A 454,768-nucleotide genomic window follows, 5' to 3' on the forward strand; every position below is an offset into this window, starting at 1 on the left:
AGCCGGCGAAGAAGATCGCCAGCACGATCTTGGCGAACTCACCGGGCTGGATGGAGAAACCGGCCACCGAGATCCAGATCTTGGCGCCGTAGATGTTCTGCCCGAGGCCCGGCACGAGCGGCAGCAGCAGCAGGAAGATCGCGCCGACCATGGAGATGTAGGTGTAGCGCTGGAGGACGCGGTGGTCCTTGAGGAAGACCAGGACCACGACGAACAGGGCGATGCCCATCGCTGTGTACAGCAGCTGCCGTGGCGCGGCGGTACCGGCCTGTTCGATCCGCTGCAGCAGCTTGGACTGGTCGAGCCGCCAGATGGCGACGAGTCCGAGTCCGTTCAGCAGCGTGGCCACGGGCAGCAGCAGCGGGTCCGCGTACGGCGCGAACTTGCGCACGACGAGGTGCGCGACGCCGGCCAGCAGACCGAGGCCGAGGCCGTAGCTCAGGAGGCCGGACGGCACCTGCTCGTTGATGGCGAGGCCCACGTTGGCGTAGGCGAAGACCGGGATGGCGACGGCGAACACCAGCAGCGCGAGCTCGGTGTTGCGCCGGCTCGGTGTACCGATCGAGCCGATCGTGGACGTGTGGTGCGTCGGCGAGTTGGTAGTACTGCTCATCGTGTGACGGGGCCTCTCACGGCTTGCCTACTGCTCACCGCACCGCGAGACGACCTTCTGCTCTTCCTCCGAAAGGCTGGGGCCGGGGGTGGGAGTAGTGGTCGCGGGTGCGGACGGGGACGCGGTTGCCGAGGGGCTCGGCGATGCCTTGGACGTGACGGAGACGGGCGTGGTTCCCGTGGTGCCGCCGGCCTGGCCTTCGCCGGTCTTCGAACCGGTCTTGCTCGCCGTGGGGGTCCCGGCGTGCTTCTTGCATGCGGAGGCCTGGACGGCCAGCTCGTCGATCTTCTTCTGGGCGGTGGACAGGTTGCCCTCGGCGATCGTCGCCTCGACCAGCTTCTGCTGGTAGTCCGGGAGGTACTTGAGTTCGATCTCGGGGTGGTCCTTCTCCACCTTCGACAGCGACACCCATGCCAGGTCCTGGCTGATGCCCCGGTACAGCGCGACGTGCTCGTCCTTGGTGCCGACGTAGTACTGCGTCTGCGTCCAGCGCCAGCCGCCGTACAGGCCGCCGCCGATCACGGCGAGCGCGAGCACGCTGTAGAAGGATCTCTTCAGCCACCTACGGCCCTTGCGGGGTTTGACGAAGTCCTCGTCGGTGTAGTCGCCGAAGCCGTCGGTGGGGATGAAACCGGTGATGTCGCCGCCGGAGCCGGGCGGGCCGAACTCGCCGCCTCCGCCGCGTCCTTGCTGCCTGCGGCCGAGGCCGGAGGCGCGCCCTGCCGGGGTCTGCATGATGCCGTTGTCGTGCAGCTGGAGCTGGTTCTCGGCAACCGCGCCGACCACGACCGGGACGTCGGAGAGCTGCCCGGCGAGGGTGTCGCCGGTGTCCAGGTCGAGGACGTCGGCGACGATGACCGTGATGTTGTCGGGGCCGCCGCCGCGCAGGGCGAGCTGGATCAGCTCCTGCACGGTCTCCTGGGGGCCCTGGTAGCTGGCGAGGGTGTCCTCGAGCGTCTGGTGCGAGACGACGCCGGACAGTCCGTCGGAGCAGATCAGATAGCGGTCGCCGGCCCGGACCTCGCGGATCGACAGATCCGGCTCGACATGCTCACCGCTGCCCAGCGCCCGCATCAGCAGGGACCGTTGGGGGTGGGTGGTGGCCTCTTCCTCGGTGATGCGGCCCTCGTCGACGAGGCGTTGCACCCAGGTGTGGTCCTGCGTGATCTGGGTCAGCACGCCGTCCCGCAGCAGGTACGCGCGCGAGTCGCCGACGTGCACGAGCCCGAGGCGCTGGCCGGTCCACAGCAGGGCGGTCAGGGTGGTCCCCATGCCCTCGAGCTGGGGGTCCTCCTCGACCAGCGAGCGCAGCTGGTCGTTGGCACGCTGGACGGCGGTGCCGAGCGAGGTGAGGACGTCGGAGCCGGGGACGTCGTCGTCCAGGGCGACGATGGTGGAGATGGCCTCGGAGGAGGCGACCTCACCGGCGGCGGCGCCGCCCATGCCGTCGGCGATGGCGAGCAGGCGGGGACCGGCGTAACCGGAGTCCTCGTTGCCCTCCCGGATCATGCCCTTGTGCGATCCGGCGGCGAAACGCAGAGACAGACTCATGCGCACCTCGCCCGTCGGCCCCGGGTACAGCCGGTCGTGTCGAGCCACACTGCCCACCCTCCGGTCGGGAGCACGCCGGGGCCATGGGTGCCGGCCGCCGCCGCGTGCTCGCTCCGCTCGCACTCACTCATGATGTAGCACTACTTCCGCAGCTCGATGACGGTCTTGCCGATACGGATCGGCGCGCCCAGCGGGATCGGTGTGGGAGTCGTCAGCCGCGATCGGTCGAGGTACGTGCCGTTGGTGGAGCCCAGGTCCTCGACGATCCACTGGCCGTCGCGGTCCGGGTAGATCCTGGCATGACGGCTGGAGGCGTAGTCGTCGTCCAGCACGATCGTGCTGTCGTGCGCCCGGCCCAGAGTGATGGTCTGGCCCTGGAGCGCGACGGTCGTGCCGGTGAGGGTGCCCTCGGACACGACCAGCTTGGTAGGTGCGTTACGACGCGTGCGGCCGGCGGCGGCGGGCTGCTGGCGCTGCTGCGGGGGCGCCTGCTGGCGCTGTGCCTGCTGCGCCCGCCCTGCCTCCCGGCGCGACCCGCGCTGGGTGACACGCGTACCGAAGAGGTCGCTGCGGATGACCTGCACGGCCACGATGACGAACAGCCACAGTACGGCCAGAAAACCCAGCCGCATGACCGTGAGGGTCAGCTCTGACATTGCCCCCGCTTCACCCTTCGGCTTGCCGGTAAATGATGGTGGTGCTGCCCACGACGATCCGCGAGCCGTCGCGGAGCGTAGCGCGGGTGGTGTGCTGCCCGTCCACCACGATGCCGTTGGTGGAGCCGAGATCCTGGATAGTCGAGGGCGAACCGGTCCGGATCTCACAGTGCCGGCGGGAGACGCCGGGGTCGTCGATCCGTACGTCGGCCTCGGTGCTGCGGCCCATCACCAGTGTCCCGCGGGAGATCTGGTGGCGGGTGCCGTTGATCTCGATCCAGTGGCGGGCACGTGACCCGGGCTGCGGTGCCCCGGCCAGGCCGCCGGTCGCCGCACCGGGGCGCTGGGCGCTCGCGGCGGGCGGATAGCCGTAGCCGCCGGCGCGGGCGCCGGGCGGCGGAGCGGAAGGCATGGGCGGAGCGGCGGCGCCGGCTCCGGCCCCGGGGTAACCGGGCCCGCCGGATCCGCCGGGACGCTGTCGGCCGCCCGCGGGGGGCTGCTCAGGCGCCTGGCTGCTGGAGGAGGCGAGCGTACGGCTGCGCACCCGGTACAGGCCGGTGTCGAGGTCGTCCGCCTTCTCCAGGTTGACCTTGATCGGGCCCATGAAGGTGTAGCGCTGCTGCTTGGCGTAGTCGCGCACCATTCCGGCGAGCTCGTCGCCGAGCTGACCGGAGTAGGGGCTGAGCCGCTCGTAGTCCGGCGTGCTCAGTTCCACGATGAAGTCGTTGGGGACGACGGTCCGGTCCCGGTTCCAGATGGTCGCGTTGTTGTCGCACTCGCGCTGGAGCGCGCCGGCGATCTCCACGGGCTGGACCTCGGACTTGAACACTTTCGCGAAGGTGCCGTTGACCAGACCCTCGAGACGCTGCTCGAACTTCTTCAGGACTCCCATGGGGCACCTCCTCCGTAGTGGCTGCTGTCCCGTGCCGTGCTGCTTACCTGGTACTGCTTACTGATCGTATCCACGCGCCGGTGAATCGGCTGGTTCCCCCTGTCGGCCCCGTCGACGGTTGTCGACGCCCTCTTGCGCACCCGCTTCTGCCCAGGATCGTAGAGGTGGCCGAGGACCAGTGTCCCGCACCTGACTGTGGTCCTCGTCCGGCTCCTGGGGAGACGGCCGCCTTAGGTACGAGGTTGATACGTGAACCAGTCACCGCCGAGACGTACGGGGGCCGCCGACGGCCTCCCACCTGCTCCCTGCCCCCGCAGAAGGGATGTGAACGCACCCTGGCCCGCGTGCTAATGTTCTGCGTGTCGGAAGGCGCCAGGCCGAAAAGCCCACAAGCCCGAAGACACACCCAATGCGCGGGTGGCGGAATAGGCAGACGCGCTGGATTCAGGTTCCAGTGCCCGCAAGGGCGTGGGGGTTCAACTCCCCCCTCGCGCACAGCTGAAAGCCCCGCAGGTCTCAGACCTGCGGGGCTTTCGCGTATCCCGAAGGTGTGCCGTCCGGCCCGGACGTGTGTGTCCGGGCCATGGCTGCTCACCGTGTGTGAGGAACGTCTCAGGCCCGTGGGCGGTGGCGACCCGGGCGAGCCGCCGGTCGTCGGCGGGGCCTCATGAGGGTGTAGCGGGCTACACCGCGTTCACCCCGGGTGCGGCCTAGCGTTGGATGTATGGCGCAAACGATCCCGATGACGACGACGATCCGGCGGGCGGGACGAGCCACGGGCCGGCTGTTCGTCGCCGCGCTGATGGCTTTCGGCACCTGTCTCTTCGTCACCGTGCTGCTCATCGCCGCCATCGGCACGCTCGTGGTCGTCGGCGCGTGGATGCTGCCCGAGGCGGTGCTGCTGATCCGCCGGATCGCCGGGGCCAAGCGCCGTCAGGTCGCCGCCTGGACGGGCCGCGAGATCCCCGAGGCCTACGAGCCGCTCACCGGCACCCTGCGCGAGCGGCTGCGCACGGCCGTCCGCGACCCGGGCACCCTCGCCGACCTGCGCTGGATGGCCGCCCACTATGTCTACGGCTGGCTGGTGCTGCTCGCGCTGCCGCTGTGGCCGGTCGGTCTGGTCGTCGACGGGGTGTGGTGCGGGCTGCTGCGCCGGGACGCGGTCGTCCTGCCGTGGGTCGTCCGGCTCGCCGACGTCGAGGCGCGCTGGTCGGCGACCCTGCTCGAGCCGTCACCCAAGGCGCGCCTCGCCGCCCGGGTCCGGGCGCTGACCGAGACCCGCGCCGGCGCGATCGCCGCGCACGGTGCCGAGCTGCGTCGCATCGAGCGTGACCTGCACGACGGCGCCCAGGCCCGTCTGGTCGCCCTGTCCATGCGGATCGGGCTCGCCCAGCGGGCCTTCGACCGTGATCCGGACTCCGCGCGTAAGCTCATGGAAGACGCGCAGGACCAGGCCGAACAGGCGCTCACGGAACTGCGGCACGTCGTCCGCGGCATCCATCCGCCGATCCTCACCGACCGCGGCCTCACGGGAGCGGTGCGGGCCCTGGCCGCCGGCAGCGGGCTGGAGGTGACGGTGCGGGTGGAGGGACTCCTGGACAGCGGCGGTGGCAGTGGCGGTGGCGATGTTGACGGCGGTGGGGCGGCGGGCCCGAGCAGTGGGCCGGGTGGCGCTGCCGGTTCCCGTGGATACCGGGCGCCCGCCGCTGTGGAGGCGGCTGCCTACTTCGCGGTGGCGGAGGCGCTCACCAACGTCGTCAAGCACAGCGGGTCGCCGCGGGCGGTCGTCGAGCTGGTGCGGCTGCGGAACGGGCTGCGGGCGGTGGTGCGGGACGAGGGTCTCGGCGGCGCGGACGAGAGTGCGGGGTCCGGCTTGCTGGGGATCCGGCGCCGGGTCGCCGCGCTGGACGGCGTGGTGAACGTGGACAGTCCGGCCGGGGGGCCGACCACGATCGCTGTGGAGCTGCCCTGTGTGTGGTGAGACCGGCGTTACGTCGGGTGAGGTCGGTGCGCGGAGGGCGGTGCGCGGGGAGATGGGAGATGGGAGATGGGTGTGGGTGTTTTGGGCCGAGGGGCGTGTTTCACGTGAAACATTCCCGCTGTCGTGGAGCCGGTCTCGTGGAGCCGCCGTCGTGAAGCTGTCGCCTTCGGCGGGGGCGTGCGCCGGGTGGGCCGCCCCGCAGGGGTGGACGAGGGGTTTTCCCCAGGCGGGGTGTTGTCCACAGGGGCTGCCGTCGTCCCGTCGTCGGGCTGTACGGTCGGCACGAGTTGATGTTCGGCTCGTCGAGCCGACGGACGTACGTGTGCGGGGGAGGCGGTCATGGTGACCGAGGCCGGTGGCGCGGGGACAGAGACGGGTGGGGCACACAGGCTTCCCCGAGTGCGGGGCTTCGCCGAGTGGCCCACCGGGCGCCCCGCCACGGGACCGGAAGCCGGTGCGGTCCCCGGGTCGCCCCGGCCGGGCTCTCCCAAGGAGGCGGGCAAGGCTCTGCGTGGCCGGGTGCCTCGGTCGGCGCACGCCGCGTTCGACCTGGATCCCTCCCGGCCGGACGCGGTGGCGGCGGTCGAGGAGTCCAGCCGGGGCCGCATCCCGGAGCTGGCACCGATCCGGGTCGGCCGGATGGCGGCGACGCCGTTCGCGTTCCTCCGGGGCTCGGCCGGACTCATGGCGTACGACCTGGCCCGGACGGCCATGACCGGGATCCGTGCCCAGATCTGCGGTGACGCCCATGCCGCGAACTTCGGTCTGTACGGCGACGCGCGGGGCGGCCTGGTCATCGACCTGAACGACTTCGACGAGACCGTCGACGGCCCCTGGGAGTGGGACCTCAAGCGTCTGGCCGCCTCTCTGGTGCTCGCGGGCCGCGAGGCCGGCGCGGACGAGGACACCTGCCGCCGGGCGGCGCACGGCGCGGCCGGCTCCTACCGCCGCACCATGCGGCTCCTGGCGAAGCTCCCCGTGCTGGACGCGTGGAACGCCATCGCCGACGAGGAACTGGTCTCCCACACCGACGCGCACGACCTGCTGGGCACCCTGGAGCGGGTCTCGGAGAAGGCGCGGGCCAACACCAGTGGGCGGTTCGCGGCGAAGTCGACCGAGCCGACGGAGGACGGCGGCCGCCGCTTCGTCGACGCGGCGCCGGTGCTGCGCCGCGTCCCGGACGCGGAGGCCCACGCGGTGGCCGCGTCCCTGGAGCACTACCTGACCACCGTGTCCGAGGACCGCCACCCGCTGCTGGCCCGCCACGCGGTCCACGACGTCGCCTTCCGGATCGTCGGCACGGGCAGCGTGGGGACGAGGTCGTATGTGGTGCTGCTGCTCGACCACCGGGGAGAGCCGCTGATCCTCCAGGTGAAGGAGGCCCGCGCCTCCGCCCTGGTCCCGCATCTGCTGGCCGCCGGCTTCGAGGTGCCGGAGGTGGAGCACGAGGGACGCCGGGTGGTCATCGGCCAGAAGCGCATGCAGGTGGTCAGCGACATACTGCTGGGCTGGACGACGGTCGACGGACTCCCCTTCCAGGTACGGCAGTTCCGCAACCGCAAGGGCAGCGTCGACCCGGCCGCGCTCGCCGCCGACCAGGTCGACGACTACGGCCGGATGACCGGCGCGCTCCTCGCCCGCGCCCACTCCCACAGCGCCGACCCCCGCCTCATCGCCGGCTACTGCGGCAAGAACGAGGAAGTCGACGAGGCGATCGCCACCTTCGCCGTCGCCTACGCCGACCGCACCGAGGCGGATCACTCGGACCTGGTGGCGGCGGTACGGGCGGGGCGGATCCCGGCGGAGACGGGCGTGTGAGAGGCGGCCGGGCGGAATCGGAGCAGGGGGAGCCCCGGCAGGCGGAGACCGGGCAGGGCGACCCCTGCGGGATCGTCGGCCGGGTGGGTTCGGGGGAGCGTTGGCCTAGGCTGGTCGGGTGACGACCCCCGAAGCTGAGCAGCCCCGGCCCGAGGCACGGCTGGAGCAGGCCGTGCGGGCCGCCGAGCAGGCGTTGATCGAGTTCGAGATCGCGGTGGAGACCTTCCGCGTCGAGGTCGAGAACTTCTCGCGGCTCCACCATCAGAAACTCGGCCCGATGTACGCCCGCCTCGACGAACTGGACGCCCAGATCGCCGAGGCCAAGGCCGCCCGCACCGGTGATCCCGAGGACGAGCGCAAGGCCGCCGAGGCGCGGGCCAGGGTGATGCCGATGCCCGGGGTCGAGGAACTGTTCCACGGCTGGATGGACGGCGAAGGTCTCTTCCCCGAGGCCGAGGCGATGCTCACGGACCAGTCGGTCCGGCCCCCGCAGCGGGTGCGGCCCAGCGAGGAGGCCCGCAAGCTGTACCGCGAGCTGGCCCGCAAGGCGCACCCGGACCTGGCCCAGGAGGACGACGAGCGGGCCCGGCGCGAGGAGTTCATCACCCGCGTCAACGCGGCCTACGCCCGTGGCGAGGAAGCCCTGCTGCGCGAGCTGGCCGAGGAGTGGGCGGCCGGTCCGGCACCCGCGGAGCGGAGCCCGAGCCCCAGCGAGGAGCTCTACGCCCGTCTCGAGTGGCTCGCCCAGCGCAAGGAGATGCTCGCGCTGGTGGCCCGGGAACTGGAGGACAGCGCGATCGGCTCGATGCTCCGCATGGCGCCGGAGGATCCCGACCGGCTCCTGGACGAGATCGCCGACAAGCTCCTCGCGGACGTCGCCGCCCGTGAGGCGGAGCTGGCCGAGCTGGTGGGCTAGCGGACCGGTCGTGTCGTATGCCCGGTCGGGTAGCGTCGGGCGCATGAGTTTCGGAGCTGGTGTGCCCACGGTCGAGGTCGGCGACCTCAAGGACGACGACTTCCTGCTGGACGTCCGCGAGGACGACGAGTGGCAGGCGGGTCATGCCGAAGGGGCGCTGCACATCCCCATCAGCGAGTTCGTCGCCCGCTACGGTGAGCTCACCGAGGCGGCTCCGCAGGACGGTCGGGTCCATGTGATCTGCCGCTCCGGCGGCCGCTCGGCCCAGGTCACCATGTACCTCGTCCAGCAGGGCATCGACGCCGTGAACGTCGACGGCGGCATGCAGATCTGGGCCGCCGTGGGCCGCCCGGTCGTCACGGACGAGGGCAATCCGGGCTCCGTCCTGTAGGCGCCCGGAACGGCAGGTCGTCGGAACGACGGATCGTGCGACCGGCAGGTCGGGGGACTGGTGGGTCGGGGGACCTGCGGGTTCTTGGACCGGCGGTCGCCTCGTCGGGCCGGCGGGTTCGTGTTGCCGGGTCGGCCGGTGCGTCCTGCCGGGGTGGGCGTCAGCCGAGGGGGTGGGCGGCCAGTAGGTCGCCCAGGGCTTCCTCGTGTGCCGCGGCCGGGCCGAGCGACAGTTCCAGGTGCTTGGCCCAGGCGTGGTAGCGGTGCAGCGGGTAGTCGACGTCGGCGCCGAAGCCCCCGTGCAGATGCTGTGCGGTCTGCACGACCCGCCGTACGCCTTCCGAGGCCCAGATCTTGGCCACGGCGACGTCCCCCGAGGCCGGCAGCGCGCCAGGCGCCCCGGAGGCGATCCGCCACGCGGCCTGCCACAGCGTGACCTCCATCGCGCGCAGGTCGATGTAGCGGTCGGCGGCCTGCACGGCGACAGCCTGGAACGTCGCGATGGGGTGTCCGAACTGCTCCCGCTTGCCGGCGTAGTCGCCGGTCATCGCCAGGACGCGCTCGCCCAGACCGAGCGCCTGCGCGCAGGTCCCCGTGGTCAGCAGGGCGCGCAGCCACTCCCAGGCGCCGTCGGCGGTGATGACGTCCCGGTCGGCGATCCTCGCCGATTCGAGACGCAGTTCGCCGAGCCGCTCGCCGGTGGTGGAGATCTGCTCGGCGAGCACGACTCCTTCGTGCCCACGGGCGACTACGGCGAGGACGCTCCGGTCGTCCCCGGTGCGCGCCGGTACGACGACGAAGTCGGCGTCGTACGCCCACGGCACCACCGTCTGCACCCCGTCCAGCACCCACTCCCCGCCGCCCGGCTCCCCCGCGCCGCTCGCACCGTGTTCGTCACCCGCGCCGGTCGCGCCTGCCGTGTCGTTCTGCCGTGCGGTCACGGCGAGTTCGGCCGGATCGTGGCCGGTGCGGCCGTTCGCGGCGACGGTGAGGACGATCTCGCCCCGGCCTGCCCGGGTGAGCAGGGACGACTTCAACTCCGGTCCGCCGTAGGCCTGGAGGGCGGCTGTGGCCGCGCTGCTCTCCAGCAGCGGTACCCGTGCCAGCACCTTCGACGCCTCGCGCAGCACCAGACAGAGCGCGATCGCGTCGAGGCCGGCCCCGCCGAACTCCTCGTCCAGCAGCAGACTCAGCAGGTCCGCCGAGGCGAGCCTGGCCCACAGCTCGCGGTCGAAGTCGTCGGCCACGGGTCCCTGGGTGAGCGCGGGGCTCGGCACCGTGTCGGGGACGACCCCGGCGAACACCCCCCGCGCCGCCTCCGCCGCTGCCTGCTGCTCCTCGGTGAAGGTGAAGTCCACGGCCTGTCCTCCCGACGGGTCAGCTGATCTGACGGAGCGTCAAGATAGAACAGGTTCTAGAAGAAGGGAACGGTCGGTCCGAGGGGAACCGTCGGTCACCCCCTTGTCGCCCCTCCTCGCGCGCGCCTCACCGGTCGAAGTCCACCTCCACGGCCTCCGTCAGCGGATGCGACTGGCAGGCCAGCACATATCCGGAGTCGGTCTCCTCCGGTTCCAGCGCGAAGTTGCGGTCCATGCGCACCTCGCCGGAGACCAGGAAGGCCCGGCAGGTCCCGCACACCCCGCCCTTGCAGGCGTAGGGAGCGTCCGGCCGGTTGCGCAGCACCGTCTCCAGGACCGATTCCCCGTCCCGCACGGGCCAGCTGCCGCCCCGGCCGTCGAGCCGGGCGGTCACGGTGCTGTGGGCGGGAGCCGCCACGCGCGTCGGGGGCGTCGTGACCTCCACGTGGAAGATCTCCTCGTGGATCCGGGACCGCGCGACCCCGATCTCCCGCAGCGCCTGCTCCGCGCCCTGGACGAGGCCGAACGGCCCGCACAGGAACCACCCCGCCACCTCCGCCACCGGCAGCAGCGACGGCAGCAGCCCGGTCAGCCGCTCCCGGTCCAGCCGCCCGGACGGCAGCCCGGCCTGCTGCTCCTCCCGGGAGAGCACGGTGACCAGCTGGAACCGCTCGGGGTACCTGTCCTTGAGGTCGGCTACCTCCTCCAGGAACATCGTCGAGGCAGCCGTCCGGTCGCTGCGGATGAGGCAGAAGCGGGCCGCGGGCTCGCGGGCCAGCAGCGTCGAGACGATCGACAGCACCGGCGTGATCCCGCTGCCGCCGACGATCGCCGCGTACCGGCCGGGCGCGGGGGTGAGGGTGAACCGGCCGGCCGGCGTCATCACGTCCAGCTCGTCGCCGACGGCGATCTCCTTCAGCGCGTACGTCGAGAAGGCCCCGCCCTCGACCAGCCGCACGCCCACCCGCAGCGTGCCGGGCCCCGCACCGTCGGGACCGGGCGCGGGCGAGCAGATCGAGTACGTCCGCCTGACCTCGGTCCCGTCGACCACGCGGCGCAGGGCGAGATGCTGGCCGGGCGCGTGCCGGTACTCCTCGCGCAGCGCGTCGGGGACCGTGAGGGTGAGGGTGACGGAGTCGTCGGTGAGGTGGTCCACCGCGGCCACCTGGAGCGGGTGGAAGCGGGCCATCACAACTCCTTGAAGTGGTCGAAGGGTTCACGGCAGGCGAGGCAGCGTCGCAGCGCCTTGCAGGCGGTGGAGGAGAAGCGGCTGAGCAGCTCGGTGTCGGCGGAGCCGCAGTGCGGGCAGAGGATCGGCTCCAGGGCCGCGCCCATGTCCGCGTCCCGGGTCCGGGTGGGGCCCAGGCTGACGCCGACCGGTTCGGCCGCCTTGCGCACGCGTGGCGGTGCGATGCCGAACTCCCGGAGTTTGCGTCGCCCTTCGGCGGAGATGTCGTCGGTCGACCAGGCGGGGGACAGTACCGTGCGCACGGTGACCTCGCGGACCCCGTGTGCGTGCAGCGCCCGTTCGATGTCCAGGGACATCGCCTCCACCGCCGGACAGCCGGTGTAGGTGGGGGTCAGCTCGACGTCGACGGTGTCCGCGTCGCGTACGTGCACCGCGCGCAGCACGCCGAGTTCCCGGAGGGTGACCACGGGCAGTTCGGGGTCGAGCACCGAGCCGGCGACCTCGAGGAGTTCCGCCTCCAGCGGGGTGAGCGTCACCATGACGCACCCGGGTGACTGCGGTGCAGGTGCTGCATCTCGGCGAGCATCCGGCCGAAGGACTCGGTGTGCAGGCCCTCGCGGCCCGCGCCGGCGCGCCAGGCTCCGGTGCGCGATCCCTCGGGCACGGCCAGGCCGGCCCGCTCCAGCACGCTGCGCACCGACTCCAGCCAGGCCGAGTCCAGCTCCGACCGGTCGAGGTCGAGGCCGTCCAGGGGGGCGAACATCTCCCCGGTGAACCGCCACAGTGCCGTGCAGGCCCGCTGCATCCGCTCGTGGCTCTCCTCGGTGCCGTCGCCGAGCCGCAGCGTCCACTGTTCGGCGTGGTCGCGGTGGTAGGCGACCTCCTTGACGGCCTTCGCCGCCAGTCCCGCGAACGGGCCCTCCACGGCTGCCAGCCGTGCGTACAGCAGATGCTGGTAGGTGGAGAAGTACAGCTGGCGGGCGATGGTGTGGGCGAAGTCGCCGCCTGGCTGCTCGACCAACTGGAGGTTGCGGAAGGCGCGTTCCTCGCGCAGGTACGCCAACTCGTCCTCGTCGCCTGCCATCGACAGCAGGATCCGGGCCTGGCCCAGCAGGTCGAGGGCGATGTTGCCGAGGGCGACCTCCTCCTCGAGCACGGGCGCGTGGCCCATCCACTCCCCCAGGCGGTGGGAGAGCACCAGGGCGTCGTCGCCGAGGGCGAGGGCGGCGGTGTGGGTGTGCGTCGTCGTGGTCACAGGTGCTTCACCCCTTCCGGGATCTCGTAGAACGTCGGGTGCCGGTAGGGCTTGTCGGCGGCCGGTTCGAAGAAGGGGTCCTTCTCGTCCGGCGAGGAGGCCGTGATCGAGGAGGACGGCACGACCCAGATCGAGACGCCCTCACCGCGCCGGGTGTACAGGTCGCGCGCGTTGCGCAGGGCGAACTCGGCGTCCGGCGCGTGCAGGCTGCCGGCGTGGGTGTGGGAGAGGCCGCGCCGGGAGCGCACGAAGACCTCCCACAGGGGCCAGTCGGTGTTCGTCATGCCTGCTCCACTTCCGTCCCAGAGCTGTGCTTGGCCGCGTAGGCGGCGGCCGCATCCCGTACCCACGCGCCCTCTTCGTGTGCGCGCCTGCGTTGTGTTATCCGCTGCTCGTTGCAGGGGCCGTTGCCCTTGAGGACCTCCTTGAACTCGGTCCAGTCGATGGCTCCGAAGTCGTGGTGCCCCCGCTCCTCGTTCCACTTCAGGTCCGGGTCGGGCAGCGTGAGGCCGAGCGAGGCCGCCTGGGGGACGCAGATGTCGACGAAGCGCCGGCGCAGTTCGTCGTTCGAGTGGCGCTTGATCTTCCAGGCCATCGACTGCGCGGAGTGCGCGGACTCGTCGTCGGGCGGGCCGAACATCATCAGTGACGGCCACCACCAGCGGTCCACCGCGTCCTGCGCCATGGCGTGCTGCTCCGGGGTGCCCCGGCTGAGGGCCAGCAGCAGCTCGTACCCCTGGCGCTGGTGGAAGGACTCCTCCTTGCAGACGCGGACCATCGCGCGGGCGTACGGGCCGTAGGAGCAGCGGCACAGGGGCACCTGGTTGGTGATCGCGGCGCCGTCCACCAGCCAGCCGATCGCGCCGACGTCGGCCCAGGTCAGCGTGGGGTAGTTGAAGATCGAGGAGTACTTCTGGCGGCCGGAGTGGAGCTTGTCGAGCAGTTCCTCACGGCTGGCGCCGAGGGTTTCGGCGGCGCTGTACAGATAGAGCCCGTGGCCCGCCTCGTCCTGGACCTTCGCCATGAGGATGGCCTTGCGGCGCAGGGAGGGCGCGCGGGTGATCCAGTTGGCCTCCGGCTGCATGCCGATGATCTCGGAGTGGGCATGCTGGGCGATCTGGCGCACCAGCGTCGCGCGGTAGGCGTCGGGCATCCAGTCGCGTGGCTCGATGCGTTCGTCGGCGGCCACGGTGGCGTCGAAGGCGCGCGTGTACGCCTCGTCGGCGCCGGCTCCGCCGTCCTGCCCGGTGTGCGGCTGTGTGCGGGCCGTCTGGTGCGCGGCTGCTGTCGCCATGCGGTCCCCCTTGACCTCGGGCCTCGGCTCGGCGCCTTGGCCTCGGCTCTGCCGAGCCTTCTCCCGACCGATCGTTCGGTCCGTGCGATTCCATGGTGGGACGGCCGTCGTAAGGTGTCAACCGCTGTGGATAACCTGCGGGCCTCCCCTGTGGACAACCTGCCCCGGGCCTTCCCGGCCCGGGTGTCGCGGGGAGGGGGCTGCGCCGAACGGGTGAGGCTGAGTACCGTTCGCGATTGCGCGACGCAGCGCGAAGACGACCGGTATCGGGGAACGGGGCGGAATGGACGTGCACGACGGAGGGACCGGCTCTCCACAGGGGCCGAACACGTCGAGGGAGGCGGAGGCGGAGACGCCACCCGCCCGGGACACCGTTCCCCGCCCCCGAGCCGAACTCCCGAGCCCCGAACCTGTCTCCCGGGCCGAAGAAGCGGACTCCGAGCCCGTCTCCCGGGCCGAGCACGCTGACTCCGAGCCTGCTCAGCGGGCCGAGCACGCTGACTCCGAGCCTGCTCAGCGGGCCGAGCACGCTGACTCGGACGGTGCTTTCCAGGCTGAGCCCGCCAAGCCCGTCGGTGATCCCGTGGGTAGTCCCGCCAGTGACTCCGGCAGTGACCCCGCCGGTGGCCCCGCTGGTGGCCCCGTCAGCGAGACCGTCGGTGACCCTGTCAGTGACCCGGTCATCGACCCCGCCGCCGGTCTCGTGAGTGGGCCTCGGCGGCCGGAGCCCCGCACCGGTGTGGCCGCCCTCTCCCCCCGCTATCAGGTCGGCGCCGCGCTGGCGCTGGCCGTCGTCGCGGTGACCGTCTGCGTGCATGTCGGGATGGTGTTCCTGCACGTCGCCCCGTCGAACACCGTCACCAAGGCGCACGGCAAGGCGATCGACGACTGGATCTACCCGGAGTTCGAGCAGAACTGGAAGCTCTTCGCGCCGAACCCGCTTCAGCAGAACATAGCCGTCCAGGTCCGCGCCCAGGTCCGTACCGTGGACGGCGGCTCGCGGACCACCGGCTGGTACGACCTGTCGGCGCAGGACGGCCGGGCCATCGACGGAAATCTGCTGCCGAGCCACACCCAGCAGAACGAGCTGCGCCGTGCCTGGGACTTCTTCACCGCCACGCACGACAACGGCAACCGCCCCGTCGGCCTGCGCGGCGCCCTCTCCGAGACCTACCTGCGCCACATCGTGGTGCGGCGTCTAGAGCGCGGCGACGTGGCCGGTGACGGCGGTGTCGTCGAGCGGATCCAGGTCCGTTCGCAGACCACCAACGTGACCCCGCCGAAGTGGAGCACCGAGAAGGTGTCGATGAGCCCGGTGTACCGCGAGCTGTCCTGGTGGTCGGTGCCGGACGGCGAGACCGAGGGAGGCGCGAGGTGAACCGGTTCTCCATGACGGTGTCCGCCGCCATCGCGCGTGTCACCGAGTCGGCGCTCGCGCCGTACCAGAGCGCCGTGGTCCGGATCGGCTTCAGCGTCACCTGGCTGCTGTTCCTGCTGCGCGAGTTCCCCCACCGGCATGAGCTCTACGGCCCCGACGGTCCCTGGGACTGGGAGCTGGCCCGGCAGCTGATCGACACCAACGGCGCGTTCACGGCGCTGATGTGGTCGGACGGGCGGGGCTGGTTCGAGGCGGTGTACCTGCTCGCGCTGCTCTCCGCCGCGCTGCTGCTCCTCGGCTGGCGCACCCGCGCGATGTCGGTGCTGTTCATGGTCGGCGTGCTGTCGCTCCAGAACCGCAGCGTCTTCATGGGCGACGGCGGGGACAACGTCCTGCACCTGATGTCGATCTATCTCGTGTTCATACGGTGCGGCCGGGTGTGGTCGCTGGACGCGCGGCGGGAACGGCGCGCGCAGGAGGCACGCGCGCGGGGTGAGCGGGTCACGGACCGGGTGGGTCCCGGCCTGTGGGCCGTGGCCGGGTTCGTCCTGGTCACGGTGACCGTGGCGGGCCGTTTCCACAGCGACTGGATCATTCCGGCGCTTCTGTGGGCGGCGTGGGCCGTACAGGGCCTGTGGTGGGCCGTCGGCCGCCGCACGAAGTCGGCGGAGCCCCGGATCCTGCTCGACGTGATCGGCAACATCCTGCACAACGGCGCCCTGGTCGTGATCATGGCCGAGGCCTGTCTGATCTACGCGACGGCCGGCTGGTACAAGATCCAGGGCTCGCGCTGGCAGGACGGCACCGCCGCGTACTACCCCCTGCACCTGGACTACTTCTCGCCCTGGCCCGCGCTCGCCGATCTGCTGGCAGGCAGCGGCACGATGGTCCTGCTGGCCACCTATGGGACCGTCATCGTGCAGGTCGCCTTCCCGTTCACGCTCGCCAACCGGCGGCTGAAGAACGTCCTGCTGGCCCTGATGATGACGGAGCACGCGGTGATCGCCGTGGTGCTCGGACTGCCGTTCTTCTCGCTGGCGATGATCGCGACGGACGCCGTCTTCCTGCCGACGACCTTCCTGCACCGGGTGGGCGGATGGGCGTCACGCGCGCGTGGACGGCTGTTCTCCGGCGTCGGTCGTACGCCGGCACCGGAGTCACCGGGGCCGCGGGCCCAGGAGAACCCCGAGCACGCGCGCGTAGGGTTCACGGCATGACCGACCCCGTGACCGCCGGCTCCGATCCGCTCGGCCGGTGGCGGCGGTTCGCCGACGCCTCCGTCCTGCTCGACGGCTTCCACGCCCTCAAGCACGCCGTGCGCTTCGGAGCCGAGGTCCCGGTGGCGGTCACCGCCGACCGGCGGGCGACGCTCGCCCTCGCCGACGAACTCGCCCCGGACGTGCGCGACGCGCTGGACGCGCTGCTGACGGAGGTTTCCGAGGCGACGTACACCTCCCTGGTGCCGCGCCCGCATCCCACCGCGGTGGCCGCCCTGGCCGTACGGCCCTCCCGCGAGGTCAACCTGGAGCGGCTGGGGCACGCGCCCCGCGCCACTCCCGTCGTGGTCCTGGACAACCCGCGCAACCTCGGCAACGCGGGCGCGGTGATCCGGCTGGCCGCCGGTTTCGGGGCCACCGGGGTGGTCACCACCGGCACGCTCGACCCCTGGCACCCGACCGTCGTGCGCGGCGGGGCGGGGCTGCACTTCGCGACCGCCGTGGAGCGGCTGACCGTCGGCGAGCTGCCGGCCGGCCCGGTGTTCGCCCTCGACCCGGAGGGTGACGACCTCCGGGGCGTCAAGCTGCCGGACGACGCCCTCCTGGCCTTCGGCTCGGAGCGCAGCGGGCTCTCCACCGAGCTGCGCGCGCGTGCCGACCACCTTCTCGCCCTGCCGATGCGCCCCCAGGTCTCCAGCTACAACCTCGCGACCAGTGTGGCCATGACGCTGTACCACTGGAGCGCCACCGGGGGCGCACCGCACGTCTCCTAGACGCCTAGGCGTCCCTGCGGACCTCCACCACCCGGAAGCGGTTGGCGACGAACGCGCCGTCGGTCAGGGCCGCGTTGGCCGCCGGGTTGCCGCCCGAGCCGTGGAAGTCGGAGAACGCGGCCGTCTGGTTGACGTAGACCCCGCCGGTGAGGTTGAGGGACAGCTGGGCGGCCTCCTCCAGGCAGACCTCCTCGATCGCCTGCTCGACCTCCGCGTCGGTGGTGTACGCGCCGACCGTCATCGCGCCCTTCTCGCGCACCGTGCGCCGCAGCAGGGCGACCGCGTCGGCCGTGGAGTCGACGGCGACGGCGAAGGAGACCGGGCCGAAGCACTCGCCCATGTAGGCGGCCTCGTCGTCCGTCCCCTCCCAGTACTTCCGCGCCCCGTCGAGCTTGACGAGCACCGGGGTGCGCACGATCGCGTCCGGGAACTCCGGGTTGCTCACCTCACGCGAGGCGAGGGCGACTTCGCCGAGGCCCGCGGCGGCCTCCAACCGGGCCTTGACGTCCGGGTTGACGATCGCGCCGAGCAGCGCGTTCGCGCGCGCGTCGTCGCCGAGGAGGCCGTCGACCGAGCGGGCGAGGTCGGCGACGACCTCGTCGAAGGTCTTCGCGCCCTCGTCGGTGCGGATGCCGTCGCGGGGGATCAGCAGGTTCTGCGGGGTCGTGCACATCTGGCCGCTGTACAGGGAGAGCGAGAACGCCAGGTTGGCGAGCATGCCCTTGTAGTTCGCCGTGGACTCCACGATGACCGTGTTGACGCCGGCCTTCTCGGTGTAGACCTGCGCCTGGCGGGCGTTGGCCTCCAGCCAGTCGCCGAAGGCGGTCGAGCCGGTGTAGTCGACGATCCTGATCTCGGGGCGGGTGGCCAGGGTCTTGGCGATGCCCTCGCCGGGGCGCTCGGCGGCCAGCGCGACCAGGTTCGGGTCGAAGCCGGCCTCGGCGAGCACCTCGCGGGCGACGCCCACGGTCAGCGCGAGCGGCAGCACCGCGCGCGGGTGGGGCTTGACCAGGACCGCGTTGCCGGTGGCCAGGGAGGCGAACAGGCCCGGGTAGCCGTTCCACGTCGGGAAGGTGTTGCAGCCGATGAGCAGGGCGATCCCGCGCGGCACCGGGGTGAAGCGCTTGGTCAGCGCGAGCGGGTCGCGCTTGCCCTGGGGCTTGCTCCACTCCGCCGTGCCGGGCGTGCGGACCTGCTCCGCGTACGCGTACGCCACCGCTTCCAGGCCGCGGTCCTGCGCGTGCGGGCCGCCCGCCTGGAACGCCATCATGAAGGCCTGGCCGGAGGTGTGCATGACCGCGTGCGCGAACTCGTGCGTCCGGTCGCTGATCCGCTTGAGGATCTCCAGACAGACCACCGCGCGCACTTCGGCTCCCGCGTCCCGCCAGGCGCCCTGTCCGGCCCGCATGGCGGGCAGCAGCGTGTCCACGTCCGCGTGCGGGTACGTCACGCCCAGTTCGACGCCGTACGGGGAGACCTCGCCGCCCACCCAGTCGTCGGTGCCGGGCTGGCCGAGGTCGAGGCGGGAGTGCAGAACGGCGTCGAACGCGGCCTTGCCGGCCGCGGCGTCCAGGCTCCCGTTCTCCCCGTAGGCCTTGGGGTGTTCCGGGTGCGGGGACCAGTACGCGCGGGTGCGGATCGCTTCCAGGGCCTGGTCGAGGGTGGGCCGGTGCTGGGCGATCAGAGCGTGCGCGGTCGGTTCGGCGGCGGCCATGCGGGACCAACTCCTCGTCTTGAGAACTCTCCGTCGAGCTCATGACCTGGCGGAAACCTGGGCAGGAACAGCCAGTCAGGGTTAGAGTAACCGAACGATCGGTCGGGACAAGGGGGCCTGCCGCATCTGTGGAAAACCCCGTGCGGGAGGATCGCGCACATGACAGCACTCGACCTCAGCAGCCCCGTGGCCGTCGTCGGCACCGGCACCATGGGCCAGGGCATCGCCCAGGTCGCGCTCGTCGCCGGTCACCCCGTGTGGCTGTACGACGCCGTGCCCGGCCGCGCCCGCGAGGCGGCCGCCGCGATCGGCGCCCGCCTGGACCGGCTCGTCGAGAAGGACCGCCTCGCCGCCGGTGACCGGGACGAGGCACGTGCCCGCCTGCGGCCCGCGGAGAGCCTCACCGACCTCGCCGACTGCTCTCTGGTCGTCGAGGCCGTCGTGGAGCTCCTGGAGGCCAAGCAGGAGCTGTTCCGGCAGCTGGAGGACGTCGTCGGCGAGGACTGTCTGCTCGCCACCAACACCTCGTCCCTGTCGGTGACCGCCGTCGGGGGCGCCCTGCGCAACCCGGGCCGCCTGGTGGGCCTGCACTTCTTCAACCCCGCGCCGCTGCTGCCGCTGGTCGAGGTCGTCTCCGGGTACGCCACCGACGTCACGTCGGCCACCCGCGCGTACGAGACCGCCCGCTCCTGGGGCAAGACGCCGGTCGCCTGCGCCGACACCCCGGGCTTCATCGTCAACCGCATCGCGCGGCCCTTCTACGCCGAGGCGTTCGCCGTCTACGAGGCGCAGGGCGCCGACCCGGCCACCATCGACGCGGTCCTGCGCGAGTCGGGCGGGTTCAAGATGGGCGCCTTCGAGCTGACCGACCTGATCGGACAGGACGTCAACGAGTCGGTCACGCACTCCGTGTGGCGGTCCTTCTTCCAGGACGTGCGCTTCACGCCCTCGCTCGCCCAGCGGCGCCTGGTCGAGTCGGGCCGCCTCGGCCGCAAGACCGGCCAGGGCTGGTACGACTACTCCACCGGGACCGGGGCCGCCGGCTCGGCCGAACCGCACACCGCGGAAAAGGCCCAGCCGCCCGCGTACGTCGTCGCCGAGGGCAATCTGGGCCCCGCCTCCGAACTGCTCGCGCTGATCCGCGAGGCGGGCATCCAGGTCCGCGAGGAGGAGGAGGATCACGGCACCCGCCTGGTGCTGCCCGGCGACGGCCAGCTCGCCCTCGCCGACGGCCAGACGTCCGTGGAGTTCCGGGACGTCGTCTACTTCGACCTCGCCCTGGACTACCGCAAGGCCACCCGCATCGCCCTGTCCGCCTCCCAGGACACCTCCACACAGACGATGTCCGAGGCGATCGGCCTGTTCCAGGCGCTCGGCAAGGACGTCAGCGTCATCGGCGACGTCCCGGGCATGATCGTCGCCCGTACGGTCGCGCGGATCGTCGACCTCGCGCACGACGCCGTGGCCAAGGGCGTGGCCACCGAGGAGGACATCGACACCGCGATGCGCCTGGGCGTCAACTACCCCCTCGGCCCCTTCGAGTGGAGCCGCAGGCTGGGCCGCACCTGGGCCTGCTCCCTCCTGGACGACCTGCACGAGCGTGACCCCTCCGGCCGCTACGCGCCGTCCCTCGCGCTGTACCGCCACTCCTATGCCACCGAGAAGCGGGAGGGCGCCTCGTGACCACCGCCAAGCGCGACACGTACACCCCGGAGACCCTGCTCTCCGTCGCCGTCCAGGTCTTCATCGAGCGCGGCTACGACGGCACCTCCATGGAGCACCTCTCCAAGGCGGCCGGCATCTCCAAGTCGTCGATCTACCACCATGTCGCCGGCAAGGAGGAACTGCTGCGGCGGGCCGTCAGCCGGGCCCTGGACGGCCTCTTCGGGATCCTCGAGGAGGAGCACGCGCGCGTGGGGCACGCCTCGGAGCGCCTCGAGTACGTCGTGCGGCGCATGGTCGAGGTGCTCATCGGCGAACTGCCGTACGTGACACTGCTGCTGCGCGTGCGCGGCAACACCGACACCGAGCGGTGGGCCCTGGAGCGGCGCCGCGACTTCGACCACCGGGTCGCCGAGCTGCTGAAGGCGGCCGCCGCCGACGGGGACATACGCGGCGACATGGAGGTACGGCTCGCCACCCGGCTGGTCTTCGGGATGATCAACTCGATCGTCGAGTGGTACCGGCCGGGCGGCCGGGGGATGGTCGAGAGCGAGGTCGGTGACGCGGTGGTGCGACTGGTCTTCGAGGGGCTGCGCACGGCCCCGTAGGACTCACCCCTGGGGCTCCAGGTCCTCCTCCTCGAACACCAGCAGCGTGCGCGTGCTGAGCACCTCGGGGATCAACTGGAGCCGGGTGAGCACCACCTCGCGCAGCGCTCTGTTGTCGGGCGTGTGCACCAGGAGCAGGACGTCGAAATCGCCCCCCACGAGGGCGATGTGGGAGGCGCCGGGCAGCAGCCGCAGCTGCTCGCGCACCGTCCGCCAGGAGTTCTGCACGATCTTCAGCGTGATGTAGGCGCTCGTGCCCTGCCCGGCGCGCTCGTGGTCGACACGGGCGCCGAAGCCGCGGATGACGCCGTCCTCGATGAGCCGGTTGATCCGCGCGTAGGCGTTGGCACGCGAGACGTGGACCCGCTCGGCGACCGACCGTATCGAGGCGCGGCCGTCCGCCTGGAGTATCTGAAGGATGTCCTGATCTATGGCGTCCAGCGGACGCGGCGGCGGCAGCGGGGCGCCACCCGGTGACGGGACACTGCTCGGCGACAGGACACCGGTCGGCGGCGGAGGGTTGCCCGGAGCCGGCGCGGTGCCGTTCTCCGCCCCTTCGGCCATTTGTTCAGGTGCCATGTCCCCCTGCCTCCCTGTCATGGACGTACTGCACCCATCTCAGGTTGTGGAGAACCGTTTGTCCACAGCCTGAGGGGCCCTGTAGCCAAAATGTGCCGACGACCGAACAATCGGTAGGTGAGGCGCATCACAACCGACGCGTCTCCCGTAGCCACTCCTACGAGGAGGTGCCGTCATGACGGTCATGGAGCAGCGGGGCGCTTACCGGCCGACTCCGCCGCCGGCCTGGCAGCCCCGTACCGACCCCGCGCCGCTGCTGCCCGACGCGGAGCCGTACCGCGTCCTCGGCACCGACGCGGCCGCGCAGGCCGACCCGGAGCTGCTGCGCCGGCTGTACGCCCAGCTGGTGCGCGGCCGCCGTTACAACGTCCAGGCCACCGCCCTCACCAAGCAGGGCAGACTCGCCGTCTACCCCTCCAGCACCGGCCAGGAGGCCTGCGAGGTCGCCGCCGCGCTCGCCCTCCAGGAGCGGGACTGGCTCTTCCCCAGCTACCGCGACACCCTCGCCGTCGTCGCGCGCGGCGTGGACCCCGTCGAGGCCCTCACCCTGCTGCGCGGCGACTGGCACACCGGCTACGACCCGTACGAGCACCGGGTGGCGCCGCTGTCCACCCCGCTCGCCACCCAGCTCCCGCACGCCGTGGGTCTCGCGCACGCCGCCCGTCTCAAGGGCGACGACGTGGTCGCGCTCGCCATGGTCGGCGACGGCGGCACCAGCGAGGGCGACTTCCACGAGGCGCTGAACTTCGCCGCCGTCTGGCAGGCCCCGGTCGTCTTCCTCGTGCAGAACAACGGCTTCGCGATCTCCGTACCGCTCGCCAAGCAGACGGCCGCTCCCTCGCTGGCCCACAAGGCCGTCGGATACGGCATGCCGGGCCGCCTGGTCGACGGCAACGACGCGGCCGCCGTGCACGAGGTGCTGAGCGACGCCGTACGGCACGCGCGTGAGGGCGGCGGCCCCACCCTCGTGGAGGCGGTGACCTACCGCATCGAGGCGCACACCAACGCCGACGACGCCACCCGCTACCGCGGCGACGCCGAGGTCGAGACCTGGCGCGAACACGACCCGATCCAGCTGCTGGAGCGCGAACTCACCGCGCGCGGGCTGCTCGACGAGGACGCGAAGCAGTCCGCGCGGGACGCCGCCGAGACGATGGCCGCCGACCTGCGCGCCCGCATGAACCAGGACGCGGTCCTCGATCCCATGGACCTGTTCGCCCACGTGTACGCCGAACCCACCCCCCAACTGCGGGAGCAGCGCGACCTGCTGCGGGCGGAGCTCGAGGCAGAGCACGCCGACCAGGAGGGCACGCACCGATGACCACCGTCGCCCTCAAGCCCGCCACCATGGCGCAGGCCCTCACCCGCGCGCTCCGGGACGCGATGGCCGCCGACCCGACCGTGCACGTCCTGGGCGAGGACGTGGGCACCCTCGGCGGCGTCTTCCGCGTCACCGACGGGCTCGCCGCGGAGTTCGGCGAGGACCGCTGCACGGACACCCCGCTCGCCGAAGCCGGCATCCTCGGCACTGCCGTCGGCATGGCGATGTACGGACTGCGGCCGGTCGTGGAGATGCAGTTCGACGCCTTCGCCTACCCGGCGTTCGAGCAGCTCATCAGCCATGTCGCGCGTATGCGCAACCGCACCCGCGGCCGTATGCCCCTGCCGATCACCGTCCGGGTGCCCTACGGCGGCGGCATCGGAGGCGTCGAGCACCACAGCGACTCCTCCGAGGCGTACTACATGGCGACCCCGGGCCTCCATGTCGTCACGCCCGCCACGGTCGCCGACGCCTACGGTCTGCTGCGTGCCGCCATCGCCTCCGACGATCCGGTCGTCGTCCTCGAACCCAAGCGTCTGTACTGGTCCAAGGACTCCTGGAACCCCGAGGAACCGCAGAGTGTCGAGCCGATCGGTCGCGCGGTGGTGCGGCGCCCGGGCCGGAGCGCCACACTGATCACCTACGGTCCCTCGGTGCCGGTCTGTCTCGAAGCCGCCGAAGCGGCGCGCGCCGAGGGCTGGGACCTCGAGGTCGTCGACCTGCGTTCCCTGGTGCCCTTCGACGACGAGACGGTCTGCGCCTCGGTGCGGCGGACCGGCCGCGCGGTCGTCGTGCACGAGTCGGGCTCCTTCGGCGGCCCGGGCGGCGAGATAGCGGCCCGCGTCACGGAGCGCTGCTTCCACCACCTGGAGGCACCGGTGCTGCGCGTCGCCGGGTTCGACCTTCCGTACCCGCCGCCGATGCTGGAGCGCCACCACCTGCCCGGCGTCGACCGCATCCTGGACGCCGTGGCGCGGTTGCAGTGGGAGGCGGACAACTGATGGCACAGGTGCTGGAGTTCAAGCTCCCCGACCTCGGCGAGGGACTCACCGAGGCGGAGATCGTCCGCTGGCTGGTCCAGGTCGGCGACGTCGTCGCCGTCGACCAGCCGGTCGTCGAGGTCGAGACGGCCAAGGCGATGGTCGAGGTGCCCTGTCCCTACGGCGGTGTGGTCACCGCCCGCTTCGGCGAGGAGGGCACCGAACTGCCCGTCGGCGCCCCGCTGATCACCGTCGCGGTCGGTGCGCCGGCCTCCGGCGGCCCGGAGGTTCTCGCCAAGGGTGCTGAGGGGTCGGGCAACGTGCTCGTCGGTTACGGCACCTCGGAGGCACCCGCGCGCAGGCGCCGGATCCGGTCGGCGCGACCGGAACCAGCCGCTTCCGTGACCGTCGCCGCCCCCGTCCCGACTGTCCCGGTTCTCCCGGGTGTCCCGGCCGGAAAGCCCGACGGCCCCGTCCCCGTGATCTCCCCCCTGGTGCGCAGACTCGCCCGGGAGAACAACCTGGACCTGCGGGAGATCACGGGCTCCGGGCCCGAGGGGCTGATCCTGCGGGCGGACGTGGAGAACGCGCTGCGGGGGGCCGCCCCGCGGGACCAGACGGCGCAGCTGTCGCCCGCGTCCTCCGCTCCCTCCGGAAGCCGCCGCGTCCCGCTCAAGGGCGTCCGGGGTGCCGTCGCCGACAAGCTCTCCCGCAGCCGACGCGAGATCCCCGACGCCACCTGCTGGGTGGACGCCGACGCGACGGAGCTGATGCGGGCCCGGGCAGCCATGAACGCGTCCGGCGGGCCGAAGATCTCCCTCCTCGCGCTGCTCGCCCGTATCTGCACCGCGGCGCTGGCCCGCTTCCCGGAGCTGAACTCCACCGTCGACCTGGCGGCCCGGGAGGTCGTCCAGTTCGACCATGTCCACCTCGGCTTCGCCGCGCAGACCGAGCGGGGACTCGTCGTGCCCGTCGTCCGCGACGCGCACGCCCGGGACGCCGAGGCACTCACCGCGGAGCTCGCCCGGCTCACCGAGGCGGGCCGGGACGGCCGACTCACCCCCGCCGACCTGACCGGCGGCACCTTCACCCTGAACAACTACGGGGTGTTCGGAGTCGACGGCTCCACGCCGATCATCAACCACCCCGAGGCGGCCATGCTCGGTGTCGGCCGCATCATCCCCAAGCCGTGGGTGCACGAGGGCGAGCTTGCGGTGCGCCAGGTCGTCCAGCTCTCGCTCACCTTCGACCACCGGGTGTGCGACGGCGGAACGGCGGGAGGCTTCCTGCGCTACGTGGCGGACTGCGTGGAGCAGCCGGCGGTGCTGTTGCGCACCCTGTGATTGCGGGCGGGCCCCGGCGATTCGCGTGTTTCCCGTGATCCGGCGGGCCCGCATCCCCGGGGTGGCCCGCATACTCGGGGGGTGACCTCGAACGAGCCCGCCGCCCACGACGCCGTCGTGCTCGCCGGTGGCGGCGCCCGCCGGCTCGGCGGCGCCGACAAGCCCGGCGTGCGGGTGGGCGGGCGCGCGCTGCTCGACCGGGTGCTCGGCGCCTGCGCCGACGCGCGCACCACCGTCGTCGTCGCCGATCCCCGCCCCACCGCGCGGCCCGTGCGCTGGGCCCGCGAGGATCCACCCGGCGCGGGGCCCGTCGCCGCGCTCGACGCCGGACTGCGCCACACCGCGGCGGACGACGTCCTCGTCCTCTCCGCCGATCTGCCCTTCCTCGCGGCGGACACCGTACGACGACTGCTGACCGCCCTGCGCGCCGGTCCGGCCGAGGGCGTGCTGCTCACCGACGCCGACGGCCGTGACCAGCCGCTGGTCGCCGCGTACCGCACGGCCGCCCTGCGCCGCGAACTGGCGGTGCTCACCGCCGGCGAAGGCGGCCTCGCCGGACTGCCGCTGCGCCGGCTGACCGCCGGACTCGACCTCACCCGCGTCCCCGACCCGGTCGCGTCGTTCGACTGCGACACCTGGGACGACATCGCCGCCGCCAGGGCACGTATCAGGGAGCATGACCACGTGTTGGATGAATGGATTTCCGCAGTCAAGGACGAGCTGGGCATCGACCTCGACGTCGACACCGGCGCCCTTCTCGATCTCGCCCGCGACGCCGCCCACGGGGTGGCCAGGCCTGCGGCCCCGCTGACCACCTTCCTGGTCGGCTATGCGGCCGCGCAGGCCCAGGGAGGACCCGAAGCCGTCGCCGAGGCCGCCCGCAAGGCCGCCGCGCTCGCGCTGCGCTGGGCGGAGGAGGACGAACAGGAGAAGGCCGGGCAGGGGAAGGCCGAGCAGCAGAAGGCCGACAAGCCCGGCGGCTCCGGACCGGACGCCGGATGACCGCCCGCGGTTCCCGGCAGGGCCTCGACGCCGAGGACCTCGACGTCGAGGAGGCGCTCGCCCTGGTGAAGGACGGCAACGGCACCGCCCGCCCGGCCGGCGGCCACAACCCCGCACAGCGCGGGGGCAGCGGCGACGGCACGCCACCCTCCTCCTCCCGCTCTTCCCCGGCCCGGAGCCCGGAGACCGGCCACCGGGCCGACGCTGCCGAGCAACGCCACCGGGCGACCTCCTGGCCCGAGGCCCGGACGATCGCCGCCCGCGCCGCACGCTCCGGTGCCGCCCGCCTCGCGCCCGTCTCCGTGGCCCTCGGCGACGCCCTCGGCCTCGTTCTCGCCGCCCCGCTGACGGCCCTCACCGACCTGCCCTCCTTCGACACCTCGGCGATGGACGGCTGGGCCGTCGCGGGCCCCGGACCCTGGCACGTACGGGAGGAGGGCGTGCTGGCCGGCAGCTCGGCGCCCGCGCCCCTGGCCGACGGCGAGGCCGTACGGATCGCCACCGGCGCCCGGATCCCCCCGGACACCACCGCGGTACTGCGCAGCGAGCACGGCCGGACCGACGACAACGGTCGGCTGCACCCGACCCGAGAGATGCAGCACGGGCAGGACATCCGCCCGCGGGGCCAGGAATGCCGCAGCGGGGATCAGTTGCTGCGGGCCGGGGCGGTGGTGACCCCGGCTGTCCTGGGCCTCGCCGCGGCCGCCGGGTACGACACGCTGGCCGCCGTCCCCCGGCCCCGGGTCGAGGTGCTCGTCCTGGGCGACGAACTGCTCACCGAGGGCCGCCCGCACGACGGCCTCATCCGGGACGCGCTCGGTCCGATGCTGCCCCCGTGGCTGCGGGCGCTGGGCGCCGAGGTCACCTCCGTACGCCGGCTCGGCGACGACGCGAAGGCCCTGCACAAGGCCATCACCGCATCCGCCGCCGATCTCGTCGTCACCACCGGGGGCACCGCCTCGGGGCCCGTCGACCACGTGCACCCCACCCTGCGCCGACTCGACGCCGAACTCCTCGTCGACGGCGTCAAGGTGCGCCCCGGTCACCCGATGCTGCTGGCCCGCCTCAAGGAGGACCAGCACCTCGTCGGCCTGCCCGGCAACCCCCTCGCGGCCGTCTCCGGCCTGCTCACGCTCGCCGAGCCGTTGCTGCGCGCCCTCGCCGCCCGGCCGGCTCCCGAGCCGTATGCGCTGCCGCTGCGGCAATCGGTGCACGGGCACCCGTACGACACCCGGCTCATCCCGGTCGTCCTGCGGGGTGACCATGCCGTGCCGCTGCACTACAACGGCCCGGCCATGCTGAGGGGTATCGCAGCCGCCGACGCCCTCGCCGTCGTGCCGCCGGGCGGTGCACGCGCGGGTCAGGAGACGGAGCTCCTCGATCTGCCGTGGGCGACGGCTGGGATCGACGCCTGTTTCACGTGAAACAGCCCCTGGTTCACCCGTGTTTCACGTGAAACGGTCCCGGCTTGCTCCAGCTCGCCCCGGCTTGCTCCCGGTTTCACGTGAAACGTCGTCATGCCTGCTCACCTGCCGGGACGGCCCGGCTGACCGTGATCACGCGGTCCCCCAGTTGGAGTCGGGTGAGCCGGGGGTCGGTGTAGTCCAGCAGTTCCTTGCCCCGGACGACGGCCACGACCAGGTCCGTGCAGCTGCGGGGTGCCGCGCCGACCTCCGCCTTGCTCACCGGCCGCTCGATGAGGTCCAGGCCGTTGCCGAGGGTCATCAGGTTCTCCAGGGTCCTGGCCACGGTCGGGCTGACCATCGAGACGCCGAGCAGCCGACCGGCGGAGCTGGAGCTGGTGATCACGGTGTCCGCGCCGCTCTGCTTGAGCAGCGGCACGTTCTCGTCCTCCCGGGCGGCCACGACGATCGTCGCGCGCCGGTTCAGCTGCCGGGCGGTGAGGGTGATCAGGGCGGCCGTGTCGTCGCGTTGCGGCGCGACGATCACCCGGGAGGCGGTCTGGACCTCGGCCTTGAGGAGCGTCTCCGAGCGGGTGGCGTCCCCGGTCACCGACACCAGTCCGTCGTCGCCGGCGGCGAGCGCGGACTTGCGCTGGGCGTCCACGATGACGATCCGGTCCTTGGGGATGCCCTGCCCGACGAGGGTCTCCACCGCGTGGCGGCCCTTCGTGCCGTATCCGACGACCACGACGTGATTGCTGGTGCGGGCCCGCCAGCGGTGGACGCGGACCTGCTGACGGGTGCGCTCGGTGAGCACCTCCAGGGTGGTGCCGACCAGGATGATCAGGAACAGCACGCGCAGTGGCGTGATGACGAGGATGTTGACGAGCCGGGCCGTTTCACTGACCGGGGTGATGTCGCCGTAGCCGGTGGTGGAGAGTGTGACGGTGGCGTAGTAGGCGGCGTCGAGGAGGCTGACGGAGCCGTCCGAGTTGTCGTTGTAGCCGTCACGGTCGACATAGACGATCAGCGTGGTGATGGCCAGCACCAGCAGACCCATGGCGAGGCGTCGGAGTACCTGCAGAAGCGGAGGGACGGCGATGCGCATGGGCATCGTGATGGAACGGCCCGCCTCGGCGTCGTCCCGGGCTTCGGTGCGGGAGCGGTACCAGAGGGACCTGAAGAGGGAGAGTCTGGCCGGGCCGGCCGGCTGTCGTTCGTGGTCCTTCATCGTGTGCCCCCTGTGACGGTGATCCGATCGGTGGGCACCATGGTTCCCGGCGGGCTCCTGCCCGTCATGAAGCAACACGTGTCCATGAGTCCACAGATATCCATGATCCCGGAGGTCCCCTTGCGCGACCACACTGTCGTCGTCGGCTTCGGAACGAAGGGACGGTCCGCGATCCGGACGGCCTGTTCGGCGGGCCTGCGCAGGGAACAGGTCGTGGTGATCGACCCCAGTGCGAAGGTGATCGACGCGGCGACGGCCGAGGGCTACGAGGGTGTGGTCGGGGACGCCACCCGCAGTGACGTGCTGCGGCGGGCCGAGGTGCAGCGGGCGGGACGGATCGTCATCGCGACCCAGCGGGACGACACGGCCGTCCTGGTGGCGCTGACGGCCCGCCAGCTCAACCCCAGGGCGAAGATCGTGGCGGCGGTCCGCGAAGAGGAGAACGCCCCGCTGCTCAGGCAGTCGGGCGCCGACGAGGTCATCACCAGCGCCGGTGCGGCCGGCCGGCTCCTCGGCCTGTCCGTGCTCAGTCCAGCGGCGGGCCGGGTCATGGAGGACCTCATCCAGCAGGGCGACGGGCTCGACCTCGTCGAACGGCCCGTCACCAAGGCCGAGACGGGCCGCGGACCGCGTGAGACGGACGACCTGGTGGTGAGCGTCGTCCGCGGCCACCGCGTCCTTGCCTACGACGACCCGGCGATCGGCATGCTGGAACCGACGGACCGCGTGGTCACGATCGTGCGGGTGGGCCCGGACCGTACCCGGGCTCCCCTCGGGACCCCCGGCATGCCAGGGGTCCCGCCGCTCCCGCCGGCCTGAGGCGCACGCTCTCGGGTGCTGCCCGGCGGCGCTACTTGCGGTTGTAGAGCCGCATCGTCACCGGCCCGAAGACCAGCACGAACAGTCCGGCCCACCCCAGCGACCAGGCGATCTCGGCAGCGGGCCGGTCACCCGCCATCAGCCCCCGCACCGCCGAGGCCAGGTGGGTGACGGGGCTGTTGTTGACGAACGCCTGGAGCCAGCCCGGCATGGTGCTGGGGTCGACGAACACGTTGGACAGGAAGGTGAGCGGGAAGATCACCATCATGCTGACGCCCATCACCGACTTCTCGGTGCGCAGCAGCAGCCCGAACATCGTCCAGATCCACGAGAAAGCGAACGAGAAGACGACCAGCAGAGCGATTCCGGCGACCACGCCCGCGAGCCCGCCGTCCGGCCGGTAGCCGAGGATCATGCCGACGGTGAGCATCACGACGGACGCGATCGTGTAGCGCAGCGCGTCGCCCAGCAGATAGCCGACCATCGTGGACGGCCGCCAGATCGGCAGCGACCGGAAGCGGTCGAAGACGCCCTTCTCGATGTCGGTGTTCACCGAGACACCCGTGTACATGGTGATCATCACGACCGACATCACCAGGATGCCCGGCAGCAGGAACTGGATGTACTCCTCCGGGGACCCGGCCAGGGCGCCCCCGAACAGGTACGTGTACATCAGCACCATCATGATCGGGAAAGCGGTGACGTCGAAGAGCTGCTCCGGCACGTGCTTGATCTTGAGGATCGCCCGCCAGCCGAAGGTGAGGGAGGCCGAGAGGGCACTCGGGCGGGGCGGGCGCTCCTGCGCGACGAGCAGCGCGGCCAGCGACTCGGCGCTGACGGGGGCGAGATCCTGGACGTCCGTGCTGGTCACGGTACTCATACCGCCACCTCGCCTTTCTGGCCGCGGGCCGGTGTACCGGCATCGGCCGGTGTTCCGGGCCCGGTGTCGGTCTTCGTGTCGTGTCCGGTGAGGGCGAGGAACACCTCGTCCAGGCTGGGCTGGCCCAGCGAGAAGTTGTCGACGACGACCCCGGCCCGGGCCAGTTCCCCGAGGGCCCGGGCGGCCTGGGCGGCGGCCGTGTCGCCCGCCGCCGCGTCGAGCCGGGCGGTCAGCGCCACCGGATCCGGCTCCCGCTGGACGTCCGCGTCCAGGGCCAGCCGCAGCACCTGCTCGGCCTCGGGACGCTGCTCGGCGTCGCGCAGCCGCAGATGGACGGAACCGGCGCCGACGGACGCCTTCAGCTCGCCCTTGGTGCCCTCGGCGATGACCCGGCCCCGGTCGATGACGGCGATCCGGGACGCCAGCTGGTCGGCCTCGTCCAGATACTGCGTGGTCAGCAGCACGGTGGTGCCCTGCGCGACCACCGCTCGCACGATGTCCCACACCTGGTTGCGGCTGCGCGGATCGAGCCCGGTCGTCGGCTCGTCGAGGAAGAGCAGGTCGGGCGTGCTGAGGATGGACGCGGCGATGTCGATCCGGCGCCGCATGCCGCCCGAGTAGTGCTTGACCTGCTTTCCGGCCGCGTCGGTGAGCCCGAACGCGGCGAGGAGCTGCGCGGACCGCTCCCGGGCGGCCTTCTTGCCGTGCCCGAGAAGCCGGCCGAGCAGCACCAGGTTCTCGATGCCGGTGAGGTCCTCGTCCACGGACGCGTACTGGCCGGTGAGGCTCACCCGGCCGCGCACCTCGTCGGCCTCCCGGACGACATCGTGGCCGAAGATCCGGGCCTGGCCGCCGTCCGGTCGCAGCAGCGTGGCGAGCATCTTCACGGTGGTCGTCTTGCCGGCGCCGTTCGGGCCGAGGACGCCGTAGACCGTGCCGGTGGGGACGGCGAGATCGACGCCGTCCACGGCCCTGGTCTCGCCGAACGTCTTGACCAGGCCCGCAGTCTCGATCGCCAGGCCGGCGGTGTGCTGGCTCATGGGGGTTCCTTCCGCGTACTTGGGCTACGCATGGGGAGACCTTTACCGTCGCCCGAACTCATCGGTGATCGCACCTCGTTTTTCCCGCCCCCTCGTTTCCGCCGCTGACCACTCTGCGGACCACGCCGCGGACCATGATCGGGAGCGAGGAAGGGGGAGGAGAGGGGGAGGAGTAGCGTCCCCCTCATGCATGCGATCACGATTCCCGAACCTGGTGGTCCCGAGGCGCTGGTGTGGGACGAGGTCCCCGATCCCGTACCCGGCGCGGGCGAGGTCCTGGTCGAGGTGGTGGCCGGCGCCGTCAACCGGGCCGACATCCTTCAGCGGCAGGGCTTCTACGATCCGCCGCCCGGCGCCTCCCGCTACCCCGGTCTGGAGTGCTCCGGCCGGATCGTCGAGGTCGGCCCCGGCGTCTCCGGCTGGGCCGTCGGCGACGAGGTGTGCGCGCTGCTCGCGGGCGGCGGCTACGCGGAGAAGGTCGCGGTGCCGGCCGGCCAGCTGCTGCCCGTGCCGGACGGCGTCGATCTGCGGCGGGCCGCCGCGCTCCCCGAGGTGACCAGCACCGTCTGGTCGAACGTCTTCATGATCGCCCATCTCCGTCCCGGCGAGACGCTGCTCGTGCACGGCGGGTCCAGTGGCATCGGGACCATGGCGATCCAGCTGGCCAAGGCCGTCGGCGCCAGGGTCGCCGTCACCGCGGGCACCAAGGAGAAGCTGGACCAGTGCGCCGAGCTGGGCGCGGACATCCTGATCAACTACCGCGAGCAGGACTTCGTCGCCGAGCTGAAGCAGGCCACGGACGGCGCGGGCGCCGATGTCATCCTCGACAACATGGGCGCGAAGTACCTGGACCGCAACGTCCAGGCGCTCGCCGTCAACGGCCGCCTCGCGATCATCGGCATGCAGGGCGGCATCAAGGCCGAGCTGAACATCGGCGCGCTTCTCGGCAAGCGCGCCGCGATCAGCGCGACCTCGCTGCGGGCCCGCCCCCTGGAGGAGAAGACGGCCATCGTGGCGGCCGTACGCGAACACGTCTGGCCACTGCTCGCCGCCGGCCATGTCCGCCCCGTCGTCGACCGCGAGGTCCCGATGAGCGACGCGGCCGAGGCCCACCGGATCGTCGAGGCGAGCAGCCACGTCGGCAAGGTGCTGCTGGTCACTGCCTAGGGCAGGCTCTGACGCGGCGGCGGTCTCAGGTGCGGCGCAGCCGCAGGGCGGCCAGGGCGAGGGCGATGCCGAGGCCGATGAGGACGAGACCACTGCCGAGCGGCAGGATCTGCAGGACGGGGCCGTCGGACCCCTCCGGCTGCGCCACGGGACGCCGCACGGGGTCCCGTGGCGCGCCCGAGGGCACGGGAGCGGCGGCCTCCGGCGACGCGGACGCGTCGGTGTCGTCGGAGAGGTCGCCGTCGTCGCTCCCCTCGCCCGTGTCCTCGCCCTCCGTGTCCTGCGCCTCCTCGTCCGCGTCCTCGTCGGCCTCCTCCTCCGCGTGGTCGCCCGCCCGGCCGGGCCGCTGGCGTCCCTCGCCCGCCCGGCTGCCGGCCCGGTCCGGTGCGGAGGAGGAGGGGGCGGGGGTGGCGGACGCCGACACGGTGGCGTACGACGCGACGGCCGCGGACGCGACGGCCGCGTACGAGGAGGCGCCCCCGCAGGGCAGCACGAGCACGCCCAGCACGACCGCTCCGACGCCCACGCCGGCCCGCGTCGCGCACCACGCCTGCTGCCATGGAGTCACGTCCGTGACCCCCTCCCGGTGCCCAGTCGCCAGAAAAGACGCAACAAGCCTCACATCGGGGAACTACCACCGCATTCCGGACTACGCCGAACGGAAACAGTGGATCACCTTTCCCGGGGGGTGCCACGGTGATGAGGTGAGGACGTGCGAGAGAATGACGGCATGGAGATGCCGAGGAACGAAAGGTCGCCGGAGAACGCCCAGAAGATCCTGGTCGTAGGTCAGGACGGCATGGCGCTCGGTGACATCGACGCTGACGACGACTCCCGTGAGATCCCGGTGACCGAGCAGGTCGAACAGCCGGCGAAGGTCATGCGGATCGGCAGCATGATCAAGCAGCTGCTCGAGGAGGTGCGCGCGGCTCCTCTGGACGAGGCGAGCCGGGTCCGGCTGAAGGAGATCCACTCGAGCTCGGTGAAGGAGCTGGAGGACGGCCTGGCGCCGGAACTGGTCGAGGAACTGGAGCGGCTCTCCCTGCCGTTCAACGAGGACTCGACGCCGAGTGACGCGGAACTGCGCATCGCGCAGGCCCAGTTGGTCGGCTGGCTGGAGGGCCTCTTCCACGGCATCCAGACCACCCTCTTCGCCCAGCAGATGGCCGCGCGTGCCCAGTTGGAGCAGATGCGGCGGGCGCTGCCGCCGGGAGCGAGTCACGAGGGTGTCGACGATCCGCGCGCGGCGGGCGGCCGCACGGGCGGGCCGTACCTCTAGAGCGCCGGACAGTCGTCCGTAGCCGTACACACGAGAAGGGCCCGGCGTTTCGGCGCCGGGCCCTTCTCCCATGACGTCAGACGGTCACGACGCCGGGTTGCCCGTGGAGACCTTGATCTCGATCTCGGGCATGTCCTTCGGGTCGACGTCCGTTCCGGCGGAGGGGAACTGGTCCATGACCGCCCCGTCGCCGTACGTGTTCTCGTCCACCTTCGTGATCTTGTACGGCCAGCCGGCCGCCTGGAAGCACTCCTTGACCGAGCCGATGTACTTGAACTTGAAGTTCGGCACCCGGATCTTGTCGGGGTCGTTGTACGACTCCTGCGGCTCGGAGCACTCCGTCGACTCGATCGTCTTGGAGGTGTCCGGCGCCCGGTAGTCCGCCGCCTTCGTCACCGACGGCGAGGAGCTGGAGGTACCGCCCTTGGCGTCGTCGTCGCCCCCGCCCATCGTGAGGCTGGCGATGAGGCCGCCGACCGCCACCACGGCGACGACGGCCGAGCCGATGAGCACCGGCTTGCTGTTGCGGCGGCCACCACCGCCCGAGGACACCGTGGTGGACGGCTGCGGGCTGAGGTTGTACGCGGGCGGGGTGTGCGGTGCCTGCTGGTGGCCGTAGGCCGGAGCGGGCGTCTGGTAGCCCTGCTGCGGATAGCCGTAGGAGGCGGGCGTCGGGGTGCCGTACGGGTTCGGGGTCGGCGCGGGCTGGTAGGGCGTCTGGACGCCGGCCTGCGGCGCCGGGGTGCTCTGGCCGATCGGCGGGAACACCGCGGAACCGACGCCCGCACCGCTCGACGTCTGCGCGCCCGGGACGATGCTCGGCGGGGCCGGCTGGAAGGAGGCGGCGACCCGCAGGCACTCGTCGCGCATGGCGACGGCGGTCGGAAAGCGCTCGTTCGGGTTCTTCTTCAGCGCGCGGGCGATCAGCGCGTCGACGGCCGGCGGCAGCGCCCGGTTGATCGAGGACGGAGCCACCGGCTCCTCCTGCACGTGCGCGTACGCGATCGCAAGCGGCGAATCGGCCTCGAACGGCAGCCGCCCGGTGACCAGTTGGAACAGCATGATGCCGACCGAGTACAGGTCGGACCGGGCGTCCACCGCACGCCCCAGGGCCTGTTCGGGCGAGAGGTACTGCGGGGTCCCGACGACCATGCCGGTCTGCGTCATCGAGGTGACCCCGGACTGCATCGCGCGAGCGATGCCGAAGTCCATCACCTTGACCACGCCGCGCTTGGTCATCATCACGTTGCCGGGCTTGATGTCGCGGTGGACGAGCCCCATCTCGTGGCTGATCTCCAGCGCCGCCAGCACGTCCGCGGTGATCTTCAGCGCCTTGTCGGCGGGCATCGCGCCCTGCTGCCGCACGTCCTCGTCGAGCACCGAGCCGAGCGGGCGGCCCTCGATGTACTCCATGACGATGTACGGAGTCGTCAACCCCTCGACGTCGTCCTCGCCGGTGTCGAAGACGGAGACGATGTTGGTGTGCGTGAGCTTGGCCACGGCCTGGGCCTCGCGGCGGAAGCGCTCGCGGAAGGCCTGCTCACGGCCGAGTTCGGTGTGCAGGGTCTTCACCGCGACCTGACGGTCGAGCACGGCGTCGTAGGCGAGGTGCACCGAGGCCATGCCGCCCTCGCCGAGCAAGTCGCGCAGCTGATACCGGCCGGCGGCGAGCGCCCGCCCCGCATACCGGCCCTGCGCGCCGTCCTGGCTCATCTTCTGCGTCCCCCGTAGGCCCTCAGGCGCCGTTGACTGTCGTTGATCGATAGTGCTATTCCCGGCCAAGTCTGCCGTAGGGCACTGACACGTCAAGCTCGGTGCCCGTTCCGTGACCCTACGAGAAAGAAGCGTCGCGGAAGCGTTACAGGTGCCGTACGGCCGGTACACAGAATTTGCACGTCGGTACGGAGTACAGGTTTGATGGCCGGTCCGTCGCGGACCGGCGCCCGGGCTCGCCCCGGGCGATGTTCCGGGGATCGTCCCGGGCCGGAGGCTTGCGCGGAGGCTGTAGCGTGGCCGACGGAGACCGTAACAACACCGCGCGTTCCGCGGGCAGAAACGACGGCGAGGACTGATGGCACAGCAGCGCGCTCAGGGCCCGTCCGACCCCGAGGCGACTGGCGGCGGTATGTCAGATGCGCCGGAGAACTGGGGCAACGGCGGACTGGTCGGGGACGGCCGATACCGGTTGACCCGCAGACTCGGCCGAGGTGGCATGGCCGAGGTGTTCGCGGCCGAGGACGTACGCCTCGGACGCACCGTCGCGGTGAAGCTGCTGCGCGCCGATCTCGCCGAGGACCCCGTGTCCAAGGCCCGCTTCACGCGCGAGGCCCAGTCGGTGGCCGGCCTCAACCACCATGCGATCGTCGCCGTGTACGACTCCGGCGAGGACTTCGTGGGCGGCCAGAGCGTGCCGTACATCGTGATGGAGATCGTCGAGGGACGCACCATCCGCGACCTCCTCCTCAACGCCGAGGCGCCCGGCCCCGAGCAGGCCCTGATCATCACCTCGGGGGTGCTGGAGGCGCTCGCCTACTCGCACCAGCACGGCATCGTGCACCGCGACATCAAGCCGGCGAACGTGATCATCACGCACAACGGTGCGGTCAAGGTGATGGACTTCGGCATCGCGCGCGCCCTGCACGGCGCGTCCACGACGATGACACAGACCGGCATGGTCATGGGCACCCCGCAGTACCTCTCCCCGGAACAGGCGCTCGGCAAGGCCGTCGACTACCGCTCCGACCTGTACGCGACGGGCTGCCTGCTGTACGAACTCCTCGCACTTCGGCCGCCGTTCACCGGCGAGACGCCGCTGTCGGTGGTCTACCAGCACGTGCAGGACATCCCGGTGCCGCCGTCGCAGACCTCGGACGGGCAGTGCCCGCCGGAACTCGACGGCCTCGTCATGCGGTCCCTGGCCAAGGACCCCGACGACCGGTTCCAGACGGCGGAGGAGATGCGCGGTCTGGTCCAGTACGGGCTCCAGATGCTGTACGACCAGGGCGGCCACACCGGCACCTGGAACACCGGCCCGGTCGGCGCGCCCGACGGCCGCGGCACGCCCTCCGGCGGCTTCGCGAGCACGACCGCGCTGGCGCACGGCGCCGACGGCTCCAGCACCTCGCAGATCCCGCAGCCGATCCTGCCCACCGGCTACGGCGGCGGTGACGACGGCGGCTTCGAGGGGCACGGCAACAAGGGCAGCGGCCGCGGCAAGCTGTGGATCCTCGCCGTCTTCGCGGTGATCGCCATCGCCGCGGGCGTCGCGCTCGCGCTGAACGGCCAGGGGAAGGGCAGCGGCGACACCGACACCTCGCCGTCGCCGTCCACCTCGCAGTCGGCGACGGACGACGCCTCCGCCGCGACGCCGAGCGACGAGGCGAGCAACACGGCCTCGGACGACACCGCGGACGACAACTCCGGTTCGAACTCCGATTCGGACTGGACGCCGTCGTACTCGCCCTCGTACTCGCCGTCGTACTCCCCCTCCGAGTCGGCCAGCAGCGAGCCGACGGACGAGGAGACGGAGACCCAGCCGTCGGACGATCCGACGGACACGCAGCCCTCGGACGATCCGACGGACGTGGAGCCGAGCGACCCGGCCACCGAGGGCGGCACCCTCGGCAGCATCGGAAACTGACCTCGGTACGCCTCACGCGCGCGTGGGCCCGTCACAGGGCTCCACGCGCGCGTGTCGCGTTCGTGGGCTCGGGTCAGTCCGCGAACGCGCCGCACACCGCGTCGTACTCGCGGGTCCACCACACGGCGAGGGCCGAGGCCGCCGGGAACTGGGAGTCGGCGCGGGTGTCGCCGCGCTCGTAGTGCCAGCGCAGCATCCAGAAGTCGTTGAGGCGCTCCCACCACACCCGGTGCGCGGCCGCCGCGAGTTCGGAGGGCGTGGCCCCGGCCGCGTGTCGGTACGCGCGTGCGTAGTGCCTCGCCTTCGCCAGGTCGAGGGTGCCGTCGGGACGGACGAAGAAGATCGCGGCGGCGCGGACGGCCTCCTCGGCGCGGGGCTGCACGCCCAGCCGGTCCCAGTCGACGATGGCGGCCGGGGCGTCCCCGCGGTAGAGCAGGTTGAAGGGGTGGAAGTCCCCGTGCACCCAGCCGACCGGGCCGCTGTGCGGAGGACGCCGGTCCGCGTGCCGTTCCAGCAGCGTGCGCCGTTCCAGGAGGCGGTGGCGGGCGAGTTCGTCGAAGGAGTCGGCGGGGCGGTGACGGCGCACGCGCGCGAGGAGGTCCTCGATGAGGACGAAGGTGTCGGCGGGATCGGGGCTCGCGGCGGGGACGGCGGCCTCGACGGGCGTGGTGTGCCCGGCAGCGGTGGCCGGCCCGGCGGGAGCGGCGGCCGCGGCGCGGGCAGGGCGCTCGGACGGGGTGCCGCGGCCCTCGGGGGCGTGCCCCGGGGTACGGTCCGGGGCGCGTCGCGGGTCGCGCGTCGAAGGCGCGTCGGCCCCCGCAGGCGCGTTGACCCCGAGGCCCCGGGGCACGTGTCCGCCACGGGCCGGGGGCAGGAGTTCGTCGTGGGCCGCCCGCATCACCTGCTCCAGGCTGGCGTGCACCACCCCCAGCAGCGCTCCCAGGCGGCCGCACTGGCCGGGGGTGAGCTGGGCGCCGTGGCGGTGGCGGCCGTCGATCCACGGGTGGAGGGCGTAGGCGTGGCCGCCGACGACGGCGACCGTGCGTCCGTCGTGGCCGGGCAGCGGGGGAGCGACCGGGACGCCGAGGTCGGCCAGTCGCTCGGTGGCCCGGTGCTGGCGGGCGATGGAGGCGGGGTCGGCGGTGTCGGGGTCGAAGTGGTGCTTGAGGAAGTAGCGGCCGCGCGTGGTGCGCAGCCGGTAGCCGCGGTTCAGCAGCCCCTCGTCGACGGGCTCACAGGTGAGCGCGGTGCCGGCGGCGTACCGGCGGAGCAGGGCGCCCAGAGGGGGCGCGTGGAGTACTAAGGGGGGTACACAGGAGCGCGGCACGCGCCCGATGCTAGGGCACGATCCGAGGCCGTGAGCTGGGCATTGTCACAGAAAGTCACGAAAGATCAACAACTGTCACGGGTGGTCGCTCCAGGTCGCCCCGCGCCGCTCCGGATCACCTCACAGGTCGCTTCAGGTCGCTCCCTGGCGGTGCACGGTCACGAACTGAGGGGTCACGCACAGGTAGACCGGGTCGAACGGGACGCCGCCGTCCACGGCCCGGGGCGCGGGCCCGAAGGCCTCCGGTTCGGCGGCGGTGGGTTCGGCGGACGCGCACTTCCCGACGATCTCCACCGGCCACCGACCACCGGCCCTCGGCGGAGCCCGGCCGCGCCCGGTCCAGGTTGTCCGAGCCGTAGGCGACCACATGGCCGGCGCAGGCCCGGTGGTAGCCGTGGCCGCGGTGCATGCGCAGCAGCAGACGGCCGTCCACCACGATGTGGCGGGCGCAGGCCAGGAAGGGCATCGCGCGCAGGCTGGCGGCCACCCGGCCGTACTGGGTGCGGGCGAGCAGGTCGACGGCGAGTCGTTCGTCGGTCGGCATGCGACCACTGTGCGCGGCCGGTACGGGGCGCCACAGAGGCCACCGGCCCGTCCGGCCGGGACGTAAGTCCCCAGTTGCTCCCCGCCCGCGATCCGGTCTGCGTCCAGGACCCGTTTCCCGCCTGCGTTCCCGCCTGCATCCGGGCCGCGTACGCGGCCGCCTGGGAGCGGCGCTGCATACCGAGTTTGGAAAGCAGACTCGCCACGTAGTTCTTGATGGTCTTCTCGGCGAGGTGCAGCTCGGTGCCGATCTGGCGGTTGGTGAGGCCCTCGCCGATCAGGTCGAGGATCCTGCGCTCCTGGGCGGTGAGGTGCGCGAGCCGGTCGTCGGCCTCGGGAGCGCCCTCACGCCGCCGCTGGAGCACGCGCGCGGTGGCGACGGGGTCCAGGAGCGACTTCCCGGCGGCGACGTCCCGTACGGCCGTCAGCAGCTCCTCGCCGCGGATGGCCTTCAGGGCATAGCCGGAGACGCCGGCCATGATCGCGTCGAAGTGCGCCTCGTCGTCGGCGTACGAGGTCAGCATCAGGCACTTGACGGAGTCGTCCCGGGAGCGGATCTCGCGGCACACCTCCACGCCGCTGCCGTCCGGGAGCCGTACGTCGAGCACCGCGACGTCGGGCCGGATGGCCGGAATGCGCACCAGCGCGTCGGCCGCCGTGCCGGCCTCGCCGACCACCCGATATCGCTCTCCACGGAGAGCATCTCGCGGACCCCGCGCCGGACGACCTCATGGTCGTCGAGTAGAAAAAAGGTGATTTTTCCTTCTTCGCGCACACGATCAGTCTCACATACGGAGTCTTCCCGTGGACTGGGTGCCCGGGATAACGTGCCGTTGCTCCGGCCTCCTGCAAGGCTGTGACCTGGCTCTCTCCCGACTTTGCCGATTTACTTGGAAATCCAAGCAAAAACGCAGGTCAAGAGGGGTTTCACAGAAATGTGAAGCACTGGGTAACGTGATGACCGCAGGGCGCTCGCCGGGGCACCTGTCACGCCTGTTTCCGACCGAGTGACACCCACCCCGTGCACGGGTGCCGGAACAGGTGAGCCGCACTGGTCACCCGGCAACCCCGGGGGCCGGACCGACGGAGGAGCACACGTGACCGTGGAGAGCACTGCCGCGCGCAAGCCGCGACGCAGCGCCGGAAGCAAGGCCGGCACCACCGGCACCGAGCGCACCACCCGCACCACCGCCAGGAAGTCCGCCGAGCCCGAGCTCGTGCAACTGCTGACGCCGGAGGGCAAGCGGGTCAAGAACGCGAAGAACGCCGAGTACGCCAAGTACGTCGCCGGTGTCACCCCCGAAGAGCTCCGCGGCCTCTACCGCGACATGGTGCTCACCCGCCGCTTCGACGCGGAGGCCACCGCCCTCCAGCGCCAGGGCGAGCTGGGTCTGTGGGCCTCGCTGCTCGGCCAGGAGGCCGCCCAGATCGGCTCCGGCCGGGCCCTGCGCGACGACGACTACGTCTTCCCGACCTACCGCGAGCACGGCGTCGCCTGGTGCCGCGGGGTCGACCCGACCAACCTGCTCGGCATGTTCCGGGGGGTGAACAACGGAGGCTGGGACCCCAACGGCAACAACTTCCACCTCTACACGATCGTCATCGGCTCCCAGACGCTGCACGCCACGGGCTACGCCATGGGCGTCGCCAAGGACGGCGCGGACAGCGCGGTGATCGCCTACTTCGGCGACGGCGCGAGCAGCCAGGGCGATGTGGCGGAGTCCTTCACCTTCTCCGCCGTCTACAACGCGCCGGTCGTGTTCTTCTGCCAGAACAACCAGTGGGCGATCTCCGAGCCCACCGAGAAGCAGACCCGGGTGCCGCTCTACCAGCGCGCGCAGGGCTACGGCTTCCCCGGTGTCCGGGTCGACGGCAACGACGTCCTGGCCTGTCTCGCGGTCACCAGGTGGGCGCTGGACCGGGCCCGCGACGGCGAGGGCCCCACCCTCGTCGAGGCGTACACGTACCGCATGGGCGCCCACACCACCTCCGACGACCCGACGAAGTACCGGGCCGACGAGGAGCGCGAGGCCTGGGAGGCGAAGGACCCGATCCTGCGCCTGCGCCGCCACCTGGAGGCGTCAAACCACACGGACGAGGGATTCTTCGCGGAACTCGAGGCGGAGAGCGAGGCGTTGGGCAGGCGAGTGCGCGAAGCGGTCCGCGCCATGCCGGACCCGGACCGCTTCGCGATCTTCGAGAACGTGTACGCGGACGGACACGCGCTCGTCGACGAGGAGCGGGCCCAGTTCGCGGCCTACCAGGCATCGTTCGCGACGGAATCCGAGAGCGGCTTCGCCGCGGGTTCGGGGGGAAACTGAGATGGCGGAAACCGTGACGTCCAAGAACCTGGCCCTGGCCAAGGCGATCAACGAGTCGCTGCGCCGCGCCCTGGAGGCGGACCCCAAGGTCCTGATCATGGGTGAGGACGTCGGCAAGCTCGGCGGCGTCTTCCGGGTGACGGACGGCCTGCAGAAGGACTTCGGCGAGAGCCGCGTCATCGACACCCCGCTCGCCGAGTCCGGCATCGTCGGCACCGCGATCGGGCTGGCCCTGCGCGGCTACCGCCCGGTGGTGGAGATCCAGTTCGACGGCTTCGTGTTCCCGGCCTACGACCAGATCGTCACGCAGCTCGCCAAGATGCACGCGCGCTCGCTCGGCAAGGTCAAGCTGCCGGTCGTCGTCCGCATCCCCTACGGCGGTGGCATCGGCGCGGTCGAGCACCACTCGGAGTCGCCGGAAGCCCTCTTCGCGCACGTGTCGGGCCTGAAGATCGTCTCCCCGTCCAACGCGTCCGACGCGTACTGGATGATGCAGCAGGCCATCCAGAGCGACGACCCGGTGATCTTCTTCGAGCCGAAGCGGCGCTACTGGGACAAGGGCGAGGTCAACCCCGAGGCGATCCCCGGCCCGCTGCACAAGGCCCAGGTCGTCCGCGAGGGCACGGACCTGACCCTCGTCGCCTACGGTCCGATGGTGAAGCTCTGCCAGGAGGTCGCCGCCGCGGCCGCCGAGGAGGGCAAGAACCTGGAGGTCCTGGACCTGCGCTCGGTGTCCCCCATGGACTTCGACGCGATCCAGGCGTCGGTCGAGAAGACCCGCCGTCTGGTCGTCGTCCACGAGGCGCCGGTGTTCTTCGGTTCGGGCGCGGAGATCGCCGCCCGGATCACCGAGCGCTGCTTCTACCACCTGGAGGCTCCGGTGCTCAGGGTCGGCGGCTATCACGCCCCGTACCCGCCGGCGCGCCTGGAGGAGGAGTACCTGCCGGGCCTGGACCGGGTGCTCGACGCCGTCGACCGTGCCCTGGCGTACTGAGGAGAGGGTCGTGACGACGATGACGGAAGCGTCCGTACGCGAGTTCAAGATGCCCGACGTGGGTGAGGGGCTCACCGAGGCCGAGATCCTCAAGTGGTACGTCCAGCCCGGCGACACGGTGACGGACGGCCAGGTGGTGTGCGAGGTCGAGACGGCCAAGGCCGCCGTCGAGCTGCCCATCCCCTACGACGGGGTGGTCCGCGCGCTGCACTTCCCCGAGGGCACCACGGTCGACGTGGGCATGTCGATCATTGCCGTGGACGTGTCGGGAGGAGCGGGCGACGCCCCGGTGGCCGCCCCGGTCGCCGACGTACCGGCGCAGGCGGCCGTGCAGACGCCCGCGCAGGCCCCGGCCGCCCCGGAGAAGCAGCCGGAGGCGGCGCAGGCCGAAGCACCGCGGGCCGAGGCGGCGAAGCCGGTGGGCTCCGGCCGCCAGCCGGTCCTCGTCGGGTACGGCGTGGCCGCGTCCTCCACCAAGCGCCGTCCGCGCAAGGGCCCGGAGATCGCGGTCTCCCGGGTCCCGGACACGATCCAGGCCGAGCTCAACGGCCACGGCGGCGCGCCCGTCGTGCGCGAGCGGCCGCTGGCCAAGCCGCCGGTGCGCAAGCTGGCCAAGGACCTCGGCGTCGATCTCGCCACGGTGGTCCCGTCCGGCCCGGACGGCATCATCACCCGCGAGGACGTCCACGCGGCGGTGACCCCGGCCGCCCCGGCGACCCAGGCCGCTCCGGTGGCCGAGCCGGAGCAGCAGGTGACACAGGCTCCGGTCACGACCATCGCGGCCGTGCCCGTGCCGTCGTACGACACGGCCCGTGAGACCCGCGTCCCGGTCAAGGGCGTCCGCAAGGCGACGGCCGCGGCGATGGTCGGTTCGGCCTTCACCGCGCCGCACGTCACGGAGTTCGTGACGATCGACGTGACGCGCACGCTGAAGCTGGTCGAGGAGCTCAAGCAGGACAAGGACATGCAGGGCCTGCGGGTCAACCCGCTCCTGCTGATCGCCAGGGCCCTGCTGGTCGCCGTCAAGCGCAACCCGGAGATCAACGCGTCCTGGGACGAGGCGGCGCAGGAGATCGTGGTCAAGCACTACGTCAACCTGGGCATCGCGGCCGCGACCCCCAGGGGCCTGCTGGTCCCGAACATCAAGGACGCCCACGCCAAGACGCTGCCGCAGCTGGCGGAGTCCCTGGGCGAGCTGGTCTCGACGGCGAGGGAGGGCCGGACGTCCCCGGCCGCCATGCAGGGCGGCACGGTGACCATCACCAACGTCGGCGTCTTCGGCGTCGACACCGGCACCCCGATCCTCAACCCCGGCGAGTCCGCGATCCTCGCGATCGGTGCGATCAAGCTCCAGCCGTGGGTCCACAAGGGCAAGGTGAAGCCACGTCAGGTGACCACGCTGGCGCTGAGCTTCGACCACCGGCTGGTGGACGGGGAACTGGGCTCCAAGGTGCTGGCGGACGTGGCGGCGATCCTGGAACAGCCCAAGAAGCTGATCACCTGGGGTTAGCGGCGGCCCGCCCGGCCGGGCCGCGCACCCCGAGGGGGCGCGGCCCACGACCCGCTCGGCCTCAGCCCGCCGGGGCCGAGGCCGGGTCCGGACGCAGCCAGTGTCCGTCCGTGGTCCAGCCGAGGAGCAGCCGCCCGGTGCCCTCGTCGGCCCGGCCGCCCTCGGCGACCTGGTGCAGGCCGGTCAGGGCGGGGACCAGCCGCCCCGCCACATGGCCGGGGTGCCGGGTCAGCTCCTCCGACAGCCCGGCCAGCGTGCGGGCACGCTCGCCTGGGGTGCACAGGGACAGATGGAACAACATCTGCCGCCAGGCGTAGGCCACGTCCTTGATCGTGCTCAGCGGACGCGGGTTGCCGTGCACGCGGCCGGTCAGCCGGCACACGGTGACGAAGCAGCGGCGGGCCAGGTCCGCCCAGCCCGCGGCCGGCTCGATGCCGACCCGGTGGACCAGGGTGGCCAGGTTGTGCGTGGTGAGAATCTGCGCCTGCTCGATCACCTTGCCGTTCGCGGCCACCGATCCGCCTCCGTGCCGCGACCGGGACGAGCCGGCCTCGGCCCGCGCGACGCACAGCTTCGCGAACCCGGGCGAGGTCCTGGCCCCGTACGACCTCGTCAGCGCCTCGCCGGCCTCGACGATCGCCAGATTGCGCACGGCCCGGTAGTCGATGGCGTAGTAGCGCTCGTAGAGCGAGCCGCCGCCCAGCAGCTCCGCCGCGATCCGGGCGGCGGCGAGGAACTTCGGGGTGAAGGTGCCCATGAAGATGTCCGCGGCCAGCTCCTCGACCAGGGGAGCGCCCAGGTCGGCCTGGCGGGCCAGCACGGACAGTTCACGGACCAGGGAGTTGGGCAGGATCGTGCCGGGGAAGGCCTGCACGGCCAGCTCGCCGAGCTGCCGCAGCGCGACGGCCGACACCGCGCCCGCCTCGCCGTCCGTGCGCTGCCCGGCCACGGCCCGTACCCACGGCAGTTCCTCCGCCCGTACCTGCCGCTGGAGGTTGAGCAGCAGCAGCGAACGGCGGCCCGCGAACGCCCGGTGGTGGGCGGCCGCCAGCGTGCGCAGGGCCGGGTCGGGGTAGGCCTGCGCGGTGGTGGCGGCGACGAGCTGCGGTACGAGCTCGGCCAGCACCTCGGCCGAGGGCACGACCCCGCGTTCCACGAGGGTGCTCAGGGGCGCGCTCAGCGCGGCCTCGACGGGCCGCCGTACGCCCGCCGGAACCATCGCGCCCGCGGGCAGCCCCGTCTCCCGCGCTTCCTCCTCGCCGACCGCGGCGACGAGCGGCGCGACCTCGGCCACGCCCGCCTGCTGGTCCAGCCCGGACAGCCGGCGCAGCACCAGCTGGGCCAGCGCGTGATGCGAGGGCAGCGCCGCCTGCGCGGCCTGCTCCCGGCGCAGCGCGGTGAGCTCCGCGGAGCCGGGCAGCCCGCGCCGCCGCACCATGGAAGTGACGGCGTGCCGCAGCAGGCCGAGCCGGCGCGCGTCCAGTTCCCGTCCGGCGACGGTCTCCTCCAGCGCCCCGCGCAGGATCCCCAGGTTCTCCTTCGGCTTGAGATGCTTGGTGCAGTGGGTGTGATGATCGGCCAGGTCGCGGTAGCGGCGCAGCAGTTCGGCGCCGTGCCCGTGCCAGGCGGCGTCGGGGGCTCGCGTCAGCACCCGGGCCGGCTGCCCGGCGTCGGCGGTCTCCAGCCAGTGGGCGAGCAGTTCGTCGCCGAACGGCTGCCACACGGCCAGCGCCTCCCGCTGCGTCTCCACCGCCTCGCTGGTCCGCCGCCGCGCCAGGCTCTCACCGGCCTCGGCGACGGTCCGGCGGTGCACCGTGCCGGCGTCGGGCGCCGGTCGGGTGGACGGGCGGGGCGTGAACCGCAGCCGTCCCGCGAACGGGGCGAGTTCCTCGACGAGTCCGAGCGCCGCGTCCGTCTCCCCGGCCCGCGCCAGCCAGGCCACGGTGAGCAGGGCGGCCTCCTCGGGGACGGTCACCTCGTACCGTCCGCCGTCGAGGAGTTCGTAGAGCTGCGCCAGCCCGTCCTCGGACAGCCAGTACGCGAACAGCGCCTGCCGGTCCCGCGGCACGCCGACTCGGTCCGCGGCCTCGGTCTCGTACTCCGTCAGGGGTCCGCCGGCGCTCGGCGCGCCGGTGGCGAAGCCGCCCCGGAGCACCTCGGGCGTCACCCACGCGGGCAGATCCCGGACCGGTGTGCGGGAGCCGATGGTGAGCAGCCCGTTCGCCATGCCCGCCAGCACGGACCGCCACGCGCGCTGTCGTTCTCCGGCGCGTCGGCGGGTGTCCGGGTCTTCGTGGGTGAGCGCGGTGCTGAGCGCCCTGGCCAGTTGGCCGGAGGCGTAGCCGGGGTTGGCCTCTGCGAGGTGCTGCTGGTCAGCGTCGTCGTTCATAAGCCGACGTGGCGGGTGCCGCCCCCGCGCCCTCCGGGTCTCGAGCCCGGTGCTCTGCTGCTGAGCTACACGTCGATGAGCCGACGTGGCAGGTTCCGCCCCTGCGCCCTCCGGGTGAAGAGCCCGGTGCTCTGGCTGCTGAGCTACACGTCGATGAGGCCCGACGGTAGACGTCGAACGGGCGTGCGTTCAACCGTGTTTCGGCGGCGAGGAGCCCTGAGCAGCCCGCCCGCCGTCCACGCCCACCCGCCGTCTGCGCCGTCCACGCCGTCCACGCCGTCCGTGCCCTCCGGGCCGTCCAGCCGTCCAAGCCGTCCGGGGCCCCTACGCCGGCACGTGCACCGTCTCCACGCGGCTCGCCACCAGTCGCTCCCGCTCGCGCCGAGCCGCCCGGCTGCGCAGCCGCAGGATCTGGCTGACGCCGACGGCCTGGAGGACGAAGACGCAGGAGAAGGCGATCGTGTAGTCGTCGCCGGTCGCGTCCAGCAGCACACCGACCGCGAAGAGCGTCGTCATCGACGCCACGAAGCCACCCATGTTGGTGATGCCGGAGGCCGTTCCCTGGCGCTCGGGCGGGTTTGCCGGGCGGGCGAAGTCGAAGCCGAGCATGGAGGCGGGGCCGCACGCGCCCAGGACCGCGCAGAGCGTCACGAGCAGCCACATCGGCGCCCGGTCGCCGGGGTAGGCGAGCGTGGCCGCCCACATCAGGGCGGTCGCGCCGACCGTGCTCAGGGCCAGCGGCAGCCGAGCTCCGTGGTGGCGGGCGACGACCTGGCCGTAGACCAGGCCCACGACCATGTTGCTCAGCACCACCAGGGTCAGGAGTTCGCCGGCCGTCGCCCGCGACAGGCCCTGCGCCTCCACCAGGAACGGCAGGCCCCACAGGAGCAGGAACACCATCGCCGGGAACTGCGTGGTGAAGTGCACCCACAGGCCGAGGCGGGTGCCCGGCTCGCGCCAGGACGCGGCGATCTGGCGGCGGACGTACGCCGCGCCCTGGTGCGGGAACGGCTCGGGCTCGTGACCCTCGGGATGGTCCTTCAGGAACAGCAGCAGGAGGACCAGGACGACCACTCCCGCGAGTGAGCTGCCCGCGAAGGCGGCCGTCCAGCCGATGCCGTGCAGGAGGCGGGCCAGGACGAGGGTCGAGACGAGGTTGCCCGCCATCCCCGCGAGTCCCGCCAGCTGCGCGACCATCGGTCCGCGACGCGCCGGGAACCACCTGGTCCCCAGCCGCAGGACGCTGATGAACGTCATCGCGTCCCCGCAGCCGAGCAGCGCGCGTGAGGCGAGGGCCGTGCCGTAGGACGGGGAGAAGGCGAAGCCGAGCTGGCCGGCCGTGAACAGCACGACGCCGATGGTCAGCACCTTCTTCGTGCCGAGCCGGTCGACCAGCAGACCCACCGGTATCTGCATGCCCGCGTAGACCAGGAGCTGGAGGATCGAGAAGGTGGACAGGGCCGAGGCGTTGACCTGGAAGCGCTCGGCGGCGTCCAGGCCGGCCACTCCGAGGGAGGTGCGGAAGATGACCGCGACGAAGTAGACCGAGACGCCGATCCCCCAGACGGCCATCGCGCGCCGTCCGCCCGGCGGATCACCCGGAAGGGTGGAGTTCAGGCCGCGGGGGCCGGGGCTCATCGGACCTCCCCGCGGGCCAGGTGCGAGAACCAGCCGACGTGCCGGTGCACGATCTCGACGGCGGCCTCGGCGTCACCGGAGCGCAGCGCCTGGAGGATCTCCTCGTGCTCGCCCAGCGTCTTCGCTATCCGGTCGGGGTGGGAGTGCATCACGGCGACGCCCATCCGCAGCTGGCGGTCGCGGAGCTGGTCGTACAGCCTGGACAGGATGTCGTTGCCGCCGCTGCGGACGATCTCCGCGTGGAAGCAGCGGTCCGTCACGGCGGCCGCGGCCAGGTCGCCCGCCGCGGCCTGCGCCTTCTGCTTCGCGAGCAGCTCTTCCAGCCGCTGGATCAGCGCGGCCGAGGCGGGGACCGCCTTGCGCGCCGCGTGCTCCTCCACCAGCAGCCGGGTCTCCACCACGTCCGCGATCTCCTGTGCGGAGACCGGCAGGACCAGGGCGCCCTTCTTCGGGTAGAGCTTGATCAGCCCCTCCACCTCCAGGCGCAGCAGCGCCTCCCGCACCGGAGTGCGCGAGACCCCCACGGCCTCGGCGAGCTCGCCCTCGGTCAGGAGGGTGCCGCCCTCGTAGCGGCGGTCCAGGACACCCTGCTTGACGTGGGCGTACACACGGTCGGCGGCAGGCGGTTGCTTCACGGGGACGGGGGCGGGCGGGGCGGAGGACGGCATGCCCACAGGATAGATACAACACGTACGCAACGGGGGACCGGTCCAGAATGCGGACCCGTGACGGGGCGCGGAAAGGGGCGCGGAGAGGGGCGCGGGAAGCGGGGTGGGCGGGGGCCGGGTAAGAGCCGGGTCAAGTAATCGGAAATTCGGCCCAGCAAGCGCACAACTTTCTGTGCTACTTACGTGTCACACACATGCGGCCCCTTCTTCTTTCCCCTTCAACTTGGCCGCATCGCAGGGGCATTCGACGTAATCGGGGTATTTCAGTTGATAACCGCCACCAAGGGCATCCGAGTCCGCAGGGCCGCATCCGTCGCCGTCACCGTCGGCGCAGTGCTCGCGACCGGAGCCCTCACCGCGGCGCCCGCACAAGCCGTCACGACGCCCACGATCGCCGCCAAGACCGGCTACGTGATGAACAATGCGAACGGCGCCGCGCTGTACAACAAGGGCATGGACACCAAGCTGTCCACCGGCTCCACCACGAAGATCATGACGGCCAACGTCGTGCTGTCGCAGTCGAACCTGAATCTCGACACCAAGGTCACCATCCAGAAGGCGTACAGCGACTACATAGTGGCCAAGGGCGCCTCGTCCGCGCGCCTGATCGTCGGCGACAAGGTCACGGTCCGTCAGCTGCTCTACGGGCTGATGCTGCCGTCCGGTTGTGACGCCGCGTACGCCCTGGCCGACAAGTTCGGCACGGGTACGACGCGGGCCGCGCGCGTCAAGAACTTCATCGCCAAGATGAACAGCAAGGCGAAGGCGCTCGGCATGACGAAGACGCACTTCGACTCGTTCGACGGCATCGGCAACGGGTCGAACTACTCGACCGCCAAGGACCTGACGAAGCTCGCCAGCAACTCGCTGAAGAGCGCCAACTTCCGTGCGGTCGTCAAGACGAAGTCGTACACCGCCAAGACGATCACCAAGACCGGTTCCACCCGCACCATGGCGGCCTGGACCAACACCAACACGCTGCTGAGCAGCTACAGCGGCACCATCGGCGTGAAGACGGGCTCCGGCCCGGAGGCGAAGTACTGCCTCGTCTTCGCCGCCACCCGCAACGGCAAGACCGTCGTGGGTACGGTGCTGGCCTCCACCAGCGCGACGGTGCGTGCCGCCGACGCGACGAAGCTGCTGAACTTCGGCTTCGCCAAGCTGGGCTGACCCCCGCTCAACCGGTAGCACCTGCAGAACGGGCCCGTCGTGATCGTCACGACGGGCCCGTTCTGTCGAGGGGTGCGCTCATACCGGTGGCCGCGGTGGCCGAGGGGAGCGCCGCCGGCTACCTGGTGACCGCGAAGTTCCGCAGGATCGCCGCCGTCAGCTCCGGATCGCCCTCAGCCTTCACCCGGTCGGCGACGGCCTCCGCCGTCACCCGGCCGCAGGCCAGCCGCACGTACGTCTCCCAGTCGAGGGTGAACGCGGCGGCCGGGCCGAGCGCCGGGGCCGTCTCCAGGGTGCCGCGGCCCTGGATGTCGACGCGGATGGTGCGCAGGAACTCGATCGGCCCGTGCACGTCGAAGACGACCGCGGAGCTGCGCGGGGCGTCGGCCTTCTCGGCGACGACCGCCGGGAGTTCGGCGAGCAGCGCGTCGCGGGCGATGTGCGCGCCGGGCGAGTCGAGGTTGCCGGGCCGGCCGAGGGCGGCGCGCAGGTCCTGCTCGTGCGCCCACACGTTGAACGCGTGCTTGCGCATGGACTCCTCGAGCGTGAGCTCGGTGCCGAGCGGGCCGCGCACCATCGTGGTGGGCTGGCGCGACTCGTTGCGCAGCTGGCGGTTGCGGCGGATGACCGTGTACTCCAGCTCGGACGTCATCTCCGGCGCCGTGTGGTGGCGGCGGACGTCGACCTGCATCTCCATGTAGCGCTGGATGTCGTTGGTGACGTGGTACAGGTCGCGCGGCAGGGTGTGGATGGGCCGCGGGTCGCCGTACATCTCGCAGTCCAGCCCGATGACATGCGACACGATGTCGCGCACCGACCAGCCGGGGCACGGTGTCCGGCGGTTCCAGTCCGCCTCCACCAGCGGCAGCACCAGCTCGGATATCGCTTCGATGGAGTGGGTCCAGGCGTCGGCGTAGGGCTGGAGGGTGGGATGCAGACTCACGGAAACGGGACCCCTCGGCGGTCGGTACTCGGGTGGTTGCGGCGGCGTTGCCAGCGGGAGGTGGCGGTGTGGGCAGGTATCGGCGGGTGTCGCCGGGTGTCGGCGGGTGTCTCGGAACGCTAAGTTACGCTGCTGTGAGGCACCCCGGCAGTGCTTTCGTGTGACGATCGTAGGCCCGTGTGGACGACTCGAATGCCAGGACGGTGGTAGTGTGCGCGCCTCTCTGATCCAGATCGCTGTAGAAGAGGGCGAATCGGTCGAATCGCGACGGGTGCGGGTTGCCGCACTCGTACGGGAACAGGCCGGTGCCGCCGACCTCGTGGTGCTGCCGGAGCTGTGGACGACCGGGGCGTTCGCCTACGAGGAGTTCGGCAGCGAGGCCGAGCCCCTGGAAGGACCGACGTACGAGGCGATGGCCAAGGCCGCGAGCGACGCGGGCGTGTGGCTGCACGCGGGCTCCATCCCGGAGCGCGCTCCGTCCGACGGCGGCTCCGCCGCGGGCGAGGGCCCCCTCTACAACACGTCTCTCGTCTTCTCCCCCTCCGGTGACTTGGCCGCCTCCTACCGCAAGATCCACCGCTTCGGCTTCGACAAGGGCGAGGCCGTGCTGATGGGCGCGGGCGAGGAACTGGTGACGGTCCGCCTCCCCGAAACGACCCTCGGTGTCGCCACCTGCTACGACCTCCGTTTCCCCGAACTCTTCCGCGGTCTCGTCGACGCCGGCGCCGAGACCCTCGTGATCCCCGCGGGCTGGCCGGAGCGCCGCCGGGCGCACTGGACGCTGCTGGCCCGGGCGCGGGCGGTCGAGAACCAGGCGTTCGTGCTCGCATGTGGAACGGCCGGGACGCATGCCGGGGTTCCGCAGGCGGGTCACTCGATCGTGGTGGATCCGTGGGGCGAGGTGCTGGCGGAGGCGGGTTCCGGCGAGGAGGTCCTGAGGGTCGAGTTCGACCCGTCCAGGGTCGCCACGACCCGGGAGCAGTTCCCGGCCCTGAAGGACCGGGTGCTCGGCCTGCGCACTCCCGAACGTGGCCCCCAGCCGCTCCCGGCCTCCCGCTCCTGAGCGCTCCTGATCTCCCGCTCCTGGGCGCTCCCGTTCTCCCCGGTCCTCAGTCCTCGCGTTCCTTGTCGGCGAGGTGGATCACGCACACCGCCACCGCGATGAGCAGCGCCGGATCCGCGTCCTCCCGTACGACATCGACGCCGTAGGTCTCCCGCACGTGCAGCCACCGCCGGGAGACGACGGCCAGCAGTTCACCGTCGTACTCGACCGCGAACTCCCGGTCGAGGATCTTGCCGCTGACGTCGAGTTCGGTGCGGCCGTCCGCCAGGGCCACCCGGTAGTGGTTGCGCAGCAGCGACAGCCGCTTGCGCCGGATCGTGGCCAGCGGTTCGCCGTCCCGTTCGATCACCATCGTGTCCCGCAGGGCGAACATCTTCTGGTGGATGTCGATCAGGACCCGCCCACGGGTGTCCTTCAGCTCGAAGGTCTCCCGCAGCCGCATCGCCTTGCCGTCGACGAGGTACACCTTGTTGCCTCGGTCGTCCTCGATCCAGTAGTCGTCACCGAAGCCGAGCAGCCGGTCGCGTACGAGGAATCTCATGCGGTTACGGCTTCCCCTACGGCCGGTCCGAAACGCCGTCGGTAGGCCGATGGGCTGAGTCCGGTCTCGCGCCGCACGCGTGCGCGCAGGTTCGCTGCGGTCCCCAGCCCGCTCCTGGCCGCCACCACGTCCAGCCGCTGCTCACCCCGCTCGATCAGCCGGCAGGCGAGCGCCACCCGCTCCGCCGTCAGCCAGGCGAGCGGGGTGGTGCCGAGCTGCGCCCGGAACCGCCGGTGCAGGGTCGCCGGGCTCACCGCCGCCCGTGCCGCGAGCTCCGCCACCGTCAGCGGCTCCCCCAGCCGTTCCTGCGCCCACGCGAGCAGCGGCGCCAGCGACTCGTCGGGCACGTCCGGCACCGGGCGCTCCACGAACTGCCGCTGGCCGCCGTCCCGGTGCGCGGCGAACACCAGTCGGCGGGAGACGGCGTTGGCGATCTCCGCGCCGTGGTCGCGCCGTACGACGTACAGCCCGAGGTCGAGAGCGGCGGCGCTGCCCGCGGCGGTGAGGATGCCGCCCTCGTCGACGAAGAGGACGTCGGACTCCAGCCGCACCTTCGGATGCAGCGCGCGGAACGTCTCGGCCCACATCCAGTGCGTGGTGGCCCGGCGTCCGTCGAGCAGCCCGGCCTCGGCGAGCGCGAAGGTGCCGGTGCAGAAACTCATGACCCGCGCCCCGCGCGCGTGGGTGCGCCGGATGGCGTCGAGGACGGCGGGGCCGCGCGGGACGACGTTGTCGGGCCGGCCCGGCACCACCAGGGTGTCCGCCGAGTCCACCGCCTCCAGGCCGCGCCCGCCGGTCATGGTGAAGAACCCGTGGTTCATCCGCACCTCGCGCGCGGGGGTGCACAGCACGACCTCGTACAGCGGCCGGGCCAGCCCGAGTTCGGGCCGGGGCAGTCCGAACAGCTCGGTGGCGACACCGACCTCGAAGGGATTGGTGCCCTCGTCCACGATCACGGCGACCCGGTGCGGCGCACTCACGGCGCGTTGAGAGGAATCTTGCGGCATGTGCGATTCCTAGCACTCGCACGGCCGCGCGGCCCACCCCACTATGAGGGACATGACCGACGAACCCGTCTCCCTCCCCGCCGCCCTCGCCTCCTTCACCGAGCGGTGGAGCCCGCGCATCGTCACCACCGTGAACGACTACGACGTGCGCGTCACCCATGTCGAGGGCGAGCACCTCTGGCACGTCCACGACGACACGGACGAGTTCTTCCTGGTCCTGGAGGGGGAGCTCCGTATCTCCCTGCGCGAGCCGGAGGGAGAGCGCACCGTGACCCTGCCCAAGGGCTCCGTCTTCACCGTTGCGCGCGGCACCGAACACAAGCCGTACGCGCCCGTGCCCACCGAGATCCTCCTCCTGGAACCCACCGGCACCTCGACGGTCGGCGATCGCCACGAGGAGGTCCCGGACCACGTCGACGCCACCACGGGGCACGCGCTGACGTGACGGTCGGCCGGCGAGGACATCGTGGCCGCCGGGTCGGCCAGCCACCGGCCCGCCACCGCCCGACGCGGTTGCCGGCCTCCGCCGGTCCGCCCGAGCTGCTGCTCGAGGGCGAGGGGGGTGTGCGCGGCCGAGAGCATGGGGGCACGGACCTGTCCTGCCGCCCGCCGGTGCCCGACCCGCAGGGCCGGTCCAAGGCCGGGGGGAGTACCCCGCCCGCGATGTCCACCGGCGGGGACCGGGGGTGTTCCGGTCCGCCTCACCGAGGGCGGGGCGGACCGGTCGCCGTCGGTCCTGGCCGGACCGGACGCCTGACCCGGGTCACGGTCAGACGCCGTAGCCGCCGTTGTAGCCGTCGCGCTGGTGCCGCTCTGTCTCGACCACCGTGGTCGAGGTCGGAGGCACCATCACCCGGCGGCGCCGGGCGATGCTGCTGAACGTCGTCACGCCGATCAGCCCGACGATCATCAGGATGACGCCGACCAGGTCGAGATTGACGCCCTGCATGTCCCAGTCCGTCGCGAACGTGAGGATGGCTCCCACGGCGATGAGGATGATGCATCCGCCGAGGCCCATGATGTTGCCTCCTGTCCGGTGTACCGGCCACTCCGGTTCACCACCGGATCCGGGTACCCCGGGGCCCGACTCCCATGCGCCGAGGCCGATTTGCTACCCCTCCAGGAACGCCACCAGCGCGTTGGCCAGCAGGTACGGATCGGCGTCGCCGCACAACTCCCGCGCGCTGTGCATCGACAGGATGGCCACGCCGATGTCGACGGTGCGAATGCCGTGCCGGGCCGCGGTGATCGGGCCGATGGTCGTGCCGCAGGGCATGGAGTTGTTGGAGACGAAGTTCTGGAACGGCACGCCCGCCTTCTCGCAGGCGGCGGCGAAGATCGCCCGGCCCGAACCGTCGGTCGCGTAGCGGTTGTTGACGTTGACCTTGAGGATCGGGCCGCCGTTGACCCGCGGGTGGTGCGTGGGGTCGTGCCGCTCCGCGTAGTTGGGGTGGACGGCGTGACCGGTGTCGGAGGACAGACAGACGGTGCCCGCGAAGGCTCTCGCCCGGTCCTCGTACGACCCTCCGCGCGCGAACACCGAACGCTCCAGCACGCTGCCCAGCAGCGGCCCGTCCGCGCCGGTGTCCGACTGCGAGCCGTTCTCCTCGTGGTCGAAGGCGGCCAGCACCGGAATGTACGGCAGGCCCTCGCCGCCGGTCGCCACGGCCGTCAGCGCCGCCGTACCGGCGTGCACGGAGAGCAGGTTGTCCATGCGGGGGCCGGCCAACAGCTCCTCGTCGCGGCCCAGGTAGGCGGGCGGCTCCACGGAGTGCGCCATCAGGTCCCAGCCGGTGACCTGACCCGCGGCCAGCCCGGCCTCCTGCTCCAGGAAGGCGATCAGGTCGCCGTCGCGCACGTTGCCCGCCAGGCCCCAGACGGGCTGGAGGTGGCGCTGCTTGTCGAGCTTGAGGCCGTCGGTGTTGACCGCCCGGTCCAGGTGGATGGCGAGTTGGGGGACCCGCAGGAGCGGGCGGCCCACGTCGACCAGGCGCGTCGAGCCGTCCCGCAGGGTCAGCCGGCCCGCCAGGCCCAGATCGCGGTCGAGCCAGGAGTTGAGCAGCGGGCCGCCGTAGATCTCCACGGCCACCTGGCGCCAGCCGTGCGCCCCGGTGTCGGGCAGCGGCTTGACGCGCAGGTTCGGGGAGTCGGTGTGCGCACCGATGATCCGGAACGGCGTGTGCGGCGCGGCGCCCTCGGGCACGTACCAGGCCACGATCGCGCCGCCGCGCAGCACATACCTGCCCCCGCTCCCCGCCGCGGAGGCCTCCGAGGCCTCCGCGTCCCAGGCGTCCGTCTCCGAGACCTGCCGGAACCCGGCCTTCTCCAGGCGCTCGGCCGCGTTCGCCACGGCGTGGTACGGCGACGGGCTCGCCGTCAGGAACGTCATGAGGTCGTCGGTGTGGCCGCGGTCGAAGCGGGAGGGTGCGCTCATGGGGTTCACCTTAACGACGTACGAGAGCCCGCTCCCGGTGATGGAGAGCGGGCCCTCGTGAGGACAATGTGGAGTGTCGCGCGGTTGTGCGGATGCGTCCTGGAACGCGGCCTCTGAGTGCTAGAAGGCGGCCTCGTCCAGCTCCATCAGGTCGAGCTCGACACCCGCGGCGATCTTGCGGGCCAGGGTGACGCCCGGCAGGACGTCGGCCGCGAAGAACTTCGCCGCCGCGATCTTGCCGGTGTAGAACGCCACGTCCTTCGCGGAGAGGGCCTTGGTCGCGGCCGACTCCAGCTTCTCGGCGGCGATCGCGGCACCCCTGAGGAGCAGGTAGCCGACGATGACGTCGCCGGAGGCGAGCAGCAGGCGGGTGGTGTTCAGGCCCACCTTGTAGATGTTCTTGACGTCCTGCTCGGTGGCCGCGAGGTCGGTCAGCATCAGGCCGACGATGGCCTCCAGCTCGACGGCGGCCTTGGCCAGGTGCTCGCGGGCGCCGGCCAGCTCCTCGCCGCCGGTGCCCAGCGCCAGGAACTTCTTGATGTCCTCGGCGAGGGAGTTCAGCGCGGCGCCCTGGTTACGGACGATCTTCCGGAAGAAGAAGTCCTGGCCCTGGATCGCCGTGGTGCCCTCGTACAGGGTGTCGATCTTGGCGTCGCGGATGTACTGCTCGATCGGGTACTCCTGGAGGAACCCGGAGCCGCCGAAGGTCTGGAGCGACTGGGCGAGCTGCTCGTAGCCCTTCTCGGAGCCGTAGCCCTTGACGATCGGCAGGAGCAGGTCGTTGAGCGCGTGCTCCGTCTTCGCGTCCTCGCCGTTCGCCTCCTTCACGGCGATCGCGTCCTGGACGGAGGCCGTGTGGAGGACGAGGGCGCGCATGCCCTCCGCGTACGCCTTCTGCGTGATCAGCGAGCGGCGCACGTCGGGGTGGTGGGTGATGGTGACCTTCGGCGCGGCCTTGTCCATGAAGTTCGCCAGGTCGGGACCCTGGACGCGCTCCTTGGCGTACTCCAGGGCGTTGAGGTAGCCGGTGGAGAGCGTGGAGATCGCCTTCGTGCCGACCATCATGCGGGCGAACTCGATGATGCGGAACATCTGGCGGATGCCGTCGTGCTTGTCACCGATCAGCCAGCCCTTGGCCGGGTGCCGGTCGCCGAACGTCATCTCGCAGGTGTTGGAGGCCTTCAGGCCCATCTTGTGCTCGACGTTGGTGGCGTAGACGCCGTTGCGCTCGCCCAGCTCGCCGGTCTCGAAGTCGAAGAGCGTCTTCGGGACCATGAAGAGGGACAGGCCCTTGGTGCCGGGACCGGCGCCCTCGGGACGGGCCAGCACGTAGTGGAGGATGTTCTCCGACATGTCGTGCTCACCGGACGTGATGAAGCGCTTCACGCCCTCGATGTGCCAGGAGCCGTCCTCCTGCTGGACCGCCTTGGTGCGGCCGGCGCCCACGTCCGAGCCGGCGTCCGGCTCGGTGAGGACCATCGTGGAGCCCCACTGCCGGTCGACGGCGATCTGCGCGATCTTCTTCTGGACGTCGTTGCCCTCGTCGAAGAGGATGCCGGCGAAGGCCGGGCCGGAGGAGTACATCCACACGGCCGGGTTGGCACCGAGGATCAGCTCCGCGTACGCCCAGATCAGGGACGGCGGGGCGGTGGTGCCGCCGATCTCCTCGGGCAGGCCGAGCCGCCAGTACTCGGAGTCCATGAAGGCCTGGTAGCTCTTCTTGAAGGACGCGGGGACCGGCGCGGTGTTGGTCTCGGGGTCGAAGACGGGCGGGTTGCGGTCGGCGTCCGTGAAGGACTCCGCCAGCTCGTTCTCCGAGAGGCGGGTCAGCTCCTCGAGGATGCTCTTCGCGGTCTCGGTGTCCATCTCCCCGAACGGGCCGGTGCCGTACAGCTTGTCGCGCCCGAGCACCTCGAAGAGGTTGAACTCGATGTCGCGGAGATTCGACTTGTAGTGCCCCATGGCGACGGCTCCGTAAAGAGAGATCGGCGAGGGACTTGGATCCTCGCGCTAGTTCACGTACCAACAAGTAGCTACCGATGATGCTACCCGTCGGTAATAAGTCGCAACCCCGAACCGGCCATCTGTGACGCGTAACGCGTCCCGGCGCCTCGGAAGGGGCCCCCGTACCGCCCCGCCCGCCGGGCGCGCTCGGTACGCTTGCGCCCATGTACGGATACGGCCAGCCCATGGACGGCGGTGCTGCACAGCAGCAGTACGCCCCGCCGCAGCAGCCGATGCCCGGCGGCCACGGCGGGTACGGTCAGCAGCCGCCGCTCTATCCGGAGCCGTCCCCGCCGTCCCTCGCGGACGCGGTGCGGGCCTTCACCACCGGGCAGCTGGCCGCGGAGGACTTCCAGCAGGTCTTCGCGACCTCCAAGGTCTACTGCCCGCGCGGTGACAATCCCGGCTTCCTCGCCCTGCACAACACCCAGCAGCCGGTGATCCCGATGTTCACCTCGCTCAAGGAGCTGCGCCGGTACGCGGGCAAGGAGTCCAAGTACTTCGTGATCACCGGCTCCGAGATGATCGACCTGCTGCCCACCGGGTACGGCTTCGTCCTCGACATGGAGGGTGAGCACCGGATGGTGTTCGACGCGAAGGCGGTCGAGCAGATGGTCGAGTTCGCGATGCGGCGGATGTACGGCTGAGGGTTCCTCTCCTCCCCTCTCTCCCGCTCGTCGCTCGCGGTCGCCGCCCCCTCCTTCCCCTTTCTTCTCCCTCCTCTTTCTGCTTCCTGGCTGTCCCTCGGGTGTCCGGCCGATGCCTCATGCCCTTCACAGCCATGCCATAGGGTTCCCCCGCGCCACTGCCCCTGCGCGGTCGCCGCTCCACGGGAATGTCCTCCGGGCTTCCATCGTTACGGGTAGCAGAAAGTTCAATGCTCAACTAAACTGGGACGTACGTCGCCCAAGGAGGTACGGACATGCCCGCAGTGACCGTCGAGAACCCGCTGACCCTGCCGCGCGTCACCGCATCGGCCGACGCGGTCGCACGTCCCGTGCTCACCGTCACGACCGCGCCCAGCGGTTTCGAGGGTGAGGGCTTCCCGGTGCGCCGTGCGTTCGCCGGGATCAACTACCGCCACCTCGACCCGTTCATCATGATGGACCAGATGGGCGAGGTGGAATACGCGCCGGGCGAGCCGAAGGGCACCCCCTGGCACCCGCACCGTGGCTTCGAGACCGTCACCTACATCATCGACGGGATCTTCGACCACCAGGACAGCCAGGGCGGCGGCGGCACCATCACCAACGGCGACACCCAGTGGATGACGGCCGGCTCGGGGCTCCTCCACATCGAGGCGCCGCCGGAGTCGCTGGTCATGTCCGGTGGTCTCTTCCACGGCCTCCAGCTGTGGGTGAACCTGCCGGCCAAGGACAAGATGATGGCGCCGAGGTACCAGGACATCCGCGGCGGCCATGTACAGCTCCTGGCGAGCCCGGACGGCGGCGCGCTCCTGCGTGTCATCGCGGGCGAGCTGGACGGCCACGCCGGTCCCGGCATCACCCACACCCCCATCACGATGGTCCACGCGACCCTCGCGCCGGGCGCGGAACTCACTCTTCCGTGGCGTGAGGACTTCAACGGTCTCGCGTACGTCCTGGCCGGCCGCGGTTCGGTCGGCGCCGAGCGTCGGCCGATCCACCTGGGTCAGACGGCGGTCTTCGGCGCGGGTTCCTCCCTGACGGTCCGCGCGGACGAGAAGCAGGACTCGCACACGCCCGACCTGGAGGTCGTGCTGTTGGGCGGGCAGCCGATCCGTGAGCCGATGGCCCACTACGGCCCGTTCGTGATGAACACCAAGGACGAGCTCCAGCAGGCCTTCGAGGACTTCCAGAAGGGCCGGCTGGGCACCATTCCGGCGGTGCACGGGATGACGGCGGAGGGCATCTAGCCCTCCGGCTCGCCGGAAGCCGCTACGGTGTGACAAGGCCCGAAGCCGCAACTTTGGTTTGCGACTTCGGGCCCTTGTCAATCCTGTCCGGTTACGGCGTTACGGCGTTACGGCGTTACGGCAGTACGCAGATCGGGCTCCCGTCCGGTGCACGACCCGCATGCCGGACACACCCCTGCTCGAACAGCAGCTCCAAGCAGTCGTGTACGCGCTTGTGCGACAGACCGGTGTGGGCGGTGATCTCTTCCACGCGATACCTGGCCCCGCCGTGCAGCAGCGCCGGGACCAGACAGGCGGCCACCGTGTGCACGTCCTCAGTGATGGCGAGGTTGTTCGCCTCCACTTGGCGAGCAGTTGCTGAGGCGTCAGCTCCGGAGCCGGTGAGGGCCGGGAGCGGTCGTCGGGGCGGTTGAGGGCCGCGGCGATGTCCTGAAGGCTGGTGTTGATCTGCCGCAGCAGATCGTTTTGCTCGTCGGCGACGGCGGCCAGCTTCTCGTCCACCTGCATGTTGCGTTCTTCGAGGCGCACGATGGCGTCGACGACCTGCTCGGGCATGACGTACGCCGTGCCGCCGGCGGGGGCGGGTTGCACGGCGGCGGGTGCCAGGGAGTAGGAGCCGTCGCGCTGGAGAGTGGCGATGACACCGGCGACCCAGGTTTTGAAGGGCTGTGACTCCGGCTTGGTGCAGGAGTTGACCATGAGGATCAACCCTTGAAGGTTGACGAGTTTCATGTCTCGGCGCCACTCCCGACCTGCGGGAATGCTGAGAGTGTGCTTCAGGAGCACACTCCCGAGACTGTCGACGTTGGCTGCGTCGGCAGTGTTGCGCAGAGTGGAACCGACGTGCGCGTAACCCAGGTTCTTGCACAGGTCGACAGCCGGGAACCAGTGCGTCCCGTCCGGCGTGGTGAGCCTGCGCACCCGTGCGCCGGTCGCCGCGTAGACGAAGTCACTGATCTCGATCGCGTCCTGCTGTGCCGCCGACCGGTCCGGCGGCGGTGTGTTGTTCTGCTCGTACATCGAGCATCACCTCCGCCATGAAAAATAGGCATATACCACCGCAACTGGCCGCGCTGGCAAGGATGTTCACCCTTTAGGAGCGGACGTTCGATTCTGAGTCCGGGTCACGTGCCTTCACTCGGGCGGCCCGTCAGGTCAGGACAATCCGGCGCCTCCGTGATCCGCTGGACGCGTGCACCTGCTCCCCGCCCCCGCTCGCCGGTTCGCCGCCTGGTGCGCCGTGATTCTGCTCGCGGCGGGTGTCGGGTACGTGGGGATCCGGCTGTGCGCCGAGTTGCGTACGGCCGTCACGCCCGTGTTGCTCGCGTTGCTCGGGACCGCGCTGCTCAGGCCGCTGTACCGGAGGCTGGTGGAGGTGGGGGTGCCCCGGTCGGTGTCGGCGGGGCTGACGTGTGTCGCCGTCGTCGCCGTGGTCGGCGGGGCGGTGTACATCGTCGTCGCCGCGCTGATCGACAGCGGGGATCAGATCGTCGCCGCGCTCAGGTCGGCGGCGCGGGGTATCGCCGAGCACTTCGGGGCCGCCGGGACCTCGCTCGACGACCTCGCGTCCAATGCGAAGGAGTTGCTCACCAAGTTCGGGGGGACGGCCGCGTCCAACGTCATCAGCGGGGTGAGCGTCGTCGGCGAGAGCATCGCCATGGCCGTGCTCGCGCTGCTGCTCGTCTTCTTCTTCCTGCGTGACTCCCACCGGGCGGTCGGCGCACTGCGTTCCGTCGCTCCACGTGGTACCGGCGACACCCTGGAGGCCATGGCCCGGCGGGCCTTCCGGGCCGTGGAGGGGTTCATGCGGGGCACGACCTTCATCGCGTTCATCGACGCCGTGTGCATCACCGTCGGACTGCTCGTCCTCGATGTGCCGGGGGCGGTCGGGCTGGGTGCCCTGGTCTTCGTCGGGGCGTACATCCCCTATCTCGGTGCCTTTCTCTCCGGGGCCGTCGCCGTGCTGGTGGCGCTCGCCGACCGGGGCTTCGTCATCGCGCTGTGGGCGCTCGGGGTGGTGCTGGCGGTGCAGGTGCTGGAGGGGCATGTGCTTCAGCCGGTGATCCAGAGCCGGACCGTGCAGATGCATCCGGCGGTGGTGATGGTGGCCATCACGGCCGGGGCGTCCGTGGCCGGGATCCTGGGCATGCTGCTCGCCGTTCCCGTGACGGCCGCCGCCTTCGGGGTCCTGCACGAACTACGGACGCGTCACAGTCCGCCCGCCGAGGGCTCGTCGAACTCGTAGAGCTCGAACCAGATGCTCTTGCCCTCGCCCCGCGGCGCCACCCCCCACGTGTTCGCGAGCAGTTCGATGAGAACCAGGCCGCGCCCCGAGGACGCCAGTTCGCCGGGGCGGCGCTTGTGGGGGAGGTCGTCGCCGGCGTCGGTGACCTCGATACGGAGCCGGCGTTCGCCGGGGGCGCCGGTGACCTCGGCGACGAGCAGCGCGTCCGCGTCGGTGTGGACGAGGACGTTCGTCAGCGTCTCGGAGACGAGCAGGACCGCCGAGTCGACCTGGTCCTCGCAGGCCCAGTCGTGCAGCAGCTCGCGCACTTGCTGCCGGGCCACGGCGATCCGTTCGGGCTCGGCCTGCGCGACCGTCAGCATCGAGCGACGCACGGGCTGCCGGACCGGCACGGCTGCGGCCTCCGGGCCGCAGCCGCCCTCGCCTTGGCGGCACAGGAGCAGCACGGCGATGTCGTCCTCGCGGCGGTCCGCGAGAGGGCCCGTGGTGTGGTGGGAGGAAGGTCCGTGCACCGCCTGGACCAGGGCGTCGGCCAGCTCCTCCAGATCGCCCTGGTGTGCCTCGAGGATCTTGCGGACGCGTCGCCAGCCGGTGTCGAGGTCGTGGCCGCCGGTCTCCAGCAGACCGTCGGTGCAGAGCATCAGCGCCTCGCCGGGTTCCAGGGCGAGCCGGGTGGTGGGGTAGTCGGCGTCCGGGTCGATGCCGAGGGGCAGGCCCCCGGCGGTGGCGCGGACCAGCACGGTGCCGTCGGACATGCGGATCGTGGGGTCCAGATGTCCGGCCCGGGCGGTCTCCAGGACCCCGGTCACCGGGTCGACCTCGATGTACAGGCAGGTGGCGAAACGCGGATCGGCCCCGGCTCCGCCGTCCGTGTCGGTGAGGCCGTGGAAGAAGCCGGAGGCGCGGGAGAGGACGGCGTCGGGGCGGTGGCCCTCGGCGGCGTACGCCCGCACCGCTATGCGCAGCTGGCCCATGAGCCCCGCGGCGCGGACGTCGTGGCCCTGGACGTCGCCGATGACCAGGGCGAAGCGGCCCCTCGGCAGCGGGATCATGTCGTACCAGTCGCCGCCGACCTGAAGGCCGCCGCCGGTCGGTATGTAGCGGGCGGCGAGGGTCATGCCCGGTATCTCGGGGCCGAGGGTGGGGAGCATGGAGCGCTGGAGGCCGTCGGTCAGCTCGCGCTGGGTCTCCGCCAGACCGGCGCGGGTGAGGGCCTGGGCGAGCATGCGCGCGACCGTCGTCAGCACGGACCGCTCGTCCGGGGTGAACGCCACCGGGTACGCGAAGCCGGCCATCCAGGCGCCCATCGTGCGGCCTGCCACCGTCAGCGGCAGGAACGCCCACGAGTGACGGTCGAAGTGTGCGGCCAGCGGCCAGGTGAGCGGGTAGCGCTCCTTGTACCGCTCGGGGGAGGACAGGTACACGGCCCGTCCGGTGCGCACGACCTCGGCGGCCGGATAGTCCGTATGGATGGACATCTGGCTGAAGGGGTCGTCGTCGCCGGACTGGTGTCCGTGGTGGCCGATGATCGTCAGCCGTTCGCCCTCCACGCCGAAGACGGCGAGTCCGTCCGGGGAGAAGCCCGGCATGGACAGGGCCGCCGCGACCCTCAGCACCTCCTCGGTGGACCGTGCCTCCGCCAGCGCCCGGCCCGCGTCCAGCAGGAACGCCTCGCGTGAGCGCCGCCAGTCGCCGGTGACGGCGGTCCGTCCCGCGGGGGTGCCCGGCGTCGGGTCGGTCACCTCCTGGAGGGTGCCGATCAGCTCGTACGCCTTCCTCACCGGGTCGAAGGACGGCTTGGAGCGGCTGCGCACGACCCGGACGACCCGTCCCCGGTCGTCCATGATCCGGATGCGTACCTCGGCGAGGGTGCCCTCGGTGACGGCGAGCTGGATCACCCCGGTGATCTCGTTCCAGTCGACGGGGTGGAGGCGGGCCCGGGTCTGGGCTTCGGTGAGGACCGTCTCCTCCGGGGGCAGGCCGAGCAGCCGGGCTGCCTCGGCATCGACCGTGACCAGCCCGGTGGCGGTGTCCCAGTGCCACAGGCCGGTCGCGAGGGAAGCGAGGACCTCCCCCACGGCGGGCAACGGCTCGCCAGTGCGCATTGCCCCACTTTAGGAAGATGGGACGGAGAAGTGCCACTGATCGCCGCACCCGTATTGAGGGGAGGTGTTCAGTGACTGCCCGGTACGCTGGGGGTTGTTTCACGTGAAACACGCCCCCGATCCGCGAAGACTGGATGAACGACGATGCATCGGTACAGGTCCCACACCTGCGGCGAGCTCCGCGCCTCTGACGTCGGCACCGACGTCCGGCTGAGCGGCTGGCTGCACAATCGGCGCGACCTGGGCGGCATCCTCTTCATCGATCTGCGTGATCACTACGGCATCACGCAGCTCGTCGCCCGTCCGGGCACGCCCGCGTACGAGGCCCTCGACCGGCTGACCAAGGAGTCGACGGTCCGCATCGACGGCAAGGTCGTCTCGCGCGGCGCGGAGAACGTCAACGCGGATCTGCCGACCGGCGAGATCGAGGTCGAGGTCGGCGAGGTCGAGCTGCTCGGCGCCGCCCAGCCGCTCCCCTTCACGATCAACGCCGAGGACGGGGTCAACGAGGAGCGGCGCCTGGAGTACCGCTTCCTGGACCTGCGTCGTGAGCGCATGCACCGCAACATCATGCTGCGGACGTCGGTGATCTCGGCGATGCGGCACAAGATGACGGCGCTGGGCTTCAACGAGATGGCGACGCCGATCCTGTCCGCGACCTCCCCCGAGGGCGCCCGCGACTTCGTCGTCCCGTCCCGTCTGCACGCGGGCCGTTTCTACGCCCTGCCGCAGGCCCCGCAGCAGTTCAAGCAGCTGCTGATGATCTCGGGCTTCGACCGCTACTTCCAGATCGCCCCCTGCTTCCGCGACGAGGACGCGCGCGCGGACCGCTCGCCGGGCGAGTTCTACCAGCTCGACGTCGAGATGAGCTTCGTCGAGCAGGAGGACGTCTTCCAGCCGATCGAGAAGCTCATGACGGAGCTGTTCGAGGAGTTCGGCGGCGGCCGCCATGTCACCTCCCCCTTCCCGCGCATCCCGTTCCGCGAGTCGATGCTCAAGTACGGCTCCGACAAGCCGGACCTGCGGGCTCAGCTGGAACTCGTCGACATCACCGACATCTTCGAGGGCTCGGAGTTCAAGGCCTTCGCGGGCAAGCACGTCCGCGCGCTGCCGGTGCCGGACGTCTCCGCGCAGCCCCGTAAGTTCTTCGACCAGCTCGGCGACTTCGCGGTGACGCTGGGCGCGAAGGGCCTGGCCTGGGTCCGGGTGGCCGAGGACGGCTCGCTGACCGGCCCGATCGCGAAGTTCCTGACCGAGGACAACGTCGCCGAGCTGACCAAGCGCCTGTCGCTGGCCGCCGGCCACGCGGTGTTCTTCGGCGCGGGCGAGTACGACGAGGTCTCGAAGATCATGGGCGCGGTGCGGGTCGAGGCCGCCAAGCGTGCCGGGCACTTCGAGGAGAACGTCTTCCGCTTCTGCTGGATCGTCGACTTCCCGATGTACGAGAAGGACGAGGAGACCGGCAAGATCGACTTCTCGCACAACCCGTTCTCGATGCCGCAGGGCGGTCTGGAGGCCCTGGAGACCCAGGACCCGCTGGACATCCTGGGCTGGCAGTACGACATCGTCTGCAACGGCGTGGAGCTGTCCTCCGGCGCGATCCGGAACCACGAGCCGGAGATCATGCTCAAGGCGTTCGAGATCGCGGGCTACGACCACGAGACGGTCGAGGAGAAGTTCGCCGGCATGCTGCGCGCGTTCCGCTTCGGCGCCCCGCCGCACGGCGGTATCGCGCCGGGCGTCGACCGCATCGTGATGCTGCTGGCCGATGAGCCGAACATCCGCGAGACCATCGCCTTCCCGCTCAACGGCAACGCCCAGGACCTGATGATGGGCGCGCCGACGGAGCTGGAGGAGGCCCGGCTGAGGGAGCTGCACCTGTCGGTGCGCAAGCCGCAGCCGAAGTAGCGGTCGTCGGCGGGAGTCGACAGAAGCCCTGCCGAAGCCTGCGGAAGCAGGCGGTACGTGGAGAGTGGCCCGGAACCGACGTCGGTTCCGGGCCACTTTCGCTTTCCCCGGCAACTGACAGCTCTTCCCTATGCTCCTGACAGGTTTCGTCCCTAGCGTCCCGGCCTCATGACGGGATCTCAGAAACCACACAGCGAACAGGACTTATCGCGTCGTAAGGTCGTGGCCGTCGCCGCGGGCGGCATCGCGGCGGCGGGCCTGGGCGGCACCGCCTTCGCCGCGAGCGCCGCCGACGGGCCCGGCAGACCGGCCCGGACCGGCGCCGACACCGACGGGGAGGTCTGCTACCGCCTGACCTCGGAGACGGTCGAGGGCCCCTACTACATCGACGCCGACAAGATCCGCCGGGACGTCACGGAGGACCGGGCGGGCATCCCGCTCCTCCTCGGCCTGAAGGTGATCGACTCGGAGACGTGCAGGCCGATCCGGGACGCGGCCGTCGACATCTGGCACTGCGATGCGGCGGGGGTCTACTCGGGTTACGAGGACCAGGGCAACGGCGGTGGCGGCGGTCCCGCTCCGACCGGCGAACCCCCGACCGGCGAACCTCCGACGGGGGCGCCCACCGGAGCGCCCCCGGGAGGCGGCCACCAGGAACCCACGGACGACAGCCGCTATCTGCGCGGCACCTGGCGAACGGACCGGCACGGTCAGGTGACCTTCCGGACGGTCTTCCCGGGCTGGTACCGCGGCCGGTGCGTCCATATCCACGTCAAGGTGCACGTGGACGGCGAGTGGACGGACGCCGGCTACGAGGGCGGGCACACCTGCCACACCGGCCAGTTCTTCTTCGACGAGGAGTCCGTGCTCGCCTCGGCGGTGGTGGAGCCGTACGCGAGCAACACCGCGGAGCGCACGACCCTCACCGAGGACACGATCTACGACCAGAGCGGCACCCAGGGCGGTCTGCTGAGGCTGCGCTACGACAAGCGGGACATCGCGAGGGGCGTCCACGGGTCGATCACGGTCGGCGTGGACCCGGACGCCACGGAGGACGGCCAGGGCTCACCGCCGCAGCCGAGCGCGTCGGCGTCGGCGTCTGATTCCGCCTCGGCGTCGGCTTCACCTTCGGTCTCCGACAGCTGACGGATTTCTCCGGGCCACGCCCCCCGACCTGCGCGTCGGGGGGCGTGGCTCTCTTCATGGGTCGTTCACATATATGGGCGTCTGAACAGCCCATTGACCCGGAGGGGTTGCCTCCATATCGTTCCCACATACATAACACGGATTCATGTATGTGAACAACATGATGGGGAGACAACGATGTCAGAACCCGAGGACGGGGCCGAGGGCAGGGCCGAGAACGGCGCCGAGAGCCGGGCGGTGGGCAAGTTCCTTCGCCGGATGATGCCGATCCTGGTCCTGATGCTCCTGGTCAACAATCTCGACCGGACGAACGTGGGCTTCGTCCAGGACGAGCTCCAGGCCGACGTCGGTATCAGCGCCACGGCCTACGGCCTCGGGGCGGGCCTGTTCTTCATCGGGTACGCCCTGTTCGAGGTGCCCAGCAACATGCTCCTGGAGCGCTTCGGCGCCCGGGTCTGGCTGACCCGCATCATGATCACCTGGGGTCTGGTGATCGTGGCGATGTGCTTCATCCACAACGTGACGACCTTCTACACGCTGCGCTTCCTGCTCGGCGTCGCGGAGGCCGGCTTCTTCCCCGGCGCGATGCTCTACATCACGCAGTGGCTCCCCGACGCGAGCCGGGGCCGGGCGACGGCGATCTTCCTCGGCGGCTCGGCGGCCGCGGGCATCGTGACCGGCCCGGTCACCGGGGCGCTGCTCGAACTGCACGGCGCGGGCGGGGTCGCCGGCTGGCGGTGGATGTTCGGGCTGGAGGGCGTGTTCTCGGTCGTGGTCGGGATCGTCGCCGGGTTCTTCCTCGTCTCCCGGATCGAGGACGCGCGCTGGCTCACGCGGGAGGAGAAGGACGCGCTCGGCGCGGCGGTGGCCGAGGACCGGGAGGCCCGCAGCCGCGCCCCGCACACGTCACGGTTCAAGCTGCTCTTCCACCCGCAGGTCGCGTTGCTGACCGGCGCGTTCTTCGCGATGACGCTCACCGGCTACGCGATCACCTTCTGGCTGCCGAGCCTGATCGAGGACATCGGCGGACTGTCGTCCTTCCAGGTCGGGCTGCTGTCCGCGATCCCGGCGGTCTGCTCCATGATCGCCATGTACTCGATGAGCCACTTCACCGACCGTGCCCCGGATCGCCGTCCGTATCTGGCGATCACCCTGGTGCTGTCGGCCACGGGCACCTACCTGGCCACCCTGGGCTCCCCCTGGTTCGGCCTCGCGGCGATCACGCTGGCCGGGGTCGGCTCGAAGTGCGCGGCGACGCTGTTCTGGCCGATGGCGCAGTCGGGGCTCGACCTGAGGATCGCGGCGCCGGGCCTGGCACTGGTCAACTCCATCGGAAACCTGGGTGGTTTCTTCTCCCCCACGCTCTTCGGCTACCTCAAGGACACGACCGGCAGCACGAACGGCGGCCTGTACACGCTGTCGGCGGCCTCGCTGCTGGCGGTGGTCGCGGCGAGGTTCATCCGAGGGGCCCGCGCGGCCTCCGATCCGCTCCTGGAAACCTCACCGGAGGCGCACAGGAAGCCCGAGGCGGGAGCACAGCGCCGCGTCGTCTGATAGCGGTACGCCGGCACGGGCCGACGGGGCAAGGGAGGAAGCCAGCCATGGGATCCACGGGGTTCATGATCACGCTGTCGGTGCTGCTGATCGTCGGCGCGGTGGCGGGGGTGGTGGCCCAGCGCCGCGCGGGTCGCACCCGACGTCCGGCCGGTCGGCCGGGACGTCCAGGTCGGTCCGGTGCATCGGGCCCCTCCGGACTGTCCGGCCTGGATGCGGAGGCGGAGGCGAACCACTGGCTGATCCGGCTGGGCGGCGGCCTCGTCCCGCCGGGGGCGCGGGCCTGGGCGGGTGCGGACGAGGCGGCGGGCCGGGCGCTGACCAGCGCGGCGGAGTGTCATCGCGTGGCGCGCGACCGGCTGTCCGGGGCACGTACGGCGGGGGAGTACGAGGAGGTCACGCGGGTGGCGAAGGAAGGTCTGGAGCATCTTCGCTCGGCGCGTGCGGCGCTGGGGCAACCGGCCTCGGCGGCCGTGGGCGGGCCCGCTCTCCCCCGTGCGGCCCGCGTCCCGGCAGTCGGCGCGGCCTGCGCGGTCACGTCCCGCTAGACGACCGTGCCTGCTTCGCCGTATCTGCCTTGTTGTGTCTGCCTGGCGGTTCTTCCTCGCCGGCCCTCCCTCGGTGCTGCCGCGTGAACGGCTGCGGGGCGGCGTACGCCGACGCGGTGTCGGAGTGCGCCGCCCCGCAGCGGGACGAGCTTCGGGCCCACGCCCGCACGCTGTTGACCGGTCCTCCCCCCTACTTCGGGTCGCGGTCGAACAGTGACTTGGACCAGAAGCAGCCGAGTGCCGTGAGTCCCAGGCACCAGGCGACGGTGAGCCATCCGTTGTGGCCGATCTCGCTGCCGAGCAGCAGTCCGCGGAGGGTCTCGATGGCGGGGGTGAACGGCTGGTACTCGGCGATCGGCTGGAACCAGCCCGGCATCGCGTCGACCGGGACGAAGGCGCTGGAGATGAGGGGCAGGAAGATCAGCGGCATGGCGTTGTTGCTGGCCGCCTCGGCGTTCGGGCTGGACAGGCCCATGCCGACCGCGATCCAGGTGAGCGCGGTGGCGAAGAGGACGAGCAGCCCGAAGGCCGCGAGCCACTCGAAGGGCGTGGCGTCCGTGGACCGGAAGCCGATGGCCACTCCGACGGCCCCGGCGAGGGCCACGCTCATGACGCACTGGATGACGCTGCCGACGACGTGTCCGAAGAGCACCGACCCGCGGTGGATCGCCATCGTGCGGAAGCGGGCGATGATGCCCTCGTTCATGTCGGTGGAGACGGAGACGGCGGTGCCGATCGTGGTGGAGCCGATGGTCATCAGGAGCAGGCCGGGCACGAGGTAGGCGATGTAGGCGGAGCGGTCGGCGCCGCCGTCGCCGATTCCCGCGCTCATCGCGTCGCCGAAGACGTAGACGAAGAGCAGCAGCAGCATGACCGGCGTGAGCAGCAGGTTCAGCGTCATGGACGGGTAGCGCCGGGCGTGCAGGAGGTTGCGGCGCAGCATCGTGGAGGAGTCGCGCACGGCGAGGGAGAGGGAGCTCATCGGATGTTCTCCTTGGGCTGGCCGGGGACGGTGGTGGAGGCGGTGAGGGCGAAGAAGACGTCGTCGAGGTCGGGGGTGTGCACGGTCAGTTCGTCGGCCTCGATGCCGGCCGTGTCGAGCCGGTCGAGGACGGTGCGCAGGTCGCGCTGGCTGCCGTCGCTGGGGATCTGCAGGGCGAGTGCCTCGTCGTCCCGGGTGACCTCGCGCAGTGCGCAGGCCGCGTTCCGGTAGGCGGCCGGGTCGGAGAAGCGGAGGCGGACGTGCCCGCCGGGGACGAGCCGCTTGAGTTCCTCGGCGCTGCCCTCGGCGGCGATCCTGCCGTCGTTGAGCACGGCGATGCGGTCGGCGAGTTCGTCGGCCTCTTCCAGGTACTGGGTGGTGAGGAAGACGGTGACGCCGTCGAAGACCAGCTCGCGGATGATCTGCCACATGTTGTGCCGGGAGCGGGGGTCGAGGCCGGTGGTCGGCTCGTCGAGGAAGATGATCCGCGGGCTGCCGACCAGGGTCATGGCGATGTCGAGGCGGCGCTTCATGCCGCCGGAGTAGGTCGCGGCGGGCTTCCTCGCGGCCTCGACCAGGTCGAAACGCTCCAGCAGCGCCGCGGTCACCCGCCGCCCCTGCGCCTTGGACAGGTGGTGCAGGTCCGCCATCAGGAGCATGTTCTCCTCGCCGGTGATCAGCCCGTCCACAGCGGAGAACTGCCCCGTGACACCGATCGCGGCACGCACCGCCTGCGGATCGGCCGCCAGGTCGTGCCCCGCGACCTGGGCCTGTCCGCCGTCGGCGGCGATGAGCGTGGAAAGGATCTTCACGGCGGTGGTCTTGCCTGCGCCGTTCGGCCCGAGCAACGCGAACACGGAACCGGCCGGGATGCGCAGGTCGATGCCGTCGAGGACGGTCTTGTCGCCGTAGGACTTGCGCAGCCCGATGGCGGAGACGGCGATCGGCGACGGGTGACCGTCACCCCGACTGGGCGTGGGCATGACAGAAGAAGGCATGGTGCCCTCCGTTCGAAGGCTTGAAGTGGGTGGGGGCGGGGCTGGTCGAGAACGCGGTGCTCAGGCCTTGGCGCGGCGGACGTGGATGTTGCCGAACCGGGTGCGGGCGCGGATCTTCACGGTGTCCTCGGTCTTCTCCGGGGACTCGGACGCGGTGAGCGTGTTGCGCACCTGGCCGGAGTCGGAGCTCGCGTCGAGCCAGGCCGCCGTGCCCTCGCGGATGCCGACGTCGATGGCGCCGTAGGAGGTCTCCAACTGGACGGTGCCGCGGACCACTTCGCCCACCCGCAGGGTGCCGTGGGCGGTGGTGGCGGTGACCGAGTCCTCGGCGCGCGTGATGTCGATGTCGCCGTTGGCGCCGCTCACGCGGAGTTCGCCGGTCACGGCGCCGACCGTCGTGCTGCCGTGCGAGTTCTTCAGGACGGCGGAGCCGTCGACGAAGCCGACGCGCATGCTGCCGGAGCTGGCGGTGATCTCGGCGGAGCCCTCGACGCGGTCCACGGTGATCGTGCCGTGCGAGGCGGTCAGCTCCAGCGGGCCCGTGGTGTCGAGGCGGACGTCGCCGGACGAGTTCTTCACGCGGACCTCGCCGAGCCGGCCCTCGCCGATCACCTGGGTCCAGGCGCCGGTCGTGTCGACGCGTGAGCCCGTGGGCAGGTCGACCGTCACGTCGACGGTGCCGGTGCGGCCGAGGCCGAACAGCGTGGGCTTGGGCGTCCTGATGGTCAGTACACCGCTCGCGTAGGTGACCTCGGTCTGGGCGGCCGCCCGTGTGTCCAGGTCCTTCTCCGGGTCGCGGGGCCGCACCTCGACGACGGTGTCGGGGCGGTCGGTCGCGGTGAACTGGAGGGAACCGGCGTCCACGCGTGCGGTGACGGAGATCGGTTCGGGAGTGTCGAAAGAAGGCATGGCTGTCCCGTCCTCTTGGGTCTTCAGGGCGTCCCCGCTGGTGGGACGTGGTGTGGGTGAAGTGGTGCGGGGTGCTGTGCTGCGGATTCGGCTGTGGGTGCAGTGGGGGAGCGGGGCTAGCGCACCCAGCCCGTGAAGCTCTGTCCGAGCGCCTGGGTCTTCTCCGTCGTGCGCGGCGGCCGGGCACCGCTGTCGACCGCGGCCGACACGGCACGCACCAGCCACGCGTTGACCGACAGGCCCTCGCGGGTCGCGGCCTCCTCGGCGCGGGCCTTGAGGTGGGCCGGCAGGCGCAGGTTGACGCGGGCGGTGCCGCCCTCGTCGCCGTCGGCCGGAGCCTTGAGCGGCTCGGTGGGCGCGACCGGTTCCGCGATGGCACCGCCGTCGCCGGGCGGGAGTGTCACCACGAACTGGGGGTCGAGCCCGCGCAGCCGTACGTCGACCGAGCCGGGGGCGAGATCGCGGGTGATCTCGTCCGTGGCGGCGGAAAGCACATGGAGCATGGTCAGCCGGGTCGCCGACTCCAGCGGAGCGGTGAGCCGCTCGGCCAGCTCGCGGGCTTCGTCACCGCCGGCTTCGGCGGCCACCGCGAGTTCGCGGCGGAGTGTGTCGACATACGGGGTGAGGTCCATGACGCCATGATGGCACCACGGTGGTGCCACATGCAAGCCGTGTAGTGAGATCTCCGGGTCATTGGCTGACGAAATCACGCTGACCTGCGGAAATGTGATGGCACCTATGTGGGCAACTGTGGTGTCATGCGTGCTCATGGGCTTCTGGTGGCGTCGGATGGCCCCCGTTGGCACCTGATGGCACCCTGCATCGCACCCCATGGCACCCCATGGCGCCTTCTGGTGCCGAGGTGGCATCAGGAGGTGCTTGCGGGTGACGTCAAGCGCTGCTTCCAGGCGCTTCCGGGCGCTTCCGGGTGGTGCCGGAGGTGGTCGGGCCGCGTGAGGATGTGAGGAAAAACTAAGGTAAGCCTCACCAACCCCTCTATCATGAGCAGGCTGAAATCCGACCCGGAGCCCGGCGACTTTTTGCCTGCGCTTGGAATTCCACAGGTCGTTCCCACGCCCCTGACAGGCCCGCCTCCTAGCTTCGCGGCCATGACGGGAAACTCAGGAAACACAGCAAACACAGCCGGTGCCGAGAATGACCGGCAAGGCCCCAGGCACAAGCGTGATCTGACCCGACGCAAGGTGGTCGTCGCCGGTGCGGGCGCGGCCGTCGCCGTCGGGGCGGGCGGGGCGCTCGCCGCCGGCGCCTTCGCCGGGGAGAAGAGCGGGACCAAGCCCAAGGCCGCCGCTTCCGCGAGTGCCGGTGAGGTCTGCTACAAGCTCACCTCCGAGACCACCGAAGGCCCGTACTACATCGACGCGGACAAGCTCCGCCAGGACATCACCGAGGACAAGGAGGGCATCCCGCTCACCCTCGCCCTCAAGGTGATCGACTCCGAGACCTGCAAGCCCATCGTGAACGCCGCCGTCGACGTCTGGCACTGCGACGCCCTCGGCATCTACTCCGGTTACGAGAGCCTCTCCACCGGTGGTGGCGGCGCTCCCACCGACGCGCCCTCCGGCACCCCGACCGACGTGCCGACCGGCACCCCGACCGGCGAGCCGCCGTCCGGTGGCGGTGGCGGCGGCGGGCACGAGGAGCCCACCGACGACGAGCGCTATCTGCGGGGAACCTGGAAGACCGACAGGCAGGGCCGCGTCACCTTCAAGACGATCTTCCCGGGCTGGTACCGCGGTCGCACGGTCCACATCCACACCAAGGTGCACGTCAACGGCGAGTGGACCGACGCCGGTTACGAGGGCGGCAACACCTGCCACACGGGCCAGTTCTTCTTCGACGAGGAGTCCGTGCTCGCCTCGGCCGAGGTGGAGCCGTACTCCACCAGCACCACCGAGCGCACCACGCTCACCGAGGACACGATCTACGACCAGAGCGGCGTCCAGGGCGGTCTGCTCAAGCTGAAGTACAACAAGAAGAACATCGCCAAGGGTGTCGTGGGTTCGATCACGATGGGTGTCGAACCCGACGCCACCCACGAGGGCACCGACGACGCGGTCCAGCCGGGCGCGTCCGAGACGGCGTCGGCCGAGGCGTCGGCCTCTTCCAGCTGATCCGGGCGGCGGCGGGGGCGTCCCGTTCACCCGTGCGTCCCGGTCACTCGTCCGGTGACGCCCCCTCCTCCAGCAGCCGCTCCGCGATGTCCGTCGACCAGCTCTGGGCCCACGCACGCAGGTCCGTGAGCTGGTCCTCGGTCAGGCCGTACGCCGTGAACGCCGTGTCCGGGTAGTGGTCCGTGCCCGTCAGCCGGGTCTGGAGGGTGGGCAGGTCGAAGTCGTCCCGGGCATGGCGGCGGGCCAGTTCCTCCAGGTCGGGGTGGGTGAAGCGGGCCGACGCCGCTCTCGCGTCGATCAGGTCGACGGCCAGACCGCGGTCGTAGAGCGCCCGGACCTTCGTGCCCACCGCGTCCGGTAGGGCGAGCGCCGGACCGTACGGGGTCGGGACGGGCGGGCTCCAGAAGGTCTCCTTGTGCAGGGCCAACCGGAGGACCGTGTCCGTGGCGCGGTCCAGCACGGCCAGGTGCGCGGACAGCGGGTCCGTGTCCCGGACCGTCGTTTCGTGGCCGCCCCGGGAGGTGAGCGCCGCGCCCAGCGCCTCGGCGAGCCGGGGCATCGGCTCCGCGCTCTCGGTCGCCAAGTCCACGTTCGCGTGCGGGCGTTGGAGCAGCTCGTGCGCCTGGAGCGCGTAGCCGCCGGCCAGGGCCCAGGGGGCGCCGGCGGCGGCCACGTCGAAGACCTCGGCGAGGAGCCGGAGGTGAGGTTCGAGAAGGTCCACCGGGTAGTCGTACCAGGTGCGGTGACCGTCGCGCGGGGTTCGGCGGGCGCGGCGGCGCCGTCGGCGACGCGTGGTCCCGTCGTCCGCTGCGTCCGGGTGGGCGTCCGGGCCCGAGGCCGTGCGGATCCGTCACCCGGCCGCCACCGGGTGGTGGTGGCCGGGCGACCCGGGATCAGATCACCCAGCCCAGTCCGTACCCGCCCAGCAGGACCGAGTCCGGCTGGGTGAGGCCGACCGAGGGGGCCGTGAAGACACGGCTGCGGGCGGCGGTCGGGCCGGTGGTGAAGCCGGGGAGGATCCAGACGGCGCCGGTGGACTCGTTCTCGCCCGAGGCGCTGACGAACAGATCCGGCCTGCCGTCCCGGTTCACGTCCCCGGCCGCGACCGTCGTACCGAACCCGTCCCCCGCCTCGGAGGCGTCCGGGACGCCCGCTGTGTCCTGGGTGAAGGCGTACGAGCCGGCGCCGAGGGCGCCGGTGCGGCGGCCGGGTACGACCGTCACCTGGCCGGCCTGCGCCTTGGTGCCGACCGACTCGCGCGGCGCGCCGATCACGAGGTCCGCGAGGCCGTCGCGGTTGAGGTCGGTCACCGTCAGGGCGCCACCGAAGACGTCGCCCTTCTCGCTCGCGTCGGGCACGCCGACGGTGTCCTGCGTGATCTGCTCGGGCACGGCGTCGGGTGCGATGCCGGCCGCCGAGCCGCGCCAGACGAGCACGCGACCGCCCGACGCGCCGTCCACGCCCGCGACGTCGGGTTCGTCCGGGTCGCCGACCACCAGGTCGTCGTAGCCGTCGCCGTCGACGTCCCCGGTGGCGGCGATATGGCCGTTGCCGTGGGCGAGACGGGCCGGAAGGCCGATCTGGTCCTGGTCCTCCGGGTCGACGAAGACGAACCCGCCGGTCTCCCCGCCCTGTCCGTACGTCACGTTCACGTGCTCGGGGGAGCCGTCGCCGTCGAAGTCGCCGAGCGCGACGGAGTCCCCCCAGGAGCTGTCCGCCGCCACCGCGGAGGCGCCGTGGCCGCCGGTGCGGGTGAAGGGGCCGGTGAAGCGGACGGCACCGCCCCAGCTCGCGACCAGGATCTCGGACCGCGCCGCCGAGGCGCCGCGGGTCGCGGCGATGTCCGCGCCGTAGTGGTAGGGGTCCGTGCCCGGCGTCGCCGAAGCGGGCAGGTCGGTGCCCGTGGTGAGCCCGCTCCGGCTGCCCCACAGCACGGTCACGGACCCCGCTTCAACGCCCCTCGCGGTGCTCTCGAAGGGGGATCCGACGACCAGGTCCGCGTAGCCGTCCCGGTTCAGGTCGGCGGTGGCGGTGGCGGAGCCGAACCCGTCGCCCGCCTCGGCGGTGTCCGGCACGCCCGCGGTGTTCTGCGTGATCAGCGCTCGCCGGGCGGCCGACAGTCCCGTCTTCGACCCGTACAGCACGACGACGGCGCCCGCCCGTTCCCTGCCCGCCACGTTCGCGCCCGGCGCGGGCAGCACGGCGTCGCGGTAGCCGTCCCCGTTGAAGTCACCGGGCACCGCACCGTGCACGGCGACGGCGGGCGCGGCGGGCAGTGCCGCGGCACCCAGCAGCCCGGCCAGCAGCACCACGGCCACCCGCCAACCACGCCTGAAAGCAAGCTCGTTCACGCGAATCCCCCATCCCCACGCGCGCACCCTCCGTGCGCCTGCGCCCCGCCCGCGAGTGTAGAGCGCCCGGGGCGCACGCCCCCCGGACGGGGGTCGTGGACTCGTGGACGGGAGCCGCGGACGGGAGCCGTGTGGACGAAGGCCGTGGACGGGGCCGTGGACGAGGGCGCTACTTCGCCACGAACTGCGTGAGGATCGCCTGCACCTCGTAGATGTCCACGCCCTTGGTGAACGTCTTCTCGATCGGCACGGACGAGCCGGACACCCAGATCTTCAGCTCGGCGTCCAGGTCGAAGGTCCCGGCGGTCTCCACCGCGAAGTGCGTGATGCTGCGGTACGGAATGGAGTGGTACTCCGTTTTTTTGCCGGTGATCCCCTGCTTGTCGACGAGGATCAGCCGCCGGTCCGTGAACAGGATGGTGTCGCGGATCAGCAGGAAGGCGGCCTGCACATGCTCGCCCTGGCCCAGCAGACGGGCGTAGTCCTGCTGCGCCTGCGCCGGGTCGATCGGGTGCGCGTTGCCGAAGAGTGCAATGGAAGATCCCCCAGTTGACGATGACGCCGGTCCCTGTGTGGTGATCCCTCCCCGGAGGGAGGTGTTCGTCCCCGATGCGCACCTTAAGGGGGTGGTGGGGGAATCGTGAAGGAGTTTGATCGACCGGCGGAGACGGCCCCGGAAAAAATCCTCTTCACGCGGCAACTCTTCACGCGGCGGCGACCACTGACAGGACGTAAGCCCGCTCCTCCCCGTAAGGATCCCCCGTGGCAGCTCCCTCCCACCGCCGGTCCCTCCGCTCGCGCCGCGCCCTCGTCGTCTCCGCCGCCGCCGTGGCCGCGGCCGTCGGCGCCGGTGTCGTCGTGATGAACGCGAACGCCGGGACCGTCGACCTGTACCACCAGACGCTCGCCGCCAAGGACGGCTGGGCCTCCTCCGGCACGGGCACCACCGGTGGCACCAAGGCCGACGCCGCGCACACCTTCACCGTCTCCACCCGCGCCCAGCTGGTGAAGGCGCTGGGGTCCGCCTCCGACACCACCCCCCGGATCATCAAGATCAAGGGCACGATCGACGCCAACACCGACGACGCGGGCAAGAAGCTGACCTGCGCCGACTACGCGTCGGGCACGGGCTACTCGCTCTCCGCCTACCTGAAGGCGTACGACCCCTCGTCCTACGGCACCTCCAAGCTGCCCTCCGGCACCCAGGAGAAGGCCCGCGCCGCGGCCCAGACCAAGCAGGCGAAGAACATCGTCTTCAAGGTGCCGGCCAACACCAGTGTCGTCGGCGTGCCGGGCACCGACGCCGGGATCTCCGGCGGCATGCTCCAGATCCAGAACGTGGACAACGTCGTCGTCCGCAACCTGACCTTCGCCGCCACCGAGGACTGCTTCCCGCAGTGGGACCCGACCGACGGCGACGACGGCAACTGGAACTCCAACTACGACTCGGTCACGCTGCGCGGCGCGACCCACGTGTGGGCCGACCACAACACGTTCACCGACGCGCCCCACCTCGACAGCGCCAACCCGAAGTACTACGGCCGCGAGTACCAGATCCACGACGGCGCCCTGGACATCACCAAGAGCTCGGACCTGGTGACGGTCTCGCGCAACCAGTTCACCAACCACGACAAGACGATGCTGATCGGCAGCAGCGACAGCGAGCCCTCGGGCAAGCTGCGCGTCTCCATCCACCACAACATCTGGAAGGGCATCGTCCAGCGCGCCCCGCTGGCGCGGGTCGGCCAGGTGCACATCTACAACAACTTCTACGACGTCACGACCCTCAACGGCTACGCGACGCAGTACAGCATCAACTCGCGCGCCAAGGCCCAGGTCGTCGCCGAGAACAACTACTGGAAGGTCCCGACCGGCGGAAAGGTCGCCAAGCTCCTCAGCGGCGACGGAACCGGCGCGGTCAAGGGCTCCGGCAACCTCGTCAACGGCACGGTCACCGACGTCGTCGCCGCGTACAACGCCGCCTCGTCGAAGGACCTGAAGACCACGGTCAACTGGACCCCGGCCCTCACCTCGGGTCTCGAGACGTCGGCGAAGAACCTGCCCACGACCCTCGGAACGACCACGGGCGCGAGCGTCCTGAAGTAACACCCCTCAGACACGCGAGGGCCGGGTGACCACGAGCCCCCGGCCCTCGCGTTCGCCCGTCGTCAGGTGTCGTACGTGCCGTCCCAGGGTTCGGCGAAGGCCAGGCGGTCCGGGTAGAGCTCCGCCCAGGTCTCCGGCTCGCCGTCCTCGTCCTTGTCCTCGCGGACCACCAGGCCGAACAGCACGCCCTCGAAGGTGAGTCGGAAGGGGCGGACCGCGATGTCCGTGTAGGAGCGGCGGGGCAGGCTGCGCAGGAGGGTCGCCAGGCGGACGCGGGCCCGGGTGAGGACCGAGTCGTCGCCGTGCGGGTTGCGCTGCTGCTCGGCCCAGGTGCCGGCACACCAGATGTCCGAGTCGCGGTAGTTGCCCGCGGCGTCGAAGGTGTGCAGCACGGTGTAGAGGCGTTTGTGCTCTTCCCAGCCGTCGTCGAGACGGAACCCTTCGGGGAAGGCGTACGTGACCGACGCGAGGAACTGGCCGTCCGCGTACCGCCCGATGGACTCGGTGCGGTGCTTCGGCTCGTAGGCGATCGGAATGACGTTGGGGACTGCCATGGCGGAAACCATACGGCTTGGCGGGAACATGCCGGAGTCGGGGGAACATCTACGACTCTTCCTCTACATCCTCCGACCAGGGCCGTCCATCGAACAGGGCCCTCTTCCGACCAGCGCCCTCTTCCGACCAGGGTCCGGGAGGCGGTTCGTCCCGGACCCCGTGGTCGGTGTGGTCGGTCGCCGACGCGCTACGCGGTCGGCTTCTCCTCCAGGCGCGGGAAGAGCACCGCTCCCTTGGTGACCGTCGTACCGGCCGGGAGCGTGCCCCAGGCGCCGGCCTCCTGGACCCGCTGGTCCGCGAGAGCACCCAGGACCGCCTCGGCGCCCAGCGAGTCCCACAGCTTCTGGGAGGTGTCCGGCATGACGGGGTTCAGCAGAACGGCGACGGCGCGCAGGGACTCCGCGGCGGTGTAGAGGATGGTCGCCAGACGGGCCCGGCCCTCGGCCGAGTCGTCCTTCGCGACCTTCCACGGCTCCTGCTCCGTGATGTAGCCGTTGACCTGCTTGACGAAGTCGAACACGGCCAGGATGCCGCCCTGGAAGTCCAGCTCCTCGCCGATCTTCCGGTCGGCCACCGCGACCGCGGTCGCCAGCCCGTCGTGCAGCGCCTTCTCCGCCTCGCTGTCGGCGGTGGCCTCGGGCAGGACGCCGTCGAAGTACTTGCCGACCATCGCGGCCACGCGGGAGGCGAGGTTGCCGTAGTCGTTCGCCAGCTCGCTCGTGTAGCGGGCGGAGAAGTCCTCCCACGAGAACGAGCCGTCCTGGCCGAAGGCGATGGCGCGCAGGAAGTACCAGCGGTACGCGTCCACGCCGAAGTGCGAGGTCAGGTCCTGCGGCTTGATGCCGGTCAGGTTCGACTTCGACATCTTCTCGCCGCCGACCATCAGCCAGCCGTTCGCGGCGATCTTCCCGGGCAGCGGGAGGCCCTGCGCCATCAGCATCGCGGGCCAGATCACCGCGTGGAAGCGCAGGATGTCCTTGCCGACCAGGTGGACGTCTGCCGGGAAGGTCTCTTCGAACTTCTGCTGGTTCTCGTTGTAGCCGACCGCCGTGGCGTAGTTCAGCAGCGCGTCGACCCACACGTAGATCACGTGCTTCTGGTCCCACGGGATCGGGATGCCCCAGTCGAAGGTGGAGCGCGAGATGGAGAGGTCCTGAAGGCCCTGCCGGACGAAGTTCACGACCTCGTTGCGCGCGGACTCGGGCTGGATGAAGCCCGGGTTCGCCTCGTAGAGGGCGAGGAGCTTGTCGCCGTACTCGCTCAGCTTGAAGAAGTAGTTCTCCTCGCTGAGGATCTCCACGGGCTTCTTGTGGATCGGGCACAGCTTCTGACCTGCGAATTCGCCCTCACCGTCGAGCAGCTCGCCCGGGAGCTTGTACTCCTCGCAGCCGACGCAGTACGGGCCCTCGTAGCCGCCCTTGTAGATCTCGCCCTTGTCGTACAGGTCCTGCACGAACTCCTGGACGCGGTCGGTGTGCCGCTGCTGCGTGGTGCGGATGAAGTCGTCGTTCGCGATCTCCAGGTGCTCCCAGAGGGGGCGCCAGGCCTCGTCGACGAGCTTGTCGGCCCACTGCTGCGGGCTGACGCCGTTCGCCTCCGCGGTGCGCATGATCTTCTGACCGTGCTCGTCCGTGCCGGTGAGGTACCACACCTTCTCGCCGCGCTGGCGGTGCCAGCGGGTGAGCACGTCGCCTGCGACGGTCGTATAGGCGTGGCCCAGGTGAGGAGCGTCGTTGACGTAGTAAATGGGGGTGGAGACGTAGAACGCCTTGCCACCCTGCTTCTCGGTTCCAGTGGCCGCCATGCCCGAAATCCTACTGGGCCCACGAAGATCCACTCACATGCGTTTCGGGGGGTGGACGTGATTCTCCACCCCCCGAAGGGGGCCTACGGGCGCCAGGTGGCCAGTACGCCTTCGTAGAGCTCGGCGTCCGTCAGTTCGCGCGGGGTCGGGCCCGCGTGGAAGAAGGACGTGTTGGGGGTCTTCAGCTTGCGGAGGTAGTCGAAGGCCTTGTTGTCGGGCTCGCCGAAGGCGACGAAGGAGAAGAAGACGGCGGGGTGGTTCTTCGCCGCGTCCGTGAGGGACTGGGTGGCCGGGGTCTTCGCGTCCGGGGCGCCGTCCGTCTGGAAGACGACCAGGGCGGGGGTGTCCGCGTCTTCCTTCTCGTGGTGGGTGAGGACCGCTTCGACCGCCGCGTGGTAGCTGGTACGGCCCATGCGGCCGAGGCCGGCGTGCAGCTCGTCGATCTTGTTCTCGTGGTCCGTGAGGGTCAGCTCGCCGGTGCCGTCCAGTTCCGTGGAGAAGAAGACGACGTGGACCTTGGCCTCGGGGTCCAGGTGGGCGGCGAGGGCGAGGGTCTGCTCGGCGAGGGCCTGGGCGGAGCCGTCCTTGTAGTACGGGCGCATGCTCGCGGAGCGGTCCAGCACGAGGTAGAGCTTCGCTCGGGTGGTGGTGAGGTGGGTTGCCTCCAGGGCGGTGGCCGCTGCGGCGTAGGCGGTGGCGAGGCCGGCGGGGAGCGCGGGGGTGGCATGAGTCTCGGCCGGGGCCGCCTCGGCTTCGCCCTCGGTGGCCGCGGGCTCGTCGGCGACGGCGGTCGGCTCGGCTTCGGGCTCGGGCGTGACCTCGGCCTCGGCCTGGACCTCGTCCCCGCCCTCGGTGGCCGCGGGCTCGTCGGCGACGGCGGTCGGCTCGGCCTCGGGCTCGGGCGTGACCTCGGCCTCGGCCTCGGCCTTGACCTCGTCATCGGCTTCGCCTTCGGCGGCCGCGGGCTCCTCGGCCGTTTCCGGTGCGGGGTCCTCGATCACCGCCTCAGCCGTCGGCTCGTCCACCTCGGCCTCGGCCTTCGCTTCGGCCTGCGGCTCGTCGGCCTCGGCCTTCGCTTCAGCCTGCGTCGGCGCCTCAGCCTGGGCTTCCGCCGTCGGTTCGGCTTCCGCCTCAGCCTCTTCCGTCGGCTCGGCCTCGACCGGCGCCTCGGCCGTCGGCTCGGCCTCGACCGGCGCCTCGGCCGTCGGCTCAGCCTCAGCCTCGACCGGCGCCTCAGCCTCAGCTGTCGGCTCGGCCTCGACCGGCGCCTCAGCCTCAGCTGTCGGCTCGGCCTCGACCGGCGCCTCAGCCTCAGCTGTCGGCTCGGCCTCGACCGGCGCCTCAGCCTCAGCCTCGGGCTCGGCCGTCGGCTCAGCCTCAGCTGTCGGCTCAGCCTCGGGCTCGGCCGTCGGCTCGGAAGCCTCCGCCGTCGGCTCGGCCTCGGCCTCGGCCACAGCCTCGACCGTCGCCTCAGCCTCGGCCTTCGGCTCCGCCGCCGGCTCGGGCGTCTCCGCCGTCGCAGTAGGCAGGTCCTCCGTCGGCAGGTCCTCCGTCGACTGGGTCGGCTTGGGGACCGAGACGTTGTCGAAGGCCGCTGAGACGAGGTCGTGTTCGTCCTGGGATGCCGGGCGGGGTTCCGGGACCTGGGCCGTGGGAGTGGCCCTCGGGGTGGGTTCGGGGGAGGGGGAGGGGACCGTCGGTTCGGGCGCCGGGGTCGGCGCCGCTGCCGACGTGGGGGCAGCCCCGGTCGACTCCTGGTCCCGCTCCTCGGAGGCGGTCTGTTCCTGCGAAGGAACCTGTTCCGCACCCTCTGCCTCGGCGGCCCGCTCTTTGCGTGACCGTCCGAACGCGTTCCGCAGGAGAGTGAGAATGCCCATGTGCGCAACCCTTCGCGTGAGTTGAAGCCCGTCAATCCCTGGCCAGGACGGACACGTAAGGTTAACGGCCCCGGATGGTGATCTTGGGCAGGGGTGAGTGTAAGGAATCCAGGTGTGTCAATACCGCCTCGGCACCCCCTCCGCGCAAGTCCAACACCCTTGTGGCTGCCGGGGCTTCACTTTCCGTTCATCCCACAGCAGCGCCTCCGCACATACGTGCCCCTAACGTCACGAGCACACCAAGGGCATGCAAGGGGAGATTAAAGGTGCGCAAGCTTCTGCCGCTGATCGGAACGCCGTCCCAGTCCCATCCCGGCGGACGCTCCGCCATGACCTGCCGCTTCCGGTGTGGTGACGCCTGCTTCCACGAGGTGCCCAACACCAGCGACAACGAGTACGTCGGTGAGGTCATCGCGGGGGCGATCGGCCGCCGCGCGATGGTGCGAGCCGCCGCGGTCGTCACCGTCGCGGCCGCCGCCGGGACCGCGGGTGTGGCCGGTGCGCTGCCCGCGGCGGCCGATACATCCGGAAAGTCCGCCGGGAATTCCGGGCAATCCGCCGGGAATTCCGGGGGTTCCGGGAATTCCGGGAAACCGGCCGCCAAGGGCGCCCGTGGGTTGCGGTACAGCTCTGTCGCTCCGAATACCGCAGACGCCGTCACCGTTCCGGACGGATACGGGCAGAATGTCGTCATCCGCTGGGGTGAGCCCATCCTGCGCGGCGCTCCCGCCTTCGACCCGGAGAAGCAGACCGCCGCCGCGCAGGCCGGACAGTTCGGCTACAACAACGACTTCCTGGCGCTGCTGCCGATTCCGGGCGAATGCGACCGGCAGCTGCTCGTCGCCAATCACGAGTACACCGACGAAGTGCTCATGTTCCGTGGCTACGACGCCGCCAACCCCACCCGGCAGCAGGTCGAGGTCGCCTGGGCGGCGCACGGGCTCGGCGTGGTCGTCGTGCAGGAGGACCGCAGGACCGGCAAGCTGACCGCCGTGCCCCGGCACCACCTCAACCGGCGGGTCACCGCCACCACCGAGTTCCGGCTCACCGGGCCCGCCGCGGGCTCCGACCTGCTGAAGACCTCCGCCGACCCGACCGGCACGAAGGTGCTCGGCACGCTCAACAACTGCTCCGGCGGCACCACGCCGTGGGGCACCACGCTGCACGGCGAGGAGAACTTCAACCAGTACTTCGCCAACAGCGGCCGGGCCACGGACAAGCGGTACGGGATCGGGACCGGCGCGACCGAGCGCAAGTGGGAGCGGTTCGACAAGCGGTTCGACGTCGCCCAGGAGCCGAACGAGGTGCACCGCTTCGGGTACGTCGTCGAGCTCGACCCGTACGACCCGAACTCCACGCCCCGCAAGCACACCGCCCTCGGCCGGTTCAAGCACGAGGCCGCGACCGTGCGGCTGACCGAGGACGGGCGGCCGGTCGTCTACTCCGGTGACGACGAGCGGTTCGACTACTTCTACAAGTTCGTCGGCAGCAAGCGGATGAAGAAGGGGTCGAGCCGGGCCGTCCGCGAGCACAACCTGTCGCTGCTCGACGAGGGCACGCTCTACGTAGCCAGGCTCACCGGCGACTCCCCCACGATCGAGATCGACGGCACCGGCAAGCTGCCCGCCGACGGCGAGTTCGACGGGAGCGGCGAGTGGATCCCGATCGCCACCGCCACCGCCAAGGGCGCCGTCTCGCACGTCGAGGGGATGAGCGCCGAGGAGGTGTTCGTCTTCACCCGGCTCGCCGGGGACAAGGTCGGCGCGACGAAGATGGACCGGCCCGAGGACATCCAGCCCTCGCCCGTCACCGGCAAGGTGTACGTGGCCCTCACCAACAACACCAACCGCGGCGTCGGCGCGAACGCCAAGGCCGACGAGGCCAACCCGCGCAACGCCAACAAGCACGGGCACATCCTGGAGCTGACCGAGCGGCGTAACCGTCCCGAGAGCACCACGTTCGCGTGGTCGCTGTTCCTCGTCGCCGGTGACCCCGACGACCCGGCGACCTACTTCGCGGGCTTCCCGAAGGACGACGTCAGCCCGATCTCCTGCCCGGACAACGTGGCCTTCGACCCGCACGGCAACCTGTGGATCTCCACCGACGGCAGCCAGCTCGGCTCGCACGACGGGCTGTTCGGCGTCGCGACGCGCGGCTCTCGGCGCGGCGAGCTGAAGCAGTTCCTGACGGTGCCGAAGGGTGCGGAGACCTGCGGCCCGATCGTCCAGGACCGGCGGGTGCTCGTCGCCGTGCAGCACCCGGGCGAGATCGACGGCGCCACGGTCGAGAAGCCGGCGAGCACCTGGCCGGACGGCCCCGGGAAGATCGTCCGCCCGGCGGTCGTGGCCGTGTGGCGCAAGGACGGCGAGGACATCGGGGTCTAGCCGCCTCGGCTATCGGCGCCGGTCGTCCGCGTGCGGTGAGGCGATCGCCCTCGCCGCCGCGACCTCCTGGCGCAGGGGCTCCAGGACGCTGCCGGGAGGGCCGGTCAGGTCGGTGCGGACGGGGTACAGCACATCCGTGTCGCGCAGGCCGTCGGCCAGCTCCCGCAGCTGGAGCGTGACATGACCGACCTCCCGCGACGACGGCGGCCCGGCTCCGTGCTTCACCCGGACCCGGGCCGCCGTCGTCGCGTCCACGATGCGTTCCACCGCGACGACCAGCGGCCACCAGGCCGCCGCCCGGCGTCCGGTGGGCGGCGGCTCGGTCAGGGCGCGCTGGAACTCCGTACGGATGACGGACAGGTCGCGGTAGAGACGGCGGCGCATCCGGGCGCGTTCGGCGGGGTCGACGGCCGGGCCGAAGGCCGAGTCGACGTAGCGGGCCGTGTCCGCGACGGCGTCCGCCAGCCGGTCGCCGACCCTGGTGTGCCAGCTCTCCGGCCACAGGAGGTAGCCCGCCACCAGCGCGATGCCGCAGCCGATCAGCGAGTCCACCAGGCGGGGGAGCAGCAGCGCGGTGCCCTGGTGGTTGAGGACGTCCGACAGCAGCAGGATCACCGGGGTGATCGCCGCGGTCTGGTAGCCGTACCCGCGCGGGGTCAGGGCCGGGATCAGCGAGGCGAGCAGCAGCATCGCCGGCACGTCCCAGTAGCCGCGCGGCACCTGTGACAGCACCGCCGCCGCGACCACCAGGCCGGCCACGGTGCCGAGCGCCCGCAGCAGCGCCCGTGAGAACACCGAGCCGAAGTCGGGCTTCATCACGAAGGTGATCGTCAGGGCCACCCAGTAGGAGCGCGACACCGGGACGATCGAGACCAGCACCTGGGCGAGGCCGATGCACAGGGCCAGCCGCAGGCCGTAGCGCCAGGACGCGGCGGAGAGGGCGACGTCGCGGGTGGCGCGGGCGGCGCGGACCCGCAGGCCGGCCGGACGGCCGAGCCGGTCGTCGACGCCCCGGGGGTCGGGGTCGGGGGCGGCCACCACTTCGGCGGCGTGCCGCAGGGCGTGGTCGATGGCGCGCGCGGTCTCGGAGCCGGGGTCGGGCAGTCGGAGCCCTATCGGCCCGGTGAAGCCGGTCTCCACGGCCCGTGCGAGATGGAGTACGGCCTCGGGGACCTCCGCAGGGAGCGGGCGGCCGTCCAGGTGGGCCGCCGGGGCCGCCTCCACCACCGGGGTGATGGCGTTCAACTCGGCTACCAGCACGGTCAGTTCGGGGCTGCGGCCGTGCTGTCCGGTACGGCGGGCGAGGACCAGGTCGTAGGACTGGTTGAGGGACTGGGTGACGGTGTGCCGGGCGTCCTCGTACGCGCCGGGGACCTCGCTGCCGCAGGCGGCCAGCAGATCGGCGACCGCGCGATAGGCGGCGGCGACCGCCGTGCGCTCCGGCACCCCGGAGCGCAGCGGCCAGGCCAGCAGGGCGAGGAGGAGCACGAGCAGCCCGCCGCCGGTCATCAGGAGCGGCGCCAGCCACCACTCCCCCGGCATCGACAGTCCGGCCCCCACCACGGAGTTGAGCAGGAGCAGCAGTCCGGAGACGGACGCCACCGCCCCGATCGTCGAGATCATCCCGGAGACCAGCGCCACGCCGGTGACGACGGCCACCGCGAGCCACCCGTGCCCGTACACGAGGGATCCCAGGGTGACGCCCACCGCTCCGAAGAGCTGTGGGATCGCGATGTTCATGATCCGCATGCGGTAGGCGTCGGCGGTGTCGCCGATGACACCGGACAGGGCGCCCATGGAGGCGAGCGCGCCGTACGCGGGCTGTCCCGCGGCGAGGCCGATCAGCAGCGGCAGCGTCATGGCGAGCGCGGCGCGGGCGACGGCGGGCCGGTTGACGGCGGACCGCTGGGAGCGGAGGTTCCGGACCAGCCAGTCGGGAGGGGTGAGGCCGATGGGGAACTCGCGGGACATGCGCTCATTATGGGCACCCCGCCCCGGCTGCCGGTCCAGCCGGTCCCCGGCCGTCAGCCCTGGTGGAGGGTGAGGTCGACGACCAGGGCGCGGTGGTCGGTGCCGGCGAGGTGGAGGAAGCGGGCCCCGGCCGCCGAGAAGTTCTGCGACACGAGCACATGGTCGATCTGTGTGCCGAAGGCGGGCGCGGTGCGGCTGGGCCAGCTCGGCTCGCGGTCCTCGCCGGCGAGCCGGGCCGCGTCGCGCAGTCCGGTGCCGAGGACGCGGCGGAAGGCGGCGTGGTCCTGGGAGGCGTTGAAGTCCCCGGCGAGGACGAGCGGGGCGTTCCCGTAGCGGGCGGCGAAGTCCCGCAGGCGCCCCAGCTCCCGTTTCCACAGGGACACCTGGCGGGGCAGCGGGGGTTTGGGGTGCGCGAGCTGGAGCCGTACGGCATGTCCGCCGACATCGGCCACCGCCCCCGGCATGCCCATGCTGCCGGGCACGCCCGCGGTGGCCGTCAGCGGGAACCGGCTGAGGACGACGGACCCGACGGAGCTGTCGCCCGCGACGGCCTGCCGGTACGGATAGGCGGCCCCGAGCTCCTTCACCACCGCCGCCTGACAGGTGTACTCGCACTCCTGCGCGAAGACGATGTCCGGCCGCTCGCGCCGGACGACCGGGATCAGGGCGTCGGTCGCCCACCCGAACTCCACGTTCGACGTCAGCACCCGCAGCCGCGCGAGCACCGGCCCGTCCGGCTGCTCCCCCCTCCCGTACGGCTCGACGAACCAGGCGAGCAGCCCGAGCACGACCGCTCCCCAGATGAGCCCGGCCGACCAGCGGGCGAGCAGCGAGAGGGCGACGGCGGCCCCGGCGGGCACGGTCAGCCACGGCAGGAAGGCGAGCAGTTGCGGTACGGGAGTCACGGCATCGGTGTCGGCGATCCGGCATCCGACGACCACGCTCACCCCGGCCAGCAGCAGCCCGGCGCACCAGGCGCCGAGGAGCCGTCCTCGCGTCGACCTCATCCCGCCGAAGGCTACGCCCCGGTCTTCGCCAGGAACTCCGCCAACACCCTGTTGAACTCGCCCGCCCGCTCCAGGTTCGGCAGGTGGGCCGCGCCCTCGACGATCCGCAGCTCGGAGTGCGGGAGCGCCGCGTGCATCGCCTCCGCGTCCGAGACCGGGGTGTACTCGTCGTCCTCGCCGACCACGACCAGGGCGGGGACGGTGACGCGGGTCAACAGGGGCCGGTAGTCGGGGCGTTCGGCCCGGCCCCGCAGTGCGGCGGCGGCGCCCTCGGGAGGCGCCGACGTCATCATGCGGTGGACGTGGGCCTTCACCTCGGGGGCCGCGTAGGGGGCGACCATCTTCTCCAGGACCTCGTCGGCGTAGCCCCGCATGCCCTCCGCGAGCAGCCGGTCGGCCATCTCGTTGCGCGCCAGTCTGCCGCCGGGGGTCTCCGGCGCCGGGAAGGTGTCGGCGAGGACCAGACCCCGGACGCGGTCGGGGAACTGCCAGCAGATGTCCATCGCGATCTGGCCGCCCATCGACAGCCCGGCCAGCACGAACGTCTCCACCTTCAGCTCGTCCAGGAGCGCCGCGATGTCCTGGGTGAAGTCGGAGAGCAGCGTGATGCCGGGGACCACCGGGGACGCGCCGTAACCGCGCAGGTCGGGGGCGATCACCCGGCGGGTGGGGGAGAACGCCTCGATCTGCGGGGCCCACATGGTGCGGTCGAAGGGGTGGCCGTGGACGAGGACGAGGGGGAGCGCCGGGGGCGTATCCGCGCCTTTGTCCTCGTATGCGAGGAAGGGTGCCATGGGAGCGACAGTAGGGCGGGCCGTCTTCTCGGTGCAATAAGATCTTTGCTCTCGGTGCAATCCCAGGTTCCAGGAGTCCCCATGGCCGACTTCCGGCTCATCGCCGACCGCATCGCCGGAGACATCGTCGCCGGACGGCTCGGCCCCGGCCAACAGCTGCCCCCGCAAAGGTGGTTCGCCCGGCGGCACCGCATCGCGCCCTCCACGGCCGGACGGGTCTACGGCGAACTCGTGCGGCGTGGCCTGGTGGTGGGCGAGGTGGGGCGAGGGACCTTCGTGCGGGCCGCGCCGGCCGTCGCGCAGGGGCGGGCGCTCATCGAGACGGCCACCTCCGCGCCCGTCAACCTCGAGCTCAACTACCCCTCGGCCGCGGGACAGTCGGAGATCGTCGCGGCCTCCCTCGCGCCGCTGCTGCGGGCCGACGTGCTGACGGAGGCCATGCGTCCGGGCGCCGCCGACGGGACCGCGGCCGCCCGCGAGAGCGCCGCGCGGCTCCTCGCCGTGCCGGGCTGGCGGCCCGACCCCGCCCAGCTGCTGTTCACCGGCAACGCCCGGCAGGCCATCGCCGCCGCCCTCGCCTCCCTGGTCCGGCCGGGCGGCCGGGTCGGGGTGGAGGAGCTGACCTATCCGCTGGTCAAGGAGATCGCCGGACGGCTGGGGGTGGTTCTCGTCCCGCTCGCGGGTGACGCGGAAGGAGTACGGCCGGACGCTCTGGCCGCCGTCCACCGGGCCGCTCCGCTTTCCGCCCTCTACCTCCAGCCGACGCTCCACAACCCGACGTCCTCGACCATGAGCGAGCGGCGGCGGGGCGAACTGGGTGACCTCGTCGTCGCGTTGGGGCTGCCGGTCGTCGAGGACCGCATCTGGTCCTTCCTCCGCCCGGACGCCGCCGCGTTCGCCGCGCACGCCCCGGGGCTGACCCATGTCGTCGACGGGCTGTCCAAGCGGGTCGCGCCGGGGCTGACCGTCGGCTTTCTCGTCGTACCGGAGGACCGGGCGGAGGCCGTGGGGGCGGCGGTGCGGTCCGGCGGGTGGAGCGCGGGACGGTTCGCGCTGGAGGCGGCCGTGCGGTGGACGGGTGACGGGGTGGTGCGGCGGCTCGTCGAGGAGAAGCGGGCGGACGCCGCCCGGCGCCAGGCGATCCTCACCGAGCACCTGACCGCACACCGCACCGAGCACGTCACCGAGCACCTCGGCGAGCAGAGCACGGTGGGCGCGGTACAGACCGATCCGTGCGCCTACTTCGCCTGGTGGGAGCTGCCCGCGCCCTGGCGGGCCGACACCTTCACCGCCGCAGCCGCCGCGCACGGCATCGCCGTGACCCCGGGGACCGCCTTCGCCGTCGACCCGCACCGCACCCCCGACGCGGTCAGGCTCGGACTCGCGTCGGCTCCGGAGGAGGAGTTGGCACGGGCGCTGCGCACACTCGCCGCCGTCGCAGCAGACGGACCGCCGGGGAGCGCCGGCGGATGAGCCAGGTCGCCGCCGCCACCGTCAGGCCCAGCGCGAGCAGCAGCCAGGAGGCCGTCCGCAGGGTCGCGGTGAGGGCGTCGTACACCGCGCCCGCGGCCGGGCGGTGGGCCTCGTCGGGGAGGTCGGAGAGGGTCAGACGGCGGGCGATCGCGACGGCGAGACCCAGCAACGCGCCACCCAGGGCGGTGCCGAGGGCCGTCGCCGTGACCGCCCGGCGGCGGGAGACCGCCAGGGAGATACCGGCCATCGCGAACACGACGGCTGCCAGGGGCAGCCAGAAACCGGCTACGTCGAGCACGTGGTAGCCCTTCCGGAGAGCGGCCAGTCCAGCTGGCGGGAGGAGTGCGACACGGGTGTGCTCCACCGGCACCCGGTCGGCGAACGGCACATGTTCGGCCGTCAGTTGACGCTTCAGCGGTGAGGTGACGGTCGCGAGGTCCACGGTCACCGGGTGGGTGTCGCGCTCGGCGCTCTCGTCGTTCAGCGCCCTCATCACGGCCGTGTGGGCCGCCTCGTTGCCCGCGTCCCAGGCCGTGCGGTAGGCGCGGGTCGCGGTGAAGGAGCGGACCGCGTCCCGCAGGAAGAGCGGGTTCAGCCCGGCCTCGCGTGCCACTGCGTCACCCACCGTGTCCGCGACGGCGTTCCGTACGGCGGGGTCGGAGGCGAGCGGCGCCATCGTGGCGACATAGCCGCGGGTGTCGGTGAGGCCGTACGCCGCCCAGGCCGCGAGCGCACCGAACGGCACGAGCAGGCAGGACAGCGCGACGAGGACGGCCGAGAGGGCGGTCCGCAGGCTTGGGGACACCCCTCCAGGCAACGGGGTCCGGGCGGGGAACGCGAGCCCATGGCGGCCGTCCGGGTGGCGCCCCGCGCAGGCCTGGCGACGCGCTCCGGTGGAGGGTTCACCCAAACGGGTGTTTCCTGGTTCTGGGGAGAAGGAGGTCGATCATGCGCACCACTTTGGCCCTGCGGACTCTGGCCGCGGCCCTGCTCACCGGCGGCACCCTCGCCGGCGCGACGCTGGGAACCACGGCGGCGGCGGCCCCTCCGACCAGCGGCGGCGACGGGAACAGCTCGATCAGGGGCACCGTCGTCTCCCGCTCCGAGCTGAGTGTGCGACAGGAACCCACCACCCGCTCGCACGTCGTCGCGACGCTCGCGCCCGGCAGTCACGACCGTGTGCAGTGCAGGGTCAAGGGGCAGAGCGTCAACGGCAACCCGGACTGGTACTGGCTCTTCGGCGCCCAGGGCTGGGCGAGCGCCGCCTTCGTGGACACCGGCGGCGCACGGGTGCCCGACTGCGCCGACCCGTGTCCGCGGTGGAAGAACGGCGACTGGACCAACTGGGACGACCCGTTCACCAACGGCTCGGTCGGCGTCTCGGCCTCCGTGACGTTCAGCTTCTCCGGCTCCTGGAGCTTCAGCACCACCGCGACATCAGGAACCTCGTCGGGTGACTGGGAGTGGGTCCCGGTCGGCCGGTGAGTGGAGGGATGAGGGAAGGCACGGGCCCCGGCGTACAACGCCGGGGCCCGTGTGCGTCCTTGCGCGGACGCCTGCGGTGGGCGGATCAGCGGATACGTTTTCCCGCCGCGTCCTCCTGCGTGTAGAAGCGGTAGAACAGCGTCAGGAAGACGCCTGCCGAGATGGCCAGGGACATCCCCACGGAGCGCAGGACGGTCGCGCCGGTCTGGCTGTAGAGGAAGCCGAAGGCGCAGCCGGCGAACGCCGTCCACAGCAGGGCGTGCAGCTCGCGCCGCATGTGTGGGGCCAGGGCGTGGATGCCCGTCCACAGGGCCGCGAACACGATCGCGCTCACGAAGCCGAGCAGCAGGTTCCAGCCGGTGATGGGGCCTCCGGAGCGGTTGTTGGCCGCGACCCAGTAGCCGTAGACGAGCCCCAGGGCCACGGGTGTAGTCCACTCCGCGGCCCGGTGGGCCCGTTCGCTGAAGACGTCGGTCGTACGGGACCGTGCGGACGGTGTCCGTGCGCCTGACGCGGGTGCCGCATGAGCCATGAGAGGACTCCTCTCTCCTCGCCCCCCGCCTACCAGGGCACACCTGGGCGGGGGCGGTGGCAAGTCGGGTGCGGCGGGTTCCTTCAGCGGGTTCGTCCGCCGGTTCCCGGATGCGGGCGCTGCGCCCCCGTGTTTCGCTGACCTCATGGAGTCCGGCGGTCACGGCCTGCTCGACCGCTTTCCGCGGGCCCGGCGCCGGGACGTCCTTCAGCGGCACCAGCTGCTCCAGATCCGGGGCCGCAGCGTCACCTGGCTCGTGCCGCTGGTGATGCTCGTCGCCATCACCTACGCCGACTTCCACACCACCGGCGAGTTCCGCATCGTCTCCTGGTGCGTCTTCGTCGCCGCCATCGCCGCCGCGCTCTGCGGGGTGTGGACGACGGCGCTCTTCGCGGTCCTCGCCCTGCTCACCTACGTCACCAGCGACGCCGCCTGGCCCTCCGAGTACCGGGAGGGCGCGGCCGACTTCGTGCTGGTGCTCGTCGGCGGTGTGCTGTCCGTGCTCGCCGCGTCGGTCCGGGTGCGCGCCGAGCGGCGGATGCTGCACATGATGCACATCGCCGAGACGACCCGCCGTACGGTGCTGCGTCCGTTGCCGCCGCACTGGGGCGGCCTCGACCACGCGGCGGTCTATCTGGCCGCCGACGCCGAGGCCCGGGTGGGCGGCGACTTCTACGACATCCAGCCGGGTCCGCACGGCACCCGGGTCCTCCTCGGTGACGTCCAGGGCAAGGGCCTGGGCGCGGTGGAGGCGGCGGCCGCGCTGCTGGGCACCTTCCGCGAGGCCGCGTACCACGAGGCGGATCTGGCGACCGTGGCCGGCCGGCTGGAGACCCGGATGCGACGGCACCGTGCGCACACCGCGGCCCTCGGGTGGGCGGACGGCGACCGGTTCGCCACGGCCGTGCTGATCGGGTTCCCCGGGCGGGGGAACGGCGTGGAGGGGGAGAACGGGATGGCCGTGGGGGAGCGGGGCGTGGTCGAGATCGTCGGGTTCGGGCACGAGCCGACGCTCGCGGTCGGCGGGCCGCAGGGCGTACGGGCCCTGCCGCACGGGGACGGGCTTCCGCTCGGCCTCGGCGAGCTCGTCGCGCAGGACGACGGGCCCCCGCCGGTGCTGCGGGTGGCCGTGGCCCCCGGTGAGACGCTCCTGCTGGTCACCGACGGGGTGACCGAGGCGCGGGACGGCGCAGGTGAGTTCTATCCGCTGGCCGAGGAGGTCGCGGCCGGCCTCGCCCGCGATCCGCGGACCGCCGAGCCGGGCCGGCTGGTGGCCTTCGTACGGGACGGCACGCTGCGGCACTGCCGAGGGCGTCTCGCCGACGACACGACGGTCTTCGCGGTGCGGCCGGTGACGCCAGCGCCGTCGGCCGACGAAGGCCCCGTAGGGGGACGTTTGCAGGCCTGAGGGTCCCCTTTGCACCCGCAGCGGTTACGGTGCTGAGGTACGTGATCGACAGGGGAGGGGACCATGCGGGAGGGGACCATGCCCGGAACCGTGCTGCTGCTCGCGGCCTCGCCCATGGGCAAGGGATGTCTGGTGGACGCGGCCTCCGTGCTCCCCGTGCTCGCGGCCGTGCCGCCTCCCGTGCTGGCCGGCACCGACACCGCGAACGTCGTCGAACTCGCCGATCCGCTGGATCCGCAGGCCGTTCTCACCCGGCTGCGGGCCGCCGCCGTGGCCCCCGGGCCGCTCACCCTGTTCGTCGCGGGTCAGCTGCAGCTCGACCGGCGGCAACGGCTGCCCCACCTGGCGCTCGCCCGTACGACGCCGCCGACCGTGCGGTACACGGCGTTCCCGTGGCACTGGTTCCGGGAGGAGCTGCGGCTGCGCGCGCCCGGCTCCACGACCCTGGTGCTCGATCTGCGCGCGGACCCGGAGACCTGGGACTGGCTGCGGGGGAACACCCTGGACTGCGGGCCCGCGGTCGCCGTCTACGGGCGGATCGCACCGCCGCCGGGCCGCCGGGCCGTCGCCGCGCCGTCGTACATGAGGGCGGTCGCGACGATACTGCGCAGCGGAGGCCGTCCGGCGGTCGACCGGTTGCACCAGGCGGCGCTGGCCCGCATCGCGGGAGACGGCGAGGTGGGCGACCTGGTACTCACCCCCTGGTCCACCCCCACCACCTCCGACGCACCGGCCGCGTTCGGTGATCCTGGTGCCTCGCGTGCACCTCTGGCGTCGCTCGCACCGGCGGTTCCTGGGGTGCCTGGCGCGTTCGACGGGTCTGGTGCCCCGCGTGCACCGCTCGCACCCGCCGCTTCCGGAGTACCTGTCGTGTCAGGCGCCCCCGTGGCCTCGGGCGCACTTCTTGCCTCGGCCGTGCCCGACGCTCCAGGTGTATCCGCCGCCTCGGGAAAACCTCTCACTTCGGCCGTACCCGCAGCTCGCGGTGAATCCACCGCCCCGGGCGCACCTCTCGCCTCGGCCGTACCTGCCACTTCTGCCGCACCTGGCGTGCCCACCGCCTCCGGCGCACCTGCCACCTCCGGCGTACCCGCGGCCTCCGGCGTACCCGGCGTACCCGGCGTGCCCGCCGGACCCGGCGTACCTGTCGATCCCCACGTCGCCATCTCCACCGCCGTGCGGGACGGGCGGCACGGTGATGCCGATGTTCTTGCCGCTCGGCTGGAGCAGGCGGCCGCCGTCTCGTGGGGGGTCGGGTCCGAGGAGGCGTTGCACTGGGGTGAGGTGCGGGCGGATCTGGCGATGTTCGCGGGGGACGCCGAGCGCAGTTGCCGTACCTGGATGGCGGTCGCCGTCGCCCGGCTGGAGGCCGGGCAGCCGGTCGACGCGCCCGCCGTGGAGGCGGCGGTCGACCGGGCGCACCACCAGTGGGGGCGGATCCCCGACGTGCCGCGGGCCCGCGCACTGGGCTCCGAGATCGCGCAGCTGCGCGGCCGGGTACCGGGCCGCCGCGAGGGCGCGCTGGACCACGTCCGGCAGCAGCTGCGGCAGCTTCAGACGCAGGGCTGAGCCGCCCCCGTGACGAAGCGGCCGCCGCCGACGGACGGGCGGGGGAGTCCGAGGCGCCCGGCGGCAGGCCCTAGCGGCGCTCCGCCGTCTCGTGCCGGGCCGTCGGGGAGGCCGGACCGGCGTCCGTCGCTCTGGCGGGGCCCGCGTTGGCCGCGGTGATCAGGGCCGTCACGGTCAGGACGGCCGCGGCGACCGCCCTGACATAGGGCGCGGAAGGGCGTGCGGATGTGCGTCCGGGCACGGCTACCTCGCAACGTCGGCGACTGCGATACTCACGTCAGCAAGCTGTTAAGCATGCTTAACTCGCCGTTTAACCTAGGGGCTGAGATAGTCCAACGGCAAGAGGCACAGGGGTAGTTGGGGGAGCCGGGCGTGGGAGAGCGGGACGAACCGGAGGTCGTCGGTCGCCGGGTGCAGCGGTTGCGGGTCGAACGAGGGCTGACACAACGGCAGTTGGCCGAGCCGACGTACACCCCCGCCTACGTTTCCACGCTGGAGGCCGGCCGGGTGCGGCCCTCCGACGAGGCGCTCAAACACATCGCCGAGCGGCTCGGCGTCGACTTCGAGGAGCTGGCGACCGGCCGGCCCGCCCGCCTCGTCACCGATCTGCGGCTCCGTCTCACCGAGGCCCAGCGGGCGCTGGCCACCGGGGCGGCCGAGGAGGCGGCCCTCCAGTACACCGGGCTGCTCGCGGAGGCCGAGGAGCACGGGCTGGCGGAGGAGCAGGCCACCGCGCTGCTCGGCCTCGGGGAGTGCGGGATCGACACGGGAGACCTGGACACGGCCCTGCGCTGCTTCGAGCGCGCCGAGGCCGCTCTCGCGCACGCGCCGCTCCCCGCCCGCGTCCCCGCCCTGCGCGGCCGCGCTGTCGCCCACTACCTCGCCGGTGAACTCCGTTACGCCGTCTACCTGCTGGAATCCACCCTCGACGAGCTCAACCGGGGAGGGCTGCACGACCCCGACGCGCTGCTCCTCCTGTACGCCTCCGTCATCGGCCCGTACATGGACATGGGCGCTCAGGCCCGCGCCGCGCAGGCCGCCGAGTTCGCCCTCGCCCTCGCGCCCCAGGTCGGCGACCCCGCCCTGGTCGCCCGTATGCACCGGTCCGTCGCCCGCACCCTGCTCGCCGAGGGCCGCCTCGCGGAGGCCGACGCCTCGCTGGCCAAGGCGTCCGAGCTCTACCGTCAGCTCCAGCTCCGTACCGAGCTGGCCAACTGCCACTGGATGCGTGGCTACGTCTACGCGCAGAACGGCGAACTTGGGCGCGCCGAGGACGAGTTGAAGCAAGCCCAGGCCATGCTCTCCGCGCAGCGCGCCGCCCTCTACAGCAGCCAGGTCGCCGTCGAGCTGGCCGACGTCCTGCACCGCCGGGGCAAGTCGGAGGAGGCCGCCGCGCTGCTGCACACCGTCCTCGGGGATCTGTCGCCCGAGCGCGGCGCCGTGCACTCCGCGGGGGCGCACCGGCTGCTCGGGATCATCGCCGAGGACGCGCGGGACACGGAGGCGGCGGAGGAGCACTATGTGCGCGCTCTCAGCCTGCTGGAGCGGGCGGGGGCCGCGGGGGATCTCGCCGATCTGTGCCGGATGCTGGGGGATCTGTTGCGGCGTACGGGGCGGGTGGAGGCGGCGCTCGACGCGTATCGCACGGGGCTCGGGCACCGCACGGCGCCGGGGACGACGACCCTGGGGCCGGCTCCCGCGCAGCCGCCGCTGTAGTCACAGCATTCTCTTGGGAAAGCGGCCGGTCGGGCACAGCCGTCGCCGCTAGTTTGCGAGGCGTGCAGAATCAACGGACTGTGGCCGACGGCCTGCGGGTCGTCGTGCGTGCGTCCGTGTACGCCGTGCTCGGGGGTGCCGCGCTCGTCGCCATCGCGACCGTCGTGTCCGTTCTCGGGCCGCTGCTCGCGCTCGACCTCTACACCCCGCCGGTGGCCGCCTGGTGGACGGTGTTCACCGCCGTCGCCGTCCAGGGGGTGCCCTTCCTGCTGCTCGGTACGGTCGTCTCGGCGGCGATCGGCGCGTTCGTGCCGGAGCGGGTGTTCCGCCGGCTCCTGCCGCGCAACCCCGCGCTCGCCGTGCCGGTGGCCGGTGTCGCCGGGGTCGTGCTGCCCGGCTGCGAGTGCGCCTCCGTGCCGGTGGCCGGGAGCCTGATGCGGCGCGGGGTCGCCCCGGCGGCCGCCCTCGCCTTCCTGCTCTCCGCGCCTGCGATCAACCCGGTCGTGCTCGTCGCGACCTCCATCGCCTTCCCGGGCCAGCCGAAGATGGTCCTGGCCCGGCTGCTCGCCTCGCTCGGCACCGCCGTGCTGATGGGCTGGCTGTGGGCGCGGTTCGGGAAGGAGAAGTGGCTGCGGCTCCCGGGGCGCGGCACGCCGTCGGCCCACACCACCGGCGCCCGCGCCTTCCTCACCGGACTTCAGCACGACTTCCTGCACGCGGGCGGCTTCCTGGTGCTGGGCGCGGCGGCCGCGGCGACCTTCAACATCGCGGTCCCGCGCTCGGTCCTCGACCTCTTCACCGGGTCGCCCTGGCTCGCCGTGCCGCTGCTGGCCGTACTGGCCGTCGTACTGTGCGTGTGCAGCGAGGCCGACGCCTTCGTCGCCGCCTCCCTGAGCGCCTTCCCGGCGACCGCACGGCTGGCGTTCATGGTGGTGGGCCCGATGGTGGACCTGAAGCTGCTCGCCCTCCAGGCGGGCACCTTCGGCCGGTCCTTCGCCGTACGGTTCGCGTCGGCGACCTGGGTGGTGGCAGTGGCCGCCAGCGTTCTCGTGGGGTGGTGGCTGCTGTGAGGCGGTACGGACCGGCGGCGCTGCTCCTCCTGACGGGCGGCGCGGTCCTGCGGATCACCCTCTTCGGCGATCTGTACCTGCGCTATGTGCAGGCGGGCCTGCGGCCCTACCTGATCGTGTCCGGGGTCGCCCTGGTGCTGCTGGGCCTCGTGACGGCGGTCCTGCGCCACCGCACGCCCAGCCCTCACGAGGGCGGCGACGGGGGCGCCGACGGGCACGCCGGTCACGAGGGGCATTCCCACGGCCCCGCCGGGCCCCGCGTCGCCTGGCTGCTCACGCTCCCGGCCCTCGCACTGCTCCTCTTCCCGCCCCCGGCCCTCGGCTCCTACAGCGCCGGCCGCGAGGCCGCCCAGCGGGCCGCGCAGGGCGTCGGCACCTTCCCGGCGCTCCCGGCGGGCAACCCGGTCGAGCTGACGGTCGCCGAGTTCAGCTCGCGCGCGATCTACGACAGCGGACACTCGCTGAAGGGCCGTACCGTCCGCCTGACCGGCTTCGTCACCCACGGCGACGACGGCGCCTGGTACGTCACCCGCCTGGTTGTGACCTGCTGCGCCGCCGACGCCACCACCGGCAAGGTCGAGATCCGGGACGCGGACGACGACGTCCTGCCCGCCGACACCTGGGTCACGGTCACCGGCGCCTGGCGTCCGAAGGGCAAGCTCGGCTCCGACGCGGCCTGGCCGCCGGTCCTGGACGCGGCCACGGTCACGCAGGTGGAACAGCCGGCGGATCCGTACGAGAAGCCGTAGCCGAGGCAGGTTCTCCCGGCGAGCGGGAGGGGTACCCGGCGCACCACGGGAGGCGAGCCGGCCCGTCGACGCAGGTGATGGCAGGTGATGACCATGGACCACCGGGATCGGGACCGGGTCGCCGAAGTCATCGCCGAGGAGACGCGCGGCGCCGGTCCGCGGGAGGTGCCGCAGCGGCTGTGCGACGCCGTGCTGAAGCTGCTGCCGGTGAGCGGGGCGAGCATGTCACTGCGCGGCGACGGAATTCCGGTGCCGCTGAGCGCGAGCGACGAGCGGGCCGCGTATGTGATGGAGATGCAGGTCAGCCTGGGGGACGGGCCCTGCTTCGAGGCGGTCGAGACCGGTTCGGTGGTCTCCGCCCGGGATCTGATGTCGAGCCGGGACGCCTCCCGCTGGCCGGTGTTCGCCCAGCAGACGGCGGCGCTCGGGTTGCGGTCGGTGTACGCGCTGCCGCTGGGCGACCGCGCGGTGTGCGTGGGCACCCTCGATCTCTACCGGGACGTGCCCGGCGAGCTCGCCGCCGAGGAGGTCGGCAGGGCGCGGGTGGTGGCCGAGAGGGTGACGGACGCGCTGGTGGCGCTGCCGCGGGCGGAGTCGGACGACCCGGACGACGTCGGCCGCTGGCTCAGCCCGCTGGCCACCGACCACGACGATGTGTACCGGGCCGTCGGGATGGTGATGGCCCAGCTCGGGGTCGCCGCGGACGAGGCGCTGTCGCTGCTGCGCGGCCACGCCTTCGCGAGGAGCCGTACGGTGCTGGAACTGTCCCACGAGCTGGTCGCCCTGCGGACGCGCTTCGACGACGACCCGCTCCTCTGACCTCCCCCCTGACCTCGCTCCTCTGACCTCGATCCTCAGCCCCGCCCCTCTGACTCCTGACCTCGCCTCTCCGACCCCGTACCCGCACGCACTCGCCGGGGCGCTCGCCCCAGCGCCTCAGACCTGCACCTTCCCCTGCTGTCTGACGTCGGCCAGTCGCCGGACGCCGAGCTGGACGGCCGCCTGGGTCGCCGCGTTCGGCGCGTCGTTCAGGCCGCCGTTGGTGAGGGCGAAGGAGTCCTCGCCGGCCCGGACGGCGGCGACGTCCAGGGTGAGGGCGGTCGGATCGCCGCCGGCGTTCTCCTCGGCCGTCGCCCAGATCGTCAGGGTCACGCGCAGGCCCTGGCGGAGGTCACCCACCTCCGGCAGCGGCAGCTCGGAGACCTGCGCGTCCAGCACCGTGTCGCCGGTCGCCTTGGCCGTGAACCGGGCGCACTTCTGCGGCATCGTCTTCAGCCAGGCCAGCCGGGCGTCGACGTCCGCCGGACGGCTGCCGCTGAGCTGGTAGCGCAGCTGGGCGCCGGCGTCCGGGTCGTCGAGTCCGACGACCGCGCGGGCGGGGCCGCCGAGCAGCTCGTCGGCGTAGAGGGCGTCGAGGAACTTCTGGCAGTCGGGGACCGAGGTGGTCGCCTTGAGCATGCCGTCCCGCCAGGTGGCGGCGCCACGGGTCGGGGTCCAGGGCGCGCCGAGGTCGGATTCGGTGATGAGGGCGGCGCGCGCCTGCGCCTCGGTGAGGACGGGCGAGGTGGTCGGCGCGGTGGGCCTGGCCGACGACCGCTCGACGGTCGGGGTGGCCGGAGCGGCGGTCGGCGGGTGTTCCAGACCGAGGGTGGCGCAGCCGCCGGTGAGGGTGGCGACGGCGACGAGGAGGAGCGTGGAGGCGAGGAGGGGGGGACGGGCCATCGGGGGGTGCCTCCAGGAGTGCGCGCGCGGGTGCCTCCTCTCACGGCAACACCGGTGCCACGAGCCGACCAGCGCGGCGGGCCGTACGGGTTACCGGCGTTGGTGCGGGCGGGTGGTGCAGGTGGTGCGGGCGGTCGGCGGCACGGCGGACGGCGGAGTGGGCGGGTGACGGCGGAGTGGGTGGGTGACGGGGCGGCAGACGGGCGGATTGGGCGACGCGGGAAAACGGATCGCGTCGGGCGGGACCCCGTTGCTACCGTCGTCGGCATGAAGCGCGCCCAGCCGTCCCTCACGACGACGCCGGACCCCGTCCCGGCGCGCTGATCCACGAACTGGATGTCCGAAGCCCCGGGGCGAGTGCCCCGGGGCTTCGACGTGCTCCGGTTCCTCGCCCCTCCCCGAGCGAGGGAGCCCTCATGAACGACCGGAACCGCGACCCGGAGCACGTCCACGGCCATGACCACCGGCGCCTGGGCCGTGAGCTCGGCCTCTTCGACACCGACCCCCTGATGGGCGCGGGCCTGCCGTACTGGCTGCCGGACGGCGCGGTCGTACGCCACGCCCTGGAGGAGTACGTACGGCAGGCCGAGCGCGCCGCCGGCTACCGGCACGTGTACTCGCCGGTCCTCGGCAAGCGCGAGCTGTACGAGATCTCGGGTCACTGGGACCACTACAGCGAGGACATGTTCCCGCCGATGGAACTGGGCGCCGAGCAGGTCGTGCTGCGCCCCAGCCTCTGCCCCCACCACGCGCTCATCTACCGTTCCCGCTCCCACAGCTACCGCGAACTGCCGCTCCGTATCGCCGAGTTGGGCGGCATGTACCGCTCCGAGCCGTCCGGTGTGCTCGGCGGGCTGACCCGCGTACGGGCCATCCAGCTCAACGACGCCCATATCTTCTGCACCCTGGAGCAGGCCGTCGAAGAGGCCCGGGCCGCCCTGGAACTCATCGGCCGCGCCTATGCCGACCTGGGGATCCGCCCGGCCCGGTACCGGCTCTCCCTGCCGGGCGAGGGCGGTAAGTACGTGGCCGACCCGGAGCTCTGGCGGCGGGCCACCGAGCTGCTCCGGGAGGTCCTTCGGCAAGCGGGCATCGCCTACGAGGCCGTCGAGGGCGAGGCCGCCTTCTACGGTCCGAAGATCGACGTGCAGATCACCGACCGCGCGGGCCGCGAGGCGACCCTCTCCACCGTCCAGATCGACTTCCACCAGCCCGAACGCTTCGACCTGCACTACATCGGCGCCGACGGGGCGAAACACCGCCCGGTGATGGTGCACCGCAGTGTCATCGGCAGTGTGGAACGGGCCGTGGCGCATCTCCTCGAGGAACACGGCGGCGCGTTCCCCGTCTGGCTGGCGCCGGTCCAGCTGGCCGTGCTGCCGGTGTCGCAGGCGCAGGAGGAACAGGCGGCGGAGCTGGTGCGGCGGGCGGTGGCAGCAGGGCTCCGGGCGGAACTCGCCGGGCCGGACCGGGGCAGCCTGGGGGCCCGGGTCCGGGCGGCCCGGCTGGTGCCCTACCAGGCGGTGATCGGGGAGCGGGAGGCGCAGGGCGACCTGGCCGCCGTACGGCTGCGCGACGGCCGCCGCCCGGGGGCGCTGTCCGCCGACGAGCTGGTCCGCCGGATCGGGGAGCGGGCGGCGGCCCGCGGGACCGGGCTGTGGGTGTGAACGCGCCCGCATAGGGTCGGTGGCGACGGCGAACGTGGTGCGGAAGGAGTCCCTGAGGTGACCGAGCAGCCCATCCCCGTGATCATCGACTGCGACACGGGCGTCGACGACGCCCTCGCCCTGCTGTTCGCGGTGCGCCATCCCGGCCTGGACGTGCGGGCGGTGACGTGCGTGGCCGGGAACACGGACGTGGACGGCGTGGTCCGCAACACGCTGACCGTGCTGGAGTACGCGGGCGCCGGGGACATCCCGGTCGCCCGGGGCGCCGAGCGGCCACTGATCGAACCGGTCCGCACGGCGAGCCATGTGCACGGCCAGGACGGCATGGGGGACCTCGGTCTGCCCGCTCCGACCCGCAGGCCGGTCGACGTGGACGCGGTCACGCTGCTGCGCCGGGAGATCCTCGCCTCCCCGCGCCCGGTCACCCTCGTCCCCACCGCCCCGCTGACGAACATCGCCCTGCTGCTGCGCACCCACCCGGAGGTGACCCGCAACATCGAGCGGATCGTGTTCATGGGCGGCGCGGTGACGACCGGGAACGCCACGCCGGTCGCGGAGTTCAACGTGTGGCACGACCCGGAGGCGGCGGCGATCCTGCTCACCGCGGGTGTGCCGATCACCATGTACGGCCTGGACGTCTTCAAGCGGGTCCTGGTGCCGGCGGCGGACGTGGCGCGGCTGCGGGCGAGTCCGGAGCCCCGTCTCCGGCTGGCCGGCGAACTGCTCGCCCACCGCGACCCGGCCACCTCCGGCGACCCCACGCCCACCGGTGGCCTCGGCGACGCGGGCGCGGTCTGCGCGGTGGCGGACCCGGCGGGACTGACCACCGAGCTCCTCCCGGTGGAGGTCTCGCTGGCCCCCGGTCCGGCCCGCGGCCAGACGGTCGTCGACCGCCGCCCGCGCCCCGGCGAGTCCGAGATCCACGAGGGCGCACGCGAACAGACCCTCGTGGACGTGGCGTTGGACGTGGACGTCGATCGATACGTGAAGCTGTGGCTGACGGCGGTGGAGGGCTAGCCCGCAAGCCCCGCCGGCCCCGCAAGCTGCACGTCTCCACGTGCTCCACAAGCCCTCAAGGCAGAACGCGGGTCTGGGGACATGGTCCCCAGACCCGCGTCACATCAGCCGAGCCGGCCTCTCAGCCGGCCACTCGTCCGAGTCAGCCGCGCAGCGCCTTGCGGCGCCGGGTCGCGACGACGATCGCCGCGCCGCCCGCGAGCAGTGCGGCCGCGCCGCCCGCGATCAGCGGGGTGTTGCTGTCCGCACCGGTCTCGGCGAGGTCACCGCCGCCACCGTTCGGCGTGGGGGCCGGTGCGCTCGTCGACTCGGACGCGGACGGCGTCGGCGTGCTCGACTCCGGCGCGGACGGCGACGGAGACGTGCTCCCGGACGCCGACTCGGAAGGCTCCGACGGCTTCGAGGGCTTCGACGGCTCCGACGGGGTCGAGGCGGACGGCGACGGCGACGACCCGCCCCCGGCCGGCGGGGACGCCGGCGGCTGCTCGGTGACCGTGCAGTCCTTCGTGCCGCCGTTCCAGGCCGCGATCAGCTTGTCCTTGATGACCGGACGGTCCGGCCCCTTGGGCAGGTCCCCGTGGACGAACCCGTCCTTCGCGTCGAGCTTGCCGTCGAACTTGACCGCGCCCCGGTAGAGGTCGATCTGCGCGTAGCAGCCCGCGTCGGGCACGGAGATGTCGAGGGTGTCGGTCTGGCCGGGCTTGACCGTCACGCTGTCGAAGTCGACGAAGACCTGCTCGCCGGAGGTGCCGAAGCTGGAGCCGTGGGCGAGGTAGGAGGCGAGGGAGGCGGTGCACGTCGACGCGTCGCCGGCCGCACGGACCTTGACGTGGATCTTGCCGTCCTCGGTCGGCTTGAGGTTCTGGTCGTCGACCCGGACCGAGTCGTAGAAGTGTGTGCCGTCGAGCGAGAACTGGCAGCGGTCGGTGCCCGTCTCGGTGCCCGCGCCCGTCCCCGGCTGGTACTGGCCGCCGGACTTCCAGCCGTCGCCACCGGGCGTGCCGGTGCCGGCGAAGGCGCCGGAGGCGGCGGCGACTGAGGCGGCGCACAGGGTGAGCGAAGCGGCGCCCGTCCCCAGCAGGCGGCGCACGGTGACACGTCTCGCTATGGACATGCGTATCCCATTCTTGGCGAGTGCCAGGACTGATCGGCCAGAGCTGAATGGCCGGGGCTGATTGGTCAGATCAGAAGAAGAAACACCAGGCCCTCCGGTCACAGGGGCCACAGCGTGGGCCCATCGTCGTGCGGACCACAGACCGCTGTCAACCTGCGTCAAACCTCGGGGAGTTCAAGGTTCCGTCACATCTCCCTCACGTTCGGAATGATCCACTCCGAACGGCCCGCACGTTCACTTTCCGGGCAAGATGGACAGACTTTCGCTCATGACCGACTTCTCCTCCCACCGCCCCGACTGGTGGCGCCAGGCCGTCGTCTACCAGGTCTATCCGCGCAGTTTCGCCGACGCCGACGGCGACGGACTCGGGGACCTGCGTGGCGTCACCGACCGGCTGCCCCACCTGGCCGGCCTCGGCGTGGACGCCCTCTGGCTCTCCCCCTTCTACCCGTCCGAGCTCGCCGACGGCGGCTACGACGTCGCCGACCACCGGGACGTGGACCCGCGCCTGGGGTCCCTGGCCGACTTCGACGCGCTGGCCGCCGAGGCCCACCGTCTCGGGCTGAAGGTGATCGTCGACCTCGTCCCCAACCACACCTCCCACCAGCACCTGTGGTTCCAGGAGGCCCTGACCGCCGGCCCCGGCTCCCCGGCCCGTGAGCGCTACGTCTTCCGTGACGGGCGCGGCCCGAGCGGCGAACTACCGCCCACCGACTGGCAGTCGGTCTTCGGCGGCAGCGCCTGGCAGCGCGTCCCCGACGGCCAGTGGTACCTGCACCTCTTCGCCCGTGAGCAGCCCGACCTGAACTGGGACCACGAGGAGGTCCGCGAGGACTTCCGCACCACCCTGCGCTTCTGGTCCGACCGGGGCGTGGACGGCTTCCGCGTGGACGTGGCCCACGCCCTCGCCAAGGACCTCGCCGAACCCCTCCGTGACCTGGGCACACCGGAACTCGCCGGCGAGGACGCCCTCGACCGCCTGCCCCCCGGCACCCACCCCTTCTACGACCGCGACGAGGTCCACGAGATCTACCGCGACTGGCGCCGCGTCCTCGACTCGTACACCCCGCCCCGCACGGCCGTCGCCGAGGCCTGGGTCCCGGGTGCCCGCCGCGCCCTCTACGCCCGCCCCGAGGAACTGAACCAGGCGTTCAACTTCGAGTATCTCCAGGCGAGCTGGGACGCCGAGGAGATCCGTACGGTCGTCACCGACTCCCTGGCCACCGCCCGCGCCGTCGGAGCCTCGGCCACCTGGGTGCTGTCCAACCACGACGTCCTGCGCCACGCCTCCCGCCTCATGCTGCCGCCGGGCACGGACGACAACGCCTGGCTCCTCTCCGGCGGCCACGCCCCGCCCGTCGACGAGGCGGCCGGTCTGCGCCGGGCCCGCGCGGCGACGCTGCTGATGCTGGCGCTGCCGGGATCGTCGTACGTCTACCAGGGTGAGGAGCTGGGCCTGCCCGAGGTCGCCGACCTGCCCGTGGAGGTGCTCCAGGACCCGCTCTGGGAGCAGACGGGCCGTGTCCGCAAGGGCCGCGACGGCTGCCGGGTGCCGCTGCCCTGGACGACGACGGGAGCGTCGTACGGCTTCGGGGCGTCCGGTGCCTGGCTGCCGCAGCCGCCGTACTTCGCGCGGTACGCCGTCGAGGCCCAGGAGGGCGTGCAGGGCTCCACGCTGGAGCTCTACCGCACGGCGCTGCGCCTGCGCCGCAAGCTGCTCGACGGGGAGGAGCTCGACTGGCTGCGGGACGGCACCCCGCCGGGTGTGCTGGCGTTCGCCCGCCACGACGGCTGGCGGTGCGTGACCAACCTGTCGGACGCGCCTGTGCCGCTGCCGCCGGGCGAGGTGCTGCTGAGCAGCGTTCCCCTCGACGACGACGGGCTGCTGGGCCCGGACACGACGGTGTGGCTGGCCTAGGGGACCCGTGGTGGCTCCGACCGGGGGCCGAAGTGGAAGTGAAACATTCCGGTCCGCGCACCTCGTCTGTTGAGAGTGAGGCACATGTTTCCTCGTGTGCCCGAATTGCCTCTCTGAGGAGGACAGTTGCGCGGACAGTTGCGCGGAAGACAGCACGGACCCGGCAAGGCAGTCCTGGCGGCGGCGCTCGCGCTGATCGCGGGAACGGCCGGTGCGCTGCCGGCCGGCGCCACCCCCGCGGCGGCCGTGTCGCCCGCCGCCGCGGGGACCGGCACCACCGCCCCCGCGACCCACTGGATCACCCTGATCACGGGTGACCGGGTGGGGGTGAGCGCGGCGGGCGAGCCGGTCCGGATCGTGCCCGGCGAGGGCCGCGAGCACATACCCGTCAGGATCGAGAGGACCGAGGACCGCACCCTGGTCCTCCCCCTCGACGCCCGGCCGCTGCTGGACGCGGGCCAGGTCGACAAGCGGCTGTTCGACATCAAGGAGCTGGACGCCGCCGCGTACCGCAAGCGCCACACGGCGGACACCGGGCTGATCGTCAGCTACCGCGACGCGTCCGCGGGCGCGTCTGCGGGCAAGGCGGCCCGGAGCCTGAAGTCCGCACTGCGCGCGGACGGCGGCGCGGCGGTCCGCCGCTCGCTCCCCGGGATCGACGCCGAGGCGCTCACCGTGCCCGATGCCTCGGCGGGAGACATCTGGAAGACCCTGACCCGGCCCTCCGGCGCGGCCCGCACCGGACAGCGGGCCGCCGACCCCGGCATACGGTGGATCTCCCTCGACGGCGTGCGCAGGGCGAGTCTCGACAAGAGCACGGCACAGATCGGTGTGCCCGCCGCCCGGCAGGCCGGCTACGACGGCCAGGGGGTGCGGATCGCGGTCCTGGACACCGGAGTCGACGAGACGCACCCCGACCTCCAGGGCCGGCAGGAGGCCGAGCAGAACTTCTCCTCTTCGCCCGACACCAAGGACCGCTTCGGCCACGGCACCCATGTCGCGTCCATCGCGGCCGGTACCGGAGCGAAGTCCGGCGGCACCTACGAGGGGGTCGCCCCGGGTGCCCGCGTCCTCGACGGCAAGGTGCTCGACGACGACGGCTACGGCAGCTACTCCGACATCATCGCCGGCCTGGAATGGGCTGCCGCCCAGAACGCCGACATCGTCAACCTCAGTCTGGGCGGGCAGGACCAGCCCGGTATCGACCCGGTGGAAGAGGCCGTCAACCGGGTCACGACCGAGAGCGGCCTTCTCGTCGTGGCCGCCGCGGGCAACACGGGCCCGGACGCGGGCACCGTCTCCTCGCCCGCCAGCGCCGAGAAGGCGCTGGCGGTGGGCGCGGTCGACGCGAACGACGCCGTCGCGTCCTTCTCCAGCCGTGGTCCGACAGCCGACAACCTCGTGGTCAAGCCGGACATCACGGCGCCCGGAGTGGACATCACCGCCGCCGTGGCACCCGGCAGCGTGATCGCCCGGGAGTACGGCGAGCAGCCGCCCGGATACGCCACGATCTCGGGCACGTCGATGGCCACCCCGCATGTGGCGGGCGCGGCGGCGCTGCTCAAGCAGGAGCATCCCGGCTGGAAGAGCGCGGAGCTCAAGGCCGCGCTCGTGGCCGGTGCCCGGCCGGTCGGCGCGGGCGCGTTCGCGGAGGGCGGCGGTCGCGTCGATCTCGCCGCGGCCGTCGGGCAGACGGTCGTCTCCGAGCCCACCGCGGTGGCGTTCGCCCGGCAGTCCTATCCCCACGCGGACGACGCACCCGTCACGAAGCAGCTCACCTACCGCAACCTCGGCAGCGAGCCGGTCGCCCTCGACCTGTCGGCGGCCGGCGTCGGACCCGACGGAAAGCCTGCGCCGGCGGACATGTTCACGCTCGACGCCCAGCGGTTGACCGTCCCCGCGAACGGGACCGCCACCGTCGGTCTGACGGCCGACACCCGGCCCGGCGGCGACCTCAACGGTGTGTACACGGGGACCGTGACGGCCCGGGGGACGGACCAGACCGTCCGGACGACGGCGGCCGTCGAGCGGGAGGTCGAGACGTACGACGTGACGGTGCGGCACCTCGGCACCGACGGCGAGCCGGCCACCGACTACTGGCCCTCGCTGTACGGGCTCACCGGCCTCGGCGTCGCGGGCCACGACTATTCGACGGCAAGCCGGACCGGCACCTACACGGCACGGCTGCCGAAGGGCGTCTACTTCCTCGACGCGACGATCTTCGGCTCGGACGAGATCGACAGCCGGATCACCGCACCGCACTTCGAGGTCACCGAGGACACGACGGTCACGCTGGACGCGCGTACCGCGAAGCCGATGGACATCACCGGCCCCGATCCGGCCGCGGAACGGGTGTACGCCGAGATGTTCACCGAGCTGACCACGCCCGAGTTCAACACCTCGAGCGGCATGGTCGGTACGTCCTTCGCGACCCTGCGCAGCGCACAGCTCGGTCCGGACTTCTCGACCGAGGGCACCCTGTACCAGGAGTTCAACGCACTCGACATCAACGATACGAAGGAGTATCGCTTCTCCTACGGCGGCAAGGTGACCCGGCTCGCCACCGGTTTCGCACGGACGGCGAAGCAGGCCGAGATGGCGGAGATCAGCACCGCGATGGGGGCCACGGTCGCCGACAAGCAGGGGATGCTCGTCGCCCGGGCGATCGCCCCGGACGTCTCCGGCACCATCATCAGTCCGGGAGTCATGCGCCCGCTGCCCGTGGCGACGACGACGTACGTGACGACGGAGGGCAACGACTGGGTCATCGGGCTGGACCAGTACGACGACACGGGGAGCTACCCCGAGCTGTCGCACGGCACGGGGATTCAGCACTACGAGGCCGGTCAGTCGTACCGCCGTGACCTGGGCGTAGGGGTCTTCGGCCCCGGGATGGAAAGCGTCGAGGGCGTCTCCCGCAACGGTGACGTCATCACCGGATGCCTCACCCCCTTCAGGGACGGCACCGGCAACTGGAGTTACGCGAACGACGACACCGTCACCGCGACGCTGTACCGGGACGGGGCCGAGGTGGCTTCCTCACCGGACCTCCTGGGCTGCTGGAACGGGGTCGCCGTCCCGGCGGAACCCGGGGACTTCCGGCTCACGGCGACCGCCACCCGCGGCGGTCCGGCCGCCGCGCCCACCGAGGTCTCGGCGGCCTGGACCTTCGCCTCCGGTCACACCACCGCCGAGGAGGCGCTGCCCATCTCCGTGGTCCGCTTCACGCCACGGCTCGGCCTCGACTCGACGGCCAAGGCCGGGGCGGTCGTCCGGGTGCCGGTGTCCGTGGTCGGCGCCGCCGCCGGGAAGAACCTCAAGTCGCTCACCGTCGAGGTCAGTCACGACGGAAAGACCTGGACGAAGGCGAACGTGGTCAAGGGCGCCTTCCTGGTCCGCAACCCCGCGGCAGGACAGAGCGTCTCGTTGCGCGCCGTCGTGGTCGACAAGCAGGGCAACACACTGACCCAGACGATCCTGCACGCGTACCGGACCAAGTAGGGCCACGGGAGCGGGCCCGGCCGACAACTGTCGGCCGGGCCCGCTCCACCGTGCGTGGGGACGCGGGCTATCCGGCGTTGCCCACGATGGCGCCGATGTCCACCGGGGTGGCCGTGGCGGTCGGCGGCGGGGTGAGGACGATCAGCGGCTGACCGGCGGGCGGGACCGGCGGGGTCATGTCCGACTTGGGCAGCTTCGGTGGGGTGGTCTGGGTGAACAGCGTGGTGTCGAAGTCGACCAGACCGGTCTGCTCCATCACCGTGATGTGGTCCAGGACGGTGTCGTTGGCCTGGTCGGCCAGCGCGCGCACCAGCGTGTTCTTCGTCGTCGAGCGGACCTTCGCCACCGTGTTGAAGATCGAACCGTGCGTCATGCGCAGGATGTTGGCGAAGTCGACGTCGAACTGCTTGCCCTGGTCCGCCTTGAGCGTGTTGACGAACCCTTCCTGCTGTGGACTGGCCACGTTGGGAAGGGTGACGTTCAGCATCGGCGCGATCTTGAGGCAGGTGGTGTCCAGCGCCGCGTGGCCGTCGATGAGGTGCTGGCTGGCGGTGATGACGCCCTTGCTCTGCCCCTTCTGGAGCCCGATCTGCCCGACCGGGTACTCCCACAGACCTGCCGCGCGCACCGCCACGACGAAGGCGCGGTCGCTTTCCGTCAGCGGACCCCACTGGGTGTTGGCGATGATCCGGTCGCCCGAAGCCGACACGGTGTCAAGTCCGAGCATCGATGGGTAGGCGAGGGCGCTGAGTGTCAGCGTCAGCGCACCGCCGACGAACAGGGTTCCCATCATGTTTCGCGAAATTGGCACCGTGCCTCCTGCCCGGTCGGGGATTCCGCCGATGTGTCGATGTGCAGTGTCCGGTGGGGGCGGACGCACAGGAGTACGGACGCGGGGCCGATCGTACTCACCGTCCCGAGCGAAAAGTTGATGGACGGGTCACCCGGGCAGAGGTAGGTTCCCATAAGGAACTCACTTGGAACTCGCTCGGACTCGCTTGGAACTCACCGAAGCCCGTGCAGGACACCGAAGGGACCGCCTGGTGCAGCAGACCTGGACCGCCGTCGACGACTACTTCAACGCCCTGCTGGTGGAGGAGGACGAAGCCCTGCGGGCGGCCGGCGAGGGCAGCGAGGCGGCGGGCCTGCCGCCGCACCAGGTGGCGCCGAACCAGGGCAAGTTGCTGCACCTGATCGCCCGTGTCCAAGGGGCCCGCAACATCCTGGAGATCGGCACCCTCGGCGGCTACAGCACGCTGTGGCTGGCCCGCGCCCTGCCCGAGGGCGGCCGTCTGGTGACCCTGGAGGCGGACGAGCGGCACGCGGAGGTGGCGGCGGCGAACATCGCGCGTGCGGGGCTGGACGCGGTGGTGGACCTACGGGTCGGCAAGGCGGCGGACACCCTGCCGGTGCTGGCCGCCGAGCTCGGCGACGAGCGCTTCGACCTGGTCTTCATCGACGCGGACAAGCCGTCCAACCCGCTCTACCTGGAATGGGCCCTGCGGCTGACCCGCCCCGGCAGCGTCATCGTCGGCGACAACGTGGTGCGCGAGGGCGCGGTCACGGACGCCGACAGCACGGACCCCCGCGTCCAGGGAGTCCGTAGTTTCACCGAACTGATCGCGCGGAAGCCCGGGTTGACCGCGACGGCGTTGCAGACGGTAGGCGGAAAAGGGTACGACGGGTTCGTACTCGCACTGGTGACGGACTGACGGACTGACGGACTGGCTGACTGACTGACGGACTGGCTGACGGACGAGGGGGAGTGGGGGCGTGGGGATGACGGTCGCGCGATTGGTCGGGATCACGTACTACCCGGTGAAGGGATGCGCCGGGACGGAGCTTCCGGAGGCGGTGCTGACGAGCACCGGCCTGCTGCACGACCGCACGTACGCGATCGCCGACGAGAAGGGCGACCTGCGCTGGCAGTGGGGCGACCCCGGGCTGGCCCTGATCACACCGGAGGCGACGGAGGACGGGCTGACGCTGCGCGCACCCGGCCGGGACCCGGTGCGGGCGGACAGCGCGGACGTGCACGACTGGCTCACGGACGTACTGGGCGCCCCGAGCACCCTGGTCCGGTCCCCGGCCGGCAACAGCGGCCGCCTGCACCTCGTCTCCCGGGCCAGCCTGGACGCCCTGAACCACCGGATCACCGAACGCGGAGCCACCCCCCTCCCGATGAACCGCTTCCGGCCCAACCTGGTGGTGGACGGCTGGGACACCCCGCACACGGAGGACGGCGCCGCCCGCCTCACCATCGGCGACACCGAGCTGGCCCACACCGAGGACACGATCCGCTGCGCCATCACGATGGTCGACCAGCGCACCGGCCGCCGCTCGGGCCCGGAACCCCTGCGCACCCTCGCGGACTACCGGCGGGCGGACGGCGGCGGAGTCGCCTTCGGCGCCTACTTCGAGGTACGGCGAGCGGGGAAGGTGTCGCTGGGCGACGAGGTGGTGGTGGGTCCGGGCAGGAGCGAGAGTTCGGCTTCGAGCGGGACGCCCCGCCACAGCGCGCGTACGGCGGAGGTGCCGTCGTCGGACAGGTGATCGTCCGGCACGGCCCAGACCCGCACCGTCGTGACATCGGCGGTGACCGCGGGCCAGCCGGGGTCACCGCAGGCGGCGAAGTCGGCCCAGGCCCGGAGCATGCGCCCGGACAGTGCCCGGTCCTGTGCGTCGGGGGCGCCGCCGATGAGGAAGTCGGCGCCCGTCGCGTCCAGGTTGCCGAAGGCGAAGGGGATGTCGGCGGTGTGCCAGGGCCGGGCCCCGCCACCGGGACGCGGGCGTCGGCGGGCGAACCGCGCCAGATACGCCCGGCCGCCGGCCCGCGCGTGCTGCTCGGCGAGCCGGCTGCTGTACTCGCCGAACACCGCGTCGCCGAAGATCGCCAGGTAGCGGTCCAGCACCGGAGCGTCGGGCATCAACGCGCGGTATCCGGCCACCAGCCGGTCGGGCAGCGAGAGGGCCTCGGCGAAGTCCGCGAGTTCCGGCTCCGAGGCGACCTCCCGCACCGCGCCGACCTCGTGCAGGAACCAGTACTCCTCCTGGGTGTGGCACACCAGGAGGTCCACCTCGCGGGCGCTGCCGGAGGCGAGCGCGGCGAGCGGATCCATGGGCAGCACCTCGCCGTCGATCACCGGCTGGAAGAGGACCGGGTCGAAGGCCTGGACCGCCGTCACGGGATCGTCCTCGCACCTCCCGGCGACCTTGTCGGAGGCGGCCACCAGGGCCTGCGGTGACGCGGAGAGCAGCCCGAGGCCGGTCGCGGCCACTCCGGCCTCGGCCGCGATCCTCGACGTGATCGCGGCGGCGACCTCGATGCCGAAGAAGGCCTGGGGCACGCTGTGGGCGACGACCCTGCGGAACAGCCCGCGCGCCTGTTCCATGGCCATCAGACAGGTGGCCGAACCCGCTCCGGCCGAGTGCCCGGCGACCGTGACGTTGCCGGGATCGCCCCCGAACGCGGCGATGTTCTCCCGGACCCAGCGCAGCGCGGCCACCTGGTCGAGCAGCCCACGGTTGTCGGGAAAGCCCGGCACATGGCCGAACCCCTCGAACCCGATCCGGTAGTTGCAACTGACCACGACCACTCCGGCCCGGGCGAGCGCGCTTCCGTCGAAGTCGGGCTGGGCCGAGGAGCCGAAGGTGTAGGCACCGCCGTGGATCCAGAAGAGCACCGGCAGCGGGCCGGCGTCCGAAGCGGGCCGTGCCCACACGTTGACGGTGAGCACGTCCTCGTCCCCCGGACGCCAGACCGGTGAACCGGGCAGCTCCGCGGACTGCGGCGCGACGGGCCCGAACGCCGTGCAGTCACGCGACGCGCTCCAGTCGGCGGCGGGCCGGGGCGCACGGAAGCGGTGCGCGCCGAAGGGCGGGGCGGCGTACGGGATGCCGAGCACGGCGGTGACCCCGTCGGGCACTCGCCGGCCGCGGACGGGGCCGCCGGCCGTCCGGAACTCGGTCTCCACCCACGGCTGTTCCCCCATACGCCGTAAGCCTGCCACTCCCCGCCCACCTGATCCACCGGATACCCGCCGACCCGGCGGCCGACCCGGCGGCCGGACCCATGGCCGGACTCGCGGCCGGACTCGCGGCCGGACTCGCGGCCGGTCAGAGGGTGCGCAGGAAGTCCGCGACGACGGTGGTGAACTCCTCGGGCTTCTCCATGTTGAAGTAGTGCCCGGTGCCCTCGATCAGCACGGACCGGCCGTCCCGGACGCTGTCGGCCAGGCGCTGCGCCGCGGCGATCGCGTCGGGGGTGTCCAGGGCGCCGTTCACGGTGAGCACGGGGACGTCGATCCTGGGCAACCGCGACCAGGTGTCGGTCACCGGGACGTGCCAGTCCTTCTCTCCGGGCGTGTGCTTGGAAAGGGTGTTCAGGGCCATCTCGCGCAGTCGGCGCAGGATGTCCGGGTCCACGTCGTCGAGGCTGCGGTGCGGGCCGGGCACATAGCTCAGGAACGCCTTCAGCCAGCCCTCGATGTCACCGGCGGCCAGGGCACGGGCCGTCTCGGCCTGGATCGCCCGGTGCCAGGGGTCGGTGTCCTGGAACTCGCCGGTGGAGGCGCCGCACACGACGGCCGCGCGCACCAGCTCCGGATGTTCGAGCAGGGTGTCGCCGACGATCACGCCACCCATCGAGACGCCGACCAGCACCGCGGGGCCCGCGTCGAGGTGGCGCAGCAGCGCGGCGAGGTCGTCGGCCCAGCGGAAGGGCCGGGTCGCGTTGGCGGAGGCTCCATGGCCGCGTACGTCCGGCGCGATCACCCGGTGGGTGCGGGCCAGCGCCGGGATCACGGCGTCGAAGACACGGTGGTCGACGAATCCCGAGTGGACCAGGACCACGAGCTCTCCGGCGCCGGCCTCGCGGTAGGCGAGGTCCCCGTCGGCGGAGGCGAAGTACTTCATGTCCGAAGCAGCAGTCATGACAACCAAGGTGTCATCCTGCTGGAAATTTGGCAACCAAGGTGTCATGTTCTTCGGGTGCATCATGTGGGGGTGAACGACACCGACCCGTCTCTCCCCGCCGACGCCCCGCTCCCGCCCGACGAACTCGGCCACCGGCTCACCGAGGTCTTCGACCTGGTCGGCCCCCTCTACCGGCGCGCCCTGCGCAAGGTCGAACAGGGCGAGGCCGTCGAGGGGGCGTCCGTCGGAGTGCGCAGCGTGCTCGATCTGCTGCGCCGCAAGGGAGAGTTGACGGTCCCGCAGCTGAGCCGAATCCAGGCGCTGAGCCGGCAGTTCGTGCAGCGCATGGTCAACGAGGCGATGGCGCACGGGTGGGTGGAGACCCTCCCCAACCCCGCGCACCAGCGCTCGTCCCTGATCCGGATCACCGACGAGGGCCGGACCCTGATCGCCACCGTCCTGGACCGCGAGCACACCCTGAACCGCGAGGTCGGGGGCGATCTGACCGACGCCGAGGTGCGCGGCTGCATCCGGGTGCTGACGGAGATGCTGAGGACGTTCGACCACGTCGACGTCGACGACTGAGGGCCCCCGGAGCGCCTTGACGTCGCCGGGCGCCCTGGAAGCCCTAGATGCCCTCGATGCGCTTCATGCCCTCCATGGCCTTCAGTTGACGGCGGGTCTGGAGGGCACGCCTGATCGTGTGGATACGGACGGCGGTGAACACGGCGACGGCGAGGCCGAGGGCGGCCCCGATCCACTCGTGGTCCCGGATGGCCGCGTAGAAGAGCAGGCCGCTGAAAGGCACGCCGACGACGACGAGCAGGGGCTCGCGCACCCAGAACGGGAGGACGCGAATTACGAGACCGATCATGCGGTCACTTCAGCAGGCGTCGCCCGGGTGTGCTGTGACGGAGGCCACAATTCCGGGAGTTCCTGTGCGTATGGCGTGCAGAAACTGAGCGAGCGGGGCCGGTGTGGTGACGAGGGCGGTCCCGGGGGGCTTCGGACTCACGGAGGTGGAGGGTGGCGGGGGTGGAGCCGAGTTCGACGCAGTCGTTGCCGTCGCCGCCATCGGAATAGGTCGACTTCTGCCAGTCGGTGGGATTCACGGCGCGCCTCACATCTCCTTCACCAGGGTGTGGATGAAGTCACGCGACCGCTCCGGTTCGAGTGACACCGCTTCCACCATACGGAAGCGGGTCCGGTACTCGGCGAGTTGAGCCTCGGAGTTGACGCATGTCCGAACCCTGGGAGTACTCCCTCTCCATCCCCGGCGACCCCCGCGCCGTGACCGTCTGCCGCCGCACCCTGCGTCTGATCCTCACCCTGCACGGCCTGATCCACCTGGTGGACGCCGCGGAGCTGCTCGCCTCGGAGCTCGTCTCCAACGCCGTACTGCACACGAAGGGACTGGCCTGCCTACGCCTCCGCTTCCGGGACGGCATCCTCCAGATCGGCGCCTGGGGCGCGGACCCCGAGCCGCCCGAGCCGCCGGGACGGCTGGAGGACCTCGCCGGCGCCGAGAACGGCCGCGGCATGGCGTTGGTCCGGGCCTGCTCGGACCTCTGGCACTGGCAGCCGCTGTCCCGGATGGGGCATCGCGGCAAGCTCGTGTGGTGCGAACTGAACGCGGCGTAGCTCGTTGATCACGTCGGACAGAAAGGAGAGCCGATGGTCGGCTCGTCGCACGAGGCACTGCACCGGATCTTCCAGAAGGATCCGGCACTTCTGACCCGTGCCCTGCAAGAGGTGTTGCACGTGCCCTTCCCGGAGCCGCGCGAGTTCGCTGCCATGAACGTCGACCTCACCGAGATCGAGCCCATCGAGCGGCGAGTGGACACGCTGCTGAAGGCCGAGACCGACGAGGGCAGCTACCTCCTGGTTGTGGAGTCTCAGGGCAAGCCGGACGAGAGGAAGCGGGGCAGTTGGCCGTACTACCTCGCCTTCCTCCGCGAGAAGTTCCGCTGCGAGCCGGTGCTGATCGTCGTCACGCAGAACAGCGCGACTGCCCGTTGGGCGGCGGAGCCCATCTATGTGGGAGTACCGGGACGGCCGTCCATGGCGGTGTGGCCGTTCGTGCTGGGCCCTGACAACGTGCCAGTGATCGCAGACGTACGCGAGGCCGCGCAGAACGTCACCCTTGCGGTGTTTTCTGCGATGACGCACGGTCGCGGCCCGATGGCCGCGGGCATACTGGAATCGCTGGCAACCGCCCTGCGGACCATCGACGAGGACAGTGCCGCGGTGCTCGTGCAGTTCGTCGACTCTTGCCTGGTGGACCCCCAGGCGCAGCAGATGTGGAGGGACCTGATGACGACGATGCAGTACTTCTGGCGGCATCCGCTCGCCGAGCAGGTACGCGAGCAGGGCCTTGAGCAGGGCCTCGAGCAGGGTTTTGAGCAGGGCCGGATTCGGGATCGGGCCGAGATGACCCTGAACATCCTGCGCTGGCGTGGCATCGACGTCCCCGACCACATCCGCGAGCGGGTCGAATCGTGCACCGACTTCGACCAGCTGACCGTCTGGTCCGAGCGCGCCGTCCACGCCACCACCGCCGACGGCCTCTTCGCGGATCCGAACGGATGACACCGGGGCTTTCTCGATTGGTGAACCGTTGACCGGCTCGACGAAACGTTGACCAGTTCGCGGAGGAGTGCGGACGAACGGAAGGGCGAGTCATGAGGATCTTCCGACCTAGATTCGCTGCATGTCCATGCCACAGCGGCCCCACCAGCCCGTCAGGGCTGCCGCCACGCTCCCCGTGCTTCCCTACCGCAAGCCCACCAAGGGCCGCGACTACTGGGTGATCGACGACGTCTTCCCCGAGGCCGGCATCACCGCGATCCGTGAGCGCTGTCTCGCCAAGGACGACTGGGTCAAGGGCTACCCCTACACCTCCGAGAGCTGGCCCGGACTGCGCACCATGCCGGGGCTGGAAGCCGGCGAACTCGGGCGTGTGGAGCGGCTGGTGAGGAACGCGACGGGGGCCGGGAAGCTGTGGGTGCAGCGGGCGTCCGGCGGCGGGACCCTCAACCACAACTGCATCCAGGTGGTGGGGGAGGGCGAGAGCACTCCCCGGCCGCACTCCGACTCGCGGGCGCTGTGCCGGTACGCGGCCGTGCTGTACCTCAACCCGGCCGTCCCCAAGGACTGCGGCACCAGCTTCTACCGGCAGTCCCTGCCCGGCGGGCGGCTCGGCGGCAACGTCGTCCAGGCCCCGCACAACAACCTCGTCGAGGCGCTCGGCACCCGGTTCGTCGCGCCGGACGCCTTCGAGGAGGACGTACGGGTCCCCCACAAGCACAACCGGCTGCTCCTCTACAACGCCAACCTCGTGCACAGCGCGACCGGTTACTCCGGTACGACGTTGGAGGAGAAGCGGATGACGGCCGTCTTCTTCTGGATGGCGTGAGCCCCGGGGGTTCCGCCCACCGCGGTCAGTACCGCACCGCCCTCGCCACCGCGGCCTTCACCTGGCCGGACAGTGTGCGGTTGCTGCGGGCCGTCTCCTTGCCGGTCTTGCCCGCGGCCACGTCGGAGACGGTGGTGACGACGGTGTCGAGCCGGTTGCCCGCGGAGTCGGTGAAGTCGATCTGGACGGCGAAGGACTTCGACGCGTCGGTGGTGTTGGAGACGGTGACCTCGACGGTGGCCCGGCCGTCCTGGTCCGTGTCCGGGGTGCCGAGCTTCACGTCGGACTTCACGTCGACGCCGTCCTTGATCTCGTCCAGCTCGCGGCTCGCCGACGCCGAGGCCGACGCGAACGCCGACGAGGCCTCGGAGGCGAAACCGGAGGCGAGCGAGGACGCGGCCGCGGTGGCCTCCCGGCCCAGCGACTCGGCCGCCGAGGCGGCCTTGCTCGCCGCGGACGACACCGACGAGGGGGTGTCGTCGTCCGAGCAGCCGGTGAGCACGGTGGCGCAGCAGATCGCCGTCGCCGTCAGCAGCACGCCCTTGGTGCGTGGCATCTTGTCTCCTTCTGAGGGGGTCCCGCGGGCCTTCCTCCAGTGAAGGGGCGGTCCCGCCCGTCCGCATGCCGGGTCACCCGTACGGCGCACCCCCCGTGGTGGCGGCCCCCGTCCGGACGGATGGTCGGTGCAGTGCAGTGCAGTGCCGTGCAGTGCACTGCAGAACACCGACACAGAGACGGAGTGGCGCCATGAGCGATCAGCCGCACTCCCAGCCGTCGCAGGGGCCCCGGGTGTGGGACCCGTCCCACCAGGGCACCGGGTCGCCGAGCCTGGCCTCGCCCCCGCCGACGGGGGGTGGACTGGCCGCCGGTGGGGTCGTCTTCGGCGGAGTGCTCATGTTCGTCAGCGGCTTCCTCGCCGTGTTCCAGGGCATCGCCGCGATCGCCGAGGACGACGTGTACGCCCGGGTGGCCGAGTACGCCTACGAGATGAACCTCACCGCCTGGGGCTGGATCCTGGTGATCGTGGGCGTCGTGGCCGTGCTGACCGGCTACGGGCTGCTCAGCGGGGGCGAGTGGGCCGGATGGGCCCGGATCAGCGGCCTCGCGCTGGCCTCCCTGAGCCTGATCCTCCAGTTCCTGTTCCTGCCGTACGCGCCGTTCTGGGCGGTCATCCAGATCGCCATCGACGTGTTCGTGATCTGGGCGCTGGCCGCCTACCGCCCCCAGCAGACGTAGGACAGCCCCGGCCACGCTTGCCCGGCCGCCGCCCGCGGTCAGGGCAGCGTGGGCGCTCCGGTCACCTCGACGTCCTTCCGGCGCAGCCAGGGCAGGGGCGGCACCGCGGATCCGACGTACGGGGTGATCCGCACCTCGAAGTGCAGATGCGGACCGGTGACGTTGCCGGTCGCGCCGGAGAGGCCGATGCGCTGACCGGCCGTCACGCGCCCGCCCTTGCGCACGTCGATGCGCGAGAGGTGGGCGTACTGCGTGAAGTAGCCGTCGCGGTGGCGGACCACGACCTGGTTGCCGAAGCCGTCGCCGCAGGTCGTGGCGCGGACGGTGCCGGCGCCGACGGCGTACACGGGGGTGCCGGAGTCCACGGCGAAGTCCTGGCCGGTGTGCCGGTGGGCCCAGCGGGAGCCCTTGGCGGCGTAGCCCGCGGAGAGCCAGTAGCGCCGGGTCGGGGCCGTCCAGGGGGGCGCGCCCCGCTCCGGTGGCCGGCTCCGGTCGCCGAACGGACAGCGGCTTTCCTGTCCGGACGGGTCGACGGCCACCGGATCGCCGGAGTTCCTCCCGGTGGCCCACAGCAGGTCCCACAGCCCGGCGCGGACGGCCTTACGACGGCGTTCGGCGTCCTTGACCTCCGTGGGAGAGGCGTCGGACTCGCGCAGCCGGTCGACCCGCGCACGAGCGCGCTCGTGCGCGCGGACGGCACGGGCGGTCTCCTTGCGGAAGGTGTCGCGAGAGCCGTCGCCGCGGAAGCCGTCGCCGTGGAACCTGTCGGCACCGGCTCCCGCGGGTACGGCGGCGAGCGCGAGCAGCAGGAGGGCGAACAGGGCCGCCCCGGTCGCGCCACGGAAGCGCGCCCGCGTTCGTGGGAGGCGCGCGTGGTGTTCTCGTCCCATCTTGGGATCATCAGACCGGCGGGGCGGTCGGGAGCGGCACGCGGCCCGCGTGGCGGCCGGGTTCAGCCGAACGGCCCCCCGACCAGCGCCCGGTACACGGCCGACGAGCGTGGATTGCCGGAGCACCGCCACACGCCGTGCGGGCAGTAGTCGCTGATGGTCTGGTAGAGCGGCCGGTGCTCGGCGAACCAGGTGAGCATGCCCCGCACGTACTCCGGGTTGTCGCCGTTGCGGTACAGCCCCCATTCCGGATACGAGACCGGCTTGCCGTGCGCCCGCGCGAACCGCACGTGCGCGGCGAGGCCGTACGGCTCGGCGACCTGTTCCTCGAAGGACATGCCGTGGGGCTGGTCGTAGGCGTCCATCCCGATGACGTCGACGTACCGGTCCCCGGGATAGCACTCGTTCCAGGGGACGGCGTCCAGCCCGCGACTGGGCGTGAACTCGAACCGGAACCGCTGCCCTCCGTCCACGGACCGCATGGCGTCGACGATCCGCGCCCAGTACCGCTTCCAGGCCTCCGGGTCGGGCCCGCACCGGTGCGTGTAGGTGATCCCGTTCATCTCCCACCCCACCACCAGCACGGCATCGGGCACCCCGAGTGCGACGAGCCGCCGGGCCAGCACCCGGAAGTGCTCGTCGTAGGCCCCGCGCGCGCCCGCGCGCAGCTCGTCCCGCACGACCTGGTCGGGCACATGCTCCTCGGTGCGCTCGAGCATCGGCACGTTGAGCACGAACATCCGGTCGGCGCGCTCCTGCCGCCACCGCGCCCAGTACTCCAGATACCCGGGCGCCCCCTCGATGTTGCTCCACCGGTCGCCCGGCAGATACGCGTGCCCGACCCGGGGCGTGGCCGCCCCGAGCCACCCGTCGAGCGCCGCGATCCGCCGTACACCGGCGTCGTCGTACCCGACGTACGCCCCGAAGGCCCCGGGCGGCGCACCGACTCCCCGGCCGACGGGTACGGAGGCGGGCCCGGCGAGCACGGCGCAGGCGACGAGAAGCGCGGTCAGCGGCGCCCGAGGGGAGCGAAGGGAGCGAAGGGAGCGAAGGAAGCGAAACACCGGCTCATGATGGAGCCGCGACCGCCTCCCCCACCCCGAACCCGCCAGGAACCACCCGGACCGGGGACGGGAACGGGACTGGGGACGGGAACGGGAACGGGGAATGCGGGAGCGGGGACGGTGGGGTCAGGGGCGGGGCGCACGCACCAGGCACACGTCCACGGCGTCCTCGTGTTCGAACGTGAACCCGTGCCGCTCGTAGAGACGGCGGGCCGGACTGCCCCGAAGGACGTCGACGCGCAGCCGGAGTGCCGAGCGATCGGCCGTCCCGACCAGCTCCCGCAACACGGCGGTGCCGATACCGCGCCCCTGGGCGTGCGGCGCGAGATAGAAGTGCTCCAGCCAGTGCGCGTCGTCCGCCGGACGCAGGGCCACACAGCCGGCCAGGACGCCGTCGACCTCGATGATCCGGGTGTGCGCGGGCACGAACCCGTCGCGCAGCCGCTGCCGTACCCGGTGCTCGTCGTAGCGCCCGAGCCGCTCCAGACCGGCCCGCATCGCCACCGCCCGCACCTCCGCGACGGCCTCGACGTCGTCCGCCGTGGCCGGTCGGGTCACCCAGTCCGCCATGGCGCAGATGCTACGGCCGGAATGCGGCAACCCGCCGGGGCCCGGCGGCGACCCAGTGACGAACGAACGCGAAGGCAAGTGAATCCCGTTCCCCACACGAGGAGTTCACCATGCGCAAACAGCCCGCACGGCACCTCGCACCACATCCCGCACGCCATCCCTCAAAGCATCCCGCAAGGCCCCTCGCCCGACTGCTCACCGTCCTCGCGGCACTCACCGCCCTCCTCTTCCACGCGACCGGCGTCGCGGCCCCCCGAGCCGCGGCCGCCGACGAGTGGAACCCGCCGAGCAACCTGGTCCAACCTTTGAACGAGGTCTGGAACCACGTCTCGACGACCTACCCCGACCTCTACGGCTTCCGCAACTACGGCTGGGACCAGGTCATGGCCAACAAGGGCAGCATCAACTACTGCGTCCGCTGGGAGTCCGACGCCCCCGTCAGCACCACCCTGCGCGACCAGATCCACGCCGCCCTGAAGAAGCAGTTCGCCAAGTGGATGGCGGCGCAGGTGGAGAACGGCCGGGCCTACAACAACTGGCCGTACACCACCGTCCCGGTCAACATCGTCGGCTGGGCGGTGAAGAACCGTTCCACCCTCCAGTGGACCGACAACTCCGTCGACATCTACTCCGGCGTCCTCGACGGCGCAGGCGCCCCGCAGTGCGCTCCCGACTGCGGCCGCTTCTTCCACCAGGACGGCAACTACTCCAAGTGCCCCAGCGGCACCGCCCGCCACTACGACCAGTCCCTCTGGCTCACCAAGGGCTTCCAGGGCGGCGCCGGCGGCGACTGGGGCCAGCGCGTCGGCCAGGAGTACTTCACCGGCGTCCTGAACCAGGAGAACATCCACATCTACCTGCACGAAGTCGGCCACACCTTCGGCCTCGACGACTTCTACGACTGGACGCCGACCGGCCAGTGCTGCTTCCTGATGAACGCCGGCAGCGCCACCCAGATCACCGACTTCGACAAGTGGATGCTCCGAGACTTCTGGCGCCACCTGAAGCCTCGCTACAACCTCTGACGCTCCCGTTCCCCAACCGTCGGCACCCCTCCGCGCGGCTACGACCTACCCGGTCGTCGTCGTGCGGATTTCCGGCGGATCGCCCCGACATTCACCCTCCTGGCACTAGAGTCTCACCGTGCGTCACATGTGGCGCGTGTCACATCAGTGCGGTCGCTAGGGGGGCTAGTGCACGAGATGGTCAAGGGCGCCAACGTGGGTTTGGCGGCTCTGAGCGAGAACACGGACGCGGTGGTCGTGAGCCTGGGGTGGGCCAGTCCGACCGGCGAAGGCGACGCGGATGTCTCCGTACTCCTGCTCGACGCGAAGGGGAAGGTGCGCAGCGACGCCGACTTCTACTTCTACAACCACCCGGTCGCCCCGGACGGCAGCGTGCAGCTCCTGGGCAAGGTGCCCTCGGGCGAGGGCAGCGAGGACCGGATCGGGTTCGATCTGACGGCGATCCCGGCCGAGGTGGACCGGATCGTCGTCGCCGCCAGCCGGTACGAGGGTGCCCGCTTCGGTGAACTGGACGACCTCCGGGTCACGTTGGCCGATGGGGCGGGAGAGGACCTGCTGCGGTTCACCATCGAGGACGCCGGCTCGGTGAGCGCGTTCATCTTCGGTGAGCTGTACCGGCGCGGGGAGGAGTGGAAGTTCCGGGCGGTCGGGCAGGGATACGACACAGGTCTGGCCGGCCTCGCGATGGACTTCGGCGTCGACATCGACGACGACGCCGACGAGGCTGACGTCGCCCACGCCGACGCCCTGTCCGCCATCGGCTACGAGTCCGAGTCCGGTTCCGTCTCCGACTCCGGCACCGACGTCTCCGGCACCGATGTCCCGGACACGGGCGTCCCGGGCTCGGACATCCCCGGCGAGACCGACGGCTCCGCGCCTGCCACCGCTCCCACCGTCGAGTCCGACCGGCGCGCGTCCGACCAGCCCACGTCGGAACCGCTCCCGGCCGTACCCGCGCCGCGCCGGGCCGCCGACCACAGCGAGCCGGACAGGGCCACCGCACGGCCCCGCACCGCCAAGAAGAAGATCACCCTGCCGAAGACGCCGAAGAAGTCCCTCGCGGAGAACGAGTCGTGGCGGGGCGCCCGGCTCTTCCCGGTCTCCGCGCTCAAGAGCGACCGGGACCGGGAGACCCGCGCGACCTCGGTACTGCTTTCGGTGATGGCGCAGGTCCCGGAGTTCGGGCGGCGGCTCACGGCCGCCTTCGGCGCACCGGCGGGCCGCATGGAGACCTTCACCGAGGTGTCCCTGCCGCACGGCGACACCCCACGGCGCCCGGACGGCGTCATCCGCGTCGAACGCGCCGGCAAGCTGTGGACCGCGCTGGTCGAGACCAAGACCAACGGCAACGCGCTGCGGCCCGAGCAGGTACAGGCCTACGTGGACATCGCCACGCGGCGGGGATACGAGGCCGTGATCACCATCTCCAACGACGTCGCGCTGGAGGGCAGTCCGCTCGTCGACGTCAAGATCGACGGCCGGCGCAAGCACAAGGTGGCCCTCCGTCACCTGTCCTGGGCCGAGGTGGCCCACCAGGCCCAGCTGCTCATCCGGCACGAGGGCGTCGGCAACAGCGCGCATGCCTGGCTGCTGCAGGAACTCCTGCACTACCTCCAGCACGACAACTCCGGCTGCCACGGCTTCCAGAACATGGGCGCGGCCTGGGTTCCCGTGCGCAAGGGCATCGACGACGAGACGCTGTGCCCGGGTGACGCGCGGGCCCTGGAGGTCGTGGAGAGCTGGGAGCGGCTCATCCGACAGGTCTGTCTGGGGCTCGGTGGCGAGCTCGGGCAGAAGGTACTGCCCGTCCAGCGCGCGCGGCGGGGCACCGACCCGGGTGCCCGCCGGGCGCGGATGGCCGATGAGCTCTGCGCCGAGGGGAAGGTGGGGGCGGAGCTGCGGATCGAGGGGACGCCCGGCGTGCTGGCGGTCGGCGCCGACCTGCGCACCAGCAGGCTGCGTACGTCCGTGGAGATCCCCGTGCCCGACCAGGGCTATCCGCTGACCTGGATCAAGCGGCTCCTCCGACGCCTCGCGGAGGCGCCGGCCGACCTGCATGTGGAAGCCCTGGTCGAGGACGGACCGGGCGGGCCGCGCGGCACCCTGGAGCGGCTGCGCCCGGAACCGGCGGACCTGCTGCCCAAGAACGGGGAGCGGATCACCGGTTTCCGACTCACCCTCGTCAAGGGCATGGGCAGCGGTCGCGGCAATGCGGAGTCCGGCTTCATCCGCAGCGTCGACGACGCCGTACAGCGGTTCCACTCCACCGTCGTCGTCCACCTGGAACAGCCGGCGTCGCGCCGTCCCGTGGCCGGAGCGGTGGCCGGTCGACCGGGCGGGTGAACCTCGGCGCCGGGTTGCGGGATTTCCCTGGGTTCCTTCACTGATTCCCTGCAACAGGCAACCCAGACAGGCCATTTGGGGCTCTCACAGGGTGCTCACAGTTCCGGCCGGGGCGCGTGGGGTGCGTCTGCAGTGCCGGTCGGGGTCGTGGGCTGCCCAGTCCGATGCCACTGACCATGGCACTCGCAGACGAGGAACCGATGACCAGATCGCAAGACCGCAAGGGCCTCAAGCGCGCGGCGTTCGCCGCCGGGGCCGCGCTCACCGTCGTGGCCGCCGTCGCCGGGTCCGCTCCCGGCGCCGGGGCCGCGCCCGCGAGCCCGGCCGGGACGCCGAAGCTCAAGCTCGTCGCCGCGTCGAAGGCCGTGACCGCCGACCGGTACGAGGGGAACTCCGGGGTCTACCTCGACCTCGGTACGTACGTCACCGTCGACAACGCTCCGCTGGAGCTGAAGGTGACCCGTAAGTCGTACAAGGACCCGATCGTCGCCCAGCAGATCCTGCGCAACGGGTCGAAGGTGACGACGAAGACGCTGCCCGCCGGGCTCGTCAAGGACTTCGGCGGCCTCCCGGACTTCCTGGAGGTCTCCATCAAGAACGCGGCCGGGGTGGAGGTGCAGAAGAGCAAGAGCAACTTCTGCCTCAACAACGCCTCCGGCCGGCTGCGTCCGGACGCCCCGGCCACCTCGCACTATCCGGAGAGCTGCTCCACGAACCCCTTCACGCTCGGCTCGGTCTGGGGTGTGGAGAAGGGCTGGGCGGCCAACACCTCCGCCTTCGACTACGACAGGCCGGTCGACCTGGCCGCGGGTGAGTACACCGTCAAGGTCGGGGTGGCGAAGAAGTACCGCGACCTGTTCGGCATCCCCGACGACCGGCCGACCATCGCGCTGACCGTCCGGGAGATCAGCGACGGCGGGGAAGGCGGAGCAGGAGGGGGCGGCGGGGCCGGCCTCACCGCCCACGGTGCCGGCACCGGTGGTGGCCATGGCGCGTCGCACGACATGGCGGGCATGGAAGGAATGAAGGGCATGGAAGGCATGGCCGGCATGGGGGGCGGTCATCACTACGGGCCCCGTGGCGCCGACGCCCCCACGCCCTCCGCGCTCTCGCACGCCCTGGAGGCCCGCGGTCTCGCCCATCACCTGGGCGACGGTTCCGGGCACACCGACGGCTCCCGGGTCGCGCCCGCGCTGAAGTCCGCCACCAAGCGGCCCACCGGGCGCGCCGGCGTACCGGCCAACGTGCCCAAGCCGGACCTGCGTTCGCTGCCGGCCTGGGACATCGCGGTCACCGACGGCGAGGACGGCGACGTGGCCGGCAAGGACTACCTCGCCTTCAGCGCCAACGTCTGGAACGCCGGCCCCGCGCCGCTCGTCGTGGACGGCTTCCGCAAGCCGGGCGCGGACCTGATGGACTCGTACCAGTACTTCTACGACGCCAAGGGCAAGCAGGTCGGCTACGCCCCCGCCGGAACCATGGAGTGGGACCCGCGCATCGGCCACGAGCACTGGCACTTCACCGACTTCGCCAGCTACCGGCTGCTCGCCGCCGACCAGAAGGAGATCGTCAAGAGCGGCAAGGAAGCGTTCTGCCTCGCCAACACCGACGCCATCGACTACACGGTGAAGAACGCCAACTGGCACCCGTACAACACCGATCTGTCGACCGCCTGCGGTCAGCAGAACTCGATCTCCGTGCGGGAGGTCCTCGACGTGGGCTCCGGCGACACGTACACCCAGTACCGTCCCGGCCAGTCCTTCGACATCACCGGCCTGCCGAACGGCACCTACTACATCCAGGTCATCGCCAACCCGGCGAACCGCCTCCAGGAGACCGACACCAAGAACAACGTCTCCCTGCGCAAGGTCGTCCTGGGCGGCACCGACGGCGCCCGCACGGTCTCGGTCCCGCCGGTCGACCTGATCAACGCGCCGTAACCGTCCGTCTCCTGATCGACCGGACCGCAGTCCGTCCATCCGTCCATCCGTCCATCTGTGACGCCCCCGCGGTGATGCACCGCGGGGGCAACCCTTGGGTGGCTCTGTGAGTCTCCTGAGTCATCTGTGCTTTTCAGACGTATTCCTGCACGCGTGTAGGGTTCCGACGTTCGGCGGTGACCAGCGCCGACGATCCGAGCACGGTGTACGGGGTGAAGACAGCCGAGGCGGAGGAGCGAGCGCCGGTGAGCGGGACGAGGAGGCGTGGGCGTACTCCGGTGGAGGCGGCCGGCCGCGGCAGCAGGAGCAGGACGGGCGGGCCCGGTGGCGGTACGGGTGGGCCCGGCAGGACGCGGCTCACGAGGCGGGGGCGGATCCTCGCGTGGGGCGCGGGCGTCACGTCCGTCGTCGTCCTCGCGGTGGGCGGGGTCGGGGCCTGGGTCTACAACGACCTCAACAACAACATCAACTCCGCCGACGTGGACGACAAGCTGGGCGAGAACCGGCCCGAGAACCTCAGCCCCGGCTCGAAGAACATCATGATCGTCGGATCCGACAGCCGCGACGGCGCCAACGCCAAGTACGGCAAGGACCTGACCACCATGCAGTCCGACACGTTGATGGTGCTGCACATCCCGGCCGACCGTAAGTGGGCCTCGGTCGTGTCGTTCCCCCGCGACTCGTGGGTGCAGATACCCAGTTGCGAGAAGGGCGACGGCAGTTCGTCCTCCCCGCACCACTACAAGATCAACGAGGCGTTCGCGCTCGGCGGCAGCAACGGCAAGGTCGGCGAGGCCGCCGCGTGCAGCATCAAGACCGTCGAGGCCAACACCGGTCTGCGCATCGACCACTTCATGTCGGTCGACTTCTCCGGCTTCAAGGGCATGGTCGACGCGCTGGAGGGCATCGAGGTCTGCCCGAAGCAGGCCATCCACGACGAGAAGTCCCATCTGGACTTGGAGGCCGGCTGTCAGACCGTCAAGGGCGAGAAGGCGCTCGGCTACGTCCGGGTCCGCTACAGCGTGGGTGACGGGTCCGACATCGGACGCATCGGACGCCAGCAGGAGTTCATGGACGCGCTGGCCAAGAAGGCCAAGTCCAAGCTCACGAGCCCCGACGCCATGTACGGCTTCCTCCAGTCGATCACCAAGTCGCTCACCACCGACCCCGATATGGCGGGCATCAAGCCGCTGTACGGGCTCGCCGACGAGCTCAAGGGGATACCGAGCGACCGGCTGAGCTTCCTCACCGTGCCCAACTACGGGCGGGAGGCCGACCAGCCCACCGACAAGGCCAACGTGGTCTGGCAGTACCCGCAGGCCGCCGACCTGTTCACCTCCCTGGCCAAGGACAAGGAGGTCACCAAGCCGCAGTTGGAGGCGGCGAAGAAGAACGTGGTGTACGCCTCCAGTGTGCGGGTCCAGGTGCTCAACGGCACCGGGGTCTCCGGACGTGCCGCCGCCGTCGCGGAGAAGCTGAAGGACGCCGGATACACCGTCACCGGCACGGGCAACGCTCCCAAGACGGTGGCCAGGACGACCGTCACCTATCCGGCCGGCCTCGACAGCCAGGCCGCCGTCCTCGCCTCCCGGCTGCCCGGCCGGACGGCCACCGCCGACGCTTCGGCCGCCCCGGGCGTCGTCACCCTGGTAGTCGGACCCGAGTTGAAGGTCGGCGACGTCGCCTGACGGGGCGTCCGGCCTGACGATGTACATGGTCAAGAGCACCCCGGAGATGGGGTAAGCTTGATCTTGAGCCGGTCACCGGAAGACAAACGGTGAACGAACTCGTGCGTTGGTCGTCCAAGGAAAGACGCCCCGCTTCCTGCGGGGAGATGCAGGTGCAAGGCCTGCCCGGCGCTCCATGTGGAACGAGTCCCATCCCGTGTCAGACGGGGTGGGACTCGTTCGTTTTCCCCGGGCCCAGGGGCAGTTCGGTGACGACCTCGAAGCCACCGCCGGGCCGATGCCCCGTACGGACCCGCCCACCCGCCGAGCGGGCCCGCTCCCGCATGCCGATGAGGCCGTAGCCGCCGCCCGTGGAGGCGGGGACCTTCGGGCGCGTGCCGCCGTCGTCCGTGACCGCCACCGTCAGCCGGTCGTCCGTGTAGACGAGCCGTATCGCCGCCGTACAAGCACCCGCGTGCTTGGTGACGTTGGTGAGGGCTTCCTGCACGATCCGGTACGCCGTGAGCTCCGCGCCGGCGGTGATCGGAGCGGGCTCGCCCTCGGTGTGGAGCGTGACCTCGAGCCCCGCCCCCTCGAATGAGGCCGCCAGCCGCGGGAGTTGGGCGAGCCCGGGGGTGGAGCCCGCCGGCCGGGTGAGCTCCCCGGGAGTAGTCGGCTCGTCGGCCTCGCCCGTGCCCGCTCGGCGCAACAGGCCTACGGTGGACTTGAGTTCGCGCAGTGCCGAGGCGGTGGTGCCGGTCAGGTCGGCGGTGAGACGGGCGGCCTCCTCGGGACGGGCGGGGAGGTGCCGGGCCACCGCGCCGGCCTGGAGTCCGGCCAGGACCAGGTGGTGGGCGACGACGTCGTGCAGGTCGCGGGCGATGCGCATGCGCTCCTCGGTGACCCGGCGGCGGGTCTCCTCCTCCCGGGTGCGCTCGGCGTGCTCGGCGCGGGCCTGGACGGCGTCCAGATAGGCGGCGCGCAGCCGGGTCACCGTCCCCAGCGCGGTGGGCAGCAGCAGCCAGGCGGCCGGGCCGAGCAGCTTGAGCACCAGCGGTTCGCCGGGAGGCCCGGACGGCAGGCCGACGCCGACCAGCAGGGCGATGCCGGTGAAGGCGAAGGTGTTGGCGGTCCTGCGGTCGGTGGAGGCGGCGAGCGAGTACAGCGCGGCCATGAGCGGTGCCAGCAGCAGCACCGTGAGCAGATATCCGAGCGCGGAGGCGGCCACGGCGCAGGCGAGCGTCACGACGACCGTGCCGCGGGGGCGGTCGCGGCGTCGGATCAGCGCCGCGCAGGAGGCGCCGGCCAGCACCACACCGGGCCACCAGGGGACGCTCAGGTCCTGGCCGGGGAAGGTGATCACGCTGCCGGGGAACGAACAGGCGAAGAGGGCCGCGGCGAGGGCCGCGTCGGAGGACCGGGGATGGCCGCCGGCGAAGGGGAAGCCCGGGGAGCCGACGGCTCGGGCGGGCTGGGAGGGAGGCGGTGAGGGGGACTGCGACGGGGACTCGGGGCGCATGGGAGGGGTTCCTGTTGCGGGCGGGGGTCGGGTCAGCCGGTGCGGTGGCCCCAGCCGTGCCAGGCGGTGACCAGGGCGGAGGCGCCTGCCACGGCGGAGAGGAGGAGGAAGAGAAGCGTCAGGTGGGCGGTCACGGACGGGCTCCGGCCGTGGTCGCGGCGCCGCCGGGGAGGAGCGCCTGCCAGAGCGGCATGACCGTCCGGACGGGTGCGGGACCCGGGCGCACCGCACCGGCACCGGCACTGGCGCGGGTACCGGCACCGGCGCGGACGCGGACGTGCGTCGGGCGGCGGACGCGGTGCTTCCGGGCGGGGGTGATGGTGGCGTGCGGCATGAGAGATGCTCCGTGGCTCGTGGGTGCCCTTGGTTGCTGCCCTTAGTTGCTTGAGTTAGGCAACCATGATGACTTACTTAAGTCAAGCAACCATCTCATCTTGCTTGAGTTAGGCAAGCATCTGTACGGTGAAAGGATGCCGATACCGCCGCCCGCAACGTCCGTGCCCGAAGATGTGATCGCCGTGGAGCAGGCACTCACCCGCATCACCTACCTGGCGACCCGTGCCCGTTGGCACGACCGGCTGATGGCGAACGCCGGACTTCCGCTGGACCGGGCCGCCGTGGCGATCCTCCGCCATCTCGCCGAGACCGACCCGCTGCGCCCCGGGATGCTCGCCGTGCGGCTGTCCGTGGAGGCCTCCCATGTCACCCGGCAGCTACGGCAGTTGGAGAAGTCCGGCCTGGTGGTCCGGTTCCCCGACCCGGAGGACCGCAGGGCCCAGCTCATCCAGCTCACCGAGGCGGGCCGGGCCGCGATCGACCGCGTCCGGGACGTCGGCCGCCGGGGTATGAGCCTCGCCCTGGCCGACTGGACGCCGGACGACCTGCGCCGGCTCGCCACCCTGTTCCACCGCCTCGTCGACGACTTCGTCGCCCACGCGGAGATGGCGGTGGACGTGCCGACGGCCGTGCCGACGGATCCGCCGGGGGACGGCCCGGCGGATGGGCCGGTGGACGGGTGGGGGGAGGGCCGTCCGTCCGGCGCGTGAGGCCTTCGTGACGTTCGCCGGGGGCGGATGTCACAGGCGGAGGCCGCTGTCTCGTCCTACGGGGTGCAGGGAGGACAAGCCTCGATCAAGGAGTGGACGATGGACCTCGCGCTGTGGATCGTCGCCGGTCTGCTGGCCGCAGTGGCCCTGGCCGGTGGCGTCACCAAGACGTTCGTGCCCAAGGAGACGCTGGCAGCCGCGCACGGTGGGGGATGGACCGCCGATGTCGGCGTCGCCTTCGTCAAGACGCTCGGTGTCCTGGAACTGCTGGCCGCGGCAGGCCTGATCCTGCCTGCCGCGCTCGGCGTCGCGCCGATTCTGGTGCCGGTGACCGCCGTCTGCTGGATCTTGCTGATGGTCGGCGCGATGATGACCCACGGCCGTCTGGGCGAGTTCGGGTTGGTGGTGCTCAACCTGGTGTATCTCGCCTGCGCGGCATTCGTCGCGTGGGGCCGCTTCGGCCTCTGACCGCGTGGGTGATGTCACGGAGGGGCCGGGATGGGCAGGACCGAGGAGTTCCAGGAGCTGCGGCCGCTGCTGTTCTCGATCGCCTACCGGATCCTCGGCAGCGTCGGTGAGGCCGAGGACGCCGTCCAGGAGACCTGGCTGCGCTTCGAGGCCTCCCCGACCGAGCCCAGGTCGGCCAAGGCCTTTCTCTCGGCCGTGGTGACCCGGCTCTCGATCGACGTGCTGCGCTCGGCCCGCGTCCGGCGGGAGGAGTACGTCGGGGACTGGCTCCCCGAGCCGCTGCTCAGCGACCCCTACGAGGATCCGGCGCGGTCGGCGGAGCTGGCGGACTCGGTGTCGGTGGCGGCCCTGCTGCTGCTCGAGCGGCTCAGTCCGCTCGAACGGGCGGTCTTCGTGCTGCGCGAGGTGTTCGCCTTCGGTTTCCCCGAGATCGCGGTGGCCGTGGGGCGTTCGGAGGCGGCGTGCCGCCAGCTCGTGGTGCGGGCCCGGCGCCACATGGCCGAGGGCCGGCCCCGCTTCGCGGCGGACCGCAGGGAGCGGGAGGAACTGGCGTCCGGGTTCTTCGACGCCCTCCGCGAAGGCGACGTCGCCGGCCTTCAGGAGCTGCTCGCCGCCGACGTGGCGATGGTCGGCGACGGCGGCGGCAAGGCCCCGCAGCTGGCCAGGGCCGTCATCGGCGCCGAGAACGTGGCCCGGGTGCTCGCCACCGCCTCCGTGCTGGTGGCCCGGATCGACGTGACCTTCGAGCCGCACGAGATCAACGGCCAGCCCGGCGCGATCTTCCGCGACCGGGACGGCAGGGTGCTCCACACCTTGGCGCTCGACGTGCTCAACGGGCGGATCCAGGCGGTCCGGCTGGTGATCAACCCCGACAAGCTCCGGCACCTGGGCCCGGTGGCGGACGCCCGGGCTCTGGACCGCGAAGCGAGGCAGGTGCGCCGGCCTGCGCGGTGAGGGCGTGCGGCCCCGTGCCTCGGTCAGCTCGGGCTGAGGGCCGCCGTGAGCCCGCCGGTGGTGACCGGCGTCCGCCGGGGGCGGGGGATCGTCGTCGCCTTGGTCGGCAGGTTCGTGTCGGTCGTCTTCGCCGTGTTCGCCGTCTTCGGCCTGTTCGGCGTGTTCACCGTGCCGGTCGTCCTCGCCGTGTTCGCGCTCTCGTGGTCGGTGCCTGTCGCGAAGACGAACAGGCGCAGGATCACGAAGCGGCCCACGCCGGCCAGGCCCGAGGCCGAGAGGTAGACGAGCTGCTCGGTGAGCATGCCGGGGGTGGGCTGGATCGCGTGGAGGGCGAACACGGCCACGGAGGTCGCCGCGTAGGCGGCCGCCGCCGAACCCGCCGACTGCCAGTGCCGACGCAGACCCGCGCGGCGGCCGGTGCGGAAGGTGTAGCGGGCGTGGAGCTCGGTGCACAGGACCGTCGAGGCGATGGTGACCAGCGCGTTCGACAGGGTCCACGGCATCAGTACCGCCAGCAGCGGGACGGCCAGGCTGGAGAGGACTCCGGTGCCGCCGCCGAAGACCACGAAGCGGGCGAAGGAGGTCAGCGACTTCACGGCGGTTCCTTCCACAGCGGGTGAACTAGCTTGCTTAACTCAGGCAACTATAAATAGCTTGCTTGACTTACGCAAGTACATACTCAAGAGGAAGGGCCCCGATCGGCCGGGAGACTTTCCTCCCGGCCGACCAGGGCCCTGAACCGCCAGGTCAGGCCGTCAGGCCGTCAAGCGTCAAGCCGTCGAGCCGTCGAGCCGTCGAGCCGTCGGGCCGCAGGTCGTCACGTCGAGTTGGCGCTCGACCGGCCGAAGAACTCGATCTCGGCTATCGACACCTGCTTGCTCCCGGACGCCATGTACGACGACTCGATCGTGAAGCGGACCTTGGTGACCTCGCCCACGCGGAAGGCGCGCCGCTGCCCGCCCGAGCTCTGGTCCAGGGTGATCTCCCGGGTCGTCGTCTTGCCGTCCTTCAGGGTGATCGTCGCCTTGATGCGGTGCGGGAGGGCCGACTGGTTGAGCTGGTCGGGGCGGACCGACGTGCCCGAGGTGATGATCAGGTCCAGCAGGCGGGTCGGCTCGTCGAAGCGGGCCTCGATCCACTCGCCCTCGCCCGACTGCGAGACACCGGGACCCCACCAGCTGTTGTTGATCTTGTCGAAGGCCAGCTCAGGCTTGTGCCCCGGGTAGGAGCGCGAGGCCGCGAACGAGTCCGGGGCGACCGGCGCGCGCTTGGCGAAGTGGTCGCGGGTGGCCTGGATCGCCTCCGGCGTGTTCATCGCCGCGATGATCACGAGGGTGAGGACGACCGCCGCCACCACCCAGCTGAGGATGCGGTCGAACGTACGGCGCAGGCGCGGACGGTCGCCGGCCCAGGGGGACGCGCCGTTGCGGTTGAACAGGCGGCGCCACCAGGGGAGGCGGATCGAGGAGCGGTCCTCCAGCGTCATGGGCATCGCGCAGCGGACGCAGAAGTGCCGGTCGGGGTTGTTGGGGGTGGCGCACCAGGGGCACGCGACGCCGTACTGCTCGCCCTGGACGGGTCCGGGCGCGCGTACCTGAGGCCGGTCCGCGACCGGCCTGCCCGGCAGGACCGGGGCCACGGACGGGGGCGCGGCGGGGCGGGGCTCCGCGTCGGCGACGGGGACCAGGAGGGAGCGGGCGCGGGCCGCCATCGTGTCGCCGAGGGCGGGAGCGGGCGCGGCCGCCGGTACGGGAGCGGTGGGGGCGGTCTGGTCGGGGGCGTGAGCGTGGGCGTGTGCTTGCGCGGGGGCCGGTGCTGCGCCTGACGGAGCGGCGGTGCCGTCCTCCGGCGGGATGACCGGCAGGGGAGTTTCCGTGGTGTCCTCGTCGTCCGGGTCGTAGTCGTCGTCGGCGGCCGGGGCGGCGGCCTGGGTCGAAGGCTCGGGTGTGGCGTGGGGCGGGGTCGGTGCCGACGCGTTCGCCACCGCCGTACCGGAGACGCCGCCGGGAGCGGGAGCGGGAGCGGAGGCCGGAGCGGTGGTGGCGGAAGCCGTACGGGAGACCGCACCGGCCTCCGGCCCCGCGGCGCCCGCCGGCTCCCGCGTGCCCTCCGCGGAGCGATACCCGGCCCCGGAGCCGGTCCCGGTCGCTGCCCCGGACCCGTACGCGGAGCCCGAGCCGGATCCCGACCCGGAACCGTGAGCGGACGCCGTCCCGGACCCGGACGCCGTCCCGGTCCCGTAGGACGCCCCTGCCCCGTCACCCGTCGTGGACCCGGCAGCGGAACCTGTCCCGGCGGCCGTTCCGGAGACCGGGCCCGAGCCCGAGTTCGAGCCCGTCCCGGACCCGGAATCCGATCCGGGTCCGGTACCGGGGTTCGGCCCCGAGCCCGACCCGGACCCCGGGGCCGAGCCCGGCCCGGACCCCGACCCCGAGCCCGACCCGGTGCCCGCGCCGGTGCGGGCCGGGGGGCGGTCCGTCCAGCTCAGTACGGCGCCGCAGGCGTCGCAGAACGACTGGCCGGGCTCGGCCCGCGTGCCGCACTCGGCGCAGTTCTGGGTGGTCATCTCTCCGGGGTCCTTTCGGCGGCGGTCACCTTGACCGTGTACGGCATGTGGGCGGGGCGGGCGGCGGCCACGAGGGTGTCCAGGCGGTGCTCGTCCGCCGGGCCGGGGTCGGGCAGCCGGATCGTGACGTGCAGGTGCGGCCGGGGTTGGCCGGGGACCGGGCCGAGCGGCCGGGCGCTCCACTCGGCGCCGCCGCTCTCGGAGATCTCCGGCTCCACACCGAAGGCCAGCCGGACCGTCTCCGACAGGCCGCGCCGGGTGCCGCGCACCCGGTGCAGGTACGCGGCCGCCGCGACCGCGGCCCGCAGCCTCGGTTCCGGTTCCGTGCCGTCGGTCTCCGCGCCGACCCAACTCGCCAGCCAGCGGGTGAAGTCGACCGGGGCCAGGGCCGGGTCGAAGTAGGCGGGCAGGCAGTCGAGGACGTTGAGGATGGGGGCCATCACCTCGTCCAGGCCCCCGACGAAGCGCTGTGCCAGGTCGTCGTCGGCGAAGACGGCCGGCAGCATCGCGCCGATCGGCACGGAGGAGCCGAGTCCGTCCACCGAGCCCCTCAACGTCCTGTTCCCTTCGGCGAGTTCGCACTGCTCATGCGCCGTCCCCGATCACGCGCACCCGGTGGTCGTAGGAGAACACCAGGGCCGGGGCGGCCAGGTCGATGCGGTCGGTGGCCTCGCCGCGCTTGCCCGTCAGCGGGTCGGCGGGGTGCAGCATGACCTGGTCGACCAGCTCCACTCCCGGGACGCGTTGGAGGACGGCGAAGACCTCGCCCGACTGCACCGGGCGGCCGAAGGGCCAGCCCTTGCCGTCCGCGCCGCCGATCAGCGGGTCGAGGTGGCGGTAGAGGGCGTCGTGGGCCTGGCGGCGGACGCGGTCCGTGTCGACGCCCCGGAAGGCGTGGACCGTCGCCACCACCGTCACGCCCTGGTAGTACGGCGGGCCGACGGCCAGCCTGGTGCCGATCAGGCGGCGTTCGTCGAGGTGGCGGGTGATGCGGTCCAGCAGGGAGTCGCCGGGCACCAGTTGCTCGAAGCGGAGGCGTCCGCCGGGGTCCGGTACGGCCTGCGGGACCACCAGCACCCGTACCGCGTAGGAGCCGTGTTCGTCGGGCTGACCCTCCAGGCAGGTGATGCGGGCGGTCTCGGGGGCGGCGCGGCGGGCGAGTTCCTCGTAGTCGCGCAGGGTCACGGCCCGCTCCTGGGCGCGCAGGGTGATCGGCGCGCGGAGTTTCGCCTCCTCCACCGTCTCGCCGTCGACTCCGCCGCGTGCTGCCTCCCGGTTGACGACCTCCGAGACGTACGGGACGGAGGTGCGGAGCACCTGGACCGCGCCCCGGGCGACGTTGCCGGCGCGGCCGCCGCCCGTGCGGTAGCGGCGGGCGCGGATGACCGAGCCCTTGGGGGCGACGGCGCCGTACTGGCGGAGTTTGCCGTCGGGTTCGCGGACGGACGGCCCGAAGGCGATCTCGCCGGTGGCCGCGTCGAGGGTGACATGGCGGTCGTCGGGGCCGGAGGCGGCGAAGTGCGGGACGACCTGCCAGTCGGACCAGCCCTCGTGCTCGGCGGTCTGGAGCAGGAGCGGCGGGTCGTCGCCGACGACGGGGGCGTGCGCGAGGGCGAGGTGCTGGCCGGGGAGGCCCGTGGACTCGCCGAGGGCCTCGTCGTAGACGGTCTCGGCGTGCACGGCGGGGGCGGTACCGCCGACCGTGAACACCTCGGCGGACCGCACGGTCGGGGAGGTCGTGTAGAAGGGCTGGCCGGGGAGGGGCTCGGTGACGCGGCAGCGCAGCCAGCCGGCCTCCTGGCCGCCGGAGCGGGACAGGACGTGGCCGCCGGTGATGTGCAGGACGACCTCGCCGGGGCGGTTGAGGCCGCCGGTGCCGTCGCGGTCGATCTCGCACTCCTGCCAGCCGTCCTCGGTCCACGCCTCCCAGACCAGCGGGGGCTGGCGCGGGTCGACGCCGACGCCGTCGACGCGGCTGTCCAGTTCCAGGACCACCGCGCAGTGCGGGACGGCCGCGCTCAGGCCGAACAGCATGCAGTCGCCGGGCTGCGGCGCCTCGGCGAAGCAGAGCAGGTCCTTGCCCTCGGCGAGGTCGGTGGTCCGGTCGGTGACCGGCTCGCCCCGGTGCTGCACGACGAGGTGACTCAACTGGCTCGGTACGACGGTGAGTTCGCGTTCCGTCGCGAAGACGACGGCTTCCTCGCTCTCCGTGCGGACCGTCGCCACCTCGGTGCCCACCGGCAGCAGGACCGGCTCGTCCTGCGGCGCGGACAGCCAGAAGGTGACCTCCGTGCGGGCGGCGGACGGCGGGAAGAGGCGGATGCCGACCAGGTCCAGGAAGGCGAGGTGGTTCTTGTCGGGGACGCGGTTGAGGCGGTAGACGATCTGGTCGGCCATGTGGGCGACCGTCTCGACGAGCGTCACGCCCGGGTCGGAGACGTTGTGGTCGGTCCACTCCGGTGCGCGCTGCTGGATGTAGCGCTTGGCGTCGTCGACGAACTGCTGGAAGCGGCGGTCGTCCAGGTTCGGGGAGGGCAGGGCCATCAGCGGTCGCTTTCGGAAGCCGTACCGGACGGACCGGGAAGACCCGGCTCGTCGTGGGACGGAATGACGTAGAAGGGGAAGACGAGACTGCGCGGATTGTTGGTGCCGCGGATCGCGTACTGGACGTCGATGAAGAGCACGCCCTGTTCGGCGCCGGCGGTGACCTCGACGTCGGTGACCTCGATGCGCGGCTCCCAGCGGTCCAGGCTGGTGTACACCTCGTGCTGGATACGCCCGGCCGTCGCCTCGTTGACCGGGGCGAAGACCAGGTCGTGGATGGCGCAGCCGTACTCCGGGCGCATGGGGCGTTCGCCCGGCGCGGTGGCGAGGATCAGCCGGATGGCCTCCTCGATCTCGCGCTCCCCGCTGACCATGGCGATGCCCCCGGTGGGGCCGATGCGGAGCGGGAACGCCCAGCCCGATCCGACGAATTGCTCGGCCATCAGAGGGCCACCTGCCTTTTCCTGATTCTCACGGCGTGCCGTCCGCGCGTCACGGCAGCGGGTACGGCTTGGCGTTGACCATGACCACGCCCTGGAGCATGAGCGTGGCGGCCCGGATGCCCACGTTGGCGGTGGAGTTGATCTGGACGGTGGCGCCCGCGCTGAACGTGGCGGCGCCGCCCGACTTGAGGTTCAGCAGGCCCGCCGCGTCCACCGACACCATGCCCGTCATCGACCTGATGTTGATCAGGTTGCCCCTCAGGGTGATGGAGCCGCCGCTCCTGATGGCGATGTTGCGGCCCGCGGTGAGGGTGAGGTCGGTGCCCGCCTTGACGGTCACCGAGCGGCTGCCCGTGATGCTGACGGTGCCCTTGCTGTCGACGGTGATCTCGGTCTGCGCCCGGTCCAGGTTGATGACGAGTTTGTCGTCGCCGCTGGTCAGCCGCACGCCCTGCTTGCCGCCGGTCCGCTGGCTGAGCAGGTCCACCCGGTTGCCCTCGCGGTCGGACAGGGTGTGCCGGGAGGCCCGCTGCCGGGCTCCGTCGTGCAGGGGCACGTCCTTGACGGGGGTCGGCTTGTCCTTGCCGTTGTACAGGCCGCCGATGACGTAGGGGTGGTCCAGGGCGCCCCGGTCGAAGCCGACCAGCACCTCGTCGCCGACGTCGAGGGGGAAGATCGAGCCGCCGCGCTTGCCGCCCCACTGCACCACGCGCGTCCAGTCGCTGACGTAGGCGTCGTCGAGCCAGGGGAACTGGAGCTTGACGCGGCCCTGCTTGAGCGGGTCGCTGACGTCGGTGACCAGCGCGTTGGCGGTGCCGGGGAGGTTCAGACCGTTGGAGGCGTTGCCGCCGCCGGAGGAGAGCCCGTACAGGGACCGCCACTGCCGTCCGCTGACCGTCACCCAGGCCTCGTAGTGCTTGCCGTCGCCGAAGACGTGCCGTACGGAGGTGGCGGTGTACTTGCCCTCGAAGGGGGCGCCGACATCGGCGAGGGTGACGGGCAACCCGGGGCGGAGCTTCGGGGTGCCGCGCGCGATGACCTCCAGCTCGGCGAAGGAGCCGGTGACGTCGTCGGCGAGGGCCTCGGCGGCGAACTTCACCTCCGACTGCCGGTCGTACGGCGTCTGCGCGTCGACCAGCTTGGCCGGCTTGAACTTGGCGGCGGCCTCGCCGGGGGTCGTGCCGATGCTGATGCCGGGATTGGTCTTCGCGGGCGCGGTCGCGGTGAGCTTCTTCTTGGTCGTCACGTCCCAGCCGCGCGCCTCGACGGTCGCGACCTGCTCGGCGGCGGTGACGGCGGCCCGCAGGCGGAGGATGTCGGTGCCGGCCTCGAGGACGAACGGGCTCTTGTCGCCGGGGGTGGAGGTGGGCGGGGCGCCGGACGCGGGGTCGGGCTTGACGAACTGGAACTTGCCCTTGGCGTCCACCGACATGACCATCTCGTTCTCGTCGGCCAGCCGGGCGAGGAAGTCCCAGTCGGTGACGTTGGCCTGGCTGATGAACTCGTAGACGGTCTTGGTGGACTGGATCTTCCCGACCGGGACGCCGTCCATGGAGGCCAGCTTGCGGGCGATGTCGGAGGCGCTCTGGTTGCGGTAGGCGGCAACCCGGCGCTGGCGCATCAGCCGGTGGCCGAAGTCGTAGCCGCGGATGACGGTGAAGGTGCCGGTGCCGTCGTAGTCGGCCTCCAGGCCGCACACCTCGCCGGTGAGGAGCGGGTCGGAGGCGCCCTTGCCGTCGGCGATCGGGGCGAGGACGACGGGGGTGCCGAACTTGACGCCCAGCTTGCCGAGGACCAGACGGCCGGGGTCGCGGAAGGTGAGCCGGAACGCGGCCGGCACCCCGAGGCCCTGGTCGACCCAGCCGTCGACGAGGAGCGGCGCGATGTCGACGGGCAGGGGGCCGCCACCGAGGGTGACCTGGATGACGCTGGAGAACGCGGACTGGACCACTAGTGGCGCACCTCCTCGGCGGCCGGCAGGACCAGCTCGATGCCGGTCGGCAGCCGGGACGGGTCGTCGATGCCGTTGGCCTCGGCGATGGACCGCCACGCGGAGGCGTCGCCGTACTCGCGCCAGGCCAGTGACTGGAGGGAGTCACCGGCGACGACCCGGTGCACACGCTGCGCGGTCAGGGCGCCGGAGGTCGGGTTCTGGCCCTTCGTCTTGCTGGGGATCTCGTGCAGGCGCACCTGGCAGGTGGCGCGGATCGGGACGCCGGTCGTGCCGAAGAGCGAGTACGTGACGTCGATGCTGCTGACGTAGGAGGTGAAGCGGGCCGTGGAGAACGAGCCCCACTGGAAGACCACCCACGGCGGCGAGGGCTGCTTGGCGGCGATGCTCTTGGTGGTGACCTCGCAGCACTCCAGCAGCGACTCGACCTTCTTCAGGACGGTGTTGCTGCCGGGCTGGTCCGAGGTGTCGAGGAAGATCTCGACGGTCATCTCGCGGGGCTCCGGGCCCATGAACTCCGGTACGGAGCCGTCCCGGACGGCCGCCGTGGGGGTGACCTTCCACTGGGCCCGGCGGCCGAGCTGCAGCTGCGCCGGGTTGAAGTCGAACCCGAAGGACTTGATCAGTCCGCCAGGGGTCGTGCTCGTGCCCACCGGCGGTTCGTGGATCGCGAGGGTGGCACGGACCAGGCTCTTGCCGGCGCCGCCTTTGCTTCCCTTGGCCATGGCTTGTACTCCCTGCCTCGTCCTGGTCCTGGTCCTGGTCCGGTTCTCGTCCCGGTCCTCAGTCCGTGAAGCCGTGGTGGGTGATCTCCAGGACCTCCGTGGCCACACCCGGGCTGTCCGGGCTGAGGGACGGCCCCTGCCAGCTGACCGGCAGCACGTCGATGAGCCCCCACCGGGCGACCTCCGAACCGTCCGCGCGCAGTGCCGCGATCTGCGCGGTCGGCCGGGTCACCCCCGTGGTGACCGACGAGATCCACTTGGCGACCTTGGTGGTGTCCGGGGTGAGCGGCCGGGTCAGCCGGATCGTGGAGAACGTGACCCGGGAGGGCAGCTGCCAGACGAAGCCGTTGTTGCCGCCCTCCTGGCGGTGCTCGATCTCCACCTGGGACGAGAGCCCCTCACACCCGTTGAAGAAGCCGAGGCTCTCGCCGTCGATGGTCAGGGTGAAGAAGATGGTGGAGCCCGGGTCGAGATCGGAGGGCATCGGGGCCTGGCCTTTCTGGGAGAGGGGGCGTCGGGAACGGCGGGGGCTTCGGGGTCGGTGGCGCGGTCAGTGGCGGGGGTCGCGGAGTCTGCCGATCCGTTCGCGGTCGAGCCGCAGTTCGGTGCGGAGCAGACGGGTGATGCGACCGGTCAGGCGGTGCGTCAGCTCGTCGAGCTGGAAGTCGGTGAGCGCGCGCGGATCGAAACCGGGATGCGGCTGCGGGTGAGCGTGAGCCTGATCCGCCGCACCCTGGTCGCCGCCGGGCGGCGTCCCGCCGGCGCCGCGGGGCGGGGTCCGCAGCGTGGGGGGCGGTGCGGCCTGGCGCCGCTGCACCACCGGGGCGGGGGGCGTGGGCGCCGCGGGCAGCGGCCGTGGGGCGGGGGTCGGCACCGGCAGGGGAACCGGCACCGGGACGGGCGACGCCTGGGCCGGTGGTGCGAGGGGTGACGGCGGGGCGGAGGGGCGTACGGGCGCGCCGGCCGCCGCTCCCGGAGCGGGCAGCGACCGACGCTGAACGACCGGAGCCGGCGCGGCAGGCGCAGTCGAGGGAGCCGTTGCCGGAGCGGTCATGGGCGTGAGGCCGGGGGTGGGGTACGGGCGCGCCACGGGCCCGCCCGCGGTCGCGCCGGACGTGGTGCGGCGCAACGGTACGGGCGCCTTGACGGCGTGGCGCTGCACGGGCGCAGGGGACACCAGGGGGACCGTGGCCACCGGGTGCCTGCCGGTGAGGGCGACGGGATGTGCGGGATGCGCGGGGTGGTGCTGCCCGGTCGTCGTCGTGGGACGGGCCGTACGGGGAAGGACGCCCGTGGGGCCGGTGGCGGTGTCCTGTGGCGGCGGGCCCGGACGATGCGTCGGCGTGCCGGTGCTGTGGGCGGACGAGGCTGCGGGCGGCGGGAGTTCGGGGGCGCCGGGCAGCGCGGCGCTGCGCTGTACGACAGGCGGCGTGAACGGGGGCAGAGCCGAGGAGGTGCCGCCGGGACGGGTCGCCGCCCGGGGGGCGTCGCCCTGGGGTCCGATCGGGATGCCGCTCGGTGCGTTCAGCGGTGCGGCGTCGGCGGGGCGGGTGGAGAGGGGGGCGCCCAGCGCGGGGCGCGATGACGTGGGCTGCGCGGCGGCGGTGACCGGCACGGCGGCGCGCTGTACGGGGGCGCCGAGAGGGGTGGAGCGTCGAGGCGGGGGGAGCGGTTCGGTCCGCGCACCCGGGGCGCCGGTGCCGCGGGCGGACGCGGCTGCGGAGGGCGTGCCGACGGGGGCCGGAGTCGCGGGAGGCGTCGGCGATGCCGCGGGCGGGCCGAGCGGCGTCGCGGGGCCCGGTCCGCCCGAGGGAAGGCTCGTGGGGGCGCCTAGGCCCGCGCGGCGCCGGGGGGCGGCCGCACCGGAGGCGGCCCGCTGGACGCTCGTCGCGGAAGAGGACGCGGACGCGGGCACGGACACAGGTGTGGGCGTGGTCGCTGAACCTGCGGCGGGCGCCGGGGAGTCGGCGGCAGAGCGCACCGGAAGCGCCGGGCCGGTGTGCGCCGGCACCGAACCGCTCACGCTGCCCGGAGCGGGCGTGGCGGGTCGCGAGGGCGGGGTGACCGGAACGGAGGCCGATACGGCGCGTTGCACGTCGGTGGCTCCCGTACGAGGTCCGGCAGGCGTGGGCGCGGGTGTGGGCATCGGCCGGGAGGGCGTCGAGGCCGATGCCGTCGCGGCGCGTTGCACGCTCGGGGTCGGAGTGCGGCCGCCGTCGTGCGGGGTCGCGGTGGGGGCGGGCGCCGGGGCAGGGCCCGTACCGGAGGCCGCACTTGACCCGTGGGCGGGGCCGGGAGCGTGGCCGGAGGCCGAGGTCGGTGCCGTCGCGGCGCGTTGTACGCCGGGCGTCGATGCGCGGCCGCCGTCGTGCGAGGTCGCGGTGGGGCCCGAGGCCGAGCCCGGAGTCGCCGCCGCTCGCTGCACGCTGGGGGACGCCGTACGACCGCCGCCGCCCCCGGAGGCCGAGCCGGGACGCACGGGCGAACCGGGGCCCATGCTCGGGTGCGAGCCCGACGCAGGCCCGGATCCCCGGGCAGGACCGGAAGCGGCACCGGAGGTGGAAGCGGAGCTTGAAGCAGGGGTGGGCGCCGGGCCCGGAGATGACACGGGACCGGAGCCGGGCATGCGTCCGGCTGCAGAAACGGAACCAGAACCGGAACCGGAACCGGGACCCGAACCGCGCGCGGCCGACGACCCGGTGGGGACGTCGGCGGTGGAAGGGGAGCTCGCGTCGGTGACAGCACGTCTGCTCACCGGGACCGGCGCGACCGCGCCGGAGGGCGGAGAGGACGGGGCGGCCGGGGCGGAGCGTGGAGGGCTCGCCGGGGTCGGACCGGGAGTGGACGACGGCGACGGGCCACGTTCCGTTCCGCCCGGCCGAGGTGCGGCGGCGCCGCTGCCCGGGGAGCGCATGCCGGCGCCCCCGGGTGTCCCCCCGGGGGAGGAGGACGGCGCCGGAACGGCACGCTGCACGCTGTGACCGGCGTTCGCCGAAGGGGACCCGGCGGAGCCGGCCGACGGAGCGGCCGCCGCCCCCGACGCACCTGCGGGAGCCGAACCGGCCGACGAGACAGGTGACTTCGCCGACGGCGGCAGAGCAGAGCCGGTCCGCGCGGCGGGCGTGACGCCGCCCACCGCCGACGGACCGGGGACAGTCGCACCGGCGCCACCCGCGCCCGGGACCGCGCGCTGCACCCGTACCGGGGCGCCGCCGGGCGCCGAGCCCGCGTGACGGGGCACCGCCCGCTGGAGCGCGACGGGCGGGAGGGCAGCCGTACGGGCCTCCCCCGAACCGGAGTTGCTTCCCGCCGCCGGTGAACCAGGGGTGGCGGCTCCTCGCGGACCCGGAGCGGGTTCGTTGCCGCTCGCCGGGCTTCCGGAGTCGGTCTCCGCACCCCGGCCGGACGCCTGAGCCGAGCCGCTGCCGCCGGACGAAGCCGGGGCAGGGGCAGGGGCAGGGGCCGGAGCCGGAGCCGGTGCCGAGGAGGCGGCCGGGGACGCCGGTCGGGCGGGCAGGCTGCGCCGCTGTAGCGGCGCCGACACGGACCTCGTCAACGGGGCCGGTCCCGTCGAGGGGGCCGGGCTCGCCGGGGACACCCGGATGCCCCGCGCCGGGAAGGCGACGGGAGCGGACGGCTCCGTCGGCCGGGACGGCACCACGGGCACCGCCGGGGAAGCCGGAGCCGCAGGCAGCGCGGAGACCGTCGGACCCGCAGCCGTCGGACGGGCGGGAGCGGCCGACCCGGACGGGCGCGGCGCCGCACCCGGAGCCGTGACCCCCGCAGCACTCGCCCCACTCGAAGCTCTCGCCGCACCCGGACCGGCCGTCGAGCCCGGACCGGCCGAAGCCGGGCGGGGAGCGACCGGCGAGGACGCGGGAACGGCACGTTGAAGGGGGGTCGGCCGGGGCGGCGCGGCCACCCGCTCGGGTTCGGCGACCGGTGGAGCCGCCCGCAGGCTGCTCATCAGGCCGCCCGGCGCCGCGTCCAGCACCGCGTGGAAGCCGGTGCCGGTGAAGGAGGGGTTCTGCCAGGTGGCCAGCCGGCCGCCGAACCCGGCGTCGGCGACCCCCGACGTGCCGCCGGTCGCCGCGCGCTGGATGGGCGGGAGCGTCGGCCACGCGGCCGCGACGACGCGTGGCACCGCACCGGCGTCGCTCACCGGGTCGGTACCGCCGCCGGTCGCGGCCGGCGCAGCGCTGTCGGCGGCCGGCGACGCGCCCGAGCCGTCCCCGCGCCCGCCCCCGCGGCCACTCCGGAACCGTTCCAGGAACCCCATGCCTCAGCCCTCCGCCCCGCCCCGGGTCACCAGGGACGCGATCTGGTCGGCGTAGCGGCGCCGGTCGTGGTGTTCCAGGTCCAGGATCTCGTCCTGGCCCCAGTGGAAGTGGTAGGCGACGTACGCGATCTCCTCGTGCAGCCGGTCGGTCGCGTACGTCACGATTCCCCCAGGCGGCTCCCGCCGAGTTCCACCTCGAAGGGCTCCGAGCAGTGGGGGCACTGCACCGAGGCGCGGGTGTGCCCCTCGGCGTTGACCTGACGGTAGAAGTCCTGGAGGAACGCCAGGTCGGAGGCGAACATGTTCTCCACGACGCCGTCGTGGACCAGCGGGAGGCTGCCGAGGCGGGTGATGACCCGGCCCAGCAGCACCACCGACAGGTACGCGGGGTTCTCCTGGACACGGATGTCGCGGAGCGGGACCAGTTCGTCCCGCGCCGTCGCCAGCCGCATCACGCCGTCGCGGTGGACCGTGCCCGCCTCGTCGACGTACCCGCGCGGCAGCTCGAAGGGGAACTCCGTCTGGAGCCGGTACGGCGCGGGGGCCGGGGCGGCGGCCGCGCCCGGCGCGGAGAACGCGGACGCGGCGCCGGACAGGGATTCGGACTCGGGCACGGCGGTGGCCGGGAGCGCCTCCTGCGGCTCCCCGCTCGCCGCCGCTGCCCGGACAGCCGTGCGCCGCATTACTCGATGACCAGTTCTTCGAACGTGATCGTCACGGTCTCGGTCAGCGCGGAGGCCTCGCCGGCCTTCACCGAGCTGGTGTCGATCTTGCTGCACCAGGCGTTGCGCATGTTGTACCGCTTGACCGGGTTGTTCTGGTAGTCCATCACCATGATCGTGGCGTTCTTGCGGGCGGTGCCCATCACGCCGTTGATCGACTCGGTGATCCACTGGTTGAACGCCGCGGACTGGGTCATACCGCGCACGACCGTGCAGGTACCCGCCTTCTTCACGCCGGGCAGCTTCTTGGTGACGGGCTTGCCCTGCGCGGAGACCTGCTGGTACTCGATGACGTCCTGTTCGAGGCTGAGGCCGCTGACCTCGGCGAGGTACTCGACCATCACGCCGTCGATCTGGAGACCGAAATTGTGTGAAGTAAGGGCGTCACCCGGCTGGAGACTCATCTGGCTTTCCTTCTAAGTGTGGTGAAGAGGGCGGTACGACGGCGGAGGGCCTGCTCCGGGCCTACTCCTCCAGCTCCCCGTTGCCGCTGGAGAACTGGGCCAGCCGGAAGATCACGAACTCGGCGGGCTTGACCGGCGCGATACCGATCTCGCAGATCACGCGGCCGAGGTCGACCGACTCCGGCGGGTTGGACTCCTCGTCACACTTGACGTAGAACGCCTCCTCGGGACGGGCGCCGAACAGCGCGCCCCCGCGCCACTCGTTCACGAGGAACGCCGAGACGTTGCGCCGGATCCGGGCCCACAGGGCGTGGTCGTTCGGCTCGAACACCACCCACTGGGTGCCGATCAGGATCGACTCCTCCAGGTAGTTGAAGTACCGGCGGACGTTCAGGTAGCGCCAGGCCGGGTCGGAGGAGAGAGTGCGGGCGCCCCAGATGCGGATGCCGCGGCCCGGGAACGCCCGGATGCAGTTCACGCCGATCGGGTTCAGCAGGTCCTGCTCACCACGGGTGATCTGGATCTCCAGGTCCACCGCGCCGCGCACGACCTCGTTCGCGGGGGCCTTGTGCACGCCGCGCTCGGAGTCGTTGCGGGCCCACACGCCGGCCACGTGGCCGCTCGGCGGGATCAGCCGGGCCTTGCCGGCGGACGGGTCGAAGGACTTGATCCACGGGTAGTACAGGGCCGCGTACTTGGAGTCGTAGCCGGCCGTCTCCTGGCGCCACACCCGGATCTGACGGGCGTTCAGGCCGGGCGGCGGGTCGATGATGGCGACGCGGTCGCCCATCAGCTCGCAGTGGGCGATCAGGCCCAGCTGGACGGCCTTGACCGACTCCAGGTCGATCGCGCCGCGCTGGTAGGCGGCCATCAGGTCGGGCACCGCGACCATGGACACCTCGTCGACGGCCTCCAGGCCGCCGAAGCCGGTGCGGTCGGAGCTGTCGCCCAGGTACTGCGCCGGGCCGACGGGCTGCGCGGCCTCGACCGCACCGGCCGGCGCGCCGGCGGGCGGCGCGGCCAGCGCGACCGTCTGGTTGTCCGGGCGGGCCAGCTGCGCGGCGGGCGCGGCCTCGGCCACGGTGATGAGCTTGGAGCGCTCCTTGACCTGGGTGACGACGTAGGAGCGGTTGCCCTTCTTCGCCGACACGTCGAACGTCTCGACGGCCTTGTCGCCGTCCTTGACGATCAGCTTGAAGCGCTCGGCGGGGCCTTCGCCCTCCGCGTCCGCGACCTCCACGCTCAGCGGGCCGCCGGTCTCGCCCGGCGCCACGGCCGTCACCGTGAACGTGCCGAGCTGCTTGGGCTCACCGGCCGGGAGGGCGGCCGGCGCGGAACCGGAACCGGACACCGCGGCGGGCGACTTGGCGTCTCCGGCGGCACCCGCCGAGGTACCGCCGACGCGGACGACGTACGCGGCCGAGCCGCCGTTGTTGAAGAACCCGTAGACGGAGTGCGCCAGGTAGTAGCCGTCGGTGAAGTCACCGAAGGCGGCCACGTACTGGGTCCAGTTGGTCACCAGGGTCGGCTCGTTGAGGGGGCCGGTCGGGGCGAGCCCGACGAAGGCCGCCACCGAGGTGCCCACCCCTTCGATCGGGCGGGAGCCGCTGGCCACCTCCTCGACGTATACGCCGGGCGACAGGTAGGACGGCATGCTGTGCTCTCCTCGGGGTACGCGTCAGGACGTCTTTCACCGTCACGCGCGAAGCGCGTCTGCCGAAACGGCTTCCGGTGCACGGTCCGGGGCACGGCTGTTGCCCTCGCGGGCAGCGCGGGCCGCCGGGACCCGCCCGCGCCGCCGTCGCCGCCGCCGGTGCGACGGGGTCCCCGGCGGGAGCACGGGGGCGGCTCCGGGGGCGGTGACGGGCCGTGGGGTCCCCTCGGGCAGCCGGTCGCGGCCCGGCAGGGCACGCACCCTGCCCCGTCGCCTCTGACCCCGCCCGCCGCCCTCCCCGTAGCGTCGGCACGTGAGCCTGTGGACATCCCTCGAACCCGCCTCCGTCACCGTCGACCCCGGCAGCCGGGCGACCGTCCGGCTGCGGGTGCGCAACACCGGTGACGTCGTCGACGAGTACCGCTTCGAGCCGGTCGGCCCGACCGCACCCTGGACGACGGTGGAGCCGCAGGCCCTGCGGTTGTATCCGGGGACGACGGGCACGGTCGAGCTGACCTTCGCCCCGCCGCGCACTCCGGACGCGACGGCCGGCCCCAATCCCTATGCGGTGCGCATCACGCCGACCGAGCATCCGGAGGCGGTGACCGTCCCCGAGGGGAACCTGACGATCACGCCGTTCACCGAGGTGCGGGCGGAACTGGTGCCGCCGACGGTGAAGGGGCGGTTCCGCGGCCGGCCGCGCCTCGCGATCGACAACATCGGCAACACCAAGCTCACCGCCTCGCTGAGCGGCAGCGACCACGGTGACCGGCTGGCGTACGAGCTCCAGCCCGCCAATGTGCAGATCGAGCCGGGCCGGGCGGTGTTCGTGAACACGACGCTGCGCCCGCGTCAGATCATCTGGTTCGGCTCGAAGGAGGAGCAGCGCTACAACCTGGCGGTGCGCCGGTCGGGTGCCCAGGCGCTGGAGGTGGAGGGCACCTTCGTGCAGCGCGGGTTCCTGCCGCGCTGGCTGGCGACGGCGCTCAGCCTGACGATGGCCCTGGCGATCGCGTTCGTGATGATCTGGCTGGCGTACAAGCCTCGGGTGACCTCCAGCGCCAACGAGAAGCTCGCGGAGGCCGGCGTCAGCACCCTCGCGCCCAGCCCCTCGGCCACGCCCAGCGCCCCGGCCCTGGTACCCACCCCGACGGCCCCCGTCGTGGTCGAGGCGCCCGCCAGCAGCCAGGCCCCGGCCGACGGCGGCAGCGGCAGCGGCGGCAGCGGGGGCGGCGGGAGCGAGTCGAAGGCCCCCGTGAAGCCCAAGCAGGAGACGGCGGCCGACGCCGTGAACAAGCTCGCGGCACGCAGCGACGGGCGGCACATCTGCTACCGCGCCTATGTGGCGGACAAGGGCTGGCAGGACCCGGTCTGCGACGGCGCGATCGCCGGTACGACCGGCAAGAACCTGCCCATCAAGGCCCTCAACATCGCCACGGCGAGGACCGGCGGCGTCACGGGCAACGCCGCCCATGTGGTCGGGGGCTGGCTGACCGGCGACAAGTGGTCGAAGGCCGGCGACGGCGTCAACATGTGGATGGGCTCCAGCAAGCCGGCGGTCGCGGCGATGGAGGGCTACACGATCAAGACGATCGAGGGCTCCGTCTGCCAGAACGCGCACGTCAAGGACCGGGGCTGGCTGGGGAACGGCTGCACCAAGGCCGGTGACTGGATCTACGGCGGCAGTCCCATGGAACAGAAGCTCCAGCTGGAAGCCGTCCGCTTCACCGTCTGACGCACGGTCCGAAACCGGGTGAACGGGCACGGCCGCTCGGCCCTTTCGGGCAGCGGTCGTGCCCCCCGGCCTCCTGACGCGCCCTCACCCCGCGGCATAGCGTCGACAGGTGACTCTGTGGACTTCTCTGGAACCGGCCGCGGCGACCGTCGACCCCGGCGGCACTACGACCGTGCAGCTGCGGGTGCGCAACACCGGTGACGTCGTCGACGAGTACCGCTTCGAGCCGGTCGGCCCGACCGCACCCTGGACGACGGTGGAGCCGCAGACCTTGCGGTTGTATCCGGGGACGACGGGCACGGTCGAGCTGACCTTCGCCCCGCCGCGCACTCCGGACGCGACGGCCGGCCCCAATCCGTACGCGGTGCGCATCACGCCGACCGAGCATCCGGAGGCGGTGACCGTCCCCGAGGGGAACCTGACGATCACGCCGTTCACCGAGGTGCGGGCGGAACTGGTGCCGCCGACGGTGAAGGGGCGGTTCCGCGGCCGGCCGCGCCTCGCGATCGACAACATCGGCAACACCCGCCTGACGGCGTCCGTCACGGGCACCGACATGGGCGACCACCTCGGGTACGAGTTCCGGCCGGGCAGTGTGCAGATCGAGCCGGGCCGGGCGGTGTTCGTCGACACGACGCTGCGCCCGCGTCAGATCATCTGGTTCGGCTCGAAGGAGCAGCGGCCGTACGCGCTGAGCGTGCAGCGGTCGGGGGCGGTGCCGCTCTCGGTGGACGGCACGTTCGTGCAGCGCGGGTTCCTGCCGCGCTGGCTGGCGACGGCGCTCAGCCTGACGATGGCCCTGGCGATCGCGTTCGTGATGATCTGGCTGGCGTACAAGCCGCAGGTCACCACCAGCGCCAGCGAGAAGCTCGCGGAGGCCGGAAGCACCGCGCTGCCCAGCCCGTCCGTCTCCGCGCCGTCGGCGCCGAAGGCGGACGCCTCCGCCGCACCGCTGCCCGAGCAGCAGACGCCCTCCGCCCCGGCGAAGGAGGAGGACGGCAGCGGCGGTTCCACGTCCGGTGGTTCCTCGGGGTCGGGCAGCGGGAGCGGCGGCGGATCCGGCGGCTCGGGCGGCACGAAGACGACGGCCCCGGTGCCCGGCGCCGTGATCATCGGCCAGGCCTCGGACCGGTGCATCGACATCACCGGCGCCCAGAACGGCAAGGGCAAGGACGGCACCCCGCTCCAGCTGTGGGACTGCGCCGGGTCGGCCAACCAGAAGTGGGTGTTCAAGAGCGACGGCACCGTGCGCGCGCTCGGTCTGTGCATGGACGTCGCCTGGGGGTCGAAGGACGACGGCGCGGTCATCCAGGTGGCCAACTGCTCCGGCAACCCCGCCCAGCAGTGGGTGCTGAGCCAGTACGGCGACCTGGTCAACCCGCAGGCCGACAAGTGCATCGACGCCAAGGACAACGGCACCGGCAACGGCACCAAGCTCCAGCTGTGGACGTGCTCGGGGACGCCCAACCAGAAGTGGCGCGCGCAGTAGCGGCCGACGGGAGGAGCCGACCTACCAGTTGGCTTCGCCCGGCACCAGGCGGCCCGCCTTGCGGTACTCGCGGCGGGCCCCCTCCAGCAGGTCGCCGTCGCCGACCGGCTCGTCGCGTCCGGCGGCCAGGTAGGCGGCGGTGACGACCGCGCTGCGGATCGAACCGCCGGCCAGCTCGAAGTCCTTGGCCAGCTGACCGGGATCGACGTCGGCGGCGCACGGCACGTGACACAGTCCGTGCCGCCACAGCGCGAGCCGTTGCCCGGCGTCGGGGAACGGGAAGTCGACCACCAGGTCCAGGCGCCGGGTGAACGCCTCGTCGATGTTGGCGCGCAGGTTGGTGGTGAGCAGCGCGATGCCGTCGAAGGACTCCAGCCGCTGGAGCAGGTAGGCGCTCTCCATGTTGGCGTACTTGTCGTGCGCGTCCTTGACCTCCGACCGCTTCCCGAAGACGGCGTCGGCCTCGTCGAAGAGCAGCACGGCGTCGGTGCGGTCGGCCTCGGAGAAGATGCGCTCCAGGTTCTTCTCGGTCTCGCCGACGTACTTGTCGACGATCGAGGAGAGCTGGACGACGTAGAGATCGAGGCCGAGTTCGGCGGCGACGACCTCGGCGGAGAGCGTCTTGCCGGTGCCGGACTCGCCCGCGAACAGTCCGAGCACCCCTCGGCCGCGCCCACCGCCGGCGCTGAGCCGCCAGTCGCCGAGCACCCGGTCGCGGTGCCGGGCCCGCAGGGCGAGTTCGCGCAGCTGGGTCAACGGCCGCTCGGGCAGCACGAGGTCCTGCCAGCCGACGTCCGGCCGGATCCGCCGCGCGTGCCGTTCGAGGCCGGACGCCGACTGCTGCCGCGCGGCCAGCCGCACGTGGTCGGCGGTGAGCGGCCCGCCCTCGAAGGCGGCGAGGACGGAGGCGGCCCGCGCGGCCCGGGCGACCCGCTCGCCGCCGAGGCGGTAGGGGGCGACGGTGGCGGCGAGGTCGAAGCCGGGGGCGGTGTCGAGGGGGCCGGCGGAGTCCAGCGCGGCCGCCCAGGCGGCCGTCCCGCCGGCCCGGCGGCGTGGCGCCTCCAGGACCAGTGGATCGTGGGTGGACCAGTGCGGGTCGTAGGGGCGCGGGTCCGTGAGCAGGACGGTGACGTCCTGCGCGTCGGCCAGTGCGCCGATCAGCGGCCCCGGCTGGTCCGGCAGCCCGGACAGCACGACCGCCCGGCCGCCGAGCCGTGCCTCGCGCAGCAGGCCGGGCACGCCGTCCTCGGGCCCGGTGAAGCGGAGGGCGTCGACTCCGGCGGCGCGCAGGGCGGAGGTGATCGCGGCGAGGCCGTCGCCCTCGCGGTGTTCGCGCAGATAGGCGGTGAGCGGGCCGCCCTCCCGCATCCGGCGCGCCAGCAGCCGGACGAAGTCCTCGTCGTCGGCGGGCAGCGGCGGGGGCAGCGGGTGCAGGTGTCCGTGCAGGGCGGCGTCCGGGGTGTCGTCGCCCAGCAGATGGGCGAGCAGCCGGTCCGGTACGCGCAACGAGCGCGACAGGAAAGGCCGTTCGGGCTCCTCGACGTCCAGCAGCCCGTACGCGCGCAGCGGCGCCGACGAGTGGAAACGGGCGCGGGCCGCGGCCAGGTGGGCGGGCACCCCGCACAGTTCGAGGGCGAGCCCCACGGTGGCCCGCCGCCTGCTCACATCGTCGTTGAGGTAGCCGTAGAGCGGCTCGAAGTCGCGGTCCAGATCGGGCGCGAGGGCGATGAGGAGGATCGCGGCGTCCAGCTCGGTGAGCCGGAGCCGGGCGGCGAGGGCGCTGAGCGAGTCGGTCGGGTCCGTTTCCCGGGGCGGGGTCGCGACGGGACCAGCGGCGGCCTGACCACCGCCGAGCAGGTGCCGTACCGCCTCCTCGGAGAGGTACAGGCCGCGCAGCGGATCGGCGGCCGTCGGGTCGACGGCGGCCCGCCGGTCGACCAGAGCACCGACCCGATCCCGCAGAACCCCGACCCGCACGAGCAACGCGCCGGCCCCGTCGTCCCGGGTATCGAGACCCCCGTGCCCCTCGTGCTCCCCGTGCGCCACAGGGCCGCGCCCGCTCGCGTCGGTGTCGTCGGTGGCCGCGTCGGATTCGGCCATGAACGGGTCGGCGTCGGCCACGAACGCGTCGGTGTCGGGCGCCGGTGTGTCGACGTCGGTCTCGGCTGCCCTGGTGTACGCGTCGTTCACCGCTGGTCCGGGCGGTGGGTGCCGGCCTCGCGGGCGGCGCGGGCCGCGGCCACCTGGTGGGGGCGGTGGGCGCGTTCGCCGGACTCCGGGGGGTCGCCGTCCATCCCGCGCAGGCGGACCGCCGCGCCCTCCGTGACCGGCGGCCCGGCGTCGTACTCCGGGTAGGCCGGGAAGGGTGCCGTGACCACCAGGTCCAGCGACGGCTTCAGCTCACCGCCCAGGGCGGACCAGATCTCGGCGAGGGAACGCGACTCGGTCTGGATGCCGGCCACCGTCACCGGCATCGCGAGCCCCAACGCGCGCAGGGAGCCCGGGAGCTCGTCGGCCGGCAGCATCTCGCGCGGCAGCAGCGTCGCCAACACGGCAGACAGCAGTCGGTGTTCGTCCTGCGGCGTCCGCGTCCAGGCGGTCACCAGGTACGACAGCCGGAACCAGCGCGGTGGTTGACGGCGCTTCACGACGACGTCCCGCTCGTCCCGCACCGCCATCTGGCCGCGCTGGCGACGGGTCACGTCCTCACGGATGTCGTACAAGTAGGTGTTGATCACAGGGGCGTTGCGCCGGGCCGCCCAGTCCCGGGTCGGAGCCTCGAAGGAGACGTCGATGCCGGAGCCCGCGAGCGCACCGCTTCCGAGCAGCTCTTTGAGGACCTCGTCCACCTCGTGGATCACCGTCGTGCTCCTCAACTTGCCGTGCCACACCCACTGTCCGACGATCGTGCCCCGGACGGCCCCGGATCCGCAGGCACGACAGGGTCGGCGGCCGGGCAGGGCGTGCTGCCCGCGTGTCCGCCTTCGATTGCCCGTTCGGTCAGATGTAGCCTTCCCGCAGGGCATATGCCACCGCGTGCGCCCGGTTGCGCAGATGCAACCGCGTCGTGAGTCCGTGCATGACGTTCTTGACAGTTCGTTCGGAGTAGGACAGCTTGCTGGCGATCTCTCCGGTGTCCAGGCCCTCGGCGACCAGCCGCAGGACGTCCACCTCCCGCGGCGCGAGCCCCAGGGAGGGGGCGCCGGGCCGGCCCGCCGCACCGCGGTGCAGCGTGCCCACCTGGCTGATGAGCCTGCCGAGCAGGTCGGCGGGCAGGTCGCCGTCGCCGCGGTGGGCGGCCAGCACCGCCTGCACCAGCCGGTGCGCGGTGGCCTCGCGGCGCCAGACGATGGCCCCGACCCCGCACTCGATGACGTCCAGGAGTTCCGTCTCGCGGATCGTGCCCACGACGAGCACCGCCCGCGCCCCCTCGCTGCGCACGATCCGCCGCAGCCGGCCCAGCGCACCCTCGTCGAGGGTGTCCTCGATCAGCAGCGCCACCGTGCCGGCGGCGGCCGAGACCTCCTCGCGGACCTCGACCTCGGGGCGCCCGCGCAACTGGCTGACGGCGCCCTCGCGGGAGATCGGGTCGGGTGCCTGGACGGCCACGGGAATCCGCCGCCGGGTGCCGAGGGCGACGCCTGGGACGGCGGCGCCCATCGCGGCGATACCCGCGGTTCCGGTCTCTGTTGTCCGTGGTGAGCTGAGCAACCGTTTCCCCCAAGTTCACGGGCCCGCCGTCCGATGGGGCTCGGTGACGGGTGGGTACGGTCCAGACTTCTGTGACCTGCGGGGCGCGCGCAATCGTGGAGCACCACGAGGCGGACCACGAGAGCAAGCCCCCCACCACCACGATTCACCTGCATCGTCGCAGGTCAGAGCTTTTTCGGTCGATGCGCGCCGGGGCACCGTGAGCCTCGCCACAACGGCCGCGCGGACCCGTACCGAACCGCACGACCTCTACGTGTACATGGACAAGTCCGATGTGCCCGACAGCAGGAGGCAGGGATGACCGGACCGTTGCGGGAACGCGAGGACGCGCACGCGCTGCTCACGGCGGAGGCGGAGCGGGCCCGAGCCGGCGGAGGCCGTCTCGTACTGCTGCGCGGCGCCACGGGCACCGGCCGGTCCGCCGTCCTGGAGGCCGCCGCCGCGCACGCCACCCACCTCGGCCTGCGGGTGCTGCGCGCCCGCTGCTCGCCCGACGACATCGCGCTGCCGTTCTCCTCGGTGCTCCATCTCCTCGGCTCCGTACCCGAGTTCGCGGACGTCGGCCCGGGCGACGACGACCGGGGGAGTGCGGCGCGGCTGTGGCGGCTGCTGCGTTCGTACGCCGACGAGTCACCGCTCATGGTGGCCGTGGACGACGTCCACCTCGCCGACGAGGCCTCGCGGCGCTGGTTCGTGGAGGCGGCCCGCCGTATCGACCGATTACCGGTACTCCTGGTGGCCACCGAGCGCAGTCAGTACGACATCGACCCGCGGCCCGCCGGTCTCACCCACGCTCTGTCCCCGTCCGTGGTCCGCACCCACACCCTCGCCCCGCTCACCGACAACGCCTCGGCCGATCTGGTCCGGGCCGCCTTCCCGACGGCCTCCGACCGGTGGACGGCGGACTGCGTGCGGGCCGGCGCGGGCAGCCCGCTGCTCCTGCACGCCCTCCTCGACGACCTCGACGGCGCCCCGCCGCCGACGGCCGTCCCGAGGACGTGCGCCGCGCTGTACCCGGGTTCCTACCCGGCGGCCGTCTCCTGGTGGCTGGACAGCGCGGGCCCGGCGACGGCGGAGGTGGCCCGGACCCTCGCGGCCCTGGAACAGGCGGAACGCACGGCACAGGCGGAACGGGCCGTACGGGCGGCGGAGCGGGAGGGGAGCGCCGTACGGGCCGAGCGGGCGGAGAACGTCGAGCGGACGGCGAGCGCCTGGCGGGCGGAGGGCTCCGTTGCCCGCAACGCCGTTCCCGTCCCCCTCCCCGACCTCGGCCCCGTCCCTGCTCCCGACAGCGACACCCACGGCGACACCCACGGCGACAGCGACACCGTGACCGAAGCCGCCCATGAAGCCCTGCCCGCCACCGAAGCCGCCACCGACGCCCTCGCCGCGCTCGTCGCCGACGCCTCCGGCGCCGACCCGGCCCGTGTCTCCGGGTGGTTCACCGCGATGACCCGGCTCGGCGTGCTGCGTCCGGACCGGGCAGGCCGCCCCCGCTACGCGCACCCGCTCCTGCGGGACGCCGTCCTCGGCGGCTGGTCCCCCGCCCGCCGTCAGGACGCGCACCGGGCGGTCGCCCAGGCGATGCTGCGCCGGGGCGACCACCTCGACGCCGTGGCACGGCAGTTGCTGGGCAGCGCGCCCACCGGCCTGCCCTGGGCGCTGCGTGTGCTGCGCGACGCCGCCACCGTGGCCGCCCGGGACGCCCGCCCCGGCGACGCCGTCCGCTACCTGCGCCGAGCCCTCCAGGAACCGTTGCCCGACGACCTGCGGCAGCGGCTGCTCACCGAACTCGGCTCCCTGGAGTACGCCTCGGCCGACACCCCGGCGGGCATCCCACGGCTGGCCGAGGCGCTCGACCTGCCCGCCGAACCCCGTGACCAGGTCCGTACGGCCATCGCGCTGGGCACCGCGCTCGTGGGCCGGGGGGAGGTCCGTACGGCGGTGGAGGTGCTGCGCCGACTGGAGGGCCGACTGGCCGGCCACCCCGACCTGGCGCGGGCCCTGCAGACCGCGTCCGCGTTGCTCTCGGACCAGGACCAGACGGTCCGCAGGGAGGCCTACCGCTGGCTCACCGACACCGCCGAACGCTCCCCGGAACTCGTCGGCGCGTCCGGGCAGGCCCTGCTCGTGCGGTACGCGGCGACCGCGGGAGACCTCCCGGCGCGGGAGGCGATGCGACGGCTGCGCACCCTCCTGACGGAACCCGCCGATCCCCTGGCCGAGCCGTTCCTGCTGGGCACGGCCGCGGCGGTGGCCCAGTGGGCCGACGAACTCGACGAAGCCGAACGCCTGGTGGAACGCGGCCTGGCCGGCCAGCATCCGAGCCTCCTGCACCCGATGGAACAGGCCCTGCTGGACACCAGGTGGGACATCGCGGCGGCGCGGGGCGCGTACGGCACGCTGCTCGCCGCCCTCCCCGAGGCGGGCCGTGCCCGGCGCACCGGCGGCAGCCCGGTCAACGCCGACGCGCACACCCTGCTCGCGCTGGTCGAGACGGGCCGTACGCCCGAGGCCCGCCGGCTGGCCGACACCTTCGACCTCCGCGACACCCCGGACTCCTGGGAGCTGAACCGGTTCCTTTACGCGCGGGGCGTGCTGCGGTTCACCGAGGGGGATGTCGCGGGCGCCCTGCACGACTTCCTGGAGTGCGGTCGACGTCAGTCCGCCCGCGCCGTGCACAGTCCGGTCGTCACTCCGTGGCGGACGGCGGCCGCGGAGTGCCGGCTGGCGCTGGGCAACTCCCAGGAGGCGCTGGCCCTGGCGACGGAGGAACTGCGACTGGCCCGGGTGTGGAACACCCCGCGCACGACGGGACGGGCGTTGCGGGTCCTGGGCCGGGCGACCCGGGGCCGGCGGGGCCTGGAACTGGGCGCCGAGGCGGTGGCCGTCCTCCGGGACTCCCCGGCCGAGGCGGAACTCGTGGCCTCCCTCCTCGCCCACGGCCGGCAGTTGACCGCCGCCGGTGAACGCGGGCGGGGCCGCGACCATCTGCGGGAGGGCGCCGAACGCGCAGAACGGCTGGGCAGCGTCCGCCTGCTGACCTACGCCGAACAGGCCCTCCGCACCGCCGGTGGCCGCCGCACCACGCCCGCGCACACCGGCTCCGGGGCCCTCACCGGCAGCGAGCGCCGCATCGCGGAACTCGCGGCGGACGGCCGCACCAACACCGAGATAGCGGATCTCCTGCACGTGGCCCGCCGCACCGTGGAGACCCACCTGACCAGCGCCTACCGGAAGTTGGGCATTCGGCGCCGGGGCGAGTTGCGGGGTGTGCTGGACGACTGAGGCGGCTGCGTGGCACGGGGTCGTCGCGCGCCGCCGGACCTACGATGAGGAGATGGCCGTCGACCTCTTCGCAGGCATCCCCGTCAACGACTACACAGCGGCCCTCGCCTGGTACGAGCGGCTGCTCGGCGCCCCGCCGGCGTTCTTCCCGAACGACACGGAGGCGGTCTGGGAGCTCGCCGAACACCGCTACCTGTACATCGAGCACCGTCCGGGCCACGAGGGCCACGCCCTGAACACCCTCTTCGTCGACGACCTCGACACCCGGGTCGCCGCCATCGCCGACCGCGGTCTGACCCCGACCCGCCGCGAGACCTACTCCAACGGCGTGCGCAAGGTCACCTTCCACGACCCGGACGGCAACGAGATCGGCTTCGGCGGGGCCCCCGTCTGACCGCCCGACGCCCCCTGACTAGCGTTCGAACCGCCAGGTCAGGCTTGCGCCCGACACCCGCACCACCCGCACCGGGATGTCCACCGTCGTGCCGTCGCCGCGCCTTCCCGTGCAGGTGAGCCGGGCCCCCGTGACCGCTTTCAGGCCGGTCGGGCACGTGACGTGGACCTTCGAGCCGACCCAGGGGAGCGGGTGGTAGAGGCTCTGGGTGCGTCCGGCGACCGTGCCGGGGGCGAGCGCCCGGTGCCCCTCGACCAGGACGGTGTCGTGCGCGTCGAGTGCCGTGGTCGACTCCTCGCGCGAGACGAGGTGCGTGGCCAGAGCGACCAGGACGAAGACCGCGGCCGCGCCGCCGACGAAGCCGACGAGGAACCTGCTGTCCGGCATGAGGGGAACGTACCAGCCGTCGCGGCCGGAGCCACTCGACCGTTCGGCCGATACCGCCGCCCCTGCCTGCGCCTACCGTGAGCTCCATGAGATCCGCCTGGCTACGGGGTTGCGCACGGGGCGCCGCCGTCGGCGCGCTGCTCGCCGCGTCCGCCGTCGACCTGATGGTCGCGAGCGAAGAGGGCTACGACGTGTGGCGCCCCGCGGTCGTCCTCACCGTCGGCCTCGCCGCCGTCCTGTGGCCGGCCGCGCGGCGCCCCGCACGGCTCACCCCGCAGCTGCGCACCGCCGTGCCCGCGCTGGTGTCGGTCCTGTACACGGCCGCCGCGGTCGTCCTGAACCGCAACGCCCCGTTCGGGCCGGGCGAGCTCGCCGTCCTGCTCTGCCTGCTCTTCGTCGCCGTACGGCACTGCCCGCCGCGGTGGGTCCTGGCGTGCGCGGCGCTGGACGCGGGCGCGCTGCTCGCCATCCCGGCCCGCTCCTACCGGCTCGCGTGGTCGGGGGAGGGGCTGGCCTATGTCGTCGTCGGGCTGGCGCTCGTCCTGCTCGTCGCCGCGTTCGCCGCCTATCTGCGGTCGCTGGACTACCGCCGTACCGTCGCGGTGGACGAGACGCGCCGCGAGGAGCGCCTCGCCATCGCCGCCGACCTGCACGACTTCGTCGCCCACCACGTCACGGGGATCCTCGTCCAGACGCAGGTGGCCCGCATGATGGCGGCCGGGCGGCCGGATACGCGGCCGAGTCCGCGGCCCGAGGAGCTCGACCCCGTCCTCGCGGGCATCGAACGCGCCGCGACCGAGGCGCTCGCCTCCATGCGCCGCACGGTCGGTGTCCTGCGGGACACCGCGGAGGCCGAGCGGCGGCCGGTCGGCGATCTCGCCGCCATCGCCGGTCTCACCGAGGGCTTCGCCGGACCGGGCCAGCAGGTCGTCCTGCACCGCGACCCCGCTCTCTCCGACGACCTCCCCCACGAGGTGCAGGCCGCCGCGTTCCGGGTCGTCCAGGAGGCCCTGACCAACGTGCGGCGGCACGCCGCCGACGCCGCCACGGTCACCGTCCGCCTCGGCCGGGACGGCGACCGCCTGGACGTCACCGTCGTCGACGACGGCCGCGGCGGCACCCAGCTACCCGCCGAGGCCCGCGGCGGCGGCTTCGGGCTCGTGGGTCTGCGGGAGCGGGTCACGGCCCTGGGCGGCGAGCTGCGCACCGGGCCGGTACCGGCAGGTCACGGCCAGGGGTGGGAGGTCAGGGCCCGGTTCCCGGCGCGCTGAGGCCGCTGTGACAGGCCTGTGACCGGAGGAGTGGCTTCCGCCACAGCCCGCCCCGGCCCGCCCTGGTGGGGTGACCGGATGCGTACCGCCCTCTCCGTACTGCGCCGCTGGCTGCCGCCGCTCCTGGTACACCTGCTGATCGGCCTTCCGACGGCCGTCGTCCTGCTGTGCGCGCGCTGGTACCTCAGCCACGGGCACTGCACCTACGAGGACCTCGGCCGCCGCGACCTGGACCACTGCACGTACGACCAGATCGAGGACGGCGGTTTCGTGCGGATCACGCTCGTCCTGTTCGCGGTGTTCGTCGCGCTGCTGCTCGTCCTCTTCGACGGTCTGCGCCCTCTGTCGAAGGGGCGCCCGCTCAGGCCCCGGCTGCTGACCCTCCCCGCGATCCTGCTGCCCTACGCCGTGTACGCCGCCGTCGGCGGGTGAGCGCGGGCCGATCGCGCGACGGCCGGAGCCAGGTGACGCGGATCACTTCCCCGCACCGATCACTTCCCCCTTCGGCGCCGGTCGTACGGACATGACTGAAGCTGTGAAGGGCCCCGCGAGTTACTTCCCGTCGATCGAGAAGAAGTACGGACGTCCGATCGCCGAGTGGAAGACCCTGATCCGGGCCTCGCCGCTCACCCGGCACATGGAGCTCGTCGCCTGGCTGAAGACCGAGCACGGGCTGGGGCACGGCCACGCCAACGCGCTGGTCGCGCACACGTTGGCGGAGGACACCGGCGTGTGAGCCCCCGCCTGCCCCCGGCCCGGTCTCAGCGGCCGTTCGCGGTGTTGCCGTTGCCCTTGGCGGGGGAGCGGCGACGGCCCTGGGAGGTGGGTCGTCCGCCCTGGGAGGTGGGACGGCCGTTGCCCTGGGCCGCGGGACGGCCACGGCGCGAGCGCGCGGTGGACGCCGAGCGCGCGGGGCGCTCCTCGGTGACCGCCGGAGCGAGGACGACGGGCACGCCGGAAGGCGCCTGCGCGCCGGTGATACGGCTCAGCTCGGTCTCGCCCGAGCGGACCCGGGTGGTCTGCGGGGTGATGCCGGCGTCGGCCATCAGCCGCGTCATCTCCCGGCGCTGATGGGGCAGGACCAGCGTGACGACGGTGCCGGACTCGCCGGCGCGTGCCGTGCGACCGCCGCGGTGCAGGTAGTCCTTGTGGTCGGCGGGCGGGTCGACGTTGACGACCAGGTCGAGGTTGTCGACGTGGATGCCGCGGGCCGCGACGTTGGTCGCCACCAGCACCGTGACGTGCCCGTCCTTGAACTGGGCCAGCGTCCGGGTCCGCTGGTTCTGGGACTTGCCGCCGTGCAGGGACGCGGCGCGCACCCCGACCGCCAGCAGCTTCTTCGCCAGCCGGTCCGCCGCGTGCTTGGTGTCCAGGAACATGATCACGCGTCCGTCGCGGGCGGCGATCTCCGTCGTCGTGGCGTGCTTGTCCTCGTCCTCCACGTGCAGCACGTGGTGCTCCATCGTGGTGACGGCGCCCGCCGACGGGTCGACCGAGTGGACGACCGGGTCGTGCAGGTAGTTCCGCACCAGCCGGTCGACGTTGCGGTCCAGGGTGGCCGAGAACAGCATCCGCTGGCCGTCGGGAAGCACCTGGTCGAGCAGCTGCGTCACCTGCGGCATGAAGCCCATGTCGGCCATCTGGTCGGCCTCGTCGAGCACGGTGATGGCGACCCGGTCCAGCCGGCAGTCGCCCCGGTCGATGAGGTCCTTGAGGCGGCCGGGCGTGGCCACGACGACCTCGGCGCCGCCGCGCAGGGCGCTCGCCTGCCGGCCGATCGACAGACCGCCGACCACCGTGGCGAGCCGCAGCCGCAGCGCGCGGGCGTAGGGGGTGAGGGCGTCGGTGACCTGCTGGGCCAGCTCCCGCGTGGGGACGAGGACCAGGGCCAGCGGCTGCCGGGGCTCGGCCCGCTGTCCGGCCGTACGGGCCAGCAACGCGAGCCCGAAGGCGAGGGTCTTGCCGGAACCGGTGCGGCCACGGCCCAGGACGTCCCGGCCGGCCAGCGAGTTCGGCAGCGTCGCGGCCTGGATCGGGAACGGGGTGGTCACGCCCTCGGCACCGAGGGCGGTCAGCAGCCGCTCGGGCATGTCGAGTTCGGCGAACGACTCGACCGCCGGCAGTCCCGGGGTGAGGGTGACGGGCAGCGCGAATTCACCGCCGGACGCGGCGGGACGACTCCCGCGTCCACTCCGCCCGGGCTTGGCCGAACGGGACGGTGCGCCCTGGCGCCGGTCCGTACGGGAGCGGACGGAGTTGTTGCGGTTCATCCGATACCTTCCTCGAAAGGGCAAAATGCCATGGGACGGGGCCCGCACTCAGGAGTGCGGGCCCCGGCCACGTAGTCCGCGTGATGCGCAGCCGATCGCGTCAGCGTCAGCGTCAGGCGGCGTCAGGCGGTTCAGGCGGGCTGGATGTTCTCCGCCTGCGGGCCCTTCTGGCCCTGAGTGACGTCGAAGGTAACCTTCTGGCCTTCCTGAAGCTCACGGAAGCCGGACGTGGCGATGTTCGAGTAGTGGGCGAACACGTCAGCGCCGCCACCGTCCTGCTCGATGAAGCCGAAGCCCTTTTCCGAGTTGAACCACTTCACGGTGCCAGATGCCATGTTGAATCTCCCTATGGGGCAATGCCCGGACTCCGCACCTTGCGGACCCGGGTGCGGCAGGATCGGGAAAGCCCCAAAAACAAAAAGAGTGCCCGTCGACGGAAGGTCGAAGAGCACTCAAAAGCCTCTGGTAACCGAAACTGCCACTTTTATCACGGTAGCACACGTCCGGATGCGGGGCCGGGGACCGGGAGAGCACGACCGCGACGTGTTGAGGACGTCGTCCCAGGCATATGAGTACCCGTACTCAAGAGGAACACTCCCGCCGCGCGGCAGGCTGATCGCACACCCGGTGCGGCCGTCGAGCCGACCGGCCGTCGAGCCGTGCAGAGGAGCCGACCGTGCGCAGGACCAGGACCAGGAGCCGAGGGGGAGTGGGCCGCGCCCTGGCCGGTGCGGCCGTGGCGGCCGCCGTGGCCGTCGTGACGCTGACCGGCTGCTCCTTCCAGATCGAGGAGGCGAGCTGCGGCGGCGGCGAGTACCCGGTGCTGGCGGTGAACAGCGGTGGCAGCGACTGTGTGCCGGACGGCGAGGAGCCGGCGCAGGGCTGGGCCCGCTATCCGGAGGGCAAGGTCCCCGAGAAGGTCGGCGACAAGTGGGACACCTACTGGAGCACCCACACCCTCGACGAGAACGGCGAGATCATCGAGCTCCCCGAGGGCGGGTGAACGCCCGTTGTATAACGGGATGATGATTTATCACGTCGTACCGCTCGACGAGTGGAGCACCGCCCCGGAGCGGCCCTACGCGCCGGCCTCGCTCGCGGAGGACGGGTTCGTGCACTGCTCGCCCGACGAGGCGACCACGCTCGCCGTCGTCAACGCGTTCTACCGGACCGGCCCCCGGCCGCTGCTGGCGCTCGTGCTCGACGAGAGCCGGCTGACCGCGACCTGCGCGTGGGAGGCGGCCGCGCCCGCTCCGCCGCCCGGGGTCGCCGAAGGCACCCTGTTCCCGCACGTGTTCGGCCCGATCGACCGGGACGCCGTGACCCGCGTCATGGAGGTCCGCTGGGACGAGAACGGCCTGGCGACCGGCCTGACGGACATCGGCTGACGGACAGACGGCCGGCGGGCGTCGGCGCTGGCGGCCTGGCGGCGCTCGGACGGTGGCGTGGGCGAACCCCTACGGTTCTCCCGCACCACCGTCCGGCGGGCCGTCTCGGCGGCGCAGCTTCACCTTGCCGAGCGCGGCGACGCCGACGGCTGCGAGGGCGTGCTCAGCTCAGAGGTCGAACTCGTGCGGCGGCAGGTCGAGGGTGAAGCACGCCTCCCGTACGACGGCCTGCTCGGTCTTGTCGAAGTCGCCGTCGGCGCCGCCGATCACGATGCCGATCTGGATGACGGCCCGTGCCTCGGCCGGCTTCTTCTTCGCCTTGGCGATCTCCTGGAGAACACTGACCTTGCCGAAATCGAAGTCGGTGGTCAGCTTGTTGAGGTTGTCGTCGAAGCGCCGCTGGAGATCCGTGGCGTCGAAGTTCTGCAGCACCTCGTTGGAGGCGATCAGCTGCGCCACCCGGCGCCGCTCCGCGGGGTCGATGGTGCCGTCCGCCGCCGCGACCAGGGCACACATCGCCATGCTCGCGTCGCGGAAGGCGCCGCTCTTGAGGTCGTTCTTCTTCGACACGAGCTGGGTCTGCATCGTCGACGCGGACTCCTTGATGCGGTCCCACAGGGCCATGAGAACTCCAGAAGGTCGGGGCGGAGTAAGTGACTGCACAAGATCTACAGCAACGTAGAAACTAACGGCCGCCTCGATAAGTTCCCTCAGGACTCCTCAGCCCCTCGGATCTCCTCAGTCCCCTCGATCTCCTCCCGATCCCCTCCGTCCCCCGTGCCCCGGGGCGAGGAACAGCAGGAGCGAGCCGAAGGGCAGCGCGATATGACGCAGACGCGCCCGAGCAGGGGACGGAACGGTGGAGTCGGTCGTCGTCGGGCAGGGATCGGCCTTGGAAAAAGGGCGTGTTGCGGACACGGGCGGCCTCCATGGGGCGCCGGAATGCCGGGAGGAGACCCGCCGGGTCGTACGACCGCACGGCGGGTGGAGAGAATCAGTGACCCGGTGTCAACAACACGCAGCCGGGCGTCGGCACAGGTGCCCGGTCAGCCGAGGCAGATCAGGCCCAGCAGACAGACGTCCGTAGGCGAGGTCCCCGCGGGGGCGGTGCTCGTCGAGGAGGACGACGAGGAGTTCGACGACGACGGCGAGGACGAAGAGGACGACGACGAATTCGAGGAATCCGAGGCGGAGTTCGAGTTCGACGACTGCGTGCCGTCGGTCGCGGTGGAGGCGGACGACTGCTGCCCGCTCGCGCCGCTCGTACCACTCGTGCCGGTGGTGTCCGTGGTGGCGGCCGTGCCGGTGGGAGCGGTGACCGTTCCGTCGCCGGACGAGGTTCCGGTCCGCTGCCGGGGGACCGACGGCACCGTGGCGGGGGAGGGGGCCAGCGAGTCCGAGTGGGTGTTCGTCGACGACAGAGGGGTGCCGGGCGAGGGCGAGGCCCGGTGCGCGCCGGAGCGGCTCACCGTCGGCAGGGTGTGCTCCAGGGTCGGTTCCTCACCGCCCGCCGTGGTCGGGGTCTCCGGCGTCGTGGCCGCCTGTGCCTGGTCGCCGCTCTGGCGGTCCATCGCGGCGAAGGACAGCCCGCCTCCGACGAGGGCGACGGCCGTCGCGACCACGGCTCGGCGCTGGTTCTTCTTCCAGCGGGCCAGCTGTCGCCGACGGGCCGCCCGCCCCTGCCGCGCGTAGGGAACGGCCGTCGCGGACGGCACGCTCTCGGAGTCGGGCGACGGGGCGGCCGACGACGCGGTGTCCGCGTACGACCCGGTGTCCGCGTACGTCGTCGACGGAGGCGTGAGTCTCGCAGGTGTCGGCTCCGGCCCCGGGGTCGACATCCGTGTCGTCGTCGCGACCCGGGCCGGGGCGATGCGGCGGTCGACCGTGACCGGCGCGATGTCCGGAGCGTAGGCGCCGCATCCAGGGCACACCAGGGCGCCGTTGAGATGCCGGCGACACGTGGAGCAGTAGTCCATCTGCGGTCTTCCTACGCGGGGGTCCGATGGCCGGAAACGCTAACGAGTCGTTCGAAAGACTGTGTGCAGTCTGTGTGACGCTCCTGCACGGATCCCTTGAGGAGATCGGGCGCACACGAGCACACACCACACTTCCGTCCATAGATGTGAACAGAGAACAGGTACGCGTCTCTTGACGGGGTCACGCCACGCCCCTAACTTCCGGGAGAAAGCGCTTTCTGGTCCGGCCGACCCGCACTCGTTCCGTTCCTGGAGATGAATCATGCAGCTGAGATCCGTCATGGCCTGCGTCAGCCTGGTGGCAGGAGCGCTCGTCGCGCTGTCCGGCACCACGGCCCAGGCGGCCACCACCACCCGCTACGAGGCGGAGACCTCCCCGGCGGTCTGCGCCGGCACCATCGACTCCGACTGGACCGGCTACTCCGGCAGCGGGTTCTGCAACGGCACCAACGCGACCGGTGGATACGCCCAGTTCACCGTGAACGCGGCCACGGCCGGCACGGCGACGCTGAACGTCCGCTTCGCCAACGGCGCCGGCACGGCTCGCCCGGCCTCCCTGGTCGTCAACGGCACGACCGTGCAGACGCCGTCCTTCGAGGCCACCGCCGCCTGGTCGACCTGGGTCACCAAGACGCTCACGGTGTCCCTCAACGCGGGCAGCAACACCGTCCGGCTCGCCCCGACCACCGCGGCCGGCCTGCCCAACGTCGACTACCTGGAGGCGACGACCGCCGACAGCACCACACCCCCGGCCGGCGGCGCGCTCTACGTCTCACCGAGCGGCACGGACGGCGCGGCCGGCACCCAGTCGGCCCCGACCACCCTCACCTCGGCGATCAGCCGGGTCACCGCGGGCGGCACGATCTACCTGCGCGGCGGGACGTACGCCCCGTCGTCGACGGTCACCGTCCCGGCGACCAGCAGCGGCACGGCCGGCGCGCTGACCACCCTGTCCGCCTACCCGGGTGAGACGCCGGTCCTCAACTTCTCCGCACAGAGCGAGAGTTCGTCGAACCGTGGACTCCAGCTGTTCGGCTCGTACTGGCATGTCTACGGGATCGTCGTCGAACACGCCGGTGACAACGGGATCTACGTCGGCGGCAGCCACAACGTCATCGAGCGCACCGTCACCCGCTTCAACCACGACACCGGGCTCCAGCTAGGCCGGATCGCCTCCAGCACGCCCGCCGCGCAGTGGCCGTCCGACAACCTGATCCTCTCCGCCGAGTCGCACGACAACGCCGACTCCGACGGCGAGGACGCCGACGGCTTCGCCGCGAAACTCACCACCGGAACCGGCAACGTCTTCCGGTACGCCGTCTCGCACCACAACATCGACGACGGCTGGGACCTCTACACCAAGACCGACACCGGAGCCATCGGCCCGGTGACCGTCGAGGACTCCCTCTCCTACAGCAACGGCACCCTCTCCGACGGCACCGTGAACACCAACGGCGACCGCAACGGCTACAAGCTCGGCGGCGACGACATCGCCGTCAACCACGTCGTCCGGCGCAGCATCGCCTACCGCAACGGCCATCACGGGTTCACGTACAACAGCAACCCGGGCTCCATGGCCGTGTCGAACAACCTGAGCATCGACAACGCCGAGCGCAACTACTCGTGGGACGCGGGGACCTCGGTGTTCCGCACCAACACGTCCTGCCGGTACAACGTCAGCGGCTCCAACGACAAGACGGTCGGTGACGCCGACAGCACCAACCAGTTCTGGACCGGCACCAACGGCTCCCGTTGCGCCTCCTCCTACGGCGGCGCCCTCGCCTGGTCCTTCGCCTCGAACGGCCAGCTGGTGGTGACGCTGGGCGGCACCAAGGTGACGCTGTAGCAAGCGGCCGGTACGGGTGCGAGGGGAGGCCCCTCGCACCCGTACGCGGTGTTCTCCAGTTGTCGGCAGCTGTTTGCACCTGTTCCCAGCGGTGTCCGGCCGTGTCTAGCCGTCGATGTCGAGCGCCGTCCCGTACAGCCGGTCCACCTTCAGCCGGACGACCACGCGGCGCTCGGCGACCTGTTGCTCCAGGAACCCGTCCTCGTCCTCGGGCCGCGCGTCCGCCGGGATCATCCCGAGGAGCTCCCGTCCCACCGCGTCACCGGGGACGACCGTGACCCCGGAGACCTCGGCCTCGCCCTCTGCGACGGCGAACGACCACACGTCGTCGCCCGGTACGTGCAGGGCGGCATGCGGGTCGCGGCGCAGGTGCTGCAGCTTGATGCGGTCGGCCGTCGTCGAGAACCGCACGATCCGGGCGTCGGCGTCCCAGCTGTAGAGCATCGTGGTCAGGTGCGGGTGCCCGGTGCGCCGGATGGTGGCGAGCGTGCCGAAGCGCTGTCGCCCGAGCAGCTCGGAGAGTGCTTCGTCGGACAGCGTGCGAGGTGCGGGCCCTTGAGTCATGACGTGATCAACTCCCTTGAGCCCTTGGGTATTTCAACTCACCTGATGGCTCTGCCGGGGATCTTGTGATGGACGGGGCGTTCAAAAAGGGGTGGACGCCCCCGGGATACTGGTTGTCATGGCCGTCACCCAGCAGCTTGCCCGAGTCTCTGCGGAGTATCTCGCCGACTGCCGGACACGCGCCGAGGAGTCCTTCGAAGGCGATCACCAGTGGGACCCGCCAGCGGCTGACTGCCTCGACTTGGACTGGGCGCCGGCCATGCTGGAACGTGCGTGCGAGATCGCCGGAATCGGCGAATTGCACCTCGCCGCGCTCAGGCGCGCCACCGACGGCGGTGTGGCGACGGATGTCGGTTTCCTCAACGCTCACCCTCATGCCATCGGGCCCTTCGGTCCTGCACCGGCCGCCCTTGAACCGTTGGCAGCCAGGCGAGTCTCCGGTCTGCTCGGGGAGATCGACCTTCAGGCCGTTCTGGCGATGCTGCCACTCGACATCCGTGAGGCAGGAGCATTGATCGGCCACGGAGCCGAAGGCCTCGTCGACGGGCCCAGAACGTATCTGATGGACCATTTCGATGCTCTTCGCAGGTTCTATGCGGGAGCCTCGAAGGGGGGCCTTGCCGTCGTCTCATGGTGGGACTGACGCCCCGAGGCGGGCCGGCCCCGCAAGTAGGGTCCCGGGCGAGGGCTACGTGATCGGCGGGGGCGGATATGTCGGGACAGTTGTTCACCTTGATCGGTGTGTTGGTCGGGGCGGCGGCCTCGTATGTCGGTGGGGCCCTGATGGAGCGGGCCCGATGGCGGCGCCAGCTCACCACGAGGTGGGACGAACACCGTCTGGACTGCTATCTGCGCTATGCCGACGCGGTGAAGCGGTTCACGTCGCTGGCGGGCCGGCTGGCGGCGGGTAAGGGCCTTTTCCATCTTCCTCAGCCACTCGCCGAGGAAACCGGTCTGGAGCTGATGGCGGAAGCCGAACTGGAGCGCGGCTACGCCTTCGAGGCCGTCCTCCTCATGGGCGACGCGGAGACCATCTCGGCGGCCAGAGCGCTTCAGCGCCACGCCTGGGTCCTGGAACAGTTCGTCCGCGACATGCGCCCTGGCACACCGGACGACTGGATGAAGGCGTTCCGTGAGTTCCAGGAGAAGCGTGACGAGTTCTACGTAGCCGCCCGCGACAGCCTGGGCGTGCACGCCAAGTTCCGGCTGCGCTCGGAGGATCCCGCCCTCCTCGCCACCGATCCCCGCCATATGTAGACGACCCTCGGCTACGGGTCGTCGAGGCGGGGGCTTCGAGGCGTTCGGCCTCGCGGGCGCCCCTCAACCAGCCGAAGGACCGATCAGGGCGTCGAGTTCGGCGGTGAAGAGCAGGGCGGGGTCGAAGCCCATTCCGTTGAAGTGGCCCGCCAGTTCGAGGGACAGGACGCCGTGCAGGCGGGTCCAGCAGGTCAGGGCCCGGTGGAGGGCGGCGGGTGGGGCGGGGTGGCCGCTCGTCCACTGGTCGCCGAGGCCTTCGAGGCGGGCGGTGAGCGGGGTCGGCGGGCCGTCGGCAGGCAGGCCGGCGCAGGCGTCGAGCAGGGCCGTCATGATCTCGGACGCGATCGTGGTGACGTCGTCGGGCGCGTGGTAGCCCGGGACGGGCGTGCCGTAGACGAGGAAGTACCGCTGGGGATCGTCCAGGGCCCAGTCGCGCAGCGTGTGTGCCAGTCCGGTCAGGCCGCCGCCCGCGGCCGAGGTGGTGCGGAAGGCGTCGGCGAGGCTTCGGTACGCGTCCCGGACGAGCTCGGTGATCAGCTCGTCGCGGCCGGCGAAGTACCGGTACAGCGCGGGTCCGCTCATCCCCATCTGCTTGGCGATCGCGTTGAGGGAGAGCGCGGACGCCCCCGCCGTGGCGATCTGTTCCCACGCGCGCTCCTTGATCTCCGCCTGAACCTGGGCGCGATAGCGCTCGCGCGGGGTCGTCGTACCCGTCTCCGCCATGGCCTGCCGCCACCTCTCCGCTCTCGAGGTCTCAAGTTTCTCGAGGTCTCGAGCTCACACGCGCTCGCGTCTATAGCCTCAAGAATTAGTTAGAGGCTATCACGGAGGTTATTGACACTCCCCTTCGATCTGCGTTACAACTTCTAACGAACGCAAGCAGAGGTAACGCTCACTGGAGGCTGTCATGAACGCCGAGGGACTCGTCGAGGTCGTCCTGCCGGGCAAGGTCGAGCCGGAAGGGCTGCGGATCCGGCACGGAGCCGTCCCCACTCCGGGCCCCGGGCAGGTGCTGATCCGGATGGAGGCGACCGGGGTCTCCTTCGCCGAGCAGCAGATGCGCCGCGGCCGCTACTACGACCAGCCGCCGTTCCCCTTCGTCCCCGGCTACGACCTGGTCGGCACGGTGCTGACGACCGGCGACGGCGTCGAGCCCGGCCTGGCCGGCACCCGGGTGGCCGCCCTGCTCAAGGTCGGCGGCTGGGCCAGCCATGTCCTCGTCGACGCCGCCGACGTGGTGCCGGTGCCCGCCGGGATCGACGCGGCGGAGGCGGAGACCCTGGTGGTCAACGGCATCACCGCCTGGCAGATGCTGCACCGCAAGGCACGGGTCCGCGCGGGCGGCACCATCGTCGTGCACGGCGCAAACGGTGGCGTCGGCTCGGTCCTGGTCCAGCTGGCCCGGGCCGCCGGCATGCGGGTGATCGGCACGGCGTCCACCCGCCACCACGACGCCCTGCGGCAACAGGGAGTCACCCCCGTCGACTACCGCACCGCCCACCTGGCCGCGCGGATCCGCGAACTCGCCCCCGGTGGCGTGGACGCCGTCTTCGACCACGTCGGCGGCCGGGGCATCGTCGACTCCTGGCGCCTCCTCGCTCCCGGCGGCACGCTCGTCTCGTACGGCACCGCCTCCACCCGGGACGACGAGGGGTCCAAGCAGTGGCCCGTGCTGAAGCTGCTCGGCCGGCTGTGGCTGTGGAACGCGCTGCCCAACCGGCGCCGCGCCTACTTCTTCAACGTCTGGGCCGGCCGCGCCCTGGCCAAGAACCGCTTCCGGGCCCGTCTGCGGACCGACCTCACCGAGCTGTTCGCCGCCCTCATCCGCGGTGATGTGACACCGCGGATCGCGGCCCGGCTCCCGCTCACCGACGTCGCCGACGCTCTCCGTCTGGCCGAGTCCGGAACGGTCGCGGGCAAGGTCGTCCTCCACCCGTAGGTGTCCTTCACCCGTACACCTCCGGCATTCGCAGGCGGGGGTGCTCGCACCCGCACCCCCACCCCGTACTTCTCGCACGCCTCACCCCAACCGGCCCACCCGCCAACCGGCCCACCAGGCCTTCAGACCAAGGGAATCCTCATGCCCGGCACCAGGACCAGGACGCTGACGTTCGCTCTCCCGCTCGCACTCGCCGTCGTCGGCACCCTCGCCACCGCGATCCCCGCCGCCCAGGCCGCGCCCGCCCGGGCCGGCGCCCACCACAGTCGTACGTCCCAGTGCCGAGGGCAGGGCGTGGACGCCTCCGCCCGTATCCGCTACCACTCCGACGTGGTGATCAAGGCGCCGCTGAGCACCGTCTGGAAGCTCCAGACCGACGTCGAACGCTGGCCGTCCTGGCAGCAGCCCGTTCTCACCGCCGAACGCCTCGACACCGGCCGGCTCGGGAAGGGCTCGCGGTTCCGCTGGACCACCCCGGCGCCCGCCACGCCCACCACCCCCGCGACCACCCTCGAGATCACCTCCACCGTCCGCCAACTCCAGCGCGGGGCCTGCGTCCTGTGGAGCGGACCCGCGATCGGCCAGGGCCTGCGTATCGACGAGGGCGTTCACCTGTGGACCTTCACCGAGGTCAAGGGCGGCGTCCGTGTCCACACCGAGGAGACCTGGACCGGCGCCCAGGTCGAGGCCGACGTCCCCACCGCGACCGCGGCCCTCGGCGCGGGCCTCGAAGCCTGGCTCCACGACCTGAAGACCACCGCCGAGCACCGCCGGAAGTGACGGCGCCCGCGTGCGAACCTCTACGCCGGGGTCCGTACGGGCCGGGGGGGCGAGTGTGGCGCAGGTCACGGGAAGTCGGTGTCGTGTGCCGGACAGCTCATTGAGGTGAGCACTCATATGCGTACCCGGGTACGGGCCGGGGAGTCGAGCGCGTTCGCGGAGTTGTTCGACAACTACGCCCGCGCCGTCTACAACCATGCCTTCCGGCTGACCGCCGACTGGTCGACGGCCGAGGACGTGATGGCCGCGACCTTCATGGAGGCGTGGCGGCTGCGCGACCGGGTCGATCCCGAGGGCGGCTCCCTGCGGCCCTGGCTGCTGGGCATCGCCACCAACACCGCGCGCAACCAGTACCGCAGCAACCGGCGGTACCGGGCGGCGGCCGGCGCCGCCGCGGCCGCCGAACTGTCCGTGCCCGACCACGCCGACGAGGTCGCCGACCGGATCGACGACCGGCGGCGGCTCGCGACGGCCCTCACCGCCCTGGCCGGTCTGCGCAGACCGGAGCGCGAGGTCGTGGCGCTCTGTCTGGGGGAGGGGCTGGACTACGAGGCCGCGGCCGAAGCCCTGGGAATCCCGGTCGGCACCGTCGCCTCCCGCCTCTCCCGGGCCCGGAAGAAACTGCGGGCGCTGGCCGCGGACGAACCGGTCCGCCGCCCGGCCTTCCGCCCGGCGCCCGACCGCACTCCCGACCGGACTTCCGAGAAAGTTCGCGGAAATCGGGAAGGCGGCCGCACCGGTCGACAGACAAGAGGCGATCACACCAACGTGGTCCGGCCCGCGCAGGGAGGAAACCGATGAACGCGAACACGTCCCGGCAGAGTCCGGCCGAGGGGGAGGAGAGCGCACAGCTCTTCACCCGGACGGCGCGTGACCTGCCGTCGGGTCGTCACCAGTTCCACAAGGAGCGTCTGATGGCCCAGATCCACGAAGCGCGACAGGAAGAGCGACAGGAACAGCGCACGGCGGCCGCCCCGGGCGGCACCCGGCGGCTGCGGCTGCCGCGCCCGGCGATCACGCTGCCCGTGCTGGCCGCCGCGCTGGCCGGGGTGGTCGTCGCCGGAGTGGTGCGGACCGGGGGTGACGGGGTCAGGGACAGCGGTGTCGCCACCGGACCGGCCCTGACCACGACCGTCGGCGTCGCCACCACCAAGGGCCTGCCCCAGCTGCTCGACCAGATCTCGCTGGCGGCCGCCGAGGACGACCACCCGGTGGTCAAGCCCGGTCAGTACATCTACATCGAGTCCAAGTCGGCCGACACCTTCCTGAAGACCGTCGACGACAAGACCAGCCTGGCCAGTCACCAACTGCACACCCGTCAGCTGTGGGAGTCCCCGGACGGCACCAAGGGCTGGCTCATCGACCCCGCCGTCAACGACAGCCCCGAGGGCGAGACCCTGAGCCTCCCCGACGAGCTGGGCAACACCCCGAAGGCGCACCTGGGCGCCCCGTCGTACGACTACCTGGCCAAGCTGACCACCGACCCCGACGAGCTGCTCGCCAAGATCTACAAGGAGACCGAGGGCCAGGGGAACACCCCGGACCAGCAGGCCTTCTCCACCATCGGTGATCTGCTCTCCGAGAGCTACCCGCCGGCGGAGCTGTACTCGGCGCTGTTCAAGACCGCCGCGAAGATCCCCGGTGTCGTGGTCGTGAACGACGCGGTGGACGCGGTCGGCCGGCACGGGGTGGCGGTTGCCCGGCTGGACGAGGCCAGCGGCCAGCGCGAGGAGTGGATCTTCGACACGAAGTCCCACGTCTTCCTCGGTGAGCGCTCGGTCCAGGTGAAGCAGCTCAGCGGGACGGACGCCCTGATCAAGCCCGGCACGGTCACCTACACCAGCGCCATCCTGAACCGGGCGATCGTCGACGGCATCAAGCAGACGCCGTCCCAGGCCGGCTGAGCCGGGTACGCGGTCAGCCGGTGACGTCGAAGACGGCGGCACGGGACACGAACGCCGTGCCCCCGTCCTCGGCGGTCGCCAGCGCCGAGACGTGCCAGCTGCCCCGGGGCAGCTCGGCCGCCTCCGCCTCGGTGACCTTCAACGTGTAGGTGCAGCGCGCCTTCTCGGCCGTAACGCTCCGGCACACGGCGCTGTCCACGTCGTCCTTGCGCAGGTCGTCCTCGGTCGGGTCGAGCTTCGAACTGACGGGCCAGGCAACGACCTTGAGGCCCCGGACGCCCGAGTCGTCGCTCACGTCCGCGGTGAAGGTGAGGGTGCCCGCACCGCCGCCGGACGGGGCGACATGGCGGGCCGAGCCGTTCGCCACGGTCGGCTCGGTGGCGCCGTAGGCCAGGGCGAGACCACCGGCGGCCACTCCGCCGAGGACGACGACACCGACGATCGACGAGACGAGAACGCGCTTGGACATGGGAGATCCCCCTGGATTCGCTGGATCGGCTGGATTCGATGCACTCGATGAACTCACTGAGTTCGCTGGGTTCGGTGCGGAGAAGCGGTGGTCGACCGCCTTCTCGATGTGATCGAGGCTAGGCCCGGGAGCCGGGGACTGTCCTCGCGCTGCGGGACGATTGCGGTGTCGAACCGCAGGCAGAGGAACTGCAACCCAGGTAAGAGAACGAAATCCGCCTTCAGCCGGAGGGGGCCCGCTCACCTGCGGCCTAGCCTGGACCGGCCATGAATCGAACCGACGACCGGCTGCTCCCGGTCCTGCTGATCTGCGCCCAGGCCGCCGTGTGGCCGGGCGCGGAGCTGGTGCGCGGGGCCGTGCCGCCCGCGTCCGCCCTGCTCGTGGCGGCTCTGGTGGCCGGTCCGGTGACGGCCGCGCTCGCCCTGCGCCGCACCCGCCCGGTGACGGCCCTCGTCGTGATCGCCGCGGCCTGCGCGCTGGGTGCGGGGCCGCTGCCCACCGGGGCGATGGCGGTACTCGGGACCGCGGGGGTCGCGCTGGCCCTGTTCACCGTGGCGACCGAACGCGACACCTTCACCACCGTGTTGTGCGGGACGGCACTCGCCGCCTGGCAGCTGCTGCAGAACATCAGCCTGCACGGGATCGGTGACCGCGACGGACTCGACCTCGTCCTGACCGCGATGCTGTACGCGGCCGCGTGCGGCGCCGGACTGCTGGTGCGGCGGACCCGACGCGCACGCCGGGCGGCCGAACGGACCCTCAAGCGGGCCGAGGCCGAACGACACCGGCTCCCGGAGGCCGAACGACGCCGTATGGAGCGGGAGTTGCACGACGTCAGCGCCCACCATCTGACGGCCGTCGTGGTCACGGCGGGAGCGGCACTCGGACTGCGCGACCGGCGTCCCGAACTCGCCGACGAGGCACTGGAGTTCGCGGCCGAGACCGGCCGGGAGGTCACCCGGGCGCTCGGCGCGGTGCGGGCGCCGACGCCCTCCCGGGAGGAACTGCCGTCACCGGAGGAACGGTTGCGGGCCCTGGTGGAGGGGTTCCGCCGGCTGGACCAGCCGGTGGACTGCGAGATCGACGCCCTGCCGGACGGCATGGTCGCGGACGCGGCGTACGGCATCGTGCGCGAGGCGCTGACCAACGTGGCACGGCACGCACCCGGAGCGCAGACGACCGTGCGGTGCCGGTACGGCGACACCCGCACGGAGGTCGTGGTCACGAGCGCCGCACCGACGGCCGGTTCGGCGGCGCACGGGGCGGACCTGGGCGGCGGCCGCGGCCAGGGCTTCCTGCGGTCCCGGGCCCGGGAGGCGGGCGGCAGCCTGACCAGCGGCCCGACGGCGGACGGTGGCTGGGAGGTACGCGCGGTGCTGCCCGGACGGACGGCCGCCCCGACGGAACGGTCGGTGCCGCGGAACTACCGCGTGGCGCAGCTGACGGCCGCCGTCGGCCTCGTCCTCCAGCCCCTGCTTCCCGTCCTGGTCGTGCGCGCGCAGCCCACGTCGACCGGGACACAGGTGTCCGCCGGTGTGCTCTTCGCCCTGTTGGCGGCGGCGCAGACGGTCGCGCTGCTGTGGCTGCGCCGGGCGCCCCGCACCGCCCAGGGCGTTCTGCTCGGGCTGGTCCCGCTCTGGCCGGTGGCGATGGCCGCGGGCGACTACACCGGCTCGGTCGTCCTGCCCCCGGTGCTGAGCGTCCTCGCCACGTGCGCGGCGGTCGCGGCGGACGCGTCGCGTACGGCGGCGCGGGTGCCGGTCCCGGCCGCGGACGCGTCCGGTGCGGCAGCCGGCCCGCCTGCCGTGGCCCGGTCCGGGCCGGGTGGGTTCGTCGTGGCCGGTGGGCTCTTCACCGCTGGAGGGCGTCGTGGGGCGGCCCGGGTCTCGGTGCTTCCGGTGGCGGCCGTGGTCGTGCACGCGGCGGCCGCGGTGGTCGCCGTTCTGGACCGGGGGACGACGGTCCCCCTCTGGGCGGTGGTCGGGTGGGCGCTGGCCGGGGCGTCCCTGGCGGTCGGTGCGGCCCGCCGGGGCGGGACCCTGCGGGCGCGGCGCGACCTGGCCGCCCGCGGCACCCGGGACGAACGCCTCGCCGCCTGGACCGAGGAGGCCGTCCGGGACGCGTGGGCCGAACGCCGCCGGATCGCCGCCGGGCTGGAGACGACCGTGCTGGCGCGCACCGCCGACATGGTCACCGAGGCGGAGGCGGGCCGGCTCGACGTGACCGCCGAACGCGCCCGCGAGGCCCTGGCCGCCATGCGCGCCCTGCTCGACACGGTCCGGCAGGGGCGGACGGAGCCCGAACTGCGGCCACAGCCCACCCTCCAGGCGCTCGACCTGCTCGCCCGCCAGTGCCGGGCCACCGGCCGCGACGTCGAGATACGGTTGACCGACCGGGTGCCGGAGCGGCTGCCCACGGCGGTCGACCTGGCCGCCTACCATGCCGCCGAGACGGTGCTGGCGGCCGGCGGCGAGGAGCCCGCGGTGCTCGAACTCGACGCGGACGGCGGTACGTTGACCCTCACGGCCACCGGTGTGCCGCGCGCCGCCCGTCCCGCCGTACGGGAGCGGCTGGCGGCACGGGTCGCGGCGCTCGGCGGCACCCTGACCACCGGCCGGCCGGACACGGTCGGTCTCCGGCTGCCACTCGCGCCGGTTCCGCAGCAGGGCGACGAGGAGAGGGAGCGATGAGCCTCAGGGTGTTGGTCGTCGACGACCAGGGCATCGTACGGGCGGGGTTCGCCGCAGTGATCGACGCGGAGGAGGACCTGACGGTCGTCGGCGAGGCCGCCGACGGCGTCGCCGCGGTGCGTCTCGCCGAGGAGCTGGCGCCGGACGTGGTCGTCATGGACGTCCGGATGCCCGAACTGGACGGCATCGCCGCCACCCGGATCATCACCGGCCGGGAGAACGCGCCCCGGGTTCTGGTGCTGACCACCTTCGACCTCGACGCGTACGTCTTCGACGCGCTGCGCGCCGGTGCCTCGGGCTTCCTGCTCAAGGACGTGCACCCCGCCGAACTGCTGCACGGCATCCGGGTGGTGGCGGCCGGTGAGAGCGTGCTCGCCCCCTCCGCCACCCGCCGTCTCATCGGCCACTACGCGTCCGGAGCGGGCCCCGGGCAGCCGAGGGGAGGCGGCTCCCGCGAGCTGGACAGCCTGACCGCCCGCGAACGGTACGTCCTGACGCTGATCGCGACGGGACTCACCAACGCGGAGGTCGCCGAGGAGCTCGGGATCACCGTGGGCACCGTCAAGTCCCATGTGAACGCGCTGCTGCGCAAGCTGGGCCTGCGCGACCGCGTACAGGCGACGATCCTCGCGTACGACCTCGGGCTCGCCCGTCCGAACCCGCCCGGCAGTCACCTCTGACACCTCTGACGGCACTCCACCGGGCCCCGACGCCCGTCCGTCCGACGCTCGCCCGTCCGTCACCCTGACCGTTCGACGTCCCCGACCACCGCGACGATCACCGCAACCGAGGAGTCCACCCCGTGACCGCTACCGGTTCCGGCCGAACCTTCCCACGACGTCCGTTCCACCGGCTGTTGCACCGTGTGGGCCAGGCCCTCGGCGACGTCTTCGCCCTGGTCTACCTGGCGCTCTGCGCGGGCCTGCTGGTGTGGGCGATCGTGGTGACCGCCCTCGACAGCTCGGACGAGTCCATGGCAGGTGTCATCCCCCTGCTCGCCACCGCTCCGGCCTGCTTCGTGCTCATCGTGCTGCCGGACGGCATCGCGATGTTCGTCGTCGCCGTCGTGTTCGGCGCACTGGTCAACGCCACGGTCATCGGCTGGTGCGCCCGCGCCCTGCGCCGCGGCGAGCGCCCGGACCCGACGCCCTGAGCTCAGCTGGAGCTGGAGCTGTCGGACGTGTCGTTCGCGGCGCGGCGGTACTCGGCGTTGATGCGCTGAGCCTCCTCGAGCTGGTCCTCGAGGATGACGATGCGGCACGCGGCCTCGATCGGGGTGCCCTTGTCGACGAGCTCGCGGGCGCGGGCGGCGACCCGGAGCTGGTAGCGGGAGTAGCGGCGGTGCCCGCCCTCCGAGCGCAGGGGCGTGATCAGCCGGGCCTCGCCGATGGCGCGGAGGAAGCCCGGAGTGGTGCCGAGCATCTCTGCGGCCCGACCCATCGTGTACGCGGGATAGTCGTCGTCTTCCAGACGACCACCGAGCGGGGTATCTGCTGTCATTTCACCTCGTTGAGCAACGCGTCGAGGGGCCCTGGTGCCGTACGGCACCAGGGCCCCGAGGGAAATTCAACACCATCGGCCGGCTGTACTGCTGTGCCGACCTTCTGTTTTCGCTACCCGGGCCCTTCGTAGGGGCGGGGGCGCGTGGATCGCGGCTGCGTGACCGGGGACCACCTTCCAATCCATGGCCTTGCGGTACCCGGACCCGGAAGCTTCCTCGGGCCGGGCGATCCTGATGGCGTATGCGTTTCCGTCCTTCCTCTGAACCGACCAGTGCCTGGTCGTGCGTACGCAAGAAACGTTACCCAAGCCGCATGCCAATGTCTACTCTGACAAGAGTAGATTTCAGATCTCCGGGGATGCAGATCCTTCTCGCGCTCCCACAACGCCGCGAGGGCCCTGCCGACGTGTGTCGGCAGGGCCCTCGCCGTGGTTCCGGGTGCTTCCGGGGTGCTTCCGGGTTTTTCGGCCCGTCAGTCCTGCCAGGCCCCGGGCGCGCCGAGCAGCGCCGAGGCGCTCTGGAGCGGCGTCAGGACCTGTACGGGTTCGGCGGGGTGGTCGTGGCAGGTGAAGCCGAGGCGGACCATGGCCCGGACGACCTCGCCGCTGGTGAAGTCACGGCGGTCCTGGCGGGTGATGATCTCCCCCACCTGCTTGACGGGGTAGCGGCGGCGGCCGATGGTCACGGACTCACCCGTGACGGGCTCGGCCGGGACGCCCTTCATCGAGTCCATGACGCCGTCCTTGGTGAGGTCGAACGGGTACCGGGCGATGACACAGCGCATGTTGCCTCACAGAGAGAAGGAGCAGGGCCTCGAAGAGAGCCGGACCGTGGTGTCGAGCACGTCCCGCAGGCGGAGCCGGTCCGTGTACGTCGCCGCGGCGCGCAGAACGGCCAGCTGGGCGCGGGTGACCGAGCCCGTGCACTGGTCGTCGCCGTCGCAGAGGATCAGATGATCGACCTGGGCACCGGCCATGACGGACAGGGCCACCTCGACGGTCATGTCGTCACGGACCCGCGGTCCGGAATCGTCGTGATGCCGCCGCGTCCGTACCGGGTGCGTCTGGACCGATGTCACTGGTGCCTCCTGCGGAGATGGGGGAGCCTTCCGGCCGCGTGAACCGGGTCCGGCATCAGGCCGCCGGGTTGACGGCGGGCCGGTTCCGGCTCGGCCGCCCGCGGCGGCCCCGGAACGAGGAGGACCGGGCGGAGGAGGACGAAGACGAGGCAGACGAGGACGACGGGGTGCGGCGACGAGGCGTGGCCGCGACCGGCGCGGTGATGACGACCGGGACACCGGAGGGCGTCCGGGCACCGGTGACGCGGCTGAGCTCCGCCTCGCCCGAGCGGACCTGGGTGATCTGCGGGGTGATGCCGGCCGAGACCATCAGCCGGCTCATGCCGCGCCGCTGGTCGGGGGTCACCAGGGTGACGACGCTGCCGGACTCGCCGGCGCGTGCCGTGCGGCCGCCGCGGTGCAGGTAGTCCTTGGGGTCGCTCGGCGGATCCACGTTGACGACCAGGTCGAGGTTGTCGACGTGGATGCCGCGGGCCGCGACGTTGGTCGCCACCAGCACCGTGACGTGGCCGTCCTTGAACTGGGCGAGGGTCCGGGTGCGCTGCGGCTGGGACCGGCCGCCGTGCAGGGCCGCGGCGCGGACGCCGTTGTGCAGCAGGTGCTTGGTCAGCTGGTCGACCGCGTGCTTGGTGTCCAGGAACATGATCACCCGGCCGTCCCGTGCCGCGATCTCGGTGGTCGCCTGCTGCTTGTCCGTGCCGTGCACGTGGAGGACGTGGTGCTCCATCGTGGTGACGGCGCCCGCGACCGGGTCGACGGAGTGGACCACCGGGTCGACCAGGTAGCGGCGGACCAGCAGGTCCACGTTGCGGTCCAGGGTGGCCGAGAAGAGCATCCGCTGGCCGTCGGACCGCACCTGGTCGAGCAGCGCGGTGACCTGGGGCATGAAGCCCATGTCGGCCATCTGGTCGGCCTCGTCGAGGACCGTGATGTCGACGGCGTCCAGTCGGCAGGCGCCCCGGTCGATCAGGTCCTTGAGCCGGCCCGGCGTGGCCACGACGACCTCCGCGCCGTTGCGCAGCGCGCCGGCCTGCCGGCCGATCGACATCCCGCCGACCACGGTGGCCAGTCGCAGCCCCACGGAGCGGGCGTACGGCGAGAGCGCGTCGGTGACCTGCTGGGCGAGTTCGCGGGTGGGCACGAGGACCAGCGCGAGCGGCTGTCGCGGTTCGGCGCGTCGGCCCGCCGTACGGGCGAGCACCGCGAGGCCGAAGGCGAGGGTCTTGCCCGAGCCGGTGCGGCCGCGGCCGAGTACGTCGCGGCCCGCGAGCGAGTTCGGCAGGGTCGCGGCCTGGATCGGGAACGGTATGGCGACGCCCTGGTGACCCAGCGCGGCCAGCAGCCCCTCCGGCATGGCCAGCTCGGCGAACGACTCGACGGCGGGCAGCGCCGGAGTGATCGTCTTCGGCGGCGCGAACTCGCCCTGGGGCGAGATCCGTCGGCGTGCGCCGTCGTTGCCGCGGCGGGGAGCGCCGGAGCGGTCGGGCCGGGAGCGGTGATCGGCGAAGCGCTCGTTCCTGCGGGTGTGCGTGCGTGCGTAGTTCATGGGACCTTCCTTGATGCGTCGGCGCGTATCAAGGAATTCCCGCGGCACTGGTGCGGCGCTGAGAATCGCGAGAACGGGCCAAAGGCGATGGCGTCGAATCGGGTCGACGGCGAAAAATGCGCCGCGGGTTTATCCGCGTGAAAGCAGCGAGCTGGGGCCCGCACCCCAAGGTGCGGGCCCCAGCTGCGAAATTATTGTGTCCGCGTCAGCGTGGGTCAGGCGGGGACGATGTTCTCGGCCGTCGGGCCCTTCTGGCCCTGGGCGATGTCGAACGTCACCTTCTGGCCCTCCTGGAGCTCGCGGAAGCCCTGGGCGGCGATGTTCGAGTAGTGGGCGAAGACGTCGGGACCGCCGCCGTCCTGCTCGATGAAGCCGAAGCCCTTTTCAGCGTTGAACCACTTCACGGTGCCAGCAGCCATTTTGAATCTCCTTCGGGAACGGTGTCGGAATCCACCCTGTGCGGATCCCGGTCGCCGTGATGATCACCCCGTCGGAACAAACCTTCTGGAGACCACAACTGCAACTGATAAAGACAGTAGCATGCCGCGATCGACGTTGCGTGACCGATAATTACGCTCCGTCTGTCGGTCGAGAAATACTCATCGCGTGTCCCGTCCATTTCTCACTTTGCGACCACAGATAATGCCCCACCGGCATCGCCGGGCCCTGCTGTGGCGCGGCGGCCGGGGTCGCCGCGCCACGGGTGCGGTGTTACGGGGCGGCCCGGTTCAGGTCGCGGTGCAGGTGACCGTCGGCCAGGTCCAGGAGCCGTTGGTCTGGACGGTGACCCCCCAGTTGTTGCCACTGCCGTTGGGCTTGGCGGTGAGCACCTGGGTGCTGGGGTAGGTGGCGCTGATGTTCCAGGTGGCGATGATCTTCTCGGGGGAGGGGACGTTCATCGTGACGGTCCAGTTGCTGGAGCCGGTGACCGCGACGTTGAGGTTGTACCGGTCGCTCCACTGCTGTCCGGCGGACAGGGTCGCGGTGCAGCCGCCGCCACCGCCACCGCCGCCGCTGTCGTCGGGGGCCACGGCCCGCCCGGTCTGCGCGGAGATCTTGCCTGCGCACAGGCCGCGCGCGGCCAGACCCTGCGCGATGCGCGGGATCGCGGCGAGGGTGTTGGCGGGCCAGTCGTGCATGAGGATGACCTGGCCGTTGGTGAGCCGACCGGCGGCCTGCACGATCGCGTCGGTGCTCGCGTTGTTCCAGTCCTGCGAGTCGACGTCCCAGATGATCTCGGTCAGTCCGTACTTGGCCTCGACCGCCTTCAGGGTCGCGTTGGTCTCGCCGTACGGCGGGCGGAACAGCACCGGGGTGCCGCCGCCCGCTCCGGAGACGGCCGTTTGGGTCCGGGAGATCTCCGAGTCGATCTGCGACTGGCCGAGCTGGGTCAGATGCGGGTGGGTGTAGCTGTGGTTGCCGACCCACATGCCGGCGTTCACCTGGGCCCGGACCAGGGACGGGTTGGCGGCGGCGTACTGGCCCTGGTTGAACATCGTGGCCCGCAGCCCGTTCTGGGTGAGGGCGTTGAGCAGGGACGTCGTGGTGCCGCCCGGGCCGTCGTCGAAGGTGAGCCCGACGTACCCGTTGCAGGTGGCGGCCTGCGCCGGGGCGGCGGCGGCCTGGACGGTGAGGGTGCACGCGGCGGCCGTCGCGACGACGACCAGCCTCGTGACCAGGGCGCGTAAGGAGAGAAGTGGTCTGGTGCTCATTCGGAGTGGTCCTCCAGCCTGGTGCGCGGTGTGGGGGTCAGCTCGCGGTGCAGGAGACCGTCGGCCAGGTCCAGTTGCCGTTGGGCTGGATGGTGACGCCGAAGTTGTTGCCGCTGCCGTTGGGTTTGGCGGTCAGCACCTGGGCGCTGGGGTAACCGGCGCTGATGTTCCAGGTGGAGAGGACCTTCGCCGGGGAGGGGACGTTCATCGTGACGGTCCAGTTGCTGGAGCCGGTGACCGCCACGTTGAGGTTGTACCGGTCGCTCCACTGCTGGCCCGCGGACAGGGTCGCGCTGCAGCCGCCGGTGCCGCCACCGCCACCGCCGCCGCCCGAACCGGTGCCGTCCACCGTGATGTTGGAGTTGCCGCTGCTCTGGTATCCCTCGGTGGCGAGGATCATGTAGTAGTTGAAGCTGCCCAGGGTCATTCCGGCGCGGGCCCAGGCGTCGAAGTGGTTGCCGGTGGTGATGGTGCCGCCCGTCCGCTTCGACTGGCGGACGCTCCAGTACTGGTCGAAGGTCTTGGTGCCCTCGACGGACGGGGCGTTGTACCGCGTCGTCTTGTAGATGTCGTAGGTGCCGCCGTCGCTGGTGACGGTGCCCATGTGCGTGCCCGTGGGCCGGTAGGTGCCCCAGTTGTCGACGATGTAGTACTCCACGAGCGGGTTGGACGTCCACCCGTAGAGGGCCAGGTAGGCGTTGCCGGACGGGTTGAAGGTGCCCGAGTAGGTGACGCTCCGGCGTCCACCGTTGCTCCAGCCCTTGCCGGCGACGAAGTTCCCGGTGTTGCTCCACGAGGTGCTGTAGTTGCCGCCGGAGCCCAGGTTCATGGAGACCGTGCCCTGCGAGTCGGTCCAGAACGAGTAGTAGTACCCGTTGTTGGTGCCGGTCTGGTTCGTGGTGACGACCGTGTCGGCGTGCGCGGTGCCGGGCAGGGTGAGCGCGGCCACGGCGACCAGCAGCAGGGTGCAGACACCGCTGATGAGCAGCCTGAGTCGCTGTGCGGGTGCGGTTTTCATGTGTGTGCTTCCTCCTCGTCCTCATACGGCCGATGACGGCGCCAGTGTTGGCCGGGGCACGACAACTGTCAATACTTTCGGTTTTCACTTCGAAACATTCGGAGCGGGTAGGCGGTATGCATGGAACCATTTCCCCTGCTCAGTCGCTTTACTGACTTGAATTCATCGATTCGCCGGAGCAAGATCGGAAAAGCAAGATCAAGTGATGTCCCGTCAGTTCTTCGAATGTTTCGAAACTTCACCGATCTTTCCAGGCTCTCCTGATGCCCGGAAGGGAAGCGGTCGGAGGCCGGGCGGAGGCTGGGCTCGCCCCTGTGCTCGAGGCGACGACGGCATCACTGTCATCACCGGCGACGGTGCGCGAGCCGTCGTGACGCGGTGGAGAGCGCGGGGCGGCGTGCTGCGGGGCGGGGTTCTCACCGTCGCCCTCGCGCCGGTGATGTTCGCTCACCGGCACCTCCCCGGACCGCTCTCAGACCCGTCCGCGCGACTCCGCCGAGCGCCGCGTCAGTGAGTCGAAGACCACCGCGGTGAACAGCACCCCACCCGTGATCATGAACTGGACCGGGGGCTCGACCCCCAGCAGCGCCATGCCCGAGCCGATCGACTGGATGATGAGCACCCCCAGCAGCGCGGACCAGGTCGAGCCGCGTCCGCCGAACAGGCTGGTGCCGCCGATGACGGCCGCGGCGATGGCGTTGATCAGCAGCACGCCGGAGCCGGAGATCTGGCTCGCCGAGGTGAGCCGCGACGCGATGAACAGGCCGCCGACCGCGGCCAGGGTCCCCGACACCATGAACACCGAGATCCGCACGCGCGCCACGTCGACGCCGGACCGCCGGGCCGCCTCCACCCCGCCGCCCAGCGCGAGGACCTGCCGGCCGTAGGGCGTGCGGCGCAGCAGGAGGTCCGAGGCGACGATCACCGCCAGGAAGATCAGCAGCGCCAGCGGCAGCCCCTCGAACCGGCCCAGCACGTAGACGACGGAGAACGAGACCAGCGCGAGCAGGGCCGTACGCGCCCAGATCTCGCCCGTCGGCCGGCACGGCATCCCGGCGGCGGCGCGACGCCCGCGGTCGTGGAGGGAGACGAGGAGGTACGCGGCCGTGCAGAGCGCCGCCAGACCGTAGGCGGCGACGGCGGAGTCGAAGTAGCGGCTGGTCAGCGTCGCGACCAGTCCGTCCTCGCTGAAGTTGATGGAGCTGTCGGGACCCAGCAGGTAGAGCATCACGCCGTTCCAGACCAGCAGACCGGCGAGGGTCACGACGAACGCGGGTACGCCGATCCTGGCGAAGGAGAACCCGTGGACGGCCCCGGCGGCCGTGCCGCACAGCACCGCGACGAGCACGGCGAGCCACTCCGGCATCCCGAGACTCACGTTCAGTGACGCGAACACGGCGCCCGCCAGACCGGCGAGCGAGCCCACCGCCAGGTCGATCTCGCCGATCAGCAGGACGAAGACGATGCCGACGGCGACCATGCCGGTCCCGACGATGTCCACGCTGAGGACGGACAGGTTGCGCGGCGAGAGGAAGTTGTCGTTGAAGGCCTGGAAGACGATCCAGGTCACGGCGAGAGCGAGCAGGACCGGGACGGGACCGAGCCCGCCTTCCCGCAGCCTGTGGCGCATCGCGTCGGTGGGGGCGCCGAGACGTCCGGCAGCCCCTCCGAGGAGTCCGGCGTACGCCCCGAGACGTCCGGCGTGGCCCCGGTGGCCGTCGTCCTCCCGGTCGGCGGCGGGCGTGGCATCGATGGCGGGCGTGGCATCGGTGGTGCGGGTCCGGTTCCTCCTCCCCCTCAGGGCCATGCTTCCTCCGGGCGGGTCGTGCGGTGCGCCACGGCGTTGTCCGACGCGCCGGTGATGGAGGAGATGATCTGTTCCTGGGAGGTGGTGGTCACGTCGAAGAAGCCGTTGTTGCGGCCGAGGCGCAGGACGGCGACCCGGTCGGCGACGGCCTTGATGTCCCCCATGTTGTGGCTGATGAGCAGCACCCCGAGGCCCTGGTCGCGCAGCTCCTCGATGAGGTCGAGGAGCTGGCTGGTCTGCTCGATGCCCAGGGAGGCGGTGGGCTCGTCGAGCAGGACGAGCCGGGGCTCGCCGAGGAACGAGCGGGTGATCGCGACGACCTGCCGCTGGCCGCCGGACAGCGTGGCGAGCGGCACGCGCACGTCGGGGATGCGGATGGACAGGGTCTTGAGCAGCTCACGGGTGCGGCGCTCCATCTCCACCTCGTCGAGGATGCCGAACCGGTGGATCTCCCGGCCGAGGAAGAGGTTGGCGACGACATCGAGATTGCCGCACATCGCGAGGTCCTGGTAGACGGTCGCGATCCCCAGCACCTGGGCGTCCTGGGGACGCCTGATCTGGACGGCACTGCCCTGCCACTCGATGACGCCCCGGTCCGCGGGGCCGACTCCCGAGATCACCTTGACCAGGGTGGACTTACCGGCGGCGTTGTCGCCCATCAGGGCGACCACCTCCCCGGCCCTGATCTCCAGCTCGACGTCCTCCAGCGCCTGGACGGCGGCGAACCGCTTGGAGACACCGCGCAACGCCAGCAGGGGCTGAGCCGCCACGGGGTCACCTCCTTCCGCTTCGGGGAAGACGCGTCAAGTGAGTCCGGCCTTGTCGCAGGCGGACCTGAGCTCGGGGGTACAGATCTGGTCGATGGTGTACATACCGTCCTTGACCACAGTGTCCTTGATGTTGCCGACGGTCACCGGGACCGACGGGAGCAGGACCGCCGGGATGTCCTCGGTGGTGGCGTTGTCGACGGTGCCCGAGGCGAGGGGGTCCACCGACTCGCCGCGCCCCAGGGCGACGGCCATCTTCGCGGCGGCGCCGGCCGCTGGCTCGAACGGCTTGTAGACGGTCATGTACTGGTCGCCCCGGACGATCCGCCGCACGGCCGCGAGATCGGCGTCCTGGCCGGTGATCGGAGGCAGCGGTCTGACCTCGGCGGCGTTGAGAGCGGCGACCACGGCACCGGCGAGGCTGTCGTTGGCGGCCAGAACGCCGTCGATCTCGCCCGCGCCCAGGGCTGCGATGGCGTTGGTCATGTTCACGAAGGCGTTCTCCGGGCGCCAGCCGACGGTGTCGTACGACTTGCCGATCTCGACCTCGCCCTCGAGGACGGAGAGCGCGCCCCGCTTGAACCAGCCGGCGTTGGGGTCGGTCGTGGCGCCGTTCATCATGACGATCTGTTCGCCGCGCGCCTCGGCGTCCATGGCGTTCAGGAGGGCCTCGCCCTGGAGCCTGCCGACCGTCGCGCCGTCGAAGGTGACGTAACCGGAGATCGGGCCCTGGGCGAGCCGGTCGTAGGCGACGACCGGGATGTCGGCCCGGTGTGCGGCCTCGACCGACGGGCGCAGCAGCTGGGGGTCGACGGCGGCGAGGATCAGGACGTCGACCTGTCGGGTGATCATGGACTCGATCTGCTGCCGCTGGACGGCCGGGTCGGACGTGGCGGCGACGGTCGGCGCCGGGCAGTCCGGGCAGAGCCGCTTCAGCTGCTGCACGAGCAGGGGTCTGTCGAACTGTCCGAAGCGCGAGGCCCCGCCCCCCGGGAGCAGCACCCCGACGGCGAGACCGCCGTCGCCGTCCCCGTCACCGTCTCCGTCGCTTCCGCCGCAGGCCCCGACGAGGGCCAGACCGGCGGCGACCGCGACCGCCACGGACGCGCGGGTGAGGGACCTGCGTTTCACGGCCCGAAGGCCGGCACCGAGACCCATCTTCGGTTCCTTAGGACATTTGTCCGCCATTGCCCCGCAATAGGCGCTTAACGCCAAGCGTAGCGACGCCGCTCTACTCGGCGCGTTCGGCGGTCCAGGTGATGTGCGGGGGCTCGACGCGGGCGCAGAGGGGGCCGCCCTGCCCGTCGGTCAGGCCGAGGCGTCCGACCAGCAGTCCGTCCTGTGCGGCGGCGGCGAGCACGTCGGCGGGGACGGCGTCGAGCATGAGCTTGGCGCGGCGGAACATCGTGAAGACGTCCGCCTCGTCGACCGTGCCCCACGACAGGTAGACGAACCGCCGGCCCAGCCGGTCCTGGACGTAGGGCCCTGTGACCTCGGTGCCGGTCGGCGAGGCGCTGGCGGTGCACTCCAGGGTCCAGGTCGCGGACGGCGCGTCGCCCGGCTGCGGCTCGAGCAGTTCGGCCGGACGGTCGCGACGCTGCACGGCGACGTGCAGGTTGCCGTACGCGGGGACCCTGCCGTCGGCGGAGGCCGGTCGGGTGAGGCCGGGCAGGTCGACGGCTTCGATGCGGATACGCATGCCGGCCATCATCCCGCGTCCGTCCGCACCGGGGAGACGCGGCACCCGGTCCGCTCCGGGGCGGAACCTCGGACGTCCGTTCGACATCAAGCAGTGGACGGGGCGAGGCGTACGGACGACATGGGGTGCACACGATGGACAGGCGGATCAGAGGGGCGGCGCTGGCCTGCCTCCTTCTCGCGACGAGCGTCGCGACGGGCTGCGCGGCCGAGACCCCGGCGGAGTCCCGCCGTTCCGCCGAGCCGTCCCGCTCCGCACCGCCCGCCCAGGCGCCCGGCGGCGAGGCGGGCGCGCGTGCGGGCGTCGAGGCCGCGTACGCCAAGTGGGGCATCGAGCCGCTGGCCGCACCGCCCGCCCCGCCCGAGGCCAAGCCCGTCGGGTTGTCGGCCGCCGGTGGCCCGGTGCCGGTGATCAGTGAGATACCCACCCAGGAGAAGATCGTCTTTCTCACCTTCGACGACGGGGCGGAGAAGGACCCGGAGTTCGTGACGATGATGCGGGAGCTGAAGATCCCCTTCACGATGTTCCTGACGGACTCCGCCATCCGCGCCGACTACGGCTATTTCGGCAAGCTCCAGGCCCTCGGCGACGGCGTCCAGAACCACACGCTGAACCACCCGAACCTCCGCACCCTGGGCGCGGCCGCGCAGAAGCAGGAGATCTGCGGCCAGCAGACCAAGCTGAAGGATCGATACGGCACCATGCCGCGGCTGTTCCGGCCGCCCTACGGCAACTGGAACGAGGACACCCGGGCCGCCGCCGCGTCCTGCGGTGTCGAGGCGATCGTCCTGTGGCGCGAGTCCATGCAGATCAAGAACATGCAGTACCAGCGCGGCGACAAGAAGCTCCACCCGGGCGACATAGTGCTGGCCCACTTCCGCGGGCCGTCCGAGCTCAAGGGCACGACCATGACCGAGATGACCGCCAACCTGCTGCGGCACATCCAGGAACAGGGCTACACGGTCGCCCGCCTCGAGGACTACCTCTAGGACCCTGGCGCCGGTCCGGCCCGCCGCGGTGCGCGATCCCGCTCAGGCCGTCGCACGAGAGGACGGGGGGCCGTCGACGGTGCGGTCGGCCTCGGTGCGCCCGCGACCGTCCCCGCCGACGAAGAAGCTCAACGCGGCCGTGAGGGTGCCGGTGACGGCGAGCCGCACGACCCACGGGGCGACACCGCTGTCCCCGACGGTCGAGCTGAAGCAGTACGTGCCGAGCAGGGCGTGGCTCAGGGGCAGGGAGCCCGCGCCGGTCAGCAGGTAGACCCACAGCGGGGGTTCGTTGGAGGCGGTGAGGACCGAGGCCGCGACGATCACGACCACGCTGAGCACGACGGTGAGCGAGGTGATGTCCATGGCCTTCAGCCTTCCGCCGGCCGGAGGGCGAATCGTCGGCGCAACGGAGGAACGGAGCCTCTACCGCAGGGTAGAGACCGGCCCGGCGCCGTGACGGGCCCGGCGCCCCGACCGCGCCGCGGACCCCGCGTGGGCGCCCGCCACCGCGACGACACGGAACCGGGCGCGTGCGGGACCGCTCGCCGCCGGGCGGCCGGTGCGGCTGTGGCCCGGGGGCCCACGGACGGACAGCCGGCCCCCGGGTCTCCGGGGGGGCGGTGGGGACGGCCGGACGGGGTGGCCACCGAGGCCCGCGCGGCGCTCGCCGCCCGGTGTCCCGCGGGCCCGGGCAGCCGCCGGGGGAGGTTTCTGTCGCCTTCGAACAGGCCGGTACGGTGAGGGCGTTGCTGCCGATCCCGGCCGGACGGGGTCCGGCCCCGGTCCAGGAGGTGTCCCCGTCGCCACACGCGTGATGGTCGTCGACGACCAGGCAGTGGTCCGTGCCGGCTTCGCCGCCATCGTCGACGCCGAACCCGACATGACCGTGGTCGGCGAGGCCGGGGACGGCGCGAGCGCCGTGGAACTCGCCGGCCGCGAGGCACCCGACCTGGTCCTGATGGACATCCGGATGCCCGGCATGGACGGCCTGACCGCCACCCGTCTCATCACCGCGCCGGAGTCGGGACCCCGCGTCCTGGTGCTCACCACCTTCGACCTCGACGCCCATGTGTACGAGGCGCTGCGCGCCGGCGCCTCGGGCTTCCTGCTCAAGGACGCCCAGCCCGAGGAACTCCTGACCGCGCTGCGTGTCGTCGCGTCCGGCGACGGGATCCTCGCCCCGGCCGTCACCCGCCGCCTGATCGACACCTTCGCCCAGGGCGCGCCCCCGCCGCCCGTCGTCACCGGCGCCCTCGGCGGGCTCACCCCACGCGAACGGGAAGTGCTGCTGCACATCGCCTCGGGCCTGGCCAACGCGGAGATCGCGGCCGTCCTGGGCGTCACCACCGGAACGGTCAAGACCCACGTCAACGCCCTGCTCACCAAGCTGGGGCTACGGGACCGGGTGCAGGCGACCATCCTGGCCTACGAGAGCGGGCTGATCCGTCCCCGTGGCGTGCCGGCCGACTGACCGCCCGCGCCGACCGCCTCCAGATACCGCAGGACGGCCGCGACCCGCCGGTCCACCTGGTCCGTCGGGGCCAGGTCGAGCTTGGCGAAGATGCTGCGGATGTGTTTGTGGACGGCGCCGTCCGTGACGACGAGCCGTTCGGCGACGGCCGAGTTGCCCAGTCCTTCGGCCATCAGGGCGAGCACGTCCCGCTCGCGGGGGCTGAGCCGCTCCAGCCGGGTGTCCTGGCGCGAGCGGGTGAACAGCTGGGCGACGACCTCGGGGTCGATGGCGGTGCCGCCCGCCGCGACCCGCCGCAGCGCGTCCAGGAACTCCTCCACCCGGCCGACCCGCTCCTTGAGCAGATAGCCGAGCCCCTGCACACCGCCGCCGAGCAGTTCGGTGGCGAAGCTCTGCTCGACGTACGCGGACAGCACGAGCACGGCCAGGCCGGGCCGCCTGCGCCGGGCCTCGACCGCCGCGACGATCCCCTCGTCGGTGTGGGTCGGCGGCATCCGGACGTCGAGGATGGCGACGTCCGGCTCGTGCGCGTCGATGGCGTCCAGCGCCTCGTCGGCCGTACCGGCGGTGGCCACCACGTCGAGGGACTCGGCGCGCAGCAGCAGGGCGAGCCCCTCGCGCAGCAACGGGTCGTCCTCGGCGATCACGATCCGCATCTCAGGCTCCACAACTCATGCTCCACAACTCACGATTCACGGCTCACGATCCACAGGGCAGGTCCGCTTCCAGGACGGTCGGGCCGCCGGGCGGGCTGGCCAGCGAGAGGCTGCCGTCGTGCGCCGCGACCCGGCGGCGGATGCCGGTGAGTCCGGTCCCGCCGTCCGCTTCGGCGCCGCCCCGGCCGTCGTCCTCGACGCGGAGCAGGAGGCGGCCGCCCCGCCCCCGGGCCGTGACGACGGCGTGTCCGGCGCCGCTGTGCTTGGCGATGTTGGTCAGCGCCTCGGCGACGACGAAGTAGGCGGTCGCCTCGACGGAGGCGGCACAGCGTTCGGGCACGTCCACGTCGATCCGGCAGGGCACCGCGCAGTCCGCGGCGAGACCGGAGAGCGCGCCCGCGAGCCCCCGGTCGGCCAGCACCGGCGGCAGGATGCCGCGCGCGACCGTACGCAGTTCGGCCAGCGCCTGTTCGGCCGCGGACTGGGCGCGCTCCAGGAGCTCGTCGGCGCCGGCCGGGTCACGGCCCACCATCCGGCGGGCCGCCCCGACCAGCACGGTGACGGAGACCAGCCGGTTCTGGGCGCCGTCGTGCAGGGAGCGCTCGATCCGGCGCAGTTCGGTGGCGTGGGCGTCGAGGGCGGCGGCGCGGGTGGCGGTCAACTCCGCGACGCGCAGGGAGAGATCGGCATCGGGACCGGCCGCCAGGAGCCGCCGCCCGGGACCCGACTGGAGCCGGGCCATGCCAGGACCCAGTCCCAGGATGATGGCGATCCAGCCCACGCCCAGCAGCGCCACGGCGAGGGCGTCCGGCCAGGAGTGCGCGTTGCCCATGCCCACGGAGGTGGCGGTCGCGCCCTCGGGCATGAACGTCCAGTACAGCGGGAAGGCGGTGTCCCGCACGGCGAGGACCGGCAGCAGGACGCCGAGCAGCCCGAGCAACGTTCCCACGGTGGAATGCCGGACCAGCCAGCCCAGTTCGCGCCGGGTCGTGGGGTCGACGAGGGCGGCCCGCAGCCGCGTGGGCGGGGGCTCCGGGGCGGCGACCTCGGGACCCCGGCGGGCCAGTCGGTCGCGTTCCCGGCCGGCCAGAGCGTGCAGGGCGCGCAGGAGCACGGGCGCCATGAGCAGCCCGACTCCCACGACGCTCGTCGCGGCGGTGACGGCCAGCCACAGCAGGACGAACAGGGCGAGCAGGGCCGTGCCGAGACCGGAGGCGAGCTGGGCGATCGCCCGACCGGCGGCGCTCAGGGTCCGCAGGGCGATGTCCTTGAGGTCTTCGCCTCGGACCGCCACCGCACCTCCCGCCGCCGTCTCGCTCGTGCTTCCCGTCATGCGAACGACACTATGCCGTAAGCCAGTTCTTCGTGGCCGAGGGGCGCGGGAGTACAGCCTGCTGTACCCCGAACCGGGCGGACTGCGGGATCGGCCCGAGCGGTGCCGGTCCATAGCGTCGGTGACGACAGCGGGAACGGCACACGCCCCCGCAGGACCACCCCACCAGACCCGGGAGCAGCCCCCATGCCGAACACGACGACCCCCGATCCCGCCGACCGGCTCAGCTCCGGGGACATCGCCCGCACCCTGCTCTGGATGGTGGTGGTGGCCAGCGCGCTCGCCAACATGGCGGCCTCCTTCGGCGGCGCCGACACCTGGGTGCACCTGGCGTGCGGCGCGGTCACCGTGCTGTGCGCGGGCACCCTCGTCGTACGGAACCTGCGGGGCCGTCGATGAACGCCACCCGCACCGCCGTCGGCGCCCCCGCCATCGCCCTGACCGGCGTCAGCAAGGCCTACCCGGGCGGCGTACGGGCCCTCGACGACGTGTCGTTGACCGTGGAACGCGGGACCTTCCTCGCCGTGATGGGGCCGTCGGGTTCCGGCAAGAGCACGCTGATGCACTGTGCCGCCGGGCTCGACTCCCCGACCTCTGGCAGCGTCCGCATCGACGGCCACGAGATCGCCGGGCTGAACGAGACCCGGCGCACCGAACTGCGCCGGGAACGCGTCGGCTTCGTGTTCCAGGCGTACAACCTGATCCCCTCGCTCAGCATCGAGGACAACATCACGCTGCCGCTGCGGCTGGCGGGACGCACCCCGGACCACGACTGGCTGCGGACGCTGGTGGAACGGGTCGGACTGGGCGACCGGCTGACCCACCGCCCCGCCGAACTCTCCGGCGGTCAGCAGCAACGCGCTGCCGTGGTGCGGGCGTTGGTGGCCAGACCGGCCGTCGTGTTCGCCGACGAGCCGACCGGCGCGCTCGATCTGCGCAGCGCCCACGAGGTCCTCGACCTGCTGCGTGACCTGGTCGCCGACCTGAGCCAGACGGTGGTGATGGTCACCCACGATCCTGCCGCCGCGGCCCGCGCGCACCACGTCCTGGTGATGGCCGACGGTCGGGTGGTCGAGGCCCTCGAGGCGCCGACCGCCCCCGAACTGGCAAGCCGACTCGTCGCGTTGGGAGAGGTCTGAGTCATGTTCCGTCTCGCGATACGGATGGTCGGACACCGGATCACCGCGCTGATCGCCGTGGCCTGTGCGGTCCTCGGCGGTGCGGCACTGATCACCGCCACCGGTGTACTGGCCGAGTCCGGCCTCCGCTCCCATCTGCCCGCCGGCCGGCTCGACGGCGCCGACGTCGTGGTCGCGGCCGACCAGGAGTTCCGTCCGCCCGGTGAGCTGCCGCTCGCGCTCCCGGAGCGGCACAGGGTCCCGTCCCGCCTGGTCGGCGAGCTGGCCGGGCTGCCCGGTGTCACCGAGGCGGTCGGCGACCTCAGCTTCCCCGCGGCCCTCCTCGACGCCCGCGGACAGGTCGTACCGGTCCAGGACCCCCAGGCGGCGGGGCACGGCTGGTCCTCGACGAAGCTGGCGAAGCCGCCGGCCGGCGCGCAGCTCGACGGCGGCGCGCCGACCGGTTCCGGCGAGGTCGCCGTGGACAGCGTCACCGCCGCCGCGGCGGGGATCGAGGCGGGCGACAGCGTGCGGGTCGTCGTCGACGGCCGGCCCGCCGCCGGCTACCGCGTCGCGGCGGTCGTCGACGCGCCGGATGCGGGCATCTTCTTCGCCGACCCGACGGCCGCACGCCTGTCCGGTCACGCGGACCGCGTCGACCTGGTGGGCCTGCGCACCGAGCCCGGCGCCGAGCAGCGCGTCGCCGCCGAGGTCCGGACGAGGCTGAAGGGCACCGGTCTGGTGACCGTCACCGGAGCCGACCGGGGCGACACGGCCGCACCCGGCGCCGGCGCGTCCCGCTCGCTGCTGGTCCTCCTCGCCGGTTCGCTCTCCGGGATCGTCCTGCTGATCACCGGGTTCGTGATGGCGAGCGCGCTGGCCGTGTCGATCGCCGGACAGCGCCGCGACCTGGCGCTGATGCGGGCCGTCGGCGCGACCCCGAAGCAGATCCGCCGCCTGGCCGCCGCCCAGTCCACCGTCGTCGCGGCCGTGGCCCTGGTGCCCGGCGTGGGACTCGGCTACGTGCTGGCCGGGCAGTTCCGGCGACTGCTCGCGGACCGGGCGGTCGTGCCGTCCGAACTCCCTCTGACGTACAGCCCGTTGCCCGCCCTCGCGGCGATCCTCCTGCTGGTCCTGGCCGTCCAGGTGTCGGCCCGCTGCTCGGCCTGGCGCACCTCGCGGATGCCGGCCACCGAAGCGGTCGCGGAGTCGCGCAGCGAGCCGCGCGAGCCCTCGCGGACCCGGACGCGCGTCGGCGTGCTCGTCGTCGTCGCCGCGACCGCTCTGTCGGCGCTGCCGCTCTTCTCCCGCACGGTCGTCGGCGCGACGGCCACGTCCATCGCGGGCATCCTCGGGGCGATCGGCCTGGCGCTGGCCGGCCCGGCGCTGGTCCGGGGCGTCGGCGGCGCCGCGGCCCGTGCGACGGGGGCGGGCGCCTCCGCCCCCACCTGGCTGGCGATGGCCAACCTGCGCGCCTACGCGCTGCGCAACGCGGGGATCGTCAGCACCCTGGCCATGGCGGTCGTGTTCGTGCTGACGTACACCCTCACCCAGACCACCGTGCTGGCCGCCACCGCCGACGACACCCGCACCGCCACCCTCGCCCAGCAGCGCCTGACCGCCCCCGGCCTGGGCGGACTGCCCACCGGCACGCTCGCCGCCGTACGGAACACGGCCGGCGTACGGGCCGCGGCCCCGGTCGGCACGACCACCGTGGTGTGGCAGTACCGGCAGTTCGGCGACACGGTGAGCGAGTCGGATCCCGCGACGATCCTCACCCCGGACGCCTCCGACGTCCTCGATCTCGACGTGAGCGACGGCAGCCTGAGCCGCCTGCGCGGGGCCACCGTCGCCGTCAGCAGCGACGCCGCCCGCACCCGCTCCGCGACGGTGGGCCGCCGGGTGAGCCTGGTGCTGGGCGACGGCGCGCGGGTCGACGCCGAGGTGGTCGCCGTGTACGGCCGTGGCCTCGGCTTCGGCTCGGTGGTGCTCTCCCACGACCTGGCCGCCGGACACACCACGACGACGCTGGACCAGTCCCTCCTGATCCGTACGGACGGCTCGGCGACGGCCCGGCAGAGCCTCACGGCGCTCGCGGCGTCCCGCCCCGGCCTGGCACTCCGGTCTGCGAACCTGCCGCCCGCCGAGGGCCTGGAGGACGCCCCGCCCGAGGTGTGGATCAACCTGGCCACCATCGTGGTCCTGCTCGTCTACCTGCTGCTCAGCATCGCCAACAAGCTCGTCGCGGCCACCGCCCAGCGTCGGGTCGAGCTGGGCGCCCTCCGGCTGAACGGCACGACACCCCGGCAGATCCGGTCGATGATGCGCCGCGAGGCCGCGGTGACCGCCGCCACCGCACTCGTCACCGCGCTGCTGCTCTCCGCGCTCCCCCTCGCCCTGCTGGGCCAGGGCTTCCTCGGCCGCCCCTGGCCCGCGGGCCCCGTCTGGCTGCTGCCCGGCCTTGCGCTCACGGTCACCGTCACGGCCTTCCTCACCATCGAACTCCCCACCCGCCAGGCACTGCGCACCGCGCCGGCCGACGCCGTCCGCGTCCACTGAGCGGCGGCACCCGGCGACGGGAGGGCGGCGGCGGGCAGACGGCCGTTACTCACTTTCGGGTGACGGCCCGTCTCCCGGTGGGGTGGCGCGCCATGGCGTCCGGGCCGCCCAGGCCAACTCCCGCAAGGGGTCATCAGCTGTCGGAACGTCAACTTCAGTACTTAGTCACCTAAATGGACGTTGCAGTCGAGAGTCACAGAGATATGGACAACAGGTAACACACGCCACGTTTCCTACCCATCTCCCGCACTCCGTGGACAGAGTGTGTCTGCGGCCAGCCGACCGCACCCGCACATCGCACCGACCCCCACGGCGTCCACGAAGGCCGCAGTGGGAGGGTGCCCGCACATCCCAGGGGAACTCTTTGTCCACTTCCGCTTCTGTCACCGCTCGTCGTCTGACCGCCGCCGCCCTCACGGCCGGCGCCGTGGTCGGCGCGATGGCGCTGCCGGCGTCCGCGTCCGACCACGCTCGTCCCCACCGCCCCGAGGTGCGGATCAGCGCCGTCCAGTACGACGCCCCGGGCCGTGACGACCGCTCCCGGAGCTCGCTGAACAGGGAGTGGGTGGAACTCACCAACACCACGCGTCACACGATCAACCTCGACGGCTGGACCCTCAAGAACGAGGACGGCCGCACCTACACGTTCCACCACTACCGCCTGGAGGGCCGCTCCACGGTCCGCGTCCACACCGGCGAGGGCCGCGACACCCGTCGGGACCTCTTCCAGGACCGTAACAGGGAGGTGTGGGACAACCGCTCCGACACCGCCACCCTGCGCAACGACCACGGCCGCTTCGTGGACGACGAGTCCTGGGGCCGCAACCGTCACCACGGCGGCGGGCACCACGGCGGCGGGCACCACGACGGCAACCGCCACTGACCGACCCACACCCCGGTGAGCCGATGACCACCTGACTCGGCACACCGGCGCGCAACAGACGGCGCGCCCCGGCCCTCCAGGGCCCGGGCGCGCCGCTCGCATGCGTGGCCGGCGGGGCCACGGGGCCGCCGTCAGCCGGTGATGACCTCGTTCTTCGCGAGGCTCTCGGTCCGTGAGGTGACCGTGCCGCCGAGGGACTTCGCGGTGGCGGAGACTCCGGAGGTGTCGGCGCCCGCCCGCTTCGCCTGGGCGGCGAGGGAGTCGAGGGCGTCGAGCGCGTACCCCGAGGCGTAGAACTCCTGGTACAGCTTCTTGTAGGCCGCGTGATACGCGTCGTCGAAGGCGTCCGCCGCCAGGAACCGCTCCTTGAGGAGGTTGCCGCCCATGCCGCCGCCTCCGCCGCCGCCCGGACCGCCGGCCTCCGCCGTGTCCGCGTCCTGCCGGCCGTCCTGCTGAGCGTCCTGCTGACCGTTCCCCGGAGCCTGCGGCATCCCGGACGGCAGTGCGGACGGCGTCCCGGACGGTGTGTCCGCCGCTCCGTCCTGTGCGGCGGCACCCGGCATCCCGCCGCCGCCGCCTCCGCCTCCGCCGCCCATGCTCGTACTGTCGTCGGGCCCGGTGGTGGCGGTGCCGCTGAAGGTCAGGTTGAAGTCCCAGCCGAGGACGGAGAACTTCTTGGTGCCGAGGTCGTACCAGAGCACGTAGTTCTTGCCCGGTCCGGCCATGTCGTCGAAGTTCAGGAGCAGGTTCTGCGTCGCCACGTACTCCGAGAAGGACTCCACGTCGACGTACCTGTCGAGGTTCGCGGCGAACTCCGCGTCCGACGCCTGGTTGACCCATTCGAGGAGCCTCATCACCGGCGAGAGGTCCTGGCTGCCCTTGAGATTGAGCTGCTTGAAGGACTCCTCGTAGTCGGTGGGGTCGTCTCCCACGTAGTCGAAGCTGCTGCCCGCCCGGGCCTTGTACGCCACGCCCGTGCTGCCGAGCTCCGCGTCGACGTAGTCCTTGCTCGGGTTCTCGACCATGAGCCGGGTCGCGACCGGACGGCTGTTGACCTTCACCGTGGTGAAGGCGAACTTCTCGGCCGTCTGGCCGGACTTCTTCATCAACGACAGCGACAGGGCCTCGTTCAGCGGGAGGGCCTCGTCGACGCCGGGGCGCAGCGAGAGCTCGCGGTGGCCCTCGTAGGCGCGGCCCTCGACGTACTCGTCGATGCTGATGAGCCAGGGCAGTTCCTCGGGTTTGGAGGCGGAGAGGCTGAACTGCGTCATCCCGCCACCGCCACCGCCCCCACCTGCGGCCATGCCGCCGCCCTGCGGAGCCTGCTGCTGACCGCCGTTCTGCGGCTGGTCACCGTTCTGCGCCCCGGTGTTCTGCCGCTGACCGCCGTTCTGCTCGCCGCCGTTCCGGCTCGCGGGGCCGCCCTGGCCGCCGCCTCCCATGCCGCCGCGCAGACTCTGGAGCGTGGAGTTGCCCTTGAGGCGGATACCGACGTCGTTCAGGTACACGCCGTCGACGGTGAGGTCGGCCTTGATGTACTCCTTCTCGCCCTCGTCCTGGTACTTCTCCATCATGTCCGTGAAGTCGGTCTCGCTGTACTCGAGTTGGATCGAGTGCGTCCGAGAGTCGTCGAACAGGTCGACCGCCCCCGTGACGTTGTCCGTTATCTCGTCCCCGTCCGCCGTGGAGGCGCTGGTGACGAAGGGGGTGACGCGGACGTCCCCGAAGAAGATCAGCAGAACCGAGAGCCCCACGGCGAGGGAACCGGCCGGCTTCCAGTGGTGGCGAAGCCGCACCGGGATGCGGTGCGCCAGCCGCTTGCGGGGGGCGGTCATCAGAGGTCCGTCTGGTCGTAACCGGTCAGCACGGTCACGCGCTGCCCCATGGCGCGCTCCTGGAGCGCCGCGACCAGCTCACCCGGCTCGTGGCCCTTCTTGATGCGGACCGTGTAGAACACCTCGGTCAGGGTGCCGCCGCGGATCGACTCCGTGCTCACCAGCTCGAACTCGTCGGTGTGGCGCAGCAGGACGTCCTGGATCGCGTGGGTGTGGTCCTCGCCAGCCGGGACCTGGACCTTGACGACCTGACGCTGGACGTTGAGGGCGAACCAGTCGAACTTGCTCATCGCCAGGATGATCAGGGCGATCACGGTGCCGCCGACCGCGGCCAGCGTGTAGAAGCGGGCACCGCACGCCATGCCGACGGCCATCGCCAGGAAGATGAAGCCGACGTCCCTGGTCTCCTTGACCGCGTTGCGGAAGCGGACCACCGACAGCGCTCCGACCAGGGAGAAGGCACGGGCCAGGTTGGAGCCGACGACCAGCATGATCAGCGCGACGATCATGCCGACGATGACCAGCGTCTGCACGTAGGACTGGCTGTAGGAGACGTTCTTGTGCGTGGCCCGGTAGACGTAGCCGATCATCGCGGAGAGCACGAAGGACAGGGTCATGGCGAGCACGATGTCGGTGACGCTGAACGTACCGCTCAGGTCCTGAACGTTGAGATTCACGAGTGGGATGCCTCCGTGGGGCGACGCGTCGTGGGGGACGCGGGCGTGGGAATGAAGGGGACGGCGGCGGGCGCCGGCGGGAGGTCTTCCTCCCGGACGTGGAAGACGGACCTGGGGGCCAGTCCGAACGCCTCGATGCTCTGGACGTACTTGGAGACCCGGACGAGGCTCAGATTGCGCCTGGCCGCCAGGTCGGTGATCCAGTACGGGGTGCGCTCGTTGACCTTGATCTCCATCACCGACAGGTGCGGCGGGACGGTGAACCGGTTCTGGGCGTTCGGTGTGCCGAAGTGGAAGTCCCGGTCGCGGCCGCGGATGCGGCGGTCGAAGGTGACGCGCAGCCCCGTGTCCTGGTCGCGGCCGACCAGCGCCTCACGCTGGTAGCCGGTGATGGCGGTGGGCTGGAGGTTGAGCCTGACCACCAGCTCGAGGACCTCGTCGACGAAGGCGTTCTCCTTCGCCGAGTGCTCGATCATCTCCCGCTCGTCGCACAGCTTCCGGGCGGTGGCGTAGGGCAGGGTGATGCGGCGCTTCTGGGTGACCCGGTTGACCCGCTGCTTGATCTCCACGCAGACCGGGGAGTCGTCGGTGACCCCGTCCAGGTCCCCGTAGTGGCGGATGCGCAGTTTGCGGCGGAACTTCAGGCCCTCGATCTTCTCCCAGTAGAAACGGAGTTGAGGTGTGTCGTAGTAGAGGCTCCACACGCCGTAGCCGCCGACGGGGCTGTGCAGGTCGCGGTCCATCCGCTCGCCCAGCTCGTCCCGGATCCGCGCCGCCTGCTCCACCGGTACCAGGTACTTCAGCTCGTACCGGTTGAAGGCGTGGAGTCTGCTGGCCACCCGCAGCGCCTCGTCGTCCGCGAACTGCGGCGGCGATCCCCCGGCCCGCACGTGGGCCTCGTCGCCGCCCGGCCCGCCGTCGCCGGAGCGACGGCGCTTCAACCAGCCAGTCATGACGTCCCTTCAGATGGTCGGCCATCAGTCACATCCCTGTAAGAAACAGGTAAGAGATGAAAGGCCGATGAGGGGCGTCTCTGAACAGTGTTAGTACCGGGGGTGAACGTGAAGTGAACGCGGGGGCCGTGTCCGCACGGGCGTCCCTACTCCGGGAGGTCGCGCTTCTCCAGCGGGCGTACCGCCGGGCCTTGCAGGATCCGTCCGTCCGGGGCGAAGCGGGAGCCGTGGCAGGGGCACTCCCAGGCCTGCTCGCCGTGGTTGAAGGACACGATGCAGCCCAGGTGGGTGCAGCGTGCCGAGACCGCCTGGAGTGAGCCGTTCTCGTCCCGGTGGACGGCGTACTGCCGGCCGCCCAGGCGCAGCACGGCGCCGTGGCCCCGGGGGATGTCGTCCGGCGCGGGGGCCGTCACGGCCGGCAGCCGGTCGCCGATGAAGTGCCGGGCCACCTGGGCCTGGTGTTTCAGGAACGTGGTCCCCTCGCGGACCACGGACGCCAGGCGGCGCGGGTCGTAGAGGCCGCTCCAGGCGGACTCGCGGCCGGTGATCAGGTCGCCGAGCAGACGGCCCGCCATGATGCCGCCACTCATGCCCCAGCCGCCGAAGCCGGTGGCCACGTAGGTGTGCCGGCTGCCGGGATGGAGCGGTCCGACCAGGGGCACGGAGTCGGTGGAGTCGTTGTCCTGGGTGGCCCAGCGGTGGGTGAAGGTGAGACCGGCGAAGCGGTCGTCGGCCCAGGCGGACAGCCGGGCGAACCTCTCCTCGGCGTCGGCGGTGCCGGGGGTGAAGTGTTCCCCGGTGACGATCAGCAGGCGCTTGCCGTCGCGGTACGGGGCGGTGCGCACGGAGCGGGTGGACCGTTCCGGCGTGATGTACATGTCGCGCGGGGCGCGGTCCTCGTCGATGGTCGCGGCGACGACGAGTTCACGACGTGGGCTGAGCCGGGTGAACAGCAGGGCCCGGTCGAAGACGGGGTGGTGCGTGGCGACCACGACCTCCCGGGCGCGGATCGACACCCCGGCGTCGGTGCGCAGGACGCAGGGTTCGCCCTCGGTGAGGCCGACGACCCGTGTTCCCTCGTACACCGTGCCGCCCCGCCGGAGCAGGTCGTCGGTGAGCGCCAGCAGGTACTTACGCGGATGGAACTGGGCCTGTCCGCTCACCCGGACCGCGCCGGCGACCGGGAAGGGCAGTTCGGTCTCGGTCACGAACTCGGCCGGCAGCCCCGCCTCACGTGCGGCTTCGGCCTCCGCCCGCAACTCCGCGACGTGCCGGGGATCCTCGGCGTAGGTGAAGGCAGCCGCCTCCTCCCACGCGCAGTCGACGCCGAGTTCCGCGACGATCCCGGCGGCATGCCCGATCGCCTCGGTCTGCGAGCGCGCGTACAGGGCGGCGCCCTCGGGGCCGCGGGTACGCCGCAGACGGTCGTAGATCAGGGTGTGCTGGGCGGTCAGCTTGGCCGTCGTGTGGCCGGTGACCCCGGCGGCGATCCGATCGGCCTCCAGCACCGCCACCTCGCGCCCCTGCCGGACCAGCTCCCAGGCCGTGCTGAGGCCGGCGATGCCGGCGCCGATCACGGCGACGTCGACGGTGAGGTCACCGGACGGCGGGGGAGCCGGGGCGCCGGGCGGCGCGGTCTCCAGCCAGTAGGAGCCCTGGGTGCCTGTCTCGGGGTTCATGGCGGCCGAGTGCCCGCAGGGCGGAGTGATACGCAGCGATACGCCCTCATATGTTGGTCTTCATCGCCGTGCGCCCGAGTACCGGTGAGTGAAGTCGAGGTCGGCGGGTGCGTCTCGTCCCTGGCGTGGCACTCGCTGTGCCATGGAGTGGACACGTAGGGCGAGATGGGTTGTCCGGCGCTGGGCCGGGTCCGTCGTGGCCGCGGTGCGGCGGGCGGGGGAGGGGCCGGGCCGGGAGCGGGACCTGGTGGTGCAGGCGGGCAAGGCGGCGCTGGCCGCCTGGCTGGCGTGGGCGGTCGTGGGCTGGTGGCTCGAGGCGCCGATGGCGTTCGTGGCGCCGTGGGTCGCGGTCGTGCTGGTGGAGGCGACCGTGTACCGGTCCGTCGCGCACGGGCTCCAGCAGCTCGCGGCGATCGCGGTGGGCACGGCGGTGGCGACAGCCGGGGCGCTGCTGCTGGGCAGCACGATGGCCGCCATGGCCCTGGTCCTTCCGGCGGTGCTGCTGCTGGGGCAGTGGCAGCGGCTGGGAAGCCAGGGCGTCTACGCCGCCACCGGCGCGCTCTTCGTGCTGACCGGTGGCCAGGTGAGCGTCGTCTCGTCGGCCGCCCGCATCGCGGAGGCGGTCTTCGGCGCGGTGGTCGGGGTGGCGGTCAACGTGCTGATCCGGCCGCCGGTCTACTTGCGCGACGCCCGCTCCGCGCTGGAGGACGCGGCCCGCGAGGCGCAGGAGATCCTGGACGCGGTGGCCGACGCTCTGGCCGACGGCGAGTGGGACGGGCAGGCGGCCGGGAGTCGGCACGAGCGGGCGCTGCGGCTGGGCCGGCTCGTCGACCAGGCACGGTCGGCGATCGGCTGGAGCCGGGAGAGCATGCGCGGCAATCCGCGGGGGCGCCGCACGCGCCTCCTCTCCTCGCGCGGCAAGGCGTACGACGACGCGCTGGTCGTGCTCGACCACGTCGCCGTCCACACGGTGGGAGTGACCCGGACCGTGTGGGAGATCGCGGAGCGCGGGGAAGGGGCCAGGCCGCCCGCCGGCATCATCCAGGCCTACGCGGACTTCCTGCGCCCCACGGCACGCGCGGTCCGGCTGTACGGTCGGACCCGGTTCGCCCCGGGCGGCTCCGACGACCGCGCGGCGGAGCGACTGCGCGAGGCGGTCGAGGAGCTCCACCGCACGCTCGACGAGTTCCGCCGGCAGCTGCCGGGAGCCGTGCCCGACGACCCCGACGCGCTGGTGACGTACGGAACGCTGCTGGCCCAGGCACACCGCCTGGCCGACCAGCTCGTCCGGGACTGACACCCCCGCCCAGCCGTCCCCGAAGAGCGTTCTCCACCGTGTGGTGCCCGCCGTGGTGGCGCGTCTGCTCGCCGGTGAACAGCTGCCGGATGATCTGGAGCGCCTCCTCCAGCGTCTCCGGACCGGCGGCCGTGTGGGCGGTCACGGCGGGATGCGTCGTGCGGACGAGGGTGTGCCCTGCGCCTGTGTGGCCTGCACCTATGTGTCCTGCGCTGCTGTGGCCCGCGCCGGGTCGGCGCCGGGCCGTGTGCGGAAGGTTCGGCGGTAGGTGTCCGGAGGGACGCCGACCGTGCGGTTGAAGTGCCGGCGCAGTGTCGTGGCGGTGCCCATGCCGGTGGCCGTCGCGATGACGTCGACGACGTCGTCGGTGGTCTCCAGCAGCTCCTGCGCTCGGCGGATCCGTTGGGTCAGCAGCCATTGCAGCGGGGTGGTGCCGGTCACCGTCCTGAAGTGGCGACCCAGGGTGCGCGAGCTCATCCCCGCCCGGCGGGCCAGGTCCTCCACGGTGAGGGGCCGGTCGAGGCGTTCGATCGCCCAGGGGAACAGCGAGGCGAGCGGGTGGTCGTCCCGGGCGGGCACCGGGGCGGCGACGAACTGGGCCTGGCCGCCGGCCCGGTGCGGCGGCACGACCAGGCGGCGGGCGACCGCGTTGGCGACGGACGAGCCGTGGTCGAGGCGGACGAGATGCAGGCACAGATCCATCGCGGCGGCCTTGCCCGCGGAGGTGAGCACGCTGCCGTTGTCCACGTAGAGCACGTCCGGGTCGACCTCCAGCCGCGGGTAGCGGGCGGCCAGGACCTCGGTGTGCGCCCAGTGCGTGGTCGCGCGCCTGCCGTCCAGCAGCCCGGCGGCGGCCAGCACGAACGCGCCCGTGCACAGGGAGGCCACGCGCGCACCCGCCTCGTGGGCCGCGCGCACCGCGCCGACGAGTTCGGCGGGCGGCTCCTCGTCGACGTCCGCCCAGCCCGGGACGATCACCGTGTCGGCGCCCCTGAGGCGGCGGAGGCGGTCGAGCCCCTGGTCGGGCTCCAGCCGGAACCGGCCGACCCGCACGGCGTCCGACCCGCAGACCTCGACCTCGTACCAGGGGACGGTCACGCCGACCGGAGCGGCGCCGAACACCTCGTACGCCATGGACAGTTCGAAGTGCAGCATCCCCTCGGTGACGGCCAGCGCGACGGTGCCCATGTCCGAAAGTGTACGGGGCATGTCGTTCCGGACACTCACACGGAGACGCCCGCCCTCGCCAGGATGTTCTCAACGGATCACGCGGATCACACGGATCACGGATCCTTCAAAGGCGGGGGAGAAACCATGGCATCGGGATCGGGATCGGGATCGGGATCGGGATCGGGAACGGGCTCGGGCTCGGGAACGGCGTCGGGGTCTGGGCGGACGGTGACGGTGTACGGCGCGTACGGCCACACCGGACGCTTCGTGGTGGCACAGCTGCGGGACCGCGGATTCGTCCCGGTCCTCTCCGGCCGCGACGCCGAGAAGCTGCGAGCGGCGGCGGCATCCGCGCCCGTATCGGCATCCGTATCGGCGTCCGCCTCCGCACCCCGACTCGAGGTCCGGCCGGCGTCGGTCGACGATCCGGCCTCGCTCGACCGTGCCCTGGCCGGCGCGGACGCCGTGATCAACTGCGCGGGGCCCTTCGCCACGACCGCCGCTCCGCTGATCGAGGCGGCACTGCGAGCCGGGATCCCGTACGTCGATGTGGCGGCCGAGATCGAGGCCAACCTCGACACGTTCGCGCACTTCGCGGACCGTGCCCGCGCGGCGGGAGCCGTGATCGTCCCCGCGATGGCCTTCTACGGCGGTCTCGGCGATCTGCTGGCCACCGCCGCGATGGGCGACTGGACGGCGGCCGACGAGGCGACCGTCGCGTACGGACTGAGTGGTTGGCACCCGACCCCCGGGACGCGCACCGCCGGTACGGTCTCCCGGGAGCGGCGCGGCGGCCGGCGCGTCCGTCACACCGGCGGGCGGCTGGAGTACCACGACGACCGTCCGACGCTCCTGAAGTGGGCCTTCCCCGAGCCGATGGGCACCAGGGAGGTCGTCGGGGAGTTCACGATGGCCGACGTGGTCACCCTCCCCAGCCACCTCGCCGTCCCCGTCGTACGCACCCACATGACGACCGAGGCGGCCACGGACCTCGCGGCCCCGGACACACCGGCGCCGACGGCGGCCGACGGGGCCGGTCGGTCCGACCAGACCTTCGTCGTCGACGTCGTCGTACGCTCCGGCGACACGGAACGGCGCGCCGTGGCGAGCGGCCGGGACATCTACGCCGTCAGCGCGCCGCTCGCGGTGGAGGCGGTCCACCGCATCCTCACCGGCCGGACCCGCACGGTGGGTGTCGCCTCGGCAGGCGAGATCTTCGACGCGCCGGACTTCCTCCGCGCCCTGTCCCCGCACATCTCCCTCGAACCGCTCCAGGAGCGGACGGTGTCCTGACGGACGGCGTCCTGCCCGAGGGTGTCCTGACCGCGGGGTGCATGCCGTGGGTGCAGGCTACGGGTGCCGACCGTGGGCCCCGGCCGCCTCCGCCGGGGTCAGGACCCGAGGCGGCGGCGGTCCTCCTCGTCCCACTTCTGGGTGTCGCGCGGCTGGACGTACGGCTCGTCGTCGGCCGGGTGGCCACCGGCGACGGCTCGCTGGCGGACCATTTCCGCGTCGAACTCCAGGCCGAGCAGGATGGCCAGGTTGGTGATCCACAACCACACCAGGAAGATGATCACGCCGGCTAGCGTGCCGTAGGTCTTGTTGTACGAGCCGAAGTTGGCCACGTACAGCGCGAACCCGGCGGACGCGACCATCCAGATCAGCAGGGCCAGGAAGCTGCCCGGCGTGACCCAGCGGAAGCCGCGCACGCGTGCGTTCGGAGTGGCCCAGTACAGGACCGCGATCATCACCGTGACCAGGACCATCAGCACCGGCCACTTGGCGATCGACCACACGGTGAGCGCCGTGTCGCCGACCCCGAGGGTGGTGCCGACCTGTCGGGCCAGGCTGCCGGTGAACACCACGATCAGCGCGCTGATCACCGCCATGACCATCAGTACGACGGTCACGCCGACCCGCACCGGCAGCACCTTCCACACCGGACGGCCCTCGGGGATGTCGTAGACCGCGTTGGCGCTGCGGATGAACGCGGCGACGTAGCCGGACGCCGACCACACCGCCAGCACCAGACCGACGATCGCCATGACCGAGCCGACCCCGCCCTTGCCCTGCATCTGCTGCACCGCGCTGCGCAGGACGTCCTGAGCCGCGCCCGGCGCGAGTTTCTGGATGTTGTCCAGGACCGCCTGCGTGGCCGACTGCCCGACGATCCCCAGCAGCGACACCAGCGCCAGCAGCGCGGGGAACAGCGCCAGGATCGAGTAGTAGGTCAGGGCCGCCGCACGGTCGGCCAGCTCGTCCTTCTTGAACTCCTTCAGGGTGCCTTTCAGGACCGCTCCCCAGGAGCGTTTGGGCAGGTCCGTGGGCTTGTCAGGGGCCTGCCGCTCCACCTGCTCGTCCGGACCGGCGGCGACCGGATCCTGCCCGGTCCCGCCCTCACGGTCCGCCGTCTGCTCGCCGTGCCGCTTGTGCGGCTTCAGTGTCCGTGCCATGCCGTACGGGTATCCGGCTTGACACCACCCATGCGCACATATGGAACATATCGGACTTTGTGACGGCGGCGGTCGCGGCGGTCACGGAACAGGGCGATGGCCGGACGGCGACGACCGAGGCGGAGGCGGGACCAACAGGCATATCCTCCGGACCCCGGACCCTACGCCTGACCCCGAACTTCCTGCGCCAACACGGAGGCGCCGGGACGAGGTTGTCTCCTCGGCCCGGCGCCGCCGTGTGTCCGCGTCGGTCAGCCGCCCACGTACCAGCTGAATCCGCCGTTGTTGGCGGCGACGGCCAGCAGCACGATCCACAGCACCACGTCGACGATGCCGAGGATGATGCCGGCCTTCGCCATTCCGATGCCGTTCCTGACCGCCGCCTGGCGGCGGGCGACGGCACCGAAGACGATGGCCAGCGGCCCCAGGACGATGTTCAGGATGAACAGTCCGACGATGCCGCAGCAGAGGCTCGCGATCGCCAGGCCGTTGGTGCGTGATCCCGAGGATGCGGTGGAAGAGCTGCCGTAACTCGTCATCGAATACTCCCGGTTGTCGGTTGCACGGACCGAACGGGCCTCGCGCTCCTCACTTTCGACTTGCTCCTCCGGGTGCCCTTCCGCCGCGTTCCCATGCCGACGGACCGTCAGTCGCGTTGCGGATCATGCAACTTCGGGGGCAGGTCCGACACGTTCGTGCGGTCGGCGTACGGGACCGGGACGGGTACAGGCACAGGGGCCGGGGCACCGTCCCGGGAGACAGGGACGTGAGCGGCGAGGGCCTGGGGGTGCGGGCCGGGGAAGGGCCACGGCGGCGGGACCGGGGCCGGTGCCGGCGTGGGGACGGTGCGGGTCGGCGTGTGCCGACGCGCCAGCCAGAGGACGGCCGCCGTGTACAGGGCGATGCCGACCAGGTCGAGGGCCACGAGCTGCCAGGGAGCGTCCGCGGCGGTGTCGTCGCTCTTGAGGCCGTCGACGACGGCGGCCGAGACGCCGAAGGCCAGCAGGTTGTTCACGGCGTGCAGGCCGATGGCCGCCTCCAGCCCGCCGGTGCGTACGGTGAGCCAGCCCGCCACCACTCCGTACAGAGCCAGGTCGGCGAAGCCCCACGGGGTGCCCCAGCCGTGGGCGGCGGCGAACAGGACGGCCTGGGGCACGAGCGCCCACCAGGGAGAGCGCAGGAAGGCGCCGACCGCCTGCGTGAGCCAGCCGCGGAAGACGTACTCCTCGGCGGCCGCCTGCAGCGGTACCAGGACCACCAGCATGGCGAGGGCCGGGCCGAAGACCTCCCAGCCCGCCCACCGCGACGGCTGGGCATCGTCCGCGGGCAGCAGGAGCATGGCGCCGGTGGTCACGGCGAGGGCCGGGAGGGCCGCCAGCACGCACCGCCCCAGCCAGCGCCACCGCAGTCCGCCCGTCACGGCCGAGACCGTGCCCGCCGGGCGACGGCCGATCCAGCGCACCGCGAGCAGGACGACAGGTATGGCGGAGGCGATCGCCAGCAGGTCGAGGGCGGTGCCGGAGACGGGGCCGAACTCGACGGTCCCGTCGGCGGCTTCGGGGTAACCCTCGGCCGCGCCCAGGACGGAACCGAGGGCGTAGATCAGCCCGGCCACCAGCACGCACGCCACGGCCGTGAACCCGGTGCCGAGCACGGGCCGCCACCATCGGTGACGTGCCGAGACGCGGGCCATGCGGTGATAGGGGAGCGGTTCGGGGAGGGGCGCGGGCACCGGGGCGGCGAGCGGATGCGTCATGGCGACAAGCCTCCCCGCGGGCCCGATTCCCCACATCGGCCGCGGGCACGAACGACGCCTCTGTCGGAGGATGGAGAGCGACCTCCTCCCCGGGGCCGGTACCGCGCCGCCGCACCCCGCCCTACGCTCGTGCCGAGATGGAGACGATACGCAACTGCCTGCTCCCCGCACTGCTGGCGACCGGACAGATCGCCTGGCTGTGGCCCGGAGCCGGTCTGGCCGGCGAGGAGGTGCCCGGGGCGGCGGCACTCGTCGCCGTGCTCGGCGCGCTGGTCGTGGAGACGGCCGCGCTGGGCCGTCGACGACAGGCCCCGGTCCGGGCCCTGGCCTGGTCCCTCGGCGCTCTCCTGGTGGGCCAAATGGCCTGGCAGGACGGCTACTTCGGGGCGGGCGCGCCGGTCGCGCTGTATTCGGTCGCGGTCCGGTGCCCCGTGCCCGTGACCGTACGCGCGGTCGCCGCGGCCGTGGGCGTCGAGTGGCTCCTGTCCCTCGTCCATGTCGGGCTCCGGCCCGCGCTCGCCTCCGAGTGGGTGCTCGGCGCGCTCCTGTACGTCGTCTGCGCGGGGCTCGGTGAGGCCCGCCGGCAGTGGCTCAAGGGACGGTCGCTCGCGACCCGCCTGCTGGCGGGCGCGGAGGAGACCCGGCGGCGGGCGGGCGACACCGAACGGCGGCGTCTGGCCCGTGAACTGCACGACGTGAGTGCCCATCACCTGACCTCGGTCGTCATCACGGCCGACGCCGCGCGAAGACTCGGCGACAGCAGGCCCGAGTTGACGGCCGAGGCGTTGTCGTTCGCCGAGCGCACCGGCACCGAGACCCTGACGGCGCTGCAACGGCTCGTCGGTCTGCTCCGCGAAGCCGACCGTCCGGCTCCCCCTCCGATGACCGCGCGCATCGAGGAACTCATCGCCGGATTCGGCCGGTTGGGGCGACCGATCGACGCCGTGCTCCCCGACGACCTGGCCGGACCGGCGGCCGAGGCGGTGCACGGGATCGTCCGCGAGGCACTGACGAACGCCCTGCGGCACGCACCGGGCTCCGCCGCGCACGTCAGCGTCCTGCGCGGGGAGGGCGTCCTGGAGCTGAGCGTCGACAATGCTCCCCCGCGCGGTTCGGCACCGGACGGCGTCGACGCCGTCGACGGTCTGGGGTCGGGACGCGGTGTCACGGGGATGAAGGAGCGGGCCGCGGCCGTCGGCGGGGAACTGACGGCCGGCCCCGCACCCGGCGGTGGCTGGCGGGTCCGGGCCACCCTGCCCGACGTCACGGGGCCGTGGGGTCCGCCCGAGGGCGCGGGCCGGCGCGACGTGCTGCGGGAACAGCGCCTGGCCGATCCCGCGCTGGTGTGCACGGCGACGCTCCTTCCCCTGGTGTTCGCCCTGGTCACGGCGGAGGAGTGGACAGGCGCGAGCCTGCGCGCCGCGGTGCCCGGCCTGCTCGTCGTGGCCGTGCTGCTGACCGTTCACGCGGTGCCGCTGCTGTGGCGGCGGCGTGCCCCGTGGCGGGCGCTCCTCGGCGTGCTGGCCACGTCGTGGCTGTGGCCGGCGGCGGTCGCCGGGGCCGGGCTGCCGTCGCGGGTGTTCGTGTTCTTCGCCGGCGGAGCGCTCGCGGAGCTGCTGGCGGTGTACGCGGTGGCGGTGTACGGCCGGGGAGCCGTTCCTGCCTGGCCCGCGTGGGGCGCGGCGGCGATCTCGCTCTCCGGGGCCCTTGTCGCGACGGCGGGCGCGGACGGCGCGTTGTCGGGCGAGGAGTCGATGTGGCCCACCGCCGTGGTGATGTTCGTGCCGTTGGCCATGGTGCTGGGCGCGGTGTTCGCCGGCCTGTGGGGTGCCGGGATCGCCGTGCGGCGCCGACGGCTGCGGATCCTGGCCCTGGACGACTTCGCGCTGGCCGGCGCGCTGTGGCACGCGGAACGGGCCGCGGACGCCGAACGGCACCGGCTGGCGGCGAAGTTGCGCGACGCCGTCCTGCACCTCACGGCGGCACTGGTCGAACAGGCCCGGCAGGGGCGGCTGGAGGCGGTGGCCGCCGAGGCCCGGTCGGCACTCGCCGCCATGCGCGAACTCCTGCACAGCCTGGGCGAGTCGGAGGATCCAGGGCAGGAGCTGGCCCCGGCGCCCACCGCCGCGGACCTGGACACGCTCTGCCGGACCGTGCGCGCGACCGGACGGGACGTGACCCTGCGGGGCCTGCCGGAGGCCGCCCGGGACCTGCCCCCCGCCGTGGCCCTGTCGGCGTACCGGATCGTCGAGGCGGCGCTCGGCGCGGGCGATCGAGGACCGGCCCGGGTCACGCTGAGGCGACGGCGGGACACCCTGCGCGTGACGGTGTCGGGCGTGCCGCTGGCCGTCACCGGCCCCGTGGCCGAACGCCTGAAGGTGCGGGCGGGAACGGGCGCCGGACGCATCACTCTCGAACAGGCCGGTGTCGTCAGGGTGTTGCTATCCACCCGACCCGGCCCGGTGCCCGTGCAGGAGGTGTCCCCGTCGTCGTCGCCCGCGTGACGGTCGTCGACGACGGGCGGTGATCCGCCCCTCGTTGTCCCCCGCCCGATTCAGCCGCGCCCGATCCGGCCGCGCCCGCGCCCGACCGTGACGCCGTCGACAGGGCCGCACCCAGGCCTAGCCGATCAGCCCCCGGATCGCCGCCACGAAGTTGAACACCGCCGGCAGGACGAAGACGCCACCCACCCCGATCCACACACACCCGGCGGTTCGGTGACCACGGGTCGGCGCCGGCGGTGGGACCAGCCGGTCGGCGGTTCTCATCGTCTCGTCGGGGGCGATCAGACTGCGCCCGGTGCTGCGCTGTCTGCGACCCACCCAGATGAAGAAGACAGCGGCCGCGGCCGTGAAGGCCGCGAGTTGGAGATGCTCACCCGGCGAGTCAGCACCAGCCAGCGTCACGGCCACCTGCGACACGACATCCCCCCACGGATCTGCGGTGTGTGGATCACCTCACGACACCCCGTCCCTGTCAAGCGGGTCGGGCTGTGCGCGGGTTGTACGCGCAAGGCAGTTCACGGACTCCGGGCACCGCTGCCCGCTCCGCTCCCCCGCTCGGTCCGGCGGCACACCCCGATCGCCACTCGGCGCCGGCATGAAGTGCCCCCTGCTCGGAAGAGTGCGACTGCTGCGAAAAGTGCGGCCTTGCCCGGACGTACGCGGTTTGCGGTCGGCAAGTCCTTGCCATGGCGAGGACTTGCCGTCGTCCGGCCTTCACGGCGGCGTGAACCGGCCGATAGACCCATGGCATGTCCTCCCCCTCTCACTCTTCCGCCTTTCGGCGCAGACGCAGGCGGCTCGTCTGCGCGGCCACCGCGGTGCCGCTGCTGGCGTCGGGGCTCGCGGTTCTGCAAGCGCCCGCACAAGCCGCTCCGAGCAAGCCCACGGTCCCCGCCAGGTCCTCGGCGACCCACAAGGTCACCCTGGTCACCGGCGACATCGTCACCGTCACCACGATGGCCGACGGCAAGCAGACCGCCGACGTCGACCGTCCGGACAACGCCGTCGGGGGCGTGAAGATCCAGGAGATCAAGGGCGACCTGTTCGTCATCCCGGACGAGGCGGCTCCGCTGCTGGGCACCGACAAGCTGGACCGCCGGCTGTTCAACGTCACCGACCTGATCGAGATGGGCTACGACGACGCGAAGTCGGCCGCGGTACCGCTGATCGCGGCATACACCCGGCCGAAGTCCCGCTCCGCCGCCGAGCCCGAGCCGACGGCCCCCAGGGGCAGCAGGCTGACCCGCAAGCTCAAGGGCATCCGCGGTGCCGCGCTGAGCACCGAGAAGCGGCAGGCCCGCACCTTCTGGACCACCGTCGCGCCGCAGGGCAGCGCGACGCTGGGCGCGGGTGTGTCGAAGCTGTGGCTCGACGGTCGGGTGAAGGCCGCCCTGAAGGAGAGTGTGCCGCTGATCGGCGCGCCCGAGGCCTGGGCGGCCGGCTACACCGGCAAGGGCGTCAAGGTCGCGGTGCTCGACACCGGCATCGACGTCGACCACCCCGACTTCGCCGGGCTGATCGACGGCACGACCAGCTTCGTGCCGGGTGAGGGCGTCACCGACGTCAACGGCCACGGCACGCATGTCGCGGGCACGATCGTCGGTTCCGGCGCCGCATCAGGCGGCGACAACAAGGGCGTCGCCCCCGGCGCCGACCTGTTCGTCGGCAAGGTGCTCGGCGGCGCGGAGGGCTACGGCCAGGACTCCTGGGTCATGGCCGGCATGCAGTGGGCCGCCGAGTCCGGCGCGGACGTAGTCAACATGAGTCTCGGCGACTCCTACCCGACGGACGGCAGCGACCCGATGTCGCAGACGGTCGACGCGCTGTCCGCGCAGTACGGCACGCTGTTCGTCATCGCCGCGGGCAACGCGGGCCCGGAGAGCATCTCCGCCCCGGGCGCGGCCGCCTCGGCGCTGACCGTGGCCGCCACGGACAAGCAGGACCGGCTGGCGTCCTTCTCCAGCACCGGCCCGCTGGCCTACTCCGGCGGCATGAAGCCGGACATCGCGGCGCCCGGCGTGGACATCACCGCGGCCCGCTCGCAGGACATGACCGACGGCGGTGAGGGCCTGTACCGCACCATCAGCGGCACCTCCATGGCCACCCCGCACGTGGTCGGCGCGGCGGCGATCCTGGCCCAGCGGCACCCGGACTGGACCGGCGCGCAGCTCAAGGAACACTTGATGAGCACCGCGAAGGGCCTGGACGACGGGTACTCGCCGTACGAGGTCGGCACCGGCCGCCTCGACGTGGCCGCCGCCGTGCGCACCACGGTCCGCGCCACCGGCTCGCTCTTCTTCGGCAACTACACCTGGCCGCACGAGCCGAGCGACGTCGCCGTCACGAAGGACCTGACCTTCACCAACACCGGTTCCGCCGACGTCACGCTGGACCTGGCGCTGACCGACGGCGGCGGCCCGTTCGCGCTGGGAGCCGGCACGGTCACCGTCCCGGCGGGCGGCACCGCCGCCGTCCCGGTGACCGGTGACCCGCGAACCGCCTCGGCAGGGCGGCACGTCGGCTACGTGACAGCCACCGACACGGTCACCGGGAAGCCGGTGACCCGCACGTCCGTGGCACTCCTCAAGGAGGAGGAGCGCTACGACCTGAACATCGAGCTGGTCGGCCGGGACGGCAAGCCCGCCGCGGGCTGGGTCGGCATCAACCTGGCCGGTGACGTCTGGCCGTGGAACGTCTACGTCGACGGCTCGACCACCCTGCGCATGGCACCCGGCCTGTACACCGTCGCGGGGTACCTCGACGTGACCGGCGAGAAGGCGGACCGCTCGGGTCTGGCCGTGCTGGTCGACCCGGAGACCGTGATCGAGGACGGCTCCGCGGACGTGGTGCTGGACGCGAGCAAGGCACGCCTGCTGCAGACCGAGGCGCCGCAGCGCACCGAGGACCGCCAGCGCAAGGTCGACTTCAACGTCCACTACAAGGGCCTCGACCCGTACCTGGACTACCGCAGCGCCTACGTGCTGCCGCCGACGTACGACGACGTCTACGTCGCGCCCACGCAGCCGATGAAGCAGGGCGAGTTCATCCTCACCACCCGCTGGCGCAAGGGCGAACCGCAGCTCGGCCTGAGCGCGTTGGGCGGTCGCCTCCACTTCGACGCGGTGGTGCAGGCTGGCAGCACCCTGGGCACCGCCACGGACAGGCTGGACGCCGTCTACGCGGGCGACGGCTCGGCGGCCGCCTACGAGAAGGTCAGGGCCAGGGGCAGGGCCGTCGTCGTCGAGCGCAGCGACGAGGTCTCGCCGCAGGAGCGCGCCGAGGCCGCGGTGGCGGCCGGGGCGAAGGCGCTGATCGTGGTCAACGACGGTGTCGGTGCCCTGGTGGAGTACGTCGGCGAATCGAGCATCCCGGTCGCCACCGTGCACCGCGACGCGGGCAAGGCCCTTGTCGCGATGGCCAGGGCCGGCCGCTTCAAGCTGACCGCGAAGCAGACCGAGTACACGCCGTACGTGTACGACCTGACCCGGGACTACCCCGGCCAGGTGCCCGACCGGGCCCTCGTCTACAGGCCGACCCAGCGTGACCTCGCCCGGATCGACGCCCGTTACTACTCGGCCGCGGGCGGCAGGTCGGCGGAAGGCTACCGGTCCGACTTCACCCTCAGCCCGTCGTTCAACCTCCCCGAACTCGAGCGGCACCCGGGCACCCGCACCGAATGGGTGACCCCGGGCCAGGTCTGGCGGGAGTTCCACGCGCAGGGCACCGACGGCGCCCTGCCGTGGACGATGGTGTCGGGCGACAACACGTACGCCAGGGGCAGCAGCACCCGTCTGGACTGGTTCGCTCCGGCGACCAGGCCCGGCCAGAGCGAGTCGTTCGGCGTCTACAACTCCCGCTGGCAGAACTACATGACCTGGAACGTGCAGGCGTGGGCGTCCGCCAGCGACACCATGCGGCTGGGTGGCTACCTGCCGTGGGGCGAGACGCCGTCCCACCTGCAGATCTTCCAGGGCGACACGCTGATCCACGACAACCCGGTCAGCGGGGACATGCAGTGGCAGGAGGTGCCGGCGGGCAACCTGCCCTACCGCGCCGTCCTCGACGTGGAGCGGCCCGGTGACGTCTTCCGGCTGTCGACACGCACCCACACCGAGTGGACGTTCCTGTCCGGCACCGTCGACTCGGACGACTTCGTGCCGTTCTCCGTGCTGAACCTGGACTACAGGCTGGAGTCGGACCTGCACGGCGACGTCAAGGCCGACGCGACCCGGCGGATCGCGCTCAAGCCGGTGTCGATGGACCTCGGCACCGTGCCGGGCAAGGTCACCACGGTGAAGCTGGACGTCTCGTACGACGACGGCGCCACCTGGCAGAAGGTGGCCCTGACCAAGGGCGCCGGCGGCTACTGGGAGGGCTCGTTCAGGACGGCGAAGAAGCCCGGCGGATTCCTCTCGGTCCGCGCGAGCGCCGGGACGGACCGCGGCTTCAGCGTCAGGAACGACATCATCCGGGCGTACGGCCTGCGATGAACCGACGATGAACCGGCGATGAGCCGCACGGCCGGGCCCCGGGGAGGCGACTTTCCGGGGCCCTTCCCCTCACACCCGCTCCCAGCAGGGACTATTCAAGGTCTGCCGCTGTGGCGCATACTCTCCCCGCTGCGGCAAGCGGAAGAGGGTCGGTCGCCGATGCTGGATGTTCTGGGCCTCGAACCCGCTGACGAGCGCGTCTACCGGGCGCTGCTCGGAAGGCCGAACACCACCGCGGCTCCGCTGTCGGATCTGCTCGTCGTACCGCGGGCCCACGTCGACAAGGCCTTGTCCCGCCTGGTCGAGTGGGGTCTGGTGATCCGGTCGGCGGACGAGCGGTTCACCACCGCGCCGCCGGCCATGGCGCTCGGCGCGCTCATCAGCCAGCGCCGGGACGGACTGCGCAGGGCCGAACAGGCACTGGTGACCTTCGCCGAGGAACACCGGGCGGCGATGACCGGGAGCAGCATCGACGACCTGATCGAGGTCGTCACGGGCGTCGACGCCATCCGCCATCGCTTCCTCCAGGTACAGCAGGCGGCCCGCACGCAGGTCCGCAGCTTCATCACCGCACCGTTCCTCGCCGTCCCGCCCGACGAGAACACGGCCGAACCCATGGCCATCGGCCGCGGCGTGCACTTCCGGGCGGTGCTGGACCGGGCCGTGCTGGCGGAGCCGGGCATCGTCGCCGACGCGATCGACTCACTGCGCAACGGCGTGCAGCTGCGCGTCGCCGACCAGCTGCCCATGAAACTCGTGCTGGCCGACGCCGACCTGGGCCTGGTCCCGCTCGCGGTCACACCGGCCGGAGAGCCCGGCGCCGTACTGCTGCACCGCAGCGGCCTGCTGGACGCCCTGGACGCGCTGTTCGAGACGGTATGGCGCACCGCCCACCCCCTCGAACTGTCGGGCCCCGGCGGAGAAGCCGAAACCACCGTCGAACTCGGCACGGAAGGCCCGACCGACCTCGACCGGAAGATCCTTGCGCTCCTGCTGGCCGGCCTGACCGACCAGACGACCGCAACCCAGCTGGGCCTGTCACCCCGGACGCTCCACCGCCGCCTGCGCCACCTCATGGACATGGCCGGAGTCCGCACCCGCATGCAACTCGGCGCACACGCCACCCGACACGGCTGGACAGAACCACCGGCACCGAGCCGGATGGGTCGCACCGCGCACCCGCCGACCTAGGACAGGTTGTCGAGCGGCCGCAGGAAGCGTCGCTCGTACCGCCTGATGCAGCGGGTGTCACGAGCCAGTCGGAATGCTTCCTGGCATTCCGGGTCGGACATGCTGTCCGTGCGGTACTGCTCGTACGCGGCCAGGCTGGGAAAGGAGAAGAGGGCGTAGGCGATGTCGCTGTCGCCCTCACTCGGCAGGAAGTAGCCGTGGTGCGTCCCGCCGAAACGGTTGACGAGCCGGACCCAACGGCGACCGTACTCCTCGAAATCCTCGAGCTTGTCGGCGTCGATTTCATACTTCAGATGAATGGTGATCACGCCTGCATGATGCCGTGTGCCGGTTCTGGCTCGATGACAGCCTGTGCCGCGCAGGCATCCAAGCGAAGGCATCTGCTGTTCGGGTGGTCGGCGAAGATCCACCGATGAGTTCCGCCGACCGGGCCGGTCTACCGGGACGTACGCCACCGAGACGCCGACTGGAGACCCGCCATGACGAATCCCGCACACCCCGGCCGCATGCTGTTCGTGAACATCCCCGTAGCGGACCTCGAACGCAGCAAGGCGTTCTTCACCGATCTCGGGTTCGGTTTCAACCCGAACTTCACCGACGAGACCGCGGCCTGCATGCTGGTCGGCGAGCACGCCTTCGTCATGCTGCTCAGCCGTGAGAAGTTCGCGCAGTTCGCGAAACTGCCGATGGCCGATCCCACCACGCACACGCTGGCGCTGTACTGCTTCAGCGTGTCATCGCGTGATGAGGTCGATGCGGTCAGCGCCGCCGCCCTCGCGGCGGGCGGCTCCGAGGCGGACGGCGCCGAGGACCACGGCTTCATGTACTCACGCAGCTTCTTCGACCTCGACGGCCACGGCTGGCAGGTCATGTGGATGGACCCGGCGGCGGCGGAGCAGGGCCCCGAGGCGTTCGCGGCCTCCGCGCAGGACGCCGACGCCCCGGCCTGACCGCCCGCCGCGCAAGGTACGTGGTGGGGTGGTTGTGCTGTGGGCGGGCGCGTACACCTGCGTTCATGGGCAACTGACTGCCGAGACGGATCCGCGTCCGCGCCTGCCGCGGGACCTGTCACGAAGTGGGCCGTCAGTCGACTTCGTGCCGTCCTCTCACGTGTCCGCGTTGTCGGTGGTCGGCAGGAGTGCGGCCAATTCGGCGTCGTCCGGGCGGTGGACCGCCTCGGCCGCCTTGCGCAGAACGGCGCGGTCGACCGTGTCCGAGTCGGCGATCAGACGAATCACCACGCCGTCGTCGGGCACCGCGTATTCGTGGCTGTCACCTGCCGTGCGGTACCAGGCGTCGCCGTCGTGCTCACAGGTGACCTGCTTGTCCGACACCTCACCCAGCGGCTGCTCGGGGCAGCTCTCCGCTGTCATCGTGCCGCTGCCCACGAAGAGGCCGAACTTGGTGGCACCCTCCTCGGACCGATATGCGGCGACGAACTCGTCGTCGTACGCGCCGACCGACGCCTGGAACACGGTGTAGCCGGAGACCTCGGTGACATAGACGAGTTCCGGCGCGACACCCCAGTCGCGCGCGGCGGCGTCGAGGTCGGCGCTGTCGGCGGCCGTCCCGCCGTTCTTGCCCGCGTCGCACCCTGTTGTGAGGAGAACCGGCAGCAGGAGAAGGGGAAGCAGCGCACGCGCGGGTCGCATCATGCGCACATCTTTCGCATGGACATGCCACAGGCACAACCGGTTTCCGGATTGCCCCAGCCACGTTCCGTGCCCATCGACTGCACCATTTCCGGTGTGACGGGCATGTCCAGGCCGGCGGAGTCCCTCTGGGTGGGTCAACTTGTGAGCGATCTCGAAACCGTCGTGGCAGCGATGTCTCCGTGGGTCCAAACCCCACACCCGCCACAGGTGAACGGCTCCTGACCGGGCGAAACAGTCAGCGGCCGTCGTGCTGTGCGACGCCCGGTCCCCACCGTGGTTCCCCGAAGCTCCCCGTACGATCGGGCACGAGTGGGGCACGGACACCCTCTGGTCCGAAGCTCCCGAAGCTCCGGAGGGAACGGTCAGCGTCAGTGCCCACGCGCGACGGACGGCCAGTGTGGCGACACCCACCCGATTCGCGGGAGGTGGAATCGGATGAGTATGCGAATGGGGGGCGGCTGTGGGGTTGCTGATCTCAACCGTGCTTCTTGCCCTTCTTCAATGGGGCCTGAGGCTGATGCAGCTCGGGGGTGCGGCCCTCTGCCTGTTGGGCGTGGCTCTGTTCCTCCGGCGCTTCCGTGTTGCGCGTAGGCGTGAGGCATCTGGCGGCCTGCGGCAAGCGATGCCGTGGGCAACCCATGTACTCGGCGGCATCGGCATCTTCATGCTGGTGGCTGCCTCTGGGGCGCTCACTGTGGGGGAACGGCTGGGCGTGTTCGGAACCTGAGCGGCGTAGACCCGCAGCGCAAGGTCGACTTCGCGGACCGTCGGGCCGGCTTCCGTGAGGGGGACGGGGAGCCCTGCATCCCGGACTTCGCGGACGACGCGTATCCCTCGAGGACGGGCGCTCCGGACGATCAACGTCCTGGCACGAATCCGGCACACGGTGAGTGATCGCCGAGCGCAGCAAAAAGGCCCGGGTCGATGACCTGGGCCTTCTTCGTGGAGCGGGTGACGAGAATCGAACTCGCGCTCTCAGCTTGGGAAGCTGATGTTCTACCATTAAACTACACCCGCGTAAGACGCCGGTTTGACCGGTGTCGGAACGCTCCGTCACTCTACCTCATGCCAGGCCCCGGGCGATGAAGCCGTGGGGCCTGAGGGCGTTTCAGGGGATGGATCCGGGTGCGAGGGGCCGGAGTTGGGGCGTACGGTGGGGTGCTGGAAGTGGGGTCGGGCGGGGTCGGAGTGCCGCCTGGAGGGTCGTCCCGTTCGTCCCGTAATGTGGCTTTCATGGTCCGGCGGGCAGCAGCCGGACAGGGCTCTTGGGGAAGGGACTCTAGGACTTGATGGAGCGCACCGTCGTCCGTTGTGCCGATGGGCACGTGTTCAGCACCGCTTCGTTCCCGATGCAGCAGGCCGAGCGGCTCGGTCCCGGGCGGCTCGTCCGGTGCCCCCGATGCACCCGGTTGCGGAGTGCTGTACCGGTAATTCTCGAGAAGCGGTAGCGGCAACAGGAGCCGGAGGCGCTGGAGGCGCCGCCGGTCTGGCGCGCGGAGTCGTCCGATGGTGGTCGCTCCGCGCGCTTTGCGTATCCTCGGGACGTGCTTCTCTCAGACAAGGACATCCGGGCCGAGATCGACGCCGGGCGAGTACGGATCGATCCCTACGACGAATTTATGGTGCAGCCGTCGAGCATCGATGTACGGCTGGACCGGCTGTTCCGGGTGTTCGAGAACCACCGGTACCCGCACATCGACCCCTCCGTCGAGCAGGCCGACCTGACCCGGCTCGTGGAGCCCGAGGGCGATGAGCCCTTCATCCTCCACCCGGGTGAGTTCGTGCTCGCGAGTACCTACGAGGTCATCACGCTTCCCGACGATCTCGCCTCGCGACTCGAGGGCAAGTCCTCCCTCGGGCGGCTCGGGCTGGTCACCCACTCCACCGCCGGGTTCATCGACCCCGGGTTCTCCGGGCATGTGACGCTCGAGCTGTCCAACCTCGCCACCCTGCCGATCAAGCTCTGGCCCGGCATGAAGATCGGCCAGCTGTGCATGTTCCGGCTCACCTCGCCGGCCGAGTCCCCGTACGGCAGCGAGCGGTACGGGTCCAGGTACCAGGGCCAGCGCGGGCCGACGGCCTCCCGGTCCTTCCTCAACTTCCACCGGACCCAGGTGTGAGCGGCGACGGCCTGGGCGGCGCGGGCGTGGCGCGGGAGAACCTGACCTACGAGCAGTTCGGCACCGCCGTCCGTGAGCTCGCGCAGACCATCGCCGACGACGGCTACGTACCCGACGTCGTGCTGAGCATCGCCCGCGGCGGAGTGTTCGTCGCCGGCGGGCTCGCCTACGCCCTCGACTGCAAGAACATCCACCTGGTGAACGTGGAGTTCTACACCGGGGTGGGGACCACGCTCGAGATGCCCGTCATGCTCGCGCCCGTCCCCAACGTCATCGACTTCTCGGACAAGAAGGTCCTGATCACCGACGATGTCGCCGACACGGGCAAGACGCTCAAGCTGGTCCGCGACTTCTGCCTGGACGCCGTCGCCGAGGTGCGCAGCGCCGTCGTCTACGAGAAGCCGCAGTCGCTCGTGAAGTGCGAGTACGTGTGGAAGCGGACCGACGACTGGATCAACTTCCCGTGGAGCGTCCTGCCGGTGGTGCGTAAGGCGGGCGAGGCCGTCACGCCCTCCAGGGAAGCCCTCTAGCGCCCCGCGCGGCATGGCCCTCCGGCCCTCCCGGAGTGGGCCGTCCGGGGCATGAGCGAGGCGGGCCGGCCGTTTCTGGTGGCGGCCGGCCCGATCCGGCTCATGTTCTCTTCTGTTTCTCCGCGTTACCGTTCGTCACTTCGCGTTAGTTCGCGCTATTTTGCGTTGCTTTGCGTCTCTGTACGTCACTTCGCGCGAAGTACTTTGACGCCGTCCCGCTCGAAGTCGTAGACGTAGTCGTTGAGCCGGAGGCCGTCGACCGCGCCGGTCCACATGAAGTCGCGTCCCTTGCCCACGGCGACCGTGTAGACCGTCGGCTTGGCGTTGACGTTGGTGAACGAGGCCTTCAGCTGGGCGAAGGTGCACTGGGCGGCCCGCGTGCAGGTCGTCTCGTTGCCCGTGAGGTACCAGTAGCCGGTGCGTGTGGCGTCGAGGAAGGGGCTCCAGCCGTTCGTCACCGGGGACGAGGCCGGCACCCACACCAGCGTGGAGTAGTCGTCGCTTCCCGTCACGTTCGGGTCGATCTCGAACCTGATGTTCGGCATGTTCGGCGTGGTGCCCCCGTAGCCGACGTTCTCGCCCGTCTGGAACACGTGGAAGCCGATGCGGCGCAGGCCCAGCAGCTGCTTCCCGAAGAAGTCCACTTCATTGCCGAAGTCGACCTTCTCGACCACTGTCGGGGTCACCGCCTGTGCGGCGCCCGACACCTCGATGCCGAGGCTGCCACGCCCGTACGGCGGCCTGGCGGCAGTGCCCGTGGCGCCGAACGGGCCGAAGGGGCCGTTGCGGAGTTCGGCGACCGGCGAGCCGATCGTGTTGCGGGCGATCACGCCCCAGTGGTCGGAGTGGGCTCGGCCGTCGTCCGTCCGGGCGACCGCCGATCCCGGGAGGATCAAGGCGATGACGGCGACCAGCAGGGCGGCCACGAGCGCCGTTCCCCGCCTCACGCCAAAGCGAGCTTTCACGCGCACTCCTTGTAGGAGGTGTAGGGAACAGTCACAATATATTACGCTCTGTAGTTGTCATGGTGCGACATGCGGCATTTTGGATGATTCATTGCGTCTGGTGATCGTTAAATGTTGCTTACGGTGATGGCATGCCAAGGGCCCCCGACCATCCGTCGGGGGCCCTTGCCGGTGTCCGCCAGGTTCTAGAACGTGCCCAGCTTCACGATCGACAGCAGTGCGATCAGCTGGATCGACGACGCGCCCAGCGCCTTCGGCCACGGCAGGTCGTGGGAGCGGCTGACCATCAGGGTCAGCAGGGCGCCGGCCGCCACCCACGTCACCCAGCCCAGCAGCTGCACGAACGACGCGTCGCCGCCGAAGAACATGGCGACGACCAGCCGCGGGGCGTCCGTGAGGGACATGATCAGCATGGAGAGGCCGACCGTGGGCTGCCAGGCGCCGTCGCCGCCGAGCTGGCGGGCCAGGGTGTGGGTGACCACGCCCAGGATGAAGGAGCTCAGCACCATCGCGACGGCCGTCGTCAGGACGATCGGGATCGCGTTGGACAGCGTCGCGTTGATCGCGTCCGCGCGCGTGTCGTCGAAGCCGAAGACCGCGAGCAGGCCGTAGAGGAACGTGACGACGAGGGCGGGGCCCCACATCGTGTAGTCCCGCATCTGGAGGAAGGTCTGCTTGGGGTTGAGGACGATGCCCTTCAGCAGCTCCTTCCAGTGCAGACGCGGACCGACCGGGCCCGCCGGAGCGGAACCCGCGTGATACGTACCACCCTGGTTGTACTGGTCGTACTGGTGGTGGTCGTCGATCGAGAAGGCCTGGGTGTGCCCCGGATTGTTCGCGGCGTACGGGTCGTGCGGGGCACCCCCCGGGCCGCCGGGCCCACCGGGGCCGCCCGGAGCGCCGTACGGGGCGTCGCCGCCGAAGTACTCCGGCTCGTCGCCGTTCTGGCCGCCGTGCCCTCCGCCGTTCGCCTGCGGCCACTGTCCGCCGCCCGCGCCCGTGCCGCCGTACGGCGGACGCTGCTGCGGGTACGGCGGCTGGGCCGACGGGTAGCCGTACGACGGCCCCGAGGGTCCCGACGGTCCCGAGGACCGCGACGGTCCCTGGGGCGCCTGCTGCCCGTACGGAGGGTCTTGCGGTCGCGCTTGCGGGGCACGGTTGTCCCGGCCGCCGCGTCCCATCCTGAATCCAGCCACGCCTTCGAACGTACCTGGTCCCGGAGAGTGACGTGGCGGGGCCGACCGTCCGGGCACGGCTTTGCTGCCGAGCTGTGACATCCCCTAAGGGGAGTAACGGGGCGGGATTCAGTGGTTCTTCAGGGCAGGGCCGTAGGGGGCGGAGGGGTTGCGCGCGTGAGGGGAACGGGGGAGGGCGTAACGGGGAGGGGGAGTGAAAGCGTGAACGGCGACGCCCCCGTGGCCACGGGGGCGTCGGTACGGCTGGGGAGCAGCTGGGGGTGCAGCCGTTCGGGCTACTCCACCGGCTGGGGCTCCGGCTCGTTCTCGGTCTGCGCCTCGCCCGCGGGGGGCTCGTCGTCGACCGGGGTCTTGACCGACTCCAGGAGGAGTTGGGAGACGTCGACGACCTGGACGGTCTCCTTGGCCTTGCCTTCGTTCTTCTTGCCGTTGACGGAGTCGGTGAGCATGACGAGGCAGAACGGGCAGGCGGTGGAGACGATGTCGGGGTTGAGGGAGAGGGCTTCGTCGACGCGCTCGTTATTGATGCGCTTGCCGATCCGTTCCTCCATCCACATCCGTGCGCCGCCGGCGCCGCAGCAGAAGCCGCGTTCCTTGTGGCGGTGCATCTCCTCGTTGCGCAGGCCGGGGACGCTCGCGATGATCTCGCGCGGGGGCGTGTAGATCTTGTTGTGGCGGCCCAGGTAGCAGGGGTCGTGGTAGGTGATGAGGCCCTCGACCGGGGTGACGGGGATGAGTTTGCCCTCGTCGATGAGGTGCTGGAGCAGCTGGGTGTGGTGGATGACCTCGTAGTCGCCGCCGAGCTGCGGGTATTCGTTGCCGAGGGTGTTGAGGCAGTGCGGGCAGGTCGCGACGATCTTCTTCGCCGACTTCGGCTTCTTCGACTCGGCCGTGACGTTGCCGTCGTCGTCCGTCTCCTCGCCGAACGCGGCGTTGAGGGACATGACGTTGTCCATGCCGAGTTCCTGGAAGAGGGGCTCGTTGCCGAGGCGGCGGGCGGAGTCGCCGGTGCACTTCTCGTCGCCGCCCATGATCGCGAACTTGACGCCCGCGATGTGCAGGAGTTCGGCGAAGGCCTTGGTGGTCTTCTTCGCGCGGTCCTCGAGGGCGCCGGCGCAGCCGACCCAGTACAGGTACTCGACCTCGGAGAGGTCCTCGATGTCGCGGCCGACGACGGGGATGTCGAAGTCGACCTCCTTGAGCCACTCCAGGCGCTGCTTCTTCGCCAGGCCCCAGGGGTTGCCCTTCTTCTCCAGGTTCTTGAGCATGGTGCCCGCCTCGGACGGGAACGCGGACTCGATCATCACCTGGTAGCGGCGCATGTCGACGATGTGGTCGACGTGCTCGATGTCGACGGGGCACTGCTCGACGCAGGCGCCGCAGGTGGTGCACGACCACAGCACGTCCGGGTCGATGACACCGCCTTCTTCGGCGGTGCCGATCAGCGGGCGTTCGGCCTCGGCGAGCGCGGCGGCGGGCACGCCCGCCAGCTGCTCGGCCGACGCCTTCTCCTCGCCCTCCATGGTCTTGCCGCCGCCGGCGAGGAGGTAGGGGGCCTTGGCGTGGGCGTGGTCGCGCAGCGACATGATCAGGAGCTTGGGGGAGAGGGGCTTGCCGGTGTTCCAGGCGGGGCACTGGGACTGGCAGCGGCCGCACTCGGTGCAGGTGGAGAAGTCCAGCAGGCCCTTCCAGGAGAACTGCTCGACCTGGGAGACGCCGAAGACGTCGTCGTCGCCGGGGTCGGCGAAGTCGATCGGCTTGCCGCCCGACGTCATCGGCAGCAGGGCGCCCAGCGCGGTGGCGCCGCCGGCGTTGCGCTTGAACCAGATGTTCGGGAACGCCAGGAAACGGTGCCAGGCCACACCCATGTTCGTGTTCAGCGAGACCACGATCATCCAGATGAACGACGTCCCGATCTTGATCATCGCGACGAGGTAGACCAGGTTCTGGAGCGTGGTGACGCCGAGCCCCTTGAAGGCAAGGACGAGCGGGTACGAGGCGAAGTAACCGGCCTCGTAGTGCTCCACGTGGTGCAGTGCACCCTCGAGACCCCGCAGCACGTAGATGGCGAGGCCGATGGTGAGGATGACGTACTCGACGAAGTAGGCCTGACCGGACTTGGAGCCGGCGAAGCGGGACTTGCGGCCCGCGCGGGAGGGCAGGTTCAACAGGCGGATCGCCATGAGGACGACGATGCCCAGGATCGTCATCACGCCGATGAACTCGATGTAGAGCTCGAACGGCAGGAAGTCGCCGATGACCGGCAGCACCCAGTCGGCCTCGAAGAGCTGGCCGAAGGCCTGGGCGAGGGTCGGCGGCAGCGTCAGGAAGCCGATCGCCACGAACCAGTGGGCGAAGCCCACGATGCCCCAGCGGTTCATCCGCGTGTGGCCGAGAAACTCCCGTACCAGCGTCACGCTGCGCGCGTAGGGGTTGTCTGTCCGGGTTCCGGCGGGGAGCGGCTGGCCCAGCTTGAAGTACCGGACGAACTGGCCGATGGCACGTGCGATCAGGGCGACGCCGACCACGGTCAGAAGCAGCGACACGATGATCGCGGCGAGTTGCATTTGGGGGCTCCTCGGGCCTGCGAGGGAAATTACTAAGCGGTAACTTATGCAGTCCGTTTGAGACTACCCCGTATTCTCCGTCGCACTGTAGCGGGGTGCGGAGTGATCTCAGTCGCTGAGGGTTGCCTCAGAATCAGGTCGGGTTCGGGTCGGGTTCGGGTGGGGTTCGGGTCGGGTTCGGGTGGGGGGAGTGTCGGGTTCCGGTTGGGGTCCGGCTGGGATCCGGTGGTGAATCGGCCGTGTTATTCGTACCAAATTGGTACATATGTGACTAATTTATATCCGTGCTCTACGGGATCGTCGCCGCCATCACCGCCCTGTTCCTCGCCGCCGTCCTCGCCGCGCTGCTGCGCGTGCCCGCCCTGCGCCTGGGGTTGCTCGACCGGCGGCAGCGGCAGCGGCGGGTGCCTCTGTTCGGGGGCGCCGCCGTGGTGCTCGCCACCTGTCTCGTCGCGGTCGCCGGGGACTGGACGGGTATCGCCCCGCTCGGTGACGGCATCGAGGTGCTGCTCGCCGCCGGGGGCGCCGTCGCCGCGCTCGGACTGGTCGCTGACGTGTGGCGGCTCAACGCACGGTTCCTGGTGATCGGTACGGCGGTCGCGGCCGCCTTCGTGGTGCCGTACGGCGACACGGGGGTGGTGGCCGGAGTGGCCGGTGTCGGCTGGATCACCTTCGTCGCCCTCGCCTTCCGGTCGCTGGACCACGCCGACGGAGTGGCCGGAACCGTCGGGGTCGTCACCGCCTTCGGCGTGGCCGCCTGTGCCGCCGTCGAGGTCATGGACGGGCTGGCGGTACTGCTGAGCGTGTTCGCCGCCGCGCTGACCGGCTTCCTGATGCACAACTGGCCTCCCGCGCGTGTCGCCCTCGGGGCGTGCGGATCGCTCTTCGCGGGGTTCCTCCTCGCGGCGGCCGCCGTGATCGCCCGCGCGGGGCACGATCCGGTCGCCGGCGCGGGGGTGCTGGTCGCGCTCACCGCGGTCGCCGCGGCCGACGTCGTCCTGGTCGTGCTGTCCCGGCGGCTGGCCCGACGGCCGTTGCTGCGCGGCGCGTCCGACCATCTCGCCCACCGGCTGAGGCGGTTGGGGCTCACCGCGCAGGGCGTGACCGTCCTGGTCGCGGTGGCGGCCTTCGCCGCGGTGCTCGTCGGTGTGCTGGTGCACGCCGGATGGGCCGACGCGCAGGCGGTGTTGTGGGTGGCCGGAGGGGCACTCGTCGTCGTGCTCGGGATGCTGCGGGTCGCGGTGTACGGGCCCCCACGCGCGCGTGGCCGACGAGACCGGCGGGTTCGGCGTGCCCGTGCCGCGGGTGCCGTACGGGGGGCCGGCGGTGCCGGTCATGGTGCCGGTGGTGCTCCTCGCGAGGTGCGGCTCGCGGGTCGTTCCGCGCCCCGCCCCGAGCAGCGTCCGGGGTCGGGTTCGGCGCCGGTGTACGCACCCCGGCGTCAATCCGAGGACCAGGCGCACCACCCGGAACCCGGTGTGCGGCGAACCGGTCGATCCGTATCGCCGCAGGTCAGCGCTTCCTTGCGCGTAAGGAACGGATAAGAGTTGAGTGGGCGCGACTCAGGTCTGTTGACCGAGAGGTGAGCCTCGTGCACACTTGAGTCCGTTCCACTCAAGTCAGCTGGAGGAAGATCACCATGGCACGTGCGGTCGGCATCGACCTGGGCACAACCAACTCCGTCGTCAGCGTTCTGGAGGGCGGCGAGCCCACCGTCATCACCAACGCCGAGGGTGCCAGGACCACGCCGTCCGTCGTCGCCTTCGCCAAGAACGGTGAAGTGCTCGTCGGCGAGGTGGCAAAGCGCCAGGCAGTCACGAACGTGGACCGGACCATCCGCTCCGTGAAGCGTCACATGGGCACGGACTGGACGATCGAGCTCGACGGGAAGAACTTCAACCCGCAGCAGATGAGCGCGTTCATCCTGCAGAAGCTCAAGCGCGACGCGGAGGCCTACCTGGGCGAGAAGGTGGCCGACGCGGTCATCACCGTCCCGGCGTACTTCAACGACTCCGAGCGTCAGGCGACGAAGGAAGCCGGTGAGATCGCCGGTCTCAACGTCCTTCGTATCGTCAACGAGCCCACCGCGGCCGCGCTCGCGTACGGCCTCGACAAGGACGACCAGACGATCCTCGTCTTCGACCTCGGTGGCGGCACGTTCGACGTGTCCCTCCTGGAGATCGGTGACGGCGTCGTCGAGGTGAAGGCCACCAACGGTGACAACCACCTCGGTGGTGACGACTGGGACCAGCGTGTCGTCGACTACCTGGTGCAGCAGTTCAAGGCCGGCCACGGCGTGGACCTCGCCAAGGACAAGATGGCGCTGCAGCGTCTGCGTGAGGCCGCCGAGAAGGCGAAGATCGAGCTGTCCTCGTCCACCGAGACCTCGATCAACCTGCCCTACATCACGGCGTCCGCCGAGGGCCCGCTGCACCTGGACGAGAAGCTCACGCGCGCCCAGTTCCAGCAGCTGACGGCCGACCTGCTGGAGCGCTGCAAGACGCCGTTCCACAACGTCATCAAGGACGCCGGCATCAACCTCTCCGAGATCGACCACGTCGTTCTCGTCGGTGGTTCGACCCGGATGCCCGCCGTGGCCGAGCTCGTCAGGGAGCTGACCGGCGGTCAGGACGCCAACAAGGGCGTGAACCCGGACGAGGTCGTCGCCATCGGCGCCGCGCTCCAGGCCGGTGTCCTCAAGGGTGAGGTCAAGGACGTCCTGCTCCTCGACGTGACCCCGCTGTCCCTCGGTATCGAGACCAAGGGCGGCATCATGACCAAGCTGATCGAGCGCAACACGACGATCCCGACGAAGCGTTCGGAGATCTTCACGACGGCCGAGGACAACCAGCCGTCGGTGCAGATCCAGGTCTACCAGGGCGAGCGCGAGATCGCGGCCTACAACAAGAAGCTCGGCATGTTCGAGCTGACCGGTCTGCCGCCGGCGCCGCGTGGCGTCCCGCAGATCGAGGTCGCCTTCGACATCGACGCCAACGGCATCATGCACGTCACGGCCAAGGACCTCGGCACCGGCAAGGAGCAGAAGATGACCGTCACCGGCGGCTCCTCGCTGCCGAAGGACGAGGTCGACCGCATGCGCCAGGAGGCCGAGCAGTACGCGGACGAGGACCACCGTCGTCGCGAGGCCGCCGAGTCCCGCAACCAGGGCGAGCAGCTCGTCTACCAGACGGAGAAGTTCCTCAAGGACAACGAGGACAAGGTCCCGGGCGAGGTCAAGACCGAGGTCGAGGCCGCCGTCGAGGAGCTGAAGGCCGCGCTCAAGGGCGAGGACACCGCCGAGATCCGCACGGCCACCGAGAAGGTCGCCGCGGTCTCGCAGAAGGTCGGCCAGGCCATGTACGCCGACGCCCAGGCCGGTCAGGGTGCCGACGCTCCCAAGGCCGACGCCCCGAAGGCGGACGACGACGTCGTGGACGCCGAGATCGTGGACGACGAGCGCAAGGACGGTGCCGCGTGACGGAGGAGACTCCGGGCTTCGAGGAGAAGCCCGACGTCCCCTCCGGCGCCACCCCTGAAGACGCCGAGCCGAAGGCCGATTCCTCCTCCGCTTCGGCGGCGGGGTCGGCCCCGGCCGGGGACACGAACCAGACAGCCGGTCTGGTGGCCCAGCTGGACCAGGTGCGCACCGCTCTGGGCGAGCGCACCGCGGACCTCCAGCGCCTCCAGGCCGAGTACCAGAACTACCGCCGCCGGGTCGAGCGCGACCGGATCGCGGTCAAGGAGATCGCCATCGCGAACCTCCTGACCGAGCTCCTGCCCGTCCTCGACGACATCGGGCGCGCGCGGGAACACGGCGAGTTCGTCGGCGGCTTCAAGTCGGTGGGCGAATCGCTGGAGACCGTCGCGGCCAAGATGGGCCTCCAGCAGTTCGGCAAGGAGGGCGAGCCCTTCGACCCGACGATCCACGAGGCCCTGATGCACAGCTACGCGCCCGACGTCACCGAGACGACGTGCGTGGCGATCCTTCAGCCCGGGTATCGGATCGGCGAGCGCACCATCCGCCCCGCGCGGGTGGCCGTCGCCGAACCGCAGCCCGGTGCACAGGCGGCGAAGGGCGACGAGGCCGAGGCGGCCGACGACAAGGAGAGCGGTGGCCCGGACGAGGGCTGAGCTCGACCGGATGAGTGATGGGGAGGAGGGACGTCGAGGATGAGTACCAAAGACTTCGTCGAGAAGGACTTCTACAAGGTCCTCGGCGTCCCCAAGGACGCCACCGAGGCCGAGATCAAGAAGGCGTACCGGAAGCTCGCCCGCGAGTTCCACCCGGACGCCAACAAGGGCAACGTCAAGGCGGAGGAGCGCTTCAAGGAGATCTCCGAGGCGAACGACATCCTCGGTGACCCCAAGAAGCGCAAGGAGTACGACGAGGCCCGCGCCCTCTTCGGCAACGGCGGCTTCCGCCCGGGCCCGGGCGCGGGCGGCAACTTCAACTTCGACCTGGGCGACCTCTTCGGAGGCGGCGCTCAGGGTGGCGGTGCCCAGGGCGGCTTCGGCGGCGGCATCGGGGACGTGTTCGGCGGCCTGTTCAACCGCGGCGGCCCCGGCACGACCCGTACCCAGCCCCGGCGCGGCCAGGACATCGACACCGAGGTCACCCTGACCTTCACGGAGGCGATCGAGGGCGCGACGGTCCCGCTGCGCATGTCCTCGCAGGCCCCCTGCAAGGCGTGTTCGGGGACGGGCGACAAGAACGGCACCCCGCGCGTGTGCCCGACCTGTGTGGGCACGGGCCAGGTGGCGCGGGGCTCGGGAGGCGGCTTCTCCCTGACCGATCCCTGCCCTGACTGCAAGGGGCGCGGCCTGATCGCCGAGCATCCCTGCCTGGACTGCAAGGGCAGCGGCCGCGCGAAGTCGTCGAGGACCATGCAGGTCCGCATCCCCGCCGGGGTGACGGACGGTCAGCGCATCCGGCTGCGCGGCAAGGGCGCCCCGGGCGAGCGTGGCGGACCGGCGGGCGACCTGTACGTCGTCGTCCATGTCGGCGCCCACCCGGTGTTCGGCCGCAAGGAGGACAACCTGACGGTGACTGTGCCGGTGACGTTCACCGAGGCGGCACTCGGTGGCGAGATCAAGGTGCCGACGCTCGGCGGGCCGTCCCTGACCTTGAAGCTTCCGCCCGGCACGCCCAACGGCCGCACCATGCGGGCGCGGGGCAAGGGCGCGGTCCGCAAGGACGGCACCCGCGGCGACCTGTTGGTCACCGTCGAGGTGAGTGTTCCGAAGGACTTGTCGGGGAAGGCTCGTGAGGCGCTGGAGGCGTATCGCGAGGCGACCGCGGGCGAGGACCCGCGGGCGGAGCTGTTCGAGGCCGCGAAGGGAGCATGAGAGTGATGGACGGCCGTCGGCGTAACCCGTATGAACTGACCCAGGAGACTCCGGTCTACGTCATTTCGGTGGCGGCCCAGCTCTCGGGCCTGCATCCGCAGACGCTACGCCAGTACGACCGCCTGGGTCTCGTCTCCCCCGACCGCACCGCCGGCCGGGGACGCCGTTACTCGGCCCGCGACATCGAGCTGCTGCGCACGGTGCAGGCCCTGTCCCAGGACGAGGGCATCAACCTGGCCGGCATCAAGCGGATCATCGAGCTGGAGAACCAGGTGGCCGCGCTCCAGGCCAGGGCCGCGGAGCTGGAGGCCGCGCTGGACGGCGCGGCCGCGGCGATGCAGCAGCGGGAAGCGGCGGTGCACGCCTCCTACCGGCGGGACCTGGTGCCGTACCAGGAGGTACAGCAGACCAGCGCGTTGGTGGTCTGGCGGCCCAAGCGGTCGCAGCCGTCGTCCGACTGAGAACTCAGAACCTCAGGACCGAGGCACACGCGCACGAGGCAGGGGCCCGGAGATTCGTCTCCGGGCCCCTGCCTCGTTCTCTACGGCCGTCACTCGCCCATGTCGACGCCCGGCTCCGGCCGCTCGTGACCCGGCGGCTGCTGCTCCGGCTTCCGGACGGGAGCGGGGGGCCGGTTGCCGCCGCCCCGGGGCACGCCCATCTGCCACAGGTGGGAGCCGGGGATGTCCGGGGCGGGGGACGAGTCCGGGGCGGGTGCCGGGGGCGTCGTTGAGGCCGGGGCCGATGCAGAGGCAGGTGCCTGTGCCGGAGTTGGGGCTGCCGTCGGGGTCGGGGACGGGGTTGTCGTCGGGGTCGGGCCCGCGGCTGTGGCCGATTCGGGGGTGGGGACGGGCTCCGGGTCCGGTTCTGCTACCCGGTCCTGTTCCTGTTCCTGTTCCTGTTCCTGTTCCTGTTCCTGTTCCTGTTCCTGTTCCTGTTCCCGTTCCCGTTCCGGTGCGGGCTTGGCCTTCTCCTGGGGCGGGATGGCGCTGCCCGTGCCCGCAGCCGGTGGCGTTGCCTCCGTGCCCGTGCCCTTCTCTGTGTCCTTGCTCGTGTCCTGACTCTGACCCTGGTCCTGGCCCAGGTCCGGGCGCCGCCAGCGTTCCGGGATAGTCGACAGCCGTCGCACGGCTTCGGGGTCGCCCGCCGCTGCCGCCGCGACGGCGCGTGCGCGCAGGGCGCTCTGGCGGGCGATGGGCGAGAAGCCGGGAGCCGCGTTGCCGGTCTCGGAGGGCAGACCGCGGACACCCATCCCGTTCAGCCGGCCCTGGATTCCCGTCTCCGGGGCGAAGATCTCGCGTGGCAGTTGCCAGGAGGCCGCGCCGTCCACGTCGACGCGGTGCTCCCTGCCGTCCACGGCGAAGGTGAGCCCGTAGCCGATGTACTGGTCGTCCTTGTCGAACAGCAGGTCCCCGGAGATCTCCCCACCCCGGTCGCGCACCTCGTCGGCGAGGACCTGGAGGGCGGGCGGAAGGGGGTTGGTGCGGCCGAGACTGGTGACGTAGCCGTCGCTGCGGGCCACTCTCTGTTCCTTGGTTCCCTTTTCGACGTAGGGGACCTGGAAGCGGGTCTCGCCCTTCTCGTCCTGGTACGTCTCGATGGCCCCGACGCGTGCCTCGACGAAGTTCAGACGCCTCTCGCCGCCCTCGCCGTGGCCGTACTTCGCCTCCATCGCCGGAAACTGGACCTGGTGCTGCAGCGCCGGCGGCGGCCTCGAGCCGATGATCGTGACGTGGGCGTCGGGATTCTGGATCAGGATGATCTCCGCGTTGGCGACGGCCGTTCCGCCGGAACCCACGACGATCCACTCCTGGGCGGCGTGCGGGTCGAAACGGCTCTCGGCGACCTCGTCGCCCAGCAGCGCCCGCCCCTCCGCGGCCTTCCGCGCCGCCTCCCACTTCTGCGTCGAGTCGAGAGCGGTGAAGCAGTTGCCCATGCGGGTCTCGTCCGCGGTGTCCAGGCCGGCCGAGAGGGCGTCCTTCAGTGCCGCGTAGGAGTTCAGGGCGCCGAGCACGGTACCGGCGTCCGTGCCGCCCCGCTCCGCCCGGGTCAACCAGGCGCGCATCTCGCCCGCACCGGCGAACCCCTGCCCCTCCAGCTCCCGCAGCCGATCGCTGATCAGCCGTACGGCTTCGCTGCGGCTCTCCACGGCGAACTCCCCGCGCGGAGTTCCCGGTACGAGTTCCGGTGTGAGGCCGGTGGCGATGCTGGGGGTGCCGTCGCAGGCCACCCAGAGGGGGGTCGCGCTCTCCGCGCCGTCCTCGCCCAACGTGCGTACTTCGGCGAGGAGTTCGCCGTTCTGCCCGAGGCGCAGCCGGGCGTGGCCGTTCACCACGTCGCCCTGCGTGGCGAGTTGGTCCTCCCATACGCGGACGGCGTGGATGGAGATGCGGTGCCGGGGATCCTCGACCGCCGAGTACGGGTCGACGCCCATCCACTGGGCGAGGTCGCGGTCCTGGTCCGCCGACTGCACGATCCCGTCACCGGGGTCCAGGTGCCAGCGGCCCGCCCCGTCCACCAGCAGCGCCTCCGGATCCCGCCCGGTGAGACTCGCCCCGCCGCCGATCACGACTTTGCGCAGGGGGAGTTGCCCTTCGGCGAGCTGCCCCTCCAGCGTCCGTACGGTGCGTTCGCTGACCTGGGCGCGGTACTCGGCCCACCGCTCGGCGGCGGGTTCCAGCTCGTCGCGGGGGAGTGGCAGCCCGTTCTGGTCGTAGCCGGGCATGGGCATGGTGACGTCACGCCGCCCGATGAACGCCTCGACCTGCCGCTCGGCCCGCAGCGCGGCGTCCCGGGAAGCCTGGAGCGCGGTGGCGTCGGCGGGGGAGAGGTTCTCCATGGGGTGGGCGAGGGCGGTGAGCAAGCGCCGGGAGCCGGCGGAGAGGAAATCGGCAGACACCCGGTATCGCACGCGTGCCGCCCTCTCCTGGGGGCGGAACGCTTCCTCGTCGCTCATGGGGACGGTCGGCCGGATGCCGTACGGATCAAGCAGCGCCGAGAACTCCGCACGCGCTTCCAGTTGCTGCTGTGGGGAAAGGTCGGGGGCCGCGCTCCGTGCGGCGAGCCAGTTGAGCTCACCTATGCGGCCTCGGTCCGCTGTGGACAGCTCCTGGTGCGCGGGGAGTTCGGCCCCTTCGCGCAGGAGGCTTTCCCGTACGGGGGTGAGGCCATCGGCGGCGCGTTCGCGCACGGCGGCGAGCTCACCGAGTTCGTGCGCGAGGACTCGTCCCAGCATCGCGGTCGGAAGGCGGTCGGACACACGGATGACGTAGTTCTGCGAGGCGGTGTTCGTCGCCGTGTCGGCGATCGCTCCCGTTGTCAGCGGAATGGCGTCCACCCAGATCTGGGCGGACTCCCCTCGGCTGTCCTGCAACACGAAATACTGACGGCCGTCCTCGGTCTGAGCCGGGGTGAGGGAGGTCAGTCGGTCCCCCAGGACGACGGCAGCCACCGCACCCATGTCCCGCCTCGCGGCCCACACGAGATCTTGCTGCTGCACGGGTCCGCCCGGCCGGAGCGTGCCCATGACGATCTGCGGATCGGCCGATGTGTCCACGTGATGCCCTCCCCCAGGCTCTGTACATACGCACACCGCACAACAGACTTTAGGATCATCCCATGTTGAGAGCCCGTTCCTCACTTGAAGCGCACCTGTACATGGACCTGCACCCATGCGAGTGCGGGAGCTCCGACTTCGTCCGCCGGCACCGCCTGGAGCAGCGCGGTGACGGCATCGTCGCCGTGTACGAGGGGCCGTGCACCCAGTGCGGCCGCAACCGGAACTTCGCCTTCCTGATGGCCGACGAGATCCCTCCGCCTCCGCCGGCCTTCGGCGGCCCTGAGCCTTCCGAGATCATCGACCCCGGTGAGTTCGTCGAGGTCGCGCACGACGTCTCGCGCCGCGCAGGACTGGAGATGCTCAACTCACCCGAATCCGAGCACCACAAGTATCGGGGAGCCATGGCGTACGCGCTGGCCGCGTCCGAGGAGGTTCCGAAGTTCATTCCTCCGGGGCAGGACGCGGTTCCCGCCTCCGCCTTCACCTCCGAGGTGGGCAGGGCCCGCTACGAGCGGGAGCCGGCAAAGTTCGACCGCGACATCCTCGAGATGGACATCGACCTCACACGGAAGATTCTCGCCGACATCGACGAGGTCAGCCCCCCGCCCGGCCGGAGCGGTCCTCAGGCCTGATCGGTCACCTGTGGCTTCCCGGCTGCTGCCCGGGCCGGTTCGGGGGCGGGCCCTGGGGCCGGCTGCTCGGGCACGGGGCCCGTGCAGTGCGGGACGATGCGGTACCGGCGAGTGCACAGCTCCGCTCGTCCAGGTCTTCACGCGCCGACCGTGCCTCTTCGAGGGCCTCGGCCACGACCCGGCCCACGGCCTCGGGGTCGGCGTACCGGACGTCGCCCCGTGCCGGGCGGGCGTGGCGCAGCACGTCATCGACGGTCACCGGTGATCCCCCGGGTCTCCGCCCCGCCCCGCTGCCGAGGGAGGGGCTGGACCTGTCGTACGTCCTGTCTCAGCCCAGCTGTTCCGTCGTGCCGTCCGGGTGGATCAGGAGGCGGATCGCGCCGCCGTAGCGGTTGTCGGTGATGGTGGCCGGGGTGGGGGCGCCGAGTTGCTGGGCGCGTTGCTGGAGGATCGCCAGGACCACGTCCTGGATGTCGCCGTAGGGCGGGGCGGTGACCGGGACGCCGTCGATCAGGCCGGCGTTGGGGGAGAAGACGTGCACCTGGGCGTCCGCCGTGGCGGGGGGTGGCGGCGTCGGTTCGGTCATCGGGGGTCGGGGTTCCTTCCGGCTCGGTTCCGGCTCAGGCGCTCTTCGCCTCGTCCTGCTCGGGGACGTCCACGGCGACGTCCATGGTGACGTCGACGGTGCGAGCGTACGTGCCTCGGGCGAGGCGCTGAAGACGGCCCGACTTGACGAGGGCGGACAGCACGTTGCTGATCGTCTTCGACGGGTCGCCGTAGACGCCGGGCGGGAGGGCGCGCAGGACGTCACGGGCGGAGAAGGGGCCGGGGAAGGTCGACACGGCCGTCTCCACGGCCGCCCGGATGCTGGGGGCGCCGGAGGGTGCGAGGGCGGCGGTCTGGCCCGTGCCCGTGGACGTCTTGCCGGTCGGGGCCGGATGCGGGAGGCACGCGCGGATGCCCTGCAGCGCGGTGCGGATCGGCTCCAGGTGGATCTCGTCGCCGTCCGAGGCCTCGGTCGCGGCCAGCATGGTCGCCACCTTCTCTATGTTGGCGAGCGAGGAGGCCAGCTCGCGCAGCAGCGGTTCCAGGAAGTCACGACGCAGGGCCGCCACCGGATCGGTGGTGGCGAGTTCGACGGAGACCGAGCCGGTGAGGGCGCGGAGTGGGCCGGTGGGGTCCGGGGAGGCCTCGGCGGAGTCCCGGCCGCCGTGCGGAGTCAGTGCCTCCACGGCCTTCCGCGCGGCGCGGATGGTGTCCGGCATCTCCGGCGCGATCTCGCCGCCGGGCACGCTCGCCAGCATCGTGACCAGCTGCTCCAGGCCGGTGAGCGTGGGCAGGGCGGAGCGGATCAGAGGGGCAAGCAGAGCCTGTCGTACGGCCTGGGCGGGATCCTCGTACGAGAAGGCGATCCGCTGCCCGGACTCGGCCGCTGCCATGTCCTCGCTCCTGCTTTCCGGGTGGGTGTGTCTGGGACGGTGGCCGCTGCCGTGCGGCTGCTCTGTGTTGGTGTGCTCGTGCAACTGCCTCGGGATGCCGGGCAACTCACGTCGTGGCCTGGCCAGTTGGTCCTGGCGCGCGTCGAACGCGTCGAGGATTCGCTCCAGCGTGGGCCGGCCGCCCTCGGCGTCGTGCCGGGCGGCCGTGTCGGTGCTGCGGGAGCGCAGGCGCAGCAGCCGGCGGGACGTCTCGCCGGAGCTGTAGCCGGGGCCCGCGCCGGGGCCGTCCACCGTGTGCGTGGGCAGGTCGCCGTTCGCGTCGCCGACGCCGAGGGCGCGGCGGATCCAGCGACGGTCGTCGAGAGTGGTCGCGGCCGCGTAGCCGTAGGGCTCGGCGTGGGCGACGGCGTCCTGGAGGCATTCCGCCCACAACGGACAGGAAGCGCACAGGTCGCGGGCGGTGCGAAGCAGTACGAGGTGCTGGTGGCGCTGTTCGGGCGAGGTGTACGGAATGTCCGTGGGCGCCTCCAGCAGCGGGTGCTGGAAGACGTCCGGTCGGCGCTGGCAGGGCAGAGCGGCGTCGGGAGTGTGGGCCCCCGCTCCCGCCCCCGCTCCCCGTACCGGCCCGCGCGCGGGGCGCGTGGGCAGCGCCGTATGGCTGGCCATAGGCATGTGTGTTGTCCCCCGTGGTGATACGTGATCGGGGGGGAGCCTAAAACGTTCCGTCAACCCCGTGCAACGCATCTGCAAAGCATGTGCCGACTTGGCACAGTGACGAGACGAAACGTTCACACGGGCCTCAACTGTCCGACGGGGCACTGGCTTTGCGTGTCCGCAGGCGGCCAAGTGCCTGGCGGGCCCGGCCTGCAACCGCTTTCGCGCTGCTTCCGCGCATGGCCAGTACGCCGATCACGCCGAGGAATCCGAGCGGTACACCCGCTTCCGGCAGGAACATCCCGACGACGGACGCGATGACGAGGATCACATCCGCGAGGACGACGGTGATGCCCCGTCGGCCCGGGTGCTCCTTCACCATCCACGCGCCGAGGAGCGCCATTCCGGCGAGCGCCCAGTAGCCGAAGGCGGCTGTGCCGGTGACGGTGGCGCCGGCGTCCTCGCTCGTGCGGGCCGCGTCGCCGACCGCGGAGAAGTAGCCGGTGAAGGCGATGGCGAGGATGCTCACCCCCATCGCCAGGAGCAGCTGGGTGCGGCGGCGCAGGAGCCAGAGCGCGAGGCCGAGGAGCAGCGCGGCGACGACCGCGAAGAAGCTGGAGCCGTTCTGGGAGGCGAGGGTGATCACCGTGTACAGCGCGGCCACGCCGAAGACGATGCGGGGGAGGAGACGGACGGCCCAGGCGTCGCTCTTCTCCTGGCGGAGGAAACGGCGGAGGAGCGGTAGGGCCGGGGCGGCGGGTGCCGTGGCGGTCGGTGCCTCGGCGGTGGGCGTGTCCGGCCGGTCGGCGGCGGGCCGCGGGGTGGTGCGCGGGGTGCGGGCGTTGCCCGGAGTGCGGCTCATGGGCCGGTCACACTCCCATTCCGGTGTCGTTCGACTGCTCCGGGGCCGGAGGCGCCTTCGGGGGAGCCGTCGGGGTGTCGGTCCTGTTCGGGGCGACGACCGACTTCGCCTGCGGGGTGACGCCGGGGAGGAAGCTGTGCGCCGGTACGGCGGCTTCCCCCGCTGTCGGGAGTGTCAGCGACTCGAGGGGGGCCGGTCCCGTCTTGGCGTTGACCGTGACGCCGGGGAGGTACGGGGCGTGGGTCCGGATCTCGGAAGCCGGCGCTGCTGTGGGCACCTGCGACTGCTGCTCCTCGACGCTGGGCAGAACCACCTCGTGATCGGGGCGCAGCACTTTGATCTCTTCGACGAGCCGCTCGACGTCCGCCTCACGACCGACGCCGTCCAGAGTGGCCACACGGGCGCAGACTTCCAGGACGGCCGCGCGCTGGGCTTCCGGTGTGGGCAACGACCTGAGCTGCTCCACATCGAGGTAGCCGGCGGTCCAGTACTTCTGGGGCGGTGGGTTGTTCTCGTCGGGCGCGCGGAAATGTACGTGGGAGCGCACCCAGCCTTCGGACAGCAACTGCCTGCTCTCGGACGGAAGCCCCTTCAGCACGTCCTCTGGGAGGTCGTACATGAAGTGGATGTTTTCCGGCCCCGTCGTGCAGCGCAGTTGGGGCATCTCCGTCTCATAGGCGACACTCCACGGCACCATTTCTCCGGTGAAGATGATCGCCTCACCATCGGTGGCCTTGGCGTAGTTCTCCGAGAGGGCGCTCCAGGCGTCACGGGCCAGGGCATCGCCCTGTGCCTTGTTGAGGCCCAGGGCCGTGTACACATCGGCGTCCCACAGGTGGAGTTGGCCCAGTTCCTCCCCGCCAGGCGTGCCCTCCAGGTAACGCGCGCTGCCGTCGACGCTCGCGTTTTCCATATCGGTCCAGACGGAGGCCAGGAACTGGCTGCTGAGTACCTGGTCCTGCGGCAGATCGGGGTGCGGAATGCCGAAGGACCAGAAAGCAGACTTCATGCCCTCGCGGGGGGCTTTGACGTCGAGCTTCCTGGCGTAGTCGACGATGTACTCCTGGGGGCTCTTCCCGGCTTTGTCCGCAGCCTCGATGATCTCGTAGGCGATGCGTTCGCCCTCTCCCTCGGGAAGAGCGGCAGCTGCGGCGGTCTGCCGGGCAAGGGCCTGTTGGACGGGAGTCCGAACGGCGGTGGCCTCGCTCACTCGATCTCCTGCGGGTAGCAGTCCACGTTGATGGTGACGCCACGGAGGCCCACCCCCGTGGGGGTCACTCCCCCGCTGAAGACTTCGAGCATGATGACCGGCTCCTCCGGGCTCGCGCCCCGCCATACGGCGAGTCGGTACGGATTGCGGTTGCGCAGACGCCTCTCACGGGAGGGAAGCCGGTGGCTTCGGCCTTCGGGGAAGTCGGGAGCGTCCCAGCCGCCCGAGAATTCCGGCGCTCCGAGCACGTCCCTGGCGGCGGCTTCGTAGTGGGGCCATACGCTTGCGGCTTCCTCGAGTACCGAGTCGTTCTCTCCGGACGATTCGGCCCTGAGATGCCACGTCGTCCAGCCGAGCGACCTGACCGGGCTCCACCCGCCCTCGACGACGGGCGTGAGGCTCAGTCGGCCACCCGTCGCGGTACGCACGGCGAGTACGCGATCCTCGGGCAGCGGCTTCCAACCGAACAACGCGCACCAGTCGTCCAGTGCGCGGCCCGGGGTGGGCGGGCCGGCCCATACCGCGGGCCAGTCCACGTGCCCGAGGCCGGTCAGCTCCTGGGCAAGGTGCTGCGGCGATTCCTCGATCTCGTAAGTCGGCATGTGTGCTCCCGCCTCAGTTTCTTCGTACGTCAGTGCCTTGAGCCGGCTCATGGTCGTCGGGCTCGCGAGGACCATGACAGCTGAGCTCGATCCTCGCATCGGCCGGTGTCGGCCGATCCTCGGAGCCGGTTCCCAGCGTTGCCTTCAGCTCGAACACAGGGGCTCCCGGCGTGCGGAACCGCCACACCGCGACCCGGTACGGATCATGCTGGTCCAGGCGCCACTGCGGGCTGTACCAGGGCCCTCGACCCGGCAGTTCCGGGAAGTCCGGGGTGTCCCAGGCGCCGTGCCAGGTCGGGTTTCCCAGCAGGCCGCGCAGGGCGGTCAGGCAGGCGGTCCAGTGGGCCTCCGCCAGGTCGGTGACGAGGGCGTTCTCGTCCGTGTCCCGGGCCCGGGCCGACCACACCGTGTGGTCGATCCGGGTCACCGGGCCGCCGGGGGTGGCGGAGGCGAGGTACAGGCGGCCGCCCAGGGCCGTACGGACGCGCAGTCCCGCCTCGGCCCACAGCGGACGCCAGTCGAACCCGGCGCACCACCTCGCCCGCTTCTCCGCGTCCTCCGGGACCCCCGCCCACACCGTGGGCCAGTCCACGCCGATGAGCCGCTCCAGTTCCGCGACCAGTTGGTCGGGACTGCGGTCGGCGGTCAGGGCGGGCATCGGATGGCTCCTTGGTGTGGGAGGGGAGGCGGAGGTGGCAGGGCGGGGCTAGACGCGGCCGCTGGGGCCGCGCGGGTCCCTCGGAGGCGGGGTGGGTGCCACCGGGGGCTCGGCGGGCCGGGGGCGGGGGGCCGGCGCCGGCCGTGCGGGAGCAGGCGCGGGCGCGGGCGCGGGCGCGGGTGCCGGGCGGGACTCGGTCGGCGCCGTGGACTGCGGAGCCGGCGCACTGCTGGACCCGCTGACGCGGCGGCCTCGGGTGCGGGGCGGCTCCGAAGCAGGTGACTCCTGGCCTCCCTCGCCGAATTCCCGCTCGTAGTTCTTCTGAGCCACCTGCGAACTCTGGTAGGCCGTCTGCCGCTGCTCGCGCTTGGACTGACCGAGCCAGCCCTTCTCCTGCATCTTGGCCCGGCCCTTGCCCTTGAAGGCGAGCTTGTCCACCGCCCAGGCGGTCCCGCGTGCCGTGCTGCCGGTCACGCGTGCCGTGCCCTTGGCCGTGGTGCTCGCGACGCGGCCTGTGGTGCGGGCGGTGGAGCCTGCGGCGGACGCGGCCAGGCCGGGAGCCATGGCCGTCACCTTGCCGGCCATGTCCCCGACGCCCAGAGCGTCGTCAGCGCCCGCGACCTGGGGGCTGAACTTCCCGGAGAGCAGGTTCTTGAGCAGCATGATCACTGCGACCGTGACCAGCAGGAGCATCAGCAACTGCATGCCCAGCGGGACCTGAAGCGGCAGGATCAGCTGGTAGAAGAGCAGCAGGATCGTGAGGATCACGCCGAATCCGGCGCGCAGGACGAAGCTGTGCACGAAGGTCTGCCACCAGCCCCGCAGCAGCTTCTGCTGCGTCGGGTGGATCGAGATGATCGCGACCAGGGGCAACAGGATCACCATGATGAGCGTGACCGCGTGCCACAGCAGGGTCAGGGCGCTGAGCACGACCACCATCAGGCCGACGATGAGCGAAGCGATCAGGGCGTAGACCCCGATGCTGATGCGGTTGGCGGGTTTGTCGCCGGACCACTGCTCGTAGATGCGCGCATTCTCGTTCTCGGCGATGTAGTGACGCAGCTCGCCGTACTGGTTCTCCTTCGCCTTGATGATGTCGCCTACTTCTTTTTCCTCGACCTCGACCGGCGAAGGGTGCTGGTAGTACTCGATGTTCGTCACCGACTGGATGACCACCTGCTTGACCCGCAGGTCGGTGCAGCGCTTGCCCGTGCCGAAGTCGCACTTCTCGGTGCCCTTGTACTCCATGCGAGCCTTGCCCGGGTCGCCGAACTGGCCGATGGCCCAGGGGCGGAACGCGAGGGTGTCGTACATGGCACAGCTGGAGATGCGCATGCCGCGCTGCGGTGCGTTGTCGGGCAGGTCGCAGGGCGGGTCGACACCGTCGATCGCGCCGTCCAGCACGGCCTCGGTCAGGGCGGCGTTTCCCTGCGCGATTCCCGAGTCGGCGGTTTCGACCACGGCCACGTAGTTTCCGTTGACGAGGAACGCCGACACGGCGATGACGACGAACGCGGCCCAGCCGACACCCGACCAGACCTCGCGCATGTCGCCCTTGCGCCACTTGCCGAACACCCAGAGGCCGGTGAGCAGGATCATGGTGGGCACGGCGAGCTTGAAGACGCCGTTGTTCAGGCGGTCGACGACGCTGTCGTCACCCGAGACCGTGCCGTCGTAGAGGGCGGCCAGCGGGCTGGGGTTGGAGGAGATCTCCTTGATGCTGATCGCGGCCCGGCTCATGATCTTGCTCAGGTCGAAGATGGCCTGGGCGACGCTGTTGTAGATCTCGTTCTGGAGGCTGCACTCGTCGTCGTCGGCGGCCTGCCCGCGCTCGCCCTGCTTCGCGTCGTGTTGGCTCTGCTGGGTCGAGGCCCAGTTGAGACCGCGCATGGCGCTGAGTTCGTAGAGCGTGTACTTCGACGCGGGGCCGTCCATCTTCGTCGCCCCGGCGACGAGTTCGCGCTTCCCGTCCCATTGCTTCACCGAGGGGAAGATGTTCTCCGCGGCGGGGCCTGGCATGTCGGCCTTCTGGTTGATGCTCTGCTGCGCCCAGTCACAGGTGTCGAAGAGGGCCTGCGCCTGCTGTGGAGCGGAGAACGAGAGCGCGATCACCCCGAGCACCAGGAACAGCATGGCCCGCGCGGCGATGCCGGTGCTGATGAGTTTCTCGCGCAGGGAGCGCCTCGTCCGGGGCCGTGCCGGACGGCCGGAGCGCGGCCGGAAGCGGGTCAGCATGAAAAGCCCTTCGGAGGGATCAGTTGGCGTAGTAGTTCGTGAGGACGCATCCGTCCACCTGCGCGGGCTCCTGCTTGTAGCCGCTGGGGATCTGGCGTTCCGGATCGCACGACAGGGCCACGAGGCCGGAGGCCTTCAGGTCCTCGATCGTCTCGGTGCCGCCCGGCTCCACCGCGAAGTTTTTGCCGATCAGGATGGACCCGTAGTTCTCGGCGTGCATGGAGGTCTGGAACTTCTTCATGTCCGACAGCACCAGCAGCGTGCTGGAGTCGTCGTAGTTGTCCCGGCAGACGGCACGTTCCTTGATCCCCCAAGCGGGGTCGCGGGTCATGTTGTCATCGCCCCAGGCGGGATCATGGTCTGCCAGGGAGGAGTCGTCGTACTCGGCGCCCGGTGTGAGATCCAGGCAGGATCCGTACTGGTTGAGGTAGTACGCGATGGACGCCATGTCCGACGCCTCGGGCAGCTCCGTGCTCGCCGACTCACCGCTGTCGCCCTTGCCGGCGCCGGTGCTCGCGCTCGCGCTGTTCTTGCCGTCGCCGTCGCTGTTCCCGGCGTCGCTGTCGTCGCCGCCGCATGCCGTCAGCGACGCCGACATGAGGAGCAGGGCGCCGATGGTGATCGCTCGCCTGATTCGCATGGTGTGTCTCGCCTTACTCGGGGACGTAGTTGGTCAGGACGCAGCCGTCCACGAGGGCCGGCTCCTTCTCGAAGCCGCTCGGCACCGCGAGGTCCGCATCGCATGTCAGGAATCTCAGGTCGGACTGCCGGAGGCTGCGGATCGCCTCGTCACCGACCGGAACGACCGCGAAGTCCTCGCCGACCAGGAACTCGTCGCCGCTCGCCCTGGCGGCGGTCTGGAACTCCTTCATGTCGGAGACGGTGAGCAGCGCGATGGGCCGGTCCGACCCGTCCGTGCACACGGCGCGCTCCTCGATGCCCCAGGCCGGGTCCTCCGACTCGTCCGTGCCCCAGGCGTCACCGTCGTGCCCGCCGTCGTACTCGTCGCCCGTCGCCACGCTCTGGCAGGGGGTGTACCGGTTCAGGTAGCTCGCGATGGACTCCGTGTCCGACGCCTGGGGCAGGCCACCGGTCGTGGTCTGTCCGCTGCCGCCACCCGAGCCGGCGTCCGAGCCGAAGACGGAGTCCGCCCCGGTGCTGGCCTCCGAGCCGGATTCCGAGTCCGACCCGCACCCGCTCAGCGTCGCGAGCAGGGCGAGGGTCGCGGCCCCGGTGGCGAGGCTTCTGGACAGGCGCACGGTGGAACGGACTCCTCGGTGGGTGTGCGTGTGGGTGGGACCGGTGAGGCGCGTCATGCCGAAGCCGTCGCCGTCGCCGTTTCCTTCGCCGGGGTCGCCGACTGTGCCGGGTCCTCCTCCGCCTCCTGGAGGAACGTCCAGTCCCAGACGCTCAGCGGTGGGTTGACGCCCTGGCGGGCCGGGCGGGTGGTGCCGTTGGTGTCCGTGGCGGCGAGGATCTCCTTGAAGACCAGGTCGACGGCGACCGTGCCGACGCGCTTGTCCGCGTCGCGCTGGAGGCAGACGCCGGTGCGGAGCTCCTGGAGGGCTGCGATGACCTTCGGGTCGTTCTCCGGGCGGCCCAGGAGCGGGGCCACCATGGACGCCTCCTGCGCCGACTTCTGCTTGAAGGCGAAGACCGTGTGGATCTGGTTGGCGCCGCCGCTGCGGGCCTCGGAGTCCTCGATCTGGACGAGGTCGATGGCCTGCTGGGTGATCAGGACGGTGACCGCCAGGTAGGAGCGGCCCTGCTTCAGCGCGCGGCGCATCAGGTCGCGGCCGGACTCGGTCGCCGTGACGACGTACGCCTCGTCGACGAACAGCGCCTTCGGGCGCAGGCCGATCTCGCCGGTCACCGGGTTCTTCTCGTAGCCGACGTCGAGCATCTGGCTGCCCAGTTCCACGACCGCCATGAGGGCCGTCGCCGCGAGGCGTTCCGCCGGGTTCCAGCTGCGCGGGTCGGAGGCCGCGGGCGACTGGAAGCCGCGCAGGGTGATGACCGTACGGCGCTTGCGCATGCTGGACAGGGGCTGCGGGCGCTCCGCGAAGGAGAGACGGGCGTAGGGGAGCGTGCGCAGCTCGGTCAGGAGCATCTGCGCGAGCTTCAGGTCCTTGATCGCCTCGCGGTCTCCGCTGGCCACCGCGTGGTCGTACGCCGCGACGACTTCGTCCACGACCTGCCACAACGTCGGTCGGGGGACGGCGAGTTCGGCGTCGCGGGCCGTGTAGCCCTGCTCGACCGCCTGGCGGATCGCGGAGTTGTAGCGGCCGATGACGGTCGCCATGCCCTCGATGACGGGGAGACGTACGCGCTGGTAGTCCTCGTCGCCGAGGAAGCCCCGGAGCATGGACTCGGCGAGCAGGCGGCCCGCGGGGACGTCGCGGGCGATGACCCACGGGTCCAGTACGCCCGCCTGGCCCTTCAGGAGGTCGACGACCTCCGTCTCCGCCCAGAACTCGGGGTTCACCGGCTGGAACTTGCTGGCCGGGGTGCCGAGGAGGCCGGATTCCGCGTCGCCCGCGAAGTCCGGGTCGTTCACCTGGGCGCCGAAGCCCAGGTAGTAGCAGAGCTGGGCGAAGTCGGTCTTCGGGTCGATGACCAGGCAGCGGACGCCCGACTCCGACTCCTCGTAGAACTTCTGGAGGGCCAGCGAGGACTTGCCACCGCCGGAGGCGCCGACGATGGCCAGGCCACCGCCGTCGTTGCGGGCGGGGCCGACGTGCAGGGAGTAGTGGACCGGCATCTTGCCCGCCCAGCCGACCAGGTTGCCGACCCAGCCCAGACGCTTGCCGGAACGGTGCTCGGGGTTGTCGCCCAACTCCGTTCCCGCGGTGGGCAGTCCGGCGCCGAGCTGCTCGACCTCCTGGAGTCGGAGGTAGGGCGCGATCGGCAGCTTGGGCGCGTCGCCGGGGAGCTGCGCCTGGAGCAGCCGCCACTGCTGGCGGGTCGGGCGCAGCAGGGTCACCTTCAGGTCCTGCTTGAACTGCATCTCCAGGACCCGGCGCCGGCGCTCGAGCTCCTTCACGTCGTGCGCCGAGATCGTGAAGCGGATCTGCGCCTCCATGCCCGGCATCTTGTGCTCGTCGATGTCGTCGACGAGCTCCTGGGCGCGGGTGACCTGGGTGGCCAGCTTGGTGTCGGGGCTGCGGCCGGAGTTGGCCATGTCGTTCATCTCGTCCACGAGGTTGCCGCGGATCTTGTCGGCGCGGTCCTTGAACTTCAGGTACGGGATGAGCGTGAACCGCATGTCGATCTCGACGGGGAAGTCCACGTGCTGGGCGGCGTAGCGCGCCCACGCGGTCGACTGGCGGAAGCGGGTCTCCGCGGGCCAGTTGGCGGCCACGAGGGTGGTGGTGTAGCTGGTCTGCTGCTCGCCCGTCACCTCGTCGTACTGGTTCAGGACGATGTGCGTCTTGCGGTTCTCGCCGGAGAAGTCGACCACCAGGTCGAACTGGTTGGGTCCCCAGGCGCGCGAGCCGAGCACCGGCTCCGGCGGGACCGGCAGGTCGCCGTGGAGCGGCTTGCGGATCAGCCAGACGAGCTCCTCGCGGCTGAGCGGGGTGCCCTTCAGACCCTCGAGGCTCTCGTGGACCTCGACGGCCGTCTGCGTCCACTCGGCGAGCACGTGCGGGGAGAGGTACTCGTCGGCGACCCCGGTCGCCGTGGCGGCGGCCTGGTCGGCGGCGCCGCGGACGCCCTGGAGGAGACCGGGCTCGTCGTACGGCTCGTCGTCCTGGGCGAGGACTCCGCTGCCGCCGTTGGTGCGCTTCAGCGAACCGAGCTTCACCAGCAGGATGTTGCGCTCGCGCTTGGCACCGATGCGCTCCTGGTACTCCGCCTTGCGCAGGTTGTACGCCTTGTAGTTCTCGGTGGGGTCCCAGGCGACCGCGTTCAGGTCCTCCGCCCAGGTCAGCGCGGTGATCGGCTGGTAGACCTTGCGGTAGTGGCACTCGACGTTGCGGTCGCCGCGGGCCAGGTTCAGCAGACCGCGGGCCGGGCCCTCGGCCATCGCCTGGAGCTCGCCGGCGTTCAGGTACTCGTCGATGGCGTTGGGCAGGACGATGCCCGTCCACACCGAGTCGCCGTGCACGAAGATCATGTCGTCGGCGTAGCGGTAGGGGAGGCGGAGGTCCTCTCGGCGCGCGGCGGCCGACGAGCCGGACGGCTTGGAACGCGCCGAGGACGACTGCTTCGAGCCGCCCTGGCCGTTCTTCTTGCTAGACGAGGCGGCCATGATCATGGCGACCACGAAGAAGGCGGCCGCCCCGCCCAGAAGGATCATCATGAACATGGAGGACTCATCCTGCGGTAGTCGACGTCGGGAAGTGGTGGGGTGATCGCGGGGTCAGCGCCTGGAGGCGGCGAACGCGGTGCCGCGCTCGGCGGCGACGCGGCGCGCGGCCTCGTAGCGGGCCTGCCAGCGCGGCGAACCCGGGGTGAAGAGGATGACCTGCCAGTGCAGTTGCTCCGGCTCCTGGTCCGCGGCGAGACCCTGCAGCCGCTTGGGCTGGAACCACCAGTCGGTCCACACCACGAGCTGCTGGCTCAGGGTGAGCGCCGAGGGCAGCGGGCGCCCCCAGACGAAGTAGATGCCGAACGGCGGCCCGAAGTAGAGGACCGACGTCCACATCGACATGCCGAGGAAGGGCAGGAACGCCGACACGGTGAACAGGGTGATGAGCCAGACCAGCCCGAAGCCGAAGGCCGCGCCCAGTGCGGGCAGCAGCAGTCCGGGCAGCGGGATGTTGCCCCAGTTCCAGATCCGCTTGGGGCGGTTGACCAGATCGGTGTGGTCGTACGCGACCAGCGGCTCGGGTGCCTCCTGGCTCATGTCTGCGAACTCCCCTGTTTGGGACGACTGCTGACGGTGCGTCGGGCTAGGCCCGAGCGGTCCGTCAGTTGCCGCCGCCGATCTGACTGCCGAGACCGATCAGCACACCGGCGAGGCCGCCGGCGCCACCGATGATCAGGGCGGCCAGCGCGATCATGCCGAAGCCCTGGAAGGCCTCGCGCATGCCGTCGCCGCGCTTCATCGACAGAAGCATGCGGATGCCGAGGATGAGCAGGGCGATGACGGCGACCATGGTGCCCGCGTTACGCAGGATGTCCTCGATCTGCCCGAACATGTCGTTCAGGGTCGTACCGGCGGCCAGGTACATGGTGGTTCCTCTCGGGTGGTGGAGCGGCGGTAGTGGTAGGGGGTGTGGGCGGCGCGGTCCGGTCAGGGCTTGCCGGGCTTGGCCGTGGACGACGGGACGGCCGCGGAGGCGGAGGGTGAGGGGGCTCCGGAGGCGCCGGCCGAAGGTGACGCCGTTCCCGTCGCGGTGTCGGTGTCGCTGTCGGCCCGGCCGCCCTCGGCGTCGAGCACGCCGCCCCGGACGTCCTTGATGAACCAGCCCTGGGCCGTGTTGACCATCGTCATCCGGTACGCGCGGCGAACGGCGACGCCCTTCGCGTCGGTCCAGTCGACGGCCACCCGCACCTGGACGGCCTGTCCGGCGTCGTAGGCGTACGGCTTGGTGTCCTGGGCGCTCGCCGGGACGAGCGCGACGACCGTGCCGATCTGCGGGCCCGTCAGGCGGCCGGCCAGACCGGTGGTGGCCGTCAGGGTCGCGTCCGGCGTGAGGAAGCGGGCCATGGCGGTGGCGTCGGAGGCGCCCCAGGCCTCGAAGTAGCCCGGCAGCACCTCCTTCTGGAGCTGCGTGGACAGGGTGTCGTCCACGACCTCGTCGCCCTGGTCGACCTCGGGCACGTCCGCGGCGGCCGGCAGCGGCATCTGGCCCACGTCGCCGGAGACGCGCATGCCCTCGCCCGTCTTGAGGTTCTGGACGTACACGGGGACGGTGAGGGTGGTGAGCGTGCCGTCGTCGGTGCGGACCTGGACCCCGATGTAGCGGCCGTGGTCGCCGTACTCGGGAAGCTTCTCGGCGGTGCCGTCCCAGGTGACGGAGACGGCCTTGCTGGTGCCCTCACCGCTCCAGCCGCAGTCGGGGTCGACACCGGCGGAGGCGTAGCGGGCGAGGTCGGTGCGGCGGGCGGACGAGGTGTCCGGGGTGAACGTCATGCAGAGCTGCGCGTACTGCTCCGCGAAGGCCGCCGCCTGCTCGGTGGGGAACTCGGTGAGGCGGTACCGGGTGGCGTCCGAGGAGTCCAGCCCGGCGGTGGTGGTGCCGGAGGACTTGCCGATCACCAGTCCCATCACGCCGCACGAGCCCAGCGCGAACACGCAGGTCGTGATCAGCAGGGTGGCGCGGAGCGCGACGTGCGTACGGCGCCCGCCGCCGGAGATACGGCCGCCGGGCTTGGGCACGTCGAAGTCACGCGCGGAGGCGGGCCTCGGGGCGGCCTGGCCGGGGGTGGCGGCACCCGGGGTGACGGCGCCGGGGGGCACGGTGCCTGCGGCCGGGGCGGTCGCGCCCGCGGTCGGGGCCGCCGTGGCCCTCAGCGACATCGTGGAAGAGCTGTGCGCGGGGGCCTGGTGGCCGTGCTGGGGCGGGTGCTGGGCGGCCGTGGTGGGCGTGGGTGCCGGCGCGGTGGCCGCGGCCGTCGCCGTGCCGCCCCGCTTGCGCTGCTCCTTCTCCGCCTTCTTCTGCTCGTACGCCGCCTTGCGAGCCGCGCGCTCACGCTCGCGCTTCTCCTTCTTCGACTCGCCCTGGGACCGTGTCTCACGGGGCGGCAGCGACGGGACGGCGGCCTGGCCGGCCCGGGGCGTGCTGCGCACCCAGGCGGCGGCGACCTGGGCGCGGGCCGCGTCGGAGGGCAGCGGCTGCGGCTGTTGCGGGGCGGGGGCCTGCTGCCCTTGCCCCTGCCACGCCTGCTGCGGCGGCTGCTGGGAAGGACCGAAGGACCCGGGCTGCCCGGAAGGCTGGCCTCCGCCGACCGCGCCAGCAGGGCTGTTGTGGTCTGTCATCGAGTCGGTTACTCCAGCGAGTCGGTTCCCCGTCCGCCTGGGCGGGTTCACGACCGCACCGCACGACGGGCCCTGGCCCGGCCAGGTGCGCTTGGCAGTGTGACAAAGACCTGTCACCGGACCGGTGTCGCTTTCCTCGCCGGGACTGCGGGAATTCCCGATGCCGCGTCCGTGAGGAAACCGGCCGGGAAAAGTGACAGGGACACGCCGGGAAGGCGCCGTGCCGTACCGGCCCGTCCTGGGCCCAGAATGCGCTGGGCGCGTGTGCCCGAGGTGCTGGGTACCGCCACCCGGCACCACCCCCTGGACCCGACGGACCCGGCGAAGGACGAGAGTTGACCGACCACAACGGGCACCCGCAGCAGCCGCAGTACCCGCAGCAGCCGCAACCCCCGGAGCAGCCCGACCCGCGCACCTGGGAGATCCCCCAGCAGGCTCCGCCGGTCCAGCAGGTCCCTGCTCCTGCTCCTGCTCCTGCCCCTGCTCCTGCTCCTGCCTTCGCCCCCGTCGCCGTACCGGCGCCTGAGCCGGCCCAGGCCCCGCAGGTCTTCCAGGCCGAGCGCGCCTGGGTCGACGGCTATGAGCCCGGCAACCCCTGGCAGGCCAGCCTGTGCGTGGAGACGCCGTACGGGACGTTCGCCTATCCCCTCACGCCGAACACGATTCCCGAACTCCTCGAGCAGATGGTCCTGGTGGCGCAGGAGCAGCAGGGGATGCCGGTCGGCTTCGACGAGGATCCCGAGCTGTCGTCGCCGGACGAGGAGGGGATGGACGAGGAGCAGCAGGCGTCCGCCTCCGACATCCACAGCGGTCGGGCCGCGCGTCTGACGGGCTGGGCCGTCGTCCACGACCTGTGGGAACGCGAGGACCCGACGGCACGCATCGTGATGGGTGCGGTCGTGGTGGTGCTGTTGCTGCTCGGTATCGTCCTGACCTGATCACGCGGCACCCGGCCGGGCGCCGCCCGATCACCCGACAGCCGTAGCTCGACCGAACGACCGATGGGGGCAACGATGTCCGGCACCGCAGAGGGCTCCGAGGAGCCGGAGTTCTACTTCGCGGACGTCTTCGTCTTCGTCTCCGACTATCTCGCCCAGATGATCCGCCGCCGGGTCAACGGCAGCACGGCCACCTGGTGCCCGAGGTGGTGGGAGCACCCCGAGGCCGGCGCCCGCCTGTCCGCGCTCTGGCTGGCCTGGGAGCACCTGCGCCAGGACCCGGCGCTCGGCATGTCCACGTGGTGGCTGCACCACGCCGACCCGCATCTGCGGGTCCTGATGGACGCCGACTCGGGTCCGTTCGCGGCCTGTTCACCCAAGGACGGGCATACGGCGTACCCGTTCGACCCGCTGCCGGTGGATCCGCGGCCTTCCTGAGCGCCGGACCGGCGAAAAGACGGCGTACGAGAGGAGTGACGGGGTGCTCTGCGTCTCCCTCCGCGTGGCGTCGACCGCTGGGGGCACGTTCTGGTACGTCGCCCACGGCACCGCGGTGAAGTGGGCCCGGACGGAGTGACCACGCCCGGCCGAGCCCGACCGGGGCAAACCCTTCCCCTTCACGCACTCCCGCTTCCCCTTTCCTCTTTCCCGAAGCCGGCCGCGCTTTCCTCGACGGGAATTCCCCCGACTCCCCGCTTCCGCCTCCCCCTACCGTGTCCCGGTCACCCGCCGTACCGGCTCAGCACAAGGGAGGCGCGGGAACGTGGACTTGCCTGCGGAGAACAAGCGCACGGGGCTCTTGGCCCTGGGGGTGCTCGGGTTTCTCCTGATCGCCGTGCTCACCGTGTTCACCGTCTTCGACGGAGACGACGAGGGCGACGGCGGTGACGCCAAGGACGGCTCCGCGGTGCCCACGGCCACCTCGGACGGCAGCGCCGCCGGCTCGGACGGGGAGGGAGCCGACGGCGACGGATCGCAGGGCACCGCGGTCGCCCCGATCGTCTCGGCCGCCGAAGCCGTGAAGGCGCACGCCGCCATGGTCCAGTACATGGCCGGTCTCACCACGTACGACCACGAGAGCAATGCCGCGACCTGGAGTGTTCCGCTGGTCCGGCTCACCACGAACGACGACCGGATGAAGGCCGCGACCTCGTTGCCGACCGGCAAGGAGTGGGCGACCTGCCAGGCCGAGCAGTGCTCCTCCAAGGGGGAGGCCGTCGTGGTGCGCGATGCCCTGGTCTCGGACGACCTGGTGCGTGACAGCGGCCGCTCGATGTCCACCCTGGTCAAGGTGACCGCCACGCACACCGCGGACGGGCAGACCACGACCGAGTCCAACGAGTGGCTGGTGACGGTCAAGGAGGACAGCGGCGAATGGCTCGTCTCCGGGTTCGACGTCTTCGGCCTCGGTGACGTGGGCGCGTCCGACGACTCGGGGGTGTGAGCCGGGATGGTTGCACCAGCGGTACTGGCCGCCGCCAGCAAGGCGGCGAAGGTCGCCAAGGCCGCGAAGGCGGCCAAGGCGGCGACCCAGCGCGGCGGCGGTCAGGGTGGCGGCGGCGACAAGAAGAACAACAAGTGGATGTGGATAGCCGGCGGTGTCGGCTGCCTGCCCATCGCCGGGGTCGGCACCCTCGTCCTGGTCCTTGTGGGAAGCATGATCGGCGGGGTGGGCGCCGGTGCCGCGGCCGCCTCCTGCGGCGACTACGCCGACAACGCCAACGCCGGCAACACCGGTGACGCCGCGGCCACCAACCCGGTCATGCCGGCCGGCAAGATGTACATGCCGAGCGAGACGGCGCGCAACGAGATACCGCCGAAGATGATCCTCGCCGCGATGCGCGCCGCCGCCCGCTACGACGGCCTCGACTGGACGCTCATCGCCGGGCAGATGTACCAGGAGACCAAGTACGGCCAGGACCCCTCGGCCGCGCCCGGCGGCAAGAACTCCCTCGGCTACATGGGCATCCTCCAGTTCGGCAAGCCGGCCTGGACGGACTACGGCGCCGACGGCAACGGCGACGGCACGAAGGACCTGTACAACATCGACGACGCGGCCTGGGCCGCCGCCAACTTCCTGCACGCCAAGAAGGCCGAGACCGCTCCCTTCAAGGCGCTCCAGATCTACTCCGGCTCCACGGCCGCCAACACGATCTACCCGCGGGTCGTCCTCACCCAGGCCGCGCGCTACCGCGGGGTGCTCACCGGCGACAAGGACCTCATCAAGCGCTGGTACGCGCATCTGAAGGAGACCATCGAGAAGAACCCCGGCTTCCCCACCCTCGGGAAGCAGTCGGACATTCCCGAACCGGTCGGCAACAACGCCCAGCCCGGCTCCGCGCTCAGCATCGTCGCGACCCCGGCCCGCTCCTGGTCGACGCCGGCGCTGGACGACGACAGCGGTGACGGCAGCACGACCGCGATGTCCCTGGCCGCGTACAGCAGCGACATCGGCGGCAACAGTGACAGCGGCAGCATCGGCGCCGGCTACGCGACGACCGTGTCGTTCCCCCTTGCCAAGGAGCCCACCACCGGCAAGGACTGGCAGTGGCCCATGAAGCAGGGCACGTACACCGTCGGCACCCCGTACCACCAGAACGGCCGTATGTGGAGCCTCGGTTACCACACCGGCCTCGACCTGGTGGCCACCAGCGGCACCCCGATCTACGCACCGGCCGACGGCAAGGTCGTCCACGCCGGTCCCGGCGGCTCGTACGGCAACATGACGAAGATCGAGCACGCGGGCGGGGTCATCACGCTCTACGGTCACCAGACCTCGATCAAGGTGTCCGTCGGGCAGACCGTCAAGCGCGGTCAGCAGATCGGCACGGTCGGCGCGACCGGCAACGTCACCGGACCCCACCTGCACTGGGAGGTCCTCGTTCCCGGTGTCGACAACCCGTTCGTGGGCGGCCAGGACAAGGGTCCGGGCATGGTCGACCCGGACGGGTGGATGAAGGGCAAGGTCACCGCCAACCCCGACTACGGGACCGTCCCGGGATCCGACGAGAGCAGCAGGGACGCGCAGTACGCCGACTGCGCCGAGGAGAACGGCGGCGCCGCGGTGGCCCCGGACGGCGCGGGCGCCTCCGGTGTCCTTCCCGACGCCGACGACCCGGTGATCCGCGCGGTCCTCGGCTGGGCGCAGCGCGGCATCGGGGTCCCGTACGTGTTCGGCGCCCCGCGGCTCCAGGGCGAGAACCCCACCAGCTTCGACTGCTCCAGCTTCACGCAGTGGGCGTACTACATGGCCAGCGCCGGGAAGATCAACATCGGTACGACGACCTACACGCAGGAGCCCTACCTCAAGAAGTACGAGGTGTCGCTGTCCGAGGCGCAGCCCGGCGACGTCATCTTCTTCCGGCCGGAGGCGGGCCACTCGGGCCATGTGGGCCTGGTCTGGGACCCCAAGGGCCACAAGATCATCCACGCCCCGCGCCCGGGCAAGTCCGTCGAGTTCAGCAACTGGGACTACCAGGACACGATCACCGGCGTCTACCGCGTGCCGATCCCCCAGGGCACGAACGCGGTCGAGGGCGACGGCACAGACAGCGGAACAGGAGCATGAACCAACAGATGAGGCGTCACCTTCTTCCCCTCACCGGGGCCCTGGTGTCACTGGGGCTGGTCGCGGGCTGCGGCGGGGGCGACGACACGGGGAAGGGCGGCGCGACGGACGGGAAGGCGACGCCCAAGGCCTCCGCGTCCGTCGCCCGGGGCCCCGCGTACGAGGGCGCCGCACTGCCCGGCCTGGCCCGGAAGCCCGTGTGGAGCCTGACCGCGGACGGTGTCTCGGGATGCCCCGGCGACCCGGTCGCGCGGGCCACGAGCAGGGCCGTCGGAGACCACTCGCAGACCTGCGTCCTCGGTGACGCCGTCGTCCTCACCGAGGACGCGACGACGTACCCCGACAGCACCGGCGGCACTCCGGAGGAGTACCTCTTCCGGGCCCGCCTCCTCGACGCGGCCACCGGCCGGGAACGCAAGTCGGTCGAGGTCACGATCCCCGCCGACGGCTGGTCGAGCGACCGGGATCCGGCGCCCGCCGAGTTCTTCACCATCGGCCAGTGGAAGGACGGCACACCCGCCCTCCTGGCCGTCGACGGCGACGTGACCGCGGCGAGCGGCCTGAAGAAGGAGTCGGTCCGGACGACGTACACCATGTACGCCCCCTCCGGCGAGAAGCTGGGCAGCTCGGCCTACGACGGCGAGGACGGCACCGACCACACCGTCGAGGCCGGCCATGTACGGCTGAAGGAGGGCAACGACAGCGGCTCCTACGCCCCGCTCGGCGGCGGAGCCACCGTCGAGGTCCAGGACCGGTGGGAGGACCAGGCGCCGATCGGCACGGGCTTCGGCTACCGGGTGGCGACGTCCCTCGCCGAGTTCTACGTCAGCGGCGACCGGCTCCAGGTCTCCGACCGGCTCACCGGCAAGGAGCTGTGGGACACGGAGGGCGTCACCCTGCCCGCCGCCGTGGCGGCGCAGACCCCGGACGGCGACCGGGCGGCCGCCTCCCTCTTCCCGCTCTCCGGGGACAAGGGCCTGCTCGCCTGGGGCCTGAAGGACGACACGTACGACGCGCTCCTGACGGTGGTCGACCTCAGAACGGGGCGCACCCTCGTGGAAGGCCCCAAGACCTTCCTCGACCCCAACGACGCGCACGAGCCGGTCGTCGTCCTCTCCGCGGACGGAAAGAGCGTCGTCACCCAGTTCGGCGGAGGCGCGGTCGCCTGGGACGCGGAGACGGGCGACGAGCTCTGGCGTCAGGAGGCGGACGAGCAGGACATCGAGCCGGTGGCACTGCCGACCGGCGACGTCCTGTACGCGTCCGTCAGCGACCTGGGGCTGGCGGCGCTCGACATGCGCACCAAGAAGGTGCTGGCCTCCGGCCTGGAGCCCGGTTCCTCGCTGAACGACGACGTCGACGTCCTGGAGCGCACGTCCGACGGCCACGCCCTGCTGGCGACGAGCGAGGGTGTCTTCGTCTTCGCTCCGGAGAAGGCCTGACCCCGGCCCTCCCGGCCACCGCCTCCCAGCACCCCCACCCCCCAGACAACTCAGCAAGTCCACAGTCCAGAAAGGACGGACCCGCGGGTGACCGCAGAACAGCAGAAGAAACCCCGCGCCGAGGACGACTGGACCTTCGAGATCGTCATCGCCGTCGCGGTCGTGCTCCTCGTCGGGGCCGGTGCCTGGCTGGCGGCGAAGGTCGGGGCCGGGTATGCCGACGAGCCGGCGCCGCCCGCCAACCCGCTGACGTTCCTCGTCGAGGTGATCAAGGGCGACTACAGCTGGCCGGGCTCGGCGGCCAGTGCCGTCGCGGCCGGTGAGGCGGTGGTGGTCGGGATCCTCGGCCTGGCCGCCTACCGGGTGCGGGAGCGGTTCAGGAACAAGCCCAAGGTGGACGGCGCCGCCCAGCACCTCGCGAAGGGCGAGGAGCTCGGCAAGCTGACCATGAAGGGCGCGGCCGCCACCGCCGAGCGCCTCGGCGTGCAGTCGAGCACGCCCGGCGTGTTCATCGGACGGTCCGTCAAGGGGCGTCAGCCGCTGTACGGGTCGTACGAGGACATGCACGTCGACATCTGGGGCCCGCGGACCGGTAAGACGACCCGGCGCGCCATTCCCGCCATCCTGGACGGGCCCGGCGCCGTCCTCGTCACCTCCAACAAGCGCGACATCGTGGACGCGACCCGGGGTCCGCGGACCGCGCGCGGCCCGGTGTGGGTGTTCGACCCGCAGCAGGTCGCGCAGGAGGAGCCGAGCTGGTGGTGGAACCCGCTGTCGTACGTCACCGACGTGGCCAAGGCCCGCAAGATGGCCGACCACTTCGCCAGCGGTTCGCGGGACGCCAACGCCTCCACCGACGCCTTCTTCGACCCGGCCGGCCAGGACCTGCTCGCCAACCTGCTGCTGGCCGCCGCCTGCGCCAAGGCGCCGATCACCCAGATCTACACCTGGCTGTCCAACCCCAAGGACGACGCTCCGGAGCGGATCCTGCGCGGCGCCGGACACGCCATGTCCGCGGACGGGCTGGCCGGCGTGATCAACGCCCCCGACAAGCAGCGCAGCGGCATCTACGGTGTCGCCCAGCAGATGGCGTCCTGCCTGGTCAATCCCGAGGTCAACCGGTGGGTCACGCCCCCGGCCGACGAGTACGCGGGCGAGTTCGACCCGCACGCGTTCGTCCGCACCGGCGGCACCCTGTACTCGCTGAGCCGGGAGGGGCGCGACTCCGCCGGGCCGCTGGTGACCGCGCTGACCGTGGCCGTCGTCGAGGCGGCCGAGGAGTACGCCACCACCCAGCGTGGCGGCCGACTCCCGCTGCCCCTCGTCGGCGTCCTCGACGAGGCGGCCAACGTGTGCCGCTGGCGGACCCTGCCCGACCTGTACTCGCACTACGGCTCGCGCGGGATCATCCTGATGACGATCCTCCAGTCCTGGGCGCAGGGCATCGAGGTGTGGGGCGAGCGCGGCATGGAGAAGCTGTGGTCCGCCGCGAACGTGCGCGTCTACGGCGGTGGCGTCTCGGACACCCGCTTCCTGGGCGACCTGAGCGAGCTGGCCGGCGAGTACGAGCTGCGTGAGTACCAGACCAGCCGTGAGTCGGAGTTCGGTGGCTGGTCCGGCAACCGCGCGATCAGCGAGTCCACGCGCCGCGAACGCGTCCTCCAGGTCTCCGACCTCGGCGCGATGCCGCCCGGCCGGGCCCTCGTCCTCGCCTCCGGCACCAAGCCGGTGCTGGTCGAGACGGTCCCGTGGTGGGAGGGCGCGTACGCCGCCGAGGTCCAGGCCTCGCTGAAGAAGTACGACCCCGGGGCGCGCTGAGCCGACGGCGGCACCGAGGACAGGGGAGGGGCCCGGAGGCAGTCGCCTCCGGGCCCCTCCCCTGTCCGTCGTCCTCGTCCTCGTGTCGTCCGTCGGGGATCAGACGCGCGCGGACCGCCGGCGACGCGTGCCGAACCAGGCCGCCGCACCGCCGACGGCCAGCAGGGCGGCCGCGAGAGCGCCGTAGAGGGCACCGCCGTCCGAACCGGTGGCGGCGAGCGAACCGGTGGTGCTCGTGGTGTTGGTGGTGCCGCCGGTCGTGCCGCCCGTGGTGGTGGCCGCGGAGGCGGACGCCGACGGAGAGGCCGAGGCGGACGCGGAGGCGGAGGCGGACGCCGACGGCGTCGTGGACGGCGTACCGCTCGGCGGGGTGACCAGGGTCGGGCCGGCCTTCACCTTGGTCTGGGCGCCGTTGAACCCCCAGGAGTCGGCCATGGAGAACAGCGCCTCCAGCGGGACGACGGTGTCCTTCTTGATGTCGCTCTTCTTCCCCAGGGAGAGGTACAGCTTGATGCTCTCGGTGCCCTTGGAGGAGCCGAAGCCCTTGGATATGGCGGGGAGTTCCCACTCGCTGTCGTTGGACTCCTCCAGCTTGACGATCTTGCCGTCGACCTCGGCCTCCAGGACGAAGTCGGGGTGGCCCGCGCCCTCACGGAACTGCTGGGCCGACACGGTGCGCTGAAGCTCGGCGGGGAACTCGCCGGGGCCGGTGGCCGTGGCGTTCAGCACCAGCTCGGCACGCTGGCCGGGCCGCGCGACGGCGCCCGTCTTCTGCTCCCACGCCACGTTCAGCTTGCCGGGCGTGATCGCCGGGTCGGTCTTGAAGACCTGGGTGTTGCGGGACGGGTCGTCGTCGGTGTCGCCGATCAGCCGCCCGGCGGTGAGGGTGAAGTCACCGTCGTTGGTGGGGTAGGAGGCGCCGAGGCCGACCGTGACCTTCCAGGTGTACTCGGTCTTCGCCGGGATGGAGAAGGTGGACGCCGCGTTCCCGGTGGCCGGGAAGAACAGCCCCTGGAAGGAGCCGTCCTGCCGCCCGATCGCCGACTTGGTCGCGGGCGCGTCGACCGCGGTCACGTCGAAGACGATGGAGTCCTTCAGCACCGGGCTCGGACCGTCCGGCGTGCCCGGCAGCCAGGCCGAGAAGTCCTGTGCCTTGTCGGAGGAGTTGGCGACCGTGAGGATCATCGACTCCGTCGCCCCGCCGCGCTTGAGCGGGCCGGTGGGGGCGGGCGCGCCCAGCGTCATCTTCAGCGCGTGTCCGCCCGCCTTGTCGGCGGCGACAGCGGTGGCCGGGACGAAGGCGGCGCCGGCGACTGCGGTGACGACGGCGGTCGCGGCCACGGTGCGGATGCGGCGGGCGGCGACGGAACCAGCGGACATGATGAATCCCCCCAAGGAATCGATCAGCAAGGGCACGCCGTGACGACGGCGGCGAAGGCACGAGCGAGAAGCGCGACGAGCGAGAGCTGCGACGAACGAGAAGCACGACGAACGAGAAGCACGACGAACGAGAAGCACAGCGAGAAGCGCGACGAGAAGGCAGACAAGGGAACCGGAAGAGTGACCGCCCGCCGGTACTGCTTGTCCCCCCGGCGGCTCGCGGTGCACTCATCTTCACCCGGATTCCACAGGTGATCAATCGTCGCTCCGTCACCACTTCGCAACAGCGCCGGAAGCGACAATTCCGCTGGTCACGGGCCTGTATCCGGGGGGCACGCTCCGCTCCGCCGTGCCCTGCGGAGGCAGTTGTCCTCGGGCGGCGGCGACGGCGGAGGTGAGGAGGTCGCCGGTCGTGGTCAGGGCGACGGCCGTGGCGAGTCTGGCGGGATTCACGCGTTCCTCGGGTCGGAAGGAAGGCTGTCGTGATCGTGACCCGCGACGAACGGCCTTGGTTGTGCGACTTTTTGCCCACGCGTTGGCTGGTTCTCTGTCCAGGTCTTTTCAACGTCTCCGCGTGCTCTCCATGCGTCTTCACCCGCTGAGCGGAGTGTGATGTTGCTACTTCGTTAAGTAGTTCCGCTTGACGCCGACGGCCGCCGCCGCGTTGTCTTTTCAGACACCTGGGTCTACATGTGACACCCATGTGTCCGGAATCGCACCGAACGCACCTGAAGTGAGCCCCCGAATGCGTCGTATCGCCATAGCTGTGGTCGCCTCCACGATGTCCCTGTCGCTCGCCGGGTGCGGAATGCTGGGGGCGTCGGAGAACAGCAGCAGCGCGACACCGACCCGGAGCAACGACGTCACGGTGGGCGTGCTGATGCCGGAGGAGACCAACACCCGGTACGCGGACTTCGACTACCCCATCATCAAGAAGAAGGTCGCCGAGCTCACCGAGAACAAGGGCAGGACCGAGTACGCGAACGCCGCCGGGGAAGCCAAGACGCAGCTCACCCAGATGCAGAAGATGATCGACGAGAAGGTCGACGTCATCCTGCTGGACGCCGTCGACTCGAAGTCGATCGCCACGATGGTGCAGAAGGCCAAGGACGCGAGCATCCCCGTCATCGCCTACGACCGCCTGGCCCAGGGACCGATCGACGGGTACGTCTCCTTCGACAACGAGCTCGTCGGCGAGGTGCAGGGCCGCACCCTCGCGGAGGCCATCCCCAACCTCCAGGCCAGCGACAAGATCGTCATGGTGAACGGCTCGCCCACCGACCCGAACGCCGGGCAGTTCAAGGCGGGCGCGCTCAACGAGCTCAACGGCCGGGTCACGGTGGCGAAGTCGTACGACACCGACAAGTGGAGCCCCGAGGTCGCCGAGGCCAACATGACGAAGGCGATCGAGGCGCTGGGCGTGTCCAACATCGCCGGCGTCTACTCCGCCAACGACGCCATGGCCGGCGGCATCATCAAGGCCCTCAAGGCCGCGGGCGTCAGCTCCGGCGACCTGCCCCCGATCACCGGCCAGGACGCGGAGCTGGCGGCCGTGCAGCGCATCATCAGCGGCGAGCAGTTCATGAGCGTCTACAAGCCGTACCCCAACGAGGCCGAGGCCGCCGCCGAGGCCGCCGTCGCCAAGGTCCAGGGCCGCGACATCCAGTTCGACGCCCTCACCCGCGACCGGGTCGACAGCCCGACGAACAAGGACATCCCGGCCAAGCTGGTGACCGTGGTCGCGCTGACGAAGAGCAACATCAAGTCGACCATCGTCGCCGACGGCATCTACAAGGTCTCCGAGATCTGCACCGCCAAGTACAAGGCCGCCTGCCAGGCTCTCGACCTGCTCTGATCCGAGCCACGGACTCCGGGCGGGCCGAGCGCCCGCCCGGACCGCATCCGCCCGGACCGCCGCTCACGCCACCCGGGTGAACTCCACCGTGACCTCCGGCGGCCCGCCGGCGACACCCCGGTAGATGCCCTTGTGCGGGGTGACGTCGTCGTAGTCGCGACCCCGGCCGACCACGACGTGGGACTCGTCGGGCCGGGTCCGGTTCGTCGGGTCGTAGCCGTGCCAGTCGCCGGCCCAGTACTCGACCCAGGCGTGGCTCTGCCCGGCCACCGGGCGGTGCAGCTCCGCGTCCCGCTCGGGGTGGAGGTAGCCGGAGACGTACCGGGTGGGCAGGCCCAGGCCGCGCAGCAGCGCGATCGTGACATGGGCGATGTCCTGGCAGACCCCGGCGCCCTGGTCCCAGGCCTCGGCGGCCGAGGTGTTCACGCCGGTGACGCCGGGCAGGTAGGACACCTGGTCCGCGACCAGCGCCGACACGGCCACCGCCGTCCCGTGCGGGTCCAGGCCCATGGCCGCCTTCCTCGCCTTCTTCACCAGCTTCGGCGGGACCGTCGTACGGGCCGTGGGGCCGGCGAACTCCAGCAGACGGGAGCCGGCCGCGCGTGCGGCGATCTCCGGCCACCCCGGGGCCGGCGGCAGCGCGCCCGGCGGGGCCGTCTCCACCAGGCTGGACGCCGTGATGGTGAGGTCCGCGTGCGGGTCCATCAGCTCGAAGGCGGTGACCTGGGTGCCCCAGTAGTCCCAGTACGACCAGGTGCCGGCCGCCGGGCGGACGGTCACCCGGGAGTCCAGCGTCGTCTGGCCCGGCAGGGTGAGGGGGGTCATCCGGACCTCGTTGTGCGAGAGGACGGCGGCCTGCGTGTAGGAGACACGGGTCGTGTGCCGGATGCGGAGTCTGCGGGTGGTGGCCGCGGTGGTCATCGTGCTCACGCTCCTTCCTGGGCCCACACGACGGGCCCCTGGTACGGGTAGAACCGCTCCGCCACCGCCTCCGCCGACGCCATACAGGCGGACTGCAAGTCGCCGAGGAGCAGTGGCAGTTGTTCCTCCAGGGCGGGCGAGTCGAGGTACTCGAGGCGGGTGCGCAGCCGGCCGATGGGACGGCGGGCCGGGTCCTGCCGGGGGCGGCCGAGCGCACTCAGGCACTCCTCGGCCGTCGTCAGCGCGTGCAGCGCCGAACGCGGGAAGTCCCGGTCCAGGAGCAGGAATTCGGCCACTCTCGGGGTGTCGCCGAAACCGCCGTACACGCGCGCGTACGCCTCGTCGGCGCCGGAGGCGCTCAGCAGGGTCGGCCAGTCGGGCGCGTGGGCGGCGTCCAGGACGCGCACCGACAGCAGCCGCACGGTCATGTCCACCCGCTCCAGGCTCCGGCCCAGGACGACGAACCGCCAGCTGTCGTCGCGGCTCATCGTGGAGTCGGCGAGCCCGAAGAAGAGGGCCGCGCGGCTGCGGACGAGCTCCAGATAGCCGTAGGGGCCCGTACGGGAGGCCGCGCGGCGCTGGTCGGCGAGGGCGTGCCAGGTGGCGTTCAGGCACTCCCACATCGCCGAGGAGACGGCCTCGCGGGCGCTGCGCGCGTTCAGCCGGGCGGCGCCCAGCGCGCCCTCGATGGCGCAGGTGGAGCGGGAGTCGAAGGCCAGCTGGTCCAGGACCTGCCGCATGTCGACCGTGTCGGGGCCCGCGTCGACGCCCAGGATCGCGTACAGCGACCGGCAGGCCGCGTCCTCGTCGCGCCAGGGGTCCTCCAGCATGCGGTGGAGGTAGGCGTCGAGGATGCGCGCGGTCGCGTCGGCCCGTTCGACGTAGCGGCCGGTCCAGGTCAGCGCTTCCGCTATGCGGGAGAGGATCACGTCGTTCACTGCTGCTGCGCCCCTTCCTGTACGGCGGTGGGGACCCCGTCCGGGCCCAGCTGGCGGGGTGCGACGGCCGGGGGCGCGTCGTCGGCCGGCAGGGCGGCCGGGCCCTCCGCCGGGCCCTCGGCGAGCACCCAGGTGTCCTTGGAGCCGCCGCCCTGGCTGGAGTTGACGATCAGGTTGCCCTCCTGCAGGGCCACGCGCGTGAGTCCGCCGGGCAGCACCCAGACGTCGGTGCCGTCGTTGACGGCGAACGGCCGCAGGTCGATGTGGCGCGGTGCCATGCGGTCGCCCGCGAGGGTGGGGGAGGTGGACAGGGCCACGGGCCGCTGGGCGATGAAGCCGCGCGGGTCGGCGGCGACGGCCTTCCGCGTCTTCGCCAGGGTCTTGGCGTCGGCCTTCGGGCCGATGACGATGCCCTGCCCGCCGGCGCCGTCCACGGGCTTGACGACCAGCCGGTCGAGCTGGTCGAGGACGGCGTCGAGCTGCCCGGGTTCGTCGGGGCGGTACGACTCCACGTTGGGGAGGACCGGTTCCTCGCCGAGGTAGTACCGGATGAGGTCCGGGACGTACGTGTACAGCAGCTTGTCGTCCGCGATGCCGTTGCCGACGGCGTTGGCGAGGGTCACCTTTCCGGCCAGGGCCGCGGTCATGATGCCGGGGCAGCCGATCACCGAGTCGGGGCGGAAGTGGAGCGGGTCGAGGAAGTCGTCGTCGAGCCGCCGGTAGACGACATGGACCGGGACCTCGCCCTTGGTGGTCCGCATCCACACCCGGTGGTTGCGGCACAGGAGGTCGTGGCCCTCGACCAGCTGCACGCCCATCAGCCTGGCCAGCAGGGCGTGTTCGAAGTAGGCGGCGTTGCTGGGGCCGGGGGTGAGGACGACGACCCGCGGGTCCGCGGTCCCCTCGGGCGCGGCGGCCCGCAGGGCGGCGAGCAGCCGCGCGGGATAGCCGTCCACCGGCACGACGTGCTGCCCGTCGAAGAGCGAGGGGAACACCCGGGTCATCGCCCGCCGGTTCTCGATGACGTACGACACCCCGCTGGGGACCCGCACGTTGTCCTCGAGCACCCGGAAGTCCCCCGCCTCGTCCCGGACGAGGTCGATGCCGGCGACGTGGATGCGTACCCCGCCGGGTGGTTCGACGCCGTGGGCGGCGCGGTGGAAGTGCGGGGAGCCCAGCAGCAGCCGCCAGGGGACGACACCGTCCTCGAAGGCGCGGCAGGGCCCGTAGGCGTCGGCGAGATAGGCCTCCAGGGCTCTGACCCGCTGGGCGACCCCTCTTTGTACGAAATCCCATTCCAGCGCGTCGAGGATCCTCGGCACCAGGTCCAGCGGCCAGGGCCGCTCCTCGCCCGCGAAGGCGTAGGTCACCCCGCGGTCGGTGAAGGCGCGGGCCATCTGGTCGGCCCTGAAGCGCAGTTCACCCGGTTCGATGGGTTGTAGTGCGGCCAGCACCGGCTCATAGGCGGTCCTGACCTCACCCGGCCGCTCGAACATCTCGTCCCACGCGTCGGCCAGCGCGTACGCGTCAAATATGTCCGCCATGGGCCGACGTTAAGTGGGTTACGTGACACGGCGATCACTCCGGCATTTCCGGGAGTGCACGGGTGCTCGGTGTGTCTGCGGGGCACTGCGGGTGTGGTGGCCCGTGGCCTGGGCCCGGCCGGACTCCCCCGTGGTCCGGCCGGGTTGGCTGTGCCCTCCCCCGGGCTGTGCCCTCCCCCGCTGTGCCCTCCCCCGAGTGGGGAGCACCCGGGGGCAAGCGGAACCCACCATGCCTTGTCGCGAGCGCCCTGCACCACCGTCAGCTTGTTGCAGTGCGAGGGGAGGAGGCCGGGAGAAACAGGAACAGAACGGTGGTTTTCCCAGGCGTCGGCCGGGGCAGCCGTGTTGCGGAGCTGGTCCGGGCCGCGCATAGTTGCGCTCCGGAAGAGGCGTACGGCGGGGGTGGGATGGGCGATGGCCGGGCACGGGACGGAGGAGCATCCACACGGTGCCGACCGACTGTGCGAGGCCGGGGATCGCGTGTATTCCCGGGCCGTGCGGCGCGGTCGGGTGGCGCGGACCGACGCCGAGCCGGTGCCGTGCCTCCTGGAACTCGCCCTGCTGCACCCGGACCCCGACGACATGGACTGGCTGGTGCCGACCTCCCCGCAGGAGGTCATGACCCGGCTGCTGCGCGGTCTGTACGACGAGGTGAGCGCGAGCGGGCGCCGGATGGGCTCGGCGGTCGCCGCCTTCGAGTGGTACGCGGGCCTGGGCGGTCCCGCGCGGGGCGGGTCGGCCGGCGAGGGCGCGGCGATCCGGGTCCTGGACGGCGCCTCCCGCATCCAGGCCGCCCTGGACGCGGCGACCGTGGCGTGCACGACCGAGGTCCTCACCGTGCAGCCCGGCGGCATCCGGCGTGAGCACGAGTTGTCGGAGGGCCTGCACCGGGCGCTGGAGCTGCGCGGCCGGGGTGTGCGCATGCGGGACATCTACAACCACGTCGCCCGGCACGGCCAGGGCCTGCTCACCTACCTGGAGCTGATGGGCGACGCGGTGGAGGCCCGCACGCTGGACGAGGTCATCGACCGGCTGATCCTCTTCGACCGCACGGTCGCCTTCATCCCGGCGAACACCGACCGCACGATGGCCCTGGAGCTGCGCCACCCGGCCCTGGTCTCCTACCTGGTGACGGTCTTCGAGCGGCTGTGGCGGCTGGCGATCCCGCTCACCGCGCCCCTGCCCGAGACCCGGATCGAGGGCATCTCCCACCGGGAGCAGTCCATCGCCGCACTGCTGGCGGAGGGGCATCAGGACGCGGTGATCGCCGAGCGCCTGGGCATCAGCGTCCGCACCTGCCGTGCGCACATCGCCCGGCTCTCGGAGACCCTGGGCGCGGCCAGCCGGACCCAGCTGGGGGTGCGGATCGCGCAGGTCGGCCTCGACCGGCCGTCCGGGGAGGCGGAGCCGCCGTCGGTCAGTCTTCCGGCGCCGGGGGGCGGTCCGGACCCGGCCGCGGCTCCTGCTCCTGCGCCCGGTCCCGGTTCTGTTCCCGGTCAAGGATCCCCGACTGCCCGATGAGGTAGCCGAGTTGGGCGCGGCTCTCGCTGCCGAGGGTGGTGGCGAGTTTGGCGATGTGGACGCGTGCGGTCCGGATGTTCATGCCGAGGCGGTCGGCGATGACGGCGTCGGTGTGCCCTTCGACGAGGAGGGCGGCGATGGCCTGCTGTCGGGGGGTGACGCCGTTGAGGGACGGGCGGTGCACCGCCTGCGGGTACATCGGGGTGGCCAGCCGCCAGAGGCGGTCGAAGGTGATGGTGAAGTACGTGAGGAGGGCGGGGTGGCGGACCTCCAGGGCCAGTCGGCCGTCCTCGCCGGCGGGGATGAAGGCGACCTTGCCGTCGATGACGATCAGGCGGTCGGTGACCTCGTCGAGGGTCCGGGCCGCCACGTCGCCCCGGAGCTGCTCGTAGCGGGCCAGGACGAGGGGCTGGTGGCGCTGGGTGTGCTGGTAGAGGGTGCGGATGCGGCAGCCGCGGTCGAGCAGGGCCTGGTCGCGAGCCATGGCCACGGTCTGGGCCGTCTCGCCGCGCGGCCCGCTGTAGTGGACGTTGGGCTGGATGCAGAGCAGTTCGTCCGTCGCCTCGGCCGTCGCCTCGGTGATGGCCCCGTTGATCTGTTCCGTGCCGCTGAGGAGCCGCAGGGAGGCGGGATCGGCGGCGGCGGTGCGGCTGCCGGTGATCCGCATCAGGGGTTCGAAGAGGGTCGCCAGTCGTTCCTCGCGGCGCCGTTCGTCGGCGATGCGGGTGCCCGAGGCGCGCAGCAGCCGGTGCAGGGCCAGGGCCGGGGAGACGGGTTCGAGCTGGTCGGGGTCGTCCACGACCGGGTGCAGCAGGCCGAAGGACAGCAGACAGGGGGCCGCCGTCTCGGTCTCCTCGGTCTTGATCCGTCCGTCGCGCAGGGCCGCCTCGTAGAGGTTCGTGCCGGCGGCGCACAGGTTCTCCACGCCGTGGTGGGCGTGCGGCGGCGCGTTCACTGCGAGTCTCTCTCCTGTTCGAGGACGGCTGGTGGTGGGCGGTGGACAGCCGGGCGGAGCGCGGGCGTGCCGGTCCCGGTTCTCGGTTCCGGGCCCGCCCGCACGGTCAGGGTTCCTGTTTGAGGATCCCCGACTGGGCTATGAGGAAGCCGAGTTGGGCGCGGCTGCCGCTGCCCAGAGCCGTGGCGAGTTTCGCTATGTGGGCTCGGCAGGTGCGGACGTTCATGCCCAGACGGCGGGCTATGGCCTCGTCGACATGCCCCTCGACGAGGAGCTTGGCGATGGAGTGCTGGATGTCCGTGATGCCGTCGGGGGCGGTCTCGTAGGGGGCGCCGGTGGCCAGCGGGACCGCGCGGCCCCACATGAACTCGAAGACCTTGATCAGGTAGCGGACGAGCCCCGGGTGCCGGAGCTCGAGGGCGACCTGTCCGTCGTCCCGGGTGGGGATGAAGGCGACGGTCTCGTCGCAGATGATCAGCCGCTCCACGAGTTCGTCGATGGTGCGGTACTCCACCTTGCCGTCGGTGAACTGGGAGACGTAGGCCAGCGTCTCGGGGCTGTACCGGGCCGTGTGCTGGTAGAGGGTCCGGATCCGGCAGCCGCGTTCGATCAGCGGTCTGTCGCGCTCGAGGCCCTGTACGAGGGTGTGTTCGAGGCGCCGGCGGCTCGGCTGGACGGTGAGCATCTCGGTCTGGCACTGGGAGGTGGCCAGATCGAGTGCCGCGTTGATCCGGTCGATGCCCTCCAGCACCGTGATCGAGTGCGTGGTCGGCGTCGGCTGGGCGCTGAGGGTCATGAACGGCTCGAAAGCGTCGGCGAGTTCGACCGACAGCCGTCTGCGCTGGGTGATCTCGCGCTCGATCGGGTTGAGCAGCTGGGACAGGGCGATCGACGGGGGCACCGGACGTAGCCAGTTCGCGTCGTCGGGGTCCGCATGAAGCAGGGCGAACTCCATCAAACACGGAGCAGGCTCCACGTCGGCACGGGCTATGCGGCCCGTCCGAAGAGCGTTCCCATAGAGACGGCGACCTTCCTCGCACAGCTCAGTCGACGCATGAGGATGTGTCTGCTTTGTCTCATTTTTCGTCAAATCTCCACCCCCCAGGGTCCTGAACGTGCAGGAACATGATGCATCGATTGTGTGGCCATGACGTGCCCGAATGGGCCATCGTCGTAGTGGACGGGGGAGAGGTGACCTTCAAATGAGGACGAAGCCGACTATGCATAAGAGAATGCTTCGCTCGGCGCTTGCCGCCGCCTTCTCCGCCGCCTTGGCCTTCGGGGCGCTGAGTGGCCTTGCGGGGACGACGGGTGACACGGCGCGCGACAGTACCTGGAGCACGGGTACCGAGACCGTCGCGGCGCCCGCGGACAGTACGTGGGTCGCGCCCAGTGACAGCACGTGGGTGATCACGGCGGCAGACGTGCCGGGTGACAGTACGTGGGTCGCTCCCAGCGACAGTACGTGGGTCGCCGAGTCATGACCACTCCACCCGACGACCGCTCCTTCCGCCGCGAAATGGCCACCGCCTACCGCTCCGGCTGGCACTTCATCGACCTGGTCACCGCCATCCCCCACAGTGGTGACTCGTTGATGGTGACCGTGTTCGGCGAGCCGGTGGTCGTGACGCGCGACGAGGACGAGGACGTACGGGCCTACCGGTGCCTGCGCAAGCCCCGGGGGGCGCCGCAGCCCGTGCGGTGCGCCATTCGTTACGGAATGATCTTTGTGAACCTGGACCAGCGGGACCACAGGCTCGTGGAGCCCGAGACCCCGCCCCTGAAGACCATCTCAGCCACCCCCCGCAGTGCCTGACGCGATTCCCCCGTCGTAACAGATCGCTCAGGTGCTTCCCCCCGCAGCGGCGTCACCGTGACCTGAACACGGTGACGCCGCTGTAATTTGCGGGGACATTTCCGCACATGCACCCGCTTGAGCGTTGGCCGAAAAACGACGGGGACGGATCTGGTCATCCGCCTCACCCGGGTCAGCCGCGACCCATCGCCCGGGTCAGCTCGATCTCGATCACCACGCGCGCGGGGTTCGGGCTCGGTGTGCGCCCGTAGCGCTCGGCGTACCGGCGCTCCGCCTCCGCGACCCGGTCCGGCTCCCCGCGCACGTACGCCCTGCCCTCCAAGGTGGCCCAGCGCCGGCCGTCCACCTGGCACACCGCGACCCGGGCGCCGTCCGGCCCCGCCGCCAGGACGTTGCCGACCTTCGTGCTGCGCCTGTCGGCGATGACCCGAGCGAGTCGGGCCCCGGGTTCGTATGTCACTCCGACCGGAACCACGTGCGGACTGCCGTCCGGACGTGGTGTGGTCAGTGTGCACAGGTGCCGTTCGCGCCAGAAGGCGAGGTACGGCGCGTCCGGGGCGCCCGGGTCCTGGGGGTATGCGGCCATGGTCCGGAACCTAACCCGTTCCCGGACTCCCGCGCACACCTTGAGCGGAATAGACTCAACTTTGTGTACGCTGACTGAGTCAGACACGGGAGACTGCTGACGCCAGGAGGAGAAAGCGAACGTGGACGCCGAGCTGACCAACCGGAGCCGGGACGCGATCAACGCGGCCAGCAACAGGGCCGTGTCCCAGGGACACGCCGACCTCATCCCCGCCCATCTGCTGCTCGCTCTGCTCCAGGGGCAGGAGAACGACAACATCGTCGATCTCCTCGCCGCCGTCGACGCGGACCAGGCGGCCGTGCGGGCTGGGGCCGAGAAGGTGCTCGGCGCGCTGCCCAGCGTGACCGGGTCCACCGTCGCGCCCCCGCAGCCCAACCGCGAGCTGCTGTCCGTCATCGCCGACGCGCAGAGCCGGGCCGGCGACCTGGGGGACGAGTACCTGTCGACCGAGCACCTGCTCATCGGCATCGCCGCCAAGGGCGGACAGGCCGGTGAGGTGCTGGCCCGGCAGGGAGCGACCGCGAAGAAGCTCCAGGAGGCCTTCCAGAAGTCCCGCGGCGGGCGCCGGGTGACCAGCGCCGACCCCGAGGGGCAGTACAAGGCCCTGGAGAAGTTCGGGACGGACTTCACCGCCGCCGCCCGCGAGGGCAAGCTCGACCCGGTCATCGGGCGGGACCAGGAGATCCGGCGCGTCGTGCAGGTCCTCTCCCGGCGCACGAAGAACAACCCCGTCCTCATCGGCGAGCCCGGCGTCGGCAAGACCGCCGTCGTCGAGGGGCTCGCCCAGCGGATCGTCAAGGGGGACGTGCCCGAGTCCCTCAGGAACAAGCGGCTCGTCGCGCTCGACCTCGGCGCGATGGTCGCGGGCGCCAAGTACCGGGGTGAGTTCGAGGAGCGGTTGAAGACCGTCCTCGCCGAGATCAAGGACTCCGACGGGCAGATCATCACCTTCATCGACGAGCTGCACACGGTCGTCGGCGCGGGCGCCGGCGGCGACTCCGCGATGGACGCCGGCAACATGCTCAAGCCGATGCTCGCGCGCGGTGAGCTGCGCATGGTCGGCGCGACGACGCTCGACGAGTACCGGGAGCGGATCGAGAAGGACCCGGCGCTGGAGCGCCGCTTCCAGCAGGTGCTGGTGGCGGAGCCGTCGGTCGAGGACACCATCGCGATCCTGCGCGGTCTCAAGGGCCGCTACGAGGCCCACCACAAGGTGCAGATCGCGGACGCGGCCCTGGTCGCCGCCGCGACCCTCTCCGACCGGTACATCACCTCCCGCTTCCTCCCCGACAAGGCCATCGACCTGGTCGACGAGGCGGCCTCCCGCCTGCGCATGGAGATCGACTCCTCGCCGGTCGAGATCGACGAGCTCCAGCGGTCCGTGGACCGGCTGAAGATGGAGGAGCTGGCGCTCAGCAAGGAGACGGACGCCGCCTCCCGCGAGCGGCTGGAGAAGCTGCGCCGCGACCTCGCCGACCGGGAGGAGGAGCTGCGCCTGCTCACCGCCCGCTGGGAGAAGGAGAAGCAGTCCCTCAACCGGGTCGGCGCGCTGAAGGAGAAGCTCGACGAGCTGCGCGGCCAGGCCGAGCGCGCCCAGCGCGACGGCGACTTCGACACCGCCAGCAAGCTGCTGTACGGCGAGATCCCGACCCTGGAGCGCGACCTGGAGGCCGCGTCCGAGGCCGAGGAGGAGGCCGCGAAGGACACCATGGTCAAGGAGGAGGTCGGCTCGGACGACATCGCCGACGTCGTCGCCTCCTGGACCGGCATCCCCGCGGGCCGCCTCCTGGAGGGCGAGACGCAGAAGCTGCTGCGCATGGAGGAGGAGCTGGGCCGTCGCCTCATCGGCCAGGCGCAGGCGGTGCAGGCCGTCTCCGACGCCGTACGCCGCTCCCGCGCCGGCATCGCCGACCCCGACCGCCCCACCGGCTCCTTCCTCTTCCTCGGCCCGACCGGCGTCGGCAAGACCGAGCTGGCCAAGGCCCTCGCCGACTTCCTCTTCGACGACGAGCGGGCCATGATCCGCATCGACATGTCGGAGTACGGCGAGAAGCACAGCGTCGCCCGCCTGGTCGGCGCGCCCCCCGGCTACATCGGCTACGAGGAGGGCGGCCAGCTCACGGAGGCGGTGCGCAGGCGCCCGTACAGCGTGGTCCTGCTGGACGAGGTGGAGAAGGCGCACCCGGAGGTCTTCGACGTCCTGCTCCAGGTCCTGGACGACGGCCGGCTGACCGACGGCCAGGGCCGCACGGTCGACTTCCGCAACACCATCCTGGTGCTGACGTCGAACCTGGGCAGCCAGTACCTGGTCGACCCGGTGACCACCGAGGCGGAGAAGAAGGAGCAGGTCCTGGAGGTGGTGCGGGCCTCGTTCAAGCCGGAGTTCCTCAACCGGCTCGACGACCTGGTCGTCTTCTCGGCCCTGAACAAGGAGGAGCTGGAGCGGATCGCCCGCCTCCAGATCGACCGCCTGGCCAAGCGGCTCGCCGAACGGCGCCTCACCCTGGAGGTCACCGACGCGGCCCTGGCCTGGCTCGCCGACGAGGGCAACGACCCGGCGTACGGCGCCCGCCCGCTGCGCCGCCTGGTCCAGACGGCCATCGGCGACCGGCTCGCCAAGGAGATCCTGGCCGGCGAGATCAAGGACGGCGACACGGTCCGGGTGGACACCTTCGGCGAGGGCGAGGGCCTGATCGTGGGCCCGGCGACGGCGGAGTCGGGCAAGACGCTGTAGCGCCCCCGCCCCCGCCCCCGCGGCTCACCTCACGTCGTGAACGCCGAGTACCGCACCCGTACGGTCTCGGCGTTCACGTGCGTCACGTTCACGTTGACGTAGTAGGCGTCCGTCCCGGGGTGGTCGGTGACGTCGAGCTGGAAGCAGTAGTCCGAGCCGTGCACACAGGCCTGGGTCCCCGGGCCGCCCGGCTCGGGCGCCTCCGGATAGGTGTCGGCCAGCCAGGCCTCGAAGCCCGCGCGCGGCATCCGGAAGTCGGCCTGGTAGTTCGTGTCCAGCCAGGACTGCACCGTGCACGCGGCATCCTGGGCGCCCGTCGGCAGCTCGGCCCCGCCGAACGCCAGCGCCTCGGCACAGGGCACCTTCTTCAGCCGGGTCCCGTCCACTTCCTCGTCGTCGGTCAGCACCGAGACGACGAGCAGCACCAGCAGGCCGCCCACCAGCAGCACCGGCAGGGCCAGGACCGCCGCCACCAGGCCCCATCTGGTCCGCCCCCGCGGCCCCGGCCCCGGCGGCACTCCGGCTTCGCTTCGCCCGTTCGCCATGCGATTCCCCTCCACCCGTCACCGCGTCTTCGCGCAACAGGCCGGATCATGTCAGCTCAGGGCTGACAGGCCCGTGCTGGGCTTGCCACCCCCCTCCCCGCATGGGGGAGGATGGCGGGATCCGTACGAAGGGAAAATCACGGTGAGCATCGACCCGTCCTCGATTCCGAACTTCGGGGGCCAGCAGGAGCCGCAGCCCCAGGGTGGACCGGCGGGCCCCGTCGTCCCGGATCAGGATCTCGTGAAGCAGCTCCTCGACCAGATGGAGCTGAAGTACGTCGTCGACGACGAGGGTGACCTCGCGGCGCCGTGGGAGGAGTTCCGTACGTACTTCATGTTCCGCGGCGAGGGTGACCAGGCGGTCTACTCGGTGCGGACGTTCTACGACCGGCCCCACAAGATCGACGACAAGGTGGCGCTGCTCGAGTCGATCGACGACTGGAACCGCCGCACCCTGTGGCCGAAGGTCTACACCCACACCCACGACGACGGCACCGTCCGCCTCATCGGCGAGGCGCAGCTGCTGATCGGCGCCGGTGTGAACATCGAGCTCTTCGTCTCCTCGACGGTGAGCTGGGTGCGGGCGGCGATCGAGTTCGACAAGTGGCTCGTGGAGCAGCTGGGCCTGGAGTCGGCGGTCAACGACGCCGACGAGAAGCCCGAAGACGGCGCCGAGGGCGCCGAGGGCGACAACTAGTCCACACCCTGCCTGTACGCCGAGCGGGCGCCCGTCCACAGCCTGTGGACGGGCGCCCGCTCGCGTCGGCCCGGCCGCGTCGCGCCCGGCTCGGCCGGCCGGCAGCTCAGAGGGCCAGTGCCTTCGAGGGCCGGCCCCTTCAGAGAGCCAGTGCCTTCAGCCGGGTGGCCGCCTCCTCCAGCACGCTCACCCGCTTGCAGAACGCGAACCGCACGAACGGCGCGCCCTCCTCGCGGTGGTCGTAGAAGACGGCGTTCGGGATGGCGACCACGCCCGCCCGCTCGGGCAGCGAGCGGCAGAAGGCGAAGCCGTCGGACTCGCCGAGCGGGCGGATGTCCGTGGTGACGAAGTAGGTGCCGGCCGGGCGGAAGACCGCGAAGCCCGCGTCCGCGAGCCCCGCCGCCAGCAGGTCGCGCTTGACCCGCATGTCCGCGCGGAAGTCGGCGAAGTAGCTGTCGGGCAGGGCCAGCGCCTCCGCGACCGCGTACTGGAACGGGCCGGACGACACATACGTCAGGAACTGCTTCGCCGAGCGCACCGCCGTGACCAGTCCGGGCGCCGCCGTCACCCAGCCGACCTTCCAGCCCGTGAACGAGAATGTCTTGCCGCTCGACCCGATGGTGACCGTCCGCTCCCGCATCCCGGGCAGCGTCGCCAGCGGCACATGCTCGGCCTCGTCGAACACCAGGTGCTCGTACACCTCGTCCGTCACGACGAGCAGGTCCCGCTCCACCGCCAGCTCGGCGATCGCGGTCAGCTCCTCGCGGGTCAGGACCGTGCCGGTCGGGTTGTGCGGGGTGTTGATCAGCAGCAGCCGGGTGCGCCCGGTGACCGCGTCGCGCAGCTCGTCCAGGTCGAGGCGGAAACGGGCCTGCTCGGGGTCCGGGCGCAGGGTGACCGGCACCCGCGTGGCGCCCGCCATCGCGATGCAGGCCGCGTAGGAGTCGTAGTACGGCTCGAGGGCGACCACCTCGTCGCCCGGCTCCAGCAGCGCGAGCAGGGTGGCGGCGATGGCCTCCGTGGCGCCCGCGGTGACCAGGACCTCGGTGTCCGGGTCGAAGGAGAGGCCGTAGCGGCGGAGCTGGTGGTCGGCGATCGCCGTACGCAGCTCGGGGACGCCGGGGCCCGGCGGGTACTGGTTGCCGCGCCCGTCCCGCAGCGCCCGCACGGCCGCCTCGCGGACCTCCTCGGGGCCGTCGGTGTCGGGGAAACCCTGCCCCAGGTTGATCGCGCCGGTCGCCGCGGCCAGGGCGGACATCTCGGCGAAGATCGTCGTCCCGAACTCGGCGAGACGGCGGTTGAGGAAGGGGCGCGCGGTGGAGGTCATGCCCGTCATCCTGCGCCGAAGCTCTGGAGTTCCTCAACTCTGCTTTGGCAGATGAGACGGGCGGGCATCCCCCGTTCACGCGGCGCTCAGACGCCACGCGAGGCGCCCACGGGGGGCCGCTTCGGGGGACACGGAAGGAGGGTGGCGCCATGGTCTTCGGCATCATCCTGGCGGTGATCGGAATCGTGTTCGTGGCGGCCGTACTGGCCAACGCCCGCAGTCGCGGGGCCGCGAGGTCCTACCGCGGCGGCCGGCCGCGCCGGTACAGCGCCGGCGGCAGCGCGGCCGGCGGCGGCAGCAGCTGGTGGGCCGGCGGAGACAGCGGCGGAGACGGCGGCGGTCACCACGGAGGCCACTCCTGCGGCGGAGGGTCGTCCTGCGGGGGCGGCGGATCGTCCTGCGGCGGAGGCGGCGGATGCGGCGGAGGCAGCTGACACGGGGCAGCTGAGCTCCCCGCGGGGGAGCCGCATCCGGACCGCGGGGCCCGACCCGACCACGGGCTCCGCGGTCGCACGGTCAGGGCGGCCGCATTGTCTACCCGCGGTCGCCGCTTTCATGTGGGGCGCGCGGATGCACACCTGGGCCGCCCGGGGTACGCCAAAGTTGAACAATTGAGCTGTGGACCCCCCGAGGGATGGAAACCCCACGAAGTTGGGTAAAAACGCTGTGGAGCCACCGCAGTTCATGATTCCCTCTAGACGACCAACGCAGCCCCTCGGACCCCTTCGGACGTCCCGTACGGACGACCTTCCGGACCGGGCCGACCGGGGCCGTTCTCCCGGCTTCGACCGGGGTGCGCCGACCTGCCCCCTCCTTTCTTTGCGTCTCCGCGGAGCCGATCCATGCTCACGACCCTGAACACCTCCTACACCGACACGCGCGCGGCCGATCTCGCCTGGGCCCTGGGGCGAGAGCCGCTGCCCGCCCTCGCCACACTCGACCTCGAACTGTCCGCTGCCAGGTTGCAGCTGAGACTGCTCGGCGCATCGCATCAGGTGCTGCTGGAGGAGGAGCAGGGCAGTTGTTCCGAGACGGTGGCCTGCCTTCCCGGCAGCAGCACCCCGCTCCCGCTGGGCGTCGCCAAGCGGGTCGGCGACTGGGAGTACGAGTTCGCGGCGCGCGTCGAGGAGCTCTCGCCCGGCCAGTTCGCGGGCCGCGCCCAGGAACTCCTGGCCCTCGTCTCCGAGCACCCGCACGGCCTCGCCGGCGTCTTCCCCGGCAGCCCGCACGCCTTCACCGCCCTGCTCGCCCACCGCAGCGACGGCCAGGTGCACTGGCGCACCTGGCACGCCTACCCGCAGGACGGGCAGCTGGTGGCGACCAGGACGAGGGTGGGTGTCCGGGTCCGGTCGGGCGATCCCGGCCAGTCCGTGAGCGCCTCCGCCCAAGGAGCCTGAGGCGCCGACGGCTCAAACGTCCGCTGCGCCGACGACCTCGGATTCCACACGTGTGGGTGACGAAGGGCAACCAGGCCGTGACGTAACGTCGCAGTCGTGATCGAACCGCACGCACCGGCCCCGCCCGGTGTCCGACCGGACCGGGAGCCGCCCCCGCCGGGGCCCGCGCGGCTCCCCGTCCGGCCGGCCACCGGGCGGTTCCTGGTCCTCGCGTGCGTCTTCGTCTGCGCGGCCTGCGGTCTCGTGTACGAACTGGAACTCGTCGCACTCGCCTCCTACTTGATGGGCGACTCCGTCACCCAGGCCTCCGTCGTGCTGTCCGTCATGGTCTTCGCGATGGGCATCGGCTCCCTCGCCGCCAAACGGCTGCGCCGGTTCGCCGCGGCCGGCTTCGGCGCCCTGGAGACGACCCTCGCGCTGGTCGGCGGGTGCAGTGCCATGGCGCTCTACGCGGTGTTCGCCTGGACCGGCGACTGGGGCGGCGTGTGGGCCCACGGCCCCCGCGTGCTCCTCGTCGCGTTCTCCCTCGCCATCGGTGTGCTCATCGGCGCCGAGGTGCCCCTCCTCATGGAGCTCATCCAGCGCATCCGCCGCCAGGACGCGGGCGGCGCGGTGGCCGACCTGTTCGCCGCGGACTACGTGGGCGCGCTGGTGGGCGGCCTCGCCTTCCCGTTCCTGCTGCTGCCCTTCCTGGGCCAGCTGACCAGCTCCCTGCTGACCGGCGGGGTCAACGTCGTGGCCGGGGCCGCCCTGGTCCTGGGCCTCTTCCGGCGCGACCTCACCTGCCGGGCCCGCTGTCTGCTGCTCGTCGCCAACATCACCGTCCTCGGCGTCCTCGCCTCCGCCGCCGTCCTCGTCGACGACTTCGAACGGGCGGCCCGGCAGGCGGTGTACGGCGACGACGTGCGCGTGGCGGTGCGGACCGGCGTCCAGGAGATCGTCCTCACCGGCGGCACCGACGGCCGGCCCCTCGACCTCTACCTGGACGGCCGGCTCCGCTTCGCCGGCCACGACGAGCGGCGGTATCACGAGGCCCTGGTCCAGCCCGCGATGAGCGGCCCCCACGCGCGCGTGCTGATCCTCGGAGGTGGCGACGGCCTGGCCGCCCGCGAGGTCCTCGGCCACCCCGGTGTGCGCCGCGCCGACGTCGTCGCGCTCGATCCCGGCCTGGTCAGGCTGGCCCGCACCGACCCGGGCCTGTCCCGCCTCAACGACCACGTCTACGGCGACCCGCGCGTCCACGTCGCCACGGGGGAGGCCTTCCAGTGGCTGCGCGGGGCCCCTCCGGCGACGTACGACGTGGTCGTCGCGGATCTGCCCGACCCCGGCATGACGGCGAGCACGAAGCTCTACTCCCAGGAGTTCTACGGCCTCGCCCGCCGCGCCCTCGCCCCGGGCGGCCGCCTCGTCGTGCACGCCGGCCCGGTCGCCGGCCGGCCGCGCGCGTTCTGGACGGTCGAGGCGACGATGCGCGCGGCGGGCCTGCACACCGCCCCCTACCGCGTGGACGGCCGCGACGCCGGCCGCACCGCGGACCCCGACACCGCCGGCGGCTCCCGGGCCCCCCGCGACTGGGGCTTCGTCCTGGCCACCGCCGACACCCGCCCGCCGCTGCGACTCGACCGGCACGAGCAGCCCCCGCGCACCCTGACCCAGGCGGAGCTGACGGCGGACGCGCGGGCGGCGGAGGCGACCCGGGTGACGGGGCTGCGGCCCTCGACGCTGGTGCATCCGCGGTACTGACCCGGCGCCGGGTGCGTATCACCGGCCGGGGCCCGGCGGAGCCGAATCCCGGTTTCGCCGGGTGCTTTCCGGTACCTGCTGGGTAGGCTCCGATGTCATGGAGCAAGAGGTGTTCGTTCCGGTTCCGGCCGAGCGGTTGAGGGCGGCTCTCGCAGATCCGGCGCAGGTGGCCCGGGCGGTCCCCGGGCTCCAGCAGGACGCGGGCACCGAGCCCGTCGCGGGACGGCTGAAGGTGCGGGTCGGCGGCCACACCATCACCTACCGGGGTGCCCTGCGGGTCTCCCCGCGCGAGGACGGCGCGTACGCCCTGGAGGGCGACGCGACCGAGGTGCGCGGCAGCGGGGTGGTGAAACCGATCCTCACGCTGTGGCTGCGGGAGGCGGAAGCGGGCACGACACTCCGCTTCGAGGGGACGGCGTCGGCGGACGGCCGGATCGCGGAGCTGCCGTCGGAGGCGGTGGACTCGGCGGTCACCCGGCTGCTCAACCGCTTCGCGGCGAACCTGGCCGCGGAAACGGCGGAAACGGCGAAGGCGGCGGAAGCCGTGGATGTGAAGGCCGTGGACGACGCCGCCGATCACGTCGACGCGGACGATGACGTCGATGACATAGATGACGTCGACGAATCACCGGTCCCCGGGACCGTCTTCGAGGCGGAGGTGTCGCCCGCCGGGCTCGAGGACCTCGCGGGACCCGGAGAGCCGCCCGCCGAGGCCGCGCACGCGCGCCGGACGATGATCGGACGCAGCGCCGAGGAGGTGGACCACGCCCCGCCGCGCGGGCGCTACGCGCCGGTCCCGGCCCCGCAGACCGTCGTACCGAACAGCACGCTGCGGTGGGCCGCTCCGGCGGCCGCGCTGGTCGTGGCGTCGGCGATCGTGGTGGGCAGGGCGCTGCGCCGGCGCGGCTGAGGACCGACACGTCCACGCGGGTCGACAGCGCGGCCCGGTGCCCCGCCCCGCGTCTCGGACCGGTCCGCCACCGCACCGGTCCGACCGCCCCAGTAGGGTCGTCCCGTGAGTGACGAAGACATCACGCTGACCGCGGGCGACGCGGAGGTGACCGTGCATCCGGGCAACGGCGGCCGGGTCGGTGGGCTGCGCGTCGGCGGCCTCGAACTGCTGCGCCAGGGAGAGCGCTTCGGGTGCTTCCCGATGGTCCCCTGGTGCGGCAGGATCCGCGACGGCCGTTTCCGGGACGGCGGAACCGTCCGCCAGATGCCGCTCAACGCCGCGCCCAACGCCATCCACGGCACCGTCCGCGACGGTGCCTGGAAGGTGGCGCGGCGGACCGCCGACGAGGCCGTCCTGACGTACGACCTGGTGGAGCCCTGGCCCTACCCCGGCCGGGTCACCCAGGTGGTCACGCTGACCGAGGACACCCTGACCCTCGCCATGGCCGTGGAGACGCACGGCTCGTCCTTCCCGGCGCAGATCGGCTGGCACCCCTGGTTCAACCGCAACCTCGGCGGCCCGGACGACCAGGACGTGCGGGTCTCGTTCGACGCGGCGTGGCAGGAGGAGCGCGGCGACGACCATCTGCCGACCGGCAACCGGATCGAGCCGAAGCCCGGCCCCTGGGACGACTGCTTCGGCATGCCCGGCGGTGTCGCCGTCGGCCTCACCTGGCCGGGCCGCCTGGAGCTGAAGATGACCAGCCCCGAGGAGTGGGTCGTCGTCTACGACGAGCAGGAGGCGGCCGTGTGCGTGGAGCCGCAGACCGGCCCGCCCGACGGCCTGAACACGCTTCCGCGCCTGGTCACGCCCCTGGATCCGCTGGAGGCCACCACCACCTGGCAGTGGACCCGGCTCTGAGTTCGGCCTTCTGGCTTCGCCTTTAAGCTGGGCGGCATGACGGACGTACGTGGCGCGCTGCTGCAGCAGATCAAGGACAAGGCCGTGGTGCACGGCAAGGTGACCCTGTCGTCGGGTCTGGAGGCGGACTACTACATCGACCTCCGCCGCATCACCCTCGACGGGGAGGCCGCTCCGCTGGTCGGTCAGGTGCTGCTCGACCTGACCGCCGAGCTCGACTTCGACGCGGTGGGCGGTCTGACCATGGGCGCCGACCCGGTGGCCGGCGCCATGCTGCACGCGGCCGCCGCGCGCGGAAAGAAGCTGGACGCCTTCGTCGTCCGCAAGGCGGCGAAGGCGCACGGGCTCCAGCGGCGGGTCGAGGGCCCGGAGATCAAGGGCCGACGCGTCCTGGTGGTCGAGGACACCTCGACCACCGGCGGCTCGCCGCTCGCCGCGGTGGAGGCCGTCCGCGAGGCGGGCGCCGAGGTCGTGGCCGTGGCGACGATCGTGGACCGGGCGACCGGCGCCGACGAGAAGATCCGTGAGGGCGCCGGTGTGCCGTACCTGTTCGCCTTCTCGAAGGATGAACTGGGTCTGGACTGACGGGCCGTATTGACCTGCACTTGACCGGGGCGTGGACCAGGCATGGACCATTCGCCCAGGTCTGGAAAGATGGGGCCGACGATGACGTCGCACCCCAGGTCTAGGTCAGGGCCGTAGTACGCAGATCGACAGATCGCCAACCCGCAGATACCAAGGAGCGGACAGATGCCCATCGCAACCCCCGAGGTCTACAACGAGATGCTCGACCGGGCGAAGGCAGGCAAGTTCGCCTACCCGGCCATCAACGTGACCTCGAGCCAGACCCTGCACGCGGCACTGCGCGGCTTCGCGGAGGCGGAGAGCGACGGCATCGTCCAGATCACGACGGGTGGCGCCGAGTTCGCGGGCGGCCAGTACAGCAAGGACATGGTGACGGGCGCGCTGGCCCTCGCCGAGTTCGCGCACATCGTCGCCGAGAAGTACCCGGTCACCATCGCGCTGCACACGGACCACTGCCCGAAGGACAAGCTCGACGGGTTCGTCCGTCCGCTGCTCGCGATCTCCGAGGAGCGCGTGAAGGCCGGCCGCAACCCGCTCTTCCAGTCCCACATGTGGGACGGCTCGGCCGAGACCCTCGCCGACAACCTCACCGTCGCGCAGGAACTGCTCGCCCGCACCGCCGCCGCGAAGATCATCCTCGAGGTGGAGATCACCCCGACGGGCGGCGAGGAGGACGGCGTCTCGCACGAGATCAACGACTCGCTGTACACGACGGTCGACGACGCGGTGCGCACCGTCGAGGCGCTGGGTCTGGGCGACAAGGGCCGCTACCTGCTGGCCGCGTCCTTCGGCAACGTCCACGGCGTGTACAAGCCGGGCAACGTCGTGCTCCGCCCCGACCTGCTCAAGGAGCTGAACGAGGGCATCGCCGCGAAGTACGGCAAGCCGGCCGGCTCCCAGCCGTTCGACTTCGTCTTCCACGGCGGCTCCGGCTCCAGCCCGGAGGAGATCGCGACCGCGCTGGAGAACGGCGTCGTCAAGATGAACATCGACACGGACACGCAGTACGCCTTCACGCGTCCCGTCGCCGACCACATGTTCCGCAACTACGACGGCGTCCTGAAGGTCGACGGCGAGGTCGGCTCCAAGAAGACCTACGACCCGCGGACCTGGGGCAAGCTGGCCGAGGCGGGCATGGCCGCGCGGGTCCTGGAGGCCACGCAGCACCTGCGTTCGGCGGGCCAGAAGATCAAGTAGTCCCGGAAGGCACCTCCGGACTCCTGGAGGTGCTCCGGAGGTACCACGGGTACGGGTGAGCCCGGCGTCTGTCTACGGCGCCGGGCTCGCTGTATACCTGGGGGCATGCCTGACGTCCGGTTGGCCTCACCGCAGGGCAAGTGGATCCTGCTCACCACCGTGCTCGGATCCAGCATGGCCCTGCTGGACTCGACGGTCGTCAACGTCGCGCTCCCGCGCATCGGACGCGACCTGGACGCCGACCTGGCGGCCCTCCAGTGGACCGTCAACGCGTATCTCCTGACGCTGGCCGGGCTGATCCTGCTCGGCGGCTCCCTGGGCGACCACTACGGGCGGCGCAAGGTGTTCGTGGTCGGGGTGGTGTGGTTCGCCGTCGCCTCGCTGCTGTGCGGCATCGCCCCGAACGCGGGCGTGCTGGTCGCCGCCCGGGCGTTGCAGGGGGTCGGCGGCGCGCTCCTCACGCCGGGTTCCCTCGCGCTCATCCAGGCCTCCTTCCACCCCGAGGACCGGGGGCGGGCGGTGGGCCTGTGGTCCGGGTTCGGAGGCATGGGGGCGGCCGTGGGGCCGTTCCTGGGCGGCTGGCTGGTGGACGGTCCGGGCTGGCGGTGGGTGTTCCTGCTGAACGTGCCGCTGGCGGTGGTGTGCGTGCCGGTGGCGCTGCGGCACGTACCGGAGTCGGACGGGCGGCCCGTCCGCTCCGGCGCGACCGGGAGTGCCGCGGGGAGCGCGGCCGAAGGCGTGACCGGGGGTGGGGCAGGGCGTCGGCACGGGCACTTCGACGTGCTGGGCGCCTTCCTGGGCGCGCTGGCGCTCGCCCTCGTCACCTACGCGCTGATCGAGGCCCGGAGCGGACCCGTAGGGGTCGTCACGGGGGCGGCGGTCGCGGGACTGGTCGCCGGGTTCGCCTTCGTGGCGGTGGAGCGCCGCCACCCGGACCCGATGCTGCCGCTCGACATCTTCGCGTCCCGCCAGTTCACGGCCGTCAACCTGGTCACCCTGTGCGTGTACGCGGCCTTCGGCGGGTTCTTCTTCCTGTCCGCGGTCCAGCTCCAGGTCGTGGTCGGCTGGTCCGCCCTCGGGGCCGGTACGGCGCTGTTGCCGACGACGGTGCTGATGCTGCTGCTGTCCGCCCGCTCCGGCGAACTGGCCGAGCACATCGGGCCGCGGATCCCGCTCACCGTCGGCCCGCTGCTGTGCGCCGCCGGGATGCTCCTGATGCTGCGTGTCGGGCCCGGCGCGTCCTACGCCGCCGACGTCCTGCCCGCCGTACTGGTGCTGGGCTTCGGCATGGTCGCGCTGGTCGCCCCGCTCACCGCGACCGTGCTGGCGTCCGTGGACGTCTCACGGGCCGGGGTGGCCAGCGGCGTCAACAACGCGGCGGCCCGCGCGGCCGGTCTCGTCGCGGTGGCCGCGCTGCCCCTGCTGACCGGGATGAGCTCGGAGGCGTACCGCTCGGCCACCGCCTTCGACGACGCGTTCCGGCGGGCCATGGTGCTGTGCGCGGGGGTGCTGGTGGTGGGCGCGGCGGTCGCCTTCACGACGGTGCGCCGCCCGGCCCCGGACTGCCGCAGGCCGGAGTGCAGGACGCACGGGAGCGTGCTGGCGCCGCCTCTCGAGGGGGAGCGGACGAAGGGACGGCTGTCCTAGCCGGGTCCCGGGCGCGACGGCTGTCCGGGTTTCCCCGGCGGGCCGGGGCCGAGGGCCCGCGGATGGCGCAGACTGGACGCATGTCCATTCACGAAAACCTCCTCGGGGGACCGCCCCCGACCCACCTCCCCGACGACCCCGAGCCGCGCGAGCTCCTCGCGAACGGCACGGCGCCCGCCGACGTCGCCGCGAAGTACCCGACGTCCTCGCTGGCCTGGGCCCAGCTCGCCGACGACGCGTTCGAGCGGGGCAGCGTGGTGGAGTCGTACGCGTACGCCCGTACGGGGTACCACCGCGGCCTGGACAGCCTGCGCCGCAACGGCTGGAAGGGCCACGGCCCGGTGCCGTGGGAGCACGAGCCGAACCGCGGCTTCCTGCGTGCCCTGCACGGCCTCGCCCGCGCCGCGCAGGCGATCGGCGAGCAGGCGGAGTGGGAGCGCTGCTCGCAGTTCCTGAAGGACTCCTCGCCGACCGCGGCCCAGACCCTGGGATAGCCCTTCACCTGCGTGTTCTTCCCGGGCCCGCCTGGTGTGACCAGGCGGGCCTTGCGTTTTCGGGAGAGCATTGCGCAGTATGTGCCGGTGGGGACCGGGGCCCCCGTGTCGGTAACGGCAGGGGCGGACCGCTACCCGGAGTACACAACAGGAGACAGCGATGTCCCAGCAGGCTCAGCCCCAAGAGGCTTCGGAGCCCGAGACCCCGCATCTCGACTTCGCCGGCACGACGCCGTACGAGGACTACGTCAAGGCGGACGTGCTCACCCACCTCCAGCACACCCTCTCCGACGATCCCGGAGAGATGGTCTTCCTGGTCACCACCCAGGTCATGGAGCTGTGGTTCACGGTCATCGTGCACGAGTGGGAGACCGCCGCGCAGGCGCTCCGCCAGGACCGGGTGCCGGTGGCGATCGACGCGCTGAAGCGGTCCGTCCGCGAGCTGGACGCGCTGAACGCGTCCTGGCGGCCGCTCGGGCAGCTGACCCCGGCGCAGTTCAACTCGTACCGCTCCGCGCTCGGCGAGGGCTCCGGCTTCCAGTCGGCGATGTACCGCCGCATGGAGTTCCTGCTCGGTGAGAAGTCCGCGTCCATGCTGGTCCCGCACCGCGGCGCGCCCCGCGTCCACGCGGAGCTGGAGAAGGCGCTGCACGAGCCGAGCCTGTACGACGAGGTGCTGCGGCTGCTGGCCCGGCGCGGTCACGCGATCCCGGCGGCCGTCCTGAAGCGTGACATCTCGCGCCGGTACGAGCCCTCGACGGAGGTCGAGGCGGTCTGGACGGCCGTGTACGCGGGCGACGAGGGTGACGAGATCGCGCGCCTCGGCGAGGCCCTGACGGACGTCGCCGAGCTGGTGTGGCGCTGGCGCAACGACCACCTCGTCGCCACCCGCCGCGCGATGGGCGCGAAGGCCGGCACGGGCGGCTCGGCCGGCGTGGCCTGGCTGGAGAAGCGCGCGCAGAAGAACGTGTTCCCCGAGCTGTGGACGGCCAGGTCCCATGTCTGAGCGCCCCGGCTTCGAGCAGCTCGCCTCCAGGGCGAAGGAGTTGGACGGCGGCGACGAACTGGCGGGCAAGCGCGCCCAGTTCCTCCTCGACGACGGCGTCTACCTCGACGGCAACTCGCTGGGCGCGCTGCCGCGCTCCGTCCCCGGGCACGTGGAGGACGTCGTACGCCGCCAGTGGGGCGCGCTGAAGATCCGCTCCTGGGACGAGAGCGGCTGGTGGACGGCGCCCGAGCGGATCGGCGACCTGATCGCCCCGCTGGTGGGCGCGGCGGCCGGCCAGATCGTGGTCGGCGACTCGACGAGTGTCAACGTCTTCAAGGCACTCGTGGGAGCGGTACGCCTGGTGGACGGCGCCCGGGACGAGATCCTCGTCGACGCGACGACCTTCCCCACGGACGGCTACATCGCCGAGTCCGCGGCCCGTCTCACCGGCCGCACCCTGCGTGCGGTGACACCGGGCGAGGTGCCGGCGGCGCTGTCGGAGCGCACCGCCGCCGTGCTGCTCAACCATGTCGACTACCGCACCGGGCGGCTGCACGACCTCCCCTCGCTCACCGCCGCCGTGCACGCGGTCGGCGCGATCGCCGTCTGGGACCTGTGCCACAGCGCGGGCGCCCTGCCCGTCGGTCTCGACGAGCACGGCGTCGACCTCGCGGTCGGCTGCACCTACAAGTACCTGAACGGTGGACCGGGTTCACCTGCGTACCTGTACGTCCGCCGTGGTCTCCAGGACCGGTTCGACTCACCGCTGCCCGGTTGGAACTCGCACGCCGAGCCCTTCGGTATGCGGGAGACGTACGAGCCGGCGGCAGGTGCCCCGCGCGGGCGGGTCGGCACCCCGGACATCCTGTCGATGCTGGCCCTGGAGGCGGCGCTCGAGGTCTGGGACGGCGTCTCGGTCGAGGCGGTGCGGGCGAAGTCGTTGGCCCTGACGGACTTCTTCCTGGAATGCGTCGCCGCGTACGTCCCCGAGGGGCGGGTCGAGTCGCTGACTCCGGTCCGTCACGAGGAGCGCGGCAGCCAGGTGGCGCTGCGCTGCGAGGACGCAGGCGAGGTCATGGAACGGCTGATCGGGCGCGGAGTCGTCGGTGACTTCCGCCGCCCGGACGTCCTGCGTTTCGGCTTCACCCCGCTGTACGTCGGGTTCGCGGACGTGGAGCGGGCGGCGCGGGTGCTGGCGGAGGAACTGCGCTGACCCGGGCGGGGCCTTCGGTGGCCCGCCCGCGGACAGACCCGGGTGGCGGGTCCGGTGGCTGACCCGGGCGGGGTCCGGCGGGCTCGGCCTCGACGGGGGCCGGCTCGGTCGTCTGTGGTCGCGGCCTGCTAGGGGTCGTTGCCGCGCATAGTGGCGGCGAGGGCCTGTTTTGGCGGCGGCCTGCTGCGCGGCTGCGATCTGCTCTGCCCTCTCGGCGCGGATGTTCTCGACACCGGTGGCCAGCTCGCGGAGTCGGACGAGGTCGTCGGTGGTGACGGTGCTGCTGCGCGACATCGCGTCGAAAGTGGTGATCGCACCGTCGAGGAGGGCGTCCAGCTCTTCGTCGTTGAGGGCGATGATGTCCTCGGGAAGCGAGAACTCTTCCAGGGGGCCGAGTCTCCAAAGGATCGATCTTGGAGACCCGGCCCAAAACCACGGTCGTCTGTGGAGATAGCAGCTCGCTGGCTTGGTGAGCGGACTGATCGTTGCCCCCCAGCCGACTACTCGTGCGACGTATGTGTCCCATCGAGAGAAGCACGGTCGTGGACGGTCAGTGACCGCAACGCGTTGAAGACTGACTCTGTGGCCGCAGGCTCGGCGACGGGGTCCACCAGGCCGCGCAGCATTTTGCTCACGGTGGAGTACGGCAGTTGGGCGTCCTTTGAGATCGTTCGGATTGTTGGATTTCCTGCGCGGTATCGCAGTGCGGCCCATTCCGTCGCCGCGTTCGCGATGTCCTCTGCTTCCTCGGACGCTGCCTGCCTCGCCAGCTGCGCTCGACGGTCTGCCTTGTCTCTCTCGCGCAGGTGCGGAAGGTCGGGGGCCCCGTGGTGTCCCGAGCGCACGTACTCCTCAAGGGTCCCCTCGTCGAGGATCTTGATGTATCTGGGGTGGTCAAGGTCCGCCAACCGGCGGACCAGGATGCGAACCATCTCATTGCGAGACGGCAAAGGCCCGAGGCCTGAATTCTCCCCGGATGTAGGCCAGTCGTCGTAGTCGGGGTAGTCGTCGCGCGGCGGCCTCAGCTGGCCGAGCTCCTCGATCAGTTCGAGCCGAGCGCGTTCACGTTCGTCCTCGACCCTGCTGCGGAACTTGACCCACTCTGCCTCGTCGCCGCCCCAAGCGCGCACCAGCGCTGCAAGCACGGGAAGGGAGGGCATGCGTGACCCGCGCATGGCGTGGTGCAGCGTGGCCCGCGGGATACCGGTCTTGGCGGCAATGACTTGCACGGACGGTGCATCAAAGCCAGCTTCATCCTGTAACTGCCGTAAAGCCAACGCGAATCGGGCGAGTGGACCGTCTTCCGGATTGAGCGGGGTGGCGCGGCGAGGCATAGTCCCCTTAATTGATGTCGCCTGTTGAGTTCACGATGTGACTCATTGTCTCGACCCCCTTACGGGGCTTCAAGGAAGTCGTGAAACTGGCTACGTCAACTCGTCGGCCACCAGGCGCCTTAGCCGGCAAGCATCTGGATGCCTGGTGGCCGGACCGCCGCTCTTGCGGCAGATAGGACGGCAAGTAGTGCTGACGCCCTCAACCCATGATGGCCCCCGCCACCCCCTCCACCGCAAGCCTCGTCTCAAGCTCATCCTTGTCGGCGCGCTCGTGATCGTCTTGGCCTCGGTACTCCCCGCAGATCAGGTAAGTGCCGTCGCTCAGGCGGTCGGCGCTGCCTCAGCCTCCACGGTAGTGCTGCGCGGCACCCGGGAGAAAGGGCTGATGCTCGGCTGAGTTCTGGAACGCAGCGAGGCCCTCCAGCTGCGGCCGGGGGGCCTTGTTACGTTGCAGGCGCGGTTTCACCGCGCGCCCTTCTCGCCTGTCCCCCGCGAGGGGACTTCGCGGATGATGCTCCCGGCGTAACGCTTGCCGACGGTCTCGGCGGTTGCCCTACTGCCCGAGGAGGACACCACCTTCTCCTTGCCGTCGGTGGTGACGACGCCCTCGTACCGGGCCTGGGCCCCTCGCTTGCAGGCACATGGCATGTCAGATCACTCCGCTCCGTACGGCGGCGGGCGCGCTGCGGGGCGACGAGGGCGGCCATGAACTCGGTTTCGGCACGGCGTTCGTTCTGGCGCCGGGTCACGGCGTCGGCGATCAGGTCGATGAGGGGCCCGCTGTCGAGGGCCTCCACGTCCACGGCTGGGGTGGGCGCGACACCTGTTCCCGCCGTCCGGATGCACTGTCCGTACACGGTGTCCATGGCGGGCAGGAAGCCCGCCGCGGAGGCCGCGAGCGCCAGGTTCGATCGCTCCGCCACGGTGGACAGCGCCGCCAGGAGCGGCAGGAATGACCGGGCACCGGCACGGTCAGCACGGCGCGGAGCTGGCCGCCGTTGCCCTACCGCAGGTGATACGACTGTTGGTAGGCGGCGAACACCGCGCGGTCCCCCTCACTCAGCCATGGTGCTGCCGCGCCGCTGAACGAGAGGCCGCCGTCGTTCATGCCGACGGTGACGGTCGCGCCGACCGTCCTGGTGTCGTCGAACTGGCAGGAGGCTGTCTCGCACTCGGCGCCGTCGCGGTGGTGACCGACGTCCATCGTCATCACACCGGCCTTGATGAACGAGCCGTCGTCGAGCGCGAACCGGGCGCGGAGGAAGTGCGTCAGGTCGAGCGTGCCGAGGGACTCGATCGTCAGCTTCTTCCCGGGGTAGCCCGCGTGGGGCTCACCGGCTTGGGCGACCCAGCCGTACACGCGGCTGTCTTTGTAGTGGACGCCGCCGCTGCCGGGCGGGAGTTCTTCAGCGGTCGGCTCGGCGAACCGGGCAGCGGGCATCGGGTCGGCGGCCTGCATGGCCGTCCACGCGGACGCCAACAGCTTCTTCTCACCTGCCAGGTAAGCCGCGTCGGCGTGCGCGGTCTCGTCGTCGGCTTCGTCGTCGGCCCACGGGGGAAGCGAGTCGTCTTCGTACGTTCTTCCCGAGCGAGGCGATGGCCTTCTCGACGGTGAAGTCGCCGCAGCAGACGTCGGTGACGTCGGTTCAGAGGGATACGTGCTCGTGGACGATGCTGCACATGTCGGATGGGATCGAGCCGTGGAAGTGGAACACGGGGCGACTCCGGATCGGTGGGCGATCAAGACGGGCGCAGATGGTGGCTGAACAGTCCTTTCGGGCAATCCGTCGCGTTCTTGGTGGTCGCACGCCTGAGGCCCCCGCCCCGGGTGGGGGCGAGGGCCTCGGACGGTGAACCGCCAGACTTCACGGATCACACCTTCTGTACAATTTCGGGCATTTTATCAGTATCAGCGGTATTTGTCCCCCATCCAACGGCTCACACGTCCGTTCCTCCCGAAGTGGTGACGCAGGAACTCCTCGACGATCCGCTGGAAGGACAACATCAACGGCACCCTGAGGGCGAGGTCCACGTTGATGATCCACCAGAGCCACCCCGGCGGGGCGTGGTTGGCGGCCTTGTTCACGCCGATGCTCGCGGCGATGATCGCCAGCAGCGCGATCACCACGGGCAGCAGCACGATGGCCACGCGCAGCACGGTCCTGGCCATCCCCGGCAGGACGGATGTGCCGGGCCTGATGACGGCGGCCAACCCCGGGAGGTGCTTGCGTCCAGGAGGTGGCATGTTGTACGGCTTGCCGCCCTGTTCCACCCAGGCGGCGAGCCAGGTCGCATACCAAGTCTCCCGGAGGGGGAAGTTCTCCGGCTCGGCGATCTTGTCGCGGTGGACGTACAACTCGGCGGCCATGCCTTCGACGTTCTCCCAGATGGGCACCTTCGCAGCCCGCATCGCTCGCGACACCGTCGAGACGCTGGTGGGCACCGCCACCGCGATGTCGGCGAGCCTGAGCATGGTCGGGGGCGGGCAGTTCTTCTGGAGCATCTCGCCGAGCCGGCGAGCGCACGGCAGACGGCTCTCGTTGATGGGGAGGCGCTTGCGCCCCTGCGGGGGGCGGGACGGGGTCTCCTGGGTCGTACTCACAGCTTTCCCATCAGGTGGAAGATCGACAGGGCGGCGAGGACGGCGACGACCTGGAGCACGAACACCACGGCGGGCTTCGTCAGGTCGAGAGCGATCCGGGGAAGCGCGAGGCGCGGGACTCGCCGGGCCCGCTTCATCCGCTCCAGGAAGACAGCGGCGAGCAGCGCGAAGACCATCGCGACGAACAACTCCCAGAGCAGCTCAAGGCCGTGCGGTACGACTTCGAACAGTTGATCAAACATTGCTCTCCGTGCTCGCACCGGGCTGCCGGGTATCCAATCGCCGTATGACGTGCATTGGGATAGCCGAAGGTGCGAGACTGCGCTTGTGTTGGTGGGGGCGCGCCCGAGTGCGTCCGCGTCGAAACAGTCGGCTCAGGCGCCCCCTGCTGATCAGCTGAAGTCACCGGCTACTCAGCTTCTGTGACGCTACCAACTCGGCAGCTCCAAAAGCCTCTTCGGGAACCGATCTCGGATTCCGTGCAAATAAGGCCCCACCTTCGAGGGTGGGGCCTTTGCTGTCCCAACTGCACGTCAGGGTCGGTTGGGTCACCCTTGCTGGCTGGCATCGTGGTCGCCGCAGTGGAGGAGACGATCACCCGCTTGTAGCCGCAGAGGTCGGCGAAGCGGACACCGGCGAGGGTCTGGTCGGTGACGCGGCCGCGGCCGTCGAGACCAAGTTCGCCCAGCAGGACGGTCCGCCTGAGGGCGGCCGGGTCGACGTGGTCGGCTGCCGCGAGGATCGCGCACGCGATGGCCGGGTCGGCGACCGAGCTGGGCTCATCGGCCCCGAGGAGGTCGACAGTCAGCTCGCCCTGCGGCCAGTCGTATCCCGTGTTGAGGATCGCAGCGCGCCCGCGGTCGCGGAGGGCGAACGAGGGGCGGTCGGCCTCGGCCAGGTTGGCTCGGCTGGTAGCCGGGGACGTCGACGGAGGCGGTGATCTCCGGGCGCGGACGCGGGACAGGTCCAGGGCGCGCGGTCCTTGACCACCGCGGCGGCGGTGACGGTCTCCTTGGTGGGCTGAACCGGCCGGGTCTTCCGGGCGTACCTAGGGATACGCCCAGAGGGTTTCCCGGCGGGCGGGCCTGCCGGGGCGGCGGCACAGCAGAACCGTTTACCTGGACCGGTTGCCTCTCACCGAGCGTGACATCCGCGTGTCCGCGCACGTCACGGGCCTGATACCGTCCCGGCCAACGGCCGAATTCTCACCTGGTCCGCCAAATCCGTTTCGCCGCTGAGAGGTTGGAGCATGCCGGACGACGTTGTCGCAGCCCGGGCCGCCGCCGAGGAGGCGTCGGCCTTCGCGCATCCGCCCGTCGAGCCCGACGTCACCACGGCGTACGGCGATCACCCCGACCAGGTGATCGACTTCTACGTTCCGCGAGCGCAGGCCGGCCCGGGCGGGTCCGTCCCACTCGTCGTCGTGCTGCACGGCGGAGCCTGGCGGGCGCCGTACGACCGGCGGCACATCACGCCCTTCGCGGACTTCCTGGCCCAGCGCGGCTTCGCCGTGGCCAACGTGGAGTACCGGCGGGGCGCCGAGAACCCCGCCCCGGGGGGGACATCCCCGGTCGCGGGCCGCTGGCCGGACACCTTCGACGACGTCGCCGCGGCCCTCGATGCCCTCCCCGCCCTTGTCCGGGAGGCCGTGCCGCAGGCCGACGCCCGCCGTACGGTGCTCACCGGTCACTCGGCGGGCGGCCACCTCGCCCTGTGGGCGGCGGCCCGGCATGTGCTGCCCGCCGACGCGCCCTGGCGCACCGGGGATTCGGCCTGGCTGCGGGGCGTCGTCGCGCTGGCCCCGATCGCCGACTTTGCGGTCGCCGAGAAGCTGGACGTGTGCGGCGGAGCCGCCCACCAACTCCTGGGCGGGGAAGGCCAGTTCGATGAGCGGCGGCCGTACGCCGACCCCGCGCTGCTGTTGCCGACGGGTGTCGCGACGACCCTCGTCCAGGGCCGCACCGACCTGGTCGTCCCGCAGGCGGTCGCCGAGGCGTACGCGGACGCGGCGGCGAAGGCGGGGGAGGTGGTGGGGCTGACCCTCCTGGAGGACGTCGGCCACTTCCCGTTGATCGACCCGGCGGCGGACGCGTGTGCGGTGGTGGCGGAGGAGATCGCGCAGCTGGCGTGGTAGCCGTGACCCCGGTCCGGCGGAGGGTCCGGCGGAGGGTCCGGCGGGGCGGTCCGGCGGGGTGAAGTCCCCTAGGTCGTACCCGTAGTACCTGAGAGCTACGTCGAAGAAGAGCTCCTCAGCGGGACGCGAACGACGAGCGCCGATCCGTAACTTCCAAGCCAGAAAGGCCCGATGGCCGGGCGCTGTGGCGGGGGAGGGCGGGATGGCGGAGCTTCGTTTTCGCGGGCGGTGGCGCCGTGCGAGGGAAACGCGTGGAGGGCGGCACTGGTTCCGCGCCCTGTTGGCCGGCCTCATCACCGCCGCCGTGGTCGTCCCCCTCACAGCGGCGGCGGCCCGGCCGCGGATCCCGGCCCCGGCCCCCGCCGCCCTCGCCCCGCTGACGGCGGCGACGCTGGAGAGGGCGTACGCCGCCAACCGGGCCAACGCCACCCTGGCGTCCGGGATGGCCGCCGACCACGGGGACCGTCACCGCGCCGCCGCCGAAAGGGAGTTGGCCGCTCCGTCCCGCAACCTGCTCTCCTTCGACGGCCGGGGTTCCGGCCGGGCGGTCGAGGTGTTCGGGGACCTCGCCCACGCCGACCGTGTCGCCGTCCTCGTGCCGGGCTCCGACACCTCGCTGGACACCTTCGGACGCTTCCGCGCGGGAGCGGCCGCACTGCACCACCGGCTCACCGGGCAGACCGGCGCCGGCCTCCGCACGGCGGTGGTGGCCTGGCTCGGCTACACCACCCCCGGCACGATCAGCGCCACCGTGATCACCCCCGACCGCGCCGAGGAAGCGGCCCCGGACCTGCGGGAGTTCCTGCGCGAGCTGCGCGCCGTCACCGCACCGGGTTCCCGGTTCACCCTCCTGTGCCACTCGTACGGCACGGTGGTGTGCGGCCGCGCCGCCCCGCACCTGGACGTGACGGATCTCGTCCTCCTCGGCAGCCCGGGCACGGGCGCGGCGTCGGCGGCCGACCTGCGCACCCGCGCGCGGATCTGGGCGGCCCGGGGCGCCGACGACTGGGTGGCCGACGTCCCGCACGTCAGCGCCGACCTGTTCGGCACGACGGTCGGCTTCGGCACCGATCCCCTGTCCCCGTCGTTCGGCGCACGTGTCTTCGCGGCGGGCTCCGGCGGCCACAGCGACTACTTCAGGCCGGGTTCGCCCTCCCTCGCCAACATCGCCCGGATCGTCCTCGGCGAGACCTCGGAGGTCACCGGTGCGTGAGACCCAGGAGCGTGAGTCACCGGTGTGTGAGGCACCGGAGCATGAGACCCAGGAGCCTGGTGCGCAGGGGCGGGCGCTGTTCGGGATCCGACGGGCCGCCGTCCGGATCGACGCCGCCACGCCGCCGCAGCGCGACCGGGCCGTGGACGCCCTGCGGGCACTGGCGATCCTCGGTGTCGTCCTCGGCCACTGGCTGGTGACGGCGCTCGTCGCCGACGGCGCAACCCTGCGGGCCGCGAGCCCGCTGGGGCCCATGCCCTGGCTGGCCCCGGTGTCGTGGATGTTCCAGACCCTCGCGGTGTTCTTCATGGTGGGCGGCCATGTGGCGACCCGGAGCCTCGCCTCGGCCCGCGCGCGGGGTGGGACCTACGGCGCATGGCTCAGAAGCCGGCTGGCGCGGCTGTTCGTCCCGGTCGCCGCCTTGCTGGCCGTGTGGACGGTCGCCGCGGTCGGCCTCCTGCTCGGCGGCGCGTCCTTCGTCACCGTGCACACCGTGGTCAAGCTGGCGCTGTCCCCCCTCTGGTTCCTGCTGGTCTTCGCCGTGCTGACGGCCGCGACCCCGCTGCTGGTCCGGCTCAACCCGCTGTGGCCGCTGGCCGTCGTCCTCCATGTGGACCTGGTGCGCTTCGGCCTGGGCGGCCCGGCGTGGCTGGGCTGGGTGAACGTGGTGGCGGGCTGGCTGGTGCCGTACACCGTGGGCGCGGCCTGGACCCGCGGTGAGCTGGAGCGCCCCCGCGCGGGTCGGCTGCTCCTGGTCGGCGGAGCGGTGGCGACGGCACTGCTCGTCGGCTGGGCCGGATACCCGGCGTCGATGGTGGGTGTGCCGGGCGCGGCGGTGTCCAACCTCAACCCGCCGACGCTGGCCGCCGTCACCTTCGGTCTCGCCCAGTGCGGACTGGCGCTGCTACTGCGTGACCGGCTGCGCCGGGCCGTGCGCGGGCCGCTGGCCTGGGCGGCGGTCGCGCTGGTCAACCTCTCGGCGATGACGGTGTTCCTCTGGCACCAGACGGCCATGATGGCGACCACCGCGACGGGCCTGTTCGCGGGCCGCCTGCCCGGCCTGCACACGGTTCCCGACGGGCTGGAGTGGGTGGCGGCCCGGCTGCTGTGGCTGCCGGTCTTCGCCCTGGTGCTGGGGGTGTGCCGGGCGGCGTTCCACGGTTGTGAACGCGGGCCACGCCGTCCCGGCGGCCGCAGGTCCCGGGTGATCCGCGTCCACCACCGCTCCGGCCGGACGGAGTCGAAGGCGGCCCCCAGTGCCTAGGGTTGAGCCCGTGAACGGCGAGGAGACCTCCGTTGAGGGCGGCAGCCCACCCGACCGCGCGGCCCTCGTACCCACCGGCCGTGCGGCCCGCCGTGGCGCCGGCCGCGACACCCCCGGCGCGGCCCGCCCGACCGGCGGCGCACCGCGTCTGCGGGGACTGCGCCTTCGAGCACTGCGCATACTGCGGATCCCGGCGTACGTGGTGGTGTGCTGGATCGCCCTCGGTATCGCGCTGGCCGGCACGGACCAGATGGGCCGCTACGGCCTGGGCACGGAACTGGCGGTCCTGACCGGCTTCGCACAGGGCGCGGGCGTGGTGCTCGCCCTGTGGCGGCCGGTCCCGGCGTGGACGCTGTCCCTGGCCGGCACCGTCGTCGCTGCGGTGGCCGCGCGGCCGACCCTGGTGGGGCACCCGCTGCCCGGACCCGACTGGCCCTGGAGCGTTGCGGAGATCCTCGCTCACGCCTTCGTGCTCCTGCTCCTGGCGCTGCGCGCACGCCTTCGGGTGGCACTCGCGGCGCTGACCGCCACCGCCGTGACGACCTGGGTGGTCCAGGGTCTGATCGGCGGGGCGACCTACACCTCGACGGGGGTCACCGCGGTCGCGATCTGCGGGGTTGTCGTGCTCGTCGGCACCGCGTTTCGCGGTCTCGGCGAGGCCCGTACCCAGCTCGTCGAACAGGAGACGATCACCGCTGAGGAACGCGGCCGCCGCACCCTGCTGGAGGAGCGCAACCGGATCGCGCGCGAACTGCACGACGTGGTCGCCCACCACATGTCGGTGATCTCCATCCAGGCCCAGGTCGCCCCGCACCTGGTGGAGAACCCGTCCGAGGAACTGAAGGAGAACCTCGCCGGCATCCGGCAGAACGCCCTGGAGGCGCTCGCCGAACTGCGCCGGGTGCTCGGGGTGCTGCGCTCGGAGAACCCGGAGGACCCCTACGGACTCGGCGCGGCGGGCACCGGAGCCGCCCCGGACACCCCGCAGCCCACGCTCGACCGCCTCGACGCCCTCATGGAGAACACCCGCGCCGCGGGGCTGGACGTGGTCGCCACCGTCGAGGGCGAGGCCCCGGTGTATCCGCCGGGCGTGCAGCTGTCGGCGTACCGGATAGTCCAGGAGGCGCTCAGCAACGCCCTGCGGCACGCGCCGGGTTCCCAGGTGCGGGTGGAGGTCACCCACGATGGCCATGGCCTGTACCTGGAGGTCGTCAACTCCCGCCCGCGCGAACCCGTACCGTCCTCCCCGGGGGCGGGGCACGGTCTGCTCGGGATGCGCGAGCGGGCGATGATGCTGGGCGGCCATGTCAGCGCCCGTCCGACCCTGCACGGCGGTTTCGCGGTGTCGGCGTTCCTCCCGCGGGACGGCGCGGCGACGCCCGGCGACGGCTCGGACGCTCTCCCCGCCTCCCGCTCCGGAGCGGACTCCGCGGATCCCGCCACCCCCGAGGGCCTCGAACTCGTCTTCCCGGACGACAGGGACGGCATGAACGGCATGAACGGCATGGACGCTGTGCACGACGCGGGCGCCCCGCCCCCGACAGGAGAAGGAACCTCATGACGACCGGCGGCACCATCCGCGTACTGATCGCCGACGACCAGGAGATGGTCCGGCAGGGCTTCACCGTGCTGCTCAACGCCCACCCGGGCATCGAGGTGGTCGGGCAGGCGGTGCACGGCCTGGACGCCGTCGCCAAGGTCGACGAACTCGCCCCGGACGTCGTCCTGATGGACATTCGCATGCCCGAGCTCGGCGGCATCGAGGCCACGCAGCGCATCACCGTCGCGCATCCGCACATCAAGGTGCTGGTCCTCACCACCTTCGACCTCGACGAGTACGTGTACGACGCGCTGCGGGCCGGGGCGTCCGGCTTCCTGCTGAAGGACGCCTCCGCGGACCGGCTCGCCGAGGCGGTCCGGGTGGTGGCGGCCGGCGACGCCCTGCTCGCGCCCGTCATCACCCGCAAGCTGATCGCCGAGTTCTCCCGTCTCGACGGCAGGCCCAGAGCCCCGCTGAAGGAGCGGGTCGGCGATCTCACCGAGCGCGAGACGGAGGTGCTCACCCTGATCGCGCAGGGCCTGTCCAACGCGGAGATCGCCGACCACCTCTTCGTGGCCGAGCAGACCGTGAAGACGCACGTGGGCCGCATCCTGGTGAAACTGGGGCTGCGGGACCGCACCCAGGCGGCGGTGTTCGCGTACGAGTCGGGGCTGGTGAGACCGTCGGGGTACTGAGCGATGGCTCCGCGTCGGACCCGTAGTACTTGAGAGGGATCCGCACGAACCCCTCTCACTGGTGACGACCGGGACCCCCTCCTCCGCCTACCGTTCTCAACGTGACAGAGACGACGCAGACGCACACCACGCGCCCGGACGACCCGGACGACTCCTACGAGGCCTACCGGCCGCGCAGTCCGGAGTTCCGGGCGGCCGTGGACACCCTGCGCGGCCTGCGGGAGGACCTCTTCCACGACGCCTTCGCCTACCGCCCGCTGCCCCGCAAGGAGCCCGCCGGACGTGTCCTGGGCCGCCTGAAGGGCCGCAGGCGGGAGTACGCGGCCTGGTCCCGGCACGCGGTGGTCGGGGCGGCCGGCGTCCTGGCGATGTTGATCGCCTGGGCGGACTCGGAGGGCAGCGGCGTCGGTCTGCCGACCGGGCTGCTGGCCCTGGCCCCGGTGCTGCTGACGCTGGTGCGGCCGGTCGGGGCGTTCTGGCTGTCGCTCGCGGGGACCACCGTCGTCGCGGTCATCGGCACCACGTACACCGAGTGGCCCTGGCTGCCGGGCAGCTTCGCCGCCCATCTGATCGTGCTGACGGTCGTGGCGATACGCACTCGCCCGCGCACGGCGGCGTGGATGTGGATGGTGACGGCGGCCTACGGCTTCGTCGCCGAGACCGTCTTCAGCTGGGGCCACTACTTCACGAACGTCGCGCCCATGCTGGTCTTCTCGGCGATCCTCCTCCTCGCCGTCACCGTCTGGCACATCCGCCGGCAGGCCGAGGAGAAGGTCACGGCCCAGCAGACGGTGACCGCGCACGAGCGCTCCCGCCGCACCCTGCTGGAGGAGCGCACCACGATCGCCCGCGAGCTGCACGACGTGGTCGCCCACCACATGTCGGTGGTCGCCATCCAGGCCGAGGCCGCCCCCTACCGGGTGGAGAACCCGCCGCCGGAGCTGGAGAAGGCCTTCGCCACCATCCGGGAGAACGCGGTGGCGGCTCTCACGGAGCTGCGCCGGGTTCTGGGCGTGGTCCGCGCCGAGGACTACGAGGTCCCCGACGCCCCGCAGCCCACGCTCGCCGAACTGGACGGGCTGCTCGCCAACGTGCGGGAGACGGGCCTGGAGGTGGAGAAGACGGTCACCGGCGCGGTGCGCGAGCTGCCGCAGGGCGTGGAGCTGTCGGCGTACCGGATAGTCCAGGAGGCGCTGAGCAACACGCTGCGCCATGCCCCCGGGGCGGGCGCCCGCGTGGAGATCGGCTATGTACTGGGCGGCCTGGGACTGCGGATAGTCAACGGCGCACCGCCGAACCCGTCCCTGGTCAAGCCCTCACCCGGGGCCGGCCACGGGATCACCGGAATGCGGGAGAGAGTCGGCATGCTGAACGGCGAGATGACGGCGGAGCCGACCCCGACGGGCGGCTACGAGGTGACGGTGTTCCTGCCGGTGCCCGCCGCGAGCGAGAGTGGAACATGACGATCCGAGTACTGATCGCCGACGACCAGATGATGGTGCGCGAGGGCTTCTCGGTCCTGCTGAACGCGATGCCGGACATCGAGGTCGTGGGCGAGGCGGTCAACGGCCGGGAGGCGATCGACCGCGTCCGCGAGCTCGCGCCCGACGTGGTCCTGATGGACATCCGCATGCCGGAGCTGAACGGCATCGAGGCGACGCGGGAGATCGTCGCGGCGGACGGCTCGGCGAAGGTCCTGGTACTGACGACCTTCGACCTGGACGAGTACGTCTACCAGGCGCTGCGCGCGGGTGCCTCGGGCTTCCTGCTGAAGGACGCGTCGGCCCGCCAACTGGCCGACGGGGTGCGGGTGGTGGCGGCCGGCGAGGCGCTCCTGGCCCCGTCCGTCACCCGGCGCCTGATCACGGAGTTCTCCAAGCTGTCCGACACCCCGCGACTGTCGGCGACGGCGCAGGCGGCCTACGGCGACCTGACCGAACGCGAGACGGAGGTACTGGTCCTCATCGCCCAGGGCCTGTCGAACCTGGAGATAGCCGGCCGGCTGGTGGTCGCGGAGTCGACCATCAAGACCCACGTGAGCAGGATCCTGGTCAAGCTGGGCCTGAGAGACCGCACCCAGGCGGCGGTCTTCGCCTACGAGGCCCGACTGGTGACCCCGGGCTAGGACGCACACCGGGTCGTCGTCCGCCGGTGCTTGGGTTGTTCGCGGGCTTGCGTCGACGCGCTGCCCGAACCGGCCGAGCGGCACGTCGCCACGCCCCACCGGGGCGGCCCGACGGTCGTCCAGCCGTCCGCGCGTTGAGGGAGCAACTGATCGCCGTTCCGCAGGACCCCCTGGTCAGCAGCTCCTCCACCGGCTAGCGTCCGTTCATGGCAGTAGTTGACGCTCTCTCGTTCGACCCCTGGGATCCCGCCTTCGTGTCGGACCCCTACCCGGCCTACGCCGAGCTCCGGGAGCGGGGGCGGGTGATCTACTACGAGCCGACCGACCAGTGGCTGGTGCCTCGGCACGCGGATGTCTCGGCGCTGCTGCGGGAGCGGCGGCTCGGGCGGACGTATCAGCACCGGTTCACGCACGAGGACTTCGGGCGGACGGCGCCACCGGCCGAGCAGGAGCCGTTCCACACGCTCAACGATCACGGGATGCTCGACCTGGAGCCGCCGGACCACACCCGCATCCGGCGGCTGGTGTCGAAGGCGTTCACCCCGCGCACGGTGGAGCGGCTGAAGCCGTATGTGCGGCGGCTGGCCGGGGAGCTGGTGGACCGGCTGGTGGCGGCGGGCGGGGGCGATCTGCTCAGCGATGTCGCCGAGCCGCTGCCCGTCGCCGTGATCGCGGAGATGCTCGGCATCCCGGAGGCGGACCGGGGGCCGCTGCGGCCCTGGTCGGCGGACATCTGTGGGATGTACGAGCTCAGCCCGTCGAAGGAGACGGCGGCGAAGGCCGTGCGGGCCTCGGTGGAGTTCTCCGAGTATCTGCTGGAGCTGATCGCCGCGCGGCGCAAGGAGCCCGGCGACGATCTCATCTCCGGTCTCATCGCCGCGCACGACGAGGGCGACCGGCTCACCGAGCAGGAGATGATCTCGACCGCGGTGCTGCTGCTCAACGCGGGGCACGAGGCGACCGTGAACGCCACCGTCAACGGGTGGTGGGCGCTCTTCAGGAACCCCGGGCAACTGGCCGCGCTGCGCGCCGACCACTCGCTCGTCCCCTCCGCCGTCGAGGAGCTGATGCGGTACGACACCCCGCTCCAGCTGTTCGAGCGGTGGGTGCTCGACGACATCGAGATCGACGGGACCACCGTGCCCCGGGGAGCCGAGATCGCCATGCTCTTCGGGTCGGCGAACCACGATCCGGCCGTCTTCGCCGACCCGGACCGGCTCGATCTCAGCCGCCCCGAGAACCCGCACATCTCCTTCAGCGCGGGCATCCACTACTGCATCGGCGCGCCGCTGGCCCGTATCGAGCTGGCCGCCTCGATGACGGCCCTGTTGGAACGGGCCCCCACCCTGGCCCTGGCGGCGGAGCCCCGGCGCAAGCCGAACTTCGTGATCCGGGGGCTGGAGGGGCTCAGCGTGACCCTCTGAGGCGGATGCGGGCGAACACGGCCCACAGGGCCAGGCCCGCGGCCGTCCCGCCCAGCAGGGCGAGCGGCAGTTCCGCGTAGAGGACGCTCCAGTCGGGTGCCTGTTCGAAGCGCCAGAGGCGGGAGCGGACGTCGACGGACCACACCGTGAGTCCCGCGCCCCAGCCGAGCGCCATGGCGAGGCACCCGCCGGCGGCCTGCGTGCGTTGTCCCATGCCGGATACGGACGCACGCCGCCCGCCGGGGGTTCCCCACCCGCCCGAAGCCCCACCGCCCGAAGCCCCGCCCGCACGACCCGCCGGCCGACCACCGACGGGTTCGGGCCGACAGCCGAGGGTCCGGGGCGGCCGACGACGGGTCCGGTCGGCCACCGACGGGTCCGGGTCGGCCACCTGCGGATCCCGATCGGCCGGCGACGGGTTCGGGTCGGCCACCTGCGGGTCCGGGGCAGCCGGCGGCGAGAGCGTGCGGGAAACTCTCGTGCGTCTGCTCGTGCGCCTCTGCGATCATCCCCGGATGGCGCACAGTCTCGAACCGCTGGTCATCCGGCACACCCACCGTCTTCCCTCCCCGAAGGGTTCCGCCGGGCAAGGGGCCACCGCCGCGCGGCAGTTCGACGCGGCGTTGGCGTCCGTGGGTTTCAAGCTCTCGGCGGAGCTGCTGGAACGGCTGTCGGGGCTGTCCGAGGCCGCGGTCGTGCACACCGCGCGGCGGACGCTGCGCACCGTGAGCGAGATGGTGGGCGACCATGTCCGGCACAACGTGTACTTCATCGACTTCCCGGCGAACGTGCCGGACACCGAAGAGTTCTGGATGCGGTGTGTGGCGAAGGCGCTCGGCGACGACAAGGCGCGCGAGAACGTGCTGACGCAGCTGGCCCACGGGGTCCTGGACCTGCTCAGCCTCCCCACCTACGGCCGCTACCAGCACACCTACGAGGAGATGCGCGCGGCGCAGGACGAGCTGATCGCCTCGGCGGGCGACCGGGTGACCGTCCTGCACCTCGGGCGGGACCTGGACGACGAACTGACCGACCTGTACCTGGCACTGGCGGGCAGCACGACGCCCCTGGGCGAGGAGCACCTGAGCGATCTCAAGGCCCTCGCCGAGCGGTGCGCGCCCGGCCCCCAGCCGGAGGCGATCCCGGTCCGGGAGAACCGGGCGGTCGTCAACGAGGCCCGCCTCGCCGTCGGCGCGGACCTCCTGCTGGACACCGTCGTCGATGTGCTGCGGCTGGCCTGCGCGCTGTCGGGCGGCGACGTGACGCTGCGGGAGCCGACCCGGTTCCGGGCGCTCTCGCGGCCGGCCCGCCGTGCGCTGCTCGCGGGCCTCGACGCCGTGATCGCGGCGAACCCCGCGAAGCTGGCCGATGTGCACGCGTACCGCGAGCCGTTCAAGCGGCTCGGCGAGCGTCTGCACCCGCACGAGTACCCGCGCTGGCCGCACGCCGCCGACGTGTTCGCCGTGGCCCGGGGCGAGAAGGAGGCGCTGTCCCACGACAGCCGCTTCGAGAAGCTGCTCGACGCGTTCGACGTCCTCGGTGCGGTGCGGCTGATGGAGTCCGCTCCCGGCAAGCTGTTCCGCGCCCTCGACCTTCTGCTGCGTATCGCCGCCGACCAGGAGCAGCGGGACGCGGTGGTGGCCGCCGCCGTGCGGGTCGCCCCCGAGGTCTCCGGCCGGGTCGTGCTCTCGGTCCGCGAGCACTTCCACAACCGGGAGCGGGAGACCGACGAACCCCGCATCTTCGTCAACCGCTGCGGCCGCGCCTGGGTGACCCCCGACCACCGGCCGCCCGTACCGGCCGCCGACCGTGATCGTCTGATCGCCGCCCTCGACGCCGAGCTGCGCCGCAGGCTTCCGGCGCCGGGGCGGCTGCTCGTCGACCCGGACGTCCTCGACGTGGCGCTCCCGCTCAGCGGCAGGGCGACCGCGGCCGGGCTCGGCGTGCTGCCCAGGGGCTCCGTCTCCGCGGTCGACGGCGAGCGGCTGCGCTTCTTCGTGTACTGGAAGGAGACCGGGAACCGGACGGACTTCGACCTCTCGGCGCTGCTCCTGCACGCCGACTACCGCACCGACTCCTGGCTCTCCTACACCTCCCTCACGGCTGTCGGGGGTAGGCACTCCGGCGATGTCACCGAGGCGCCCGACGGGGCCTCGGAGTTCATCGACCTGTCCCTGGACCGGATACGCGGCTCGTTCATCGTCCCGCAGGTCAACATCTACGCCGGGGAGAGCTTCGAGGAGGTCGAGGAGTCGTTCTTCGGTTTCATGCTGCGCGACGGTGAGCAGAAGGGCCGGCCGTTCGAGCCGCGCACGGTGCGGATGAAGTCGGACCTTCGCGGGGCGGGTCGGGTGGCGCTGCCGCTGGTGTTCCTGCGCGAGGACGACGGCCGGTGGCGCGCGAAGTGGCTGCACCTGTATCTGAAGGGCATCTCGTCGGCCAACCGGGTCGAGGAGAACCAGGTGTCGGTGTCCAAGGTGGTGCGCGCGATCGTGGAGCGCGAGCAGCTGACGGTGTGGTACCTGATCGACCTGATGTGTGGCGACACCACGGACGCGGAGCTGTGGGACGGCGAGCCGGTCCCGACCGAGCCCGTGACGTACATCGGTCTGGAACGTCCCGAGGGGCTGCACCCGGACTCCCGGGTCATCACGCTCGAAAATCTGCGCGACCTGATCCCGGGCTGACTGCTAGCGTTGCCCACGGCGAGGCCATGAAGGGGCTTCCTTCTCAATTTCCTGCAATGAAACAAGTTCCTTCGCTTTCCTCGCCGTCTGCTTCGACCGGGAGACGCCCACGCGGCGCCTCCCGGTTTTCGTGCGGCCCCCGTGCGCCGACCGCCATGGTGAACTCGGTCGGCCGGCGCCCTAGGTCGTCAGGTCCCGCCGTCGCAGCGCCGCGAGCCCCGCGGCCACAAGGGCCGCAGCCGCAGCGGAGAGCACCAGCACCGGCCCCCACTCCATCCCGCCGCCCGGCAGCTTCGGCAGGTGGCCGAAGGGCGACAGGTCCAGGACGGCCTGCGGGGCGTCCAGGGCCGGGCCGATCCAGCCGATGAGCAGGATCGCGCCCGCCACACCCCACGCGGCCGGCGCCAGCCGCGGGGCCGTGCCGTACAGCAGGACGGCCAGGCCGCCGACCAGCCAGATCGCCGGGAGCTGCACCAGACAGGCGCCCATGATCGGCAGGATCTCCTTGCCGTAGCCCGCCGCGAAGCCCAGCCCGGCCAGGAGCATGATCAGGGTGGCGCCGCCGAAGGCGGTCAGGAGGTGACCGGCCGCCCAGCGCAGTCGGCCCACCGCGTTCGCCAGGACCGGTTCCGCGCGGCCCGACGTCTCCTCGCCGTGCAGCCGCAGGACGGACGACACGACGTACAGGGCGGCGATCAGGCCGAGCATGCCGATCATCGAGGCGAGGAACGCGTCCGTCAGGTCCGACCGGCCGCCCATCCGCTCGAAGATCTCGCGGGCCTTGTCGTTGTCGGCGACCAGGTCGGCCGCGCCCTCGGTGAGCCCGCCGTACACCACCCCCGCGAGGAAGAAGCCGACACTCCAGCCCAGCACCGCGCCCCGTTGCAGCCGCCAGGCCAGCGCGGAGGCCGTGCCCAGACGTCCTGTCGGGGGGCCCGGTCGAGTGGGCAGGAAGCTCATGCCCACGTCCCGGCGGCCGGCCAGCCCGTACGCCAGCGCGCCCTGCGCCACGACCGCCGCCGCGAACAGGGGCAGCACCCACCACCGCTCGTCCGCGAACGCCCGCAGGTTCTCCAGCCAGCCGAGCGGGGACAGCCAGGTCAGCGCCGACGCACCGGCGTCGGTCGACGAGTCGCCCGCCGCCCGCAGGACGAAGGCCGCGCCCAGCACCGCGGCCGTCAGTCCCCGGGCCAGTCGCGCGCTCTCGGTGAGCTGCGCGAGGACCGCCGCCGCCGTGGCGAACACCATGCCCACCCCGGCGAGCCCGAGGCCGAACGCGACCGCGCCCGCCGCTCCCTGGCCGGCCAGTCCCGCCGTCACCAGCAGGGCCAGTACGGCGTTGGCGACGCCCGCCGCGAGCAGGGCCGCCGTGAGGGAGGCGCGGCGGCCGACCATGCCGGACGCGAGGAGTTCCTGGCGGCCGCTCTCCTCCTCGTCACGGGTGTGCCGTACGACGATCAGCAGGCTCGTCACGGCGGCGAGCGCGCCCGCGTACACGCCCACCCGCCAGGCCGTCAGCGCGCCGAGCGAGTCGTCGAAGACGGGGCCGATCAGGGCTCGCAGGGAGGCGTTGGTGTCCAGCTGCCGCAGCAGGTCGGCCCGGTCGGCCGGGGTGCCGTAGAGGCTCTCGAGCGTGTTCGGCATGGAGAGGATCATCAGGGTGTTCACGGCCACCCAGACGGGGATCAACACCCGGTCGCGGCGCAGCGCGAAGCGCAGGAGCGGGCCGGTGCCCGCCAGCGTGGTCATGCCCGCGTCTCCTGGTAGTGCCGCAGGAACAGCTCCTCCAGCGTCGGTGGCGTCGACCTCAGCGACCGTACGCCCGAGTCCGCCAACGACCGCAGTACCGCGTCGAGTTTGTCGGTGTCGACGTGCAGCGTCACGTGCTTTCCCTGCACCTCGAGGTCGTGCACGCCCGGCAGGTGGGCCAACCCGTTGGGGGAGTGGGTGAGTTCGGCCGTCACGCTCGTCCTCGTCAGGTGGCGCAGGTCGGCCAGTGAGCCCGTCTCCACCGTGCGGCCCTTGCGGATGATGCTGACGCGGTCGCACAGCTCCTCGACCTCGCTGAGGATGTGGGAGGACAGCAGGACCGTCCGGCCGCGGTCCCGTTCCTCCCGCACGCAGCGCTGGAAGACCTCCTCCATCAGGGGGTCCAGGCCCGAGGTCGGCTCGTCCAGGATCAGCAGGTCGACGTCGGAGGCGAACGCGGCCACCAGGGCGACCTTCTGGCGGTTGCCCTTGGAATACGTACGGCCCTTCTTGGTGGGGTCCAGTTCGAAGCGGTCGATCAGGTCGGCCCGGCGGGCCGCGTCCAGGCCGCCGCGCAGTCTGCCGTACAGGTCGATGACCTCGCCGCCGGAGAGGTTGCGCCACAGGGTCACGTCGCCCGGGACGTACGCGATGCGGCGGTGTGCCTCGACCGCGTCCGTCCACGGATCGCGGCCGAGGACCTGCGCGGCGCCGGAGTCGGCGCGCAGCAGGCCGAGCAGGACGCGGATGGTGGTGGACTTGCCGGCGCCGTTGGGGCCGAGGAAGCCGTGCACCTCACCGGTCTCGACCTCCAGGTCGAGGCCGTCCAGAGCGTGGGCGCGGCCGAAGGACTTGTGCAGTCCGGACACCGAGATGGCCTTCGTCATGGCACCGAACGTACGCTTCTTTCAGAAATTTGTGAAGTTAAGGAATCGTGCGAAGAACCGTTAGAATGCGGGCATGAGCGAGAACGGGCGGGACGCGGAGGCCGTGTCGAAGTTCGTCGAGTCCTTCGCGGCCCAGCTCGTCGAGGCGGGGATGCAGCGCATGGCGGCGCGGGTCTTCGCCGCGCTCCTCTCCTCCGACGAGGGTGTGATGACCTCCGCCGAGCTGGGTGAACAGCTGCGGATCAGTCCCGCCGCCGTCTCCGGCGCGGTGCGCTACCTGGCCCAGACGCACATGGTGTCCCGCGAGCGGGAGCCCGGCTCGCGCCGGGAGCGCTACCGGGTGCACGGCGACCAGTGGTACGAGGCGCTGACCAATCGCGACACCCTCATCAAGCGGTGGGAGGGCGCGCTGCGCGAGGGCGTGCTGAGCCTCGGCTCGGACACGCCGGCCGGACGCCGCATGGCCGAGACGCTCGCCTTCTTCGAGTTCATCGAAGGCGAGATCTCGGCCATGATGGAGCGGTGGCGCGTCCACCGTGTGACGGTGTTCGGGGAGGACTAGCCCTCGCTAGCGCTCCTTCGTCTCCTCCAGCACCGTCCGCCCCAGCAGCAGGTAGCGGGACGGGTCCCGCCGCTTGAGGTACTGGGCGTAGCCCACGCCGGCCACCGCGATCAGCGCGACCAGCCACGGCGTCGCCTTCAGCACCAGCGAACCCGACTCCGGCCCCGCCGCCACCCCCATGTTGGACACCAGCAGCGTGACCACGGCGAGCATCGCGACGCCGCCGACGAGCGGGGCGGTGAACGTCCTGAACCAGTGCCGGCTCTCGGGGTGGTGGGAGCGGAAGTAGACCAGCACGGCGAACGAGCACACCGCCTGAACCACCAGGATCGCCATCGTGCCGAGGATCGCGAGCAGCACGTACGTACCGGTGTACGGGTCCTTGCCCGCCGCCCAGAACGCGCCGATCAGAACGGCCGAGACGACGGTCTGGACCAGGCCCGCGATGTGCGGGGAGCCGTGCCGGGCGTGGGTGCGGCCGACGGTGTTCTTCAGGGAGGGCAGTACGCCCTCGCGGCCCAGCGCGTACATGTAGCGGGCGGCGCAGTTGTGGAAGGCCATGCCGCAGGCCAGCGAACCGGTGATCATCAGCCACTGCATGACGTCGACGGCCCAGTGGCCGACGTACCGCTCGGTGGGGCCGAAGAACAGGCCGAGCGGGTTGTCGCCGGCGACCTTCACGGCCGACGACTGTCCGGTGCCCGTGATGGCCATCCAGGAGACGAACACGTAGAAGACGCCGACGCCCAGCACCGAGATCATCGTGGCCTTGGGGATGATCTTCTTCGGGTTGCGCGACTCCTCGCCGTACATCGCCGTCGACTCGAAGCCGACCCAGGACCAGAACGCGAAGAAGAGCCCGAGGCCCGCGCTGGTCCCCTTGAAGGCGTTGACCGGGTTGACCGGGTCGATGCTGAAGCCGTCCGGGCCGCCGCCGTGGAAGGCGACCGAGATCGCCATCGCCGCGAGGATCGTCACCTCGGTGGCGAGCAGGACGACGAGCAGCTTCTCGGCGACGGAGACGCCGAACCAGGTGCCCGTCGCGTTGACCGCGAGCATCAGCACCGCGAACGCCCACCAGGGGATGTCGAGGCCCGTCTGGTCGTGGAGGGTGGTGGTGGCGAAGGTCGAGAAGATGCCGATCAGCGCCGGCTCGAACACCACGTACGCGAAGGTCGCGAGCAGCCCCGAGGCGAGCCCGACCGAGCGGCCGAGGCCGTAGGAGATGAAGCCGTAGAAGGCGCCCGTCGAGGTGATGTGCTTCGCCATCGAAGTGAAGCCGACGGAAAAGATTGCCAGGACGACCATTGCGACGAGGTAGCTCGCCGGGGCGCCGATGCCGTTGCCCGACGACACCATGAAGGGCACGTTGCCGGTCATCGCGGTGATCGGCGCGGCCGTCGCGACGGCCATGAAGACCACCCCGAGCAGGCCGATGGCGTTGGGCTTGAGCCGGTGAACGGTGCCTTCCTCGCCTGACTTCGCCGCTGTGTCCGCCGCTGAGGCGACGCCCTCGTCCACTGCCATCGGGGTGGCCCCTCTCCTGGTCGTCCGCTGGTGTGCTGGACCGGAAGTCTGTAGCCCGAATGAGTCGGTCAAGGGTGTCGGGACGTTAAATGCTTGTCAACCAGACCTTTAGAAATCTGGTCGCAACACGCGCCTCGTACGGTCGCCGCCATGAGCGCCTACACCTCCACCCTCGGCGGCGAGCGATACCGCTTCGACTCGCTCGCCCGGCTGCTCGCCGCCGCGAGCCCCGAACGCTCCGGCGACCGCCTGGCCGGTCTCGCGGCGCAGGACGCCCGGCAGCGGGTCGCGGCGCGCTGGGCGCTGGCGGAGGTGCCGCTGACCGACTTCCTGACCCGGCCCCTGATCCCCTACGAGGACGACGACGTCACCCGGCTCATCCTCGACACCCACGACCCGGCCGCCTTCGCGCCGGTGGCCTCGATGACGGTCGGGGAGCTGCGGGAGTGGCTGCTGTCGGAGGCCGCGGACGCGGTGACGCTGGCCGCGCTGGCGCCGGGACTGACCCCGGAGACGGTGGCCGCCGTCTCCAAGCTCATGGGGAACGCGGATCTGGTGGCGGTGGCCCGGAAGGTACGGGTGGTGACCGCGTTCCGCTCGACCATCGGGCTGCCCGGCCGACTGGCCACCCGGCTCCAGCCCAACCACCCGACCGACGACCCGGCGGGCGTCGCGGCCGCCCTGCTCGACGGTCTGCTGCTGGGCTCCGGCGACGCGGTGATCGGCATCAACCCGGCCACCGACAGCCCGAAGGCCGTACGGGACCTGCTGGAACTGCTGGACGGGGTGATCGGGCGGTACGCGATCCCCACCCAGTCCTGCGTGCTGTGCCACGTCACCACCAGCGTGGACCTGATGGAGCGGGGCGCCCCCGTCGACCTCGTCTTCCAGTCCATCGCCGGCACCCAGGCCGCGAACGCCTCCTTCGGGGTCACCCTCGGCCTGCTCGACGAGGCGTACGAGGCGGCGCTGGCGCTGGAGCGGGGGACGGTCGGCCGGAACGTCATGTACTTCGAGACCGGGCAGGGCAGCGCCCTCTCCGCCGGCGCGCACCACGGGGTCGACCAGCAGACGGTCGAGGCACGGGCGTACGCGGTCGCCCGCCGCTACGACCCGCTGCTGGTGAACACGGTCGTCGGCTTCATCGGCCCGGAGTACCTCTACGACGGCCGGCAGATCCTGCGCGCCGCCCTGGAGGACCACTTCTGCGGCAAGCTGCTCGGCCTGCCCATGGGGCTGGACATCTGCTACACCAACCACGCCGACGCCGATGACGACGACATCGCCACGATGCTGACGATGCTCGGCGTGGCCGGGGCCTCCTTCGTGATCTGCACCCCGGGCGGCGACGACATCATGCTCAACTACCAGTCGGCCTCGTACCACGACGCGTTGTACCTGCGGGAGGTGCTGGGGCTGCGCCCGGCGCCGGAGTTCGAGGCGTGGCTGGATTCGATCGGGCTGCTGGACCCGCGCGGCGGCATCCGCGACCTGTCCGGAACGGCCCACCCGCTGACGGAGATCGCCACCACCGGGACCGGGACCACCGGACGCGCCACCGGACGGGAGCTCGCGGCATGACCATCAGCCAGGTCACCGACAACCAGATCACCGACAACCAGATCACGGACAACCAGATCACGGACAACCAGGTCACCGACGGCCAGGGCGAGCTGTGGGCGTCCCTGCGCCTGCGCACCCAGGCCCGTATCGGCCTGGGCCGGGCCGGTTCCGCCCTGCCCACCCGGCACCGCCTGGAACTCCAGGCGGCGCATGCCGCCGCCCGGGACGCGGTGCACTCGCCGTTCGACCCGGACGCGGTGGCCGCGCAGCTGACCGGCACCTCGGTGGTCCGGGTCCGCAGCGCCGCCCCCGACCGCCTCACCTACCTCCAGCGCCCCGACCTGGGCCGCCGGCTGAACCCCGTCGACCGGGCCCATCTGCCCACCGGCGAGTGGGACGTCGTCTTCGTGGTCGCCGACGGGCTCTCCAGCCGGGCGGTGCACGAGCACGCGGCGGCGATGATCCGGGCGACGACCGCGCGGCTGCCGTCCGGCACCGGGGTGGCGCCCGTCGTCCTCGCCGGACAGGCCCGGGTGGCCCTCGGCGACGACGTCGCGCATGCCATGGGCGCCACGGCCGTGGTGCTCCTCGTCGGCGAACGCCCCGGCATGTCGGCGGCGGACTCCCTGGGCGTGTACCTGACCCACCGGCCCGTGCCGGGCGTCACCACCGACGCCGACCGCAACTGCCTGTCCAACATCCGCCCGCCGCTGGGCCTGGACTACGAGACGGCGGCGGGGAAGCTGGTCGGGCTGCTGGCCGGGGCCCGGGAGGTGGGCCGGTCGGGGGTGGCCCTGAAGGACGAATCCGGCGACGAGGCTGTAGTCGAGCGACTGCCCTGAGCGGCGGATGGTTTCGTGGCGAGGGGAGGGCGCGTCATGACGTCGATGACCCCACCTCCTTCGGGGCCCCGAAGGACAGCGGGCAGTGCCTGACTCACCGCCCCGGCAGCATCAGCCCCAGCGCCCCCTCGCGCACCGTCCAGGTGCGCACGCGTACCGGCCCCGCGACCATCGCGTCCGCGCGGTAGCGGAAGTCCGCGCCCGAGACGGTCACCGTCCGCCCACGCGCCTCCAGGGGCACGGCCACCGCGCCCAGGGACAGCGGCCGGACCTCCACGATCGCCGTGCCCGAGGGCCCCGGGGTCACCGACACCGCCTCCACCGGCTGGTCGAGGTCGACCAGGGTCACCCCGTCGACCTCGATCCGCAGCCGGGCCGGGCCGGGCATGGCCGGGGCGGCGGAGAGCCGGGACGGCCGCGACGGCACCAGCGTCCGGAAGAGCGACTGATAGCTGCGCAGCCAGGGGTGGCCGCCGCCCTGCGCGAGCCCGGCCTCCGCCACGGTCGGCTCCGACTGCGCGGCGAGCGGCACCGGCGGGATCCGAAGCGCGCCCAGCACCACCCCGTCGCTGTCGTCCACCAGTACGTCCAGACGCCGCTCGGCGCCGTCCAGGACGGCCCGGGCCGCCGCCACCGCACCCGAGGGCACCCCCAGGGCGTGCGAGACGCCCAGGCCCGCGCCCACCGGCACCATCGACAGTACGGTTTCGGCCAGGGCCCGCTGCCGGTGCAGCAGGGCCACCGCCCGCATCAGCGCGCGGTCGTCGCCGACGACCACCGGCCGCCGCGAGCCCCGCCGGGCCAGCACCCGGGCGAATTCCTCCTGGTCCTCGGGGAGGCACACCTTCGTACTCGCCGCACCCGCGCTGAGCACGTCTTTCGCGATGCGTACGGACTCCCCGTCCCAGCGCCGGGCGACCGGATCGATGATCACCAGCAGCTGATCGGACGTCGCGAAAGTCGCCACCTCGGTCCTGCCTCGCTTCCTCGGGTAGCATCTTTGTGCAAGAGCCCCTTGCGCTATTGCGCCAGGGGCTTGGTCTATTCCGGGGCATCCGGGTCCGACAAGCGGCGACCGACGACGGTCGCGGTGCACGTGGTGCACGCGGTGGAAAGAACCACCGCGTACGCCCCTGGCCTTGGACATGCCCCACCCGGAAGGGGTGTACGCGCGTGCCCGCACTTGTGCTGCTCGGTGCTCAGTGGGGTGACGAAGGCAAGGGAAAGGCCACCGACCTTCTCGGTGGCTCGGTGGATTACGTAGTGCGTTACCAGGGCGGCAACAACGCCGGCCACACGGTCGTCGTGGGCGACCAGAAGTACGCACTCCACCTGCTCCCTTCGGGAATTCTGTCACCCGGCTGTACGCCGGTCATCGGTAACGGTGTCGTTGTCGACCCGTCGGTCCTGCTCTCCGAGCTGAGCGGTCTGAACGAGCGCGGCGTCGACACGTCGAAGCTGCTGATCAGCGGCAACGCGCACATCATCACCCCGTACAACGTCACTGTCGACAAGGTGACGGAACGCTTCCTCGGAAAGCGCAAGATCGGCACCACCGGCCGCGGTATCGGCCCGACCTACGCCGACAAGATCAACCGGGTCGGCATCCGGGTCCAGGACCTGTACGACGAGTCGATCCTCACCCAGAAGGTCGAGGCGGCGCTGGACGGCAAGAACCAGCTGCTGACCAAGCTGTACAACCGCCGCGCGATCGCGGTCGACCAGGTCGTCGAGGAACTGCTCGGCTACGCGGAGAAGCTCGCTCCGTACGTCACCGACACGGTCCTGCTCCTCAACCAGGCGCTGGAGGCGGACAAGGTCGTCCTCTTCGAGGGCGGTCAGGGCACGCTCCTCGACATCGACCACGGCACGTACCCCTTCGTCACCTCGTCGAACCCGACCGCGGGCGGCGCCTGCACGGGCGCGGGCGTGGGCCCGACGAAGATCAGCCGGGTCATCGGCATCCTGAAGGCCTACACGACCCGCGTCGGCTCGGGCCCGTTCCCGACCGAGCTGTTCGACGAGGACGGCGAGGCGCTGCGCCGCATCGGCGGCGAGCGGGGCGTGACGACCGGTCGTGACCGCCGCTGCGGCTGGTTCGACGCGGTCATCGCCCGCTACGCGACCCGCGTGAACGGCCTGACGGACTTCTTCCTGACGAAGCTCGACGTCCTGACCGGCTGGGAGCAGATCCCGGTCTGCGTGGCGTACGAGATCGACGGCAAGCGCGTCGAGGAACTCCCGTACTCGCAGAGCGACTTCCACCACGCGAAGCCGATCTACGAGACCCTGCCCGGCTGGTCCGAGGACATCACCAAGGCGAAGTCCTTCTCCGACCTGCCGAAGAACGCCCAGGCGTACGTCAAGGCGCTGGAGGAGATGTCCGGCGCCCCGATCTCCGCGATCGGCGTGGGCCCGGGCCGGGACGAGACGATCGAGATCAACTCGTTCCTGTAGTCCCACGGCGGTACCTCGGCTTGGGCCGGTCTTGGACATCCTTGACCGGCCCATGGCCTGTTCGCGGTTACGCCCGTAACTGGCGGAAGCAAGCATCTACGCGGGTAGTTGCCCCTCCTCCGTACCAGTTCCAGGAGCCCCGTATGCCCGTGAACCCCATGAACCGACGTGAGTTCGTGCAGAGGTCGGCCGTCACCGGAGCGGCCGTGGCCGTCGCGGGAGCGGTCGGTTCCGGCACCGCAGAGGCCGCCGCCGGCCACGCCGGTCACGCGCCCCAGAAGACGCCCCGCACCTGGTCGTTCTCCATCCTGGGCACCACCGACCTGCACAGTCACGTCTTCGACTGGGACTACTACACCGACGCCGCCTACACGGACAGCAAGGGCAACTCGGTCGGGGTCGCCCGGATCGCCACGCTCGTCAAGGAGCAGCGGGCGGCGAAGGGCGAGGGGCATGTCCTCCTCGTCGACGCCGGCGACATCATCCAGGGCACCTCGCTCGCCTACTACTTCGCGCGCGTCGCCCCGATCACCGGGACCGACGGCAAGCAGGGGCCGAAGCACCCCATGGCCGTCGCCATGAACCACATGCGCTACGACGCCGCCGCCCTCGGCAACCACGAGTTCAACTACGGCATCGAGGTGCTGCGGAAGTTCGAGCAGCAGTGCCGCTTCCCGCTGCTCGGCGCGAACGCGCTGGACGCCAAGACCCTCAGGCCCGCCTTCGCCCCGTACACGGTCAAGAAGATCCGCGTCCCCGGCGCCCCCGACATCAAGGTGGGCATCCTGGGCCTGACCAACCCCGGCATCGCCCTGTGGGACAAGGACAACGTCAGCGGCAGGATGGTCTTCCCGGGGCTGGTGGAGCAGGCGAAGAAGTACGTGCCGAGACTGCGGGCGCTGGGCTGTGACGTCGTCTTCCTGACCGACCACTCCGGCCTCGACGGCTCCACCTCCTACGGCGACGCGCTCCCGTACGTCGAGAACGCCTCCAACCTCGTCGCCGAGCAGGTCCCCGGCATCGACGCGATCCTCGTCGGGCACACCCACGTCGAGGTTCCCTCGTACACCGTCAAGAACGCGGAGACCGGCGAGGAGGTCCTGCTCTCCGAGCCGTACTGCTGGGGCTACCGGCTGACCGTCTTCGACTTCGAGCTCGAACTCCACCACGGACGCTGGAAGGTCACCGGCAAGAAGGCCCAGACCCTCGACCCCCGCACCGTCGACGAGGACCCGGAGATCACCAGGCTCCTCGAGGCCGACCACGACCTGGTCGTGAAGTACGTCAACACGGCCGTGGGCACCTGCACGCAGGACCTCTCGGCGGCGGAGTCCTGCTGGAAGGACGTCCCGATCATGGACTTCATCCACGAGGTCCAGATGAAGGCGGTGGCCGCCGGACTGTCGGCCGCCGACGCCGCCCTGCCCCTGATCTCGGTCGCCGCGCCCTTCAGCCGCACCGCCGACATCCCGGCCGGTGACGTCACCATCCGCGACATCGCCGGGCTCTACATCTACGACAACACCCTGTACGGCAAGAAGCTCACCGGCGCCCAGCTCAAGGACTACCTGGAGTTCGCGGCGAAGTACTACCACCAGGTGCCGGCGGGCACGGCGGTCGACACCGCGGCCCTGACCAACGCCAACAGCTTCTGGGACTACATGTACGACACGGCGGCGGGCGTCTCGTACGACATCGACATCGCGCAGGCGGAGGGGGCGCGGATCAAGAACCTCACCTACGGCGGCGCCGCCGTCACCGACGACCAGGTCTTCGTGGTCGCCGTCAACAACTACCGCGCCAACGGCGGCAGCGGCTACCCGCACATGGCCGCCGCCGACATCGCCTACAGCTCCACCGATGAGATCCGTCAGCTGATGATCGACTACGTCACGTCCGAGGGAACCCTGGACCCGGCCGACTTCGCCGCCGCCAACTGGAAGCTGACACAGGCCGGCACGGCCGTCTTCTGACGTCGGCCGGCCGGTCCCGCGTCAAGGGATAAATGCCGCATACGGGCATATCCTGGGGTTGACAGACATGTGTGTCGACCAGAAGGAAGTGACTGCGATGCGCATGATGCTGAAGGCGTCCATGGACACCGAGAAGGCGAACGAGGCCATCCGCAACGGCACCCTCGGGAAGCTGATCGAGGAGTCCATGGCGCAGCTCAAGCCCGAGGCTGCCTACTTCACCACCGACCACGGCAAGCGCACCGCCTTCCTGTTCTTCGACATGGAGGAGAGCGCGCAGATGCCCGTGCTCAGCGAGCCGTTCTTCCTCCACCTCGGGGCCGAGATCTCCTACACCCCGGTGATGAACAGGGAGGACGTGCAGAAGGGCCTCTCGCAGCTCGGCCGTTGACCGCCCACCCGGCCGGCCGCTCAGCTGAACACGATCATCGACCCCTGCGCCAGACTCCGCGTCGCCGCCGCGTGCAGCCCGAGCCACACGTGCCGCTCGCGCGCGAAGGGGCTGGAGTCGTACGGCGCCGCAACGGCGGGCTCCTCCAACTCCGTGGGCCCGGCGGGCGGTTGCGGAGCCAACGGCGGATTGGCCGGATCGATGCCGATCGACGGGGCCACGAACTCCAGTTCCCGCAGCAGGGACTGCGCGGAACCCAGGGGTCCGCCGCCCGCGAGGAGCTCGTCGTTGGACAGAGGCTGCGGGAAGTCGACCGGAACGTAGGCGCCCGCGTGGTCGTAGTGCCAGACCAGGTGCGACTGCTGGGCCGTCGCCTCGAACATCTCCAGGAGCTGCTCGTAGTCGCCGCCCAGCGCGTCCACCGGCGTCACCGGCAGCCCGCACACCTGGAGGAGGTAGGCGCGGCGCAGGAAGTGCAGGGCGTCGTAGTCGAAGCCGGCCACCGGGGCGACCTCGCCGGACAGCCCCGGCATGTACTGGTACACCGGCACGGGCGGCAGACCCGCCTCGGCCAGCACCTTGTTGTACTGGGCGAGTTCGTCGGCGAAGGGATTGTCGGGGGTGTGGCACAACACGTCGACGAGTGGCACCAGCCACAGGTCACAGGCCAAAGAGAGCTCCTCACTCAGTACGTTGACCGGTCAGGGAAGACTAGTCGGTGCGACCCGTATCAGCTCCCCCTGTGCAGATCCCATACCCACACTCCGGCCACCCGCCTACCCGGCCGGCCGACCAGCTTCTCCACCGTCTCACGCAGCCGGTCCTCGTGCGGTTGCGGGGCCAGCACCAGGGCGCCCGCCCGCCAGTGCGCGAGGTCCTCGCGGGTCTCGGCCCGGGCCCGGGCGTCGATCACCGGGACGACGCCCGTGTACCGCACGTCCCGCAGCAGACTCGCCGTGAAGCGCAGCGGGACGCCGTAGACGCCGGTGCGGTCGCCCTCGCCGTACGGTCCGTTGAAGTAGCCGCCGGGCATCCGGAAGCCGAGGCCGGCCGCCGTCTGCCAGTGCAGCGCCTCGGCGTCCTCGGGTTCGGCGAGCGGCACCGGGACCAGGGTCTCGTCGCCCCGGACATAGGTCTTCCAGGTGCCGTCGGTGAAGAAGGCGGGCACCTCGGCGCGCGGCTCTGACCTCAGCGGGGCGGGGACGAGGGGGAGCACGGCGAGGCAGACGGCGAGCAGACCGGCGTACTGCGTGCCCAGCCGGCGGGCCTGGGCGAGGCGGTCGACCGCCAGGGCGAGCAGCATGCCCAGCGGCGGGGCGCAGACCAGCGCCACCCGGCTCTCGATGACCGAATCGAAGAGCGGCAGACCGGCCAGCGCCGCCCAGGGGCCGGGGACGGTGGTGTCGGTGAGCGGGAGGTGGATGCGCGAGCCGAGTGACAGCACGGCCGCGGCCGCCGCCGTGACGGCCAGCGCCTTGACCGCCGGGCGCCGCCGGAGCCCCACCGCGATCGCGAACGCGAGCAGCGCCAGCGGCCAGCCGTAGAAGGCGTTCTGTTCGGTCGGGTTCAGGGAGAGGGCGTCGGCGCGGTGGGCGTCGCCCGCGATCAGGGAGCGCTCGGCGAAGGAGAGCAGCGACCGGACGGAGTTGGCGACGCCGGGCGCGGTGCCGTGGTCGATGCCGGTGTAGCTCTGCGGGCCGGAGAACTGCCAGGCCAGCGGGTAGACGACGAGCGGGAGGCAGACGGCGGCGGCGACCGCCAGACCGTTCAGCAGGGGCCGTACGGCGTTCCGTGCGACGTCGGGGCGCACGGCTGCGTAGGCGGCCGCGAAGAGCAGCATGCCCATTGCGGCGAGCAGCAGCGGCTCCTCGCCGAGGAAGAACTGGTAGGCCGCCATCAGGCCGAGGACGACCGCGTTCCGGGTGACCCGTTCACCGGCCGTGAGCCGCAGCGCGCGGTCGATGATCGGCGGGATCATGAACAGCACGACGAAGTTCGGGTGCGCGTTGGCGTGGCTGATCATGGGCGGCGCGAACGTGGCCAGCGCGGCTCCGGCGAAGGCGGCCGCACGCTGGCGGACGAGCCGTTTCACGATCAGCCGGTACCAGGCGACGGCCGTCGCGGCCAGGCCCAGCGTCATCACCAGGCTCAGCGTGACGGCCGGGCCGAACAGCAGCGTGACGGGCGTGAGCGGGACGGACAGGCCCAGCATCGTGGTGTTGGCCATCAGGTTCACGCCGTCAGGGGCGCCCTGGAGGCCGGTGAAGAGGGGATTGCGCAGGTGAGCGATGTTGTCGGCGGTCACCGCGAAGAACCACTCCCACTGGTTCTGGTCCTGGAGGGAGTCGGTGAGGTAGCGGTGGGCCGGGTCGAGGAGGCGACCGGAGTACAGGGCCACCGCCATAGCGAGGAACAGCAGGACGGCGACGACGTCCGCGGGTCTCGGCACCGGGATCCGGAGCCGGACCAGGTCGCGCAGGACCCGGAGGTAGTCCGCCGGACGGACCTTCGAGCCGGGCTGGTGCGACCAGTGCACGGGCACCTCGGCGACCGGCCAGCCGACCCGCTGGAAGTGGCGCAGCACCTCCACGTCGATGGCCCAGCCGTTGAGGCGGGAGGCGGCGAAGGCGGCACGGGCCTTGTCGCCGTCGAACAGCTTGAACCCGCACTGGGTGTCGCGCGTCCCGCGCAGGGTCGTCCCGCGGATGAGCAGGTTGCCCGCCCGGCCGGCGAGTTCGCGTATCCGGTGCTGGCGGTCGCCGAGGGTCGCGCCGGGTACGGCCCGCGAGCCGATCGCCGCCGCGTTGCCGTCCGCGAGCGCCTTCTCCAGGCGCTCCAACTCCTCGACGGGAGTGGCGAGATCGGCGTCCATGACGAGTACCTGGCGGCCCCGGCCGGCGGCGACACCGCGGCGCAGGGCGTGGCCCTTGCCCCGGTTGCCGGAGCCCGCGACGAGCTTCACCCGGGGGTCGCGGCGGACGGTGACGAGCTCACGGGTGGCGTCGGTGGAGCCGTCGTCGGCGACCAGGATCTCCCAGGTGCGCCAGTGGCTCCCGGTCGCGTCGAGGTAGCGGGTGACGGCGTCCAGGGTGGGGCCGAGCCGGCGCTCCTCGTTGAAGGCGGGGATGACGACGGAGAGGTCGACGGGCGCGGTGCGGTGCGCGGGGGTGCCGGTAGGGGACGTGCCGGGGGCGGGCGGGCCGGGGGCGTGCGCCCTGCTCATTCCGCCGCCAGTCGCTCGATCAGGGCGATGGAGCCGTCGTTGTACGCGGCGAGCATCGCCCGGGCGGTGGCGGTGTCGCGGTCGTACAGGGCGTCGACCAGTTCTGTGTGGCCGGACCACAGGTGGCCGCGCAGATCGGTCAGCCGACGCAGGTGCTGCACGGTGCACACCCAGGACTGGAGCCGCAGCCGGTGCAGGAAGTCGGCGAGATAGGGGTTGCCGAACAGGGCGCTCAGCTCGCGCCAGAAGCGCAGGTCGTAGCCGATGAGGACGGTGAGGTCACCGGCGGCCGCGGCCCGCTGCGCCTCCTCGCCGCGGCGGCGCACCCCCGCTATGGCGGCGGCGGTCCGCGGGTCCTCGTAGTTGTGGTGGCGCTGACGGCCCTCGTCCAACGCGAGGAACATCCCCTCGATGATCAGGCTGCGCGCCTCGACCATGCCCCGGAAGTCCGCGACGGAGTACTCGTGGACCCGGAAGCCCCGGTGCTGGTCGGCCTCCAGGAGGCCCTGCGCGGAGAGGTCGACGAGGGCCTCGCGGACGGGGGTCGCGGAGACGCCGTACTGCTCGGCGATCTCCTTGACGGTGAACTCCTGGCCCGGCTGGAGCCGTCCCCCCAGCACCTCGTCGCGCAACGCGTCGGCGATCTGCTGTCGCAGGGTGCTGCGCGTCACGGCTCCGTTGCCGGTGCTGCCGGGCATGGTCGGGGCGTCTCCATCGTCAGGTGCGGGAAAAGCGGCGTGCTCGTCGGTATGTACGAGCACGCCACCTTACGCGTTCGACGAAATCAAGACCTTGGACGATTGCCGCGTTCCCGGGGGCGGGCCGGTGGGGGCCGGTCGCGCGGTTCCCCGCGCCCCTGAAGGGGTTCCTGACCGGACTCGCCATGCCCCGCCGTGCCACCGACCCGCCAAAGCGCCGGGACCGACCCTCGCCCGGTCCCGTGCGGTCCCTGTGCGGCCCCCGTGCGCTCCCGGTCAGGCCCCCTGCGGCCCCCGTCCGGTCCCGTGCGGCCCCGTCCGGACCTCGGCCGGTTCTAGTCCGTGTACTCGTCGGCCACCGAAAGTGCCGTGTCCAGGGCCGCGAGGCCCTCCTTGATCTCGGACTCGGAGACGTTGAGCGGCGGCACGAAGTGGGTGCGGTTCATGTTCACGAACGGCCACACCCCGGCCTTCTTGGCGGCCGCGCCGAAGGCGGCCATGGCCGCGTTGGCCTCGCCCGCCGCGTTGTACGGCACGAGCGGCTCGCGGGTCTCCCGGTTCTTCACCAGCTCGAGGGCCCAGAACATGCCGACACCGCGCACCTCGCCGACGCATCCGTGCCGCTCGGCCAGTTCCCGCAGCCCCGGCTCGACGACCGAGGCGCCCAGGTTCCTGGCGTTCTCGACGATGCCCTCCTCCGCCATGACGTTGATCGTCGCGACGGCGGCCGCGCAGGCCAGCGGGTGCCCGGAGTACGTCAGACCGCCCGGGTAGGGCCGCCTGGCGAAGGTCTCCGCGATCGCGCCGGAGATGGCGACCCCGCCGAGCGGCACGTATCCGCTGTTCACGCCCTTGGCGAAGGTCATCAGGTCGGGCGTCACGTCGAACAGGTCGGCCGCGAACCACTCACCGGTGCGCCCGAACCCGGCCATGACCTCGTCCAGGACGAAGACGATCCCGTACTGGTCGCAGAGCTGCCGTACCCCGGCGAGATAGCCGGGCGGCGGGACCATGATCCCGGCGGTGCCCGGGACGGTCTCCAGGATGATCGCGGCGATCGTTCCCGGCCCCTCGAAGGCGATCGTCGTCTCCAGGTGCTCGAGCGCCCGCGCGGTCTCCTGCTCCTCCGTCTCCGCGTAGAAGCGGGAGCGGTACAGGTACGGCGCCCAGAAGTGGACGACCCCGGCCGTCGCGCTGTCGGAGGCCCAGCGGCGCGGGTCGCCGGTGAGGTTCACGGCCTGCTGGGTGCCGCCGTGGTACGAGCGATAGGCGGACAGCACCTTGGCGCGCCCGGTGTGCAGCCGGGCCATGCGCACGGCGTGCTCGACCGCGTCGGCCCCACCGTTGGTGAAGAAGATCTTGTCCAGGTCGCCGGGGGTCCGCTCGGCGATCAGCCGGGCCGCCTCCGAACGGGCCTCGACGGCGAAGGCGGGCGCGAAGGTGGTCAGGTGTGCGGCCTGCTCCTGGATCGCGGCGACGACCTTCGGGTGCTGGTAGCCGATGTTGGCGTAGACGAGCCCGCTGGTGAGGTCGAGGTACCGCTTGCCGTCGTAGTCCCAGAAGTACGACCCCTCCGCGCCGGCCACGGCGAGCGGGTCGATGAGCTCCTGGGCGGACCAGGAGTGGAAGACATGCGCGCGGTCCGCGGCCTTCACGGCGGCGCCGGCCTGGGGGCTGGACTGAGGGGTCATGCCAGTGAGCGTAAATGTCCGCGATGCGGAAGCGGTATCGGCGTCCTGTTCCGTGGAGGGGGCGATTCCGCGACAGGTTGTCGGGCGTGGGGAGGGGTCCGGGGCCGGGGTCGGCCCGGGGGACGGAGGCTCGGAGTGTATTGACAGTCTGCTGTCGAAATGACAGGCTGCTGTCATAAGGATTTCGCTCGCTAGGAGGAGCCATGAGCAGCAAGCCGGTATATCTCGCCGTGTACGACACGCTCGCCGACTGGGAGACGGGGTTCGCGACGGCGTACCTCGCGCGCAACGGGTACGAGATCCGGACGGTCGGCGGGTCGGGGGAGTCGGTGGTCAGCATCGGCGGACTGCGGATCCGGCCCGACCTGGCGCTGGACGCCGTACGGCCCGAGGACGGTTCCCTGCTGATCCTGCCGGGCGCCGACCTCTGGGACACGTCCGACGACCTCGCGCCCTTCGCCCGCACGGCACGCGCGTTCCTCGACGCCGGGGTGCCCGTCGCCGCGATCTGCGGGGCCACCGCGGGACTCGCCCGGGAGGGCCTGCTCGACGACCGGGACCACACCGGCGCGGTCTCCTTCTACCTGGCGGCGACCGGCTACGCGGGCGGCGACCGGTACGTCGAGGCGGACGCGGTCACCGACTCGAACCTGATCACCGCGGGCCCGACCGAGCCGGTCGCCTTCGCGCGCGAGATCTTCCGGCTGCTCGGCGTGTACGAGGGCGAGGTGCTGGACGCCTGGTACCGGCTGTTCCACGACTCCGACGCGGCGGCGTACGAGGTGCTGGAGAAGGCGACGGCCGGCCGGTGAGCAGGGAGCGGCAGGATCTGCTCAGCCGCAGCGCCCTCGGGGTGTTCCGGCTGAACGGCCAGTTCCTCACCGTGGCCGAGGAGCTGGCCGGGCCCGCCGGGCTCACCGCCGCCCGGTGGCAGGTGCTCGGCGCGGTGCTCGGCGACCCGCTGCCCGTGTCCGGCATCGCCCGCGCCATGGGCATCACCCGGCAGAGCGTCCAGCGCGTCGCCGACCTGCTGGTGGAGCAGGGCCTCGCCGAGTACCGGCCCAACCCCGCCCACCGGCGCGCCAAGCTGCTCGCGCCCACGGAGGCCGGGCGGGCCGCGGTCGCCCGTATCCACCCGGGGCACGAGGCTCTCGCCGACCGGCTGGCGGAGGCGTTCGGGCAGGCGGAGCTCGCCGAGGCCGTCCATGTACTGGAACGGCTGTCCAAGGTGCTGGACGGCCTGGAGCCCGCTGTTACGCAACCGTAGACACCGCACCGCACTACTCCCCGAACCGCCGGATTATTCTCGGCTGGGTTGCACATGTCTCGATCACACATGTGCGGGAAAGGCGGCGCTGCGATGGAGAAGCTGGGCCCGGGGGACCCGCAGCGCATCGGCGGCTACCGGCTGCTCGCGCGGCTGGGCTCGGGCGGCATGGGGCAGGTCTACCTCGCCCGCTCGGACCGGGGGCGCACGGTCGCCGTGAAGCTGGTCCGGCGGGAGCTGGCGGCGCGCGAGGAGTTCCGGGCACGGTTCCGGCAGGAGGTGCGCAACGCGCAGCGGGTCGGCGGGTTCTGGACCGCGCCCGTCCTCGACGCCGACACCGAGGCCGCCGTGCCCTGGGTCGCCACCGGCTATGTCGCCGGGCCGAGCCTCCAGCAGGTGGTGAGCCACGACCACGGTCCGCTGCCCGAGCGGTCGGTGCGCATCCTCGCCGCCGGGCTCGCGCACGCGCTGGCCAACATCCACGCGGCCGGGATCGTCCACCGTGACCTCAAGCCGTCCAATGTGATGGTCACGATCGAAGGGCCCCGGGTCATCGACTTCGGCGTCGCGCGGGCGCTGGAGAGCGTGGCCGGCGACAGCCGGCTGACCCAGACCGGCGCGGTGATCGGGTCGCCCGGCTTCATGGCCCCCGAGCAGCTGCGCGGCGACCCGGTCACGCCCGCCAGCGACGTCTTCTGCCTCGGCTCGGTCATCACCTACGCCGCGACCGGCACCCTCCCCTTCGGCTCCGCCGACAGTGCGGCACACGCCCTGATGTTCCGCATCGCCGAGGACGAACCCGACCTCTCGGGCGTCCCCGAGGGCATCGCGGACCTGGTCCGCGCCTGTCTGCGCAAGGACCCGGGCGCCCGCCCCTCCCTCGACCGCGTCCTGGAACTCACCGGCGTCGACGACACCGTCTCCGACGGCCGCTCCCGCGACCCCTGGCTGCCCGGTGCCCTCGTGGCGCAGCTCGGCCGCCACGCCGTGCGACTGCTGGAGGTGGAGGACCCGGCGGGCGCGGCCCCGTCCCCCTCCGGCCACGGAACGCGCCCCACCCTCCTCGACCAGGCGGCGACCGCCCCCGAGGCCTTCCCGGAACACTCCGGCCCGCGCGGCCACGCGCCCTCGCCTGACCACCGCCCCACCCTGGTCGCGGGCGCCGACGGCATCCCGGCGCAGCCCCGCCGGCCCGGCGGACAGGCCGCCCCGGCCCACCCGGTGTACGGCTACCCCCAGCAGCATCCGCAGCAGGCCCCGGCCGCCTACGGTCACCCGCAGCTGCCGGCCGCCTGGTCCGCGGCGCCGGGCGGGGCGGCGCCGTACAACCCGTACGCGGACGGCCCCGCGGGACCCGGTGCCGCTCCCGCGCACGACCCGTACGGGCCGGCCGGCCCCGTCGGCCCGCAGGAGCCGCCGCGCCGCAGCGGCCGGACGACCGCCGTGCTCGTCGCCGTCGCCCTGGTGGTCGCGATCGCCGCGGGCGGCTCGGTGTACGCGTTCATGAACGGTGACGACGATGCCGCCGCGAGCGCGGCGCCCACCACGTCCGGCGGCTCGACGTCCTCCTCGGCGAAGGCCTCGGAGCTGCCCGCGCCGGACTCGTCGCCGTCTCCTTCCGCGTCCCCCTCCGAGTCCTCGGCGGACGGGGTGGTCCCGGCGGCCTACCTCGGCACCTGGACCACCACGATCGAGAACGAGAGCGGCACGAACACGCGCCGGCTGACCCTCGCCCAGGGCAAGGTGGGCGACGCGGTGCTCGCCCTCGTCGCCGACGGGGACGGCTACCACTGTGAGTTCAGCGCCGCCCTCTCCGAAAAGCCGGGCGGCGAAGGCCCGTTGAAGATAGGCCCGTCCAAGGTCACCGCCGGTGAACCCCTCTCCTCGTGCAGCCCGGGCGCCGCCTCCGAGGTCACCCTGCTCGCCGACGGCACGCTGCGCCGGGTGAACACCGGCACCGGGGAGAAACTGACCTACACCCGGCGGTGAACGTCGCGCCAACGTCCGGACCCCGGAGGGCATGCGCCTGTGCCGATGAAGCCCGTCCGGCGATCGAGGACGAGGCCGTCCAGTCCGAAGGGGGTCTGGGGGAACAGCCCCCAGGGACGGGAAGGGGCGGCGGGGGCGAAAAGCGCGGCGAAGCCGCCTCCTCACCGAGGCTCGGGCGGCCGCTGCCGAGGCATGTTCGGCCGCGCGTTCGCCCCCGGCGGCATCGGAATCCGCCCGTAGCCCCCGCCCACGTCCGCCCGCCCGCCGGAGGCGACCGCCCCCTGGATCCCCATGGGCGCCGGCCCGGTCCGGAACTCGACCATCCAGTCCGCCGTCTCCGTACGCACCAGCTCCGAGACGTCCTCCGAGAACCGCCGCAGCACCGCCAGACACCGCTCCGCGGCCTCGCTCGCCGTACCCTCCGCCGGGCCCAGCACCTCCCGGACGCTCTCCGAGGCCCAGTCGAACTGGAGCACCTGGAGCCGGCGCTGCACGGCCTGCGCGGTGGCCACGTCCCTTATCCAGCCGGAGGTCACGCCGAAGAACCGGTCCACCGCCGCACACGCCACCGCGATCAGCAACGCCAGATATCCCCAGGGAGCGATACCGCCCAGCACCCGGGTGAGGTCCAGCAACGGCAGGGCGGCCGCGCACACCGCCCCCGCCGCCGCCCCGGTGCGCAGCACCCGGGCGCCCCGCCGCTTCCACACCCGGTCCGCGAGGTACCAGGCGGCGGTCTCCAGCGCCCCGCGCTCCACCCACCGGTACAGCTCGTCCAGCCGCTCGGCTGGCTCACCCCAGTCCCCGAGCGGAAACGTCCGCCCGGCCAGGTCGCCCGGCCGCAGCCCGGCCGCGCCCTCACTCCGCCCGTCCTGAGGCGGACCCTCGGGCTGCATCTCCGGCTGCTGACCCACCCGGCACTCCCTACTGATCCCGACCGATGGAACCCGACCGATCCGACCGTTCACGTTGCGTGACAACCGTGACGCCTGATGCTGCTGCGCCGGACCTTTCCTACCTCCCAATGGGTGGCGAAGAGGAAGGTTTCATCTCTTTTACGCCCGGAAGTGGGCCTTGATCAGGTATAGGCCTCACACCTGACTCACTCGAAAGAGTGCTGGGGCGACACCCGCACAGACCACGTAGGCTCGTGCCGAGCGGGAAAAAACCCGCCCGAAGGCACGCCCGACAGTCGTAGGACACAGGAGCTGATCGTGATTCCCGGTGGTGGCCAGCCCAACATGCAGCAGCTGCTCCAGCAGGCCCAGAAGATGCAGCAGGACCTGGCCCGTGCCCAGGAGGAGCTGGCGAACACGGAGGTCGACGGACAGGCGGGCGGCGGCCTGGTGCAGGCCACGGTGACCGGCTCCGGCGAGCTGCGCGCCCTGCGGATCGACCCGAAGGCGGTGGACCCGGACGACACCGAGACCCTCGCCGACCTGGTCGTCGCGGCAGTCCACGCGGCCAACGAGAACGCGCAGACGCTCCAGCAGCAGAAGCTCGGTCCGCTGGCCCAGGGCCTGGGTGGCGGCAGCGGCATCCCGGGACTGCCTTTCTAGGACCGGTCCGCCTTTCTAAGACCGGCCTCGGCCAACTACCGTACGTACCGCAAGGAACCCCAGGAAGGACGGCAGTCCGTTGTACGAAGGCGTGGTCCAGGACCTCATCGACGAGCTGGGGCGACTGCCCGGCGTCGGTCCCAAGAGCGCGCAGCGGATCGCCTTCCACATCCTCCAGGCGGAACCGACGGACGTACGGCGGCTCGCGCAGTGCCTGATGGAGGTCAAGGCGAAGGTCCGCTTCTGCGCGACCTGCGGCAACGTGGCGCAGGAGGAGCTCTGCGGCATCTGCCGCGACCCGCGCCGCGACCCGAGCGTCATCTGCGTCGTCGAGGAGCCGAAGGACGTCGTGGCGGTCGAGCGCACGCGTGAGTTCCGCGGCAAGTACCACGTCCTGGGCGGCGCGATCAGCCCCATCGAGGGTGTCGGTCCCGACGACCTGCGTATACGAGAACTTCTCGCGCGGTTGGCCGACGGGACGGTCACGGAGCTGATCCTGGCCACCGACCCGAACCTGGAGGGCGAGGCGACGGCCACGTACCTCGCCCGCATGATCAAGCCCATGGGCCTGAAGGTCACCCGCCTGGCCAGCGGCCTCCCGGTGGGTGGCGACCTGGAATACGCGGACGAGGTGACCCTCGGTCGCGCCTTCGAGGGGAGACGACTCCTAGATGTCTGACGCCACGCTGCACGCGACCGACCACAACCCTGACGATTTCGTGGTCCAGATCGCGGATCAGGTCGAGAGCTTCCTGGTAGCCGTCACGGAGGTCGCGAAGGGCGACGAGCCGGGCCTGGCGGTCCCCTTCCTCCTCCTGGAGGTCTCCCAGCTGCTCCTGGCCGGCGGCCGCCTCGGCGCCCATGAGGACATCGTCCCCGACGAGCGCTACGAGCCCGACCCGGGCTTCGAGCCGGACGCCGACGAACTCCGCGAGAACCTCGCCCGCCTCCTGGAGCCGGTCGACGTCTACTCGGAGGTCTTCGACCCCTACGAGCCCCGCAAGGCGCCCGTCCCGGCCCGGATCTCCGACGACCTCGCCGACGTCATCGCCGACCTGCGCCACGGCATGGTCCACTACCGCGCGGGCCGCACCACGGAGGCCCTGTGGTGGTGGCAGTTCTCCTACTTCTCCAACTGGGGCTCCACCGCCTCGGCGACCCTGCGCGCCCTGCACTCGGTCCTCGCCCACATCCGCCTGGACCAGCCCCTCGAGGAACTGAACGGCCTCGACACCGACCAGTCCCCCCTGGGCGACGAGACCCTCGAGTTCGAGGCGGGCCGGGTCATGGAGGAGGAGATCGGCGGACAGTTGGGCCTGGGGCCGGTCAAGGGCTGACGTCCGCCTGCTCACCGGAGGGACTCGTGCCCTCCGGCTCCATGACCAGTCCCGGGACGTTGGGGAGCGCGGTGAGGGCGGCTTCGCGGACGCTTTCGAGGTTCACGTCGAGGCGGTCGAGCAGCTGGATGACGTCGCGGGCCGGCAGGCCGGAGCTGCCGACGATGTCGGTGAAGTCGGTGAAATCGGTGAGGGACTGGGTCAGGTGCAGGTCGCCCTGCATGGTCAGGGTCTGCACGAACAGACGGTCCGCTTCGTCGAGCCGGTTCAACCGGTCGCGGTCGACCTGGAAGCCATAGGCGGCCAGTGAGTCCACGACGGACCCGGGATCCGTCGACACCTGGGACGCGATGTACAGCAGATAGTGCAGCGGTACCGACTCGCTCGTGGACAGCGGGCCTTCGTAGCCCGCGCTCAGGTCGCGGACATAGGACTCCACCCTGAAGCTCCCCTCCGGTCTCGATGGGGGAGGAAGCGGCACGTCCGGCGACACCAGACCGTAGGTGCGGAGCCGGGCGGCCACTTCCGTGGTCGGCACGCCGGTGCGGACAGATGCCCTGACCACGTGAAGAAGAGGGATGAGATCGCCCGTCCGGAGCCAGGGGGCGCGTTCGTCGACGTCGCGACTGAGGATCGTCTCGTCCGAGTGGGCCGCCGTTCGGGGCAGCACAGAAGGGGTTTCGAAGCCCAGATCGCTGAAGAACCGGGCAGCGTCCTCGACGGAGCCACCGCTACGTCTGGCAGCGACACGGGCGAGCAGACCTGGCGGCACCGTTCCGTCGTCGAACTCCGCCCAGTCGGTGGTGCTCATGCCCCACGCCACCGAGTCCGCGAGGGCCTCAAGAGGCAGCAGTTCGAGGGCAGGGCTGATCTCCACGAGAAGATCATGGGCACGCAGCGCCTGCACCACCTCTGCTACGGGACGCTTGACCTCGGTCGCTGCGTCGAGCACACGCAGGACCGAGATGGACGTCGTGGAGGTCAAGAAGCCTCCCAGGGCGCGGAAGAGACGCACAGTGCTCTCGTCGGGCTCGTCCGACATCGCTTCCGTGCCCGTGATGGTGAAACCGAATGCCGAGATGCGCCGGATGGCCTCCCCGACACCCACGCCCAGGGTGGAGTGGGCCCGGTACAGGTGGGTCGGAAGCACCTCGCGGTCGATGTCGAGCCAGGGGGCCTCGCCGTTCAGGTTCGCGCTGAGCAGCCGAAGTGTCAGCTCGTCCGCGTCGCCTGGGGAGGAGCCCTGTTCCGGGACGCGGAGGCCGTACATACGCATCCGCTGTGCTGCCTCGTCGATGCTGATGCCGAACTCGAGGTGCGCCTTGAGCAGGTGCCCGGGCGGCACCGTTCTCCCGGGGGAGAAGGAGCTGACGGCGACGAGCGCGAGGTCGATCTCATCGGCCGAGGGCGTGCCGTTGGGTGGCGGTGGAGTCGGCAGGCGCAGCACCGCCATACGGGCCAAGAGCTCCTGGTACGAGCAACCGCACATCCCGGCGAGGAGGAGTGCGTGGCCCGGGTGGGTCAGATCTGTGCGGTCGCGATCGGCAACCCAGCCGCGCTCCTGCCAATGGCCCCCGCGCTGGATCTCCGTTCGTGCGAAATAGTCCGAAGGGCGCGCCGGGAGCACACTCTTCACCCGGCTCAGTTCCGGCACGAGTTCCGTCAGCGCGGCCAGCGTGGCGTGCGGGCGGTGGGCGAGCAGCCGCCAGAGCGCGGTGGCACCGTCCGCGACGCCCCTGGTGTAGCCGCCGAAGGGAACGTCCTCGCCGATGAGGGACGGGTCTGCGGGAAAGAACCCGGCGACCGTCATCGCCGACGACGTGCCCCTGATGTCCAGTACGTATCCCGCCGCCCCGGCCGCTTCGGTCACGATGTCCGCGAGCCGCAGACTGTGGTCGGCGACGTCGCTGAGCCACTTATGGGTGAGGATCGGCGGGTCGGCGGAGATGAGCGTCGGCAGGGCCTTTCTGATCAGCTGTTCGACGATCCTGTGCAGGTCGGGGTCCAGAATTTCCGCGCGGTCCACGGAGAGGTTCAAGGGCCGGGTCGCACCGGTGAGGTTGACCACGACGCCGCGCAGCCGGGGCGAGTCGTCCGGGCTGCTCAGGATGCCCAGCTTCTCCCGGGGCTCGGCGTGGATGCCGTCGACCAGGAGGCCTCCGCCGTTCGCGCACCAGACGACCTGGCCGTCCTCGCCCTGAGGACCGGACGTCCAGGACGCGGTGGTTCCGTGGGCCGCGAAGCCGTTCGGTTGGAAGGCCATGGGTTCCCGGGTCTGCATGACCCCTGGGTCCCAGGTCACCGGCGGTCGTCCCTCGTACGCGGCCGTCGTCCTGAACCCCGCGATCCCGAGGAACCGACGCATCTCCCGCACGCAGGAGGGTGCCTTGTCCCCGTCCCGCAGATAGAGCCGTACGGTCGTACCGATCGTCCCGGGGCGACCGGTGGGCCGTACACGGAAGTAGTGTCCGGGCCCGGTGATGAGGACGCCGAGTTCCGTCAGCTTGCCGTCGATCCGATCCATGTGGCAGGTCGTCACCCGCACTTCGTCGGCCAGCATGAAGTAGCTCAGCACCCCGATCCCGAACCTGCTGTTGGGATGCAGGGCGACCCCGCTGTCCTGCCACTCCTGCGATTCCTCCCGGTAGCGAGGGAGGTCGGTGAAGCGGACTCCGGCCTGCGAGAACACCTCGGACAGGGTCAGCTCGTCCATGCCCACGCCGTTGTCCCGGCACTCGAGGTAGTGGCGGCCCTCGACCTCGTCGTAGCCCTGAGTGAACGTGATCCGGCCCTTGTACTCGCTGTACGGGTCGGCAGCCCGGGACCTGGCTCTGCGGTACCGGCAGGCGTCCAGGGCGTTCTGGTACAGCTCACGGATGGCGAGGGAGCGGTCACGGTAGAGGTTCTCTCCCATGAGGAGTTCCTGGACGCGTTCCTCGTCGAGGCGAAAGCGGATGATCCCGTCGACCGGTACCGGCTTGCCCGTCTCATCTACCTCGCGTACCTCGTCGGCCCAGGTGTAGAGCGGCAGCGCGGCGAACTCGGTTGGGCCGGACCGGCGTACGGCACGCAGCAGTGACTCGACCCGTTCGGCGTGCTCGTTGAGGGCGGCCACGACAGCGGGGTGACGGCAGCCGGCCCTGAGGCCGACGCCGTCCCGACGGGGCAGCCAGGACGCGTTCTCGAGCGTGCCCAGGAGCGCACCGGGGTCCAGTGCCTCCGGGATGCCGACGTGCCGGACGATCACCGAGGGCAGAGCCGTGACCTCGATCGTCAGGGCGTGCGCGACGGCGAACAGCGAGCCGACCAGCCGTTCACGCACATCCTGGAAGTCCTGTCCGTGAAAGTCGAGTTGGAACGGGTCCTCGCGCAGATGGTCCGGGCGAGCGCGGTCGAAGAGCTCCGCCGGACCCGCGTGGGCGCAGTGCAGCAGCCGGGAGAGGAGGTCGGGCGCGAGCACCGCGGCGATGTCGTCGAGGCCGGAGCCGTCCCCCTCCACGGTCGAGAGAAGGTCCGCCAGCCGCCCCGGCTGCCGCCCCGCCCACTGATGGAAGAGCCACCAGCCGATCAGCGGACGCCCGTCGTCCCGTCGGTCGGCCAGGCCGCCCAACTCGGCTCTTCGTACGAGCCGTTCATGCGCGCGGAGCAGCTTCTCGTACATCCGCCGCTCCGGATGCGGCGCGGACCGGTGGCTCAGATCGGTCGGCTCGATGTGGGACAGCTCCACCGCCGTGCGGGCTCGGTGTGTCTGGTACAGGAAGGGCAGGAGCGCGATCAACGCCGCCTCGGCGGGGTCCAGGAAGCCCTCCCTGCCGCGCCACAGAAGGAGTACCAGCTGATTCGTCCGGCGGGAGATCCGGCGGGCCAGGTGCTCGTCGTGCCAGGGGTCGTCGTCGAGGGCGTGCCGCGCTTCCGCGTACAGCTCCTCCAGCAGATCGGCCAGTTGCTGTGCCTGGTCGAGTAACGCGTCGGACTCCCCGGCCCTGTCCGCGGCGAGCAGCTGCCAGACGGGTGAGCCTGCCACGTTCCTGCGCCAGGTCAGCCCGTTCGTGGTGGACGAACGGTTCGGCGCCGAGGGCCTGGTGTTCGCCTTGCGCTGCTCCCTGGCCCGTCCCGCCCAGGCGTGCCAGTCGCCGACCGGAGCGAAGCGCAGGCCAGGCCGGTTCTGTCGGTCGCGGGCGAGGTTCTGCAGCGCCGTGAGCAGGAGTTCCAGTTGGCCGTCGTCCCGGGGCACGGTACGCAACGCCACCCAGTCCGAAACGGTGTTCGGGTGCGGAGCCTCCGCGCCGCGCGGCAGCAGGCTCCGCATCTCCGCGCAGACAGCTGGGCTCTTGGGTTTCCCGGCAAGGTTCACCAGCCGGGTCAACTGCTCCTCGTACTTGGCCGCTTCCGCCATGGCCCCCGTCCTCGTACCGCGTGTGCCTCCGAGTCGTCCGAGTCGTGCGACTCGGAAGGACTCAAAGTACCGCTCTGACCTGGGCGGCAAGCTCCGATCCGGCAGATTGCCCGCCCGTCGGCCGCCCTGGCCTCGGCACCTTCGTCGACGTCACCGACCCGCACCACCCGACCTTGCGAAGGAATCACCATGGACCCGGTTCTCGCCGCCGCGGCTTGCGGCGTTCTCGGCCTGCTGATCGTCGCCGCAGCCGCCGTTCTCGTCGTCCGCTCCGCCCTCCACGGCACCGAGTCGAAGGACCGGGCCGGGATCCTGGGGGCCGTGGCCGAGGTGGTCCGGGCGGTGCGGGGGAAGCGCTGAGTCCACGCGTACGCGCCCGCCGCGCAGTTCGCCAGGACGACCCCCTGGGCCGGGCCGAGCAGCAGCACCAGCGCGGGGACGGCTGACCAGGGCGAAGCCCATCCCGGTCAGCCACTGCACACAGGAACCCAGCAGCACGATCCCCGCCAGCAGTGCCTCACTCGTCCCGCTCGTCATGGTGTACCTGCCTACACCATGCCTTCGGGAGTGCGCTCCCTCGTTCCCGCAGGCCCGGGACGGGATCGTTGATCTCGCAAGCGAAACCGACTCCCGCTCAAGGAAGGCCGTCATGAAGGCTCTGCTCTCCTCCCGTCCCGTCCTGTGGTTCCTCTTCCTCTTCAACCTCGCGGTCGCCGCCGTCGCCCCCTTCGTGGTCGATGGATCGCAGGGCGTGATGACCGCCGTCGGGATGGGCGTCGTGTCGCTCGGGGCCGGTGTCAGCCTGGTCCGGGACCGGGGGCGGAAGACCGCCTCCTGAGAATTGGCCGGGTGCTGGACGTCCCCTGTACGAGGGCTGCACGGGCGCTAACCGGCCGGACGCGAGTCTTGGGTCATCCCAACAGCAGCAAGCCGCACAGGAGTTGCGATGACCCGCACGACCCGCATACGCGCCGCCCTCGTCACCGCCACCGCCGTCGTCACCGCCGCCACGGTGTCGGTCGGAGTCAGTGCGGCCGGATCAGAGAAGCCCTCGAAGCCCACCAAGAAGCAGATCGCCGCCCTCTTCGACGGCTGGAACGCCGCGCTGCGGACCGGTGACGCGGAGATCGTCGCGGATCGCTACGCCAAGGACGCGGTCCTGCTGCCCACCGTCTCCAACAAGGTCCGCACCGATCGCGCCGGCATCGTCGACTACTTCGAGCACTTCCTCCAGAACAAGCCGGTCGGCAAGAAGGTCCGGACGATCGTCAACGTCCTCGACAGCGACTCCGCCATCGACACCGGCGTCTACGCGTTCACGCTCACCGACCACGACACCGGCAAGAAGCGCGTCGTCGAGGCCCGCTACACCTACGAGTACGAGAAGCGCGACGGCGTGTGGAAGATCGTCAACCACCACTCGTCCGCGATGCCCGAAGGCTGATCCGCACCGAGAGCCCGCCCCCGGGCGCGTCCGCCAGGGCCACCGTCCCGCCGTCGTCCGTCACCAGCTGCTTGACGACGGAGAGGCCGAGCCCGGAACCGGAGCGCCCGGTCAGGCCCTGGCCGCGCCAGAAGCGGTCGAAGGCGCGGGACTTCTCCGCGTCCGACATGCCCGGTCCCTCGTCCGCGACGGACAGGACCACCTCCCTGGCCCCGGCCTCGGTCCGGACGATGATCGTCCCGCCGTCGGGTGACACCTCCAGGGCGTTCGAGAGCACGTTGTCCAGCACCTGGTCCAGATGACCGGGGCTGGCCAGCACAGACGGCCGGTCGTCGACAACACTCCCCTTGAGCGCGATGGTGACTCCGCGCTCGTCGGCGGCCGGCCTCCACACCGACAGGCGTTCCGCCACGATGTCCGTCAGGGACAGCGGCTCCGCCGCGGTCACCTTGGCCTCGGCCCGGGCCAGCACCAGCAGGCCGTTGACCAGCCGGCTCATCCGCACCACCTCGGCGGTGGCCTGCTCCACGTCCTCCCGCACGAACTCGTCGTCGACACCGTCCGCGATGTTGTCCAGGGAGAGGCGGAGCGCCGTCAGCGGCGTCCTGAGCTGGTGCGAGGCGTCCGCCACGAAGATGCGCTGCGAGGCGATCAGCGTGTCGAGGCGTTCGCCGGCCTGGTTGAGGGTGCGGGCCAGGGTCCGGGTCTCCTGGGGGCCCGTCACGGGGGAGCGGGCCGTCAGGTCGCCGTCGCTGAACTTGCTCGCCATGTCGTTCAGCTGGCGCAGGGGGCGGGTGATGCGGCGGGCGACGACCGCGCCGATCAGCGCGGCCACGCCGAGCACCGTCACGGCGAGGCCCGCCCGGAAGCCCCAGATCGTCCACAGCCTGTGGGTGAGTCCCGAGGTCGAGTAGACGATCCGTACGGCGCCGACGACCTGGCCGTCTTCCTTCGCGGGGACCGTGATCACCAGGTCGCGGCCCCAGATGAAGTCCGACCCCCAGTCGGTGGTCGGCCGGCCCCGCTCCAGGGCTTCGGCCAGTGCCGCGTCCCGTTCGGGGCGCGGCAGTGCCGGTGTGCACCGGGCGGTGGTGGTGGCCTGCACCTCGTCCTCGGTCTCCACGGCGTACGCCCTGGCCATCTCCTCCAGCGCCTGGCAGGAGGCGGTGTCGCCGTTGCCCAACAGCAGCGCCATGGTGGTCGCCTCGCGTGCGATGGACACCTCGGTGTCGCCGCGCAGCTGGGCGGTGAGCGTGAAGGCCACCGGCACGGTGAACAGCAGGATGGCGACGGCCACCAGCAGCACATAGCTGCGGATGAGTTGCTTGATCATGATGCAGGGTCGCCAGGGTCGCCAGGGTCGCCAGGGCCGACCGGCCCGATCGGGCCGGCGGGAGCGGCCCCGCCGACCATCTCCAGCCGGAAGCCCACCCCCCGCACCGCTTCGATGGCGATGACCCCGGCGAACTTCCGCCGCAGCGCCGCCACGTGCACATCCAGTGTCTTCGTCGGCCCGAACCAGTTCGCGTCCCAGACCGCTTCCATGATCTGCTCGCGCGACATCAGCGCGCCCGGCTCCTCGGTGAGGAAGGACAGCAGGTCGTACTCCTTCGGCGCGAGCGCGATCTCCGCGCCGTCCACGTGGACGCGGGCCGCCTTGCGGTCGACGGTCAGCCGGGTGCCGTAGCGGTCCGCGCCGCCGGTCGTGTCCTCGTCCGCCGTGCGCCGCCGTACGCGCCGCATCACCGCTCGTATTCGCGCGATGACCTCCCGCACCCCGAACGGCTTGGACACGTAGTCGTCGGCGCCCAGCTCCAGGCCGACCACCCGGTCCGTCTCGTCGCTGCGGGCGCTGATCACGATGATCGGGACGTCGCCGCGCTCGCGCAGGGCCTTGCACACGTCCAGGCCGTCGGTGTCGGGCAGGCCCAGGTCCAGCAGGACGACGTCGTAGGGGTCGGAGTGGGCGAGCGCGGCGGCGCCCGTGGTGACCCAGTCGACCTCGAAGCCGTAGCGCTTCAGCCCGCGCCGCAGCGACTCGGCGACCGGTTCGTCGTCTTCCACGAGGAGTACGTGCACAGCCGCACGATAGTGCTTGAAACTTAATTCACAGCTATCACTTCGGCGTCAGTGGGAAGGGAAGACCCGACGACGGGCGTCCGGACCCCTTTCCGGCCTCTTCCGCGAGTCTCGCCGAGTCTCACCATGCGGTACTCGGGAGGTGGTTTTCGGGCGCTCGTTAGACTGAGCCGACCCGCAGTACAAGGGCGTATGTGCGGAAACAGACAAACTGAGCGAGGAGCGCACGTGGGCCTTGTCGTGCAGAAGTACGGAGGCTCCTCCGTAGCCGATGCCGAGGGCATCAAGCGCGTCGCCAAGCGGATCGTGGAAGCGAAGAAGAACGGCCACCAGGTGGTCGTGGTCGTTTCCGCGATGGGCGACACGACGGACGAGCTGATCGATCTCGCCGAGCAGGTATCCCCGATGCCCAGCGGCCGGGAATTCGACATGCTGCTGACCGCCGGAGAGCGGATCTCCATGGCCCTGCTGGCGATGGCGATCAAGAACCTGGGTCACAGCGCCCAGTCGTTCACCGGCAGCCAGGCAGGCGTCATCACCGACTCGGTTCACAACAAAGCCCGGATCATCGACGTCACGCCGGGGCGCATCCGGACCGCGCTGGACGAGGGCAACATCGCCATCGTCGCCGGGTTCCAGGGTGTCAGCCAGGACAAGAAGGACATCACCACGCTGGGGCGTGGCGGGTCCGACACCACGGCCGTCGCCCTCGCCGCCGCGCTCGACGCCGAGGTCTGCGAGATCTACACCGACGTGGACGGCGTGTTCACCGCCGACCCGCGCGTGGTGAAGAAGGCGCAGAAGATCGACTGGATCGCCTTCGAGGACATGCTGGAGCTCGCGGCCTCCGGTTCCAAGGTGCTGCTCCACCGCTGTGTGGAGTACGCCCGCCGCTACAACATCCCGATCCATGTCCGCTCGTCCTTCAGCGGACTCCAGGGCACGTGGGTCAGCAGTGAGCCACTCGTTCCGAAGACACAGCAGCAAGGGGAAAAGCCGGTGGAGCAGGCCATCATCTCCGGTGTCGCGCACGACACCTCCGAGGCCAAGGTCACGGTCGTGGGCGTGCCGGACAAGCCGGGCGAGGCCGCCGTGATCTTCCGGACGATCGCCGACGCCGAGATCAACATCGACATGATCGTGCAGAACGTGTCCGCGGCCTCCACCGGTCTGACGGACATCTCCTTCACGCTGCCCAAGGCCGAGGGCCGCAAGGCCATCGACGCCCTGGAGAAGAACAAGGCCGGCATCGGCTTCGACTCGCTGCGCTACGACGACCAGATCGGCAAGATCTCCCTGGTCGGCGCCGGGATGAAGACCAACCCGGGCGTCACGGCCGACTTCTTCAAGGCCCTGTCCGACGCGGGCGTCAACATCGAGCTCATCTCGACCTCCGAGATCCGCATCTCGGTCGTGACGCGCGCCGACGACGTCAACGAGGCCGTGCGCGCCGTGCACACCGCCTTCGGGCTCGACTCCGACAGCGACGAGGCCGTCGTCTACGGGGGCACCGGCCGCTGATGGCCAGTACCGTGCGGCCGACCCTCGCGGTCGTGGGAGCGACCGGGGCCGTCGGCTCGGTCATGCTCAGGATCCTCTCCCAGCGGGCCGACATCTGGGGCGAGATCCGCCTCGTCGCCTCCCCGCGCTCGGTCGGCCGCAAGCTGGCCGTGCGCGGCGAGGAGGTCGAGGTGGTGGCCCTGTCGGAGGAGGCCTTCGACGGGGTCGACGTCGCCATGTTCGACGTGCCCGACGAGGTCGCGGCGCAGTGGGCGCCGATCGCCGCCGCCAAGGGCGTGGTCGTCGTCGACAACTCGGGCGCCTTCCGGATGGACCCGGAGGTGCCACTGGTCGTTCCCGAGGTCAACGCGCACGCGCTGCGGACCCGGCCCCGCGGGATCGTCGCCAACCCCAACTGCACGACGCTGTCGATGATCGTCGCCCTGGGCGCGCTGCACGCCGAGTACGGGCTGCGCGAGCTGGTGGTGTCGTCGTACCAGGCGGTGAGCGGGGCCGGGCGGGCCGGGGTGGAGACGCTGCGGCGACAGATGTCGCTGGTCGCCGGCACCGAGCTGGGGACCGGCCCCGGTGACCTGCGGCGGGCCGTCGGCGACGACACCGGGCCCTTCCCGGAGCCGGTGGCGCTGAACGTCGTCCCGTGGGCCGGGTCGCTGCGCGCGGACGGCTGGTCGTCGGAGGAGATGAAGGTGCGGGACGAGTCCCGCAAGATCCTCGGGCTGCCGAAGCTGCCGGTGGCGGTGACCTGTGTGCGCGTCCCGGTGGTCACCACGCACTCCCTCACCGTGCACGCCCGTTTCCAGGACGAGGTCACCGTGGAGGGCGCCCGCGAGATCATCGCGACGGCGCCCGGTGTCGTCCTGTTCGACAATCCGGCCGCGGGGGAGTTCCCCACGCCCGCCGACGTGGTCGGCACCGACCCGACCTGGGTGGGCCGGGTCCGGCGGGCTCTCGACGACCCGACGGCGCTCGAACTGTTCGTGTGCGGGGACAATCTGCGCAAGGGGGCCGCGCTGAACACCGCGCAGATCGCGGAGCTGGTGGCGGCCGAACTGTCCTGAGGCGGCCGCACCGGCGTCCGGCGAGGTGCTGCCGCAAGTAAAAGCGCTGGCCAGGCCTTGGTGGGTTTGTAGGATCTCCAGTGCAGTGTGAGCGGGTCGATGGTCCGAACCACTTGTATCGGACACCTTTGGCATCCGAAGATTTTCCTCCCCGCTCTCCGCAACCGTGCGCAGGGCGGGGAGCGTCTTTGCGGACACCCTGCGGGGTGTGCGCAGACGTGTGAACGATCACAGCGTTCGGGGACGCGGTGATCTGGGCGTGGGGACGCCCGTTCATATGGCATATAGGGGAAGAGCGGGACAGATGAGACGGGTGCGCGGGGCCTTGGTCGACGCAAAAGTGACGCCGGACGCGTACAACCCCTACGGGGGGAAGTGTGTCCAACTGGCGTGGCAGAGGTACTCGAACTCCCAGTGGCGCCCCGCGGCGCGGCCCTTCGGCCGCCGCGGGCCGTCCTCCGACCCCGTATGCCCGGCTCGCCCGGTGGCATGCCGGTGATCGCGCCCATGCCCGCAGCGCGGCCCGCCCGCGTCCCCAGCCAGCGTGACGGCGCCGAAGCAGCCGAAGCGACCGTCGCCGCCGAGACCGCCGAGGCGGCCGGCACCACCGTCGACCACCTCACCGAGACCTACCGGGCGCACTACCGCTCGCTGCTCGGTCTCGCCGCCCTCCTTCTCGACGACACCGCCTCCTGCGAGGACGTCGTCCAGGAGGCCTTCATCCGCGTCCACTCCGCGCGCAAACGCGTCCGCGACCCGGAGAAGACCCTGGCCTACCTGCGCCAGACGGTCGTCAACCTCTCCCGCTCCGCCCTGCGCCGCCGCATCCTCGGCCTGAAGCTGCTCTCCAAGCCGATGCCGGACATGGCCAGCGCGGAGGAGGGCGCCTACGACCAGCTGGAGCGCGACTCGCTCATCAAGGCGATGAAGGGCCTTCAGCGCCGGCAGCGCGAGGTCCTCGTGCTGCGCTACTTCGCCGACATGACCGAGGCCCAGGTCGCCGCGACCCTCGGCATCTCGCTCGGCTCGGTCAAGGCCTACGGCTCGCGCGGCATAGCCGCCCTGCGCATAGCCATGGAGGCGTCGGCGTGAGCGGGGAAGCCGAAGGGCAGGGCTCACACGGCAGTCACGACAGTCACGAGCGCCACGAGCCGTACGCGTGGCACGAGCCGACGTCCTCGTCGTCCGCACAAGAGCCGAAGCAATCGCACGCTGGGAACTCAACCGTGAACCACCACCTCGACGAACAGAGCCCCGACGGGCTCGACTCGGACGAGCTGGCACTGCGCCGGATGCTGCACGACGCCGTCCAGGAGATGGAGCCGCGCGACGGCTCGCTGGACCACCTGCGGCGGGCCGTTCCCGTACGGCGGGCCCGCAAGCGGCAGGCGGCCGTCGGCATGGCGGCCGCGGCTCTCTTCCTCGGCACCGCCGTCCCGGCCGTACTGCACGTCTCGAACGCCGGCGGTTCCGACGCCAACCCTTCCATCGCCGGCCAGGCCTCACAGGCGCAGGGGGGCGCGGATCAGGGCAAGGGCCCCGACGGCGGCTCCTCGGGCAAGGTCGGCGACTCCTCCGGCAAGACCGGTGAGCAGGGCAAGGGTGGCGCCACCGACTCCGGCCAGGGCAAGGAGTCCGAGGGCAGCACCGCCTCCAGTGGCGCCGGGCCCACCTCCGAGTCCGCGGCGAGTGCGCCCGCCTGTACGGCGGACCAGCTCGACGCCGGCACTCCGAGCGTCGACGTCCCCGACTCGGCCGGCACCGTCTACGGCACCTTCCTCGTCCAGAACGCCTCCAGCGCCACCTGCACCGTCAGCGGCGCGGTCTCCGTGACCTTCGGCGCCCAGGGCGCCGCCGACGCCTCGAAGATCACCGTCGTGGAGCACGCCTCCGGGGACGTGGCGGCCGGCCTGCCCGACCCCTCCCTCTACGTCGCCCAGCACGCGCTCGCCCCCGGCTCGGCCTATGAGGTCAAGTTCGCCTGGGTGCCCTCCGAGACCTGCCCCACCACGGGCGGCAGCAGCGGCGGCGACAGCGGCGGCTCGGCGTCCCCGTCCCCGACTCCGACCGAGCAGTCGAGCACGACCGGCGAGACCACCTCCGGCACCTCGGCCCAGATGTACACCGAGGACGGCACGGTCGCCGGCAGCGTGAACGTGACCTACACGGCCGAGAGCGGTTCCCCCACAAGCGTGGCCACGGTGTCCGACGCGTGCGCGGGGACGATCTACCGGACGGGCGTGCTGGCGTCCTCCTGAACCTGTCCGTGGTCGTGGCGATCGGCCGATCCGGCGCCGGGCTCCTCGGATCCCCCGGGCTCCTCCGGGAAGATGCCGAGCTCCGCGTCCCGCGCGAACTCCACCTCGCGGCGCAGCAGCCGGAACCACATGAACACCACGAACCCGGCGAAGACGAACCACTCGCCGGTGTAGCCCAGGTTCTGGAACGCCTTCAGATCGAGGCCCGTGTCGGCCGCCGCGGTCGCGGGCACGGCCGTCATCCCCGAGTCGGCGGTGTCGAGCGTGACCCAGGCGTCGTAGAGGTCGTACGGCACCAGGTTGACCAGTGACGCGGCGCTGATCGCCGAGGTCTGCCCGGCCGGCAGGCCGCCCTGTGCGCTCACCCCGTTGTCGCCCGGCGTCTCGGAGGCCTGGAGCGTGCCGGTGACGGTGACCTGACCGGCCGGCGGCTTCGGGGCCTTCGCGGCGTCGGCGCTGCCGGGCAGCCAGCCGCGCACCACGGGCAGCGCCTTGCCGCCGTCCGTGCGCAGCAGGGTCAGCACGTAGTACCCGTCCCTGCCGTCCAGCTGCCGGTCGGGCACCAGCAACTGCGTGCCGTAGTGCCCGGTGGCGGTGGCGCGCCGGCCGGAGGTCGACTTGTCCACGGGCAGCAGCTCGGCCAGCGGTCGCGCGGCCTGCGTACGGGCGGACTCGGCCTGCTCCTTCGCGCTGCGGTGGTCGTCCACCCGCGCTTCGAACCGGCTCAGCTGCCAGGACCCCATGAACACGCAGAAGGGGATGGCCAGCAGCACGAAGACGTTGATCCCCCACCAGCGGGGCGTCAGCAGGAACCGGTACACGCCCTCCACGGTACGGGGCGGGCACCGGACGCCGACCCGCGGGGTGAGGCTCGGGCGAGGGTCGGGCGGGGCTCGGGCGGGGCTCGGGTGAGGGTCGGGCGGGGCTCATTGGTGGGAAGGAGGTGCGAAGTCGGTGGGAAGTTATCCACAGCCTGGGGACCTTGGCGTCCCATTGCCCTCGCGGGCGGGCAATATGGGGTCATGACTGAGAGCAACGGGTCCGCCGCACCCGAGCAGTACGAGGAGATGCCCGACTGGGAGAAGCGCTTCCGGGCGCCCCGGGTGTCGCTGCCCGACTGGGCGGAGGACGCGCCGGACCGCTCCCTGTTCGTTTCCAATGCGACGGGGACGTACGAGCTGTACGCCTGGGACCGGGCCACGGGCCACCAGCGCCAGGTGACCGACCGGGCCAACGGCACGACGGACGGCGTGCTCTCCCCGGACGGCGCGTGGATCTGGTGGTTCGACGACAAGGACGGCGACGAGTTCGGCGTCTGGCGCCGTCAGCCCTTCGGCGGCGGAGCCGACGAGCCCGCCACCCCGGGCCTGGACGCCTCCTACCCGGCGGGCCTGGCCCTCGGCCGCGACGGCCGTACCGCGGTGGTCGGCCGCTCCACGGACGAGGAGGGCACGACGATCCATGTGGCGCGGATCGGCGAGCCCCCCTTCGAGCTGTACCGCCACCGGGAGTCCGCCGGCGTGGGCGACCTCTCCCACGACGGCTCCCTCATCGCCGTCGAGCACACCGAGCACGGCGACGCGATGCACTCCGCGCTGCGGGTCCTGCGCCCCGACGGCTCGAAGGTCGCCGAGCTGGACGACACCAAGGGCGGCGTCGAGGAGCTGGGCCTGGAGGTGCTGGGCTTCGCCCCGGTCGACGGCGACACCCGATTGCTGATCGGCCACCAGCGCCGCGGCCGCTGGGAGCCCCTGGTCTGGGACGTGGCGACCGGTCTGGAGACGGACCTGGGCCTGGACCTGCCGGGGGACGTCAGCGCCGAGTGGTACCCGGACGGCTCGGGCCTGCTCATCGTGCACAGCTTCGAGGCCCGCAGCGAACTGTTCCGCTACGACCTCGCGAGCGCCGCGCTGGAGCGGATCACGACCCCGCCCGGCACGGTCTCCGGGGCCACGGCCCGTCCGGACGGCAGTGTGGAGTACCTGTGGTCGTCCGCGGCCCGGCCGCCGGCGGTCCGCTCGACGACCGGCGAAGTGGTCCTGGACCCGCCCGGCATGAAGTCCCCCGGCTCGGTCCCGGTGGAGGACGTGTGGGTGGAGGGCCCCGGAGGCCGCATCCACGCGCTGGTCCAGCGGCCCGCCGGTGCCACCGGCCCGCTGCCCACCGTCTTCGACATCCACGGCGGCCCGACCTGGCACGACAGCGACGCCTTCGCGGCGGCCCCGGCGGCCTGGGTGGACCACGGCTACGCGGTCGTCCGCGTCAACTACCGCGGCTCCACCGGCTACGGCCGCGCCTGGACGGACGCCCTGAAGCACCGGGTGGGCCTGATCGAGCTCGAGGACATCGAGGCGGTCCGGGAGTGGGCGGTGAGCTCGGGCCTCGCCGACCCCGCCCGGCTGATCCTCACCGGCGGCTCCTGGGGCGGCTACCTCACCCTCCTCGGCCTCGGCGCCCAGCCCGACGCGTGGGCCGTGGGCATCGCGGCCGTCCCCGTCGCCGACTACGTCACGGCCTACCACGACGAGATGGAGGCCCTGAAGGCGATGGACCGCACGCTGCTCGGCGGCACCCCCGAGGAGGTCCCGGAGCGCTTCGAGGCCTCGTCCCCGCTGACGTACGTCGACAAGGTGCGAGCCCCCGTCTACATCTCGGCCGGTGTGAACGACCCCCGCTGCCCCATCCGCCAGATCGACAACTACGTCAGGCGCCTGGAGACGAGGGGAGCGGTGCACGAGGTGTACCGCTACGACGCGGGTCACGGCTCGCTGGTGGTGGACGAACGCATCAAGCAGGTCAGACTGGAACTGGAGTTCGCGGAGCGGCATTTGACCCGGTAAGCACCGATCTGATCCCCCCTCGCCCCTACCGAAACTCCCAGCCCAGCCCCTGCCCAACTCCCAGCCCCTGCCCAACTCCCAGCCCCCGCCCAACTCCGAGCCTCTGCCCAGCTCTCGGCACCTGCCCAACTCCCAGCCCCCGCCCAGCTCTCGGCCCCTCCGCAACTCTCAGCCCCTCCGGCGTTTGAGGAGCGGGGGTTCGGGGGCGGAGCCCCCGAGGTCGGGAAGGGCAGGGGCGGCGGGGGCGAAAACCCTCCGGCCGGGAGCCGGGCCCCGACGGCTGGGAGCCGGTTGCCGCTGGGCGGGAGCGAGGGCCCGCTGGGCGGGGGCTCGCCCAGGTGGGCACGGGCTCGCCCAGTGGGCAGCGGCTCGCCCCGATGGGTCGGGGGGGCCTAGCCCTCCGACCCGCCTCGCCGCCTGCGCCGCAGCAACTCCGCCAGCCCCCGCCGGGTGGCGGCCAGCACCACCCGATCCGAGCCCCGCAGGACATACGCGTCCGAGAGGTCCCACAGCAGTCCGGATCCGCCCTGACCCTCACGGCCGGTGTCCAGCGCCAGCACCCGCCAGTACCCCGCCCGAAACGCCTCCCCGACCGTCTTGCCCTCCAACTGCGCATGCCCCCCGACCTGCAACGCGGCGAACAACAACACCCGCCGCTCCACCGGGATCGCCCCCAGGATCTGCCGCCCCATCATCGCCCCGGCGAACGACGGCGCCGCGAGATGCGTCACGCTCCGGCTCCGGGTCAGCGCCTGCGGATGCGCGGCCCGCAGGGTGCGGTACACGGCGGTCGCGAAGTCGTCGTCGTACAGCCGCAGCACCACCCGTAGATCGGGCCGCAGCGACCGCGCGTACAACGCGGCCTCCAGATTCGTCGTGTCGGAGCTGGTCACCGCGAGCAGCGCATGGGCGCGGTGGATCTTCGCCGCCTCCAGCACCCCTTCCTGCGTGACGTCCCCCAGCACCACCGGCACCCGTAACCGCCGCGCCACCGCGAGCCCCCGCGCCTCCGGCCCGGCCTCGACGCACACCACGGGGATGTTCAGCTCACGCAACCGGGTCAGCACCCGCGTGCCGATCTTCCCCAGCCCGAGCAGCACGACATGTCCGCCGAGACCCCGGGGCGGCCGGCGCAGGGTCCCCGCCCCGCGGAACGTCCCGAGCGCCTCCAGCACCGCCGCCAGCAGCACCGGCAGCAGCAACAACCCCATCAGCCCGGAGAGGAGTTGAAGGACCTGGCGTTCGGTGGTGGCCCCGACGGCCGGGTCGTTGATGGCGAACAGATCCAGCAGCGTCAGATACAGCGCGCCCAGCGGATGGATGCCGGTCACCAGCCACAACGCCACCGCCAGCGCGAACACACAGCCGACCAGCCCGGCCAGCGACCACCGCAGCCGCCGCGAGAACAGCGAGGCGAACGGCACCACGACCCCGACGCCCCGCCCGGCCGGCAACGCGGGCCCGGCGGAGTAGGCGACCTGCTCCAGGACGACGGACCCGCGCCTCCCGGACGCGGCAGCCTCCCGTACGGCCGCCGCGTCGGGCAACAGCAGCGGCCCCTGCTCACCGCTGGCCTCGGAACCGTCCGCGAAGGCCGGGTCGCTGCCGATCGCGGAGAGCAGCGCGAGCGTGGGCAGGCCCGGCGGGTCGGACTCCCCGGGCCCGGCCGGCGGCCGCTCCACGGCGCGCAGCAGCAGCCCGTCCGTCTGGACCACCTTGCTGGTGCCGACGACGGCGGTCGCGGCGAGCGCGGGGGCCGCGGTGTCGGCGTCGGACAGCACGGTGGTCGAGGCGTCACCGGCGGACGTGTCGTAGGCGTCCCCCGCTGCGCCCGCGCTCTCGGCGGCCAGCGCGGCTGCCTGATCGAGGAGTTCCTCGATGTGCTGGCCCAACCGCCGGTTGTAGAGCCGCAGGACGAGCCGAAGTCGGGGGTTGAGCCGGCGAGCGGTGAGGGCGGCCCGGATGTTGGTCTCGTCGTCGTCGTACACGAGCGCCAGCGCGGCGGCCCGCTCCACACCCGCCTCGGCGAGCACCGCCTCGGTGGCCTCCACGGCCTCCAAGGTCCGCTGTCCGCCCACGGGTTCGCTCGGGGCGGTGGGTGTGCCGTTGCCCGCCGCCCGGTTGACGGCCGCGCTCACCACCCGGTCGAGCAGGGCAGCGGACACGGCCCGGGCCCGCCCCACGACCGGCGGCCGTACCGTCCGCTCGGCGGGCGGCACGACGAGCGTGACCTGCTCCTCGTACACCCCCCGCAGTTCGGCGGCGAGCCGGTGCGCGAGACCGTCGTCACCGCACACCACCATGTGCGCGCCGGCGGTGCCCGGCGGCTGACCCTGATTCGGAACGCTCCCCACGAGGGAGAAGACTGCCTCACCGGGACGGGAGGTTCCACGGATGAGGTGAACACCCCGTACGGAACTCCCGTATGAAAGGGGAGGGAATGCGAGAAACAGGCATCAGGGAGAACACGGAAGCCGGAGGTGCGCGACCCGTGGCCATCACCAGAGCGGCCCCGCACGAGGAGGGCGCCCGCCGGGACCGACCGCAGGCACCTCCCGCGCCTCCCGCGCCGCCCGACGAGCCCGGGCGGCTCACCTCGCCCCTGGTCCTGACCATGCTGCTGCTCCTGATGGTGCTGCTGCAGAGTCCCATCCGGCGCGCGCTGTCCGCCCCGGTGATGCAGAGCTGGACGACGGTGTTCGTGGCGGTGGTGGTGCAGGCGCTGCCGTTCCTGGTGCTGGGGGTGCTGCTGTCGGCGGCGATCGCGGTCTACGTACCGCCCTCCTTCTTCGCCCGCGCCCTGCCGTCCCGCCCCGGACTCGCCGTCCCGGTCGCCGGGGTCGCGGGCGCGCTGCTGCCCGGCTGCGAGTGCGCGTCGGTTCCGGTGGCCGGCGCCCTGGTCCGCCGGGGCGTGACCCCGGCCGCGGCGCTCGCCTTCCTGCTCTCCGCCCCGGCGATCAACCCGATCGTGCTGACGGCGACGGCCGTGGCCTTCCCCCGCAACCCCGAGATGGTGCTGGCCCGATTCGTCGCCAGTCTGCTCGTGGCGTGCGCGATGGGCTGGCTGTGGCAACGGCTGGGCCGCTCGGACTGGTTGCGGCTGCCGGCCCACGCGCCGCACGAGGGGGAGACCAAGGGGGCCGCGTTCTGGGACTCGGTCCGGCACGACGTGATGCACGCAGGCGGCTTCCTGGTCCTGGGCGCGATGGCGGCGGCGACCCTGAAGGCCGTCGCCCCGGAGAGCTGGCTGCGCACGGCCGCGGAGAACCCGGCGGTCGCCGTCCTGACACTGGCCGTCCTCGCGGTGGTCCTGTCCATCTGTTCGGAGGCGGACGCGTTCGTCGCCGCGTCCCTGACCCAGTTCTCCCTCACGGCCCGGCTCGCCTTCCTGGTGGTCGGCCCGATGATCGACCTCAAGCTGTTCGCGATGCAGGCGGGCACCTTCGGCCGGAGCTTCGCGCTGCGCTTCGCCCCGGCGACCTTCGCGCTGGCCATCGTGGCGGCGGTCCTGACGGGATGGGTCCTGCTGTGAACCGACAGTCCCAGGCGGCCGTCCTCTTCCTCCTCGGCGCGGCCCTGCTGCACGCCGGCACCACCGACCTCTACCTCCGCTACGTCAAGGCGGGCCTGCGCCCGCTGCTGCTGGCGTCCGGCGCGATCCTGATCGTCACGGCGCTGGCGACGGCTTGGTACGAACACCGCAGGACGAAGACGAAGACGAAGGACGAGCAGGACCAGCAGAAACAGGAGCAGCAGGAACACAAACAGGAGCAGCGGAAAGCAGACGCGGGCACCCTCGCCGCTCCCGAACAGGCCGCTCCCGAACAGGCCGCTCCCGAACACGCCCGCCCCGAAAGCACCCAAGCCGAAAGCGCCCGAGCCGGGCACGCCCACCCCGAACCCCGGGTCGCCTGGCTCCTGATCCTCCCCCTCCTGGCGCTGATCCTGGTCGCCCCGCCTGCCCTGGGCTCGTACAGCGCGACCAGGACGGGCACGGCCCTCCAGGAGCCCCTCGCCTACCCGGCCCTCTCCGCCAAGGACCCGCTGCCCCTGAGCGTCGTCGACTACGCGGGCCGAGCCGTATACGACCACGGCCGCACCCTCACCGGCCGCGAGGTCCGCCTGACCGGCTTCGTGGCCCTGGAACACGACGGCACGCCCTATCTGGTCCGCATGGCCCTCAACTGCTGCGCCGCCGACGCCCAGCCGGTCAAGGTCGGCCTGACCGGCGACATCCCACCGGTTCTCCAGCCGGACACCTGGCTGACCGTCACCGGCACCTACACCCCTCGCACCACCCACGATCCCGTCAACAACGGCCCCATCCCCTTCATCAAGGTCACCACCGCCACACCGACCCCGACCCCACGGGACCCCTACGACGAGTCGTGGAACAACTGAGGGGTGGAACTCTCCGCGATACAGCCCGGTTAAGGCTCCCTCAACCCCTGGTGGCCGGGCGGTTAGCGCCTCATGATGGGGCCATGACGGCGGCCTCGCGTGCCTTGACACGACTGGCGACCTGGCCCGACCTCGCTGAGGTCCGGCCCAGCTGCGGCACCGGTCGGGCGTTGCGCTCGGGCGGGGTCGAGATCGCGCACTTCCACTCCGACCGGAGTGTCGACCTGCATCTCACCGGCAAGGCGATCCACCGGTTCGAGAGGGACCTGAGGCACTCCAGCGCGATCCGGCTGCTGCCCGGCTCGCCCTGGGTGACCGTCCATCTGGAGTGCGAGACGGACATCGACCTGCTCATGACGCTGGTCAGCGCCGCTCTCCAGGCCCACCAGAGGCACCCGGACGTGGACCTCACCGTCCTTCCGCGCTGCAACGAGCACCGGGAAGTGGCGCTCACCCGCGAGAGCGCCGGCGGCATCTAGACCTTCGCGTTCCCCCCTTTCACCCGGTTCGGCAATCCGTGCCGGTCGGCAGCTGTCCGCTCCGGCCGTCTGGTGAGCTGACGGTCCGTCAGTTATGGTCGCCCTGGCGTGCTCAAGCCGTCACCCGTACCGATACCGACACCGATGCCGACACGGAAGGGGCGAGCGCCATGGAGACCGAACCGGATCGTCCGACCCGTCCTCCCCGGAGCCCGCAGCCGCCGGGTGTTCCCCGCTGGGTGGCGATGTTCTACGACCCGGCCTCGACGTCCTGGCGGCCGGGCGCCGAATCCCCCGACCGCGCCCCTGTGCTGTACGCGATCGGCGAGATGACGCAGGTCAAACGGGCCCGGGGCGACGAGGTCGCCGTCGCTCTGTGGGGGCCGAAGGACGGTGAGTGGCAGCGCTTCGACCCGTCGCCGGCCGCGGTCACGCCGGAGGCCGCGCCCCCGCCGTCGGGTGACGGCGTCGCGCGGCCCGGCCATGCCAAGCTCGCGGAACGCATGGAGGACCGTCGGCACCAGGTCCTCATGGCGGGCCTGAGCAAGGCGGGCCTCTACGATCTCGCGCCGGACGACGTGACGGCCGTCCGGACCCTGGTCGACCGGGTGGACGAGGCCACGCTGCGCAGGGTCGCCCACTGGATGGCCCTGGCCGGCGGGCCGGTCGAGTGAGAGGGCCGGAGGGCAGACCCGTCGTATGACGGTCTTTGTGAACCGCGAACTCGGTTACGGCTCCGGCGAGTGCGCCTTCCGCCTGTCCTCCGTGTTCACCACGGCGGACGACGGTTTCGGAGCCGTCATCCCGGGACGCGAGGACACGGGCGACGACCCGGAGGTGCGGGACGCGGCCGAGCGCTGCCCGTCGCAGGCCATCAGCCTCTGGGGGCGCCCCGGGGCGGGTAGCTCCAGCGGAAGGACTCCAGCGCCCGGGTCCGCGCCTCCACCACCGCCATGCGCGCCTCCCGCTCGGCGGGGTCGGTATGCGCGGACTGGCCCGTCACCTGACCGTCCCACTTCCGGTAGAGGAGTCCGGTCCGCGCCGAGAACCAGCCGCGGCTCACCGAGTTGAGCGCCAGCAGGACGCCGGTGTCCTCGGACGCCGGCAGGGCCATCCAGCCGCCGAGCGCGGTCAGCAGGTCCCGCCGTACGAAGAGACTCGCGGGGTGCACCGGCGCGCGGAAGTCGTTCGCCTTCCAGTGGTCGAGCACGGCCCCCCGCTCGATCGGCCCCTCGGCGGGATCGCCGGGGAAGCCGATGGTGGAGCCGTCCGGCAGGAGGTCCAGGGCGCTCGAGGTCGCCCAGCCGAGGCCCGGATCGCGTTCGAGGGCGGCCAGATCGCGGGCGAGGGTGCCGGGCGCGAGCCGGTCGTCGGCGTCCAGGACCTTCACGTACTCGCCCTCGGCGTGGGCGAGCGCGATCGTGCGGGCCACTCCGGGCCCGCCCGGGCGTCCCTGACGGAAGGTCACCCGGGTGTCGTCCGGGATGTGCGGCGCGACCTCGTCCGTCGTGCCGTCCTCCTGGATCACCCAGTGCCAGTCCCAGCCCGCGGGTAACTCCTGGGTGCGCAGCGACTCGTAGGCCTCGGACAGATACCGGGCCGAAGGGGCGTGCACGGCGGTGACTATGACGATGCGTCGGCTCACGAGGGCACTTCCGGGCAAAGTTCCGGGAGATCGAGGCGCCCTGAGCGCTCGCGCCCCCGGTGGTCACGGACCGCGATCACTTTGCTGGATATCGGCACCCCGCCAGCCTACGACTCCCGGTCACCGGGACCCGCCGAGGGTGCACCGAGGGCTCACCGGGACGGGCCGGGCAGGAAAGCAGCGGGAAAAGGGCGGTTCCGGCCGGGGAAAGGGCAGGAAAAGGCCCGGTCGCTGGCGACGGGGGATGCACCAGCGACCGGGCTATGGCCAAGGCTAACAAGGCTGCCGGGTCGGCGGGAGCCGACTCCTCAGCTGCTCTGCCGTTGTGATCGGGATCACTCTCCCGGTCAGTCCTCGCACGGGGGCTCGTAGGAGAGCCGGGGCAGGTACTCGTGCCACTTGTCGGCCGTCAGCACGCCTCGCGTGGTCGCGCAGATACGGCTGATCGCCTCGTCGACGTCCAGGTTCCACAGCCGTACGGTGTCCGCGCCGCTGGAGACGCCGAGCATGGTGCTGTTGGGGCTGAAGGACAGGAAGTTGCCGGTCTTGGCGTTGGGGCTCATCGACTGTCCGATGGGGGAGGCCCCGGTCGGGTCGGTCACGTTCCACAGCCGGATCGTGTTGTCGTTGCCGCCGCTGGCGAGGGTGTCGCCGTCCTGGTTGAAGGTCAGCGACACCACCGCCTCGGTGTGGCCGGTGAGGGGCGAGCCCCGCCGGGACGCCTGCGCCGGGTCGGTCACGTCCCACAGTCGTACCGTGTCGTCGTCGCTGCCGCTGGCCAGCGTATGGCCGTCCGGGCTGTAGACGAGCGCGTTGACCGGGCCTACGTGCCCGGTGAGCGGCTTGCCGACGGGCGTGGCGTGCCGGGGGTCGGTCACGTTCCACAGTCGTACCGTGTGGTCCGCGCTGCCGCTGGCGAGGGTGCGTCCGTCCGGGCTGAACACGAGGGCGTTGACGAACCCCTTGTGCCCGGTGAGCGGGGAGCCGAGCGCGGTGGCGTGGGCGGGGTCGCCGACGTCCCACAGCTGGATGGTGCGGTCGTCGTAGGCGGTCGCCAGGGTGCGTCCGTCCGGCGCGAAGGCCAGCGCGTCGGGGCCCAGGAACCGGGTGCGCAGCTCGACGGGCGGCCCCGCGGAGACCGGCCGGGCCGGGTCGGTGACGTCCCACAAATACACCGCCCGGTTGGCCGTCAGCACCGCGAGCGTACGGCCGTCGGGCGAGAACGCGAGCGTGCGCTCGCTGCCGTCGTCGGGCATGAAGGGCGCGCCCAGCGTCACGGGCCGGTCGGGGTCCGCCACGTTCCACAGCCGGACCCTGCCGTCGCGGGCGGCCGTGGCCAGTACCCGCCCGTCCGGCCGGAAGGCGCCGCTGCGACCGATCATGTCCGACGTCGGGACCGACCAGAGCCGGACCTTGCTGTCGCCGTTGCCGGTGGCGAGGGTCCGGCCGTCGGGGCTGAAGCCGATGGCGTACATCTCGCCGCTGCCCCCCGCGAGCGGCTCGCCGACCTGCGACGGGTACGCCGGGTCGCTCACGTTCCACAGGGTGGCCGTGCTGTCCGCGCTGCCGGCGGCCAGCATGGTCCCGGCGGGGTTGAACGCGACCGACCACACGGGGCCGGTGTGCCCGGTGAGCGGTGGGCCGAGCTGGGTCGCCCGGCCGGGGTCGGTCACGTTCCACAGCCGGATCGTGTCGTCCGTGCTGCCGCTGGCGAGGGTGTCCCCGTCGGGGCTGAAGTCCAGCGAGTGCACGGTGTCGGTGTGACCCGTCAGGACCTTGTCGATGCGCTCCGGCCGGCGCGGGTCGGCCGTGTCCCACAGCCGGATCGTGTTGTCGTCGCCGCCGGCCGCGAGGGTCCGGCCGTCCGGGCTGAAGGCCACGGAGCGCACGGCGGCCGTGTGGCCGGTCAGCGCGCCGAGCGACGTCGGCCGGCCCGGCGCGGTCATGTCCCACAGCCGCACGGTGTGGTCCTCGCCCGCGGAGGCCAGGGTCCGCCCGTCCGGGCTGAAGGCGAGCAGGTAGATCGTGCCGGTGTGGCCGGTCAGGGGCTTCCCGAGCGGGCGCGGGTGGGCGGGATCCCGGACGTCCCACAGCCGGACGGTGCCGTCGTCGCCCGCGCTGGCGAGGGTGTGGCCGTCCGGGCTGAACACCGCGCTGCTCACCCAGCTCCGGTGGCCGGTGAGGGGCTTGCCCAGGGGCTTGGGGCGGGACCGGTCGCCGACGTCCCAGAGCCGGACGGTCCGGTCGTAGCTGGCGGTGGCCAGCACCTTGCCGTCCGGGCTGAACGAGGTGAGGTAGACGGCACCGGTGTGGCCGAGGAGCGGTGTGGCCAGCGGCGCGTTCACGATCGAGATCAGGCGGTTGTTGGTGCCCGCGTCGTCCGGCCGCAGGTCGTGCGCCACCAGGTCGAGCTGCGCGGACAGCGACGGATCCGTGTACTGGACGCGGTCGGCCTCCGCGACCACCTGCTCGAACACGGCGTCGTTGCGCTGCTGCCAGGCGACCACGGCCGCGCCGACGGCGAGGATCGCCAGCACCACCAGCGCCGAGACCGCGCCCCGGCTGATCCACACGATGCGCCTGCGCAGCCTGACCGACGCGGCCAGGAACTCCACCGCGCTGCGGGTCAGGAAGGTGTCGCCGGCGGACTTCGCCCAGCTGTGGGCCTGCTCCAGCCGGGAGCCCCGGTAGAGCAGCGCCGCGTCACGGTTCGAGCTGTCCCAGGCCCGTCCGTCCTCCTCCAGCCGCTGACGCAGCAGATGGTCGCTGCGGTCCTCGTCGATCCAGTCGCGCAGCCGCGGCCAGGCGTGCAGCAGCGCCTCGTGGGTGATCTCGACGGTCTCCGCGTCGAGGGTCACGAGCCGGGCGCGCACCAGGGCCTCGAGCGACTCCTCCGTCTTGCCGGGGTCGGCCGACTCCTCCGCCAGCTGCCGACGGGTGCCCCGGCGCCGGGTGGCCTGGGTGTCCTCGCCGAGCCGGACCAGCCGCATCAGGAGCAGCCGGGCCGCCGTGCGCGCCGCCGGGTCGAGCCCGGACCAGGCCCGCTCGGCGGTCGCCGCCACCGCGCCCTGGATGCCGCCCGCCGCCCGATAGCCGGCCAGCGTCAGCCGTCCCGCCTTCCGGCGCTGCCAGGTGGCGAGCAGGGCGTGCGAGAGAAGGGGAAGCGCGCCCGCGTGCGCTCCGCGCGGGCCGTCGACGGTCACCTCACGGATGATCAGCTCCGCCAGCCCGGGCTCGAGCTCCAGCCCCACGGCCCTGGCCGGCCCGGTCACCGCCTCGCGCAGCTCCGAAGTGGACAACGGCCCCAGCACCATGTGCCGGTGCTGGAGCGCGTCGGAGAGCTCGGGGTGGCTGAGGCACTCCTCGTAGAAGTCGGCGCGGACACCGAGGACGACGAGGACGGGGGGCGGTAACGGCCTTCCGGCCGTGCCGGTGTCGGCCGGGGTGCAGGCGTCGTGCAGGAGCTGGATGAAGAGGCGCCGGTCCGCCTCGTCGGGACAGAGGGTGAAGGCCTCCTCGAACTGGTCGACGATGATGACGGGGCGGGCCGGGAGGCCGGAGGGGTCGGAGGAGTCGGAAGCTTCGGAAGAAGCGGAAGCTTCGGAAGAGGTGGAGGTTTCGGAGGGGGCGCCCGCGTCTCGTCGCGCCCAGGCGGTGACGGCCTCCCGTACGGCCCGCGCGAAGCCGGGGGTGCCGGGTTTCCCGCCGGCGGCAGTGGCTGCGGTCGAGGTCGAGCCGGCGTCAGAGCCGGCGCCGGAGGCGGAGGTCGAGGTCGATGTGGTGAAAGGGGCGAGCTCGGGGATATGGCTGGTCAGCTCGGCGAGTGGATCGGCGCCCGGCACCAGCTGAAGAACCCGGGCGGAGCCGCCGGTCTTCGCCGCCCGGCCGCCGCGGTTCCGGTCGGCCGCCGCACCGTTCTGGAGGGCGGGCACGAGACCGGCGCTGAGCAGGGAGGACTTGCCCGCCCCGGAGGCGCCGACCAGCATGACCAGGCCACCCGTCCGTTCCGCCGCGCGAAGCTGGGCGACGAGGGCCTCCGTGCTCCGCTCCCGGCCGAAGAACCAACGGGCGTCCTGCTCGCGGTACGAGGCGAGCCCGCGGTAGGGGCACACCCCTCCGGGGACACCCTGAGCCTCGGCCGCCGGCCGCTCGCCCTCCTCCTCCGTCACCGGGGCGACGGGGACATCGCCGACGACCGGATCGGCCACCGCCCGCTCCCACAGCCGCTGCCACTGGCCGAGGTCGTACAGCCCGGTGGACACCGGTGCGGGCCGCGCGCGCCGCGCCTCGGGTATCAGGACGTGCAGCACGGCGGCGAGGGCGGCGAACTGGGCGGGTACGTTCCTGGCCCGTCGCCAGTCGCTGATCCGCTGGGTGGACACCCTTACGGGCCGTCCCCGCTCGTCGACCCGCTGGAGTCGGGCGACCGTCTCGGACACGCGCTTGAGTGGAGGGTTGCCCGCCTCCTTGTACAGCAGCGCGAGTCGTTCCGCGAAGGCTGTGCGTGCGCCCGAGTCGGAACTCAAGGCCTCCACCCCTAACTTCCCCCGCACCTGCAATCCGGACCGGAAAAACCACTTTATATGGCTGACCTGCGGTTAAGTGGCTGACCGGACATCGGATCCTCCTCGGTTCGGGCCTCAGCTGGCAGGATCCGGAGGCAGAAGCGCATGAACCGGGCGTAACGCGGGCGACCGCGCGCCCGGCGCGCGAACCGCGCCGTCATGGCGTGGTCGACTCCGCCCGCACCGTTCGTCACCGGTCCGCACGAGGGGAGGGACCGGTGGCCAACGGTGCGGCGTGTGACGAACCTCGGGTTTCGACGGAGACGACGGTGACCGTCCCGGCCCCGCGTCCGGAGGCGGGGCCTGACGCGTAGGACGGAGGCCGCCCGCTACGGCTCGGTGACGCGTAGGGCGGAGGCCCCCCTACCGCTCGGCCGAGCCCGGCTGGGTCGTCGGGATCCGGTGGGTGAAGAACAGCGCGAGGACGGCGGCGAGCGCGAGGACGGCGAGGGCGGCGCGCAGGCCGTCGAGTCGTGCCTCCGCGTTCGCGTCGAGCGCGGCGTCGGTCACGGCCGTGGTCGCGTCGGCGTCCTCGAGGACGGTCTTGAGCTGGGCGTCAGACAGGAAGGGCGCCCCGCTCTGGAGCTGAACGTTCGCCTGGCTCTTGACCTCGGTCGGGACCGCCGGGTTCTGTTCGATGCTGGTCAGGAACGAGGTGGTCAGCGTGGCGATCATGATCGATCCGGCGAGCGCCGTGCCGATCGAGGCGCCGAGGTTGGTGACGGAGTTCTGGACGCCACCGACCTCCGCGCTCTGCTCGTCCGGCACCGCGGAAACGGTGACCGAGCCGAGCTGGGAGGCCAGCGCGCCCATGCCGAGACCGATCAGCAGCAGCGGGATCGTGACGATCTCCGCGCCCGCGTCCGCGTCGAGCGCGGCCATCAGGATCACCGCACCCGCGCACATCGCGAGGATCCCGTACCGCACGACCCTGCGCGGTGAGACGTTCGGGAGGAGCCGCGGGATCAGGATCGCGGCGGCCAGCAGGGTCAGCGAGAGCGGCAGGATGCGCGCGCCGGTCTTGAGCGCCGACAGACCGAGCGCGACAGACAGATAGAGCGGTACGACGAAGAACACGCCCATCTGCACGAGGTACTGGAAGAAGAACATCGTCAGGCCGCCGGTGAGCTGCTTGTTCCCCAGCAGGGCCGGCTGCACGAGCGGCTCCCTGCCCCGGCCGACGAGCCGGGTCTCCCAACGGAGGAAGACCCAGATCAGGAACAGGCCCGCGAGCATCAGCCAGACGACCGGCGAGACTCCCAGCCAGGAGGGTGCGTCGGGTTTCGGCCGGAACCAGCCCCACTGGGACGAGCGCAGGACGCCGAACACGAAGATCCCGAGCCCCAGGGCGGAGAGCACGGCCCCGACGAGGTCGATGCGCGGCCGCCGGTCGGGCACCGCGTCGGCGGCCCGCCGGGCCAGCACCAGGATGCCGAGCACGAGGATCACCTCCCCGGCGAACACCCAGCGCCAGGAGAAGTACGTGGTGGCGACGCCTCCGATGAGCGGCCCGAGCGCGATGGCGACCGCCCCGGCGGCGGCGACGAGTCCGTAGGCGGCGGGGCGGCGTTCCACGGTGAAGTTGCCGGCGACGAGCGCCACGATCGCGGGCAGGATCAGCGCCGCCCCGATCCCCTCCAGGAGTGCCCAGCCGATCAGCAGCACCGGCAGGTTCGGGGCGAGCGCCGTGGTCAGCGACCCGCATCCGTAGATGACGCAGCCGATCATGAAGGCCCGCTTGCGGCCGATCAGCGCGCCGACCTTGCCCCCGGGGATCATGAGCATCGCCATCACGAGGGTGTACGCCGTGATCGCGCCCTGGATGCCGGTCACGGTCGAGTCCACGTCCTCGGCCACCGTGGCGATCGACACGTTCATGACGGAGCTGTCGAGCGCCATCAGGAACTGGCCCGCCGCGAGCGTCAGCAGGACGATCTGCGCCGTTTTCGAACTCCCGTGCGTATCCGCTGTGGGGGGCATGGTCGCATTCTCGCCACGCTCACGCGGAACGCGTCCACGACCCGCCAACGGGGTCAGCCGGGTGGCGGCTCGCCGCGACCCGGCCGCCCGCGCCTCAGCGTTCCCGCGGGGCCGTGCACAGGGCCCAGATCACGAAGGCGTACAGCGCGATCAGGGTGAGCGACCAGACGGGGTAGTACGGGATCGACAGGAAGTTGGCGATGATCAGCAGCCCCGCGATGCCGACGGCGACGACCCGCGCCCAGGTGGCACGCGAGAAGAGACCGACGCTCACGCCGATGGCGATCACTCCGAGGACGAGCTGGATCCAACCCCAGCTCGTCAGGTCGAACTTGAAGACGTAGTTGGGGGTGGAGACGTAGATGTCGTCGTCGGCGATGGCCATGATGCCCCGGAACAGATCGAGGACACCGGCGATGAACAGCATCACGCCGGCGAACGTCACCAGCCCGCCGGCGGTCGCTTCGGACGCGGACGACCTGTGGTGCACCGTGCTCGTGGTCATGGCGGATTCCTCACTTCGTCGGTGCCGCGCGATGTGCGGCACTGCCTCTCCGAGCCTGCGGCGTGGCCGGGGCCGGGAGATCACCCGAGGCGGGTGAAGTTTGCGGCCTGGATCCCTGGTGCCCTGGAAGCGGACACACCGGCGATGCGGCAGGCGTCCGGGCGCTCGGACCGGCCGACGCCGACCGCGCTCCCGTCGAGGCGGGGGCTCGCGGACCGCTCATGATCGGCCGAAGGGAGCCCGCAACCTCGCCATGGCCATGACCTTCGTCGGCGCCCCGGGCGTCCGGCGAGACCACCCCACGGAGCCGCAGCCATGACCGACAACCAACCGGACGGACACGACGTGCGGCACCGCGCCCCGAAGGAGCGGGCCGCGCTGGGCAAGGCCGCGCGGGCGAACGCGCCCCGCTCCAGCCACGCCGAGTTCGCGCCCGGACCGAAGCGCCCGGACCCGTTGAAGATCATCGAGAAGCAGTCGGCGACCCGGCTGCCCGGCCTCGTGCCGATCCGCTACAGCAGGATGTCCGAGTCGCCGTTCCGGTTCTACCGGGGGGCCGCCGCCATCATGGCGTCCGATCTCGCGAACACCCCGACGACGGGGCTGCGCACCCAACTGTGCGGTGACGCCCATATGTTGAACTTCCGGCTGCTGGCCTCACCCGAGCGGCGCCTCATGTTCGACATCAACGACTTCGACGAGACGCTGCCGGGTCCCTGGGAGTGGGACGTCAAGCGCCTGGCCGCGAGCCTCGTCATCGCGGGCCGGGCGAACGGCTTCAGCACGAAGGAGCGGGCCAGGATCGTACGGGCCACCGTGCGGTCGTACCGGGAGAGCATGCGGTCCTTCGCCGGACTCGGCAACCTGGCCGTCTGGTACGCCCAGTTCGACGTCAACTGGGTACGGGACCGGTTCGGGGCGGACCTGTCCGCGCGGGGCCGCGAGCGGTGGGCGCGGGCCGTGACCAAGGCGCTCTCGCACGACACCCTCCAGGTCTTCGACAAGCTCACCCATGTCGTCGACGGCAGGCGCCTCATCGCCCCCGACCCCCCGCTCATCACCCGTCTCGACGACCTGCTGCCCGGTGAAGGCCGCGGTGGCGACGTGGAGAAGGGCATCCGCCGGCTGATCGAGCGCTACGGCCAGTCCATCCAGTCGGACCGGCGGTACCTGCTGGAGCAGTACCGGGTGGCCGACATCGCCCGCAAGGTCGTCGGCGTGGGCAGCGTGGGCACCCGCTGCTGGATCGTGCTGCTGCTCGGCAGGGACGACGAGGATCCGCTGTTCCTCCAGGCCAAGGAGGCCGACGAGTCGGTGCTGGCGCCCTTCGCCGGGGTGAGCACGTACCGGACGCAGGGCGAGCGGGTGGTCGCCGGACAACGGCTGATGCAGGCCACCAGCGACATCTTCCTGGGCTGGGAGCGCGTCGAGGGCATCGACGGCCGGCGACGGGACTTCTACGTACGGCAGTTGCGGGACTGGAAGTGGGTCGCCGTGGCCGAGGACATGGTGCCCCGCGGCATGCGCACCTTCGGCGCGCTGTGCGGCGCGACGCTGGCCCGGGCCCACGCGAGATCCGGCGACCGGATCGCCATCGCCGCCTATCTGGGCGGCGGCGACAGCTTCGACCGGGCGCTGGTGACGTTCGCCGAGCAGTACGCCGACCAGAACGAGCGCGACCACGAGGCACTCGTCACCGCCGTCAAGGAGGGGCGACTGCCGGCCCAGGCGGCCTGAAGGCGTGCGGGCCCGGTGGGTGACCACGAAGCTCGGGACGCCGGGCCGCGGCGGGCCGCCCGACGGGTCCGGACCGAGGCCGAAGGTGCGCCGCCCGACGACGGCGGCCCCCACCCTCGCATCGACCTCCTGGCGGACGGCGACGGCGACCTTCACCCCGCGCCGGAAGCCGGACGCCCGGCGGGGGTCACCCGCCGTACGAGGTCCGCCCAGGTGGCCTGGAGGCGCGCGACGGAGGCCCCGCACCCGACGTGCAGGTAGTCCGTCGTCTCGAAGTTCGTGAAGGCGAGCAGGGCGTGCGCGAGCATGTCGTGGTCCCCGTCGACTCCGGCCTCTTGGAGCAGGGTCGAGACGTGACGGTGGAAGGCGCGGCCGGTGCCGGAGGCGTGGCGGCGCTCGTGGACCACCTGACGCCCCAGCGCGGCGCCCAGGTCCGTCTCGGCCGCGATGCGCTCGATCAGCGCACAGCCGAACGCCACCAGCCGGTCCCTCGCGGGGGCACCCGGTCCGAGCGGTGGGGGACCGGAGACGTACGCCTCCCGGAACTCGGCCTCCGCCTCGTCGAGAAGGGCGAGCAGGAGCGCGTCGCGGTCGCCGAACCGGCGGAACAGCGTGCCCTTTCCCACCCCGGCCGCCTCCGCGACCTCCTGCATGGTCACGTGCTCGGCCCCTCGCTCGGCCACCAGCCGGGCGGCCGCCCGCAACGGTGGCGGAGCGACAGGCCCCGGTCCGGGGTCCCGGAGCGGGCCGCCGTCATGGAACCGCGTCGTGCCGGGGCGTGGGGGAGTAGGTTGGGGTTGCGAGGATCCTTCGTACACCGGCGTTCAGGCCGGTCTCGTCCTCCTGGTTCGACCACACCGGGTGCTCCGCGCTCGAGGCAGGTTCCGCCTTATGGCAGCCGAAGCCGCTCACCTGTCCGATCGTGCCTCGCCCGCGCCGAGGGTGTCGTCGTACCCGGCGGTCGCCCGGCAGGTCGCCGACGCGCTCCGCTGGTTCTTCGCCTGTGATGACACCGGCAGCTCTCCTCCGAGGCGCGAGGGCGACGGCTCGCGCGGACAGTCGTTCGTGGACGGCAGAAGCCGCTGATCGCCGCCCCCGCGGCACCTCCGTCCCCCTCCGGCAGGGGCAGCGCTTCCCCCGACCGCGCCCTCGCCGGAGGGGCCCACCCCCACCCGGGCAAAAGGGACGGGCGGTTCACGCCTACCGACCACCGCCCACAGCTGCGACCGCTCTACGGCAGCCGACAGGAGCAGATATGACCATCGCACTGCAACCCCCGCTTCCCTCCCATCCCCTCCTCCGCCTGAGCCTGGCGCCCCGCGGCACCATGCCACGGCCCATCGACGGTGCATGGTGGCCCCGCTCCTACGATCTGCTCACCGAACTCCCTCTTCTCCTGGGCGGGCTGCCGCCCGAGTGGGGCCAGGTCACCAGCGTCACCGTCAGCGGGTCGAAGTGGTCCGCGACGCCCGGCCGGACCCTCGTCTGCAACCAGGTCGTACGACTGCGCAGATCCGTGGCGGCATCCGCCCAGGACACCGTCGTCCTGCTGGCGCCCGGCCAAGGGCGCTGGGATCTGCTGGTCGTCCCTCCGGACACCACCGAGCAGGCCGCACAGTTGTCCATGGCAGCCGCGGCAGACGCTCACTCCTGACATCGGACGGGCGGACGGGCTGGTGGGCTGGCGGACGGGCTGGTGGATCGGTCGGCGGACCGGTCGGCGAAGCCCGTTCGCCCTGTCCGAGGAGTAGCCTGGAACGACCGAGGACATTTCGCGCACCGGCTTACATGCCCGTGTCGTTTTCGGCGATTCACTATGCCGGGCCGGTCGCCACCGGCCCGGGGCAGGGTTCGCGTCATGACTGCGACCGTCATTCCCTCGCCGACACTCGAAGGCGAAGACCGGTTCTCCTCGTCATCCCTCCGTCTGTCGCTCGCTCCCGTCGGCTCCGCCCCGGCGCTGCTGGACGGCGCATGGTGGCCCCGCTCCCGCGATCTGGCGGCGGAACTCCCGGTCCTGACAGCGGTATTGGATCCGTTGTGGGGGCGGATCACCCGGGTCACGGTGAATCCCACCCACTGGCCGGTCGTCCCGCGCAAGGTGACTGTCGCCGGGCACGTGGTGAACGTCGGCTGGTTCCTGGCCGAGCAGGACCCGCACGAACTGCTGCTGCTCTCCTACCGTTTGGGCCGCTGGAACCTGCTGGTGGTCCCGCCGCGGACGGACCCCGTCTCGGCAGCCTGGCTGATGGCCGCCGCCGGCGACCCACGGGGCACGTCGACCGCGAGCCGGTTGATGGAGGAGGCGGCGCGCCTGCGGACTGCGTCCGAGACCGACCGGGCCGCACGTCCACGTGGCCCGGCCGGCACCGCAGCGATGCCGCATCAGCCGATGGAGAGGTGAGGGCCGTGGAGACGTTCGTGACCGTGATCGTGATCCTCGGGATGATCGCCCTCGGGGTGTTCCTCATCCACCGGCTCAACTCGCAGCACAGCGAGCGCATCGCCGCCTTCCACTACGCCCGCTCCGGGACGCCCGTCGCGGGACCGGGACCGTCTCCACCGACTCCGCGGAAGGCTCACGGCCGACGACCCGCGCGACGGCGGACGCGGACGACTCCACCCCCGGCGCCGCACCCCTGAGGTGTCCTCCCCGGACGCGTGGACGCGTGGACGCGGTCAGTCCGCTGCCGCAGCCTCCGTCGGTGGGCGGGAGGTCGGCAGAAGACGTGATGGGCTCACCGTGAAGCCCACCGCGGCGCCACCGCCGGGCCGTGTACCCGCCGACACGGATCCGCCGTGGGTCTCCGCGACGTCGTGGACGATGGCGAGGCCGAGTCCGGAGCCGGGCAGACCGCGAGCGCTGTCGGCCCGGTAGAAGCGGTCGAACACGCGACGCGTGTCGTCGGCTTCGATGCCGGGCCCCCGGTCGTGGACGGTGACCGCTCCCCGGCGGATGTGTACCTCGATGGGCTCGTCGCCGTCGGCGTCGAACTTGGCGGCGTTCTCCAGCAGATTGCCCACGGCGCGTTCGAGGCCCTGGGGGCGGCCGCGGACCACGGAGTCGTCGGCGTCGACATGGACCAGGCGTCCGGTGCGCCGGTAGACGCGTCGCGCCGCTCGCCGCGCCACCTCGGCCAGGTCCACGGATTCCTCGGTCTCCTCGCGGCCGCCCGCCAGGGCCAGTTCGACGAGTTCGTCGACGAGGTGACCGAGTTCGCGCGTCTCGTGCTGGACGTCGTCGAGGAGCCGGTCGCGGGAGTCGGGGGACAGCTCGGTGACGCGGTGCAGCACGGTGGCGTTGGCCAGCAGGCTGGTCAGCGGGGTCCGCAGCTCGTGGGCGGCGTCGTGCACCAGCCGTTCCTGGGCCGCGCGGGCGGCGACCATGCGGCCGAGCATCCTGCTGATGGACGCGGAAAGCCGCCCGACCTCGTCGCGTCCGCCCACCGGTTCCGTGGCGTCGTGAGTGACCCGGCCGTCCGTGCTCACCTCCTCGGCGACCTCGGCCAGCCGGGCCAGCCGCCGGGTGACGCGTCCGGCGAGCAAACGGCCCGCGGCCGCCGCGACGAGCATCACCGCCAGACTGGCCGCCGCGATCTGTCGCGCCATGCCGGCCAGCACCTGGCGGGTCTGGTCGACCTGGACGGCCACCTGCAGGGCGCCGCGGCTCTCACCGAGTGCGGTCGTCAGCAGGCGGTAGCTGTGACCGCCCGCGTCGATCTCGGTGGTGTCCGACTGCCCGGCCTCGCCGGAGGCGGCGAGGGCGCGCGCGGCGTCGGACACCGGCAGCTTCGCCAGCGGGCCGCTCAGGCGGACGGGCGTACCGTCCCGGGCCACGGCCTGGAGGACCGGCTGCGGTGCCGCTTCACCTCCCGGGGCGGGCAGGTCCAGCCCGGGAAAGGGGGCAGGGGTCCGACTGCCGGGATCCTGGGCGCCGGGGCTTCGGCCGGCCGGGTCGGCCGGAGTCTGCTCCTGGCGCTTCTCCATGCCACGGGTCAGGGCCACGGTGGTCGACCGCAGCGTCCGGTCGACCTCCGCGAACACGCTGTCGGAGGCGGCGAGGTAGCTCAGCGCACCGACCGTCACCGCCACCACGGCACCGACGGCGGCGAAGGCGAGCGCGAACCGCGAGCGCAGGCTCATGGCCGCCGCGCCGCGTAACCCACGCCGCGTACCGTGCGGATCAGGTCGGGTGCCCCGGCATCGCTGAGCTTGCGCCGCAGGTAGCCGATGTATCCGGCGAGATTCTTCGCGTCCACACCGGCGTCGGGACCCCAGACGCGCCGGTAGATCGCCGCATGGTCCAGGACGAGCCCCTCGTCGCGCACCAGAAGCTCCAGCAGGTCGAACTCGGTTCTGGTCAGCCGGAGTTCCGCCGCCCCCCACCAGGCGCGTCGCGTGCCGGGGGAGATGCGCAGTGACGCCATCCGCAGCACGTCACCGGAGCGCGAACCCTCGTCTTCCTCGTGGCCCTCCTTCTTCCTCTCGGCCGGTGCGGTGGGCGATGCCGTCAGCACGGCCCGACGCAGGAGCGCCCTCAGACGTGCGAGCAGTTCGGGCACTTCGAAGGGTTTGGGCAGGTAGTCGTCGGCGCCTGCGTCCAGACCGTTCGCCCGGTCGGGGATCCCGGCCCGTGCGGTGAGCATCAGCACGGGGGTGCGGTCACCGTCGGCGCGCAGCACACGGCACACGGCCACACCGTCGATGTGCGGCATCATCACATCGAGGACGAGCGCGCTGAAGGACTCCCTGCGGGCCAGGACCAGGGTCTCCACACCGTCACCGGCGGTGACGACGTCGTACCCCTCCAGCTCCAGCGCCCGCTCGACGGCTTCGCGGACGGCACGATCGTCGTCGGCGACGAGGACACGTTCCGGCATCCGAGCATGCTCGCACAGCGTTCTGTGAGCCCCTTCTCATCCAATTCCGGACTGGCTCCGGCCGCGCTCTGAGACCGCTCTCCCACGATGGAGGACCCCACCACCCTCAGGCCACAGGAGTCCCATGTCCTCCCACACCCGCCCGGTTCTGCGCCGGCCCGTGGTGCTCGCCGCGTGCCTCAGCATCGCCCTCGGTACCGTCGGCTATCTCGCGTTCGACCCGGGGTCCGCCTCGGCGACGGTCGCCAAGCAGGCGGTCCCGGCCTCCGCGGCCCGCACCGGAGCCGGTGGCGCCAACACCGCCGAGGTCGTGAAGGCCGCCAACGCCTTCCTCGCGACTCTGTCCGACGAACAGAAGGACGCCGTCCTCTACGACTTCGACGACGAGGCGAAGAAGACCGGCTGGTCGAACTTCCCGACGCCCGTCGTCGAGCGCAACGGCCTGAAGCTGGGCGACCTCACCGACGCGCAGGACGCGGCGGCCATGAAGGTCATGGAGGCGGCGCTCAGCAAGCAGGGTTACGAGGAACTCGTCGAGATCCGCAAGGCGGACGACTACCTCGCGTCGCTGTCGGACAGCGAGGACACCGGTGACGGCGCGTCGGCCTCCCCCACCGCCTCCCCCACCGCCACCCGCACGCCTCCCTCCGGAGCCCCGACCGACGGCGCCACCGGCGGCCCCGGCGGTCCGGGCGGAGGCGGAGGCGGCGCCAACTTCGGCTCGGAGTGGTACTACCTCTCCTTCTTCGGACAGCCCAGCAAGACCGGCGAGTTCACCGTCCAGTACGGCGGTCACCACGCGGCGTACAACATCACCTACGCCGGCAACAACGTGACCATGTCACCCACCCTGACCGCGGTCGAGCCGGAGGAGTTCATCCTCGACGACAAGGCCTACGCCCCGCTCGCGGACAAGCGGGCCGCCACCATCGGCGCCGTCCAGTCGCTCACCGCCGACGAACTGGCCGCCGCCGAGATCGACGGCAGCTTCGACGACCTCTACCTCGGCCCGGGCAACGACGGCCCCTTCCCGACCGAACCCGAGGGCGTCCTCGTCAGCAGCCTCACCAAGAAGCAGCAGGCGAAGGTCACCGCGATGCTGCGCACCTGGGTCGACGACCTGGACGAGAAGGCCGCGGCACGGCTCCTGGCCAAGTACGTCGCCGAGTACGACGAGACGTACATCGGCTGGAGCGGCGGAACCACCATCGACAACGACCAGACGTACGTCCGCCTCGACGGGCCGTCCGCCTGGATCGAGTTCTCCAACCAGCCCGGGGCCTCGACCGACGAGATCCACCAGCACACGATCTTCCGGGACGAGACCTCCGACTACGGCTGGGAGTGACGTCCGTGCGCCGTCTCGTCTCCGCCCTGCTGCTCTCGGCGTTCCTGCTGGTCGGCGGCCTCGCGTCACCGGCCGCCGCCCACCCGATGAGCACCTCGGCCGTCCTGCTCGACATCCGTGACGACCGGGTCGAGGGCGAGGTACAGCTGCCCATCGACCGCCTGGCGATCGCCGTCGCCCGCGACCTCACCCGCACCAGCGTGCTCGGCGAGGACCGGTCCTTCCTCAAGCGCTATACGGCGCAGCACATCAGCGCCGTCGGCGAGGACGGCGACCCCTGGACCGTGGGGCTCGGCACGGGGTCGGTGCGGACGATCGACGGGACGGCGCACCTCGTCTACCCGCTCACCATCCGCCCACCGGACGGACAGGTCACCGACTTCCGTCTGCGCTACGACGTCATCGTCGAGGAACTCCTCACCCACAAGGTCATCGCCACCGTCCGGTACGACTTCGACCGCGGCATCCTCAAGACGGACGACGCCGAGACCCTCGGCGTCCTCGACTGGGACACCAAGAGCCTGCGGGTCCCGGCCGACGAGGGCTCCTGGCTGAAGGGCTTCGTCACCACGGCGGGGCTCGGCATCGAGCATGTCGGTGAGGGCGCGGACCACCTCCTGTTCCTGCTGATGCTGCTCATCCCCGCCCCGCTGGTGGCCGTCGGCGGCCGATGGCGCACGGGAGTCGCCGGAGAAACCGGAGAAACCGGAGTCAGCAGAGCCACCGGAGTCGCATCGCCGCGCCGCAGCCTCGTACGCGTCGTGCACGTCGTGTCGGCGTTCGCCCTGGGCCACTCGCTCACCCTCGCCCTGGCGGCCTCGGGAGTGATCCACGTCCCGTCACGGCCCGTCGAGACGCTGATCGCCTTCTCCATCGCCGTCTCGGCGGTCCACGCGATACGGCCGCTGGTGGCGCGCGGCGAGGTACTCATCGCCGCGGGTTTCGGGCTCGTCCACGGCCTCGCGTTCGCCTCGCTCATCGGCGACCTCGGCCTGGACCGAGGGTCGCTCGTGACCACGCTGCTGGGCTTCAACCTGGGCATCGAACTCACCCAGTTGCTCGTCGTCGCCCTGATCATGCCGTCGCTGATCGTGCTGTCCCGCACGACCGTCTACCCCGCGTTTCGCATCGGGGTGGCCGTCATCGGGCTCGTGTTCTCGGTGTCCTGGATGCTCGAACGCGCGAGGCTGACCACCGGCGACCCGTTCGAGGGCGCTCAGACATGGCTGGTCGGGCACCCTCTGCTCGTAGCCGGCGCGGTCGCGTCCCTCGCCGTCGCCGCCCGCCTCCGGTGTGGTGTGCCCTGGACGGTGGCCGGGAAATAGGCGCGAAGATCAGGGCCCGTCCTTCGCCCCGCCCTTCGAGGTGGCGGCGTCCCAGATGCCCGTCGCCACCCTCTGTGCGAAGTCCGTCGGCGACGGCTCGTTCGGCAGCTGCGCGGGCACCGTCGTGCCCTTCCTGCTGCCTGCCCGGTCGGCGAACAGTGCGACCGTCAGGGCGAGTCGGCCGTCGTACCCGGTGGTCCACACGGTCCGCCGGGTGATGCCGCCGCCCGCCCCGGCGACGGCGAAACCCTTCGCCTCCGCCGAGCCCGCGGCCACACCGGCACCGGCACCGGCACCGGCACCGGCACCGGCATGGACGGCGACGGCGACGGGCGTCGGTCCGGCCCCGGATCGCGCGCCCGCCACCAGCGCCTCCTTCTCGTCCAGGACCTGCCGCACGTCGGGACGCGCCCGGTAGACGGTGCGGCCCGCCCGGGTGATGCGTGCGACGGTGTACGGGCTGGTGTACCTGCCTTCCGCGGCCACCGTCGCGTACGCCGACGCCAGGTCCAGCGGGGTCGGCGCAGGCATCTTCAGCAGCTTGCTCAAGGGCTCGCCCGCGTGCTCCACCGCGCTGAACGGATCCAGGGCCGTCCCCGCCTCCACCGCCCCGCTCACCGCGTCGTTGAACGACTGCCGCGCATAGTCCGAGCCCCCGTACAGCACCCGCACCGCTCCGTCGCCGGGCACCATGCCCACGACGGCGGTGTGCACCCGCACGCCCTTCTTGCCCCCCGGATGCTTCTGCACCAGTTGGGTGGCGCTGTCCTGCAGCGCCAGATCGAAGGTGGTCGTCACGCTGTAGCCGCCGCTCGCGAGCCGGTCCTCGGTGATGCCGAGCCGGTCGGCGGCCTCCTTCGCGGCGACGTCGATCAGGTACTGCCGCTGCCCCTCGGTCTCGCCCGGCGGATAGAACCGGAACGCCGGGAAACGCGCCGCGGCCCGCTGCTTCGGCGTGATGCTCCCGCTCGCGGCCATCGCGTCGAGCACCCACTCCCAGCGGTTCTCCAGCTTCGCGGTCACCTTCGGATCGGAGCCCGCCTTCTCGTAGTACGAGGGGATGTTGAGGATGGACGCCAGCGCGGCACCCTGCGCGACCGTCAGGCTCTTCGCGTCCACGCCGAAGTAGTTGCGCGCGGCGGACTGTATCCCGGCCGCACCCCGCCCGAAGTACACGGTGTCGAGATAGCCCTCGAGGATCTCGTCCTTGGTGCGGGTGCGGTCCAGCTTGATCGCGATGAGCGCCTCACGCGCCTTGCGGGCCAACGAGTGTTCCGGGCTCAGCAGCGCGTTCTTCACGTACTGCTGGGTGATGGTGGAGCCGCCCTGCGGGTCGCCGCCCGTCAGCGTCGCCAGCGCGGCCCGCGTGATGGCCCTCGGCGAGATCCCGCTGTCCGTACGGAAGGAACGGTTCTCCGCGGCGATCACCGCCTCCTGCACATGCCGGGGGACCGCGGACAACGGGATGTCCTGCCGGTCGACCGGTCCGCGCCGGCCCAGATAGGCGCCGTCCGCGTCGAGGAACACGGTGCTCTGGGTGACGGTCTCGGGGTGCGGCTTCGGAATGGACGTCAGGTGGTACGCCACGACGGCCGCCGCGCACAGCGTCGCGAGCAGCGTGAGGAAGGCGTAGAGGAGCCGGCGAAGCCGTCGGCCCCGGTTGCGCCGGAACCGGATCCGCAGCGGCGCGCGCTCACGGTGCCGGCGCCTCGACAGCATCCCTTTGCCCGGCCGCCGCGCAGCGCGCCCCGGTCGCGGCAGCCCGTCCGGCCCGCCCCTGCCCCCGTCCCGGTTCCCGTCCTCGATCAGGTTCATACCCGCCACCACTCGCGGTCCGACCGTGCGGCGACCCTGCCCGAGTCGTCGTACACCGTGACGACCCGATCGTCGCCGCCCATGGAGAGGAGCGCCTGCACGTTCTTGCTGGGCAGCGGCGTGCTCGCGTACCAGACGCCCCACCCCGGACTGCCCGCCAGGACGAGGACCTTCGCGGTGGTTGTGCCGCCGTCGCCGGTTCTCACCTCGACGCGGCCCGGCTCGCCGCTCAGGCCGTGGAAGAGGCCCGACAGGAAGAACCCGCCGGTCACGCTGTCCACCCGGAGGGAGACGCCCGGTTCGTCGAGGGGGCGGTCACTGTCGTCGCCGGGGAGGGGCACCGACCAGTGCGCGCCGTCGGCCGTGAGCCAGATCCGTACCCCCGCCCCGGCGGTCACCCGCTCGCCCGGCGCCACGACCCGGATCGGGCTCGTGGCCTGACGGCTGCCGCCCCCCGGCCCGGCTCCGGACGTCCCGTCCTGCGCACCGCCGCCGAGACGGTCGGTGGCGAGGAGGGCGACGGGTGTGAGCAGCGCCACGCAGGCGGCCGAGGCCACGGCGAGGCGGCGCCGTCGCCGGATGCGGCCCTCGGTCTGGAGTTCGGCCAGCGGCACCTCGGACGGGACGGCGTTCCGGGCGGCGGCACGGGTGAACACCTCACGCAGCTGCCCGGGTTCGGCGCCGGTCTCCTTCAGACCGTGTCTGGCTTGAGCACGTACCGCCCCCACCGAGCAGCCCAGCAGCTGCGCGATCTCCGCGTCCGCCAGGCCCTCCCAGACCCGCAGCACCACAACGGCCCGTCGGCGCGCGGCCCGTCGTCCGCGCAACCGACGCAGGTGGTTGCGCACCAGACAGCGCCGCACATGGAAATCCACGTCGTTGCGCGGAACGCGTCGCCACCGCGCGCACATCCGCACCAGCGTTCTCCGCACCAGTTCCTCCGCGGCACCGGGATCGTCGGTGAGCAGCCGGGCGGTCACGACCAGCCGGGACCAGTGCGTCCGGGCGTACGCGGCGAAGTCGTGGCCGGCGGCGGCGAGTACCACGGGGCGGACGGGGTGGGCGGGGAGTACGTCGGGGGTCGGTGGCACGTGGGCGGTCCTTCGGCTCGGGAACTCGGTCGTGGCCGGACGCATGGGGCCGTCCGTCCTGGTCGGGCAACCGTTCGGTCGTGCAAGTAGGTTGAGCAGGCAGTGAGCCAACACCGTCAGGGGAGAGGGAGCCTGGAGTCCGTGTACGCCGTCTTCCTGGTGGGGTTGCGCTTCGCCGGCTGCGACCTACGCGACCTACGCGACCTGTACGCACGACGGAGGTGGCGAGGTTGCAAGGAAAGGCCAGAGATTCCGGTGGGGGCATGACCGAGGACGAGTTCGACGCTTTCTACGCGACCGCGTTCCCCCGGCTGACCGGACAGCTCTACGCCTTCACCGGAGACCACGGCGAGGCCCAGGACGTCGTACAGGAAGCGTTCGTACGGGCCTGGGACCGGCGACAGCACTTCCTGTCGGACAGCGCTCCCGAGGCGTGGATCCGCACGGTGGCCATGCGGTTGGCGGTGAGCCGCTGGCGGCGCGCGAGGCGCTGGCTGGAACTCGTACGGCGCACTCCGCCGCCCGACTCCACCCCGGGTCCCGGCCCGGAGCGCACCGCGCTCGTGGCCGCCCTGCGCGAACTGCCCCAGGCTCAACGGATGGCGATCGTGCTGCACCATTTGTGCGACCTGAGTGTGGAGCAGGTAGCCTCCGAGACCGGCGCGCCCGTGGGGACGGTCAAGGCGAGACTGTTCCGGGGGCGAGCAGAGCTGGCGAAGCGACTCGCGGAGGACGAGGCCGACGGAGGCGTCGACGAGGCCGACGGGCCGGTCCGAAAGGAGAGCCGCCGTGTCCGATGAACTGTCCGCCGCGCTACGCGAGTTGGCCGCCGCACGGGCGACCGCTCCGATCGTCGGCGGCCCCGAGACACGTGCCCTGGCGATGCGCCGCAGGCGCCGCCGCCGTGCCGCCACGACCCTGGGTGCGGGGACCGCGGCCCTCGCGCTGCTGGGCTTCGCCCTGACCCTGCATCTCGGCGAGGGCCCGGACCGCCCGGCCGGGCGCGGGATCTCCGCCGGGGCGTCTTCAGGTTCCGCCCCACCGTCGTCGGCCACCCCGGTACCCGTCTCCGGCACGCTCGACCTGCCCGGGAGCGACCTCACGTTCGGCGGCCGGGTGATGCCGATCCTCTCGACGTTCGACCTCCCGCCCGGGCCCACGAGCACGACCTCGATGACGGTGGTCGCGAAGCCGGTCCGGATAGCGATGGCCGCCGACGTGCCCTCCAAAGGCACCACCGTGGTGAACGTCGCGTACGCGGTCCAGCTGCGTGACGGGAAGGGCGGCCTGCTCTACGTCGGCGCCTTCGCCCCGGACATCGAGGCCCGGGGGGACTACGACGTAACAGCCGGCGTGATCGCCCTCACCACCGAGGACGCCCGGTGGTTCCACGCCCGGATCCACCTCGGCACCAGCCTCACGGTAACCACGGGCCCAACCCCGACAGCCACCCCCTCCCCCGCCACCACGGTTCCCGACGCCACAGCGTCCCCATCCACCGAGGCCCACACCGCCCGCCCCGCCGACGCCTCGACACCCGCCGTGCAGGAAACGGGTTAGGGCCGGCGCGCCTGTGATGCGCTCGTCGACGCTCCCCGTCATTCGGCAGGCCTACAGATCCACGCGTATCTCGTCGCCGCCCCGCCGGAGAAGTACATGCACCGGCCGGAACGGCAGACCGCGCAGAGTCGGCTCCGACCGGGGCATCCCGCTGGAGGAGACCTCCCGGCTCGTCGGGTCCTCCGTTACGGCGGTGACGGAGGAGGTGTACCGAAAGCAGATCAGGCTCGTCATCCAGACCGTTGCGGTCGCCATGTACGGCATTTTCGGCACCGAGCCGCAGCGGCCGTAGCAGTCGTACTCACGCAGTCGAACACTCACGAATCGATAGTCACGCAGTTGGACACGCAGCAACGCCAGAGGGCCCTTACCGATTCGATAAGGGCCCTCTGATCTGCTACTTAGCTGTCGGGGTGGCGGGATTTGAACCCACGACCTCTTCGTCCCGAACGAAGCGCGCTGCCAAGCTGCGCTACACCCCGATGTCGCTGCTTGTCCTGCTTGTCGCGGCGACGTCGTTTACTTTAGCCCACCGGTGGCCCGAGACGAAATCCGGTTTTGGCGCGGTGACTGATCGGGTTCGGGCGGGCGTGGTCGAGGGCCACGAGGAGGACCGCGAGGGCGTAGAAGGAGAGACCGAGGAGGAGGGCGTTGGCGAGGGCGTGTTTGTAGCCGTGGGCCTCGACGTCGAAGAAGGGGTAGAGGTAGCGGCCCGGGGCGCCGGCCGGGATCAGCTGGGCGCGGATGAGGGAGAACGCCAGGTAGACCACGGGGTAGATCATCCAGGTGGCGGCCCGGCGCAGGCGCAGTCGGCCCGGGGGTGTGAGCAGCAGCCAGTCAAGGACGGCGGCTGTCGGTGTCACCGTGTGGATGAGGTGCCCGGCGACCAGGTGCCAGCCCGTGGGGGCGGTCGTCGTGCCGGTCACGGAGAAGGGGGTCGCCGCGTTCGCCAGGACCAGGTGGTAGACGAGGCCGGTGATCGTGACGTAGAGCAGTGCGGCGCCCGTCAGGGCGGCCGGGAGGGGCCGGCGGGCCGTCCACGCGCGGCGGGCGGACAGCAGCGCGACCAGGGCCAGCAGGATGTTGCTCTGGATCGCGAAGTGGCTCAGGACCCGCAGGGGGCTGCCGAGGAGGAGGGCGAGCGTCACGCCCGCGGCCGCCGTGCCGGCCAGCAGCAGGCGCAGGACGGCGGCCAGTGGGCGGCGGACGGGGTCGACCACCGCCGAGGCGGGGACGGAGGAGAGCAGTAGCGCGTGGGTCCGCGGGATCGCGGGCAGATCCGGGATGTCCCTGGGTATCGGCGCGGTCATACCCTCAAGCTAGGCAAATGTGACAGAAGGGGCGATAGGGGAGGGCCGTTCGAGGGACCCTCTGCCGCCCCTCCGCCACAGCCGCCCCTTCTGGGGCCTCGCCCTACTCCTTCTCGACCAACGTCAGCAACGTCACCTCGGGCGGGCACGCGAACCGCACCGGGGTGTAGCGGCTCGTTCCGCATCCCGCCGACACGTGCAGGTATGACGTGTGCCCCTCCGCCGTGTGCGTGGAGAGGCCCTTCACGCGCCCCGTGTCCAGGTCGCAGTTGGTGACCAGGGCGCCGTAGAAGGGGATGCAGAGCTGGCCGCCGTGGGTGTGGCCGGCCAGGATCAGGGGATAGGCGTCCGCCGTGTAGGAGTCCAGGACCCGCAGGTACGGCGCGTGCACGACGCCCATCGAGAAGTCGGACGACGCCGACGGGCCACCGGCCACCTGCGCGTAGCGGTCGCGCTTGATGTGCGGGTCGTCCACGCCCGTCAGCTCGATCGACACGCCCTCGACCTTCAGCGCGCCCCGGGTGTTCGTCAGGTTCAGCCAGCCAGCCGCGTCGAAGTTGTCGCGCAGGTCCTCCCACGGGTTGTGGACCACGTTGACGGCGGGTGCGTTGCCGTTCAGGCCGTGGCGTCCCTGAGCCTTCTCGAAGAGGTAGCGGGCGGGGTTGCGCAGCGTCGGGCCGTAGTAGTCGTTGGAGCCGAAGACGTACGCGCCCGGGAACTCCATCAGCGGGCCGAGGGCGTCCAGGACCTCGGGCACGGCCTCCGGGTCGGACAGGTTGTCCCCGGTGTTGATCACGAAGTCGGGGCGCAGGCCGGCCAGCGAACGCAGCCAGCGCTGCTTCTTGCGCTGGCCGCCGACCATGTGGATGTCGGAGACCTGCAACACGCGCAGGGGGCGCATCCCGGCCGGGAGGACGGGGACCGTCACCCGCCGCAGGCGGAAGGAGCGGGCCTCGAAGCCCGCCGCGTACACCAGGCCGGCGGCGCCGGCCGCTGCAATGGACAGGGGAACTCCGTATCGCGCGCGCATACGTCCATCGTGTCAGACGCCGTCAAAAGCCTTTGCCCCGCCGCCCCTTAAATCGGCGGGCGTGCGGCCGCCGACACCTGCGACAATCAACCCATGACCACGCTCAAGTCGAAGCTTCAGGAAGACCTCAACGCCGCTATCAAGGAGCGCGACGAGCTCCGCTCCTCGACGCTCCGGCTCACGCTCACCGCGATCACCAAGGAGGAGGTCGCGGGCAAGGAGAAGCGCGAGCTCTCCGACGACGAGGTCCTCAAGGTGATCACCAAGGAAGCGAAGAAGCGCCGCGAGGCCGCGGACGCCTTCGCGGCGGGTGGCCGGGCCGAGTCGGCCGAGCGGGAGAAGGCGGAGGGCGAGCTGCTCGCCACCTACCTGCCCAAGCAGCTCAGCGAAGAGGAGCTGAACGACATCGTCGCCCAGGCCGTCGCGGAGGCTAGGGCGGCCGGTGCCGAGGGGCCCCGGGCGATGGGCGCCGTCATGAAGATCGTGAACCCGAAGGTGGCCGGCCTGGCCGAGGGCGGCCGTGTCGCCGCGGTCGTCAAGAAGCTGCTCGCGGTATGACCGCCTGACCCCGTCCACGTGACGGCCACGCGCCTCGGCGGAGCGTCAGCTTCCGCCGAGCGCCACCGGCCCCGGACGTCGAAACGGCACCACGTCGAACGGTCCCGCACGTCGAACGGCCCCTGCCTCTCCGTACGAGAAGCAGGGGCCGTTCGCTATGCCCCACCGTCGGACCGGTCTCAGCCGCGTCCGCCGTTGCCGTTGCCGTTGCTCTGGCCCTGGAAGAACGTGCCTCCGTCGTTGCCGCCGGTCGAGTTCCCGCCGTTCGTCGTGCCGTTGGTGAGCAGACCGGTGAGGAAGCCGTCGTCGTTGCCCCCGGTGTCGCCGTTGTTGTCACCGTTGTCATCGTCGTCGTTCTCGTCGCCGCGGTCCTTGTCGGGCGGGTTCGGGATGTTGACGAGGTTGAAGGGCGGGGCTTCCTTGCCCTCGAGCGCGCCGGTCATGGCGTCGCGCCAGATCGGGCCGGGGGTGTCACCGCCGTAGACCTGGGAGTGGTAGACGCCACCGATGGTGATGTTGGTCATCTCGACCTTCTGAGTGGCGCTGCCGACCCAGACGGCGCCGGCGAGGTTCGGGGTGTAGCCGACGAACCAGGCGTTCTTGCGGGAGTCCGTCGTACCCGTCTTACCGGCGTTGGCGCGGCCGGACAGGCCGGCCTGCTTGCCGGTACCGGAGTCGGTCACACCGCTCAGCAGCGTGTTGATGGTGTCCGCGGTCTTCTCGCTCATCGCACGCGAGCAGGTCGACTTCGGCACCTCCAGCGACTTCTTCGTGCCGCCCACGGTCTGGGTGATCGACTCGATCGCGATCGGGGTGCAGTACATGCCCCGGCTGGCGAAGGCCGCGTACGCGGTCGCCATCGTCAGGGGGGAGAGGCCGGTGGAGCCGAGGGTCATCGACGAGGGCACCTCGGGGACCTTGTCGCCGTTGCCCTGGACCACGCCCAGCTTGTCGGTCATCTTCACCACGGGGCACATGCCGATGTCGGCGAGCATCTGCACGAAGTAGGTGTTGACCGACAGCTCCATGGCCTTCCTCAGCTGGTACGGGCCCTTCTCGGACTCGCTCTCGTTCTCCAGCTTGTCGTTGCCCTGGTTGGTCCACGGCTTGCTGCTGCACGTCTGGACCGTCTCCGGGTACGGCATCTCGTACGGCGCCGGGTAGCTCTGGTTCGCCGGGCGGCCCTCCTCCAGCGCGGCCGCGGCCACGAACGGCTTGAAGGTCGAGCCGGTCGGGAAGCCGTAGTTCGAGCCACCCATGGAGGCGTTGACGGAGTAGTTGTACTCGGTCTCGTTCTTGCCGTAGCCGTACGGCTTCGACTGACCCATGCCGAGGATCTTGCCGGTGCCGGGCTCGACGAGCGTGGCGGCCGCGGCGACCTTGTCCGACTTGTAGACGTGGTCCTTGAGCGAGTCCTGGACGGACTTCTGGGACTGCGGTTCGAGCGTCGTCCGGATCGTCAGGCCGCCCTGGTTCCAGAGCTTCGCCCGCACTTCCTTGGTCTTGCCGAAGACCGGGTCGCTGAGGAAGACGCGCTCCACGTACTTGCAGAAGAAGCTGGCGCCCTTCACGGCGGTGATGCAGCCGTTCTTCGGCTGCTTGACCTTCAGGCCCAGCGCCGACTTCTGCGCCTTGGCGGCCTCCGCCTCGGTGATGTCGCCCACCTCGGCCATGCGCTTCAGCACGACGTTGCGGCGGTTGGTGGCCGTGACGTCGTCCTTGACCGGGTCGTAGACGGTCGGGGACTGGACGATGCCGGCCAGCAGCGCCGCCTGGGGGAGGGTGAGGTCCTTGGCGTGCGTGGAGAAGTAGCGCTGTGAGGCCGCCTCGACGCCGTAGGCCTGCTCGCCGAAGAACGTGATGTTCAGGTAGTTCTCGAGGATCTTCTTCTTGCCGAGCTCCTCCTCGACCTGGATCGCGTACTTCAGCTCCTTGATCTTGCGGCCGATGGTCTGCTGGGTGGCCTGCGCGACCTTCGTCGGGTCGTCGCCCGCCTCCTCCACGAAGACGTTCTTCACGTACTGCTGGGTGAGCGTGGAGGCACCCTGGGAGACCCCGCTGCTCTGCACGTTCTTGTTGAGCGCGCGCAGCATGCCCTTCAGGTCGACCGCGCCGTGCTCGTAGAAGCGCGAGTCCTCGATCGCGACGATCGCCTTCTGCATGTACGGCGAGATGTTCTTGAGGTCGACCACCGTGCGGTCCCGCGAGTAGACCGTGGCGATCTGGCCGCCTTCGGCGTCGAGGATCGTGGTGCGCTGGCTCAGCGGGGGCGTCTTGAGGTTGGCCGGGAGTTCGTCGAACGACTCCACCGACCCCTTGGCGGCGAGGCCCAGCGCGCCGAACGCGGGCAGGGCGATACCGGCCAGCACCGCTCCTGCGAGCACACTGACACCGAGGAACTTGGCGGCCTGCTGCGTTGGCGACAGACCACCGCCCGAGCGCTTCTTTGGCATGAGGGCAGCCTACGTTCTCATTCGCCGGACACGCGTCAATGCCTTGGCCTAAGCTGCTCTCAACTGTCACAGCAGCAGGGCTACGTATCAATACGTCCGGCGATCCCGAATCGTTCCGGAGGTTCCCCGACTTTTTTGGTGGGGACGTGTCCGAATCCGCCTTGTGTGTCACCCGGCGTCCGTTGTGACTCAACTGAACTGTCCCGGTTGCCGGGAAAGTCGCATATGTCGCGGGCTCACTCCCCCGGGTGATCTGCCGCTTACGCATAGTCCGTTCGGGCCATTCAAGATTGGGCCCGAAGGGGGTGTTGCGCTGTGCCCACCTTCCGTAACGTCCTCAACTGGCGGCGGTGAATATGCCGCTGCCGCCGTGGGGGAGCCTCGATTCGGGAGAGGACGGCGCCGGTATGGGCTGGGTAACCGACTGGAGTGCGCAGGCTGCCTGCCGCACTACCGATCCGGATGAACTGTTCGTTCAGGGAGCAGCGCAGAACAGGGCCAAGGCGGTGTGCACCGGATGTCCGGTACGCACCGAATGCCTGGCCGACGCGCTCGACAACCGCGTCGAGTTCGGTGTGTGGGGAGGCATGACCGAGCGCGAGCGCCGCGCATTGCTGCGCAGGCGTCCGACTGTGACCTCCTGGCGCCGCCTGCTGGAGACGGCGCGTTCGGAGTACGAGCGTGGGGCCGGCATCCTGCCGCTCGACGACGACGAGATCTACGAGAACTACGCGGCGGTGGGCTGAGGAGAACCCTCGGCTCAGGCGTCGGCAGTCTCGGGCAGCTCCGGCCGGTTGGCCGCGAGCCGGTTCCCGATGTCCCGCAGGCCCGTGAGGTCGTGCACATCGCCGGGCAGCGCGGCCACTTCGGACACCGCCACCTCGGGGTGCAACGCGGTGAAGCGGTCACGCGTGCGCTGCTCGCGGGAGAGCAGGTGCATGCGCTCCGCGTGCAGCCTCAGCAGGCCTGCGGTGAGGTCGTCCACGGTCCGGTCCGCGTCCGCGCCGGTGTTCGCGTCGGCGCTCGCTGTCCGGTCCGTGTCGGTGGCCGTGTGCCGGTTCGCGCCGGTGGGGGCGTCGCGCTCCGGATCGGTTGCGGGAGATTCTGAACTGCCGTACGTGTCGGGAGAGTTACGAAGACCAGCTTTCCCGCCGTCCTGATCCACAATGCGGGGCTCTTCAAGATTTTCCGCCGCGCGGACATGGACCAGGTCGAGGTTCTCCGCAGCGGCGAGCGCCCGCTCGGCGGACAACTGAGCGGCACCGCTGCCGTGCACGCGGTTCAGCACCAGGCCGGCCAGCGGCATGTCCTCGGCGGCCAGCCGCTCCACGAAGTACGCGGCCTCCCGCAGCGCGTCCCGCTCGGGAGCCGCCACCACCAGGAACGCCGTGCCGGGCGCCTGGAGCAGCTTGTACGTGGCGTCCGCGCGCGTGCGGAAGCCGCCGAACATCGAATCCATCGCCGCGACGAACGTCTGCACGTCCTTCAGCAGCTGCCCGCCGAGCAGCTTGCCGAGCGCGCCGGTCATCATCGACATCCCGACGTTCAGGAACTTCATTCCCGCGCGGCCGCCGACCTTGGCGGGCGCGAGCAGGACACGGATCAGCTTGCCGTCCAGGAACGACCCGAGCCGCTTCGGCGCGTCCAGGAAGTCCAGCGCCGAGCGGGACGGCGGTGTGTCGACGACGATCAGGTCCCACTCGTCCCGTGCGCGCAGCTGCCCCAGCTTCTCCATCGCCATGTACTCCTGCGTGCCCGCGAAGCCCGCCGAGAGCGACTGGTAGAACGGGTTGCCCAGGATCGAGGCCGCCCGGTCGCCGTCCGCGTGCGCCTCGACGATCTCGTCGAAGGTGCGCTTCATGTCGAGCATCATGGCGTGCAGTTCGCCGTCTCCCTCGACGCCCTTGACGCGGCGCGGGGTGTTGTCCAGCGAGTCGATGCCCATGGACTGGGCGAGCCGGCGGGCCGGGTCGATGGTCAGGACCACCACCTTGCGGCCCCGCTCGGCCGCCCTGAGCCCCAGCGCCGCCGCCGTGGTCGTCTTGCCGACGCCGCCGGAGCCGCAGCAGACCACGATGCGGGTCGCCGGGTCGTCGAGCAGCGGATCGAGGTCCAGTACGGGCGCGGGGGAGAGTCGGCGCCGGGTGTTTCCCTGGTCGTGAGCCTGGTCCGGACTCATGCGATCCCCTGTTTCCGCAGTTCGTTGGCGAGCTGGTACAGGCCCGCGAGGTCCAAGCCCTCGGCGAGCAAGGGCAGTTCGTGCAGCGGCAGGTCGAGTTCGCCGAGGACCGCGCGCTGCTCGTGCTCCAGCGCGTACCGCTCGGCGTACTCCTCGGCCTGTTGAAGGAGCGGATCCACCAGCCGCTCGGCGTGCCCCCCGCGCCGCGCCCCGCCGAGCCCGGCTGCGGACAACGACCGGGCGACGGAAGAACGAGTCACGGTCCGTACGAGTTCCAGACCGTCCTCGTCCAGCACCTCGGGCCGCACCATGTTGACGATCACCCGCCCCACCGGCAGCTTCGCCGCCCGCAGCTCGGCGATACCGTCGGCGGTCTCCTGGACGGGCATCTCCTCGAGCAGCGTCACCAGGTGCACGGCCGTCTCCGACGACTTCAGCACCCGCATCACGGCCTGTGCCTGATTGTGTATCGGGCCGATCCGGGCCAGCCCGGCGACCTCGTCGTTGACGTTCAGGAAGCGGGTGATGCGTCCCGTGGGCGGGGCGTCCATGACGACGTAGTCGTACACGAACCGCCCGTTCTTGTCCTTGCGCCGTACCGCCTCGCATGCCTTGCCCGTGAGGAGCACGTCCCTCAGGCCGGGCGCGATGGTGGTGGCGAAGTCGATGGCGCCGAGCTTCTTCAGGGCCCGTCCGGCGCCTCCCAGTTTGTAGAACATCTGGAGGTAGTCCAGAAGGGCCAGTTCGGGATCGATGGCCAGTGCGTACACCTCACCGCCTCCCGAGGCGACCGCGATCTTGCGTTCCTCATAGGGCAATGCCTGTGTCTCGAAGAGCTGTGCGATGCCCTGCCGGCCCTCCACCTCGACGAGAAGCGTCCGCTTCCCTGCCGTGGCGAGGGCCAGCGCGAGGGCCGCGGCGACCGTCGTCTTGCCGGTCCCGCCCTTACCGCTGACGACCTGGAGCCTGCTCACGTCTTCGAGCGTAACCATTCGGCGCCCGAGGCAATCGGGCTGCTGTGGACAAGGGGGGGCGATATCGGCCACATGGCCTGTGGAACGGGCCCTCGGGCGACAGCGGATACAGTCGGCCCCATGACCAAGTGGGAATACGCAACCGTGCCGCTGCTCGTCCACGCAACGAAGCAGATTCTGGACACCTGGGGCGAGGACGGCTGGGAGCTCGTCCAGGTCGTGCCCGGGCCGAACAACCCGGAGCAGCTCGTCGCCTACCTGAAGCGGGCGAAGGCGTGAGCGCGGTCGAGACGAGGCTCGCCGAGCTGGGGCTGACCCTGCCGGCGGTCGTGCCGCCCCTCGCGGCCTACCAGCCGGCCGTGCAGTCCGGCCCGTACGTGTACACGGCCGGCCAGCTGCCCATGGTGGACGGCAAACTGCCGATCACCGGCAAGGTCGGCGCCGAGGTCACCCCCGAGGAGGCCAAGGAACTGGCCCGCACCTGCGCGCTGAACGCCCTGGCCGCCGTCAAGTCGGTCGCGGGCGACCTGGACCGCATCGCGCGCGTGGTGAAGGTCGTCGGCTTCGTGGCGTCGGCCTCGGACTTCACCGGCCAGCCCGCCGTCCTCAACGGCGCGAGCGAGCTGCTGGGCGAGGTTCTCGGCGACAAGGGCGTGCACGCGCGCAGCGCGGTGGGCGTCGCGGTGCTGCCGCTGGACGCGCCCGTGGAGGTCGAGATCCAGGTGGAACTCGTCCCGTAGTCGCTTTCCGTCCCGTAGGCGCCTTCGCCCTGTGGGCGCCTTGCGGACGCCTCTCCCGGGTGCCGAGCCGGCATCCCGGAGACGTCCCCGCCGCCGCCCCGTGGAGGCGCTCTGACCTCGGGGGCCTCTCGAACATTCGCGCACCACGGGATAGCCTCGCGCCCATGGCGAATGGGCAGTGGTTCCCCCAGGACTGGCCGGAACGCATCCGCGCGCTCGCGGACGGCACCCTCACCCCGGTCGTCCCGAAGCGCGCGGCCACCGTCATGCTCCTGAAGGACACCGACGGCGGCCCCGTCGTCCACATGCTGCGCAGACGCGCCTCCATGGCCTTCGCCGGAGGCGCGTACGCCTATCCCGGTGGCGGCGTCGACCCGCGCGACGACGACCTCCACGTCCGCTGGGCGGGCCCCACGCGCGCGTGGTGGGCAGAACGGCTCGGTGTCGACGAGACGGCGGCCCAGGCGATCGTCTGCGCGGCCGTACGCGAGACCTACGAGGAGGCGGGCGTCCTGCTCGCCGGGCTCACGCCCGATTCCGTCGTCGGTGACACCACGGGCGCCGACTGGGAGGCGGACCGGGTCGCCGTGGCCGCCCGTGAACTGTCCTTCGCCGAGTTCCTCGACCGCCGCGGCCTGGTCCTGCGCTCCGACCTGCTCGGCGCCTGGACGCGTTGGATCACCCCGGAGTTCGAGTCCCGTCGCTACGACACCTGGTTCTTCGTGGCCGCGCTCCCCGAGGGCCAGCGCACCCGCAACGCCTCCACGGAGGCCGACCGCACGGTGTGGATCCGCCCGGCGGACGCGGCGGCCTCGTACGACAGGGGCGAGCTGCTGATGATGCCGCCCACCATCGCGACCCTGCGCCGGCTCGTCCCGTACGCCACGGCCGCCGAGGCGCTCGCCGCGGCCCCCGGCCGTGACCTGACGCCCGTCCTGGCGGAGGCCCGCCTGGAGGAGGGCGAGGTCGTGCTGTCGTGGCCCGGGCACGACGAGTTCACCAAGCACATCCCGATCGGGGCGACCGGCGGGAGCGGCGCGGCCGACGCGACCGGCGGGATCGACGCGACGCGCGGGGGCACCGCATGACGGACATCCGTGGGCGTACGGGCGCGAGCGGCCATCGAAGCCGGCCGCCCGGCGGAGGACGGGTCCTTCGCGGGCCCCTCGTGGCGCCTGGAGCGCCTCGATGTGCCGTGCCGGCCGTCCGCCGCCGAGGTGACGTTCCGCCCAGCCCCATGGAAGGCCCCTTCGCATGACCGACGCAGCCGCTCTCCCCGGCCAGCCGCGAGGCGGAGTCCTCTCCGGCCCGGCCACCCCGCGCGCGGTCAACGTCCTCGCGCCGAACGCGTCCGCGATGACCCTGGACGGCACGAACACCTGGATCGTCTCCGAGCCCGACTCCGACCTGGCGGTCGTGATCGATCCGGGCCCGCTGGACGACGGCCACCTGCGCGCGGTCGTCGACACCGCCGAGCGGGCCGGGAAGCGCGTCGCCCTGACCCTGCTGACGCACGGCCACCCCGACCACGCCGAGGGCGCCGCCCGCTTCGCCGGGCTGACCGGCACGAAGGTGCGGGCCCTGGACCCGGCGCTGCGGCTGGGCGAGGAGGGTCTGGCCGCCGGGAACGTGATCACGGTGGGCGGTCTGGAGCTGCGGGTGGTCCCGACGCCCGGCCACACCGCCGACTCCCTCTGCTTCCACCTCCCGGCCGACCGGGCCGTGCTGACCGGCGACACGGTCCTCGGCCGTGGCACGACCGTCGTCGCGCATCCCGACGGCCGCCTGGGCGACTACCTGGACTCCCTGCGGCGGCTCAGGTCCCTCACCGTCGACGACGGCGTCCACACCGTCCTGCCGGGCCACGGGCCGGTCCTGGAGGACGCACAGGGCGTCGTGGAGTTCTACCTCGCCCACCGGGCCCACCGCCTCGCCCAGGTCGAGACGGCCGTCGAGAACGGCTACCGCGCCCCCGCCGACGTCGTCGCCCATGTGTACGCCGACGTCGACCGTTCCCTGTGGCCGGCCGCGGAGCTGTCCGTGCGGGCGCAGCTGGAGTACCTGAGGGAGCACGGGCTCATCCAGGGCCCGGCCTAGGGCGCGTCTGACCATTCCCGCCGGGCGCGCGACGCCCGGCACGGCACCTCGCCGCGTTGTCGGATCACCCGAGTGCATCCGGTACGCGGGCGATCCTCCGCCTTGCGATGCACCGCACCGGACGCCGCACGCCGATCCGACGCGCCTGGTCGGACACGCCCTAGGGCTCCTCCGGCCTGTCGGCCTTCACGCCGTGCACGCGCGCGTACTCCTCGGCGAGCCAGGGGCCGAGGTCGTCGACGTACGACGAGACGACGGCGCGGTCGCCGCTCGGTTCGTACCCGAGGGCGGCCGCCGCCCACAGCTGCTCCGCCCGCTGCGGGTAGTAGGCGCCGAAGGCCTCGGCCATCTCGTGCAGGTCGCTCGTCCAGCCGTTCCAGCGGGGCATGACGAGCGTGAACGCGGTGCGCACGAGGCGGCGGGACATGAACCGGACGAGAGGCCGCAGGACCTCCTCGGAGTCGCCCGCCGAGGCGATGCGAGCGCGCCAGCGCGGCAGGAGCAGGGCGAGGTCGCCGTTGGTCTCGCGCGCGAGCAGGGAGTCCGGGCGGTAGCGGGGGAGGTGCTCGGCGAGGTCCTCCCCGAGCAGCGGCGTGCACAGGCACGCCAGGAACCACCCCAGGTCGTGCCTCTCCAGGTCGCTCAGCACGCGCGCGTGGCCGACCAGCAGCGTGCCGCCGCCGTCGATCTGCGGGAACTCCTTGTCGAGGGCCTCGTCGAGCGCACGGCCGTCGGCCCGGTCCGCTTCGGTCGGCTCCTCACGCAGGACCACCAGAAGGTCCAGATCGCTGCGGCCCTCGCGCGCGGTACCGCGCGGAATCGACCCGTAGAGGTACGCGCTGTGCAGCCGGGCTCCGAAGACGCCCGGGATCCGGTCCCGAGCCGCCACGACGACCGGCCGGAACGCGGACGGCACACGCGCGAGGGAGCCTTCACGGGCGATGTGGCCCCGGGAGTCGAGACCCCGGTGAGGAACCGTTTCGGTCATAGGGTCACTGTGCACCGAGGGGCGTGGGGCGCCGCCGCATTTTCAGCGCCGGTCAGGGCTGTCCAGCCCGTCCGGCGCCTGAGGACGAGACCCCCTCAGGGCCGAAGGGAGGTCTGGGGGCGCAGCCCCCGGGACGGCCCCCTTGCGCACCGTACGGCCGGAACCGGGCGTCAGCGCGACCGCTTGGCCAGTCGCTCCACGTCCAGCAGGATGACCGCCCGCGCCTCCAGGCGCAGCCACCCGCGCTGGGCGAAGTCCGCCAGCGCCTTGTTCACGGTCTCGCGCGACGCGCCGACAAGCTGGGCCAGCTCCTCCTGCGTCAGGTCGTGGACGACGTGGATGCCCTCTTCGGACTGCACGCCGAAGCGGCGCGAGAGGTCCAGCAGGGCGCGGGCCACGCGGCCGGGGACGTCCGAGAAGACCAGGTCGGACATGGCGTCGTTGGTCTTGCGCAGGCGCCGGGCGACGGCACGCAGCAGTGCGGTGGCCACCTCGGGCCGGGCGTTCAGCCAGGGCTGGAGGTCGCCGTGGCCGAGACCGAGGAGCTTGACCTCGGTGAGGGCGGTGGCCGTCGCCGTGCGCGGACCCGGGTCGAAGAGCGACAGCTCTCCGATGAGCTCGCTGGGACCCACCACGGCCAGCATGTTCTCCCGGCCGTCCGGGGACGTGCGGTGGAGCTTGACCTTGCCCTCGGTGACGACGTAGAGCCGGTCGCCCGGGTCGCCCTCGTGGAAGAGGGAGTCACCACGGGCCAGGGTCACCTCGCTCATGGAGGCGCGCAGTTCCGCGGCCTGCTCGTCGTCGAGTGCCGCGAAGAGCGGGTTGCGCCGCAGAACGTCGTCCACGAGTTCTCTCCTTGTCGACCTGCTCAGGGGATCTTGCTCCCCCGCTTACCAGGGGACCGTGTTCCCCATTTTGCTGGACGGTCCAAACAGTGTGATCTGTCACAAGGATGCCGCACACGTGTCCCGAGGTAAGCGGCAGGGGTCCAATTGGGGGCCGATCTTCAGGGTCCGGGGCGGATGTCGGTGCCGGGCTTTAGGCTGGCCGAGTGTCCAAATCGCCGGTGAGAGCACAGGCCAAGGGGGCTGGGCGGGTGGTTGTACGTCGCGTTTCCGCTGTGGGCGAACAGGGCCCCGGCGGTGGTAGGAAAACGGCAAAGGTGACAAACGAAATGCCTGCGAAGAAAGCGGCCGACAGCGGGAACACGGCCGACGGCGGGAAAGCGGCCGGCAGCGGGAAAGCGGCAGTGGCGAAGGTCGCGGCCGGGCGCGGCGCGAGAAAGGCCCCCGCGGACAAGGGCGCAGTGAGCAAAGGTGCCGCGAGCAAGGGTGCCGTTGTCAGGAAGCCCGAGTCCCACACCGCTCTCGTCCGCCGTGCCCGCCGCGTCAACCGCGAGCTCGCCGAGATCTACCCCTACGCCCACCCCGAACTGGACTTCGAGAACTCCTTCCAGCTGGTGGTCGCCACGGTCCTGTCCGCCCAGACCACCGACCTCCGGGTGAACCAGACGACCCCCGCCCTCTTCGCCAAGTACCCCACTCCCGAGGATCTGGCCGCCGCCGACCCGGAGGAGGTCGAGGAGATCCTTCGTCCCACCGGGTTCTTCCGGGCCAAGACCAAGTCGGTGATGGGTCTCTCCAAGGCCCTGGTGGAGGAGTTCGGAGGGGAGGTCCCCGGTCGGCTCGAGGACCTGGTCAAGCTGCCCGGCGTCGGTCGCAAGACCGCCTTCGTGGTGTTGGGGAACGCGTTCGGCCGGCCCGGGATCACCGTGGACACGCACTTCCAGCGGCTCGTACGGCGCTGGAAGTGGACCGAGGCGACCGAGCCCGACAAGATCGAGGCGGCGGTCGGCGCGCTCTTCCCCAAGAGCGACTGGACGATGCTCTCGCACCATGTGATCTTCCACGGCCGCCGTATCTGCCACGCCCGCAAGCCCGCCTGCGGCGCCTGCCCCATCGCTCCTCTCTGCCCGGCCTACGGCGAGGGCGAGACGGACCCGGAGAAGGCGAAGAAGCTCCTGAAGTACGAAAAGGGCGGCTTCCCCGGCCAGCGCCTGAACCCGCCCCAGTCCTACCTGGACGCGGGCGGCAGGCCGGCCCCGCCGCTGGGGGCCGGATGACGGAAGAGCGGACGGCGGCCCGCACCGGCCGGGCCGCACGGACCGAACGGGCGGCCCGTCCCGAGGAGCCCGCACAGACCGAGCAGGCTGCACCGACCGACGAGGGACGGACCGGCGAGGGCCGGACGGTCGGCGCGGGGCGCCCCGGCCTACGCATGCCCGCGACCCGTGCGCTTTGTACTACCCGCAGCGCACACACGATCCGCAGGGCACGCACGACCCGCGCGACGCAAAAGTCCCGCAGGGCACACGGGACACACGGGACACGCAAGGCGCACGCGATCGGGGGACGACCCGCGGAACGATCTGTCGGTTCCCGGGCGTTGGACAAGGCAGAACGGGGGGTGGTGTGGCGATGACACGCGCGAGCAACACGCAGGGCGGTGCGGTGACGCTCAGCAAAGAGGGCCTGCCCGCCTGGCTGGACCCGGTGGTGCACGCCGTGGAGACGGTCCAGCCGCTCCAGCTCAGCCGCTTCCTGCCCCCGGAGAACGGCGCTGGGCGCCAGTCGGCCGTCCTGATCCTGTTCGGCGAGGGCGAGCGCGGTCCCGAGTTGCTGCTCATGGAGCGCGCCAGCTCCCTGCGCTCGCACGCGGGCCAGCCGTCCTTCCCGGGCGGCGCCCTCGACCCGGAGGACGGCGACCCGCACGGTGACGGGCCGCTGCGGGCCGCCCTGCGCGAGGCCGAGGAGGAGACCGGGCTCGATCCGGCCGGCGTCCAGCTCTTCGGCGTGCTGCCCAAGCTCTACATCCCGGTCAGCGGCTTCGTCGTCACCCCGGTCCTGGGCTGGTGGCGCGAGCCGAGCCCGGTCGGCGTCGTCGATCCGGCGGAGACGGCCCGCGTCTTCACCGTTCCCGTGGCGGATCTCACGGACGCGGAGAACCGCGCCATGACCGTGCACCCCAGTGGCCACCGCGGCCCGGCATTTCTGGTCGAATCCGCCCTTGTGTGGGGTTTCACGGCCGGTGTGATCGACCGCCTGCTGCACTTCGCGGGCTGGGAGCAACCCTGGGACCGCGAGAAGCAGGTCCCGCTCGACTGGCGGTCATGACAGGGTGTCCACCGTGCTGTGTCTGCCCGGGGGAAGCTCTGCCCCATCGCCGCTTCGCGGCGGGTCGGACCCCCGGCCGACCTGTGGTGACCGCGAATTCATGAGGCGAGGCGCGAAGCGGTGAACGTGCTGGACATCCTGTTGTTGGTTGCGGCCGTCTGGTTCGCGGTCGTCGGCTACCGCCAGGGCTTCGTCGTCGGCATCCTGTCGGTGATCGGTTTCCTGGGGGGCGGCCTCGTCGCCGTCTACCTGCTGCCCGTGATCTGGGACGCGCTGACCGACAACTCAGAGGTGAGCACCACGGCCGCCGTCGTCGCGGTCATCGTCGTGATCGTCTGCGCCTCGATCGGCCAGGCCCTCACCACCCACCTCGGCAACAAGCTGCGCCGGTACATCACCTGGTCCCCGGCCCGCGCGCTGGACGCGACCGGCGGCGCGCTGGTCAACGTCGTGGCGATGCTGCTGGTGGCGTGGCTGATCGGGTCCGCTCTCGCCGGCACCACCCTGCCCACGCTGGGCAAGGAGGTCCGTAGCTCCAAGGTGCTGCACGGGGTGTCCGACGCGCTGCCCGACCAGGCCGACACCTGGTTCGCCGACTTCTCCTCCGTCCTCGCGCAGAACGGCTTCCCGCAGGTCTTCAGCCCGTTCTCCAACGAGCCGATCACCGACGTCCAGCCGCCCGACCCGGCCCTGGCGAACAGCGCGGTGGCCAAGCGCGCGCAGCGCTCCATCGTCAAGGTCATGGGCACCGCGGAGAGCTGCGGCAAGGTTCTGGAGGGCACCGGCTTCGTCTTCGGCGAGCGCCGCGTCATGACCAACGCGCACGTCGTGGGCGGCGTCGACGAACCCACCGTCCAGATAGGCGGCGAGGGCCGCAAGTACGACGCCACGGTCGTCCTGTACGACTGGAAGCGCGACATCGCCGTCCTGGACGTACCGGATCTGGACGCGCCCGTGCTGCAGTTCACCACCAAGGACGCGGTGAGCAGCGACGACGCGATCATCGCCGGGTTCCCGGAGAACGGGTCGTACGACGTCCGTGCCGCGCGTGTGCGTGGTCGCATCACGGCCAACGGGCCGGACATCTACCACCGCACCACCGTGCGCCGTGACGTGTACTCGCTGTTCACGACGGTCCGTCAGGGCAACTCCGGAGGCCCGCTGCTCACCCCCGACGGCAAGGTGTACGGCGTGGTCTTCGCGAAGTCCCTCGACGACGCCGACACCGGCTACGCCCTCACCGCGGACGAGATCCAACAGGACATCACCGAGGGGCGGACCGCGGGCCAACAGGTGGACAGCGACAGCTGCGCCCTCTGAGGAGCCGTAGGGAGTACCCCGCTGCGGGGGGCGCACAGGGGGCCCGCACAGGGCCTCCTCGGCGATCCTCTGCCGGGTCAGCCTCGAGGGTGACGCAGGCGGACCGAGACCCAGCGGGCCCGGCGGCGCAGGATGCGCGGAATGCCCACCCGGAGGTCTGAGCCCGGCAGTTGCGGGTCGGCACCTCGTTGATGGGGGCTCAGGCCGTTGGCCGAGCGGCGGTTGCGTGGTGCGTCACTGTAGTCGTGCGTCCAGCCCATACACCGACGTCTGCCCCTGCCCCAAGGTCGATAACCGTTCTCAGAGCGGCCAATTGGCCTATGCGCCGGGCATTTGGCTGTTCGTCGTACAGACGTTCAGGACCGAGTGCCGGGCGCGACGGCGCGGTCACCGATCGGGCTCGGGATCCTTCAGCCAATTGACCAGTTCGGTGGAGAAAGCGACCGGATCCTCTTCGTGCGGGAAGTGGCCGAGCCCGTCGAACAGCCGCCAGCGGTACGGCGCTTCGACGTACTCCCCGGAGCCGGCCGCGCTCCGGGTGCGCATCACCGGATCGAGGGACCCGTGCAGATGCAGCGTGGGCACGCGCACGGGCCGCTTCATGCGCCGGTAGAACTGGACGCCGTCCGGCCGGGCCATCGAGCGCACCAGCCACCGGTACGGCTCGACGGCGCAGTGCGCGGTGGAGGGGATGCACATGGCGCGCTGGTACGTCTCCACCGCCTCGTCCTCCGGCAGCCTCGGCCCGGACCAGTCGCGGATCAGCCGGCCCACCAGCTCGCCGTCGTCGGCGGTGAGCTGCCGCTCGGGGATCCACGGCCGCTGGAACCCCCAGATGTGAGAGCTCGCGGTCGTCTGCCGGACGTCGGCGAGCATCGCCGAGCGCCAGCGCCGCGGATGCGGCATCGAGGAGACGGCGAGCCTCCGGACGAGCTTGGGGCGCATCACGGCCGCCGTCCAGGCCAGGTAGCCGCCCAGGTCGTGGCCGACCAGCGCGGCGTCCGGCTCGCCCAGGGAGCGGATCACACCGGTGATGTCGAGGGCCAGGTTGGCCGGGTCGTAGCCGCGCGGCGTACGGTCGCTGCCGCCCACGCCCCGCAGGTCCATCGCGACGGCCCGGAAGCCCGCGTCGGCCAGCGCGACCAGCTGGTGCCGCCACGTCCACCAGAACTGCGGGAAACCGTGGACGAGCATGACCAGCGGACCGTCGCCGACCTCGGCGATGTGGAAGCGGGCACCGTTTGCGGCGACCTCGCGATGGGTGACCTGCACGCCGCAGACGGCGTCCGGCCGTACGAGCGAAGCGGGCTGGGCCGGAGGGGTGGCGGGGTCCGTCATGACGACGAGCGTGCCACAGCCTCGATGGCCTCCGGGACCCGGTCCTGCGGGAGCTCGGGCCGCGGGTGCGGCTTGGCGTTCTGGAGGACGCCCGCCGACGCCTTCATCGACGCGGCGACCTTCTGCGGGCCCTTGCTCTTCTGCGCCTTCTTCGCGAAGACCACGCCGATCAGGACGAGGACGAGCGCGACGAGCACGTTCGCCGCGAAGGAGAGCAGGAAGCAGATCGCGAGGTTCCAGTCGCTCCAGGTCCGAATGCCGTACGCCAGGGCGAAGTTGAGCATCGGAAGGGAGAACAGCAGGACCGCGCCGGCCACCGAGAACGCCCCACCGCTCGTCGCTCCCCGTTTGACGTCCTGCTTCAGCTGCGCCTTCGCCAGCGCGATCTCGTCGTGCACCAGCGCAGACAATTCGGTCGTCGCCGAGGCGAACAGCTGGCCGATGCTGCGTTCGGCGCCGACCGGGCTGCCGTCGGGTGCGCTCATCGCGTTCTCCCTCTTCTGCTGCTGTGCTGCTTCTGGCTTCTTTTGTACCGTCCCGTCAGATCATGCCGGACGGTTGCCCTCCCCGCCTGCCCCGCCCGTCACTTAGGCAGGCCCGTGGCGCGCGTCGGCCCCTCTCCGGGCTCCTCCTGAGCCTCCCCGAGAGCCTCCTCGCGGCCGCTCTCGCGGGCGATCTCCTCGGCTAGACGGCGGTGCTCGGCGGCCTTGCGGTCGTAGATCTCCGCCATGCGCAGGTGGTAGGCCGGGTCGTCCTCCTCGTACACGTCCGGGATGCCGTCGAGGTCGTCGTCGCGCTCCTCGGCCTCCCACATCCGGCGGTATTCGGCGTTGCGCAGCTTGAGCAGGACCGTCGCGAGAGTGGCCGCGATCAGTGAGCCCAGCAGGACGGCGGCCTTGACCTCGTCGGTCAGGGCCGGGTCGCCCTCGAAGGCGAGCTCCCCGATCAGCAGCGACACGGTGAAGCCGATGCCGGCGAGGGACGCGACGGCGAAGACGTCCGCCCAGGCGAGGTCCTCGCTCAGCGAGGCGCGGGTGAAGCGGGCGGTCAGCCAGGTCCCGCCGAAGATGCCGATCGTCTTGCCGACGACGAGACCGAGGACGACGCCGAGCGTCTCCGGCTTGCCGAAGACGTCCCCGATCGCGTTGCCCGAGATCGCCACACCGGCGCTGAACAGGGCGAACAGCGGCACCGCGAGCCCTGCGGAGAGGGGTCGGACGAGGTGCTCGATCCGCTCGCCGGGGGAGTGCTCCTCGCCCTCGCGCGTCGTGCAGCGCAGCATCAGGCCCATCGCGACGCCTGCGATCGTGGCGTGCACGCCGCTGTTGTACATCAGCGCCCAGATGACGAGTGCGAGGGGGACATAGACGTACCAGCCGGTCACGCCCTTGCGCAGCAGCAGCCAGAACACGAGGAGGCCGACGGCCGCGCCGCCCAGCGCCACGAAGTCGATGCTGCTCGTGAAGAACACCGCGATGATCAGGATCGCGAACAGGTCGTCGACGACCGCGAGAGTGAGCAGGAAGGCGCGCAGCGCGCTCGGCAGGGACGTGCCGATGACGGCGAGCACGGCGAGCGCGAACGCGATGTCGGTGGCCGTGGGCACCGCCCAACCTGCCAACGAGCCACCGTCGCTGAGGCTGGTGAGGGTGTAGACGAGCGCGGGTACGGCCATCCCGCACAGCGCGGCCGCCACGGGGAGCGCGGCGGCCCTGGGGTCCTTGAGGTCACCGGCGACGAGTTCTCGCTTGAGCTCGATACCGGCGACGAAGAAGAAGATCGCGAGCAGGCCGTCGGCCGCCCAGTGCTCGACGGAGAGGTTCAGTCCGAGGGCCGCGGGTCCGAAGTGGAAGTGGCTGACGCTTTCGTAGCTGTCGTGCAGCCCGGGTGCGTTCGCCCAGATCAGCGCCGCGACGGCGGCGGCGAGCAGCAGCACACCGCCGACTGTCTCGGCACGCAGCGCCTCCGCGACGAAGTTCCGCTCGGGCAGGGACAGCCGTCCGAAGACCTTGCGGGGAGCGGTGTTGCGGGGCGCGGACACGGTGGGGGCCTCCGGTCGGTGGGCAGCAGTGAGCACATGCCGACCAGACTTCCCGGCGCACCTTTTTCTTCAGCCTACCCAAAGTGCGTCGGGAGGGATCCGGTGATCCCCACGGTAGGGGTGAAAAGGGCACTCGGCGCGGTGTCGCCGGGTGCCCTTCCCTGACCTGCTCAGTCCTCGCTGGGTGCGGCCGGGAGCTTCGCCTGGATGAGGTCCATGACGGTGGAGTCGGTCAGTGTGGTGACGTCCCCGAGCTGGCGGTTCTCGGCGACGTCGCGCAGCAGTCGGCGCATGATCTTGCCGGAGCGGGTCTTCGGCAGTTCCGCGACCGGCATGATCCGCTGGGGCTTGGCGATGGGGCCGAGGGTGGTGCCGACGTGGTTGCGCAGGTCGGCGACGAGGTTCTTGTCCTCGGCGTCGGCCGTGCCGCGCAGGATGACGAAGGCGACGATGGCCTGTCCGGTGGTCTCGTCGGCGGCGCCGACGACAGCCGCCTCGGCGACGGCCGGGTGGGAGACGAGCGCGGACTCGACCTCGGTGGTGGAGATGTTGTGGCCGGAGACGAGCATGACGTCGTCGACACGGCCGAGGAGCCAGATGTCGCCGTCGTCGTCCTTCTTCGCGCCGTCGCCGGCGAAGTACCTGCCTTCGAAGCGTGCCCAGTAGGTGTCGAGGAAGCGCTGGTCGTCGCCCCAGATGGTGCGCAGCATCGACGGCCAGGGCTCGGTGAGGACGAGGTAGCCGCCGCCGCCGTCGGGCACCTCGTTGGCCTCGTCGTCGACGACGGTGGCGGAGATGCCGGGCAGTGGCCGCTGTGCGGAGCCGGGCTTGGTGGCGGTGACGCCGGGCAGCGGCGAGATCATCATCGCGCCGGTCTCGGTCTGCCACCAGGTGTCGACGATCGGTGTCCGGTCGCCGCCGATGTGCTTGCGGTACCAGATCCAGGCCTCGGGGTTGATCGGCTCACCGACCGAGCCGAGCACGCGCAGGGAGGACAGGTCGAACTTGGCGGGGATGTCGTCGCCCCACTTCATGAACGTACGGATCGCGGTCGGCGCCGTGTAGAGGATCGTCACCCCGTACTTCTGCACGATCTCCCAGAAGCGGCCCTGGTGCGGGGTGTCCGGGGTGCCCTCGTACATGACCTGCGTCGCGCCGTTGGCCAGCGGCCCGTAGACGATGTAGGAGTGCCCGGTGACCCAGCCGACGTCGGCGGTGCACCAGTAGACGTCCGTCTCGGGCTTCAGGTCGAAGACCGCGTGGTGGGTGTAGGCGGTCTGCGTGAGGTAGCCGCCGGAGGTGTGCAGGATGCCCTTCGGCTTACCCGTGGTGCCCGACGTGTAGAGGATGAACAGCGGGTGCTCCGCGCCGAACGCCTCCGGGGTGTGCTCCGCCGGCTGACGCTCGACGATCTCGTGCCACCACACGTCACGCTCGTCGTTCCAAGCGACGTCCTGGCCCGTGCGCCGCACGACGAGGACGTGCTCGACGTTGCCCGCGCGGTCGGCGGCGTCGTCGACGGCCGGCTTCAGCGCGGACGGCTTGCCGCGCCGGTATCCGCCGTCGGAGGTGATGACGACCCTGGCGTCCGCGTCCTGGATGCGGGTGGCCAGCGCGTCCGCCGAGAAGCCGCCGAAGACGACCGAGTGCGCGGCGCCGATCCGGGCACAGGCCAGCATCGCGATCGCCGTCTCGGGGATCATCGGCAGGTAGACGGCGACCCGGTCGCCCTTCTGCACCCCCAGCTCCAGCAGGGCGTTGGCGGCCTTCGACACCTCGTCCTTGAGCTCGGCGTAGGTGATGGCGCGGCTGTCGCCGGGCTCGCCCTCGAAGTGGATGGCGACCCGGTCGCCGTTGCCGGCCTCCACATGCCGGTCGACGCAGTTGTAGGCGACGTTGAGTTCGCCGTCCTTGAACCACTTGGCGAACGGCGGGTTCGACCAGTCCAGCGTCTCGGTCGGCTCCTTGGACCAGGTCAGCCGACGCGCCTGCTCGGCCCAGAAGCCCAGCCGGTCAGCCTTGGCCTGCTCGTACGCCTCCGCCGTGACGTTGGCGTCGGCCGCCAGATCGGCGGGCGGCGCGAACCTGCGCTCTTCCTTGAGCAGGTTGGCCAAGGATTCGTTGCTCACGACATCTCCCTCTCGAAGGGTGTCCGTGTCCGTTGTGTCCCAGGCCACAGCTCATCAGACCCAGGGGTCCGGTGACAAGGCCCGACCAAAAATTGGTTTAGACCTGTAGAGGGTCGCTGCTTCTCGACCCTGCTCACGGTGGCCGGGGGCCGCCCCCTGGATCGACCCAGGGGGCATCCGTACCCACGGACACGGAGCGGACGGAGTTCAGCCGGTGTAACGCCTTTCACATCCCGGCCCGCGCCGTGAGACGTCGGGTAGGCGTCGCGCCGGTTCAGGCCGGCACGCCCGCCTCTCCCACATGACCGAACAACTCGCCGTCGCCCGAGGCCGTCTCGGTGAGCAGGTACGTCTGTGCCTCACCCACGTGGAAGTACAGCCCGTGCAGTTCCAACGCCCCGCTCCGCAGGGCCTGGGTCACCGACTCGTGGGCCCGCAGGTGCTCCAACTGCTGCACCACATTGGTCAGGCAGAGCTGCTCGACCGCGTCCACCGGTGCCCGCCCGGCCAGTCGGGCGCGAGGGCGGCCGTCGTCGGCCATCCGCTCCAGGCTCGGCACACCGTGCCGCAGCCACCGCTGCAACGGGGTCCGCGCACCGCCCGGTTCGGTGTCGAACAATGCCTGCATGGCGCCGCACCCGGAGTGCCCGCACACCGTGATGGACCGTACCTTCAGCACGTCCACCGCGTACTCGATCGCGGCCGCCACCGAGTCGTCCCCGCTCTCCTCGCCGGGCGGCGGCACGAGGTTGCCGACGTTGCGCACCACGAACAGGTCGCCCGGACCACTGGAGGTGATCATCGACGTGACCAGCCGGGAGTCGGCGCAGGTGAGGAAGAGCTGGGTGGGCCGCTGTCCCTCCCGGGCCAGCCGCGCCAGCTCACCCCGCACCAGCGGTGCGGTGTTGCGCTGGAACGCGCTGATGCCACGCACCAGTTGATGCCCACTCGGCTCGATGGAAGCCCCTGGCTGCCTTTCCTCGCCCGGCTGACCCGGCTGACCCGGCTGTTCGGGCTGCGACGGCTGCTTCGGCTCTCTTGGCTTCGCTGCCTCGGTGGACTCTGCCTTCTCGCTCCTTCCCCTCCTCCGGGCAGTTTCGGGCGCCCCTGTCGCTGTCACTTCCGCTGGGCGTGCTGCGTCGGTCGACTCTGCAGACTGCGCGGTCAGCGGTGTCGGTGTCGATGCCTGTGGGGTCTGTGGGGTCTGTGTCGTTTCCCGTGGTACTTCGCACTGGTGGTTGCGCCACGGCGTCCAGGGACGGCAGCGGCAGTCCGCGATCGGAACCTCGCCGGCGCGAACAGGATCGAGAGCTGGGGAAGCGGTCGAGCCACCTTCTCCGGTGCCGGGGCTGGTGGCGAGGCCTGTGCCGATGCCGGAGCCGGCACTGCTGCGGGGGCCGACGCTTGCCTCGGTTTCCGCCTCGACGTCGGTACCGGTGTCGGGCGCCCCGCCGGAGCGGCGGCCGGTCAGCTCGACGGAGCCACCTCGGGCGGTGTGTGTCTTCTGCCAGTCCTGCAGTGCCTCGTACGCCGCGTGATCCATGAAGGAGCCGTCCAACTCGACGACGACATGAGTGGCTTGGGGTACGAGATGCAGGATGCGACTCAGCCGCGGCACGGCGAGGAACGTCAACTGGCCTCGTACGTGTACGTGATGGACTCCTTCCCTCTCGTGATGTGTGATCCGGGTGCGGGCCAGGCGGTGCAGGGCGACGGCGACGGCCACGGCGATGCCGAGCGTCACGCCCTCCAGGACGCCGAGGACGACCACGCCGAGGGTGGTGACGGCGTACACCAGCACCTCACGGTGGCGGGTCACCGTGCGAATGTGGTGCAGGGACACCATCTGGATGCCGACGGCCATCACGAGGGCGGCGAGTGAGGCGAGCGGGATGAGATCCAGGATCGGGACCATCAGCAGCGCGGCGACTACTACGAGAACGCCGTGCAGCATCGTCGAGTTCCGGCTCACGGCACCGGCTTGGACATTTGCCGAACTGCGCACGGCCACGCCCGCCACCGGCAGCCCGCCGAGTGCTCCGGAGACGATGTTGGCCGCGCCCTGGCCCAGCAGCTCGCGGTCCAGATCGGAGCGGCCGACACGGGTGGAGCGCGCGCTGAGCAGGTCCGGCCGCGAGGCGATCAGCTTGTCCACGGCGACCGCTCCGAGCAGCGACTGCACGCTGCACACCAAGGTGGTGGTGAGGACGGCGGCCATGAGTCCGAGCACCGGTCCCTCGGGCATCCCCGCCAGCGCGTGACTGCTCCAGGACGGCAGGTCCACCTTGGGCAGGGTGAGACCCGCGAGCGCGGCTGTAGCGGTGGCGCCGGTGACGGCGACGAGTGCGGCCGGCACTCTCTGCACCAGGCGGCCGACCCGGCCGGGGATACGAGGCCAGAGCAGCAGCAGGGTCAGAGTCAGGGCGCTCACGGCCACGGCCGCGGGCTGCAGTCCGGCCAACTGGGCCGGCAGGGCGCGGAGATTGTCGAGGACCGAGCTCTGGGGGGTGCCGCCGAGGACGACGTGCAGTTGGGCGACGGCGATGGTGACGCCGATGCCGGCGAGCATGCCGTGCACGATGGCGGGGCTGACGGCGAGGGCGGTGCGCGCCACGCGCAGACAGCCGAGACCCAGCTGGGCGAGTCCGGCGAGGACGGTGATGGCGCATGTCGTCCGCCAGCCGTAGCGCTGGATGAGGTCGGCGGTGACCACGGTCAGGCCGGCCGCGGGGCCGCTGACCTGGAGCGGCGCACCGCCGACCCACCCGGCGACGATCCCGCCGACGGCGGCGGCGACGAGACCGGCCTGGAGGGGCGCGCCGGTGGCGAGGGCGATGCCGAGGGACAGGGGCAGGGCGATCAGGAAGACCGCGATCGAGGCGGACACGTCGGCGCCCGCGATGCGGAAGCGGCGGTGCGGGGCCGGTGGGGGGCTGTGGGTCGGGTGGATGCGCTCGGCGCGCGTCGAGTGGTCGGTGCGGGTGGGGGCGCAGGCGGACATGGTTCCCGTCTCCTCCGGGGCAGCGCGGTCGCGGAACATGTGGTCCCCCGGTTGGGGCGGGGGCGGTCGCGGCCGTGGGTCACGGCGTGCAGCGGCGGGATGAAAATCAACGCTCGGTAAACAGATCGTAATGCAGAGTAAAGGCCAAGCATGGACTTTTGCGGCAAATGGTGCAGGTAATCATCCACGAGAGTGAAGTGGCCTTTTTATCGGCTTGTCGTACTAATTCCTTCTCGACTCCGTGCGACCTTGACGGCGCTGCCGGCTCGTCCCGGCGCGTCACCAGAGAACGCCCTCGTCGGCGTTGGCCGAGAGAAGGAAGAAGGTGGGCGGAAGATGGCCGCCACCCAGAGGATCGCCGCGGGCGCAGTGGTCGCCGCGGCTGTCGCCGCATCGCTCGCCGGTTGCGCGACGGGAACCGGGGGTTCCCATGGTTCGGAGGAGGGGGTACCGGGCCCGCAGAAGGCCAAGCCGGCACCCGCCGCCCCCAAGAATGTCGTCCGCCTGATCGGTGACGGCTCCACCGCGTACACCGGGGCGCAGCCCCACCTGCCCCGCCCCGAGCGGCTGAAGCCGGGCCAGAAGCCGCCGCAGTTCGTGGTCTTCTCCTGGGACGGCGCAGGCGAGGACAGCCAGAAGCTGTTCTCCCACTTCCGCCAGGTGTCCAAGGCCAACCACGCGACGATGACGTACTTCCTCAGCGGCGTGTACATGCTGCCGGAGGAGAAGGCCGACCTGTACAAGCCGCCGCAGCACTCGCCGGGCCGTTCCGACATCGGCTTCAACGACGAGCAGGGCATCGCCGACACCGTGAAGCAGCTGCGCCTGGCGTGGCTGGAGGGCAACGAGATCGGCACCCACTTCAACGGCCACTTCTGCGGGAAGAACGGTGGCGTCGGAGAGTGGTCGGTGGAGGAGTGGAAGGACGAGATCGACCAGGCCAAGCGTTTCGTGAGGACCTGGAAGACCAACACCGGCATCGAGGACGCGGCTCCGCTGCCCTTCGACTACGACAAGGAACTCATCGGAGCCCGCACCCCCTGCCTCGAGGGCCAGAAGAACTTCATGACGGCCGCCCGCGAGCTGGGCTTCCGCTACGACACCAGCGGCGTCAACAACCAGGTGTGGCCCGGCAGGAAGCAGGGCCTGTGGGACCTGTCGATGCAGCTCGTGCCCTTCCCCGGCCACTCCTACGAGCAGCTCACCATGGACTACAACTTCATGGTCAACCAGTCCGGCAGCACCAGTCAGGGCGACCCCGACAAGCACGCGTTCTGGGGTCGCCAGATGCGTGACGGCCTGCTCAAGGGCTTCGACCGGGCCTACTACGGCAACCGCGCACCGCTGATCATCGGCAACCACTTCGAATCCTGGAACGGCGGCACGTACATGCGCGCCGTCGAGGAGGTCGTCGAGAACGTCTGCAACAAGCCGGACGTGCGCTGTGTGTCCTTCCGTCAGCTCGCCGACTGGCTGGACGCCCAGGACCCGAAGGCCCTGGCCAAGCTGCGCACGCTGGAGGTCGGTGAGTCACCGAAGCCCGGCTGGGCGTCCTTCCTGTCCGGCAGCCCCGCCCCGGCCCCGAAGGGCGTGCCCGGGGCTCCGGCGGGCAGGCAGTAGGCACCCGAGCCGACGGGCGCCGCAGCGAGGTGGTGACCCGGCGGCAACCTTCACCGACAGGGTCCGTCACACAGGAACCGTCACACGGAGGCCGTCACACGGACGCCGTGAGGCTTTCGCCGAGGACGAACCCGGGGTCGATCTGCGCAGCCAGGTCGACCCCGGTCCGTTCATTGCCCCAGGACTCGGCGTTCTTCAGGTGGAAGTGCACCATCTGCCGTGTGTAGCGCTCCCAGTCGCGCCCTTCGTACGCCGAGTCGACGGTCGTCCGCAGCAGGCGCAGGGCCTGGTGGTTGGCGTCCTCCAGGAGCGCGAACCGGGGCGGCCGGCCCTTCTCCATGGCGCGCACCCAGTCCGAGTGGCCGACCGTCACGAGGAGGTCGTCCCCGACCTCGGCGCGCAGGAAGTCGACGTCGTCCTGGCCCTGCACCTTGTTGCCGACGACCTTCAGCTCGACACCGAAGTCGCGGGCGTACTCCTTGTACTGGCGATAGACGGAGACTCCCTTCCGGGTCGGCTCGGCGACGAGGAACGTGATGTCGAAGCGGGTGAACATGCCGGAGGCGAAGGAGTCCGAGCCCGCGGTCATGTCGACCACGACGTACTCGTCAGGTCCGTCCACCAGGTGGTTCAGGCACAGTTCCACCGCTCCTGTCTTGGAGTGGTAGCAGGAGACCCCCAGGTCGGCGTCCGTGAAGGGGCCCGTGACCATCAAACGGACGGCGCCGCCGTCGAGTTCCACCGGCCGGGCGCAGGCGTCGTACACCGGATTGTTCTCGCGCACCCGCAGCAACCGGGAGCCCTCACCGGGCGGTGTCGTCTTGATCATCGTCTCGGTGGAGACGATCCGGGGGTTGGAGCCGCGCAGGTAGTCCTTGATCAGCGGCAGCCGGTCGCCCATCGCGGGCAGCCCGGCGGCCTCCGCCTCGTCGAGGCCCAGAGCGGGCCCCAGATGCTGGTTGATGTCCGCGTCGACCGCGATCACGGGCCCGCCGTCGGCGACGAGGTGGCGGATGAACAGGGAGGACAGGGTGGTCTTGCCGCTGCCGCCCTTCCCGACGAAAGCAATTTTCATGTTCACAAAGGGTAGTGGGGTGATTGCCTTGAGTGGCACGCGTGCGTGAAGAAGACCACTCCTTCGTGGGGTGCGCGCGCTGGTTGCGTAGTGTCGTACTCATGAGTACGACAGGCGCGTCCGCCGATCCGCTCGCGGCCCTGGGCTCCCTGCCCGGTGTGGCCGAGTCCGTCGAGACCATGCGCAAGGCCGTGGACCGGGTCTACGGCCACCGTGTCATGCGTCGCCGCAGCACCGAGATCACCTCCGAGGCCGCACTGCGCGGCGCCCGCGGCTCGGCGGCCCTGTCCGGCGCGGACTGGGCCCTGGAAGAGGTGCGTCGGCGCACCGACTTCGGCGCCGACGACGAGGCGCGCGTCATGGGTGCGGCTCTGCGGCTGTCCGCCGAGGCGGGTCAGTTGCTGTCCATCTGGCGGCAGTCGCCGCTGCGGGTGCTGGCGCGGCTGCATCTGGTGGCCGCGGCGACCAGCGATGACGAGGTCGGCCGTCCGCGACAGGCGGGCGAGGCGGTCGACGAGCCGCTGATCGAGCTGCCACTGCCGGGCGCGGCCGAAGTGGCCGGCCGGCTTGAGGGGCTGTCCGAGCTGATCATCGCGGGAGGCTCCGCGCCCGCCCTGGTGACGGCCTCCGTCGTTCATGGCGAGCTGCTGGCCCTGCGTCCGTTCACCTCCCACAACGGCCTGGTCGCGCGGGCCGCCGAGCGCATCGTCCTGATCGGCAGCGGCCTCGACCCCAAGTCGGTCTGCCCGGCCGAGGTCGGGCATGCCGAGCTGGGGCGGGCGGCCTATATGGCGGCCCTGGACGGCTACGTCTCCGGCACCCCGGACGGCATGGCGGCCTGGATCGCGCACTGCGGCAGGGCGGTCGAGCTGGGCGCCCGCGAGTCGACGGCGGTGTGCGAGGCGCTGCAGCGCGGGGCGGCGTGAGCCCCACGCGCGCGTGAGGCGCGGGTACGGAAAAGGCCCCCTCGCGGGGGCCTCACAAAGGGTTGCGGCGGTACGAGTTCTCGTACCGCCGCTGGCATGCTCACCCGGTTACCAAGCGTCCTCGATATATTGCCCATCAGGCCGGTAACTTTGCCCGTGACCTGGTGCGGCTGGCCCGTAATCGACGGGTCGACGTCGCGTGGGTGCCCAGTGGTCATGCGCGGTCCGTGGGGCCAAATGCGTTATTAAGGTGATCCTCTCGGATGTCCTTGGTCTCGCGGGCCGTTAAGTCCTTTGTACTCCTGGACCCCGACAAGCGGAAGTGCTGGCACCAGTTCTTTGCTTTTGCTCCCAAACGGGTTTTAAGCGGGCGTCCCTGAGCGGTGACGGGCCGCCCCCGAGCTCGGGCGCCGCTTCAGACGGCCGTCGCCCGGCGCCGGTTCGCGTACCAGACGAGGCCCGCGGTGGCCGCCGCCGCTCCTATCGCCGCGGCCGCGACGAGCGCGGGGCGCGGAGGTACGGAGAACGAGGGAATCCGCTGCTTGAGGCGCACCGGCCGGTGGAAGTCGAGAATCGGCCACCCGCGTGCGACGGCCTCGCGCCGCAGGGCCCGGTCCGGGTTCACGGCGTGCGGGTGCCCTACCGCCTTCAGCATCGGCAGGTCGGTCGCCGAGTCGCTGTAGGCGTAACAGCGCGAGAGGTCGTACCCCTCGGACCCGGCCAGCTCCTTGATCGCCTCCGCCTTCGTCGGGCCGTAGGCGTAGTACTCCACCTCGCCGGTGAAGCAACCGTCCTCGCCCACGACCATGCGGGTGGCGACCACGCGGTCCGCGCCGAGCAGTTCGCCGATCGGCTCGACCACCTCGGCGCCCGACGTGGACACGATCACCACGTCACGGCCGGCCGTGTGGTGCTCCTCGATCAGGGAGGCCGCCTCGTCGTAGATCAGCGGGTCGATCAGGTCGTGAAGGGTCTCGGCCACGATCTCCTTCACCTGTTGGACGTTCCAGCCGCGCACGAGCGCGGACAGGTACTCGCGGGTCCGTTCCATCTGGTCGTGGTCCATACCGCCCACGAGGAAGACGAACTGGGCGTATGCGGTCCGCAGGGCGGCCCTGCGGTTGATCAGACCGCCTTGGTAGAAGGACTTGCTGAAGGTGAGCGTGCTCGACTTCGCAATGACCGTCTTGTCCAGGTCAAAGAAGGCCGCTGTGCGGGGCAAGGAGTGGTTTTCCACAACCATGAGCATAGGGGCAGCCCATTCGGCGTAAGGTGGGCGCGTGGGTTTGCCTGAGAAGGCTCTCGGGTACACCATGGAAGTCACGGATCGTTCGCGACCGTGCTAACGCGGTCCGACTCCTCCCCCCCCGAGTCGGCCGTGAAGGCGACCCCCGCTCTCCCCCCCGGCGGGGGTCGTCGCATGTCCGGGCGGGTTTTCCAGTTCTGAACGCGGCCACTGCGCCGCACCGAGGCGGCTGCGGCCGCCTCTTTTGCTTGCCCACTCGCCGTCACTGTGCGTAGTCGTCGGACTCCTCTGCGGAAGTCGCACAGCAGATGGTGCGGGGCTCACCGGTATGGGTGACAGCGATATTCACAACCACCCGCTCGTCCACAGTTTTCCACCAAGATCCACACGATTTCCGGGCTCACTGCACCGTGATTCCAACGCGTCCGCTCCGGGTCGGCTTCACACGGCCGGTTCCGATTGCCGGGGGCGTTCGGCCGGATTCTGTCGGCCGTTCATATGGAGACCGGCTGCCGGTTCTTCACACGTTTGGGAATCGCGGGACCGCAGCGACTGCGCGCCCCGCAGTGAAGGGGGATGGAAATCGTGACCGGAGCCGTCACACACGACCCGCCGCCCACCACCGGAGGCGGACCGGGCAAGCCACTGATCGTCACGGAGGACGCGGGACTCCTCGACGACCTGCTGCGCCTGTGCGCCGCCGCCGGCGCCACACCGGAGGTGCACCACTCGGTGCCGGAACGCCGGGGGAGCTGGGAGTCGGCGCCACTCGTCCTGGTCGGCGACGACGCGGCACGCCGTGTCCGCGGGGCCGCCCGCAGGCGCGGAGTGGTCCTCGTCGGCCGCGACCAGGACGACTCCGGGGTGTGGCAGCGCGCCGTGGAGATCGGCGCCGACCACGTCCTGATGCTGCCCGACGGCGAACAGTGGCTGGTCGACCGCATCGCCGACGTCGCCGAGGGCGTCGGACGGCCCGCCCTCACCGTCGGCGTCATCGGCGGACGCGGCGGCGCCGGAGCGTCCACGCTCGCGTGCGCCCTCGCCGTCACCTCCGCGCGAGAAGGGCTGCGCACCCTTCTGGTCGACGCCGATCCACTCGGCGGCGGACTCGACGTCCTCCTCGGCGGCGAGAGCACGGAAGGTCTGCGCTGGCCCGCGTTCGCCGCCTCGCGCGGGAGGGTCGGCGGCAGCGCCCTGGAGGAGTCGCTGCCCAGGCTGCACTCGCTGCGGGTGCTCAGCTGGGACCGGGGCGACTGCGTGGCCATCGCGCCCCAGGCCGTACGCGCGGTGCTGGCGGCGGCCCGGCGCCGGGGCGGCACGGTCGTCGTCGACCTCCCGCGCCGCATCGACGACGGCGTCGCCGAGATCCTCGCCCAGCTCGACCTCGGGCTCCTCGTGGTCCCCGCCGAACTGCGCGCCGTCGCGGCGGGCAAGCGCGTGGCCTCCGCCGTCGGCATGGTGCTGCGCGACCTGCGGGTGGCGGTGCGCGGCCCCTACGCGCCCGGACTCGACGACAGCGAGGTGGCCCGGCTGCTCGGCCTGCCGTTGGCCGGCGAGGTGCCCGTCGAATCGGGACTGTTGCGCCCGGACGGCGGCAAGTCACCGCCGGGCGCAACGGCTCGGGGGCCGCTCGCCCGCTTCTGCAAGGAGTTCTGGGAGCGCGCGCTCCCCGAGGCGGGTGGCTCATGAGCACGCCGGCCGGTCTCGAACGGGCGAAGGCGACGGGGACGCTGCTCGACGGGGTACGGCAGTGGCTCGCCGACAGCGGCGCCGAACCGACACCCGCGCGCGTGGCGCAGGCGCTGCGCGAACAGGGGCGGGTCCTCGGGGACGCGGAGGTCCTCGGCGCGGCCGAGCAACTGCGCTCCGAACTGATCGGCAGCGGGCCTCTGGAGCCCCTGCTCACCGACCCCAGGGTGACCGACGTACTGGTGTCCGCTCCGGACCGGGTCTGGGTCGACCGGGGCGGCGGTCTGGAGCTCACCGGCGTCTCCTTCCCGGATGCGGTGGCTGTACGGCGCCTCGCGCAGCGTCTGGCCGCCGTGGCCGGACGGCGCCTGGACGACGCGCGGCCCTGGGTCGACGCCCGGCTGCCCGACGGGACGCGACTGCACGCGGTGCTGCCCCCGGTCGCCGTCGGCTGCACCTGTCTGTCGCTGCGCGTCGTACGGCCCCGGGCGTTCACGCTCGACGAGCTGGTGGCCGCCGGCACGGTGCCGCCGGGCGGCGACAGGGTGCTGCGGGATCTGATGCGGGCGCGACTGTCCTTCCTGGTCAGCGGCGGCACCGGCAGCGGGAAGACCACCCTGCTGAGCGCGCTGCTGGGCCTGGTCGGGCCGGGGGAGCGGATCGTGCTCGCCGAGGACTCGGCGGAGCTGCGGCCGGATCACCCGCACGTCGTCCGACTGGAGACCAGACCCGCCAACCAGGAAGCGGCGGGGCTCGTGACCCTCGAGGACCTGGTGCGGCAGGCCCTGCGGATGCGGCCCGACCGGATGGTCGTGGGTGAGGTGCGCGGGCCGGAGGTCGTTCATCTGCTGGCCGCGCTCAACACGGGCCACGAGGGCGGGTGCGGGACCGTCCACGCCAATGCCGCCGCGGACGTCCCCGCCCGGCTCGAGGCGCTCGGCACGGCGGCCGGGCTCGACCGGACCGCGCTGCACAGCCAGTTGGCGGCGGCCCTGTCGGTGGTCCTGCACCTCGTACGCGACCCCGCCGGGCGGCGGCGGATCGCCGAGGTGCACGTGCTGGAGCGGGACCCGTCCGGGCTGGTGCGGACCGTGCCGGCACTGCGGTGGCGGGCGGACGCCTTCGCCTACGAGCGGGGCTGGGAGCGGCTGCGGGAGTTGCTGCGGGGCGAGGCGAGCGAAGGGACGGGCGGGCGCGATGAGTGAGATGCCGATGGCTGCGGCCGTGGCCTGTGCCGCAGCGGCGGCCTGGCTGATGGGCGGACCGTACTCAGGGGCCGGACGGGCGCAGTTGCTCCTGGCCGGCGGCGGCGCGGCCGGCAGCGGGCCCCCGCCATGGCGGCAGCTCACCGGCGAGCTCCGGAAGCTCCGGGGACGCTGGCGACCCGAATGGTGGGCACCGGTCGCCGGACTGATCCTGGCGCTGCTGGGCGGTTCGGTGCTGCCGGTCGTCGCGGGGGCGGCCGGGGTACCCCTGCTGCGCCGAGCGCGGCAGGCCGCCGAGACCCGACGGGCGGGGGAGCGCCGAGGCGACGCGGTGATCGCGCTGTGCGCGGCGCTGGCCGGGGAGGTGCTCGCCGGCCGGCAGCCCGGGGAGGCGCTGCGCCGGGCCGCGCAGGACTCCGGAGGACTGGGCGCGGCGCAGCCCTCCGTGTTGGCGGCGGCACGGTTCGGCGGCGACGTACCCGAGGCTCTCGCGATCGCCGCCCGGCAACCGGGTGCCGACGGCCTGCTGGGACTCGCCGCGTGCTGGCGGGTGGCCGTGGACCAGGGCGCCGGTCTCGCCGCCGGACTCGACCGGCTGGAGGCGGCGTTACGCGCGGAGCGCGAGCAGCGTGCCGATCTGCGCGCCCAGTTGGCCGGTCCGCGCGCCACGGTGGTGATGCTCGCAGGCCTGCCGGTCCTGGGCCTTGTGTTGGGCGCCGCGCTCGGAGCGGACCCGCTGCACGTCCTGCTGCACACCGGAGCGGGGCTGGGCTGCCTGCTCGTCGGCGGAGTGCTTGAAGGCGTGGGGATGTGGTGGGCACTGCGGATCGTCCACCACGCGGAAGCGAAGTGAGGGTGACGAGAGGGAGGTGGGTGACGTGGACGGAGGAGGCGCGAGCGTGGAAGTTGTCCACAGGCTGGGGGCAACCGTGGGGATCGTGGTGGCCCTCTGGTGGCTGACGCGGTGGTGGGAGACCGCGCGACGCCGACGCAGGGCACGGCGGCGCCTGGCCGAACTGCTCGCCTCGGCCACGGCGGCGACCGTCCGAGGAGCCGGACTGCGGAAGGCCGTACGGCGGTGGCTTCCCGACGCGTTGGTGGTCGGTGCCGGATGGGTGGTGCTCGGTGGCGTCGCCGGTCTCGTACTGGGGCTGATCGGCGCGGTGGTGCTGGGGCGGTGGCGTCGTCGGCAACAGGCGGCGGGTGGGGTGAGCGAGGTCGATGCCCAGCTTGCGGCACGCCAACTCCCGCTCGCGGCCGACCTGCTGGCCGCGTGCATCGCGGCGGGAGCCGGCCCGGTGATCGCGGCGCAGGCCGTGGGTGAGGCCCTCGGCGGGCCCGTGGGGGAAGGGCTGGCCCGTGGCGCCGCCGAGGTGCGGTTGGGCGGCGAACCGGCCATCGCGTGGCGGAGGTTGGCCTCGATACCGAATGCCGCGGCCCTGGCCCGCTTGCTGGAGCGGGCCGACGTCTCGGGACTGCCCGCGGCCGGACCGGTCGCCCGGCTCGCCGCCGACACCCGGGCCGACTGGGCGCGCGCCGCGACGGCTCGGGCCCGGCGGGCGGCCGTCATGGTCACCGTGCCGGTGGGGCTGTGCTTCTTGCCCGCCTTCATCGCGGTCGGTGTGCTGCCCATCGTCATCGGGCTCGCGGGCGGAGTGCTGGGAGGGGGTGGTCGATGAGGGAGTGGACCAAGTGAACGACGAGGAGCGACTGCGCGGGTCGCTGAAGAGCCGGCCGGCGACCAGCGGATGGCCGAGGGGCCGAGGGGCCGAGGGGTGGACCGGCGAACGGCCGAGAGGTCGAGAGGTTCGAGCGGTCGAGCGGCGAATGGTCGAAAACGAAGTAGCCGAACCAGGGACAGAGATCAACACAACGGAACCTCGAGGGGGTTGAGATGTACAAGGCGGTGTGGGCGCGGCTGAGCGCCCTGGTGTGCAGGGTGCGGGTGCGTGCGGCGCGCGGTGACGCGGGGATGGTGACGTCCGAGTACGCGATGGGGATCGTGGCTGCCGTGGGATTCGCGGTGCTCCTCTACCAGGTGGTGACGAGCGAGGTGGTCGCGGCTCAGCTGCAGGCCATCGTGAAGCGGGCGCTCAGTGCGGGGGCGTGAGCGCGGACGGGAGCCTCGGCGCGCGAGCCGGTGGGCGTGTGCCGGGGACCGGGGGTTCGTGACGGCGGAGTCGGCCGTGGTGCTGCCGGTGCTGGTGGTGTTCGCGACGGCGCTGGTGTGGGGGCTGCTGGTCATGGCGGCGCAGATCCAGTGCGTGGACGCGGCCAGGACCGGCGCCCGCGCTGCGGCCCGGCAGGACCCGGTGGACGCGGTCCGCGACGTGACCCGCGCGACGGCCCCGCGCGGAGCGGAGGTGACGATCAGCCGGGAGGGAGACCAGGTCCGCGTCGTGGTCGTGGCCAAGCCACCGGCATTGCGCGGCCTGCCCTTCGAGGTGCGGGAGGAGGCCGTGGCGGCGGCGGAGGAGGCCGTGGGGACGGAGGAGGGGGCCGTGGGGACCGGGGAGGAGCCTGACGGGGCGGCTGAGAACGCCGTGGGGACGGCTGAGAACGCCGTGGGGGCGGCTGAGAACGCCGTGGGGACGGCTGAGAACGCCGTGGGGACGGCCGAGAAGGGCGTAGGGGCGGCTGAGAAGGCCCGAGGCGCGCCGGGTGATGCCCGCGTGCCAGGTGACCCCCGAGGCGCGCCAGATCCCGCCCGCGTGCCCGGTGACCCCCGAGGTGCGGCAGCAGGCGCCCAGCAGTCGCTGGGAGACGCGCCGTGAGGGGCGTGGGGCGCGGAGATGGGGCCATGTGGGCCCGGGTCCTCGGCGGGCGGTACCGCGGAGGGCGTCACGGGGACACGGACCGGGGTTCCGCCACCGTCTGGAGTGTGGGTGCGATCGCCGTGCTGTGCGTGGTGTTCGGGATCGTGCTCGCCCTCGGACAGGCCGTGGCGGCCCGGCACCGTGCCGCCGGCGGCGCCGACCTCGCGGCGCTGGCGGCCGCCGACCATGGGGCGGACGGCGTCGCGCAGGCCTGCGACCGGGCGGATCGGGTGGCCCGGGCTCAGGGGGCGCGACTGGTGCGGTGCGTCGTCGTGGGCGGGATCTCGGACGTGACGGCGGCGTCGGGACGGGGGCTGTTCGCGGCCGAGGTCAGGGCGCGGGCGGGGCCTGCGGACGCGGTACCGACCCCGCATCTGCCCCCGCAGCCGCACCCGACCCCGGCGCCGACTCTTCCTCCGGCCCCGTCTCCGGCCCCGTCTCCGTCTCCGGCGCTGTCGGAGGCTCCCCCTCTTGAGCCTTCTCCACAGGAGCCTCCCGCAGCAGTTCCTTGAGCAGCCGTACGGCTCCCCTCTTGTGGAGTGGGTCGTTGCCGTTGCCGCACTTGGGGGACTGGATGCAGGACGGGCAGCCGGCGTCGCACTCGCAGGAGGCGATGGCCTGACGGGTGGCGGTCAGCCAGGCACGGGCCGTGTGGAAGGCCCGCTCCGCGAAGCCCGCGCCGCCGGGATGGCCGTCGTAGACGAAGACCGTCGGCAACAGGGTGTCGGGGTGGAGGGGGACCGAGACGCCGCCGATGTCCCAGCGGTCACAGGTCGCGAAGAGGGGCAGCATGCCGATCGAGGCGTGTTCGGCGGCGTGCAGGGCCCCGCCGAGGATCTCGGGGTTGATCCGGGCCGCGTCCAGTTGGTCCTCGGTCACCGTCCACCACACGGCACGCGTGCGCAGCGTACGAGGAGGGAGGTCGAGCTTCGACTCGCCCATGACTTCACCGGTGATGACACGTCGACGCAGGAAGGAGACGACCTGGTTGGTGACTTCGACGGAGCCGTAGCACAACCGGCCCTGGCCCCAGGGGATCTCGACGTCCGTCTCCAGGACGGAGATCGAGGTCGTGTCGCGGGCCACCGTCGAATACGGGGGGCTGGCCTCCTCGACCAGGGCGACGGAGTCCTCCAGGTCCAGGGAACGCACGAGATAGGTGCGGCCCTGATGGAGGTGGACGGCGCCCTCGTGGACGGCGGTGTGGGAGGAGCCCGCGTCGACCGTGCCGAGCAGCCGGCCGGTGCCGGCCTCGACGACCTGGACGGGCCGGCCGCCCTCGCCGCGTATGTCCGTGAGGTCGGCGGCGCGTTCCCGGCGGGTCCAGTGCCAGGCCTTGGTCCGGCGGCGCAGCAGTTTCGCGGCCTCCAGCTGCGGCAGCAGGCCCTCGGCCTCAGGTCCGAACAGAGGCAGATCCTCGTCGGTCAGCGGAAGTTCCGCGGCCGCCGCGCACAGGTGCGGGGCCAGGACGTAGGGGTTGTCGGGGTCGAGGACGGTCGACTCGACCGGGCGGTCGAACAACGCTTCCGGGTGATGGACCAGGAAGGTGTCCAGCGGGTCGTCCCGGGCGACGAGCACTGCCAGCGCGCCCTGCCCGGACCGGCCCGCGCGGCCGGCCTGCTGCCACAGGGACGCGCGCGTGCCCGGGTAGCCGGCGATCAGGACGGCGTCGAGTCCGGAGACGTCGATGCCTAGCTCCAGGGCGGTGGTCGCGGCGAGGCCGAGGAGTTCGCCCGAGTGCAGGGCCTGCTCCAGGGCACGTCGTTCCTCGGGGAGGTATCCGCCGCGGTAGGCCGCGACACGCCGGGCGAGTGAGCGGTCGACCTCGGCGAGGCGCTCCTGGGCGATCACCGCGATCAGCTCGGCGCCACGCCGGGAGCGGACGAAGGCGACGGTGCGTACGCCCTGGACGGCGAGGTCGGTCAGCAGGTCGGCGGTCTCGGCGGTGGCGGTACGCCGGACGGGTGCGCCCTTCTCGCCCACCATCTCGGTGAGCGGGGGCTCCCAGAGGGCGAACACCAGTTCACCGCGGGGTGAGGCGTCGTCGGCGACCTCGACGACCGGGAGGCCGGTGAGGCGCCCGGCGGCCACCGCGGGGTCGGCGGCCGTCGCGGAGGCCAGCAGGAAGACCGGGGAGGCGCCGTAGCGGGCGCACAGGCGGCGCAGCCGGCGCAGCACGTGGGCGACGTGGGAGCCGAACACGCCGCGGTAGGTGTGGCACTCGTCGATGACGACGTACTTCAGGGACTTCAGGAAGGAGGACCAGCGGGGGTGGGACGGGAGGATCCCGCGGTGCAGCATGTCCGGGTTGGTGAGGACGTAGTTGGCGTACTGGCGGATCCACTCCCGTTCCTCGAACGGGGTGTCGCCGTCGTACACGGCCGGCCGGACGGCGATGCCCAGCGGTTGTGAAAGTTCCTTCACGGAGCGGCACTGGTCCGCCGCCAGGGCCTTGGTGGGGGCCAGGTAGAGGGTGGTGGCCCCGCGGCCGTTCGGGGCCTCGGAGCCGTCCAGGAGGGCCGAGAGGACCGGTACGAGGTACGCCAGGGACTTGCCGGACGCGGTGCCCGTGGCGACGACCACGGACTCGCCGTCGAGGGCGTGCTCGGCGACCCGGGCCTGGTGGGCCCAGGGGTGTTCGATGCCGCAGGCCTGCACGGCCGCGATGACCTCGGGGCGAATCCGGTCCGGCCAGACGGCATGGCGGCCCTCACGCGGGGGCAAGTGCTCCGTATGAGTGATGCGCGATGCCCGGTTCGGTCCCGGGGCGAGCCGGTCCAGGACCGTGGCCGGGGACAGGCGGGGCACGGCCTCGGGCGAGGATCGATCGGATCGGTGATTCTTGGCCATCGGCACCGAGTGTGTCACTGGCGTGACGGACAATGGGGCCAAGGCGTCGTGCACGCCTGCCGGTAAGTGATTGAATGCCATGGCGGCTGGCGTACCGTCCCGGGGACTCCTGCCCAGGTGTTCCGAGGGGCGACCGCTCGATAGCAAGGTGCTGGAGGATCCGTGGACCTGTCTCTGTCGACCCGTACCGTCGGCGATCGTACGGTCGTCGAGGTCGGTGGCGAAATCGACGTATATACCGCGCCCAAGTTGCGCGAGCAGCTGGTCGAGCTGGTGAACGACGGGAATTTCCACCTCGTCGTCGACATGGAGGGCGTGGACTTCCTCGACTCCACCGGGCTCGGCGTGCTGGTCGGTGGACTGAAGCGGGTGCGTGCCCATGAGGGCTCGCTCCGTCTGGTCTGCAACCAGGAGCGTATTTTGAAGATCTTCCGCATTACCGGTCTGACCAAGGTGTTCCCGATCCACACCTCGGTCGACGAAGCGGTCGCTGCCACCGACTGACCACGTCGTCCCGGGCCCGTGTGGCCCGGCACGGCTGGTTGAACAAAGAGGGGGTCCGGGCTTGGTGGCCCGGCCCCCCGACAGCACGCCCGTAGTTCCGAGGGGGACGCATGGCCACCGTTGAACTCCGCTTCAGCGCGCTGCCCGAGCACGTCAGGACCGCCCGACTGGTGGCGGCAGCGGTGGCGCGCAGGGCCGGAGTGGACGAGGCCGTCCTCGACGAGGTCAGGCTCGCCGTCGGCGAGGCCTGCACCCGTGCCGTCGGACTGCACCAGACCGGTGGCATCACCGCGCCGGTGAAGGTGTCGCTGATCGAGGAGGAGAAGCAGTTCTCCATCGAGGTCGGCGACGAAGCACCGCGCTCGGCGCCCGGTGACCGGGCGCCCGGCTCGGGCGGAGGCGTCGACGTGGAGGCCGAGGAGGACGAGATGGGCCTGGCGGTCATCAGCGGCCTCGTCGACGACGTAGAGGTCTCCGCGGGCGAGCACGGCGGGCTGATCCGCATGACCTGGCCGACCACGCCGGCGACCGCGACGCTGTCCTGACCCGAACCTCGCGATTCACTCACCCGAAGGGCCCTACCTCGTAGGGCCCTTCGGCATGTGCGGACCTCGGCGACCGCGCTTACAGTGGTTCCGTGAAATGAATCTTGGAATCTCGGCGCAGTGAATCTTGGCGCAGTGAATCTTGCCGCGAATATCGTGAATCAATTCACGAACCTGAATGCCTTCAAGCCATTACCGAGCGAGATCGTGCGGGTTTTGCGTGCGAAGGCGAATTCCGCTTGCCGCACACTGTTTTGATCAGGTTCCGGTACCTACAATCCGTCCACATCTTGAGCTCAGCCCAAGCGTCAAGGAGGACGAATGGCGGGGCTTTCTACCCCTCATCGGTTGGACCACTCCACAACCTTCGCAGCCGCAGTGCTGACCGACGGCAATCGCCTGCTCGTGGTGGTCATCGCGGTCGTCGCCCTGGCCGCACTCGTGGTCGCGGGCGTACTGGTGCGCCAGGTGCTCGCGGCAGGCGAGGGCACCGACAGCATGAAGAAGATCGCGGCGGCGGTCCAGGAAGGCGCCAACGCGTATCTGTCCCGGCAGCTGCGCACGCTCGGTGTTTTCGCCGTCGTGGTGTTCTTCCTGCTCTTGCTGCTGCCCGCGGACGACTGGAATCAGCGCGCCGGACGATCGGTGTTCTTCTTGATCGGCGCGGGGTTCTCCGCGGTCACCGGCTATATCGGCATGTGGCTCGCCGTGCGCAGTAATGTCCGCGTCGCCGCGGCGGCCCGGGAAGCGACTCCGGCGGAAGGTGAACCGGAAAAGGATCTCACCGCCGTCTCGCACAAGGCAATGAAGATCGCATTCCGCACGGGCGGCGTCGTGGGCATGTTCACGGTGGGGCTCGGTCTGCTCGGCGCCGCCTGCGTCGTGCTGGTGTACGCGGCCGACGCGCCGAAGGTGCTGGAGGGATTCGGACTCGGCGCGGCCCTCATCGCCATGTTCATGAGGGTGGGCGGCGGCATCTTCACCAAGGCCGCCGACGTCGGCGCCGACCTGGTCGGCAAGGTCGAGCAGGGCATTCCGGAGGACGACCCGCGCAACGCCGCGACCATCGCCGACAACGTGGGCGACAACGTCGGCGACTGCGCGGGCATGGCGGCCGACCTGTTCGAGTCGTACGCCGTGACCCTGGTCGCCGCGCTGATCCTCGGCAAGGCGGCCTTCGGCGACGCCGGGCTCGCCTTCCCGCTGCTCGTCCCCGCCATCGGCGTGCTCACCGCCATGGTCGGCATCTTCGCGGTCGCCCCGCGGCGCACCGACCGCAGCGGCATGACCGCGATCAACCGGGGCTTCTTCATCTCCGCGGCGATCTCGCTCGTGCTGGTCGCGGTGGCCGTCTTCCTCTATCTCCCCGGCAAGTACGCCGACCTCGACGGCGTCACCGACGCGGCGATCCACGGCAAGAGCGGCGACCCGCGCGTCCTCGCCCTCGTCGCGGTGGCGATCGGCATCCTCCTGGCCGCGGTCATCCAGCAGCTGACGGGCTACTTCACCGAGACCACCCGCCGACCCGTGCGCGACATCGGCAAGTCGTCGCTGACGGGCCCCGCCACCGTCGTCCTCGCCGGTATCTCCGTCGGCCTCGAATCGGCCGTCTACACCGCCTTGTTGATCGGCCTGGGGGTGTACGGGGCGTTCCTGCTCGGCGGTACGTCGATCATGCTGGCGCTGTTCGCGGTGGCGCTGGCCGGCACCGGGCTGCTCACCACGGTCGGCGTGATCGTCGCCATGGACACCTTCGGGCCGGTCTCCGACAACGCGCAGGGCATCGCCGAGATGTCCGGTGACGTCCAGGGTGCGGGCGCGCAGGTGCTCACCAACCTCGACGCCGTCGGCAACACGACCAAGGCCATCACCAAGGGCATCGCCATCGCCACCGCCGTCCTGGCGGCGTCGGCGCTCTTCGGGTCGTACCGGGACGCCATCACGACGGGTGCGCAGGACGTCGGGGAGAAGCTCTCCGGCGCGGGCGCTCCGATGAGCCTGATGATGGACATCTCGCAGCCCAACAACCTCGTCGGCCTCATCGCGGGCGCGGCGGTCGTCTTCCTCTTCTCGGGGCTGGCGATCAACGCGGTGTCGCGGTCGGCGGGTTCCGTGGTGTTCGAGGTGCGGCGGCAGTTCCGCGAGCACCCCGGGATCATGGACTACAGCGAGGAGCCGGAGTACGGCAAGGTCGTCGACATCTGCACCCGGGACGCCCTGCGCGAGCTGGCCACCCCCGGACTGCTCGCCGTGCTGGCGCCCATCTTCATCGGCTTCACCCTCGGAGTCGGCGCGCTCGGCGCGTTCCTGGCGGGCGCGATCGGCTCCGGCACGCTGATGGCCGTCTTCCTCGCCAACTCCGGCGGCGCCTGGGACAACGCCAAGAAACTCGTCGAGGACGGTCACCACGGCGGCAAGGGCAGCGAGGCCCATGCGGCCACGGTGATCGGCGACACGGTCGGCGACCCGTTCAAGGACACCGCCGGCCCCGCGATCAACCCGCTGCTGAAGGTGATGAACCTCGTGGCGCTGCTCATCGCGCCCGCCGTGATCAAGTTCAGCTACGGCGAGGACAAGAGCATCGGCGTAAGGATCCTGGTCGCCGTCCTGGCACTCGCGGTCATCGTGGTCGCGGTGTACATCTCCAAGCGGCGAGGGATCGCCGTGGGTGACGAAGACAACGCCGATTCCTCGTCCAAGTCCGCCGACCCGGCGGTGATTTCGTAGACCAGCCCACCGGGGCCCAGCTCAAGGGGCGGGCGGGTGTCGCGCGTTGTCGCGTCGCCCGCCCGTTGTGTTGAGCATGTGCCCGAGCCGTGAGCCTTCTCTCTCCTGGTACAAATGGCTTTAATAATCCAGATAGCGGACATTCGTTCTGGGGTTCTCGCCCGGTTGCCGTGTATGTTCCGGGGCCGAGAGCCATGGAAGGGACCAACCCGGTGAACAAGAAGCTCGCGGCCGTGATGTCCGGCGGTGCGGTACTGGTACTGGCGCTGACCGGATGCAGCAGCGACGACGACGGCAACAAGGAGCTCGACGCCTGGGCCAAGCAGGTCTGCGACGCACTGCCTGCCCAGGACGCGAAGGTCGACGCGGCCAACGCCGCGATCAAGCAGGCCGCCACGGACAACAACGCTCCGGCGAACGTCCAGAAGACCGACTCGCAGGCCTTCCAGGACATGTCCGACGCCTACGGAGCGCTCGCCCAGGCCGTCCAGAAGGCCGGGACGCCGCCCGGCGTCGACGACGGCGAGAAGAAGCAGAAGGACGCCGTCTCGGCGCTCACCACTCTCTCCACCTCCTACGCGGGCCTGAAGAAGCAGGTCGACGCGCTGGACACGAAGGACCAGGCGAAGTTCGCCGACGGTCTCCAGGACATCGCCACCGACCTCGGCGAACTCAGCAAGAGCGGCAACACCGCGCTGAAGAACCTCGAGCAGGGTGACGTCAAGAACGCCATGGCCAACCAGGCCAGCTGCAAGAAGGTGGCCACCTCCGCCTCGGCCCGCGCGACGACCAGCTGAGGCCGCGCGGCTCGGAACGATCCGGGGGAACGCGCCCCGAGTGGTGACGGGAGACAATGGGGGGCGTGAGTAACGCCACCCTCTCCCCCCTGCCCTCCGCCGACCGCCCCGACGTGGCCGCCCGGCTGCGCGAGGCGCTGCTCGCGGCCTCCTTCACCGCGGACGGTCTCCTCGACCTGCTCGGCGCGCCCGCCTACGCCGCCCTGGCCCGCAGCGAGACCGTCCCCGCGCTGCGCGCGACCCGCGGGGACACGCCGCTGGAGACACTCGTCCGCCTCTTCCTGCTCCAGCAGCCCGTGCCGCACGCGCGCGTGGAGGAGTTCCTGCCCGTACACGCGTGCGTGGAGAGCGGCTGGCTGGTCCCCACGGGTGAGGACGAGGTCGCCGCGACCGTGGACGTACGGCCGTACGGCGGGCCGGGCGGCGAGGACTGGTTCATCGTTTCCGACCTCGGGTGCGCGGTCGGTGGGGCGGGCGGCAGCGGGAGCGAAGGCGGCCAGGCGGACACCGCTGTCGTCCTCGGCGTCGGCGGCGCGTCGACGACCCTCGCCGGTATCACCGTGCGCACGCCCGTCTCCGCCGCCCTCGACCTCGGCACCGGCTCCGGCATCCAGGCGCTGCACGCCGCCCAGCACGCCACGCGCGTGACGGCGACCGACCTCAACCCGCGCGCGCTGCACATCACCGCGCTCACGCTCGCGCTGTCCGGGGCTCCGGCGGCGGACCTGCGCGAGGGCTCGCTGTTCGAACCGCTCCGGGACGACGAGACGTACGACCTGATCGTGTCGAATCCGCCGTTCGTGATCTCGCCGGGCGCCCGACTGACCTATCGCGACGGCGGGATGGGCGGGGACGATCTGTGCCGCTCGCTCGTTCAAGGGGCGGGGGAACGGCTGAGCGAGGGCGGGTTCGCGCAGTTCCTCGCCAACTGGCAGCACGTGGAAGGGGAGAACTGGCAGGACCGGCTCAGGTCGTGGGTGCCGCGCGGGTGCGACGCGTGGATCGTGCAGCGTGAGGTGCAGGACGTCACGCAGTACGCGGAGCTCTGGCTGAGGGACGCCGGTGATCACCGTGGCGACCTGGCCGAGTACCAGGCGCACTACGACACCTGGCTGGACGAGTTCGAGGCACGCAAGGTGAAGGCCGTCGGCTTCGGCTGGATCACGCTGCGCAGGACGACGGCCGCCGAGCCGGTGATCACGGTGGAGGAGTGGCCGCACTCGGTCGAGCAGCCGCTGGGCGACGCGGTCCTGGCGCACTTCGGACGGCTGGACTATCTGCGTGCCCATGACGACGCGGCACTGCTCGCCGGGCGCTTCCGGCTGGCCACGGAGGTCGTCCAGGAGCAGGTCGGACTGCCCGGCGCCGAGGACCCGGAGCACGTCGTGCTGCGCCAGCACCGCGGCATGCGCCGGGCCACCAAGGTGGACACGGTCGGCGCGGGCTTCGCCGGCGTGTGCGACGGCTCGCTGAGCGCCGGCCGCATTCTCGACGCCATCGCCCAACTGGTCGGCGAGGATCCGGTGTTGCTGCGGGACCGCACTCCGGCCCAGATCCGCCTTCTGGTGGAGCAGGGTTTCCTCGAACCGGCGGAGTGACCCGAGCGGAACCGGCCGGATCCGGCCGGTTCCGCTCGGACCCGGCCGGCCTGGACCGTCGGAGCGGATCACCGGATGGCATCCGGAGCGTCACCCGGAACGCCATGTGGGACGCCACTCGGGATGTCATCCGGAACATCGCCCGCGACGCCGTCGGCCGTCGGGAACATCGCCCGCGACGTCATCCGGGACATCCCCTGCGACGTCATCCGGGACGTCGTCCGGAACGTCTTCCGGTGCGCCGCCCGCTCGTGCCGCGCCAGCCGCTCCGACCCGTTCTTCCCGCCGGCCCGTTCTTCCCGCTCTCCATGTTCTCTTCGCGCTCGGCGCCGATTCGTCAAGATCGTATGCAATGTGAGCCGATCGACAACGGCGAAGTCGGCGAAGTCGGCCGGATGAGCCCGCACCGGGTTCGGTGTGCTCCGTCGCACTCCGGACCGCCCGGGGCCCTGCTCCGAGGGGCCGTCGCCCGTGCCTCGACCGCGCCCCGGCCGACGGCTCGCCGGGGCCTCCGACCCCACGCGTGACCCCGGCGTTCACCTCGGGTTCGCCGGGGCGCCGCCCGCGCGTGACAGCCTCCCGTGGCCGGGGCAGGCGCGGGCCGAGCAAAAGGGGCGGGGACGATCATGGAGACCGGGCCGACGATCTTCACGGGAGCGGTGTTCGCCCTGTTCGGGGCCGCACTGCTGATGTGGACCATGATCCGGGTACGGCACCGTGAACCCGTGGCCCAAGATGTGAGCCCCGTCGCATCGGCGACCCTGGCGACCCTGGCCTCCGTCGGTGCGCTGGCCGTCGGGGTGTGGTGCTTCACCCGGCTCTGAAGCCGCCTCCGTGACCACCTGCGGAAGTGCCTACGGGGCCGACTCCGAGGCCCCCTTCGCGGATCTCGCCGGACCCTCGTTCGAACCGCGTGAACGTGGCCGCGCCGGTAAAGGGGAAGACGCGTTCCGGTCGTACGGAAAAGGGCCGGTCGGTACTCCGGGCGGCAGGAATGGCGGTAGTCGGGTTACCGTTCGAGTGGCCGTTGCGGGCTTTTCCCGTTTGACACGGGGGCGGGATGTACCGTCACACTCCGCAGCGTCACCATGACCCGACCCCGGGAGCAAGGCCTGGGTGAGGCCCCAGCGTCGACCGGAGAGATGAGCGAAGTTGTCCCCGACCAGCGAGACCGCGAAGGGCGGCCGCCGACTCGTGATCGTCGAGTCGCCTGCCAAGGCGAAGACGATCAAGGGTTACCTCGGCCCCGGCTACATCGTCGAGGCCAGCGTCGGGCACATCCGTGACCTTCCCAACGGCGCCGCGGAGGTGCCGGACCAGTACACGGGCGAGGTCCGCCGTCTCGGTGTGGACGTCGAACACGACTTCCAGCCGATCTATGTGGTCAACGCCGACAAGCGGGCGCAGGTAAAGAAGCTCAAGGATCTCCTCAAGGAATCCGACGAGCTCTTCCTCGCCACCGATGAGGACCGCGAGGGCGAGGCGATCGCCTGGCACCTCCAGGAGGTCCTCAAGCCCAAGATCCCGGTCAAGCGGATGGTCTTCCACGAGATCACCAAGGACGCGATCCGGGCCGCCGTAGCCAACCCGCGCCAGCTCAACCAGAAGCTCGTCGACGCCCAGGAGACCCGCCGCATCCTCGACCGTCTCTACGGCTACGAGGTCTCGCCGGTCCTGTGGAAGAAGGTCATGCCGCGCCTGTCGGCCGGCCGTGTCCAGTCCGTCGCCACCCGTCTCGTCGTGGAGCGGGAACGCGAGCGCATCGCGTTTCGTTCTGCCGAGTACTGGGACCTGACGGGCACCTTCTCGACCGGCCGCGCCGGCGACGTGTCGGACCCGTCGTCGCTGGTCGCGCGCCTCCAGACCGTCGACGGCAGGCGGGTCGCGCAGGGCCGCGACTTCGACTCCCTGGGACAACTCAAGAGCGCGAACATCCTCCACCTCGACGAGGTGAACGCCCGCGCCCTGGCCGTCGCCCTGGAGAACACGCGGTTCGCCGTCCGGTCCGTCGAGTCGAAGCCCTACCGCCGCTCGCCGTACGCCCCGTTCCGTACGACGACGCTTCAGCAGGAGGCCAGCCGCAAGCTCGGCTTCGGCGCGAAGGCCACCATGCAGGTCGCGCAGAAGCTGTACGAGAACGGCTACATCACGTACATGCGTACGGACTCCACGACGCTGAGCGAGACGGCGATCACCGCCGCCCGCGCCCAGGTCACGCAGCTGTACGGCGCCGACTACCTGCCGCCCCAGCCGCGCACGTACGCCGGCAAGGTCAAGAACGCGCAGGAGGCGCACGAGGCGATCCGCCCGTCGGGTGATCGTTTCCGCACGCCCGCCGAGACGGGTCTGACCGGCGACCAGTTCAAGCTCTACGAGCTGATCTGGAAGCGGACGGTCGCCTCCCAGATGAAGGACGCGACCGGCAACAGCGTCACGGTGAAGATCGGCGGCACCGCGGCCGACGGCCGCGACGTCGAGTTCAGCGCCTCCGGCAAGACGATCACCTTCCACGGCTTCCTGAAGGCGTACGTCGAGGGTGCCGACGACCCGAACGCGGAGCTGGACGACCGCGAGCGCCGGCTGCCCCAGGTCGGCGAGGGCGACCCGCTGACCGCCGAGGAGATCACGGTCGACGGGCACGCCACCAAGCCCCCGGCCCGCTACACCGAGGCCAGCCTGGTCAAGGAGCTCGAAGAGCGCGAGATCGGCCGCCCGTCGACGTACGCGTCGATCATCGGCACGATCCTCGACCGCGGCTACGTCTTCAAGAAGGGCACGGCACTCGTGCCGTCCTTCCTGTCCTTCGCCGTGGTCAACCTCCTGGAGAAGCACTTCGGCCGACTGGTCGACTACGACTTCACCGCCCGGATGGAGGACGACCTCGACCGCATCGCCCGCGGTGAGGCGCAGGCCGTGCCGTGGCTGAAGCGGTTCTACTTCGGCGAAGGCGCGGGCCACGGCGGCGCGGCCGAAGCCGGCAACGGCGACGGGGACCACCTCGGCGGCCTCAAGGAGCTGGTGACCGACCTGGGCGCGATCGACGCGCGCGAGGTGTCGTCGTTCCCGGTGGGCAACGACATCGTGCTGCGGGTCGGGCGCTACGGCCCCTACATCGAGCGCGGAGAGAAGGACGCCGAAGGTCACCAGCGGGCGGACGTGCCCGAGGACCTGGCCCCGGACGAGCTGTCCGTCGAACTCGCGGAGGAGCTGCTCGCCAAGCCGAGCGGCGACTTCGAGCTCGGTGCCGACCCGGAGAGCGGTCACCAGATCATCGCCCGGGACGGCCGCTACGGCCCGTACGTCACCGAGGTGCTCCCCGAGGGCACCCCGAAGACCGGCAAGAACGCCGTGAAGCCGCGTACGGCCTCGCTGTTCAAGTCGATGTCGCTGGACACGGTGACGCTGGCGGACGCCCTCAAGCTGATGTCGCTGCCGCGTGTCGTCGGCGCCGACGCGGAGGGCGTGGAGATCACCGCGCAGAACGGCCGCTACGGCCCGTACCTGAAGAAGGGCACGGACTCGCGGTCCCTCCAGACCGAGGACCAGCTCTTCACGATCACCCTCGAAGAGGCGCTGGAGATCTACTCCCAGCCCAAGCAGCGTGGCCGGGCCGCCGCCAAGCCGCCGCTGAAGGAGCTGGGCACGGACCCGGTCAGCGGACAGCCGGTCGTCGTCAAGGACGGTCGCTTCGGGCCGTACGTCACGGACGGCGAGACCAACGCGACCCTGCGCTCCGGTGACAGCGTCGAGGAGATCACCCCGGAGCGCGGCTTCGAGCTGCTCGCCGAGAAGCGCGCCAAGGCGCCGGCCAAGAAGACGGCCAAGAAGGCGCCCGCGAAGAAGGCGACGGCGAAGAAGGCGGCCCCGGCGAAGAAGACGGCCGCCAAGAAGACCGCCGCGAAGACGACCACGGCCAAGAAGGCGACGGCGAAGAAGACGGTCACGAAGAAGGCGACGGCTTCCCCGGCTTCGTCGGAGGAGTGATCGCGCGGCTGATCGCACAGCCGGCACCCGGCTGGTCACCTGACGGATCGGGTGCCCGCCGGTACGACCGGCCGGACGCCTGATCGGCGACGGAGCCCGTCACCGTTCCACCACGGCGGATTGTCAAACCAACGCCCCGGCATCACTTTGGTGTCGGGGCGGTCGCACGCGTGGACGGGGGCGACAGGGTGTCAGTCGCGGCCGATAGGCTGAAAGCATGACGCGAGCCGAGCAGCCAACGGCCCACCACCCGGCACCGGACGACGCCTTGGTGGCGGACTCCCGCGAGCGCGCTGTGCGCGCCCTGTTGCGTGAGCCGCAGCTCAAGCGGCTCTGGAGCGCACAGCTGGTGAGCGGGGTGGGAGACACCCTCGCACTCCTGGTGTTCGTCCTTCTCGTCCTCCAGGCGGCCATCGTGGAGGGCTCCTTCGGGGGCGGCTACCGCGGCGTGGCCTTCGCGGTGGCGACCGTCTTCGCGGTGCGGATTCTGGCCACCCTCCTCTTCGGCGCCGTCCTCCTGGGCCCACTGACCTCACTGACCTCGCCGGACGGCCCGCTCGACCGCCGCTGGACCATGGTCGGCGCGGACGGTGTGCGCGCCGCGCTGCTGATCGTCGCGCCGCTGTGGATCGACTGGACGCCGGACGACGCCCTGGCCCTGCTGCTCGTCACGGTGTTCGTGACCGGGGTGGCCGAGCGGTTCTGGACGGTCGCCCGCGAGAGCGCGTCCCCGGCCCTGCTGCCCGCCCCGCCGCTGGAGGGCGCGACCGTCCGGCCGTTGCCCGACCACATGGACGCCCTGCGCCGCCTGTCGCTGCGCACGGGCTTCGTGACGATCCCGCTGGGCGCGGCCACGCTGGTCGTCGCGGCACTGTTCAACAATCTTCTGGGTGCCGGGATCGACTGGTTCGGACAGCACCAGGCGGCCCTCGCCTCGTATGTCGCCGGAGGGCTCTTCGCCGGGTCGCTGTCCATCGTGACCTTCCTGGAGCTGCCCGGACTGCGCACCCCGCGCGCGCGGTCGCCGCTCGAGGGGCTGCGCCGGCCCAGGACCGCCACCGGCGTCGAGGCGGGCCGCACCGGCGCGATCCCGCTGCTGGTCCTCGCCTGCGCCGCCGTCGCCGGGGCGATCGCCGCCGCCGTCGCCGTGGCCGTGCTGCACGCCAAGGACCTGGGCGGCGGTCCGGTCATGTACGGGCTGTTCGTGCTCGCGCTGACCGGCGGGGTCGTCGTCGGCGTCCGTACGGCGCCGAAGGTGCTGGCGTCGCTGTCGCGGCGCCGGCTGCTCGCGCTGGCCATCGCCTTCACCGGCGTGGCGCTGCTGGCCGCCGGGCTGGTCCCGGACGTCACCAGCGTGCTGCTGATCCTGGCCCTGGCCGGCGTCGGCGCGGGCGTCGCCGCCAACACCGGGCACGCCCTGCTCGACCAGGAGACCGAGGAACACCGCCGGGCGCGGACGACGGAGCACCTGCACGCCGTCGTACGGGTCGTGGTGGCGCTGGGCGCGGTGATCGCCCCGCTGGTGGCGGCGCTCATCGGGCCGCACCGGCTGGAAAGCGGCAAGTTCGTCTTCGCACACGGCGGGGCGGCGTTCACGCTGATGCTGGTCGGCGCGCTGCTGCTGCCGGTGGCCGCGCTGGTGCTGGCCAAGGTCGACGACCGTTCCGGCGTACCCCTGCGGCAGGACCTGCGGGACGCGCTGCTCGGCGGCGACGACCCGGTGCAGACCTCGGTCGGGACCGGCTTCTTCATCGCCCTGGAGGGCGGTGACGGCGCCGGCAAGTCCACGCAGGCCGAGGCGCTCGCCGAGTGGATCAGGGCCAAGGGCCACGAGGTCGTCCTCACGCGTGAGCCGGGGGCCACGCCCGTGGGCAAGCGGCTGCGTTCGATCCTGCTGGACGTCTCCAGCGCCGGGCTCTCGCACCGCGCGGAGGCGCTGCTGTACGCGGCGGACCGCGCGGAGCACGTCGACACGGTCGTCCGGCCCGCCCTGGAGCGCGGCGCGGTCGTCATCACCGACCGGTACATCGACTCGTCCGTGGCCTACCAGGGCGCGGGCCGCGACCTGTCCCCGACCGAGATCGCGCGGATCTCGCGCTGGGCGACGAACGGCCTGGTCCCGCATCTGACGGTCCTGCTGGACGTGTCGCCGGAGGCCGCCCGCGAGCGGTTCACGGAGGCGCCGGACCGGCTGGAGTCGGAGCCGGCCGAGTTCCACACGCGCGTGCGCTCCGGCTTCCTCACGCTGGCCGCCGCCGACCCGGGCCGCTACCTGGTGGTCGACGCGGCCCAGGAGCCCGAGGCGGTCACGACGGCCGTCCGGCACCGGCTCGACCAGTTGCTGCCGCTGTCCGAGGCCGAGATCAAGGCCCAGGAGGAGGCGCGCAGGAAGGCCGAGGAAGAGGCCCGTCGCAAGGCCGAGGAAGAGGCCGCTCGCAAGGCCGAGGAGGAGCGCCTGGAGCGCGAGCGCCAGGAGCAGCTCGCCAAGCTGCGCGCCGAGGAGGAGGAGCGCAAGCGGCGCGAGCTGGAGGAGGCGCAGCGGCGCGAGGCCGAACGGCAGGCCGAGGAGGCGCGGCTGCGCGCCGAGGAAGCCCGCAGGCGCGCAGAGGAGGAGCGGGTCCGGCTCCTCGCGGAGGAGAAGGCCCGCGCCGAGGAGGAGGCCCGCCGCAAGGCGGAGGAGGAGCGGCGCCGTCGGCAGGCCGAGGAGGAGGCGCGGCTGCGTGCCGAGGCCGAGGCCCGGCGTCTGGAGAAGCAGCGGAAGGCCGAGGAGGCGCTGCTGCGGGCCGAGCAGGCCCGACGCGCGGCGGAGCAGGCCGCAGCCGCGGCACAGGTCGGACCGAAGCCGGTGCGCCCCACGGCGACCGCGGCTTCGTCGGCTTCGGCGGTCCCGCCGGAGGCCGTGACCGTGCCGACGCCGGTGGTGACTCCGACGAACGCGTCGGGCGGGCCGGTGGACGAGACGGCGGTGCTGCCGCCGATCCGCATGGACAAGGAACCCGAGCAGCCCTCCAGGACGTCCGGGACGGCGTCCGGATCCGGGAAGCAGCAGGGCTCCGCGGGCGGGGCCGACGCCGAGGTGACGGCCGAGCTGCCGCAGCCCTCGATTCCGCCGGGGGCCGCCGACGAGACGGCGGTCCTGCCTCCGGTGCGCGGCGACAGCTCCGAGGACGAGACGGCCGTGCTGCCTCCGGTGCGCGACGGGAACCCTGCCGACGAGACGGCCGTGCTGCCTCCCGTGCGGGACCGGAACCCCTCGGACCGGGTGCCGCCGGGGTACTTCCGCGACGAGCGGGGCGAGCAGGGCGGAGCGCGGCCGGACGGGGCCGACGACCGTACGCGCGAGCTGCCGCAGGTCGACGAGGAGGGCACGCCTCGCCAGCGCCCCCGGCCGGACTGGGCCGAGGAGACCCCGCTGGACGATCTGCCGACGCTGGCGGACGAACTGCTGGGCCCGCGCCGGGACGAGGACGGGAACGACGAGGGCCGCGGGCGGGGCCGACGCCGCTGAGCGTTCCGGCACCGCCGGACGTCCCGCCGTCGGTCGGCGGCGGGACGACCGGCCTCACCCGTGGCTCGATTGTCAGTGGCTCCCCGCACAATGGAAGCCGCAACGCGAAACGTGACGAAAGGGCGGCGTGACGCATGACCGTGTGGGACGACCTCGTCGGGCAGGAGAAGGTGAGCGAGCAGCTCGCCGCTGCCGCTCGGGACGCCGACGCGCTCGTCACCGCGGCCGGCACCGCCACCCCGCCGCCCGAGACGTCGAAGATGACGCACGCCTGGCTGATCACCGGTCCGCCCGGCGCCGGTCGCGGCCAGGTGGCGCGGGCCTTCGCCGCCGCCCTCCAGTGCGTGAGCCCGGACCGGGCGCTCGGCGGCGTCCCGGGCTGCGGGTTCTGCGACGGCTGTCATACGGCGCTCATCGGCACCCACGCCGACGTCAACACCGTCGCCGCGGTCGGTTCGCAGATCCTCGCCGAGGACATGCGCGACACGGTCCGCAAGTCGTACACCTCGCCCGCCACGGGCCGCTGGCAGATCATCCTCGTCGAGGACGCCGAGCGGCTGAACGAGAAGTCCGCCAACGCCGTCCTCAAGGCCGTCGAGGAGCCCGCCCCGCGGACGGTCTGGCTGCTCTGCGCGCCCTCCCTCGAGGATGTGCTGCCCACCATCCGCTCCCGCTGCCGGCACCTGAACCTGCGCACGCCCTCCGTCGACGCCGTCGCCGACATGCTCATCCGGCGCGAGGGCATCGAGCCGGCCGTCGCCGCGGCCGCCGCCCGGGCCACGCAGGGGCACGTCGACCGGGCCCGCCGGCTGGCCACCGACCCCGCCGCCCGCGAGCGCCGCGCGGCCGTGCTGAAGCTGCCCTTGCGCGTCGACGACGTCGGCGGCTGTCTCCGTGCGGCCCAGGAGCTGGTCGACGCGGCGACCGAGGACGCCAAGCAGCTCGCGGAGGAGATGGACGGAAAGGAGACCGAGGAGCTGAAGGCGGCGATGGGCGCGGCCCAGGGCGGTCGGATGCCGCGCGGCACGGCGGGTGTGATGAAGGACCTGGAGGACAAGCAGAAGCGCCGCAGGACGCGTACGCAGCGCGACAGCCTCGACCTCGCGCTCACCGACCTGACCGCCTTCTACCGCGACGTCCTCGCCCTCCAGCTCGGCTCCCGCGTCGCGATCGCCAACATGGACGCCGAGGACGCCCTCGAGCGGCTCGCCCGTGGCAGCAGCCCGGAGTCCACCCTCCGCCGCATCGAGGCCATCGCCGGATGCAGACAGGCCCTCGACCGCAATGTGGCTCCGCTGCTGGCGGTGGAGGCGATGACGATGGCCCTGAGAGCGGGCTGACACCGACGACTGCGAGCGGACCGGTACGGACCACCGGACTGGTACCGACCGCCGGGCCGAGGCCGGTCACCGGGCCGATGCCGACCGCTGGACCGACACCGACGTCGATCTTGGGTTGACGACGTCACTCGTCCGTGTCCGTTCGCGTACGTACCGCGTTCGTGACATTGCGCAGAGTTACGCTCGCTGGATGTACATGAGGCGCTCTCTCCGCAGGTCCCGTACCGGCGTCACCCTCCTCTCGCTCACCGCGCTGCTCGTCTCCGGCTGTTCCGCCGCGGAGTCGACGAGCTCCGCCGGCTCGACGGTGGTGGCGGCGCTCGTCGCGTTGCCGCGGGCCACGCCGTCGGCGCTCGCGCCGTACTACGGGCAGAAGCTGAGCTGGCGCGGCTGCGGCGTGCCCGGCTTCGAGTGCGCCACCCTGAAGGCGCCGCTCGACTACGCCGACCCGGGCGCGGGCGACGTCCGGCTCGCGGTTGCCCGCAAGAAGGCGACCGGCCCGGGCAAGCGGCTCGGCTCGCTGCTGGTGAACCCGGGCGGACCGGGCGGCTCGGCGGTCGGCTACCTCCAGCAGTACGCCGGCATCGGCTACCCCGCAGGAGTCCGCGCCCGCTACGACATGGTCGCCGTCGACCCGCGGGGCGTGGCCCGCAGCGAGCCCGTGGAGTGCCTCGACGGGCGCGCGATGGACACGTACACGCAGACGGACACGACCCCCGACGACCAGCGGGAGACCGGCGAACTCGTCGACGCGTACAAGGAGTTCGCGGAGGGCTGCGGCGCGCACTCGGCACGGCTGCTGCGACACGTCTCCACCGTGGAGGCGGCCCGTGACATGGACATCCTGCGCGCGGTCCTGGGTGACGGGAAGCTGACGTACGTGGGGGCGTCGTACGGGACGTTCCTCGGCGCGACGTACGCGGGGCTCTTCCCGAACCGGGTGGGCCGGCTCGTCCTGGACGGTGCGATGGACCCGTCGCTGCCCGCCCGGCGGCTGAACCTGGACCAGACGGCGGGGTTCGAGACGGCGTTCCAGTCGTTCGCGAAGGACTGCGTCACGCGGACCGACTGCCCGCTCGGAGGCAAGGGCACGGCTCCCGCCAAGGTCGGCGAGAACCTCAAGGCCTTCTTCCGCACACTCGACGCGCACCCGATCCCCACCGGCGACCAGGACGGCCGCAAGCTCGGTGAGGCCCTCGCCACCACCGGCGTGATCGCGGCGATGTACGACGAGAGCACCTGGGAGCAGCTGCGCGAGGCGCTGACCTCGGCGATCAAGAGCAAGGACGGCGCGGGCCTGCTCGCCCTCTCCGACAGTTACTACGAGCGGGACGCCGACGGCCGCTACGCCAACCTGATGGCCGCCAACGCGGCGGTGAACTGTCTCGACCTCCCCGCCGCCTTCTCCACCCCCGATCAGGTCGAGAAGGCACTCCCGGCCTTCGAGAAGGCGTCCCCGGTCTTCGGTGAGGGCCTCGCCTGGGCCTCCTTGAACTGCGCCTACTGGCCGGTGAGGCCCACGGGTGAGCCGCACCTCATCGAGGCGAAGGGCGCCGCCCCGATCGTCGTCGTCGGCACCACCCGCGACCCGGCGACCCCGTACCGCTGGGCCCGGTCCCTCGCTCACCAGCTCACCTCCGCCCGCCTCCTCACCTACGAGGGCGACGGCCACACCGCCTACGGCCGCGGCAGCGCCTGCATCGACTCGGCTATCGACACCTACCTGCTCCACGGAACGCCTCCGGCGGACGGCAAGCGCTGCAAGTAGACCGCCCGGTGCCGGCCCTCGGCCCCCGGGAGGACCGCTCCCGGGGGCTGTTCGGAGCACCCCTGGAAACTGTGTAGACTTACCGACGTTGCTGATCGCACCATGGTGCGGACAGCGCGCCGCCTTAGCTCAGATGGCCAGAGCAACGCACTCGTAATGCGTAGGTCTCGGGTTCGAATCCCGAAGGCGGCTCTGCCGAAGCCTCAGGACTCACTCGCCGTGACCTGGGGCTTTTGCTTTTGGCGAGCCCGGGGGCGGGCGTCACAGCAGGGCCGCGCCGGTCGCGATCGACGCCAGGCCGGTGATCAGCAGGATGATGATCCAGCCGATGGCTCCTTCGTTGGCGCGGCGGTCCGCTGTGAGGTCGGGGGTGTAGACGGCCGGGTCGGAGGGGGCGTAGTAAAGGGTCAGTTCGCGGTGGAGGGAGTGCCTCGGGTCGGGGATGCCGTCGCGGGAGAGGACCGTGACGTGGGTGCCGTCCTGGGTGGTGAAGGTGACGACGGGGGCGTGGTTGACGATCTCGTCGCCCTCACCGTCGGTGTAGACGTCCCTGGTGACGGCCACGACGCGGGCCGGGGCGGCGACGGCCGAGGAGAGCAGGGCGTCGCGGGTGCGCGCGGTGCGGATGTCGGGACTGGCCGCCGCGAAGACGGTGAGCAGGGCGCCGAAGCCGAGCAGCGCGTACGGGTAGCCCCGGACGACGGCCGCGTGGATCACGAGGCCGATGAGGAGCAGGATCGTCGCGCAGTCGGGGCCGACCCGACCGTTCCTGTCCTGCGGGGTGTCGAGCGTGACGCGGAACCGGTGCGGCTGCCCGCGGGGGTAGCGCACCTGTAGTTCCCGGCCCACCCAGGCTTCCTCGACCGAGTAGCCGTGGCTGCCCGCGTTCGACAGGGTGAACTGCGTTTTGGAGAACGGGTCCTGGAACGCGAGCGTCACCGGTATGCCGGGCCTCTTGGACGCGCCGTGGGCCGGCGGTTCCACGGCCACGATCCGCGCCTTCACCCATACCGCGCGCTGGGCCCGGGTCAGTCCGGTGAGCGAGAGGGCGTAGCCGAGGAGCGCCAGCCCCGCGGGCACCACCCACCACAGCTCCAGTAGCTCGTAACCGCCCATCGAGTGCCGGCCTTTCTGTGCCGATCAGAGGGAGACACGGAACAGGTTGTCGGCCGGGTCGACGACGGCCGGCAGGCGGAGACCCACGCGCAGGGCCGGGTGCCGTGAGCGTTTCCAGGTCGTCTCGAACGTGCGGAAGCCCGGGCCGCCGATGCGGAGCGCGACCGTGACACCGGCGTCGTCCCCGTCCTCCCAGGCGGTCAGGTCGGTGACCTCCGCCGTCGCCTTGACCCCGACGGTGTCGAGCCGCCGGTTGTCGGCTCTCTCGAGGGAGGCGTGGGCCCAGAGCCCGATGCCCAGGGGCGTGCAGAGCAGCGTGGACAGGATGCCCCCGAGCAGGAGGGGAGCATCGGCGAAGACGGTGAAGCCCAGCATGACCGGTCCGCACACGCACATGCCCACGGTGGTGGAGTACAGGACCACCGTGCCGTAGAGGCCGATGTCGGAGACCTGCGTCGGCTCGGGGTTGCCGTTCCCGCCGTCGTTCCCGCCGTCGGTCATCTCAGGGCTCCGGCCGCTCGGGAGAGCTCTGTGCCAGCCGCTCCGCGAGGGCGCGCAGGCCGTCGAGCCGGTGCGCGTCGTAGGGGAGGGAGTGACGTGTGCCGCGTCCGGTGACGATCGTCATCCGGGGGTTGCGGCCCGTGCCGAACTCCAGCCGGGGTGCCTGCCAGATGTGGATGCGGTGGGTGTCGGAGTAGCCGAACAGCTCCAGTATCCGGCCGTCGAAGGAGATCAGGACGGTGTCGGTCACCAGCACCTCGTACGGCTCCGGCACCTCGTACGGCTCCGGCACTTCGGACGGCGGCGGCACTTCGGACGGCTCCGGGACTTCGGACGGCTCCGGCCTCACGGGGTGACGCCGTCCCCGGCGTACAGGTAGTCGCCGGGCCGCGCGGGGTCGGCGATCAGCAGGACCTGGTCGCCGGCGCGGGGTATCCGCAGCTTCGAGACGATCGTCCGGAGGGTGATCCGCTCGGCGGCCCCGGTCGGTTGGGGCACCAGGTCGACGACCAGGTCGACGACCGGGTCGAAGTTGACCAGCTTGCCGGTGTCGCCGATCGACACGACGACGGCGGGTATGGTCGGCACCCCCATGGCGAGCAACTGCTGTACGCCGAGGCCGGAGTTGTACGCGTTCATCGACTGCTGGACCCTGGCGAAGTCCTCGGCGTCGAGGAATGCGCGGGTCGCGCGACCGTAGAAGCCCTTGCCGCCGGCCACCTTGCCGGCGATCTCGGCGGCCCGTTCCTCGCGGGTCTGGTGGCGCTTCCTGAAGATTCCCATGACGGCTTCCCCTTCTCGTCGACAACCGGTGATGTCTGGTGACCTCTGGTGATGTGCGGCGCGGTTCGGTACTGACCTCGTCGTGCGCGATCCGGAACGCGTCCACGATGGGGACGCTAGAAGGCCGGGAACGCCTACCGATCCCAGGTTCGCCCGCCCGTTTCCGGACGACGTACGCTCCAGGCATGTCGTCCCCGAGCCAGCCGACCGGCGAGCGCCGACCGCGCGCCATGGTGATCGACACCGCCTGGCGTGGCCTCGGGCCGGGGCTGGAATCGCTGAGCGGCCCCGGCGGCGCGCCGTTGACCCGGACGGTCAAGCTGATACTGCTGCCGCTGGTCGTCAGGCCGGCGCTGAGCCCCGAACTCGCGGTGGACTTCCTCGGACCGGCGCAGGCCGCGCGCCTCGACGCGCTGATCCGGGAGTGCGGGACGCGGCTCGAGGCGACGGCACAGTGGTTCACCCTGCTCAAGCGGACCCGCCGCGCGCTCGGCATCGTGGCGGGCAACCCTCAGGACCTGTACTTCCAGCGCTGCTTCGAGCTGGCCACCGAGCACGGAGCACCCTCGGCCGGTGCCGACGCGGTGGCCAGGGCCGTGGTCGAGGAGGTGGCCGACGGGGTCGGCGGGCGCACGGTGGAGGTGCTGAAGGACCACCTCGCCGATGCCGTCCGGCGCGCCCGGCTCGACGGTGAGTTGGCCGGCGGGTGGGAGAGCCGCCGGCCGGCCCCGGCCGCCGAAGCGGTCGCGGCGGTCGCGCTCGCGGGCGAGGTCCTGGAGGCCTGCGGCGCGCCGGGCGGGGCCGGTGACCCGCCGGAGTACGGGGCCATGGTCGAGGCGGGACACGGCGCTCTGCTCGGCCGGGCGCTGTGGGCGCACGCGGACGGCGTCTGGGGCCGTGACGATCTGCCGGCGCATCTGGGGCTGACCGGGCACCGGGTGCCGCCGCGGCCGGAGGTCGGCCGGGGAGCCTCGACGGCCACGCTCCCCGCGCCGCTGGACCGCACGCTCTTCGAACGGCTCTTCGTCGTCCTGCAGTCGTCGGCCCGGCGCGAGGAACTGCCGACGGTGCCCGAGCTCGTCGGGCGGGAGGTCGGCCGCAGCTGCGCACCGCTCGGGCTGTACGACGAGAGCCTGCGCGTCGCCGTGGTCCTCGGCGGCCGGCTCGCGGTCGGCCTCGACCCGCTGGGCACCGGGGAGTCCGCGCCGGGGCGGACGGCGGCGCATCGGGCCGTCAACAGCCGCTGGCGGCGGGAGGCTTCGGTCCTGCGCGCCCGCAGGATGACCGTTTCTCCCCGCCCCGTCCCGGACGGCGGCGGAGTGCTGGACGCCCTCGCCCAGGACCTTCGCAGCCCCTGGTCCGCCTATATGCGGCGGCTGTGGGTGCGGCTGCACGGCCGGGACGTCCGCGGGGCGTCGCTGGCGGACGCCGCGTCGGCCTGGGCGGTGCTCGACGGGGTCGCCCGCTCGGTGATGATGGACCACCGCGCCAGGGTCCGGTCGGCGCTGCGCACACTGTCGGCGGCGCCGGGGAGCCCGACGACCCGGGCGACCCCGGCGGCAGCGGTCGAGCCGAGGAGCGCGTGATGGCGCGGGCCCACGTCGACGTCCATGTCACACGGGGCGAGGGCGAGGACGGCACGATCCGGATCGCCCCCGGACCGGCCCCCGGCCCGGCCGAGGACGGCGGTGGCCCCGACTTCGCCCGGGCCGTTCTCGACGTATCGGGGGCGGTCCTGTCCTGGCCCGTCTGCGAAGAACCGGGGCTGCCGTTGGCGGAGGTGCACGACGTGGGGCGGGCGCAGCAGTGGCTGTGGGCGCTCTACGGCGAGCGCACCGCCGCCGCCGTGCAGACCTGCGTGGCAGGGGAGCCCGCCGGTGTACGGGTGACGGCGGACGTGACCGCTCTCGCGGGCGCCGCCGCCCGGCTGGGTCTCGGGCACTGGGCGGCCCGGTGGTGGCCGGCGTCGTACGTGGACGGGATACCGGCGCTGGAACCGGACGTGCTCGGCCTGGAACTGGCCGCGCTCACTCACTGGTGCCAGCAACTGTTCGACGCATTCGGCGACTTCGACGACTTCGACGGGTTCCTCGACTTCGGCGACTTCGGCGACCGCCATGGCGGCCGCGACCGTTTCGGTGACCGACCGGATGGCTGCGCGGCCCAACTGATAGAGGATCATCAGGCCGCGCTCGACCCGCTGATCCAGTGGTGGCGCGCGGCGCCTCCCTCGGCGGACACGGCACGGCATCTGGAGAGCGTCCTGCGGTTGCTCGACGACGCCGCGGACGGCGCCGGGCTGGACGGGCAGGCTCTGCGCCGGCTCCGGTCGGCCCTGGAGCAACACCGCCCGGGCGGTACGACGGTCGACGTCGGCGCGCTGTTCGTTCGGCGCGACGGCTATGCCCTCGCGGCGGGCGATCCGCTCGTCGCGGGCGGCCGGGTGATCGCCCGGGGCTCCGGGACCAACGACTGGCGCCGCTACCCGCCCGGCTTCGTCGACGCCTCCGAGACCGCGGTGTCCTGGACCGCTCGCGCACTCGGCGCACGACGGCAGATCGAGGTCGAGATCGTCGCGCACGTCGCGGCGCCCGTCGCCGGTGCGCCCCTCGTCGCCGAGGTCGGGGTGAACGGCGGTCGTCGGACTCGGGTGCCTTTGGCGAGGCGGAACGACGTGTGGACCGGCCGGGCGGATCTGGACCCGCACGGTCCGGACGGTGCCGTGCCGCCACGCTTCGAGGTGGAGGTGCTGCTGCCGGGATTCGACCCGGGGCCGGGCGGTCCCGAGGACCGCGCCGACCGTGACGCGATCCGCGCGCTGGTCCGGCGGCGGCTCGCCACCGCGGCCCAGCCCCTTGCCTACGACGGCTCACCGCACGACGCCTCCTCGGGACCGTTCCTCGCCGAGATCGCCGCCGTCGCCACCGCCGCGGAAGAGGACTACTGACGGATGGACGAGAGCGAGCGCGGGGCGAGCGAGGGCCGGGGGAACGAGGGCCGGGGGAACGAGGGCCGGGGGAACGAGGGCCGGGAGAGCGGGAGCCCGGCGCATGAAGGCCCGCCGCATGAAGGCCCGCCGCATGAAGGCCCGCCGCATGAAGGCCCGCCGCATGAAGGCCCGCCGCACGAAAGCCCGGGGGACGCAGGCTCGGATGAGGCAGGCCCTGGCCCTGAAGACCCTGACCCCGAAGGCGACGCGCGCGGAGGTGGGGAGGGCGGTGCGGTGGTGCGGCTGTACGGGGAGCCGTTCGACAGCGGGCTCGCGTTGGCCGAGGAACACCAGCTGGCCGCCGATCTCGCCGCCGCGGTCGTCGTCTACGAGGAACTGCTCGCCGTGGCCGAGTCCTTCGAGGACTCGCCCGACGTGCGGTTCCTGCGGGCGCATCTGCTGTCGAACATCGCGAGTGTCCGGCTCACCGCCACGGACCTGGGCGGGGCGGAGGACGCCGTCGAGCGGTCCCGTGCCCTCCTCGACGGTATCGCGTCGGTGCCCATGGGGCCGCGCGGCCGTCAGCTGTGGCTGGAGATGCTGCTGAGGACGCTGCTCGCCAGGGCCGACCTGCTGCGCAGGACCGGGCGCCTGGACGAGGCGCTGGCCTGTCTCGACGAGGCGGCCGTCAGGATGCCCGAGTTCGACGATCCCGACGGACTGCGCACCTCCGAACTGGGTCTGAACCGGGTGCATCTGCTGATCGAGCGGGGCGAGTGGGGAGCGGCGGAGGAACAGGCCGCGGGGTTGCTGTCCACCACGCCGGCGACCGCGGTGGAGACCGTCCCGCGGCTGCTGGTCGCCCTCGGTCTGATCTGCGCCTCGACCGGGCGGTTCGACCCGGCCGAGGACTACTTCGCCCGCGCGGAGGACTGCTTCCGGGCGATGGGGGACACCGGTGAGCAGCAGTCGCTGCTCGCGCACCGGGCGTACACCGCGATGCACCGGGGTGAGCTCGATCTCGCGGAACGGTTGTTCGCGGAGGCGTCGGCGTTCTTCGAGCGGCAGCGGCGGTTCGGTGACCTGGCGGTCTGTGAACAGGCCCGCGGCTTTCTCGCCGGGCAGCGCGGCGACGCCACCGGTGCGGAGGACCTGCTGGGGGCGAGCCTGGCCCGGTTCGAGCGGCTCGGTGCCGCGGTCGCCGCCGCCGACAGCATGCTGCTGGGCGCCCAACACGCCTACGACCGGGGCGACATCGACGAGATGAAGCGGCTGGCCCAGCAGGCCCGGGACGTGTACCAGGAGCGGGAGGTGTACGAGCGGTGCGCACAGGTCGACCTCCTGCTCGCGCGCACCCTCGAGGACAACCTGAACCGGACCGACCACGGCGACCGCGAGTCGGAGTCCATCGGTACGGCGATCTCGGTCGCCCTTCCCGCCGCACTGGCCCTGGAGGCGGCCCGCTTCGACTTCGTCACCGCTCACGCGCGCAGCCAGTGGCTGCAACTCGCCGACGAGGCGATGCAGTTGGTCTTCCGTCTCGCGGTGCGCCGACAGGACCAGGGACTGCTCTTCGAACTGGCGGAGCACCGCTGCGCGGGTGCCTCGCTGGCGCTCGACCGTACGCCGCGCTCGGCGACGTCCGACTCTCCGGTGTTCCCGAGCGCGGGCATGAAGACGTACGAGCCCGTCGACGGCGCGATGACGCTCGGGGGCGGGGCGGCGGAGGTCGCTGCCTCCGCGGGACTGCGCGTGGCGCCGCCGTCGAAGGTGCGGATGTCGTCGGAATCCGGCCGCGTCGCGCTCCAGGAGTACATCGCGGCGGCCGAGTTCCGCTATCACCGACGGATCGTCGGCGAGGCGGAGACGCCGTTCTGGACGACCGACGACCTGACGAGCCGCCCGGTGGTGCAGGTCCGGCTGGCCGACGCCGGTGACCTGTTCATGACCTGGACGTGGGCGGGCGGGGCCCGGGGGTTCGGTACCGGCCGTGGGCCCGCCGACGAGGTCGACCGGGCGGTCCGTGCGCTGGCCGACGCGCTGCCGGGGGCGGTCGCGGGCGCCGAGGGGATGCGGCGGGCGTTCGACTCGGGCGCGCTGGCCGGGTACCTGTCCGAGCTGCGGCTCGCGCGGGTGCTGGCCGAGGCGCTGTGGCCGGCCGGGCTGACGGAGCAGATACGTCAGGTGTCGGCGCGCGCGGGCCGTCCGCTGGTGCGGATCCAGCCGTCGCCCCGGGTCGCCCAGGTGCCGTGGGAACTGCTTGCCGTCGACGAGGCGAGCGACGTACGGCTCATCGATCTGGCGGACGTCGTGACCACCGCGCCGGCGTCCTTGCGGCAAGGCGACCCCGCCGATCGTCCGGCGTCGGACGGGGAGGCGAACGGGGATCCGGGCACGGTCACGGGAACGGGCGCGGGAACACCTGCAGAAACGTATGCCGAAACGGGTGCTGGGACAGGTGCAGGAACCGGCGCCACAACTGGCACCGGAGCGGTCGCCGACGCGGTGGTGCTCGTCCTCGACCCCCGGGTGCCCGGATTCCGGGCCGACTCCCCGCTCGGCTCGGTCCTCGGGCCGCCCGGCTCGGACCCGGAGCTGATGTCGCTCGTCCGGCGCCGTCTCGACGCGGGTGGCGTCGTGCCGTCGGTCGCCGCCCCGGCGGAGGCGTTCCGCCGCACCGACCTGGACCGGGACTGGCTGGGCGACGTGCTCCGCAAGGGGGCGCGCAGGCTGATGTACGTCGGGCATGTGAGCGGCGCGCCGGTCGAGGGCGGCCAGAGCGAGGACGGCACGCTCCATCTGTGCTGCGGTCCGGAGACGGTCGGCCTGGCCGAGCCGGTCCGCGGTCATCGGCCGCTGTCGGCGAAGGACCTGCTGCTGGGCACGCTTCCCCTGCGCGCGGACGGCGAACCGGGCGCGAGGATCTGGCCCGCGCCACGCCGGGTCGCCCTCATCGGCTGCGAGAGCGGCGGCGATCTGCGGTTCGCCGAGTCGTTCGGGCCGGCCACGGCGATGATCCACAACGGTGCGGAGCTGGTCACCGCCACCCGTTGGGTGCTGCCGACGAACCTCGCGTTCCACCGGCTGGCCGGTCTGTCCGCGTCCGTACGCCCGCTGTCGGAGGCGATCGTCGCCGTCGACACCGCCCACGAGCACAGTGACCCGGTGCGGGCGATCGGCCGCTGGCAGCGCGAGCAGCTCGACCACTGGCGGTCGGGTGGCCGGATCGAGCACTCGCCCCTGCTGTGGGCGGCCATGACCTGCATCGTCGTGTGAACGGAAGGACTGAGCGGTGAGGTCGGCCGTCCAGAACTCAGCTCGGGTTGTTGTTGCGTATGCCTGCCAGCAGGTGGGCCATGGCGGCCGGGGTGGTGGTCAGGATCGTGGTGGGGCTGTCGCTTTCGCGGAGGCGGAGGGTGGCGGTGGTGGAGGTGAGTTCGAGGCAGTTGTTGCCGTCGGATCCTCCGGAGAAGGACGACTTCTGCCAGCTGCCGGGAGTGGTCACAGCGCGCCTCACAGCTCCTTCATCAGCCTGCTCATGAAGTCGCGCGACGATGCGGGATCCAGCGACTCCGCCTTCAGCTTACGGAAGAGCGTTCGAAGGGCGCCGAGCTGGGCTTCGGAGTCGACGAGGGCCGTGCCTTCCGGCCCGTCGCGCTGCACCGAGTCCAGCTTGGGCACCGCACCGCCCGCCAACATCATGGTGTTCCAAGCTCCCGCGAAGCCGTCGCGGTCGAAGGGGATCACCCGCACCGTGACGTGGTCCACCCCGGACAGGTCAAGGATGTGGGCGAGTTGGGCGCGGGCGGCGGCGCGGTCGCTGACCCTGATGCGTAGTGCCGCTTCATGAATCACCGCCTCGTACGGGACGGGATCCGCCCGCTCGATGATCGCCTTGCGTCGCATGCGGTGCGCCACCCGCAATGCCAGCTCGTGGTCGGGTAGTTCGGGCACCCGATATGCGAACACCGCGCGGGCGTAATCCTCGGTTTGCAGAAGGCCGGGTACGTGCAGACATTCCACGTCGGCCCGATATGTGGCGTGGTGCTCCAGCTCGGCCAGGTCCAGAAATGCCGAAGGCAGTCGACCCCGGTCCTCCTCCCACCAGCCTCGTGTCCGGTCGGTCGCCATCGCCACCAGGGCGTCGATGAACACCTCGTCCATGCAGGCGTAATGCGAGGCCAGGCTGCGCAACCTCTTCTCGCTCACGCCCGATTGGCCGTACTCGATCTGGTTGATCTGGGTGGAGCTCACTCCTAGCAGGGCCGCCGCCTCCCGCGCCTTGAGGCCGGCCGCTTCGCGGAGCCTGCGCAGCTCCACTGCCAAGCGCACCTGACGTGCCGTCGGTTCGCGCCTCAAGCCCATCGGTCACTCCTCTCAACGCGCCTGTGAGCGCGACTCGTTCGGGGCCAGATTACGGGACCGGGTTGCTTGACCTGGAAATCCAGGTCTACTGTCAGTGACGCACCGCACACGCTGCGGAAGTGCACCGCTCCGTCCTGCCACGACGGCTGCGGCAATGCCACCGCGCGTAAATCCCCTCACGCCACTCGGAGTTGACGCATGTCCGAACCCTGGGAGTACTCCCTCTACATCCCCGGCGACCCCCGCGCCGTGACCGTCTGCCGCCGCACCCTGCGTCTGATCCTCACCCTGCACGGCCTGATCCACCTGGTGGACGCCGCGGAACTGCTCGCCTCGGAGCTCGTCTCCAACGCCGTACTGCACACGAAGGGACCGGCCTGCCTACGCCTCCGCTTCCGGGACGGCATCCTCCAGATCGGCGCCTGGGACGCGGACCCCGAGCCGCCCGAGCCGCCGGGACCGCTGGAGGACCTCGCCGACGCCGAGAACGGCCGCGGCATGGCCCTCGTCCGGGCCTGCTCGGACCTCTGGCACTGGCAGCCGCTGTCCCGGATGGGGCGTCGCGGCAAGCTCGTGTGGTGCGAACTGAACGCGGCGTAGCGCGTTTCTGAAGTCGTCGGCCACCCGGCCGACTCAGCCCAGCACCCGCACCGGCGCCCCTGCCAGATACGCACGGATCCCCTCCACCGCCTGCCCGTAGTACCGCTCGTAGTTCGCCCGGGACACGTATCCCAGGTGCGGAGTGGCCAGCAGGCGGGGAGCCGTTCGCATCGGGTGGTCGGCGGGGAGGGGTTCGACGTCGAAGACGTCCACGCCGGCGCCCGCGATCCGGCCCTCGCGCAGCGCCGTCAGCAACGCTTCCTGGTCGACGATCGCCGCCCGCGAGGTGTTCACCAGGTACGCCGTCGGCTTGAGGAGCGCCAGCTCGGCGGGACCGAGCAGCCCCCGGGTGCGGTCGCTCAGGGCGAGGTGGATCGACACGAAGTCGCTCTCGGAGAGAAGCTCCTCCTTCGAGGCGGCCGGCCGCACGCCCACCTCCGCCGCCCGCTCCGCCGTCAGGTTCTGGCTCCACGCGCTCACCTCCATGCCGAAGGCGAGGCCCACCCGGGCGACCAGCGCGCCGATCTTCCCCAACCCCAGCAGCCCGAGCCGCCGCCCGTGCAGGTCCGCGCCGACCGTGGACTGCCACGGCCCGCCCTCCCGCAGAGCGGTGCTCTCCCGCACCAGCCCGCGCGCGAGGCCCAGCAACAACGCCCAGGTCAGCTCCACCGGTGGAGTCGAGGAGCTCTCCGTACCGCACACCGTCACGCCGTTCGCCTTCGCCGCCGCGTGGTCGATCACCGAGTTGCGCATGCCGGAGGCGACCAGCAGGCGCAGCCGGGGGAGACGGTCCAGCAGCGACGCCGGGAAGGGGACGCGCTCCCGCAGGGTGACCACACAGTCGAAGTCGGCCAGCGTCGCGGCGAGTTCGTCCTCGTCGACGAAGTGCTCGGTGAAGGACACGGCCTCCAGCTCCTCGCCCGACGCGGGCGCCGACCAGTCGGCGAGGGTCGTCGCGACGTTCTGGAAGTCGTCGAGTACGGCACAGCGGAAGGGCACGGCTGTTCCTCCAGGTGAGGTGGTTCCGACCGGGGGCAGGTCCGGTCCGAGGCTACGGTGAGACCGTGAGCGACTCGGCCGCGACCGGCGGCTACTCCGGCACCCCCCTCGCCAAGAAGCTCGGCGTCAAGCCCGGCCATCGGGTGCGACTGCGACATGCCCCGGCCGGGTGGGACGTCCCCGGCCTCCCCGACGGCGTCCACGTCGCCCCGGGCGGCCCCCGCGACGCCGACATCACCGTCGCCTTCTACCGCGGCCACGCCGACCTCGCCGCCGAGACCCCGGCCCTGGTCCGCGACCTCGCCGACGACGCCATGCTCTGGATCGCCTGGCCCCGCAAGGCGGCCGGACACGTCAGCGACATCACCGAGAACGCCCTGCGCCACCTCTTCCTGCCCCTCGGCGTCGTGGACGTGAAGGTCGCCGCGCTGGGGGAGGACTGGTCGGGACTCAAGTTCGTCCGACGCAGGGAAAACCGACGCGGCTGAACCGACGTGTCCGGAGCCGACGTATTCAGAGGCGACCCGTCGAGAACCGAGGCGAGCCGTCGAGAACCGACGTGGCAGGGGCCGAAGCATCCAGAACCGGCGCAGCCGGGGCCGGATCGGTGGAACCGGGACCGGATCGGCGGAACCCGCTTAGGCGGAACCGGCATAAAAGGGAAGCAAAATGAGGCGGCGTCGGAGCAACGCCCGCACCTGAGGCAACATCTAGGTGAACGACGGGCCCGCACGTGGACGGGACGCGGTCGCGTCGAGGGCCGGACGGAGTGAGGGACGTGGTGGACGTGGGGGACATCGGGCACGCGGCGCAGCCGAGGATCGCCGTGGCCGTGGTGACCATGGGCAACCGGCCCGCCGAGGTCGACGCGCTGCTGGAGTCGGTGGCCAAGCAGGACCTGGCGCCCGCCCGCATCGTGATCGTCGGCAACGGCTGCGAACTTCCCGACTTCGCCGAACGCCTCTTCCTGCCCGGTGAGGTCACCACGATCGACGTCGACGAGAACCTCGGCTGCCCCGGCGGCCGCAACGTCGCCCTCGCCCGGCTGCGGGAGTACGGCGACGTGGACGTCGTGGTCGAACTGGACGACGACGGCCTGCTCGTCGACGCCGACGTGCTGAGCCGCGTCCGCGACCTGTACGCCGCCGACCCGCGCCTCGGCATCGTCGGCTTCCGTATCGCCGACGAGCACGGCGAGACCCAGCGCCGGCACGTGCCGCGCGTCGGCGCCTCGGACCCGATGCAGGGCGGGTACGTCACCGGCTTCCTCGGTGGCGGCCACGCCCTGAGCATGGCCATGCTCGCGGAGACCGGCGACTGGCCCGCCGAGTTCTTCTTCGCGCACGAGGAGACCGACCTGGCCTGGCGCGCCACCGACGCCGGCTGGAAGATCCTCTACGCGCCCGAGCTGCTCCTCCAGCACCCCAAGACCTCGCCCGCCCGGCACGCGATATACCACCGGGTCACGGCCCGGAACCGGGTCTGGCTGGTCCGCCGCAACCTTCCGCTGCTCCTCATCCCCGTCCACCTGGGTGTCTGGATCGCCGTCACCCTCCTGCGGACCCGCTCGCTCGGCGGTCTCAAGGCCTGGTTCGGCGGGTTCGCGGAAGGCGTGCGCAAGCCGGCCGGACATCGGCGGCCCATGAGGTGGCGGACGGTGTGGCGGCTGACCCGGCTGGGCAGGCCGCCGGTCATCTGAGGGGCCGTCGGGACCAACCACCGGTACGGGGCCGGAACGGCACGGCGCGGTACGTCCGGAACGGAACGGGGCGCAGGGCCCGGTCGGTCACCTCCGCCGACCGAGGCCCCGCGCGCCTCCGGATCCGGCCGCGGCGGCGACACTCCCCCGAGTTGCGCGTCGATACGCGCGCACCGTCGGGCCGATTCCGATGATGTGATCACATCAGATCGCGCCAACGGATCGCTAACATGTGGCCAACGGCCCTTCGCGTTGCCGCTGGTCACCTGGTGTTCCGGTAGGGCGGCTGGGTGCGCGTCCCGAGCGCGAGCGACTCGGCAGAGCCACTCGGTGATGTGACTCGCATGCGACTCGTAGTGCGACTTGGCAAGTCGACTCGGCAAGACGACTCAGGTACAGACCCTCGGTACGGACCGGGCGTGGAAGGGCGATGGGCGGCGTGATGCGGCGGTACGGGCTGCGGTTCGGGCTGCTGGGCCCACCGGTGCTGTACACGGCCGACGCGCCGGACGCCGAGTGCGAGGCAGGCGTCCCTCCCTACGACATCGTCCGCAGTCCGAAGGTACGTGCCCTGCTGGCGTCCCTGCTCCTCGACGCGGGCCGGATCGTGCCTGTCGAGTCGCTCAAGGAGGCGCTGTGGGGCGGCGCGCCGCCGGCGTCCGCGCAGGCCTCGCTGCACAATCACGCGACCCGGCTGCGTCGGCTGCTCGACGATCCCTCGCGGCTGCGCGCGGTGCCGCCCGGGTATCGGCTCCGGGTCGAGCACGGCGAGCTCGACGTCCACGTGTTCGAGCGGCACGTCGCCGCGGCGCGCGGCGCGCACGCCGCCCGGAACTGGGAACGCGTCGCGCGCGAGTGCGCGGCGGCACTCGCGCTGTGGCGGGGCACCCCGCTGAGCGGACTCCCGGCCGACCTGGGCGGTTACTCCTTCGTACGACGCCTGCGGGAGGCCCGGCTGCTCCTGCTGGAGTGGCGCTACGACGCCGAACTCGCCCTCGGCGGAGCGTCGTTCGAGCGGCTCGTTCCGGAGCTGACGGCCCTGGCCGCCGACCATCCGCTGCGCGAGGCCTACCACCGTCAGCTGATGCTCGTCCTGCACCGCACCGGCCGCCAGGCCGAGGCCCTCGCCGTCCATCGCGACCTGCGAGCCCGCCTCGCCGAGGAACTCGGCATCGAACCGGGCCCGGCGATACGCGACGCCCACGTGGAGGTGCTGGCTCCTACGACCGACGATCGCCCGTCTCCGGCTCCAAGTCCGGCTGTGACGCCGACTCCGACTCCGGCTCCGGCTCCGATCTCGGCTCCGGCTGCGACGCCGACCGTGGCTCCGGACCCGACGCAGGCTCCGGCTCCGATCTCGGCTCCGGCTGTGACGCCGACTGCGGCTGCGACGCCGACCACCTCACCTCCCCCCCCCCGACCACCGAGGCCCCGCTCGCGCCCGCGCCCGTGCTCACGCCCAAGTCCGCACCCGGTCTAGCCCGCCCGCGCACCCAACCGGCGCAACTGCCGCCTCCGCCTGCCCACTTCACCGGACGCGTGGAACTCCTGGGCCTCCTCCACCACTCCCTTGCCGGTGGCAGTCGGGTCGTCGTCCTCAGCGGTATGGCCGGCGTAGGCAAGAGCGCGCTCGCGCTGCACATCGCACACGCCCTAAAGGAACGTTTCTCCAGTGGGCAGCTCTACCTCCACCTGCACGGCGCCACCCCTGGCATGGCCCCTCTCACCGCACCCCAGGCGCTCGCCGCCCTGCTGCGCGACCTCGGTACCGAACCCCGGCACATCCCCGAACACCCGGACGCCGCCTCCGCGTTGCTGAGGACCCTGCTCGCGCCGACCCGCACGCTCGTCGTACTGGACGACGTCGCGACCGCCTCCCAGGTCCGCCCGCTGCTGCCGGCCGGCCCCGGCTGCGCGGTGATCGTCACCAGCCGCTCGCCGCTGACCACGCTCGACGGCGCCCACCGCTTCCCGCTCGGGCCGCTGTCGGGCGAGGACAGCGCGGCCCTGCTGCGTGCGGCGTCCGGTCCGGGCGAGGGGCGTGCCGTTCTGGACGCGGCGCATCCTCTCGTCCACCTCACCGGCCGCCTCCCGCTCGCACTGCGTGTCGTCGCCGCCCGACTCGCCGCGCGCAGCGCCCTCACCCCGGACGGGCTGGCCGGTCAACTGGCGGACACCGAGAGCAGGTTGCCCCACCTGGAGTACGACGATCTCAGCGTCCGCCGCTCCCTCGCCGTGGCCCACGACGCGCTTGCCGCGTCCGGACGCCAGGCCGACCGGGACGCGGCCCTCGCCCTGCGCCGGATCGGCACGCTGGACCTGCCCACGTACGACGCCCCCCTCCTGGCCCGACTCACCGGCACCGACGAACCCCGCGCCGAGTCAGCCCTGAACCGGCTCGTCGACGTGGCGCTCCTCGAGGAGCACGCATACGGCCACTACACCCCGCACGACCTGGTACGGGACTTCGCCCGCGAACTCGCGAAAGCCGACGGGACAAAGGCTGACGGGGCGAAGGCTGACGTGGCCGACGTCGAAGGGACGAAGGCCGAGGGGGCGAAGGGCGAGCCGGCGGACGGCGAGATTCCGGAACCCGGGCTGCCCTGATCCGAACCGCCGGAGTCCGGTGCGCCGCCGCAGCGCCGCCGATGCGCCGCCGAAGCGATCTCACCCGACCGAGCCCGGTCACTTCGCGTCGGCGTAGCACTCCACCACCGCCGTGGTGAACGGAAACCGCACCGGCGTCTCCCCGAACGTCAGCCGCCCGGCCAGGTCGGACGCCTCCCGGATCGCGGCGACGACCGTCTCGGCCTCCTCCTGCGGACAGTGCACGATCACCTCGTCGTGCTGGAAGAAGACCAGCTCGGCCGCCATCCCCGCACAGGCCTGCCGGAGCGCGGCGAGCAGCAGCAGCGCCCAGTCGGCGGCGCTGCCCTGGACGACGAAGTTGCGGGCGAACCGGCCACGCGCGCGTGCGTTGGTCGAGGCGTACCCCGGCACCCACTGCCGGTCGGCAGCGGTGTCGTCGTCTCCGCCAGGACTGCCAGAACCGCCAGGAACGCCGAGGCCGGCGGAGTCGACGGGGATGCCGGCCTCCTCCGTGCCCTCGTCCCCCGCCCCGCTCGCCGGAGGGCAGGTCCGGCCGAGCCAGGTCCGCACGAGCCGTCCCTCCTCGCCGGCCCGAGCCGCCTCGTCGACGTACGCCACCGCGCGCGGGAAGCGGCGGCGGAGTGCGGCGAGGTTCTTCAGACCGTCCCCGGAGGTCTGGCCGTAGACCGCGCCGAGGACGGCGAGTTTCGCCTGGGCGCGGTCGCCGGAGAAGGCGCGCTCGGAGACGGACTGGTAGAGGTCGCTCTCCCGGCCGGCGACCTCCATCAGTCCGGGATCGCGGGAGATCGCCGCCAGCACGCGCGGCTCCATCTGGTCGGCGTCGGCGACGACGAGCCGCCAGCCCGGGTCGGCGACCACCGCCCGCCGGATGATTTTGGGGATCTGGAGGGCGCCGCCGCCGTTGGTCACCCAGCGCCCGGTGACCGTGCCGTGCGCGAGGAACTCCGGCCGGAACCGCCCGTCCCGCACCCAGTCCTGGAGCCAGGACCACCCGTGAGCCACCCAGATGCGGTACAGCTTCTTGTATTCGATAAGCGGCTTCACGGCCGGGTGGTCGAGGGACTCGATCTCCCAGCGCCGGGTCGACCTGATCCGGATGCCGGCCTGCGCGAAGGCCTTGACCACGTCGGCGGGCAGGTCGGGGCGGACCCGGCGCCCGAAGGCGGCCGACACCTCGTCGGCCAGCTCGGCCAGCCGCCGGGGCTCGCCCCCGCCCGCGTACCGCTCGCCGAGCAGGTCGTGCAGGACCGCGCGGTGCACCTCCGCGCTCCACGGCAGCCCGGCCCGGTTCATCTCGGCGGCCACCAGCATCCCCGCCGACTCGGCCGCAGTCAGCAGCCGCATCCGCGCCGGGTGTTCGGCCAGCTCGTGCCGCCGCTGCTGCTCGGCGTAGACGGTGAGGAGGTCTTCGAGCGGCAGCCGGACGGCGGTGTCCTGCGCCTCGAACAGCGAGGACTGTGCGCCGGGCGCGGCGGAGCGCTGCGGCGGGTCCTGCGGTACGGGGCCACCGCGCAGCCGGGCCAGCGCGGCGGCCGCCGAGCGGGGCTCTCCGGAGCGCCCCTCGTGACCCAGGAGGAGGGTCTCGGCGTCCTCGACGTCGTAGCACCGCTCTACTCGGACCCCCGTGGCGAGCAGACGCGGGTACACCTCGGCCGTGGAGCGCCAGACCCACCGGGTGACGTCGGGCCGCTCGCGCACGGCCCGTGCCAGGTCCGCCTCCCGCAGCACGGGGCCGGTGGGCAGCCCGCCGGGACCGAGGGGGGCGAGTTCCGCGCCACCGTCCTCGGCCGGAGCGAGTGCCCACCGGTCGGCCATGCTGCGAGTGTGGCAGGAGGGTCTGACAACGCCCCTGATCGCTGCTTTTGCCCCTGACCGTCACTCCCGCCCCTGACCGTCACTCCCGCCCCTGACGGCTACTCCTGCCCCTGCCCTTGCCCCTGCTCCTGCTGCACCGAGACCGTGGCCAGAACCTTCGCGACGTACCGCTCGGTGCCGGTCTTGTCGACGCCGAGGCCGCTGAGGACGCCCTCGCCGTTCTCGAACTCCAGCAGCGCCAGCAGGATGTGCTCGGTGCCGATGTAGTTGTGGCCTAGGCGGAGTGCCTCGCGGAAGGTGAGCTCCAGGACCTTCTTGGCGTCCGGGCTGTAGGGGACCAGCTCGGGTGCCTCCGCCACGGCGGGCGGGAGGGCGGCGGTCGCGGCCTCGCGGACCGAGTCCAGGGAGACGCCCTGCTCGACGATCGCCTTCGCCGCGACCGCCTCCGGCTCGGCGAGCAGGCCGAGGACGAGGTGTGCGGGCAGCCCCTCGGCGTTGCCGGCGGTCTTGGAGGCGTTGTGCGCGGCCATGACCGCGTTCCGCGCGCGGGGGGTGTAGCGGGTGAAGCCCTGGCTCGCGTCGAGGTCGGCCGACTCCTTCGGCACGAACCGCTTCTGGGCGGCCTGCCGGGTGACGCCCATGCTCCTGCCGATGTCGGTCCAGGAGGCACCCGAGCGGCGGGCCTGGTCGACGAAGTGGCCGATGAGGTGGTCCGCCACGTCGCCCAGGTGGTCGGCGGCGATGACGGCGTCCTGGAGCTGGTCGAGCGGCTCGTTGTGGACCTTCTTGATGGCGTCGATGAGGTCGTCGAGACGGACGGACGAGGTGGCGGCGGGTCGCGGAGACGTCATATGTCAACCGTAGGTTGACAGTGGATGGGTGTCAACCCGAGGTTGTCACTCCCATGGGCTTCGGCGCCGGGCTCCGTGACACGATCGACCGGTGAGCAGCACCCACCACAGCAGCCCGTCCGACGGCCCGTCCGACGGCCCGTCCGACGGCCCGTCCGACGGCCCGTCCGACGGCCCGTCCGGCACCGTCGAACGCGCCTTCCGGGCGGCGCTCTACGACACCGCCGACGCCACCCTCGACACCGGCGCCTCGCTCCTCGCCGCCGACCGCGCGGCGGACGCCGAACTGACCAGGCGGGGCGAGGAGTTCGTGGCGGCGGCCTGGCGACGGGGCTGGCAGCCCGCCGACCTCGTACGGTTCGTACGGCGCGAGCTGGACGACGTCCACGTCGGCCTGGTGACGGAGCTGGTCCGCGCGCAGGCGCGTGACGACCGGGCGCGTGGACGGCGCTGGGCGGCCCAGCTGGCGGAGTTGTCCGCCGACACTCCGCCCGCGCCCGCCACCGACCGTTTCTCGCACGCCACCACGGTTCTGGAGCTCTACCGCCTGCTGCTGCGCCTGCCCGCCCTCGAACCCCTCCAGGAATCCGAACCGCACCGGCAGTCCCGCCCGGGCTCGCACTCCCGCATGCTCACCCGCATCCGCGCGCTGCTCGCCAAGGCCGAGGCGACCGGGTTTCCGCAGGAGGCGGAGGCGCTCACGGCGAAGGCGCAGGAGCTGATGGCCCGGCACAGCGTCGACGAGGCGCTGCTCGACGCCCAGGCGCCGGCCCCGGACGCGCCGGGCGCCTGCCGGATCGGCGTCGAGCCGCCGTACGAGCAGGCGAAGGCGGTGCTGCTGAACGCGGTCGCCGACGCGAACCACTGCCGGGCGGTGTGGAACGAGCCCTTCGCTTTCTCCACGGTCGTCGGCTTCGAGGCCGATCTGGAGGCGGTGGAGCTGCTCTACACCTCGCTGCTGGTGCAGGCGCAGTCCGCGATGGCGAAGGCGGAGGCGGCCCAGCGGGCCGGCGGCCGCAGGCGGACCAAGACCTTCCGGCAGTCCTTCCTCGCCGCCTACGCCCACCGCATCGGCGCCCGTCTGGGCGAGGTCACCGCCGCCACCGAGACCCAGGTGACCGCGGAGCTGCTGCCGGTGCTCGCCTCCCGCGAGGTCGCGGTCACCGCCGCGACGGACCGGATGTTCCCGAAGACGGTCTCCACCCGCCTGCGGGGAGTCACCGACGAGGCGGGCTGGACCGAGGGCGCCGAAGCGGCGGACCGGGCCAGGATGCGGTCCCGGCCCCGGCTGCCGTGACACCCGGGCGGGGGTCGGTGCCAGGCGCCCGGTGGATCAGTCGCCCGCCTGCTGGAAGGCGCTCACCGTCGCGTCCGGCACCTTCTCGCTCTTGAGGGCGACATCGCCGTACGACCAGGGGAAGCTCAGATCGGCCGAGCCGCCCGGCAGCCCGTACTTCACCGTCTTGACGGCGAGGCTCTGGTCGCCGCCGTCCTCGCCGCGCACGTAGGTGATCGTGAAGGTGGCGGTGCCCTGCGCCGGGAGGGTCAGCGCCTGCGCCTCGGCGGCCTCGTCCTTCGGGACGGTCGTGGAGCCGCCGTCGGTGGTGAGTTCCACGGTGGGGAAGCCGTCCAGGGTGCACTCCGCGCCCTTGTTGGTGAGCGTGACGGTGACGTTGCCGCTGTCACCGGCGGCGGGAGCGGCGTTGACGGGGCCGACCTCCTGGCCGAGGTCGCAGGCGCTGCCGCTGGCGCCGGTGGAGGCGGTCGATCCGGAGGCCTTGCTCTCGTCGGTGCCGGAGCCGCTGTCGTCCCCGCCGCCGCAGGCGGTGAGGAGCAGGGCCGCGGCGAGAGCGGTGACGGTGAGGGGAACGGCGCGCATGAGTGATCCCTAGGGTTTCGTGACGGTGCTCGAAGGATCATCACGCACGCGCGCGTGCACGTGTCGCGCGCCCCCGCTCTCGTGACCGCTTCGCTACCCGGGTCGTCCGGGCCGTTCCGGGCCTCGCGAAGCCTTCCGAGTGCCTCCCGACCAGAGCCTTCCGAGGTCCTTCGGAACGACCTGAGAGGACGTCCGGACTACCCGAGGCCGGCCGACGGCAGCCCCGACGGCCACTGGCCGCCCTCCGCCTTGGCGAACGTCTCCTTGCCGACCGACCCCGACCAGGTGACCTTCAGGGACTTCGCGTCGGCGGAGTCGACCATGCCGGTCGTCCGGTCGTCCGTCCCGCTGGTGCACTTGAGGTGGATCATCTGCATGCCCGCCTCCTCGCCGGCGGTCCCGCTGCACACGGTTCCGCCGGTCACGAAGAGGGCGGCCTGCTTCCCGGTGATGATCAGGGCGACGGCCTTGCCGTCCGTCGTGGCGAGCCAGCTGCCCTCCAGTTCGCCGGAGGCGGAGACGGAGGCCGAGGCGGAAGCGGAGTCCGTCGCGCCGCTCGTGCCTCCGGTCGCCGTCGTGGGCGTCGCCGAGGAGCCGTCGTCGGACCCCCCGTCGTCGCTGCACCCCGTCAGCACGAGCACGCCCGCCAGCGCGGCGGCCGCGGCAACGGCCGAGGCCCGCACCGGCCGACGGGACGCGCCCCGCGAGAAGATCGCCGAAGTCACTGCAAGCTCCCAAGCTGTAGCCGGCCGACCGGGTCGACCGCACGGACCGCGGACCGTACGGACCGTGAGGCCGTACGGCCCGGTAAGGGACCGCAGCAAGCTACCAGCAAGCCCCTGCGGAACACTGGGGGTGGCCTGTGACTACCAGGACGACTTCCGGACCCCGGGCAGATGTCCGGCGTGGGCCTGCTCCCGCAGGCTCACCCGGGACAGCCCGAACGTCCGGAAGTACCCGCGCGGGCGCCCGTCCACCTGGTCCCGGTTGCGTACGCGCGTCGCGCTCGCGTCCCGCGGCTGTGCGCGCAACTCCCGCTGCGCGGCCTCACGTTCCGTGTCCGTCGACTCCGGCCGCCGGATGATCTCCTTCAGCTCGGCCCGCCGCGCCGCGTACCGCGCGACGGTCTGCTGCCGCCTGTCGTTCTTCGCGATCTTGCTCTTCTTCGCCATCAGATCCGCACCCCCCGCGCGCGGATGCGCGCCACGGCCGCCTCGACGCCGATCGTGTCGACGGTCCTGATGCCCTTCGTGCTCAGCCGCAGCCGTACGTGGCGGCGCTCGCTCGGCAGCCAGTAGCGCCTGGACTGGATGTTGGGGTCGAAGCGGCGCGAAGTGCGCCGGTGGGAGTGGGAGATGCGGTTGCCGAAGCCCGGCTGGGCGCCGGTCAGCATGCAGTGCGCGGACACGGGTGACGTACCTCTCCTCGGTCGATGTCAGGGACGGTAGTGCTAATGGAATTCATTTTCAGTAAGGTACCAGCATGGCACGCAACGAACTCCGCCCGGTCATCAAGCTCCGGTCCACGGCGGGCACGGGCTTCACCTACGTGACCCGCAAGAACCGCCGCAACGACCCGGACCGCATGACCCTGCGCAAGTACGACCCCGTCGTCGGCCGTCACGTCGACTTCCGAGAGGAGCGCTGAACCACCGCCATGCGCAAGGGAATCCACCCGGCCTACGGTCCTGTCGTCTTCCGTGACCGCGCCGCGAACCACGCCTTCCTCACCCGCTCGACGCTGACCGCCACGACGGCAGGGAAGACCGTCGAGTGGGAGGACGGCAACACCTACCCCGTCGTCGACGTCGAGACCTCCTACGTCAGCCACCCCTTCTACACCGGCACCGCCCGCGTCCTGGACACGGCCGGCCGGGTCGAGCGCTTCGAGCGCCGCTACGGGAAGCGGGGCGGCGCGTGAACATGTCGGTCGTGATCGTCGGCGGGCTGCACGCCGACGCCCGCCGGACGACGGTCGCGCGTCTGCTCGCCGACGTCCCGGGCAGCGTCGTGCTCCACCACGACCTCTCGACGGCCGTGGCGGGCACGGTCGTACGGACCGTCGGCGACGCCACCGGCATCCTCTCCGCCGGCGAGGCGCCCCTGGTCAACGACTGCGCCTGCTGCGCCCTGCGTGAGGATCTCGTCCCCGAGCTGCGCCGTCTCGCCGACGACGGCAGCACGCGTCTCGCGGTCGTCGAACTGTGGGACTCCGTCGAGCCCAAGGCCATGGCCGAGGTGGTCGTGGCCGGCGGGCTCACGGTCACCGGCGTCGTCACGGCCGTCGATCCGGCGCTGCTCCTGCCCTGCCTCGGCAACGGCGACGACCTCGCCGAGTGCGGTCTCGCCGCGGCCGCCACCGACCGGCGCACGGTCGCCGACACCTTCGCGCGCCAGCTGGAGTACGCGCCCGTGCTGGCCGTCGTCGACTCCGAGGAGGCCGACGACGAGGACCGCGAGCTGCTGGCGCAACTGCACCCGACGGCCCGCCAGGTCCGGATCGGGCCGGCCGGCCGTGCGGACGCGCGGTCGGCTCTCGCCCAGGCGGTGCTGGCCGGCTTCGACGTCGAGTCGGCCGCCGCCGCCCAGCACCCGGCCTGCGCGCTGCTGCCCGCCGAGGCCGACGCGCACGGGGTGAGCACCTTCGTCTGGCACCGGCGCCGCCCGTTCCACCCGGAGCGGCTGTACGCGGCCCTGGAGGACCTGACCTGCGCGGCCGCCCGCAGCCGGGGCCGGTTCTGGCTCGCCGACAGACCCGACGTCCTGCTCCACTGGGACGCCGCCGGGGGAGCGCTGTGCGTGGAGTCGGCCGGTCCGTGGCTCGCGTCCCTGCCCGACGCGGCCTGGGACATGGTCCCGCCGGTGCGGCGCGCCGCCGCCGCGCTGGACTGGCACCCCGAGCACGGCGACTGCTGCCAGCACCTGGTCTTCACGTCCCCCGGCCTGGACCGGGACGGCCTGGCGCACCTCCTGGAGTCCTGCCTGCTCACCGACGCCGAGTACGCCGCCGGCCGGGCCGCCTGGAAGCGGCTGCCGCCGGCCTTCGACACCCTCCTGGAGGTCTGACCCATGCCCCGCAAGACCGAGCGCCGGCCCGCCAGGTCCCGCCCCAACCCGCTCGACCAGGCCGAGATCACGTACATCGACTACAAGAACACCGACCTCCTGCGGAAGTTCCTCTCGGACCGAGGCAAGATCCGCAGCCGCCGGGTCACCCGCATCTCGGCCCGGCAGCAACGCCAACTGTCCCGAGCAATCAAGAACGCCCGAGAAATGGCCCTGCTCCCGTACACCACCCCCCGCTGACCCACCCCGCCCCTTCCCGCGGTTGTCCTGTACGCGTCCTTCCCGTCCACTCACGCCCCGCCCGGGAGCGGCTCCATCCGTACTTCCGGGCCCGCTGTCTCCGTACGTTCTGCCCCTCACCCGTACGAGCGGATTCACCTACGCCGTCTACTCGCCCTGGCCGTTCGGAGCGGCCGTCGGTCCGGCAGTGAGCCGAGGCGTCGCTACGGCGTCGGGCCGTCCCCGTCCCGCCCTCGCGGCCGACTTCACCGTCGTGCGCGGGGGCGGCGGCTTGTCGCCGTTGACCGTCGCCGGTCGGGGTGGCGGACCGGTCGGGTCTCCTCGGACGGACAGGTGTCGGGGGGTTTCGGCGTCGGCCGGGACGCCGGCGGTGTGCCCGGCCGCCGTGCCGCCCGCCGCCCCGCGGCACTGGCGCGCACCGGGCGGAGCCACATCCGGAGGACGTCCTACCGTGCCGAGCGGATGACGGGCATCCGCCGGAACGGCTCCTTTCGGGACGGCCCCGCCGCCGCGCACCGGCCCCCGGCAGCCGATCCGTTCCCGCGTCGACGGAACAGGACGGCCGTGCCATGCGTCTGTTCCTAGTGCAGGAGTAGTTCGATCCGGACGACTTTCACGTGGACCCGACGTCGACCGCCGACCCGGACGTGCGGGGCGGAACGCCGGGTAAAGCGGGCGTCAAAGCTGTAACCAGGCAGGCACCCCGCGTGCACGTGCATCTGCTCATGCGTCTGCACATGAACGGGGTTATGATCCGGGACAGTTGACCACGGCACCAATGGCCACACGAGCCAGTGCACCACCAGGGAGCGACCTGTGGACCACCACGTTGACGGGGGGCACGACGTGTACAACGGCATGACGGCCACACAGCTGTACGGGGTTGCCTGGCAGAAGAGCCGGCACAGCAACTCGCAGGGTTCCTGCGTCGAGTTCGCACGGCTGCCGGGCGGTGACGTGGCCGTGCGCAACTCGCGTTTCCCCGACGGTCCCGCACTCGTCTACACCCGCGCGGAGATCGAGGCGATGCTGCTCGGCATCAAGGACGGCGAGTTCGACCACCTGATCGCGAGCTGACGTCCCTCGACGCCCTCGCCCTCTGCTCGGCCGCTTCCTCCGTCTCTCCTCCGCCCCTGCTCCGTCTCTCCTCCGCGCGCACCGGGATTTCGGACTTGTCGCGCGAAAGCGGCGGGCAACGCGCGTAGAACCGCGGCGTCAGAGCGCGCCGCGGTTCGTCATTCGGCAGGCGTGTGCAGCCGGAAGAGCGCCCAGACGACCTTGCCGCCCAGGCTGCCGGAGAGCGGGTGCCAGCCCCAGCTGTCGGCGAAGGAGTCGACGAGGAACAGGCCGCGGCCCGACTCCGCCGAGAAGTCGTCGCTCTCGCGGGGCAGCGGACTCTCCCGGCTGGGATCACGCACCGCGCACACGAGCCGTTCGGTCCACCGCATCAGGTGCAGCCGCACGGGCGGATGCTGCCGGTCCGGTACGTGCGGGACGTCGTCGGAGGAGACTCCGTGTCTCAGGGCGTTGGTCACCAGCTCCGAGACGACCAGACAGACATCGTCGAAACGGTCGCCGACATCCCACTGGCCGAGGGTCCGCTTGGTGAACTGCCGGGCCTCGCGCACCGCTTCGAAGCGGGCGGGCAGGGCACACGAGGCGGCGTTGGACACGGCCGCGGGATCAAGCGGCGGAAGGCCCTGCCGTAACGGCTCGAGCATGGTCGATCCATTCGTCCCCATGCGAGGCACTCCCGGGATTCGCGGTCGTTGCGATGCAGCGGTGGCGCGAGACCATGGTTTCCGATGCGCACTGCGGATGCAAGGGCAGATGCACGTGCACGTGACCGAAATGGACCCGCCCGTACCGCTTCTTGGCCATTTTTTCCGCCAACTTCTCGCCCATCAGAGCCACTTCTCTTGCTTTCCCCTCACTGTTCCCTCGCATCGCGTTGTACGTATCCTTTGTCTTCTTTCCATCTCTGTAATCGGACGAGTACTGCTCGAAGTGTTTTAGTGGCAGACTGCGGCCCCTAAGACGGTTGGGGAGGCTGGCGAACGTGAGCGCGGGAGAGCCCGGATCGGTGGTGCGGCGGATGCTGCTCGGTTCGCAACTACGGCGACTGCGTGAGGCGCGCGGCGTCACGCGCGAGGCGGCGGGTTACTCGATCAGGGCTTCGGAGTCGAAGATCAGCCGGATGGAACTGGGCCGGGTGAGCTTCAAGACCCGGGACGTGGAGGACCTGCTGACGCTGTACGGCATCACGGACGACACCGAGCGCCAGGCGCTCGTCGGACTCGCCCGTGAGGCCAACGTGGCGGGCTGGTGGCACAGTTACTCGGACGTCCTGCCCAACTGGTTCCCCACCTACGTCGGCCTGGAGGGCGCGGCCGCGCTGATCCGGGCGTACGAGGTCCAGTTCGTGCACGGCCTGCTCCAGACCGAGGCGTACGCCCACGCGGTCGTCAGCCGGGGCATGAAGGGTGCGAACGCGGCCGACATCGACCGGCGGGTGGCGCTGCGTCTGGAACGGCAGAAGTACCTCGTCGCCGAGAGCGCCCCCGACTTCCACATCGTCCTCGACGAGGCGGCGCTGCGCCGGCCGTACGGCGACCGCGAGGTGATGCGCGGACAGCTCCAGCATCTGATCGAGATCTCCGAGCGCCCCAACGTACGGCTCCAGGTGATGCCGTTCAGCTTCGGCGGGCACTCCGGCGAGTCCGGCGCCTTCACCATCCTGAGCTTCCCGGAGTCCGACCTCCAGGACGTCGTCTACCTGGAGCAGCTCACCAGCGCCCTTTACCTCGACAAGCGCGAGGACGTCGCGCAGTACGAGCAGGCGCTGAAGGAGCTCCAGCAGGACAGCCCCGGGCCGGACGAGAGCCGGGACCTCCTGCGCGGACTGATCCAGCTGTCCTAGGGATTCCCCTAGGCACCTCCTGGATCGGCCCCAACTCCCTTGAAACCCCCGTACGATGACGTGTGATCAGATCGTGATGCCGATCGATCGCAGCCGATCGCAGCAGGGGATTGAGGGATCACATGACGTCCTACTTCACTGACCTGGCCCAGCAGTACATCGACGGTAAGTGGCGTCCGGGGACCGGGTCCTGGGACATCATCGACTTCAACCCCTACGACGGCGAGAAGCTGGCCTCGATCACCATAGCCACCGTCGACGAGGTCGACGACGCCTACCGTGCCGCCGCCCGCGCCCAGAAGCAGTGGGCCGCGACCAACGCCTACGCCCGCCGCTCGGTCTTCGAGAAGGTGCTGCGGCTGGTCGAGGAGCGCGAGGCGGAGATCAGCGAGGTCCTCGTCGCCGAGGCCGGCGGCACCTTCGGCAAGGCCGCTTTCGAGCTGCACCTCGCCAAGGAGTTCCTGCGTGAGTCGATCCACCTGGCGCTGCGTCCCGAGGGCCGCATCCTGCCCTCGCCGATCGACGGCAAGGAGAACCGCGTCTACCGGGAGCCGGTCGGTGTCGTCGGTGTGATCAGCCCGTTCAACGTGCCCTTCCTGCTGTCGCTGAAGTCCGTCGCCCCCGCGCTGGCCCTGGGCAACGGTGTGGTGCTCAAGCCGCACCAGAACACCCCGATCGCCGGTGGCACCGTGATCGCCAAGCTCTTCGAGGACGCCGGTCTGCCCCCGGGTCTGCTGAACGTCGTCGTGACCGACATCGCCGAGATCGGCGACGCCTTCCTGGAGCACCCGATCCCGCGGGTCATCTCCTTCACCGGTTCCGACAAGGTCGGCCGCCATGTCGCCACCGTGGCCGCCTCGCACTTCAAGCGGTCCATCATCGAACTCGGCGGCAACAGCGCCTTCGTCGTCCTCGACGACGCCGACGTCGACTACGCGGTCGACGCGGCCGTCTTCAGCCGCTTCGTCCACCAGGGCCAGGTCTGCATGGCCGCCAACCGCATCCTGGTCGACCGCTCGCTCGCGGACGAGTTCACCGAGAAGTTCGTCGCCAAGGTGAAGACCCTCAAGGCCGGCGACCCGCGCGACCCGCAGACCGCCATCGGCCCGGTGATCAACTCCCAGCAGGCGGAGGCCGTGACCGGCGCCGTCGAGCAGGCGATCGCCGAGGGTGCGACCGCCCTGCTGCACGGCACGACCACGGACAACCTCGTCGAGCCCTCCGTGCTGGCCGGCCTGCCCGCCGACTCCGCCCTGCTCCAGCAGGAGGTCTTCGGCCCGGTCGTCTTCATCAACACCTTCGACGGCGAGGAGGAGGCGGTCCGCATCGCCAACGACACGCCGTACGGCCTCAGCGGCGCCGTCCACACCGCCGACATCGAGCGGGGCGTCGCCTTCGCCAAGCAGATCGTCACCGGCATGTTCCACGTCAACGACGCCACCGTCCACGACGAGCCGATCGTCCCCTTCGGCGGCGAGAAGAACTCCGGCGTCGGCCGCCTCAACGGCGAGACGACCCTGGAGGCCTTCACCACCACGAAGTGGATCTCGGTCCAGCACGGCCGCAGCGGATTCCCGTTCTGAGCCGTCCGGCCCCCTGAGGCTCGGCGCTTCGGCAGCGCGGCGGACATGTGCCCGGGCACCCGACGGGCGCGTGTCCGCCACGCCATAACCTGGGCGCATGTCAGCGATCCGTCTTCTCGTGCTGGGCGCCGTGCGTCAGCACGGGCGGGCCCACGGCTACCAGGTGCGCGGCGACCTGGAGTACTGGGGCGCCCACGAGTGGTCCAACGCCAAGCCGGGCTCGATCTACCACGCCCTGAAGCAGATGGCGAAG

General features: G+C 71.6%; 400 protein-coding genes, 6 tRNA genes and 10 pseudogenes (2 of these 416 only partly in view). 214 read left to right on the forward strand and 202 right to left on the reverse strand.

Annotated elements, in window-relative coordinates; genetic code table 11:
• From OG736_RS22560 to OG736_RS22575, 4 genes are all read right to left on the reverse strand, one after another.
• Positions 1-613, reverse strand: the beginning of a protein-coding gene (locus OG736_RS22560) for an FtsW/RodA/SpoVE family cell cycle protein (protein ID WP_327184040.1). 827 nt of this gene lie to the left of the window's left edge; the window shows 613 of its 1,440 coding nt (coding positions 1-613); its start codon is at positions 611-613; its stop codon lies beyond the left edge, outside the window.
• A gap of 27 nt (positions 614-640) precedes the next feature.
• A complete protein-coding gene (locus OG736_RS22565) occupies positions 641-2,164 on the reverse strand; it encodes a Stp1/IreP family PP2C-type Ser/Thr phosphatase (RefSeq protein WP_327184041.1) in 1,524 nt (507 codons plus the stop codon).
• 140 nt (positions 2,165-2,304) lie between these two features.
• Positions 2,305-2,820, reverse strand: coding sequence for an FHA domain-containing protein FhaB/FipA (locus tag OG736_RS22570; RefSeq protein WP_020130618.1), 516 nt, complete (start codon positions 2,818-2,820; stop codon positions 2,305-2,307).
• A 10-nt stretch (positions 2,821-2,830) separates the two neighbouring features.
• A complete protein-coding gene (locus OG736_RS22575) occupies positions 2,831-3,712 on the reverse strand; it encodes an FHA domain-containing protein (protein ID WP_327184042.1) in 882 nt (293 codons plus the stop codon).
• A gap of 411 nt (positions 3,713-4,123) precedes the next feature.
• On the opposite strand from OG736_RS22575, the gene OG736_RS22580 reads away from it, so the two are divergent.
• The 5 genes from OG736_RS22580 to OG736_RS22600 all read left to right on the forward strand — a co-directional run bounded on the left by OG736_RS22580 (position 4,124) and on the right by OG736_RS22600 (position 8,818).
• Positions 4,124-4,207: transfer RNA gene (locus OG736_RS22580), tRNA-Leu, on the forward strand.
• Positions 4,208-4,454: 247 nt separating this feature from the next.
• Complete coding sequence (locus OG736_RS22585) at positions 4,455-5,693, forward strand: sensor histidine kinase (RefSeq protein WP_327187681.1); 1,239 nt, start codon at positions 4,455-4,457, stop codon at positions 5,691-5,693.
• A 339-nt stretch (positions 5,694-6,032) separates the two neighbouring features.
• On the forward strand, positions 6,033-7,511 hold the full coding sequence (locus OG736_RS22590) for a DUF2252 domain-containing protein (protein WP_327184043.1): 1,479 nt from the start codon (positions 6,033-6,035) through the stop codon (positions 7,509-7,511).
• A gap of 118 nt (positions 7,512-7,629) precedes the next feature.
• On the forward strand, positions 7,630-8,427 hold the full coding sequence (locus tag OG736_RS22595) for a J domain-containing protein (RefSeq protein WP_327184044.1): 798 nt from the start codon (positions 7,630-7,632) through the stop codon (positions 8,425-8,427).
• Between the two features lie 61 nt (positions 8,428-8,488).
• Positions 8,489-8,818, forward strand: coding sequence for a rhodanese-like domain-containing protein (locus tag OG736_RS22600; RefSeq protein WP_327187682.1), 330 nt, complete (start codon positions 8,489-8,491; stop codon positions 8,816-8,818).
• A gap of 160 nt (positions 8,819-8,978) precedes the next feature.
• Here the strand turns inward: OG736_RS22600 and OG736_RS22605 are convergent, their stop codons facing one another.
• From OG736_RS22605 to paaA, 6 genes are all read right to left on the reverse strand, one after another.
• Positions 8,979-10,175 (reverse strand): acyl-CoA dehydrogenase family protein, encoded by a 1,197-nt coding sequence (locus tag OG736_RS22605; protein WP_327184045.1) that lies wholly within the window; start codon positions 10,173-10,175, stop codon positions 8,979-8,981.
• 127 nt (positions 10,176-10,302) lie between these two features.
• A complete protein-coding gene (locus OG736_RS22610) occupies positions 10,303-11,364 on the reverse strand; it encodes a 2Fe-2S iron-sulfur cluster-binding protein (RefSeq protein ID WP_327184046.1) in 1,062 nt (353 codons plus the stop codon).
• Positions 11,364-11,903, reverse strand: a complete 540-nt coding sequence (gene paaD, locus OG736_RS22615) for a 1,2-phenylacetyl-CoA epoxidase subunit PaaD (RefSeq protein ID WP_327184047.1) — start codon at positions 11,901-11,903, stop codon at positions 11,364-11,366. Before paaD ends, OG736_RS22610 begins: the two co-directional genes overlap by 1 nt.
• A complete protein-coding gene (gene paaC, locus OG736_RS22620; RefSeq protein ID WP_327184048.1) occupies positions 11,897-12,619 on the reverse strand; it encodes a 1,2-phenylacetyl-CoA epoxidase subunit PaaC in 723 nt (240 codons plus the stop codon). The genes paaD and paaC overlap by 7 nt, the downstream gene beginning before the upstream one ends.
• Positions 12,616-12,903 carry a 1,2-phenylacetyl-CoA epoxidase subunit PaaB gene (gene paaB, locus OG736_RS22625; RefSeq protein ID WP_266798034.1) on the reverse strand — a complete coding sequence of 96 codons (288 nt, stop codon included), beginning with the start codon at positions 12,901-12,903 and terminating at the stop codon, positions 12,616-12,618. Before paaB ends, paaC begins: the two co-directional genes overlap by 4 nt.
• A complete protein-coding gene (gene paaA, locus OG736_RS22630) occupies positions 12,900-13,913 on the reverse strand; it encodes a 1,2-phenylacetyl-CoA epoxidase subunit PaaA (protein WP_327184049.1) in 1,014 nt (337 codons plus the stop codon). The genes paaB and paaA overlap by 4 nt, the downstream gene beginning before the upstream one ends.
• A 283-nt stretch (positions 13,914-14,196) precedes the next feature.
• On the opposite strand from paaA, the gene OG736_RS22635 reads away from it, so the two are divergent.
• The 3 genes from OG736_RS22635 to OG736_RS22645 are packed head-to-tail and all read left to right on the forward strand — an operon-like array spanning position 14,197 to position 17,281.
• Positions 14,197-15,291, forward strand: coding sequence for a DUF5819 family protein (locus tag OG736_RS22635; protein ID WP_327184050.1), 1,095 nt, complete (start codon positions 14,197-14,199; stop codon positions 15,289-15,291).
• The gene (locus tag OG736_RS22640; protein ID WP_327184051.1) at positions 15,288-16,508 is read left to right on the forward strand and encodes an HTTM domain-containing protein; all 1,221 of its coding nucleotides are present in this window, start codon (positions 15,288-15,290) and stop codon (positions 16,506-16,508) included. The genes OG736_RS22635 and OG736_RS22640 overlap by 4 nt, the downstream gene beginning before the upstream one ends.
• On the forward strand, positions 16,505-17,281 hold the full coding sequence (locus OG736_RS22645) for a TrmH family RNA methyltransferase (RefSeq protein WP_327184052.1): 777 nt from the start codon (positions 16,505-16,507) through the stop codon (positions 17,279-17,281). The genes OG736_RS22640 and OG736_RS22645 overlap by 4 nt, the downstream gene beginning before the upstream one ends.
• Before the next feature lie 4 nt (positions 17,282-17,285).
• Here the strand turns inward: OG736_RS22645 and paaN are convergent, their stop codons facing one another.
• The gene (paaN, locus tag OG736_RS22650; protein ID WP_327184053.1) at positions 17,286-18,995 is read right to left on the reverse strand and encodes a phenylacetic acid degradation protein PaaN; all 1,710 of its coding nucleotides are present in this window, start codon (positions 18,993-18,995) and stop codon (positions 17,286-17,288) included.
• Between the two features lie 159 nt (positions 18,996-19,154).
• Here paaN and OG736_RS22655 point away from each other — a divergent pair, with 159 nt between their 5' ends.
• Together OG736_RS22655 and OG736_RS22660 are read left to right on the forward strand one after the other, a co-directional pair.
• The gene (locus tag OG736_RS22655; protein WP_327184054.1) at positions 19,155-20,678 is read left to right on the forward strand and encodes a 3-hydroxyacyl-CoA dehydrogenase; all 1,524 of its coding nucleotides are present in this window, start codon (positions 19,155-19,157) and stop codon (positions 20,676-20,678) included.
• The gene (locus OG736_RS22660; protein WP_327184055.1) at positions 20,675-21,265 is read left to right on the forward strand and encodes a TetR/AcrR family transcriptional regulator; all 591 of its coding nucleotides are present in this window, start codon (positions 20,675-20,677) and stop codon (positions 21,263-21,265) included. Before OG736_RS22655 ends, OG736_RS22660 begins: the two co-directional genes overlap by 4 nt.
• A gap of 3 nt (positions 21,266-21,268) precedes the next feature.
• Here OG736_RS22660 and OG736_RS22665 read toward each other — a convergent pair whose 3' ends face one another.
• Complete coding sequence (locus OG736_RS22665; RefSeq protein ID WP_327184056.1) at positions 21,269-21,844, reverse strand: Lrp/AsnC family transcriptional regulator; 576 nt, start codon at positions 21,842-21,844, stop codon at positions 21,269-21,271.
• A 175-nt stretch (positions 21,845-22,019) separates the two neighbouring features.
• On the opposite strand from OG736_RS22665, the gene pdhA (OG736_RS22670) reads away from it, so the two are divergent.
• The 5 genes from pdhA (OG736_RS22670) (at position 22,020) to OG736_RS22690 (ending at position 27,914) form a co-directional block, all read left to right on the forward strand.
• Positions 22,020-23,165, forward strand: coding sequence for a pyruvate dehydrogenase (acetyl-transferring) E1 component subunit alpha (gene pdhA / locus OG736_RS22670; protein ID WP_327184057.1), 1,146 nt, complete (start codon positions 22,020-22,022; stop codon positions 23,163-23,165).
• Positions 23,162-24,166 carry an alpha-ketoacid dehydrogenase subunit beta gene (locus OG736_RS22675; protein WP_171398304.1) on the forward strand — a complete coding sequence of 335 codons (1,005 nt, stop codon included), beginning with the start codon at positions 23,162-23,164 and terminating at the stop codon, positions 24,164-24,166. Before pdhA (OG736_RS22670) ends, OG736_RS22675 begins: the two co-directional genes overlap by 4 nt.
• Entirely contained in the window at positions 24,166-25,488 is a 1,323-nt protein-coding gene (locus OG736_RS22680; protein ID WP_327184058.1) for a dihydrolipoamide acetyltransferase family protein, read from the forward strand. The genes OG736_RS22675 and OG736_RS22680 overlap by 1 nt, the downstream gene beginning before the upstream one ends.
• Positions 25,489-25,569: 81 nt before the next feature.
• Positions 25,570-26,490, forward strand: coding sequence for an NTP transferase domain-containing protein (locus tag OG736_RS22685; RefSeq protein WP_327184059.1), 921 nt, complete (start codon positions 25,570-25,572; stop codon positions 26,488-26,490).
• On the forward strand, positions 26,487-27,914 hold the full coding sequence (locus OG736_RS22690) for a molybdopterin molybdotransferase MoeA (RefSeq protein WP_327184060.1): 1,428 nt from the start codon (positions 26,487-26,489) through the stop codon (positions 27,912-27,914). Before OG736_RS22685 ends, OG736_RS22690 begins: the two co-directional genes overlap by 4 nt.
• Before the next feature lie 91 nt (positions 27,915-28,005).
• Here OG736_RS22690 and OG736_RS22695 read toward each other — a convergent pair whose 3' ends face one another.
• Positions 28,006-29,124, reverse strand: a complete 1,119-nt coding sequence (locus OG736_RS22695; protein WP_327184061.1) for a potassium channel family protein — start codon at positions 29,122-29,124, stop codon at positions 28,006-28,008.
• A gap of 120 nt (positions 29,125-29,244) precedes the next feature.
• Between OG736_RS22695 and OG736_RS22700 the strand changes: the two are divergent.
• Positions 29,245-29,943: pseudogene (locus OG736_RS22700) on the forward strand (potassium channel family protein); the annotation flags it as partial.
• Positions 29,944-29,974: 31 nt separating this feature from the next.
• Here OG736_RS22700 and OG736_RS22705 read toward each other — a convergent pair.
• Positions 29,975-30,823, reverse strand: coding sequence for an ABC transporter permease (locus OG736_RS22705; RefSeq protein WP_327184063.1), 849 nt, complete (start codon positions 30,821-30,823; stop codon positions 29,975-29,977).
• The gene (locus OG736_RS22710) at positions 30,820-31,863 is read right to left on the reverse strand and encodes an ATP-binding cassette domain-containing protein (RefSeq protein ID WP_327184064.1); all 1,044 of its coding nucleotides are present in this window, start codon (positions 31,861-31,863) and stop codon (positions 30,820-30,822) included. The genes OG736_RS22705 and OG736_RS22710 overlap by 4 nt, the downstream gene beginning before the upstream one ends.
• 186 nt (positions 31,864-32,049) lie before the next feature.
• Here OG736_RS22710 and OG736_RS22715 point away from each other — a divergent pair, with 186 nt between their 5' ends.
• Positions 32,050-33,030, forward strand: a complete 981-nt coding sequence (locus OG736_RS22715) for an NAD(P)H-quinone oxidoreductase (RefSeq protein ID WP_327184065.1) — start codon at positions 32,050-32,052, stop codon at positions 33,028-33,030.
• 25 nt (positions 33,031-33,055) lie between these two features.
• Here the strand turns inward: OG736_RS22715 and OG736_RS22720 are convergent, their stop codons facing one another.
• A complete protein-coding gene (locus tag OG736_RS22720; protein WP_327184066.1) occupies positions 33,056-33,598 on the reverse strand; it encodes a hypothetical protein in 543 nt (180 codons plus the stop codon).
• A gap of 162 nt (positions 33,599-33,760) precedes the next feature.
• On the opposite strand from OG736_RS22720, the gene OG736_RS22725 reads away from it, so the two are divergent.
• Positions 33,761-34,309 (forward strand): bacterial proteasome activator family protein, encoded by a 549-nt coding sequence (locus tag OG736_RS22725; protein ID WP_327187683.1) that lies wholly within the window; start codon positions 33,761-33,763, stop codon positions 34,307-34,309.
• An 84-nt stretch (positions 34,310-34,393) separates the two neighbouring features.
• Here the strand turns inward: OG736_RS22725 and OG736_RS22730 are convergent, their stop codons facing one another.
• A complete protein-coding gene (locus OG736_RS22730; RefSeq protein WP_327184067.1) occupies positions 34,394-36,022 on the reverse strand; it encodes a protein kinase domain-containing protein in 1,629 nt (542 codons plus the stop codon).
• A 358-nt stretch (positions 36,023-36,380) separates the two neighbouring features.
• Here OG736_RS22730 and OG736_RS22735 point away from each other — a divergent pair, with 358 nt between their 5' ends.
• Positions 36,381-37,949, forward strand: coding sequence for a protein kinase domain-containing protein (locus tag OG736_RS22735; protein WP_327184068.1), 1,569 nt, complete (start codon positions 36,381-36,383; stop codon positions 37,947-37,949).
• A gap of 73 nt (positions 37,950-38,022) precedes the next feature.
• Here OG736_RS22735 and OG736_RS22740 read toward each other — a convergent pair whose 3' ends face one another.
• The 3 genes and pseudogenes from OG736_RS22740 to OG736_RS22745 form a co-directional block, all read right to left on the reverse strand.
• Positions 38,023-39,276 carry a phosphotransferase gene (locus tag OG736_RS22740; protein WP_327184069.1) on the reverse strand — a complete coding sequence of 418 codons (1,254 nt, stop codon included), beginning with the start codon at positions 39,274-39,276 and terminating at the stop codon, positions 38,023-38,025.
• A gap of 115 nt (positions 39,277-39,391) precedes the next feature.
• Positions 39,392-39,820, reverse strand: coding sequence for a pyridoxamine 5'-phosphate oxidase family protein (locus OG736_RS47305; RefSeq protein WP_442817184.1), 429 nt, complete (start codon positions 39,818-39,820; stop codon positions 39,392-39,394).
• Positions 39,821-39,950: 130 nt separating this feature from the next.
• Positions 39,951-40,594: pseudogene (locus OG736_RS22745) on the reverse strand (response regulator); the annotation flags it as partial.
• A 322-nt stretch (positions 40,595-40,916) separates the two neighbouring features.
• Here OG736_RS22745 and pdhA (OG736_RS22750) point away from each other — a divergent pair.
• From pdhA (OG736_RS22750) to OG736_RS22760, 3 genes are read left to right on the forward strand one after another with little or no spacing between them, the layout of a single operon-like run.
• Entirely contained in the window at positions 40,917-42,140 is a 1,224-nt protein-coding gene (gene pdhA / locus OG736_RS22750) for a pyruvate dehydrogenase (acetyl-transferring) E1 component subunit alpha (protein WP_020130582.1), read from the forward strand.
• Between the two features lies 1 nt (position 42,141).
• Positions 42,142-43,134: an alpha-ketoacid dehydrogenase subunit beta gene (locus OG736_RS22755; RefSeq protein ID WP_327184070.1), complete on the forward strand. Its 993-nt coding sequence runs from the start codon at positions 42,142-42,144 to the stop codon at positions 43,132-43,134.
• Between the two features lie 10 nt (positions 43,135-43,144).
• Entirely contained in the window at positions 43,145-44,644 is a 1,500-nt protein-coding gene (locus OG736_RS22760; RefSeq protein WP_327184071.1) for a dihydrolipoamide acetyltransferase family protein, read from the forward strand.
• Between the two features lie 61 nt (positions 44,645-44,705).
• On the opposite strand, the gene OG736_RS22765 is transcribed toward OG736_RS22760, so the two are convergent.
• From OG736_RS22765 to OG736_RS22785, 5 genes are all read right to left on the reverse strand, one after another.
• On the reverse strand, positions 44,706-47,033 hold the full coding sequence (locus OG736_RS22765; RefSeq protein ID WP_327184072.1) for a coiled-coil domain-containing protein: 2,328 nt from the start codon (positions 47,031-47,033) through the stop codon (positions 44,706-44,708).
• A gap of 3 nt (positions 47,034-47,036) precedes the next feature.
• Positions 47,037-47,108: transfer RNA gene (locus OG736_RS22770), tRNA-Ser, on the reverse strand.
• Positions 47,109-47,113: 5 nt separating this feature from the next.
• Positions 47,114-47,186: transfer RNA gene (locus tag OG736_RS22775), tRNA-Lys, on the reverse strand.
• A gap of 171 nt (positions 47,187-47,357) precedes the next feature.
• A complete protein-coding gene (locus OG736_RS22780) occupies positions 47,358-48,605 on the reverse strand; it encodes an MFS transporter (protein ID WP_442817185.1) in 1,248 nt (415 codons plus the stop codon).
• Between the two features lie 62 nt (positions 48,606-48,667).
• Positions 48,668-49,339, reverse strand: a complete 672-nt coding sequence (locus tag OG736_RS22785) for a GntR family transcriptional regulator (RefSeq protein WP_327184074.1) — start codon at positions 49,337-49,339, stop codon at positions 48,668-48,670.
• Between the two features lie 267 nt (positions 49,340-49,606).
• Between OG736_RS22785 and OG736_RS22790 the strand changes: the two genes are divergently transcribed.
• Positions 49,607-50,509 (forward strand): D-alanyl-D-alanine carboxypeptidase family protein, encoded by a 903-nt coding sequence (locus tag OG736_RS22790; protein WP_327184075.1) that lies wholly within the window; start codon positions 49,607-49,609, stop codon positions 50,507-50,509.
• Between the two features lie 118 nt (positions 50,510-50,627).
• On the opposite strand, the gene OG736_RS22795 is transcribed toward OG736_RS22790, so the two are convergent.
• Positions 50,628-51,452, reverse strand: coding sequence for a maleylpyruvate isomerase family mycothiol-dependent enzyme (locus OG736_RS22795; RefSeq protein WP_057606242.1), 825 nt, complete (start codon positions 51,450-51,452; stop codon positions 50,628-50,630).
• A 211-nt stretch (positions 51,453-51,663) separates the two neighbouring features.
• Between OG736_RS22795 and OG736_RS22800 the strand changes: the two genes are divergently transcribed.
• Positions 51,664-52,515: a carbon-nitrogen family hydrolase gene (locus OG736_RS22800; RefSeq protein ID WP_327184076.1), complete on the forward strand. Its 852-nt coding sequence runs from the start codon at positions 51,664-51,666 to the stop codon at positions 52,513-52,515.
• Between the two features lie 46 nt (positions 52,516-52,561).
• Here the strand turns inward: OG736_RS22800 and OG736_RS22805 are convergent, their stop codons facing one another.
• Entirely contained in the window at positions 52,562-53,056 is a 495-nt protein-coding gene (locus OG736_RS22805; protein WP_020130573.1) for an LURP-one-related/scramblase family protein, read from the reverse strand.
• Positions 53,053-54,063, reverse strand: coding sequence for a GlxA family transcriptional regulator (locus OG736_RS22810; protein WP_327184077.1), 1,011 nt, complete (start codon positions 54,061-54,063; stop codon positions 53,053-53,055). Before OG736_RS22810 ends, OG736_RS22805 begins: the two co-directional genes overlap by 4 nt.
• Positions 54,064-54,115: 52 nt before the next feature.
• Here OG736_RS22810 and OG736_RS22815 point away from each other — a divergent pair, with 52 nt between their 5' ends.
• A complete protein-coding gene (locus OG736_RS22815) occupies positions 54,116-54,508 on the forward strand; it encodes a cupin domain-containing protein (RefSeq protein WP_327184078.1) in 393 nt (130 codons plus the stop codon).
• 324 nt (positions 54,509-54,832) lie between these two features.
• Here the strand turns inward: OG736_RS22815 and OG736_RS22820 are convergent, their stop codons facing one another.
• The 3 genes from OG736_RS22820 to OG736_RS22830 all read right to left on the reverse strand — a co-directional run bounded on the left by OG736_RS22820 (position 54,833) and on the right by OG736_RS22830 (position 58,459).
• Complete coding sequence (locus OG736_RS22820) at positions 54,833-55,081, reverse strand: DUF6458 family protein (protein ID WP_054242050.1); 249 nt, start codon at positions 55,079-55,081, stop codon at positions 54,833-54,835.
• A 93-nt stretch (positions 55,082-55,174) separates the two neighbouring features.
• The gene (locus OG736_RS22825; protein WP_327184079.1) at positions 55,175-56,497 is read right to left on the reverse strand and encodes a M18 family aminopeptidase; all 1,323 of its coding nucleotides are present in this window, start codon (positions 56,495-56,497) and stop codon (positions 55,175-55,177) included.
• Positions 56,498-56,617: 120 nt separating this feature from the next.
• On the reverse strand, positions 56,618-58,459 hold the full coding sequence (locus OG736_RS22830; protein WP_327184080.1) for an acyl-CoA dehydrogenase: 1,842 nt from the start codon (positions 58,457-58,459) through the stop codon (positions 56,618-56,620).
• Positions 58,460-58,665: 206 nt separating this feature from the next.
• Here OG736_RS22830 and OG736_RS22835 point away from each other — a divergent pair, with 206 nt between their 5' ends.
• Positions 58,666-59,148: an SseB family protein gene (locus OG736_RS22835; RefSeq protein ID WP_314221687.1), complete on the forward strand. Its 483-nt coding sequence runs from the start codon at positions 58,666-58,668 to the stop codon at positions 59,146-59,148.
• A 275-nt stretch (positions 59,149-59,423) separates the two neighbouring features.
• A complete protein-coding gene (locus tag OG736_RS22840) occupies positions 59,424-60,395 on the forward strand; it encodes a pirin family protein (RefSeq protein ID WP_327184081.1) in 972 nt (323 codons plus the stop codon).
• A gap of 99 nt (positions 60,396-60,494) precedes the next feature.
• Here OG736_RS22840 and OG736_RS22845 read toward each other — a convergent pair whose 3' ends face one another.
• Positions 60,495-61,415 (reverse strand): BRO-N domain-containing protein, encoded by a 921-nt coding sequence (locus OG736_RS22845; protein WP_327184082.1) that lies wholly within the window; start codon positions 61,413-61,415, stop codon positions 60,495-60,497.
• 172 nt (positions 61,416-61,587) lie between these two features.
• Here OG736_RS22845 and OG736_RS22850 point away from each other — a divergent pair, with 172 nt between their 5' ends.
• Positions 61,588-62,640 carry an AI-2E family transporter gene (locus tag OG736_RS22850; RefSeq protein WP_327184083.1) on the forward strand — a complete coding sequence of 351 codons (1,053 nt, stop codon included), beginning with the start codon at positions 61,588-61,590 and terminating at the stop codon, positions 62,638-62,640.
• Here the strand turns inward: OG736_RS22850 and OG736_RS22855 are convergent.
• Positions 62,604-64,745, reverse strand: coding sequence for an ATP-binding SpoIIE family protein phosphatase (locus tag OG736_RS22855; RefSeq protein WP_327184084.1), 2,142 nt, complete (start codon positions 64,743-64,745; stop codon positions 62,604-62,606). The genes OG736_RS22850 and OG736_RS22855 overlap by 37 nt on opposite strands.
• Before the next feature lie 144 nt (positions 64,746-64,889).
• On the opposite strand from OG736_RS22855, the gene aspS reads away from it, so the two are divergent.
• From aspS to OG736_RS22875, 4 genes are all read left to right on the forward strand, one after another.
• Complete coding sequence (aspS, locus tag OG736_RS22860) at positions 64,890-66,653, forward strand: aspartate--tRNA ligase (protein WP_327184085.1); 1,764 nt, start codon at positions 64,890-64,892, stop codon at positions 66,651-66,653.
• Between the two features lie 168 nt (positions 66,654-66,821).
• The gene (locus OG736_RS22865) at positions 66,822-67,799 is read left to right on the forward strand and encodes an intradiol ring-cleavage dioxygenase (RefSeq protein ID WP_327184086.1); all 978 of its coding nucleotides are present in this window, start codon (positions 66,822-66,824) and stop codon (positions 67,797-67,799) included.
• Positions 67,800-67,976: 177 nt separating this feature from the next.
• Positions 67,977-69,353: an MFS transporter gene (locus OG736_RS22870; RefSeq protein WP_327184087.1), complete on the forward strand. Its 1,377-nt coding sequence runs from the start codon at positions 67,977-67,979 to the stop codon at positions 69,351-69,353.
• A 47-nt stretch (positions 69,354-69,400) separates the two neighbouring features.
• Positions 69,401-69,901 carry a hypothetical protein gene (locus OG736_RS22875; protein ID WP_327184088.1) on the forward strand — a complete coding sequence of 167 codons (501 nt, stop codon included), beginning with the start codon at positions 69,401-69,403 and terminating at the stop codon, positions 69,899-69,901.
• Positions 69,902-70,091: 190 nt separating this feature from the next.
• Here OG736_RS22875 and OG736_RS22880 read toward each other — a convergent pair whose 3' ends face one another.
• The 4 genes from OG736_RS22880 to OG736_RS22895 all read right to left on the reverse strand — a co-directional run bounded on the left by OG736_RS22880 (position 70,092) and on the right by OG736_RS22895 (position 73,422).
• The gene (locus OG736_RS22880) at positions 70,092-70,883 is read right to left on the reverse strand and encodes an ABC transporter permease (protein WP_327184089.1); all 792 of its coding nucleotides are present in this window, start codon (positions 70,881-70,883) and stop codon (positions 70,092-70,094) included.
• Positions 70,880-71,881 carry an ATP-binding cassette domain-containing protein gene (locus OG736_RS22885; RefSeq protein ID WP_442817063.1) on the reverse strand — a complete coding sequence of 334 codons (1,002 nt, stop codon included), beginning with the start codon at positions 71,879-71,881 and terminating at the stop codon, positions 70,880-70,882. Before OG736_RS22885 ends, OG736_RS22880 begins: the two co-directional genes overlap by 4 nt.
• 60 nt (positions 71,882-71,941) lie before the next feature.
• Entirely contained in the window at positions 71,942-72,790 is an 849-nt protein-coding gene (locus OG736_RS22890; protein ID WP_327184091.1) for a DUF4097 family beta strand repeat-containing protein, read from the reverse strand.
• Positions 72,791-72,906: 116 nt separating this feature from the next.
• Positions 72,907-73,422, reverse strand: coding sequence for a toxin-antitoxin system HicB family antitoxin (locus tag OG736_RS22895; RefSeq protein WP_327184092.1), 516 nt, complete (start codon positions 73,420-73,422; stop codon positions 72,907-72,909).
• 477 nt (positions 73,423-73,899) lie between these two features.
• On the opposite strand from OG736_RS22895, the gene OG736_RS22900 reads away from it, so the two are divergent.
• A complete protein-coding gene (locus OG736_RS22900; RefSeq protein WP_327184093.1) occupies positions 73,900-74,922 on the forward strand; it encodes an intradiol ring-cleavage dioxygenase in 1,023 nt (340 codons plus the stop codon).
• A gap of 43 nt (positions 74,923-74,965) precedes the next feature.
• Here the strand turns inward: OG736_RS22900 and OG736_RS22905 are convergent, their stop codons facing one another.
• From OG736_RS22905 to OG736_RS22915, 3 genes are all read right to left on the reverse strand, one after another.
• Positions 74,966-75,643 (reverse strand): hypothetical protein, encoded by a 678-nt coding sequence (locus OG736_RS22905; RefSeq protein ID WP_327184094.1) that lies wholly within the window; start codon positions 75,641-75,643, stop codon positions 74,966-74,968.
• 172 nt (positions 75,644-75,815) lie between these two features.
• Complete coding sequence (locus tag OG736_RS22910; RefSeq protein WP_327184095.1) at positions 75,816-77,273, reverse strand: VCBS repeat-containing protein; 1,458 nt, start codon at positions 77,271-77,273, stop codon at positions 75,816-75,818.
• A gap of 169 nt (positions 77,274-77,442) precedes the next feature.
• Positions 77,443-77,808, reverse strand: coding sequence for a PH domain-containing protein (locus OG736_RS22915; protein WP_020130553.1), 366 nt, complete (start codon positions 77,806-77,808; stop codon positions 77,443-77,445).
• Between the two features lie 227 nt (positions 77,809-78,035).
• On the opposite strand from OG736_RS22915, the gene OG736_RS22920 reads away from it, so the two are divergent.
• Positions 78,036-79,379 carry a pectate lyase family protein gene (locus OG736_RS22920; protein ID WP_327184096.1) on the forward strand — a complete coding sequence of 448 codons (1,344 nt, stop codon included), beginning with the start codon at positions 78,036-78,038 and terminating at the stop codon, positions 79,377-79,379.
• Between the two features lie 62 nt (positions 79,380-79,441).
• Here OG736_RS22920 and OG736_RS22925 read toward each other — a convergent pair whose 3' ends face one another.
• The 3 genes from OG736_RS22925 to OG736_RS22935 form a co-directional block, all read right to left on the reverse strand.
• Positions 79,442-79,933, reverse strand: a complete 492-nt coding sequence (locus tag OG736_RS22925) for a hypothetical protein (protein WP_327184097.1) — start codon at positions 79,931-79,933, stop codon at positions 79,442-79,444.
• Between the two features lie 188 nt (positions 79,934-80,121).
• On the reverse strand, positions 80,122-81,738 hold the full coding sequence (gene metG / locus OG736_RS22930) for a methionine--tRNA ligase (RefSeq protein WP_327184098.1): 1,617 nt from the start codon (positions 81,736-81,738) through the stop codon (positions 80,122-80,124).
• Positions 81,739-81,821: 83 nt separating this feature from the next.
• Positions 81,822-83,615, reverse strand: coding sequence for a VWA domain-containing protein (locus OG736_RS22935; RefSeq protein WP_327184099.1), 1,794 nt, complete (start codon positions 83,613-83,615; stop codon positions 81,822-81,824).
• A 266-nt stretch (positions 83,616-83,881) separates the two neighbouring features.
• Between OG736_RS22935 and OG736_RS22940 the strand changes: the two genes are divergently transcribed.
• Positions 83,882-85,999: a PhoX family protein gene (locus OG736_RS22940; protein ID WP_327184100.1), complete on the forward strand. Its 2,118-nt coding sequence runs from the start codon at positions 83,882-83,884 to the stop codon at positions 85,997-85,999.
• Positions 86,000-86,008: 9 nt separating this feature from the next.
• Here the strand turns inward: OG736_RS22940 and OG736_RS22945 are convergent, their stop codons facing one another.
• From OG736_RS22945 to OG736_RS22955, 3 genes are read right to left on the reverse strand one after another with little or no spacing between them, the layout of a single operon-like run.
• Positions 86,009-87,970 carry an FUSC family protein gene (locus tag OG736_RS22945; protein ID WP_327184101.1) on the reverse strand — a complete coding sequence of 654 codons (1,962 nt, stop codon included), beginning with the start codon at positions 87,968-87,970 and terminating at the stop codon, positions 86,009-86,011.
• Positions 87,971-88,023: 53 nt separating this feature from the next.
• Positions 88,024-88,977, reverse strand: coding sequence for an endonuclease/exonuclease/phosphatase family protein (locus OG736_RS22950; RefSeq protein ID WP_327184102.1), 954 nt, complete (start codon positions 88,975-88,977; stop codon positions 88,024-88,026).
• An 11-nt stretch (positions 88,978-88,988) separates the two neighbouring features.
• A complete protein-coding gene (locus tag OG736_RS22955; RefSeq protein ID WP_327184104.1) occupies positions 88,989-89,771 on the reverse strand; it encodes an alpha/beta fold hydrolase in 783 nt (260 codons plus the stop codon).
• A gap of 81 nt (positions 89,772-89,852) precedes the next feature.
• Between OG736_RS22955 and OG736_RS22960 the strand changes: the two genes are divergently transcribed.
• Positions 89,853-91,244, forward strand: coding sequence for an aminotransferase-like domain-containing protein (locus tag OG736_RS22960; RefSeq protein ID WP_327184105.1), 1,392 nt, complete (start codon positions 89,853-89,855; stop codon positions 91,242-91,244).
• Here OG736_RS22960 and OG736_RS22965 read toward each other — a convergent pair.
• A complete protein-coding gene (locus OG736_RS22965) occupies positions 91,141-92,049 on the reverse strand; it encodes a hypothetical protein (RefSeq protein ID WP_327184106.1) in 909 nt (302 codons plus the stop codon). The genes OG736_RS22960 and OG736_RS22965 overlap by 104 nt on opposite strands.
• A 143-nt stretch (positions 92,050-92,192) precedes the next feature.
• Here OG736_RS22965 and OG736_RS22970 point away from each other — a divergent pair, with 143 nt between their 5' ends.
• Positions 92,193-92,729, forward strand: a complete 537-nt coding sequence (locus tag OG736_RS22970; protein WP_327184107.1) for an SH3 domain-containing protein — start codon at positions 92,193-92,195, stop codon at positions 92,727-92,729.
• Positions 92,730-92,814: 85 nt separating this feature from the next.
• On the opposite strand, the gene OG736_RS22975 is transcribed toward OG736_RS22970, so the two are convergent.
• On the reverse strand, positions 92,815-93,261 hold the full coding sequence (locus OG736_RS22975) for a hypothetical protein (protein WP_327184108.1): 447 nt from the start codon (positions 93,259-93,261) through the stop codon (positions 92,815-92,817).
• Between the two features lie 145 nt (positions 93,262-93,406).
• Between OG736_RS22975 and OG736_RS22980 the strand changes: the two genes are divergently transcribed.
• A complete protein-coding gene (locus tag OG736_RS22980; protein ID WP_327184109.1) occupies positions 93,407-94,669 on the forward strand; it encodes a PP2C family protein-serine/threonine phosphatase in 1,263 nt (420 codons plus the stop codon).
• A gap of 78 nt (positions 94,670-94,747) precedes the next feature.
• Positions 94,748-96,238 (forward strand): hypothetical protein, encoded by a 1,491-nt coding sequence (locus OG736_RS22985; protein WP_327184110.1) that lies wholly within the window; start codon positions 94,748-94,750, stop codon positions 96,236-96,238.
• A 70-nt stretch (positions 96,239-96,308) separates the two neighbouring features.
• Here the strand turns inward: OG736_RS22985 and OG736_RS22990 are convergent, their stop codons facing one another.
• The gene (locus tag OG736_RS22990; RefSeq protein ID WP_327184111.1) at positions 96,309-96,479 is read right to left on the reverse strand and encodes a hypothetical protein; all 171 of its coding nucleotides are present in this window, start codon (positions 96,477-96,479) and stop codon (positions 96,309-96,311) included.
• Between the two features lie 131 nt (positions 96,480-96,610).
• Here OG736_RS22990 and OG736_RS22995 point away from each other — a divergent pair, with 131 nt between their 5' ends.
• The 4 genes from OG736_RS22995 to OG736_RS23010 all read left to right on the forward strand — a co-directional run bounded on the left by OG736_RS22995 (position 96,611) and on the right by OG736_RS23010 (position 100,592).
• On the forward strand, positions 96,611-97,954 hold the full coding sequence (locus tag OG736_RS22995; protein WP_327184112.1) for a helix-turn-helix domain-containing protein: 1,344 nt from the start codon (positions 96,611-96,613) through the stop codon (positions 97,952-97,954).
• 62 nt (positions 97,955-98,016) lie between these two features.
• Positions 98,017-99,024 carry a permease gene (locus tag OG736_RS23000; protein WP_327184113.1) on the forward strand — a complete coding sequence of 336 codons (1,008 nt, stop codon included), beginning with the start codon at positions 98,017-98,019 and terminating at the stop codon, positions 99,022-99,024.
• Complete coding sequence (locus OG736_RS23005) at positions 99,021-99,773, forward strand: TIGR03943 family putative permease subunit (RefSeq protein WP_327187684.1); 753 nt, start codon at positions 99,021-99,023, stop codon at positions 99,771-99,773. The genes OG736_RS23000 and OG736_RS23005 overlap by 4 nt, the downstream gene beginning before the upstream one ends.
• A 93-nt stretch (positions 99,774-99,866) precedes the next feature.
• Positions 99,867-100,592 (forward strand): GAF and ANTAR domain-containing protein, encoded by a 726-nt coding sequence (locus OG736_RS23010; protein ID WP_327184114.1) that lies wholly within the window; start codon positions 99,867-99,869, stop codon positions 100,590-100,592.
• A gap of 117 nt (positions 100,593-100,709) precedes the next feature.
• Here the strand turns inward: OG736_RS23010 and OG736_RS23015 are convergent, their stop codons facing one another.
• The gene (locus OG736_RS23015) at positions 100,710-101,495 is read right to left on the reverse strand and encodes a hypothetical protein (protein ID WP_327184115.1); all 786 of its coding nucleotides are present in this window, start codon (positions 101,493-101,495) and stop codon (positions 100,710-100,712) included.
• A gap of 416 nt (positions 101,496-101,911) precedes the next feature.
• On the opposite strand from OG736_RS23015, the gene thrS reads away from it, so the two are divergent.
• Together thrS and OG736_RS23025 are read left to right on the forward strand one after the other, a co-directional pair.
• Entirely contained in the window at positions 101,912-103,162 is a 1,251-nt protein-coding gene (gene thrS, locus OG736_RS23020) for a threonine--tRNA ligase (RefSeq protein ID WP_327184116.1), read from the forward strand.
• A 57-nt stretch (positions 103,163-103,219) separates the two neighbouring features.
• Positions 103,220-104,179: a nucleoside hydrolase gene (locus tag OG736_RS23025; RefSeq protein ID WP_327184117.1), complete on the forward strand. Its 960-nt coding sequence runs from the start codon at positions 103,220-103,222 to the stop codon at positions 104,177-104,179.
• A gap of 142 nt (positions 104,180-104,321) precedes the next feature.
• Here OG736_RS23025 and OG736_RS23030 read toward each other — a convergent pair whose 3' ends face one another.
• On the reverse strand, positions 104,322-105,293 hold the full coding sequence (locus OG736_RS23030) for an LAETG motif-containing sortase-dependent surface protein (protein WP_327184118.1): 972 nt from the start codon (positions 105,291-105,293) through the stop codon (positions 104,322-104,324).
• A 268-nt stretch (positions 105,294-105,561) separates the two neighbouring features.
• Between OG736_RS23030 and OG736_RS23035 the strand changes: the two genes are divergently transcribed.
• Together OG736_RS23035 and OG736_RS23040 are read left to right on the forward strand one after the other, a co-directional pair.
• A complete protein-coding gene (locus OG736_RS23035; RefSeq protein WP_327184119.1) occupies positions 105,562-107,211 on the forward strand; it encodes a glycoside hydrolase family 13 protein in 1,650 nt (549 codons plus the stop codon).
• 126 nt (positions 107,212-107,337) lie between these two features.
• Positions 107,338-110,712, forward strand: a complete 3,375-nt coding sequence (locus OG736_RS23040) for a S8 family serine peptidase (RefSeq protein ID WP_327184120.1) — start codon at positions 107,338-107,340, stop codon at positions 110,710-110,712.
• A gap of 67 nt (positions 110,713-110,779) precedes the next feature.
• Here the strand turns inward: OG736_RS23040 and OG736_RS23045 are convergent, their stop codons facing one another.
• On the reverse strand, positions 110,780-111,502 hold the full coding sequence (locus OG736_RS23045; RefSeq protein ID WP_327187685.1) for a DUF4142 domain-containing protein: 723 nt from the start codon (positions 111,500-111,502) through the stop codon (positions 110,780-110,782).
• A gap of 250 nt (positions 111,503-111,752) precedes the next feature.
• Between OG736_RS23045 and OG736_RS23050 the strand changes: the two genes are divergently transcribed.
• Both OG736_RS23050 and OG736_RS23055 read left to right on the forward strand, forming a co-directional pair.
• The gene (locus tag OG736_RS23050; protein ID WP_327187686.1) at positions 111,753-112,424 is read left to right on the forward strand and encodes an O-methyltransferase; all 672 of its coding nucleotides are present in this window, start codon (positions 111,753-111,755) and stop codon (positions 112,422-112,424) included.
• Positions 112,425-112,491: 67 nt separating this feature from the next.
• Positions 112,492-113,112 (forward strand): annotated as a pseudogene (locus OG736_RS23055) (MOSC domain-containing protein); the annotation flags it as partial.
• A gap of 11 nt (positions 113,113-113,123) precedes the next feature.
• Here OG736_RS23055 and OG736_RS23060 read toward each other — a convergent pair.
• Both OG736_RS23060 and OG736_RS23065 read right to left on the reverse strand, forming a co-directional pair.
• Positions 113,124-114,704, reverse strand: coding sequence for a carboxylesterase/lipase family protein (locus OG736_RS23060; RefSeq protein WP_327184121.1), 1,581 nt, complete (start codon positions 114,702-114,704; stop codon positions 113,124-113,126).
• Between the two features lie 124 nt (positions 114,705-114,828).
• Positions 114,829-115,644: an alpha/beta fold hydrolase gene (locus tag OG736_RS23065; RefSeq protein ID WP_327184122.1), complete on the reverse strand. Its 816-nt coding sequence runs from the start codon at positions 115,642-115,644 to the stop codon at positions 114,829-114,831.
• Between the two features lie 72 nt (positions 115,645-115,716).
• On the opposite strand from OG736_RS23065, the gene OG736_RS23070 reads away from it, so the two are divergent.
• Positions 115,717-116,211 carry a MarR family winged helix-turn-helix transcriptional regulator gene (locus OG736_RS23070; protein WP_327184123.1) on the forward strand — a complete coding sequence of 165 codons (495 nt, stop codon included), beginning with the start codon at positions 115,717-115,719 and terminating at the stop codon, positions 116,209-116,211.
• A gap of 43 nt (positions 116,212-116,254) precedes the next feature.
• On the opposite strand, the gene OG736_RS23075 is transcribed toward OG736_RS23070, so the two are convergent.
• The 3 genes and pseudogenes from OG736_RS23075 to OG736_RS23085 all read right to left on the reverse strand — a co-directional run.
• A complete protein-coding gene (locus tag OG736_RS23075) occupies positions 116,255-116,500 on the reverse strand; it encodes a hypothetical protein (RefSeq protein WP_267019317.1) in 246 nt (81 codons plus the stop codon).
• Positions 116,501-116,504: 4 nt separating this feature from the next.
• Positions 116,505-116,750: a DUF397 domain-containing protein gene (locus OG736_RS23080; protein WP_327184124.1), complete on the reverse strand. Its 246-nt coding sequence runs from the start codon at positions 116,748-116,750 to the stop codon at positions 116,505-116,507.
• Positions 116,747-116,860, reverse strand: a pseudogene (locus tag OG736_RS23085) (transcriptional regulator); the annotation flags it as partial. The gene OG736_RS23080 and the pseudogene OG736_RS23085, both read right to left, overlap by 4 nt.
• A gap of 5 nt (positions 116,861-116,865) precedes the next feature.
• On the opposite strand from OG736_RS23085, the gene OG736_RS23090 reads away from it, so the two are divergent.
• From OG736_RS23090 to OG736_RS23100, 3 genes are all read left to right on the forward strand, one after another.
• Positions 116,866-117,267 carry an ATP-binding protein gene (locus OG736_RS23090; protein ID WP_327184125.1) on the forward strand — a complete coding sequence of 134 codons (402 nt, stop codon included), beginning with the start codon at positions 116,866-116,868 and terminating at the stop codon, positions 117,265-117,267.
• A gap of 33 nt (positions 117,268-117,300) precedes the next feature.
• On the forward strand, positions 117,301-118,215 hold the full coding sequence (locus OG736_RS23095) for an RpnC/YadD family protein (protein WP_327184126.1): 915 nt from the start codon (positions 117,301-117,303) through the stop codon (positions 118,213-118,215).
• Between the two features lie 121 nt (positions 118,216-118,336).
• Positions 118,337-119,041 carry a DUF6445 family protein gene (locus OG736_RS23100; protein ID WP_327184127.1) on the forward strand — a complete coding sequence of 235 codons (705 nt, stop codon included), beginning with the start codon at positions 118,337-118,339 and terminating at the stop codon, positions 119,039-119,041.
• Between the two features lie 25 nt (positions 119,042-119,066).
• On the opposite strand, the gene OG736_RS23105 is transcribed toward OG736_RS23100, so the two are convergent.
• Entirely contained in the window at positions 119,067-119,597 is a 531-nt protein-coding gene (locus OG736_RS23105; RefSeq protein ID WP_327184128.1) for an FxLYD domain-containing protein, read from the reverse strand.
• Positions 119,598-119,788: 191 nt separating this feature from the next.
• Here OG736_RS23105 and OG736_RS23110 point away from each other — a divergent pair, with 191 nt between their 5' ends.
• The gene (locus tag OG736_RS23110) at positions 119,789-120,277 is read left to right on the forward strand and encodes a DUF7144 family membrane protein (RefSeq protein WP_327184129.1); all 489 of its coding nucleotides are present in this window, start codon (positions 119,789-119,791) and stop codon (positions 120,275-120,277) included.
• Positions 120,278-120,315: 38 nt separating this feature from the next.
• On the opposite strand, the gene OG736_RS23115 is transcribed toward OG736_RS23110, so the two are convergent.
• The 3 genes from OG736_RS23115 to OG736_RS23125 form a co-directional block, all read right to left on the reverse strand.
• The gene (locus OG736_RS23115) at positions 120,316-121,167 is read right to left on the reverse strand and encodes a M23 family metallopeptidase (protein ID WP_327184130.1); all 852 of its coding nucleotides are present in this window, start codon (positions 121,165-121,167) and stop codon (positions 120,316-120,318) included.
• A gap of 62 nt (positions 121,168-121,229) precedes the next feature.
• A complete protein-coding gene (locus OG736_RS23120; RefSeq protein WP_327184131.1) occupies positions 121,230-122,231 on the reverse strand; it encodes a glycoside hydrolase family 26 protein in 1,002 nt (333 codons plus the stop codon).
• A 126-nt stretch (positions 122,232-122,357) separates the two neighbouring features.
• A complete protein-coding gene (locus tag OG736_RS23125) occupies positions 122,358-122,801 on the reverse strand; it encodes a GNAT family N-acetyltransferase (protein WP_327184132.1) in 444 nt (147 codons plus the stop codon).
• A gap of 110 nt (positions 122,802-122,911) precedes the next feature.
• Here OG736_RS23125 and OG736_RS23130 point away from each other — a divergent pair, with 110 nt between their 5' ends.
• The 4 genes from OG736_RS23130 to OG736_RS23145 all read left to right on the forward strand — a co-directional run bounded on the left by OG736_RS23130 (position 122,912) and on the right by OG736_RS23145 (position 129,797).
• Positions 122,912-123,826, forward strand: a complete 915-nt coding sequence (locus OG736_RS23130; protein WP_327184133.1) for a hypothetical protein — start codon at positions 122,912-122,914, stop codon at positions 123,824-123,826.
• 177 nt (positions 123,827-124,003) lie between these two features.
• Entirely contained in the window at positions 124,004-126,169 is a 2,166-nt protein-coding gene (locus OG736_RS23135) for a TerD family protein (RefSeq protein ID WP_327187687.1), read from the forward strand.
• 200 nt (positions 126,170-126,369) lie between these two features.
• Positions 126,370-128,109, forward strand: coding sequence for a lysyl oxidase family protein (locus OG736_RS23140; protein ID WP_327184134.1), 1,740 nt, complete (start codon positions 126,370-126,372; stop codon positions 128,107-128,109).
• Positions 128,110-128,387: 278 nt separating this feature from the next.
• Positions 128,388-129,797: an LCP family protein gene (locus tag OG736_RS23145; protein WP_442817186.1), complete on the forward strand. Its 1,410-nt coding sequence runs from the start codon at positions 128,388-128,390 to the stop codon at positions 129,795-129,797.
• Between the two features lie 199 nt (positions 129,798-129,996).
• On the opposite strand, the gene OG736_RS23150 is transcribed toward OG736_RS23145, so the two are convergent.
• Positions 129,997-131,295: a sensor histidine kinase gene (locus OG736_RS23150; protein ID WP_327184135.1), complete on the reverse strand. Its 1,299-nt coding sequence runs from the start codon at positions 131,293-131,295 to the stop codon at positions 129,997-129,999.
• Positions 131,296-131,425: 130 nt separating this feature from the next.
• Positions 131,426-131,629 carry a hypothetical protein gene (locus tag OG736_RS23155; protein ID WP_327184136.1) on the reverse strand — a complete coding sequence of 68 codons (204 nt, stop codon included), beginning with the start codon at positions 131,627-131,629 and terminating at the stop codon, positions 131,426-131,428.
• 136 nt (positions 131,630-131,765) lie between these two features.
• On the opposite strand from OG736_RS23155, the gene OG736_RS23160 reads away from it, so the two are divergent.
• The 3 genes from OG736_RS23160 (at position 131,766) to OG736_RS23170 (ending at position 133,763) form a co-directional block, all read left to right on the forward strand.
• Positions 131,766-132,341, forward strand: a complete 576-nt coding sequence (locus tag OG736_RS23160; RefSeq protein WP_327184137.1) for a MarR family winged helix-turn-helix transcriptional regulator — start codon at positions 131,766-131,768, stop codon at positions 132,339-132,341.
• Positions 132,342-132,440: 99 nt separating this feature from the next.
• Positions 132,441-132,809, forward strand: coding sequence for a DoxX family protein (locus OG736_RS23165; RefSeq protein ID WP_327184138.1), 369 nt, complete (start codon positions 132,441-132,443; stop codon positions 132,807-132,809).
• A gap of 30 nt (positions 132,810-132,839) precedes the next feature.
• On the forward strand, positions 132,840-133,763 hold the full coding sequence (locus tag OG736_RS23170) for an RNA polymerase sigma-70 factor (protein ID WP_327184139.1): 924 nt from the start codon (positions 132,840-132,842) through the stop codon (positions 133,761-133,763).
• Positions 133,764-133,786: 23 nt separating this feature from the next.
• Here the strand turns inward: OG736_RS23170 and OG736_RS23175 are convergent, their stop codons facing one another.
• From OG736_RS23175 to OG736_RS23215, 9 genes are all read right to left on the reverse strand, one after another.
• The gene (locus OG736_RS23175) at positions 133,787-134,359 is read right to left on the reverse strand and encodes a GtrA family protein (RefSeq protein WP_327184140.1); all 573 of its coding nucleotides are present in this window, start codon (positions 134,357-134,359) and stop codon (positions 133,787-133,789) included.
• Between the two features lie 221 nt (positions 134,360-134,580).
• Positions 134,581-136,329, reverse strand: a complete 1,749-nt coding sequence (locus OG736_RS23180; RefSeq protein ID WP_327184141.1) for an NADase-type glycan-binding domain-containing protein — start codon at positions 136,327-136,329, stop codon at positions 134,581-134,583.
• The gene (locus OG736_RS23185) at positions 136,326-136,883 is read right to left on the reverse strand and encodes a phage tail protein (protein WP_142265274.1); all 558 of its coding nucleotides are present in this window, start codon (positions 136,881-136,883) and stop codon (positions 136,326-136,328) included. Before OG736_RS23185 ends, OG736_RS23180 begins: the two co-directional genes overlap by 4 nt.
• Positions 136,884-136,914: 31 nt before the next feature.
• Positions 136,915-138,873 (reverse strand): putative baseplate assembly protein, encoded by a 1,959-nt coding sequence (locus OG736_RS23190; protein WP_327184142.1) that lies wholly within the window; start codon positions 138,871-138,873, stop codon positions 136,915-136,917.
• Positions 138,873-139,316, reverse strand: a complete 444-nt coding sequence (locus OG736_RS23195) for a GPW/gp25 family protein (RefSeq protein ID WP_327184143.1) — start codon at positions 139,314-139,316, stop codon at positions 138,873-138,875. The genes OG736_RS23190 and OG736_RS23195 overlap by 1 nt, the downstream gene beginning before the upstream one ends.
• 49 nt (positions 139,317-139,365) lie before the next feature.
• Positions 139,366-141,267: a VgrG-related protein gene (locus tag OG736_RS23200; protein ID WP_327184144.1), complete on the reverse strand. Its 1,902-nt coding sequence runs from the start codon at positions 141,265-141,267 to the stop codon at positions 139,366-139,368.
• Entirely contained in the window at positions 141,267-141,992 is a 726-nt protein-coding gene (locus OG736_RS23205) for a CIS tube protein (RefSeq protein ID WP_327184145.1), read from the reverse strand. Before OG736_RS23205 ends, OG736_RS23200 begins: the two co-directional genes overlap by 1 nt.
• Positions 141,993-142,050: 58 nt before the next feature.
• Positions 142,051-142,476: a phage tail protein gene (locus tag OG736_RS23210; protein ID WP_020132884.1), complete on the reverse strand. Its 426-nt coding sequence runs from the start codon at positions 142,474-142,476 to the stop codon at positions 142,051-142,053.
• Between the two features lie 66 nt (positions 142,477-142,542).
• Positions 142,543-143,607, reverse strand: a complete 1,065-nt coding sequence (locus OG736_RS23215) for a hypothetical protein (RefSeq protein ID WP_327184146.1) — start codon at positions 143,605-143,607, stop codon at positions 142,543-142,545.
• Positions 143,608-145,594: 1,987 nt separating this feature from the next.
• Here OG736_RS23215 and OG736_RS23220 point away from each other — a divergent pair.
• The gene (locus OG736_RS23220; RefSeq protein WP_327184147.1) at positions 145,595-145,885 is read left to right on the forward strand and encodes a hypothetical protein; all 291 of its coding nucleotides are present in this window, start codon (positions 145,595-145,597) and stop codon (positions 145,883-145,885) included.
• Between the two features lie 389 nt (positions 145,886-146,274).
• Here the strand turns inward: OG736_RS23220 and OG736_RS23225 are convergent, their stop codons facing one another.
• The 4 genes from OG736_RS23225 to OG736_RS23240 all read right to left on the reverse strand — a co-directional run bounded on the left by OG736_RS23225 (position 146,275) and on the right by OG736_RS23240 (position 149,051).
• The gene (locus OG736_RS23225; protein ID WP_020132885.1) at positions 146,275-146,433 is read right to left on the reverse strand and encodes a DUF6760 family protein; all 159 of its coding nucleotides are present in this window, start codon (positions 146,431-146,433) and stop codon (positions 146,275-146,277) included.
• Entirely contained in the window at positions 146,430-146,954 is a 525-nt protein-coding gene (locus tag OG736_RS23230) for a hypothetical protein (protein ID WP_062644980.1), read from the reverse strand. The genes OG736_RS23225 and OG736_RS23230 overlap by 4 nt, the downstream gene beginning before the upstream one ends.
• Positions 146,954-147,397, reverse strand: coding sequence for a phage tail protein (locus tag OG736_RS23235; RefSeq protein ID WP_020132887.1), 444 nt, complete (start codon positions 147,395-147,397; stop codon positions 146,954-146,956). The genes OG736_RS23230 and OG736_RS23235 overlap by 1 nt, the downstream gene beginning before the upstream one ends.
• 61 nt (positions 147,398-147,458) lie before the next feature.
• The gene (locus tag OG736_RS23240) at positions 147,459-149,051 is read right to left on the reverse strand and encodes a phage tail sheath family protein (RefSeq protein ID WP_020132888.1); all 1,593 of its coding nucleotides are present in this window, start codon (positions 149,049-149,051) and stop codon (positions 147,459-147,461) included.
• Between the two features lie 313 nt (positions 149,052-149,364).
• Here OG736_RS23240 and OG736_RS23245 point away from each other — a divergent pair, with 313 nt between their 5' ends.
• Positions 149,365-150,786 carry a hydrolase gene (locus OG736_RS23245; protein ID WP_327184148.1) on the forward strand — a complete coding sequence of 474 codons (1,422 nt, stop codon included), beginning with the start codon at positions 149,365-149,367 and terminating at the stop codon, positions 150,784-150,786.
• A 109-nt stretch (positions 150,787-150,895) separates the two neighbouring features.
• Positions 150,896-152,275 (forward strand): ricin-type beta-trefoil lectin domain protein, encoded by a 1,380-nt coding sequence (locus OG736_RS23250; RefSeq protein ID WP_327184149.1) that lies wholly within the window; start codon positions 150,896-150,898, stop codon positions 152,273-152,275.
• Between the two features lie 21 nt (positions 152,276-152,296).
• On the opposite strand, the gene OG736_RS23255 is transcribed toward OG736_RS23250, so the two are convergent.
• From OG736_RS23255 to OG736_RS23265, 3 genes are all read right to left on the reverse strand, one after another.
• A complete protein-coding gene (locus tag OG736_RS23255; RefSeq protein WP_327184150.1) occupies positions 152,297-154,465 on the reverse strand; it encodes an ATP-binding protein in 2,169 nt (722 codons plus the stop codon).
• Entirely contained in the window at positions 154,462-155,136 is a 675-nt protein-coding gene (locus OG736_RS23260) for a Pvc16 family protein (RefSeq protein WP_327184151.1), read from the reverse strand. The genes OG736_RS23255 and OG736_RS23260 overlap by 4 nt, the downstream gene beginning before the upstream one ends.
• 139 nt (positions 155,137-155,275) lie before the next feature.
• A complete protein-coding gene (locus OG736_RS23265) occupies positions 155,276-155,986 on the reverse strand; it encodes a helix-turn-helix transcriptional regulator (protein WP_028807399.1) in 711 nt (236 codons plus the stop codon).
• A 297-nt stretch (positions 155,987-156,283) separates the two neighbouring features.
• Here OG736_RS23265 and OG736_RS23270 point away from each other — a divergent pair, with 297 nt between their 5' ends.
• Complete coding sequence (locus tag OG736_RS23270) at positions 156,284-159,274, forward strand: helix-turn-helix transcriptional regulator (protein ID WP_327184152.1); 2,991 nt, start codon at positions 156,284-156,286, stop codon at positions 159,272-159,274.
• Positions 159,275-159,326: 52 nt separating this feature from the next.
• Positions 159,327-159,668, forward strand: coding sequence for a VOC family protein (locus OG736_RS23275; RefSeq protein ID WP_327184153.1), 342 nt, complete (start codon positions 159,327-159,329; stop codon positions 159,666-159,668).
• An 18-nt stretch (positions 159,669-159,686) separates the two neighbouring features.
• Here OG736_RS23275 and OG736_RS23280 read toward each other — a convergent pair whose 3' ends face one another.
• The gene (locus tag OG736_RS23280) at positions 159,687-160,055 is read right to left on the reverse strand and encodes a DUF4333 domain-containing protein (protein ID WP_327184154.1); all 369 of its coding nucleotides are present in this window, start codon (positions 160,053-160,055) and stop codon (positions 159,687-159,689) included.
• Positions 160,056-160,141: 86 nt separating this feature from the next.
• Here OG736_RS23280 and OG736_RS23285 point away from each other — a divergent pair, with 86 nt between their 5' ends.
• From OG736_RS23285 to OG736_RS23295, 3 genes are all read left to right on the forward strand, one after another.
• On the forward strand, positions 160,142-161,326 hold the full coding sequence (locus OG736_RS23285) for a sensor histidine kinase (protein ID WP_327184155.1): 1,185 nt from the start codon (positions 160,142-160,144) through the stop codon (positions 161,324-161,326).
• Positions 161,327-161,404: 78 nt separating this feature from the next.
• Positions 161,405-161,758: a hypothetical protein gene (locus OG736_RS23290; RefSeq protein WP_327184156.1), complete on the forward strand. Its 354-nt coding sequence runs from the start codon at positions 161,405-161,407 to the stop codon at positions 161,756-161,758.
• Between the two features lie 91 nt (positions 161,759-161,849).
• On the forward strand, positions 161,850-162,062 hold the full coding sequence (locus tag OG736_RS23295; protein WP_267019284.1) for a DUF4287 domain-containing protein: 213 nt from the start codon (positions 161,850-161,852) through the stop codon (positions 162,060-162,062).
• Between the two features lie 25 nt (positions 162,063-162,087).
• Here OG736_RS23295 and OG736_RS23300 read toward each other — a convergent pair whose 3' ends face one another.
• Both OG736_RS23300 and OG736_RS23305 read right to left on the reverse strand, forming a co-directional pair.
• The gene (locus OG736_RS23300; RefSeq protein WP_327184157.1) at positions 162,088-163,596 is read right to left on the reverse strand and encodes a DEAD/DEAH box helicase; all 1,509 of its coding nucleotides are present in this window, start codon (positions 163,594-163,596) and stop codon (positions 162,088-162,090) included.
• Positions 163,597-163,727: 131 nt separating this feature from the next.
• Complete coding sequence (locus OG736_RS23305; RefSeq protein WP_020133270.1) at positions 163,728-163,931, reverse strand: cold-shock protein; 204 nt, start codon at positions 163,929-163,931, stop codon at positions 163,728-163,730.
• A 374-nt stretch (positions 163,932-164,305) separates the two neighbouring features.
• On the opposite strand from OG736_RS23305, the gene OG736_RS23310 reads away from it, so the two are divergent.
• Complete coding sequence (locus OG736_RS23310) at positions 164,306-164,599, forward strand: SCO0607 family lipoprotein (protein WP_327187689.1); 294 nt, start codon at positions 164,306-164,308, stop codon at positions 164,597-164,599.
• 22 nt (positions 164,600-164,621) lie between these two features.
• Complete coding sequence (locus OG736_RS23315) at positions 164,622-164,984, forward strand: DUF952 domain-containing protein (RefSeq protein ID WP_327187690.1); 363 nt, start codon at positions 164,622-164,624, stop codon at positions 164,982-164,984.
• 168 nt (positions 164,985-165,152) lie between these two features.
• Here OG736_RS23315 and OG736_RS23320 read toward each other — a convergent pair whose 3' ends face one another.
• Together OG736_RS23320 and OG736_RS23325 are read right to left on the reverse strand one after the other, a co-directional pair.
• The gene (locus OG736_RS23320) at positions 165,153-165,608 is read right to left on the reverse strand and encodes a tellurite resistance TerB family protein (RefSeq protein WP_020133267.1); all 456 of its coding nucleotides are present in this window, start codon (positions 165,606-165,608) and stop codon (positions 165,153-165,155) included.
• Between the two features lie 422 nt (positions 165,609-166,030).
• Positions 166,031-166,960, reverse strand: coding sequence for an SCO2400 family protein (locus OG736_RS23325; protein WP_327184158.1), 930 nt, complete (start codon positions 166,958-166,960; stop codon positions 166,031-166,033).
• Between the two features lie 262 nt (positions 166,961-167,222).
• Between OG736_RS23325 and OG736_RS23330 the strand changes: the two genes are divergently transcribed.
• Positions 167,223-168,806 (forward strand): right-handed parallel beta-helix repeat-containing protein, encoded by a 1,584-nt coding sequence (locus tag OG736_RS23330; RefSeq protein WP_327184159.1) that lies wholly within the window; start codon positions 167,223-167,225, stop codon positions 168,804-168,806.
• A gap of 105 nt (positions 168,807-168,911) precedes the next feature.
• Here the strand turns inward: OG736_RS23330 and OG736_RS23335 are convergent, their stop codons facing one another.
• Positions 168,912-169,370, reverse strand: coding sequence for a TIGR03618 family F420-dependent PPOX class oxidoreductase (locus OG736_RS23335; RefSeq protein WP_327184160.1), 459 nt, complete (start codon positions 169,368-169,370; stop codon positions 168,912-168,914).
• 118 nt (positions 169,371-169,488) lie between these two features.
• Between OG736_RS23335 and OG736_RS23340 the strand changes: the two genes are divergently transcribed.
• Together OG736_RS23340 and OG736_RS23345 are read left to right on the forward strand one after the other, a co-directional pair.
• Positions 169,489-170,013 (forward strand): DUF1877 domain-containing protein, encoded by a 525-nt coding sequence (locus OG736_RS23340; protein ID WP_327184161.1) that lies wholly within the window; start codon positions 169,489-169,491, stop codon positions 170,011-170,013.
• Between the two features lie 89 nt (positions 170,014-170,102).
• Complete coding sequence (locus OG736_RS23345) at positions 170,103-170,627, forward strand: hypothetical protein (protein ID WP_327184162.1); 525 nt, start codon at positions 170,103-170,105, stop codon at positions 170,625-170,627.
• A 63-nt stretch (positions 170,628-170,690) separates the two neighbouring features.
• Here the strand turns inward: OG736_RS23345 and OG736_RS23350 are convergent, their stop codons facing one another.
• Entirely contained in the window at positions 170,691-171,350 is a 660-nt protein-coding gene (locus OG736_RS23350; protein ID WP_327184163.1) for a TetR/AcrR family transcriptional regulator, read from the reverse strand.
• Positions 171,351-171,534: 184 nt separating this feature from the next.
• Between OG736_RS23350 and OG736_RS23355 the strand changes: the two genes are divergently transcribed.
• From OG736_RS23355 to OG736_RS23370, 4 genes are all read left to right on the forward strand, one after another.
• Entirely contained in the window at positions 171,535-172,566 is a 1,032-nt protein-coding gene (locus OG736_RS23355; protein WP_327184164.1) for a medium chain dehydrogenase/reductase family protein, read from the forward strand.
• Positions 172,567-172,707: 141 nt separating this feature from the next.
• Positions 172,708-173,346 carry an SRPBCC family protein gene (locus OG736_RS23360; RefSeq protein ID WP_327184165.1) on the forward strand — a complete coding sequence of 213 codons (639 nt, stop codon included), beginning with the start codon at positions 172,708-172,710 and terminating at the stop codon, positions 173,344-173,346.
• Positions 173,347-173,463: 117 nt separating this feature from the next.
• On the forward strand, positions 173,464-174,147 hold the full coding sequence (locus tag OG736_RS23365; protein WP_327184166.1) for an RNA polymerase sigma factor: 684 nt from the start codon (positions 173,464-173,466) through the stop codon (positions 174,145-174,147).
• A complete protein-coding gene (locus tag OG736_RS23370; RefSeq protein WP_327184167.1) occupies positions 174,144-175,250 on the forward strand; it encodes a CU044_5270 family protein in 1,107 nt (368 codons plus the stop codon). The genes OG736_RS23365 and OG736_RS23370 overlap by 4 nt, the downstream gene beginning before the upstream one ends.
• 13 nt (positions 175,251-175,263) lie before the next feature.
• Here OG736_RS23370 and OG736_RS23375 read toward each other — a convergent pair whose 3' ends face one another.
• A complete protein-coding gene (locus tag OG736_RS23375; RefSeq protein ID WP_327184168.1) occupies positions 175,264-175,719 on the reverse strand; it encodes a DUF5707 domain-containing protein in 456 nt (151 codons plus the stop codon).
• Between the two features lie 266 nt (positions 175,720-175,985).
• Here OG736_RS23375 and OG736_RS23380 point away from each other — a divergent pair, with 266 nt between their 5' ends.
• From OG736_RS23380 to OG736_RS23390, 3 genes are all read left to right on the forward strand, one after another.
• Positions 175,986-178,409, forward strand: a complete 2,424-nt coding sequence (locus OG736_RS23380; protein ID WP_327184169.1) for a sensor histidine kinase — start codon at positions 175,986-175,988, stop codon at positions 178,407-178,409.
• Positions 178,406-179,089, forward strand: coding sequence for a response regulator (locus OG736_RS23385; protein WP_327184170.1), 684 nt, complete (start codon positions 178,406-178,408; stop codon positions 179,087-179,089). The genes OG736_RS23380 and OG736_RS23385 overlap by 4 nt, the downstream gene beginning before the upstream one ends.
• A gap of 122 nt (positions 179,090-179,211) precedes the next feature.
• Entirely contained in the window at positions 179,212-179,562 is a 351-nt protein-coding gene (locus OG736_RS23390; RefSeq protein ID WP_442817064.1) for an SCO4225 family membrane protein, read from the forward strand.
• Between the two features lie 2 nt (positions 179,563-179,564).
• Here the strand turns inward: OG736_RS23390 and OG736_RS23395 are convergent, their stop codons facing one another.
• The 11 genes from OG736_RS23395 to OG736_RS23445 form a co-directional block, all read right to left on the reverse strand.
• Positions 179,565-179,909, reverse strand: coding sequence for a MerR family transcriptional regulator (locus OG736_RS23395; protein WP_327184171.1), 345 nt, complete (start codon positions 179,907-179,909; stop codon positions 179,565-179,567).
• A 473-nt stretch (positions 179,910-180,382) separates the two neighbouring features.
• On the reverse strand, positions 180,383-180,694 hold the full coding sequence (locus OG736_RS23400; protein ID WP_327184172.1) for an SCO5918 family protein: 312 nt from the start codon (positions 180,692-180,694) through the stop codon (positions 180,383-180,385).
• Between the two features lie 6 nt (positions 180,695-180,700).
• Complete coding sequence (locus tag OG736_RS23405; RefSeq protein ID WP_327184173.1) at positions 180,701-180,913, reverse strand: CBS domain-containing protein; 213 nt, start codon at positions 180,911-180,913, stop codon at positions 180,701-180,703.
• A 130-nt stretch (positions 180,914-181,043) separates the two neighbouring features.
• On the reverse strand, positions 181,044-182,534 hold the full coding sequence (locus OG736_RS23410; RefSeq protein WP_327184174.1) for a DEAD/DEAH box helicase: 1,491 nt from the start codon (positions 182,532-182,534) through the stop codon (positions 181,044-181,046).
• Positions 182,535-182,749: 215 nt separating this feature from the next.
• The gene (locus OG736_RS23415) at positions 182,750-182,953 is read right to left on the reverse strand and encodes a cold-shock protein (RefSeq protein WP_020133169.1); all 204 of its coding nucleotides are present in this window, start codon (positions 182,951-182,953) and stop codon (positions 182,750-182,752) included.
• Between the two features lie 309 nt (positions 182,954-183,262).
• Positions 183,263-184,246, reverse strand: coding sequence for a polysaccharide deacetylase family protein (locus OG736_RS23420; RefSeq protein WP_327184175.1), 984 nt, complete (start codon positions 184,244-184,246; stop codon positions 183,263-183,265).
• 37 nt (positions 184,247-184,283) lie between these two features.
• Complete coding sequence (locus OG736_RS23425) at positions 184,284-185,264, reverse strand: endo-1,4-beta-xylanase XynA (protein ID WP_327184176.1); 981 nt, start codon at positions 185,262-185,264, stop codon at positions 184,284-184,286.
• A 472-nt stretch (positions 185,265-185,736) separates the two neighbouring features.
• Positions 185,737-187,071 carry a sugar ABC transporter permease gene (locus OG736_RS23430; RefSeq protein ID WP_327184177.1) on the reverse strand — a complete coding sequence of 445 codons (1,335 nt, stop codon included), beginning with the start codon at positions 187,069-187,071 and terminating at the stop codon, positions 185,737-185,739.
• Positions 187,062-187,841 carry an ATP-binding cassette domain-containing protein gene (locus OG736_RS23435; RefSeq protein ID WP_327184178.1) on the reverse strand — a complete coding sequence of 260 codons (780 nt, stop codon included), beginning with the start codon at positions 187,839-187,841 and terminating at the stop codon, positions 187,062-187,064. Before OG736_RS23435 ends, OG736_RS23430 begins: the two co-directional genes overlap by 10 nt.
• Before the next feature lie 33 nt (positions 187,842-187,874).
• Complete coding sequence (locus OG736_RS23440) at positions 187,875-188,996, reverse strand: sugar ABC transporter substrate-binding protein (protein ID WP_327184179.1); 1,122 nt, start codon at positions 188,994-188,996, stop codon at positions 187,875-187,877.
• Positions 188,997-189,069: 73 nt separating this feature from the next.
• On the reverse strand, positions 189,070-189,537 hold the full coding sequence (locus OG736_RS23445) for a DUF5990 family protein (protein ID WP_327184180.1): 468 nt from the start codon (positions 189,535-189,537) through the stop codon (positions 189,070-189,072).
• 134 nt (positions 189,538-189,671) lie between these two features.
• Between OG736_RS23445 and OG736_RS23450 the strand changes: the two genes are divergently transcribed.
• Positions 189,672-190,526 carry a polysaccharide deacetylase family protein gene (locus OG736_RS23450; protein WP_327184181.1) on the forward strand — a complete coding sequence of 285 codons (855 nt, stop codon included), beginning with the start codon at positions 189,672-189,674 and terminating at the stop codon, positions 190,524-190,526.
• A gap of 42 nt (positions 190,527-190,568) precedes the next feature.
• On the opposite strand, the gene OG736_RS23455 is transcribed toward OG736_RS23450, so the two are convergent.
• The gene (locus OG736_RS23455; protein WP_327184182.1) at positions 190,569-190,889 is read right to left on the reverse strand and encodes a hypothetical protein; all 321 of its coding nucleotides are present in this window, start codon (positions 190,887-190,889) and stop codon (positions 190,569-190,571) included.
• A gap of 451 nt (positions 190,890-191,340) precedes the next feature.
• On the opposite strand from OG736_RS23455, the gene OG736_RS23460 reads away from it, so the two are divergent.
• On the forward strand, positions 191,341-191,997 hold the full coding sequence (locus OG736_RS23460) for a response regulator (protein WP_327184183.1): 657 nt from the start codon (positions 191,341-191,343) through the stop codon (positions 191,995-191,997).
• On the opposite strand, the gene OG736_RS23465 is transcribed toward OG736_RS23460, so the two are convergent.
• Complete coding sequence (locus OG736_RS23465) at positions 191,952-192,653, reverse strand: response regulator transcription factor (RefSeq protein WP_327184184.1); 702 nt, start codon at positions 192,651-192,653, stop codon at positions 191,952-191,954. The two genes, OG736_RS23460 and OG736_RS23465, sit on opposite strands and share 46 nt — an antisense overlap.
• A gap of 43 nt (positions 192,654-192,696) precedes the next feature.
• Complete coding sequence (locus OG736_RS23470; protein WP_327184185.1) at positions 192,697-193,986, reverse strand: sensor histidine kinase; 1,290 nt, start codon at positions 193,984-193,986, stop codon at positions 192,697-192,699.
• A gap of 186 nt (positions 193,987-194,172) precedes the next feature.
• Between OG736_RS23470 and OG736_RS23475 the strand changes: the two genes are divergently transcribed.
• The 4 genes from OG736_RS23475 (at position 194,173) to OG736_RS23490 (ending at position 198,546) form a co-directional block, all read left to right on the forward strand.
• A complete protein-coding gene (locus tag OG736_RS23475; protein ID WP_054241947.1) occupies positions 194,173-194,385 on the forward strand; it encodes a hypothetical protein in 213 nt (70 codons plus the stop codon).
• Positions 194,382-195,125, forward strand: a complete 744-nt coding sequence (locus tag OG736_RS23480) for an ABC transporter ATP-binding protein (RefSeq protein WP_327184186.1) — start codon at positions 194,382-194,384, stop codon at positions 195,123-195,125. The genes OG736_RS23475 and OG736_RS23480 overlap by 4 nt, the downstream gene beginning before the upstream one ends.
• A 3-nt stretch (positions 195,126-195,128) precedes the next feature.
• Complete coding sequence (locus OG736_RS23485) at positions 195,129-197,663, forward strand: FtsX-like permease family protein (protein ID WP_327184187.1); 2,535 nt, start codon at positions 195,129-195,131, stop codon at positions 197,661-197,663.
• 364 nt (positions 197,664-198,027) lie between these two features.
• Positions 198,028-198,546, forward strand: coding sequence for a lamin tail domain-containing protein (locus tag OG736_RS23490; RefSeq protein WP_327184188.1), 519 nt, complete (start codon positions 198,028-198,030; stop codon positions 198,544-198,546).
• Between the two features lie 131 nt (positions 198,547-198,677).
• Here the strand turns inward: OG736_RS23490 and OG736_RS23495 are convergent, their stop codons facing one another.
• The 4 genes from OG736_RS23495 to OG736_RS23510 all read right to left on the reverse strand — a co-directional run bounded on the left by OG736_RS23495 (position 198,678) and on the right by OG736_RS23510 (position 203,690).
• On the reverse strand, positions 198,678-200,381 hold the full coding sequence (locus OG736_RS23495) for a CotH kinase family protein (protein WP_327184189.1): 1,704 nt from the start codon (positions 200,379-200,381) through the stop codon (positions 198,678-198,680).
• Positions 200,381-200,998, reverse strand: a complete 618-nt coding sequence (locus OG736_RS23500; protein ID WP_372481728.1) for a DUF4956 domain-containing protein — start codon at positions 200,996-200,998, stop codon at positions 200,381-200,383. Before OG736_RS23500 ends, OG736_RS23495 begins: the two co-directional genes overlap by 1 nt.
• A gap of 56 nt (positions 200,999-201,054) precedes the next feature.
• Positions 201,055-201,897: a polyphosphate polymerase domain-containing protein gene (locus OG736_RS23505; RefSeq protein WP_327187692.1), complete on the reverse strand. Its 843-nt coding sequence runs from the start codon at positions 201,895-201,897 to the stop codon at positions 201,055-201,057.
• A 260-nt stretch (positions 201,898-202,157) separates the two neighbouring features.
• On the reverse strand, positions 202,158-203,690 hold the full coding sequence (locus OG736_RS23510) for an FAD-dependent oxidoreductase (protein ID WP_327184190.1): 1,533 nt from the start codon (positions 203,688-203,690) through the stop codon (positions 202,158-202,160).
• A gap of 142 nt (positions 203,691-203,832) precedes the next feature.
• Between OG736_RS23510 and OG736_RS23515 the strand changes: the two genes are divergently transcribed.
• Entirely contained in the window at positions 203,833-204,987 is a 1,155-nt protein-coding gene (locus OG736_RS23515) for an aromatic acid exporter family protein (protein WP_327184191.1), read from the forward strand.
• Between the two features lie 198 nt (positions 204,988-205,185).
• Here OG736_RS23515 and OG736_RS23520 read toward each other — a convergent pair whose 3' ends face one another.
• Positions 205,186-206,175 (reverse strand): helix-turn-helix domain-containing protein, encoded by a 990-nt coding sequence (locus OG736_RS23520; protein ID WP_327184192.1) that lies wholly within the window; start codon positions 206,173-206,175, stop codon positions 205,186-205,188.
• 216 nt (positions 206,176-206,391) lie between these two features.
• On the opposite strand from OG736_RS23520, the gene OG736_RS23525 reads away from it, so the two are divergent.
• Positions 206,392-207,450: a saccharopine dehydrogenase family protein gene (locus OG736_RS23525; protein ID WP_327187693.1), complete on the forward strand. Its 1,059-nt coding sequence runs from the start codon at positions 206,392-206,394 to the stop codon at positions 207,448-207,450.
• 98 nt (positions 207,451-207,548) lie between these two features.
• On the opposite strand, the gene OG736_RS23530 is transcribed toward OG736_RS23525, so the two are convergent.
• The 3 genes from OG736_RS23530 to OG736_RS23540 form a co-directional block, all read right to left on the reverse strand.
• Positions 207,549-208,610: a YihY/virulence factor BrkB family protein gene (locus tag OG736_RS23530; RefSeq protein ID WP_327184193.1), complete on the reverse strand. Its 1,062-nt coding sequence runs from the start codon at positions 208,608-208,610 to the stop codon at positions 207,549-207,551.
• 251 nt (positions 208,611-208,861) lie between these two features.
• Positions 208,862-209,149: a DUF4190 domain-containing protein gene (locus OG736_RS23535; RefSeq protein WP_327184194.1), complete on the reverse strand. Its 288-nt coding sequence runs from the start codon at positions 209,147-209,149 to the stop codon at positions 208,862-208,864.
• A 107-nt stretch (positions 209,150-209,256) separates the two neighbouring features.
• Positions 209,257-210,366 carry a CPBP family intramembrane glutamic endopeptidase gene (locus OG736_RS23540; RefSeq protein ID WP_327184195.1) on the reverse strand — a complete coding sequence of 370 codons (1,110 nt, stop codon included), beginning with the start codon at positions 210,364-210,366 and terminating at the stop codon, positions 209,257-209,259.
• A gap of 137 nt (positions 210,367-210,503) precedes the next feature.
• On the opposite strand from OG736_RS23540, the gene OG736_RS23545 reads away from it, so the two are divergent.
• Positions 210,504-212,870 carry a histidine kinase gene (locus OG736_RS23545; protein ID WP_327184196.1) on the forward strand — a complete coding sequence of 789 codons (2,367 nt, stop codon included), beginning with the start codon at positions 210,504-210,506 and terminating at the stop codon, positions 212,868-212,870.
• A gap of 117 nt (positions 212,871-212,987) precedes the next feature.
• Here the strand turns inward: OG736_RS23545 and OG736_RS23550 are convergent, their stop codons facing one another.
• Positions 212,988-213,287, reverse strand: coding sequence for a hypothetical protein (locus OG736_RS23550; RefSeq protein WP_327184197.1), 300 nt, complete (start codon positions 213,285-213,287; stop codon positions 212,988-212,990).
• 332 nt (positions 213,288-213,619) lie between these two features.
• Here OG736_RS23550 and OG736_RS23555 point away from each other — a divergent pair, with 332 nt between their 5' ends.
• Both OG736_RS23555 and OG736_RS23560 read left to right on the forward strand, forming a co-directional pair.
• Positions 213,620-217,360, forward strand: a complete 3,741-nt coding sequence (locus OG736_RS23555; protein ID WP_327184198.1) for a S8 family peptidase — start codon at positions 213,620-213,622, stop codon at positions 217,358-217,360.
• 159 nt (positions 217,361-217,519) lie between these two features.
• Positions 217,520-218,551, forward strand: a complete 1,032-nt coding sequence (locus OG736_RS23560; protein WP_327184199.1) for a helix-turn-helix domain-containing protein — start codon at positions 217,520-217,522, stop codon at positions 218,549-218,551.
• On the opposite strand, the gene OG736_RS23565 is transcribed toward OG736_RS23560, so the two are convergent.
• Positions 218,548-218,859, reverse strand: a complete 312-nt coding sequence (locus tag OG736_RS23565; RefSeq protein ID WP_327184200.1) for an NIPSNAP family protein — start codon at positions 218,857-218,859, stop codon at positions 218,548-218,550. The genes OG736_RS23560 and OG736_RS23565 overlap by 4 nt on opposite strands.
• Positions 218,860-219,030: 171 nt before the next feature.
• Here OG736_RS23565 and OG736_RS23570 point away from each other — a divergent pair, with 171 nt between their 5' ends.
• A complete protein-coding gene (locus tag OG736_RS23570; RefSeq protein ID WP_327184201.1) occupies positions 219,031-219,501 on the forward strand; it encodes a VOC family protein in 471 nt (156 codons plus the stop codon).
• Positions 219,502-219,657: 156 nt separating this feature from the next.
• On the opposite strand, the gene OG736_RS23575 is transcribed toward OG736_RS23570, so the two are convergent.
• Complete coding sequence (locus tag OG736_RS23575) at positions 219,658-220,206, reverse strand: hypothetical protein (protein ID WP_327184203.1); 549 nt, start codon at positions 220,204-220,206, stop codon at positions 219,658-219,660.
• A gap of 460 nt (positions 220,207-220,666) precedes the next feature.
• Here OG736_RS23575 and OG736_RS23580 point away from each other — a divergent pair, with 460 nt between their 5' ends.
• Complete coding sequence (locus OG736_RS23580; protein WP_327184204.1) at positions 220,667-220,933, forward strand: hypothetical protein; 267 nt, start codon at positions 220,667-220,669, stop codon at positions 220,931-220,933.
• A gap of 216 nt (positions 220,934-221,149) precedes the next feature.
• Here the strand turns inward: OG736_RS23580 and OG736_RS23585 are convergent.
• Positions 221,150-221,223 (reverse strand) — tRNA-Gly (locus OG736_RS23585).
• A 527-nt stretch (positions 221,224-221,750) separates the two neighbouring features.
• Here OG736_RS23585 and dcd point away from each other — a divergent pair.
• Complete coding sequence (gene dcd / locus OG736_RS23590) at positions 221,751-222,326, forward strand: dCTP deaminase (RefSeq protein ID WP_020133056.1); 576 nt, start codon at positions 221,751-221,753, stop codon at positions 222,324-222,326.
• Positions 222,323-222,856, forward strand: a complete 534-nt coding sequence (locus tag OG736_RS23595) for a phosphoribosyltransferase (RefSeq protein ID WP_442817065.1) — start codon at positions 222,323-222,325, stop codon at positions 222,854-222,856. Before dcd ends, OG736_RS23595 begins: the two co-directional genes overlap by 4 nt.
• A gap of 185 nt (positions 222,857-223,041) precedes the next feature.
• Here the strand turns inward: OG736_RS23595 and OG736_RS23600 are convergent, their stop codons facing one another.
• From OG736_RS23600 to OG736_RS23610, 3 genes are all read right to left on the reverse strand, one after another.
• Positions 223,042-223,821 (reverse strand): hypothetical protein, encoded by a 780-nt coding sequence (locus tag OG736_RS23600; protein WP_327184205.1) that lies wholly within the window; start codon positions 223,819-223,821, stop codon positions 223,042-223,044.
• 185 nt (positions 223,822-224,006) lie between these two features.
• The gene (locus OG736_RS23605; protein ID WP_327184206.1) at positions 224,007-225,098 is read right to left on the reverse strand and encodes a Yip1 family protein; all 1,092 of its coding nucleotides are present in this window, start codon (positions 225,096-225,098) and stop codon (positions 224,007-224,009) included.
• Positions 225,099-225,292: 194 nt separating this feature from the next.
• On the reverse strand, positions 225,293-227,584 hold the full coding sequence (locus tag OG736_RS23610; RefSeq protein ID WP_327184207.1) for a heterodisulfide reductase-related iron-sulfur binding cluster: 2,292 nt from the start codon (positions 227,582-227,584) through the stop codon (positions 225,293-225,295).
• Positions 227,585-227,868: 284 nt separating this feature from the next.
• Between OG736_RS23610 and OG736_RS23615 the strand changes: the two genes are divergently transcribed.
• The 5 genes from OG736_RS23615 (at position 227,869) to OG736_RS23635 (ending at position 233,391) form a co-directional block, all read left to right on the forward strand.
• Complete coding sequence (locus OG736_RS23615) at positions 227,869-229,128, forward strand: MraY family glycosyltransferase (protein WP_327184208.1); 1,260 nt, start codon at positions 227,869-227,871, stop codon at positions 229,126-229,128.
• A 95-nt stretch (positions 229,129-229,223) separates the two neighbouring features.
• Positions 229,224-231,062 carry a molecular chaperone DnaK gene (gene dnaK / locus OG736_RS23620; protein WP_171398464.1) on the forward strand — a complete coding sequence of 613 codons (1,839 nt, stop codon included), beginning with the start codon at positions 229,224-229,226 and terminating at the stop codon, positions 231,060-231,062.
• The gene (grpE, locus tag OG736_RS23625; RefSeq protein WP_327184209.1) at positions 231,059-231,715 is read left to right on the forward strand and encodes a nucleotide exchange factor GrpE; all 657 of its coding nucleotides are present in this window, start codon (positions 231,059-231,061) and stop codon (positions 231,713-231,715) included. Before dnaK ends, grpE begins: the two co-directional genes overlap by 4 nt.
• A gap of 39 nt (positions 231,716-231,754) precedes the next feature.
• The gene (gene dnaJ / locus OG736_RS23630; RefSeq protein WP_327184210.1) at positions 231,755-232,930 is read left to right on the forward strand and encodes a molecular chaperone DnaJ; all 1,176 of its coding nucleotides are present in this window, start codon (positions 231,755-231,757) and stop codon (positions 232,928-232,930) included.
• Between the two features lie 5 nt (positions 232,931-232,935).
• Positions 232,936-233,391 (forward strand): heat shock protein transcriptional repressor HspR, encoded by a 456-nt coding sequence (locus OG736_RS23635; RefSeq protein WP_327184211.1) that lies wholly within the window; start codon positions 232,936-232,938, stop codon positions 233,389-233,391.
• 89 nt (positions 233,392-233,480) lie between these two features.
• Here OG736_RS23635 and OG736_RS23640 read toward each other — a convergent pair whose 3' ends face one another.
• Positions 233,481-236,486, reverse strand: coding sequence for a hypothetical protein (locus OG736_RS23640; RefSeq protein ID WP_327184212.1), 3,006 nt, complete (start codon positions 236,484-236,486; stop codon positions 233,481-233,483).
• A 62-nt stretch (positions 236,487-236,548) separates the two neighbouring features.
• Between OG736_RS23640 and OG736_RS23645 the strand changes: the two genes are divergently transcribed.
• The gene (locus OG736_RS23645; RefSeq protein WP_327184213.1) at positions 236,549-237,121 is read left to right on the forward strand and encodes a hypothetical protein; all 573 of its coding nucleotides are present in this window, start codon (positions 236,549-236,551) and stop codon (positions 237,119-237,121) included.
• Between the two features lie 328 nt (positions 237,122-237,449).
• On the opposite strand, the gene OG736_RS23650 is transcribed toward OG736_RS23645, so the two are convergent.
• From OG736_RS23650 to OG736_RS23710, 13 genes are all read right to left on the reverse strand, one after another.
• Complete coding sequence (locus tag OG736_RS23650; RefSeq protein WP_020129155.1) at positions 237,450-237,707, reverse strand: hypothetical protein; 258 nt, start codon at positions 237,705-237,707, stop codon at positions 237,450-237,452.
• A gap of 34 nt (positions 237,708-237,741) precedes the next feature.
• Positions 237,742-239,226, reverse strand: coding sequence for a WhiB family transcriptional regulator (locus OG736_RS23655; RefSeq protein WP_327184214.1), 1,485 nt, complete (start codon positions 239,224-239,226; stop codon positions 237,742-237,744).
• Positions 239,227-239,359: 133 nt separating this feature from the next.
• Positions 239,360-240,076: a hypothetical protein gene (locus tag OG736_RS23660; protein WP_327184215.1), complete on the reverse strand. Its 717-nt coding sequence runs from the start codon at positions 240,074-240,076 to the stop codon at positions 239,360-239,362.
• Between the two features lie 7 nt (positions 240,077-240,083).
• A complete protein-coding gene (locus OG736_RS23665; protein WP_327184216.1) occupies positions 240,084-241,286 on the reverse strand; it encodes a hypothetical protein in 1,203 nt (400 codons plus the stop codon).
• Positions 241,283-241,888 carry a hypothetical protein gene (locus OG736_RS23670; RefSeq protein ID WP_020129159.1) on the reverse strand — a complete coding sequence of 202 codons (606 nt, stop codon included), beginning with the start codon at positions 241,886-241,888 and terminating at the stop codon, positions 241,283-241,285. Before OG736_RS23670 ends, OG736_RS23665 begins: the two co-directional genes overlap by 4 nt.
• A 13-nt stretch (positions 241,889-241,901) precedes the next feature.
• A complete protein-coding gene (locus tag OG736_RS23675; protein WP_327184217.1) occupies positions 241,902-242,546 on the reverse strand; it encodes a hypothetical protein in 645 nt (214 codons plus the stop codon).
• A gap of 48 nt (positions 242,547-242,594) precedes the next feature.
• Entirely contained in the window at positions 242,595-244,781 is a 2,187-nt protein-coding gene (locus tag OG736_RS23680) for a hypothetical protein (RefSeq protein WP_327184218.1), read from the reverse strand.
• A 19-nt stretch (positions 244,782-244,800) separates the two neighbouring features.
• Positions 244,801-245,421, reverse strand: coding sequence for a hypothetical protein (locus OG736_RS23685; protein ID WP_327184219.1), 621 nt, complete (start codon positions 245,419-245,421; stop codon positions 244,801-244,803).
• A gap of 13 nt (positions 245,422-245,434) precedes the next feature.
• Positions 245,435-246,040 (reverse strand): hypothetical protein, encoded by a 606-nt coding sequence (locus OG736_RS23690; protein WP_327184220.1) that lies wholly within the window; start codon positions 246,038-246,040, stop codon positions 245,435-245,437.
• 53 nt (positions 246,041-246,093) lie between these two features.
• Positions 246,094-249,090: an ATP-binding protein gene (locus OG736_RS23695; protein WP_327184221.1), complete on the reverse strand. Its 2,997-nt coding sequence runs from the start codon at positions 249,088-249,090 to the stop codon at positions 246,094-246,096.
• Positions 249,091-249,144: 54 nt separating this feature from the next.
• Complete coding sequence (locus tag OG736_RS23700) at positions 249,145-249,630, reverse strand: hypothetical protein (RefSeq protein ID WP_327184222.1); 486 nt, start codon at positions 249,628-249,630, stop codon at positions 249,145-249,147.
• Between the two features lie 64 nt (positions 249,631-249,694).
• Positions 249,695-249,958 (reverse strand): hypothetical protein, encoded by a 264-nt coding sequence (locus tag OG736_RS23705; RefSeq protein WP_327184223.1) that lies wholly within the window; start codon positions 249,956-249,958, stop codon positions 249,695-249,697.
• A gap of 62 nt (positions 249,959-250,020) precedes the next feature.
• Positions 250,021-251,709 (reverse strand): conjugal transfer protein, encoded by a 1,689-nt coding sequence (locus OG736_RS23710; RefSeq protein WP_327184224.1) that lies wholly within the window; start codon positions 251,707-251,709, stop codon positions 250,021-250,023.
• A gap of 335 nt (positions 251,710-252,044) precedes the next feature.
• Here OG736_RS23710 and OG736_RS23715 point away from each other — a divergent pair, with 335 nt between their 5' ends.
• From OG736_RS23715 to OG736_RS23740, 6 genes are all read left to right on the forward strand, one after another.
• On the forward strand, positions 252,045-252,647 hold the full coding sequence (locus tag OG736_RS23715) for a hypothetical protein (protein ID WP_327184225.1): 603 nt from the start codon (positions 252,045-252,047) through the stop codon (positions 252,645-252,647).
• A gap of 75 nt (positions 252,648-252,722) precedes the next feature.
• Positions 252,723-253,085: a DUF4913 domain-containing protein gene (locus OG736_RS23720; RefSeq protein WP_327184226.1), complete on the forward strand. Its 363-nt coding sequence runs from the start codon at positions 252,723-252,725 to the stop codon at positions 253,083-253,085.
• 325 nt (positions 253,086-253,410) lie between these two features.
• Positions 253,411-254,091, forward strand: coding sequence for a hypothetical protein (locus OG736_RS23725; RefSeq protein WP_327184227.1), 681 nt, complete (start codon positions 253,411-253,413; stop codon positions 254,089-254,091).
• A 6-nt stretch (positions 254,092-254,097) separates the two neighbouring features.
• On the forward strand, positions 254,098-256,215 hold the full coding sequence (locus OG736_RS23730; RefSeq protein ID WP_327184228.1) for a peptidoglycan DD-metalloendopeptidase family protein: 2,118 nt from the start codon (positions 254,098-254,100) through the stop codon (positions 256,213-256,215).
• A complete protein-coding gene (locus OG736_RS23735; RefSeq protein ID WP_327184229.1) occupies positions 256,212-257,657 on the forward strand; it encodes an outer membrane protein assembly factor BamB family protein in 1,446 nt (481 codons plus the stop codon). The genes OG736_RS23730 and OG736_RS23735 overlap by 4 nt, the downstream gene beginning before the upstream one ends.
• Before the next feature lie 87 nt (positions 257,658-257,744).
• The gene (locus OG736_RS23740) at positions 257,745-259,475 is read left to right on the forward strand and encodes a type IV secretory system conjugative DNA transfer family protein (protein WP_327184230.1); all 1,731 of its coding nucleotides are present in this window, start codon (positions 257,745-257,747) and stop codon (positions 259,473-259,475) included.
• A 99-nt stretch (positions 259,476-259,574) separates the two neighbouring features.
• Here the strand turns inward: OG736_RS23740 and OG736_RS23745 are convergent, their stop codons facing one another.
• Positions 259,575-260,855 carry a hypothetical protein gene (locus tag OG736_RS23745; RefSeq protein ID WP_327184231.1) on the reverse strand — a complete coding sequence of 427 codons (1,281 nt, stop codon included), beginning with the start codon at positions 260,853-260,855 and terminating at the stop codon, positions 259,575-259,577.
• A 270-nt stretch (positions 260,856-261,125) separates the two neighbouring features.
• A complete protein-coding gene (locus OG736_RS23750) occupies positions 261,126-261,308 on the reverse strand; it encodes a hypothetical protein (protein WP_327184232.1) in 183 nt (60 codons plus the stop codon).
• A 292-nt stretch (positions 261,309-261,600) separates the two neighbouring features.
• Here OG736_RS23750 and OG736_RS23755 point away from each other — a divergent pair, with 292 nt between their 5' ends.
• Complete coding sequence (locus OG736_RS23755) at positions 261,601-262,710, forward strand: sugar ABC transporter substrate-binding protein (RefSeq protein ID WP_327184233.1); 1,110 nt, start codon at positions 261,601-261,603, stop codon at positions 262,708-262,710.
• A 63-nt stretch (positions 262,711-262,773) separates the two neighbouring features.
• Here the strand turns inward: OG736_RS23755 and OG736_RS23760 are convergent, their stop codons facing one another.
• Genes OG736_RS23760 through OG736_RS23770 form a run of 3 tightly spaced genes read right to left on the reverse strand, consistent with a single transcriptional unit; the run spans position 262,774 to position 266,113 of the window.
• Positions 262,774-263,631 carry a transglutaminase family protein gene (locus tag OG736_RS23760; RefSeq protein WP_327187695.1) on the reverse strand — a complete coding sequence of 286 codons (858 nt, stop codon included), beginning with the start codon at positions 263,629-263,631 and terminating at the stop codon, positions 262,774-262,776.
• Positions 263,632-263,636: 5 nt separating this feature from the next.
• Complete coding sequence (locus OG736_RS23765) at positions 263,637-264,569, reverse strand: alpha-E domain-containing protein (protein ID WP_327184234.1); 933 nt, start codon at positions 264,567-264,569, stop codon at positions 263,637-263,639.
• Complete coding sequence (locus tag OG736_RS23770; protein WP_327184235.1) at positions 264,566-266,113, reverse strand: circularly permuted type 2 ATP-grasp protein; 1,548 nt, start codon at positions 266,111-266,113, stop codon at positions 264,566-264,568. The genes OG736_RS23765 and OG736_RS23770 overlap by 4 nt, the downstream gene beginning before the upstream one ends.
• A 414-nt stretch (positions 266,114-266,527) precedes the next feature.
• On the opposite strand from OG736_RS23770, the gene OG736_RS23775 reads away from it, so the two are divergent.
• On the forward strand, positions 266,528-267,634 hold the full coding sequence (locus OG736_RS23775) for a helix-turn-helix transcriptional regulator (protein ID WP_327184236.1): 1,107 nt from the start codon (positions 266,528-266,530) through the stop codon (positions 267,632-267,634).
• Here the strand turns inward: OG736_RS23775 and OG736_RS23780 are convergent.
• Complete coding sequence (locus OG736_RS23780; protein WP_327184237.1) at positions 267,531-268,589, reverse strand: helix-turn-helix transcriptional regulator; 1,059 nt, start codon at positions 268,587-268,589, stop codon at positions 267,531-267,533. The genes OG736_RS23775 and OG736_RS23780 overlap by 104 nt on opposite strands.
• 106 nt (positions 268,590-268,695) lie before the next feature.
• Complete coding sequence (locus OG736_RS23785; protein ID WP_057601134.1) at positions 268,696-269,544, reverse strand: helix-turn-helix domain-containing protein; 849 nt, start codon at positions 269,542-269,544, stop codon at positions 268,696-268,698.
• A gap of 525 nt (positions 269,545-270,069) precedes the next feature.
• Between OG736_RS23785 and OG736_RS23790 the strand changes: the two genes are divergently transcribed.
• Positions 270,070-270,405, forward strand: coding sequence for a Rieske (2Fe-2S) protein (locus OG736_RS23790; protein WP_054241900.1), 336 nt, complete (start codon positions 270,070-270,072; stop codon positions 270,403-270,405).
• Between the two features lie 172 nt (positions 270,406-270,577).
• Here the strand turns inward: OG736_RS23790 and OG736_RS23795 are convergent, their stop codons facing one another.
• Complete coding sequence (locus OG736_RS23795) at positions 270,578-270,991, reverse strand: pyridoxamine 5'-phosphate oxidase family protein (protein WP_327184238.1); 414 nt, start codon at positions 270,989-270,991, stop codon at positions 270,578-270,580.
• A 121-nt stretch (positions 270,992-271,112) separates the two neighbouring features.
• Here OG736_RS23795 and clpB point away from each other — a divergent pair, with 121 nt between their 5' ends.
• Positions 271,113-273,725: an ATP-dependent chaperone ClpB gene (gene clpB, locus OG736_RS23800; RefSeq protein ID WP_327184239.1), complete on the forward strand. Its 2,613-nt coding sequence runs from the start codon at positions 271,113-271,115 to the stop codon at positions 273,723-273,725.
• A 29-nt stretch (positions 273,726-273,754) separates the two neighbouring features.
• On the opposite strand, the gene OG736_RS23805 is transcribed toward clpB, so the two are convergent.
• On the reverse strand, positions 273,755-274,270 hold the full coding sequence (locus OG736_RS23805; protein ID WP_327184240.1) for a hypothetical protein: 516 nt from the start codon (positions 274,268-274,270) through the stop codon (positions 273,755-273,757).
• 142 nt (positions 274,271-274,412) lie between these two features.
• Here OG736_RS23805 and OG736_RS23810 point away from each other — a divergent pair, with 142 nt between their 5' ends.
• Entirely contained in the window at positions 274,413-274,967 is a 555-nt protein-coding gene (locus tag OG736_RS23810) for a YbjN domain-containing protein (protein ID WP_020129182.1), read from the forward strand.
• A 139-nt stretch (positions 274,968-275,106) separates the two neighbouring features.
• Here OG736_RS23810 and OG736_RS23815 read toward each other — a convergent pair whose 3' ends face one another.
• Positions 275,107-276,303: a pyridoxal phosphate-dependent aminotransferase gene (locus tag OG736_RS23815; RefSeq protein WP_327184241.1), complete on the reverse strand. Its 1,197-nt coding sequence runs from the start codon at positions 276,301-276,303 to the stop codon at positions 275,107-275,109.
• A gap of 140 nt (positions 276,304-276,443) precedes the next feature.
• On the opposite strand from OG736_RS23815, the gene OG736_RS23820 reads away from it, so the two are divergent.
• The 11 genes from OG736_RS23820 (at position 276,444) to kynU (ending at position 287,371) form a co-directional block, all read left to right on the forward strand.
• Positions 276,444-276,728, forward strand: a complete 285-nt coding sequence (locus OG736_RS23820; RefSeq protein WP_327184243.1) for a hypothetical protein — start codon at positions 276,444-276,446, stop codon at positions 276,726-276,728.
• A 408-nt stretch (positions 276,729-277,136) separates the two neighbouring features.
• The gene (locus tag OG736_RS23825) at positions 277,137-277,691 is read left to right on the forward strand and encodes a DUF2617 family protein (RefSeq protein ID WP_327184244.1); all 555 of its coding nucleotides are present in this window, start codon (positions 277,137-277,139) and stop codon (positions 277,689-277,691) included.
• Between the two features lie 96 nt (positions 277,692-277,787).
• On the forward strand, positions 277,788-279,434 hold the full coding sequence (locus tag OG736_RS23830; protein ID WP_327184245.1) for a polyamine aminopropyltransferase: 1,647 nt from the start codon (positions 277,788-277,790) through the stop codon (positions 279,432-279,434).
• Positions 279,435-279,531: 97 nt separating this feature from the next.
• A complete protein-coding gene (locus tag OG736_RS23835) occupies positions 279,532-280,344 on the forward strand; it encodes an SRPBCC domain-containing protein (RefSeq protein WP_327184246.1) in 813 nt (270 codons plus the stop codon).
• Positions 280,345-280,449: 105 nt separating this feature from the next.
• On the forward strand, positions 280,450-281,247 hold the full coding sequence (locus OG736_RS23840; protein WP_327184247.1) for an aldose epimerase family protein: 798 nt from the start codon (positions 280,450-280,452) through the stop codon (positions 281,245-281,247).
• A gap of 36 nt (positions 281,248-281,283) precedes the next feature.
• Entirely contained in the window at positions 281,284-281,832 is a 549-nt protein-coding gene (pyrE, locus tag OG736_RS23845; RefSeq protein WP_020129189.1) for an orotate phosphoribosyltransferase, read from the forward strand.
• A 165-nt stretch (positions 281,833-281,997) separates the two neighbouring features.
• Entirely contained in the window at positions 281,998-283,029 is a 1,032-nt protein-coding gene (gene fbaA, locus OG736_RS23850; RefSeq protein WP_020129190.1) for a class II fructose-bisphosphate aldolase, read from the forward strand.
• A gap of 105 nt (positions 283,030-283,134) precedes the next feature.
• Complete coding sequence (locus tag OG736_RS23855; RefSeq protein ID WP_327184248.1) at positions 283,135-284,676, forward strand: MFS transporter; 1,542 nt, start codon at positions 283,135-283,137, stop codon at positions 284,674-284,676.
• A gap of 80 nt (positions 284,677-284,756) precedes the next feature.
• Positions 284,757-285,170 carry a DUF3151 domain-containing protein gene (locus OG736_RS23860; RefSeq protein ID WP_020129192.1) on the forward strand — a complete coding sequence of 138 codons (414 nt, stop codon included), beginning with the start codon at positions 284,757-284,759 and terminating at the stop codon, positions 285,168-285,170.
• A gap of 160 nt (positions 285,171-285,330) precedes the next feature.
• Positions 285,331-286,176, forward strand: a complete 846-nt coding sequence (locus OG736_RS23865; RefSeq protein WP_327184249.1) for a tryptophan 2,3-dioxygenase family protein — start codon at positions 285,331-285,333, stop codon at positions 286,174-286,176.
• Positions 286,169-287,371 (forward strand): kynureninase, encoded by a 1,203-nt coding sequence (gene kynU / locus OG736_RS23870; protein WP_327184250.1) that lies wholly within the window; start codon positions 286,169-286,171, stop codon positions 287,369-287,371. The genes OG736_RS23865 and kynU overlap by 8 nt, the downstream gene beginning before the upstream one ends.
• A gap of 500 nt (positions 287,372-287,871) precedes the next feature.
• Here kynU and OG736_RS23875 read toward each other — a convergent pair whose 3' ends face one another.
• The 6 genes from OG736_RS23875 to OG736_RS47310 form a co-directional block, all read right to left on the reverse strand.
• Positions 287,872-288,705 (reverse strand): helix-turn-helix domain-containing protein, encoded by an 834-nt coding sequence (locus OG736_RS23875; RefSeq protein ID WP_327184251.1) that lies wholly within the window; start codon positions 288,703-288,705, stop codon positions 287,872-287,874.
• Positions 288,706-289,167: 462 nt separating this feature from the next.
• Entirely contained in the window at positions 289,168-289,353 is a 186-nt protein-coding gene (locus OG736_RS23880) for a hypothetical protein (RefSeq protein ID WP_327184252.1), read from the reverse strand.
• 355 nt (positions 289,354-289,708) lie between these two features.
• Positions 289,709-290,185, reverse strand: a complete 477-nt coding sequence (locus tag OG736_RS23885) for a hypothetical protein (protein WP_327184253.1) — start codon at positions 290,183-290,185, stop codon at positions 289,709-289,711.
• 429 nt (positions 290,186-290,614) lie between these two features.
• Positions 290,615-291,307 carry a hypothetical protein gene (locus OG736_RS23890; protein WP_327184254.1) on the reverse strand — a complete coding sequence of 231 codons (693 nt, stop codon included), beginning with the start codon at positions 291,305-291,307 and terminating at the stop codon, positions 290,615-290,617.
• Complete coding sequence (locus tag OG736_RS23895) at positions 291,304-291,549, reverse strand: hypothetical protein (RefSeq protein ID WP_327184255.1); 246 nt, start codon at positions 291,547-291,549, stop codon at positions 291,304-291,306. Before OG736_RS23895 ends, OG736_RS23890 begins: the two co-directional genes overlap by 4 nt.
• A 167-nt stretch (positions 291,550-291,716) precedes the next feature.
• A complete protein-coding gene (locus tag OG736_RS47310) occupies positions 291,717-292,277 on the reverse strand; it encodes a magnesium chelatase domain-containing protein (RefSeq protein ID WP_442817187.1) in 561 nt (186 codons plus the stop codon).
• 279 nt (positions 292,278-292,556) lie between these two features.
• Here OG736_RS47310 and OG736_RS23900 point away from each other — a divergent pair, with 279 nt between their 5' ends.
• The 8 genes from OG736_RS23900 (at position 292,557) to OG736_RS23935 (ending at position 301,702) form a co-directional block, all read left to right on the forward strand.
• Complete coding sequence (locus OG736_RS23900; protein ID WP_327184256.1) at positions 292,557-293,441, forward strand: alpha/beta hydrolase; 885 nt, start codon at positions 292,557-292,559, stop codon at positions 293,439-293,441.
• A gap of 202 nt (positions 293,442-293,643) precedes the next feature.
• Positions 293,644-294,654: an alpha/beta hydrolase gene (locus OG736_RS23905; RefSeq protein ID WP_327184257.1), complete on the forward strand. Its 1,011-nt coding sequence runs from the start codon at positions 293,644-293,646 to the stop codon at positions 294,652-294,654.
• Between the two features lie 85 nt (positions 294,655-294,739).
• On the forward strand, positions 294,740-295,918 hold the full coding sequence (locus OG736_RS23910; protein ID WP_327187696.1) for an acyltransferase family protein: 1,179 nt from the start codon (positions 294,740-294,742) through the stop codon (positions 295,916-295,918).
• A 10-nt stretch (positions 295,919-295,928) separates the two neighbouring features.
• Positions 295,929-297,479 carry a sensor histidine kinase gene (locus tag OG736_RS23915; RefSeq protein WP_327184258.1) on the forward strand — a complete coding sequence of 517 codons (1,551 nt, stop codon included), beginning with the start codon at positions 295,929-295,931 and terminating at the stop codon, positions 297,477-297,479.
• Positions 297,476-298,153 carry a response regulator gene (locus tag OG736_RS23920; RefSeq protein WP_327184259.1) on the forward strand — a complete coding sequence of 226 codons (678 nt, stop codon included), beginning with the start codon at positions 297,476-297,478 and terminating at the stop codon, positions 298,151-298,153. The genes OG736_RS23915 and OG736_RS23920 overlap by 4 nt, the downstream gene beginning before the upstream one ends.
• Before the next feature lie 101 nt (positions 298,154-298,254).
• The gene (locus tag OG736_RS23925) at positions 298,255-299,616 is read left to right on the forward strand and encodes a sensor histidine kinase (RefSeq protein WP_327184260.1); all 1,362 of its coding nucleotides are present in this window, start codon (positions 298,255-298,257) and stop codon (positions 299,614-299,616) included.
• On the forward strand, positions 299,613-300,278 hold the full coding sequence (locus OG736_RS23930) for a response regulator (protein WP_327184261.1): 666 nt from the start codon (positions 299,613-299,615) through the stop codon (positions 300,276-300,278). Before OG736_RS23925 ends, OG736_RS23930 begins: the two co-directional genes overlap by 4 nt.
• Before the next feature lie 206 nt (positions 300,279-300,484).
• On the forward strand, positions 300,485-301,702 hold the full coding sequence (locus tag OG736_RS23935) for a cytochrome P450 (protein WP_327184262.1): 1,218 nt from the start codon (positions 300,485-300,487) through the stop codon (positions 301,700-301,702).
• Here OG736_RS23935 and OG736_RS23940 read toward each other — a convergent pair.
• Positions 301,686-301,916, reverse strand: a complete 231-nt coding sequence (locus OG736_RS23940; RefSeq protein WP_327184263.1) for a hypothetical protein — start codon at positions 301,914-301,916, stop codon at positions 301,686-301,688. The two genes, OG736_RS23935 and OG736_RS23940, sit on opposite strands and share 17 nt — an antisense overlap.
• Before the next feature lie 301 nt (positions 301,917-302,217).
• Here OG736_RS23940 and OG736_RS23945 point away from each other — a divergent pair, with 301 nt between their 5' ends.
• Positions 302,218-304,389: a TerD family protein gene (locus tag OG736_RS23945; protein ID WP_327184264.1), complete on the forward strand. Its 2,172-nt coding sequence runs from the start codon at positions 302,218-302,220 to the stop codon at positions 304,387-304,389.
• A 180-nt stretch (positions 304,390-304,569) separates the two neighbouring features.
• On the opposite strand, the gene OG736_RS23950 is transcribed toward OG736_RS23945, so the two are convergent.
• Entirely contained in the window at positions 304,570-306,138 is a 1,569-nt protein-coding gene (locus OG736_RS23950) for an ABC transporter permease (protein WP_327184265.1), read from the reverse strand.
• A complete protein-coding gene (locus OG736_RS23955) occupies positions 306,135-307,025 on the reverse strand; it encodes an ABC transporter ATP-binding protein (RefSeq protein WP_327184266.1) in 891 nt (296 codons plus the stop codon). The genes OG736_RS23950 and OG736_RS23955 overlap by 4 nt, the downstream gene beginning before the upstream one ends.
• A gap of 73 nt (positions 307,026-307,098) precedes the next feature.
• On the opposite strand from OG736_RS23955, the gene OG736_RS23960 reads away from it, so the two are divergent.
• The gene (locus OG736_RS23960; RefSeq protein ID WP_327184267.1) at positions 307,099-307,587 is read left to right on the forward strand and encodes a GbsR/MarR family transcriptional regulator; all 489 of its coding nucleotides are present in this window, start codon (positions 307,099-307,101) and stop codon (positions 307,585-307,587) included.
• A 6-nt stretch (positions 307,588-307,593) separates the two neighbouring features.
• Here the strand turns inward: OG736_RS23960 and OG736_RS23965 are convergent, their stop codons facing one another.
• Positions 307,594-309,114, reverse strand: coding sequence for an APC family permease (locus tag OG736_RS23965; RefSeq protein ID WP_327184268.1), 1,521 nt, complete (start codon positions 309,112-309,114; stop codon positions 307,594-307,596).
• Between the two features lie 150 nt (positions 309,115-309,264).
• Between OG736_RS23965 and OG736_RS23970 the strand changes: the two genes are divergently transcribed.
• Complete coding sequence (locus OG736_RS23970; protein WP_327184269.1) at positions 309,265-310,695, forward strand: ethanolamine ammonia-lyase subunit EutB; 1,431 nt, start codon at positions 309,265-309,267, stop codon at positions 310,693-310,695.
• On the forward strand, positions 310,692-311,519 hold the full coding sequence (eutC, locus tag OG736_RS23975) for an ethanolamine ammonia-lyase subunit EutC (RefSeq protein ID WP_327184270.1): 828 nt from the start codon (positions 310,692-310,694) through the stop codon (positions 311,517-311,519). Before OG736_RS23970 ends, eutC begins: the two co-directional genes overlap by 4 nt.
• A gap of 94 nt (positions 311,520-311,613) precedes the next feature.
• Here eutC and OG736_RS23980 read toward each other — a convergent pair whose 3' ends face one another.
• Positions 311,614-312,486 carry a diacylglycerol kinase catalytic domain-containing protein gene (locus OG736_RS23980; protein ID WP_327184271.1) on the reverse strand — a complete coding sequence of 291 codons (873 nt, stop codon included), beginning with the start codon at positions 312,484-312,486 and terminating at the stop codon, positions 311,614-311,616.
• Between the two features lie 206 nt (positions 312,487-312,692).
• Here OG736_RS23980 and OG736_RS23985 point away from each other — a divergent pair, with 206 nt between their 5' ends.
• The 3 genes from OG736_RS23985 to OG736_RS23995 all read left to right on the forward strand — a co-directional run bounded on the left by OG736_RS23985 (position 312,693) and on the right by OG736_RS23995 (position 316,340).
• Positions 312,693-313,976, forward strand: coding sequence for an adenylosuccinate synthase (locus tag OG736_RS23985; protein ID WP_028806748.1), 1,284 nt, complete (start codon positions 312,693-312,695; stop codon positions 313,974-313,976).
• A 143-nt stretch (positions 313,977-314,119) separates the two neighbouring features.
• Positions 314,120-315,949 (forward strand): bifunctional metallophosphatase/5'-nucleotidase, encoded by a 1,830-nt coding sequence (locus OG736_RS23990; RefSeq protein WP_327184272.1) that lies wholly within the window; start codon positions 314,120-314,122, stop codon positions 315,947-315,949.
• Between the two features lie 97 nt (positions 315,950-316,046).
• On the forward strand, positions 316,047-316,340 hold the full coding sequence (locus OG736_RS23995; protein ID WP_327184273.1) for a hypothetical protein: 294 nt from the start codon (positions 316,047-316,049) through the stop codon (positions 316,338-316,340).
• Between the two features lie 20 nt (positions 316,341-316,360).
• On the opposite strand, the gene OG736_RS24000 is transcribed toward OG736_RS23995, so the two are convergent.
• The 4 genes from OG736_RS24000 to OG736_RS24015 all read right to left on the reverse strand — a co-directional run bounded on the left by OG736_RS24000 (position 316,361) and on the right by OG736_RS24015 (position 321,952).
• Complete coding sequence (locus tag OG736_RS24000; protein WP_142265398.1) at positions 316,361-317,011, reverse strand: putative DNA-mimic protein; 651 nt, start codon at positions 317,009-317,011, stop codon at positions 316,361-316,363.
• Between the two features lie 59 nt (positions 317,012-317,070).
• The gene (locus OG736_RS24005) at positions 317,071-319,563 is read right to left on the reverse strand and encodes a glycosyltransferase (RefSeq protein ID WP_327184274.1); all 2,493 of its coding nucleotides are present in this window, start codon (positions 319,561-319,563) and stop codon (positions 317,071-317,073) included.
• Entirely contained in the window at positions 319,560-320,261 is a 702-nt protein-coding gene (locus OG736_RS24010) for a GntR family transcriptional regulator (protein ID WP_327184275.1), read from the reverse strand. Before OG736_RS24010 ends, OG736_RS24005 begins: the two co-directional genes overlap by 4 nt.
• A 335-nt stretch (positions 320,262-320,596) precedes the next feature.
• Entirely contained in the window at positions 320,597-321,952 is a 1,356-nt protein-coding gene (locus OG736_RS24015; protein WP_327184276.1) for an aspartate aminotransferase family protein, read from the reverse strand.
• Between the two features lie 203 nt (positions 321,953-322,155).
• Here OG736_RS24015 and OG736_RS24020 point away from each other — a divergent pair, with 203 nt between their 5' ends.
• The 3 genes from OG736_RS24020 (at position 322,156) to OG736_RS24030 (ending at position 325,208) form a co-directional block, all read left to right on the forward strand.
• Positions 322,156-322,764 carry a type 1 glutamine amidotransferase family protein gene (locus OG736_RS24020; RefSeq protein WP_327184277.1) on the forward strand — a complete coding sequence of 203 codons (609 nt, stop codon included), beginning with the start codon at positions 322,156-322,158 and terminating at the stop codon, positions 322,762-322,764.
• Positions 322,761-323,219, forward strand: coding sequence for a MarR family winged helix-turn-helix transcriptional regulator (locus tag OG736_RS24025; protein ID WP_327184278.1), 459 nt, complete (start codon positions 322,761-322,763; stop codon positions 323,217-323,219). The genes OG736_RS24020 and OG736_RS24025 overlap by 4 nt, the downstream gene beginning before the upstream one ends.
• Before the next feature lie 93 nt (positions 323,220-323,312).
• A complete protein-coding gene (locus OG736_RS24030; RefSeq protein ID WP_327184279.1) occupies positions 323,313-325,208 on the forward strand; it encodes a protein kinase domain-containing protein in 1,896 nt (631 codons plus the stop codon).
• 161 nt (positions 325,209-325,369) lie between these two features.
• Here the strand turns inward: OG736_RS24030 and OG736_RS24035 are convergent, their stop codons facing one another.
• On the reverse strand, positions 325,370-326,104 hold the full coding sequence (locus OG736_RS24035) for an SLATT domain-containing protein (protein ID WP_442817188.1): 735 nt from the start codon (positions 326,102-326,104) through the stop codon (positions 325,370-325,372).
• A gap of 318 nt (positions 326,105-326,422) precedes the next feature.
• On the opposite strand from OG736_RS24035, the gene OG736_RS24040 reads away from it, so the two are divergent.
• The 3 genes from OG736_RS24040 to OG736_RS24050 all read left to right on the forward strand — a co-directional run bounded on the left by OG736_RS24040 (position 326,423) and on the right by OG736_RS24050 (position 328,104).
• Positions 326,423-326,767, forward strand: coding sequence for a YbaB/EbfC family nucleoid-associated protein (locus tag OG736_RS24040; RefSeq protein WP_028806749.1), 345 nt, complete (start codon positions 326,423-326,425; stop codon positions 326,765-326,767).
• Positions 326,768-326,846: 79 nt separating this feature from the next.
• Positions 326,847-327,446, forward strand: a complete 600-nt coding sequence (recR, locus tag OG736_RS24045; RefSeq protein WP_020129225.1) for a recombination mediator RecR — start codon at positions 326,847-326,849, stop codon at positions 327,444-327,446.
• On the forward strand, positions 327,439-328,104 hold the full coding sequence (locus OG736_RS24050; protein ID WP_327184281.1) for a DUF5063 domain-containing protein: 666 nt from the start codon (positions 327,439-327,441) through the stop codon (positions 328,102-328,104). Before recR ends, OG736_RS24050 begins: the two co-directional genes overlap by 8 nt.
• On the opposite strand, the gene OG736_RS24055 is transcribed toward OG736_RS24050, so the two are convergent.
• Entirely contained in the window at positions 328,094-332,500 is a 4,407-nt protein-coding gene (locus OG736_RS24055; RefSeq protein ID WP_327184282.1) for a wHTH domain-containing protein, read from the reverse strand. The two genes, OG736_RS24050 and OG736_RS24055, sit on opposite strands and share 11 nt — an antisense overlap.
• A gap of 189 nt (positions 332,501-332,689) precedes the next feature.
• Between OG736_RS24055 and OG736_RS24060 the strand changes: the two genes are divergently transcribed.
• The gene (locus OG736_RS24060; RefSeq protein ID WP_327187887.1) at positions 332,690-332,860 is read left to right on the forward strand and encodes a hypothetical protein; all 171 of its coding nucleotides are present in this window, start codon (positions 332,690-332,692) and stop codon (positions 332,858-332,860) included.
• An 11-nt stretch (positions 332,861-332,871) separates the two neighbouring features.
• Here OG736_RS24060 and OG736_RS24065 read toward each other — a convergent pair.
• Positions 332,872-333,037, reverse strand: a pseudogene (locus OG736_RS24065) (sulfite exporter TauE/SafE family protein); the annotation flags it as partial.
• A 112-nt stretch (positions 333,038-333,149) separates the two neighbouring features.
• Between OG736_RS24065 and OG736_RS24070 the strand changes: the two are divergent.
• Together OG736_RS24070 and OG736_RS24075 are read left to right on the forward strand one after the other, a co-directional pair.
• Positions 333,150-333,338 carry a hypothetical protein gene (locus OG736_RS24070; protein ID WP_054241848.1) on the forward strand — a complete coding sequence of 63 codons (189 nt, stop codon included), beginning with the start codon at positions 333,150-333,152 and terminating at the stop codon, positions 333,336-333,338.
• 108 nt (positions 333,339-333,446) lie between these two features.
• A complete protein-coding gene (locus OG736_RS24075; RefSeq protein ID WP_327184283.1) occupies positions 333,447-333,944 on the forward strand; it encodes an SgcJ/EcaC family oxidoreductase in 498 nt (165 codons plus the stop codon).
• On the opposite strand, the gene OG736_RS24080 is transcribed toward OG736_RS24075, so the two are convergent.
• Positions 333,910-335,277 (reverse strand): HAMP domain-containing sensor histidine kinase, encoded by a 1,368-nt coding sequence (locus OG736_RS24080; RefSeq protein ID WP_327184284.1) that lies wholly within the window; start codon positions 335,275-335,277, stop codon positions 333,910-333,912. The two genes, OG736_RS24075 and OG736_RS24080, sit on opposite strands and share 35 nt — an antisense overlap.
• Positions 335,274-336,023: a response regulator transcription factor gene (locus OG736_RS24085; RefSeq protein ID WP_327184285.1), complete on the reverse strand. Its 750-nt coding sequence runs from the start codon at positions 336,021-336,023 to the stop codon at positions 335,274-335,276. The genes OG736_RS24080 and OG736_RS24085 overlap by 4 nt, the downstream gene beginning before the upstream one ends.
• A gap of 228 nt (positions 336,024-336,251) precedes the next feature.
• On the opposite strand from OG736_RS24085, the gene OG736_RS24090 reads away from it, so the two are divergent.
• The 4 genes from OG736_RS24090 to OG736_RS24105 all read left to right on the forward strand — a co-directional run bounded on the left by OG736_RS24090 (position 336,252) and on the right by OG736_RS24105 (position 340,860).
• Complete coding sequence (locus tag OG736_RS24090; RefSeq protein ID WP_020129234.1) at positions 336,252-337,544, forward strand: aspartate kinase; 1,293 nt, start codon at positions 336,252-336,254, stop codon at positions 337,542-337,544.
• Positions 337,544-338,602, forward strand: a complete 1,059-nt coding sequence (locus OG736_RS24095) for an aspartate-semialdehyde dehydrogenase (RefSeq protein ID WP_327184286.1) — start codon at positions 337,544-337,546, stop codon at positions 338,600-338,602. The genes OG736_RS24090 and OG736_RS24095 overlap by 1 nt, the downstream gene beginning before the upstream one ends.
• A gap of 468 nt (positions 338,603-339,070) precedes the next feature.
• Entirely contained in the window at positions 339,071-339,694 is a 624-nt protein-coding gene (locus OG736_RS24100) for a SigE family RNA polymerase sigma factor (RefSeq protein WP_327184287.1), read from the forward strand.
• A gap of 134 nt (positions 339,695-339,828) precedes the next feature.
• Positions 339,829-340,860: a hypothetical protein gene (locus tag OG736_RS24105; protein ID WP_327184288.1), complete on the forward strand. Its 1,032-nt coding sequence runs from the start codon at positions 339,829-339,831 to the stop codon at positions 340,858-340,860.
• Here the strand turns inward: OG736_RS24105 and OG736_RS24110 are convergent.
• Positions 340,830-341,681 carry an SURF1 family protein gene (locus OG736_RS24110; RefSeq protein WP_327184289.1) on the reverse strand — a complete coding sequence of 284 codons (852 nt, stop codon included), beginning with the start codon at positions 341,679-341,681 and terminating at the stop codon, positions 340,830-340,832. The two genes, OG736_RS24105 and OG736_RS24110, sit on opposite strands and share 31 nt — an antisense overlap.
• A gap of 201 nt (positions 341,682-341,882) precedes the next feature.
• On the opposite strand from OG736_RS24110, the gene OG736_RS24115 reads away from it, so the two are divergent.
• Complete coding sequence (locus OG736_RS24115) at positions 341,883-343,700, forward strand: S9 family peptidase (protein ID WP_327184290.1); 1,818 nt, start codon at positions 341,883-341,885, stop codon at positions 343,698-343,700.
• Between the two features lie 392 nt (positions 343,701-344,092).
• Here the strand turns inward: OG736_RS24115 and OG736_RS24120 are convergent, their stop codons facing one another.
• Positions 344,093-346,003, reverse strand: a complete 1,911-nt coding sequence (locus tag OG736_RS24120; protein WP_327187697.1) for an NAD-binding protein — start codon at positions 346,001-346,003, stop codon at positions 344,093-344,095.
• Positions 346,004-346,191: 188 nt separating this feature from the next.
• Here OG736_RS24120 and OG736_RS24125 point away from each other — a divergent pair, with 188 nt between their 5' ends.
• The 5 genes and pseudogenes from OG736_RS24125 to OG736_RS24145 form a co-directional block, all read left to right on the forward strand.
• A complete protein-coding gene (locus OG736_RS24125) occupies positions 346,192-347,232 on the forward strand; it encodes a permease (RefSeq protein WP_327184291.1) in 1,041 nt (346 codons plus the stop codon).
• Entirely contained in the window at positions 347,229-348,101 is an 873-nt protein-coding gene (locus tag OG736_RS24130) for a TIGR03943 family putative permease subunit (protein WP_327184292.1), read from the forward strand. The genes OG736_RS24125 and OG736_RS24130 overlap by 4 nt, the downstream gene beginning before the upstream one ends.
• A gap of 83 nt (positions 348,102-348,184) precedes the next feature.
• Positions 348,185-348,580, forward strand: coding sequence for a luciferase domain-containing protein (locus OG736_RS24135; protein WP_327184293.1), 396 nt, complete (start codon positions 348,185-348,187; stop codon positions 348,578-348,580).
• Positions 348,581-348,750: 170 nt separating this feature from the next.
• The gene (locus OG736_RS24140; RefSeq protein ID WP_327184294.1) at positions 348,751-349,254 is read left to right on the forward strand and encodes a hypothetical protein; all 504 of its coding nucleotides are present in this window, start codon (positions 348,751-348,753) and stop codon (positions 349,252-349,254) included.
• A gap of 25 nt (positions 349,255-349,279) precedes the next feature.
• Positions 349,280-349,399, forward strand: a pseudogene (locus tag OG736_RS24145) (ferredoxin); the annotation flags it as partial.
• A gap of 55 nt (positions 349,400-349,454) precedes the next feature.
• Here the strand turns inward: OG736_RS24145 and OG736_RS24150 are convergent.
• From OG736_RS24150 to OG736_RS24165, 4 genes are all read right to left on the reverse strand, one after another.
• Positions 349,455-350,225: a glycosyltransferase family 2 protein gene (locus tag OG736_RS24150; RefSeq protein ID WP_327184295.1), complete on the reverse strand. Its 771-nt coding sequence runs from the start codon at positions 350,223-350,225 to the stop codon at positions 349,455-349,457.
• 347 nt (positions 350,226-350,572) lie between these two features.
• Positions 350,573-354,760, reverse strand: a complete 4,188-nt coding sequence (locus tag OG736_RS24155) for an nSTAND1 domain-containing NTPase (protein ID WP_327184296.1) — start codon at positions 354,758-354,760, stop codon at positions 350,573-350,575.
• 393 nt (positions 354,761-355,153) lie between these two features.
• Positions 355,154-356,770 (reverse strand): MFS transporter, encoded by a 1,617-nt coding sequence (locus tag OG736_RS24160; protein ID WP_327184297.1) that lies wholly within the window; start codon positions 356,768-356,770, stop codon positions 355,154-355,156.
• Between the two features lie 94 nt (positions 356,771-356,864).
• Complete coding sequence (locus tag OG736_RS24165) at positions 356,865-357,275, reverse strand: DUF7144 family membrane protein (RefSeq protein ID WP_327184298.1); 411 nt, start codon at positions 357,273-357,275, stop codon at positions 356,865-356,867.
• A 315-nt stretch (positions 357,276-357,590) separates the two neighbouring features.
• Here OG736_RS24165 and OG736_RS24170 point away from each other — a divergent pair, with 315 nt between their 5' ends.
• Positions 357,591-359,012 carry a DUF2252 domain-containing protein gene (locus OG736_RS24170; RefSeq protein ID WP_327184299.1) on the forward strand — a complete coding sequence of 474 codons (1,422 nt, stop codon included), beginning with the start codon at positions 357,591-357,593 and terminating at the stop codon, positions 359,010-359,012.
• 152 nt (positions 359,013-359,164) lie between these two features.
• Here the strand turns inward: OG736_RS24170 and OG736_RS24175 are convergent, their stop codons facing one another.
• Positions 359,165-359,716 (reverse strand): TetR/AcrR family transcriptional regulator, encoded by a 552-nt coding sequence (locus OG736_RS24175; protein ID WP_442817066.1) that lies wholly within the window; start codon positions 359,714-359,716, stop codon positions 359,165-359,167.
• A 187-nt stretch (positions 359,717-359,903) separates the two neighbouring features.
• On the opposite strand from OG736_RS24175, the gene OG736_RS24180 reads away from it, so the two are divergent.
• From OG736_RS24180 to OG736_RS24195, 4 genes are all read left to right on the forward strand, one after another.
• On the forward strand, positions 359,904-360,098 hold the full coding sequence (locus OG736_RS24180) for a hypothetical protein (RefSeq protein WP_327184300.1): 195 nt from the start codon (positions 359,904-359,906) through the stop codon (positions 360,096-360,098).
• Between the two features lie 169 nt (positions 360,099-360,267).
• On the forward strand, positions 360,268-360,666 hold the full coding sequence (locus tag OG736_RS24185; protein WP_327184301.1) for a DUF5994 family protein: 399 nt from the start codon (positions 360,268-360,270) through the stop codon (positions 360,664-360,666).
• A 204-nt stretch (positions 360,667-360,870) separates the two neighbouring features.
• Positions 360,871-361,416 (forward strand): DUF5994 family protein, encoded by a 546-nt coding sequence (locus OG736_RS24190; RefSeq protein ID WP_327184302.1) that lies wholly within the window; start codon positions 360,871-360,873, stop codon positions 361,414-361,416.
• 5 nt (positions 361,417-361,421) lie between these two features.
• The gene (locus tag OG736_RS24195; protein ID WP_327184303.1) at positions 361,422-361,655 is read left to right on the forward strand and encodes a hypothetical protein; all 234 of its coding nucleotides are present in this window, start codon (positions 361,422-361,424) and stop codon (positions 361,653-361,655) included.
• 36 nt (positions 361,656-361,691) lie between these two features.
• Here the strand turns inward: OG736_RS24195 and OG736_RS24200 are convergent, their stop codons facing one another.
• Together OG736_RS24200 and OG736_RS24205 are read right to left on the reverse strand one after the other, a co-directional pair.
• A complete protein-coding gene (locus OG736_RS24200) occupies positions 361,692-363,155 on the reverse strand; it encodes a HAMP domain-containing sensor histidine kinase (protein ID WP_327184304.1) in 1,464 nt (487 codons plus the stop codon).
• Complete coding sequence (locus tag OG736_RS24205; RefSeq protein ID WP_327184305.1) at positions 363,152-363,892, reverse strand: response regulator transcription factor; 741 nt, start codon at positions 363,890-363,892, stop codon at positions 363,152-363,154. Before OG736_RS24205 ends, OG736_RS24200 begins: the two co-directional genes overlap by 4 nt.
• Before the next feature lie 124 nt (positions 363,893-364,016).
• Here OG736_RS24205 and OG736_RS24210 point away from each other — a divergent pair, with 124 nt between their 5' ends.
• Positions 364,017-365,240, forward strand: a complete 1,224-nt coding sequence (locus tag OG736_RS24210; protein WP_327184306.1) for a DUF3500 domain-containing protein — start codon at positions 364,017-364,019, stop codon at positions 365,238-365,240.
• 5 nt (positions 365,241-365,245) lie between these two features.
• A complete protein-coding gene (locus OG736_RS24215; RefSeq protein ID WP_327184307.1) occupies positions 365,246-366,565 on the forward strand; it encodes a HupE/UreJ family protein in 1,320 nt (439 codons plus the stop codon).
• Between the two features lie 9 nt (positions 366,566-366,574).
• On the opposite strand, the gene OG736_RS24220 is transcribed toward OG736_RS24215, so the two are convergent.
• Positions 366,575-368,380 (reverse strand): transglycosylase domain-containing protein, encoded by a 1,806-nt coding sequence (locus OG736_RS24220; RefSeq protein ID WP_327184308.1) that lies wholly within the window; start codon positions 368,378-368,380, stop codon positions 366,575-366,577.
• Positions 368,377-369,471 carry a sigma factor-like helix-turn-helix DNA-binding protein gene (locus tag OG736_RS24225; protein WP_327184309.1) on the reverse strand — a complete coding sequence of 365 codons (1,095 nt, stop codon included), beginning with the start codon at positions 369,469-369,471 and terminating at the stop codon, positions 368,377-368,379. Before OG736_RS24225 ends, OG736_RS24220 begins: the two co-directional genes overlap by 4 nt.
• Before the next feature lie 263 nt (positions 369,472-369,734).
• On the opposite strand from OG736_RS24225, the gene OG736_RS24230 reads away from it, so the two are divergent.
• From OG736_RS24230 to OG736_RS24240, 3 genes and pseudogenes are all read left to right on the forward strand, one after another.
• Entirely contained in the window at positions 369,735-370,271 is a 537-nt protein-coding gene (locus tag OG736_RS24230) for a SigE family RNA polymerase sigma factor (protein ID WP_327184310.1), read from the forward strand.
• A complete protein-coding gene (locus OG736_RS24235) occupies positions 370,261-371,031 on the forward strand; it encodes a hypothetical protein (protein WP_327184311.1) in 771 nt (256 codons plus the stop codon). The genes OG736_RS24230 and OG736_RS24235 overlap by 11 nt, the downstream gene beginning before the upstream one ends.
• Before the next feature lie 133 nt (positions 371,032-371,164).
• A pseudogene (locus OG736_RS24240) lies at positions 371,165-371,323 on the forward strand (site-specific integrase); the annotation flags it as partial.
• A gap of 116 nt (positions 371,324-371,439) precedes the next feature.
• Here OG736_RS24240 and OG736_RS24245 read toward each other — a convergent pair.
• The 3 genes from OG736_RS24245 to OG736_RS24255 all read right to left on the reverse strand — a co-directional run bounded on the left by OG736_RS24245 (position 371,440) and on the right by OG736_RS24255 (position 373,371).
• Positions 371,440-371,513: transfer RNA gene (locus tag OG736_RS24245), tRNA-Pro, on the reverse strand.
• 42 nt (positions 371,514-371,555) lie between these two features.
• A complete protein-coding gene (locus OG736_RS24250) occupies positions 371,556-372,341 on the reverse strand; it encodes a Pr6Pr family membrane protein (protein ID WP_327184312.1) in 786 nt (261 codons plus the stop codon).
• 103 nt (positions 372,342-372,444) lie between these two features.
• Positions 372,445-373,371, reverse strand: coding sequence for a metallophosphoesterase (locus OG736_RS24255; protein WP_327184313.1), 927 nt, complete (start codon positions 373,369-373,371; stop codon positions 372,445-372,447).
• A gap of 93 nt (positions 373,372-373,464) precedes the next feature.
• Between OG736_RS24255 and OG736_RS24260 the strand changes: the two genes are divergently transcribed.
• Positions 373,465-373,929: a GatB/YqeY domain-containing protein gene (locus OG736_RS24260; RefSeq protein WP_327184314.1), complete on the forward strand. Its 465-nt coding sequence runs from the start codon at positions 373,465-373,467 to the stop codon at positions 373,927-373,929.
• A gap of 179 nt (positions 373,930-374,108) precedes the next feature.
• On the opposite strand, the gene OG736_RS24265 is transcribed toward OG736_RS24260, so the two are convergent.
• Entirely contained in the window at positions 374,109-376,382 is a 2,274-nt protein-coding gene (locus OG736_RS24265; protein ID WP_327184315.1) for a transglycosylase domain-containing protein, read from the reverse strand.
• A gap of 407 nt (positions 376,383-376,789) precedes the next feature.
• Here OG736_RS24265 and wblA point away from each other — a divergent pair, with 407 nt between their 5' ends.
• A complete protein-coding gene (gene wblA / locus OG736_RS24270) occupies positions 376,790-377,128 on the forward strand; it encodes a transcriptional regulator WblA (RefSeq protein WP_020129278.1) in 339 nt (112 codons plus the stop codon).
• A 14-nt stretch (positions 377,129-377,142) separates the two neighbouring features.
• Here wblA and OG736_RS24275 read toward each other — a convergent pair whose 3' ends face one another.
• Both OG736_RS24275 and OG736_RS24280 read right to left on the reverse strand, forming a co-directional pair.
• Positions 377,143-378,561: an ATPase BagB gene (locus OG736_RS24275; protein WP_327184316.1), complete on the reverse strand. Its 1,419-nt coding sequence runs from the start codon at positions 378,559-378,561 to the stop codon at positions 377,143-377,145.
• Positions 378,558-379,535 (reverse strand): ATPase BagA, encoded by a 978-nt coding sequence (locus tag OG736_RS24280; protein ID WP_171398607.1) that lies wholly within the window; start codon positions 379,533-379,535, stop codon positions 378,558-378,560. The genes OG736_RS24275 and OG736_RS24280 overlap by 4 nt, the downstream gene beginning before the upstream one ends.
• Here OG736_RS24280 and OG736_RS47315 point away from each other — a divergent pair.
• The 5 genes from OG736_RS47315 (at position 379,453) to OG736_RS24300 (ending at position 382,372) form a co-directional block, all read left to right on the forward strand.
• On the forward strand, positions 379,453-379,659 hold the full coding sequence (locus OG736_RS47315) for a heterodisulfide reductase-related iron-sulfur binding cluster (RefSeq protein ID WP_442817067.1): 207 nt from the start codon (positions 379,453-379,455) through the stop codon (positions 379,657-379,659). The two genes, OG736_RS24280 and OG736_RS47315, sit on opposite strands and share 83 nt — an antisense overlap.
• Positions 379,656-379,814 carry a Sp36 family protein gene (locus OG736_RS24285; protein ID WP_020129281.1) on the forward strand — a complete coding sequence of 53 codons (159 nt, stop codon included), beginning with the start codon at positions 379,656-379,658 and terminating at the stop codon, positions 379,812-379,814. Before OG736_RS47315 ends, OG736_RS24285 begins: the two co-directional genes overlap by 4 nt.
• Positions 379,811-380,275, forward strand: a complete 465-nt coding sequence (locus OG736_RS24290; RefSeq protein WP_020129282.1) for a RidA family protein — start codon at positions 379,811-379,813, stop codon at positions 380,273-380,275. Before OG736_RS24285 ends, OG736_RS24290 begins: the two co-directional genes overlap by 4 nt.
• Before the next feature lie 164 nt (positions 380,276-380,439).
• Positions 380,440-381,363 (forward strand): NUDIX hydrolase, encoded by a 924-nt coding sequence (locus OG736_RS24295; RefSeq protein ID WP_327184317.1) that lies wholly within the window; start codon positions 380,440-380,442, stop codon positions 381,361-381,363.
• A gap of 166 nt (positions 381,364-381,529) precedes the next feature.
• Positions 381,530-382,372 carry an MBL fold metallo-hydrolase gene (locus tag OG736_RS24300; protein ID WP_327184318.1) on the forward strand — a complete coding sequence of 281 codons (843 nt, stop codon included), beginning with the start codon at positions 381,530-381,532 and terminating at the stop codon, positions 382,370-382,372.
• Positions 382,373-382,532: 160 nt separating this feature from the next.
• On the opposite strand, the gene OG736_RS24305 is transcribed toward OG736_RS24300, so the two are convergent.
• The gene (locus tag OG736_RS24305) at positions 382,533-383,360 is read right to left on the reverse strand and encodes a nucleotidyltransferase domain-containing protein (protein WP_327184319.1); all 828 of its coding nucleotides are present in this window, start codon (positions 383,358-383,360) and stop codon (positions 382,533-382,535) included.
• A gap of 170 nt (positions 383,361-383,530) precedes the next feature.
• Positions 383,531-384,205, reverse strand: coding sequence for a Crp/Fnr family transcriptional regulator (locus tag OG736_RS24310; protein WP_020129286.1), 675 nt, complete (start codon positions 384,203-384,205; stop codon positions 383,531-383,533).
• A 329-nt stretch (positions 384,206-384,534) separates the two neighbouring features.
• Here OG736_RS24310 and nth point away from each other — a divergent pair, with 329 nt between their 5' ends.
• The 3 genes from nth (at position 384,535) to OG736_RS24325 (ending at position 387,853) form a co-directional block, all read left to right on the forward strand.
• Positions 384,535-385,482: an endonuclease III gene (nth, locus tag OG736_RS24315; RefSeq protein WP_442817068.1), complete on the forward strand. Its 948-nt coding sequence runs from the start codon at positions 384,535-384,537 to the stop codon at positions 385,480-385,482.
• 355 nt (positions 385,483-385,837) lie between these two features.
• Entirely contained in the window at positions 385,838-386,533 is a 696-nt protein-coding gene (locus OG736_RS24320; protein WP_327184321.1) for an NUDIX hydrolase, read from the forward strand.
• A gap of 120 nt (positions 386,534-386,653) precedes the next feature.
• The gene (locus OG736_RS24325; protein WP_020129289.1) at positions 386,654-387,853 is read left to right on the forward strand and encodes a MarP family serine protease; all 1,200 of its coding nucleotides are present in this window, start codon (positions 386,654-386,656) and stop codon (positions 387,851-387,853) included.
• Between the two features lie 77 nt (positions 387,854-387,930).
• Here OG736_RS24325 and OG736_RS24330 read toward each other — a convergent pair whose 3' ends face one another.
• From OG736_RS24330 to OG736_RS24355, 6 genes are all read right to left on the reverse strand, one after another.
• Positions 387,931-388,113: a hypothetical protein gene (locus OG736_RS24330; protein ID WP_078615678.1), complete on the reverse strand. Its 183-nt coding sequence runs from the start codon at positions 388,111-388,113 to the stop codon at positions 387,931-387,933.
• Positions 388,114-388,240: 127 nt separating this feature from the next.
• Positions 388,241-389,191, reverse strand: coding sequence for an alpha/beta fold hydrolase (locus OG736_RS24335; protein WP_327184322.1), 951 nt, complete (start codon positions 389,189-389,191; stop codon positions 388,241-388,243).
• Positions 389,188-389,676: a phage holin family protein gene (locus tag OG736_RS24340; RefSeq protein WP_057601216.1), complete on the reverse strand. Its 489-nt coding sequence runs from the start codon at positions 389,674-389,676 to the stop codon at positions 389,188-389,190. The genes OG736_RS24335 and OG736_RS24340 overlap by 4 nt, the downstream gene beginning before the upstream one ends.
• A gap of 98 nt (positions 389,677-389,774) precedes the next feature.
• Entirely contained in the window at positions 389,775-391,232 is a 1,458-nt protein-coding gene (gene nhaA / locus OG736_RS24345; RefSeq protein ID WP_327184323.1) for a Na+/H+ antiporter NhaA, read from the reverse strand.
• A 170-nt stretch (positions 391,233-391,402) separates the two neighbouring features.
• Entirely contained in the window at positions 391,403-393,361 is a 1,959-nt protein-coding gene (gene acs, locus OG736_RS24350; protein WP_327184324.1) for an acetate--CoA ligase, read from the reverse strand.
• A gap of 274 nt (positions 393,362-393,635) precedes the next feature.
• Positions 393,636-396,362, reverse strand: coding sequence for a bifunctional SulP family inorganic anion transporter/carbonic anhydrase (locus tag OG736_RS24355; RefSeq protein WP_327184325.1), 2,727 nt, complete (start codon positions 396,360-396,362; stop codon positions 393,636-393,638).
• 336 nt (positions 396,363-396,698) lie between these two features.
• Here OG736_RS24355 and OG736_RS24360 point away from each other — a divergent pair, with 336 nt between their 5' ends.
• A complete protein-coding gene (locus OG736_RS24360; RefSeq protein WP_327184326.1) occupies positions 396,699-397,982 on the forward strand; it encodes a polysaccharide deacetylase family protein in 1,284 nt (427 codons plus the stop codon).
• Positions 397,983-398,076: 94 nt separating this feature from the next.
• Here OG736_RS24360 and OG736_RS24365 read toward each other — a convergent pair whose 3' ends face one another.
• The gene (locus tag OG736_RS24365; RefSeq protein ID WP_327184327.1) at positions 398,077-399,057 is read right to left on the reverse strand and encodes an ATP-binding protein; all 981 of its coding nucleotides are present in this window, start codon (positions 399,055-399,057) and stop codon (positions 398,077-398,079) included.
• 101 nt (positions 399,058-399,158) lie between these two features.
• On the opposite strand from OG736_RS24365, the gene OG736_RS24370 reads away from it, so the two are divergent.
• Positions 399,159-399,983, forward strand: coding sequence for a Fic family protein (locus tag OG736_RS24370; protein WP_327184328.1), 825 nt, complete (start codon positions 399,159-399,161; stop codon positions 399,981-399,983).
• A gap of 415 nt (positions 399,984-400,398) precedes the next feature.
• On the opposite strand, the gene OG736_RS24375 is transcribed toward OG736_RS24370, so the two are convergent.
• Positions 400,399-401,232 (reverse strand): HAD family hydrolase, encoded by an 834-nt coding sequence (locus OG736_RS24375; protein ID WP_327184329.1) that lies wholly within the window; start codon positions 401,230-401,232, stop codon positions 400,399-400,401.
• Between the two features lie 573 nt (positions 401,233-401,805).
• On the opposite strand from OG736_RS24375, the gene ssd reads away from it, so the two are divergent.
• The 7 genes and pseudogenes from ssd to OG736_RS24410 form a co-directional block, all read left to right on the forward strand.
• Positions 401,806-402,918: a septum site-determining protein Ssd gene (ssd, locus tag OG736_RS24380; protein WP_327184330.1), complete on the forward strand. Its 1,113-nt coding sequence runs from the start codon at positions 401,806-401,808 to the stop codon at positions 402,916-402,918.
• On the forward strand, positions 402,915-404,123 hold the full coding sequence (locus OG736_RS24385) for a TadA family conjugal transfer-associated ATPase (protein WP_327184331.1): 1,209 nt from the start codon (positions 402,915-402,917) through the stop codon (positions 404,121-404,123). Before ssd ends, OG736_RS24385 begins: the two co-directional genes overlap by 4 nt.
• Position 404,124: 1 nt before the next feature.
• A complete protein-coding gene (locus OG736_RS24390; protein ID WP_442817189.1) occupies positions 404,125-404,976 on the forward strand; it encodes a type II secretion system F family protein in 852 nt (283 codons plus the stop codon).
• A 46-nt stretch (positions 404,977-405,022) separates the two neighbouring features.
• Positions 405,023-405,802: a type II secretion system F family protein gene (locus tag OG736_RS24395; RefSeq protein ID WP_327184333.1), complete on the forward strand. Its 780-nt coding sequence runs from the start codon at positions 405,023-405,025 to the stop codon at positions 405,800-405,802.
• Positions 405,803-406,017: 215 nt separating this feature from the next.
• Positions 406,018-406,233, forward strand: a complete 216-nt coding sequence (locus OG736_RS24400) for a DUF4244 domain-containing protein (RefSeq protein WP_020129303.1) — start codon at positions 406,018-406,020, stop codon at positions 406,231-406,233.
• Positions 406,220-406,618: pseudogene (locus OG736_RS24405) on the forward strand (TadE family type IV pilus minor pilin); the annotation flags it as partial. The gene OG736_RS24400 and the pseudogene OG736_RS24405, both read left to right, overlap by 14 nt.
• Before the next feature lie 305 nt (positions 406,619-406,923).
• Positions 406,924-407,373: pseudogene (locus tag OG736_RS24410) on the forward strand (Rv3654c family TadE-like protein); the annotation flags it as partial.
• Here the strand turns inward: OG736_RS24410 and OG736_RS24415 are convergent.
• Positions 407,270-409,870 (reverse strand): DEAD/DEAH box helicase, encoded by a 2,601-nt coding sequence (locus OG736_RS24415; RefSeq protein ID WP_327184334.1) that lies wholly within the window; start codon positions 409,868-409,870, stop codon positions 407,270-407,272. The pseudogene OG736_RS24410 and the gene OG736_RS24415 overlap by 104 nt on opposite strands.
• 81 nt (positions 409,871-409,951) lie before the next feature.
• Here OG736_RS24415 and bldG point away from each other — a divergent pair, with 81 nt between their 5' ends.
• The 11 genes from bldG (at position 409,952) to OG736_RS24470 (ending at position 426,752) form a co-directional block, all read left to right on the forward strand.
• A complete protein-coding gene (gene bldG / locus OG736_RS24420) occupies positions 409,952-410,293 on the forward strand; it encodes an anti-sigma factor antagonist BldG (protein WP_009189842.1) in 342 nt (113 codons plus the stop codon).
• A gap of 110 nt (positions 410,294-410,403) precedes the next feature.
• Complete coding sequence (locus OG736_RS24425) at positions 410,404-410,838, forward strand: ATP-binding protein (protein WP_171398627.1); 435 nt, start codon at positions 410,404-410,406, stop codon at positions 410,836-410,838.
• Between the two features lie 321 nt (positions 410,839-411,159).
• Positions 411,160-413,565: a sodium-translocating pyrophosphatase gene (locus OG736_RS24430; RefSeq protein ID WP_327184335.1), complete on the forward strand. Its 2,406-nt coding sequence runs from the start codon at positions 411,160-411,162 to the stop codon at positions 413,563-413,565.
• 194 nt (positions 413,566-413,759) lie between these two features.
• Positions 413,760-414,362, forward strand: coding sequence for a small secreted protein (locus OG736_RS24435; RefSeq protein WP_314224941.1), 603 nt, complete (start codon positions 413,760-413,762; stop codon positions 414,360-414,362).
• Positions 414,363-414,418: 56 nt separating this feature from the next.
• Positions 414,419-415,960 carry a DUF7059 domain-containing protein gene (locus tag OG736_RS24440; RefSeq protein WP_442817069.1) on the forward strand — a complete coding sequence of 514 codons (1,542 nt, stop codon included), beginning with the start codon at positions 414,419-414,421 and terminating at the stop codon, positions 415,958-415,960.
• A gap of 626 nt (positions 415,961-416,586) precedes the next feature.
• Positions 416,587-416,784: a hypothetical protein gene (locus OG736_RS24445; protein WP_327184337.1), complete on the forward strand. Its 198-nt coding sequence runs from the start codon at positions 416,587-416,589 to the stop codon at positions 416,782-416,784.
• A 328-nt stretch (positions 416,785-417,112) separates the two neighbouring features.
• Positions 417,113-419,944 (forward strand): type I DNA topoisomerase, encoded by a 2,832-nt coding sequence (gene topA / locus OG736_RS24450; RefSeq protein WP_327184338.1) that lies wholly within the window; start codon positions 417,113-417,115, stop codon positions 419,942-419,944.
• Between the two features lie 217 nt (positions 419,945-420,161).
• Entirely contained in the window at positions 420,162-423,452 is a 3,291-nt protein-coding gene (tmk, locus tag OG736_RS24455) for a dTMP kinase (RefSeq protein WP_327184339.1), read from the forward strand.
• A gap of 134 nt (positions 423,453-423,586) precedes the next feature.
• The gene (locus tag OG736_RS24460; RefSeq protein ID WP_327184340.1) at positions 423,587-424,792 is read left to right on the forward strand and encodes a DNA polymerase III subunit delta'; all 1,206 of its coding nucleotides are present in this window, start codon (positions 423,587-423,589) and stop codon (positions 424,790-424,792) included.
• A gap of 190 nt (positions 424,793-424,982) precedes the next feature.
• Positions 424,983-426,560, forward strand: coding sequence for an alpha/beta hydrolase (locus OG736_RS24465; RefSeq protein ID WP_327184341.1), 1,578 nt, complete (start codon positions 424,983-424,985; stop codon positions 426,558-426,560).
• Between the two features lie 118 nt (positions 426,561-426,678).
• A tRNA-Thr gene (locus OG736_RS24470) sits at positions 426,679-426,752 on the forward strand.
• A gap of 69 nt (positions 426,753-426,821) precedes the next feature.
• Here OG736_RS24470 and OG736_RS24475 read toward each other — a convergent pair.
• The 4 genes from OG736_RS24475 to OG736_RS24490 are packed head-to-tail and all read right to left on the reverse strand — an operon-like array spanning position 426,822 to position 428,960.
• Positions 426,822-427,676 (reverse strand): DUF3592 domain-containing protein, encoded by an 855-nt coding sequence (locus tag OG736_RS24475; protein ID WP_327184342.1) that lies wholly within the window; start codon positions 427,674-427,676, stop codon positions 426,822-426,824.
• 24 nt (positions 427,677-427,700) lie between these two features.
• A complete protein-coding gene (locus tag OG736_RS24480; protein WP_327184343.1) occupies positions 427,701-428,177 on the reverse strand; it encodes a hypothetical protein in 477 nt (158 codons plus the stop codon).
• 1 nt (position 428,178) lies between these two features.
• The gene (locus OG736_RS24485; protein ID WP_327184344.1) at positions 428,179-428,487 is read right to left on the reverse strand and encodes a hypothetical protein; all 309 of its coding nucleotides are present in this window, start codon (positions 428,485-428,487) and stop codon (positions 428,179-428,181) included.
• A 35-nt stretch (positions 428,488-428,522) separates the two neighbouring features.
• Positions 428,523-428,960 (reverse strand): hypothetical protein, encoded by a 438-nt coding sequence (locus OG736_RS24490; RefSeq protein WP_327184345.1) that lies wholly within the window; start codon positions 428,958-428,960, stop codon positions 428,523-428,525.
• A gap of 185 nt (positions 428,961-429,145) precedes the next feature.
• Between OG736_RS24490 and OG736_RS24495 the strand changes: the two genes are divergently transcribed.
• The 3 genes from OG736_RS24495 to OG736_RS24505 all read left to right on the forward strand — a co-directional run bounded on the left by OG736_RS24495 (position 429,146) and on the right by OG736_RS24505 (position 435,165).
• The gene (locus tag OG736_RS24495) at positions 429,146-430,546 is read left to right on the forward strand and encodes a hypothetical protein (RefSeq protein WP_327184346.1); all 1,401 of its coding nucleotides are present in this window, start codon (positions 429,146-429,148) and stop codon (positions 430,544-430,546) included.
• On the forward strand, positions 430,546-431,907 hold the full coding sequence (locus OG736_RS24500; RefSeq protein WP_327184347.1) for a hypothetical protein: 1,362 nt from the start codon (positions 430,546-430,548) through the stop codon (positions 431,905-431,907). The genes OG736_RS24495 and OG736_RS24500 overlap by 1 nt, the downstream gene beginning before the upstream one ends.
• A 276-nt stretch (positions 431,908-432,183) precedes the next feature.
• On the forward strand, positions 432,184-435,165 hold the full coding sequence (locus OG736_RS24505) for a hypothetical protein (RefSeq protein WP_327184348.1): 2,982 nt from the start codon (positions 432,184-432,186) through the stop codon (positions 435,163-435,165).
• A gap of 37 nt (positions 435,166-435,202) precedes the next feature.
• Here OG736_RS24505 and OG736_RS24510 read toward each other — a convergent pair whose 3' ends face one another.
• Entirely contained in the window at positions 435,203-435,394 is a 192-nt protein-coding gene (locus OG736_RS24510; RefSeq protein WP_327184349.1) for a DUF397 domain-containing protein, read from the reverse strand.
• Between the two features lie 8 nt (positions 435,395-435,402).
• Entirely contained in the window at positions 435,403-436,254 is an 852-nt protein-coding gene (locus tag OG736_RS24515; protein WP_327184350.1) for a helix-turn-helix domain-containing protein, read from the reverse strand.
• Positions 436,255-436,452: 198 nt separating this feature from the next.
• Here OG736_RS24515 and OG736_RS24520 point away from each other — a divergent pair, with 198 nt between their 5' ends.
• Positions 436,453-436,854 carry an ATP-binding protein gene (locus OG736_RS24520; RefSeq protein WP_327184351.1) on the forward strand — a complete coding sequence of 134 codons (402 nt, stop codon included), beginning with the start codon at positions 436,453-436,455 and terminating at the stop codon, positions 436,852-436,854.
• Between the two features lie 33 nt (positions 436,855-436,887).
• Here the strand turns inward: OG736_RS24520 and OG736_RS24525 are convergent, their stop codons facing one another.
• Complete coding sequence (locus OG736_RS24525; protein WP_327184352.1) at positions 436,888-437,853, reverse strand: D-2-hydroxyacid dehydrogenase family protein; 966 nt, start codon at positions 437,851-437,853, stop codon at positions 436,888-436,890.
• 65 nt (positions 437,854-437,918) lie between these two features.
• Between OG736_RS24525 and OG736_RS24530 the strand changes: the two genes are divergently transcribed.
• The 3 genes and pseudogenes from OG736_RS24530 (at position 437,919) to OG736_RS24545 (ending at position 442,159) form a co-directional block, all read left to right on the forward strand.
• Positions 437,919-438,341, forward strand: a complete 423-nt coding sequence (locus tag OG736_RS24530) for a DUF3052 domain-containing protein (RefSeq protein WP_327184353.1) — start codon at positions 437,919-437,921, stop codon at positions 438,339-438,341.
• A gap of 290 nt (positions 438,342-438,631) precedes the next feature.
• Positions 438,632-439,552, forward strand: a complete 921-nt coding sequence (locus OG736_RS24535) for a glycosyltransferase family 2 protein (RefSeq protein WP_327184354.1) — start codon at positions 438,632-438,634, stop codon at positions 439,550-439,552.
• A 430-nt stretch (positions 439,553-439,982) separates the two neighbouring features.
• A pseudogene (locus OG736_RS24545) lies at positions 439,983-442,159 on the forward strand (BTAD domain-containing putative transcriptional regulator).
• 78 nt (positions 442,160-442,237) lie between these two features.
• Here the strand turns inward: OG736_RS24545 and OG736_RS24550 are convergent.
• Together OG736_RS24550 and OG736_RS24555 are read right to left on the reverse strand one after the other, a co-directional pair.
• Positions 442,238-443,977 (reverse strand): bifunctional 3'-5' exonuclease/DNA polymerase, encoded by a 1,740-nt coding sequence (locus OG736_RS24550; RefSeq protein WP_327184355.1) that lies wholly within the window; start codon positions 443,975-443,977, stop codon positions 442,238-442,240.
• Positions 443,978-444,075: 98 nt separating this feature from the next.
• Entirely contained in the window at positions 444,076-444,828 is a 753-nt protein-coding gene (locus OG736_RS24555) for a Clp protease N-terminal domain-containing protein (RefSeq protein WP_327184356.1), read from the reverse strand.
• Between the two features lie 91 nt (positions 444,829-444,919).
• Here OG736_RS24555 and OG736_RS24560 point away from each other — a divergent pair, with 91 nt between their 5' ends.
• Positions 444,920-446,125: a DUF2786 domain-containing protein gene (locus OG736_RS24560; protein ID WP_327184357.1), complete on the forward strand. Its 1,206-nt coding sequence runs from the start codon at positions 444,920-444,922 to the stop codon at positions 446,123-446,125.
• Between the two features lie 36 nt (positions 446,126-446,161).
• Here the strand turns inward: OG736_RS24560 and OG736_RS24565 are convergent, their stop codons facing one another.
• The 4 genes from OG736_RS24565 to rpmB form a co-directional block, all read right to left on the reverse strand.
• Entirely contained in the window at positions 446,162-446,707 is a 546-nt protein-coding gene (locus OG736_RS24565; RefSeq protein WP_327184358.1) for a DUF4232 domain-containing protein, read from the reverse strand.
• A gap of 197 nt (positions 446,708-446,904) precedes the next feature.
• On the reverse strand, positions 446,905-447,432 hold the full coding sequence (locus OG736_RS24570) for a hypothetical protein (protein ID WP_327184359.1): 528 nt from the start codon (positions 447,430-447,432) through the stop codon (positions 446,905-446,907).
• A gap of 141 nt (positions 447,433-447,573) precedes the next feature.
• Positions 447,574-447,879 (reverse strand): 30S ribosomal protein S14, encoded by a 306-nt coding sequence (gene rpsN / locus OG736_RS24575; RefSeq protein ID WP_327184360.1) that lies wholly within the window; start codon positions 447,877-447,879, stop codon positions 447,574-447,576.
• Positions 447,879-448,115: a 50S ribosomal protein L28 gene (gene rpmB, locus OG736_RS24580; protein ID WP_327184361.1), complete on the reverse strand. Its 237-nt coding sequence runs from the start codon at positions 448,113-448,115 to the stop codon at positions 447,879-447,881. The genes rpsN and rpmB overlap by 1 nt, the downstream gene beginning before the upstream one ends.
• Before the next feature lie 74 nt (positions 448,116-448,189).
• On the opposite strand from rpmB, the gene rpmG reads away from it, so the two are divergent.
• From rpmG to OG736_RS24605, 5 genes are all read left to right on the forward strand, one after another.
• On the forward strand, positions 448,190-448,354 hold the full coding sequence (rpmG, locus tag OG736_RS24585; protein ID WP_019753828.1) for a 50S ribosomal protein L33: 165 nt from the start codon (positions 448,190-448,192) through the stop codon (positions 448,352-448,354).
• 9 nt (positions 448,355-448,363) lie between these two features.
• Positions 448,364-448,627, forward strand: a complete 264-nt coding sequence (locus OG736_RS24590; RefSeq protein ID WP_327184362.1) for a type B 50S ribosomal protein L31 — start codon at positions 448,364-448,366, stop codon at positions 448,625-448,627.
• A gap of 2 nt (positions 448,628-448,629) precedes the next feature.
• The gene (locus OG736_RS24595; protein ID WP_327187699.1) at positions 448,630-449,772 is read left to right on the forward strand and encodes a CobW family GTP-binding protein; all 1,143 of its coding nucleotides are present in this window, start codon (positions 448,630-448,632) and stop codon (positions 449,770-449,772) included.
• A gap of 3 nt (positions 449,773-449,775) precedes the next feature.
• Positions 449,776-450,012: a 30S ribosomal protein S18 gene (gene rpsR, locus OG736_RS24600; protein ID WP_327184363.1), complete on the forward strand. Its 237-nt coding sequence runs from the start codon at positions 449,776-449,778 to the stop codon at positions 450,010-450,012.
• A gap of 858 nt (positions 450,013-450,870) precedes the next feature.
• Positions 450,871-451,089: a DUF397 domain-containing protein gene (locus OG736_RS24605; protein WP_052183895.1), complete on the forward strand. Its 219-nt coding sequence runs from the start codon at positions 450,871-450,873 to the stop codon at positions 451,087-451,089.
• Positions 451,090-451,247: 158 nt separating this feature from the next.
• On the opposite strand, the gene OG736_RS24610 is transcribed toward OG736_RS24605, so the two are convergent.
• A complete protein-coding gene (locus OG736_RS24610; protein ID WP_327184364.1) occupies positions 451,248-451,733 on the reverse strand; it encodes an ATP-binding protein in 486 nt (161 codons plus the stop codon).
• A gap of 374 nt (positions 451,734-452,107) precedes the next feature.
• Here OG736_RS24610 and OG736_RS24615 point away from each other — a divergent pair, with 374 nt between their 5' ends.
• From OG736_RS24615 to OG736_RS24625, 3 genes are all read left to right on the forward strand, one after another.
• Positions 452,108-452,932: a Sco1979 family transcriptional regulator gene (locus OG736_RS24615; protein ID WP_267019621.1), complete on the forward strand. Its 825-nt coding sequence runs from the start codon at positions 452,108-452,110 to the stop codon at positions 452,930-452,932.
• 122 nt (positions 452,933-453,054) lie between these two features.
• On the forward strand, positions 453,055-454,515 hold the full coding sequence (locus tag OG736_RS24620; RefSeq protein WP_327184365.1) for an aldehyde dehydrogenase family protein: 1,461 nt from the start codon (positions 453,055-453,057) through the stop codon (positions 454,513-454,515).
• A gap of 97 nt (positions 454,516-454,612) precedes the next feature.
• Positions 454,613-454,768, forward strand: partial view of a PadR family transcriptional regulator gene (locus tag OG736_RS24625; protein ID WP_327184366.1) — the 5' end (the start) only. 486 nt of this gene lie beyond the right edge of the window; only the first 156 of its 642 coding nucleotides appear in the window; it begins with the start codon at positions 454,613-454,615; the stop codon falls past the right edge of the window.

This window comes from Streptomyces sp. NBC_01334, from assembly GCF_035983595.1.
GTDB lineage: Bacteria > Actinomycetota > Actinomycetes > Streptomycetales > Streptomycetaceae > Streptomyces > Streptomyces coriariae.

What these genes read in the sequence shown, in the direction of transcription:
- OG736_RS24335 (WP_327184322.1), bottom strand. Translation starts at nt 389,191, where the DNA reads ATGACGGACCCCGCCACCCCTCCGGCCCAGCCCGCTTCGCTCGTACGG.
- OG736_RS24360 (WP_327184326.1), top strand. Translation starts at nt 396,699, where the DNA reads ATGGCCGCCACCCAGAGGATCGCCGCGGGCGCAGTGGTCGCCGCGGCT.
- OG736_RS24250 (WP_327184312.1), bottom strand. Translation starts at nt 372,341, where the DNA reads ATGACCGCGCCGATACCCAGGGACATCCCGGATCTGCCCGCGATCCCG.
- OG736_RS24500 (WP_327184347.1), top strand. Translation starts at nt 430,546, where the DNA reads ATGGCGCGGGCCCACGTCGACGTCCATGTCACACGGGGCGAGGGCGAG.
- OG736_RS23400 (WP_327184172.1), bottom strand. Translation starts at nt 180,694, where the DNA reads ATGCGCTGTGTCATCGCCCGGTACCCGTTCGACCTCACCAAGGACGGC.
- OG736_RS24005 (WP_327184274.1), bottom strand. Translation starts at nt 319,563, where the DNA reads ATGAGCAGGGCGCACGCCCCCGGCCCGCCCGCCCCCGGCACGTCCCCT.
- OG736_RS24465 (WP_327184341.1), top strand. Translation starts at nt 424,983, where the DNA reads ATGTACATGAGGCGCTCTCTCCGCAGGTCCCGTACCGGCGTCACCCTC.
- OG736_RS23285 (WP_327184155.1), top strand. Translation starts at nt 160,142, where the DNA reads ATGAGATCCGCCTGGCTACGGGGTTGCGCACGGGGCGCCGCCGTCGGC.
- OG736_RS24050 (WP_327184281.1), top strand. Translation starts at nt 327,439, where the DNA reads ATGTCTGACGCCACGCTGCACGCGACCGACCACAACCCTGACGATTTC.
- OG736_RS23270 (WP_327184152.1), top strand. Translation starts at nt 156,284, where the DNA reads ATGACCGGACCGTTGCGGGAACGCGAGGACGCGCACGCGCTGCTCACG.
- OG736_RS23010 (WP_327184114.1), top strand. Translation starts at nt 99,867, where the DNA reads ATGGACCACCGGGATCGGGACCGGGTCGCCGAAGTCATCGCCGAGGAG.
- OG736_RS22900 (WP_327184093.1), top strand. Translation starts at nt 73,900, where the DNA reads ATGACGGGAAACTCAGGAAACACAGCAAACACAGCCGGTGCCGAGAAT.
- OG736_RS23970 (WP_327184269.1), top strand. Translation starts at nt 309,265, where the DNA reads ATGAGCGCCTACACCTCCACCCTCGGCGGCGAGCGATACCGCTTCGAC.
- OG736_RS23645 (WP_327184213.1), top strand. Translation starts at nt 236,549, where the DNA reads ATGTTGAGAGCCCGTTCCTCACTTGAAGCGCACCTGTACATGGACCTG.
- OG736_RS23825 (WP_327184244.1), top strand. Translation starts at nt 277,137, where the DNA reads ATGCTCACGACCCTGAACACCTCCTACACCGACACGCGCGCGGCCGAT.
- OG736_RS23430 (WP_327184177.1), bottom strand. Translation starts at nt 187,071, where the DNA reads ATGGCCCTGAGGGGGAGGAGGAACCGGACCCGCACCACCGATGCCACG.
- OG736_RS23865 (WP_327184249.1), top strand. Translation starts at nt 285,331, where the DNA reads ATGTCCCAGCAGGCTCAGCCCCAAGAGGCTTCGGAGCCCGAGACCCCG.
- OG736_RS23275 (WP_327184153.1), top strand. Translation starts at nt 159,327, where the DNA reads ATGGCCGTCGACCTCTTCGCAGGCATCCCCGTCAACGACTACACAGCG.
- OG736_RS23855 (WP_327184248.1), top strand. Translation starts at nt 283,135, where the DNA reads ATGCCTGACGTCCGGTTGGCCTCACCGCAGGGCAAGTGGATCCTGCTC.
- OG736_RS23425 (WP_327184176.1), bottom strand. Translation starts at nt 185,264, where the DNA reads ATGAAAACCGCACCCGCACAGCGACTCAGGCTGCTCATCAGCGGTGTC.
- OG736_RS24320 (WP_327184321.1), top strand. Translation starts at nt 385,838, where the DNA reads ATGACACGCGCGAGCAACACGCAGGGCGGTGCGGTGACGCTCAGCAAA.
- tmk (WP_327184339.1), top strand. Translation starts at nt 420,162, where the DNA reads ATGACGCGAGCCGAGCAGCCAACGGCCCACCACCCGGCACCGGACGAC.
- OG736_RS22575 (WP_327184042.1), bottom strand. Translation starts at nt 3,712, where the DNA reads ATGGGAGTCCTGAAGAAGTTCGAGCAGCGTCTCGAGGGTCTGGTCAAC.
- OG736_RS24285 (WP_020129281.1), top strand. Translation starts at nt 379,656, where the DNA reads ATGACCAAGTGGGAATACGCAACCGTGCCGCTGCTCGTCCACGCAACG.
- OG736_RS22570 (WP_020130618.1), bottom strand. Translation starts at nt 2,820, where the DNA reads ATGTCAGAGCTGACCCTCACGGTCATGCGGCTGGGTTTTCTGGCCGTA.
- OG736_RS24185 (WP_327184301.1), top strand. Translation starts at nt 360,268, where the DNA reads ATGACCATCGCACTGCAACCCCCGCTTCCCTCCCATCCCCTCCTCCGC.
- OG736_RS23090 (WP_327184125.1), top strand. Translation starts at nt 116,866, where the DNA reads ATGTCCGAACCCTGGGAGTACTCCCTCTCCATCCCCGGCGACCCCCGC.
- OG736_RS24160 (WP_327184297.1), bottom strand. Translation starts at nt 356,770, where the DNA reads ATGCCCCCCACAGCGGATACGCACGGGAGTTCGAAAACGGCGCAGATC.
- OG736_RS22980 (WP_327184109.1), top strand. Translation starts at nt 93,407, where the DNA reads ATGGAGTCCGGCGGTCACGGCCTGCTCGACCGCTTTCCGCGGGCCCGG.
- OG736_RS23410 (WP_327184174.1), bottom strand. Translation starts at nt 182,534, where the DNA reads ATGAACTACGCACGCACGCACACCCGCAGGAACGAGCGCTTCGCCGAT.
- OG736_RS22690 (WP_327184060.1), top strand. Translation starts at nt 26,487, where the DNA reads ATGACCGCCCGCGGTTCCCGGCAGGGCCTCGACGCCGAGGACCTCGAC.
- OG736_RS23420 (WP_327184175.1), bottom strand. Translation starts at nt 184,246, where the DNA reads ATGAGCACCAGACCACTTCTCTCCTTACGCGCCCTGGTCACGAGGCTG.
- OG736_RS22970 (WP_327184107.1), top strand. Translation starts at nt 92,193, where the DNA reads ATGCGCACCACTTTGGCCCTGCGGACTCTGGCCGCGGCCCTGCTCACC.
- OG736_RS24590 (WP_327184362.1), top strand. Translation starts at nt 448,364, where the DNA reads ATGCGCAAGGGAATCCACCCGGCCTACGGTCCTGTCGTCTTCCGTGAC.
- OG736_RS24415 (WP_327184334.1), bottom strand. Translation starts at nt 409,870, where the DNA reads ATGGCATTCAATCACTTACCGGCAGGCGTGCACGACGCCTTGGCCCCA.
- OG736_RS22765 (WP_327184072.1), bottom strand. Translation starts at nt 47,033, where the DNA reads ATGAACGACGACGCTGACCAGCAGCACCTCGCAGAGGCCAACCCCGGC.
- OG736_RS47305 (WP_442817184.1), bottom strand. Translation starts at nt 39,820, where the DNA reads ATGCCGACCGACGAACGACTCGCCGTCGACCTGCTCGCCCGCACCCAG.
- OG736_RS23100 (WP_327184127.1), top strand. Translation starts at nt 118,337, where the DNA reads ATGTCCATGCCACAGCGGCCCCACCAGCCCGTCAGGGCTGCCGCCACG.
- OG736_RS22590 (WP_327184043.1), top strand. Translation starts at nt 6,033, where the DNA reads ATGGTGACCGAGGCCGGTGGCGCGGGGACAGAGACGGGTGGGGCACAC.
- OG736_RS23470 (WP_327184185.1), bottom strand. Translation starts at nt 193,986, where the DNA reads ATGACGGGAAGCACGAGCGAGACGGCGGCGGGAGGTGCGGTGGCGGTC.
- OG736_RS22825 (WP_327184079.1), bottom strand. Translation starts at nt 56,497, where the DNA reads ATGAGCGCACCCTCCCGCTTCGACCGCGGCCACACCGACGACCTCATG.
- OG736_RS23240 (WP_020132888.1), bottom strand. Translation starts at nt 149,051, where the DNA reads ATGCCGTCCTACCTGTCGCCCGGCGTATACGTCGAGGAGGTGGCCAGC.
- OG736_RS23315 (WP_327187690.1), top strand. Translation starts at nt 164,622, where the DNA reads ATGATTTATCACGTCGTACCGCTCGACGAGTGGAGCACCGCCCCGGAG.
- OG736_RS23355 (WP_327184164.1), top strand. Translation starts at nt 171,535, where the DNA reads ATGAACGCCGAGGGACTCGTCGAGGTCGTCCTGCCGGGCAAGGTCGAG.
- OG736_RS23140 (WP_327184134.1), top strand. Translation starts at nt 126,370, where the DNA reads ATGACCAGATCGCAAGACCGCAAGGGCCTCAAGCGCGCGGCGTTCGCC.
- pyrE (WP_020129189.1), top strand. Translation starts at nt 281,284, where the DNA reads ATGACGGACGTACGTGGCGCGCTGCTGCAGCAGATCAAGGACAAGGCC.
- fbaA (WP_020129190.1), top strand. Translation starts at nt 281,998, where the DNA reads ATGCCCATCGCAACCCCCGAGGTCTACAACGAGATGCTCGACCGGGCG.
- OG736_RS23650 (WP_020129155.1), bottom strand. Translation starts at nt 237,707, where the DNA reads ATGACCGAACCGACGCCGCCACCCCCCGCCACGGCGGACGCCCAGGTG.
- OG736_RS24260 (WP_327184314.1), top strand. Translation starts at nt 373,465, where the DNA reads ATGACCACGCTCAAGTCGAAGCTTCAGGAAGACCTCAACGCCGCTATC.
- eutC (WP_327184270.1), top strand. Translation starts at nt 310,692, where the DNA reads ATGACCATCAGCCAGGTCACCGACAACCAGATCACCGACAACCAGATC.
- OG736_RS23165 (WP_327184138.1), top strand. Translation starts at nt 132,441, where the DNA reads ATGGACCTCGCGCTGTGGATCGTCGCCGGTCTGCTGGCCGCAGTGGCC.
- OG736_RS22710 (WP_327184064.1), bottom strand. Translation starts at nt 31,863, where the DNA reads ATGAGCCAGCACACCGCCGGCCTGGCGATCGAGACTGCGGGCCTGGTC.
- OG736_RS23785 (WP_057601134.1), bottom strand. Translation starts at nt 269,544, where the DNA reads ATGGAGTTCGCCCTGCTTCATGCGGACCCCGACGACGCGAACTGGCTA.
- OG736_RS24220 (WP_327184308.1), bottom strand. Translation starts at nt 368,380, where the DNA reads ATGAACCTGATCGAGGACGGGAACCGGGACGGGGGCAGGGGCGGGCCG.
- OG736_RS22895 (WP_327184092.1), bottom strand. Translation starts at nt 73,422, where the DNA reads ATGGACCTCACCCCGTATGTCGACACACTCCGCCGCGAACTCGCGGTG.
- rpmG (WP_019753828.1), top strand. Translation starts at nt 448,190, where the DNA reads ATGGCACGCAACGAACTCCGCCCGGTCATCAAGCTCCGGTCCACGGCG.
- OG736_RS23195 (WP_327184143.1), bottom strand. Translation starts at nt 139,316, where the DNA reads ATGGCCGAGCAATTCGTCGGATCGGGCTGGGCGTTCCCGCTCCGCATC.
- OG736_RS22925 (WP_327184097.1), bottom strand. Translation starts at nt 79,933, where the DNA reads ATGGCAGTCCCCAACGTCATTCCGATCGCCTACGAGCCGAAGCACCGC.
- OG736_RS24275 (WP_327184316.1), bottom strand. Translation starts at nt 378,561, where the DNA reads ATGAGTCCGGACCAGGCTCACGACCAGGGAAACACCCGGCGCCGACTC.
- OG736_RS24610 (WP_327184364.1), bottom strand. Translation starts at nt 451,733, where the DNA reads ATGCTCGAGCCGTTACGGCAGGGCCTTCCGCCGCTTGATCCCGCGGCC.
- rpsN (WP_327184360.1), bottom strand. Translation starts at nt 447,879, where the DNA reads ATGGCGAAGAAGAGCAAGATCGCGAAGAACGACAGGCGGCAGCAGACC.
- pdhA (WP_327184057.1), top strand. Translation starts at nt 22,020, where the DNA reads ATGACGGTCATGGAGCAGCGGGGCGCTTACCGGCCGACTCCGCCGCCG.
- aspS (WP_327184085.1), top strand. Translation starts at nt 64,890, where the DNA reads ATGCATCGGTACAGGTCCCACACCTGCGGCGAGCTCCGCGCCTCTGAC.
- OG736_RS23365 (WP_327184166.1), top strand. Translation starts at nt 173,464, where the DNA reads ATGCGTACCCGGGTACGGGCCGGGGAGTCGAGCGCGTTCGCGGAGTTG.
- OG736_RS23045 (WP_327187685.1), bottom strand. Translation starts at nt 111,502, where the DNA reads ATGGGAACCCTGTTCGTCGGCGGTGCGCTGACGCTGACACTCAGCGCC.
- OG736_RS22735 (WP_327184068.1), top strand. Translation starts at nt 36,381, where the DNA reads ATGGCACAGCAGCGCGCTCAGGGCCCGTCCGACCCCGAGGCGACTGGC.
- OG736_RS24425 (WP_171398627.1), top strand. Translation starts at nt 410,404, where the DNA reads ATGGCCACCGTTGAACTCCGCTTCAGCGCGCTGCCCGAGCACGTCAGG.
- OG736_RS23720 (WP_327184226.1), top strand. Translation starts at nt 252,723, where the DNA reads ATGTCCGGCACCGCAGAGGGCTCCGAGGAGCCGGAGTTCTACTTCGCG.
- OG736_RS23895 (WP_327184255.1), bottom strand. Translation starts at nt 291,549, where the DNA reads ATGTTTGATCAACTGTTCGAAGTCGTACCGCACGGCCTTGAGCTGCTC.
- thrS (WP_327184116.1), top strand. Translation starts at nt 101,912, where the DNA reads ATGAACGACCGGAACCGCGACCCGGAGCACGTCCACGGCCATGACCAC.
- OG736_RS23710 (WP_327184224.1), bottom strand. Translation starts at nt 251,709, where the DNA reads ATGACAGACCACAACAGCCCTGCTGGCGCGGTCGGCGGAGGCCAGCCT.
- paaN (WP_327184053.1), bottom strand. Translation starts at nt 18,995, where the DNA reads ATGGCCGCCGCCGAACCGACCGCGCACGCTCTGATCGCCCAGCACCGG.
- OG736_RS24300 (WP_327184318.1), top strand. Translation starts at nt 381,530, where the DNA reads ATGACCGACGCAGCCGCTCTCCCCGGCCAGCCGCGAGGCGGAGTCCTC.
- OG736_RS23170 (WP_327184139.1), top strand. Translation starts at nt 132,840, where the DNA reads ATGGGCAGGACCGAGGAGTTCCAGGAGCTGCGGCCGCTGCTGTTCTCG.
- OG736_RS24020 (WP_327184277.1), top strand. Translation starts at nt 322,156, where the DNA reads ATGAGCAGCAAGCCGGTATATCTCGCCGTGTACGACACGCTCGCCGAC.
- OG736_RS23990 (WP_327184272.1), top strand. Translation starts at nt 314,120, where the DNA reads ATGCCCGTGAACCCCATGAACCGACGTGAGTTCGTGCAGAGGTCGGCC.
- OG736_RS24060 (WP_327187887.1), top strand. Translation starts at nt 332,690, where the DNA reads ATGGACCCGGTTCTCGCCGCCGCGGCTTGCGGCGTTCTCGGCCTGCTG.
- OG736_RS24555 (WP_327184356.1), bottom strand. Translation starts at nt 444,828, where the DNA reads ATGACGTCTCCGCGACCCGCCGCCACCTCGTCCGTCCGTCTCGACGAC.
- OG736_RS23150 (WP_327184135.1), bottom strand. Translation starts at nt 131,295, where the DNA reads ATGCGCCCCGAGTCCCCGTCGCAGTCCCCCTCACCGCCTCCCTCCCAG.
- OG736_RS24390 (WP_442817189.1), top strand. Translation starts at nt 404,125, where the DNA reads ATGCCGATGGCTGCGGCCGTGGCCTGTGCCGCAGCGGCGGCCTGGCTG.
- OG736_RS23295 (WP_267019284.1), top strand. Translation starts at nt 161,850, where the DNA reads ATGACTGAAGCTGTGAAGGGCCCCGCGAGTTACTTCCCGTCGATCGAG.
- OG736_RS23110 (WP_327184129.1), top strand. Translation starts at nt 119,789, where the DNA reads ATGAGCGATCAGCCGCACTCCCAGCCGTCGCAGGGGCCCCGGGTGTGG.
- OG736_RS23485 (WP_327184187.1), top strand. Translation starts at nt 195,129, where the DNA reads ATGTTCCGTCTCGCGATACGGATGGTCGGACACCGGATCACCGCGCTG.
- OG736_RS24205 (WP_327184305.1), bottom strand. Translation starts at nt 363,892, where the DNA reads ATGCCGGAACGTGTCCTCGTCGCCGACGACGATCGTGCCGTCCGCGAA.
- OG736_RS22865 (WP_327184086.1), top strand. Translation starts at nt 66,822, where the DNA reads ATGACGGGATCTCAGAAACCACACAGCGAACAGGACTTATCGCGTCGT.
- OG736_RS24480 (WP_327184343.1), bottom strand. Translation starts at nt 428,177, where the DNA reads ATGACCGACGGCGGGAACGACGGCGGGAACGGCAACCCCGAGCCGACG.
- OG736_RS24305 (WP_327184319.1), bottom strand. Translation starts at nt 383,360, where the DNA reads ATGACCGAAACGGTTCCTCACCGGGGTCTCGACTCCCGGGGCCACATC.
- OG736_RS23455 (WP_327184182.1), bottom strand. Translation starts at nt 190,889, where the DNA reads ATGGACATCACCTCGCTCACCGTCGTGCTCAGCGTGGTCGTGATCGTC.
- OG736_RS24400 (WP_020129303.1), top strand. Translation starts at nt 406,018, where the DNA reads ATGTACAAGGCGGTGTGGGCGCGGCTGAGCGCCCTGGTGTGCAGGGTG.
- OG736_RS23575 (WP_327184203.1), bottom strand. Translation starts at nt 220,206, where the DNA reads ATGATGCGACCCGCGCGTGCGCTGCTTCCCCTTCTCCTGCTGCCGGTT.
- OG736_RS22585 (WP_327187681.1), top strand. Translation starts at nt 4,455, where the DNA reads ATGACGACGACGATCCGGCGGGCGGGACGAGCCACGGGCCGGCTGTTC.
- OG736_RS24430 (WP_327184335.1), top strand. Translation starts at nt 411,160, where the DNA reads ATGGCGGGGCTTTCTACCCCTCATCGGTTGGACCACTCCACAACCTTC.
- OG736_RS23235 (WP_020132887.1), bottom strand. Translation starts at nt 147,397, where the DNA reads ATGAGTCTCCAGCCGGGTGACGCCCTTACTTCACACAATTTCGGTCTC.
- OG736_RS22835 (WP_314221687.1), top strand. Translation starts at nt 58,666, where the DNA reads ATGTACGGATACGGCCAGCCCATGGACGGCGGTGCTGCACAGCAGCAG.
- OG736_RS22810 (WP_327184077.1), bottom strand. Translation starts at nt 54,063, where the DNA reads ATGCCGCAAGATTCCTCTCAACGCGCCGTGAGTGCGCCGCACCGGGTC.
- OG736_RS23795 (WP_327184238.1), bottom strand. Translation starts at nt 270,991, where the DNA reads ATGGCCGCATACCCCCAGGACCCGGGCGCCCCGGACGCGCCGTACCTC.
- OG736_RS22935 (WP_327184099.1), bottom strand. Translation starts at nt 83,615, where the DNA reads ATGGGCATTCTCACTCTCCTGCGGAACGCGTTCGGACGGTCACGCAAA.
- OG736_RS23075 (WP_267019317.1), bottom strand. Translation starts at nt 116,500, where the DNA reads ATGATCGGTCTCGTAATTCGCGTCCTCCCGTTCTGGGTGCGCGAGCCC.
- OG736_RS24460 (WP_327184340.1), top strand. Translation starts at nt 423,587, where the DNA reads ATGACCGTGTGGGACGACCTCGTCGGGCAGGAGAAGGTGAGCGAGCAG.
- OG736_RS24615 (WP_267019621.1), top strand. Translation starts at nt 452,108, where the DNA reads ATGCTGCTCGGTTCGCAACTACGGCGACTGCGTGAGGCGCGCGGCGTC.
- OG736_RS24190 (WP_327184302.1), top strand. Translation starts at nt 360,871, where the DNA reads ATGACTGCGACCGTCATTCCCTCGCCGACACTCGAAGGCGAAGACCGG.
- OG736_RS22645 (WP_327184052.1), top strand. Translation starts at nt 16,505, where the DNA reads ATGACCGACCCCGTGACCGCCGGCTCCGATCCGCTCGGCCGGTGGCGG.
- OG736_RS23320 (WP_020133267.1), bottom strand. Translation starts at nt 165,608, where the DNA reads ATGGCCCTGTGGGACCGCATCAAGGAGTCCGCGTCGACGATGCAGACC.
- OG736_RS23515 (WP_327184191.1), top strand. Translation starts at nt 203,833, where the DNA reads ATGGAGTGGACACGTAGGGCGAGATGGGTTGTCCGGCGCTGGGCCGGG.
- wblA (WP_020129278.1), top strand. Translation starts at nt 376,790, where the DNA reads ATGGGCTGGGTAACCGACTGGAGTGCGCAGGCTGCCTGCCGCACTACC.
- OG736_RS24140 (WP_327184294.1), top strand. Translation starts at nt 348,751, where the DNA reads ATGGAGACCGAACCGGATCGTCCGACCCGTCCTCCCCGGAGCCCGCAG.
- paaA (WP_327184049.1), bottom strand. Translation starts at nt 13,913, where the DNA reads ATGGCGACAGCAGCCGCGCACCAGACGGCCCGCACACAGCCGCACACC.
- OG736_RS22665 (WP_327184056.1), bottom strand. Translation starts at nt 21,844, where the DNA reads ATGGCACCTGAACAAATGGCCGAAGGGGCGGAGAACGGCACCGCGCCG.
- OG736_RS23065 (WP_327184122.1), bottom strand. Translation starts at nt 115,644, where the DNA reads ATGACTGCTGCTTCGGACATGAAGTACTTCGCCTCCGCCGACGGGGAC.
- OG736_RS22950 (WP_327184102.1), bottom strand. Translation starts at nt 88,977, where the DNA reads ATGAGGTCGACGCGAGGACGGCTCCTCGGCGCCTGGTGCGCCGGGCTG.
- OG736_RS24620 (WP_327184365.1), top strand. Translation starts at nt 453,055, where the DNA reads ATGACGTCCTACTTCACTGACCTGGCCCAGCAGTACATCGACGGTAAG.
- OG736_RS23460 (WP_327184183.1), top strand. Translation starts at nt 191,341, where the DNA reads ATGGTCGTCGACGACCAGGCAGTGGTCCGTGCCGGCTTCGCCGCCATC.
- OG736_RS23860 (WP_020129192.1), top strand. Translation starts at nt 284,757, where the DNA reads ATGTCCATTCACGAAAACCTCCTCGGGGGACCGCCCCCGACCCACCTC.
- OG736_RS23560 (WP_327184199.1), top strand. Translation starts at nt 217,520, where the DNA reads ATGCTGGATGTTCTGGGCCTCGAACCCGCTGACGAGCGCGTCTACCGG.
- OG736_RS23730 (WP_327184228.1), top strand. Translation starts at nt 254,098, where the DNA reads ATGGTTGCACCAGCGGTACTGGCCGCCGCCAGCAAGGCGGCGAAGGTC.
- OG736_RS23395 (WP_327184171.1), bottom strand. Translation starts at nt 179,909, where the DNA reads ATGACAGCAGATACCCCGCTCGGTGGTCGTCTGGAAGACGACGACTAT.
- OG736_RS22730 (WP_327184067.1), bottom strand. Translation starts at nt 36,022, where the DNA reads ATGAGCCAGGACGGCGCGCAGGGCCGGTATGCGGGGCGGGCGCTCGCC.
- OG736_RS22820 (WP_054242050.1), bottom strand. Translation starts at nt 55,081, where the DNA reads ATGGGCCTCGGCGGATGCATCATCCTCATCGCCGTGGGAGCCATCCTC.
- OG736_RS23995 (WP_327184273.1), top strand. Translation starts at nt 316,047, where the DNA reads ATGCGCATGATGCTGAAGGCGTCCATGGACACCGAGAAGGCGAACGAG.
- OG736_RS23370 (WP_327184167.1), top strand. Translation starts at nt 174,144, where the DNA reads ATGAACGCGAACACGTCCCGGCAGAGTCCGGCCGAGGGGGAGGAGAGC.
- OG736_RS22885 (WP_442817063.1), bottom strand. Translation starts at nt 71,881, where the DNA reads ATGCCTTCTTCTGTCATGCCCACGCCCAGTCGGGGTGACGGTCACCCG.
- OG736_RS23210 (WP_020132884.1), bottom strand. Translation starts at nt 142,476, where the DNA reads ATGCCCTCCGATCTCGACCCGGGCTCCACCATCTTCTTCACCCTGACC.
- nth (WP_442817068.1), top strand. Translation starts at nt 384,535, where the DNA reads ATGCCTGCGAAGAAAGCGGCCGACAGCGGGAACACGGCCGACGGCGGG.
- OG736_RS23220 (WP_327184147.1), top strand. Translation starts at nt 145,595, where the DNA reads ATGCCCCGCGCCGGGAAGGCGACGGGAGCGGACGGCTCCGTCGGCCGG.
- OG736_RS23875 (WP_327184251.1), bottom strand. Translation starts at nt 288,705, where the DNA reads ATGCCTCGCCGCGCCACCCCGCTCAATCCGGAAGACGGTCCACTCGCC.
- OG736_RS23905 (WP_327184257.1), top strand. Translation starts at nt 293,644, where the DNA reads ATGGCGGAGCTTCGTTTTCGCGGGCGGTGGCGCCGTGCGAGGGAAACG.
- OG736_RS24100 (WP_327184287.1), top strand. Translation starts at nt 339,071, where the DNA reads ATGCCCGGCTCGCCCGGTGGCATGCCGGTGATCGCGCCCATGCCCGCA.
- OG736_RS24035 (WP_442817188.1), bottom strand. Translation starts at nt 326,104, where the DNA reads ATGCAGCCCGAGGGTCCGCCTCAGGACGGGCGGAGTGAGGGCGCGGCC.
- OG736_RS24080 (WP_327184284.1), bottom strand. Translation starts at nt 335,277, where the DNA reads ATGATCAAGCAACTCATCCGCAGCTATGTGCTGCTGGTGGCCGTCGCC.
- OG736_RS24165 (WP_327184298.1), bottom strand. Translation starts at nt 357,275, where the DNA reads ATGACCACGAGCACGGTGCACCACAGGTCGTCCGCGTCCGAAGCGACC.
- OG736_RS22890 (WP_327184091.1), bottom strand. Translation starts at nt 72,790, where the DNA reads ATGCCTTCTTTCGACACTCCCGAACCGATCTCCGTCACCGCACGCGTG.
- OG736_RS22840 (WP_327184081.1), top strand. Translation starts at nt 59,424, where the DNA reads ATGCCCGCAGTGACCGTCGAGAACCCGCTGACCCTGCCGCGCGTCACC.
- ssd (WP_327184330.1), top strand. Translation starts at nt 401,806, where the DNA reads ATGGAAATCGTGACCGGAGCCGTCACACACGACCCGCCGCCCACCACC.
- OG736_RS23755 (WP_327184233.1), top strand. Translation starts at nt 261,601, where the DNA reads ATGCGTCGTATCGCCATAGCTGTGGTCGCCTCCACGATGTCCCTGTCG.
- OG736_RS23920 (WP_327184259.1), top strand. Translation starts at nt 297,476, where the DNA reads ATGACGACCGGCGGCACCATCCGCGTACTGATCGCCGACGACCAGGAG.
- OG736_RS22960 (WP_327184105.1), top strand. Translation starts at nt 89,853, where the DNA reads ATGGCCGACTTCCGGCTCATCGCCGACCGCATCGCCGGAGACATCGTC.
- OG736_RS23035 (WP_327184119.1), top strand. Translation starts at nt 105,562, where the DNA reads ATGACCGACTTCTCCTCCCACCGCCCCGACTGGTGGCGCCAGGCCGTC.
- OG736_RS24435 (WP_314224941.1), top strand. Translation starts at nt 413,760, where the DNA reads ATGGAAGGGACCAACCCGGTGAACAAGAAGCTCGCGGCCGTGATGTCC.
- OG736_RS22805 (WP_020130573.1), bottom strand. Translation starts at nt 53,056, where the DNA reads ATGAGATTCCTCGTACGCGACCGGCTGCTCGGCTTCGGTGACGACTAC.
- OG736_RS23930 (WP_327184261.1), top strand. Translation starts at nt 299,613, where the DNA reads ATGACGATCCGAGTACTGATCGCCGACGACCAGATGATGGTGCGCGAG.
- OG736_RS22955 (WP_327184104.1), bottom strand. Translation starts at nt 89,771, where the DNA reads ATGGCACCCTTCCTCGCATACGAGGACAAAGGCGCGGATACGCCCCCG.
- OG736_RS23180 (WP_327184141.1), bottom strand. Translation starts at nt 136,329, where the DNA reads ATGACCACCCAGAACTGCGCCGAGTGCGGCACGCGGGCCGAGCCCGGC.
- OG736_RS23450 (WP_327184181.1), top strand. Translation starts at nt 189,672, where the DNA reads ATGGACAGGCGGATCAGAGGGGCGGCGCTGGCCTGCCTCCTTCTCGCG.
- OG736_RS23530 (WP_327184193.1), bottom strand. Translation starts at nt 208,610, where the DNA reads ATGGCACGGACACTGAAGCCGCACAAGCGGCACGGCGAGCAGACGGCG.
- OG736_RS23340 (WP_327184161.1), top strand. Translation starts at nt 169,489, where the DNA reads ATGGCCGTCACCCAGCAGCTTGCCCGAGTCTCTGCGGAGTATCTCGCC.
- OG736_RS24070 (WP_054241848.1), top strand. Translation starts at nt 333,150, where the DNA reads ATGAAGGCTCTGCTCTCCTCCCGTCCCGTCCTGTGGTTCCTCTTCCTC.
- OG736_RS23670 (WP_020129159.1), bottom strand. Translation starts at nt 241,888, where the DNA reads ATGCCGACTTACGAGATCGAGGAATCGCCGCAGCACCTTGCCCAGGAG.
- OG736_RS23570 (WP_327184201.1), top strand. Translation starts at nt 219,031, where the DNA reads ATGACGAATCCCGCACACCCCGGCCGCATGCTGTTCGTGAACATCCCC.
- OG736_RS23375 (WP_327184168.1), bottom strand. Translation starts at nt 175,719, where the DNA reads ATGTCCAAGCGCGTTCTCGTCTCGTCGATCGTCGGTGTCGTCGTCCTC.
- OG736_RS23955 (WP_327184266.1), bottom strand. Translation starts at nt 307,025, where the DNA reads ATGACGAAGGCCATCTCGGTGTCCGGACTGCACAAGTCCTTCGGCCGC.
- OG736_RS23880 (WP_327184252.1), bottom strand. Translation starts at nt 289,353, where the DNA reads ATGCCATGTGCCTGCAAGCGAGGGGCCCAGGCCCGGTACGAGGGCGTC.
- OG736_RS23945 (WP_327184264.1), top strand. Translation starts at nt 302,218, where the DNA reads ATGGCGCACAGTCTCGAACCGCTGGTCATCCGGCACACCCACCGTCTT.
- OG736_RS24115 (WP_327184290.1), top strand. Translation starts at nt 341,883, where the DNA reads ATGACTGAGAGCAACGGGTCCGCCGCACCCGAGCAGTACGAGGAGATG.
- OG736_RS24565 (WP_327184358.1), bottom strand. Translation starts at nt 446,707, where the DNA reads ATGCGCGCCGTTCCCCTCACCGTCACCGCTCTCGCCGCGGCCCTGCTC.
- OG736_RS24230 (WP_327184310.1), top strand. Translation starts at nt 369,735, where the DNA reads ATGACCGAGGACGAGTTCGACGCTTTCTACGCGACCGCGTTCCCCCGG.
- OG736_RS24550 (WP_327184355.1), bottom strand. Translation starts at nt 443,977, where the DNA reads ATGGCCGACCGGTGGGCACTCGCTCCGGCCGAGGACGGTGGCGCGGAA.
- OG736_RS24200 (WP_327184304.1), bottom strand. Translation starts at nt 363,155, where the DNA reads ATGAGCCTGCGCTCGCGGTTCGCGCTCGCCTTCGCCGCCGTCGGTGCC.
- OG736_RS23475 (WP_054241947.1), top strand. Translation starts at nt 194,173, where the DNA reads ATGCCGAACACGACGACCCCCGATCCCGCCGACCGGCTCAGCTCCGGG.
- OG736_RS24605 (WP_052183895.1), top strand. Translation starts at nt 450,871, where the DNA reads ATGACGGCCACACAGCTGTACGGGGTTGCCTGGCAGAAGAGCCGGCAC.
- kynU (WP_327184250.1), top strand. Translation starts at nt 286,169, where the DNA reads ATGTCTGAGCGCCCCGGCTTCGAGCAGCTCGCCTCCAGGGCGAAGGAG.
- OG736_RS23545 (WP_327184196.1), top strand. Translation starts at nt 210,504, where the DNA reads ATGGAGACGATACGCAACTGCCTGCTCCCCGCACTGCTGGCGACCGGA.
- OG736_RS24490 (WP_327184345.1), bottom strand. Translation starts at nt 428,960, where the DNA reads ATGGGAATCTTCAGGAAGCGCCACCAGACCCGCGAGGAACGGGCCGCC.
- OG736_RS23805 (WP_327184240.1), bottom strand. Translation starts at nt 274,270, where the DNA reads ATGGCGAACGGGCGAAGCGAAGCCGGAGTGCCGCCGGGGCCGGGGCCG.
- OG736_RS23190 (WP_327184142.1), bottom strand. Translation starts at nt 138,873, where the DNA reads ATGGCCCTGCCCTCCCCGAACCTGGACGACCGCCGCTTCCAGCAGTTC.
- OG736_RS22635 (WP_327184050.1), top strand. Translation starts at nt 14,197, where the DNA reads ATGGACGTGCACGACGGAGGGACCGGCTCTCCACAGGGGCCGAACACG.
- OG736_RS22985 (WP_327184110.1), top strand. Translation starts at nt 94,748, where the DNA reads ATGCCCGGAACCGTGCTGCTGCTCGCGGCCTCGCCCATGGGCAAGGGA.
- OG736_RS22975 (WP_327184108.1), bottom strand. Translation starts at nt 93,261, where the DNA reads ATGGCTCATGCGGCACCCGCGTCAGGCGCACGGACACCGTCCGCACGG.
- OG736_RS22695 (WP_327184061.1), bottom strand. Translation starts at nt 29,124, where the DNA reads ATGAAGGACCACGAACGACAGCCGGCCGGCCCGGCCAGACTCTCCCTC.
- OG736_RS24015 (WP_327184276.1), bottom strand. Translation starts at nt 321,952, where the DNA reads ATGACCCCTCAGTCCAGCCCCCAGGCCGGCGCCGCCGTGAAGGCCGCG.
- OG736_RS22675 (WP_171398304.1), top strand. Translation starts at nt 23,162, where the DNA reads ATGACCACCGTCGCCCTCAAGCCCGCCACCATGGCGCAGGCCCTCACC.
- OG736_RS23290 (WP_327184156.1), top strand. Translation starts at nt 161,405, where the DNA reads ATGCGTACCGCCCTCTCCGTACTGCGCCGCTGGCTGCCGCCGCTCCTG.
- OG736_RS24180 (WP_327184300.1), top strand. Translation starts at nt 359,904, where the DNA reads ATGGCAGCCGAAGCCGCTCACCTGTCCGATCGTGCCTCGCCCGCGCCG.
- rpsR (WP_327184363.1), top strand. Translation starts at nt 449,776, where the DNA reads ATGCCCCGCAAGACCGAGCGCCGGCCCGCCAGGTCCCGCCCCAACCCG.
- OG736_RS24365 (WP_327184327.1), bottom strand. Translation starts at nt 399,057, where the DNA reads ATGAAAATTGCTTTCGTCGGGAAGGGCGGCAGCGGCAAGACCACCCTG.
- OG736_RS24135 (WP_327184293.1), top strand. Translation starts at nt 348,185, where the DNA reads ATGACGGCGGCCTCGCGTGCCTTGACACGACTGGCGACCTGGCCCGAC.
- OG736_RS23305 (WP_020133270.1), bottom strand. Translation starts at nt 163,931, where the DNA reads ATGGCATCTGGCACCGTGAAGTGGTTCAACTCGGAAAAGGGCTTCGGC.
- OG736_RS23950 (WP_327184265.1), bottom strand. Translation starts at nt 306,138, where the DNA reads ATGACCACGCTGGCGGGCACCGGCCCGCTCCTGCGCTTCGCGCTGCGC.
- OG736_RS22680 (WP_327184058.1), top strand. Translation starts at nt 24,166, where the DNA reads ATGGCACAGGTGCTGGAGTTCAAGCTCCCCGACCTCGGCGAGGGACTC.
- OG736_RS23655 (WP_327184214.1), bottom strand. Translation starts at nt 239,226, where the DNA reads ATGGCCAGCCATACGGCGCTGCCCACGCGCCCCGCGCGCGGGCCGGTA.
- OG736_RS23820 (WP_327184243.1), top strand. Translation starts at nt 276,444, where the DNA reads ATGGTCTTCGGCATCATCCTGGCGGTGATCGGAATCGTGTTCGTGGCG.
- OG736_RS22780 (WP_442817185.1), bottom strand. Translation starts at nt 48,605, where the DNA reads ATGGCCGTCTGGGGGATCGGCGTCTCGGTCTACTTCGTCGCGGTCATC.
- OG736_RS23130 (WP_327184133.1), top strand. Translation starts at nt 122,912, where the DNA reads ATGCGCAAACAGCCCGCACGGCACCTCGCACCACATCCCGCACGCCAT.
- OG736_RS23760 (WP_327187695.1), bottom strand. Translation starts at nt 263,631, where the DNA reads ATGACCACCGCGGCCACCACCCGCAGACTCCGCATCCGGCACACGACC.
- OG736_RS24030 (WP_327184279.1), top strand. Translation starts at nt 323,313, where the DNA reads ATGGAGAAGCTGGGCCCGGGGGACCCGCAGCGCATCGGCGGCTACCGG.
- OG736_RS24475 (WP_327184342.1), bottom strand. Translation starts at nt 427,676, where the DNA reads ATGGGCGGTTACGAGCTACTGGAGCTGTGGTGGGTGGTGCCCGCGGGG.
- OG736_RS23405 (WP_327184173.1), bottom strand. Translation starts at nt 180,913, where the DNA reads ATGACCGTCGAGGTGGCCCTGTCCGTCATGGCCGGTGCCCAGGTCGAT.
- OG736_RS23280 (WP_327184154.1), bottom strand. Translation starts at nt 160,055, where the DNA reads ATGCCGGACAGCAGGTTCCTCGTCGGCTTCGTCGGCGGCGCGGCCGCG.
- OG736_RS23230 (WP_062644980.1), bottom strand. Translation starts at nt 146,954, where the DNA reads ATGCGGCGCACGGCTGTCCGGGCAGCGGCGGCGAGCGGGGAGCCGCAG.
- OG736_RS23300 (WP_327184157.1), bottom strand. Translation starts at nt 163,596, where the DNA reads ATGAACCGCAACAACTCCGTCCGCTCCCGTACGGACCGGCGCCAGGGC.
- OG736_RS23105 (WP_327184128.1), bottom strand. Translation starts at nt 119,597, where the DNA reads ATGCCACGCACCAAGGGCGTGCTGCTGACGGCGACGGCGATCTGCTGC.
- OG736_RS22655 (WP_327184054.1), top strand. Translation starts at nt 19,155, where the DNA reads ATGACAGCACTCGACCTCAGCAGCCCCGTGGCCGTCGTCGGCACCGGC.
- OG736_RS23535 (WP_327184194.1), bottom strand. Translation starts at nt 209,149, where the DNA reads ATGACGAGTTACGGCAGCTCTTCCACCGCATCCTCGGGATCACGCACC.
- OG736_RS23160 (WP_327184137.1), top strand. Translation starts at nt 131,766, where the DNA reads ATGCCGATACCGCCGCCCGCAACGTCCGTGCCCGAAGATGTGATCGCC.
- OG736_RS24355 (WP_327184325.1), bottom strand. Translation starts at nt 396,362, where the DNA reads ATGTCCGCCTGCGCCCCCACCCGCACCGACCACTCGACGCGCGCCGAG.
- OG736_RS24170 (WP_327184299.1), top strand. Translation starts at nt 357,591, where the DNA reads ATGACCGACAACCAACCGGACGGACACGACGTGCGGCACCGCGCCCCG.
- OG736_RS23960 (WP_327184267.1), top strand. Translation starts at nt 307,099, where the DNA reads ATGAGCGAGAACGGGCGGGACGCGGAGGCCGTGTCGAAGTTCGTCGAG.
- OG736_RS24375 (WP_327184329.1), bottom strand. Translation starts at nt 401,232, where the DNA reads ATGCTCATGGTTGTGGAAAACCACTCCTTGCCCCGCACAGCGGCCTTC.
- OG736_RS23790 (WP_054241900.1), top strand. Translation starts at nt 270,070, where the DNA reads ATGACCACTCCACCCGACGACCGCTCCTTCCGCCGCGAAATGGCCACC.
- OG736_RS23685 (WP_327184219.1), bottom strand. Translation starts at nt 245,421, where the DNA reads ATGCGAATCAGGCGAGCGATCACCATCGGCGCCCTGCTCCTCATGTCG.
- OG736_RS23125 (WP_327184132.1), bottom strand. Translation starts at nt 122,801, where the DNA reads ATGGCGGACTGGGTGACCCGACCGGCCACGGCGGACGACGTCGAGGCC.
- dnaJ (WP_327184210.1), top strand. Translation starts at nt 231,755, where the DNA reads ATGAGTACCAAAGACTTCGTCGAGAAGGACTTCTACAAGGTCCTCGGC.
- OG736_RS24265 (WP_327184315.1), bottom strand. Translation starts at nt 376,382, where the DNA reads ATGCCAAAGAAGCGCTCGGGCGGTGGTCTGTCGCCAACGCAGCAGGCC.
- OG736_RS23480 (WP_327184186.1), top strand. Translation starts at nt 194,382, where the DNA reads ATGAACGCCACCCGCACCGCCGTCGGCGCCCCCGCCATCGCCCTGACC.
- OG736_RS22565 (WP_327184041.1), bottom strand. Translation starts at nt 2,164, where the DNA reads ATGAGTCTGTCTCTGCGTTTCGCCGCCGGATCGCACAAGGGCATGATC.
- OG736_RS23095 (WP_327184126.1), top strand. Translation starts at nt 117,301, where the DNA reads ATGGTCGGCTCGTCGCACGAGGCACTGCACCGGATCTTCCAGAAGGAT.
- OG736_RS22880 (WP_327184089.1), bottom strand. Translation starts at nt 70,883, where the DNA reads ATGAGCTCCCTCTCCCTCGCCGTGCGCGACTCCTCCACGATGCTGCGC.
- OG736_RS23445 (WP_327184180.1), bottom strand. Translation starts at nt 189,537, where the DNA reads ATGCGTATCCGCATCGAAGCCGTCGACCTGCCCGGCCTCACCCGACCG.
- OG736_RS22815 (WP_327184078.1), top strand. Translation starts at nt 54,116, where the DNA reads ATGACCGACGAACCCGTCTCCCTCCCCGCCGCCCTCGCCTCCTTCACC.
- OG736_RS24595 (WP_327187699.1), top strand. Translation starts at nt 448,630, where the DNA reads ATGTCGGTCGTGATCGTCGGCGGGCTGCACGCCGACGCCCGCCGGACG.
- OG736_RS24445 (WP_327184337.1), top strand. Translation starts at nt 416,587, where the DNA reads ATGGAGACCGGGCCGACGATCTTCACGGGAGCGGTGTTCGCCCTGTTC.
- OG736_RS24385 (WP_327184331.1), top strand. Translation starts at nt 402,915, where the DNA reads ATGAGCACGCCGGCCGGTCTCGAACGGGCGAAGGCGACGGGGACGCTG.
- OG736_RS23635 (WP_327184211.1), top strand. Translation starts at nt 232,936, where the DNA reads ATGGACGGCCGTCGGCGTAACCCGTATGAACTGACCCAGGAGACTCCG.
- OG736_RS22785 (WP_327184074.1), bottom strand. Translation starts at nt 49,339, where the DNA reads ATGCCGTCCTCCGCCCCGCCCGCCCCCGTCCCCGTGAAGCAACCGCCT.
- OG736_RS24075 (WP_327184283.1), top strand. Translation starts at nt 333,447, where the DNA reads ATGACCCGCACGACCCGCATACGCGCCGCCCTCGTCACCGCCACCGCC.
- OG736_RS23335 (WP_327184160.1), bottom strand. Translation starts at nt 169,370, where the DNA reads ATGACTCAAGGGCCCGCACCTCGCACGCTGTCCGACGAAGCACTCTCC.
- OG736_RS22755 (WP_327184070.1), top strand. Translation starts at nt 42,142, where the DNA reads ATGGCGGAAACCGTGACGTCCAAGAACCTGGCCCTGGCCAAGGCGATC.
- OG736_RS24255 (WP_327184313.1), bottom strand. Translation starts at nt 373,371, where the DNA reads ATGCGCGCGCGATACGGAGTTCCCCTGTCCATTGCAGCGGCCGGCGCC.
- OG736_RS23700 (WP_327184222.1), bottom strand. Translation starts at nt 249,630, where the DNA reads ATGAGCCAGGAGGCACCCGAGCCGCTGGTCGCGTACGACCACACCGAT.
- OG736_RS24495 (WP_327184346.1), top strand. Translation starts at nt 429,146, where the DNA reads ATGTCGTCCCCGAGCCAGCCGACCGGCGAGCGCCGACCGCGCGCCATG.
- OG736_RS23500 (WP_372481728.1), bottom strand. Translation starts at nt 200,998, where the DNA reads ATGACCCTGTCCTTCGTGCTCTCCGCGATGATCGGCTACGTCTACCGG.
- OG736_RS23605 (WP_327184206.1), bottom strand. Translation starts at nt 225,098, where the DNA reads ATGTCACAGCTCGGCAGCAAAGCCGTGCCCGGACGGTCGGCCCCGCCA.
- OG736_RS22870 (WP_327184087.1), top strand. Translation starts at nt 67,977, where the DNA reads ATGTCAGAACCCGAGGACGGGGCCGAGGGCAGGGCCGAGAACGGCGCC.
- OG736_RS23030 (WP_327184118.1), bottom strand. Translation starts at nt 105,293, where the DNA reads ATGTCCATAGCGAGACGTGTCACCGTGCGCCGCCTGCTGGGGACGGGC.
- OG736_RS24440 (WP_442817069.1), top strand. Translation starts at nt 414,419, where the DNA reads ATGGGGGGCGTGAGTAACGCCACCCTCTCCCCCCTGCCCTCCGCCGAC.
- OG736_RS23965 (WP_327184268.1), bottom strand. Translation starts at nt 309,114, where the DNA reads ATGGCAGTGGACGAGGGCGTCGCCTCAGCGGCGGACACAGCGGCGAAG.
- OG736_RS23775 (WP_327184236.1), top strand. Translation starts at nt 266,528, where the DNA reads ATGGCCGGGCACGGGACGGAGGAGCATCCACACGGTGCCGACCGACTG.
- paaB (WP_266798034.1), bottom strand. Translation starts at nt 12,903, where the DNA reads ATGACGAACACCGACTGGCCCCTGTGGGAGGTCTTCGTGCGCTCCCGG.
- OG736_RS22945 (WP_327184101.1), bottom strand. Translation starts at nt 87,970, where the DNA reads ATGTCCCGCGAGTTCCCCATCGGCCTCACCCCTCCCGACTGGCTGGTC.
- OG736_RS23735 (WP_327184229.1), top strand. Translation starts at nt 256,212, where the DNA reads ATGAACCAACAGATGAGGCGTCACCTTCTTCCCCTCACCGGGGCCCTG.
- OG736_RS23510 (WP_327184190.1), bottom strand. Translation starts at nt 203,690, where the DNA reads ATGAACCCCGAGACAGGCACCCAGGGCTCCTACTGGCTGGAGACCGCG.
- OG736_RS24010 (WP_327184275.1), bottom strand. Translation starts at nt 320,261, where the DNA reads ATGCCCGGCAGCACCGGCAACGGAGCCGTGACGCGCAGCACCCTGCGA.
- OG736_RS24340 (WP_057601216.1), bottom strand. Translation starts at nt 389,676, where the DNA reads ATGAGCGCACCCGACGGCAGCCCGGTCGGCGCCGAACGCAGCATCGGC.
- OG736_RS24055 (WP_327184282.1), bottom strand. Translation starts at nt 332,500, where the DNA reads ATGGCGGAAGCGGCCAAGTACGAGGAGCAGTTGACCCGGCTGGTGAAC.
- OG736_RS23205 (WP_327184145.1), bottom strand. Translation starts at nt 141,992, where the DNA reads ATGGCCAAGGGAAGCAAAGGCGGCGCCGGCAAGAGCCTGGTCCGTGCC.
- OG736_RS24210 (WP_327184306.1), top strand. Translation starts at nt 364,017, where the DNA reads ATGTCCTCCCACACCCGCCCGGTTCTGCGCCGGCCCGTGGTGCTCGCC.
- OG736_RS23555 (WP_327184198.1), top strand. Translation starts at nt 213,620, where the DNA reads ATGTCCTCCCCCTCTCACTCTTCCGCCTTTCGGCGCAGACGCAGGCGG.
- OG736_RS22855 (WP_327184084.1), bottom strand. Translation starts at nt 64,745, where the DNA reads ATGCGCACTGGCGAGCCGTTGCCCGCCGTGGGGGAGGTCCTCGCTTCC.
- OG736_RS23155 (WP_327184136.1), bottom strand. Translation starts at nt 131,629, where the DNA reads ATGCCGCACGCCACCATCACCCCCGCCCGGAAGCACCGCGTCCGCCGC.
- OG736_RS23815 (WP_327184241.1), bottom strand. Translation starts at nt 276,303, where the DNA reads ATGACGGGCATGACCTCCACCGCGCGCCCCTTCCTCAACCGCCGTCTC.
- OG736_RS23495 (WP_327184189.1), bottom strand. Translation starts at nt 200,381, where the DNA reads ATGACCGCCCCCCGCAAGCGGCTGGCGCACCGCATCCCGGTGCGGCTT.
- paaD (WP_327184047.1), bottom strand. Translation starts at nt 11,903, where the DNA reads ATGGTGACGCTCACCCCGCTGGAGGCGGAACTCCTCGAGGTCGCCGGC.
- OG736_RS23935 (WP_327184262.1), top strand. Translation starts at nt 300,485, where the DNA reads ATGGCAGTAGTTGACGCTCTCTCGTTCGACCCCTGGGATCCCGCCTTC.
- OG736_RS23540 (WP_327184195.1), bottom strand. Translation starts at nt 210,366, where the DNA reads ATGACGCATCCGCTCGCCGCCCCGGTGCCCGCGCCCCTCCCCGAACCG.
- OG736_RS23015 (WP_327184115.1), bottom strand. Translation starts at nt 101,495, where the DNA reads ATGGCCCGTCCCCCCCTCCTCGCCTCCACGCTCCTCCTCGTCGCCGTC.
- OG736_RS23115 (WP_327184130.1), bottom strand. Translation starts at nt 121,167, where the DNA reads ATGGGACGAGAACACCACGCGCGCCTCCCACGAACGCGGGCGCGCTTC.
- dnaK (WP_171398464.1), top strand. Translation starts at nt 229,224, where the DNA reads ATGGCACGTGCGGTCGGCATCGACCTGGGCACAACCAACTCCGTCGTC.
- OG736_RS22875 (WP_327184088.1), top strand. Translation starts at nt 69,401, where the DNA reads ATGGGATCCACGGGGTTCATGATCACGCTGTCGGTGCTGCTGATCGTC.
- OG736_RS23940 (WP_327184263.1), bottom strand. Translation starts at nt 301,916, where the DNA reads ATGGGACAACGCACGCAGGCCGCCGGCGGGTGCCTCGCCATGGCGCTC.
- OG736_RS24095 (WP_327184286.1), top strand. Translation starts at nt 337,544, where the DNA reads ATGGCCAGTACCGTGCGGCCGACCCTCGCGGTCGTGGGAGCGACCGGG.
- OG736_RS23675 (WP_327184217.1), bottom strand. Translation starts at nt 242,546, where the DNA reads ATGCCCGCCCTGACCGCCGACCGCAGTCCCGACCAACTGGTCGCGGAA.
- OG736_RS22845 (WP_327184082.1), bottom strand. Translation starts at nt 61,415, where the DNA reads ATGTACGAGCAGAACAACACACCGCCGCCGGACCGGTCGGCGGCACAG.
- OG736_RS23770 (WP_327184235.1), bottom strand. Translation starts at nt 266,113, where the DNA reads ATGGCGGACATATTTGACGCGTACGCGCTGGCCGACGCGTGGGACGAG.
- OG736_RS23680 (WP_327184218.1), bottom strand. Translation starts at nt 244,781, where the DNA reads ATGCTGACCCGCTTCCGGCCGCGCTCCGGCCGTCCGGCACGGCCCCGG.
- OG736_RS22725 (WP_327187683.1), top strand. Translation starts at nt 33,761, where the DNA reads ATGGAGATGCCGAGGAACGAAAGGTCGCCGGAGAACGCCCAGAAGATC.
- OG736_RS23695 (WP_327184221.1), bottom strand. Translation starts at nt 249,090, where the DNA reads ATGTTCATGATGATCCTTCTGGGCGGGGCGGCCGCCTTCTTCGTGGTC.
- OG736_RS23610 (WP_327184207.1), bottom strand. Translation starts at nt 227,584, where the DNA reads ATGCAACTCGCCGCGATCATCGTGTCGCTGCTTCTGACCGTGGTCGGC.
- OG736_RS24515 (WP_327184350.1), bottom strand. Translation starts at nt 436,254, where the DNA reads ATGGGCTTGAGGCGCGAACCGACGGCACGTCAGGTGCGCTTGGCAGTG.
- OG736_RS24370 (WP_327184328.1), top strand. Translation starts at nt 399,159, where the DNA reads ATGAGTACGACAGGCGCGTCCGCCGATCCGCTCGCGGCCCTGGGCTCC.
- OG736_RS23350 (WP_327184163.1), bottom strand. Translation starts at nt 171,350, where the DNA reads ATGGCGGAGACGGGTACGACGACCCCGCGCGAGCGCTATCGCGCCCAG.
- OG736_RS22610 (WP_327184046.1), bottom strand. Translation starts at nt 11,364, where the DNA reads ATGGCCCGCTTCCACCCGCTCCAGGTGGCCGCGGTGGACCACCTCACC.
- OG736_RS23060 (WP_327184121.1), bottom strand. Translation starts at nt 114,704, where the DNA reads ATGGGGGAACAGCCGTGGGTGGAGACCGAGTTCCGGACGGCCGGCGGC.
- OG736_RS23385 (WP_327184170.1), top strand. Translation starts at nt 178,406, where the DNA reads ATGAGCCTCAGGGTGTTGGTCGTCGACGACCAGGGCATCGTACGGGCG.
- OG736_RS23835 (WP_327184246.1), top strand. Translation starts at nt 279,532, where the DNA reads ATGGAGCAAGAGGTGTTCGTTCCGGTTCCGGCCGAGCGGTTGAGGGCG.
- OG736_RS23360 (WP_327184165.1), top strand. Translation starts at nt 172,708, where the DNA reads ATGCCCGGCACCAGGACCAGGACGCTGACGTTCGCTCTCCCGCTCGCA.
- OG736_RS23415 (WP_020133169.1), bottom strand. Translation starts at nt 182,953, where the DNA reads ATGGCTGCTGGCACCGTGAAGTGGTTCAACGCTGAAAAGGGCTTCGGC.
- OG736_RS23325 (WP_327184158.1), bottom strand. Translation starts at nt 166,960, where the DNA reads ATGGACTACTGCTCCACGTGTCGCCGGCATCTCAACGGCGCCCTGGTG.
- OG736_RS24520 (WP_327184351.1), top strand. Translation starts at nt 436,453, where the DNA reads ATGTCCGAACCCTGGGAGTACTCCCTCTACATCCCCGGCGACCCCCGC.
- OG736_RS23705 (WP_327184223.1), bottom strand. Translation starts at nt 249,958, where the DNA reads ATGTACCTGGCCGCCGGTACGACCCTGAACGACATGTTCGGGCAGATC.
- OG736_RS23380 (WP_327184169.1), top strand. Translation starts at nt 175,986, where the DNA reads ATGAATCGAACCGACGACCGGCTGCTCCCGGTCCTGCTGATCTGCGCC.
- metG (WP_327184098.1), bottom strand. Translation starts at nt 81,738, where the DNA reads ATGGCGGCCACTGGAACCGAGAAGCAGGGTGGCAAGGCGTTCTACGTC.
- OG736_RS23520 (WP_327184192.1), bottom strand. Translation starts at nt 206,175, where the DNA reads ATGGGCACCGTCGCGCTGGCCGTCACCGAGGGGATGCTGCACTTCGAA.
- OG736_RS23465 (WP_327184184.1), bottom strand. Translation starts at nt 192,653, where the DNA reads ATGCGGATCGTGATCGCCGAGGACGACCCGTTGCTGCGCGAGGGGCTC.
- OG736_RS24330 (WP_078615678.1), bottom strand. Translation starts at nt 388,113, where the DNA reads ATGGGCTGGACGCACGACTACAGTGACGCACCACGCAACCGCCGCTCG.
- OG736_RS23660 (WP_327184215.1), bottom strand. Translation starts at nt 240,076, where the DNA reads ATGAGCCGCACTCCGGGCAACGCCCGCACCCCGCGCACCACCCCGCGG.
- OG736_RS22705 (WP_327184063.1), bottom strand. Translation starts at nt 30,823, where the DNA reads ATGAGTACCGTGACCAGCACGGACGTCCAGGATCTCGCCCCCGTCAGC.
- OG736_RS23440 (WP_327184179.1), bottom strand. Translation starts at nt 188,996, where the DNA reads ATGGGTCTCGGTGCCGGCCTTCGGGCCGTGAAACGCAGGTCCCTCACC.
- OG736_RS24120 (WP_327187697.1), bottom strand. Translation starts at nt 346,003, where the DNA reads ATGGTGGTGTGCGGTGACGACGGTCTCGCGCACCGGCTCGCCGCCGAA.
- OG736_RS24295 (WP_327184317.1), top strand. Translation starts at nt 380,440, where the DNA reads ATGGCGAATGGGCAGTGGTTCCCCCAGGACTGGCCGGAACGCATCCGC.
- OG736_RS22830 (WP_327184080.1), bottom strand. Translation starts at nt 58,459, where the DNA reads ATGGGGCACTACAAGTCGAATCTCCGCGACATCGAGTTCAACCTCTTC.
- OG736_RS23135 (WP_327187687.1), top strand. Translation starts at nt 124,004, where the DNA reads ATGGTCAAGGGCGCCAACGTGGGTTTGGCGGCTCTGAGCGAGAACACG.
- OG736_RS23745 (WP_327184231.1), bottom strand. Translation starts at nt 260,855, where the DNA reads ATGTCCGCTGGTTCCGTCGCCGCCCGCCGCATCCGCACCGTGGCCGCG.
- OG736_RS23900 (WP_327184256.1), top strand. Translation starts at nt 292,557, where the DNA reads ATGCCGGACGACGTTGTCGCAGCCCGGGCCGCCGCCGAGGAGGCGTCG.
- OG736_RS22715 (WP_327184065.1), top strand. Translation starts at nt 32,050, where the DNA reads ATGCATGCGATCACGATTCCCGAACCTGGTGGTCCCGAGGCGCTGGTG.
- OG736_RS23330 (WP_327184159.1), top strand. Translation starts at nt 167,223, where the DNA reads ATGCAGCTGAGATCCGTCATGGCCTGCGTCAGCCTGGTGGCAGGAGCG.